General features: G+C 70.7%; 413 protein-coding genes and 4 tRNA genes (2 of these 417 running past the window's edge). 233 read left to right on the forward strand and 184 right to left on the reverse strand.

Features of this window, described 5'->3' with window-relative positions:
* The 7 genes from AC3ANR_RS10585 to AC3ANR_RS10615 all read left to right on the forward strand — a co-directional run.
* On the forward strand, positions 1-515 hold the 3' portion of the coding sequence (locus AC3ANR_RS10585) for an isochorismatase family protein (RefSeq protein WP_488288070.1). The gene continues 88 nt to the left of window position 1, outside the view; only the last 515 of its 603 coding nucleotides appear in the window; its start codon lies off the left edge, out of view; its stop codon occupies positions 513-515.
* Positions 516-594: 79 nt separating this feature from the next.
* Positions 595-2,487, forward strand: coding sequence for a propionate--CoA ligase (locus AC3ANR_RS10590; RefSeq protein ID WP_488288071.1), 1,893 nt, complete (start codon positions 595-597; stop codon positions 2,485-2,487).
* A gap of 315 nt (positions 2,488-2,802) precedes the next feature.
* Positions 2,803-5,676, forward strand: a complete 2,874-nt coding sequence (locus AC3ANR_RS10595; protein WP_488288072.1) for a 2-oxoglutarate dehydrogenase E1 component — start codon at positions 2,803-2,805, stop codon at positions 5,674-5,676.
* A 103-nt stretch (positions 5,677-5,779) separates the two neighbouring features.
* Positions 5,780-7,054, forward strand: coding sequence for a 2-oxoglutarate dehydrogenase complex dihydrolipoyllysine-residue succinyltransferase (gene odhB, locus AC3ANR_RS10600; protein WP_488288073.1), 1,275 nt, complete (start codon positions 5,780-5,782; stop codon positions 7,052-7,054).
* A gap of 106 nt (positions 7,055-7,160) precedes the next feature.
* Positions 7,161-8,591 carry a dihydrolipoyl dehydrogenase gene (gene lpdA / locus AC3ANR_RS10605; protein ID WP_488288074.1) on the forward strand — a complete coding sequence of 477 codons (1,431 nt, stop codon included), beginning with the start codon at positions 7,161-7,163 and terminating at the stop codon, positions 8,589-8,591.
* A 33-nt stretch (positions 8,592-8,624) separates the two neighbouring features.
* Positions 8,625-9,725, forward strand: a complete 1,101-nt coding sequence (gene zapE, locus AC3ANR_RS10610) for a cell division protein ZapE (protein ID WP_488288075.1) — start codon at positions 8,625-8,627, stop codon at positions 9,723-9,725.
* Positions 9,722-10,336 (forward strand): hypothetical protein, encoded by a 615-nt coding sequence (locus AC3ANR_RS10615; RefSeq protein WP_488288076.1) that lies wholly within the window; start codon positions 9,722-9,724, stop codon positions 10,334-10,336. Before zapE ends, AC3ANR_RS10615 begins: the two co-directional genes overlap by 4 nt.
* A 48-nt stretch (positions 10,337-10,384) precedes the next feature.
* Here AC3ANR_RS10615 and AC3ANR_RS10620 read toward each other — a convergent pair whose 3' ends face one another.
* The gene (locus tag AC3ANR_RS10620) at positions 10,385-11,143 is read right to left on the reverse strand and encodes a PP2C family protein-serine/threonine phosphatase (RefSeq protein WP_488288077.1); all 759 of its coding nucleotides are present in this window, start codon (positions 11,141-11,143) and stop codon (positions 10,385-10,387) included.
* Positions 11,144-11,251: 108 nt separating this feature from the next.
* Here AC3ANR_RS10620 and AC3ANR_RS10625 point away from each other — a divergent pair, with 108 nt between their 5' ends.
* Positions 11,252-11,455 carry a YdcH family protein gene (locus tag AC3ANR_RS10625; RefSeq protein ID WP_488288078.1) on the forward strand — a complete coding sequence of 68 codons (204 nt, stop codon included), beginning with the start codon at positions 11,252-11,254 and terminating at the stop codon, positions 11,453-11,455.
* A complete protein-coding gene (yoaA, locus tag AC3ANR_RS10630; protein ID WP_488288079.1) occupies positions 11,452-13,470 on the forward strand; it encodes a DNA repair helicase YoaA in 2,019 nt (672 codons plus the stop codon). The genes AC3ANR_RS10625 and yoaA overlap by 4 nt, the downstream gene beginning before the upstream one ends.
* A gap of 5 nt (positions 13,471-13,475) precedes the next feature.
* Here the strand turns inward: yoaA and AC3ANR_RS10635 are convergent, their stop codons facing one another.
* Positions 13,476-14,270 (reverse strand): outer membrane protein assembly factor BamD, encoded by a 795-nt coding sequence (locus tag AC3ANR_RS10635; protein ID WP_488288080.1) that lies wholly within the window; start codon positions 14,268-14,270, stop codon positions 13,476-13,478.
* Between the two features lie 15 nt (positions 14,271-14,285).
* On the opposite strand from AC3ANR_RS10635, the gene AC3ANR_RS10640 reads away from it, so the two are divergent.
* From AC3ANR_RS10640 to AC3ANR_RS10745, 22 genes are all read left to right on the forward strand, one after another.
* Positions 14,286-15,452 carry an RluA family pseudouridine synthase gene (locus AC3ANR_RS10640; protein ID WP_488288081.1) on the forward strand — a complete coding sequence of 389 codons (1,167 nt, stop codon included), beginning with the start codon at positions 14,286-14,288 and terminating at the stop codon, positions 15,450-15,452.
* Entirely contained in the window at positions 15,449-16,207 is a 759-nt protein-coding gene (gene scpB / locus AC3ANR_RS10645; protein WP_488288082.1) for an SMC-Scp complex subunit ScpB, read from the forward strand. Before AC3ANR_RS10640 ends, scpB begins: the two co-directional genes overlap by 4 nt.
* Positions 16,208-16,212: 5 nt before the next feature.
* Entirely contained in the window at positions 16,213-17,616 is a 1,404-nt protein-coding gene (locus AC3ANR_RS10650) for a pseudouridine synthase (RefSeq protein ID WP_488288083.1), read from the forward strand.
* 134 nt (positions 17,617-17,750) lie between these two features.
* Entirely contained in the window at positions 17,751-18,176 is a 426-nt protein-coding gene (gene ndk / locus AC3ANR_RS10655) for a nucleoside-diphosphate kinase (RefSeq protein ID WP_488288084.1), read from the forward strand.
* Between the two features lie 19 nt (positions 18,177-18,195).
* The gene (rlmN, locus tag AC3ANR_RS10660; RefSeq protein ID WP_488288085.1) at positions 18,196-19,344 is read left to right on the forward strand and encodes a dual-specificity RNA methyltransferase RlmN; all 1,149 of its coding nucleotides are present in this window, start codon (positions 18,196-18,198) and stop codon (positions 19,342-19,344) included.
* Positions 19,345-20,172 carry a type IV pilus biogenesis/stability protein PilW gene (gene pilW, locus AC3ANR_RS10665; RefSeq protein WP_488288086.1) on the forward strand — a complete coding sequence of 276 codons (828 nt, stop codon included), beginning with the start codon at positions 19,345-19,347 and terminating at the stop codon, positions 20,170-20,172.
* 4 nt (positions 20,173-20,176) lie between these two features.
* On the forward strand, positions 20,177-21,118 hold the full coding sequence (locus AC3ANR_RS10670) for a helix-turn-helix domain-containing protein (RefSeq protein WP_488288087.1): 942 nt from the start codon (positions 20,177-20,179) through the stop codon (positions 21,116-21,118).
* Positions 21,119-21,126: 8 nt separating this feature from the next.
* On the forward strand, positions 21,127-22,398 hold the full coding sequence (ispG, locus tag AC3ANR_RS10675) for a flavodoxin-dependent (E)-4-hydroxy-3-methylbut-2-enyl-diphosphate synthase (RefSeq protein WP_488288088.1): 1,272 nt from the start codon (positions 21,127-21,129) through the stop codon (positions 22,396-22,398).
* Positions 22,399-22,466: 68 nt separating this feature from the next.
* Positions 22,467-23,750, forward strand: a complete 1,284-nt coding sequence (gene hisS, locus AC3ANR_RS10680; protein WP_488288089.1) for a histidine--tRNA ligase — start codon at positions 22,467-22,469, stop codon at positions 23,748-23,750.
* Positions 23,751-23,823: 73 nt separating this feature from the next.
* Positions 23,824-24,516: a YfgM family protein gene (locus AC3ANR_RS10685; protein ID WP_488288090.1), complete on the forward strand. Its 693-nt coding sequence runs from the start codon at positions 23,824-23,826 to the stop codon at positions 24,514-24,516.
* Positions 24,513-25,685 carry an outer membrane protein assembly factor BamB gene (gene bamB, locus AC3ANR_RS10690; RefSeq protein ID WP_488288091.1) on the forward strand — a complete coding sequence of 391 codons (1,173 nt, stop codon included), beginning with the start codon at positions 24,513-24,515 and terminating at the stop codon, positions 25,683-25,685. The genes AC3ANR_RS10685 and bamB overlap by 4 nt, the downstream gene beginning before the upstream one ends.
* Positions 25,686-25,784: 99 nt before the next feature.
* A complete protein-coding gene (gene der / locus AC3ANR_RS10695; RefSeq protein WP_488288092.1) occupies positions 25,785-27,122 on the forward strand; it encodes a ribosome biogenesis GTPase Der in 1,338 nt (445 codons plus the stop codon).
* A gap of 144 nt (positions 27,123-27,266) precedes the next feature.
* Positions 27,267-27,515: an RNA chaperone Hfq gene (hfq, locus tag AC3ANR_RS10700; protein ID WP_488288093.1), complete on the forward strand. Its 249-nt coding sequence runs from the start codon at positions 27,267-27,269 to the stop codon at positions 27,513-27,515.
* A gap of 67 nt (positions 27,516-27,582) precedes the next feature.
* Positions 27,583-28,761 carry a GTPase HflX gene (gene hflX, locus AC3ANR_RS10705; protein ID WP_488288094.1) on the forward strand — a complete coding sequence of 393 codons (1,179 nt, stop codon included), beginning with the start codon at positions 27,583-27,585 and terminating at the stop codon, positions 28,759-28,761.
* 40 nt (positions 28,762-28,801) lie between these two features.
* Entirely contained in the window at positions 28,802-30,139 is a 1,338-nt protein-coding gene (gene hflK / locus AC3ANR_RS10710) for an FtsH protease activity modulator HflK (RefSeq protein ID WP_488288095.1), read from the forward strand.
* A gap of 15 nt (positions 30,140-30,154) precedes the next feature.
* A complete protein-coding gene (gene hflC / locus AC3ANR_RS10715) occupies positions 30,155-31,066 on the forward strand; it encodes a protease modulator HflC (RefSeq protein ID WP_488288096.1) in 912 nt (303 codons plus the stop codon).
* A gap of 7 nt (positions 31,067-31,073) precedes the next feature.
* Positions 31,074-31,262: a DUF2065 domain-containing protein gene (locus AC3ANR_RS10720; RefSeq protein ID WP_488288097.1), complete on the forward strand. Its 189-nt coding sequence runs from the start codon at positions 31,074-31,076 to the stop codon at positions 31,260-31,262.
* Between the two features lie 95 nt (positions 31,263-31,357).
* Positions 31,358-32,506 carry an ATP phosphoribosyltransferase regulatory subunit gene (locus tag AC3ANR_RS10725; RefSeq protein ID WP_488288098.1) on the forward strand — a complete coding sequence of 383 codons (1,149 nt, stop codon included), beginning with the start codon at positions 31,358-31,360 and terminating at the stop codon, positions 32,504-32,506.
* Between the two features lie 26 nt (positions 32,507-32,532).
* Positions 32,533-33,861, forward strand: coding sequence for an adenylosuccinate synthase (locus AC3ANR_RS10730; protein ID WP_488288099.1), 1,329 nt, complete (start codon positions 32,533-32,535; stop codon positions 33,859-33,861).
* A 22-nt stretch (positions 33,862-33,883) separates the two neighbouring features.
* On the forward strand, positions 33,884-34,408 hold the full coding sequence (locus AC3ANR_RS10735) for a phosphoribosyltransferase (protein WP_488288100.1): 525 nt from the start codon (positions 33,884-33,886) through the stop codon (positions 34,406-34,408).
* A 27-nt stretch (positions 34,409-34,435) separates the two neighbouring features.
* Positions 34,436-35,632, forward strand: a complete 1,197-nt coding sequence (locus tag AC3ANR_RS10740; RefSeq protein ID WP_488288101.1) for a PLP-dependent transferase — start codon at positions 34,436-34,438, stop codon at positions 35,630-35,632.
* Between the two features lie 68 nt (positions 35,633-35,700).
* Positions 35,701-35,883, forward strand: coding sequence for a hypothetical protein (locus AC3ANR_RS10745; protein ID WP_488288102.1), 183 nt, complete (start codon positions 35,701-35,703; stop codon positions 35,881-35,883).
* Between the two features lie 3 nt (positions 35,884-35,886).
* Here AC3ANR_RS10745 and mnmH read toward each other — a convergent pair whose 3' ends face one another.
* The gene (gene mnmH / locus AC3ANR_RS10750; RefSeq protein ID WP_488288103.1) at positions 35,887-36,945 is read right to left on the reverse strand and encodes a tRNA 2-selenouridine(34) synthase MnmH; all 1,059 of its coding nucleotides are present in this window, start codon (positions 36,943-36,945) and stop codon (positions 35,887-35,889) included.
* A complete protein-coding gene (locus tag AC3ANR_RS10755; protein WP_488291789.1) occupies positions 36,942-37,577 on the reverse strand; it encodes an arylesterase in 636 nt (211 codons plus the stop codon). The genes mnmH and AC3ANR_RS10755 overlap by 4 nt, the downstream gene beginning before the upstream one ends.
* Before the next feature lie 53 nt (positions 37,578-37,630).
* On the opposite strand from AC3ANR_RS10755, the gene AC3ANR_RS10760 reads away from it, so the two are divergent.
* The 5 genes from AC3ANR_RS10760 to AC3ANR_RS10780 are packed head-to-tail and all read left to right on the forward strand — an operon-like array spanning position 37,631 to position 40,955.
* Positions 37,631-38,302 (forward strand): ABC transporter ATP-binding protein, encoded by a 672-nt coding sequence (locus AC3ANR_RS10760; protein WP_488288104.1) that lies wholly within the window; start codon positions 37,631-37,633, stop codon positions 38,300-38,302.
* 23 nt (positions 38,303-38,325) lie between these two features.
* Positions 38,326-39,060: a 23S rRNA (guanosine(2251)-2'-O)-methyltransferase RlmB gene (gene rlmB / locus AC3ANR_RS10765; RefSeq protein WP_488288105.1), complete on the forward strand. Its 735-nt coding sequence runs from the start codon at positions 38,326-38,328 to the stop codon at positions 39,058-39,060.
* A complete protein-coding gene (locus tag AC3ANR_RS10770; protein WP_488288106.1) occupies positions 39,057-39,788 on the forward strand; it encodes an SIR2 family NAD-dependent protein deacylase in 732 nt (243 codons plus the stop codon). Before rlmB ends, AC3ANR_RS10770 begins: the two co-directional genes overlap by 4 nt.
* A complete protein-coding gene (locus AC3ANR_RS10775; protein ID WP_488288107.1) occupies positions 39,785-40,132 on the forward strand; it encodes a hypothetical protein in 348 nt (115 codons plus the stop codon). Before AC3ANR_RS10770 ends, AC3ANR_RS10775 begins: the two co-directional genes overlap by 4 nt.
* Positions 40,133-40,151: 19 nt before the next feature.
* Complete coding sequence (locus AC3ANR_RS10780) at positions 40,152-40,955, forward strand: alpha/beta fold hydrolase (protein WP_488288108.1); 804 nt, start codon at positions 40,152-40,154, stop codon at positions 40,953-40,955.
* A 13-nt stretch (positions 40,956-40,968) separates the two neighbouring features.
* Here AC3ANR_RS10780 and AC3ANR_RS10785 read toward each other — a convergent pair whose 3' ends face one another.
* From AC3ANR_RS10785 to AC3ANR_RS10800, 4 genes are all read right to left on the reverse strand, one after another.
* On the reverse strand, positions 40,969-41,550 hold the full coding sequence (locus tag AC3ANR_RS10785) for a chromate transporter (protein WP_488288109.1): 582 nt from the start codon (positions 41,548-41,550) through the stop codon (positions 40,969-40,971).
* Between the two features lies 1 nt (position 41,551).
* Positions 41,552-42,142, reverse strand: coding sequence for a chromate transporter (locus AC3ANR_RS10790; protein ID WP_488288110.1), 591 nt, complete (start codon positions 42,140-42,142; stop codon positions 41,552-41,554).
* Between the two features lie 57 nt (positions 42,143-42,199).
* Positions 42,200-43,138 (reverse strand): bifunctional helix-turn-helix transcriptional regulator/GNAT family N-acetyltransferase, encoded by a 939-nt coding sequence (locus AC3ANR_RS10795; RefSeq protein ID WP_488288111.1) that lies wholly within the window; start codon positions 43,136-43,138, stop codon positions 42,200-42,202.
* Positions 43,139-43,215: 77 nt separating this feature from the next.
* Complete coding sequence (locus AC3ANR_RS10800; RefSeq protein WP_488288112.1) at positions 43,216-43,992, reverse strand: alpha/beta fold hydrolase; 777 nt, start codon at positions 43,990-43,992, stop codon at positions 43,216-43,218.
* Positions 43,993-44,325: 333 nt separating this feature from the next.
* Here AC3ANR_RS10800 and AC3ANR_RS10805 point away from each other — a divergent pair, with 333 nt between their 5' ends.
* The 6 genes from AC3ANR_RS10805 to AC3ANR_RS10830 all read left to right on the forward strand — a co-directional run bounded on the left by AC3ANR_RS10805 (position 44,326) and on the right by AC3ANR_RS10830 (position 52,141).
* Positions 44,326-44,586, forward strand: a complete 261-nt coding sequence (locus AC3ANR_RS10805) for a hypothetical protein (RefSeq protein WP_488288113.1) — start codon at positions 44,326-44,328, stop codon at positions 44,584-44,586.
* Between the two features lie 134 nt (positions 44,587-44,720).
* Positions 44,721-46,841, forward strand: a complete 2,121-nt coding sequence (locus tag AC3ANR_RS10810; RefSeq protein ID WP_488288114.1) for an AAA family ATPase — start codon at positions 44,721-44,723, stop codon at positions 46,839-46,841.
* Positions 46,842-47,005: 164 nt separating this feature from the next.
* The gene (locus tag AC3ANR_RS10815) at positions 47,006-49,057 is read left to right on the forward strand and encodes a hybrid sensor histidine kinase/response regulator (RefSeq protein ID WP_488288115.1); all 2,052 of its coding nucleotides are present in this window, start codon (positions 47,006-47,008) and stop codon (positions 49,055-49,057) included.
* Positions 49,058-49,233: 176 nt separating this feature from the next.
* Positions 49,234-49,416 (forward strand): DUF3606 domain-containing protein, encoded by a 183-nt coding sequence (locus tag AC3ANR_RS10820; RefSeq protein WP_488288116.1) that lies wholly within the window; start codon positions 49,234-49,236, stop codon positions 49,414-49,416.
* A gap of 102 nt (positions 49,417-49,518) precedes the next feature.
* Complete coding sequence (locus AC3ANR_RS10825) at positions 49,519-49,797, forward strand: hypothetical protein (RefSeq protein WP_427912332.1); 279 nt, start codon at positions 49,519-49,521, stop codon at positions 49,795-49,797.
* A gap of 40 nt (positions 49,798-49,837) precedes the next feature.
* Positions 49,838-52,141, forward strand: a complete 2,304-nt coding sequence (locus tag AC3ANR_RS10830; protein ID WP_488288117.1) for a DUF3482 domain-containing protein — start codon at positions 49,838-49,840, stop codon at positions 52,139-52,141.
* Positions 52,142-52,181: 40 nt separating this feature from the next.
* Here AC3ANR_RS10830 and AC3ANR_RS10835 read toward each other — a convergent pair whose 3' ends face one another.
* The 6 genes from AC3ANR_RS10835 to AC3ANR_RS10860 all read right to left on the reverse strand — a co-directional run bounded on the left by AC3ANR_RS10835 (position 52,182) and on the right by AC3ANR_RS10860 (position 57,054).
* Positions 52,182-52,367 (reverse strand): CsbD family protein, encoded by a 186-nt coding sequence (locus AC3ANR_RS10835; RefSeq protein ID WP_488288118.1) that lies wholly within the window; start codon positions 52,365-52,367, stop codon positions 52,182-52,184.
* Between the two features lie 106 nt (positions 52,368-52,473).
* Entirely contained in the window at positions 52,474-53,298 is an 825-nt protein-coding gene (locus AC3ANR_RS10840) for an alpha/beta fold hydrolase (protein WP_488288119.1), read from the reverse strand.
* Positions 53,299-53,510: 212 nt separating this feature from the next.
* Positions 53,511-55,772 (reverse strand): ATP-dependent DNA helicase, encoded by a 2,262-nt coding sequence (locus AC3ANR_RS10845; RefSeq protein WP_488288120.1) that lies wholly within the window; start codon positions 55,770-55,772, stop codon positions 53,511-53,513.
* A 282-nt stretch (positions 55,773-56,054) separates the two neighbouring features.
* The gene (locus tag AC3ANR_RS10850) at positions 56,055-56,297 is read right to left on the reverse strand and encodes a DUF6139 family protein (protein WP_488288121.1); all 243 of its coding nucleotides are present in this window, start codon (positions 56,295-56,297) and stop codon (positions 56,055-56,057) included.
* A gap of 17 nt (positions 56,298-56,314) precedes the next feature.
* Positions 56,315-56,485 (reverse strand): hypothetical protein, encoded by a 171-nt coding sequence (locus tag AC3ANR_RS10855; protein WP_488288122.1) that lies wholly within the window; start codon positions 56,483-56,485, stop codon positions 56,315-56,317.
* A 107-nt stretch (positions 56,486-56,592) separates the two neighbouring features.
* On the reverse strand, positions 56,593-57,054 hold the full coding sequence (locus tag AC3ANR_RS10860) for a hypothetical protein (RefSeq protein ID WP_488288123.1): 462 nt from the start codon (positions 57,052-57,054) through the stop codon (positions 56,593-56,595).
* A 121-nt stretch (positions 57,055-57,175) separates the two neighbouring features.
* Between AC3ANR_RS10860 and AC3ANR_RS10865 the strand changes: the two genes are divergently transcribed.
* The 4 genes from AC3ANR_RS10865 to AC3ANR_RS10880 all read left to right on the forward strand — a co-directional run bounded on the left by AC3ANR_RS10865 (position 57,176) and on the right by AC3ANR_RS10880 (position 59,485).
* On the forward strand, positions 57,176-57,400 hold the full coding sequence (locus AC3ANR_RS10865) for a hypothetical protein (RefSeq protein WP_488288124.1): 225 nt from the start codon (positions 57,176-57,178) through the stop codon (positions 57,398-57,400).
* Between the two features lie 63 nt (positions 57,401-57,463).
* Complete coding sequence (gene xth, locus AC3ANR_RS10870; RefSeq protein ID WP_488288125.1) at positions 57,464-58,267, forward strand: exodeoxyribonuclease III; 804 nt, start codon at positions 57,464-57,466, stop codon at positions 58,265-58,267.
* Between the two features lie 25 nt (positions 58,268-58,292).
* On the forward strand, positions 58,293-58,673 hold the full coding sequence (locus AC3ANR_RS10875; protein ID WP_488288126.1) for a hypothetical protein: 381 nt from the start codon (positions 58,293-58,295) through the stop codon (positions 58,671-58,673).
* Positions 58,674-58,747: 74 nt separating this feature from the next.
* Positions 58,748-59,485, forward strand: coding sequence for a glutathione S-transferase (locus AC3ANR_RS10880; RefSeq protein WP_488288127.1), 738 nt, complete (start codon positions 58,748-58,750; stop codon positions 59,483-59,485).
* Between the two features lies 1 nt (position 59,486).
* Here the strand turns inward: AC3ANR_RS10880 and AC3ANR_RS10885 are convergent, their stop codons facing one another.
* Positions 59,487-60,035: a DUF924 family protein gene (locus AC3ANR_RS10885; RefSeq protein ID WP_488288128.1), complete on the reverse strand. Its 549-nt coding sequence runs from the start codon at positions 60,033-60,035 to the stop codon at positions 59,487-59,489.
* A gap of 84 nt (positions 60,036-60,119) precedes the next feature.
* Between AC3ANR_RS10885 and AC3ANR_RS10890 the strand changes: the two genes are divergently transcribed.
* From AC3ANR_RS10890 to AC3ANR_RS10900, 3 genes are all read left to right on the forward strand, one after another.
* Complete coding sequence (locus AC3ANR_RS10890; protein WP_488288129.1) at positions 60,120-60,407, forward strand: hypothetical protein; 288 nt, start codon at positions 60,120-60,122, stop codon at positions 60,405-60,407.
* Positions 60,408-60,657: 250 nt separating this feature from the next.
* Positions 60,658-61,059 (forward strand): CHRD domain-containing protein, encoded by a 402-nt coding sequence (locus tag AC3ANR_RS10895; protein WP_488288130.1) that lies wholly within the window; start codon positions 60,658-60,660, stop codon positions 61,057-61,059.
* Positions 61,060-61,138: 79 nt separating this feature from the next.
* Positions 61,139-63,406, forward strand: a complete 2,268-nt coding sequence (locus tag AC3ANR_RS10900) for a YgiQ family radical SAM protein (RefSeq protein ID WP_488288131.1) — start codon at positions 61,139-61,141, stop codon at positions 63,404-63,406.
* A 143-nt stretch (positions 63,407-63,549) separates the two neighbouring features.
* On the opposite strand, the gene AC3ANR_RS10905 is transcribed toward AC3ANR_RS10900, so the two are convergent.
* Complete coding sequence (locus AC3ANR_RS10905) at positions 63,550-64,443, reverse strand: CoA transferase (protein WP_488288132.1); 894 nt, start codon at positions 64,441-64,443, stop codon at positions 63,550-63,552.
* Positions 64,444-64,483: 40 nt separating this feature from the next.
* Positions 64,484-65,656 (reverse strand): 4-hydroxybenzoate 3-monooxygenase, encoded by a 1,173-nt coding sequence (gene pobA, locus AC3ANR_RS10910; RefSeq protein WP_488288133.1) that lies wholly within the window; start codon positions 65,654-65,656, stop codon positions 64,484-64,486.
* 132 nt (positions 65,657-65,788) lie between these two features.
* On the opposite strand from pobA, the gene AC3ANR_RS10915 reads away from it, so the two are divergent.
* The 6 genes from AC3ANR_RS10915 to AC3ANR_RS10940 all read left to right on the forward strand — a co-directional run bounded on the left by AC3ANR_RS10915 (position 65,789) and on the right by AC3ANR_RS10940 (position 71,761).
* Entirely contained in the window at positions 65,789-66,544 is a 756-nt protein-coding gene (locus tag AC3ANR_RS10915) for an IclR family transcriptional regulator domain-containing protein (protein WP_488288134.1), read from the forward strand.
* A gap of 749 nt (positions 66,545-67,293) precedes the next feature.
* Positions 67,294-68,292 (forward strand): sulfate ABC transporter substrate-binding protein, encoded by a 999-nt coding sequence (locus tag AC3ANR_RS10920; protein ID WP_488288135.1) that lies wholly within the window; start codon positions 67,294-67,296, stop codon positions 68,290-68,292.
* 4 nt (positions 68,293-68,296) lie between these two features.
* The gene (gene cysT, locus AC3ANR_RS10925) at positions 68,297-69,181 is read left to right on the forward strand and encodes a sulfate ABC transporter permease subunit CysT (protein WP_488288136.1); all 885 of its coding nucleotides are present in this window, start codon (positions 68,297-68,299) and stop codon (positions 69,179-69,181) included.
* Complete coding sequence (gene cysW / locus AC3ANR_RS10930; RefSeq protein ID WP_488288137.1) at positions 69,178-70,065, forward strand: sulfate ABC transporter permease subunit CysW; 888 nt, start codon at positions 69,178-69,180, stop codon at positions 70,063-70,065. Before cysT ends, cysW begins: the two co-directional genes overlap by 4 nt.
* A gap of 44 nt (positions 70,066-70,109) precedes the next feature.
* The gene (locus AC3ANR_RS10935) at positions 70,110-71,204 is read left to right on the forward strand and encodes a sulfate/molybdate ABC transporter ATP-binding protein (RefSeq protein WP_488288138.1); all 1,095 of its coding nucleotides are present in this window, start codon (positions 70,110-70,112) and stop codon (positions 71,202-71,204) included.
* A 29-nt stretch (positions 71,205-71,233) separates the two neighbouring features.
* A complete protein-coding gene (locus tag AC3ANR_RS10940) occupies positions 71,234-71,761 on the forward strand; it encodes a disulfide bond formation protein B (RefSeq protein WP_488288139.1) in 528 nt (175 codons plus the stop codon).
* A 3-nt stretch (positions 71,762-71,764) separates the two neighbouring features.
* On the opposite strand, the gene AC3ANR_RS10945 is transcribed toward AC3ANR_RS10940, so the two are convergent.
* From AC3ANR_RS10945 to argA, 4 genes are read right to left on the reverse strand one after another with little or no spacing between them, the layout of a single operon-like run.
* A complete protein-coding gene (locus AC3ANR_RS10945) occupies positions 71,765-72,427 on the reverse strand; it encodes a phosphoribosyltransferase (protein ID WP_488288140.1) in 663 nt (220 codons plus the stop codon).
* The gene (locus AC3ANR_RS10950) at positions 72,424-73,104 is read right to left on the reverse strand and encodes a dienelactone hydrolase family protein (RefSeq protein WP_488288141.1); all 681 of its coding nucleotides are present in this window, start codon (positions 73,102-73,104) and stop codon (positions 72,424-72,426) included. The genes AC3ANR_RS10945 and AC3ANR_RS10950 overlap by 4 nt, the downstream gene beginning before the upstream one ends.
* A gap of 34 nt (positions 73,105-73,138) precedes the next feature.
* Positions 73,139-73,561, reverse strand: a complete 423-nt coding sequence (locus AC3ANR_RS10955) for a VOC family protein (RefSeq protein WP_488288142.1) — start codon at positions 73,559-73,561, stop codon at positions 73,139-73,141.
* Positions 73,562-73,568: 7 nt separating this feature from the next.
* Entirely contained in the window at positions 73,569-74,918 is a 1,350-nt protein-coding gene (gene argA / locus AC3ANR_RS10960; protein ID WP_488288143.1) for an amino-acid N-acetyltransferase, read from the reverse strand.
* Positions 74,919-75,027: 109 nt separating this feature from the next.
* On the opposite strand from argA, the gene AC3ANR_RS10965 reads away from it, so the two are divergent.
* Both AC3ANR_RS10965 and hrpA read left to right on the forward strand, forming a co-directional pair.
* Positions 75,028-76,248: a diguanylate cyclase domain-containing protein gene (locus AC3ANR_RS10965; RefSeq protein ID WP_488288144.1), complete on the forward strand. Its 1,221-nt coding sequence runs from the start codon at positions 75,028-75,030 to the stop codon at positions 76,246-76,248.
* A 47-nt stretch (positions 76,249-76,295) separates the two neighbouring features.
* Positions 76,296-80,321, forward strand: coding sequence for an ATP-dependent RNA helicase HrpA (gene hrpA / locus AC3ANR_RS10970; RefSeq protein ID WP_488288145.1), 4,026 nt, complete (start codon positions 76,296-76,298; stop codon positions 80,319-80,321).
* An 87-nt stretch (positions 80,322-80,408) separates the two neighbouring features.
* Here hrpA and AC3ANR_RS10975 read toward each other — a convergent pair whose 3' ends face one another.
* Positions 80,409-81,551 carry an ABC transporter substrate-binding protein gene (locus AC3ANR_RS10975; RefSeq protein ID WP_488288146.1) on the reverse strand — a complete coding sequence of 381 codons (1,143 nt, stop codon included), beginning with the start codon at positions 81,549-81,551 and terminating at the stop codon, positions 80,409-80,411.
* An 84-nt stretch (positions 81,552-81,635) separates the two neighbouring features.
* Between AC3ANR_RS10975 and AC3ANR_RS10980 the strand changes: the two genes are divergently transcribed.
* The 4 genes from AC3ANR_RS10980 to AC3ANR_RS10995 all read left to right on the forward strand — a co-directional run bounded on the left by AC3ANR_RS10980 (position 81,636) and on the right by AC3ANR_RS10995 (position 86,755).
* Positions 81,636-82,295, forward strand: coding sequence for a 2Fe-2S iron-sulfur cluster-binding protein (locus AC3ANR_RS10980; RefSeq protein ID WP_488288147.1), 660 nt, complete (start codon positions 81,636-81,638; stop codon positions 82,293-82,295).
* A complete protein-coding gene (locus AC3ANR_RS10985; RefSeq protein ID WP_488288148.1) occupies positions 82,292-83,278 on the forward strand; it encodes an FAD binding domain-containing protein in 987 nt (328 codons plus the stop codon). The genes AC3ANR_RS10980 and AC3ANR_RS10985 overlap by 4 nt, the downstream gene beginning before the upstream one ends.
* Positions 83,279-83,290: 12 nt before the next feature.
* Positions 83,291-85,501, forward strand: coding sequence for a molybdopterin cofactor-binding domain-containing protein (locus tag AC3ANR_RS10990; RefSeq protein WP_488288149.1), 2,211 nt, complete (start codon positions 83,291-83,293; stop codon positions 85,499-85,501).
* A 141-nt stretch (positions 85,502-85,642) separates the two neighbouring features.
* On the forward strand, positions 85,643-86,755 hold the full coding sequence (locus AC3ANR_RS10995; protein ID WP_488288150.1) for an ABC transporter substrate-binding protein: 1,113 nt from the start codon (positions 85,643-85,645) through the stop codon (positions 86,753-86,755).
* Positions 86,756-86,806: 51 nt separating this feature from the next.
* Here AC3ANR_RS10995 and AC3ANR_RS11000 read toward each other — a convergent pair whose 3' ends face one another.
* Together AC3ANR_RS11000 and AC3ANR_RS11005 are read right to left on the reverse strand one after the other, a co-directional pair.
* Positions 86,807-87,262: a c-type cytochrome gene (locus AC3ANR_RS11000; RefSeq protein ID WP_488288151.1), complete on the reverse strand. Its 456-nt coding sequence runs from the start codon at positions 87,260-87,262 to the stop codon at positions 86,807-86,809.
* A 96-nt stretch (positions 87,263-87,358) separates the two neighbouring features.
* The gene (locus tag AC3ANR_RS11005) at positions 87,359-88,309 is read right to left on the reverse strand and encodes a LysR family transcriptional regulator (protein WP_488288152.1); all 951 of its coding nucleotides are present in this window, start codon (positions 88,307-88,309) and stop codon (positions 87,359-87,361) included.
* A 120-nt stretch (positions 88,310-88,429) separates the two neighbouring features.
* Here AC3ANR_RS11005 and AC3ANR_RS11010 point away from each other — a divergent pair, with 120 nt between their 5' ends.
* The 3 genes from AC3ANR_RS11010 (at position 88,430) to AC3ANR_RS11020 (ending at position 91,221) form a co-directional block, all read left to right on the forward strand.
* Entirely contained in the window at positions 88,430-89,425 is a 996-nt protein-coding gene (locus AC3ANR_RS11010; protein ID WP_488288153.1) for a Bug family tripartite tricarboxylate transporter substrate binding protein, read from the forward strand.
* Complete coding sequence (locus tag AC3ANR_RS11015; RefSeq protein WP_488288154.1) at positions 89,422-90,432, forward strand: 4-hydroxythreonine-4-phosphate dehydrogenase PdxA; 1,011 nt, start codon at positions 89,422-89,424, stop codon at positions 90,430-90,432. The genes AC3ANR_RS11010 and AC3ANR_RS11015 overlap by 4 nt, the downstream gene beginning before the upstream one ends.
* A gap of 147 nt (positions 90,433-90,579) precedes the next feature.
* Entirely contained in the window at positions 90,580-91,221 is a 642-nt protein-coding gene (locus tag AC3ANR_RS11020) for a hypothetical protein (RefSeq protein WP_488288155.1), read from the forward strand.
* Positions 91,222-91,294: 73 nt separating this feature from the next.
* Here AC3ANR_RS11020 and AC3ANR_RS11025 read toward each other — a convergent pair whose 3' ends face one another.
* From AC3ANR_RS11025 to AC3ANR_RS11065, 9 genes are all read right to left on the reverse strand, one after another.
* Positions 91,295-91,501, reverse strand: a complete 207-nt coding sequence (locus AC3ANR_RS11025; protein WP_488288156.1) for a hypothetical protein — start codon at positions 91,499-91,501, stop codon at positions 91,295-91,297.
* Between the two features lie 194 nt (positions 91,502-91,695).
* Positions 91,696-92,073 (reverse strand): hypothetical protein, encoded by a 378-nt coding sequence (locus tag AC3ANR_RS11030; RefSeq protein WP_488288157.1) that lies wholly within the window; start codon positions 92,071-92,073, stop codon positions 91,696-91,698.
* Between the two features lie 103 nt (positions 92,074-92,176).
* Positions 92,177-93,508: an ATP-binding protein gene (locus AC3ANR_RS11035; protein WP_488288158.1), complete on the reverse strand. Its 1,332-nt coding sequence runs from the start codon at positions 93,506-93,508 to the stop codon at positions 92,177-92,179.
* Positions 93,505-94,176, reverse strand: a complete 672-nt coding sequence (locus AC3ANR_RS11040) for a response regulator transcription factor (RefSeq protein WP_488288159.1) — start codon at positions 94,174-94,176, stop codon at positions 93,505-93,507. Before AC3ANR_RS11040 ends, AC3ANR_RS11035 begins: the two co-directional genes overlap by 4 nt.
* 16 nt (positions 94,177-94,192) lie before the next feature.
* Positions 94,193-94,429 carry a PepSY domain-containing protein gene (locus AC3ANR_RS11045; RefSeq protein ID WP_488288160.1) on the reverse strand — a complete coding sequence of 79 codons (237 nt, stop codon included), beginning with the start codon at positions 94,427-94,429 and terminating at the stop codon, positions 94,193-94,195.
* Positions 94,430-94,647: 218 nt separating this feature from the next.
* Positions 94,648-95,637 (reverse strand): Bug family tripartite tricarboxylate transporter substrate binding protein, encoded by a 990-nt coding sequence (locus AC3ANR_RS11050; RefSeq protein ID WP_488288161.1) that lies wholly within the window; start codon positions 95,635-95,637, stop codon positions 94,648-94,650.
* A gap of 33 nt (positions 95,638-95,670) precedes the next feature.
* Positions 95,671-96,873: a tricarballylate utilization 4Fe-4S protein TcuB gene (tcuB, locus tag AC3ANR_RS11055; RefSeq protein ID WP_488288162.1), complete on the reverse strand. Its 1,203-nt coding sequence runs from the start codon at positions 96,871-96,873 to the stop codon at positions 95,671-95,673.
* Positions 96,860-98,263: an FAD-dependent tricarballylate dehydrogenase TcuA gene (tcuA, locus tag AC3ANR_RS11060; RefSeq protein ID WP_488288163.1), complete on the reverse strand. Its 1,404-nt coding sequence runs from the start codon at positions 98,261-98,263 to the stop codon at positions 96,860-96,862. Before tcuA ends, tcuB begins: the two co-directional genes overlap by 14 nt.
* 40 nt (positions 98,264-98,303) lie before the next feature.
* Positions 98,304-99,110 (reverse strand): substrate-binding domain-containing protein, encoded by an 807-nt coding sequence (locus tag AC3ANR_RS11065; RefSeq protein WP_488288164.1) that lies wholly within the window; start codon positions 99,108-99,110, stop codon positions 98,304-98,306.
* A gap of 84 nt (positions 99,111-99,194) precedes the next feature.
* Between AC3ANR_RS11065 and AC3ANR_RS11070 the strand changes: the two genes are divergently transcribed.
* The 5 genes from AC3ANR_RS11070 (at position 99,195) to fusA (ending at position 103,702) form a co-directional block, all read left to right on the forward strand.
* Positions 99,195-100,124: a LysR family transcriptional regulator gene (locus tag AC3ANR_RS11070; RefSeq protein ID WP_488288165.1), complete on the forward strand. Its 930-nt coding sequence runs from the start codon at positions 99,195-99,197 to the stop codon at positions 100,122-100,124.
* 159 nt (positions 100,125-100,283) lie between these two features.
* A complete protein-coding gene (locus AC3ANR_RS11075; RefSeq protein ID WP_488288166.1) occupies positions 100,284-100,778 on the forward strand; it encodes a hypothetical protein in 495 nt (164 codons plus the stop codon).
* 290 nt (positions 100,779-101,068) lie between these two features.
* Positions 101,069-101,284 (forward strand): hypothetical protein, encoded by a 216-nt coding sequence (locus AC3ANR_RS11080; RefSeq protein ID WP_488288167.1) that lies wholly within the window; start codon positions 101,069-101,071, stop codon positions 101,282-101,284.
* 18 nt (positions 101,285-101,302) lie between these two features.
* Entirely contained in the window at positions 101,303-101,590 is a 288-nt protein-coding gene (locus AC3ANR_RS11085; protein WP_488288168.1) for a PsiF family protein, read from the forward strand.
* Between the two features lie 60 nt (positions 101,591-101,650).
* Positions 101,651-103,702, forward strand: coding sequence for an elongation factor G (gene fusA / locus AC3ANR_RS11090; RefSeq protein WP_488288169.1), 2,052 nt, complete (start codon positions 101,651-101,653; stop codon positions 103,700-103,702).
* A 297-nt stretch (positions 103,703-103,999) separates the two neighbouring features.
* On the opposite strand, the gene AC3ANR_RS11095 is transcribed toward fusA, so the two are convergent.
* The gene (locus tag AC3ANR_RS11095) at positions 104,000-104,887 is read right to left on the reverse strand and encodes a LysR family transcriptional regulator (RefSeq protein ID WP_488288170.1); all 888 of its coding nucleotides are present in this window, start codon (positions 104,885-104,887) and stop codon (positions 104,000-104,002) included.
* A 43-nt stretch (positions 104,888-104,930) separates the two neighbouring features.
* Entirely contained in the window at positions 104,931-105,896 is a 966-nt protein-coding gene (locus AC3ANR_RS11100) for a Tim44 domain-containing protein (RefSeq protein ID WP_488288171.1), read from the reverse strand.
* A gap of 460 nt (positions 105,897-106,356) precedes the next feature.
* Between AC3ANR_RS11100 and AC3ANR_RS11105 the strand changes: the two genes are divergently transcribed.
* On the forward strand, positions 106,357-106,959 hold the full coding sequence (locus AC3ANR_RS11105; protein ID WP_488288172.1) for a DJ-1/PfpI family protein: 603 nt from the start codon (positions 106,357-106,359) through the stop codon (positions 106,957-106,959).
* Here the strand turns inward: AC3ANR_RS11105 and AC3ANR_RS11110 are convergent.
* Entirely contained in the window at positions 106,944-107,147 is a 204-nt protein-coding gene (locus tag AC3ANR_RS11110) for a DMT family transporter (RefSeq protein ID WP_488288173.1), read from the reverse strand. The genes AC3ANR_RS11105 and AC3ANR_RS11110 overlap by 16 nt on opposite strands.
* Before the next feature lie 16 nt (positions 107,148-107,163).
* Positions 107,164-108,441, reverse strand: a complete 1,278-nt coding sequence (locus tag AC3ANR_RS11115; protein WP_488288174.1) for an amidohydrolase family protein — start codon at positions 108,439-108,441, stop codon at positions 107,164-107,166.
* Positions 108,442-108,634: 193 nt separating this feature from the next.
* Between AC3ANR_RS11115 and AC3ANR_RS11120 the strand changes: the two genes are divergently transcribed.
* On the forward strand, positions 108,635-109,018 hold the full coding sequence (locus AC3ANR_RS11120) for a nuclear transport factor 2 family protein (RefSeq protein WP_488288175.1): 384 nt from the start codon (positions 108,635-108,637) through the stop codon (positions 109,016-109,018).
* A gap of 264 nt (positions 109,019-109,282) precedes the next feature.
* Here the strand turns inward: AC3ANR_RS11120 and upp are convergent, their stop codons facing one another.
* From upp to tagH, 4 genes are all read right to left on the reverse strand, one after another.
* A complete protein-coding gene (gene upp, locus AC3ANR_RS11125) occupies positions 109,283-109,912 on the reverse strand; it encodes a uracil phosphoribosyltransferase (protein ID WP_488288176.1) in 630 nt (209 codons plus the stop codon).
* 154 nt (positions 109,913-110,066) lie between these two features.
* Positions 110,067-111,335, reverse strand: a complete 1,269-nt coding sequence (locus tag AC3ANR_RS11130) for a URC4/urg3 family protein (RefSeq protein WP_488288177.1) — start codon at positions 111,333-111,335, stop codon at positions 110,067-110,069.
* A complete protein-coding gene (locus AC3ANR_RS11135; protein ID WP_488288178.1) occupies positions 111,332-112,600 on the reverse strand; it encodes a GTP cyclohydrolase II in 1,269 nt (422 codons plus the stop codon). Before AC3ANR_RS11135 ends, AC3ANR_RS11130 begins: the two co-directional genes overlap by 4 nt.
* 76 nt (positions 112,601-112,676) lie before the next feature.
* The gene (gene tagH, locus AC3ANR_RS11140; protein ID WP_488288179.1) at positions 112,677-113,954 is read right to left on the reverse strand and encodes a type VI secretion system-associated FHA domain protein TagH; all 1,278 of its coding nucleotides are present in this window, start codon (positions 113,952-113,954) and stop codon (positions 112,677-112,679) included.
* Between the two features lie 207 nt (positions 113,955-114,161).
* On the opposite strand from tagH, the gene AC3ANR_RS11145 reads away from it, so the two are divergent.
* The 3 genes from AC3ANR_RS11145 (at position 114,162) to AC3ANR_RS11155 (ending at position 130,434) form a co-directional block, all read left to right on the forward strand.
* A complete protein-coding gene (locus AC3ANR_RS11145) occupies positions 114,162-115,871 on the forward strand; it encodes a ShlB/FhaC/HecB family hemolysin secretion/activation protein (RefSeq protein WP_488288180.1) in 1,710 nt (569 codons plus the stop codon).
* Positions 115,872-115,942: 71 nt separating this feature from the next.
* A complete protein-coding gene (locus tag AC3ANR_RS11150; protein WP_488288181.1) occupies positions 115,943-127,216 on the forward strand; it encodes a filamentous hemagglutinin N-terminal domain-containing protein in 11,274 nt (3,757 codons plus the stop codon).
* A 131-nt stretch (positions 127,217-127,347) separates the two neighbouring features.
* Positions 127,348-130,434, forward strand: coding sequence for a serine/threonine-protein kinase (locus AC3ANR_RS11155; protein WP_488288182.1), 3,087 nt, complete (start codon positions 127,348-127,350; stop codon positions 130,432-130,434).
* 23 nt (positions 130,435-130,457) lie between these two features.
* Here the strand turns inward: AC3ANR_RS11155 and AC3ANR_RS11160 are convergent, their stop codons facing one another.
* Positions 130,458-132,044 (reverse strand): helicase HerA-like domain-containing protein, encoded by a 1,587-nt coding sequence (locus AC3ANR_RS11160; RefSeq protein ID WP_488288183.1) that lies wholly within the window; start codon positions 132,042-132,044, stop codon positions 130,458-130,460.
* 80 nt (positions 132,045-132,124) lie between these two features.
* Here AC3ANR_RS11160 and AC3ANR_RS11165 point away from each other — a divergent pair, with 80 nt between their 5' ends.
* Genes AC3ANR_RS11165 through AC3ANR_RS11205 form a run of 9 tightly spaced genes read left to right on the forward strand, consistent with a single transcriptional unit; the run spans position 132,125 to position 138,313 of the window.
* A complete protein-coding gene (locus AC3ANR_RS11165; RefSeq protein ID WP_488288184.1) occupies positions 132,125-132,844 on the forward strand; it encodes a YebC/PmpR family DNA-binding transcriptional regulator in 720 nt (239 codons plus the stop codon).
* Positions 132,841-133,122, forward strand: coding sequence for a hypothetical protein (locus tag AC3ANR_RS11170; RefSeq protein WP_488288185.1), 282 nt, complete (start codon positions 132,841-132,843; stop codon positions 133,120-133,122). The genes AC3ANR_RS11165 and AC3ANR_RS11170 overlap by 4 nt, the downstream gene beginning before the upstream one ends.
* A complete protein-coding gene (purD, locus tag AC3ANR_RS11175; protein ID WP_488288186.1) occupies positions 133,119-134,396 on the forward strand; it encodes a phosphoribosylamine--glycine ligase in 1,278 nt (425 codons plus the stop codon). Before AC3ANR_RS11170 ends, purD begins: the two co-directional genes overlap by 4 nt.
* Entirely contained in the window at positions 134,397-135,044 is a 648-nt protein-coding gene (locus AC3ANR_RS11180) for a 1-acyl-sn-glycerol-3-phosphate acyltransferase (RefSeq protein WP_488288187.1), read from the forward strand.
* Positions 135,045-135,060: 16 nt separating this feature from the next.
* The gene (gene hemF, locus AC3ANR_RS11185) at positions 135,061-135,978 is read left to right on the forward strand and encodes an oxygen-dependent coproporphyrinogen oxidase (protein WP_488288188.1); all 918 of its coding nucleotides are present in this window, start codon (positions 135,061-135,063) and stop codon (positions 135,976-135,978) included.
* Positions 135,979-135,980: 2 nt separating this feature from the next.
* Positions 135,981-136,580, forward strand: a complete 600-nt coding sequence (nadD, locus tag AC3ANR_RS11190) for a nicotinate-nucleotide adenylyltransferase (protein ID WP_488288189.1) — start codon at positions 135,981-135,983, stop codon at positions 136,578-136,580.
* Positions 136,580-137,251 (forward strand): ribosome silencing factor, encoded by a 672-nt coding sequence (rsfS, locus tag AC3ANR_RS11195; protein WP_488288190.1) that lies wholly within the window; start codon positions 136,580-136,582, stop codon positions 137,249-137,251. The genes nadD and rsfS overlap by 1 nt, the downstream gene beginning before the upstream one ends.
* On the forward strand, positions 137,248-137,715 hold the full coding sequence (rlmH, locus tag AC3ANR_RS11200) for a 23S rRNA (pseudouridine(1915)-N(3))-methyltransferase RlmH (protein ID WP_488288191.1): 468 nt from the start codon (positions 137,248-137,250) through the stop codon (positions 137,713-137,715). The genes rsfS and rlmH overlap by 4 nt, the downstream gene beginning before the upstream one ends.
* On the forward strand, positions 137,708-138,313 hold the full coding sequence (locus tag AC3ANR_RS11205) for a Maf family protein (protein ID WP_488288192.1): 606 nt from the start codon (positions 137,708-137,710) through the stop codon (positions 138,311-138,313). The genes rlmH and AC3ANR_RS11205 overlap by 8 nt, the downstream gene beginning before the upstream one ends.
* 3 nt (positions 138,314-138,316) lie before the next feature.
* Here the strand turns inward: AC3ANR_RS11205 and AC3ANR_RS11210 are convergent, their stop codons facing one another.
* Positions 138,317-139,753: a PAS domain-containing protein gene (locus AC3ANR_RS11210; RefSeq protein ID WP_488288193.1), complete on the reverse strand. Its 1,437-nt coding sequence runs from the start codon at positions 139,751-139,753 to the stop codon at positions 138,317-138,319.
* Between the two features lie 91 nt (positions 139,754-139,844).
* Here AC3ANR_RS11210 and rng point away from each other — a divergent pair, with 91 nt between their 5' ends.
* Entirely contained in the window at positions 139,845-141,326 is a 1,482-nt protein-coding gene (gene rng, locus AC3ANR_RS11215; protein ID WP_488288194.1) for a ribonuclease G, read from the forward strand.
* Between the two features lie 9 nt (positions 141,327-141,335).
* Here the strand turns inward: rng and AC3ANR_RS11220 are convergent, their stop codons facing one another.
* From AC3ANR_RS11220 to galE, 5 genes are read right to left on the reverse strand one after another with little or no spacing between them, the layout of a single operon-like run.
* A complete protein-coding gene (locus AC3ANR_RS11220) occupies positions 141,336-142,586 on the reverse strand; it encodes an O-antigen ligase family protein (protein ID WP_488288195.1) in 1,251 nt (416 codons plus the stop codon).
* Positions 142,583-143,359, reverse strand: coding sequence for a glycosyltransferase family 25 protein (locus AC3ANR_RS11225; protein WP_488288196.1), 777 nt, complete (start codon positions 143,357-143,359; stop codon positions 142,583-142,585). The genes AC3ANR_RS11220 and AC3ANR_RS11225 overlap by 4 nt, the downstream gene beginning before the upstream one ends.
* A gap of 27 nt (positions 143,360-143,386) precedes the next feature.
* Positions 143,387-144,484, reverse strand: a complete 1,098-nt coding sequence (locus tag AC3ANR_RS11230) for a glycosyltransferase family 9 protein (RefSeq protein WP_488288197.1) — start codon at positions 144,482-144,484, stop codon at positions 143,387-143,389.
* Positions 144,481-146,265, reverse strand: a complete 1,785-nt coding sequence (msbA, locus tag AC3ANR_RS11235) for a lipid A export permease/ATP-binding protein MsbA (protein ID WP_488288198.1) — start codon at positions 146,263-146,265, stop codon at positions 144,481-144,483. The genes AC3ANR_RS11230 and msbA overlap by 4 nt, the downstream gene beginning before the upstream one ends.
* Complete coding sequence (gene galE / locus AC3ANR_RS11240; protein ID WP_488288199.1) at positions 146,232-147,227, reverse strand: UDP-glucose 4-epimerase GalE; 996 nt, start codon at positions 147,225-147,227, stop codon at positions 146,232-146,234. Before galE ends, msbA begins: the two co-directional genes overlap by 34 nt.
* A gap of 73 nt (positions 147,228-147,300) precedes the next feature.
* Here galE and AC3ANR_RS11245 point away from each other — a divergent pair, with 73 nt between their 5' ends.
* The 7 genes from AC3ANR_RS11245 to AC3ANR_RS11275 all read left to right on the forward strand — a co-directional run bounded on the left by AC3ANR_RS11245 (position 147,301) and on the right by AC3ANR_RS11275 (position 152,443).
* Positions 147,301-148,071 carry a glycosyltransferase family 2 protein gene (locus AC3ANR_RS11245; protein WP_488288200.1) on the forward strand — a complete coding sequence of 257 codons (771 nt, stop codon included), beginning with the start codon at positions 147,301-147,303 and terminating at the stop codon, positions 148,069-148,071.
* Entirely contained in the window at positions 148,068-148,913 is an 846-nt protein-coding gene (locus AC3ANR_RS11250; protein ID WP_488288201.1) for a glycosyltransferase, read from the forward strand. The genes AC3ANR_RS11245 and AC3ANR_RS11250 overlap by 4 nt, the downstream gene beginning before the upstream one ends.
* Positions 148,914-148,933: 20 nt before the next feature.
* On the forward strand, positions 148,934-150,217 hold the full coding sequence (tolB, locus tag AC3ANR_RS11255) for a Tol-Pal system beta propeller repeat protein TolB (RefSeq protein WP_488291790.1): 1,284 nt from the start codon (positions 148,934-148,936) through the stop codon (positions 150,215-150,217).
* A 23-nt stretch (positions 150,218-150,240) separates the two neighbouring features.
* On the forward strand, positions 150,241-150,771 hold the full coding sequence (gene pal / locus AC3ANR_RS11260) for a peptidoglycan-associated lipoprotein Pal (protein WP_488288202.1): 531 nt from the start codon (positions 150,241-150,243) through the stop codon (positions 150,769-150,771).
* A complete protein-coding gene (ybgF, locus tag AC3ANR_RS11265; RefSeq protein WP_488288203.1) occupies positions 150,768-151,541 on the forward strand; it encodes a tol-pal system protein YbgF in 774 nt (257 codons plus the stop codon). The genes pal and ybgF overlap by 4 nt, the downstream gene beginning before the upstream one ends.
* A complete protein-coding gene (locus tag AC3ANR_RS11270; protein ID WP_488288204.1) occupies positions 151,541-152,329 on the forward strand; it encodes a tRNA threonylcarbamoyladenosine dehydratase in 789 nt (262 codons plus the stop codon). The genes ybgF and AC3ANR_RS11270 overlap by 1 nt, the downstream gene beginning before the upstream one ends.
* Positions 152,330-152,367: 38 nt before the next feature.
* Positions 152,368-152,443, forward strand: a tRNA-Lys gene (locus AC3ANR_RS11275).
* A 52-nt stretch (positions 152,444-152,495) separates the two neighbouring features.
* Here AC3ANR_RS11275 and AC3ANR_RS11280 read toward each other — a convergent pair.
* Positions 152,496-152,714, reverse strand: coding sequence for a hypothetical protein (locus AC3ANR_RS11280; protein WP_488288205.1), 219 nt, complete (start codon positions 152,712-152,714; stop codon positions 152,496-152,498).
* 188 nt (positions 152,715-152,902) lie between these two features.
* Here AC3ANR_RS11280 and AC3ANR_RS11285 point away from each other — a divergent pair, with 188 nt between their 5' ends.
* From AC3ANR_RS11285 to AC3ANR_RS11295, 3 genes are all read left to right on the forward strand, one after another.
* Positions 152,903-153,265, forward strand: coding sequence for a hypothetical protein (locus AC3ANR_RS11285; RefSeq protein ID WP_488288206.1), 363 nt, complete (start codon positions 152,903-152,905; stop codon positions 153,263-153,265).
* Positions 153,262-154,002, forward strand: a complete 741-nt coding sequence (locus AC3ANR_RS11290) for a S1 family peptidase (protein ID WP_488288207.1) — start codon at positions 153,262-153,264, stop codon at positions 154,000-154,002. The genes AC3ANR_RS11285 and AC3ANR_RS11290 overlap by 4 nt, the downstream gene beginning before the upstream one ends.
* A gap of 422 nt (positions 154,003-154,424) precedes the next feature.
* Positions 154,425-154,880, forward strand: a complete 456-nt coding sequence (locus AC3ANR_RS11295) for a hypothetical protein (protein WP_488288208.1) — start codon at positions 154,425-154,427, stop codon at positions 154,878-154,880.
* Positions 154,881-154,897: 17 nt separating this feature from the next.
* Here the strand turns inward: AC3ANR_RS11295 and AC3ANR_RS11300 are convergent, their stop codons facing one another.
* The 6 genes from AC3ANR_RS11300 to dapC form a co-directional block, all read right to left on the reverse strand.
* Complete coding sequence (locus AC3ANR_RS11300) at positions 154,898-156,859, reverse strand: ABC-F family ATP-binding cassette domain-containing protein (RefSeq protein WP_488288209.1); 1,962 nt, start codon at positions 156,857-156,859, stop codon at positions 154,898-154,900.
* A complete protein-coding gene (prmB, locus tag AC3ANR_RS11305) occupies positions 156,856-157,722 on the reverse strand; it encodes a 50S ribosomal protein L3 N(5)-glutamine methyltransferase (protein WP_488288210.1) in 867 nt (288 codons plus the stop codon). Before prmB ends, AC3ANR_RS11300 begins: the two co-directional genes overlap by 4 nt.
* Before the next feature lie 88 nt (positions 157,723-157,810).
* Positions 157,811-158,956: a succinyl-diaminopimelate desuccinylase gene (dapE, locus tag AC3ANR_RS11310; RefSeq protein WP_488288211.1), complete on the reverse strand. Its 1,146-nt coding sequence runs from the start codon at positions 158,954-158,956 to the stop codon at positions 157,811-157,813.
* Between the two features lie 7 nt (positions 158,957-158,963).
* Entirely contained in the window at positions 158,964-160,124 is a 1,161-nt protein-coding gene (locus AC3ANR_RS11315; protein WP_488288212.1) for a PilT/PilU family type 4a pilus ATPase, read from the reverse strand.
* A gap of 58 nt (positions 160,125-160,182) precedes the next feature.
* Positions 160,183-161,007: a 2,3,4,5-tetrahydropyridine-2,6-dicarboxylate N-succinyltransferase gene (gene dapD / locus AC3ANR_RS11320; protein WP_488288213.1), complete on the reverse strand. Its 825-nt coding sequence runs from the start codon at positions 161,005-161,007 to the stop codon at positions 160,183-160,185.
* Positions 161,004-162,233, reverse strand: coding sequence for a succinyldiaminopimelate transaminase (gene dapC / locus AC3ANR_RS11325; RefSeq protein WP_488288214.1), 1,230 nt, complete (start codon positions 162,231-162,233; stop codon positions 161,004-161,006). The genes dapD and dapC overlap by 4 nt, the downstream gene beginning before the upstream one ends.
* A gap of 105 nt (positions 162,234-162,338) precedes the next feature.
* Between dapC and budC the strand changes: the two genes are divergently transcribed.
* The 4 genes from budC to ligA all read left to right on the forward strand — a co-directional run bounded on the left by budC (position 162,339) and on the right by ligA (position 169,947).
* Positions 162,339-163,103 (forward strand): meso-2,3-butanediol dehydrogenase, encoded by a 765-nt coding sequence (budC, locus tag AC3ANR_RS11330; RefSeq protein ID WP_488288215.1) that lies wholly within the window; start codon positions 162,339-162,341, stop codon positions 163,101-163,103.
* Between the two features lie 201 nt (positions 163,104-163,304).
* Positions 163,305-166,820, forward strand: coding sequence for a chromosome segregation protein SMC (smc, locus tag AC3ANR_RS11335; RefSeq protein WP_488288216.1), 3,516 nt, complete (start codon positions 163,305-163,307; stop codon positions 166,818-166,820).
* Positions 166,820-167,863 carry a cell division protein FtsZ gene (locus AC3ANR_RS11340; RefSeq protein ID WP_488288217.1) on the forward strand — a complete coding sequence of 348 codons (1,044 nt, stop codon included), beginning with the start codon at positions 166,820-166,822 and terminating at the stop codon, positions 167,861-167,863. The genes smc and AC3ANR_RS11340 overlap by 1 nt, the downstream gene beginning before the upstream one ends.
* Before the next feature lie 11 nt (positions 167,864-167,874).
* Positions 167,875-169,947: an NAD-dependent DNA ligase LigA gene (gene ligA, locus AC3ANR_RS11345; protein WP_488288218.1), complete on the forward strand. Its 2,073-nt coding sequence runs from the start codon at positions 167,875-167,877 to the stop codon at positions 169,945-169,947.
* Here ligA and AC3ANR_RS11350 read toward each other — a convergent pair.
* Positions 169,944-170,366, reverse strand: a complete 423-nt coding sequence (locus tag AC3ANR_RS11350) for a YbaN family protein (RefSeq protein WP_488288219.1) — start codon at positions 170,364-170,366, stop codon at positions 169,944-169,946. The genes ligA and AC3ANR_RS11350 overlap by 4 nt on opposite strands.
* A 33-nt stretch (positions 170,367-170,399) precedes the next feature.
* On the opposite strand from AC3ANR_RS11350, the gene def reads away from it, so the two are divergent.
* Both def and AC3ANR_RS11360 read left to right on the forward strand, forming a co-directional pair.
* Positions 170,400-170,939, forward strand: a complete 540-nt coding sequence (def, locus tag AC3ANR_RS11355; RefSeq protein ID WP_488288220.1) for a peptide deformylase — start codon at positions 170,400-170,402, stop codon at positions 170,937-170,939.
* Positions 170,940-171,309: 370 nt separating this feature from the next.
* Positions 171,310-171,918: a hypothetical protein gene (locus AC3ANR_RS11360; RefSeq protein ID WP_488288221.1), complete on the forward strand. Its 609-nt coding sequence runs from the start codon at positions 171,310-171,312 to the stop codon at positions 171,916-171,918.
* Between the two features lie 10 nt (positions 171,919-171,928).
* Here AC3ANR_RS11360 and AC3ANR_RS11365 read toward each other — a convergent pair whose 3' ends face one another.
* On the reverse strand, positions 171,929-174,550 hold the full coding sequence (locus tag AC3ANR_RS11365) for a [protein-PII] uridylyltransferase (protein WP_488288222.1): 2,622 nt from the start codon (positions 174,548-174,550) through the stop codon (positions 171,929-171,931).
* Between the two features lie 4 nt (positions 174,551-174,554).
* On the reverse strand, positions 174,555-175,358 hold the full coding sequence (map, locus tag AC3ANR_RS11370) for a type I methionyl aminopeptidase (RefSeq protein ID WP_488288223.1): 804 nt from the start codon (positions 175,356-175,358) through the stop codon (positions 174,555-174,557).
* A 126-nt stretch (positions 175,359-175,484) separates the two neighbouring features.
* Between map and purL the strand changes: the two genes are divergently transcribed.
* Complete coding sequence (gene purL, locus AC3ANR_RS11375; RefSeq protein ID WP_488288224.1) at positions 175,485-179,456, forward strand: phosphoribosylformylglycinamidine synthase; 3,972 nt, start codon at positions 175,485-175,487, stop codon at positions 179,454-179,456.
* Positions 179,457-179,575: 119 nt separating this feature from the next.
* Here purL and AC3ANR_RS11380 read toward each other — a convergent pair whose 3' ends face one another.
* Genes AC3ANR_RS11380 through AC3ANR_RS11390 form a run of 3 tightly spaced genes read right to left on the reverse strand, consistent with a single transcriptional unit; the run spans position 179,576 to position 182,003 of the window.
* Complete coding sequence (locus tag AC3ANR_RS11380; RefSeq protein WP_488288225.1) at positions 179,576-181,006, reverse strand: RtcB family protein; 1,431 nt, start codon at positions 181,004-181,006, stop codon at positions 179,576-179,578.
* Position 181,007: 1 nt separating this feature from the next.
* On the reverse strand, positions 181,008-181,436 hold the full coding sequence (locus tag AC3ANR_RS11385; RefSeq protein WP_488288226.1) for an archease: 429 nt from the start codon (positions 181,434-181,436) through the stop codon (positions 181,008-181,010).
* A 21-nt stretch (positions 181,437-181,457) separates the two neighbouring features.
* Positions 181,458-182,003 (reverse strand): HPF/RaiA family ribosome-associated protein, encoded by a 546-nt coding sequence (locus AC3ANR_RS11390; RefSeq protein ID WP_488288227.1) that lies wholly within the window; start codon positions 182,001-182,003, stop codon positions 181,458-181,460.
* Positions 182,004-182,310: 307 nt separating this feature from the next.
* On the opposite strand from AC3ANR_RS11390, the gene AC3ANR_RS11395 reads away from it, so the two are divergent.
* Complete coding sequence (locus AC3ANR_RS11395) at positions 182,311-182,490, forward strand: hypothetical protein (RefSeq protein WP_488288228.1); 180 nt, start codon at positions 182,311-182,313, stop codon at positions 182,488-182,490.
* A 50-nt stretch (positions 182,491-182,540) separates the two neighbouring features.
* Here AC3ANR_RS11395 and AC3ANR_RS11400 read toward each other — a convergent pair whose 3' ends face one another.
* Both AC3ANR_RS11400 and AC3ANR_RS11405 read right to left on the reverse strand, forming a co-directional pair.
* Complete coding sequence (locus AC3ANR_RS11400; protein ID WP_488288229.1) at positions 182,541-184,559, reverse strand: peptidase U32 family protein; 2,019 nt, start codon at positions 184,557-184,559, stop codon at positions 182,541-182,543.
* Positions 184,560-184,673: 114 nt separating this feature from the next.
* On the reverse strand, positions 184,674-185,558 hold the full coding sequence (locus AC3ANR_RS11405; RefSeq protein WP_488288230.1) for a metal-dependent hydrolase: 885 nt from the start codon (positions 185,556-185,558) through the stop codon (positions 184,674-184,676).
* A 107-nt stretch (positions 185,559-185,665) separates the two neighbouring features.
* Between AC3ANR_RS11405 and AC3ANR_RS11410 the strand changes: the two genes are divergently transcribed.
* The gene (locus AC3ANR_RS11410) at positions 185,666-186,403 is read left to right on the forward strand and encodes an acetyltransferase domain-containing protein (RefSeq protein WP_488288231.1); all 738 of its coding nucleotides are present in this window, start codon (positions 185,666-185,668) and stop codon (positions 186,401-186,403) included.
* Positions 186,404-186,608: 205 nt separating this feature from the next.
* On the opposite strand, the gene AC3ANR_RS11415 is transcribed toward AC3ANR_RS11410, so the two are convergent.
* Genes AC3ANR_RS11415 through AC3ANR_RS11435 form a run of 5 tightly spaced genes read right to left on the reverse strand, consistent with a single transcriptional unit; the run spans position 186,609 to position 190,122 of the window.
* A complete protein-coding gene (locus AC3ANR_RS11415) occupies positions 186,609-187,388 on the reverse strand; it encodes a peptidylprolyl isomerase (RefSeq protein ID WP_488288232.1) in 780 nt (259 codons plus the stop codon).
* Positions 187,389-187,425: 37 nt separating this feature from the next.
* On the reverse strand, positions 187,426-187,692 hold the full coding sequence (locus AC3ANR_RS11420; protein ID WP_488288233.1) for a BolA family protein: 267 nt from the start codon (positions 187,690-187,692) through the stop codon (positions 187,426-187,428).
* Positions 187,689-188,231, reverse strand: a complete 543-nt coding sequence (locus AC3ANR_RS11425; protein WP_488288234.1) for a septation protein A — start codon at positions 188,229-188,231, stop codon at positions 187,689-187,691. The genes AC3ANR_RS11420 and AC3ANR_RS11425 overlap by 4 nt, the downstream gene beginning before the upstream one ends.
* Positions 188,228-188,635, reverse strand: a complete 408-nt coding sequence (gene msrB / locus AC3ANR_RS11430) for a peptide-methionine (R)-S-oxide reductase MsrB (protein WP_488288235.1) — start codon at positions 188,633-188,635, stop codon at positions 188,228-188,230. Before msrB ends, AC3ANR_RS11425 begins: the two co-directional genes overlap by 4 nt.
* The gene (locus AC3ANR_RS11435) at positions 188,632-190,122 is read right to left on the reverse strand and encodes a protein adenylyltransferase SelO (RefSeq protein ID WP_488288236.1); all 1,491 of its coding nucleotides are present in this window, start codon (positions 190,120-190,122) and stop codon (positions 188,632-188,634) included. Before AC3ANR_RS11435 ends, msrB begins: the two co-directional genes overlap by 4 nt.
* A 141-nt stretch (positions 190,123-190,263) precedes the next feature.
* On the opposite strand from AC3ANR_RS11435, the gene AC3ANR_RS11440 reads away from it, so the two are divergent.
* The 23 genes from AC3ANR_RS11440 to AC3ANR_RS11550 all read left to right on the forward strand — a co-directional run bounded on the left by AC3ANR_RS11440 (position 190,264) and on the right by AC3ANR_RS11550 (position 216,283).
* Positions 190,264-190,920, forward strand: coding sequence for an iron-containing redox enzyme family protein (locus tag AC3ANR_RS11440; RefSeq protein ID WP_488288237.1), 657 nt, complete (start codon positions 190,264-190,266; stop codon positions 190,918-190,920).
* A 5-nt stretch (positions 190,921-190,925) separates the two neighbouring features.
* On the forward strand, positions 190,926-191,186 hold the full coding sequence (locus AC3ANR_RS11445) for a hypothetical protein (RefSeq protein ID WP_488288238.1): 261 nt from the start codon (positions 190,926-190,928) through the stop codon (positions 191,184-191,186).
* A complete protein-coding gene (locus AC3ANR_RS11450) occupies positions 191,153-191,575 on the forward strand; it encodes an N-acyl amino acid synthase FeeM domain-containing protein (RefSeq protein WP_488288239.1) in 423 nt (140 codons plus the stop codon). The genes AC3ANR_RS11445 and AC3ANR_RS11450 overlap by 34 nt, the downstream gene beginning before the upstream one ends.
* A gap of 11 nt (positions 191,576-191,586) precedes the next feature.
* On the forward strand, positions 191,587-194,085 hold the full coding sequence (locus AC3ANR_RS11455) for a hybrid sensor histidine kinase/response regulator (RefSeq protein WP_488288240.1): 2,499 nt from the start codon (positions 191,587-191,589) through the stop codon (positions 194,083-194,085).
* A gap of 5 nt (positions 194,086-194,090) precedes the next feature.
* Positions 194,091-195,260: a hybrid sensor histidine kinase/response regulator gene (locus AC3ANR_RS11460; protein WP_488288241.1), complete on the forward strand. Its 1,170-nt coding sequence runs from the start codon at positions 194,091-194,093 to the stop codon at positions 195,258-195,260.
* A 109-nt stretch (positions 195,261-195,369) separates the two neighbouring features.
* Positions 195,370-196,998: a 3-(methylthio)propionyl-CoA ligase gene (locus AC3ANR_RS11465; RefSeq protein ID WP_488291791.1), complete on the forward strand. Its 1,629-nt coding sequence runs from the start codon at positions 195,370-195,372 to the stop codon at positions 196,996-196,998.
* A gap of 384 nt (positions 196,999-197,382) precedes the next feature.
* Positions 197,383-198,519 carry a branched-chain amino acid ABC transporter substrate-binding protein gene (locus AC3ANR_RS11470; protein ID WP_488291792.1) on the forward strand — a complete coding sequence of 379 codons (1,137 nt, stop codon included), beginning with the start codon at positions 197,383-197,385 and terminating at the stop codon, positions 198,517-198,519.
* A 97-nt stretch (positions 198,520-198,616) separates the two neighbouring features.
* A complete protein-coding gene (locus AC3ANR_RS11475) occupies positions 198,617-199,564 on the forward strand; it encodes a branched-chain amino acid ABC transporter permease (RefSeq protein WP_488288242.1) in 948 nt (315 codons plus the stop codon).
* Between the two features lie 73 nt (positions 199,565-199,637).
* Positions 199,638-200,975, forward strand: a complete 1,338-nt coding sequence (locus tag AC3ANR_RS11480) for a branched-chain amino acid ABC transporter permease (RefSeq protein ID WP_488291793.1) — start codon at positions 199,638-199,640, stop codon at positions 200,973-200,975.
* Positions 200,972-201,754 (forward strand): ABC transporter ATP-binding protein, encoded by a 783-nt coding sequence (locus AC3ANR_RS11485; RefSeq protein WP_488288243.1) that lies wholly within the window; start codon positions 200,972-200,974, stop codon positions 201,752-201,754. Before AC3ANR_RS11480 ends, AC3ANR_RS11485 begins: the two co-directional genes overlap by 4 nt.
* A complete protein-coding gene (locus tag AC3ANR_RS11490) occupies positions 201,754-202,449 on the forward strand; it encodes an ABC transporter ATP-binding protein (RefSeq protein ID WP_488288244.1) in 696 nt (231 codons plus the stop codon). The genes AC3ANR_RS11485 and AC3ANR_RS11490 overlap by 1 nt, the downstream gene beginning before the upstream one ends.
* Before the next feature lie 238 nt (positions 202,450-202,687).
* On the forward strand, positions 202,688-204,787 hold the full coding sequence (locus AC3ANR_RS11495) for a 3-hydroxyacyl-CoA dehydrogenase NAD-binding domain-containing protein (protein ID WP_488288245.1): 2,100 nt from the start codon (positions 202,688-202,690) through the stop codon (positions 204,785-204,787).
* A 121-nt stretch (positions 204,788-204,908) separates the two neighbouring features.
* A complete protein-coding gene (locus AC3ANR_RS11500) occupies positions 204,909-206,384 on the forward strand; it encodes a M20 family peptidase (RefSeq protein WP_488288246.1) in 1,476 nt (491 codons plus the stop codon).
* A 21-nt stretch (positions 206,385-206,405) separates the two neighbouring features.
* Positions 206,406-207,581, forward strand: coding sequence for an acetyl-CoA C-acyltransferase (locus tag AC3ANR_RS11505; protein WP_488288247.1), 1,176 nt, complete (start codon positions 206,406-206,408; stop codon positions 207,579-207,581).
* 100 nt (positions 207,582-207,681) lie between these two features.
* Positions 207,682-209,577 (forward strand): acyl-CoA dehydrogenase, encoded by a 1,896-nt coding sequence (locus AC3ANR_RS11510; protein WP_488288248.1) that lies wholly within the window; start codon positions 207,682-207,684, stop codon positions 209,575-209,577.
* Positions 209,578-209,579: 2 nt separating this feature from the next.
* Positions 209,580-209,828: a hypothetical protein gene (locus tag AC3ANR_RS11515; RefSeq protein ID WP_488288249.1), complete on the forward strand. Its 249-nt coding sequence runs from the start codon at positions 209,580-209,582 to the stop codon at positions 209,826-209,828.
* A complete protein-coding gene (locus AC3ANR_RS11520) occupies positions 209,825-210,616 on the forward strand; it encodes an SDR family oxidoreductase (RefSeq protein WP_488288250.1) in 792 nt (263 codons plus the stop codon). The genes AC3ANR_RS11515 and AC3ANR_RS11520 overlap by 4 nt, the downstream gene beginning before the upstream one ends.
* A gap of 33 nt (positions 210,617-210,649) precedes the next feature.
* Entirely contained in the window at positions 210,650-211,087 is a 438-nt protein-coding gene (locus AC3ANR_RS11525; protein WP_488288251.1) for a PaaI family thioesterase, read from the forward strand.
* 16 nt (positions 211,088-211,103) lie between these two features.
* Positions 211,104-212,120: an NADP-dependent oxidoreductase gene (locus AC3ANR_RS11530; protein WP_488288252.1), complete on the forward strand. Its 1,017-nt coding sequence runs from the start codon at positions 211,104-211,106 to the stop codon at positions 212,118-212,120.
* Between the two features lie 71 nt (positions 212,121-212,191).
* A complete protein-coding gene (locus AC3ANR_RS11535; protein ID WP_488288253.1) occupies positions 212,192-213,859 on the forward strand; it encodes an isovaleryl-CoA dehydrogenase in 1,668 nt (555 codons plus the stop codon).
* A gap of 23 nt (positions 213,860-213,882) precedes the next feature.
* Positions 213,883-214,830 (forward strand): glutathione S-transferase family protein, encoded by a 948-nt coding sequence (locus tag AC3ANR_RS11540; RefSeq protein ID WP_488288254.1) that lies wholly within the window; start codon positions 213,883-213,885, stop codon positions 214,828-214,830.
* On the forward strand, positions 214,827-215,732 hold the full coding sequence (locus AC3ANR_RS11545) for an SDR family oxidoreductase (RefSeq protein WP_488288255.1): 906 nt from the start codon (positions 214,827-214,829) through the stop codon (positions 215,730-215,732). Before AC3ANR_RS11540 ends, AC3ANR_RS11545 begins: the two co-directional genes overlap by 4 nt.
* Positions 215,732-216,283 (forward strand): methylated-DNA--[protein]-cysteine S-methyltransferase, encoded by a 552-nt coding sequence (locus AC3ANR_RS11550; protein ID WP_488288256.1) that lies wholly within the window; start codon positions 215,732-215,734, stop codon positions 216,281-216,283. The genes AC3ANR_RS11545 and AC3ANR_RS11550 overlap by 1 nt, the downstream gene beginning before the upstream one ends.
* A 366-nt stretch (positions 216,284-216,649) precedes the next feature.
* On the opposite strand, the gene AC3ANR_RS11555 is transcribed toward AC3ANR_RS11550, so the two are convergent.
* Complete coding sequence (locus tag AC3ANR_RS11555) at positions 216,650-217,363, reverse strand: hypothetical protein (protein WP_488288257.1); 714 nt, start codon at positions 217,361-217,363, stop codon at positions 216,650-216,652.
* Between the two features lie 135 nt (positions 217,364-217,498).
* Between AC3ANR_RS11555 and AC3ANR_RS11560 the strand changes: the two genes are divergently transcribed.
* From AC3ANR_RS11560 to AC3ANR_RS11570, 3 genes are read left to right on the forward strand one after another with little or no spacing between them, the layout of a single operon-like run.
* Entirely contained in the window at positions 217,499-219,817 is a 2,319-nt protein-coding gene (locus tag AC3ANR_RS11560) for a Tex family protein (RefSeq protein ID WP_488288258.1), read from the forward strand.
* A gap of 4 nt (positions 219,818-219,821) precedes the next feature.
* Positions 219,822-220,919 (forward strand): phospholipase, encoded by a 1,098-nt coding sequence (locus tag AC3ANR_RS11565; RefSeq protein WP_488288259.1) that lies wholly within the window; start codon positions 219,822-219,824, stop codon positions 220,917-220,919.
* Positions 220,916-222,016, forward strand: coding sequence for an acyltransferase family protein (locus AC3ANR_RS11570; RefSeq protein ID WP_488288260.1), 1,101 nt, complete (start codon positions 220,916-220,918; stop codon positions 222,014-222,016). Before AC3ANR_RS11565 ends, AC3ANR_RS11570 begins: the two co-directional genes overlap by 4 nt.
* Here the strand turns inward: AC3ANR_RS11570 and AC3ANR_RS11575 are convergent.
* The gene (locus AC3ANR_RS11575; RefSeq protein ID WP_488288261.1) at positions 221,986-223,122 is read right to left on the reverse strand and encodes an iron-containing alcohol dehydrogenase; all 1,137 of its coding nucleotides are present in this window, start codon (positions 223,120-223,122) and stop codon (positions 221,986-221,988) included. The two genes, AC3ANR_RS11570 and AC3ANR_RS11575, sit on opposite strands and share 31 nt — an antisense overlap.
* 56 nt (positions 223,123-223,178) lie before the next feature.
* Between AC3ANR_RS11575 and AC3ANR_RS11580 the strand changes: the two genes are divergently transcribed.
* The 4 genes from AC3ANR_RS11580 to AC3ANR_RS11595 all read left to right on the forward strand — a co-directional run bounded on the left by AC3ANR_RS11580 (position 223,179) and on the right by AC3ANR_RS11595 (position 228,108).
* Complete coding sequence (locus tag AC3ANR_RS11580) at positions 223,179-224,045, forward strand: 2-keto-4-pentenoate hydratase (RefSeq protein WP_488288262.1); 867 nt, start codon at positions 223,179-223,181, stop codon at positions 224,043-224,045.
* Positions 224,046-224,088: 43 nt separating this feature from the next.
* Positions 224,089-225,006 carry an alpha/beta hydrolase gene (locus AC3ANR_RS11585; protein ID WP_488291794.1) on the forward strand — a complete coding sequence of 306 codons (918 nt, stop codon included), beginning with the start codon at positions 224,089-224,091 and terminating at the stop codon, positions 225,004-225,006.
* Positions 225,003-225,887: a YbgC/FadM family acyl-CoA thioesterase gene (locus tag AC3ANR_RS11590; protein ID WP_488288263.1), complete on the forward strand. Its 885-nt coding sequence runs from the start codon at positions 225,003-225,005 to the stop codon at positions 225,885-225,887. Before AC3ANR_RS11585 ends, AC3ANR_RS11590 begins: the two co-directional genes overlap by 4 nt.
* 142 nt (positions 225,888-226,029) lie before the next feature.
* Positions 226,030-228,108, forward strand: a complete 2,079-nt coding sequence (locus AC3ANR_RS11595) for an O-antigen ligase family protein (RefSeq protein WP_488288264.1) — start codon at positions 226,030-226,032, stop codon at positions 228,106-228,108.
* On the opposite strand, the gene ygfZ is transcribed toward AC3ANR_RS11595, so the two are convergent.
* Complete coding sequence (gene ygfZ / locus AC3ANR_RS11600; protein ID WP_488288265.1) at positions 228,109-229,023, reverse strand: CAF17-like 4Fe-4S cluster assembly/insertion protein YgfZ; 915 nt, start codon at positions 229,021-229,023, stop codon at positions 228,109-228,111.
* A 44-nt stretch (positions 229,024-229,067) separates the two neighbouring features.
* On the opposite strand from ygfZ, the gene mltG reads away from it, so the two are divergent.
* From mltG to AC3ANR_RS11630, 6 genes are read left to right on the forward strand one after another with little or no spacing between them, the layout of a single operon-like run.
* Positions 229,068-230,063 carry an endolytic transglycosylase MltG gene (gene mltG / locus AC3ANR_RS11605; RefSeq protein WP_488288266.1) on the forward strand — a complete coding sequence of 332 codons (996 nt, stop codon included), beginning with the start codon at positions 229,068-229,070 and terminating at the stop codon, positions 230,061-230,063.
* A complete protein-coding gene (gene tmk, locus AC3ANR_RS11610) occupies positions 230,060-230,704 on the forward strand; it encodes a dTMP kinase (RefSeq protein ID WP_488288267.1) in 645 nt (214 codons plus the stop codon). The genes mltG and tmk overlap by 4 nt, the downstream gene beginning before the upstream one ends.
* Entirely contained in the window at positions 230,701-231,693 is a 993-nt protein-coding gene (locus AC3ANR_RS11615) for a DNA polymerase III subunit delta' (RefSeq protein WP_488288268.1), read from the forward strand. Before tmk ends, AC3ANR_RS11615 begins: the two co-directional genes overlap by 4 nt.
* Positions 231,694-231,700: 7 nt before the next feature.
* A complete protein-coding gene (locus tag AC3ANR_RS11620; RefSeq protein ID WP_488288269.1) occupies positions 231,701-232,057 on the forward strand; it encodes a PilZ domain-containing protein in 357 nt (118 codons plus the stop codon).
* Between the two features lie 43 nt (positions 232,058-232,100).
* Positions 232,101-232,907, forward strand: coding sequence for a TatD family hydrolase (locus AC3ANR_RS11625; protein WP_488288270.1), 807 nt, complete (start codon positions 232,101-232,103; stop codon positions 232,905-232,907).
* 8 nt (positions 232,908-232,915) lie between these two features.
* Entirely contained in the window at positions 232,916-234,031 is a 1,116-nt protein-coding gene (locus AC3ANR_RS11630; RefSeq protein WP_488288271.1) for an ankyrin repeat domain-containing protein, read from the forward strand.
* Positions 234,032-234,414: 383 nt separating this feature from the next.
* Here the strand turns inward: AC3ANR_RS11630 and AC3ANR_RS11635 are convergent, their stop codons facing one another.
* Together AC3ANR_RS11635 and AC3ANR_RS11640 are read right to left on the reverse strand one after the other, a co-directional pair.
* On the reverse strand, positions 234,415-234,792 hold the full coding sequence (locus tag AC3ANR_RS11635; protein ID WP_488288272.1) for a ubiquitination-like system serine protease family protein: 378 nt from the start codon (positions 234,790-234,792) through the stop codon (positions 234,415-234,417).
* Positions 234,792-236,039 (reverse strand): HesA/MoeB/ThiF family protein, encoded by a 1,248-nt coding sequence (locus AC3ANR_RS11640; protein ID WP_488288273.1) that lies wholly within the window; start codon positions 236,037-236,039, stop codon positions 234,792-234,794. Before AC3ANR_RS11640 ends, AC3ANR_RS11635 begins: the two co-directional genes overlap by 1 nt.
* 12 nt (positions 236,040-236,051) lie before the next feature.
* On the opposite strand from AC3ANR_RS11640, the gene AC3ANR_RS11645 reads away from it, so the two are divergent.
* Positions 236,052-236,174 (forward strand): hypothetical protein, encoded by a 123-nt coding sequence (locus tag AC3ANR_RS11645; protein WP_488288274.1) that lies wholly within the window; start codon positions 236,052-236,054, stop codon positions 236,172-236,174.
* 32 nt (positions 236,175-236,206) lie between these two features.
* Here the strand turns inward: AC3ANR_RS11645 and AC3ANR_RS11650 are convergent, their stop codons facing one another.
* Positions 236,207-236,911: a multiubiquitin domain-containing protein gene (locus AC3ANR_RS11650; protein WP_488288275.1), complete on the reverse strand. Its 705-nt coding sequence runs from the start codon at positions 236,909-236,911 to the stop codon at positions 236,207-236,209.
* 254 nt (positions 236,912-237,165) lie between these two features.
* Here AC3ANR_RS11650 and AC3ANR_RS11655 point away from each other — a divergent pair, with 254 nt between their 5' ends.
* From AC3ANR_RS11655 to AC3ANR_RS11670, 4 genes are read left to right on the forward strand one after another with little or no spacing between them, the layout of a single operon-like run.
* Positions 237,166-237,303, forward strand: coding sequence for a hypothetical protein (locus AC3ANR_RS11655; protein WP_488288276.1), 138 nt, complete (start codon positions 237,166-237,168; stop codon positions 237,301-237,303).
* 19 nt (positions 237,304-237,322) lie between these two features.
* Positions 237,323-237,751, forward strand: coding sequence for a hypothetical protein (locus AC3ANR_RS11660; RefSeq protein WP_488288277.1), 429 nt, complete (start codon positions 237,323-237,325; stop codon positions 237,749-237,751).
* Positions 237,748-238,158, forward strand: a complete 411-nt coding sequence (locus AC3ANR_RS11665) for a hypothetical protein (protein WP_488288278.1) — start codon at positions 237,748-237,750, stop codon at positions 238,156-238,158. The genes AC3ANR_RS11660 and AC3ANR_RS11665 overlap by 4 nt, the downstream gene beginning before the upstream one ends.
* A complete protein-coding gene (locus AC3ANR_RS11670; protein ID WP_488288279.1) occupies positions 238,155-238,991 on the forward strand; it encodes an ImmA/IrrE family metallo-endopeptidase in 837 nt (278 codons plus the stop codon). The genes AC3ANR_RS11665 and AC3ANR_RS11670 overlap by 4 nt, the downstream gene beginning before the upstream one ends.
* A 177-nt stretch (positions 238,992-239,168) precedes the next feature.
* Here the strand turns inward: AC3ANR_RS11670 and AC3ANR_RS11675 are convergent, their stop codons facing one another.
* The 7 genes from AC3ANR_RS11675 to AC3ANR_RS11705 form a co-directional block, all read right to left on the reverse strand.
* Positions 239,169-240,083 (reverse strand): hypothetical protein, encoded by a 915-nt coding sequence (locus AC3ANR_RS11675; protein WP_488288280.1) that lies wholly within the window; start codon positions 240,081-240,083, stop codon positions 239,169-239,171.
* Positions 240,084-240,105: 22 nt separating this feature from the next.
* Entirely contained in the window at positions 240,106-240,837 is a 732-nt protein-coding gene (locus tag AC3ANR_RS11680; protein ID WP_488288281.1) for a hypothetical protein, read from the reverse strand.
* Positions 240,838-240,848: 11 nt separating this feature from the next.
* Positions 240,849-242,294, reverse strand: coding sequence for an AbiJ-related protein (locus AC3ANR_RS11685; protein WP_488288282.1), 1,446 nt, complete (start codon positions 242,292-242,294; stop codon positions 240,849-240,851).
* Between the two features lie 200 nt (positions 242,295-242,494).
* Positions 242,495-243,586: a helix-turn-helix domain-containing protein gene (locus tag AC3ANR_RS11690; RefSeq protein ID WP_488288283.1), complete on the reverse strand. Its 1,092-nt coding sequence runs from the start codon at positions 243,584-243,586 to the stop codon at positions 242,495-242,497.
* Positions 243,583-244,194: a hypothetical protein gene (locus AC3ANR_RS11695; RefSeq protein WP_488288284.1), complete on the reverse strand. Its 612-nt coding sequence runs from the start codon at positions 244,192-244,194 to the stop codon at positions 243,583-243,585. The genes AC3ANR_RS11690 and AC3ANR_RS11695 overlap by 4 nt, the downstream gene beginning before the upstream one ends.
* 54 nt (positions 244,195-244,248) lie before the next feature.
* Complete coding sequence (locus AC3ANR_RS11700) at positions 244,249-246,156, reverse strand: hypothetical protein (RefSeq protein ID WP_488288285.1); 1,908 nt, start codon at positions 246,154-246,156, stop codon at positions 244,249-244,251.
* Positions 246,153-246,866, reverse strand: a complete 714-nt coding sequence (locus AC3ANR_RS11705; protein WP_488288286.1) for a hypothetical protein — start codon at positions 246,864-246,866, stop codon at positions 246,153-246,155. The genes AC3ANR_RS11700 and AC3ANR_RS11705 overlap by 4 nt, the downstream gene beginning before the upstream one ends.
* 296 nt (positions 246,867-247,162) lie before the next feature.
* Here AC3ANR_RS11705 and AC3ANR_RS11710 point away from each other — a divergent pair, with 296 nt between their 5' ends.
* The 4 genes from AC3ANR_RS11710 (at position 247,163) to AC3ANR_RS11725 (ending at position 250,922) form a co-directional block, all read left to right on the forward strand.
* Complete coding sequence (locus AC3ANR_RS11710; RefSeq protein WP_488288287.1) at positions 247,163-247,390, forward strand: antitoxin Xre/MbcA/ParS toxin-binding domain-containing protein; 228 nt, start codon at positions 247,163-247,165, stop codon at positions 247,388-247,390.
* Between the two features lie 21 nt (positions 247,391-247,411).
* On the forward strand, positions 247,412-248,137 hold the full coding sequence (locus AC3ANR_RS11715) for a hypothetical protein (protein ID WP_488288288.1): 726 nt from the start codon (positions 247,412-247,414) through the stop codon (positions 248,135-248,137).
* A 221-nt stretch (positions 248,138-248,358) separates the two neighbouring features.
* Entirely contained in the window at positions 248,359-249,621 is a 1,263-nt protein-coding gene (locus AC3ANR_RS11720) for a DarT ssDNA thymidine ADP-ribosyltransferase family protein (protein WP_488291795.1), read from the forward strand.
* Between the two features lie 20 nt (positions 249,622-249,641).
* Positions 249,642-250,922, forward strand: coding sequence for a macro domain-containing protein (locus AC3ANR_RS11725; protein ID WP_488288289.1), 1,281 nt, complete (start codon positions 249,642-249,644; stop codon positions 250,920-250,922).
* Between the two features lie 328 nt (positions 250,923-251,250).
* On the opposite strand, the gene AC3ANR_RS11730 is transcribed toward AC3ANR_RS11725, so the two are convergent.
* Positions 251,251-252,039: a hypothetical protein gene (locus AC3ANR_RS11730; RefSeq protein ID WP_488288290.1), complete on the reverse strand. Its 789-nt coding sequence runs from the start codon at positions 252,037-252,039 to the stop codon at positions 251,251-251,253.
* 146 nt (positions 252,040-252,185) lie between these two features.
* A complete protein-coding gene (locus AC3ANR_RS11735) occupies positions 252,186-252,599 on the reverse strand; it encodes an HAD domain-containing protein (protein ID WP_488288291.1) in 414 nt (137 codons plus the stop codon).
* A gap of 292 nt (positions 252,600-252,891) precedes the next feature.
* Here AC3ANR_RS11735 and AC3ANR_RS11740 point away from each other — a divergent pair, with 292 nt between their 5' ends.
* Together AC3ANR_RS11740 and AC3ANR_RS11745 are read left to right on the forward strand one after the other, a co-directional pair.
* Positions 252,892-254,097, forward strand: a complete 1,206-nt coding sequence (locus tag AC3ANR_RS11740; RefSeq protein ID WP_488288292.1) for a GAF domain-containing protein — start codon at positions 252,892-252,894, stop codon at positions 254,095-254,097.
* Positions 254,094-255,044, forward strand: coding sequence for a sensor histidine kinase (locus AC3ANR_RS11745; RefSeq protein WP_488288293.1), 951 nt, complete (start codon positions 254,094-254,096; stop codon positions 255,042-255,044). The genes AC3ANR_RS11740 and AC3ANR_RS11745 overlap by 4 nt, the downstream gene beginning before the upstream one ends.
* Before the next feature lie 188 nt (positions 255,045-255,232).
* Here the strand turns inward: AC3ANR_RS11745 and AC3ANR_RS11750 are convergent, their stop codons facing one another.
* Together AC3ANR_RS11750 and AC3ANR_RS11755 are read right to left on the reverse strand one after the other, a co-directional pair.
* Complete coding sequence (locus AC3ANR_RS11750) at positions 255,233-255,679, reverse strand: host attachment protein (RefSeq protein ID WP_488288294.1); 447 nt, start codon at positions 255,677-255,679, stop codon at positions 255,233-255,235.
* A 340-nt stretch (positions 255,680-256,019) separates the two neighbouring features.
* Positions 256,020-257,024, reverse strand: coding sequence for an acetyltransferase (locus AC3ANR_RS11755; RefSeq protein WP_488288295.1), 1,005 nt, complete (start codon positions 257,022-257,024; stop codon positions 256,020-256,022).
* Between AC3ANR_RS11755 and AC3ANR_RS11760 the strand changes: the two genes are divergently transcribed.
* Positions 257,023-258,015, forward strand: a complete 993-nt coding sequence (locus AC3ANR_RS11760; RefSeq protein ID WP_488288296.1) for a ribose-phosphate diphosphokinase — start codon at positions 257,023-257,025, stop codon at positions 258,013-258,015. The genes AC3ANR_RS11755 and AC3ANR_RS11760 overlap by 2 nt on opposite strands.
* Here the strand turns inward: AC3ANR_RS11760 and AC3ANR_RS11765 are convergent.
* The 3 genes from AC3ANR_RS11765 to polX all read right to left on the reverse strand — a co-directional run bounded on the left by AC3ANR_RS11765 (position 257,970) and on the right by polX (position 261,443).
* Positions 257,970-259,052: a hypothetical protein gene (locus AC3ANR_RS11765; RefSeq protein WP_488288297.1), complete on the reverse strand. Its 1,083-nt coding sequence runs from the start codon at positions 259,050-259,052 to the stop codon at positions 257,970-257,972. The two genes, AC3ANR_RS11760 and AC3ANR_RS11765, sit on opposite strands and share 46 nt — an antisense overlap.
* 19 nt (positions 259,053-259,071) lie before the next feature.
* A complete protein-coding gene (locus tag AC3ANR_RS11770; RefSeq protein WP_488288298.1) occupies positions 259,072-259,572 on the reverse strand; it encodes a CBS domain-containing protein in 501 nt (166 codons plus the stop codon).
* A gap of 116 nt (positions 259,573-259,688) precedes the next feature.
* Positions 259,689-261,443, reverse strand: coding sequence for a DNA polymerase/3'-5' exonuclease PolX (gene polX, locus AC3ANR_RS11775; RefSeq protein ID WP_488288299.1), 1,755 nt, complete (start codon positions 261,441-261,443; stop codon positions 259,689-259,691).
* Positions 261,444-261,802: 359 nt separating this feature from the next.
* Between polX and AC3ANR_RS11780 the strand changes: the two genes are divergently transcribed.
* The gene (locus AC3ANR_RS11780) at positions 261,803-262,057 is read left to right on the forward strand and encodes a hypothetical protein (RefSeq protein ID WP_488288300.1); all 255 of its coding nucleotides are present in this window, start codon (positions 261,803-261,805) and stop codon (positions 262,055-262,057) included.
* 16 nt (positions 262,058-262,073) lie between these two features.
* Here the strand turns inward: AC3ANR_RS11780 and AC3ANR_RS11785 are convergent, their stop codons facing one another.
* The 8 genes from AC3ANR_RS11785 to guaB all read right to left on the reverse strand — a co-directional run bounded on the left by AC3ANR_RS11785 (position 262,074) and on the right by guaB (position 269,098).
* Positions 262,074-262,991, reverse strand: a complete 918-nt coding sequence (locus AC3ANR_RS11785; protein WP_488288301.1) for an LD-carboxypeptidase — start codon at positions 262,989-262,991, stop codon at positions 262,074-262,076.
* Positions 262,988-264,367 carry a tRNA adenosine(34) deaminase TadA gene (gene tadA, locus AC3ANR_RS11790; protein ID WP_488288302.1) on the reverse strand — a complete coding sequence of 460 codons (1,380 nt, stop codon included), beginning with the start codon at positions 264,365-264,367 and terminating at the stop codon, positions 262,988-262,990. The genes AC3ANR_RS11785 and tadA overlap by 4 nt, the downstream gene beginning before the upstream one ends.
* A 6-nt stretch (positions 264,368-264,373) precedes the next feature.
* On the reverse strand, positions 264,374-264,592 hold the full coding sequence (locus AC3ANR_RS11795; protein ID WP_488288303.1) for a hypothetical protein: 219 nt from the start codon (positions 264,590-264,592) through the stop codon (positions 264,374-264,376).
* Positions 264,592-265,215 (reverse strand): FMN-binding negative transcriptional regulator, encoded by a 624-nt coding sequence (locus tag AC3ANR_RS11800; protein ID WP_488288304.1) that lies wholly within the window; start codon positions 265,213-265,215, stop codon positions 264,592-264,594. Before AC3ANR_RS11800 ends, AC3ANR_RS11795 begins: the two co-directional genes overlap by 1 nt.
* A 43-nt stretch (positions 265,216-265,258) precedes the next feature.
* The gene (guaA, locus tag AC3ANR_RS11805) at positions 265,259-266,872 is read right to left on the reverse strand and encodes a glutamine-hydrolyzing GMP synthase (RefSeq protein WP_488288305.1); all 1,614 of its coding nucleotides are present in this window, start codon (positions 266,870-266,872) and stop codon (positions 265,259-265,261) included.
* 7 nt (positions 266,873-266,879) lie between these two features.
* Positions 266,880-267,314 carry a type II toxin-antitoxin system VapC family toxin gene (locus tag AC3ANR_RS11810; protein ID WP_488288306.1) on the reverse strand — a complete coding sequence of 145 codons (435 nt, stop codon included), beginning with the start codon at positions 267,312-267,314 and terminating at the stop codon, positions 266,880-266,882.
* The gene (locus tag AC3ANR_RS11815; protein ID WP_488288307.1) at positions 267,311-267,556 is read right to left on the reverse strand and encodes a type II toxin-antitoxin system Phd/YefM family antitoxin; all 246 of its coding nucleotides are present in this window, start codon (positions 267,554-267,556) and stop codon (positions 267,311-267,313) included. The genes AC3ANR_RS11810 and AC3ANR_RS11815 overlap by 4 nt, the downstream gene beginning before the upstream one ends.
* 72 nt (positions 267,557-267,628) lie before the next feature.
* Positions 267,629-269,098: an IMP dehydrogenase gene (guaB, locus tag AC3ANR_RS11820; RefSeq protein WP_488288308.1), complete on the reverse strand. Its 1,470-nt coding sequence runs from the start codon at positions 269,096-269,098 to the stop codon at positions 267,629-267,631.
* Between the two features lie 142 nt (positions 269,099-269,240).
* On the opposite strand from guaB, the gene AC3ANR_RS11825 reads away from it, so the two are divergent.
* A complete protein-coding gene (locus AC3ANR_RS11825; protein WP_488288309.1) occupies positions 269,241-269,747 on the forward strand; it encodes a DUF4124 domain-containing protein in 507 nt (168 codons plus the stop codon).
* Here the strand turns inward: AC3ANR_RS11825 and AC3ANR_RS11830 are convergent.
* Together AC3ANR_RS11830 and AC3ANR_RS11835 are read right to left on the reverse strand one after the other, a co-directional pair.
* Positions 269,744-270,058 (reverse strand): RnfH family protein, encoded by a 315-nt coding sequence (locus AC3ANR_RS11830; protein WP_488288310.1) that lies wholly within the window; start codon positions 270,056-270,058, stop codon positions 269,744-269,746. The two genes, AC3ANR_RS11825 and AC3ANR_RS11830, sit on opposite strands and share 4 nt — an antisense overlap.
* Complete coding sequence (locus AC3ANR_RS11835) at positions 270,058-270,498, reverse strand: type II toxin-antitoxin system RatA family toxin (RefSeq protein ID WP_488288311.1); 441 nt, start codon at positions 270,496-270,498, stop codon at positions 270,058-270,060. Before AC3ANR_RS11835 ends, AC3ANR_RS11830 begins: the two co-directional genes overlap by 1 nt.
* 60 nt (positions 270,499-270,558) lie before the next feature.
* On the opposite strand from AC3ANR_RS11835, the gene smpB reads away from it, so the two are divergent.
* The 5 genes from smpB to AC3ANR_RS11860 all read left to right on the forward strand — a co-directional run bounded on the left by smpB (position 270,559) and on the right by AC3ANR_RS11860 (position 273,136).
* Positions 270,559-271,032 (forward strand): SsrA-binding protein SmpB, encoded by a 474-nt coding sequence (gene smpB, locus AC3ANR_RS11840; RefSeq protein ID WP_488288312.1) that lies wholly within the window; start codon positions 270,559-270,561, stop codon positions 271,030-271,032.
* A gap of 76 nt (positions 271,033-271,108) precedes the next feature.
* On the forward strand, positions 271,109-271,495 hold the full coding sequence (locus AC3ANR_RS11845) for a COG4315 family predicted lipoprotein (RefSeq protein WP_488288313.1): 387 nt from the start codon (positions 271,109-271,111) through the stop codon (positions 271,493-271,495).
* A gap of 1 nt (position 271,496) precedes the next feature.
* Positions 271,497-271,781, forward strand: a complete 285-nt coding sequence (locus AC3ANR_RS11850; protein WP_488288314.1) for a hypothetical protein — start codon at positions 271,497-271,499, stop codon at positions 271,779-271,781.
* Between the two features lie 9 nt (positions 271,782-271,790).
* Complete coding sequence (locus AC3ANR_RS11855) at positions 271,791-272,312, forward strand: sigma-70 family RNA polymerase sigma factor (RefSeq protein ID WP_488288315.1); 522 nt, start codon at positions 271,791-271,793, stop codon at positions 272,310-272,312.
* Positions 272,313-272,320: 8 nt separating this feature from the next.
* Entirely contained in the window at positions 272,321-273,136 is an 816-nt protein-coding gene (locus tag AC3ANR_RS11860; protein WP_488288316.1) for an anti-sigma factor family protein, read from the forward strand.
* A 6-nt stretch (positions 273,137-273,142) separates the two neighbouring features.
* Here AC3ANR_RS11860 and AC3ANR_RS11865 read toward each other — a convergent pair whose 3' ends face one another.
* The 13 genes from AC3ANR_RS11865 to AC3ANR_RS11925 form a co-directional block, all read right to left on the reverse strand.
* Positions 273,143-274,204 carry an enoyl-CoA hydratase/isomerase family protein gene (locus AC3ANR_RS11865; protein WP_488288317.1) on the reverse strand — a complete coding sequence of 354 codons (1,062 nt, stop codon included), beginning with the start codon at positions 274,202-274,204 and terminating at the stop codon, positions 273,143-273,145.
* Positions 274,201-275,073: a DMT family transporter gene (locus AC3ANR_RS11870; protein WP_488288318.1), complete on the reverse strand. Its 873-nt coding sequence runs from the start codon at positions 275,071-275,073 to the stop codon at positions 274,201-274,203. The genes AC3ANR_RS11865 and AC3ANR_RS11870 overlap by 4 nt, the downstream gene beginning before the upstream one ends.
* 118 nt (positions 275,074-275,191) lie before the next feature.
* A complete protein-coding gene (typA, locus tag AC3ANR_RS11875) occupies positions 275,192-277,024 on the reverse strand; it encodes a translational GTPase TypA (protein ID WP_488288319.1) in 1,833 nt (610 codons plus the stop codon).
* Positions 277,021-278,043: a tRNA pseudouridine(55) synthase TruB gene (gene truB / locus AC3ANR_RS11880; RefSeq protein WP_488288320.1), complete on the reverse strand. Its 1,023-nt coding sequence runs from the start codon at positions 278,041-278,043 to the stop codon at positions 277,021-277,023. Before truB ends, typA begins: the two co-directional genes overlap by 4 nt.
* Before the next feature lie 2 nt (positions 278,044-278,045).
* On the reverse strand, positions 278,046-278,420 hold the full coding sequence (gene rbfA, locus AC3ANR_RS11885) for a 30S ribosome-binding factor RbfA (RefSeq protein WP_488288321.1): 375 nt from the start codon (positions 278,418-278,420) through the stop codon (positions 278,046-278,048).
* 39 nt (positions 278,421-278,459) lie between these two features.
* Complete coding sequence (gene infB, locus AC3ANR_RS11890) at positions 278,460-281,315, reverse strand: translation initiation factor IF-2 (RefSeq protein ID WP_488288322.1); 2,856 nt, start codon at positions 281,313-281,315, stop codon at positions 278,460-278,462.
* 23 nt (positions 281,316-281,338) lie between these two features.
* Positions 281,339-282,832 (reverse strand): transcription termination factor NusA, encoded by a 1,494-nt coding sequence (gene nusA, locus AC3ANR_RS11895; RefSeq protein ID WP_488288323.1) that lies wholly within the window; start codon positions 282,830-282,832, stop codon positions 281,339-281,341.
* A 1-nt stretch (position 282,833) separates the two neighbouring features.
* Positions 282,834-283,397 (reverse strand): ribosome maturation factor RimP, encoded by a 564-nt coding sequence (gene rimP, locus AC3ANR_RS11900; RefSeq protein ID WP_488288324.1) that lies wholly within the window; start codon positions 283,395-283,397, stop codon positions 282,834-282,836.
* A 207-nt stretch (positions 283,398-283,604) separates the two neighbouring features.
* Positions 283,605-284,024, reverse strand: a complete 420-nt coding sequence (gene arfB / locus AC3ANR_RS11905; RefSeq protein WP_488288325.1) for an alternative ribosome rescue aminoacyl-tRNA hydrolase ArfB — start codon at positions 284,022-284,024, stop codon at positions 283,605-283,607.
* Between the two features lie 4 nt (positions 284,025-284,028).
* Entirely contained in the window at positions 284,029-285,633 is a 1,605-nt protein-coding gene (locus tag AC3ANR_RS11910) for an ABC transporter ATP-binding protein (RefSeq protein ID WP_488288326.1), read from the reverse strand.
* Positions 285,630-286,745 (reverse strand): ABC transporter permease, encoded by a 1,116-nt coding sequence (locus AC3ANR_RS11915; protein WP_488288327.1) that lies wholly within the window; start codon positions 286,743-286,745, stop codon positions 285,630-285,632. The genes AC3ANR_RS11910 and AC3ANR_RS11915 overlap by 4 nt, the downstream gene beginning before the upstream one ends.
* Positions 286,711-287,730, reverse strand: coding sequence for a microcin C ABC transporter permease YejB (locus tag AC3ANR_RS11920; RefSeq protein WP_488288328.1), 1,020 nt, complete (start codon positions 287,728-287,730; stop codon positions 286,711-286,713). Before AC3ANR_RS11920 ends, AC3ANR_RS11915 begins: the two co-directional genes overlap by 35 nt.
* Before the next feature lie 6 nt (positions 287,731-287,736).
* Positions 287,737-289,569 carry an extracellular solute-binding protein gene (locus AC3ANR_RS11925; protein WP_488288329.1) on the reverse strand — a complete coding sequence of 611 codons (1,833 nt, stop codon included), beginning with the start codon at positions 289,567-289,569 and terminating at the stop codon, positions 287,737-287,739.
* A gap of 36 nt (positions 289,570-289,605) precedes the next feature.
* On the opposite strand from AC3ANR_RS11925, the gene fabI reads away from it, so the two are divergent.
* A complete protein-coding gene (gene fabI, locus AC3ANR_RS11930; protein ID WP_488288330.1) occupies positions 289,606-290,400 on the forward strand; it encodes an enoyl-ACP reductase FabI in 795 nt (264 codons plus the stop codon).
* 30 nt (positions 290,401-290,430) lie between these two features.
* On the opposite strand, the gene AC3ANR_RS11935 is transcribed toward fabI, so the two are convergent.
* From AC3ANR_RS11935 to AC3ANR_RS11950, 4 genes are all read right to left on the reverse strand, one after another.
* Complete coding sequence (locus tag AC3ANR_RS11935) at positions 290,431-291,261, reverse strand: LytR/AlgR family response regulator transcription factor (protein WP_488288331.1); 831 nt, start codon at positions 291,259-291,261, stop codon at positions 290,431-290,433.
* The gene (locus tag AC3ANR_RS11940; RefSeq protein WP_488288332.1) at positions 291,258-292,547 is read right to left on the reverse strand and encodes a sensor histidine kinase; all 1,290 of its coding nucleotides are present in this window, start codon (positions 292,545-292,547) and stop codon (positions 291,258-291,260) included. The genes AC3ANR_RS11935 and AC3ANR_RS11940 overlap by 4 nt, the downstream gene beginning before the upstream one ends.
* A gap of 9 nt (positions 292,548-292,556) precedes the next feature.
* Positions 292,557-292,850: a hypothetical protein gene (locus AC3ANR_RS11945; protein ID WP_488288333.1), complete on the reverse strand. Its 294-nt coding sequence runs from the start codon at positions 292,848-292,850 to the stop codon at positions 292,557-292,559.
* A 146-nt stretch (positions 292,851-292,996) separates the two neighbouring features.
* The gene (locus AC3ANR_RS11950; protein ID WP_488288334.1) at positions 292,997-295,261 is read right to left on the reverse strand and encodes an Orn/Lys/Arg family decarboxylase; all 2,265 of its coding nucleotides are present in this window, start codon (positions 295,259-295,261) and stop codon (positions 292,997-292,999) included.
* 106 nt (positions 295,262-295,367) lie between these two features.
* On the opposite strand from AC3ANR_RS11950, the gene AC3ANR_RS11955 reads away from it, so the two are divergent.
* The 5 genes from AC3ANR_RS11955 to AC3ANR_RS11975 all read left to right on the forward strand — a co-directional run bounded on the left by AC3ANR_RS11955 (position 295,368) and on the right by AC3ANR_RS11975 (position 300,191).
* A complete protein-coding gene (locus AC3ANR_RS11955) occupies positions 295,368-295,793 on the forward strand; it encodes an NfeD family protein (protein WP_488288335.1) in 426 nt (141 codons plus the stop codon).
* 28 nt (positions 295,794-295,821) lie between these two features.
* Positions 295,822-296,739, forward strand: coding sequence for an SPFH domain-containing protein (locus AC3ANR_RS11960; RefSeq protein WP_488288336.1), 918 nt, complete (start codon positions 295,822-295,824; stop codon positions 296,737-296,739).
* A 192-nt stretch (positions 296,740-296,931) separates the two neighbouring features.
* Positions 296,932-298,446: a MerR family transcriptional regulator gene (locus AC3ANR_RS11965; protein WP_488288337.1), complete on the forward strand. Its 1,515-nt coding sequence runs from the start codon at positions 296,932-296,934 to the stop codon at positions 298,444-298,446.
* Positions 298,447-298,463: 17 nt separating this feature from the next.
* On the forward strand, positions 298,464-298,817 hold the full coding sequence (locus AC3ANR_RS11970; protein WP_488288338.1) for a hypothetical protein: 354 nt from the start codon (positions 298,464-298,466) through the stop codon (positions 298,815-298,817).
* Between the two features lie 186 nt (positions 298,818-299,003).
* Positions 299,004-300,191: a DUF4382 domain-containing protein gene (locus AC3ANR_RS11975; RefSeq protein WP_488288339.1), complete on the forward strand. Its 1,188-nt coding sequence runs from the start codon at positions 299,004-299,006 to the stop codon at positions 300,189-300,191.
* A gap of 27 nt (positions 300,192-300,218) precedes the next feature.
* On the opposite strand, the gene AC3ANR_RS11980 is transcribed toward AC3ANR_RS11975, so the two are convergent.
* The 4 genes from AC3ANR_RS11980 to AC3ANR_RS11995 form a co-directional block, all read right to left on the reverse strand.
* Positions 300,219-301,181 (reverse strand): Bug family tripartite tricarboxylate transporter substrate binding protein, encoded by a 963-nt coding sequence (locus AC3ANR_RS11980; protein ID WP_488288340.1) that lies wholly within the window; start codon positions 301,179-301,181, stop codon positions 300,219-300,221.
* 72 nt (positions 301,182-301,253) lie between these two features.
* On the reverse strand, positions 301,254-303,845 hold the full coding sequence (locus tag AC3ANR_RS11985) for an AMP-binding protein (RefSeq protein WP_488288341.1): 2,592 nt from the start codon (positions 303,843-303,845) through the stop codon (positions 301,254-301,256).
* A 489-nt stretch (positions 303,846-304,334) separates the two neighbouring features.
* On the reverse strand, positions 304,335-305,099 hold the full coding sequence (locus tag AC3ANR_RS11990) for an NAD(P)-dependent oxidoreductase (RefSeq protein ID WP_488288342.1): 765 nt from the start codon (positions 305,097-305,099) through the stop codon (positions 304,335-304,337).
* 11 nt (positions 305,100-305,110) lie between these two features.
* Positions 305,111-305,734 carry a TetR/AcrR family transcriptional regulator gene (locus tag AC3ANR_RS11995; protein ID WP_488288343.1) on the reverse strand — a complete coding sequence of 208 codons (624 nt, stop codon included), beginning with the start codon at positions 305,732-305,734 and terminating at the stop codon, positions 305,111-305,113.
* Positions 305,735-305,860: 126 nt separating this feature from the next.
* Between AC3ANR_RS11995 and AC3ANR_RS12000 the strand changes: the two genes are divergently transcribed.
* Positions 305,861-308,773, forward strand: a complete 2,913-nt coding sequence (locus AC3ANR_RS12000; RefSeq protein ID WP_488288344.1) for an ATP-binding protein — start codon at positions 305,861-305,863, stop codon at positions 308,771-308,773.
* Here the strand turns inward: AC3ANR_RS12000 and AC3ANR_RS12005 are convergent.
* Positions 308,721-309,761 carry an AI-2E family transporter gene (locus AC3ANR_RS12005; RefSeq protein ID WP_488288345.1) on the reverse strand — a complete coding sequence of 347 codons (1,041 nt, stop codon included), beginning with the start codon at positions 309,759-309,761 and terminating at the stop codon, positions 308,721-308,723. The genes AC3ANR_RS12000 and AC3ANR_RS12005 overlap by 53 nt on opposite strands.
* 200 nt (positions 309,762-309,961) lie before the next feature.
* On the opposite strand from AC3ANR_RS12005, the gene AC3ANR_RS12010 reads away from it, so the two are divergent.
* From AC3ANR_RS12010 to AC3ANR_RS12040, 7 genes are all read left to right on the forward strand, one after another.
* Positions 309,962-310,171, forward strand: a complete 210-nt coding sequence (locus AC3ANR_RS12010; protein WP_488288346.1) for a hypothetical protein — start codon at positions 309,962-309,964, stop codon at positions 310,169-310,171.
* 98 nt (positions 310,172-310,269) lie between these two features.
* Positions 310,270-311,769: an efflux transporter outer membrane subunit gene (locus AC3ANR_RS12015; RefSeq protein ID WP_488288347.1), complete on the forward strand. Its 1,500-nt coding sequence runs from the start codon at positions 310,270-310,272 to the stop codon at positions 311,767-311,769.
* 35 nt (positions 311,770-311,804) lie between these two features.
* The gene (locus tag AC3ANR_RS12020; RefSeq protein ID WP_488288348.1) at positions 311,805-312,947 is read left to right on the forward strand and encodes an efflux RND transporter periplasmic adaptor subunit; all 1,143 of its coding nucleotides are present in this window, start codon (positions 311,805-311,807) and stop codon (positions 312,945-312,947) included.
* Positions 312,944-316,039, forward strand: coding sequence for an efflux RND transporter permease subunit (locus AC3ANR_RS12025; protein ID WP_488288349.1), 3,096 nt, complete (start codon positions 312,944-312,946; stop codon positions 316,037-316,039). The genes AC3ANR_RS12020 and AC3ANR_RS12025 overlap by 4 nt, the downstream gene beginning before the upstream one ends.
* A gap of 64 nt (positions 316,040-316,103) precedes the next feature.
* Positions 316,104-317,507 carry a patatin-like phospholipase family protein gene (locus AC3ANR_RS12030; protein WP_488288350.1) on the forward strand — a complete coding sequence of 468 codons (1,404 nt, stop codon included), beginning with the start codon at positions 316,104-316,106 and terminating at the stop codon, positions 317,505-317,507.
* A complete protein-coding gene (locus AC3ANR_RS12035) occupies positions 317,507-318,244 on the forward strand; it encodes an MgtC/SapB family protein (protein ID WP_488288351.1) in 738 nt (245 codons plus the stop codon). Before AC3ANR_RS12030 ends, AC3ANR_RS12035 begins: the two co-directional genes overlap by 1 nt.
* Before the next feature lie 53 nt (positions 318,245-318,297).
* Positions 318,298-318,699 (forward strand): response regulator, encoded by a 402-nt coding sequence (locus AC3ANR_RS12040; RefSeq protein ID WP_488288352.1) that lies wholly within the window; start codon positions 318,298-318,300, stop codon positions 318,697-318,699.
* 322 nt (positions 318,700-319,021) lie between these two features.
* On the opposite strand, the gene AC3ANR_RS12045 is transcribed toward AC3ANR_RS12040, so the two are convergent.
* The 7 genes from AC3ANR_RS12045 to AC3ANR_RS12075 all read right to left on the reverse strand — a co-directional run bounded on the left by AC3ANR_RS12045 (position 319,022) and on the right by AC3ANR_RS12075 (position 331,923).
* A tRNA-Ser gene (locus tag AC3ANR_RS12045) sits at positions 319,022-319,112 on the reverse strand.
* A 34-nt stretch (positions 319,113-319,146) separates the two neighbouring features.
* On the reverse strand, positions 319,147-321,231 hold the full coding sequence (locus AC3ANR_RS12050; protein ID WP_488288353.1) for an ATP-binding response regulator: 2,085 nt from the start codon (positions 321,229-321,231) through the stop codon (positions 319,147-319,149).
* Positions 321,228-328,049 (reverse strand): HAMP domain-containing protein, encoded by a 6,822-nt coding sequence (locus AC3ANR_RS12055; RefSeq protein WP_488291796.1) that lies wholly within the window; start codon positions 328,047-328,049, stop codon positions 321,228-321,230. Before AC3ANR_RS12055 ends, AC3ANR_RS12050 begins: the two co-directional genes overlap by 4 nt.
* Before the next feature lie 341 nt (positions 328,050-328,390).
* On the reverse strand, positions 328,391-329,521 hold the full coding sequence (locus AC3ANR_RS12060) for a branched-chain amino acid ABC transporter substrate-binding protein (RefSeq protein WP_488288354.1): 1,131 nt from the start codon (positions 329,519-329,521) through the stop codon (positions 328,391-328,393).
* Between the two features lie 133 nt (positions 329,522-329,654).
* Positions 329,655-329,954, reverse strand: coding sequence for a hypothetical protein (locus AC3ANR_RS12065; protein ID WP_488288355.1), 300 nt, complete (start codon positions 329,952-329,954; stop codon positions 329,655-329,657).
* Entirely contained in the window at positions 329,954-330,379 is a 426-nt protein-coding gene (locus AC3ANR_RS12070) for a DNA polymerase III subunit chi (RefSeq protein ID WP_488288356.1), read from the reverse strand. The genes AC3ANR_RS12065 and AC3ANR_RS12070 overlap by 1 nt, the downstream gene beginning before the upstream one ends.
* A 5-nt stretch (positions 330,380-330,384) precedes the next feature.
* On the reverse strand, positions 330,385-331,923 hold the full coding sequence (locus tag AC3ANR_RS12075) for a leucyl aminopeptidase (RefSeq protein ID WP_488288357.1): 1,539 nt from the start codon (positions 331,921-331,923) through the stop codon (positions 330,385-330,387).
* A 36-nt stretch (positions 331,924-331,959) separates the two neighbouring features.
* Between AC3ANR_RS12075 and lptF the strand changes: the two genes are divergently transcribed.
* Genes lptF through AC3ANR_RS12100 form a run of 5 tightly spaced genes read left to right on the forward strand, consistent with a single transcriptional unit; the run spans position 331,960 to position 336,674 of the window.
* Positions 331,960-333,066: an LPS export ABC transporter permease LptF gene (gene lptF / locus AC3ANR_RS12080; protein WP_488288358.1), complete on the forward strand. Its 1,107-nt coding sequence runs from the start codon at positions 331,960-331,962 to the stop codon at positions 333,064-333,066.
* Positions 333,063-334,160, forward strand: coding sequence for an LPS export ABC transporter permease LptG (gene lptG / locus AC3ANR_RS12085; protein ID WP_488288359.1), 1,098 nt, complete (start codon positions 333,063-333,065; stop codon positions 334,158-334,160). Before lptF ends, lptG begins: the two co-directional genes overlap by 4 nt.
* A complete protein-coding gene (locus AC3ANR_RS12090) occupies positions 334,157-334,522 on the forward strand; it encodes a sirohydrochlorin chelatase (protein ID WP_488288360.1) in 366 nt (121 codons plus the stop codon). The genes lptG and AC3ANR_RS12090 overlap by 4 nt, the downstream gene beginning before the upstream one ends.
* Before the next feature lie 45 nt (positions 334,523-334,567).
* Positions 334,568-335,512 (forward strand): CysB family HTH-type transcriptional regulator, encoded by a 945-nt coding sequence (locus AC3ANR_RS12095; protein WP_488288361.1) that lies wholly within the window; start codon positions 334,568-334,570, stop codon positions 335,510-335,512.
* The gene (locus AC3ANR_RS12100) at positions 335,502-336,674 is read left to right on the forward strand and encodes a pyridoxal phosphate-dependent aminotransferase (RefSeq protein WP_488288362.1); all 1,173 of its coding nucleotides are present in this window, start codon (positions 335,502-335,504) and stop codon (positions 336,672-336,674) included. The genes AC3ANR_RS12095 and AC3ANR_RS12100 overlap by 11 nt, the downstream gene beginning before the upstream one ends.
* 3 nt (positions 336,675-336,677) lie before the next feature.
* Here AC3ANR_RS12100 and AC3ANR_RS12105 read toward each other — a convergent pair whose 3' ends face one another.
* Positions 336,678-337,598, reverse strand: a complete 921-nt coding sequence (locus AC3ANR_RS12105; RefSeq protein WP_488288363.1) for a ketopantoate reductase family protein — start codon at positions 337,596-337,598, stop codon at positions 336,678-336,680.
* 124 nt (positions 337,599-337,722) lie between these two features.
* On the opposite strand from AC3ANR_RS12105, the gene AC3ANR_RS12110 reads away from it, so the two are divergent.
* From AC3ANR_RS12110 to AC3ANR_RS12120, 3 genes are all read left to right on the forward strand, one after another.
* Positions 337,723-338,469, forward strand: a complete 747-nt coding sequence (locus AC3ANR_RS12110) for an SGNH/GDSL hydrolase family protein (protein ID WP_488288364.1) — start codon at positions 337,723-337,725, stop codon at positions 338,467-338,469.
* Positions 338,470-338,651: 182 nt separating this feature from the next.
* Positions 338,652-339,428 (forward strand): TSUP family transporter, encoded by a 777-nt coding sequence (locus tag AC3ANR_RS12115; protein ID WP_488291797.1) that lies wholly within the window; start codon positions 338,652-338,654, stop codon positions 339,426-339,428.
* A gap of 11 nt (positions 339,429-339,439) precedes the next feature.
* Positions 339,440-339,901, forward strand: coding sequence for an EVE domain-containing protein (locus AC3ANR_RS12120; protein WP_488288365.1), 462 nt, complete (start codon positions 339,440-339,442; stop codon positions 339,899-339,901).
* A gap of 57 nt (positions 339,902-339,958) precedes the next feature.
* Here AC3ANR_RS12120 and clpA read toward each other — a convergent pair whose 3' ends face one another.
* Complete coding sequence (gene clpA / locus AC3ANR_RS12125) at positions 339,959-342,277, reverse strand: ATP-dependent Clp protease ATP-binding subunit ClpA (RefSeq protein ID WP_488288366.1); 2,319 nt, start codon at positions 342,275-342,277, stop codon at positions 339,959-339,961.
* Between the two features lie 50 nt (positions 342,278-342,327).
* The gene (gene clpS / locus AC3ANR_RS12130; RefSeq protein ID WP_488291798.1) at positions 342,328-342,696 is read right to left on the reverse strand and encodes an ATP-dependent Clp protease adapter ClpS; all 369 of its coding nucleotides are present in this window, start codon (positions 342,694-342,696) and stop codon (positions 342,328-342,330) included.
* A 294-nt stretch (positions 342,697-342,990) separates the two neighbouring features.
* Here clpS and AC3ANR_RS12135 point away from each other — a divergent pair, with 294 nt between their 5' ends.
* Positions 342,991-343,305 carry a cold-shock protein gene (locus tag AC3ANR_RS12135; RefSeq protein ID WP_488288367.1) on the forward strand — a complete coding sequence of 105 codons (315 nt, stop codon included), beginning with the start codon at positions 342,991-342,993 and terminating at the stop codon, positions 343,303-343,305.
* A gap of 96 nt (positions 343,306-343,401) precedes the next feature.
* On the opposite strand, the gene icd is transcribed toward AC3ANR_RS12135, so the two are convergent.
* Positions 343,402-344,655, reverse strand: a complete 1,254-nt coding sequence (icd, locus tag AC3ANR_RS12140) for an NADP-dependent isocitrate dehydrogenase (protein ID WP_488288368.1) — start codon at positions 344,653-344,655, stop codon at positions 343,402-343,404.
* Between the two features lie 215 nt (positions 344,656-344,870).
* On the opposite strand from icd, the gene AC3ANR_RS12145 reads away from it, so the two are divergent.
* The 3 genes from AC3ANR_RS12145 (at position 344,871) to AC3ANR_RS12155 (ending at position 346,098) form a co-directional block, all read left to right on the forward strand.
* On the forward strand, positions 344,871-345,194 hold the full coding sequence (locus tag AC3ANR_RS12145) for a hypothetical protein (protein WP_488288369.1): 324 nt from the start codon (positions 344,871-344,873) through the stop codon (positions 345,192-345,194).
* 168 nt (positions 345,195-345,362) lie between these two features.
* Positions 345,363-345,581 carry a hypothetical protein gene (locus tag AC3ANR_RS12150; protein ID WP_488288370.1) on the forward strand — a complete coding sequence of 73 codons (219 nt, stop codon included), beginning with the start codon at positions 345,363-345,365 and terminating at the stop codon, positions 345,579-345,581.
* A 76-nt stretch (positions 345,582-345,657) separates the two neighbouring features.
* Positions 345,658-346,098 (forward strand): DUF192 domain-containing protein, encoded by a 441-nt coding sequence (locus tag AC3ANR_RS12155; protein WP_488288371.1) that lies wholly within the window; start codon positions 345,658-345,660, stop codon positions 346,096-346,098.
* 64 nt (positions 346,099-346,162) lie between these two features.
* Here the strand turns inward: AC3ANR_RS12155 and AC3ANR_RS12160 are convergent, their stop codons facing one another.
* Positions 346,163-346,744: a superoxide dismutase gene (locus AC3ANR_RS12160; RefSeq protein WP_488288372.1), complete on the reverse strand. Its 582-nt coding sequence runs from the start codon at positions 346,742-346,744 to the stop codon at positions 346,163-346,165.
* A 63-nt stretch (positions 346,745-346,807) separates the two neighbouring features.
* Complete coding sequence (gene xseA / locus AC3ANR_RS12165; protein WP_488288373.1) at positions 346,808-348,100, reverse strand: exodeoxyribonuclease VII large subunit; 1,293 nt, start codon at positions 348,098-348,100, stop codon at positions 346,808-346,810.
* A gap of 327 nt (positions 348,101-348,427) precedes the next feature.
* On the opposite strand from xseA, the gene AC3ANR_RS12170 reads away from it, so the two are divergent.
* The 6 genes from AC3ANR_RS12170 (at position 348,428) to adk (ending at position 352,234) form a co-directional block, all read left to right on the forward strand.
* The gene (locus AC3ANR_RS12170; protein WP_488288374.1) at positions 348,428-349,057 is read left to right on the forward strand and encodes a MotA/TolQ/ExbB proton channel family protein; all 630 of its coding nucleotides are present in this window, start codon (positions 348,428-348,430) and stop codon (positions 349,055-349,057) included.
* 28 nt (positions 349,058-349,085) lie between these two features.
* Positions 349,086-349,514, forward strand: a complete 429-nt coding sequence (locus tag AC3ANR_RS12175; RefSeq protein WP_488288375.1) for an ExbD/TolR family protein — start codon at positions 349,086-349,088, stop codon at positions 349,512-349,514.
* Positions 349,515-349,519: 5 nt separating this feature from the next.
* Entirely contained in the window at positions 349,520-350,518 is a 999-nt protein-coding gene (gene lpxK, locus AC3ANR_RS12180; protein WP_488288376.1) for a tetraacyldisaccharide 4'-kinase, read from the forward strand.
* Complete coding sequence (locus AC3ANR_RS12185) at positions 350,499-350,705, forward strand: Trm112 family protein (RefSeq protein ID WP_488288377.1); 207 nt, start codon at positions 350,499-350,501, stop codon at positions 350,703-350,705. The genes lpxK and AC3ANR_RS12185 overlap by 20 nt, the downstream gene beginning before the upstream one ends.
* Entirely contained in the window at positions 350,705-351,469 is a 765-nt protein-coding gene (gene kdsB / locus AC3ANR_RS12190; protein WP_488288378.1) for a 3-deoxy-manno-octulosonate cytidylyltransferase, read from the forward strand. Before AC3ANR_RS12185 ends, kdsB begins: the two co-directional genes overlap by 1 nt.
* Before the next feature lie 108 nt (positions 351,470-351,577).
* Positions 351,578-352,234, forward strand: coding sequence for an adenylate kinase (gene adk / locus AC3ANR_RS12195; protein ID WP_488288379.1), 657 nt, complete (start codon positions 351,578-351,580; stop codon positions 352,232-352,234).
* 9 nt (positions 352,235-352,243) lie between these two features.
* Here adk and AC3ANR_RS12200 read toward each other — a convergent pair whose 3' ends face one another.
* Positions 352,244-353,179, reverse strand: a complete 936-nt coding sequence (locus AC3ANR_RS12200) for an asparaginase (protein ID WP_488288380.1) — start codon at positions 353,177-353,179, stop codon at positions 352,244-352,246.
* Between the two features lie 72 nt (positions 353,180-353,251).
* Between AC3ANR_RS12200 and lexA the strand changes: the two genes are divergently transcribed.
* On the forward strand, positions 353,252-353,926 hold the full coding sequence (gene lexA / locus AC3ANR_RS12205) for a transcriptional repressor LexA (RefSeq protein ID WP_488288381.1): 675 nt from the start codon (positions 353,252-353,254) through the stop codon (positions 353,924-353,926).
* A gap of 120 nt (positions 353,927-354,046) precedes the next feature.
* A complete protein-coding gene (locus AC3ANR_RS12210; RefSeq protein WP_488288382.1) occupies positions 354,047-354,361 on the forward strand; it encodes a hypothetical protein in 315 nt (104 codons plus the stop codon).
* 40 nt (positions 354,362-354,401) lie between these two features.
* Here AC3ANR_RS12210 and AC3ANR_RS12215 read toward each other — a convergent pair whose 3' ends face one another.
* Positions 354,402-354,917, reverse strand: a complete 516-nt coding sequence (locus AC3ANR_RS12215) for a DUF1993 domain-containing protein (protein WP_488288383.1) — start codon at positions 354,915-354,917, stop codon at positions 354,402-354,404.
* 96 nt (positions 354,918-355,013) lie between these two features.
* Between AC3ANR_RS12215 and AC3ANR_RS12220 the strand changes: the two genes are divergently transcribed.
* Positions 355,014-356,021, forward strand: a complete 1,008-nt coding sequence (locus tag AC3ANR_RS12220) for a D-2-hydroxyacid dehydrogenase family protein (protein WP_488288384.1) — start codon at positions 355,014-355,016, stop codon at positions 356,019-356,021.
* Positions 356,022-356,023: 2 nt separating this feature from the next.
* Here AC3ANR_RS12220 and AC3ANR_RS12225 read toward each other — a convergent pair whose 3' ends face one another.
* Positions 356,024-358,054, reverse strand: a complete 2,031-nt coding sequence (locus AC3ANR_RS12225) for a type IV pilus assembly protein FimV (protein ID WP_488288385.1) — start codon at positions 358,052-358,054, stop codon at positions 356,024-356,026.
* 65 nt (positions 358,055-358,119) lie between these two features.
* Between AC3ANR_RS12225 and AC3ANR_RS12230 the strand changes: the two genes are divergently transcribed.
* A complete protein-coding gene (locus tag AC3ANR_RS12230) occupies positions 358,120-359,640 on the forward strand; it encodes a 3-hydroxyacyl-CoA dehydrogenase (RefSeq protein ID WP_488288386.1) in 1,521 nt (506 codons plus the stop codon).
* Positions 359,641-359,653: 13 nt separating this feature from the next.
* On the opposite strand, the gene AC3ANR_RS12235 is transcribed toward AC3ANR_RS12230, so the two are convergent.
* Positions 359,654-360,109 carry a hypothetical protein gene (locus AC3ANR_RS12235; protein ID WP_488288387.1) on the reverse strand — a complete coding sequence of 152 codons (456 nt, stop codon included), beginning with the start codon at positions 360,107-360,109 and terminating at the stop codon, positions 359,654-359,656.
* 56 nt (positions 360,110-360,165) lie between these two features.
* On the opposite strand from AC3ANR_RS12235, the gene AC3ANR_RS12240 reads away from it, so the two are divergent.
* The 4 genes from AC3ANR_RS12240 (at position 360,166) to AC3ANR_RS12255 (ending at position 364,179) form a co-directional block, all read left to right on the forward strand.
* Positions 360,166-360,942 (forward strand): oxepin-CoA hydrolase, alternative type, encoded by a 777-nt coding sequence (locus AC3ANR_RS12240; RefSeq protein ID WP_488288388.1) that lies wholly within the window; start codon positions 360,166-360,168, stop codon positions 360,940-360,942.
* A gap of 89 nt (positions 360,943-361,031) precedes the next feature.
* Positions 361,032-361,754 (forward strand): Crp/Fnr family transcriptional regulator, encoded by a 723-nt coding sequence (locus AC3ANR_RS12245; protein ID WP_488288389.1) that lies wholly within the window; start codon positions 361,032-361,034, stop codon positions 361,752-361,754.
* 18 nt (positions 361,755-361,772) lie between these two features.
* Positions 361,773-362,876 (forward strand): phosphotransferase, encoded by a 1,104-nt coding sequence (locus AC3ANR_RS12250; RefSeq protein ID WP_488288390.1) that lies wholly within the window; start codon positions 361,773-361,775, stop codon positions 362,874-362,876.
* 28 nt (positions 362,877-362,904) lie between these two features.
* Positions 362,905-364,179, forward strand: a complete 1,275-nt coding sequence (locus AC3ANR_RS12255; protein ID WP_488288391.1) for an acyl-CoA dehydrogenase family protein — start codon at positions 362,905-362,907, stop codon at positions 364,177-364,179.
* 18 nt (positions 364,180-364,197) lie between these two features.
* Here the strand turns inward: AC3ANR_RS12255 and AC3ANR_RS12260 are convergent, their stop codons facing one another.
* Complete coding sequence (locus AC3ANR_RS12260) at positions 364,198-364,893, reverse strand: hypothetical protein (RefSeq protein WP_488288392.1); 696 nt, start codon at positions 364,891-364,893, stop codon at positions 364,198-364,200.
* 61 nt (positions 364,894-364,954) lie between these two features.
* Between AC3ANR_RS12260 and AC3ANR_RS12265 the strand changes: the two genes are divergently transcribed.
* On the forward strand, positions 364,955-365,647 hold the full coding sequence (locus tag AC3ANR_RS12265; RefSeq protein ID WP_488288393.1) for a glutathione S-transferase N-terminal domain-containing protein: 693 nt from the start codon (positions 364,955-364,957) through the stop codon (positions 365,645-365,647).
* Between the two features lie 14 nt (positions 365,648-365,661).
* Here the strand turns inward: AC3ANR_RS12265 and AC3ANR_RS12270 are convergent, their stop codons facing one another.
* The 5 genes from AC3ANR_RS12270 to AC3ANR_RS12290 form a co-directional block, all read right to left on the reverse strand.
* Complete coding sequence (locus tag AC3ANR_RS12270) at positions 365,662-365,952, reverse strand: sulfurtransferase TusA family protein (RefSeq protein WP_488288394.1); 291 nt, start codon at positions 365,950-365,952, stop codon at positions 365,662-365,664.
* A gap of 28 nt (positions 365,953-365,980) precedes the next feature.
* Positions 365,981-366,181 (reverse strand): hypothetical protein, encoded by a 201-nt coding sequence (locus tag AC3ANR_RS12275; protein ID WP_488288395.1) that lies wholly within the window; start codon positions 366,179-366,181, stop codon positions 365,981-365,983.
* Between the two features lie 144 nt (positions 366,182-366,325).
* A complete protein-coding gene (locus AC3ANR_RS12280; protein ID WP_488291799.1) occupies positions 366,326-367,594 on the reverse strand; it encodes a sensor histidine kinase in 1,269 nt (422 codons plus the stop codon).
* On the reverse strand, positions 367,591-368,292 hold the full coding sequence (locus tag AC3ANR_RS12285) for a transporter substrate-binding domain-containing protein (protein WP_488288396.1): 702 nt from the start codon (positions 368,290-368,292) through the stop codon (positions 367,591-367,593). Before AC3ANR_RS12285 ends, AC3ANR_RS12280 begins: the two co-directional genes overlap by 4 nt.
* Positions 368,293-368,336: 44 nt before the next feature.
* Complete coding sequence (locus AC3ANR_RS12290) at positions 368,337-370,220, reverse strand: hybrid sensor histidine kinase/response regulator (RefSeq protein ID WP_488288397.1); 1,884 nt, start codon at positions 370,218-370,220, stop codon at positions 368,337-368,339.
* A 265-nt stretch (positions 370,221-370,485) separates the two neighbouring features.
* Here AC3ANR_RS12290 and AC3ANR_RS12295 point away from each other — a divergent pair, with 265 nt between their 5' ends.
* The 4 genes from AC3ANR_RS12295 (at position 370,486) to AC3ANR_RS12310 (ending at position 373,213) form a co-directional block, all read left to right on the forward strand.
* Positions 370,486-370,836 (forward strand): hypothetical protein, encoded by a 351-nt coding sequence (locus AC3ANR_RS12295; protein ID WP_488288398.1) that lies wholly within the window; start codon positions 370,486-370,488, stop codon positions 370,834-370,836.
* Between the two features lie 175 nt (positions 370,837-371,011).
* Positions 371,012-371,950: a sulfurtransferase gene (locus AC3ANR_RS12300; RefSeq protein WP_488288399.1), complete on the forward strand. Its 939-nt coding sequence runs from the start codon at positions 371,012-371,014 to the stop codon at positions 371,948-371,950.
* Positions 371,951-371,956: 6 nt separating this feature from the next.
* Positions 371,957-373,033, forward strand: coding sequence for a YeeE/YedE thiosulfate transporter family protein (locus AC3ANR_RS12305; protein ID WP_488288400.1), 1,077 nt, complete (start codon positions 371,957-371,959; stop codon positions 373,031-373,033).
* A 9-nt stretch (positions 373,034-373,042) separates the two neighbouring features.
* Entirely contained in the window at positions 373,043-373,213 is a 171-nt protein-coding gene (locus AC3ANR_RS12310; RefSeq protein WP_488288401.1) for a hypothetical protein, read from the forward strand.
* 846 nt (positions 373,214-374,059) lie between these two features.
* On the opposite strand, the gene AC3ANR_RS12315 is transcribed toward AC3ANR_RS12310, so the two are convergent.
* From AC3ANR_RS12315 to AC3ANR_RS12330, 4 genes are all read right to left on the reverse strand, one after another.
* Complete coding sequence (locus tag AC3ANR_RS12315; protein ID WP_488288402.1) at positions 374,060-374,368, reverse strand: hypothetical protein; 309 nt, start codon at positions 374,366-374,368, stop codon at positions 374,060-374,062.
* A gap of 1,303 nt (positions 374,369-375,671) precedes the next feature.
* On the reverse strand, positions 375,672-376,325 hold the full coding sequence (locus AC3ANR_RS12320) for a hypothetical protein (RefSeq protein WP_488288403.1): 654 nt from the start codon (positions 376,323-376,325) through the stop codon (positions 375,672-375,674).
* Positions 376,326-376,343: 18 nt separating this feature from the next.
* Positions 376,344-376,420, reverse strand: a tRNA-Arg gene (locus AC3ANR_RS12325).
* Positions 376,421-376,477: 57 nt separating this feature from the next.
* Positions 376,478-379,126 carry a bifunctional acetate--CoA ligase family protein/GNAT family N-acetyltransferase gene (locus tag AC3ANR_RS12330; protein WP_488288404.1) on the reverse strand — a complete coding sequence of 883 codons (2,649 nt, stop codon included), beginning with the start codon at positions 379,124-379,126 and terminating at the stop codon, positions 376,478-376,480.
* 165 nt (positions 379,127-379,291) lie between these two features.
* Between AC3ANR_RS12330 and AC3ANR_RS12335 the strand changes: the two genes are divergently transcribed.
* Together AC3ANR_RS12335 and AC3ANR_RS12340 are read left to right on the forward strand one after the other, a co-directional pair.
* On the forward strand, positions 379,292-380,389 hold the full coding sequence (locus tag AC3ANR_RS12335; RefSeq protein WP_488288405.1) for an ATP-binding response regulator: 1,098 nt from the start codon (positions 379,292-379,294) through the stop codon (positions 380,387-380,389).
* A gap of 95 nt (positions 380,390-380,484) precedes the next feature.
* Positions 380,485-380,913 (forward strand): universal stress protein, encoded by a 429-nt coding sequence (locus AC3ANR_RS12340; RefSeq protein WP_488288406.1) that lies wholly within the window; start codon positions 380,485-380,487, stop codon positions 380,911-380,913.
* Positions 380,914-380,928: 15 nt separating this feature from the next.
* Here the strand turns inward: AC3ANR_RS12340 and AC3ANR_RS12345 are convergent, their stop codons facing one another.
* Together AC3ANR_RS12345 and AC3ANR_RS12350 are read right to left on the reverse strand one after the other, a co-directional pair.
* Positions 380,929-382,263, reverse strand: coding sequence for a family 8 glycosyl hydrolase (locus AC3ANR_RS12345; RefSeq protein ID WP_488288407.1), 1,335 nt, complete (start codon positions 382,261-382,263; stop codon positions 380,929-380,931).
* Between the two features lie 756 nt (positions 382,264-383,019).
* Positions 383,020-383,370 carry a hypothetical protein gene (locus AC3ANR_RS12350; protein ID WP_488288408.1) on the reverse strand — a complete coding sequence of 117 codons (351 nt, stop codon included), beginning with the start codon at positions 383,368-383,370 and terminating at the stop codon, positions 383,020-383,022.
* 134 nt (positions 383,371-383,504) lie between these two features.
* Here AC3ANR_RS12350 and AC3ANR_RS12355 point away from each other — a divergent pair, with 134 nt between their 5' ends.
* Positions 383,505-383,753 carry a DUF3297 family protein gene (locus tag AC3ANR_RS12355; protein WP_488288409.1) on the forward strand — a complete coding sequence of 83 codons (249 nt, stop codon included), beginning with the start codon at positions 383,505-383,507 and terminating at the stop codon, positions 383,751-383,753.
* Between the two features lie 19 nt (positions 383,754-383,772).
* Here the strand turns inward: AC3ANR_RS12355 and AC3ANR_RS12360 are convergent, their stop codons facing one another.
* The 4 genes from AC3ANR_RS12360 to AC3ANR_RS12375 are packed head-to-tail and all read right to left on the reverse strand — an operon-like array spanning position 383,773 to position 386,935.
* The gene (locus tag AC3ANR_RS12360; protein WP_488291800.1) at positions 383,773-386,025 is read right to left on the reverse strand and encodes an alpha,alpha-trehalose-phosphate synthase (UDP-forming); all 2,253 of its coding nucleotides are present in this window, start codon (positions 386,023-386,025) and stop codon (positions 383,773-383,775) included.
* 2 nt (positions 386,026-386,027) lie between these two features.
* Positions 386,028-386,288, reverse strand: a complete 261-nt coding sequence (locus AC3ANR_RS12365; protein ID WP_488288410.1) for a DUF5985 family protein — start codon at positions 386,286-386,288, stop codon at positions 386,028-386,030.
* A 1-nt stretch (position 386,289) separates the two neighbouring features.
* Positions 386,290-386,550, reverse strand: coding sequence for a DUF5985 family protein (locus AC3ANR_RS12370; RefSeq protein WP_488288411.1), 261 nt, complete (start codon positions 386,548-386,550; stop codon positions 386,290-386,292).
* Positions 386,551-386,557: 7 nt separating this feature from the next.
* Positions 386,558-386,935 carry a hypothetical protein gene (locus AC3ANR_RS12375; protein ID WP_488288412.1) on the reverse strand — a complete coding sequence of 126 codons (378 nt, stop codon included), beginning with the start codon at positions 386,933-386,935 and terminating at the stop codon, positions 386,558-386,560.
* Between the two features lie 358 nt (positions 386,936-387,293).
* Between AC3ANR_RS12375 and AC3ANR_RS12380 the strand changes: the two genes are divergently transcribed.
* Positions 387,294-387,812 (forward strand): MarR family winged helix-turn-helix transcriptional regulator, encoded by a 519-nt coding sequence (locus AC3ANR_RS12380; RefSeq protein ID WP_488288413.1) that lies wholly within the window; start codon positions 387,294-387,296, stop codon positions 387,810-387,812.
* Here the strand turns inward: AC3ANR_RS12380 and AC3ANR_RS12385 are convergent.
* The 4 genes from AC3ANR_RS12385 to AC3ANR_RS12400 all read right to left on the reverse strand — a co-directional run bounded on the left by AC3ANR_RS12385 (position 387,809) and on the right by AC3ANR_RS12400 (position 390,278).
* Positions 387,809-389,230, reverse strand: a complete 1,422-nt coding sequence (locus AC3ANR_RS12385) for a chloride channel protein (protein ID WP_488288414.1) — start codon at positions 389,228-389,230, stop codon at positions 387,809-387,811. The genes AC3ANR_RS12380 and AC3ANR_RS12385 overlap by 4 nt on opposite strands.
* A gap of 127 nt (positions 389,231-389,357) precedes the next feature.
* Positions 389,358-389,624, reverse strand: a complete 267-nt coding sequence (locus tag AC3ANR_RS12390) for a DUF5985 family protein (RefSeq protein ID WP_488288415.1) — start codon at positions 389,622-389,624, stop codon at positions 389,358-389,360.
* A 1-nt stretch (position 389,625) separates the two neighbouring features.
* A complete protein-coding gene (locus tag AC3ANR_RS12395) occupies positions 389,626-389,889 on the reverse strand; it encodes a DUF5985 family protein (RefSeq protein ID WP_488288416.1) in 264 nt (87 codons plus the stop codon).
* Complete coding sequence (locus tag AC3ANR_RS12400; protein ID WP_488288417.1) at positions 389,886-390,278, reverse strand: hypothetical protein; 393 nt, start codon at positions 390,276-390,278, stop codon at positions 389,886-389,888. Before AC3ANR_RS12400 ends, AC3ANR_RS12395 begins: the two co-directional genes overlap by 4 nt.
* Positions 390,279-390,501: 223 nt before the next feature.
* Between AC3ANR_RS12400 and AC3ANR_RS12405 the strand changes: the two genes are divergently transcribed.
* Together AC3ANR_RS12405 and AC3ANR_RS12410 are read left to right on the forward strand one after the other, a co-directional pair.
* Positions 390,502-391,140: a nucleotidyl cyclase domain-containing protein gene (locus AC3ANR_RS12405; protein ID WP_488288418.1), complete on the forward strand. Its 639-nt coding sequence runs from the start codon at positions 390,502-390,504 to the stop codon at positions 391,138-391,140.
* Positions 391,141-391,201: 61 nt separating this feature from the next.
* On the forward strand, positions 391,202-392,146 hold the full coding sequence (locus AC3ANR_RS12410; protein WP_488288419.1) for a 1-phosphofructokinase family hexose kinase: 945 nt from the start codon (positions 391,202-391,204) through the stop codon (positions 392,144-392,146).
* Positions 392,147-392,150: 4 nt separating this feature from the next.
* On the opposite strand, the gene AC3ANR_RS12415 is transcribed toward AC3ANR_RS12410, so the two are convergent.
* Positions 392,151-395,414: an ATP-binding protein gene (locus tag AC3ANR_RS12415; protein ID WP_488288420.1), complete on the reverse strand. Its 3,264-nt coding sequence runs from the start codon at positions 395,412-395,414 to the stop codon at positions 392,151-392,153.
* Between the two features lie 137 nt (positions 395,415-395,551).
* On the opposite strand from AC3ANR_RS12415, the gene AC3ANR_RS12420 reads away from it, so the two are divergent.
* Together AC3ANR_RS12420 and AC3ANR_RS12425 are read left to right on the forward strand one after the other, a co-directional pair.
* The gene (locus AC3ANR_RS12420) at positions 395,552-396,190 is read left to right on the forward strand and encodes a response regulator (RefSeq protein ID WP_488288421.1); all 639 of its coding nucleotides are present in this window, start codon (positions 395,552-395,554) and stop codon (positions 396,188-396,190) included.
* Positions 396,191-396,315: 125 nt separating this feature from the next.
* Positions 396,316-397,113, forward strand: coding sequence for a helix-turn-helix domain-containing protein (locus AC3ANR_RS12425; RefSeq protein WP_488288422.1), 798 nt, complete (start codon positions 396,316-396,318; stop codon positions 397,111-397,113).
* Positions 397,114-397,134: 21 nt separating this feature from the next.
* Here the strand turns inward: AC3ANR_RS12425 and AC3ANR_RS12430 are convergent, their stop codons facing one another.
* A complete protein-coding gene (locus AC3ANR_RS12430; RefSeq protein WP_488288423.1) occupies positions 397,135-397,614 on the reverse strand; it encodes an OsmC family protein in 480 nt (159 codons plus the stop codon).
* Between the two features lie 249 nt (positions 397,615-397,863).
* Here AC3ANR_RS12430 and AC3ANR_RS12435 point away from each other — a divergent pair, with 249 nt between their 5' ends.
* The gene (locus AC3ANR_RS12435; protein WP_488288424.1) at positions 397,864-398,517 is read left to right on the forward strand and encodes a BON domain-containing protein; all 654 of its coding nucleotides are present in this window, start codon (positions 397,864-397,866) and stop codon (positions 398,515-398,517) included.
* Between the two features lie 4 nt (positions 398,518-398,521).
* Here AC3ANR_RS12435 and AC3ANR_RS12440 read toward each other — a convergent pair whose 3' ends face one another.
* From AC3ANR_RS12440 to AC3ANR_RS12450, 3 genes are all read right to left on the reverse strand, one after another.
* Positions 398,522-399,361, reverse strand: a complete 840-nt coding sequence (locus tag AC3ANR_RS12440; protein ID WP_488288425.1) for a helix-turn-helix domain-containing protein — start codon at positions 399,359-399,361, stop codon at positions 398,522-398,524.
* Positions 399,362-399,377: 16 nt separating this feature from the next.
* Positions 399,378-399,905: a flavodoxin family protein gene (locus tag AC3ANR_RS12445; RefSeq protein WP_488288426.1), complete on the reverse strand. Its 528-nt coding sequence runs from the start codon at positions 399,903-399,905 to the stop codon at positions 399,378-399,380.
* Between the two features lie 103 nt (positions 399,906-400,008).
* Complete coding sequence (locus tag AC3ANR_RS12450; RefSeq protein WP_488288427.1) at positions 400,009-402,279, reverse strand: PAS domain-containing protein; 2,271 nt, start codon at positions 402,277-402,279, stop codon at positions 400,009-400,011.
* 305 nt (positions 402,280-402,584) lie between these two features.
* On the opposite strand from AC3ANR_RS12450, the gene AC3ANR_RS12455 reads away from it, so the two are divergent.
* Positions 402,585-404,099, forward strand: a complete 1,515-nt coding sequence (locus tag AC3ANR_RS12455; RefSeq protein WP_488288428.1) for a bifunctional aminoglycoside phosphotransferase/ATP-binding protein — start codon at positions 402,585-402,587, stop codon at positions 404,097-404,099.
* 39 nt (positions 404,100-404,138) lie between these two features.
* Here AC3ANR_RS12455 and AC3ANR_RS12460 read toward each other — a convergent pair whose 3' ends face one another.
* Positions 404,139-404,486, reverse strand: coding sequence for a hypothetical protein (locus tag AC3ANR_RS12460; RefSeq protein ID WP_488288429.1), 348 nt, complete (start codon positions 404,484-404,486; stop codon positions 404,139-404,141).
* 282 nt (positions 404,487-404,768) lie between these two features.
* Here AC3ANR_RS12460 and AC3ANR_RS12465 point away from each other — a divergent pair, with 282 nt between their 5' ends.
* Together AC3ANR_RS12465 and AC3ANR_RS12470 are read left to right on the forward strand one after the other, a co-directional pair.
* Positions 404,769-405,299, forward strand: a complete 531-nt coding sequence (locus tag AC3ANR_RS12465; protein WP_488288430.1) for a CBS domain-containing protein — start codon at positions 404,769-404,771, stop codon at positions 405,297-405,299.
* Positions 405,300-405,401: 102 nt separating this feature from the next.
* On the forward strand, positions 405,402-405,893 hold the full coding sequence (locus AC3ANR_RS12470; protein ID WP_488288431.1) for a CDP-archaeol synthase: 492 nt from the start codon (positions 405,402-405,404) through the stop codon (positions 405,891-405,893).
* Positions 405,894-405,912: 19 nt separating this feature from the next.
* On the opposite strand, the gene soxB is transcribed toward AC3ANR_RS12470, so the two are convergent.
* The 13 genes from soxB to AC3ANR_RS12535 form a co-directional block, all read right to left on the reverse strand.
* Positions 405,913-407,655: a thiosulfohydrolase SoxB gene (gene soxB / locus AC3ANR_RS12475; protein WP_488288432.1), complete on the reverse strand. Its 1,743-nt coding sequence runs from the start codon at positions 407,653-407,655 to the stop codon at positions 405,913-405,915.
* 19 nt (positions 407,656-407,674) lie between these two features.
* Positions 407,675-408,346 (reverse strand): sulfur oxidation c-type cytochrome SoxX, encoded by a 672-nt coding sequence (gene soxX / locus AC3ANR_RS12480; protein ID WP_488291801.1) that lies wholly within the window; start codon positions 408,344-408,346, stop codon positions 407,675-407,677.
* Positions 408,347-408,371: 25 nt separating this feature from the next.
* Positions 408,372-409,175, reverse strand: a complete 804-nt coding sequence (soxA, locus tag AC3ANR_RS12485; RefSeq protein ID WP_488288433.1) for a sulfur oxidation c-type cytochrome SoxA — start codon at positions 409,173-409,175, stop codon at positions 408,372-408,374.
* A 50-nt stretch (positions 409,176-409,225) separates the two neighbouring features.
* Complete coding sequence (soxZ, locus tag AC3ANR_RS12490) at positions 409,226-409,537, reverse strand: thiosulfate oxidation carrier complex protein SoxZ (RefSeq protein ID WP_488288434.1); 312 nt, start codon at positions 409,535-409,537, stop codon at positions 409,226-409,228.
* 38 nt (positions 409,538-409,575) lie between these two features.
* A complete protein-coding gene (gene soxY / locus AC3ANR_RS12495) occupies positions 409,576-410,034 on the reverse strand; it encodes a thiosulfate oxidation carrier protein SoxY (RefSeq protein WP_488288435.1) in 459 nt (152 codons plus the stop codon).
* A gap of 72 nt (positions 410,035-410,106) precedes the next feature.
* Complete coding sequence (locus tag AC3ANR_RS12500; RefSeq protein ID WP_488288436.1) at positions 410,107-411,183, reverse strand: c-type cytochrome; 1,077 nt, start codon at positions 411,181-411,183, stop codon at positions 410,107-410,109.
* Positions 411,167-412,519: a sulfite dehydrogenase gene (gene soxC, locus AC3ANR_RS12505; protein ID WP_488288437.1), complete on the reverse strand. Its 1,353-nt coding sequence runs from the start codon at positions 412,517-412,519 to the stop codon at positions 411,167-411,169. The genes AC3ANR_RS12500 and soxC overlap by 17 nt, the downstream gene beginning before the upstream one ends.
* A gap of 61 nt (positions 412,520-412,580) precedes the next feature.
* Positions 412,581-413,063, reverse strand: coding sequence for a thioredoxin fold domain-containing protein (locus AC3ANR_RS12510; RefSeq protein ID WP_488288438.1), 483 nt, complete (start codon positions 413,061-413,063; stop codon positions 412,581-412,583).
* Entirely contained in the window at positions 413,060-413,953 is an 894-nt protein-coding gene (locus AC3ANR_RS12515; RefSeq protein WP_488291802.1) for an MBL fold metallo-hydrolase, read from the reverse strand. The genes AC3ANR_RS12510 and AC3ANR_RS12515 overlap by 4 nt, the downstream gene beginning before the upstream one ends.
* 63 nt (positions 413,954-414,016) lie before the next feature.
* A complete protein-coding gene (locus AC3ANR_RS12520; protein ID WP_488288439.1) occupies positions 414,017-414,361 on the reverse strand; it encodes an ArsR/SmtB family transcription factor in 345 nt (114 codons plus the stop codon).
* 1 nt (position 414,362) lies between these two features.
* Positions 414,363-414,791: a DsrE family protein gene (locus AC3ANR_RS12525; protein ID WP_488288440.1), complete on the reverse strand. Its 429-nt coding sequence runs from the start codon at positions 414,789-414,791 to the stop codon at positions 414,363-414,365.
* A gap of 73 nt (positions 414,792-414,864) precedes the next feature.
* Positions 414,865-416,019, reverse strand: coding sequence for a YeeE/YedE family protein (locus AC3ANR_RS12530; RefSeq protein WP_488288441.1), 1,155 nt, complete (start codon positions 416,017-416,019; stop codon positions 414,865-414,867).
* 29 nt (positions 416,020-416,048) lie between these two features.
* Entirely contained in the window at positions 416,049-416,429 is a 381-nt protein-coding gene (locus AC3ANR_RS12535) for a hypothetical protein (RefSeq protein WP_488288442.1), read from the reverse strand.
* A 117-nt stretch (positions 416,430-416,546) separates the two neighbouring features.
* Between AC3ANR_RS12535 and AC3ANR_RS12540 the strand changes: the two genes are divergently transcribed.
* The gene (locus tag AC3ANR_RS12540; protein WP_488288443.1) at positions 416,547-417,620 is read left to right on the forward strand and encodes a YeeE/YedE family protein; all 1,074 of its coding nucleotides are present in this window, start codon (positions 416,547-416,549) and stop codon (positions 417,618-417,620) included.
* Between the two features lie 63 nt (positions 417,621-417,683).
* Here the strand turns inward: AC3ANR_RS12540 and AC3ANR_RS12545 are convergent, their stop codons facing one another.
* Together AC3ANR_RS12545 and AC3ANR_RS12550 are read right to left on the reverse strand one after the other, a co-directional pair.
* The gene (locus AC3ANR_RS12545; protein ID WP_488288444.1) at positions 417,684-418,004 is read right to left on the reverse strand and encodes a hypothetical protein; all 321 of its coding nucleotides are present in this window, start codon (positions 418,002-418,004) and stop codon (positions 417,684-417,686) included.
* 351 nt (positions 418,005-418,355) lie between these two features.
* A tRNA-Pro gene (locus AC3ANR_RS12550) sits at positions 418,356-418,432 on the reverse strand.
* A 40-nt stretch (positions 418,433-418,472) separates the two neighbouring features.
* Between AC3ANR_RS12550 and AC3ANR_RS12555 the strand changes: the two genes are divergently transcribed.
* On the forward strand, positions 418,473-418,865 hold the full coding sequence (locus AC3ANR_RS12555; RefSeq protein WP_488288445.1) for a DUF488 domain-containing protein: 393 nt from the start codon (positions 418,473-418,475) through the stop codon (positions 418,863-418,865).
* Here AC3ANR_RS12555 and AC3ANR_RS12560 read toward each other — a convergent pair whose 3' ends face one another.
* Positions 418,866-419,333 carry a hypothetical protein gene (locus AC3ANR_RS12560; protein ID WP_488288446.1) on the reverse strand — a complete coding sequence of 156 codons (468 nt, stop codon included), beginning with the start codon at positions 419,331-419,333 and terminating at the stop codon, positions 418,866-418,868.
* Positions 419,334-419,696: 363 nt separating this feature from the next.
* Between AC3ANR_RS12560 and AC3ANR_RS12565 the strand changes: the two genes are divergently transcribed.
* The gene (locus AC3ANR_RS12565) at positions 419,697-420,326 is read left to right on the forward strand and encodes a hypothetical protein (protein WP_488288447.1); all 630 of its coding nucleotides are present in this window, start codon (positions 419,697-419,699) and stop codon (positions 420,324-420,326) included.
* 181 nt (positions 420,327-420,507) lie between these two features.
* Here AC3ANR_RS12565 and boxB read toward each other — a convergent pair whose 3' ends face one another.
* The 3 genes from boxB to AC3ANR_RS12580 are packed head-to-tail and all read right to left on the reverse strand — an operon-like array spanning position 420,508 to position 424,534.
* Complete coding sequence (gene boxB / locus AC3ANR_RS12570) at positions 420,508-421,932, reverse strand: benzoyl-CoA 2,3-epoxidase subunit BoxB (RefSeq protein WP_488288448.1); 1,425 nt, start codon at positions 421,930-421,932, stop codon at positions 420,508-420,510.
* 20 nt (positions 421,933-421,952) lie between these two features.
* A complete protein-coding gene (gene boxC / locus AC3ANR_RS12575) occupies positions 421,953-423,644 on the reverse strand; it encodes a 2,3-epoxybenzoyl-CoA dihydrolase (RefSeq protein ID WP_488288449.1) in 1,692 nt (563 codons plus the stop codon).
* Positions 423,641-424,534, reverse strand: coding sequence for a helix-turn-helix transcriptional regulator (locus AC3ANR_RS12580; protein WP_488288450.1), 894 nt, complete (start codon positions 424,532-424,534; stop codon positions 423,641-423,643). Before AC3ANR_RS12580 ends, boxC begins: the two co-directional genes overlap by 4 nt.
* Positions 424,535-424,673: 139 nt before the next feature.
* Between AC3ANR_RS12580 and AC3ANR_RS12585 the strand changes: the two genes are divergently transcribed.
* The 13 genes from AC3ANR_RS12585 (at position 424,674) to glgA (ending at position 446,168) form a co-directional block, all read left to right on the forward strand.
* The gene (locus AC3ANR_RS12585; RefSeq protein WP_488288451.1) at positions 424,674-425,144 is read left to right on the forward strand and encodes a flavodoxin domain-containing protein; all 471 of its coding nucleotides are present in this window, start codon (positions 424,674-424,676) and stop codon (positions 425,142-425,144) included.
* 139 nt (positions 425,145-425,283) lie between these two features.
* On the forward strand, positions 425,284-426,858 hold the full coding sequence (locus AC3ANR_RS12590; RefSeq protein ID WP_488288452.1) for a benzoate-CoA ligase family protein: 1,575 nt from the start codon (positions 425,284-425,286) through the stop codon (positions 426,856-426,858).
* Positions 426,859-426,945: 87 nt separating this feature from the next.
* Positions 426,946-428,133: an ABC transporter substrate-binding protein gene (locus tag AC3ANR_RS12595; RefSeq protein WP_488288453.1), complete on the forward strand. Its 1,188-nt coding sequence runs from the start codon at positions 426,946-426,948 to the stop codon at positions 428,131-428,133.
* 64 nt (positions 428,134-428,197) lie between these two features.
* Positions 428,198-429,061: a branched-chain amino acid ABC transporter permease gene (locus tag AC3ANR_RS12600; RefSeq protein WP_488288454.1), complete on the forward strand. Its 864-nt coding sequence runs from the start codon at positions 428,198-428,200 to the stop codon at positions 429,059-429,061.
* Positions 429,058-430,056 (forward strand): branched-chain amino acid ABC transporter permease, encoded by a 999-nt coding sequence (locus tag AC3ANR_RS12605; RefSeq protein ID WP_488288455.1) that lies wholly within the window; start codon positions 429,058-429,060, stop codon positions 430,054-430,056. The genes AC3ANR_RS12600 and AC3ANR_RS12605 overlap by 4 nt, the downstream gene beginning before the upstream one ends.
* Positions 430,049-430,801: an ABC transporter ATP-binding protein gene (locus AC3ANR_RS12610; protein ID WP_488288456.1), complete on the forward strand. Its 753-nt coding sequence runs from the start codon at positions 430,049-430,051 to the stop codon at positions 430,799-430,801. Before AC3ANR_RS12605 ends, AC3ANR_RS12610 begins: the two co-directional genes overlap by 8 nt.
* A 1-nt stretch (position 430,802) precedes the next feature.
* A complete protein-coding gene (locus tag AC3ANR_RS12615; protein WP_488288457.1) occupies positions 430,803-431,519 on the forward strand; it encodes an ABC transporter ATP-binding protein in 717 nt (238 codons plus the stop codon).
* 902 nt (positions 431,520-432,421) lie between these two features.
* The gene (gene glgB / locus AC3ANR_RS12620) at positions 432,422-434,359 is read left to right on the forward strand and encodes a 1,4-alpha-glucan branching protein GlgB (protein ID WP_488288458.1); all 1,938 of its coding nucleotides are present in this window, start codon (positions 432,422-432,424) and stop codon (positions 434,357-434,359) included.
* Positions 434,356-435,645 carry a glucose-1-phosphate adenylyltransferase gene (locus AC3ANR_RS12625; RefSeq protein ID WP_488288459.1) on the forward strand — a complete coding sequence of 430 codons (1,290 nt, stop codon included), beginning with the start codon at positions 434,356-434,358 and terminating at the stop codon, positions 435,643-435,645. Before glgB ends, AC3ANR_RS12625 begins: the two co-directional genes overlap by 4 nt.
* On the forward strand, positions 435,642-437,804 hold the full coding sequence (gene glgX / locus AC3ANR_RS12630; protein ID WP_488288460.1) for a glycogen debranching protein GlgX: 2,163 nt from the start codon (positions 435,642-435,644) through the stop codon (positions 437,802-437,804). Before AC3ANR_RS12625 ends, glgX begins: the two co-directional genes overlap by 4 nt.
* Entirely contained in the window at positions 437,801-439,657 is a 1,857-nt protein-coding gene (gene treZ / locus AC3ANR_RS12635) for a malto-oligosyltrehalose trehalohydrolase (protein ID WP_488288461.1), read from the forward strand. The genes glgX and treZ overlap by 4 nt, the downstream gene beginning before the upstream one ends.
* Entirely contained in the window at positions 439,654-444,705 is a 5,052-nt protein-coding gene (locus AC3ANR_RS12640) for a malto-oligosyltrehalose synthase (RefSeq protein WP_488288462.1), read from the forward strand. The genes treZ and AC3ANR_RS12640 overlap by 4 nt, the downstream gene beginning before the upstream one ends.
* Positions 444,702-446,168, forward strand: coding sequence for a glycogen synthase GlgA (glgA, locus tag AC3ANR_RS12645; RefSeq protein WP_488288463.1), 1,467 nt, complete (start codon positions 444,702-444,704; stop codon positions 446,166-446,168). Before AC3ANR_RS12640 ends, glgA begins: the two co-directional genes overlap by 4 nt.
* On the opposite strand, the gene AC3ANR_RS12650 is transcribed toward glgA, so the two are convergent.
* The gene (locus tag AC3ANR_RS12650; protein ID WP_488288464.1) at positions 446,165-447,082 is read right to left on the reverse strand and encodes a LysR substrate-binding domain-containing protein; all 918 of its coding nucleotides are present in this window, start codon (positions 447,080-447,082) and stop codon (positions 446,165-446,167) included. The two genes, glgA and AC3ANR_RS12650, sit on opposite strands and share 4 nt — an antisense overlap.
* Positions 447,083-447,202: 120 nt before the next feature.
* Here AC3ANR_RS12650 and AC3ANR_RS12655 point away from each other — a divergent pair, with 120 nt between their 5' ends.
* Positions 447,203-447,835: an FMN-dependent NADH-azoreductase gene (locus AC3ANR_RS12655; protein WP_488288465.1), complete on the forward strand. Its 633-nt coding sequence runs from the start codon at positions 447,203-447,205 to the stop codon at positions 447,833-447,835.
* 164 nt (positions 447,836-447,999) lie between these two features.
* Positions 448,000-448,722 (forward strand): sulfite exporter TauE/SafE family protein, encoded by a 723-nt coding sequence (locus tag AC3ANR_RS12660; protein ID WP_488288466.1) that lies wholly within the window; start codon positions 448,000-448,002, stop codon positions 448,720-448,722.
* A 79-nt stretch (positions 448,723-448,801) separates the two neighbouring features.
* Here AC3ANR_RS12660 and AC3ANR_RS12665 read toward each other — a convergent pair whose 3' ends face one another.
* Positions 448,802-449,610, reverse strand: partial view of a sulfate ABC transporter substrate-binding protein gene (locus AC3ANR_RS12665; RefSeq protein WP_488288467.1) — the 3' portion only. It continues 217 nt past the right edge of the window; 809 of the gene's 1,026 nt are visible here — the last part of the coding sequence; its start codon lies beyond the right edge, outside the window — the gene reads right to left on this strand; the stop codon is at positions 448,802-448,804.

Raw genomic sequence — 449,610 nt, forward strand, 5'->3', positions numbered from 1 at the left:
TGGCCAACGCGGTGCGGCTGGCCCGCGTGGCGCGCCTGCTGCAGGTGCCCTGCTGGGGCGTCGAGCAGAACCCGGCCGGCCTCGGGCCGACGGACCCGGCGCTCGCGCCCCTGCTCGACAAGGTGCTGCCGAAGACGAGCTTCAGCGCCGCCGAGCTGCTGCTGCCCCGGCTGCGCCCGCCCGCGCGCGAGAGCCACGGCAACGCGCGCAGCCTGCCCAAGCACCTGCGCAAGCCCCCCGAGCCCACGCCGGCCGGTCCGAGCAGCCTGGTGCTGGCGGGCTGCGAGGCCCATGTGTGCCTGCTGCAGACGGCGCTCGAGCTGCTCGAGGAGGAGTTCGAGGTCTGGGTGGTCACGGACGCATGCGGCTCGCGCACCGAGCGCAACCGCGACGCCGCCTTCGACCGCCTCGCCGGCGCGGGCTGCGAGCTCGTCACGACCGAGATGGTGGTGTTCGAGTGGCTGCGCGGCGCCGACCATCCGGCGTTCAAGGACGTGCTCGCGCTCGTGAAGTAGCGCCCCGGGGCCGGCGCGCCTGTCAGCCTGAGGCAAGCCCGGCGGCCACAATGGCCCGGCCACGACTGCAGGAGGCCGCATGGGTTACGCAGAGTTCTACCGCCGTTCGATCGAGGAGCCGGACGCGTTCTGGGCCGAGCAGGCCCGCCTGATCGACTGGCAGGCGCCCCCGCAGCGCATCTGCGACGACAGCCGGCCGCCGTTCACGCGCTGGTTCGCCGGCGGCACGACCAACCTGTGCCACAACGCCGTCGACCGCCACCTGCCCGGGCGCGGCGACCAGCCCGCGCTGATCGCCGTGTCCACCGAGACCGGCACCGAGAAGACCTACACCTTCCGCGAGTTGCATGCCGAGGTGCAGCGCACCGCCGCGATGCTGCGCGAGCTGGGCGTGGGGCGCGGCGACCGTGTCCTCGTGTACATGCCCATGGTCGCGCAGGCGGCCTTCGCGATGCTGGCCTGCGCGCGTATCGGCGCCATCCACTCGGTTGTGTTCGGCGGCTTTGCCTCGGTGTCGCTGGCCTCGCGCATCGAGGATGCGCAGCCCAAGGTGATCGTCAGCGCGGACGCCGGCTCGCGCGGCGGCAAGGTCATGGCGTACAAGCCGCTGCTGGACGAGGCGATCCGCCTGTCCGCGCACAAGCCGCAGGCGGTCCTGCTGGCCGACCGCGGGCTTGCGCCGATGGAGCGCGTGGCCGGCCGCGACCACGACTGGGCGCCGCTGCGCGAGCGCAACCTGGCGACGCAGGTGCCCTGCGAGTGGCTGGACGCCACGGACATCAGCTACACCATCTACACCAGCGGCACCACCGGCCGGCCCAAGGGCGTGCAGCGCGACGTCGGCGGCTATGCCGTGGCGCTGGCGGCCAGCATGCAGCACATCTTCCAGGGTCGCGCGGGCGAGACGTATTTCTGCACCAGCGACATCGGCTGGGTCGTGGGCCACAGCTACATCGTCTACGGCCCCCTGATCGCGGGCATGGCGACGATCCTGTACGAGGGGCTGCCGGTGCGCCCCGATGCGGGCATCTGGTGGAGCCTGGTCGAGAAGTACAAGGTCACGGTGATGTTCAGCGCGCCGACCGCGGTGCGGGTGCTGAAGAAGCACGATCCGGCGTTCCTGAAGAAACACGACCTCTCGAGCCTGCGCGCGCTGTTCCTGGCGGGCGAGCCGCTGGACGAGCCCACCGCGCGCTGGATCTCCGAGGCGCTCGGGGTGCCGATCGTCGACAACTACTGGCAGACCGAGAGCGGCTGGCCGATCCTGACCATTGCCAACGGCGTGGAACGCAAGCCCTCGCGATTGGGCAGCCCCGGCGTGCCGATGTACGGCTACAAGGTGAAGATCCTGGATGAAGGCACCGGCGAGGAGCTCACCCGGCCGGACCAGAAGGGCGTGGTGGTGATCGAGGGGCCGACGCCGCCGGGCTTCATGCAGACCGTGTGGCGCGACGACGACCGCTTCGTGCGCACCTACTGGGAGAGCATTCCCGGCACGACGGTGTACAGCACCTTCGACTGGGGCATCCGCGACGCCGATGGCTACTACTACATCCTGGGGCGCACCGACGACGTGATCAATGTCGCCGGCCACCGGCTCGGCACGCGCGAGATCGAGGAGAGCATCTCCAGCCATCCCGGCGTCGCCGAGGTCGCCGTGGTGGGCGTGGCCGACCCGGTCAAGGGCCAGGTGGCGATGGCCTTCGTCGTGCCGCGCGACGCCGCGGCGGTGGCCGAGCCGGCCGGTGCGCTGCGGCTCGAGGGCGACATCATGAAGGTGGTCGACCAGCAGCTCGGCGCGGTGGCGCGCCCGGCGCGCGTGCGCTTCGTCGGCCTGCTGCCCAAGACCCGCAGCGGCAAGCTGCTGCGCCGCGCGATCCAGGCCGTCTGCGAAGGCCGCGACCCGGGCGACCTGACCACCATCGAGGACCCGACGGCCCTGCGGCAGATCCAGGACCAGCTGGCCGCCTGATCCCCCACGCATTGCTCCCTCTCCCCCCTCGGGGGAGAGGGGGGGTGAGGCGGCTCGTGAGGACACCCAAGGGGCTCCGAGGCCGAACGGCCTCGCAGAGCCCCGTCGGGGGAGCGGGCCGGGGTGAGGGGGTTTCGTGAGCACGCTGCGGGCCGGGGCTGTTGCGGCGCCCGGTGCTTCGGCGTGGCACAATCGACATCGCAACAGTCCCGGCCCCTTCCAGCCCACAGTCGCATCCGCCATCCGGTTCAGCCGTGTCGCGGAAGGTTTCCTCAACCAGCTGAAGCTCCCTGAAGGGGGGCAGAAAGTAGCGAGATGAGCGATTCGAGCTCCGTCTACACGGCCTATCTCGGCAATTCCTATCTCTTCGGCGGCAATGCGCCGTACGTGGAAGAGATGTACGAGAACTACCTGGCCAATCCGGGCAGCGTTCCCGACACCTGGCGCGAATACTTCGACGCCCTGCAGCACGTGCCCGCCGCCGACGGCACCAATGCCAAGGACGTGCCGCACATGCCCGTCATCGACGCCTTCGCCCAGCGCGCCAAGCAGGGCGGCACCCGCGTGGTCGAGGCCGGCGGCGCCGACCCCGAACTGGCGCGCAAGCGCACGGCCGTCCAGCAGCTGATCGCCGCCTACCGCAACGTGGGTTGCCGCTGGGCCGACCTCGATCCGCTCAAGCGCGCCGAGCGCGAGAACATCCCCGAGCTCGACGCCTCGTTCTACGGCTTCTCCGCCGCCGACCAGGAAGCGGTGTTCAACACCAGCAACACGTTCTTCGGCAAGGACAGCATGTCGCTGCGCGAGCTGACCAACGCGCTGCGCGAGACCTACTGCGGCACCATCGGCGCCGAGTACATGTACATCAGCGACCAGGGCCGCAAGCGCTGGTGGCAGCAGAAGCTGGAGTCGATCCGCAGCAAGCCCAACTTCAGCGGCGACAAGAAGAAGCACATCCTCGACCGGCTGACCGCGGCCGAGGGCCTGGAGCGCTACCTGCACACCAAGTACGTGGGCCAGAAGCGCTTCTCGCTCGAGGGCGGCGAGAGCTTCATCGCCTCGATGGACGAGCTGATCCAGCAGGCCGGCGCCAAGGGCGTGCAGGAGATCGTGATCGGCATGGCCCACCGCGGCCGCCTGAACGTGCTGGTCAACTCGCTGGGCAAGATGCCGGCCGACCTGTTCGCCGAGTTCGACCACACGGCCAAGGAAGACCTGCCCTCGGGCGACGTGAAGTACCACCAGGGCTTCAGCTCCGACGTCAGCACCCCCGGCGGCCCGGTGCACCTGTCGCTGGCCTTCAACCCCTCGCACCTGGAGATCGTCAACCCGGTCGTCGAAGGCTCGGTGCGCGCGCGCATGGACCGCCGCGCCGACCCCAAGGGCAAGCAGGTGCTGCCGGTGCTGGTGCACGGCGACGCCGCCTTCGCCGGCCAGGGCGTGGTGATGGAGACGCTGGCGCTGGCCGAGACCCGTGGCTACTTCACGGGCGGCACGGTGCACATCGTCATCAACAACCAGATCGGCTTCACGACGTCCGACCCGCGCGACACGCGCTCGACGCTGTACTGCACCGACATCGTCAAGATGATCGAGGCGCCGGTGCTGCACGTGAACGGCGACGACCCCGAGGCGGTGGTGCTGGCCACGCAGCTGGCGCTGGACTACCGGATGGAGTTCGCCAAGGACGTGGTGGTCGACATCATCTGCTTCCGCAAGCTGGGCCACAACGAGCAGGACACGCCCTCGCTCACCCAGCCGCTGATGTACAAGAAGATCGCGGCCCACCCCGGCACCCGCAGGCTGTACGCCGACAAGCTGTCGGCGCAGGGCCTGGGCGACACGCTGGGCGACGACATGGTCAAGGCCTACCGCGCCGCCATGGATGCCGGCAAGCACACGGTCGACCCGGTGCTCACCAACTTCAAGAGCAAGTACGCCGTCGACTGGAGCCCGTTCCTGGGCAAGAAGTGGACTGACGCCGGCGACACCGCCATCCCGATGGCCGAGTGGAAGCGCCTGGCCGAGCGCATCACCACCGTGCCCGACAACTTCACCGTGCATCCGCTGGTCAAGAAGGTGCTGGAGGACCGCGCCGCCATGGGCCGCGGCGACGTCAACGTCGACTGGGGCATGGGCGAGCACATGGCCTTCGCGTCGCTGGTGGCCAGCGGCTACCCCGTGCGCTTGTCCGGCGAGGACGTCGGCCGCGGCACGTTCACCCACCGCCACGCCGTGCTGCACGACCAGAATCGCGAGCGCTGGGACGTCGGCACCTACATCCCGCTGCAGAACGTGGCCGAGAACCAGGCGCCGTTCGTCTGCATCGACTCGATCCTGTCGGAGGAGGCGGTGCTCGGCTTCGAGTACGGCTATGCCTCCAACGACCCGAACACGCTGGTCATCTGGGAAGCGCAGTTCGGCGACTTCGCCAACGGCGCGCAGGTGGTCATCGACCAGTTCATCGCCTCGGGCGAGGTCAAGTGGGGCCGCGTCAACGGCATCACGCTGATGCTGCCGCACGGCTACGAAGGGCAGGGCCCCGAGCACAGCTCGGCGCGCCTGGAGCGCTTCATGCAGCTGTCGGCCGACACCAACATCCAGGTGGTGCAGCCCACCACGGCCAGCCAGATCTTCCACCTGCTGCGCCGGCAGATGGTGCGGTCGCTGCGCAAGCCGCTGGTGATCATGACGCCCAAGTCGCTGCTGCGGAACAAGGACGCCACCTCGCCGCTGTCGGAGTTCACGCGCGGCGGATTCCAGACCGTGATCCCCGAGACCAAGGCGCAGCTCAATGCCGAGAAGGTCAAGCGCGTGGTCGTGTGCTCGGGCAAGGTCTACTACGACCTGGCCAAGAAGCGCGAGGAGAAGGGCGTGGACGACGTCGCGATCCTGCGCGTGGAACAGCTGTACCCGTTCCCGCACAAGGCGTTCGCCGCGGAGCTGAAGAAGTACCCCAACGCGACCGACGTCGTGTGGTGCCAGGACGAGCCGCAGAACCAGGGCGCCTGGTTCTTCGTGCAGCACTACATCCACGAGAACATGACCGAGGGCCAGAAGCTCGGCTACTCGGGCCGTGCCGCGTCGGCATCGCCGGCCGTGGGGTACTCGCACCTGCACCAGGAGCAACAGAAGGCGCTGGTCGACGGCGCGTTCGGCAAGCTCAAGGGCTTCGTTCTCACCAAGTAACGAGATTCACGACGCCTGGCGGCGCGTGAATCTCTCCGCGCGGTGGACACGGACCTGGCGGCCGGTCACCGCGCGGACTCATCCCAGACATTCAGGAACAAAAATGGCTATCGTTGACGTGAAGGTGCCGCAGCTGTCGGAATCGGTTGCAGAAGCGACCTTGCTGCAGTGGAAGAAGAAGCCCGGTGAAGCCGTGGCGCAGGACGAGATCCTGATCGAGATCGAGACCGACAAGGTGGTGCTCGAGGTGCCGGCGCCCAGCGCCGGCGTGCTGGCCGAGATCGTGGTGGCCGACGGCGGCACCGTGGCCGCCGAGCAGGTGATCGCGAAGATCGACAGCGAAGGCCGCGCCGCCGCGACCGGCGCTGCCGCCGCTGCCCCCGCGCCTGCGGCTGCCGCCGCCCCAGCACCCGCGCCGGCCGCTGCTGCCGCCGCCGCCGGCGGTGCCAAGTCCGGCGTCGCGATGCCCGCTGCCGCCAAGCTGATGGCCGACAACAGCCTGGCCGCCGGCTCGGTGGCCGGCACCGGCCGCGACGGCCGCGTGACCAAGGGCGACGTGCTTGCCGCCGTCGCCGGTGGCGCCGCCAAGGCCGCCGTGGCCACGCCCGTGCCCGCTGCGCGCCCGGCCGCGCCTGCGCTGCAGCAGGTCGCCGCGCCCACCGCCCCCGACCTGGGCGAGCGCCCGGAACAGCGCGTGCCCATGAGCCGCCTGCGCGCCCGCGTCGCCGAGCGCCTGCTGCAATCGCAGTCCAGCAACGCGATCCTGACCACCTTCAACGAGGTCAACATGGCCCCGGTGATGGAGATGCGCAAGCGCTTCCAGGAAAAGTTCGAGAAGGAGCACGGCGTCAAGCTCGGCTTCATGTCGTTCTTCGTCAAGGCCGCGGTGCATGCGCTCAAGAAGTACCCGGTGCTCAACGCCAGCGTGGACGGCAACGACATCGTCTACCACGGCTACTTCGACATCGGCATCGCGGTGGGCTCGCCGCGCGGCCTGGTGGTGCCGATCCTGCGCAATGCCGACCAGATGTCGTTCGCCGACATCGAGAAGAAGATCGCCGAGTACGGCGCCAAGGCGCGCGACGGCAAGCTGGGCATCGAGGAGATGACCGGCGGCACGTTCTCGATCTCCAACGGCGGCGTGTTCGGCTCCATGCTGTCCACCCCCATCATCAACCCGCCGCAGTCGGCCATCCTGGGCGTGCACGCCACCAAGGACCGTGCGGTGGTGGAGAACGGGCAGGTCGTGGTGCGCCCGATCAACTACCTGGCCATGAGCTACGACCACCGGATCATCGACGGCCGCGAGGCCGTGCTGGGGCTGGTGGCGATGAAGGAAGCGCTGGAAGACCCGGCCCGCCTGCTGTTCGACCTGTGATGAAGACCCCGTCATGGCGGGCTCGGCCCGCCGTCCAGCCCGGCCGTCGAGCACGGCCGGGCTGGATCCCGGCTCCGGCCCGGGATGGCGCAACCAAGGCAACTCCATGAGCAAACAATTCGACGTGGTCGTCATCGGCGGCGGCCCCGGCGGCTACATCGCCGCCATCCGCGCGGCGCAGCTGGGCTTCAACACCGCCTGCATCGACGAGTGGAAGAACAAGGACGGCAAGCCCGCGCCGGGCGGCACCTGCACCAACGTGGGTTGCATCCCCTCCAAGGCGCTGCTGCAGTCGTCCGAGAACTACGAGGAAGCCGCCAAGCATTTCGGCGACCACGGCATCCAGGTGCAGGGCCTGTCGCTGGACCTGCAGAAGATGATCGGCCGCAAGGACGCCGTCGTGAAGCAGAACAACGACGGCATCCTGTACCTGTTCAAGAAGAACAAGGTGAGCTTCTTCCACGGCCGGGGCTCGTTCGTGAAGGCGGCCGAGGGCGGCTACGAGGTCAAGGTGAGCGGCGCGGCCGAGGAGACGATCGTCGGCAAGCACGTGATCGTGGCCACCGGCTCCAACCCGCGCGCGCTGCCGGGCGCCGCGTTCGACGAGGTGAACATCCTGTCGAACGACGGCGCGCTGCGCATCCCGCAGGTGCCGAAGAAGCTGGGCCTGATCGGCTCGGGCGTGATCGGGCTGGAGATGGGCTCGGTGTGGCGCCGCATCGGCGCCGAGGTGACCATCCTCGAGGGCCTGCCCACGTTCCTGGGCGCGGTGGACGAGCAGATCGCCAAGGAAGCGCACAAGGCGTTCAGCAAGCAGGGCCTGAAGGTCGAGCTGGGCGTGAAGGTCGGCGAGGTGAAGAACAATGGCGCGCAGGGCGTGACGGTGGCCTACACCAACGCCAAGGGCGAGGCCCAGACCCTGGCCGTCGACAAGCTGATCGTCTCGATCGGCCGCGTGCCCAACACCATCGGCCTGAACCCCGAAGCGGTCGGCCTGAAGCTCGACGAGCGCGGCGCCATCGTGGTGGACGGCGAGTGCCGCACCAACCTGCCCAACGTCTGGGCGGTCGGCGACGTGGTGCGCGGCCCGATGCTGGCGCACAAGGCCGAGGAGGAGGGCGTCGCGGTGGCCGAGCGCATCGCCGGCCAGCACGGGCACGTGAACTTCAACACCATTCCCTGGGTGATCTACACCAGCCCCGAGATCGCGTGGGTCGGCCAGACCGAGCAGCAGCTCAAGGCCGCGGGCGTGGCGTACAAGGCCGGCACCTTCCCGTTCATGGCCAACGGCCGCGCGCGCGCGCTGGGCGACACCACCGGCATGGTCAAGTTCCTGGCCGACGCGAAGACCGACGAGATCCTGGGCGTGCACATCGTCGGCCCGATGGCCAGCGAGCTGATCTCCGAGGCGGTGGTGGCGATGGAGTTCAAGGCCTCGGCCGAGGACATCGCGCGCATCTGCCACGCCCACCCGTCGCTGTCCGAGGCGACCAAGGAGGCGGCGCTGGCGGTGGACAAGCGCACGCTCAACTTCTGAGCATGGTCGCCACGTTCCCCCGCGGCGGCTGACGTGCATCCGGTCCGCGAGGCCTATGAAGCAGAACTGAAGGCGCGGGGTTACGCGAGCGACCCCGCGCAGCTGCGCGCCGTCCAGGCGCTGGAGCGGTGCGCGCAGGAGTGGGCGCACTACAAGGAAAAGCGCTCCAACTCGCTCAAGAAGCTGATCAACCGGCCCGACATCCCGCGCGGCGTCTACATGCACGGCGGCGTCGGGCGCGGCAAGAGCTTCCTGATGGACTGCTTCTTCCAGGCGGTGCCGCTCAAGCGCAAGACGCGGCTGCACTTCCACGAGTTCATGCGCGAGGTGCACCGCGAGCTGGCCGACCTGCAGGGCACCGTGAACCCGCTGGACAAGCTGGGCGAGCGCATCGCGCAGCGCTTCAAGCTGATCTGCTTCGACGAGTTCCACGTCGCCGACATCACCGACGCGATGATCCTGCACCGGCTGCTGCAGGCGCTGTTCGACAACGGGGTCGGCTTCGTCACCACCTCGAACTTCCATCCCGACGAGCTGTACCCGAACGGGCTGCACCGCGACCGCATCCTGCCGGCCATCGAGCTGCTCAAGTCCCGGCTGGAGGTCGTGAACGTGGACAACGGCACCGACTACCGCCAGCGCACGCTGGAGCACGTGAAGCTGTACCACACGCCGCTGGGGCCGCAGGCCGACGCCGAGATGGACCGCGCGTTCACCGAACTGGCCGCGTCGCGCGACGAGGATCCGGTCCTGAACATCGAGCAGCGCGAGATCCGGGCCCGGCGCAAGGCGGGCGGCGTGGTGTGGTTCGACTTCCGCACGCTGTGCGGCGGACCCCGCTCGCAGAACGACTACCTGGAGATCGCCAGCCAGTTCCACACCGTGCTGCTGTCCGGGGTGCCCCACATGCCGGTGAACATGGCGTCCGAGGCCCGGCGCTTCACCTGGCTGGTGGATGTTCTTTACGATCGGCGCGTGAAACTGATCCTGTCCGCGGCGGTCGAACCCGAGGCCTTGTACACCGAGGGCCCGCTGGCGCACGAGTTCCCGCGCACCGTCTCGCGCCTGCGCGAGATGCAGTCCGCCGAGTTCCTGGCGCTGGGCCACCGCACCGTCGACACCCGCCTCACATGACCCCGTCCCGGCTCCTCCTTCCGCTGCTGCTCGTCGCGAGCGCGGCCCTGCATGCGCAGGACGGTGCCGGCGCCCAGCAGGCCGGCAGCGACGCCGCGGAGCGCGCGCGCATCGCCGCCGAGCGCAGCCGCGTCGAGGCCGATTTCGCGGCCGAGCAGAAGGCCTGCTACCGCAAGTTCGCCGTCACGGGCTGCATCGAGGCGGCCAAGTCCAGGCGGCGCGACCTCCTGGCCGACCTGCGCCGGCAGGAGGTCTCGCTCAACGACGCCCAGCGGCGCAGCCGGGCGGCCGAGCGCCTGAACGAGCTGGAGCAAAAGCGCGCCGACCAGGAGCGCCGCGGCCGCGAGGCCGAGGTCCAGGGCGAGCCGAACCGCCAGGCCCGCGAGCGCCGCGCCGCCGACAAGGCGGCCAAGGTGCAGGCCGACACGGAAGCGGCCCGCCAGCGCGCCAGGCCCGCGTCGCCCAAGGCGGCGCCGACGCCGCCGGATGCCCAGGAGAACCGGCGCCGCTACGACAGCCGCGTGCAGGAAGCGCAGGAACACCGCGCCCAGGTGCAGCAGCGCGCGGCCAGCGCGAAGAAGGACGTGAAGCCGCTGCCCGTGCCGCCCTGAGTCAGCGCAGCGCCCTGGTCCGGCGGCAGGCGCCGCCCGGCCCGCCGGTCAGGCCAGCGGTTCGAGCTTGACGATCACCAGCGACAGGTTGTCGCCGCCGCCGCGCGCGCGCGAGCGCGCCTTCTCGATCAGGAACTCGCTCGCCTCGCGCGGCGACAGCGACGCCAGCACGGAGCCCAGCTCGTTCGGGCTGAAGTAGTGCCACACGCCGTCGCTGCAGGCCATCAGCACGTCGCCGGGGCGCAGCTGCTGCAGGTAGTTCAGCTCGGCGGGCGGATCGTCCTCGGCGCCCAGGCATCCCATCAGGATGTTGGACTGGGGGTGGACGTTGGCCTCTTCCTCGGTGATCTCGCCCTTGTCCACCAGCGTCTGCACGTAGGAGTGGTCGAGCGTGCGCTTGACCAGGCTGGTGCCGTGGAAGTAGTAGATGCGCGAGTCGCCCGCGTGCACCCAGTGGCAGTCGCCCTGCGGGTTGATGAGGAACGCGGCGACGGTGCTGTGCGGCTCCTGCTCCGAGGAGATGGCGGTGAGCTTGATGACCAGGTGCGACTCGTCCACGATCTGCTTGAGCAGGTGGGAGGCGTCGTCGTGGTCGGGCGAGTAGCGCTCGAACAGCTGCCTGGCCGTCATCATCACCTGGTCGGACGCCTTGCGGCCGCCGCTGCGCCCGCCCATGCCGTCGGCGATGACGCCCAGCACGCAGCCGGTCACCCGCGGATGGGCCAGCAGGGCCACCTGGTCCTGCTGGTATTCGCGGTCACCCTTGTGGATGCCCGTCGCGGCGGTGAGTCGATAGCCTTTGCCCATGTCGGATCCTGAGTCGGTCCGCGAGAGGCCGGAAACGGCGCGGCCCGCGGAACACGTATTATCAATGCGCCCGCCGAGTTGCCCGCGGCGCTCCCGCCAACTAGTTCCGTGGAATCCAACCTGCATTCGCCCGAGCGCCGGCTGATCGAGCTGCGCATCGAGCATGCCGACCTCGATGCCCTCATCGACCGGGTCGGCCGCGACGTGCCGATGGACGAACTGATGCTGCGGCGGCTCAAGAAGCGGCGCCTCGCGCTGCGCGACCAAATCGCCCGGCTCGAACTGGCCCTCGACCCCAAAGAACCCGCGTGACCCCGTTGCAAGAAGCAGTTCGCCGTGCCTTCGGCCCCGAGGGCGTGCTGGCCGGCGCGGCCGACGCCTTCCTGCCGCGCGGCGGGCAGACCGAGATGGCCGTGGCGGTGGCGCAGACCATCGAGGAGGGCGGCGCGCTCGTGGTGGAGGCGGGCACCGGCGTGGGCAAGACGTTCGCCTACCTGGTGCCGGCGCTGCTGTCGGGCGAGCGGGTGCTGCTGTCCACGGCCACCAAGACGCTGCAGGACCAGCTGTTCGGCCGCGATCTGCCGCGGCTGGTCGAATCCCTGGGCCTGCCGGTGCGCACGGCGCTGCTCAAGGGGCGCGGCAGCTACCTGTGCCTGCACCGGCTGGAGCAGTCGCGCCAGGACGCGGCCGCCGGGGACCGTGCCGTCGCCGCCACGCTCGCGCGCGTGGAGCAGTGGTCGCAGGCCACGCGCACCGGCGACCTGGCCGAGCTGCCGGGGCTGGACGAGCGCTCGCCGGCGATCCCGCTCTTCACGTCCACGCGGGAGAACTGCCTGGGCGCGCAGTGCCCCAAGTTCCGCTCCTGCCACGTCAACCTGGCGCGCCGCGACGCGCTCGCGGCCGACGTGGTGGTGATCAACCACCACCTGTTCTTCGCCGACCTCGCGGTGCGCGAGTCCGGCATGGCGGAGCTGCTGCCCACTGTGCGCGTCGCAATCTTCGACGAGGCGCACCAGCTCAATGAGACCGGCGTGCAGTTCCTCGGCTCGCAGCTCGGGACGGCGCAGCTGCTGGACTTCACCCGCGACGTGCTGGCCGCCGGCCTGCAGCTGGCGCGCGGCCTGGCCGACTGGCAGCAGGTGGCCGCCGGCACCGAGCGCGCCGCGCGCGAGCTGCGCCTGGCCGTCGGACGCATCGGCTCGGGCCGCCTGCGCTGGGCCGACGGCGCGCCCGACGGCGTCGATCCCGATGCCTGGGATGCGGCGCTGGGCGCCGTGCGCCGGGCGTGCGAAGTGGCCGCCGAGGCGCTGGCCACCGTGAGCGAAATGGCGCCGGACTTTCCGCGCCTGCAGGAACGCGCCACGCGGCTGGCCGAGCGCGCGGCGCGCTTCTGCTCGCCGTGCGACGGCGGCTCGGTGCGCTGGGTCGACGTCGGGCTGCAGCTGCGGCTGATGGAGTCGCCGCTGGACATCGCGCAGACGGTGCGCACGCGCCTGCTGAAGCAGCCCGAGGAAGGCGCGGACGACGAATCGGCCGGCAACGGCCGGGCCTGGATCTTCACCTCCGCGACGCTGGGCGACGACGCCCGGCTGTCGTGGTTCACCGAGCCTTGCGGCCTCGAGCAGGCGCGCGTGCTGCGCGTGGGCAGTCCGTTCGACTATCCCAGCCAGGCCGCGCTGTACCTGCCGCGCGAGTTGCCCAAGCCGAACGACCCGGGCCACAGCCTCGCGGTCGCGCGGGTGGCGGCGGCGGCCGCGCAGCGCCTGGGCGGGCGGACCATGGTGCTCACCACCACGCTGCGCGCGCTGCGCAGCATCGGCGACGAGTTGCAGCGCCGCTTCGGCGGCGGCGGGCAGCTCGAGGTGCTGGTGCAGGGCCAGTGGCCCAAGCGCCGCCTCATCGAGCGGTTCCGCGAGGGCGACGCCCAGGGCGGCAGCGGCTGCCTGCTGGTGGCCTCGGCCTCGTTCTGGGAGGGCGTGGACGTGCCCGGGGACGCACTGCAGCTGGTGGTGATCGACAAGCTGCCGTTCCCGCCGCCGGGCGACCCGGTGGTGGAGGCCCGCTCGCAGCGCCTGGAAGCACAGGGCCGCAGCGCGTTCAACGACTACTTCGTGCCCGAGGCGGCGGTGGCGCTCAAGCAGGGCGCCGGGCGCCTGATCCGCCGCGAGAGCGATCGCGGCGTGCTGGTGGTGTGCGACACGCGCATGGCGACCATGGGCTACGGCCGCCGGCTGCTGGCGGCGCTGCCGCCGATGCGGCGGCTGCAGTCGCAGGGGGAGTTCGACGCGGCGCTGGACGCGCTGCGCGATGCGGCCTCAGTGGCCTGAGGCGGTCACCAGACCTTCCACCAGGGCGTGTTGTCCGGCTTCTCGCGGCCGGTCAGGTACACGCTCTGCGGATAGCTCTTCTCCAGCACGCGGCGCGCGTCGTCGCGCAGCTGCGGCATGTTGAGCGCGTCGTACGAGCGCACCAGGATGAACAGGGCCTCCTCGAGGGCGGGGACGTCGTGGTAGTCGTTCAGCGCCGACTGGGCCCGGTTGACGGCGGCCACGTAGGCGCCGCGCCGGTAGTAGTAGCGCGCGACGTGCACCTCGTACTGGGCGAGCGAGTTGACGATGTACGTCATGCGCGCGCGGGCATCCGGCGTGTACTTCGAGTCGGGGAACCGCGTGCTCAATTCCTTGAAGGCCTCGAACGATTCCTTGGCCGCCTTCTGGTCACGCTCGGCCAGGTCCTGGCGCGTCATCCAGGCCAGCAGGCCCAGGTTGTCGTTGAAGTTGACGATGCCCTTGAGGTACAGCGCATAGTCCAGCGCCGGGCTCGCCGGGTGCAGCTTCATGAAGCGGTCGATGGTCGAGATGGCCTGCGCGGGCTCGCCCGACTTGTACTGCGCATAGGCCTTGTCCAGCTGCGCCTGCTGCGCGAGCGGCGTGCCTGCCGCGCGGCCCTCGAGGCGCTCGAGGATCGGCACCGCCTTGTCCCACGAGCCCGCGCTCATCTCGTCCTTCGCGTCCGCGTACAGCCGGTTCGGGCTGACGTTCGGGCCGCGCTCGACCGGGTTCGACGAACAGGCGCCGAGCAGGAAGGCCGCTCCGACGGCGAGGCACGATAATTTGGCACGAAGCATGAAGCGCAGACCTTCTTGAAACAGGGCCGGACGATTATAGGAGCGGGTCCCGCGCCGACCACCCCCGACGACACGCCGGACGAGGAGGCCGACGCCGGCGCGCCGGCGGAGGTGCGCCAGGCCACCGCGGGGCCGCAGCACCATGGCGAGCGGCTCGATCGCGTGCTGGCCGACCTCGTGCCCGAGTTCTCGCGCAGCTACCTGCAGCAGTTGATCGAGGCGGGCGCCGTCACCCTGGACGGCCGGCCGGCCACGCGCGCCGCGCACCGCGTTCGCGCCGGCGCCGCGCTGGCGGTCGAACTGCGGCCCACCCCGCAAAGCCAGGCGTTCCGCCCGGAGCCGATCCCATTGGTCGTGGTGCACGAGGACGAGCACCTGCTGGTGGTGGACAAGCCGGCCGGCCTGGTGGTGCACCCCGCGCCGGGCAACTGGAGCGGCACGCTGCTGAACGCGCTGCTCGCGCGCGACGCCGGCGCGGCGCAGCTGCCGCGCGCGGGCATCGTGCACCGGCTGGACAAGGACACCAGCGGATTGATGGTCGTGGCCCGCACGCGGGCCACCATGGACGCCCTGGTGCGCATGATCGCGGCGCGCGAGGTCTCGCGGCAGTACCTGGCCCTGGGCCACGGCGCCTGGACCGGACCGCGCCAGCGCCTGGTCGACGCGCCGATCGGCCGCGATCCGCGCAACCGGCTGCGCATGGCGGTGGTCGACCCGGCGCTGTCGCCCGGCAAGCCGTCCAGCACGACGTTCGACATGCTCGACTCGAACGCCAGCGGCTGCCTGGTGCGGGCGACGCTGCACACCGGCCGCACGCACCAGATCCGCGTGCACATGGCGCACATCGGCCATCCGCTGCTGGGCGACGAGCTCTATGGCGGCCGGTGCGAGGCCGGCGTGCCCCGGCAGGCGCTGCACGCGTTCCGGCTCGCCTTCCGGCATCCCGTCACGGCCGAGGCGCTGGAGCTGCGCTCGCCGTTGCCGGCCGACCTGCTGCACGGGATCGCGCAATGGGGGCTGCGTTACAATCCGGTCCCAGCGATGGCGCACGATGCCACGCCCGCCGGGCACCCCCAGCAGCCCGCCGGAGCCAGCGCCGCGACTCCGCCGCCGCCCGCCACGGGCCACCCCATCACTGGAGCGCCGCCCGGCGCCCGTTCCAGGAAGACCGCAAGACGATGAATACCGCGGATGCCAAGCGCGTCCTCGAAACCGCGTTGATCTGCTCGCCGCAGCCGTTGCAGGTGCGCGAGATGCGCGTCCTGTTCAATGACGAACTCGGCGCGGACACGATCAAGTCGGTGCTCGGGGAACTGCAGGACGAGTGGGCCCAGCGTGGCGTGGAGCTGGTGTGCGTGGCCAGCGGCTGGCGGTTCCAGAGCCGGCCCGAGATGCGCGAGTACCTCGACCGGCTGCATCCGGAAAAGCCCCCCAAGTACACGCGCGCCGCGCTCGAGACGCTGGCCATCATCGCGTACCGCCAGCCGGTGACGCGCGGCGACATGGAAGACATCCGCGGCGTCACGATCAACACCCAGATCCTCAAGCAGCTCGAGGACCGCGGCTGGGTCGAGGTGATCGGCCACCGCGAGGCACCCGGCCGCCCGGGCCTGTACGCCACCACCAGGCAGTTCCTGGACGACCTGGGCATCGCTTCGCTCGACCAGCTGCCGATGCTGGAGAACCCCTCGCAGCAGATGGCCGCGCTGGCCGGCCTGGGCGATCCGGAGCTGCCGATGGACGGCCCGGCCGGGATCGTCGCCGCCGGCGAATCGGCCGCCAACGACCCCACGAGCGGGACGGCCCTCGCCGAACCCGAAGCGGCCGACGACGATGCCGCCGCCCAGGCGACGGGCGAGCCCGCCGCGCCGTCCACCACGCCCGCCGATGGCGACGATGCCGCCGGCGGCGACGCCGAGCCGGCCGCACTGACCTGACCCGCATGAACTCCAACGACCTGCAGACCCCGGCCGACGAGGCCCCCGCCCCCGACGACAAGGACAAGGCGGGCGTGCCCCCGGCGGCGCAGGCCGGGGCGCGCCCCGCCGACGCCGAGCGTGAGGCGGGGCCCGACGCCGCCGACGAAGGCTACGAGGGCGATGACGACGACGACGGCGATGACGACGATCGGCCGCGCGCGCCGCGCCCGCCCGCGCCGCCGGCCGAGCCGATCCGCTTCGAGGACGTCGTCTCCGGCAAGTTTGACGCCGACGAGCAGAGCCCCGAGGTCACGCTGGGCAAGCGCGTGCTGGCGCCGCAGGCCGAGACCCCCAAGCTGCACAAGGTGCTGGCCCAGGCCGGCCTGGGCTCGCGGCTGGAGATGGAACAGCTGATCATGGAAGGGCGGATCTCGGTCAACAACGAGCCCGCCCACGTCGGCCAGCGCATCCAGTTCGGCGACCAGATCAAGGTCAACGGCAAGCCGATCCGGGTGCGCATCGCGCCCCCGCCGCCGCGCGTGATCGCCTACCACAAGCCCGTCGGCGAGGTCGTCACCCACGACGATCCGCAGAACCGGCCCACCGTGTTCCGCAAGCTCCCGCGGCTGCAGCAGGGCAAGTGGCAGTCGGTCGGCCGGCTGGACCTGAACACCGAGGGCCTGCTGCTGTTCACCAGCAGCGGCGAGCTGGCCAACCGCCTCATGCACCCGCGCTTCGGCCTGGAGCGCGAGTACGCGGTGCGCGTGCTGGGCGCGCTGTCCGCCGAGGAAAAGCAGCGCCTGCTCGAGGGCATCGACCTGGACGACGGCAAGGCCCAGTTCGGCTCCGTCGAGGACGGCGGCGGCGAGGGCGCCAACACCTGGTACCGGGTCACGATCTCCGAAGGGCGCAACCGCGAGGTGCGCCGCCTGTTCGAGGCGCTGGGCCATGCGGTCAGCCGCCTGATCCGCATCCGCTACGGCGCCATGGTGCTGCCGCGCGGGCTCAAGCGCGGCGCCTGGATGGAGCTGGACGAGCGCGACATCCGCGCGCTCACCCAGGCCGCCGGCGGCACCCCCGGCGGCGAGCGGCCGCGCGGCGATGCCGACGGCGCCCCGCGCAACCGGCGGCGCGGCAACCGCGGCAACGGGCCGCGGCCCGACGGCGGCCAGTCCCGCGCGGGCGGCCAGCCCGGCGGCAAGGGCGGCGGGCAGGGCGGCGGGCAAGGCCAGCAGCGCCGCAGCGGCAACAAGGAGCGCGGCGGCGGCGCGGGCGCCCAGCCCGATCCGATGAAGACCTCGTTCGGCTACATCGGCGCCGACAGTTTCATGCGCCAGCGCCAGGGCGGCGGGCCCGGCGGCCCCGGTGGGGGCGGCCAGCGACGCGGTGGTCCGCGGCGCAACAACCGCGGCGGCGGCGGCCGCTGAGCCACCACGCATCGCAAGGACCGCGCCCGGCGGTTTAAAATCACGGGCTTTGTCGAACTTTCCCGCCCGCGCCGGCCCTAAGGGGCTGCGGCGCCGGCGGCTCCCCCTTCACAACTCGCAATCCAGGAACCAGCATGGCGATCGAACGCACCCTCTCCATCATCAAGCCCGACGCAGTGGCCAAGAACGTCATCGGCCAGATCTACGCGCGCTTCGAAGGCGCGGGCCTGAAGGTCATCGCCGCCAAGATGGCCCACCTGTCGCGCCAGGAAGCCGAGCAGTTCTACGCCGTGCACAAGGCCCGCCCGTTCTTCAAGGACCTGGTGGACTTCATGATCTCCGGCCCGGTGATGATCCAGGTGCTGGAAGGCGAGGGCGCGATCGCCAAGAACCGCGAACTGATGGGCGCCACCGACCCGAAGAAGGCCGAGAAGGGCACCATCCGCGCCGACTTCGCCGACAGCATCGACGCCAACGCCGTGCACGGCTCCGACGCGCCCGAGACGGCCGCCGTCGAAGTGGCGTTCTTCTTCCCCGGCATGAACGTCTACTCGCGCTGAGCGGGTAGTCCCCCATGCGATGACGACGGCCAACCTCCTCGATTTCGACCTCGACGGGCTGGCCGCGTTCTGCGAAACGCTGGGCGAGAAGCGCTTCCGCGCCACCCAGCTGTTTCGCTGGATCCACCAGCGGGGCGCTCGTGACTTCGACCAGATGACCGACCTGGCGAAGTCGCTGCGCGAAAAACTCAAGACGACCGCCCGCATCGAGGCGCTGCCGGTCATCACCCAGCACGAGTCGGCGGACGGCACGATCAAGTGGCTGTTCGACGTGCGCGACGGCAACGCCGTCGAGGCGGTGTTCATCCCCGAGGACGACCGCGGCACGCTGTGCGTGTCGTCGCAGGCGGGCTGCGCGGTCGGCTGCCGCTTCTGCTCCACCGGCCACCAGGGCTTCTCGCGCAACCTCACCACCGGCGAGATCGTCGCCCAGCTGTGGTTCGCCGAGCATTTCCTGCGCGGGCACCTCAAGACCGGCGAGCGCGTCATCTCCAACGTGGTGATGATGGGGATGGGCGAGCCGCTGCAGAACTACTCGGCGCTGGTGCCGGCGCTGCGCACGATGCTGGACGACCACGGCTACGGCCTGTCGCGCCGCCGCGTCACGGTGTCCACCTCCGGCGTGGTGCCCATGATCGACCGGCTGGCGCAGGACTGCCCGGTGGCGCTGGCCGTGTCGCTGCACGCGCCCAACGACCCGCTGCGCGACAACCTCGTGCCGCTCAATCGCAAGTACCCGCTGGCCGAACTGCTCGATGCGTGCAACCGCTACCTGGCGCACGCGCCGCGCGACTTCATCACGTTCGAGTACTGCATGCTCGATGGCGTCAACGACACGCCCGCGCACGCCCGCGAGCTGGTCGACCTGGTTCGCCGCCATGGCGGCCGCGGCATCAGCTGCAAGTTCAACCTCATTCCCTTCAACCCGTTCCCGCAGTCGGGCCTGACGCGATCGCCCAACACCCACGTTGTCGCGTTCGCGAAAATCCTGAGTGATGCTGGTATCGTCACCACCGTGCGCAAGACGAGAGGTGACGACATCGACGCCGCATGCGGGCAACTCGCCGGCGACGTCAAGGACCGAACCCGGGTGGGCGAGCGCATCGCCCAGCAGCGCACCGTGATGCTCCGACAGGTGCCGGCAGCCGCAGCTGCCAAGGAGGGTTGAATGTTCAAGCGGTGTGGTGCGCCCCTGGGCGTGCTGGTGGCCATGGTGCCGTGGGCGGGTCTGCTCGCCACGGCCATGGTGGTGTCCGGATGCGCGGGCGGGCCGACGGCGGAGGCCCCGCACGACAGCCTGGTCACGGAGTCGGACGAGCCCGAGGGCCGCAAGCGCGCCCGCATCCGCATGGAGCTCGCGGTGGGGTACTTCGAGCAGGGCCAGACCAGCGTCGCCCTCGACGAGCTCAAGCAGGTCATCGCGGCCGACCCGACCTATCCCGACGCCTTCAACCTGCGCGGGCTGATCTACATGCGCCTGAACGACCTGCGGCAGGCCGAGGACAGCTTCCGGCGCGCCGTGGCGCTCAATCCGCGCGATCCCAACACGCTGCACAACATCGGCTGGCTGCAGTGCCAGCAGCGCCGCTTCGACGAGGCCGATCGCACCTTCGAGCAGGCGCTGGCCAGCCCGATCTACCGCGAGCGGGCCAAGACGCTGATGGCGCAGGGCCTGTGCCAGGCGCGCGCCGGCAAGGCCAGCAGCGCCGAGCACTCGCTCGCCAAGGCGTGGGAGCTGGACGAGGGCAATCCCATCGTCGGCTACAACCTCGCCAACCTGCTGTACGCGCGCGGCGCGGCGCCCCGCGCCCAGACCTATATCCGCCGCCTGAACAACAGCGACCTGGCCAACGCCGAGACGCTGTGGCTGGGGATCAAGGTCGAGCGCAAGCTCGGCGACCAGGTCGCCGCCGCGCAGCTCGGCGAGCAGCTGAAGAAGCGCTTCCCGCAGTCGCGGGAGGCGGGCGCCTACGACCGCGGAGCGTTCAATGAGTGAGGGGATGGCCGTTGCGGGCCCGACGGCGGGCGCGCTGCTGCGCCGGGCCCGTGAAGCTGCCGGCCTGCACGTGGCCGCGCTGGCGGTGTCGCTGAAGGTGCCGGTGCGCAAGCTGGAGGCGCTCGAGGCCGACCGCCACGAGGAACTGACGGACGCCGTGTTCGCCCGGGCGCTCGCCTCGAGCGTGTGCCGCACGCTCAAGGTCGACGCGCAGCCGATCCTCGAGCGCCTGCCCCAGACGAGCGCCCCGCGCCTGGTGACCGATCGCGAAAGCCTGAACGCGCCGTTCCGTGCGCCCGGCGATCCGGTCGCTCCCGGCTGGGCCGACCAGCTCACGCGCCCCGTCTTCCTGGCCGTCTTCGCACTGCTGCTCGGCGCGCTGGTGCTGGTGTTCCTGCCGGGCATCCGGCGCGAGGAGGGCGCCGCCGCCAAGGCGCCGGTGACCGCGGTGGCGCCTGCCGTCGGCATGACCGCGCCCGCCCTGGCGCCGGTGCCGTCGGCGAGCGAGCCGGCCCCCGCGATGGTGACCGAGGCCGCCGTCGCCGTCCCGCACCCGGTCGCGTCCAGCGCCGTCGTGTCCGTCACCGCCGTGCCCACGGCCGCGCCCGTGCCGGCGCCCATGGCCGCGCCGGCCTCGGCGGCGCGGGCAGTGGCGCCTGCCGCCGCGGCCGCTTCGTCGCCGGTGGCCGCCGCGCCCGCCGCGGCCGCCAGCGGCATCATCCTGTTCAAGGCCAGTGGCCCGTCGTGGGTCGAGGTGACCGACAGCCGCGGCAACGTCGCGCTGCGCCGCCTGCTCGCCGCGGGCGAGACCGCCGGCGCCTCCGGCGCGCCGCCCCTGGCCGTCACCGTGGGCAGCGCCAACGCGACGAAGGTGGAGGTGCGCGGCAAGCCGTACGACCTGGCCGCCGTCGCCCGCGACAACGTGGCCCGTTTCGAGATCAAGTAGTCCAATCCATGAACGAACCCTGCCTGCCGATCGCGCCCGCGGCCCCCGCGGCACGCCGCTCGCGCCAGGCCCGCGTGACCTGGGGCTCGCGCGTCGTCACCGTCGGCGGCGATGCCCCGGTGCGCGTGCAGTCGATGACCAACACCGACACCGAGGACCCGATCGCCACCGCGATCCAGGTCAAGGAACTGGCGCAGGCCGGCTCGGAGGTCGTGCGCATCACGGTCAACACGCCCGAGGCGGCCCGGCAGGTGCCCTACATCCGCGAACAGCTCGATCGCATGGGCGTCGACGTGCCGCTGGTGGGCGACTTCCACTACAACGGCCACCGCCTGCTGACCGAGTTCCCGGACTGCGCGCAGGCGCTGTCCAAGTACCGCATCAACCCCGGCAACGTCGGCAAGGGCGACAAGCGCGACCGCCAGTTCGGCCAGATGATCGAGGCCGCCATGCGCTGGGACAAGGCCGTGCGCATCGGCGTCAACTGGGGCAGCCTCGACCAGGACCTGCTGGCCTCGCTGATGGACGACAACAGCCGCCGCGCCGATCCCTGGGACGCGCGCAGCGTGATGTACGAGGCGCTCATCACCTCGGCCATCGAGTCGGCCAAGCTGGCCGAGTCCATGGGCATGGACGGCAACCAGATCATCCTGTCGTGCAAGGTCAGCGGCGTGCAGGACCTCATCTCGGTCTACCGCGAGCTGGCGCGCCGCTGCGACTATCCGCTGCACCTGGGCCTGACCGAGGCCGGCATGGGCACCAAGGGCACGGTCGCCTCCAGCGTCGCGCTGGGCATCCTGCTGCAGGAGGGCATTGGCGACACCATCCGCGTGTCGCTCACGCCGCAGCCGGGCGAGTCGCGCACGCAGGAGGTGGTCATCGCCTCCGAGATCCTGCAGGCGCTGGGGCTGCGCACCTTCGTGCCCAGCGTCACCGCCTGCCCGGGCTGCGGCCGCACGACCAGCACCACGTTCCAGGAACTGGCCAAGCAGATCGACGACCACCTGCGGGCCAACATGCCGCTGTGGCGCAACCGCTACCCCGGCGTCGAAAAGCTGCGCGTCGCGGTGATGGGCTGCATCGTCAACGGGCCCGGCGAGAGCAAGCATGCCGACATCGGCATCAGCCTGCCCGGCACCGGCGAGGCGCCGGCTGCGCCCGTCTTCATCGACGGCGAGAAGGCCCTGACCCTGCGCGGCGAGAACATCGCCGCCGAGTTCCACCGGATCGTCGAGAACTACATCGAAAAGCGCTTTGCCGCCGACGCGCCGGCGCGCTAGGCCGCGTCCGCCGCACGGCATCAGGAAGGGCGGGCTGCGTTCGCAGCGGCGCCGAAACACGATTGAACATGGCTGACAAACTGAGTGCCGTCAAGGGCATGAACGACATCCTGCCGCCCGACTCGGCGCGCTGGGAATGGCTCGAGGAGAAGGTGCGCGGGCTGATGGGCCGCTACGCCTACCGGATGATCCGCACGCCCGTGGTCGAACCCACGCAGCTGTTCGTGCGCGGCACCGGCCAGACCACCGACATCGTCGAGAAGGAGATGTACTCCTTCGAGGACCGCCTGAACGGCGAGCAGCTCACGCTGCGGCCGGAGAACACGCCCGGCGTGGTGCGCGCCGCCATCGAGCACAACCTCACGTACGACGGCGGCAAGCGGCTGTACTACATGGGCCCGATGTTCCGCCACGAGCGGCCCCAGCGCGGCCGCTACCGCCAGTTCTACCAGCTGGGCGCCGAGGTGCTGGGCCACCCCGGCCCCGAGGTCGATGCCGAGCTGATGCTGCTGGCGCACCAGCTGTTCACCGAGCTGGGCCTGCAGGACATCCGGGTCGAGATGAACAGCCTGGGCGTGCCGGTGGAGCGGCAGGCCCACCGCGCGGCCCTGGTGGCGTACTTCGAGCAGCACCGCGACGTGCTCGACGCCGACGCCCAGCGGCGCCTGCATGCCAACCCGCTGCGCATCCTGGACACCAAGAACCCGGCCATGCAGGAGATGGTGCGCGGCGCGCCGCAGCTGCTGTCGTACCTGGGCGAGGCTTCGCTCAAGCACCTGGACGCCGTCAAGGAACTGCTGGACGCCTGTGGCGTGCGCTGGAGCATCAACCCGCGCCTGGTGCGCGGCCTGGACTACTACAGCCACACGGTGTTCGAGTTCATCACCGACCAGCTGGGCGCGCAGGGCACGCTGTGCGGCGGCGGCCGCTACGACGGCCTGTTCGAGGTGCTGGGCGGCAAGCCCACGCCCGCCGTCGGCTGGGGCATGGGCCTGGAGCGCGTGCTGGAGCTGCTCAGGGAGCAGGGCGCGGCCGCCGCGGCGCCCGCGCCCGATGCCTACGCCATCGTGCCGGACGCGCAGGCGCTGCCGCTGGTCATGCGCACCCTGCAGGCGCTGCGCGGCGCCGGCGTCTCGGTGCAGATGCAGGCGGCGTCGGCCGAAGGCATGGGCAGCATGAAGTCCCAGTTCAAGAAGGCCGATGGCAGCGGCGCCCGCTACGCGCTCGTCTTCGGCGGCGACGAACTGGCCGCCGGCGAGGTCACCGTCAAGGCGCTGCGCGACGGGCAGGGCGCCCAGCAGCGCCGTGCGCTGGCCGCCGCGGCCGACTGGGCGGCGACGCTGCGCCACTGAAGCCGCCGGGCCCTGGCGCCCGGCTCACTACAATCCCCGGCTGCCCGACCTTGCGGCAGAACGAGCACCCTTCATGGCATCCCACCTCGATCTCGAAGAACAGGAGCAGCTTGACCAGCTCAAGCACTTCTGGAACACCTACGGCAACCTGATCTCCTGGTTGCTGATCGCCGTGTTCGGCGCCGTCGCCGCGATGAACGGCTGGCAGTACTGGCAGCGCACCCAGTCCGCCAAGGCGTCGGCGATCTACGACGAGGTGGAACGCGCCGTGCAGTCCGGCGACCTGGCGCGGGCCGAGCAGGGCTTCGCCGATGCGCGCGACAAGTACGGCAGCACCGTGTTCGCGCAGCAGGCCGCGCTGCTGGTGGCGCAGGCCGCCGCCGACAAGGGCAAGGCCGACACCGCCAAGGCGGCGCTCTCGTGGGTGGCCGACAAGGCCCCGGACGAGGGCTACCAGGCCATCGCGCGCCTGCGCCTGGCCGCGCTGCTGGTCGATGCCAAGTCGTACGACGAGGCGCTCAAGCAGCTGCAGGGCCCGTTCCCGAACGAATTCGCCTCGCTGGTGGCGGACCGCCGCGGCGACGTCTACAACCTGCAGGGCAAGAAGGACCAGGCCAAGGCCGAGTACACCAAGGCCTACCAGGCCATGGACGAGCAGGCCGAGTACCGCCGCCTGCTGGAGGTCAAGCTGACGGCGCTGGGCGTCGATCCGAAATCGCTGGCGCCCGACACCAAGGGCGCCGCCGCCGGGAGCGCCAAGTCATGAGGACGGCCGCCATCCACCCGTTCTGGCGCTGCGCGGGCGCCCTGGCCGTGGCCACCGCGCTGGGCGGCTGTTCGATCATGCCGCAGCTGTCGTGGCCCTCGTGGCTGGGCGGCAGCGGCGAGAAGGCCAAGCCCGCCGAGCTGCCGCCGAACCCGGCGTCGCTGCCGGTGCGCCAGGCCTGGTCGGCGCGCCTGCCCAACGTCACGTTCCCGCTGTCGGTCACGGTCAACGCCGGGCAGCTCACCCTGGGTGCCAGCGACGGCACGGTGGCGGTGCTCGACGCCGCCAGCGGCCGCGAGGCCTGGCGCGCGAGCGCCGGCGCCCCGGTCATCGCCGGCGTGGGCAGCGACGGCACGCTGGCGGCCGTGGTCACGCAGGACAACAACCTCACCGCACTGAGCGGCGGCAAGGTGCTGTGGCGCCAGAAGCTCGCCGCGCAGGCCTACACCGCGCCGTTCGTGGCGGGCGCCCGCGTGTTCGTGCTCGCCGCCGACCGCTCCGTCTCCGCGTACGACGGCCAGACGGGCCGCAAGCTGTGGACCCAGTCCCGACCCGGCGAGCCGCTGGTGCTGCGCCAGTCCGGCGTGCTGATGGCCGTGGGCGACACCCTGGTCGCGGGCCAGGGTGGCCGGCTCGTCGGCCTGAACCCGAACAACGGCTCGGTGCGCTGGGAAGCCCCGATCGCCTCGCCGCGCGGCACCAACGACGTGGAGCGCCTGGTCGATCTGCTCGGGCCTGTGTCGCGCCTCGGCACCTCGGTGTGCGCCCGCGCGTTCCAGGCGGCCGTCGGCTGCGCCGATGCGAGCCGCGGCACGCTGGTGTGGTCGCGTCCCGCCAACGGCGGCACCGGCATCAGCGGCAACGACGCCATGGTGGTTGGCGCCGAGTCGGACGGCCGCGTGGTCGCCTGGCGACGCGACAACGGCGAGCGCCTGTGGACCAACGACAAGCTGCTGCACCGCGGCCTGACCGCCCCCTTGCTGGTGGGCAATTCGGTGGCCGTCGGCGACGCCACCGGCCTGCTGCACGTCCTCTCGCGCGAGGACGGCAGCGTCGTCAACCGCCTGCCCACGGACGGCTCGCCCATCGTGGCGGCGCCGGTGGTGGCGGGCAACACGATGGTCGTGGTCACCCGCAACGGCGGGGTCTACGGCTTCGTGCCGCAGTAACCCATGGCCCCCACGCCTGCCTCTCGACGTGCCGCGCTGCCCCGCGAGGGGGGCCGCGCGCCCGGCGGCTGCCCGTCGGCGCTCAACTAGGCGTTCCCCATGAAACCCGTGATGGCCCTGGTGGGCCGCCCCAACGTCGGCAAGTCGACGCTCTTCAACCGGCTGACCAAGTCGCGCGACGCCATCGTCGCCGACTTCGCGGGGCTCACGCGCGACCGCCACTACGGCAACGCCAAGCACGGCAAGCACGAGTTCATCGTCATCGACACCGGCGGCTTCGAGCCGACCGCCGAGACGGGCATCTACAGCGAGATGGCCAAGCAGACGCGGCAGGCCGTGGCCGAGGCCGACGTCGTGGTGTTCGTGGTCGATGCGCGCGGCGGTCTCTCCGCGCAGGACCACGACATCGGCAACTACCTGCGCAAGCTGGGCAAGCCCACCGTGCTGGCGGCCAACAAGGCCGAGGGCATGACCGAAGGCGTGCAGCTGACCGAGTTCTACGAGCTCGGCCTGGGCGAGGTGCACCCGGTGTCGGCCGCGCACGGCCAGGGCATCCGCACGCTGGTGGAGATCGCGTTCGAGCACCTGAACCTGCCCGACGAGGACGAGGAGGCCGCCGCCGAGGAGGAGGGTGTCATCAAGCTCGCCGTCGCGGGCCGCCCCAACGTCGGCAAGTCGACCCTGATCAACACCTGGCTGGGCGAGGAGCGGCTGGTCGCGTTTGACCTGCCGGGCACCACGCGCGACGCCATCTCGGTCCCGTTCGAGCGCGGCGGCCAGAAGTTCGAGCTGATCGACACCGCCGGCCTGCGCCGCAAGGGCAAGGTGTTCGAGGCGATCGAGAAGTTCTCCGTGGTCAAGACGCTGCAGGCCATCGAGTCGGCCAACGTCGTGCTGCTGCTGCTGGACGCCACGCAGGGCGTGACCGACCAGGACGCGCATATCGCCGGCTACATCCTGGAGAGCGGGCGCGCGGTGGTGATCGCCATCAACAAGTGGGACGCGGTCGACGCATACGAGCGCGAGCAGGTGCAGCGCCAGATCGAGGCGCGCCTGCCGTTCCTGAAGTTCGCCGCGCTGCACTTCATCTCGGCGAAAAAGCGCCAGGGCCTGGGCCCGGTCTGGCAGTCCATCGCGCAGGCGCACAAGGCGGCCATGACCAAGATGTCCACGCCGGTGCTCACCCGCCTGCTGCAGGAGGCGGTGCAGTTCCAGGCGCCCAAGCGCGCCGGCATGTTCCGCCCCAAGCTGCGCTATGCCCACCAGGGCGGCATGAACCCGCCGGTGATCGTGATCCACGGCAACTCGCTCGAGCACGTCACGGACGCGTACAAGCGCTTCCTCGAAGGGCGCTTCCGCAAGGAGTTCGACCTCATCGGGACGCCGCTTCGCATCGAGATGAAGACCTCCAAGAATCCGTACGCGGACAAGGAGTAGGGGCAACGCCCCGATCCGGAGCGCGCCCTTGAAGCGGCGCCGCGCGGGCCCATGTGGGGTGAATTGGCGCAAGCCTACTTGCACAGCTGGGTTGCTGTGGTAAGGTGCAAGTTCCTAAACACACCACAGAACACGGAGAATATCGTGAGCAACAAAGGGCAGCTACTACAAGACCCGTTCCTGAACACGCTGCGCCGCGAGCATGTTCCGGTCTCGATCTACCTGGTCAACGGCATCAAGCTGCAAGGCCAGATCGAATCCTTCGACCAGTACGTCGTCCTGCTGCGCAACACCGTGACCCAGATGGTGTACAAGCACGCCATCTCCACCATCGTCCCCGGCCGGGCCGTCAACTTCCAGGCTGCCGAGAGCAGCGAAGCCGCCGCCAGCTGATCGCGGGCGGGCGCCCGGCGCGCCTGACCCCCGCCGGGCATCTCCTCGCAGACTTCCCGGATTCCCGTTGCCAGAAGCACAAGCCAGTCCCACCGCCCCCGCCATCCTGGTCGGGGTGGACCTCGGCCTTCCCCATTTCGATGCCGAGCTCGACGAGCTCGGCGAACTCGCCCGCACCGCCGGGCTGGAGCCCGTCGGGCGCATCACCGCCAAGCGCAAGGCGCCCGATGCCGCGCTGTTCGTCGGCAAGGGCAAGGCCGACGAGATCAAGGCGCTGGCGGCCGAGACCGGCGCCACCGAGGTGCTGTTCGACCAGTCGCTCAGTCCCGGCCAGCAGCGCAACCTGGAGCGCCACCTCGGCCTGGCCGTCAACGACCGCACGCTGCTGATCCTGGAGATCTTTGCCCAGCGCGCCCGCAGCCACGAGGGCAAGCTGCAGGTCGAGCTGGCACGCCTGCAGTACGTCAGCACGCGGCTGGTGCGGCGCTGGTCGCACCTGGAGCGGCAGACCGGCGGCGCCGGCGTGCGCGGCGGCCCGGGCGAAAAGCAGATCGAGCTGGACCGCCGAATGATCGGCGACGCCATCAAGCGCACCAAGGACCGGCTCGACAAGGTCAAGAAGCAGCGCGCCACGCAGCGCCGCCAGCGCGACCGCCAGGGGGCCTTCAACATCTCGCTGGTCGGGTACACCAACGCCGGCAAGAGCACGCTGTTCAACGCGCTGGTCAAGGCGCAGGCCTATGCGGCCAACCAGCTGTTCGCCACGCTGGACACCACCACCCGCCGCCTGTACCTGGATGACCTCGAGGGCGTGAAGGCCGGCCGCTCGGTGTCCCTGTCCGACACGGTGGGGTTCATACGCGACCTGCCGCACGGCCTCATCGATGCGTTCCAGGCCACGCTGCAGGAGGCGGCCGATGCCGACCTGCTGCTGCACGTGGTCGACGCCGCCAATCCGCACCACCCGGAGCAGATCATGGAAGTGCAGCGCGTGCTGCACGAGATCGGCGCCGGCCAGGTGCCCCAGGTGCTGGTGTTCAACAAGACCGACGCGCTGGATCCCTCGCAGCGCCCGCGCCAGCGCAGCGATGTGTTCGAGCTCGAAGGCACCCCCGTGCGCCGCCTGTTCGTGAGCAGCCGCACTGCGGACGGGCTGCCCGAGCTGCGCCGCGAACTGGCCGAACGCGCCGCGCGGGCGGAACCCCTGCCCGAGGCGGGGACGCCGGCGCACGAAGCGCCCGCCTGATTGGGCACAATCCGGAAAGCAACGACAAGAAACCGAACGAATGAAGCTGCAACTCCCCGGCGTCCTGGCCGGCCTTCCCGGCCGCGTGCGAGGCATGTTCAACCTGAACGACCCGCGCTGGGGACGCGGCTCCAGCGAGGACGGCAAGGACAGCCGTCCCGAAGGCAACAACGGCGGCCCGCGCGGGCCGAACCAGGGGCCGCCCGACCTGGACGAACTCTGGCGCGACTTCAATCGCCGCCTCGGCGGCCTGTTCGGCGGCGGCCGCGGGCGCCGTCCCGACAACGGCGGCTTCCCGCCCGACATGAAGGGCGCCGGCATCGGCGTGGGGCTGATCGCCGCGGTGCTGGTGCTGATCTGGCTGGGCACGGGCTTCTTCATCGTGCAGGAAGGCCAGCAGGCCGTCATCACGCAGTTCGGCCGCTACAAGTCCACCGTGGGCGCCGGCTTCAACTGGCGCCTGCCGTACCCGATCCAGCGCCACGACGTGGTCAACGTCACGCAGATCCGCTCGGTCGACGTCGGCCGCGACGCCGTGATCAAGGCCACCGGGCTGCGCGAGTCGGCCATGCTCACCGAGGACGAGAACATCGTCGAGATCAAGTTCGCCGTGCAGTACCGTCTCAACGACGCGCGTGCCTACCTGTTCGAGAGCAAGAACCCGGGCGAGGCCGTCGTGCAGGCGGCCGAGACCGCGGTGCGCGAGGTGGTCGGCAAGATGCGCATGGACTCGGCGCTCGCCGAGGAGCGCGACCAGATCGCCCCGCGCGTGCGCACGCTGATGCAGCAGATCCTCGACCGCTACAAGGTCGGCATCGAGGTCGTCGGCATCAACCTGCAGCAGGGCGGGGTGCGCCCGCCCGAGCAGGTGCAGGCCGCGTTCGACGACGTGCTCAAGGCCGGCCAGGAACGCGAGCGCGCCAAGAACGAGGCGCAGGCCTATGCCAACGACGTGATCCCGCGCGCGGTGGGCTCCGCCTCGCGCCTGACGCAGGAGGCCGAGGGCTACAAGTCGCGCGTCGTCTCGCAGGCCCAGGGCGACGCGCAGCGCTTCAGCGCCGTGCTGGGCCAGTACCAGAAGGCGCCGCAGGTCACGCGCGACCGCATGTACCTCGAGACCATGCAGCAGATCTATGCCAGCGTGACCAAGGTGCTGGTCGAATCGCGCCAAGGGTCCAGCATGCTGTACCTGCCGCTCGACCGCATCCTGCAGCAGGCCGCGCAGGGCACCGCCGCGGCCGTCACGCCGACGCCCGATGCCGGCAGCAGCGCCGCCGGCGCCGCACCGGCCCAGCCGGCACCGCCAACCACCTCCGGGTCGTCCGCCGACGCCCGCACCCGCGACAGCGGCCGCGGCCGTGAGCGCGAGACGCGCTGAAGCGGGGAGAACGACATGAACCGACTCGGATTCCTCGCCGCCGGCGCCCTGGTGCTGCTGGCCCTGCTCAGCTCGATGCTCTTCGTCGTCGACCAGCGCCAGTTCGGCGTGGTCTATGCCCTCGGCCAGATCAAGGAAGTGATCACCGAACCGGGCCTGAACTTCAAGCTGCCGCCGCCGTTCCAGAACGTCTCGTACATCGACAAGCGCCTGCTCACGCTGGACAGCACCGACACCGAGCCGATGCTCACGCTGGAAAAGCAGCGCGTGGTGATCGACTGGTACGTGCGCTGGCGCATCGCCGACCCGTCGCAGTACATCCGCAACGTCGGCCTGGACGAAGCCGCCGGCGCCAACCAGCTCAACCGCGTGGTGCGCAACGCGTTCCAGGAAGAGATCAACAAGCGCTCCGTGCGCGAGCTGCTCTCTGCCAAGCGCGAGCAGCTGATGGCCGACGTCAAGCGCGAGGTGCTCGAGGTCGTCAAGGGCACCAAGCCGTGGGGCGTGGACATCATCGACGTGCGCATCACGCGCGCCGACTACGTCGAGGCCATCACCGAGTCGGTCTACCGCCGCATGGAGGCCGAGCGCAAGCGCGTGGCCAACGAGCTGCGTTCCACCGGCGCGGCCGAGGGCGAGAAGATCCGCGCCGACGCCGACCGCCAGCGCGAGATCACCATCGCCAATGCCTACCGCGACGCGCAGAAGATCAAGGGCGAGGGCGACGCGCAGGCCGCCGCCATCTACGGCGAGGCCTTCGGGCGCGATCCGCAGTTCGCCCAGTTCTACCGCAGCCTCGAGGCCTACCGCGCCACCTTCAACAAGAAGGGCGACGTGATGGTGCTCGACCCCGCGGGCTCGGAGTTCTTCAAGGCCTTCCGTGGCAGCGGCGCCACCGGCGGTCCGGCCCCGGCCGGCAAGAAGTAGCCCGGGCTTGAGCAGCGACCTGTTCTGGGCCGCGCTGGCCCTGGCGCTGGTGCTGGAGGGGCTGCTGCCCCTGCTGTCGCCCGGCACCTGGCGCGGCACCTTCCAGAAGCTGCTGCAGCTGCGCGACGGGCAACTGCGGTTCTTCGGCCTGTGCAGCGTGCTGCTCGGGCTGGTGCTGCTGTGGATCGTCACCTGATCCTGCGCTGAGCCGCCGGCGCGTCTTTGGCGCCCGGGGCGGGGTGGCCCGCCCACCCCGGTAAAATGCCGTTTTTAACAGCGCGCCCTTTCTTCATGTCCGCCTGGCTCCTGCCGGATCACATCGCCGATGTCCTGCCTTCCGAGGCCCGGCACATCGAGGAGCTGCGGCGCCAGCTGCTGGACACCGCGCGCGGCTACGGCTGCGAGCTGGTGATGCCGCCGCTGCTGGAGCACCTGGAGTCCCTCCTCACCGGCACCGGCGAGGCCCTGGGCCTGCAGACCTTCAAGCTCGTCGACCAGCTCTCGGGCCGCACGCTCGGGCTGCGCGCCGACACCACGCCGCAGGTGGCCCGCATCGACGCCCACCTGCTCAACCGCGCCGGCGTCACGCGGCTGTGCTACTGCGGCCCCGTGCTGCACACCCGGCCCGACCGGCCGCACGCCACGCGCGAGCCGCTGCAGTTCGGCGCCGAGATCTATGGCCACGCCGGCGTCGAAGCCGACCTCGAGGTCCTGCTGCTCGCGCTGGATTGCCTGAAGGCCTCGCAGGTCGGCGCGCTCACCGTGGACCTGGCGGACGCGCGCATCCTGCGCTCGCTCTTTGCCGACGCGCCGGTGGACGCCGACGTCCTGCGCGAGGTGCACGCCGCGCTCGCGGTCAAGGACGCGCCCGCGCTGGCGCGGTTCACGCGCTCGTTCCCGGCCGTCCCGCGCGAGGGCCTGGCGGCCCTGGTCGACCTGTACGGCGGGCCCGAGGTGCTGGAGCAGGCGCGCCGCGTGCTGCCCCCGATGCCCGCCATCGCCCGCGCGCTGGACCAGCTGGCCTGGCTCGGCGGCCAGCTGCAGGGCGCGACGGTGAGCTACGACCTGGCCGACCTGCGCGGCTATGCGTACTACAGCGGCATGCGGTTCTCGATCTACACGCCCGGCGCGAGCGACGCGCTCGTGCGCGGCGGCCGCTACGACGAGGTCGGCGCGGTGTTCGGCCGCAACCGGCCGGCCGTCGGCTTCTCGCTGGACGTCAAGGAACTGGTGGGCGTGGTGGCCAAGCGGCCGCTGCAGGCCGCCGTGCGCGCGCCGTGGGGTGACGACCCCGCGCTGCGCGCCGCCATCGCGCGGCTGCGCGCCGACGGCGAGATCGTGGTCTGCGTGCTGCCGGGCCACGACAACGAAGTGGACGAGTTCCACTGCGACCGCGAACTGGCCGCCGTGCGCGGCCAGTGGATCGTGCGTTCCCTCTGAAATCCCTTTTTTCCTCTTTGATTTCCATGAACAAGACAACCGGTCGCAATGTCGTCGTGGTCGGCACCCAGTGGGGCGACGAAGGCAAGGGCAAGCTGGTCGACTGGCTCACCGAGATGGCGCAGGGCGTGGTGCGCTTCCAGGGTGGCCACAACGCCGGCCACACGCTCGTCATCAACGGGGTGAAGACCGCCCTGCACCTGATCCCCAGCGGCATCATGCGGCCGGGCGTGAAGTGCTACATCGGCAACGGCGTCGTGCTGTCGGCCGGCAAGCTGTTCGAGGAGATCGAGGGGCTGGAGAAGGCCGGCGTCGAGGTGCGCTCGCGCCTGCGCATCAGCGAGGCCTGCCCGCTGATCCTGCCGTTCCACTCCGCGCTGGACGTCGCGCGCGAGGCGCTGCGCGAGAAGGGCGGCACCGAGAAGATCGGCACTACCGGCCGCGGCATCGGCCCCGCGTACGAGGACAAGATCGCGCGCCGCGCGCTGCGCGTGCAGGACCTGAAGGACCCGCAGCGCTTCGCGGCCAAGCTCAAGGACCTGCTGGAGCTGCACAACTTCGTGCTCACGCAGTACCTGCATGCGCCGGCGGTGGACTACCAGCAGGTGCTGGACGAGGCCCTCGCGCACGGCGAGCAGCTGCGGCCGATGATGGCCGACGTCTCGCGCGAGCTGAACGAGGCGCACCGGCACGGCGACAACCTGCTGTTCGAGGGCGCGCAGGGCACGCTGCTGGACGTGGACCACGGCACCTACCCGTACGTCACCTCCAGCAACTGCGTGGCCGGCAACGCGGCCGCGGGCGCCGGCGTGGGCCCGGGCCTGCTGCACTACATCCTGGGCATCACGAAGGCCTATTGCACGCGCGTGGGCGGCGGCCCGTTCCCGACCGAGCTGGACTGGCAGACGCCGGGCACGGTGGGCTACCACCTGTCCACCGTGGGCGCGGAAAAGGGCGTCACCACCGGCCGCTCGCGCCGCTGCGGCTGGTTCGATGCCGCGCTGCTCAAGCGCAGCGCCCAGGTCAACGGCCTGTCGGGCTTGTGCATCACCAAGCTGGACGTGCTGGACGGCATCGAGGAGCTGAAGCTGTGCACCGGCTACGAGCTCGATGGCGAGCACACCGACATCCTGCCCATGGGCGCCGACGAGATCGCGCGCTGCAAGCCGATCTACGAGACCATGGCCGGCTGGAGCGAGAGCACGGTGGGCGTGACGCAGTACGAGCAGCTGCCGGTCAACGCGCGGCTGTACCTGCAGCGCATCGAGCAGGTCACCGGCGTGCCCGTCGATATCATCTCGACCAGCCCGGACCGCGACCACACGATCATGATGCGGCACCCCTACCTGGCCTGAGAGAGAAGAGGAATCCCACCCCATGTTGACGGAAGACGGCAAGCACCTGTACGTGAGCTACGACGAGTACCACAACCTGATCGAGAAGCTCGCGATCAAGGTGTACCAGTCCGGCTGGCAGTTCGACACCATCCTGTGCCTCGCGCGCGGCGGCATGCGCCCCGGCGACATCCTGTCGCGCATCTTCGACAAGCCGCTGGCCATCATGTCCACCAGCTCGTACCGCGCCGAGGCCGGCACGGTGCAGGGCCACCTGGACATCGCCCGCTACATCACCACGCCCAAGGGCGAGATCGCCGGCAAGGTGCTGCTGGTCGACGACCTGGCCGACTCGGGCGTCACGCTGCACAAGGTGGTGGACATGCTGCGCAACAACTACCAGCCGATCACCGAGCTGCGTTCCGCGGTCATCTGGACCAAGGGCCTGTCGACGTTCACGCCCGACTACTCGGTGGAGTTCCTGCACACCAATCCCTGGATCCACCAGCCGTTCGAGACCTACGACGCGCTGGGTCCGGAGAAGCTGCTGGAAAAGTGGAAGGTCTGAGCGCCTGAGCGGCGCTAGGATGGCCGCATGTCCAAGCAGACGGCCTCCGACCTCATTCACCACCCCTACGTCCCGCCGGCCGGCTTCGCCGCGCCGCAGCCGGGCGTCTTCAAGGCCTCGACGGTCATCTTCCCGAGCGTGGCCGCGCTGCGCTCGCGCGACTGGCGGCACAAGAACGGCTACACGTACGGCCTGCACGGCACGCCGACCACGTTCCAGCTGGAGGAACGCATCGCGACGCTGGAGGGCGGGCGCCACTGCCTGCTCACGCCCAGCGGCCTGGCGGCGATCGCCAACGTGAACCTGTCGCTGCTGGCCGCCGGCGACGAGGTGCTGCTGCCGGACAACGTCTACGGACCCTCGAAGTCGATGGCCGAGGGCGAACTCGCGCAGTGGGGCATCACGCACCAGCGCTACGACCCGATGGACCCGGCCGACCTCGAGCGGCGCCTCGGCCCGAAGACCCGGCTGGTCTGGCTGGAGGCGCCGGGGTCGGTGACGATGGAGTTCCCGCCGCTGGCGCACCTGGCGCACCTGTGCCGCCAGCGGGGCGTCCTGTCGGCCCTGGACAACACCTGGGGCGCCGGCCTGGCCTTCAACGGCTTCGACCTCGGCACCGGCGAACGATCCGCGCCCGACATCGTCGTGCAGGCGCTCACCAAGTACCCCAGCGGCGGCGGCGACGTGCTCATGGGCAGCGTCGTCACCCGCGACGACAAGCTGCACGAGCGGCTCAAGCTCACCCACATGCGGCTGGGCTGGGGCATCGGCGCCAACGATGCCGAGCTGGTGCTGCGCTCGCTGCCCAGCCTGGCGCTGCGCTACCGGGCGCACGACCAGTCGGCGCGCATCCTGGCCCGCTGGTTGCAGGCGCGCCCCGAGGTCGCCCAGGTGCTGCATCCGGCGCTGGAGGGCTCGCCCGGCCATGCGCACTGGAAGGCGCTGTGCGGCGAATCCGGCCACGCCGCGGGCCTGTTCTCCGTCGTCTTCCACGACCGCTTCGGCACCGAAAAGGTCGATGCGTTCTGCGAGGCGCTGCAGCTCTTCAAGCTGGGCTACTCGTGGGGCGGGCCCGTGAGCCTGGTCGTGCCGTACGACATCGCCTCGATGCGCCGCGCGGGCAGCTGGCCGCACCGCGGCACGCTGGTGCGCTTGTCGATCGGGCTGGAGGAGCCGGCGGCCCTGCACGCCGACCTGGAGCAGGCGCTACGGGCCCTGCACTGACCGGCTGCCGGGGGTCCGCGTTTTTCGCTTACAGTGGGCAGCATTCACCCCCACCCAAGGAAGGCGCTGTGGCCACACCCAATTACGGATACGAGAAGCGCCAGAAGGAACTGGCCAAGAAGCGGAAGAAGGAAGACAAGCTGCGCGCCAAGGCCGACCGCAAGGCCGGCGTGGGGCCGGCGTCCGACGACGGCCAGCCGGCCGGCGAGGGCGACGCCCCGGCCCCCGAGCAGGCGCCTCCCCAGCCCTGAGGATCAGCCCGAAGCCAGCAGCTGCCGCGCCAGCTCGTCCATCGCTTCCATCGAACGGTCGCGCGGCTGCAGCACGCGCGCATCGCCGAACTCGCGGAAGTTGCGCCGGATCGAGGACGCATAACCCGGGTCGTAGTGCTTCTCCAGCAGGTCCCGGAACACCTCGGCGAACTGTCCGGCGCGCGCCTTCTCCTGCCAGTCACGCACCACCGCGCCCCCGCGCAGCTCCACCAGCGCCTCGAGGCGGTTGCAGAAGTACTCGGGGTCGCGCGCGAACCACGCATAGTCCTCCAGCAGCAGTCCCACGCGTTCCTCGATCGGCAGGTCCAGGCGCAGGCACTTGCTCGCGCGCATCGCCAGGATGACCGCCTCCGGCACGGTGACGTTGCCGACCTTCTTGCTCTCGCTCTCCACGTACACCGGCCGGGAGGGATCGAACGAGCGCAGCTTCTCCCACACCCGCATGTCGAACTGCTTCTGGCTCGGCTGGGTGTCGCCCGGCATCAGGCCCAGCACCGAGCCGCGATGCTGCGCCAGCGCCTCGAGGTCGAGGACCTGGGCGCCGCGCGCCGCCAGGGCCTGCAGCAGCCGCGTCTTGCCCGAGCCGGTGTAGCCGCAGACCACGCGATAGTCGAGCCGGCGTGCCAGGTCCGGCAGCTCGGTCAGCACCGCCGTGCGGAATGCCTTGTAGCCGCCCTGCACGAGCGTGACCTTGAAGCCGATCTGGTCCAGCAGGTCGGCCAGCACGCCGCTGCGCTTGCCGCCGCGCCAGCAGTACACCAGCGGCTGCCAGTCGCGCGGCTTGTCGACCACCTCGCGCGCGATGTGGCGCGCAATGTTGGCCGTCACCAGGCTGGCGCCGCGCTTGCGCGCCTCGAACGGCGACACCTGCTTGTAGATGGTGCCCACCAGCGCGCGCTCCTCGTCGTTGAGCGAGGGCCAGTTCACCGCGCCGGGCAGGCGGTCCTCGGCGTACTCCGATTCGCTGCGCGCATCGATGACCTGGCTGAATTCGGCCAGCCGCGCCGCCGCCTCGCTGGCGGGAATCACGCGCACCGTCACGGCTTGGCTCCCGTGCGACGGGCCGCGGGCCGCACCGCCAGCATGCGGCTGAGCACCGGCCACACGTTGGCCAGCATCCGCGGCTGCGCCTCCTCGGTGGGATGGATGCGGTCGCGCTGGAACAGCCGATCGGCGTCGGGGCCGTCGGCCACGCCCTGCAGCAGGAACGGCACGACGTCGGCCTTGGCGCGCCGGGCCACCTGCTCGTACAGCGCCGAGAACTTCGCGCCGTAGTCGGCCCCGTAGTTGGGCGGCAGCTGGATGCCCACCAGCAGCACGCGCGCGCCGGCCTTCTGCGCCGCCTGGGTCATCTGCAGCAGGTTGTCCTCGGTCATCGCCAGCGGCAGTCCGCGCAGCGCGTCGTTGGCGCCCAGCTCGAGGATGACGTGGGTGGGCTTGTGCTGGGCGAGCAGGGCCGGCAGGCGCGAGCGGCCGCCCGAGGTGGTGTCGCCGCTGATGCTGGCGTTGACGACCCGGGCCGCCACCTGCTCGTCGGCGAGCTTGCGCTCGAGCAGCGGCACCCAGCCCGTGCCGCGGCGCAGGCCGTACTCGGCGCTGAGGGAGTCGCCCACCACGAGGATCGTGGCCGGCGCCGTCGCCGTCGCCGCGACCAATGACCCGGTGGAACCGATGGCGGCCGCCGCCGCGATAAAGTGCCTGCGCTTCACCTCAACCTTTCGCCCGAATGCCGGAAACCATCATCGCCGTCGAGCATGTCTCCAAGTCCGTGACCGACTCGACCGGCACACTCGACATTCTCCGTGATATCGATTTCTCGCTGGCCGCGCGGGAGACCGCGGCCATCGTGGGCGCGTCCGGTTCGGGCAAGAGCACGCTGCTGTCGATCATCGCGGGGCTGGACACGCCCACGAGCGGCACCGTGCGGCTGGCCGGCGAGGACCTGTTCGCGCTGGACGAGGACGACCGCGCCGCGCTGCGGGCGCGCAAGATCGGCTTCGTGTTCCAGAGCTTCCAGCTCATGGGCAGCCTGACGGCGCTGGAGAACGTGATGCTGCCGCTGGAACTGGCGGGCCGGCGCGACGCCCGGCGCGCCGCTGGCGAGATGCTGGCGCGCGTGGGCCTCGGCCAGCGCCTGGGCCACTATCCCAAGGTGCTGTCCGGCGGCGAGCAGCAGCGCGTGGCGCTGGCGCGCGCCTTCGTCGTCGAGCCCGCCGTGCTGCTGGCCGACGAGCCCACCGGCAGCCTGGACTTCGCCACCGGCGAGACGGTGATGAACCTGATGTTCGATCTCAATCGCGAGCGCGGCACGACGCTGGTGCTGGTGACGCACGACCGCGCCATCGCGCAGCGCTGCGAGCACCGCATCACCATCGAGGCGGGCCGCATCGTCGCCTGAGCGCGGGCCCGATAATCGGGCGCATGTCCTCCGCCAAAGTTCTTTTCGGCTTCCACGCCGTCGGCGTGCGCCTGAAGACCGCGCCGCAATCCGTCATCGAGGTGTACTACGAGGCCACGCGCAAGGACGCGCGCATGCGCCAGTTCCTCGAGCGGGCCAAGGAGGCCGGCGTGCGCCTGATCGAGGCCGACGGCCTGCGCCTGGCCAAGCTGGCCGGCAGCCACGGCCACCAGGGCGTGGCCGCCCGGGTCGAGCCGCTGCCCGCGGCGCGCTCGCTCGACGACCTGCTCGACCAGGTGCAGGGCCCGCCGCTGCTGCTGGTGCTCGATGGCGTGACCGACCCGCACAACCTGGGCGCCTGCCTGCGCGTGGCCGACGGCGCCGGCGCGCACGCGGTGATCGCGCCCAAGGACCATGCGGTGGGCCTCAATGCCACGGTGGCCAAGGTCGCCAGCGGCGCGGCCGAGACGGTGCCGTACTTCATGGTGACCAACCTGGCGCGCACGCTGGGCGAGCTCAAGGACCGCAACATCTGGTGCATCGGCACCAGCGACGATGCGCCGCGCACGCTGTACCAGGCCGACCTGAAGGCGCCGGTGGCGCTGGTGCTCGGCGCCGAGGGCAGCGGCATGCGGCAGCTCACGCGCAAGACCTGCGACGAGCTGGTCTCCATCCCGATGCGCGGCGCCGTCGAGAGCCTGAACGTCTCGGTGGCCAGCGGCGTGTGCCTGTACGAGGCGCTGCGGCAGCGGTCATGAACCTGGACACGGCGCGCGGCTGGCTGCGCGATGCCGGGCGCATCGCGGTGCTGACCGGCGCCGGCATGAGCGCCGAGTCCGGCGTGCCCACCTTCCGCGACGCGCAGACCGGGCTGTGGGCCCGGTTCCGCCCCGAGGACCTCGCCACCGAAGCGGCCTTTCGCGCCGATCCCGGCCACGTGTGGGACTGGTATGCGATGCGCCGGCAGATGCTCGCGCAGGTGGCACCCAACGCCGGCCACCAGGCGATCGCGGCGTTCCAGCAGCGGCACCCGGGGCGCCTTGCGCTCATCACGCAGAACGTCGACGGCCTGCACCAGCGCGCGGGCAGCCCGGACGTGCTGGCGCTGCACGGCAACCTGCTGGACGACAAGTGGCTCGACCGGCCGCGCGCCTGCTGCCGGGCGCAGGCGCCCGTCGCCGGCCACCCGCCGCGTTGCGCGAGCTGCGGCAACCTGCGCCGGCCGGCCGTGGTCTGGTTCGGCGAGATGCTGCCGGCCGACGTGCTCGCCGCCGCCGAGGCGGCCGCGCAGGCTTGCGACCTGATGCTGGTGGTCGGAACCAGCGGCGTGGTCTATCCTGCGGCGGGCCTGGCACGGACCCCGGCCGCCGCCGCGCGGATGGTGGTCGTCAACCCCGAACCGAGCGATCTCGACGACGCCGCGCAGCTCGTGCTGCGCGGCACGGCCGCCACGCTGCTGCCGCAGCTCTTGCAGGAGGATGCATGACCACCCCGACCCGTTCCCTCGCGCTGGCGATCGCCGCCGGCTTGCTGCTGGCGTCCTGCACCAAGGAGCAGCAGAACAAGCTGGGCCGCGACATCCAGAACTGGACCGGCACCAACGGCGTGCTGGAGGTCTATGCCGGCGACAAGCTGGTGCGGCGCTTCCTGCGCATCGACAAGCTGTCGACCGCGCTCGGCACCGACGACCCATCGCAGGCGCGCGCGTACCGCTACGGCTACGGCGTCCTGGACGAGAACCAGAACTTCATCGCCGACCCGGGCGAGAAGCGCGTGTACTTCGAGATCGGGGAGCACGTGAACTACGTGTTCTTCGAGAACCCGCGGTGACCGCGATGGGAGGCCGACCATGGCGCAAGCACAACCCCATGTCCGTGCGGCCGGTGCCGGCCCGGGCGTCGTCTGCCTGCACTCGAATGCGAGCAGTTCGAGCCAGTGGCGCGGGCTCATGGACCTGCTGTCGCCGCGCTACCGGGTCCTGGCGCCCGATTCGTACGGCGCCGGCAAGAGTCCCGACTGGCCGTCGGACCGGCAGATTCGCCTTGCCGACGAAGTCGACCTGATCCGGCCCGTGCTGGCCGATGCCGGCGCGCCGCCGGCCCTGGTGGGCCATTCGTACGGCGCCGCCGTGGCGCTGGTGGCCGCGTTGGCAGATCCCGGCAGCGTCCGCGCGCTGGCCCTGTACGAGCCCACGCTGTTCGCGTTGCTCGACGCGCAGGCCCCGCCGCCCAACGAGGCCGACGGCATCCGCCAGGCCGTCGCGGCATCGGCGCGCGCCCTCGACGGCGGCGACCAAAATGCGGCCGCCCAGGCGTTCATCGACTACTGGATGGGCCCCGGCACCTGGGGCCGCATGCCCGAGCAGCGCCGCGAGCCGATCGCCGCCTCGATCGTCAACGTGCGCCGGTGGGCCCATGCGCTCACGACCGAGCCCACGCCGCTGGCCGCATTCGAAGCGCTGCAGGTGCCGGTGCTCTACATGCTCGGGAAGGAGTCGACGGCGTCGGCCCGCGGCGTCGCCCGGCTGCTGACGGCGACGCTGCCGCGCGTCGAGGTGCTGGAATTCGACGGCCTGGGGCACATGGGTCCCGTGACGCACCCCGATCGCGTGAACGACGCCATCGCGCGGTTTCTCGATCGCACCCGGCCCTAGGCGGGCCGTCCCGTCAGACGAGCCCGAACCACCCCAGCACCGCGCCGGCGCCCAGCAGCCACAGCAGGTGCACCTTGGTGCGCCAGACGATCACGGCCGTGACGGCGGCCACCAGCCACAGGGGCCAGTCGTGCAGGTTGTACGTGGCGCCGGTGGCCAGCACCCAGCCCGTGGCCACCAGCAGCGCCACCACGATCGGCGCCATGCCCTGCTTGAACGCCCGCACGCCGCGCAGATCGCGGTTGCGGTGGCCCCATTGCGCGGCCAGGTAGGTGAGGGTGGTGCTGGGCAGCAGGATGCCGGTGAGCGCGAGCAGCACGCCCAGCGCCGCGGTGCCCAGGCCGCCGGCGTTCAATCCGACGTTCCATCCCATCAGGGCGACGAACAGCACGTTCGGGCCGGGCGCGGCCTGCGCGATGGCGACCGAGGCGCTGAACTGCGGGTCGGTCAGCCAGTGGCGCTCGTCCACCAGGAAGCGGTGCATGTCGGGCGCGGTGGTGATCGCGCCGCCGATGGCCAGCAGCGACAGCATGAGGTAGTGCAGGAAGAGCGACAGCCAGTCGGCGCCGGTCATCACGATGGCGTGCGTCACCATCTCAGCCTCCCAGCTTGCGCCACGTGAGCCAGCACGAGAAGCCGCCCAGCACCAGCAGCACCCAGGCCAGCGGCAGCCGCAGCAGGGCGACGGCGACGAAGGTGGCGGCGCCCAGCAGCACGCACGCGGGCCGGCCGAGCGGGTGGGTGCGCAAAGCCGCCAGCAGCTTCAGGCCCGTCGCGGTGATCAGGCCGGCGGCCACCGCGCCCATGCCGCGCAGCGCGGCGGCCAGCTGCGGGTTGTCGGCGAAGCGGGCGTAGACCAGCGCGAGCAGCAGCACCACGACCAGCGGCGCGGCCAGCATGCCGGCCAGGGCGACGAGGGCGCCGCGCAGGCCGAAGTAGCGGCTGCCGATCATCAGGGCCAGGTTGACGACGTTGGGCCCGGGCATGATCTGTGCCACGGCCCATTCCTCGACGAACTCCTCGCGCGTCATCCAGCGCTTGCGCTCGACCAGCTCGCGCTGCACCACCGCGAGCACGCCGCCGAAGCCCTGGAGCGCGAGGAAGGTGAAGGAGACGAACAGGTCGGTCAGCGACTCGGGGCGGCAGGGCGGGGACTCGGCGGACCCGGCCGCGGGCGTGGACGTCATGCGCCGATTATCGGCGGCTCAGCCGTGCGCCGCAGCGCAAAGGAGCCGGAACATCCGTCAACGCAAACGCAGCTCCCAGGTCTCGCCGACCAGCTGCTGGCCGTAGGCGTCCAGCGGTTCGCTGTGCACGAGGCGAAAGCCGCGGGCGGCATAGATCGCCCGCGCGGCCTCCAGCTGGCCGTTGGTCCACAGCACCATCCTGCGGTAGCCCTTGGCGCGCGCGAAGGCGATGCACTCGTCGACGAGCCGCCCGCCCAGGCCGAGCCCGCGCGCGCCGGGCGACAGGATCAGCAGGCGAAGCTGCGCGACGGTGGCGGACTTGCGCACCACGAACACGGAGCCCACGCGTTCGCCGTCGAGCTCGGCGATCCAGCCCTTCTCCCACGCGGGATCGAAGGTCCGCAGGTAGCGCGCGACGACCTCGGCCACCAGCGCCTCGAACTCGGACGTGTAGCCCCATTCGTTCGCATAGACCTCGCCGTGCTGCTGGACCACCCAGCCCAGGTCGCCCGGCCGTGGGTCGCGCAGCACGATGGTGCGGGCGGCGGGCGCGGCGGTGCCGTCCAGCGCCTGCTGCACGGTCGTCATGGCGGCGATCACGCGCTCGCGCTGGGAGCGCGGCAGGGGCGCCAGCAGGGCGGCGGCGTCCTCGCGCGAGCGCTGCTGCAGCGGCGCGAAGGCTGCGTGGCCCGCGGGGGTCAGCCGCAGCAGGCTCTGGCGGGCGTCGGCGGGCGAGGGCGCGCGCTCGAGCCAGCCCCGGCTCTCGAAGCGCTTGAGGATGCGGCTCAGGTAGCCCGCATCGAGGCCGAGGTCGCGCCCGAGCTCGCTGGGCGCCGGCTGGTCGCGATGCGCGAGCTCGTACAGCACGCGCACCTCGGTGAGCGAGAAGTCGCCGCCCAGGTACGGGTCGAGCACGCCGACCCGGCGGGTGTAGAAGCGGTTGAAGGCCCGTACGGCCTTCACGTGGCCGGCGGACACCTGCGGAGGGGACGTCATGCAAGGGATCGTCAACCAATTGGTTGACGGTGTCAACAAAGACGAATCGCGTGGACGGGCGATGCGGCCGGGGCGCGTCAGGCGTGCAGCATCGGCCGCGTGTCGGCCGCGGCGAACGGCTGCCACTCGCCTTCGGGCTGGGCCAGGCGGTGGGTGATGACCTCCAGCGCCTTCGGATGCATCGGCAGTTCCTCGTGGCGGGCACCGGGCACCTCGATGTGCTCGCATTGGTCGGTGTCCTGGTCCACGCACTGCTCCCAGCGCACGACGCCGTCGTGGCGGCTATACAGCGACGTGCAGGGCACCGGCGGCGCATGGCGCAGCCGCGTGCGCACCGACAGCGGCATCCGCTCCGGGCCGCCGTCGAGCATGGCGATCAGCTTGCAGGCGCGGTCGGGATCGGCCGCCGTGTTGAAGGGCGTGCCGACGGTGATGACCTGGCGCACCAGCGGGCTGGCGCGCTTGGCGAGCTCGCGGGCATAGATGCCCGACAGGCCCCAGCCGAGCAGCGTGACGGGCGACTGCGTCACCTCGAACACGTCGATCACGCACTCCTCGAGCTTGCGCAGCCAGCGGTTCAGGCCCATGCCGCGCGGTCCCTGGTCGAGGCCCTGGCCCCAGTCGTGCGGCCGGAAGCCGGCGTCCTTGAGGACGTTGCGCAGGGACTCCGTGCTCTCCGGTCCGGTCCGCTGGCGCGGGAAGACGATCACCGGTTGGCCGTCGCCCTCGAAGAGCTGGCCGTGCACGGTGGCGCGCCGGCGCAGGGCGCGATGCAGCAACTGCCGCAGGGGCTCGCGCAACGCATCGAGCGCCGGGGCCTGCGGCCCGGGTGCGACCCATCCGAGTTGTGCCATGCGCGCCTCCCTGAGCATCGTGTTCGACTGCGAGCGGCGATCGTAGGAAGGCACGCAAGCGCGACCATTGGGAAGGCGCCGTGTGACGAAGTAGGACAACGCCCACGTCGTGTAACAGCGCCGGGGCAAAAAAAAGCCCCCGGACCTCGACGGACCGGGGGACAAGCAGCCGGGGGAAGAAACTTGAAAAAAAACCCGGCCGGCGTGGATTGGATGTTCGCACGGCCAAGGGGTTCCTGCCGCAGAGCCATGCGCTCGCAGGATGTCGTCCTACACCACGCTGGCCTGTCGGCTGCCACGATCCAGGCTCGACGGCGACGACACGCACCACCCATGGAACGCATCACCGGTCCCCACTTCGGCTTCTACATCGCCAGCTATGCCAGCGAGACGGGGGCGTCGGGCGACCGCTACCTCGGCTACGCCAAGGTGTGCCGCCGCCGGCCCGACAGCTACTGGGATGCCAACTGCCTGGTGAAGATCTGCGGCGACGGCGTCCACGCGCATCCGCAGCAGGCGCTGGACGAGGTCGAGCGCCGCGCGCGCGAGCAACTGCAGGGCCTCGTTCCCGCCCCCGAACCGGCGGTCGCCTAGCACAGCTCAGCTACGTTCCCAACCCAACCGCGTGAATAAGTCACGCGCTGCCCTGCCAATGCGGCCGGCATGTCCTTTCTCCTCGCTCGAAAGGGGGTGCGTCTGTAGGATTGCACCGACAAGAGAGGACTTGCATGTCTGATTTATCGGTCGGTTCCCCCACTCATGAGTTCGGCAAGGACGAGCAACCTTCCGGCGGCCTCTGGCTGTCGATCAAGAAGGCCGCTGCCCGCCTGTCGGACTGGTTCGTCATCCAGAGCACTGCCGTCAAGCTGATGGTGGTTGCCATTGCATTGCTGATTCCCGCCACGGGCATCTATTCGATGGTCCTGGCGCAGCGCCAGGCCGCCGTGGCCGAGCAGGTGCGCAGCATGGCCGGCGCCGGCCAGGGCGCGGCCGTGTTCAACGAGAAGCTGCCCGTCGTGTTCGGCACCGGCTCGCTGCTGGCGTTCGTGCAGAACAGCCCGGTCGACCGCATCACGGTGATCTACAAGCCGCTGATGTGGAACGTCAGCGAGCGCGTCGTGCTCGTCGAGTCGCAGGGCAAGCAGTACGCCTACTACCCCTCCGACATGGAGACCAAGATCTTTGCCGACAAGGCGGTCCTGGCCCCCTGGAGCGGCAAGCTCGGCTTCGTGCCGCGTTCGGACCTGAACGCCGCCAGCCTGCAGTTGCTCGAGAAGCTCGACCAGGGCTTCTCCGGCGCGCGCCCGCAGTCCGAGAAGGACGCCTGGAAGGCCGGCGTCTCGGGCGTGCTGTCCGCCGCCCTCACGCTGGGCCTGCTCGGCTTCCTGGCGTTCCAGCTCAAGGGCCAGTTCAAGTCGCTCAAGTTCATCGAGGCCGCGCAGGTCAACGGGTCGCTGCACGACCTGGTGGGCATGGACGACATCAAGTCCGAGGTCGCGCAGATCAAGGACCAGTACAGCCGCCGCGCCGAGTACGCCGAGTACGGCATCAACAAGCCGTTCAACGTGATGTTCAGCGGCCCGGCCGGCACCGGCAAGACCAAGCTCGCCAGCTACCTGGCCAAGGAGCTGAACCTGCCGATCCTGTTCCACTCCGCGGTGAACCTGGAGACGGGTTATGTCGGCGGCGGCGCCAACACGCTGTCGCGCATCGTGGCCATGGCCAAGCGCCGCAAGCGCTGCATCGTGTTCCTGGACGAGGCGCAGGACCTGTTCATGAAGCGCGGCGGCCACCGCAAGTTCGACGACGACACGCAGAACATGCTGCTGGCGGTGCTGGACGGCGTGCGCACCAAGAGCGACGCCGAGATCATCTGGATCGTCGCGTCCAACTTCAACAGCGAGCAGATGCAGATGGACGAAGCCATGCTGCGCCGCTTCCAGATGAAGGTGGACTTCCGCCTGCCCAACCGCGAGGAGCGGCTGGCGATCATCCAGCACTACCTGGCGCAGCGCGCCGACAAGGTGCTGCCCGACCTCGACCTGCGCCACCTGGTGGAGATCACCGAGGGCCGCAGCCCGGCGGACCTGGAGACGATCGTCAACCAGGCCGGCATCACCGCCGTCCAGGCGGGCCTGATGATCGGCGCCGACACGCTGATGCAGGCGGCCGAGCGCGTGATGGTGGGCAACGTCAACACCAACACCACCAAGGAGCGCGAGCGCGATCGCCGCATCATCGCCATCCACGAGTGGGGCCACTTCCTGGTCGATTTCGAGAACGAGCGCAAGAAGGCGGGCGGCAACTGGGAGAACATCCTGGCCGAGATGAAGACCATCAAGATCTCGCTCAAGGCCAACCCGCGCAACAACGCGCTGGGCTTCGTGTTCCACAAGCAGGGCTCCAACCTGCTCAAGACCAAGGGCGACATCGAGCACGACGTGCGCGTGCTGCTGGGCGGCATGGCCAACGAGGAGCTGTTCTTCGGCGAGGAAGGCACCACCAACGGCGCGCACAACGACATCACGCGCGTGACCAAGCTGCTGCACCACGCCGTGGGCGAGATGGGCATGTACCGCAAGACGCGCCTGAATTTCGGCGCGCTGTCCAGCGACGCCCATGGCAGCAAGTCCCTCGACGAGGAGACGCGCAGCATCATGGAAGCGCAGAGCGAGCGCCTGTACGGCGAGACCAAGGCCATGCTGTCGCGCCTGAAGCCCCTGACCGAGCACATGGCCGGCAAGCTGATGGAGAAGGGCGAGATGAGCCTGCGCGAGGCGCTGCACGAGATCCGCAGCTTCGAGGCGGCCTGCTACAGCTTCAACAGCAAGGTCGGGCTGGCGGCCTGACGCCAGCCGCACCAGGCAGAAGGCCGGGCACCGCCCGGCCTTTTTTCATGGGTCCGCTGGGCGCGGCAGGGCGCGCCCCGATCGGCGACGCAGGCAAATTTCCCTCGAGTGATTCCTCGAATCCCTAAGTTGATGAGCTTGCCGCGGTGGCATGATCGCGGCCCATGTTGGAAACCGACGTCCAGCCCGGCCGGGGGCTGCGTGCGGGCCCCGCGGCGAACGGGGATTTGTCCGCCACCCACAGCATCGTCTGGTCCACCGACGCCCGGGGCCAGATCCGCCGCCCGCTCCCGTCCTGGGAAAAGTTCACAGGCCAGCCGTACGACGCGTATGCCGGCGACGGCTGGCTGCAGGCCGTCCACCCGGACGACCGCGGCCGGGTCGCGCGCGCCTGGCAGGACGGCGTCGCGCAGGGCCAGGGCATCGAGATGGCCTACCGCCTGCGCCGCCGCGACGGCGTCTTCCGCCACGTCACCTCGCATGGCGCGCCCATGCTCGACGGGGGCGAGGTGCGCGAGTGGGTCGGCGTGTGCGTCGACGTCACCGCCAGCCTGCAGGGCGAGGCCGCCCTCAAGCGCAGCGAGGAGCGCTTCCGCTTCCTGGACCGGCTGGGCCAGGCCACGCGCGGGCTGACCGACGCCACGCGCGTGATGGAGATCACCGCCCGCCAGCTCGGCGAATACCTGGGCGCGACGCGCTGCGCGTACGCCGACGTCGACCCGGACGGCAACCGCTTCACGATCCGCAGCGACTGGTCGTGCGACGGCGTGTCCAGCAGCGCCGGTGTCTATTCGCTCGACCTGTTCGGGCCCCAGGCGGTGACCAAGCTGCCGCGCGGCGAGAACCTGGTGGTCGGCGACGTGGACCTGGAGCTGGGCGAGGAGGGCGGCGCCCGGATGTTCAATGCCATCGGCATCAAGGCGATCGTCTGCGCCGGCCTGGTCAAGGACGGGCGCCTGGTCGCCATGATGGCCGTGCACCAGGCCACGCCGCGCGCGTGGACGGCACGCGAGGTGGCGCTGGTCGAGGACGTCGTCGACCGCTGCTGGGCCCACATCGAGCGCGTCCGCGACAACGCCAAGCTGCGCGAGCAGGACCGGCGCAAGGACGAGTTCCTGGCGACGCTCGCCCACGAACTGCGCAACCCGCTGGCGCCGATCAAGTACGCGGTCGCGATGATGCGGCTGGCGCCCGAGCCGAAGGCGCAGGTCCGCGCGCAGGAGGTGATCGACCGCCAGGTCAGCCAGATGTCGCGCCTGATCGACGACCTGCTGGACCTCTCGCGCATCAACCGCGGCCTGATCCAGCTGCAGCGCGAGCCGGTGCGCCTGCGCGCGCTGCTCGAGCGTGCCGTGGAGACGGCGCGGCCGGCCATCGAGACCGCCCGCCACGAACTCGTGCTGCGGCTGCCCGACGAGGACCTGATGCTGCACGCCGATCCGGCGCGGGTGATCCAGGTCGTCGGCAACCTGCTCAACAACGCAGCCAAGTACACGCCCGACGGCGGCCGCATCGAACTGTCCGCCCGGCGCGAAGCCGGCCGCGCGCTGATCGAGGTGGCCGACAACGGCATCGGCATCCCGCCCGACCAGCGCGGCAAGCTGTTCCAGATGTTCAGCCAGCTCGACCACGATCCGGCCCGCAGCAAGGCCGGCCTGGGCATCGGGCTGGCTCTGGTGCAGACGCTGGTGCAGATGCACGGCGGCGCGGTGCGCGTGCACAGCGATGGCCAGGACGAGGGCACGCGCGTGTCGGTGGAGCTGCCGCTGCACGAGCAGCCGGCCGCGGCCCGCGCGCCCGAGCCGGGCGGCGAGCTGGCCCCCAACGGCGCGGGCCGGCGGGTGCTGGTGGTGGAGGACAACCGCGACGGGCTGGAGACGCTGCTGGCGCTGCTGGACATGCTGGGCTACGAGGTCGCCGGCGCGGCCGACGGTCGCGAGGCCCTCGAGCGCGCGCAGGCGTTCCGGCCGCATGTCGTGCTGCTCGACCTGGGCCTGCCGGTCATGGACGGGCTGCAGGTGGCGCGGGCGCTTCGCGAGGATGAGCGCTTCGCGGACGTGTACATCGCGGCGCTGACCGGCTGGGGCGCGGAGGCGGATCGCCGCCGCACGGCCGAGGCCGGGTTCGACGCGCACCTGACCAAGCCGGTCGAGCTTCGCGCGCTGGAAGAGGTGCTGGCGCGCTCGGCGGCAAAGCCGACCCAGGCGCCGCTGTAGGACGGCGGCACGGCCGCACATGCCGTGCGCCCGCCCGCCGGGCGCGCGACCCACGGGCCCATGCTCGGCGGTCCTACAGCAGCGTTTGCGATTGGCGCACCCGCGGCGGATGTGCCCGCCGATGCCCGCTCCCGGCCGGGGCGCCTACCTTGGAGGCTCCAACACAGGAGTGGCAGATGTCCGAAGACAAGGGCCGGTCCGCCGGCGCGCAAGAGCTCCAGATCAGCCTCGAGCACGAGTGGGAGAAGCGCAACTGGATGCAGTGGCTCGGATGCAGCGAGAAGGAGCTGCAGCATGCCGTCGAGTCGATCGGCGCGGACCCCGACAACGTGCGCCGCTTCCTGCGCCAGGCCCGCTGAACCGTCGGCCAACCGCGTGACGAGGTTCACGCTGTTGCCACCGTTCGCGAACTTTGCACGCTTGTTGCACCTCCCAATGCGGTGCATGCCTAGCATGGATTCATGCGTTACACCCGTGAAGAGTACGCCAACATGCAGGCCGTGCAGCGCCGTGTGGCGCGGGCGGAGGCCGACTACGCCCGGTTCCGGGCGGCCTACCTCGAGATCGCGCAGAACGAGCCCGACCACGAGGTGGCGCTGGCGATGATCGGCGCGGACATGAACCGCGCCCACGCCTACCTGCAGGCCCTGATCGGCCTGCCGCCCACGCCGTTCGAGAAGCAGCCGAGCGTGGTGGTCATGCGCGAGGCGCGGCGCCTGGCCGAAGAGAAGAACCGCTAGTTCCCGCCCGCGTGCGCCCGGCCGTTCCTAGAATGGCCGCTTGCACACGGCCGACCTGACCCCTGACCGCCTCCTCCTGGACGAAGCCGCCGCGCGGCGCGTCCTGCTCGTGCAGGCGGTGGACGGCGTCGACACCCAGGGCCGCCTCGTCGGCGCCAGCGAGCGCGACCGCATCGAGCACGAGGCCTTGGTCGCCACCGGCGACCCCGCGCGTGGCGAACGCGTCGATGCCCGGCGCTGGCTCCTCGCCCGCGCCGATCGCCTGCTCGACCTGATCTCGCACCGCCAGCCGCGCCTGGCGGCGCTGGCGCAGCCGCCCGTGTGGCATGCCTGGCTGGGCTGGGGCCTGCCGCTCGTGGCGCTGGTGCTCGGCGGTGTCATCGACCGCATCGACAACCCCAAGCAGGTGAACCTGCTGTCGCCGCCGCTGCTGGTCTTCCTGCTGTGGAACCTGTCGATCTATGTCGCGCTCGTGGCCATGGCCCTGTGGCCGCGCGCGCGTTCCACCCTTCCCGGGCCGAACCCCGTCCTGTCCTTCCTGGAACGCCCGATGGGCGGCCTGCGCGGCGACGTCGCCAAGGCGTTCGCACTGCGCTGGTGGGAAGCGGCGGGGGCGCTCGAAGGCCAGCGCTGGCGGCGCATCCTGCACACGGCGGCAGCGGCCTGGGCCGTCGGCGTCGCGATCTCGATCGTGCTCGGCGGCGTGGTGCGCGAGTACCGCGTCGGCTGGGAGAGCACGCTGCTGGACTTGCCGCAGGTGCATGCCGTGCTCTCGTTGCTGTTCGCCCCGGTCGTCGCCTTGCTGCCGGTGGAGCCGTTCAGCCAGGCAGAACTCGCGCGCCTGCACTTCGGCTCCGGCGCCGACGTCGGCCGCGTGGAGGCGCGGCGCTGGGTGGGCCTCTATGTCGCGCTGCTCATGGTCGTGGTGGTGGTGCCGCGCGCGCTGCTGGCCGCCTGGGCGGGCTGGCGGCAGCACCGCCTGGCGCGCGCGATCGCGGTCGACGTCGCCTCGCCGTACTTCTCGGGGCTGCTCGCCCGCGTGCATCCGGCTCGCGTGCGGCTGGGGCTGCTGGTCGAGGACGGCGTCGATGCCCGGCCGCTGCGCACCGTGCTGCGACAGGCGGGCGAGGGCGCCGGCCTGCCCGACGCGCCGCCGTGGACGGTGCTGACGACCGCGCGCGGCGATGCCCTGCTCGTGCAGGCGGGCGAGGGCGGCGTGCCGGGTGCCCGCGTGGCCGACCAGGGGCCGTGGTGGCAGCGCGCGCGCACGATCCTGCGGCCCGCGACGGACGACGGCCAGCGCGCGCCGGCGTCGCCGGTGGATGTGTGGCTGGTGCTCGCCCGCACGCCCGCCGCACTCGACACCTTGCTGCACGGCGCGCCGGAACAGACGCCGGTGCTGCTGCTGCCGACCGCGCGCGGGCTGGCCGCGGGGCCCCTGCGCCACGGCACGCGCGGCGGCGAGGTGCTGCCGCTGGACCAGCTGCCGACGTGGCTCGCCGACGAGCGGATGCGCGCGGCGCTGCGGCGGCTGGTGCCGTCGCACCAGCAGGCGGGCCTCGACCGGCTGTGGACCGCCTGGCGCGACCATGCGCGCAGCCGCCTCGACCGCGCGGTGCAACTGCTCGCGCAGCAGCTGCTGGCCGATGCGCGCGACGCGGAACCGCTGCAGGTCACGCCGCTGGGCGTGCGCCAGCTGGTCGTGCGCAGCGAGCGCCAGGCCGGACAGGAGGCACGGCGCCTGGCCATGCAGGCGCTGTTCGCGCGCGTGCACGATCGCGGGCAGGGCGCGCTCTCGCAGCTGGCCTCGCTGCATGGCGTGTCGCTGGCCAGCGAGGAGGAAGCCGGCGCCCAGGCCTTGCCGGAGCGTTTCCATGTGCACCACGCGGTGGACGAGCCGCAGGCCGGGCTGGCTGGCGCGGCCAGCGGCGCGGCGATGGGCGCCACGGTCGATCTGATGACCGGCGGGCTGACGCTGGGGGCGGCGAGCGCGCTCGGTGCGCTGGTGGGCGGCGGCGCCGCCCTCGCGGCCGCGGCGTGGAAGAACCGCAGCGCCGACCCCGGCGCCTCGGTCGTGATGCTGGACGACGCCATGCTGCTCGCGCTGGTCGAGCAGGCGCTGCTGCGCTACGTGCGCATCGCCCATGGAGGACGGGCGGGGCTCGTGGACGAGTCGCAGTGGCGTTCGGTGGTGGAGGCGGAGCTGGCGACGCGGGAGGCCGCGGTGAAGGACGTGTTCGGGAAGGCGCGCGTCGACCGCGAGGCCGACCGGCTGCAGCCGCAACTGGCCGAGCACCTGCGGCAACTCGTGCCTGCCGTGCTGGCCCGCCTGGGCGGCCACTGAAAGTTGCCGCGGCGCGGGGCCGCGGCAACAGGGGGACTGCTTAGGGCTTGCGGACGATCTTGTCGGCCGCGTCCTCGACGTCGCCGACCTTCTTCTGCACCTTGCCCTCCTGCTCGCGGGCGTGGCCCTTGGCTTCCTGCTCGGTGCTGCCGACCAGCTTGCCGGCCTGCTCCTGCACCTCGCCGGCGGCTTCCTTCATCGTGCCCTTGACCTGGTCCTTGTTCATCTCGATTCCTTTCAACTTGGTTGGTGCAGCCACGTTAGCGCGGGCACAGCGCGGGCCCGGCAAGCGCGCACCGACGGTGGCCGTGCGGGCCGGACTACACGGCGGCTCACCTTGGCGGCTCGGCGGTGAACACGCGGCTGAGCCAGCGCACCATCTCCGGCGCGCTCGCCGCGGGCGCGCCGAGGTGGTCGGTGCGCGGCTCGAACAGCGCGTTCGCGGGATGCGCCGGCAGCCCGGCCCACAGCTCGCGCTTGCGCTGGCGCAGGTTGGCCAGGTCGCGCGTGGGCACGACCAGCAGCACCGGCGTGCCCGGCCGCACGGCGTGCCAGACGCGACTCCAGTTCATCGCGCCCTGCGGGTCGTACCAGGTGACGTAGGCCGAGGGCACCGTGCCCGGCAGCGGAAAGCGGGCCGGGCTCACCACGTCGGCGTCCTGCAGCGTGGTGCGCTCCTCGCCACGGCCCTGGGCGATCAGCTCGCGTGCGCGGGCGAGCTGGTCGTCCAGCTGCTTCATGTCGCTGCCGCCATTGGGGGCGATCGCCACGAGCGCGTCGACCCGCGTGCGCCCGGCCATGTGCGCGGCGAAGAATCCGCCGAGGCTGAAGCCCGCCATCACGAGGTGCTGCGCGCCGTGCTGCCGCAGCCGCTGCAGGGCCTCGAGCACCTGCTGCTCGGCCGCGGCCACCGGCCGGCTGAAGGCGCCGGCGCCCGACCACGGCATGTCGAGGTTCTCCACGCGCCAGCCCGCGGCGCGCAGCTGCGCCGCGAGCGGCTCCATGCTGGCCGCATCGGCGCCGATGCCGTGCATCAGCACGATGCCCACGCCGCGCGGCGGCGGCAGGACCGGCCGGGGCGCGGGCGGATCCACCAGGCCCACGCCCACCAGCAAGGCCGTGACCGCGCGCCGGCCGGCGTCGATCAGGTCAGGCATGCACCTTCTCCCGGCCCGCCTGCCGGGTGGGCTCGTCGATGCCCACCAGGGCCGCTCGCCTTGCGACATGTGTCCACCGTCGGACTCCAGGCGTCTTCATGCGATCCAACTCCATCCGGCCAGAGAATGCGCACCTCGCCCTACGGGCGGCGAGCCGCCATCGTTGGCTCGTCCGCGGCGCCTGACTGTAGGACGCCGCCGCGGATGCGCCGTCAGGCGTCGAGCCGCACCTGCCACCAGGCGGGCAGCAGCGCCCGCACCTCGGGCCGCGCGAAGCGGTCGTCGATCAGCACCACCGTGCCGCGGTCCTCGCGCGTGCGGATCACGCGGCCGGCGGCCTGCACGACCTTGCGGATGCCAGGGTACAGGTACGCGTAGTCGTACCCGGCGCCGAACGCCTGCTGCAGGCGCCGGCGCATCTCCTCGTTCACCGGGTTCACCTGCGGCAGGCCCAGCGTCGCGATGAAGGCGCCCACGAGGCGATCGCCCGGCAGGTCGATGCCTTCGCCGAAGCTGCCGCCCAGCACCGCGAAACCGAGCGTGCGGCCGCCCGGCGCGAACTCGTCGAGGAAGGCGCGGCGCTGCGCTTCCGGCATGGCGGGGGACTGCTCCAGCACCGGCAGGTGCGGATGGCGTTCGCGCACCAGCGCGGCCACCCGCTGCAGGTAATCGAAGCTGCTGAAGAAGGCGAGGTAGTTGCCCGGCTGCGCCGCGTAGTGCCGCGCGATCAGGTCGGCGATCGGCTCCAGCGAGCGGTCGCGATCGGCCCAGCGGGTCGAGATGCTGCGCACCACGCGCACCGACAGCTGCTCGGCCTGGAACGGCGAGGCGACGTCGATCCACACGGTGTCGGCCGGCAGCCCCAGCGTGTCCAGGTAGAAGCCGGCCGGCGCGAGCGTCGCCGAGAACAGCACGCCGGCATGGGCCGCTTCGAAGCGCGGCGCGAGGAACGGCCCCGGGATCAGGTTGCGGATGCACGGCACCGCTTCCGGCCCGCGCGGGCCCGGGCGCAGGGTGACGTCGAACACCGAGTGCGAGCCGAACGACTCCGCCAGCCGCTGCATCGCCAGCATGTCGAAGTGGAACTGCTGCAGCGCGCCGGGCGGCTCGTGCGGCGAGTCGTTCAGGTGGTCCGAGATCGCGGCCGAGGCCTTCAGCAGCGCATTCATCCAGCCGCCCGGGATCTCCTCCAGGACGGTGTAGGGGCGCCCGTCGGCGGGCACGAGCTCGCTCCAGGCGCGGCGCAGCCGGTCCAGCGCGCGCCGCACCGGCGCGGGCGCGTCGGTGCGCGCGGCGCGCAGGGCCGCCAGGCCGATGTCGGCGCTGTACATCTGGCGACCGCGCTCGACCAGGTTGTGCGCCTCGTCCACCAGCACGGCGACGCGCCAGCCGTTCTCCTGCGTGAAGGCGTGCAGCAGCGCGCTGGCGTCGAAGAAGTAGTTGTAGTCGCCCACCACCACGTCGGCCCAGCGCGCCAGTTCCTGCGACAGGTAATAGGGGCAGACCTGGTGCGCCAGCGCCACCTCGCGCAGCGCGGCGCGCTCCATCGGCCCGCGCGCCAGCGCCTGCTCGCGCGCGGCGGGGAGGCGATCGTAGAAGCCACGCGCGAGCGGGCACGATTCGCCGTGGCAGGCCTTGTCGGGGTGCTCGCAGGCCTTGTCGCGCGCGGTCAGTTCGACCACGCGCAGCGGAAACTCCGGCGCCGCGCGGCCGATCACGTGCAGTGCGTCCAGCGCGAGCTGGCGCCCGGGCGTCTTGGCCGCGAGGAAGAACACCTTGTCGATGCGCTGCGCCGGGCAGGCCTTGAGCACGGGGAACAGCGTGCCCACCGTCTTGCCGATGCCGGTGGGCGCCTGCGCCATCAGGCAGCGGCCCTGGGCGGCGGCGCGGTAGGCCGCCTCGGCCAGCTCGCGCTGGCCTTCGCGGAAGGTCGGGTGCGGAAAGGCCAGCGCCGTGAGCTGCGCGTCGCGGTGTTCGCGATGCGCGAGCTCCTGCCGGGCCCAGGCCAGGAAGCGCCGGCACTGCGCCTCGAAGAACTCGCGCAGTTCCTCGCGCGTGTGGGTCGCCTCGAGCAGCGTCTCCTTGGCGGTGCCGATGTCGAAGTAGACGAGCGCGAGGGTGATGGACTCCAGCCCGCGGTCCTGGCACAGCAGCCAGCCGTAGACCTTGGCCTGGGCCCAGTGCAGGTGGCGGTGGTTGGCCGGCTGGCGCGCGAGGTCGCCGCGGTAGGTCTTGATCTCCTCCAGCCGGTTGCGCGCGGCGTCGTAGCCGTCGGCGCGGCCGCGCACCCGCAGCGCGTCGTACTCGCCCACGAGGGTCACCTCGCGCTCGTAGCCCGCGCCGCGGCCGGCCGTCACCGTGGCATGGCCGGCGATGCCTTCCTGCGCGGTGGGCGAGGGCGTGAACCGCAGGTCCAGGTCCCCCGCCTTGGCGGTGAACTCGCACAGGGCGCGGACGGCCACGGTGTACTGCATGGCCGCGATGGTAGCGGCCCGGCGCGCGGGGCCGGCCGGCGAAGGAATCCCAGATCGCAGGCCGTCATGCCGGGGCTCGACCCGGCATCCGGCGGGCCGTCATGCCGGGGCTTGACCCCGCATCCAGTCGGCTGTCATGCCGGGCTCGACCCCGCATCCAGTAGGCTGTCATGCCGGGCTCGACCCGGCATCCAGCGGCGGTGCCGAAGCGGAGCCCCGATACCGCGTCGAGCCGCCGACGGCGACCGGTCTGCTGACCGGCCCGCCATCGTGGCGGAGGCCTCAGCCCGCCTCGACCTGGTGGGTCACGCTGGTGATGGCGTAGCCCTTCTCGCCGATCTGCTCGCCGGCGTGGTCGATGCCGTACTCGGCCAGGCGCGGCGAATCCACGTCCAACTCGGTGGCCGTGGCGACGAGCTTCCAGTCCACGTTGTCCACTTCCTGCGGGATCGGCCGGCCCGCGGGCACGACCATGAAGGAGAGCTTGTGCTCGGGCTCCGGGCGGCGGTAGATGTCCAGTTGCATGCGGTCTCTCCTGGGGTTCAGCCGCCCTGGTGCGGGCGCTTGCCGGGGTTCTTCTTGTTGCGCGTCGCGGTGCCGCGCTCGAGGCTGACCTTCTGGCCGCCGCCGCGTCGCGGCGGGGTGTACGTGGGACTGGCCTGGGGTGCCGGCGAACGCTGGCGGTCGGCCTCGGTGACGATCTTGTTGCCCATGGGGAAAACAGCTCCTGTCGTTGTGTTGGCCCCCATTGCGCCATGTCCGCGGCGGGCCCGGCGTAGGCGTGCTCGCGCAATCGCTGTCAGCGCTGCCTGCGGCTGCCTCAGGGGCAGCGGACGACCTGGCCGCTGACCACGCACGGCCCGCCGGGGCCGATCAGCGTGGGGCCGGCGCGATTCAGGCGGGTGCCGTTGCTGTCCCAGCAGCCGCCGGCGTCGCACGAGACGATGACCGGCGGCCGCTCGACCGGCGGGGGTGGCGCAGGTGCCGGCGCAGGCGAGGGCGGCTGCGGCGCGGGCAGCGCCACCGTCGGCGGCGGCACCACCTGCGGCGGCTGGGCCGTCGGGGACGGGCGCCGCGCCTCGCCGCTGCCGCCGAGGCAGGCGTGCGTGGCCACCCGGCGCAAGGCTTCGACGTCGGCTGCGCTGGCCCCGCTGCCCGCTGCCCGCGCGGCCTGCAGCGCGTCCAGGCGCCGGCCGCATTCGGCCGACTTCAACGGGTCGCCCTGCGCGTGGACACAGCCCGCCGCCAGGGCGAGGGCAAGCCAGGTGAACGGCAGCCGCATCCTTGCTTGGAAGGACGTGCCGCGTCGAAGTTCTGCCGCTGCGTCCTACGCCAGCGGGCTGGGCGGCCTGACACCGGCGGCGCGCGGCACGCGCCACGATGAACCCATCGGACGACACCCCATGCCTTCGGACCCCACCATCCACCCCGACCGCTCGCCGCAGCGCGCGGATCCCGCCCCGCGCCCCACGCCCGCCCAGCCCGACCACGGCGAGAGCAGCACCAGCACGATCATCGAGGCGCCGCTCAAGCGCCGCAGCCCGCTGGACCCGCACGACTTCCCGGATGGCGGCGGCAGCGGCGGCGCGCAGGCCTTCCGCCGCACGCGCGCCAGGTCGCGCCGCTGAGCCCGCCCTTGGGGCGCGGTCCTACGGATGCGCCACCGGGCCGGCGCGATGATCGTCCTCGGCATGAAGATCGCCACCTTCAACGTCAACGGCATCAAGACCCGCCTGCCGAACCTGCTCGAGTGGCTCGCGCGCGAGCAGCCCGACGTTGCGTGCCTGCAGGAGCTCAAGGCGCTGGACAGCGCGTTCCCCGAGGCGGACCTGCGCGAGGCCGGCTACCACGCGCTGTGGAAGGGGCAGCGCTCCTGGAACGGCGTGGCCATCCTCTCGCGCAGCGCGCCGGTTGAGGTGCGCCGCGAGCTGCCCGGCGATCCCGGCGACGACCACAGCCGCTATATCGAGGCCGCGGTGGACGGCGTGCTCATCGCCTGCCTGTACCTGCCCAACGGCAACCCGCAGCCCGGCCCCAAGTTCGACTACAAGCTCGCGTGGTTCGAGCGCCTCATCCAGCACGCCGCGACGCTGGTGGGCGGCGGGCACCCGGTCGTGCTGGCCGGCGACTTCAACGTCGTGCCGACCGACTTCGACATCTACAACCCGCGCTCCTGGCTGAAGGACGCGCTGCTGCAGCCCGAAAGCCGCGCGTGCTACCAGCGGCTGCTCGACCAGGGCTGGACCGACGCGATCCGGCACCTGCATCCCGACGAGCCCGTGTTCACCTTCTGGGACTATTTCCGCCAGCACTGGGAACGCAACTCGGGCTTGCGGATCGATCACCTGTTGCTCAACCCGGCCCTGGCGCCCAGGCTCAGGCGCGCGGGCGTGGACACCTGGGTGCGCGGCCAGCCGCACGCCAGCGACCACGCGCCGACCTGGATCGAACTCGCCGCCGATGGCGCGCCGCCCGCGCGTCGCAAGCGTTCCTGACCACTGCATCACGAAGGAGTCCCCCATGTCCACCATCCTCGCCGCCTTCGACAAGCGCTTCGCCGCCGACCAGGCGCTCCACGTGCTCGTCAAGCTGGGCGTGCCGCGCGACGACGTCCACGTGGAGCACGACCTCGAACGCCTCAAGGGGATCAAGGGCAAGGGCAGCCGGCGCGTCGGCAACGACTCGGTGCTGGGCACGGCGGGGCGCATGTTCGCCGACCTGGTGCAGACCAACGTGGACTACCACCACGTGGATATCATCACCGAGGCGCTCGAGCGCGGCGCCAGCGTGCTGGTGGCGCGCCTGACCGATCCGTCGGCGTGCGACCGCGTGATGGCCCGGCTGCGCGCCGAAGGCGCCTACGACGTGGCCGTGCGCGCGGCCGCCGACGCGCCGCACTGAACCCGCCGCGCTGGACCCGCCGCGGGCCGGCGGGCCGCTGCAACAATGCGGCGGACCACCACCGGAGTTGCGCCATGTACCAGCTGCACTACTGGCCCGGCATCCAGGGCCGCGGCGAATTCGTGCGCCTCGCGCTCGAGGCCGCCGGCGCGCCCTATGTCGACGTCGCGCGTGGCCGGGAGGCCGACGGGCAGGGGCTGGGCGCGATGATGGCGGTGCTGGACGGCCCGCACGTGCCCCGCCCGCCGTTCGCCTGCCCGTTCCTGGTCGACGGGCGCAAGGTGATCGGCCAGACCGCGGCCATCCTGCTGTACCTCGGCCCGCGCCTGAAGCTGGTCGGCGCGAGCGAGGCCGACCGGCTCTGGGCGCACCAGATCCAGCTGACGATCGCCGACCTCGTCGCCGAGGTGCACGACCTGCACCACCCGGTCGGCACCAGCCTGTACTACGAGGACCAGAAGCCCGAGGCGGCGCGGCGCGCGCAGGAGTTCCGGCGCGAACGGCTGCCCAGGTTCGTCGGCTGGTTCGAGACGCTGCTCGCGCGCAATCCACGCAACCAGCGCGGCAGGGGCCCGTTCCTGGTCGGCGGGCGGCTGTCCTATGCCGATCTCTCGCTGTTCCAGGCGGTCGATGGGCTGCTGTACGCGCTGCCCCGGGCCACGCGCCGCGTGCTGAAGAAGGCGCCGCACGTGACCGCGCTGCATGCCGCGGTGCCGCGGCACAAGCGCCTAGCGGCCTACCTGGCGAGCGAGCGCCGCCTGCCGTTCAACGAGGAAGGCATCTTCCGCCACTACCCCGAGCTGGACGGCTGAGTCAGCCCGCGAAGCCGCCGTCGGCAAGGAAGGCCCGCTCCTCGGCCGTCGTGTGGCGCCCCAGCAGCGCATTGCGGTGCGGGAAGCGGCCGAAGCGCCGGACGATGTCGCGGTGCGCGAGCGCATGGCGCGCGCCTTCCGTGCCCATCCGCTGCGTGAGGTCGACCGCCCGGTCCTGGTCCGGCAGCCACTCGGAGTGCATGAACGGCACGTACAGGAAGTTGCGCAGGCCCGCGTCGTCGATCTGTGCGTCCAGTCCCGCCATGACGGCCGCATGCGCCGCGCTGCGCGCGAGCGCGTCGGTCGCGAACGAGCGGGCGCTGCCGCGGAAGGCATTGCGCGGAAACTGGTCCAGCAGGATCACCAGGGCCAGGGCGCCCTCGGCTGTCGTCACCCAGCCGGCCAGTTCGCCGCGTGCGGCCGCCTGGTGCAGGTCGAGGAAGCGCTGGCGGAATTGCGCATCGAAGGCGTCGTCCTTGCGGAACCAGCGCCTGGCCCCCGCTTCGCGCCAGAAGCGGACCACGTCGGCGGCGGCAGCAGGCGTGTCCATCGGCGCATCGTAGTCGGCCCGCGCCTACACCGCGCGCGGCGCGGCCGCTCCTACAGTGGGGCATCGCAAACGCAGGAGGCGCACATGAGCGGCAACACCAGCATCGGGCGGGGCCCGGCCCACGGCAGCAACGAGAACCACGACGGCGACCCGACCCACACGACGATGGGCGAGGGCGGCTCGAACGACGAGGCGCCGGCCGGCAGCGACGTCGCCGGGGGGGCCGCGCCGGACATGCCCGCCGGCGTGCCCGGCGGCAAGCCGCGGCCCGGCATCGCCAAGGGGCCGCAGAGCTACCCGGACGGCCCCAACGTCGAGACCAGTCCGTGGGAGCTCGACGCCGCGCGCGGCCAGCTGCCCAAGGACAACTGATCCGCCCGGAGCGGTCGGTCCTGCAGGATCGCTCCTACACGCGCGGCACGCCGGCCGCGCGCAGAATGGCCGCTCCCATGGCTCGACCACCAGGAGACTGCCCATGACCCCTCGTTCCATCCTGCTGCACGCCGCCGTCGGCGCGGCCGTGCTCGCGGCCCTCGGTGCATGCAGTTCCGCGCCTTCGTCCTCGTCCTCGTCGTCCGCGGGCGGATCGCCGCCCGGATATGCGTCCGGAGCGTCGACGTCCATGACGGCATCGGCCGCCTCCACGACGGCGCCCTCGCGGGCCGAGACCTACGAGGCGACGCTCAGTGGGACGCAGGAGGTGCCGCCGGTGCCGGGCGCGGGCACCGGGATGGCCGAAGTCCAGGTCGACCCCTCGACGTACAAGGTGCGCTGGAAGGTCACGCACAGCGGGCTGTCCGGGCCGGCGACGGCGGGCCACATCCACGGCCCGGCGGCGGCCGGCGCGAACGCGGGCGTGGTGGTGCCGTTCACCGGCAACCTGAACACGCAGCCGGCCACCGGCGAAGGCACGCTCACGCCGGCCCAGTACGCCGACCTGGCGGCCGGGCTGTACTACGTGAACATCCACACGGCCAAGGCCCCGGGCGGCGAGATCCGCGGCCAGCTGAAGAAGCGGATGTAACAGTCGCTGCGCGGCCGGGCCGCGCAGTGACCTTCCGGGGGAGCGGTCATCGCCGTTCGGGGACAATAGAGGGTTGCCCATGAACGCCCCCGTCGACGTCTCCCTCTTCGCCCGCGCCGCCAAGCCGATCACCAGCTACCGGCGGTACTGGGCCGCCCGCTTCGGCACCGCGCCCTTCCTCCCCATGAGCCGGGAGGAGATGGACAAGCTCGGCTGGGACAGCTGCGACATCATCGTCGTCACCGGCGACGCCTACGTCGACCACCCGAGCTTCGGCATGGCCGTGATCGGCCGCGTGCTCGAGGCGCAGGGCTTCCGGGTCGGCATCATCGCCCAGCCGGACTGGCAGAGCGCCGAGCCGTTCAAGGCGCTGGGCAAGCCCAACCTGTTCTTCGGCGTCACGGCCGGCAACATGGACTCGATGATCAACCGGTACACCGCCGACCGGAAGATCCGCAGCGACGACGCCTACACGCCCGGCGACGTGGGCGGCAAGCGCCCGGACCGCGCGGCGCTGGTGTACTCGCAGCGCTGCCGCGAGGCCTGGAACGACGTGCCCATCGTGCTGGGCGGCATCGAGGGCAGCCTGCGCCGGATCGCGCACTACGACTACTGGTCCGACAAGGTGCGGCGCTCCATCCTGGTGGACGCCAAGGCCGACCTGCTGCTGTACGGCAACGCCGAGCGCGCCATCGTCGAGATCGCGCACCGGCTGGCGGCCAAGGAGCCGGTGGCGGCCATCACCGACGTGCGCGGCACGGCGTTCATCCGCCGCGAGACTCCCGAGGGCTGGATGCAGGTCGATTCGACCGAGGTCGACCAGCCCGGCCGCGTGGAGGACCACGTCAATCCCTACCTCACCACCGGCGACCAGGCCAAGGCCCAGGGCGAGACCTGCGCCAAGGAGGACGGATCGGGCGCGCCTGACGTGAACCCGGCGATCCAGCCGCTCACCTTCGTGGCCAACCCGCGCGTCAAGCTCCAGCGCGACCGCACCGTGATCCGCCTGCCCTCGTACGAGCAGGTCAAGTCCGACCCCGTGCTGTACGCGCATGCCAACCGCGTGCTGCACCTGGAGACCAACCCGGGCAATGCGCGCGCGCTGGTGCAGGCGCACGGCGACCGCGACGTGTGGATCAACCCGCCGCCGATCCCGCTCACCACGGCGGAGATGGACCACGTGTTCGACCTGCCGTACGCGCGCAGCCCGCACCCCGCGTACGCCGACGAGAACGGCGCGCACGACGGCGCGACCAAGATCCCGGCCTGGGAGATGATCCGCTTCAGCGTGAACATCATGCGCGGCTGCTTCGGCGGCTGCACCTTCTGCTCGATCACCGAGCACGAGGGGCGCATCATCCAGAGCCGCAGCGAGGACTCGGTGATCCGCGAGATCGAGGACATCCGCGACAAGGTGGCCGGCTTCACCGGCGTCATCTCCGACCTGGGCGGCCCCACGGCCAACATGTACCGCCTGGGCTGCCGCTCGCCCGAGATCGAGGCCGCCTGCCGCAAGCCCAGCTGCGTCTTTCCCGGCATCTGCCAGAACCTCACCACCGACCACCGGCACCTGGTCGCGATGTACCGGCGCGCGCGCGCGCTCAAGGGCGTGAAGAAGATCCTGATCGGCTCGGGGCTGCGCTACGACCTGGCGGTGCAGTCGCCCGAGTACGTCAAGGAGCTGGTGCAGCACCACGTGGGCGGCTACCTGAAGATCGCGCCCGAGCACACCGAGTCCGGCCCGCTGTCCAAGATGATGAAGCCGGGCATCGGCGCCTACGAGCGCTTCCGGCAGATGTTCGAGAAGTTCTCGGCCGAGGCGGGCAAGAAGCAGTACCTGATCCCGTACTTCATCGCGGCGCACCCCGGCACCAGCGACGAGGACATGATGAACCTGGCCCTCTGGCTCAAGCGCAACGGCTTCCGCGCCGACCAGGTCCAGACCTTCTACCCCAGCCCCATGGCCACCGCGACCGCGATGTACCACTCGGGCCGCAACACGCTGCGCAAGGTGCGCCGTGCGCAGGCGGCCGAGGACACGGTCGACATCGTGCGCGGCGAGAAGCGCCGGCGCCTGCACAAGGCTTTCCTGCGCTACCACGACCCGAACAACTGGCCGCTGCTGCGCGAGGCGCTCAAGACCATGGGCCGCTCCGACCTGATCGGCAACGGCAAGCACCACCTGGTGCCCACCTTCCAGCCGGCCACCGACGGCAGCTACACCAGCGCCCGCCGCAAGAACTCCACGCCCGGCGGCCAGCCGGCGCGCGGCAAGCTGCTGACGCAGCACACCGGCCTGCCGCCGCGCGTGACGGGCGGCAAGCCCGCGCCGCGCAAGCCGCGCTGACCCGTCCGGGTGTCGCTCGCGCGCTTCGGCGCGCCTGCCCCGACGCGCTGAACGGCACCCTGCGGCTGGCGTACCAGGCGGCCACCGCCTCGATCTCCTGCGGCGTCATCTGGCGCGCCGCGTTGCGCTCCGGCGAGGCCGGCTCAGCCGTCCAGCGTGTGCAGCGGGATGTCGCGCTCGCGCGCCAGTGCGTCGAGCTCGGCGCGCGTGCGGGCCGCGAGGAAGCGCGCGACTGCCTCGTGCGTCGCGGGCGAGAACATCGTGCGCAGGTCGCCCGCCGGCAGTCCGGCGGCCTCGCACAGCGCCGCCGCGAAATGCGGCTCCAGCGCCGCCACGGCCACGCGCCCGTCCTTGCACGGATAGACCCGGTAACCTGCGTGCGCGCCGCCCACGGCGCCCTGCGGCCGGGTGAGGCCCCAGCGGCGCGGCAGGGCCAAGTAGGCAGCGGCGTCGGAGAGGGCGACCTCGAGGTAGCGCCCGGGCGGATGCACGTCGCCCGAGCCGGTGTAGCGCTCGGCCTGCAGCAGGGCCGCCTGCACCACGGCCTCGCTCGCCATCAGCGAGCCGGCCATGTCGGCGAACAGCGTCGCCGGCAGGTCGGTGCCGGTGACGAGCCCGTGTCCGGCGAGGTAGGTGAGGTCGTGCCCCGGCACCTCGGCGCCCGGCCCGGGGCCGCCGACGATCGCCACCTGGCAGAGCGAGGGATACCGCGTGTGCAGCTCGGGCCAGCCCAGGCCGAGCTTCTTCAGGGCCGAGGGCCGGAACGAGGTGAGCAGGATGTCGCTGCGGGCGAGTTCCTTGTGCAGCAGCGCCTGGCCATCGGCGGCCTTGAGGTCCGCGGCGAGCACCTGCACGCCCTCGTGCAGTTCGGCGTAGGCGGCGGCGTCGTAATGGCGCATCGGATCGCCCGCCGGCGGCTCGAGCTTGACGCACGTGGCGCCCATGCGCCGGCACCGCATCAGGGCGGCGGGGCCGGGCAGGTTCAGCGCGAGGCTGAGGATGCGGACCTGGGCGAGGGGGCGGGGGGCGGCGGCCATGGCGCGAGGCTAGCAGAGCCGCGCGGGCCGCCCGCCACGCTCACAGCGGCAGGCCGACGTAGTTCTCCGCCAGCGCGGTGGAGGCGGCGCGCGAGTGCACCAGGTAGTCGAGTTCCGCGTCCTGCAGCCGCTGGTCGAACGCGCCGGCGTCGGGGAAGCGGTGCATCAGGGTGGTGAGCCACCACGAGAAGCGCTCGGCCTTCCACACGCGCTTCAAGGCGCGCGCGGAGTAGTGGTCGATGCCGGCGGCGCTGCGCTCGCGGTAGTGCTCGACGAGGGCCGAGGACAGGTACTTCACGTCGCTGGCGGCCAGGTTCAGGCCCTTGGCGCCGGTGGGCGGTACGATGTGCGCCGCGTCGCCGGCCAGGAACAGGCGGCCGAAGCGCATCGGCTCGGCCACGAAGCTGCGCAGCGGGGCGATGCTCTTCTCGATCGACGGGCCGGTGACGATGCGCTCGGCCAGGTGCGGATCGACCCGGCGGCGCAGCTCGTCCCAGAAGCGCTGGTCGCTCCAATCCTCGACCTTGTCGTCCAGCGGGCACTGCACGTAGTAGCGGCTGCGTGCCAGGCTGCGCATCGAGCACAGCGAGAAGCCGCGCTCGCTGTTGCCGTACACGATGGCATGCGGCGACACCGGCGGCACGTCGGCGAGCACGCCGAGCCAGCCGAACGGGTAGACCTTCTCGTACTCTGTCACGTGGTCGCGCACGCTGGCGCGCGAGACGCCGTGGAAGCCGTCGCAGCCGGCGATGAAGTCGCACTGCAGCTCGTGCGCCTGGCCGCCGTGCCGGTAGCGCACGACCGGCCGCTCGGTGTCGTAGCCGTGCAGGCTGACGTCGGCGGCTTCGTAGACGGTGGGCAGGCCCGCCTGCTGGCGCGCCTCCATCAGGTCGCGTGTGAGCTCGGTCTGGCCGTACGCCGTCACGACCTTGCCGCCCGTCAGGCCGGTGACGTCGATCGGGTGGCGCTCGCCCCGGAACACCAGCTCGATCGCGTGGTGGACGATGCCCTCGTGGTGCAGCCGCGCGCCGACGCCGGCCTCGTCCATCAGGTCCACCGTGACCTGCTCCAGGATGCCGGCGCGGATGCGCCCCAGCACGTAGTCGCCGGTCTGGCGTTCCAGGATCACGTTGTCGATGCCGGCCTTGTGCAGCAGCTGGCCGAGCAGGAGGCCGGAGGGGCCGGCGCCGATGATGGCGACCTGGGTGCGCATGGGTTGGTTCCTCGTGGATTCGTGCCGCCCCAGCATAGGCGCGCGGGCCCGGCGCGGTGCTGCCGGGGTCGAACGGGTGTGCGATCATTGCGCGCGTTGCGCGATGATCGCGCAGCGCTTCCCACCACCACCATGATCGCCCGCGCCGACTTCATCGAGGGCATGGCCAAGGGCCTGGCCGTGCTGGAGAGCTTCGACACCGAGCGCCAGCGCCTGAACGCGACGCTGGCCGCGCAGCGGGCCGGCATCACGCGGGCCGCGGCGCGGCGCCACCTCCTGACCCTGGCGCACCTAGGTTACCTGGAGAGCGACGGCAGCTGGTTCTGGCTGGCGCCCAAGGTGCTGCGCTTTTCCGGCAGCTACCTCGCGTCCTCGCGCCTGCCGCGGGCGGTGCAGCCCACGCTCGACCGCCTGGCTGCCCACACCGGCGAGGCGTTCTCGGTCGTGGTGCTGGACGCCGACCAGGTGGTGATCGTCGCCCGCAGCGGACCGACGCGGCTGCTGGCCTACGGGCTGCACCTGGGTGCGCGCCTACCCGCGCACGCCACCTCGACCGGCCGCGTGCTGCTGGCGGCCAAGCCCAAGGCCGAGTTCACGGCTTGGCTCAAGGGTCGCGAGCTGCCGCGCCTGACCGCGCACACGGCCACCGAACCGAAGGCCCTGCGCGCGATCGTCGAGCAGGCGCGCGAGCAGGACTGGTGCGTGGCCAGCGAGGAGCACGAACTCGGCGTGCATGCGCTGGCCGTGCCGCTGCGGAACATGGAGGGGCGGGTGGTCGCGGCCCTGAACGTCGTCACCCGCGCGGAACGGCTGCGGTCGCCGCAGCTCGAGCGCGACTTGCTGCCGCTGCTGCAGGAAGCGGCGCGGCAGGCCCGGCCGCTGCTCTGACGCGTCGATCCGCAGCCCCTGCGTAGGTGGCGGCGGCGTCCCGGGTGTCCGGTGAATCAGGCTCAGTCAACCGGGCTGTGCGGGCCGGGCCCTACGGAGCGGGGTCTGCGGGCCGGGCGGGCTCAATGGACCGGGCTCGCGGGACCGGGCCTCGCGCCCAGTGGCCCGGGCCCAGGCCGAGGTGCACCCTGTTGCGCGAATGTCCCCCGCTTGCCGGCGCGCCGGCGCGCTCCTCCTTGATTTCGCCCAACAGGGCGCCCCTCGACCTGAACCCTGCGGCGGTGCGCGCTGACGCCTCGTCGGCGGCCTGCTGGATGCGCGCGGGAATGACGAGCCTTGGCTGGCCTGCTGGCTCCTTGGCTCCCCGCTGGCGGCCCGCTGGCGGCCCGCAGCGGCCAAGCCGCAGGGCTTGGGACGAGGTGGACTCCGTGGCGCGAAATCAAGGAGGAGCGAGCGGCGCCAGCCGCGGTGGGGGACATTCGCGCCACGGAGTCCGCCTCGGCCCGAGCCCGGCCAGCAACGCACGCTCCATGCACGAGGCACAACGCACGCCCCACAACGCACGCCCCACAACGCACGCCCCACAACGCACGAGGCACGAGGCACGAACCCACAAGGAGCACCTCTCTTTATGCGGCCCCCACATAAGCAAACACCAAGAATGTCGTTGGGTTTTCATAACCCGATCCCCACAATTCCAGCTCTCGTTATTCCAGGCTGCCAGGGGTAGGCAGCCTCAAGACACAACCATGAGCACCAAAGCCAAGACTCTCCTCGCCGCCGCGTTGCTGGCCGCCAGCACGTTTGCCGCCGCCCAGACCCAGACGCTGCTGAACGTCTCGTACGACGTGGCGCGTGAGTTCTACAAGGACATCAACGCCGCCTTCGTCCCGTACTACAAGAAGACCACGGGCAAGGACGTGAAGATCGAGCAGTCGCATGCCGGCTCCAGCGCGCAGGCGCGCGCGGTGGCCGACGGCCTGGATGCGGACGTGGTGACGATGAACACCACCACCGACATCGAGTTCCTGGCCGACAAGGGCGTGGTGGCCAAGGACTGGGCCAAGCGCTTCCCCGACAATGCCGCGCCCACCACGTCCACCATGCTGTTCCTGGTGCGAGAAGGCAATCCGAAGGGCATCAAGGACTGGGACGACCTGGTCAAGCCCGGCGTGCAGGTCATCGTGGTCAACCCCAAGACCGGCGGCAACGGCCGCTACACGTACCTGGCGGCCTGGGGCTACGTGAAGAAGAAGGGCGGCACCGACGACCAGGCGCGCGAGTTCCTGTCCAAGCTGTACAAGAACGTGCCCGTGCTGGCGCGCGGTGGCCGCGATGCCACGACCGCCTTCCTGCAGCGCAACACCGGTGACGTGCTGATCACGTTCGAGTCCGAGGTCGAGTCGGTCAACAAGGAGTTCGGCTCGGGCAAGGTGGACGTGGTCTATCCGTCCATCAGCATCGTGGCGGAGAACCCGGTCGCGGTGGTCGAGCGCACCGTGGCCAAGAAGGGCACGGGCGAGCTGGCCAAGGCCTACCTGAACTTCCTGTACTCCGACGAGGGGCAGGAGATCGCGGCCAAGCATTCGATCCGCCCGCGCAACGCCAAGATCGTCGCCAAGTACGAGAAGACGTTCCGCCCGATCAAGCTGTTCACGGTACAGGAGCTGTTCGGCTCGCTGGGCGAGGCGCAGAAGGTGCACTTCAACGACGGCGGCCAGTTCGACAAGATCTACACGGTCAAGTAACCCCATGTCCGCTCCTGCCGCGACCCTCGCGGCGCCGATCCCCGCGGCGGGCGCGCCCAGCCGCGGCGGCAGCAGAAAGGTCCTTCCCGGATTCGGCCTCACGCTCGGGTACACGCTGACGTACCTGGGCCTGATCGTGCTCATCCCGCTGTCGGCGCTCGTCCTCAAGACCTTCACGCTCGACTGGGGCCAGTTCGTCGCCGCGGTCACATCGCCGCGCGTGATGGCGTCCTACCGCCTCACGTTCGGCGCATCGTTCCTGGCGGCCGTGTTCAACGTCGTCTTCGGCCTGCTGGTGGCCTGGGTGCTGGTGCGCTACAGCTTTCCCGGCAAGAAGCTGGTGGACGCGCTGGTGGACCTGCCGTTCGCGCTGCCGACCGCCGTGGCCGGCATCGCGCTCACCGCGCTGCTCGCGGGCAACGGCTGGATCGGCCAGTACCTCGAGCCGCTGGGGATCAAGCTGGCGTTCAACCCGAACGGCGTGGTGGTGGCCCTCATCTTCATCGGCTTGCCGTTCGTGGTGCGCACGGTGCAGCCCGTGCTGGAGGACACCGAGCGCGAGCTGGAGGAGGCCGCCATGTGCCTGGGTGCCACCCGCTGGCAGACGTTCAGCCGCGTCATCCTGCCCTCGATCCTGCCGGCGCTGCTGACCGGCTTCGCGATGGCGTTCGCGCGCGCCGTGGGCGAGTACGGCTCGGTGATCTTCATCGCCGGCAACATGCCCATGGTCTCGGAGATCACGCCGCTGATCATCATCGGCAAGCTGGAGCAGTACGACTACGCCGGCGCCACCGCGGTGGCCACGGTGATGCTGGTGCTCTCGTTCGTCCTGCTGCTGGTCATCAACGCCCTGCAGGCGTGGCAACGCAGGCAGCAGGGGGGCGCATGAGCGGCGGCAATCTCGGCACGCGCCGCGTGACCACCACCGAGGCGCCCTGGGTGCGCTGGACGCTCACCGGCGTCGCGCTGGCGTTCCTGTTCCTGTTCCTGGTGCTGCCGCTCGCGGCCGTGTTCACCGAGGCGCTGCGCAAGGGGCTGGACGCCTACCTGGACGGCCTGCGCGAGCCCGATGCCTGGTCGGCGATCCGGCTGACGCTGATCACCGCCGCCATCGCGGTGCCTCTGAACCTGGTGTTCGGCGTCGCCGCGGCCTGGTGCATCGCCAAGTACGAATTCCGCGGCAAGGCCTTCCTCACCACGCTGGTGGACCTGCCGTTCTCGGTGTCGCCGGTGGTCTCGGGCCTGGTGTACGTGCTGGTGTTCGGCGCGCAGGGCTGGCTGGGCCCGTGGCTGGCGGCGCACGACATCAAGATCATCTTCGCCGTGCCGGGCATCGTGCTGGCGACGGTGTTCGTCACCTTCCCCTTCGTCGCCCGCGAGCTGATCCCGCTGATGCAGGCCCAGGGCAACGACGAGGAGCAGGCCGCCATCGTGCTGGGCGCCAGCGGCTGGCAGACCTTCTGGCACGTGACGCTGCCCAACATCAAGTGGGGCCTGATCTACGGCGTGATCCTGTGCAACGCGCGCGCCATGGGCGAGTTCGGCGCGGTGTCGGTCGTCTCCGGCCACATCCGCGGCCAGACCAACACCATGCCGCTGCACGTGGAGATCCTCTACAACGAATACCAGTCGGTGGCCGCGTTCGCCGTCGCCTCGCTGCTGGCCCTGCTGGCGCTGGTGACCCTGGTGATCAAGACCGTGGCCGAGTGGCAGCACGAGCGCGCGATGCAGGCGACGGCCGACCTGCCGCCCGAGCGGCCGGCGGTGGTTTGAATGGATCTTTCCCTCCCCCGGCGGGGGAGGGAGAAAGGCAAGAGATGAGCATCGACATCCGCAACGTCAGCAAGCAGTTCGGCGACTTCCACGCCCTGCGCGACGTCTCGCTCGACATCGGCTCGGGCGAGCTGGTCGCGCTGCTGGGCCCCTCGGGCTGCGGCAAGACCACGCTGCTGCGCATCATCGCCGGGCTGGAGACGGCCGATGCCGGCAGCATCCTGTTCGCCGGCGAGGACACCACCGACGTGCACGTGCGCGAGCGCGGCGTCGGCTTCGTGTTCCAGCATTACGCGCTGTTCCGCCACATGACGGTATTCGAGAACGTCGCTTTCGGCCTGCGCGTCAAGCCGCGCGGCCAGCGGCCCAGCGATGCACAGATCAAGGCCAAGGTGCACGAGCTGCTCGGGCTGGTGCAGCTGGACTGGCTGGCCGACCGCTTCCCGTCCCAGCTGTCGGGCGGCCAGCGCCAGCGCATCGCCCTGGCGCGCGCGCTGGCCGTGGAGCCCAAGGTGCTGCTGCTGGACGAGCCGTTCGGCGCGCTGGACGCCAAGGTGCGCAAGGAGCTGCGCCGCTGGCTGCGCCGCCTGCACGACGAGCTGCACGTGACCAGCATCTTCGTCACCCACGACCAGGAGGAGGCCCTCGAGGTCGCCGACCGCGTGGTGCTGATGAACGCCGGGCGCATCGAGCAGGTCGGCTCGCCCCAGGAGGTGTGGGACCACCCGGCCAGCCAGTTCGTCTACGGCTTCCTGGGCGACGTGAACATGTTCCACGGCCGCGCCCACCAGGGCGAGGTGCACCTGGAGGGCCTGCAACTCGCCTCGCCCGAGCATGCCGACGCCCAGAATGCCAAGGCGTTCGCGTACGTGCGCCCGCACGACCTGGACGTGCGGCGCTACTCCCCCGGCGCGCAGGGCATCGTCGTGCAGCTGAGCCGCGCGATCGTGGTCGGCCCCATCGCCCGGCTGGAACTTCTGCCTGCCGAAAGCACCCAACCGGCCAACCCCAGCAGTCCGGACCCGGTGATCGAAGCCCAGATTCCTGCGCAACAATTCAGGGACCTGGGGTTCCGGGAGGGCGAGACGCTGGTGGTGACGCCGCGGCGAGCCCGCGTGTTCGTGGAAGGGGCGGCCTGAGACCGGGCCGCCCGGGATCGGGAGAAGACGTGTTCGATTGGCTATTCGCGGCGCCGCGCCGCACCCTGGCCCTGGTGTTCGCCGCCTGCGCGGCCGCCATGGCGTTCGCCCTGTACCTGCAGCACGTGGTCGGCCTCGAGCCGTGCCCGATGTGCATCGTGCAGCGTTATGCGGTCATCCTGATCGGGCTCGTGGCCGGCGCCGCCGCGCTGTTCCCCTCGCGCGCCGCCTGGGTCGCCGGCAGCGTCCTGGGCGTGTTCCTGTCCGGCTTCGGCGCGTTCGTTGCCGCCCGCCAGAGCTTCCTGCAGTGGTACCCGCCCGAGACCGTTTCCTGCGGCCGTGACTTCTACGGAATGATCGAGACCTTCCCGCTCAAGCGCGCGGTGCCGATGATCTTCCGCGGCAGCGGCGACTGCAGCAAGGTCGACTGGACCTTCCTGGGCGGCTCGATCGCCAACTGGTCGTTCGTCGCCTTCGTCGTCTTCGCGCTGCTGTTCCTGGGCGTGCTGGCGCGCCAGTGGCGCGGCCCGGCCGGCCGCGTCGCCACCGCCGGCTGACCCTCAGGTCGGCGCCGCCTGCGCGCTGCGCAGCTGCGCCGCCGCCAGGATCTGCCGCACCTCGTCGTCGCTGGTCTGCGGGAACCGGTCGTACCACAGGCTGACCGCCTGGAACGGCTCGGGCGTCTCGACGCACACCACCTCGTCCGCCAGGTCTTCCAGCTCGCCGCAACTCGACGCGGCGCCCACCGGGATCGCGACGCACAGCCCGGCCGGATGCTGCATCGCCACCGCCCGCGCCGCCGCCTGCATGGTGGCCCCGGTCGCCAGGCCGTCGTCCACCAGGATCACGTTGCGGTCGTGCAGCGCCAGCGGAGGCCGGCTGCCGCGGTACAGCCGCTCGCGGCGCTCCAGCTCCCCCTGTTCGCGCCGGATGGCGTCCTCCAGCATCGCGGCCGGAACGCTGGACGCCTCGGGATGCAGCACGCGCACGCCGCCGCTGGCGATGGCGCCGACGGCGAACTCGGGATGCCACGGCGCGCCGATCTTGCGCACCACCAGCACGTCCAGCGGAGCGCCGAGCGCGCGCGCCACCTCGTCGGCCACCGGCAGCCCGCCCCGGGGCAGGCCCAGCACCAGCAGGCCCGGCCGGTCGCGCCAGCCGGCCAGCCGCTGCGCGAGCACCTGGCCGGCCTCGCGGCGGTCACGGTAGGGCAGGTGGCTCATGCGTGCTCCGCGTGCGTCACCAGGTGGCCGGCGAACCATTCGGCGGCCAGCCGCGCCACCTCCTCCAGCGCGCCCGGTTCCTCGAACAGGTGGGTGGCGCCCGGAATCACGACCAGCCGCCGCGGGGCGCCCAGCTGCTCGAAGGCTTCGGCATTGAGGGCGACCACCTCGGTGTCGTCGGCGCCCACGATCAGCAGCGTCGGGGCGGTGATGGTCTCCAGCAGCGGCGCGCCGACCAGGTCGGGACGGCCGCCGCGCGAGACCACGGCGCCCACGCGCCGGCCCAGGTGGGCGGCCGCGATCAGGGCCGCGGCACTGCCGGTGCTGGCGCCGAAATAGCCCAGCGGCAGCCCGCGCAGGCCGTGCTGGCGGTCGACCCATGCGGTGGCTTCCTCCACCCGGCGGCTGAGCAGCGGGATGTCGAACCGCAGGTGGCGCGTGCGCTGGTCGACGGCGTCCTCTTCGGGCGTGAGCAGGTCCAGCAGCAGGGTGGCGAGCCCGGCGTCCTGCAGGCGCCGCGCCACCGCGCGGTTGCGGCTGCTGCGCCGGCTGCTGCCGCTGCCGTGGGCGAAGACGACGATGCCGTGGGCGCCCGGGGGGAGCGCCAGGTCGGCATCCAGCTGGACCGCGCCGCAGGGGACGCGGACCTCGGTGGGGGTGACGGGTGGGCTGTCCATGATGCCCCCAGCCTACGACGACTGGCGGCAATGTCTAGCGCGGCAGGGCGGGTTCGGAAGGGGGTCCCTTGAGCTCGATCACGTTGCCTTCGGGATCGGCCAGGTAGATCGACGGGCCCTGGCCGTCGGCGCCGTAGCGGCTGGCCGGCTCGCCGGCCTCGATGCCGTGCGCGCGCAGGTGCGCCCGGAGGGCGTCGGCGTCGAAGGGCTCGACGCGCAGGCAGAAGTGCTCGAGGTTGCGGCCTTCGCGGCCCGGGGCGGCGCCCCCGGCGCGGCCCAGCTCGCCGTCGATGGGGATGAGGTCGATCAGCGAGTCGCCCGCGCGCAGCTGCCACAGGCCGATGCGCTCCTGCACCTTCTCCAGCGTGCAGCCGAGCACGTCGCAGTAGAAGCGCTGCATCGCCTCGCGGTCGCGCACCCGCAGCACGATGTGGTCCAGGCGAAGCAGGCGGAACATGGCGGTCTCAGGCGAGCCTCTTGACGAACACCATGCTCTTGCGGTCCCAGTTGTACTTGCGCTTGCGCGCCTCGGGCAGCCAGTCGGGCTCGACCTGCACGAAGCCGCGCTTGAGGAACCAGTGCATGGTGCGGGTGGTGAGAACGAAGATGCTCTCCAGGCCCATGGCGCGCGCGCGCTGCTCGACGCGCTTGAGGATCTTCTCGCCGTCGCCCTGGCCCTGGCTGTGCGGCGACACGGTGAGGGCGGCCATCTCGCCCGTGCGGGCCTCGGGATACGGGTAGAGCGCGGCGCAGGCGAAGATCACCCCGTCGTGCTCGATGATGCTGTAGTTGGCGATGTCGCGCTCGATCTCGGTGCGATCGCGCTTGACCAGCGTGCCGTCCTTCTCGAACGGCTCGATCAGCTGCAGGATGCCGCCCACGTCGTCGGCGGTGGCCTCGCGCAGCTCCTCGAGCTTCTCGTCGATGACCATGGTGCCGATGCCGTCGTGCACGTAGATCTCCAGCAGCAGCGCGCCGTCGGTGGCGAACGGGATGATGTGGCTGCGCTCGACGCCGGCCTTGCAGGCCTTGACGCAGTGCTGCAGGTAGAAGGCGGTGTCGGTGGGCTGCTGCGCCGGGGGCAGGCTGGCCAGCAGCTGCTCGGCGGCGGCCAGCGGCAGCTCGGTGTCGATCGGGTTGTCCTCCGACTCGGGCTGCTGCGGATGGACGCGGATGCCGGGCACCTCGGTCAGGAAGATCAGCTTGTCGGCCTGCAGCGCGCTGGCGACGCTGGTGGCGACTTCCTCCATCGTCAGGTTGAAGGCCTCGCCGGTGGGCGAGAAGCCGAACGGCGAGATCAGCACCATGGCGCCGAAGTCGAGCGAGCGCGAGATGCCGGCCACGTCGACCTTGCGCACCAGGCCCGAATGCTGGAAGTCAACGCCGTCGACGATGCCCACGGGCCGGGCGGTGATGAAGTTGCCCGAGATCACCCGCATCTTGGAGCCGGCCATGGGCGTGTTGGGCAGGCCCATGCTGAAGGCGGCCTCGATCTCGTAGCGCAGCTGGCCCGCGGCCTCCTGCGCGCTGTCCAGCGCCACGCCGTCGGTGATGCGCATGCCGTGCGAGTAGCGGGCGGCATGGCCCTTGGCCTGCAGCTGCTCGTTGACCTGCGGGCGAAAGCCGTGCACCAGCACGATCTTCACGCCCATGCTCTGGATCAGCGCCAGGTCCTGCGCGATGTGCTGCAGCTTGCCGGCGGCGATCGCCTCGCCGGCCATCCCCACCACGAACGTCTTGCCGCGGTGCATGTGGATGTAGGGCGCCACCGAACGGAACCAGGGCACGAAGGTGAAATTGAAGACGGTGGACATGCGTGGGGAGGGGCGGCTGCGTCGGAAAAAGTCGGGGTGCAGTCAGCGGAACAGTGTAAGGTAAAGCCCAGCGCCGCTCGGGCGCGCAAGAGGGAATCGCGGGTCGCGCATGGAGACCGTGGCAGTCGCTTTCTGGGGGGCATTCTTCGGCACGGTGAGCCTGGCGCTCGTCGCGGCTTTGCTCGCCTTCCGACGCTCGGTGCGCCGCGTGGCCGTCACCGGCTCGCTCGCCGCCGTGCTGTCGGCGCTGTACGTCCTGGTCTACCTCGGTTGGGTGCCGGTGCACGACGCCGACTGGCTGCTGCGCCTGCAGGCCCACTTGGCGGCCCTGTGCGCCGCGGTGCTGGGGCTGATGCTGTTCGGGCTGATCGGCCTTCTGCGCGAGCGCGTGGTCGCGCGCCGCATCGTCGCCGGCATGGCGCTCCTGAGCGTCGCCGTGGTCGGCGGCGGCTGGCTGCTCTCCCCCGAAGGGGCGCTCGCGCTCGCGGCGGGCATGCAGTGGCTGGTGATCCCGCTGGCCGTGGCCGCGTCGGTGCGCAGCGCCCTGCGCGGCTCCGGCCTGGGCTGGATCGCCGTCGCCGGCGTCGGCTGCATGTCGCTGGCCGTGGTGGGCCTGACCTGGCACGCGTTCCAGCCCGAACAGACGCCCTGGCCGGTCCACGCCGTCAGCGCGGTGGGTGCCATCGCCTACCTGGGCAGCATGGCGGCTGGCATGTGGGTGCGCTATGCCTACCTGATCGACGTGCGCGAGGCGATGGTGCACGGACCGAGCTTCGACCCCATCACGCGCATGCGCTCGCATGCCGAGACCAGCGCGATGGTGGGCGAGGCCTTCGCCCGCCTGGGGGGCGACACGCTCGGCGTGATCGTGGTCTCGCTGGCCAACCTGCAGGCGCTGGAGCAGCTGCACGGCCGCGCGGCCTACAACCACGGGCTGTTCATCTGTGCCGGGCGGCTGCGCCGCTGCGTGCCGCCGGGCATCGAGATGGGGCGCCTGGGCGAGGACGCGTTCCTGCTGCTGATGCGCCGGCCCAACGGCGAGGCGCGGCTGAACGCCCTGGCCCACGAGGTGGCGCAGCGGCTGCGCCGTCCGGTCGCCCTGGGCACCAGCGAGGACCTCGCCGAGCTGGAAGCGCGGCGCACCGAATGGGTGGCCGACGTCGGCGTGGGGGTGCTGGTCGCGCCGCAGGGCATGCGCCCGGGCGTGGCGGTGGCGGGCGCGCGCGCCATGTCGCGCACCGCCTGGAGCTACGCCAGCCGGGTCGCCTGGTACGACGCGCAGAACCGGCAGATCGCCGAGCTGGCCGCCACCGCCGCAGTCGCCGGATAATCGAGGGCTTTGCGCCGCCGCCGGGCAGCGCGACCGGCTTTCGCTCCTTGTCCGACTTGCGCATCACCTTTCCCGAATCGCTGCCCGTCTCCGCCAAGCGCGACGAGATCGCGCAGGCCATGGCCGAGCACCAGGTCGTCATCGTCTGTGGCGAGACCGGCTCCGGCAAGACCACCCAGCTGCCCAAGATCGCCCTGGCCATGGGGCGCGGCAAGCTCAACGCCAGGCCCGGCGAGAAGCCGCGCCTGATCGGCCACACGCAGCCGCGCCGCATCGCGGCGTCCAGCGTGGCCAAGCGCATCGCCGAGGAACTGGAGACGCCGCTGGGCGAGGTGGTGGGCTACAAGGTCCGCTTCCAGGACCGGCTCTCGCGCGACGCCTCGGTCAAGCTGATGACCGACGGCATCCTGCTGGCCGAGACGCAGACCGACCCGCTGCTGCAGGCGTACGACACGCTGATCATCGACGAGGCGCACGAGCGCAGCCTCAACATCGACTTCCTGCTCGGCTACCTGCGCGAGATCCTGCCGCGCCGGCCCGACCTGAAGGTGGTGGTGACCTCGGCCACCATCGATGCCGAGCGCTTCGCCGAGCACTTCGCGTCCCGGGCCGGCAAGGCGCCGGTGATCTATGTGTCCGGGCGCATGTACCCGGTGGAGCAGCGCTACCGGCCGTTCGAGGAATCGCGCGACTACGGGCTGAGCGAGGCCATCGCCGACGGCGTCGACGAGCTCTGGCAGGGGAACGCCGCCGGCGACATCCTGGTGTTCCTGCCCGGCGAGCGCGAGATCCGCGAGGCCGCCGACCACCTGCGCGGGCACCTGTCGCACAGCCCGCTCACGCGCACGGCCGACGTGCTGCCGCTGTTCTCGCGCCTGTCGCAGCAGGAGCAGGACCGCATCTTCGAGCCGCACGGCAACCGACGCATCGTGCTGGCGACCAACGTCGCCGAGACCTCGCTCACCGTGCCGGGCATCCGCTACGTGATCGACGCCGGCACCGCGCGCGTCAAGCGCTACAGCTTCCGCAGCAAGGTGGAGCAGCTGCTGGTCGAGCCGATCAGCCAGGCCGCGGCCAACCAGCGCGCAGGCCGCTGCGGCCGGGTGGCCAACGGCATCTGCATCCGCCTGTACGACGAGAAGGACTTCGCCAGCCGGCCGCGCTTCACCGATCCGGAGATCCTGCGCTCCTCGCTGGCCGGCGTGATCCTGCGGATGAAGGCGCTGCACCTGGGCAACGTCGAGGACTTCCCCTTCATCGAGGCGCCGCAGCGGCGCGCGATCGCCGACGGCTACCAGCTGCTGGGCGAGCTGGGCGCGGTGGACGACGCCAACGAGCTGACCGACGTCGGCCGCGAACTGGCGCGCCTGCCGCTGGACCCGCGGGTGGCGCGCATGATCCTGGAGGCGCGCGAGCGCGGCGCGCTGGCCGAGGTGCTGGTGATCGCCTCGGCGCTGTCGGTGCAGGACGTGCGCGACCGGCCGCTGGAGCTGCAGGCCCAGGCCGACCAGCAGCACGCCAAGTTCGACGACGAGAAGAGCGAGTTCTCCGGCTACGTGCGGCTGTGGGACTGGATCCATGCGGCGCGGGGCGGGGTGCCCGCACCCCAGCCCGCCCCCGGAGGGGGTGCTGCCGCCCTGCCTCCCGGCCGGGGAGGGGGCTCGCCCGCCCACAAGCTGTCCAACCGCCAGTACGAAGCCCTGCTTCGCCAGAACTTCATCAATGTGCGGCGCGTGCGCGAGTGGCGCGACATCCACAGCCAGCTGCACACGGTGGTGTCCGAGCACAAGTGGCACCTGAACACGCAGCCGGCCGGCTACGAGGCGCTGCACAAGTCGATGCTCGCCGGCCTGCTGGGCAACATCGGCTGGAAGATGGAGGACAGCGGCCCGAACCCGGCCACCGGTGCGCGGGCGCAGGGCGCGGGCCAGTCCGAGTACCTGGGCGCGCGCGGCATCAAGTTCTACCGCCATCCGGGCGCGCACCTGAAGAAGCGCCCGGGCCGCTGGATCGTCTGCGCCGAACTCGTGGAGACCACGCGCCTGTTCGGCCGCGGCATCGCCAACATCGAGCCCCAGTGGATCGAGGAGGTGGCGGGCCACCTGCTGAAGAAGCAGCTGCTGGACCCGCACTGGGAGAAGAAGGCGGCCGAGGTGATGGCGCTGGAGCGCGCGACGCTCTACGGCCTGGTGATCTACAGCGGCCGGCGCGTGCCGTTCGCCAAGGTCGACCAGCAGGGCGCGCGCGAGATCTTCATCCGCGAGGGCCTGGTGGCGGGCCAGTGGGACACGCGGCTGCCGTTCCTGGCCCACAACCTGAAGCTGGTGCGCCAGGTCGAGGAGCTGGAGCACAAGTCGCGCCGCCAGGACGTGCTGGTCGACGAGGAGCTGATCTACGCCTACTACGACCAGCAGCTGCCGGCCGACGTCTACAACGGCCACACCTTCGAGGGCTGGTACCGCACCGAGAGCCGCAAGAACCCGAACCTGCTGCGGCTCACGCGCGACGAGCTGATGCGCCACGAGGCCGCCGGCATCACCACCGACGCCTTCCCCAGGACGATGAAGCTGGGAGGCGTGGACTGCGCGGCGGCCTACCTGCACGAGCCGGGCGATGCGCGCGACGGCCTGACGGTCACGGTGCCGCTGTTCGTGTTGAACCAGGTGAGCGACGAGCGCGCCGAGTGGCTGGTGCCCGGCATGCTCAAGGACAAGGTGCAGGCGCTGCTCAAGAGCCTGCCGCAGAAGCCCCGCTCGCGCTTCGTGCCGCTGCCCGAGTCCGCGGCGCGGCTGGCCGGCGAGCTGGCCACGCCCGAGCGGTTCGGCGCGGGCTCGCTGACCGACGTGCTGCTCAAGATGGTGCGCGACGAGACGTCGCTGGACGTCAAGCGCACGGACTTCAAGCTGGACATGGTGCCCGCGCACCTGTTCATGAACTTCCGCGTGGTCGACGAGCACGGCCGCCAGCTGGGCACGGGCCGCAACCTCGGCGCGCTGAAGGCGGAGCTGGGGGCCAAGGCGCGCGGCGCGTTCCAGGCGCTGGCGGGGATGAAGGTCGCCCCTTCTTCGCCCTCTCCCTCCGAGGGAAGGGCTCCATCTTCTCCCTCCCCTTCCGGGGGCAGCGCTCCATCTTCTCCCTCCCCCTCCGGAGGAGGGCGGGGTGGGGGCACGCCGGTGGCGGGAAAAAGCCCCGCTCCCAGCCTCCCCCCGGAGGGGGGAGGGGCAGGTGCGCGCCACACCGCCTGGACCTTCGGCGAGCTGCCCGAGCTGATGGAGGTGCGCAAGGGCTCGACCTCGCTGGTGGGCTTTCCGGCGCTGGTGGACCAGGGCGACGCGGTCACGATCGAGGTGTTCGACGAGCCCGAGGTCGCGGCGGCCAGGCACCGGCACGGGCTGCGCCGCCTCTTCGCGCTGCAGATCCGCGACGCGCTCAAGTACCTGGAGAAGAACATCCCGGACCTGCAGCGCATGGCGGTGGCCTTCATGCCGCTGGGCACGCAGGAGGAGCTGCGCCAGCAGATCATCGACGTGGCGCTGGACCGCGCGTTCCTGCTCGAGCCGCTGCCCACCGACGAGGCCGCGTTCAAGCGGCGGGTGGAGGAGGGCCGCGGGCGGCTGACGCTGATCGCCAACGAGGTGGCGCGCCTGGCCGCCACCATCCTGGCCGAGTACGCGATCGCCGTGCGCAAGATCAAGGACACCAAGGGCGCGCCCGAGGCGACGCAGGACGCCGCCCAGCAGCTGCAGCGCCTGGTCGGCAAGCGGTTCCTGGCCGACACGCCCTGGGCGTCGCTGCAGCACTTCGCGCGCTACCTGAAGGCGATCACGCTGCGCCTGGACAAGCTGCGGGCCGACCCGGCGCGCGACGCGGCACGGCTGGCCGACGTGCGGCCGCAGGAGCAGCGTTACTGGCGCCTCGTGGCCGAGCGCAAGGGCCAGGTGGACGACCGCATGCAGGAGCTGCGCTGGCTGCTGGAGGAGCTGCGCGTGAGCCTGTTCGCGCAGGAGTTGCGCACGCCGCAGCCGGTGAGCGTCAAGCGGCTCGAGAAGATCTGGCAGCAGCTGACGAACTGAGGCCCGCGTCGCGTCGCGACGGGTCCGGGTTCGCGAGCGGGCTCGCCGCCCACGCCGGCACGCGGCCGGCGCGGCGGCGGGATCGGCTCAGGTGCGCACGCGGCCGTCGCCGGTCAGCATCGACAGCTCGACGAAGCTGGATGCCGCGTGGTTGCTGGGCGACAGCGTCACGTTGAAGCCGCCGATCACCTGGTTGCCCAGGCCCTCGAGGCCGGCGACCAGCGACTCGCGGCTGGGGCGCCCGCCCGCGCGGCGCAGGCCCTCGGCGATCACCTTGGCGGCCAGGTAGCCTTCCATGCTGGAGAAGTTGGCCTGGTACTCGGCGCCGCCCTTCTTCACGGCATCGACGAATTCGCGGGCGATGGCGCGCGCCGAGTTGTACGGCGAGGGCATCACCTGCGACACGACGACGCCGGCGCCGTCCTTGCCCAGTTCGTCGGCCAGCGCCTGCGTGCCGACGAACGAGACGTTGTGGAAGGTGCCGCCGTAGCCCGAGGCCTTGGCGGCCTTGATGAACGCCGCGCACGCCTTGTACGCACCGATCTGCACGATCGCGTCCGGCCCGGCCGCCGTCAGCGTCTTGACCGCCGCCGCCACGTCGACCGAGTTGCGCTCCACGGTCGCCAGGGCCACCGGCTTGGTGTTCTGTGCCGCCAGCGCCAGCTGCACGCCGTCCAGCCCGGCCTTGCCGTAGGCGTCGTTCTGGTAGAAGACCGCCACCTTCTTCAGGCCCAGGTTGGCCAGCTGCCTGACGATCAGCGCCGTCTCGTCGTTGTACGAGGCGCGCAGGTGGAAGGCGTAGCGGTTGAACGGCTGGCGCAGGCCCATCGCGCCGGTGAAGGGGGCGAAGAACGGCGTCCTGGCCGCCGTCGCCAGCGGCAGGGCCGCCAGGCTGGTCGGCGTGCCGACGTACGCGAACAGGGCCACGGGGTCCTCGGCGAGCAACTTGCGCGTGTTCTCGGCGCAGCGGTCCGGCTCGTAGCCGTCGTCCATCTTCACCAGCTCGACCGGGCGCCGGTTGATGCCGCCCTGGGCGTTGAGCTGCTCGAAGAACAGCCGCGCGCCCGAGTGGAACTGGATGCCCAGCTGGGCCGAGGGGCCGGTGAACGGCGCCGACTGCGCCAGCAGGATGCGGTCGCCCTGGGCGCGGACGGCGGGCAGGGCGGCGAGGGCGGCAGCGCCGGCGGCGGCGCGGGTGAAGGTGCGGCGGGACAGGCTCATGCGCGGCATTGTCGAGGTGGGGTGCTGTCATCGGCCTGTCAGGGGTGGCCGGTTCGTGGCGCGCGCGCAGCGCCCCGTCAGCATGGCTTCAGCTTGCGGGCGCTGCCGCGGGCGGGCCTGTCGTGGTTCCGCGTAGGTGCAGTCGCACCCGCCGCCACGCGCTCGGCCCGCGCACGCCGGCGCCGCCGCTGCCTAGAGTGGCCGCTTCGCGCCGACGGCGCCCCACCGGAGCGAGCCTTGACCGCCACCCCCGTGACGCTCGACGTCAACGGCCAGCGCCACCAGCTGGAACTGGATCCCCGCACCACCCTGCTCGACGCGCTGCGAGAGCACCTGGACCTGACCGGCAGCAAGAAAGGCTGCGACCACGGCCAATGCGGCGCCTGCACGGTGCTCGTCGAGGGCCGCCGCATCAATGCCTGCCTGAGCCTGGCCGTGATGCACGACGGCCAGGCGGTGACGACCATCGAGGGGCTGGGCAGCGCCGGCGCCCTGCATCCGCTGCAGCAGGCGTTCCTGCGCCACGACGGCCTGCAGTGCGGCTATTGCACGCCGGGCCAGATCTGCTCGGCCGCCGGCATGCTGGCCGAGGCGCGCGCCGGCATGCCCAGCCACGTCACGGCCGACCTGCAGGCGCCGCCGGTGCTGGGCGACGAGGAGATCCGCGAGCGCATGAGCGGCAACCTGTGCCGCTGCAGCTGCTATCCGAACATCGTGGACGCGATCCGCGAGGTGGCGGGGGAGTCGCGATGAAGGCGTTCACGTACGAGCGCGCGGCCAGCGCCGAGGCGGCCGCCGACGCGGTCGCGGCGCGGCCGGATGCCCGGCTCATCGCCGGCGGCACCAACCTGCTGGACCTGATGAAGCTCCAGGTCGAGTCGCCCGGCCACCTGGTGGACATCAACCGCATCCCCGGCCTGGACCGCGTCGAGGCCACGGCCGACGGCGGCCTGCGCATCGGCACGCTGGTGCGCAACGCGGACCTGGCCGCGCACGAGGCGGTGCGCGGCCGCTACCCGGTGCTGGCCCGCGCCCTGCTGGCGGGCGCCTCGGGCCAGCTGCGCAACAAGGCCACCACCGGCGGCAACCTGCTGCAGCGCACGCGCTGCTACTACTTCTACGACCCCAGCAAGCCGTGCAACAAGCGCCGGCCCGGCTCGGGCTGCGCCGCGATCGGCGGCATCAACCGCATCCACGCGATCGTCGGCGCCAGCGACGCGTGCATCGCGGTGCACCCGTCCGACATGGCCGTCGCGATGCGCGCGCTGGACGCGCAGGTCGAGACGGTGCAGCCGGGCGGCAAGCGCCGCGTGATCCCGATCGCCGACTTCCACCGCCTGCCCGGCGACACGCCGCAGCAGGACACGGTGGTGCAGCACGGCGAGTTCATCACCGCCGTCACGTTGCCGCCGCCGCCCCCGGGCGTGCAGCTGTACCGCAAGGTGCGGGACCGGGCGTCCTTTGCCTTCGCACTCGTGTCCGTGGCGGCGCTCGTTGACGCCGCCGGCGGCACGGTGCGCTCGGCGCGCCTGGCCTTCGGCGGGCTGGCGCACCGGCCCTGGCGCGTGCCCGAGGCGGAGGCCGCGCTCGCGGACCGGCCCGCCGAGCCGCGGTCGTTCGACGCCGCGGCCGATGCCGTGCTGGCCGGCGCCCGCGGCCAGGGCCACAACGACTTCAAGATCCCGCTCACCCGGCGCGTGCTCGCCGGCGTGCTGGCGGAAGCCACCCGCGCCTGAAGGAGCCGCCGCATGGAGATGACGCAACCTTCGCCGCCGAACGCGATCGACGAGAACCGCAACGGCCGGATCGGCCAGCCGCTGGACCGGGTGGACGGCGTGCTCAAGGTCACCGGCCGCGCGCCCTATGCCTACGAGGTTCGCGAGGGCGGCCAGCCCGCCTACGGCTGGATCGTCGAGGCGCCGATCGCCAGGGGCCGCATCGCGGCCTTCGATCCCGGTCCCGCCGAGCGGGCGCCCGGCGTGCTGCTGGTCCTGAGCCACCTGAACATTCCGCCGCAAGGACGCTATTCGACCGAGGTGAAGCAGCGGTTCGAGCGTGCCGTGCCCTACCTGGGCGACGACAGGATCATCGCGTACGGCGAGCCGGTGGCGCTGGTCGTGGCCGAGACGCTGGAGCAGGCCCGCGCGGCGGCGGCGCTGGTGCAGCCGCGCTACGAGCCGGAGGCCGCCGAGTTCGAGCTCGATCCCGCGCGGGCGGAAAAGCCCGCCAGCAACGTCAGCGAGCCCGACACGGCGGTCGGCGATTTCGGACGCGCGTTCGCCGAGGCGCCGGTGCGCGTGGACGCGACCTACACGACGCCGTTCCACATCCATGCCCAGATGGAGCCGCACGCCACGCTGGCCTGGTGGGAGGGCGACCGGCTGGTGATCCACTGCTCGACACAGATGATCGAGCATGCGCAGCAGCGCGTGGCGAGCACGCTGCAGGTGCCGCCGGAGAAGGTGCGCATCGTCAGCCGCTACGTCGGCGGCGGCTTCGGCGGCAAGCTGCCCGTGTTCGCCGACGTGATCCTGTCGGCGCAGGCGGCGCGCCAGCTGGGCCGGCCGGTGAAGACGGCGCTGACGCGCCAGCAGATGTTCCACGTCACCACCCACCGCAGCCGCACGGTGCAGCGCGTGCGCCTGGGCGCCACCAGGGAGGGCGTGCTGCAGGCGATCGGCCACGAGGCCCTCTCGCACAGCGCGCGCTACGACGATTTCTTCGAGACCGCGGCGGCGCAGACGCGCTCGCTCTACGCCGCCGCCCACCGCATGACGCGGCACCGGGTGGTGCGCCTGGACCTGCCGCGGGCCGACTCGTGCCGCGCACCGGGCGAGGCCGTGGGCCTCCTGGCGCTGGAATGCGCGATGGACGAACTGGCGCACGAGCTGGGCATCGACCCGGTGGAGCTGCGGCTGCGCAACGAGCCGACGCAGGACCCGGAGAAAGGCACGCCGTTCTCGACGCGGCAGTTGGTGCAGTGCCTGCGGGAAGGCGCCAGGCGATTCGGCTGGGAGCGGCGGCGCGCCCAGCCGGGCCAGGTGCGCGAGGGCCGCTGGCTGCTGGGCCTGGGCATGTGCGCCACCACGCGCAGCAACTACCTGCAGAAGGCCCGGTGCCGCGTGACGCTGGACCACCAGGGCGTGCTCACGGTGCGCATGGCAATGACCGACATCGGCACCGGCACCTACACCATCCTCACGCAGATCGCCGCCGAGATGCTGGGCCTGCCGCCCGCGCAGGTGCGCATCGAGCTGGGCGACAGCGACTTTCCCCCCACGTCGGGCTCGGGCGGCTCGTTCGGCGCCGCCACCGCGGGCTCGGCCCTGTACGACGCCTGCGAGAAGCTGCGCGCCGCCCTGGCCCACAGCGCGGGCATCGATCCGACGCAGGCGCAGTTCGAGGGTGGCCGCATCCAGGGCAGCGGCAAGACCGCGCACCTGGCGACGCTGGCCGGGGACGCGGGCCTGTCGGTGGAGGGCGGGATCGAGTCCGGCGACATGGCGAAGAAGTATTCGCAGCAGGCGTACGGCGCGCAGTTCGCCGAGGTGGCCGTCGATGCCGACTCGGGCGAGGTGCGCCTGCGCCGCATGCTGGGCGTGTTCGCCGCCGGCCGCATCCTGAACCCCAAGACCGCCACCTCGCAGGTGCTGGGCGGGATGATCTGGGGCGTGGGCAACGCGCTGCACGAGGAGGCGCTGCTGGACCCGCGCCACGGCTTCTTCGCCAACCACGACCTGGCCGGCTACCACGTGGCGGCGCACGCGGACATCCCGCGCATCGAAGCGGTGTTCCTGCCCGAGGTGGACGACAAGGCCAACCCGCTCAAGATCAAGGGCGTGGGCGAGCTGGGCATCAGTGGCGCCGGCGCCGCCGTCGCCAACGCGGTGTTCAACGCCACCGGCGTGCGCATCCGCGACTACCCGCTGACGCTGGACAAGGTGCTGCGCGGGCTCTGAACACGCGCGCCGGCCGCGGGGCACAAGGGCGCCCTGGCGCGGCGCGGCCCTTGCTCGCATGTGGTTTCCCACAACGGGAAGTGCCTGGATGAGCTTCGATGATCGAGGCTGCAGGAAATTCACCCGAGGGGAGCGAAGGTCATGAAGTTCAGAGCCGCGCTGTGTGCCGCTGCCGTGCTGGCGGCGATGGCGGCAGCAAGCGCCCGCGCCGACATCCTGGTCGGCCAGACGGTGGGCGTCACCGGCGCCGTGGCGGCGACCGTCAAGGAGTCGATGCTGGGCGCCCAGCTGTACATCGACCATGTGAACGCCAAGGGCGGCATCCGGGGCGAGAAGCTCACGGTGCTCACGCTCGACGACGGCTTCGAGGTCAAGCGGGCGGTGGAAAACACGCGCATCCTGATCGAGGAGAAGAACGTGGTCGCGCTGTTCATGAACCGCGGCACGCCCCACACCGAGGCCATGCTGCCGCTGTTGGAAAAGCATGACGTGGCCCTGATCGGCCCGTCCACCGGCGCCATGGTGCTGCACACCCCGGTGAAGCGGCAGATCTTCAACGTGCGCTCGTCCTACCAGCGCGAGGCCGAGAAGGCCGTCGAGCACCTGAGCACCCTGGGCATGAGCCGCATCGCGGTGGTCCACGTGGACGATTCGTTCGGCCGCGACGGCCTGGACGGCGCGAAGAAGGGCCTGGCCCGGGCCAAGCTGCAGCCGGTGGCGGTGGTGTCCTTCGACCGCGCCAAGCCCGACTACACCAAGGTCGTGCCGCCGGTGCTGCAGTCGGAGGCCCAGGCCGTGATCTGGATCGGCTCGGGCACCGCCGTGACCGACGGCATCAAGGCCCTGCGCCAGGCGGGCTCGGCCGCCCAGATCGTCACGCTGTCGAACAACGCGTCGGGCGGCTTCGTCAAGGCGCTGGGCGACCAGAGCCGCGGCGTGATCATCACGCAGGTCTTCCCGTACGAGCGCTCGGTGAGCTATCCGCTGGTCAAGGAAGCGATGGACCTAGCCAAGGAGAAGAACGTCGAGCTGTCGCCGGCGATGGTCGAGGGCTACGCCTCGGCCAAGGTGCTGGTGGAGGGGCTGCGGCGCGCCTCGCCCAACCCGACGCGGGCCAGGCTGATCGCCGCGCTGGAGAAGATGGACAAGTTCGACATCGGCGGCCTGTCCGTGAGCTACAGCCCGGCGGACCACACCGGGATGGACTTCGCCGACCTGTCCATCATCGGCAGCGACGGCAAGTTCAAGCGCTGAGCCCGGCACGCGGGCTCGCGCGGCGACGCGGGGCCGGCGCCCCGCGGGCCGTCACTTGTTGCGGAAGTCGTCGTGGCACGCCTTGCACGTGCCCGCCGTGGCCTGCACGGCCGCCTTCAGGTTGTCCAGGTTGTTGGTCTTGGCGGCCGCCACCAGCTTGGTGGTCTCGGCCTGCAGCTTGTCGCCGTGCTCCTTGAACCTGGCCTGCTCGGTCCAGATCTCCGGCTTGGCCTTGGTGTTGCCCACCTTGTCGGTGCCGGCGGTGAAGCCGGCCCAGGGCAGGCGCGCCATGCGCTCGACCACCTCGGCGTTTTCCACCGCGGCCTTGGCGTCGTAGGGCGCGCGGCCGTTCGCCATCGCGCCCAGGCGGCCGAAGTGCTGCGCCATCACGAACAGGGCGCTCTGGCGGTACTTGACGGCATCTTCCGGCTTGGCGAACTGGGCCGAGGCCGGGGCGGCGAAAGCGGCGGCCAGGGCGGCGGCGGCGAGCGAGGCGGCAAACTTCATTCGAAAGGTCTCCTGGGTAGGGAATCGCGGGCCCGGACGGGCCGCATGGGCATCAACGATGGCCGGCCCCGGTTTATTCCGCCGCCGGCCGCCGGTTTATAGCGCGACCGGCGGAATGCGGCGTCCCTGCGCCTGCAGGATCTCGACGAAGCTTGCCGCCACGGGGGCCAGCTCGCGGTGGCGCCGCAGCATGAGGTGGATGGACGGGACCTGCAGCGGCAGGGCCACCGGCAGCACCTGCAGCACCCCGAGCCGCGCGTAGTGCGCGGCCAGAGAGGCCGGCATGATGGCCAGCATGTCGCTGGCCTCCAGCAGCACGGTGGTGGCGACGGTCGACGCGGTCTCGGTGATGTCCAGCCGCGCGTGCAGGCCCGATTCGCGCAGCGCGGCCTCGAAGCGGATGCGCTGGGGCGACCCCGGCGGCTGCAGCACCCAGGGACAGCGGATCGCGTCCGCCAGGCTCACTGGCGCCGCGGCCAGCGGGTGGCCGGCGCGCGCGACAACGACCTGCGGCTCGGCCAGCAGCGGCAGGATGTGCAGGTCCTCCTCGTCGTGGCCGGGCGACGGCCGCCCGAGCACGAGGTCCACCTCGCCGCGCTCCAGCAGGCCCAGCATCACGTCGCTGGTGTCCACCAGCACCGATACCGCCACGCGCGGGTGCTGCTGCTTGTAGCCGGCCAGCGCCGGGGCCAGCAGCTGGGGCAGGGCGCCCGGGACGCTGCCCACCCGCAGCCGCCCGCGCAGGCCCGAGCGCAGGGCGGCCATCTGCTGGCGCGCCGAGCCGAAGTCCACCAGCGCATGGCGGGCGAAGCGGATCAGCACCTCGCCGGCGGGCGTGGGTTCCATGCCGCGCGCATGCCGCGTGAAGAGGGGCACCTCGAGCGCCTCCTCGGCCTGCTGCAGCAGCTTGGTGGCCGCCGGCTGGCTCATGCCCAGGGCGGCCGCGGCGCGACCGAGCTGCCGCTCGCGCCCCAGGGCGTCCAGCAGCAGCAGCTGCCGGGTGCGCACGCGCAGCAGCAGCGCGGCGTCGGACAGGGGCGTGGCCATCGCGGCGACTATATCCAAATGGTGATGGATGGATCCGGAAATGCCATTGGCATGGAATGTCCGAACCCCGTACGCTGGCCGCCAGCGCAGCCGCCCGAGCCGCGCCTCCAGGAGACACGCATGGCCAACGACATCCTCCGCCGGCTCGCGCCGGTCCTGCTCACGCTGGCGGTCGGCGCGACCGCCGCCGTCCCGCCCGCTGCCCGGGCCGAGGGCTACCCCGAGCGGCCCGTGCGCATCATGGTCGGCGCCTCGCCCGGCGGCGGCACCGACATCCTGGCGCGCCTGCTGGCCGACAAGTTCGCGGCCGACTTCGGCCAGTCGGTGGTGGTGGAGAACCGGCCGGGGGCCTCGAACACCATCGCCGCCGACATGACCGCGCATGCGACGCCCGACGGCAGCACGCTGCTGCTGGCCACCAACACCGGCCAGGCGATCGCGCCGCACCTCCTCAAGCTCAAGTTCGACCCGCTCAAGGACCTGCAGCCGGTGGGTCTGGTGGCGATGATGCCCAACGTGCTGGTGGTCTCGTCGGCGTCGCCGTACAAGTCGGTCAAGGACGTGATCGCGGCGATGGCGGCGCGTCCCGGCGCGGTCAAGTACGCGTCCTCGGGCGTGGGCAGCACGCAGCACATCGCGGGCGAAGCCTTCGCGCTGGCGACCGGCACCAAGGCCACCCACATCCCGTACAAGGGCAGCTCGCAGGCGCACGTGGACATCATCTCCGGCGAGGTGACCATGATGTTCGACTCCACCTCGTCGGCCATGGGCCAGATCCGCGCCGGCAAGTTCCGCCCGCTGGCCGTCACCGCCGAACGCCGTTCCGCGGAGCTGCCCGACGTGCCCACGCTCGCCGAGCTGGGCGTCAAGGGCGCCGACGTGCAGACCTGGTATGGCCTCTACACCACGGCGGGCACGCCCAAGGCCGCCGTCGACACGCTCGCCGCGGAACTGGGCAAGGTGCTGCGGCTCCCCGAGGTGCAGGCGCGCATCCGCGGCCTCGGCGGCGACGTCGGCACGCTGGCCGGCGAGCAGTTCGCCGAGATGAACCGGCAGGAGTTCGAGCGTTACCGCAAGCTGGTGCGCGACGCCAACATCCGGGCGGACGGCCTGTGAGCGCGGCATCGCGTCCGCGCGTGGCGGTGCTGCTGGGCGATCCCGGCGGGGTCGGCCCGGAGATGGGGGTGAAGCTGCTGGCGCGCGCGCCCAACCTGGAAGCGGCCGACGTGCTGCTGGTGGCGCCGCGCGCAGTGGTGGCCGCGGGCGAGCGCGTGGCGGGCGTGCGCCTGCCGGTGCGGACCGTCGACGACGCGGCCGCCCTGCGCCTGGAGCCCGGTCGCATCACGCACCTGGTGCAGCCCGACACGGGCGAGCCGCCGGTGGGCCAGTGCAGCACGGCGGCGGGCCAGGCCGCGCTGGCCGCGCTGGCCACGGCCACCGACCTGGCGCGCGCCGGCGCCATCGACGCGATCGCGTTCGCGCCGCTCAACAAGCATTCGCTGCGCCTGGCCGGCATGCAGGAGGAGGACGAACTGCGCTTCATGCAGCGGCGCTTCGGCGTCGAGGGCTTCGTCTGCGAGTTCAACATCACCGACCAGCTCTGGACGTCGCGCGTCACCTCGCACGTGCCGCTGCGCGAGGTGGCCGACCTGATCACGCCCGGCGCCGTGGCCGACGCGGTGCGCATCATCGATGCGGCGCTGCGGCGCGCCGGCATCGCCAGGCCGCGCATCGCCGTGACGGGCCTGAACCCGCACGCGGGCGACGGCGGTTCGATCGGCCGCGAGGAGATCGAGGTGATCGCGCCGGCCGTGCACGGCCTGCGGGACGCCGGCCTGGAGGTCAGCGGGCCGTGGTCGCCCGACACCGTGTTCATCGCCGCGCGGCGCGGCGACTTCGATGCCGTCGTCTCGATGTACCACGACCAGGGCCAGATCGCGATGAAGCTGATGGGGTTCGAGCGCGGCGTCACCCTGCACGGCGGCCTGCCGGTGCCGGTGGTCACCTCGGCCAGCGGCAGCGCGTTCGACATCGCCGGCCGCGGGCTGGCGCGCATCGAGGGGTTGCAGCACGCGTTCGACCTGGCGGTGCGCATGGCCGGGCAGGCCGGGGCCCGGCGCTGAGGACCTGGCGCCAAGGGCCTGGCGGCCGGACTGCGCCGGCACATAGTGGCTTTCAGCCAAGACGCGCCGCACCCATTGAAATCGGCGCAGCCGCGGCCTAGTCTGGCCCCTGCCAGGGAGCGCCATTCCCTGCCGCAGGAGCCCATCATGAAGAAGATCGCTGCCGCGCTCGGTCCGTTGCTGCTGTTGGCCGCCGCGTCCGGCCTGGCCCAGGACAAGGCCAAGGAAGCCCCGCCGCCGGGCCACGCGCCCGCGGCCAAGGCCAAGGGGCCGCCGGTTTCGGCCGCCGCGACGATCGCCAAGGCGACCGGCGCCGCGCCGGCGGACATCGGGCGCAACGCGGCCGTGATGGCCATGGTCGACGGCCAGATGAAGGAGCTGCGGGCCGGCACCAACGGCTGGATGTGCATGCTCGACCTCGTGGGCGACTCGATGTGCCTCGACAAGGAGTGGCAGGCCTGGGGCGAGGCCTGGATGAACAAGAAGGACCCGCCCAAGCCGAAGACGGTGGGCGTGGCCTACATGCTCAAGGGCGACAAGGGGGCGAGCAACACCGACCCGTACGCGACAAAGAAGACGGCCGACAACCAGTGGGTGGTCAGCGGCCCGCACATCATGCTGCTGCCGACCGATGCGGCCCAGCTCGATGCGTATCCGACCGACTGGACCAAGGGCGGCCCCTGGGTGATGTGGAAGGGCACGCCCTACGCGCACATCATGGTGCCGACCACCGCGATGGGGAAATCGGGCGTGGCAGGGGGCGGGAAGAAGGAGGGCGGCGCCAAATAGCGCCGCGGGAGGAAGGCGACGGCGCCTGGCCGCCGGGAAGGAAAAGGGGCGGCGCCGCAGGCGCCGCGCCGGGTTACTGGTCCGTGACCAGGGCACCCATGGCGAAGACGGACACCGGGATGCGGCCGGCCAGCTGTTCCGGGGAGTGGTCGAGCCAAGTCAGCTTCTTCAGCTCTTCCAGCTTGGCCTGGCGCTCCTGCTGGAGCTCCCGGGGGGTGAGTTCGTCCTGGTCCTCGATCAGGATGTGGAGGTCGGTTTCGGCGGCTTTCTTGGTGGGCATCCCCCAATTGTCGTAGTTCGCGCGCCAGAAGGCCAGCCGGAAATCGTTTGTCCACATGGACCGTCTGCAGTGCTTGACACGGCCGCCGCGGGGTGCGAGCGCGACAGCAGGCTGCGGAGGCCGGTCCGGGCGCCCCGCCGCGGCGGGGTGCCAGGCCGCTGGGCGGAGGACGGCCCCCCGGCGGGGACACCGCCTCAGTCGTTCCAGCGGCGCTCGTGGTCGCGCCAGTGGTGGCGGCGGCGCCACTCGGCCCGGCGCCAGTCGTCGCGGTCGCGGTAGTAGCCGCCCGGGGCGTACACGACCGGCGGCGCGGCATAGACCGGCGCCGGGCGGACGTACACGGGCTGGGGTTGCACGTACACCGGCTGGGGCTGGACGTACACGGGCTGGGGCTGGACGTACACGGGCTGCGGCGGCGGCACGTACACCGGCGCGGGCTGGACATAGACGGGCGCCGGCATGCCGATGACCAGGCTCACGTCGGTGCGGGCCTGGGCGGCGGTGGCGACGCCCAGCGCGCAGGCCGCGAAGGCGGCGGCGGCGAGGAACTTGCCGGAGATCGAGGGCTTCATGGTCACTCCTTGGGTGGGGCTGGAACGCATGGTGCGCCCCGTCGAATGAACGCTTGCTGAACCAATCGCCGAAAGTTGCCGGCGCGCCGCGCCGGGTAGCGCCTCAGGGCTGCGGCAACTCGATGTCGACCCGGGCGCCGCCCAGGTCGGCGCGGCCCAGGTCCAGCCGGCCGTGGTGGCTGGCCACCAGGTCGCTGACGACCGCCAGGCCGACGCCGTGCCCGGGCACCTTCTCGTCGCCGCGCACGTGCAGCTGCAGGATCGAGCTGGTGTCGGAAAAGCCCGGCCCGTCGTCGTCGACCCGGATGCGCAGGCGGCCCGCCTCGCGCCACGCGCGCACGGCCACCTGCCGGCGCGCCCATTTGGACGCGTTGTCCATCAGGTTGCCGAACACCTCGAAGGCATCGCCCTCGTCCAGGCGCCAGCGCAGGTCGGCCGGGCAGTCGATGGCGAAGGCCAGGCCCTTGCCCGCGTACACCTTCTCCAGCGAGTCGCGAACCCGCGCCAGCACCGGGGCCAGGGCGATCGGCGGCGCGAAGCGGGCGGCACCGGTGGCCGCGCCCCGGCCCAGCTGGTGCTGCACGATGTCGTCCATGCGCTGCACTTGCAGCGCGACCGCCGAGGGAAGTGTGGCCGGGTCGGCGAGCGCGGTGCGCAGCACGGCCAGCGGCGTCTTCAGGCTGTGCGCCAGGTAGCTCAGGGCCTCGCGGTAGCGGGTCTGGCGCTCGCGCTCCTGCTTGATCAGCGTGTTCAGGTTGTCGGTCAGCGCCGCGATCTCGGCCGGGTAGCGGCCCTGCACCTCGGCCTGCTCGCCGTCCTCGATGCGCCGGATCTCGCGTGCCACCCGCCGCAGGGGATCGAGCCCCCACTCCAGCAGCAGCGTCTGCGACAGCAGCAGCACCAGGCCCGCGCCGGCCAGCCAGGCCCACAGGGTGCGCTCGAACACGCGGACCTCGCGCTCGAACCCGGAGGCGTCCTCCAGCACCGACAGCACCAGCGGGGCCGGCTGCGAGCGCGCCTCCCATAGCACGCTGTAGGTCGCGGTCAGAAACGAGCGGCCGCCCGCGCTGGCGGTGCCGTAGTGCCACTGGCCGACGTCGGCGCGGGCCTGGAACGGCAGGTCCAGGCCGACCGAGGACGGCGAGCGCCAGGTCTCGGACCGGGCGGTGTTGGCGATGCTGGCGTACAGGCCCGAGGCGGGCAGCGACAGGCGCGGCTCGGGAAAACCGGCCGGCATCACCAGGGCGCCCTGCGGGTCGATCTCGGCGGCGGCCAGCAGCAGGTAGATCGTGCTTTGCAGGCGGGCGAAGCGCTCGGCGCGGCTGCTGTCAGCGTGGGCGCGCTGCACCGCCAGGCCGACCCCGGCCAGGAAGGCGATCAGCACCAGCGTGGCGCCCAGCAGCAGGCGGAGGCGGATCGAGCGCCCGGGCTTCATCCCAGCGTGAAGCGGTAGCCGCGCCCGCGCAGCGTCTCGATCGGCGCCAGCGTGCCCTCGGGGTCGAGCTTGCGGCGCAGGCGCCCGACCAGCACCTCCAGCACGTTGCTGTCGCGGTCCTCGTCGTGCGGGTACAGGTAGTCGGACAGGGCCTGCTTGCTCACCACCTGCGGCCGCTGCCGCACCAGGTACTCGAGCACGCGGTATTCGTAGGCCGTCAGCTCCATCGGGTGGCCGTTCAGGCGCGCCGACTGCGCCGCGAAGTCGACGGCCAGCGGCCCGAAGGTCAGCACGTCCGAGGTGGCCTTGAGCGACCGGCGCAGCAGTGCCTTGACGCGCGCGGCCAGCTCCGGGTACTCGAACGGCTTGACCAGGTAGTCGTCGGCGCCGGCTTCGAGGCCGACCACCTTGTCCTGCCAGCTCGATCGCGCGGTCAGCACCAGGATGGGCAGGGTGCGGCCGTCGGCGCGCAGCCGCTGCACGACCGCCAGGCCATTCAGCTTGGGCAGGCCCAGGTCGACGATGACCAGGTCCACCGGGTACTCGCGGGCCTGGAACAGCCCGTCCTCGCCGTCGGCGGCCTGGTCGACGCGGTAGCCGTCGGCTTCCAGCTGGCGGGCCAGTCCCAGCCGCAGCGCGGCGTCGTCCTCGATCAGCAGCAGGCGCATGGACGCGAGGGGCCCTTCAGCCCGGCCGGCCGCTGGCGGCGTCGACGAAGACCACCCGCACCTCGCCGCGCGCGGTGACGAGCTTGACGCGCCACACGGCGCGGCGCCCCGCGTCGACACGCTCGACCGACAGCACGCGGCCGTCGACCTGGCGGCGCGCGATGGCCGCCGCCTGGTCGGGGCCGACGTCGGCCCAGGCGGCCGCGGAGGCAGCAAGGAGGAGGGCGCAGAGCAGCCTGGAGAAAGGGCGCATGGAGGTGGCGTGGGGGGCGGAACGGTGTGCGGGCATCCTACAGTGGCTCGCGGGTTGCCCGACGAGGAACCCATGGTGCCCCGGGCTGCATGAACGCAACCTGAACCGGCTGCGCGCCGGGGCGGCTGCTCGGATCGCGCCACTGGGTGCCTGCACGCCGCGCCCCGGCAGGGCACGGCCGGGGACGGCGTGGCGCCGTCCCCGCAAGGTGGACGCGTTCAGTCCGCCTTGGCGCCCGACTCCTTCACGATCCTGGCCCACTTGGTGGTCTCGCTGCGGATGAAGTCCGCCAGCTGCGCCTGCGTCATGTCGCCGGCGCTGACGCCCAGGTCGACCAGCTTGGACTCGACTTCGGGAGCCTGCAGCGCGGCCTGCAGTTCCTTGTGCATGCGCGCCAGGATCGGCGCCGGCGTGCCGTGCGGGGCCATCAGCGCGAACCAGGTCGTCATCTCGTAGCCGGGCACGCCCGCGGCCGACAGGGTCGGCACGCCCGGGTAGGCGGACGACGGCTTGGCGGACGTCACCGCCAGCGCGCGCACCTTGCCCGCGCGGACGAACTGCGAGGCCGACGGGCTGGTTTCCAGCGCCATCTGGATCTGGCCGGCGACCAGGTCGGCCATCATGGGCGCGCCGCCCTTGTACGGCACGTGGGTGACCAGCGTGCCCGTCATCGAGCGGAACAGTTCACCGGCCAGGTGCTCGGTGCTGCCCGAGCCGGCCGAGCCGTAGTTCACGGTGCCAGGGTGGGCCTTGATGTAGGCGATCAGCTCCGGCACCGTCCTGGCCGGCACCGACGGGTGCACGATCAGCACGTTGGGCGTCGAGGCCACCAGGCCCACCGGGTCGAGGTCGCGGGTGAACTCGTACGGCAGGCTCTTGTAGAGGCCGGGCGCGATCGCATGCGCGATGGTGGCCAGGAAGAAGGTCGAGCCGTCGGCCGGCGCCTTGGCCGCCAGGTTGGCGCCGAGCGTGCCGCCCGCGCCGGCCTTGTTGTCGACGACGATGGGCTGGCCGAGCGCCGCCGACATCTTCTGGCCGACGATGCGCGCCAGGATGTCGGTGGTGCCGCCGGCGGCGAAGGGCACGATCAGCGTGACCGGCTTGGACGGCCAGGCGTCGGCGGCGCGGGCAGTGGGCAGGCCGGCCAGCAGGCCGGCGCCGACGACGGCGGCCACGAGCGCGCGGCGGGCAGTGTGGATGTTCTTCATGGTGTCTCCTTGGTGGATGGGAAAGGGAGGCGGTCAGTCGCTGCCCAGCTGCAGCCGGTTGGGCAGCCGCTTCTCGATGGCATGCTTGAGCAGTGCCGCTGTGCGGAAGATGCCGTGGGCGAACTTGCCGTACGGCAGGGTGAGGAAGAGGGCCATCACGATGCCCAGGTGCACGGCCAGCGTCAGCGGCATCGCCGCGGTGTCGCGCAGCACGAGCACCGCGAAGCCGCTGGCGCTGGTGAGCAGCAGCAGCGCGATGAAGCCGACGTCCATCGGACGCTGCGCGGCGTCGGCCTGCAGCGGCGCGCGCCGCAGGTTCAGCCACAGCAGGCCGGCAGGCCCCGCGAGAAGGCCCAGGCCGCCCAGGCTGCCCAGGGACACCGGCATGCTGGCCAGCGGATAGGGCGCCTCCAGGTGCAGCACGAAATGCAGGAAGGTCGCCACGCAGGTCGCGGCGAAGCACAGCAGGAAGCCGTAGAACGTGAGGTGGTGGAAGCGCCGCCGCGCGAGCGAGAAGCGGTCGTCCTCGACGTTGCAGCCGTCGCCGTGGCCGCCGCCCAGGTAGGTCAGGCGCGCCACGTCGTGGGCCGCTTCGGCAATTCCGGGCCCGCGCGCCGCCGCGAGCAGTGGCGCCTGCGCGGGCGGCAGGTCCACCGCCGGGGAGACGTCGCGCCAGAAGCGTCGCACGCCCAGCCCCAGCGCCACGATGGCAAAGCCGAACACCACGCCGAACAGCGCGGCCAGCAGGTTGTGCGGGAACACGGCGTAGAAATCGCCGCCCAGCGGCCGCGACAGGTTCGGGCCGGCCAGCAGCGTCGCCAGCGCGAGGAACAGCGCCAGCCCGCCGGCCAGGGCCAGTGCCGTGGCCAGGCCGGCGCGGCGGTACAGCGCGCCGAACGCCGCCGGCCACGCGTAGTCCTGGTAGGTGCGCGCGCGCACCTTGGCCAGCGCCTGCGGGAAGGCCACCGCGAACTCGTGCGGCGGCGCGTACTGGCAGGCGTTCAGGCACGCGCCGCAGTTGTGGCACAGGTTGGCCAGGTAGTGGATGTCGGCGCGGCCGAACTCCAGCCGGCGCGTCATCGCCGGGAAGACCGCGCAGAAGCCTTCGCAATAGCGGCAGGCATTGCAGATCTGCATCTGGCGCGCAGCTTCGACCTCGTCGGCGGCCAGCGGCAACGGCAGTGCGCCGCCCGCCAGCGCCGCCGCCTCGCGGGTCAGGGCCTCAAGCTGCTGCATGCGTCGCTCCCTGCAGCGCCGCCTCGGCGGCCCGGGCGCCGGCAATGCGGCCAAAGGCGGTGCCGATGCTCATGCCCACGCCGGCGGTGTAGCCGCGGCCGAGCACGTTGCCGGCCATCATCTCGCCCGCAACGAACAGGTTGTCGCTGGGGTGGCCGCCGAAATGCACGGCGGCGTTCTCGTTGGTTTTCAAGCCGAGGTAGGTGAAGGTGATGCCCGGGCGCAGCGCGAAGCCGTAGAACGGCGCGGTGTCGATCGGGCGGGCCCAGTGGGTCTTGGGTGGGGTGAGGCCCTGGGTCAAGCAGTCGTCCAGCACCGTGTGGTCGAACGTGCCGGGGCGGCAGGCGGCATTGAAGGCCTGCAGCGTCTGCATGAAAGGGGCTTCGGGCAGGCCCAGCTGGCGGGCCAGCTCGGGCAGCGTGGCGGCCTTCCGGCCGGGGAACACCGGCGGCATGAACCGGCCGATGGCCTTGCTGTCGATGATGCAGTACCCGATCTGCCCGGGCTGCTGCGCCACCAGCCGGCCCCAGATCGCGTAGCGCTTGGGCCAGAAGTCCTCGCCTTCGTCGTAGAAGCGCACGGCATCGCGATTGAGCATCACGCCCAGCGACACGCAGTCCACGCGCGTGACGATGCCGCCGTCGTACAGCGGGGCGCGCGCGTCGATGGCCACGCAGTGCGCCTGCGTCGGGTCGCCGATGATGTCGGCGCCGGCGTCCATCATCCGCTTGAGCAGCACGCCCTGGTTGAAGCGGGTGCCGCGGATCAGGAAGTTGTCGGCCGGCCATTCGCCGCGCTCGTTCTGGCCCCAGGCCTCGCGCAGCCACTCGCGGTTGGACTCGAAGCCGCCGGCGGCCAGCACGCACGAGCGCGCCTCGATGCGCTCGGTGCCGATGCGCGCGGCGACGAAGCGGCCGTCGCGGATCTCGATGCCGTCCACCGGCGCGTCGTAGCGCACCTGCACGCCCAGCGCCTCGGCGCTGCGGTAGTACGCATTGACCAGCGCCTTGCCGCCGCCCATGAAGAAGGCATTGGTGCGCGACAGGTGGAGCGTGCCCGACAGCGACGGCTGGAAGTGCACGCCGTGCCGCGCCATCCAGGGCCGGCAGGTCGACGAGGCGCGGATCACCAGCCGGGCGAGCCTTTCGTCGGTGGCACCGCCGGTGACCTTGAGCAGGTCCTGCCAGAACTCTTCCTCGGGGTACGCATCCTGCAGCACGTCCTGCGGGGCGTCGTGCATGCAGCGCAGGTTGCGCGTGTGCTGCGAATTGCCGCCGCGCCATTCGCGCGGCGACGCCTCGAGCAGCAGCACGCTGGCGCCGGCTTCGCGCGCCATGAGCGCGGCGCACAGGGCGGCGTTGCCGCCGCCGATCACTAGGGCATCGATCATCGCGGGGGGCGGGCGCCGCGCAGGCGGTGGCCGCAGTCGGTCATTGCTTGGGAGGGGTGGTGCGCGGGACCAGGCCGGTGTCGCGGATCACGGCGGCGTTCTGCGGCGCCGACAGGAAGGCGAGGAATCGGCGCGCTTCGGCCTGGTGCTGGCTGGACGCCACCACGGCCGCGGAGAACTCGGTGACGTACTGCACCTCGGCCGGCAGGTCGCCGACGATGTCGATGCCCTCGACCGGCAGCAGCTCGCTGCGCTGCTGGCAGCCGAAGTCGGCCTCGCCCCTGGCCACGATCTCGCCCACCGGGGTGGCCGGGATCTTGTGGCCCTTGCCGTGCATCTGCTCGGCGATGCCCAGGCGCGGCAGCATCTGCTTCTCGATGTATTCGCCGCTGGCGCTGTCGGACCAGGCCACCGAGCGGGCCGACAGCAGCGCGGACTTCAGCCCGTCCACGGTGTGGATGTCCGGATGCGGCTTGCCGCGCGGCACCGCGCAGGCGATGGTGGAGTCGGCCAGCAGCACCTTGCTGCCGGGCACCAGTTGCCCGCCGGCCATCAGCTTGTCCAGTGCGTCGCCGACCATGATGACCACGTCGACCGGCTCGTTGCGCGCCAGGCGCTGCGGGATCGCGTTGGCGGTCTTGCCCATCGACGGGCCCCACTCGGAGCGCACCTCGTGCCCCGGCTCCTGCTGGTACTTCTGCACCAGCTGCTTGTAGGCGGCGGCGAAGCCGCCCGAGGACACGACGTTCAGCGTGTCGGCGAGGGCGGGGCCGGCCAGCGCGGCGAGCGCGGCCGCGATGGCCAGGGTGCGTGCGCCACGGCGCGCTGCGCGATGGAAAACGTGCATGTCGAGGGTCTCCGGTTGGACGTGCCGGCGATGATCGCCGTGGCGCGGCTGCGCGGCAATTGCAACGTTCAATACAATCGTTGCATGGCGCGCATCAATTTCGACCTGCAGCAACTGCAGGCATTCGTCGCCGTGGCCGACAGGGGGGGATTCCGCGCGGCGGCCGACCACATCCACCTGTCGGCGTCCGCGCTCAGCCGCCGGATCGAACGGCTCGAGGAGTTGCTGGGCGCGCGGCTGTTCCAGCGCAGCACGCGCGATGTGCGGCTCACGCGCGTCGGCCAGGCTTTCCTCGAACGCGCCCGCGGCGCGCTGGACGACCTGGAGGCCGCGGTGCTCGGCATCCACGAGATCTCGGCGCATCACACCGGCCGTGTGACGGTGGCCAGCCTGCCGACCGCGGCCGTCACGATGCTGCCGCAGGCGATCGTGTCGTTCCGCCAGGCGATGCCGCGGGTGCACATCCGCGTGATCGACGAGGGCATGAACGAGGTGGCGGCCAGCGTCGTGTCGGGCGAGGCCGATTTCGCGCTCGGCTTCGCCGGCATGCTCGACGCCGGCCTGAAGTTCGAGCCGCTGTGGAAGGACCCGTACGTGCTGGCGGTGCGGCGCGACAGCCCGCTGGCGCGCAAGCGCCGGCTCGCCTTGAGCGACCTGGGCCACGTCCAGTGGCTCACCGTCGCCCGCACGAGCCGCAACCGCCAGGTGCTCGACGACTACTTCGCCGCGACCGGCATGTCGCCCAATGCCTGGATCGAGGTCGGCCACGTGGCGACCCTGCTGGCGATGGTCGAGGCCGGGCTGGGCGTGGCCATGGTGCCGGCGCTGTCCGTGCCGCCGAAGCACCCGGAAATCCGGGGGGTCGCGCTCGCGGGCGTCGACCTGCACCGGCATGTCGGGCTGCTGGCACAGGAGGGCCGCAGGCTCACGCCGGTGGCACGCCGGTTCTACGAGCACCTCAAGGGCATGCTGGGGCCGGGGGCGGGCCAACGCAGGCCGAAGGCGTCGGCGTAGACGCGCCGGCACGGCTCGGCCATCCGCGCGCTTGGGGGCATCCCGTGCAACCCCTGCTTACCCGAAAGGCCAGTTCATCGCGTGCGGGGCGGGCAAGCAGGTCTAAAGTGGTCCTCGAACGGTCGCCACCGGCGCCGAATGACCAGATCCGAGGCCCCCATGAGCACCAAATCGACCACCCACCATCCGCATCGGGACACCGCGTCGGCACAGACGGCCTGGCCCGAGCTGTCACGCCAGCAGTTCGCCCATGCGGCGGACTTCATGGCCGGCGCCTTCCGCGCCGCCGAAGCCGTCCAGCAGGCCGGCATCCAGATGAACCAGCGCGCGGCCCTGCTGCACAGCCAGGCCGCCGACAACGCCCGCAAGGCAGGCACGCCGATGGAGCTCATGCAGATCCAGTCGACCCTGCTGATGTACGAGTGGCAGGAGATGGCGCGCTACTCGCAGGAAATGGCGCTCGCGCTCACGCGCGCGATGGGCCAGCAGGCGGCACCGACGTCGAGCGACAGGAGTTCGACCTCGGCCAACGGCGCGATGGGCAATTTCGCGGAAGCCGCCAACGCGGCCATGGGCGCCGCCGGCCCGATGGTGCAGGCGTGGCAGCAGATGATGTCCGGCGCGCTCGCCGACGTGGCGCACCAGCGGCACTGAACCAGGGCCGCGTCGCCGGGGGGCGTTTCTCGCACCCGTGCCCGCCGCAGCCCATCGCGATCCGGCCCCGACCTGGATCGCGACCGCGCGCCGCGCCTGAGAGGCTGCGCGCGACCCCAACCCGAGAGGCACCAGCCGTTCCACTCGACCGTGGCTCGCCGCCACGGCAGGGATGGCTGCGGCCGTGCTCAGACGCTGTAACTCGCCCGCGGCACTGTTACGGACGCGCCATGCACCTGGCGCGCGATCCATCGCATAAAGGAGAGCACAGCGTCACCAAGGAGCTTGCCATGAACGAGGTCGTCCAGCGCCTGATCGACAAGACGGGCCTGTCTCCCGAGCAGGCCGAAATGGCCGTGCAGACGGTGGTGGGGTTCCTCAAGGACAAGCTGCCGGCGCCGGTCGCGGCGCAGCTCGACGCCGTCGTGGGTGGTGGCACCGCGGAGACCGCGGGCGGACTGGGCGGCGTCGCCGCCGGCGTGGGCGGCCTGTTCGGCAAGAGCTGAATCGGGGAGCGCGCCGTGATGAAGCAACTGTCCACGATCCTCCTGGGCGTCCTCGCTGCCGTCGCCGCGCACGCGCAGACCGCGGCTCCGGCCCGGGAGCTCACGCCCCAGCAGAAGCTGATGGGAACCTGCAACAAGGAAGCCACCGGCCTGAAAGGCGAGGAGCGCAAGAAGAAGGTCTCCGAATGCCTGGCCGACGGCAGGAAGCGGCAGCAGGAGGTGATGAAGGCATGCGCCGCCGAGAACAAGGGCAAGAAGGGCGACGAGTACAAGGCGGCCCAGAAGGAATGCCTGAGCCGGAACTGAAGCCTCGCGCCGCGCGAGGCCGGGCAGCAGGACCGCGTCACCGCGCGAAAGGCGTGTTCCGTGGCCGCGCAGCGTGACGTCGCCGCCCGGCGCACGCTGGCACTGGTCGGGCCCAGCGGTGCCGGCAAGACCAGCCTGGCCGAAGCCTTGTTGTGGAAGGCGGGCGTGCTCGGAGCGCCCGGCAGCGTGGAGAAGGGCACCACCGTGTCCGACGCCGACCCGCTGGAAAAGCGGGCGCTGCGCTCGCTCAACGCCAGCCTGCTGCACCTGGAGCACGGCGGCATCACCGCCTACCTGGTCGACACGCCCGGCACGCCCGACTTCCTGGGCCAGTCGCTGCCGGCGCTGGAGGCCGTGGATTCGGTGGCCGTCGTCATCAATGCCACCACGGGCATCGAGCCGATGGCGGTGCGCATGATGCAGTGGGCCAGGGACCGCGATCGCGACCGCATCTTGGTCATCAACCGGATCGACACGCCGGGCGCGAACCTGCCCGCGCTGCTGGCGCAGATCCAGGCCACGTTCGGCAAGGAGTGCCTGCCGGTCAACCTGCCGGCCGGGCGCGGCGAGCGCGTGCTCGACTGCTTCTGGTCGCGCGATGCCGGAGGCGCAACGCCGGACCTGCTGTCGGTGGACGGCGCCCATCGCGCGCTGGTCGAGCAGGTGGTCGACGTCGATGCGGCGCTGGTCGAGCGCTATCTCAACGACGGCGACGTCGATCCGGCGGAATTGCACGCGCCGCTGGAGCAGGCGCTGCGCGAGGGCCACCTGGTGCCGATCTGCTTCACCTCGGCGCGCACCGGCGCGGGCGTGGCCGAACTGCTGGACGTCATCGAGCGGCTGCTGCCCGATCCGACCGAGGGCAATCCGCCCGCGTTCCTGGAAGGCGAGGGCGAGCAGGCGCGGCCGATCGAGGCCGTGGCCGACCCGGGCCGGCACGTGCTGGCGCACGTGTTCAAGATCGCGCAGGACCCGTACGTGGGCAAGCTGGGCGTGCTGCGCGTGCACCAGGGCACGATCACGCGCGACAGCCAGCTGTACGTGGGCGACGGCCGCCGGCCGTTCAAGGTCGGCCACCTGTTCCGCCTGCAGGGCAACAAGCTGACGGAGGTGGCCAAGGCGGTGCCGGGCGACATCTGTGCCGTCGCCAAGGTGGACGAATTGCACTTCGACGCCGTGCTGCACGACGCCGCCGAGGACGCGCACATCCACCTGAAGCCGCTGCAGTTTCCCGAGCCGGTGCATGGCCTGGCGATCGAGCCGAAGCGGCGCGGCGACGAGCAGCGGCTGCACGAGATCCTGCAGAAGTTGGTGAGCGAAGACCCGTGCCTGCGCGTCGAGCAGGCGGCCGGCACGCACGAGACGGTGGTCTATGGCCTGGGCGAACTGCACCTGCGCACGCTGCTGGACCGCCTGACCGAGGTGCACGGCTGCCAGGTCGACACCCGGCCGCCGCGCATCGCCTACCGCGAGACCGTGGCCGCGGCGGCCGAGGGCCACCACCGGCACAAGAAGCAGACGGGCGGCGCCGGCCAGTTCGGCGAGGTGTTCCTGCGCATCGAGCCCTTGCCGCGCGGGGCCGGCTTCGAGTTCGTCGACGCGGTCAAAGGCGGCGCGATCCCCGGCAACTTCATGCCGGCGGTCGAGAAGGGCGTGCGCCAGGCGATGGAGCAGGGCGTGGTGGCGGGCTATCCGGTGGTGGACCTGAAGGTGACGGTCTACGACGGCAAGCACCACACCGTCGACAGCAAGGAGATCGCCTTCGTCACCGCGGGCCGCAAGGCGCTGGCCGCCGCCGTGCAGGCGGCGCAGCCGCTGGTGCTGGAGCCGATCGTCGACGTGGAGATCGGCGCGCCCGAGCAGAACCTGGGCGACATCACCGGCGACCTGGCGTCGCGCCGCGCGCAGGTCACGGGCACGCAGGCATCGGCGGACGGCCGCTCGACGGTGCTGGCGCAGGCGCCGCTGTCGGAGCTGGCGAGCTACCAGAACCGGCTCAACGCGCTGACCGGCGGCCAGGGCAGCTACACGCTGGCCTTCAGCCACTACGAACCGGTGCCGCCGGCCGTGCAGGCGCAGCTGGTGTCGCAGCATCGGCCGAGGGGGGAGTAGGGGGCGGGGCGTGGGCGTCCTGGGTCGACGGGCGCTGATTCTGGCCTTGCGGGTCTTGCCTGCAACGGAGCTGGATCCCGGGTCAAGCCCGGGATGACAGCTGTTGGGCGTCATTGCAGGCTTGACCCGCAATCCAGGCCCTCTCGCTGGCCCCGCCGCTGGATCCCGGGTCACGCCCGGGATGACAAGCTTCTGCGGGACGTAGCGGCATCGCGGGCCTTGCCAGCAACCGTACAAAGGTCGTCATTGCGGGCTTGACCCGCAATCCAGCTCGGTGCCGGAACAAGCGCGCTGCCGCTACTCCGCCCCTTGCTGCAGCAACCGCTGCACCAGCGGATGCTGGATGCGCCGCTCCGCCGAGATGAGGAAGAAGTGCTCGACCAGCTCCGGCGCTTCCCCGATCAGCCGCAGGTCGGGATCGTTCAGCAGGTCCTCGCGCGACCGCGCCGAGGCCGGGAAGGCCCCCATCCCGCTGCGCCCGAAGGCGGCCAGCAGCGCGCTGTCCTCGAATTCGCCGGCCACTTGCGGGTGCAGCCCTTGCCGCTCGAACCACTGGTCGATGCGCGGGCGCACGGCGGCGTGACCCGTGGGCAGCAGCACCGGCATCTCGCCCAGGCAGGCCGGAAACGGCGACGCGCACCGCGCGGCCAGCCCCGCGGGCGCGAACCACGCCAAGGGCGCCTGGCCCAGCGCATGGCTGTACAGGCGCAGGTTGGGGTTGGGCGGGGCGGCTCGGTCGGACAGCACCACGTCCAGGCGGTGCAGCGCCAGGTCACCCAGCAGCCGATCGAATTCGTCCTCGTGGCAGAGCAGCCGCACGTTGGGCGCCTCCAGCGCGGGCTGCAGCAGGTGCCGCACGACCAGCTTGGGCAGGCCGTCCGAGATGCCGACGGCCAGCCGCAGGCCCTGGCCGGTCGCGGCTTCGCGCACCACGGCGGGAAGCTGCTCGCCCAACTGGAAGATCTGGTCGGCCTGCGCCATGGCGGCCACCCCGGCGTCGGTCAACGCCATGCCGCGACCGGCCGGCTTGAAGAGGGCGTGCCCGAGCGATTGCTCCAGCGCCCGGACCTGCGCACTGACCGTCTGCACCGCCATGCCCAGGCGGGCCGCGGCCCGGGCCATGCCGCCCTCCTTGGCGACGACCCAGAAGTAGTAGAGGTGGCGGTAGTTGAACGGCGCTGCCATCGGCCGAGTGTGCCTGCGGCAGCGCCGGGCCTGGCGCCAGGGCTCAGGCCGCGGGGCCGGCCTGCTGGATGCCGGCGATGACCCAGCCGTCGAAGCCGCTGCGCGACTTCGTCAGGTGCCAGATCTCGTCCAGGTCCTCGGGCACGGCACCCACCTGGTCGCGCACCCTGCCGGTGAACCGCACGCTCACCACGTAGCGGCCGTCTTCCTGCGTGACGTCGAGCACCTGCGCCTGCAGGCCGAAGACTTCCGTCTTCTGCGGCGCATCGCCGCGGCTGTCCAGGTCGGCGCGGACGATGTCGAACATCTCGGGCGTGAGGAACCCGCGCAGGCGCTCGAGGTCACGCGCATCGTTGGCGTCCTGCAGCGCGATGAACTGGGCCTTGGCGTTGCGCTCGAAGCCCGCCGTGTCGAAGTCGGCAGGGATGCCGGCAGGCTGCGTGCCCGCGGCCACGCCGCCCATGCCAGCACCGACGCGCGAGCCGATCAGCGATCCGCCTTGCTGCGCCGGCGTGGCGTCGTTGCGGAACATGCCCGGTGGCTGCAGCGGCTGGTCGCGCAGCGCGCCGCTGCCCATGCCGCCAGCGGCGGTGCCCAGCGCGGGCTGCTGGCCCATGGCGCGCTTGCGCAGGAAGAAGCCCACCAGCGCCAGGGCGGCCATCGCGAGCAGGCCGATCATCATCATGTTGGCCAGGGCTTCGCCGAACCCGAAGTGCGAGGCCAGCGCGGCCAGGCCCAGGCCCGCGGCCAGGCCGGCGATCGGGCCCATCCAGCTGCGCTTGGGAGCCGCCGCGGCTGCCGCAGCGGGCGCGGTGGCGCCGGCGGCCGGTGCGGCCTGCGACGGCGCGCCCTGCGCGTGGTTGCCCGCGGGCGGCTGGGTCGGCGTCGTGACGTTCTGGCGCTGCATGCCGCTGGACCGGGCGCCCCCCAAACGCTTGGCTTCGGCGTCGACCGCCAGCGTCAGCCCCAGGCTGAGAACGACGGCCATGAGTGCCACTGCTTTTTTCATGAAGAGTCTCCTTCGAGATCGAGTGTGAACAAGCAGGGTACGCCTTCCGCGGGAAAGATAAAAGCAGACGTTTGCTGCAGGTTGGTCAGGAAAAAGCGAACTGTCGAGGGCGACGGCCGGACATCGGCCATCGGTTGGACTGCAGGCCCGCAGCGGGCCATTCCTCTTGTGCGGATGAGCTGAGTGGTTTCGTCGCTACCACCTCGATGAGGATGGCATCCAGGAGCGGTAGGTAGGCGGCTTCCATGCGCCCAGGCCGCGGTGCGGCGAACCCGCGTCCCCTCGTGCCGAGGCGGCCGGGCAGGTTGAGCGAGGCCCCAGCGGACTGTCTCGATCCCGCAGCGTGCCAGGTGCATCACCTTTGCCGCATTGATGACGACGGCATCGGGGGTGCCCGAAGCGCCGGCACCGCCAACCGCCCGCAGCGAGACGCCGAGCGTCGCACTGTCAGAATACCGCGATGCATATCGCCATCCTGACCTTCCAGGGCTTCAACGAGCTGGACTCGCTGATCGCGCTTGGCGTCCTGAATCGCATCAAGAAGCCGGGATGGCGCGTCACGCTCTGCTGCCCGGAACCCGAAGTGACCTCGATGAACGGCGTCACCGTTCGGGCGCAGTCCGCCCTGGAGGATGCTGCCACGGCCGATGCGGTCCTCGTGGGAAGTGGCATCAAGACCCGCGAAGTCGTCGAGACGCCGGAACTCCTGTCGCGCATCAAGCTGAACCCGGACAGGCAGCTCATCGCTGCGCAGTGTTCAGGGACATTGGTTCTCGCAAAGCTCGGCCTGGTGGCCGGTGTGCCGGCCTGTACCGATCTGACCACCAAGCCTTGGGTGCAAGAGGCCGGCTTGGAGGTGCTGAACCAACCCTTCTTCGCCAGGGGCAACGTCGCCACCGCTGGGGGCTGCTTCGCCTCGCCGTACCTCGCGGCCTGGATCATCGCGCGCACCGAGGGCGTCGACGCCGCTGCTGCAGCGCTTCACTACGTCGCGCCGGTCGGCGAGAAGGACGCGTACGTGACCAACGCCCTCGGCAACATCACGCCCTACCTGCCACGGTGATGCCGGCACACATTCGAGGCGGCACGCCGCTCGAACGTCAGGGCTAGCAGGTCGAACGAGGTTGCGTAGCCGACCACCGTGACCGCGCTCGGCCGCAGGCGCGTGAAGCCTTCGGTCGCCCTCAGTGCGTTCGTCGCCACCACCTCGGTGAGGACGGCTCCCAGGAGCCGCAGGCAGGGCGTGCCCATCGCCTCAGGCGCCGGGTCAGCGGACGCGGGTGAAGTCCGTCATGCCGGGGCGGCCCGGCAGGTTGAGCGAAGCGCCCGCCGGCGGCGACGCCGCCAGCAGATGCCCCCGCCTCCAAACCTGCAGCCGGTTCGCCCGCAGCCGCACCGCCTCGGCCACATCGCCGGCCTGCAGCAGCACGAAGCTCGCATCGCAACCCTTCTCGATCCCGTACCCCTCCAGGTGCATCACCTTCGCCGCATTCGTGGTGACCGCCTCGAAGCATGCCTGGATGCCCTGCCGGCTCGTCATCTGCGCCACGTGCAGCCCCATGTGCGCCACCTCCAGCATGTCGCCCGATCCCATGCCGTACCAGGGGTCCATCACGCAGTCGTGGCCGAAGGCCACCGTCACGCCGGCGGCCAGGAGTTCGGGCACGCGCGTCATGCCGCGGCGCTTGGGGTAGGTGTCGTGGCGGCCCTGCAGGGTGATGTTGATCAGCGGGTTGGCCACCACGCTCACGCCGCTCTCGGCGATCAGCGGCAATAGCTTGCTCACGTAATAGTTGTCCATGCTGTGCATGGAGGTGCAGTGGCTGCCGTTCACGCGGCCCTGCAGGCCCAGGCGCTGCGCCTCGAACGCCAGCGTCTCGATGTGGCGCGAGAGCGGGTCGTCGGTCTCGTCGCAGTGCATGTCCACCAGCTTGCCGCGCTCGGCCGCGATCTCGCACAGCAGCTTCACGCTCGCGGCGCCCTCGGCCATGGTGCGCTCGAAGTGCGGGATGCCGCCGACGATGTCCACGCCCAAATCCAGCGCGCGCTGGAGGCTCTCGACGCCGGTCTTCTTGCGCAGCACGCCGTCCTGCGGGAAGGCCACCAGCTGCAGGTCGATGTAGCCGGCCACGCGCTTCTTCACCTCCAGCATCGCCTCCACCGGCAGCAGGCTCTGGTCGCTGGTGTCCACATGGCTGCGGATGGCCAGCAGGCCGCGGGCCACGGCCCAGTCGCAGTAGGCGAGGGCGCGCTCGATCATGTCCTCGGCCTTGAGCAGTGGCTTGAGCTCGCCCCACAGCTGGATGCCCTCCAGCAGCGTGCCGCTCTCGTTCACGCGCGGCAGGCCGTGGCTGAGCGTCGCGTCCATGTGGAAGTGCGGGTCGCAAAACGGCGGCGTGAGCAGGCAGCTCTGTGCGTCCACGGTCTCGTGCGCGGGCGCTTCGAGGCCGGGCGCGACGTCGGTGATCCTGCCGTCCTGGACGGCCACCGACATGCCGGTGCGGCCGTCGGGCAGGGTGGCGTTGGTGACGAGGAGGTCGAGCATGGGGTGTGGCTGCCTTCGGGTGGGCCTGGTGCAGGATAAGGCAGGCACTGGAAGCCTTCGTCCCCGCCTTCGCGGGGCGACGAGCAGGGGTGCCTGTCATGGCCGATGGCATGACCTGGCACGTCATCGACTGGGCGCGCGGCGGCGCGAAGAATCGCGGGCATCCCTTCCACTCGCCACCAAGGAGATCGCCATGCAAGCACCGACCCCGTCCCTCGACCAGCTCGTCGACACCCACCTTGCCGCCTACGCCGAGCCCGATGCGGCGCGCCGGATGGAGCTGCTGCGCGGCGTGTGGAGCCTCGAGGGCCGCCTCGTCGATCCGCCGTTCGAGTCGCGCGGCCACCAGGGCATCAGCGACCAGGCCGCGGCGCTGCTCACGCAGTTCCCCGGCCACCGCTTCGAGCGCACGACCGCGGTCGACGCGCACCACCAGATGCTGCGCTACGGCTGGCGGCTCGTCAGCCCGGGGGGCGCGCCGGTGGTCGAAGGCATCGACATCGCCGACCTGGACGTCGACGGCCGCCTGAGCCGAGTCGTGGGATTCTTCGGCGCCCAGCCGCCGGCGCTGGGGTGAGGGCTGCGGCGGATGGCGTCGTCAGGGCGGACTTGACCCGCTGTGCCCACGTGTTGTCATGGCGGCCTGACCCGCCATCCCACTGATGTCATGGCGGGCTTGACCCGCCATCCAGTCCGGTGGTCCTCATGCCGACGTCGCTGGATGCCGGGTCAAGCCCGGCATGACAGACAAATGCGGAGCCCGGCATGACGGCCAAGAGCGCCCCAGGGTCGTCATGGCGGGCTCGACCCGCCATCCAGTCCGGTCCTCATCCAGCCGCCGCTACTTCGTCCCGAAGATCCGGTCGCCCGCATCCCCCAGCCCCGGCAGGATGTAGCCGTGCTCGTTCAGCTGGCGGTCGATGGCCGCGGTGTAGATCGGCACGTCGGGGTGGGCCTTCTGCATCGCCGCGAGGCCTTCCGGGCAGGTGAGCAGGCAGACGAACTTGATCGACTTGGGCTTGAGCTCCTTGAGGCGCTCCACCGCCGCGATGGCCGAGTTGCCGGTGGCCAGCATCGGGTCGACCACGACCACGTCGCGCTCGTCCATGTGCTCGGGCATCTTGAAGTAGTACTCCACGGCCACCAGCGTCTTGGGGTCGCGGTACAGGCCGATGTGGCCCACGCGCGCGCCCGGCACCACCTGCAGCATGCCGTCGAGGATGCCGCTGCCGGCGCGCAGGATGGAGACGAACACCAGCTTCTTGCCGTCGATGACCTTGGCGGTCATCTTCTCCATCGGGGTCTCGATCTCGACGTCCTGCATCGGCATGTCGCGCGTGACCTCATAGGCCATCAGGGACGCGAGTTCGCCCAGCAGGCGCCGGAAGCTGTTGGTGCTCGCCTCCTTCTTGCGCATCAGCGTGAGCTTGTGCTGGACGAGCGGGTGGTCGATGAGGTGGACTTGGGACATGGCTGCGGGTCGGAAGGAGGGGACGGACCGACTATAGCCATTGGACTGGCTGTGTCTGCCCGTCATTGCGGGCTTGACCCGCAATCCAGTCCTGTGCCGGTCCCATGCGCCGGACCTGGATGCCGGGTCAAGCCCGGCATGACGACTCCTGGGCCTAGAACACCGTCCCGTCGCTGTGCACCTGCAGCGGCGGCAGGCCCTGGCGCGTGCGTTGGGCCAACTCGCGGCCGGCGGCCCAGGTGCCGCCTTCGAGCACGCAGGCCAGCGGCAGGTGCTCCTCGCTCATCGACAGCTCCGTGCGCACGGCGCCGGCCAGTTCGTCCAGCAGCGCGACGGTGAGGGCGCGCCACTCCACGATGATCTCGTCGCCCGGATGCCAGACCTGCCGCGCGGCCTCGGGCTCGCGCAGCTTGAGCACGCCGGTGTCCAGCAGCAGGCCGCCGTTGCGGTACTCGGGCAGCGCGGTCAGCTTGTCGATGCCGCGCACCTGCACGCCCGACCAGCGGAAGGGCTCGAGCAGCGAATAGGTGAGCCACTGCGACAGCTTGTGGAACGGCACCCAGCCGGCCGACGGCCCGTCACCGCGCACGGCCGCGTGCTGCCAGCAGTCGCCCAGCGGCACGCCGCCGATGCTGTGGCCCAGCGGCCAGATGCCGGACAGCGAGGCCAGGATCTGCGACAGGATGTCGTGCACCTCGACCTCGGCCGAATGCGCGATGCCGCCGTCGGCCATCAGCATCAGGTCGTACAGGCCGGCGGGCCGCGGCGGATCGCCCCACACCTCAGGCTGCTCGGACAACGCCTCGCCCAGCCGGCGCAGCAGGATGGCGCGGCCCTCCAGGCCCACCATGGGGTTGTGCTCGTGCACCTGGAAGGCCGTGGCCAGGTGGTCGGTGACCAGCGCGCGCAGGCCCTGCGCATCGGCCTGCAGCGGACGCAGCTTGTCGCTGGAGAACATGCCGGCGGTGAAGGCATGGAAGCTGGCGACCGCCAGCCCCTCCGAGCGGGTGTAGGTCTGGCCCGTGGCCGGCTCCAGGTACTTCCAGTCCGGGCCGGCGCCGGCGTCGAGCAGCACGCTGACGAACGCCAGGTCGACCATCGCGCGGGCCCGCGTGGCCGGCGGCGCGTCGCCCAGCAGTTCTTCCAGCTGGGCCCGGCGGTCCACGCCGCCGGCCTCGAAGTGGCGCCAGCGGCTGTGGAAGGGGATGTGCAGCCTGGGATAGCGGCGGCGCGTCGCGGCGGCCACTTCGGCCGCGGCGGGCCGCAGCCGGGCGTCGTCGACCGTGAACCAGGCGGAGTGGCCCACGCGGGCGCGGTCCAGCAGCTGGCCGCAGCGCTCGCGCACCGCCACCGTGGTGCGCAGCGTCGCTGCGGCGACCTCGCCCTGCGAGTGCCCGTGCACGAATTGGTTCGGGTCGGTCATTCGAGTCCCCGTCCGCGGGTTTCCTTCAGGCGCCGGGCATCGGGCACCTCGCCGGGCGTGAAGTAGCCGGCGGCCATCTTGGCGTCCATCTCGACGCGGGCGTCGGCCGGGATCAGGTCGTCGGGGATGTTGACGCGCTCGCCCACCTCGATGCCCGAGCCGGTGATGGCGTCGAACTTCATGTTGCTCATCGAGACCAGCCGGTGGATCTTGCGCACGCCCAGCCAATGCAGCACGTCGGGCATCAGCTCCTGGAAGCGCATGTCCTGCACGCCCGCCACGCACTCGGTGCGGGCGAAGTACTGGTCGGCGGTGTCGCCGCCCACCTGGCGCTTGCGGGCGTTGTAGACCAGGAACTTGGTCACCTCGCCGAGCGCGCGGCCTTCCTTGCGCGAGTAGGCGATCAGGCCCACCCCGCCGCGGCCGCCGGCCTCCCTGGGCTGCGCGCCGCGGATGCATTCCTCGATCGCGTGCGTCAGGTACGGCCGGCAGGTGCAGATGTCGGAGCCGAACACGTCCGAGCCGTTGCACTCGTCGTGCACGCGGGCCGTGAGTTCCACCTCGGGGTTCGCCAGGTCGCGCGGGTCGCCGAAGATGTAGATGGTCTGGCCGCCGATGGGCGGCAGGAACACGTCGAGGTCGCCGCGCGTGACGAGCTCGGGGTACATGCCGCCGGTCTCCTCGAACAGCACGCGGCGCAGGTCGGTCTCGGTGCAGCCGAATCGCCGGGCCACGCCGGGCAGGTACCACACGGGCTCGACGGCGGCCTTGGTGACCATGGCCGCCCCGTTGGCGGTGAGCAGCTTGCCGTCCGGAACCAGGCGGCCCTTCTGCACCGCCTCGATCACCTCCGGCAGGATGACGTGCGCCTTGGTCACGGCGATCGTCGGGCGGATGTCGATGCCCGCTGCGATCTCGTCCCGGAACGCGTCGGCCACCATGGCGCCCCACGGATCCAGGCTCACGATGCGGCCCGGGTCGGTCCACTGCGGATACGGGCCGATCGCGTCGGTGGGCGAGGTGTTGGTGAGGTCGGCCTTGTGGCTGCGCGAGAGGGCGCCGGCGGCGACCGCCAGCGCGCGGTACACGCTGTACGAGCCGCTGTGCGTGCCGATCACGTTGCGGTGCGCGCGCGAGGTCGTCGTGCCCACGACGGGCCCGCGCGCGGCCGGGCTGGACGCGCCCCAGTGGATGGTCGGTGCCCCGGTGCCCCCGCTGTGCGATGTCAGGCGGATGTGGCGAGGCGCGGACGTGTCGGAGGACATGCGCTGCTCCTAAAACGGAGACTTTAGCAAGGACCGCACCGCCGCGGTTGCGCCGATGGCGCCGCCGCGGGACGCGTCAGTGGGGCGCTTCGGGCGCGGCCGGCGGCCTGGCCGCCAGGCGGCGCAGGCGCTCCATCTCGCGCAGGTAGCCGGCCATGTAGTGCCGGTTGAAGAGGTGGTCCACCCAGTGCGGCAGGCGCTCGGCGTTCTGGTCGTAGAAGCCGGCGTACAGGTCCCACAGGCGCGCGTTGTCCACGAGCGAGGTCATGCTCAGCTTGCCCTTGAGCAGCGTGCCGCGCAGCCTGGCCGGGTCGAAGTCGCCGATCGCGCCCTCGGCCAGCGCGCGGGCGGCGACGCGCGTGGCGGCCTCGTGCGCCCTGGCCTCGGCCGCGGCTTCCTCCAGCGCCTGGCGCGCGGGCACGAAGCCGCCGGCGCCGTCCGGCATCCCCAGCAGGTACTGCAGCAGCTCCGGCAGCTGCATGCCCGTCTTGAGCGGGTTGGCGGCCTTGGCGCCGACCATGGTGCGGTCCTCGGCCTTCATGTCGCGCCGGGCCGCCACGCGCGTGTTCAGGTGCTCGCCCAGGCACTGCACGGCCTGGCGCACCTGGATGCCGAAGCGCTCCCAGTCGAAGTGAGCCTGGCCCGCGGGCAGCTCGATGCCCAGGCCGCGGCACAGCGACTGCAGCGCCAGGCGTTCGGGCGTGCTGGGGACGGAAGCGCCCGAGGGCGCCGGGGTGGCCGCGGGAGCTGGAGCGGCAGCGGCGGCCGGCGGGGTGAACGCGCCGGTGCCGCCGAAGGCGCCCAGGTCCTCGATGCGCCAGGAGGTGGAGGACGAGAACGGGTCGTCGAAGGGGCGCTGGACCGGCGCGGGGGCCGGTGCCGGCTGCGCCTGCGCCGGCGCCGACCACTGGTCCAGGAGCTCGGCCCAGGGGTCCTTGCCGGCGCCCGGCCGCGAATCGTCCGCGTGCGCCGAGCGCGTGACAGGGCCTGCGGGCATCGGCCGGGAACCCATGCCGGAGAAGCTGGTGGCGTCGAGGTCGGCGGACTGCGGCACGGCCGCGACGATCAGGGTGAAGGGGCCGATGCGGCCCGACTCGCCGTCGGCCAGCACGACCTCGTCGCCGGCGAAGTAGTCGCCGCGGTCGGTGTTGATCCCGTTGGCCGAGAGCACCTGGATGCGGGCGCCGTCCTCGGCCCAGTCGATGGACAGGTGCCGGCGCGAGATCAGGCGCTCGGTGTCGGGCAGGTAGACCGCCGCCTCGGGGTCGCGGCCCACCACGACGGTGGGCGTGGCCCGTTGCAGGGCCACGGTCTGCTCGAACGACGGGCCGGAGAAATGCAGGAGGTAGGACACGCCGGAAGTCCTGGCTCGACAAGAAGACAGCGCGATTGTGCATGGAGCCGGGCGGTGGCCGGCCGTTCACATCGGCCGCACATGCGCTGCGACGCCACGCGGGCCGGGATTTCCACACACATCAGCCGTAACGGCAATTGACACATCCGTAAACGGATGTAAGAGTTCCGTGGGACTTGGATCACTATTCCAGCTGAGGAGTCTGCCTTGAGGAAGAGAACTTTGGCGGCCATCGCGGCGGCTGCCGCCTGTTCGTTGCCCGCCGTTGCGCAACAGAACCGTCCCGACGCCGGGACCCTGCTCGAACCTCAACGCCAGCTGCCGTCCCTGCCGGCGCCCGCCACGGGGCCCGCGGTCCAGTTGCCGCAGGCGCGGCCGGCCGCCGCGTATTCCGAGGCCGTGAAGGTCACGCCCGCGGCGTTCCGCATCCAGGGCAACACCCTCTATCCCGAATCCGAGCTGATGCCGCTGCTGGCCGAGTTCACCGGCAAGCAGACCGACATGGAAGGCCTGGGCAAGGCGGCCGCCGCGGTGCGCCGCTACTACCGCGAGCGCGGCTACCTGCTCACCGAGGCCTACCTGCCCGAGCAGCAGTTCCCGGCCACCGGCGGCACGGTGGTCATCCAGGTCCTGGAGGCCCGGGTCGGCAAGGTGGCCGTCAAGGCCGAGGACGCGGGCGTGTCCGAGTCGCTGGCCGCCGACATCGTCAACCGGTCGCTCAAGCCGGGCGACCCGATTTCCGAGTACGCGCTGGAAAAGCCCGTGCTGCTGCTGCGCGACCTGGTGGGCTTCGACGCCACCGCCTCGGTGCAGCCCGGCGCCAATGCGGGCGAGGGCGACATCACCGTGCTGGTGAAGTCCTCGGGGCCCAGGTACGACGGGGTGGTGGGCATCGACAACTTCGGCGCCCGCAGCGCCGGCCAGAACCGCGCCTACGCGTCGGCCAACTGGAACAACCCGACTGGCCGTGGCGACGTGTTCAGCATCCGCGTGCAGGCGGCCGACCAGTCGCACTCGGACCTGTACCGCCTGGCCTACAGCACCACTTTGGGCGGCGCGGCCACCAAGGTCGGAGTGAGCGCCATGCGCACGCAGTACGCGCTGGGCAAGCAGTTCGCGGCGCTGGGCGCCACCGGCGACGCCACGATCTACAGCCTGAACGCCACGCAGCCGATCATCCGCTCGCGCACGCGCAACGTGCTGGGCGCGGCCACGTTGGAGCGCAAGTACCTGGACGACGTGACCACCACCCCGCCGAGCGACTCGCGCAAGCGCGTGGACACGCTGCGACTGAGCGTGCTGGGCAACTTCGTCGACGAGCTGGCCGGCGCCTCGTTCAACAGCTACTCGGTGAACTTCACCGCGGGCAAGCTGGAGATCGACCCGGTCAACCTGGCGCTCGACCAGGGCGCCTCGGGCCTGCACACGGCGGGTTCGTTCAGCAAGGTCAACGTCGAATACCTGCGCACCACCTTCGTGTCGGCCCGCGGGCGCATCGCCGCGGCGGTGCAGGGCCAGGTGGCCAGCAAGAACCTCACCTCGGCCGAGAAGCTGGGCCTGGGCGGCCCCAACGGCGTGCGCGGCTACCCGGTGGGCGAGGGCGTCGGAGACACCGGTGCCATCGTCAACCTCGAATACCGCCACCAGCTGACCGAGCTGGCGGGCAAGGTGCCCGTGAGCGCCAGCGCGTTCTACGACTGGGGCCACGTCCGATACAACGAAGGCGGCGTGCCCGCAGCCCTGGCCGCCACGACCGCCGTGGCCGACACTCTGCGCTCGGTCGGCCTGGGCTTCACGGTCGGCAACTTCGGCGACTTCCTGCTCACCACGCAGGTGGCCTGGCGCCTCACGCGGGCGCCGTCCTCCGATCCCGACAAGCGCCCCCGCGTCTGGGTGTCGCTGCAGAAGTGGCTCTGACCCCGTCGCGCCACCCGCCCCATCCCCGCAGTCACCGAAGTCGCAGTCCCGTTAGTGCCCAAGGAGGCAGCATGAACACCCGTCCCGCCCATCGCCACTCGAGCATCCGCACCGTCGTCGTCCAGGTCACGCGCAAGCTGCGCATGGTCTACCGCGCGCGCCCGGGGCTGTCGCGGCTGCTGTCCCGGTTGCTGGCCGGCCTGATGGCCACGCTGGCGACCGCCTTCATGTCGACGGTGTTCGCGCTTCCCAAGGGCGGCGTCGTGCAGTCGGGCACGGTGACGATCAACACGCCCACCGCCAACTCGATGGTGGTCAACCAGGGCAGCAACAAGGCGGTCATCGACTGGAACAGCTTCTCCATCGGCAGCGGCCAGTCGGTGCAGTTCGTGCAGCCGGGCGCCAGTTCGGTGGCGCTGAACCGGGTGGTGGGCGGCGACCTCTCCTCGATCTACGGCACCCTCACCGCGAACGGCCAGGTGTTCCTGGTCAACCCCGCCGGCGTGCTGTTCGCACCGGGCGCGCGCGTGGATGTGGGCGGGCTGGTCGCCTCGACGCTGAGCCTGAGCAACGGGGACTTCCTGGCGGGCAACTACAGCTTCCAGGGCACGGGCGGCACCGTGGTCAACAACGGCGCCATCCGCGCCGGCTACGTGGCGCTGGCCGCGCCGCAGGTCACCAACACCGGCAGCATCGATGCGCCGCAGGGCTCGGTGGGCCTGCTGGCGGGCTCGCGCGTGACGGTGGATCCCAACGGCGCCGGCCTGGTGAAGTTCTCGGTGGACGCCGGCGCGGTGAACGCCGCGGTGGCCAACAGCGGCACCATCACCGCCGACGGCGGCCAGGTGCAGATCGCCGCCAGCGCGCTGGGCGACACGCTGGCCACGGTGGTCAACCAGTCGGGCGTGGTGCGCGCCAACAGCATCGCCAACCAGAACGGCACCATCGTGCTGAGCGGCGGCGGCACGGGCGTCGTCAAGGTGACCGGCACGCTGGAGGCCAGGGGCGCCAATGCCGGCGAGACGGGCGGCACGGTCAAGGTGCTGGGCGATAAGGTCGGCATCGGTGGCACGGCGGTCGTCGATGCCAGCGGCGACGCCGGCGGCGGAACGGTCCTCGTGGGCGGCAACTGGCAGGGCAAGGGGTCCGAGCAGAACGCCAGCGCCGCCGCTGTTGCCACCGGCGCGCGCCTGGCCGCGGACGCGGGGTCGACTGGCAACGGCGGCACCGTCGTCGTCTGGTCGGACGGCAACACCGCCGTCGGTGGGGCCATCAGCGCCAAGGGTGGCGCGCAAGGCGGCAACGGCGGCCGGGTCGAAACCTCCGGCAAGGGCGGCCTGGTGGTCGCCCGCTCCACCACGGTGAACACGTCCGCCGCGCACGGGGCCACGGGCAACTGGCTGCTGGATCCGATGAACATCGTCGTGGCCAGCGGTGGGGCGGCGGCGCTCGGCGACGTCGACCAGTTCGCCGACTTCCCCGGCACGACGCAGACCATCGATCCGGCGACGATCAATCCGTCGGCCACCACGGTGACCCTGCAGGCGACCAACAACATCACCGTCAACAACGCCATTGCGATGACGACGAACGGTGCAGGTCTGGTCGCGCAAGCCGGCAACAACATCGCGGTCAACGCCGGCATCACGACCACCAACGGCTCGATCATCCTGTCGGCGAACGACTCCGGCTCGGGGTCGGCCACCGGCGTTGGCAGCGTGACGCTCAATGCGCCGCTCAACTCGGGCACGGCCGGCATCGCCGTGACCAACAACGGCAGCAGTGCGGCCCATTCGATCGCCTCCAACATCTCCGCCGGCGGCAGCATCGGCGTGACCGGTGCCATCAGCCTGTCGAGCGCGGCGGCCCTCACGGCGGGCGGCCTGATCGACGTGGGCAACGTCACCGGCAACGGCAACAACCTGTCCCTGACCGCCGGGGGCGGGGTCACCGCGGGCTCGGTCAGCGGGCTCATTGACATCACCACGGGCGCCGGCACGAACGTCTCGGCGACCGGCCTGTCCACGGGCACGGCCAGCCTCGGCGGCAACGTCACGACCAGCGGCGCGCAGCAATACACCGGGACCGTGACGCTCACGGGCAACGTGTCGCTCTCGTCGTCCGCGTCGACCATCACCACCGGCAACATCGCCGGCGGGGCGAATTCGTTCAGCGCCACCAGCGCCGGCAACCTGACGACCGGCAACATCACGGCCAACAACCTGACGCTGAACTCCGGCGGGCTGGTCACCACCAACACCCTGAACGTCGCCGGCAACTACAGCGTGACCGGCCAGGATTTCTCTGGGTCCCTGTCGCCCATCTTCGGCAGCGCCACCAGCAGCTTCACCATCGTCGACACGGCGGGCGGCCTGTTTCAGGGCGCAGTCACCGCCCCGGGCAACCTGAGCATCACCACGCAGAACGGCGGCAGCCTGACGATCGGGTCCGCGACGTCCACCACCGGCAACGTGAACCTGGCCGCCACCGGCGGTGGCACGGTCTCGCTCGGCGGCAACGTCACGGCCGCCGGGAACGTGACCATCGGCGGGCCCCTGTCGCTCTCGGCCAACGCCGCGCTCAGTGCCGGCGGCGGCACGGGCACCGTGGCGGTCGCCGGCGTCACCGGCAACGGCAACAACCTGTCCCTGACCGCCGGCGGCGGCGCCAGCAGCAGCGGGTCGATCAGCGGCGTCAACACGCTGACGACGAGCAACGGCACCAGCCTCAGCGCCGGCAGCACCTCGGCCAGCAGCGCGGTGCTGGGCGGCAACGTCACGACGACCGGGGGGCAGACCTACGGCAGCACGCAGCTGAACACGAACGCCAGCCTCACCGGCGGCGGTGCTTCGACGCTCAGCCTCGGCACGGTCACCGGCGGCGCCAACAACCTGGCGACGAGTGCCGGCACGACCAGCATCACCAGCGGGTCGGGCCTGGGCACGGTCAACGTCACCGGCGCCCTGACCACCGGCGGCGCCATCAATGCGGGCAAGCTCTCGGTCAGCGGCGCCGCGACGCTGGGCGGCAACGTCACCACCAGCGGCGGCCAGCAGACCTACGGCAGCGTGGCGCTATCGGGCAACGCGCAGCTGCAGGACTTCGGCGGCGGCACGATCGGCCTGGGCAGCTCGGTCACCGGCAACAACAAGAACCTGCAGCTCATCTCCGGCGGGGGCGCCAGCAGCACCGGCGCGATCAGCGGCGTCGCGCTGCTCAAGACCAACAGCGGCACGAACCTGAGCGCCACCGCGATCTCGGCCACCGACGCCAGCCTGGGCGGCACCTGGACCGCGACCGCGGGCAACGTGGCCATCGCCAACAGCACGCTCCTCACGGGCAACGCGACCATCACGGCCAATGGCCCGGCCGGCACCATCGCGCTGGGCAACCTCAACGCCGGCGCCAACAGCCTGGGGCTCACCGCGCTGGGCGGCGCAACCGCCGGCACGGCTTCCGGCATCGGCCAGCTGACCACCGCCAACGGCACGAACCTGACCGCCGCGAGCGTGCAGGGTGCCACCTTCACCCTCGGCGGGAACCTGACGGCGACGGCGGGCAACATCAGCGCCGGCGCGTCGACGACCCTCACCAACGACGCGGTCATCACCGCGGGCGCCGGCACCATCTCGCTGGGCACCGTCACCGGTGGCGGCAAGAACCTCACCGTCACCGGCAGCGCGGACGTGACCACCGGCAACATCTCCGGCGTCAACAACCTGTCCTTCACGGCCGGCACGGCCAACCTGCTCACGACGGGCACCGTGGGCGTGGCGGGCAACTACTCGGCGACCGCCGGCGATTTCAGCGGCTCCCTGCCGGCGTCGGTGGCGGGCAACTACACGATCACGGACACCAGCGGCGGCCTGACCTTCGGCGGCAGGACCGCGGGGGGCAACCTGAGCGTGACGACCACCAACGGCGGCTCGCTGGCCATCCTGGGCGGCGCCATGACGTCGACCGGCGGCGCCGTGAACCTGGCGAGCGCGGGCACGCTGTCCATCGACGGGGCCGTGTCCGCGGCCACGACCGTGGCCCTGAGCGCGACCGGTGCGGTGACGCAGTCGGCCGCGATCACGTCCAACGGGCTGCAGCTCCTGGGCGGCGACTCGTACACGTTGACGAACGCCGGCAACAGTGTCGGCACCGTCGCAGCCAGCCTCACCGGCTCCGGCGACCTGGCGGTGACCAACAACGGCTCGCTCACGGTGGGCACGGTCAACGGCACCAGCGGCATCAGCGCCGGCGGCAACGTCACGCTCAAGGCGGGCGGGGCCGCTTCGGACCTGACCGTCACCAAGGGCATCACCGTCACGAGCGCGTCCGCCAAGACGCTGACGCTGCAGGCGGATCGTGACGTCCAGGTCGGCGACGCCACGTCGTCGATCGCCGTGTCCGCCGGCGGGGCAGGCGCCCTGAACGTCGACCTCAACTCGGACCGCGACGCGTCCGGCACCGGCGCGGTGGTGTTCAGCTCCACCGGGGCCAACACGGTCAGCGTCACCACCAATGGCGGGAACCTGTCCGCGCACGGCGGCACGCTCGCCACCGACCGGGCCACGGGCTACAGCAGCGCGCGCCGCAGCGGCGTGGCCGTGAACGCCGGCACCTCGATCAACACCGGCGCCGGCAGCGTCAGCATGTACGGCCAGGGCTTCAACGGCGCCAGCGGGTCGGCCAACGGGCAGATCGGCGTGGCGGTCATCGGCAACATCACCACCAGCGGCGGCAACGTGATGCTGGACGGCATCGGCGGCAACCGCGTCGACGGCACCGGCAGCGCGCACGGCATCGTCGTGCAGGACGCCACCATCGACACGTCGAGCGGCGCCGGCAGCATCACCCTGGTCGGGCAGGGCGGCACGGTCACGGGCACGGGCAGCGGCGGGTCGGCGGGCGTGGTGATCACGAACGCCACCACGGGATCCACCGTGACGGCCGGCGCGGGCGGCATCGCCATCACCGGCACCGGCGCCACCGCGGGCCAGAACAACGTGCAGGGCGTGTACATCGGCGGCGGCTCCAACCCGGGCGGCTCCGTCGTGCAGACCACCGGCGGCGGCGCCATCGCCATCACCGGCACCGCCGGGACGACCAGCAACACCTCGGCCGTGGCCTTCGGCGTGCAGGTCGGTGGGACGGGCGCCGTGGGCACGGTCCGCACGGACACGGGCGCGATCACGGCCGTCGGCACGGGCGGCACCCACAGCGTGGGCGGCTCCGGCGCCCAGGCCCGCAACGGCGTGGCCGTGCTGAACGGCTCCACGGTCGCCACCACGGGTGCGGGCAGCGTGGCGCTGGTGGGGCAGGGCGGCACGGACGGCACCAACCTCTCGGCCGGCGTGTTCGGCGGCGGCGCCACCAGCAACACCATCGGTGGCGCGAACGCCACGTCGGTGCTGCTGGAATCCACCGGCGGATCCGGCATCCAGTTGTTCAGGACGAACGTCACCGCGGCCACCGCCGGTGGCACCGTCACGGCCAATGCGGTGGGTGGCGGCAACATCACCGCCGACGCGAACAGCGCGGTCGTGGCCGATGGGCTGCGGGTCCTGGGGGATACCACCGCAACGGCGGCCAGCTTCGCGTCGACCTCCAACGCGGTCAACACGCTCGCGTCCAACCTGTCGGCCGCGGGCTCGTCGCTCGCCTACACCCAGGGCGTGACGCCGCTGGCGATCGGGTCGGTCACTTCGGTCGCCACCAACGGTGCGGCCGCGACGACCACGAACGGCATCACGGTGAACGGCGGCAACGTGGCCGTCTCCACCGCCGGCGCGCTCACCATCCAGGCAACTGGCGACATCACTGCGGGCGGCACCGTCGACCTCACGGGCACGGGTGGCATCTCCACCGCCGGTGACGTGACCACGACCGGGGCCCTCAGCTTCAACAACGACGTCACGCTCACCGGCGCGGTGGCGCTGTCCACCGGCGCCGGCGCGATCTCCGTCGGCAACCTCGCAGGCGGCGGCAACGACCTGGCCATCGCGTCGTCCGGCACGACCACGCTGGCGAACGCCACCGGCATCGGCACGTTCACGGCGGGGACGAATGGCACCACCAACGGCAGCATCAGCGCCGCCACCTACAACCTGAACGGCGGCACCGTCAATGCGACGCTGGGCACCGGCACGTTGAACCAGGTCGCCGGCACCACGGTGCTGAACGGCAGTTCCTCCGCCGCCACGGTGAACGTGAACGGCGGGGCCTTGGCCCTCAACGCCGCCGAGCGGCTGGCGGATGGCGCGGCGGTGACCGTCGCCGGCGGCGCGGGGCTGGGCCTGGGCGGGGACGAGACCATCGGCAGCCTGGCCGGCTCGGGCTTCGTGGCCCTCAACGCCAGCACGCTGACCACCGGCGGCAACGGCGCCTCGACGACCTTCTCCGGCGTGGCCGGCGGGTCCGGGGGCCTGACCAAGGCCGGCACGGGCACGATGGTCCTGGCGGGCTCGAGCACCTACACCGGCGCCACCACGGTCAACGGCGGCACGCTGCAGGTGGGCGGCACCAGCATCGCCGATGCGAGCGCGGTGACCGTGGCCGCGGGCGCGACGCTGGCCCTGGCCGGCAGCGAAACGGTGGGCTCGCTCGCCGGTGCCGGCAACGTCGCCCTGGGCGCGAACACGCTGACGGCGGGCGGCGACAACTCGTCGACCACCTTCTCCGGCGTCGCCAGCGGCACGGGAGGCCTGGCCAAGGCCGGCACGGGCACGATGACCCTGGCCGGTGCCAACACCTACACCGGCGCGACCACCGTCAATGGCGGCACGCTGCAGGTGAACGGGGACAGCATCGCCGACACCAGCGCGGTCACGGTCAATGCGGGCGCGACACTCGCCCAAACGTCGGGCACGTCGGAAACCATCGGCTCGCTGGCAGGGGCAGGCAACGTGTCGCTGGGCGACAGCGCCATGACCGTCGGCGGCAACAACGCGTCGACGACGTTCTCGGGCAGCGCCAGCGGCACCGGCGGCTTCATCAAGGTCGGCACCGGCACCATGACGCTGTCGGGCGCCAGCACGTACACCAGCGGCACCCTGGTGGGCGGCGGCACGCTCGCCATCACCAGCGCCACGGGTGCCAGCACGTCCGGCATCACCGTCGGCGGCAACACCCTGGTGGTCAACGGCGTCACGATCGCCAACAACGTCACCGTCAACGGCGGCACGGTCGGTGGCGTCGGCGCGGCGGGCATCAGTGGCGGCGTCACTCTCGCAGGCACCAGCACGTTCGACACCACCGCCGGTGGCGACACCCTGGCCGTCTCCGGAACGGTCAGCGGCCCGGGCGGCCTCAACAAGACGGGCGCGGGCAACCTCATCCTGTCCGGCACCAACACCTACGCCGGCGCGACCACCATCGCCGGCGGCACGCTGACGGCGGCCGGCGGCGCAGCCATCGCCGACGGGAGCGCGGTCACGGTCGCCGCGGGCGCGACCCTGGCCCTTGCGGCGAACGAGACGATCGGCAGCCTGGCGGGCAGCGGCGCGGTCACGCTCGGCGCCAACACGCTCGCCACCGGGGGCGACGGCACCAGCACCACGTTCAGCGGCGGCATCTCCGGCACCGGCAACCTCGTCAAGCAGGGGGCCGGCAACTTCACGCTGTCGGGCACCAACACCTATTCCGGCACGACCACCGTCACCGGCGGCACCCTGACGCTGTCGGGCGGCGGCGCGCTGGCCGACGGCAGCACGTTGGACGTCGCGGCGGGCACGACGCTGGCCGTGGCGGGCAGCGAGACGGTCGGCACGGCCAACGTGGACGGCACGCTGTCCGGCGCGGGCACGCTGACGGCCACCACGTACAACCTGGACGGGGCCACCGTCGACGCCAACCTCGGCACGGGCACGCTGAACAACGTCGGGGGCACGAGCACGCTCAACGGCACCGCGGGCGTCGGCACGGTGAACGTCAATGCGGGCACGCTTGCGCTCGGCCCGACGGCCGACCGGCTCACCGCGCCGGGCACGATCTCGATCGCTGCCGGCGCGACGCTGGACACGGGGTCCGCCAGCCAGTCCTTCGGGACCGCGGCGATCGGCAACGCGGGCAGCCTTGTGACGGGCAACGCCATCAGCGCCGGCTCGATCTCGGGCGCCGGCACCGCGACGCTCGGCGGCAACGTGACGACCACCGGGGCGCAGACCTACGGCGGCGGCGTGACGCTGGCCAACGATGCGACGCTCACCGGCCCGACCATCGGCGCCGCCAGCATCGACGGCGGGACCCACAACCTGACCCTCGTCGGCCAGGCCACCGTCGGCGGCGCCGTCGCGAACGTCGGCAACCTGGTGACCGCCACCGGCAGCGACCTGTGGGCGGCCAGCGTGTCGGCTTCCGGCCCCAGCAGCCTGGGCGGCAACGTCACCACGACCGGCGCCCAGGCCTACGGCAACACGCTCGCGCTGACGCAGGATCTGACGCTGGCCAGCACCGGCGGCGGCGCCATCGGCGTCACGGGCGCGCTCACCGGCAACGGCCATGCGCTGACGGCCAACACGTCGGGGGCGACCAGTTTCGGCAGCACCGTCACGGCCGGGTCACTGGCGACCGACGCCGGCGGCACGACGAGCCTGGGCGGCAACGTCACCACCACCGGCGCGCAGTCCTATGGCGACGCCGTCACGCTCGCGACCGACGTCGTGCTCACCGGGTCGTCCATCGGCGCCGCCAGCATCGACGGCGGCACGCACGCCCTGACGCTCGCGGGCCCGACCGCGGCCACCGGCGCGATCGGCAACGTCGGCGCGCTCACGACCACGTCGACCCTGGCTGCGGACAGCGTGTCCGCCGGGTCGGCCAGCCTGGGCGGCAACGTCACGACCGCGAATGCGCAGTCGTTCACCGGCGGCGTGACGTTGACGAACAACGTGACGCTCGCGGGCGGCGCGGTCACCATCGGCGGGGCCGTCACCGGCGGCGCGAACGCGCTGGCCGTGAACTCCGCTGGCACCACCACCTTCGGCGGCACGGTCGACGCCGCGTCGCTGACCACCGACGCGGGCGGCACGACCAGCCTGGCCGGCAACGTGACCACCACTGGCTCGCAGGCCTACGGCGACGCCGTGACGCTGGCCGGCAATGCGACGCTCACCGGCCCGACGATCGGCGCGGCCAGCATCGACGGCGGGACCCACAACCTGACCCTCGTCGGCCAAGCCACCGTCGCCGGCGCCATCGCGAACGTCGGCAACCTGGTCACGGCCACCGGCAGCAACCTGTCGGCAGCCAGTGTCTCGGCTTCCGGCCCCAGCAGCCTGGGCGGCAACGTCACCACGACCGGCGCCCAGGCCTACGGCAACACGCTGGCGCTGACGCAAGACCTGGCGCTGGCCAGCAGCGGCGGCGGCGCCATCGGCGTCACGGGCGCGCTCACCGGCAACGGCCACGCGCTGGCGGTCAACACCGCGGGCGCGACGACGTTCGGCGGCACGGTCACGGCGGGCAGCGTCACGACCGACGTCGGCGGCACCACCATCCTGGGCGGTGACGTGACCGCGGCCAGCCAGGCCTACGGCGACCCCGTCACGCTGGCCACCAACGTCACGCTCACCGGCGCGGTCACCTCCGGCGCCATCACCGGCGGCGGCAACAACCTCTCCATCGCGGGCAGCCTGTCCGGCGGCGCCGTGTCGGGCATCGGCGCCCTGACCACGACGTCGGGCAGCGCAGTGGCGGCCAGCAGCGTGGCCGCCGGCAGCGCCAGCCTGGGCGGCAACGTCACCACCACCGGCGCGCAGGCCTATGCGGGCCCGGTGGCGCTGACCGGCAACAGCGTCCTGGCCAGCTCCGGCGGCGGTGACATCCAGCTCGGTGGTGCCGTCAGCGGCGCCGGTGCGCTGGCGGTCCACACCGCCGGCGCCACGACGTTCGGCGGACCGGTCAACGTCGCCTCGCTGAACACCGATGCAGGCGGCACGACCAGCCTGGCCGGCAACGTGACCACCACCGGCGGCCAGACCTACGGCGACAGCGTGTCGTCCGGCGGCATCACCGTCCGCAGCACGGGCGCGGGCACGATCGCCTTCGACGGCACCGTGGGCGGCTCCGCGCTGACCGTGAGCAATGCCGGCGCGACCAACTTTGCCGGCGCGGCCAACCTGGGCACGTTCACCACGCAGGGCGGCGGCAGCGTCAACGGCCCGGGCCTCATCACCGCCGGCACGTACAACCTGAACGGCGGCACGGTGAACGCCAGCCTGGGCGGCGGCACGCTGAACCAGGCGAGCGGCAGCACGGCGCTCAACGGCCAGGCGGCCGCGGGCACCGTCAACGTGAACGCGGGCACGCTGACGCTGGGCAACACGGCCAACCGCCTGAGCGCACCGGCGACGGTCGCCATCGCCGCCGGCGCGACGCTGAACACCGGCTCGGCGGCCCAGTCGCTCGGCTCGGCCGCGGTGAACAACAACGGCACGCTCACCACCGGCAACACGTTGTCGCTGGGCAGCCTCACCAACGCCGGCACCCTGAGCACGGGCGGCGCGCTGGTGGCATCCAGCGTGAGCAGCAGCGGCACCGCCCACCTGGGCGCCGACGTCACGACCACCGGCTCGCAGGCCTACAGCGGCAGTGTGTCGACGGCAGCGGGCTCCACCCTGGCGGCCGGCGGCAACATCACCGCCTCCGGCACGGTGCTCGTCGGCGACGCCACCACGCTGAACCTCACGGGGTCGGGCGCGGCCGACGTGACGGGTGACTTCCAGGGCGCGGTGAAGGTGGCCGGCACCGGCCAGGCGATCACGCTCTCGGACACCAGCGCGGCGACGCCGTTCGTGATCAACCAGCTGTCCGGCGCGGGCAACGCGGCGGTGACGCTGGCGTCCGCCGGCGCGATGACGGTCGACGCGGCCAACCTCGGCCCGATCGGCACGCTCAACGCCACCACCAGCAACGGCGCCATGCTGTTCGCCAACTCCAGCACGGTGAAGAAGGGGCAGCCGGGCGTGCTGGCCACGGGCGGCATCACGCTCAAGGTCATCGGCGGCGACCTGAACACGCAGGCCAGCCCGATGTACATCAACGCCAACACGCCGAGCGTGCACGTCACGATCGACGCGCTGTTCCGGGCCTACCTGGCCGGCAACGTGGGCGCCGACGCGGTGACCGCGCAGCTGTTCAGCAACGCGTTCGCCAACACCGGCGCCACGCAGGCCGAGCTGGCGCGCTGGGTGCTGCACGAGCTCAAGCGCAACGTGGGCGTGGGGGTGGTCGAGGACCTGGTGCTGTTCGGCACGACCGACATGGACGGCATCGTGGCGCCGCTGAGCTTCCGCAACCTGGCGATCCAGACGCCCAAGTGCGTCCCGGAACAGCTCAACGCCCAGCCCTGCAACTGACGCCGGCCGTCGACGGGCGCAGGAGGATGCGTGACATCCTCCTGCTTTCCGCTCGCGTTGCGGTGGTGCGACCCATCGGCAGCCCTTAAACTGTCGAGGCGCTTTCGCTGGTTGCGCCCGTCCGCCCCTCCGTGACCGTCAAGAAACTCGGCCGCTACGACATCATTCGCACGCTCGGCAAGGGTGCGATGGGCCTGGTCTATGAGGGCATGGACTCGTCGCTGCAGCGGCGGGTGGCGATCAAGACCATCATCGTCGAGAACCTCGACTCCAAGGCCGCCGAGGAATACGAGGCGCGGTTCCGCACCGAAGCGCTGGCCGCGGCCCGGCTGCTGCACCCCAACATCGTCCCGGTCTTCGACTTCGGCCGCCACGAGGAGATCGCCTTCCTCGTGATGCAGTACATCGAGGGCGACGACCTCAAGCACCACCTCGACCGCGGCGAGCGCTTCAGCCCGCAGATGGCGGTGGCGATGATCCTGGACCTGCTCTCGGCGCTGGACCACGCGCACGAGAACAACATCGTCCACCGCGACATCAAGCCGGCCAACATGCTGATCGAGAAGGGCCGGGTCAAGCTGACGGACTTCGGGGTCGCGCGCATCCAGGACCCGGACGCGGCCAACAAGACGCAGGTGGGGGCGGGGGGCATCGGGACGCCGCGCTACATGTCGCCCGAGCAGGCGCAGGGCCAGCGGGTCGATTCCCGCTCGGACCTGTTCTCCACCGGCATCGTCCTGTACGAGCTGCTCACGGGCGTGCGGCCGTTCGACGGCGACAACCCGTTCGCCATCATCCACCAGATCATCAGCGCGGTCCCGCCGCCGCCCACGTACCACAACCCGCGGCTGCCCAAGGCTATCGACGCGGTGGTGGCCAAGGCGCTGGCCAAGAACCGCGACGAGCGCTTTTCCACCGCGCGCGAGTTCGCCGTGTCCCTCAAGGCCGCGGGCCAGCGGGTGGCCGGCACCAGCGGCGGCGCCACCGGCCCCGGCGCGGCGCCGCCGGCCGCGCCCCAGGGCGGCAAGGCCTCGGACACCGCGCCGCTGTCCGGCTCCAACCTCACGCTCGAGCTCGAGCTGGAGTACTGGAAGGACATCAAGGATTCCGAGGACGCCAACGACTTCCTGGAGTTCCTGGAGCAGTTCCCCGCCGGCAAGTTCGCCGCGCTGGCGCAGCGCCGGCTGAAGAAGTTCGGCAAGGACGCCGACGAGCAGCCCCCGGCGCCGCCGCCGCGCCGTGAAGCGCCCGCGCCGGCGGACGACGACGACGAGGCCACGCGCCTGCCGGGGCAGGTCGCCTCGCGCACGTCGGGGACCTCAGGCACGTCCGGTAGCTCGGGCTCGTCCGGCAGCCTCAAGCTGACCGACAAGGCGGTCGTCGCGTCGCCGCAGGACCAGACGGTCATCAGCCCGCAGACGTTGCGTGTCATCAGCACGGCGGCCCGCTCCGCCACCGGCACGCAGCCGGCCACCGCCGATGCGGTCGCCGCCCGCGCCGGCCAGGCCGAGGAACCGCAGGCCCAGGCCGCGCGTGCCGCCGAAGCCGCCCGTGCCGCCGAGGAGGCCCGCGCCGTCCAGGCGCGCGCCGCCGCGGCCGCCAAGGAGGTCGAACGCCTCGAAGCCGAGCGCCAGGCCGCCGAGGCCATGCAGAAGGCGGAAGAGGAAGCACGCCGCCAGGCCGCCCAACAGGCTGTCCGGCAGAAGGCGGAGCAGGAGGCGGAGCAGGAGGCGCGGGCCAAGGCGGAGCAGGAAGCGAAGGCAAGGGCCGAGCAGGAAGCCAGGCGCCAGGCGGAAGAAGAAGCACGCCGCCAGGCGGCCGAACAGGCCGCGCGGCAAAAGGCGGAGCAGGACGCACGGGCCAAGGCGGAGCAGGAAGCGAAGGCAAGGGCCGAGCAGGAAGCCAGGCGCCAGGCGGAAGAAGAAGCACGCCGCCAGGCGGCCGAGCAGGCCGCGCGGCAGAAGGCGGAGCAGGAAGCGCGGGCGAAGGCGGAGCAGGAAGCGAAGGCAAGGGCCGAGCAGGAAGCCAGGCGCCAGGCGGAAGAGGAAGCACGCCGCCAGGCGGCCGAACAGGCCGCCCGGCAGAAGGCGGAGCAGGAAGCGCGCGCCAAGGCCGAGGCGGAAGCGAAACAGAAGGCCGAGCAGGAGGCCAGGCTCCAGGCGGAACAGGAAGCGCGCCGCCAAGCCGCCGAGGCCGAGGCGAAGCGGCAGGACGAAGCCCGCCGCCAGGAAGTCGAGCGCAAGGCCGCCGAAGCCAAGGCCGCCGAAGCCAGGCGCAAGGAGGACGAGCGCCAACGCCTGGAGGCCGAAGCCGCCCGGAAAGCGGCTGAAGCGTCCAGGCGCCAGGCGGATGCAGCGCCGCTCGCCCAGCCCGCCACGGCGGGCACGACGGCCGCCGCGGCTGCCGGCCAGCCGAAGTCCAGGATGGTGCCGATGGCCATCGCCGGTGTGTTCGCGCTCGGCGCGATCGGCGTCGCTGTGAAGATGATGGGCGGCGGCAAGCCGGCCGAGACGGCGCCGGTCGCCACCGCGCCCGCGCCGCAGCCCGCCGAGCAGCAAGCCAAGCTCACGGTCCCGGCGCCGGCGCCGGCGCCGCGGCCCGCGCCCGCCGAGGCGCCCCAGGCGCCGTCGGCACCGGCTCCGAGCGGCAAGGCGGCGCCGGCCCCGACGCCAGCGCCCAGCAAGGCCCCGGCTCCCGGCGCCGCGCCGGCGGCCACGAAGACACCAGCGCCGACTTCCGGCTTGGCGCCAGCACCAGGGCCAGCTCCTGCGGGTGCACGCACGACGGCGCCCGCGCCGACCCCCGCGCCTGCACCCGCGCCGGCCACGTCGTCGGCACCCGCGCCGGCGCCGGCGCCTGCTCCTGTCGCTGCACCCGCACCCCCACCCGCACCCGCTGCCGCTCCGGCACCCGCGCAGTCCCCCGCACAGGCGCCCGCGCCCGCGCCGGCCCCGGCGCAAAGCGCAGGTGTCCTGCTCGCGCAGGCACAGGAGGCCGAGCGCGCCGGCAACATGGCGGCGGCCGTCAGCGCGTACCGGCGCGCCGCCAATGCGGGCAGCGGTGCCGCCGCGCGCCGGCTCGGCGAGCTTTACAGCAAGGGGCAGGGCGGGGTGGAGCGCGACGCGCAGCAGGCCAACTTCTGGAACAACAAGGCGCGCGCGATGGGCGAGGCCCTGCGCGAGGGCCCCTGCGCCCTGAAGGCCGGCACCAGCTGCTGACGGGCGCGGGCCTTGCGGCGGTTCTAGCGCCGGCCGCTGCCGAGCAGGCTGCCCAGCACGCCGCGAACGATCTCGCGGCCCACGCTGCTGCCGATGGTTCGCATGGCCGAGCGGGCCATCGACTCGGCCAGCCCTTCATGGCGGCCGCCGCGCGGGCCGGTGGAGCCGAGCAGCACGTCCTTCAGCGGCCCCGCCAGGCCGCCCAGGAGGCCGCCGGAAGCGGGCTGGTCGGCGCCGCCCGAGGCCGGGCCGGGGATGCCGGCGCCGGTGGCCGTCGACGCCGCGCCGGCCGTCGCGGTCGGTGCCGGCCGGCCGTTGGCCGGGGCGGGCGCCGCCGCTCGGCCCCGGATCTTCTCGTAGGCCGACTCGCGGTCCACGGCCTGGTCGTACACGCCGGCGACGATGGAGTTGGCCAGCAGGGCCTGGCGCTGTTCCGGCGTGATGGGGCCGATCTGGCTGCCCGGCGGGATGACGAACACCCGCTCGGTCACGCTGGGCCGGCCCTTGGCGTCGAGCAGGCTGACCAGCGCCTCGCCCACCGCCAGCTCGGTGATGGCCGTCTCGATGTCCAGCCCCGGCTTCTGGCGCATGGTCTGCGCCGTGGCCTTGACCGCCTTCTGGTCGCGCGGGGTGAAGGCGCGCAGCGCGTGCTGCACGCGGTTGCCCAGCTGCGCGAGCACCGTGTCGGGAATGTCCAGCGGGTTCTGGGTGACGAAGTACACGCCGACGCCCTTGGAGCGCACCAGCCGCACCACCAGTTCGATGCGCTCGACGAGCGCCGCGGGCGCGTCCTTGAACAGCAGGTGCGCCTCGTCGAAGAAGAACACCAGCTTGGGCTTGTCGGGGTCGCCGATCTCGGGCAGCTGCTCGTACAGGTCCGACAGCATCCACAGCAGGAAGGTCGCGTACAGGCGCGGCGACTGCAGCAGCTTGTCGGCCGCCAGGATGTTCACCACGCCCATGCCGGACTCGCTGGTCTGCAGGAAGTCCTGGATGTTGAGCATCGGCTCGCCGAAGAAGCGGTCGCCGCCCTGGGCCTCGATCTGCAGCAGCCCGCGCTGGATGATGCCCACGCTGGCCGCGGAGATGTTGCCGTACGCGGTGGTGAACTGGCTGGCGTTGTCGCCCACGTGCTGCAGCATCGCGCGCAGGTCCTTCAGGTCCAGCAGCAGCAGGCCGTTGTCGTCGGCGATCTTGAACACCACCTGCAGCACGCCGGCCTGGGTCTCGTTCAGCCCCAGCATGCGCGACAGAAGCAGCGGCCCCATGTCCGAGACGGTGGCGCGCACCGGGTGGCCCTGCTCGCCGAACACGTCCCACAGGGTGGTCGGGCAGGCGACCGGCTCCGGCGCGGGCAGGCCCCGCTCCTTCAGCATCGCGGCCATCTTGGGCGGCAGGTGCCCGGCCTGGCTGATGCCGGTCAGGTCGCCCTTGATGTCGGCCATGAAGACCGGCACGCCGATGCGGGAGAAGTTCTCCGCCAGCGTCTGCAGGCTCACGGTCTTGCCGGTGCCGGTGGCGCCGGTGATCAGGCCGTGCCGATTGGCCAGCGCCGGCAGCAGGAAACAGTCGGTGTCGCCGTTCTTGGCGAGCAGCAGCGGGTCGGCCATAGGTGAAAAGTAGAATGCGGGTCGCAGCAATATAGCAATGCGCTCGGCATCGCAGGCGAGCAGACGAGGAACGACACAAAGTGGCCGGACACAGCAAATGGGCGAACATCCAGCACCGCAAGGGGCGGCAGGATGAAAAGCGCGGCAAGATCTGGACGCGCGTGATCCGGGAGATCATGGTGGCGGCCCGGCAGGGCGGCGGCGACCTCAACGCCAACCCGCGCCTGCGGCTGGCGGTCGACAAGGCCAAGGCGGCCAACATGCCGGCCGACACCATCAAGCGCAACATCGACAAGGCCACCGGCAACCTCGAGGGCGTGAACTACGAGGAGATCCGCTACGAGGGCTACGGCATCGGCGGCGCGGCCGTGATCGTGGACACCATGACCGACAACAAGGTGCGCACGGTGGCCGAGGTGCGGCACGTGTTCAGCAAGTACGGCGGCAACCTGGGCACCGAGGGCTCGGTCGCGTTCCAGTTCAAGCATTGCGGCCAGCTGATCCTGGCGCCCGGCACCGACGAGGACAAGGTGATGGAGGTCGCGCTCGAGGCTGGCGCCGAGGACGTCGTCACCGACGACGACGGCGCCATCGAGGTGCTGACCGCGCCGGCCGACTTCGAGAAGGTCAAGAACGCGCTGGAAGCCGCCGGGCTGCGGCCCGAGGTGGCCGAGGTCACCATGCGGCCCGAGAACACCATCGAGCTCGCCGGCGACGACGCGGCCCGCATGCAGAAGCTGCTGGACATGCTCGAGGACCTGGACGACGTGCAGGACGTCTTCCACAACGCCTCGCTATGACCGAGGCGACGACTCCCCAGCTCGATCGCATCGAGCAGCTGCTGCGCGAGGGCAACGAGCTGCGCCGCCAGGCCATCGCCCTGCAGCAGGAAGCGGTGGCCAACCAGAAGTCGCTCATCGACGAGCAGCGCGCCAACATCGCCAAGGCCGGCCAGGTCAACGACCAGGCCCTCGCCCTGCAGGGCCGCGCCCGCAAGGTGGTCACGCTGCTCATTCCCATCGTCCTCGTCCTGCTCGGCTACGTGAGCTGGCTCATCTTCTTCAGGTTGCCGCGATGAAGGTCCTGGTCATCGGCGGCGGCGGCCGCGAACACGCGCTGGCCTGGAAGCTGGCCCAGTCGCCCAAGGTGCAGGCGGTCTACGTCGCTCCCGGCAACGGCGGCACGGCGCAGGACGCGCGGCTGGAGAACGTGCCGCTGACCGCGACGGTGGCGCTGCGCCAGTGGGCCCAGCAGCAGAAGATCGCGCTGACGGTGGTCGGCCCCGAGGCGCCGCTGGCCGCGGGCGTGGTGGACGAGTTCCGCTCGCACGGGCTGCGCATCTTCGGTCCCACCCGGGCCGCCGCGCAGCTGGAGAGCTCCAAGGCGTTCTCCAAGGACTTCATGGCCCGCCACGGCATCCCGACGGCGAAATACGAGACGTTCACCGATCCCGCGCTGGCCCATGCCTACGTGGACCGGGAGGGCGCGCCCATCGTGGTCAAGGCCGACGGCCTGGCCGCGGGCAAGGGCGTGGTGGTCGCCACCACCGTGGCCGAGGCGCACGAGGCGATCGACTTCATGCTGCTCGACAACAAGCTCGGCGTCACCCACAACGAGGGCGGCGCGCGGGTGGTCATCGAGGAGTTCCTCGAGGGCGAGGAGGCCAGCTTCATCGTGCTGTGCGACGGCCGCAACGTGACGGCGCTGGCCACCAGCCAGGACCACAAGCGCCTGCAGGACGGCGACCGCGGCCCCAACACGGGCGGCATGGGCGCCTATTCGCCGGCGCCGGTGGTCACCCCCGCCGTCCACGCACGCGCCATGCGCGAGATCATCCTGCCCACCGTGCGCGGGATGGAGAAGGACGGCATCCCCTACACGGGCTTCCTGTACGCCGGCCTGATGGTGGACAAGCAGGGCCGCGTGAAAACGCTCGAATTCAACTGCCGCATGGGCGACCCGGAGACGCAGCCCATCCTGCTGCGCCTGAAGTCCGACCTGTACGACGTGATGATGGCCGCCACCGCCGGCACGCTCGACCAGGTCGAGCTGCAGTGGGACCGGCGCACGGCGCTGGGCGTGGTGATGGCCGCGGCGGGCTACCCGCTCAACCCGCGCAAGGGCGACGTCGTCACCGGCATCCCGCGCGAGGCGGACGATGCGGTGGTGTTCCACGCGGGCACGACCCTGCAGGACGGACGGCTCGTCACGTCGGGCGGGCGGGTGCTGTGCGTCACCGCGCTGGCCGACACGGTCAAGGCGGCGCAGAACCGCGCCTACGAGATCGTGCAGGCGATCCGCTTCGACGGCGCGCAGTACCGCCGGGACATCGGCCACCGGGCCGTGCGCTGAGTGGCTGGCCAGTTCGGTCCGCTCCCGCATCCCCTGCGCTTCCAGGGCAGCCGGCTCGCCACCGGGCTGCTGCGCCTGGCGGGCTGGCGCGTGCACTTCGACGGCCTGCCCACGCTGCAGGGCGTGGTCATCGTCTATCCGCACACCAGCAACTGGGACTTCGTGGTCGGCATCCTGGCCAAGTGGGCGTTCGGGCTGCCACTGCAGTTCTGGGCCAAGGACAGCCTGTTCCGCGTGCCGGTCTTCGGCGGCTGGCTGCGCCGCGTCGGCGGCGTGCCGGTGGTGCGCTCGAGCTCCAACGGCCTGGTCGGCGACATGGTGCGGCAGATCCAGCAGCACCGCGACGCCGGCCGCTATTTCTGGCTCGCGGTCGCGCCCGAGGGCACGCGCAGCGCGCGGCCCGGCTGGCGCAGCGGCTTCTACCGCGTGGCGTGCCAGGCCGGCGTTCCTCTGGGCCTGGCCAGCCTCGACTATGGCCGGCGCGAAGTGCGGTTCACGACCTTCCTTGCGCTGACGGGCGACGAGGCGAGCGACATGGCGGCGATCGCCGGCGCCTATGCCGGCGTGCGCGGCTTGCGCCCCTCGCAGGCGGCTCCGGTGCGGCTGGTCGAGGCGGCACGCACCCCATCCGATACCATCGCCCGATGATTCCTTGCCGCTTCGCATGAGCCCGAACCCGACCCAGGACGTGCGCGCCTGGCTGCTGGCGTTGCAGGCCCGCATCACCGACGCCTGCAGCGCCGTCGACGGAACCGCGTTCCTCACCGACCGCTGGCGCAAGGAACCCGGCGAGCCGCTGCAAGGCGAGGGCGTCACCATGATCCTGGAGCACGGGCCCGTGCTCGAGCGCGCCGGCGTCGGCTTCTCGCACGTGCGCGGCCCGCGCCTGCCCGCGTCCGCCACGCAGCACCGCCCGGAGCTCTCGGGTGCGCCGTTCGAGGCCATGGGCGTGTCGCTGGTGTTCCACCCGCGCAACCCGTATGCGCCGACCGTGCACATGAACGTGCGCATGATCTCCGCCACGCCCGCCGGTGGCGCGCCGGCGTTCTGGTTCGGCGGCGGCATGGACCTCACGCCCAGCTACGGCTTCGACGAGGACGCGGTGCACTTCCACCGCACCTGCCAGCAGTCGCTGGAGCCGTTCGGGGCGGACATGTACCCGCGCTTCAAGGCCTGGTGCGACGAGTATTTCTGCCTCAAGCACCGCAACGAGCAGCGCGGCATCGGCGGCATCTTCTTCGACGACCTGTCCGAGCTCGGCTTCGACGGCGGCTTCGCCGTCATCCGCTCGGTCGGCGACGCGTTCCTCGACGCCTGGCTGCCCATCCTGCAGCGGCGCAAGGACATGCCCTACGGCGAGCGCGAGCGCGCCTTCCAGCTGTACCGGCGCGGCCGCTACGTGGAGTTCAACCTGGTCTGGGACCGGGGCACGCATTTCGGGCTGCAGTCGGGCGGCCGCACCGAATCGATCCTGCTGTCGATGCCGCCGCTGTGCAGCTGGGCCTACCGGCAGCATCCCGAGGCGGGCACGCCCGAGGCCGAGCTCTACACCCGGTACCTGCAGCCGCGGGAGTGGGTCTGACGGTGCCCCGGCGCATCGGCATCTTCGGCGGCGCGTTCGATCCGCCGCACCTGGCGCACGTCGCCCTGGCGCGCGCGGCGGTTTCGCAGCTCGGCCTGGACGAACTGCGCGTCTTCCCCACCGGCCAGGCCTGGCACAAGGCGAGGGCGCTGACCGCGGCCGAACACCGCCTGGCGATGGCCCGCCTGGCGTTCGCCGAGGTGCCGCATGCCGTGGTCGACGACCGCGAGCTGCAGCGCAGCGGCCCCACCTACACCGTCGACACGCTGCGAGAGCTGCATGCCGCCTTTCCGGGCGACGAGCTGCTGCTCGTGATCGGCGCCGACCAGGCCGAGGCGCTGGACAGCTGGCGCGAGAGCGCCGAGATCACCCGCCTCGCCACCCTGGGCGTGGCGGCCCGCGCGCGGCCCGATCCGGGCGCGCCGCCGTTCGATGCGAGCCGCCTGCCGTCGGGCCGGTCGCTGCCCGTCGAGTTGCCCCCGATGCCCGTCAGCGCGACGCAGATCCGCGCGCTGGTGGCGGCGGGGCAGGGGATCGGCCATCTGGTTCCCGCCCCCGTCGCAAGTTATATTGCCCGAAACCACCTCTACGCCCCGACCTGATGACCCAAGAGACAAGCGCCAAGAAAGACACCCAACGGCTCCAGCGTGCCATCGTCGATGGCCTGGAAGACGTGAAAGCGCAGGACATCCAGGTCTTCAACACCGAGCATCTGTCGCCCCTCTTCGAGCGGGTGATCGTGGCCTCGGGCACCTCGAACCGGCAGACCAAGGCGCTCGCCGCCAGCGTGCGCGACGCCGTGCGTGACGCGGGCTTTCCCAAGCCGCGCGTCGAGGGCGAGGACAACGGCGAGTGGATCATCGTCGACTGCGGCGCCGCGGTCGCGCACATCATGCAGCCGGCGATCCGCAACTACTACCACCTCGAGGAGATCTGGGGTGACAAGCCGATCCGCCTGAAGTTCGGCGCGCCCAGGCCCGCCGGGGCCGCGCCCGCGCCGGCGCCGGCGAAGAAGGCCGCGCCGGCCAAGACCAGCCTGCGCCGCAGCAGCGCGGCCAGGTCGGCCGCCAAGGCGGCCGAGCAGGCCGCCAAGCCAAAGGCGCCGGCGAAGAAGGCCGCCAGGACGACCGCCTCGCGCGCCGCGCCCGCCAAGGCGGCCGGCAAGGCCCCCGCCAAGACGGCGGCCAAGGCGACCGGCAAGACCACGGCCAAGACCGCCGGCAAGACCGCAGCGAAGAAGGCTCCCGCCAAGAAGACGACCCGCCAGGCATGAAGCTGGTCGTGGTGGCCGTGGGCCAGCGCGTGCCCGACTGGGCCGCCACCGCCTGGGACGACTACGCCAAGCGCTTCCCGCCCGAGCTGCGGCTCGAGCTCAAGGCCGTCAAGACCGAGCCGCGCGGCTCGCGCACCACCGCGCAGCTGATGGCCGCCGAACGCGAGCGCATCGAGGCAGCGGTGCCCCGCGGCGCCCGCATCGTCGCCCTGGACGAGCGCGGCACGGCGCTCACCACGGTGGCGCTGGCGGCCAAGCTCAAGGCGTGGCAGCTCGAGGGCGACGACGTCGCGCTGCTGATCGGCGGGCCGGACGGGCTCGATCCCGCCCTGCGCGCCGCCGCGCACGAGCGCATCCGGCTGTCGGACCTCACGCTGCCGCACGCGATGGTGCGCGTGCTGCTGGCCGAGCAGCTGTACCGCGCCTGGTCGATCAACGCCAACCACCCGTACCACCGTGAGTGACTTCATCTACCTGGCCTCGCAGAGCCCGCGCCGGCGCCAGCTGCTGGAGCAGCTGGGCATCCGGCACCAGCTGCTGCTGCCCGGCGACGACGAGGACAGCGAGGCGATCGAAGCGGTGCTGCCGGGCGAATCGCCATCGGCCTACGTGCAGCGCGTCACGGCACTCAAGCTCGACGCCGCCGTGCAGCGGCTGCGCCGGCGCGGCCTCGCAGCCGCGCCGATCCTGTGCTCGGACACGACGGTGGCGCTCGGGCGCACGATCTACGGCAAGCCGCAGGACGCCGCCGATGCGGCGCGCATGCTGGGCGAGCTGGCCGGCAGGACGCACCGGGTGCTGACGGCGGTGGCCGTGCAGCACCGCCGCAAGCGGCTGCAGGCACTGAGCGTGTCGCGCGTGACGTTCGCGCCGATGACGCGCGCCGAGATCGCCGGCTATGTCGCCAGCGGTGAGCCGCTGGGCAAGGCGGGCGCGTACGCGGTGCAGGGCCGCGCGGCGGCGTGGATCTCCCACATCAGCGGGTCGTATCCCGGCGTGATGGGCCTGCCGCTGTACGAGACGGCGCAGCTGCTGCAGGCCCTGGGCGTGCGCCCGGCCTGAGCCTCACCCGCCGCCGGTCCCCTGTCGGGCCGGCCCGCCCGGGCCGACCTCCACCGCCTCCGGCACCATGCCGATGATGCGCCGGGCCGCATCGAACGCGGGGCGCAGGAAGAAGATGAACTGGCGCCGGCCGCCGGGCAGATCCAGCGCCATCTCGTGCCGCACGACCTCGCCCGCGCGCGCGCGGGCGACGGCCTCGCGCACCAGCTGCGGCATGCCCGGCGTGGCGGAGAACCAGGGCGTCTCCCAGAAGGGCCGGCCGACGACATCGTGCCGCTGGCACCGGATGGCCGCCAGCGACAGGGAGTTGGCGTCCAGCAGGACCCCCTCGGTGTCCACGAAGCCCTGGAAGATCAGGCTGGTCTCGAAGGCCGCGCGCAGCCGGTGGGTGGCCGTGCTTTCCTTGTCCAGCGCCTGCGTCAGTTCCGCCGTGCGCTGCCGCACCTGCGCCTCCAGCGTGTCGCTGAAGCGCCGCAGCGCCAGCCGCGCGCGCTGCTCGGCATCGATCAGCGAGGCGAGCCGGGCCCGCTCCTCGCCCAGCTGCCAGTTGGACACGCGCAGCGCCGATTCGGCGCGCGCGCGGTCGGTGACGTCGGTCACCAGCGCGAACACGCCCTCGATGCGGCCGGCGGGGTCGCGCACCGGCTGGTAGATGAAGTCCATCACGCAGTCCTCCACCGGGCCGTCGGCCTTGCGCTGCAGGCGCACCGCCACGTCCTTGCCGAGGAACGGTTGGCCGCTCGTGTACACGCCGTCCAGCAGCCTGGGGAAGGTCTGGTCGTTGATTTCGGGCAGGGCCTGGACGGCCGGCTTGCCGATGATGTCGCGGTTGCCCACCAGGCGCAGGTAGGCCTCGTTGGCGAACTCGAACACGTGCCGCGGGCCGCGCAGCAGGGCGACGGCGGCGGGCGCCTGCTGGAAGATCTCGCGCCAGCGCTCGAGTTCGGCCTCGCGCTGGCGGTGCGCCTGCACCACCTCGGTGATCTCGTTGCCCTGGTTGAAGATTCCGCCGATGCTGTGGTCGGCATGCCGGATCGGCGTGAAGCTGTAGTTCCACCAGGTCTCGGTGGCGCGCCCGCCGCGCACCATCGGCAGCATCTGGCTGTACAGGGCCTCGCCCTGGCCGGTGCGCAGCACGCGCTCGAACTGCGGGCCCACGATGTGCCAGATGTCGCTCCAGGCCTCGTGCGCCGGCATGCCCAGCATGGCCGGGTGCCGCTCGGCGGGGATCACCGACCACGCGTCGTTGTACAGGACGTGCAGCTGCGGGCCCCAGTAGATCGCGGTGGGAAAGCTCGAATTCAGGCACAGGCTGAGCGCCATGCGCAGGGCGCCGGGCCAGTGCTGGGGCGGCCCGAGCGGGTGCTTGTCCCAGTCGAAGGCGCGCAGGCGCTCGCCCATGGCGCCGCCGCCTTGCAGGAATTCGAGGGAAAGGGACACGGCGCGGGACGACAGCGGCGATTCGGGGCGGCGACAGTCTAACCGCCTGAGGTATCCTGTGCCGGCCCCGAATGCGACAACCGGAACACGAATGCAGCAGGACATCCTGATCAACTGGTCGCCGCAGGAAACCCGCGTGGCCATCGTCGAGAGCGGCGCGGTCCAGGAACTGCACGTCGAACGCACGCTCGAGCGCGGACTGGTCGGCAACGTGTATCTCGGCAAGGTGGCGCGGGTGCTGCCGGGCATGCAGTCCGCCTTCATCGACATCGGCCTGGAGCGCGCGGCGTTCCTGCACGTGGCGGACCTGCACGGCGCCACGCCGGGCGAGGGCGCCGGGCGGCACCAGGCGCAGCCGGTCAAGCCGATCGAGAAGCAGGTCTTCGAGGGCCAGCCGCTGATGGTCCAGGTGATCAAGGACCCGATCGGCAGCAAGGGCGCGCGCCTGTCCACGCAGGTGAGCATCGCCGGGCGGCTGCTGGTCTTCCTGCCGCAGGACGACCACGTGGGCGTCTCGCAGAAGATCCCCGGCGACCAGCGCGATGCGCTGCGCGCCCGGCTGCAGAAGCTGGTCGGCACGCCCGAGACCGGCGGAGGCGGCGGCTTCATCCTGCGCACCAACGGCGAGGACGCCACCGACGCGGAACTGGCGGAGGACATCGCCTACCTGCGCAAGACCTGGGCGCGCATCCGCGACGCGGCCACGCGCCTGCCCGCCGGATCGCTCCTGCACCAGGACCTGAGCCTGCTGCAGCGCGTGCTGCGCGACCTGGTCACGGAGCAGACGCAGACCATCCGGATCGACTCGCGCGAGCAGTTCGCGATCCTGCAGGCGTTCGGGCGCGAGTTCATGCCGCAGGCGGCGGAGCGGCTGCAGCTGTACAAGGGCGAGCGGCCGATCTTCGACCTGTTCAACGTCGACGAGGAGATCGCCAAGGCGCTGGGCCGGCGCGTCGAGCTCAAGTCCGGCGGCTACCTGATCGTCGACCAGACCGAGGCCCTGACGACCGTCGACGTGAACACCGGCGGCTTCGTCGGCGCGCGCAACTTCGACGACACCATCTTCCGCACCAACCTGGAGGCCGCGCACGCCATCGCGCGCCAGCTGCGCCTGCGCAACCTGGGCGGGATCATCATCGTCGACTTCATCGACATGCAGCGCGAGGACCACCGCGACGCGGTGCTGGCCGAGTTCCGCAAGCAGCTCGCGCGCGACCGCGTCAAGACCATGGCCGGCGGGTTCTCGCAGCTCGGCCTGGTGGAGATGACGCGCAAGCGCACGCGCGAGTCGCTGGCGCACATGCTGTGCGAGCCGTGCCACGCCTGCCAGGGCGCGGGGCAGCTGAAGACCGCCCGGTCCGTGGCCTACGACATCCTGCGCGAGATCCTGCGCGAGGCCCGCCAGTTCAACCCGCGCGAATACCGGGTCGTCGCCTCGCCCAAGGTCATCGAGCTGTTCCTGGACGAGGAGAGCCCGTACCTGGCCGGCCTGTCCGACTTCATCGGCAAGCCGATCTCGCTGCAGAGCGAAAGCGCGATGGGGCAGGAGCAGTACGACATCGTCCTGCTCTAGGGCGCGCGATCAGGCGGGTCGCGGGTCCGGGTCGTCGGCCAGCATCGCGCCGATCCAGAAGTACAGGAACGTGCCTTCGGTGAAGGTGGCGAAATGCGAGTTCGCCAGGCTGGTGGCGCACCAGGCGGCGAGCACGCCCAATCCCAGCAGCCGGTACATGCCCGGCGGCGGACGCTGGCGCAGCGCGCTGGCGATGAACAGCAGGAAGATCGCCAGCCCCGGCAGGCCGTGCTGCGCCGCCAGGCTGAGGTACTGGTTGTGCGGGTCGCGGGTCACGATCGCCTTCGGCCCCGTCTGCCCGGCGACCATGGGCTTGTAGGCCGCCTCGAACGCGCCGGTGCCCCAGCCCCACCACGGATGCTGGGCGATGATGGGCAGCGTGTTGCGCCAGAACACGATGCGGATGCCCATCGAGGTGACGTTCGCCTGTTGCTCGTAGGTCTGCATCTCCTCCACCGCCTGCGCGATGCGGCCACGGGACGCGGGCACGGCGACCAGGCCCGCCAGGGTGAGCGCCACCAGCAGCACCGCGCCGGCCAGGCTCCAGCGCATGTCATGGCCCCGGGCGCGGCCCCAGCCCCAGGCCAGCGCGCCGGCGCAGACCAGCAGCACGACGTAGCCGCTGCGGCCGGGCGTGACGAAGAAGATGTTGCTCGCGATGACCACGGCCGCCGCGGCGAACAGCTGGCGGCTGCGCCGTGACAGGCCGTCGCCGAAGAGCGCCACGGCGGCGGCGGCGAACACCGCCACGGAGAACAGCGTGCCCTGGCTGGAATGGTTGCGGGCGACGATGCCGTAGACGCTCGCCTCCGAGTTGCTGGTGGGCAGCTGGATGCGGGTGGCGAACGTGAAGTAGGACACCAGGGCGGCCACGCAGGCGGCGATGACGAACCCGGTGAGCAGGCGCATGCGCGCCTGCGGGGTCGCCATGAAGGCCATCGCCACCGGCACCATCAGCAGCTTGCGCCAGCCCCACAGCGTGAGCAGCCCCTCCTTCGTCCCGGCGGCGCTGCCGATCACGCCGACCGCGAACACCGCGAACAGCAGCAGGGCGGCCAGCACCATGGGCTGGCGCCCGGTCCAGGCGAGCCGCTCGCGTCCGGCGCGGGTGAGCAGCAGCAGGCCCATCAGCCCGGCCTGCGCCACGTTGACCAGCGGGGGACTCACCAGGATGCCGACCAGGGCGAGCAAGAGCAGCCACTGGCCGGCGCGCAGCGGCCACGGTTCGCGGAGGGCGGTGGTGGCGATCGCGTCGTTCATCGCCGCACCGCGGCCTTCAGGCGCACGAGCCATTCGCGCAGGCGCCGGCGCTGGAACTTGTTCCATCGGTTCCTCAGGATGTTGTAGGTGCGGCCGTGCTTGCGCCGGTGCGCATCCAGCTCGCTGTCGAACAGGCCGAGCACGCTGCCCTGTTCGACGATGGGGCGGCGCAGCCAGTACTGGGGCGTGCCCTGCGCGGCGTCGACGTCGCGCATCAGGTGGTCGGCGGGCAGCGTGACCGGATGCGCGTCGATCCAGTCCAGGCGCCGGCGCATGGCCAGCGCGTCGTGCACGCAGCCCTCGGCGGTGGGGATCGGCAGCGGCACCAGCGGCCCTTCGGCCAGGAAGTAGCTGTCGGGCACCTTGGTGTCCATGCCGCCGAGGAACACCATCCAGCCCTCGGGCAGCGCGGTGGCCGCGCGCATGGCCTCGTCGAAGCGGGCGACGAAGCCGTCGGCCAGCACCGCGTCGTCCTCGAACACCAGCACGCGGCGGCAGCCGCGCGCCAGCGCGTCGCGCCAGACCTGGATGTTCTTGAGCACCAGCGACTGGTGGGCCGCCTTCAGGTCGGACGCGCCGAACGTGCGCGCGACGAGTTGCGGATCCAGGCTGTCGGCGTCGTGGGCGAACACGTACTCGAACCGGATGCCGTGCCGCGCGAGCTGGGCGGCGATGTGGGCCTGGCGCTCGTGCCAGCCGCGCACCGTCAACACGAAGACCGCGTCGACCCAGTCGTTGACGCCACGCGCGACCTGCGCGCCCTCTGTTTGCACCACGTCCTCCTTGATCGGCCCGCGAGTCTAACGGCCCGGGGCCGCGAGCTCTTCCTTGGCGAGCACCATGTCGGCGCGGGCGAGCACCCGGTCGGGCGTGATCGCCGGCAGGCAGTCGCTGCGGCTGTCGACGTGGTCCTCGCAGCCCGCGCGCCCGCACGGCACGCAGGGCAGGTTGGCCTGGAACACGGTGACGTTGCCGGCCGTCTGCTCCAGCGCGACGCGCTCGAACAGCGCGCGCGCGCCCGGCCTGGCCGGCCACGGCGCCCAGCGCTGCGGGTTGGTGGGCCCGAAGACGGCCAGCGTGGGAATGCCGCTGGCGGCGGCCAGGTGGGACACCGAGGTGTCCGGCCCCACGTACAGCGCCGCGCCCTGCAGCAGCGTGGCGAGCTGGCGGAAGTCGAGCCGCCCCGAGGCGTCGAGCAGGGCGGGCGCGGCGGCGATGGGCAGCAGCTCCCGCACGCACTGCTGGTCGCGCTCGCTGCCGCTGCCGGTCAGCACCACCTGCAGGCCGCGATCGAGCAGGCCGCGGATGACGACGGCGAAATGTTCCAGCGGCCACTGCTTGTAGCGCCACATGGATGGCGCATGCACCACCGCATAGCGCGGCTGCAGCGCCTGCTGCAGCTCGGGCGGCAACGGCAGCGGCCCCGGCGGCAGCACGCGCGGCAGGGCGGCGCCGCCGGGCATCCAGGGATCGAGCAGGGCGAGCTTTTCCACCACCACGTGCACCGGGCCGCGATCGCCGGCGATCACCACGGCGTGGTCGAGCAGGCGGCGCTTCCACCAGTTGCTGCCGCCGGCTTCGGGCAGCAGCCCGCTGCGGCAGCGGCTCGCCAGCCACCCGATCAGGTGCGCGCGATCGCCCGGCTGCGTGACCAGCGCCAGGTCGTAGCGGCGCCAGAGGCGGCGTGCCAGCCGCCATGTGCCGCGCCAGCCCAGGCGCGCCGGGGTCTCGATGCGCTCGCCGACGTGCGGGTTGCCCGCCAGCATGCCCAGCGTGCCCTGGAACCCCAGCACGTCGATGCGCGCCTGGGGCCACAGCTCGCGCGCGGCGGCGATCAGCGGGGTGGTCAGGAGCACGTCGCCGATCTGCCGGGTGGCGATGACGAGGATGCGCTTCATGCCGCCTCGGGCGCGCCTTCCGTGGCGGCGGCGCCGAACTGCATCGCATGCAGGCGCGCGTACAGGCCGCCGCGCGCCAGCAGGTCCTCGTGCGTGCCCGACTCGGCCACCTTGCCCGCCTCGAGCACGACGACGCGGTCGGCATGCTCGATGGTGGACAGGCGGTGGGCGATGATCAGCGTGGTGCGGCCGGCGACGAGGCGCTGCAGCGCCTCCTGCACCAGGCGCTCGGAAGCCGTGTCCAGCGCCGAGGTGGCCTCGTCGAGGATCAGGATGGGCGCGTCCTTGTACAGGGCGCGGGCGATGGCCAGGCGCTGGCGCTGGCCGCCCGAGAGCTGGGCCGCGTTGTGGCCGGTGACCGTGTCCAGGCCCCGCGGGAGCGATTCGACCAGCTCGCGCAGGTTGGCCGCCTCCACGCAGCGCTTCAGGCGCGCGAGGTCGGGGTGGGGCGACAGGGCGATGTTGGCGGCCAGCGTGTCGTTGAACATCACCACGTCCTGGCTCACGAGCGCGAACTGGCGGCGCAGCGCGTCCAGGCGCCACTGCGACACGTCCACGCCATCGAGCAGCACGCCGCCGCTCTCGGGCAGCACGAAGCGCGGCAACAGGTTGGCCACGGTCGTCTTGCCCGATCCCGACGGGCCCACCAGGGCGACCACGTGCCCGGGCTGGATGTCCAGGTTCAGCCGGTCCAGCGCGGGCAGGCCGTCGGCGCGGTAGCGCACGGTCACCGACTGCAGCTGGATGTGGCCGGCCGCGCGCTCGGGCGCGTGCGTGCCGCCGGCCTCGGCGGGCGTCTGCTCGACCAGCTCGACGCCGCGGCGCACCGCCGCCAGGCCGCGCGAGATCGGGCTGGCGGCCTCGGACAGGCGCTTGATCGGCGCGATGAGCATCAGCATCGCGGTGATGAAGGAGGCGAAGGTGCCGACCGTGATGCCGTCCCGGCTTTGCCACAGCGCGATGCAGATCACGGTGGACAGCGCGGCCGCGGCGAGCATGTGGGTGAGCGGAGTGATCGCGGCCGAGGCGGCGGCGGACTTGAGCGCCAGCCGGCGCAGCGCCGCGTTGAGCGCCGCGAAGCGCACGGCCTGCGAGTCCTGCGCGCCGTGCAGCCGCACCACGCGCGCGGCGAGCACGTTCTCCTCGACGACGTAGGCCAGCTCGTTGGTGGCGTCCTGCGTGCTGCGCGCGATGCGGTACAGCCGGCGCGACAGCGTGCGCATGATCCAGCCCACGCCCGGAACGACCAGGAACACGATCAGCGTGAGCTGCCAGTTCAGGTACAGCAGGTACACCAGCAGCGCGAGCAGGCTGAGGCTGTCCTTGACCAGGCCCATCACCGCATTCACCAGCAGCGTGGCGCCGTTCTGCACCTCGTACACCACCGTGTTGGACAGCGAGGTCGCGTTCTCGCGCCCGAACAGCGCCAGCTGCGCGTCCAGCAGCCGGCCGAACATCGCGCGGCGCAGGCCCTGCAGGCCGTCCTGCGTGATGCGCGCCAGCGCCAGGTCGGCCGCGAAGCCCGCCACGCCGCGCACCGCGAAGACCAGCAGCAACGCCGCGGGCACGGTCCACAGCGGCAGGCCGCCGCCGTTGAAGCCCTTGTCCAGCAGCGGCTTGAGCAGCGCGGGCACGAGCGGCTCGGCCGCCGAGCTCACCAGCGTGCACAGTGCCGCGATCACCCAGTAGCGGCGCGTGCCGCCGAAGTAGGGCGCCAGCCAGCGGACGGACGAGAGGTCGATGCGGATCACTTCAGCGCCTGGTGGAGCCTGCGCTCCCATTGCCAGGCGTGGGCGATGATGGTGTCCAGGTCTTCGTACTGCGGACTCCAGCCCAGCTCGGCGCGCGCGCGCGCCGCGTCCGCCACCAGCACCGGCGGGTCGCCGGCGCGCGGGGGATCGTCGCGCAGGGGAATCGGATGGCCGGTGATGCGGCGCGCCGCCTCGATCACCTCGTTGACGGAGTGGCCCCGGCCGTTGCCGAGGTTGTAGACGGTGGTCGCCGCGCCGGCCTGCAGCGCGCGCAGCGCCAGCAGGTGCGCCGTGCACAGGTCCTGCACGTGGACGTAGTCGCGCAGGCACGACCCGTCGGGCGTGGCGTGGTTGGCGCCGAAGCGCGAGATGAACTCGCGCCGGCCCGAGGCGACCTGCAGCACCAGCGGAATCAGGTGCGTCTCGGGCTCGTGCCGCTCGCCGATCGAGCCGTCCGGATGCGCGCCCGCCGCATTGAAGTAGCGCAGCGAGATCGAGCGCAGGCCATGGGCCGCCGCGTAGTCCTGCAGCGCGTATTCGACGGCCAGCTTGCTGTGGCCGTACGGGTTGATCGGGCGGGTGGGGTGGTCCTCGGGGATCGGCACCTTCACCGGGTTGCCGTAGGTGGCGGCCGTGGAGGAGAAGATGAACTGCTTCACGCCATGCTCGAGCATGGTGTCCAGCAGGCTCACCGTCTGCACGAGGTTGTTGCGCCAGTACTTGCCCGGGTTGGACATCGACTCGCCCACGAGGCTGGAGGCCGCGAAGTGCATGACGCATTGCGGCCGGTACTCGCGCAGCACGGTGGACATGAACCCGCGGTCGCCGATGTCGCCCACTTCCAGGATGGTGTCGCCCGCCGCGTCGCGATGGCCGGTGGCGAGGTTGTCGACGATGACGGGGCGGAAGCCGCTGTCGCGCAGCATCCGAACCATGTGCGACCCGATGTAGCCCGCGCCTCCCGCCACCACGACAGTGGGTGATTGGTCCATGGATGAGGGTGCAATAATGCCCGTTGCAAGAAGGAAGGGATTATGCCGTGGGGCACTGCCTTCCCCTGTGCCCATGCCCAGCCTGTCCATCGTCATCGTCGCCAAGAACGAAGCGCTCAACATCGTCGACTGCGTGCGGTCGGCCAGCTTCGCAGATGAAGTGATCGTGCTGGACTCGGGCAGCACCGACGGCACCGCTGACCTGGCTCGGGCCGAAGGCGCCCGGGTGATCGTCACGCCCGACTGGCCGGGCTACGGCCCGCAGAACAACCGCGGCATCGACGCAGCCACCGCCGACTGGTTCTTCTCGCTCGACGCCGACGAGCGCATCACGCCGGCGCTGGCCGCCGAGATCCGCACTGCCATCGCCCGCGAGGGCGTCGACGGGTATCGCGTACCGCGCGTGTCGATGTACTGCGGCCGCTTCATGCAGCACGGCGGCTGGCGTCCCGACTACACGCGGCGGCTTGCGCGCCGCGGTTGCGGCCGCTTCACCGAGCACTACCTGCATGCCAACCTGCAGGTCGAAGGCCCGGTGGGCACGCTGCACGAATCGATCGTCCACTACAGCTTCCGCACCATGGAGTCGGTGCTGGAGAAGATCAATCGCTATTCCAGCGCCAGCGCCCGCGACATGGTCACGGCGGGGCGCAAGGGGTCGCTGGGCCGCGCCGTCCTGCACGGACTGTGGGCGTTCGTGCGGACCTACGTGCTGCGCCTGGGGTTCCTGGACGGGCGCTGGGGCTTCATGCTGGCCGTGTCCAATGCGGAGGGCACGTACTACCGCTACGTGAAACTGTGGCTGCTGCAGCAGGGCGACGTACCGGAGAACCTCAATCCATGAGGACGACCTTCGTCGTCCTTACCTACAACCGTTCCGACGCCCTGCTCGCGGTGCTGCGCGCGCTGGCGCCGCAGTGCGGCGCGGCGCACGAGGTGGTCGTGGCCGACGACGGCTCGCGGCCCGAGCACGTCGAGGCTTTGCGCCGCGGGCTGCCGGCCTTCGCCTGCCCCGTGCGGCACGCGTGGCATCCCGACGTGGGCTTCACCGCGGCGCGGGCGCGCAACCTGGGCACGCTGCAGGCCACCGGCGACTATGTGGTGTTCCTCGACGGCGACTGCATCCCCTCGCGGCACTTCGTGGCCGCGCACGAGGCGCTGGCGCAGGCCGGCTGCTTCGTCAACGGCAGCCGCGTGCTGCTGGACGAGGCGCTGTCGCGGCGCGTCGCGGCGGGCGAGGTGGACCTGGCCGCGCTCGGCGTGGCCGACTGGCTGCGGCTGCGCGCGGCGGGCCACGTCAACAAGCTGGCGCACCTGGTGCAGTGGAACGGCGCGCCGGGACGCATCGAGCGCGCGTTCCGCTGGAAGGGCATCCGCAGCGCCAATTTCGGCGCCTGGCTGCGCGACCTGCGCACCGTCAACGGTTTCGACGAGACCTTCTCGGGCTGGGGCCACGAGGACGCGGACCTGGTGCTGCGGCTGCACCACGCGGGCATCCTGCGCAAGAATGGCTACCTGGCCACCGAGGTGTTCCACCTCTGGCACCTTGAACACGGACGCGACCGCGAAGGGCACAATCGCGCCCGCGTCCACGAGCGCATGGCCACCGGCATCGTCCGCGCGCAAGCGGGGCTGGCCGAGGCCGCGGCGGCATCGCCGCCGGTCGTGACGGAACTCAATCGTTGAATGGAGACACGAAGCCCATGATGACACCAGCTACCTGGCGCCGGCGCCACCTGATGGGTTTGATCGGCGCGGCCGCGGCGCTGCCCGCCTGGGCCCAGTTCCGCGTCGAAGTGACCGGCGTGGGCCTGACCCAGTTGCCCATTGCCGTGGCCCCCTTCCGGGGCGAGGGCGAGGCGCCGCAGAAGATCGCCGCCATCGTGCAGGCCGACCTGGAGCGCAGCGGCCAGTTCCGCGCCATCGCGCCGCGCACCGGCGGCGTCCTGGACGAGACCAGCCGCCTCGACGTGGCGCCCTGGCGCCAGGCCGGCGCCGACTCGCTCGTGGTGGGCAGCGTCGCGCGCCTGGCGGACGGCCGCTGGGACGTGCGCTTTCGCCTGTGGGACGTGGTGCGCGCGCAGGACCTGGGCGGCCAGAGCTATGCGGTCACCGCGGGCGACCTGCGCCTGGCCGCGCACCGCATCGCCGACTTCATCTACGAGAAGCTCACGGGCGAGCGCGGCGTGTTCTCCACGCGCATCGCCTACGTCACCAAGAACGCGAGCCGCTACAACCTGTGGGTCGCCGACGCCGACGGCGAGAACTCGCAGTCGGCCCTGAGCAGCCCCGAGCCGATCATCTCGCCGGCCTGGTCCGCCAGTGGCGGCCAGCTCGCGTACGTGTCGTTCGAGTCGCGCAAGCCGGTGGTCTACGTGCACGAGGTCGCCACGGGCCGCCGCCGGCTGCTGGCCAACTTCCGCGGCTCCAACAGCGCGCCTGCCTGGGCGCCCGATGGCCGCAGCCTCGCCGTCACGCTCAGCCGCGAGGGCGGCTCGCAGCTGTACGTCATCGACGCCGGCGGCGGCGAGCCGCGCCGCCTGCTGCAGTCCACCGCGATCGACACCGAGCCGGTGTACGCCCCCGACGGCCGCAGCATCTACTTCGTCAGCGACCGCGGCGGCTCGCCGCAGATCTACCGCGTGCCGGTGGGCGGCGGCACGCCCGAGCGCGTCACCTTTACCGGCAGTTACAACATCTCGCCGGCCATCAGCCCGGACGGCCGCTGGCTCGCATTCATCTCGCGCATCCAGGGCACGTTCAAGCTGCACGTGATGGAACTGCCTTCGGGCAACGCCACCGCGATCACCGACACCACCGCCGACGAGAGCCCCAGCTTCGCGCCCAACGGCCGGCTGATCGTCTATGCCACGCGGCAGAATGGGCGCGAAGCGCTCATGACGAGCACGCTGGATGGCAAGATCAAGGCCCGGCTGGCTGGGCAGGGCGGCGACATCCGCGAGCCCGACTGGGGGCCTTTCCAGCGCTGAATTCAACAAGGAGAAATGAAACAATGATCCGACGCATCCTCCCCGGCCTGTTGGTGGCCGCCACCCTGGCTGGCTGCGGTTCCAGCGTCAAGCTCGCCGACGTCCCGGTCGAAGACCGCAAAGGCACCACCGTGGCCCCGTCGCAGGGCGACACGAGCGGCACGCAAAGCCGCGTGGAGCCCGTGAACGCCAATCCGGCCACCGACCTGCGCGGCGGCCCGGCCAACGTCTCGCGGCTGGTGTACTTCGATTACGACAGCTTCGTGATCAAGCCCGAGTTCCAGTCCATCATCGAATCGCACGCGCGCTTCCTGCGCGCCAACCCGCAGCGCAAGGTCGCGCTCGAGGGCCACACCGACGAGCGCGGCGGCCGCGAGTACAACCTCGCCCTGGGCCAGAAGCGCGCCGAGGCCGTGCGCCGCTCGCTGGCGCTGCTGGGCGTGGGCGACGCACAGATGGAAGCCGTGAGCTTCGGCAAGGAAAAGCCGGCGGTGGCCGGCACCGACGAGGCCTCGTGGGCGCAGAACCGCCGCGTCGAGATCGCCTACCGATGAAGCGCGCCGCACGCCACCTGCTCGCGCCGGTGCTGGCCTGCGCCGCCCTGCTGCCGCTGTCGGGCCATGCGGCCCTGTTCGAGGACGACGAGGCCCGCCGCGCCATCCTCGAGCTGCGGCAGAAGGTCGACGCGCAGCGCGCCGCCGGCGACAAGCAGGACGCCGACCTGCGCGCGGAGAACGAGCAGCTGCGCCGCAGCCTGCTGGAGTTGCAGAACCAGATCGAGGCGCTGCGCGGCGAACTCGCGCGCATGCGCGGGCAGGACGAGCAGATCGCGCGCGACCTGGCCGAGGTGCAGCGCCGCCAGAAGGACCTGGCGCAGGGCGTGGACGACCGCCTGCGCAAGTTCGAGCCGACCAAGGTGACGGTCGACGGCCGCGAGTTCATGGCCGATGCCGGCGAGCAGCGCGACTTCGAGGCCGCGCTCGCGGTGTTCCGCAAGGGTGACTTCCCGGCGGCGCAGGCCGCTTTCACCGACTTCGCGGGCAAGTACCCGCAAAGCGGCTACCGGCCCTCCGCGCTGTTCTGGCTGGGCAACGCGCAGTACGCCAACCGCGACTACCGCGGCGCGCTCGCCAACTTCCGCAACCTGCTCGCGCAGGCGCCGGACCATGCGCGCGCCCCCGAGGCGGTGCTGTCCATCGCCAACTGCCAGATCGAGCTGAAGGACAACGCCGGCGCGCGCCGCACGCTCGGCGACCTGGTGAAGGCCTACCCGCAGTCCGAGGCCGCCGGCGCGGCCCGCGAGCGGCTCGCCCGCCTGCGCTGATGCACGCCCTGGAGGCGGCCGCGGACCTGGACCGCCGGTTCGGCGGCCTCGATCGCCTGTACGGCGTGGCCGGGGCACGGGCCATCCGGCGCGCCTGCGTCGCGGTGGTCGGCATCGGCGGCGTCGGCTCCTGGGCCGCCGAGGCGCTGGCGCGCAGCGGGGTCGGCTCGCTGGTGCTGGTCGACCTCGACCACGTGGCCGAATCCAACATCAACCGCCAGGTGCATGCGCTCGAAACCACCATCGGGCAGGCCAAGGTGCAGGCCATGCGCGAGCGCATCGCGCAGATCCATCCCGGCTGCCAGGTGCACGGCGTCGAGGACTTCGCCGAGCCGGACAACTGGCCCGGCCTGCTGCCGGTGCCGGTGGACGCCGTCATCGACGCCTGCGACGAGGTCAAGGCCAAGGTCGCCATGGCCGCGTGGGCACGCAGTTCGCGCACGCCCTTCATCACCACCGGCGCGGCCGGCGGCAAGCGGTTCGCGCACCTGGTCGACATCGACGACCTGTCGCAGACCACGCACGACCCGCTGCTGGCGCAGGTGCGCTACCGGCTGCGCAAGTTCCACGGCGCGCCGCGCGAGGGCAAGCGCATCGGCATCCCGTGCGTGTTCAGCCGCGAGGCGGTGGCGCCGCCCGATCCGTCGTGCGCGGTCGACGGCGACGGTTCGCTCAACTGCTCCGGCTACGGTTCCGTGGTGACGGTGACGTCCACCTTCGGTTTTTCTGCGGCCGGTTGGGTGCTCGAGCAACTCGTTCGTCGAAACACGACAACAAGCACGCTATAATCACAGGCTTTGCTGCAATCGATCAGCAAGAAGCGTGTGGGACGTTAGCTCAGTTGGTAGAGCAGCGGACTTTTAATCCGTTGGTCACAAGTTCGAATCTTGTACGTCCTACCAAAAATTCGAAGGGTCAGCCGTCATCGGCTGGCCCTTTTTTTCTGCCCGCGCGCTAGGCGTGCGGCACGGCCAGCACCACCTCGCGGCCGGCGCGCACCAGGGTGACGGTCGCGCGCTCGTCCAGCGAGCGCAGCGAGACCTTGTAGCGCGCGTCGGGGGTGCGGGTGCGGCGCTCGATCCCGATGACCTCGAAGAACCGGTCGTCGTTGGAGATCTGCAGGATGTCCCCGCGGATCACCTTGTGGACCGCTCGCAGTTCGGTGGCTCTCATGGCGTGGCGCCTTTCAGTGGGTGTCTGGGACGCCGGCTTGCGGTCCGCAGCCGGCTCGGCCCATGGTGCGCCCGGGGCGCGGAGCGCGCCGGCGCGCTGATGGAAACACTTTGTGCACCGGGGCGGCGCGCCGCTGCATCGGGGCGGTTGGCGGGGCATCATGGGGGCCGACCAACGATTCCATTTCCATGAGCAGGATCCGTGACCGCGAGATGACCGACCGCGCCGGCCGCGACGAGGCCGCGCTGCGGCAGACGCAGCAGTCGGCGGCCGGCGAGGGCCACCGGCCCGTCGAAGCCTACCCACCGCACGGCGAGCCGTCGCCGCAGGCGCGAAGCAGCGACGCCAGCGACGAACTGTCACGCGCCTACGTGCAGGCCCTGGACGCCGAACGCGCGGCCTGGGACGGCGTGGTCGCGCTGCCGGGCGACCCCGCGTTCTCGGAGGCGGCCTGGGACGCGTGGCGCACGGCCGTGGAGGAGCGGGACCGCGCGACACGGCTGCTCCTCAACTACGCGCTGACCGAAGCGGGCTCGGCGACACCGCCTTGATCGAGCCGCTGCTCCTGAGCGTCGCGCGCGTGCTGACCTTCGACGGCCAGCGCCCGCTCACGGCCGGCTCGAGCTTCTTCTTCCGCCGCGACGGCCGGCTGTTCCTGGTCACGAGCCGGCACGTCTTCAGCGATCCGCCGTCCGGCCACCACCCGGATCGCATCGAGATCCGGATCCACGCGGATCGCGAGAACCTGAGCCGCACGGCCCTGGTGTCGCTGCCGCTCTACGCGGGCGGCCGGGCCCTGTGGGTGCAGGGCCGGGACTCGGCCGGCGACGTGGACGTGGCGGTGCTCGAGATCCCGCCGTCCCAACTGCCGGAGCCGGCGGTCCTGAGCGCCTTCGATCCCAGCCACCTGCTGACAGACTTTTCCGGCGTGGAGGTCGGGGCTTCGCTGGTGCTGGTGGGCTTTCCGCTCGGGTTCTACGACACCGTCCACCAGCTGCCGGTCGCGCGGCAGGCGATCGTCGCCTCGGCCTTCGGCGTCCGGTTCCAGGGCCAGGGCTACTTCCTCACCGATGCCAGGATGCACCGGGGCGCGAGCGGGGCGCCCGTGGTGATGCGACGCGGCACGCCGTCGCCCATGCCCTGGTCGCTGCTGGGCATCCACTCGTCCCGGCTCGACATGGGCACCCGGAACGCCGCGGAGGACGAGTCGCTGGGACTCAACTGCGCCTGGTACGCCGACATCCTGCTGACGCTGACCGCTCCCGCGCCCGGCCTTGGTCCGGCGTGAGCAGCGCGCCGGCGCCGGCGCATCCCCCATTCGCAGGAGATCTTCCCGCCCGCGTGTAGGAGGTCACCCACAGCCGCTGTGGACAACTCTGTGAGGAAGCCTTGGGTGTGCGAGGCAAAGTGGCGTGGACATTCGCTTTCGACAGAGTGCCTCTTTTTTGAGCACGCCGGACCTGCGGGCGGTGCACGTCACCAAGCTGTTGAACTGGTAGGCGCCGCGTCGCAAACGTAACCATGCTCAGCCATTGTGTTCAGCCGCCGGTCAGGGTCCCTGGGCAGCGCGCGGCCCGGCTGGCTCGTGCGCAGGGAAGGCGCGCACCGCGCGACGCGTCGGTGGTGTTTCCGTAGCTCGGCTGTTGTTACCCGCGGGCACAGAGCGCGGCAGGCCGCTGGCTACGATCCGCTGCGTTGTCGAGCCAGCCCATGTCCGCCGTCCTTCCCTTGCCCCCCGATTCGTCCGCCGCCAGCACCTTGCGCGTGGCGGGGCAACCCGGCGTGGCGCCGCTGGCCGACCAGGCCATCCAGGTCGTGCTGGGCATGCTGCGTGAGCAGACGGGCATGGACGTGGTGTTCGTGCACCACTACAGCGAGGGCGCGCGGCGCTTCCGCGTGGTCGAGGCGCTGAGCCACGGGCCGGCGGCCGCGGTGGCGACGGGGCAGGCCAGCGGCACGTCCGCCGGCGGCCAGCTGCTGGAAGTGCAGGTCAAGTTGCCCGACGGGCGCGTGCACGGCAGCCTCTGCGGTTTCGTCGCGGAGGTGGACCCGGCCCAGGTCGAGCGCAAGCTGCGCACCTTGCGCCACGGCGCCCGGCTGGCCGCGCGCCTGCTGGACAACCAGGCGGTGCTGCGCGAGCTCGCGCGCCAGGCGCTCAGCCACTGAGGCTGAGGCGCCGGGCCTCAGCCCTGCGTCTCCAGCGCCTCGATCTCGCCGGACAGGGCGAGCCAGCGCTCCTCCGCCTGCTCCAGCTCCTGCGTCACCTGCTTCAGGCGCTTGCCGGCCTCGGCGATCTGTGCGGGCGGCAGCGGGCTGGACAGCTCGCGCTCCAGCGCCTCCTTGTCCCCCTGCAGCTTCGCCATCCGGGCCTCGACCTGGGTGAGCTCCTTCTTCAGCGGCTTGGTGCGCGTGGCGAGCTGCTGGCGCGTGGCGGCGTCCAGGCGGCGCTGCTCCTGCGGACTGGCGGCAGGTGCCGGCGCGGGAGCGGGCGCGGATGCCGGGGCGGCCTGCGGCGCCGCGGCCGCGGCCGCGGTCTCGAGCCGCGCCCGCTCGCGCAGCCGCTTGGCCTCGTCCAGCAGGTAGCGCTGGTAGTCGTCGAGGTCGCCGTCGAACGGGCCCACGCGGCCGCCGCCCACCAGCCAGAACTCGTCGCACACGGCGCGCAGCAGCGCCCGGTCGTGGCTGACCAGCATCACGGTGCCCTCGAACTCGTTCAGGGCCATCGACAGCGCCTCGCGCGTGGCGAGGTCCAGGTGGTTGGTCGGCTCGTCCAGCAGCAGCAGGTTGGGGCGCTGCCAGACGATCATCGCCAGCACCAGGCGTGCCTTCTCGCCGCCGCTCATGGTGCCCACGGCCTGCGCCACCATGTCGCCGGTGAAGTTGAAGCTGCCCAGGAAGTTGCGCAGCTCCTGCTCGCGCGCCTGCGGCCCGACGTCGCGCGCCAGACGGATCATGTGTTCCAGCGGGTTCGACTCGGGGGTCAGGACGTCCAGTTCCTGCTGCGCGAAGTAGCCGATGTGCAGGCCCTTGCCTTCGGTGATCGTGCCGGACAGGGCCGAGATCTCGCGCGCGATGGTCTTCACGAGCGTCGACTTGCCCTGGCCGTTGGCGCCGAGGATGCCGATGCGCTGGCCGGCCAGCACCGAGCGGTTGACGCCCGACAGGATCACCTTGTCGCCGTAGCCGAGCACGGCGTCGCTGATGGCGAGCATCGGGTTGGGCAGGTTGGCCGGCTCCTTGAACTCGAAGGTGAAGTCGGCCTCGGCCAGCACCGGCGCGATGCGCTCCATCCGCTCGAGCGCCTTCACGCGGCTTTGCGCCTGCTTGGCCTTGCTGGCCTTGGCCTTGAAGCGGTCGATGAACTTCTGCAGGTGCGCGACCTTCTCCTGCTGGCGCGCGAACGACGCCTGCTGCAGCTCCAGCTGCTGCGCGCGCAGGGTCTCGAAGGCGCTGTAGTTGCCGCCGTAGCGCGTGAGCTTCTGGTTCTCGATGTGCAGCGTGACGGTGGTCACCGCGTCCAGGAATTCGCGGTCGTGGCTGATCACGATCATGGTGCCGGCGTAGCGCTGCAGCCAGGCCTCCAGCCAGACCAGCGCGTCCAGGTCCAGGTGGTTGGTGGGCTCGTCCAGCAGCAAGAGGTCCGACGGGCACATCAGCGCGCGCGCCAGCTGCAGCCGCATGCGCCAGCCGCCGGAAAAGCTGTTCACCGGCTGCGAGAGTTCGTGCACCTGGAACCCCAGGCCCAGGATCAGCGCCTGCGCACGCGGCACGGCGTCGTGCTCGCCCGCGTCGGCCAGGTCCGAGTGCGCGTGGGCGATGCGCATGCCGTCGCCCTCGACCTCGGCCTGCGCCAGCTCGTCGCGCAGTTCCATCAGCCGCGTGTCGCCGCCCAGCACGAAGTCGGTGGCGCTCTCGTCGCTCTCGGGCATGTGCTGCGCGACCTGCGACAGGCGCCACTGCGCGGGCAGCGAGAACTCGCCGGCGTCCTCGTGCAGGGTGCCGTTGAACAGCGCGAACACGCTGGACTTGCCGGCGCCGTTGCGCCCCACCAGGGCGACCTTCTCGCCCGGGTTGAGCGTGACCGAGACGCTGTCCAGCAGCACCTTGGCGCCGCGGCGCAGGGTGAGGTTGCGAAGGCTGATCATGGCTGGACGAGCGCCTCGCGGGTGAGCAGCAGCACCTGGTCGGCGCCGGCGCTGGTCTCCAGCCACACCGCCTCCAGGCGCGGGAACGCGCGCTCGAAATGCTCGCGCTCGTTGCCGATCTCCAGCACGAGCACGGCCTCGGGCGCCATGTGCGCCGGCGCGCCGGCGAGCAGGCCGCGGATGAAGTCCATGCCGTCGGCGCCGCCGGCCAGCGCGATGCCGGGCTCGGCGCGGTATTCGGCGGGCAGGGCGGCCATGCTGGCACTGTTGACGTAGGGCGGGTTGCACAGGACCAGGTCGTACGGGCCCTGCACCGACTGCCAGCCGTCGGACTGCAGCAGCCGGATGCGGTCCTGCAGGCCGTGGCGCCCGACGTTCAGGCGCGCGACCTCGAGCGCGTCGGCCGAGATGTCCGCGGCGTCCACCTGCACGTCGGGCCAGGCCATGGCGGCCAGCACGGCCAGGCTGCCGTTGCCGGTGCACAGGTCCAGCACGCGCCGCGTGCGGTCGGACAGCCACGGGTCGATGGCGCCGTCGGCCAGCAGCTCGGCGATGAAGCTGCGCGGCACGATGGCGCGCTCGTCGACATGGAACGGCACGCCCTGCAGCCAGGCCTCGCCCGTGAGGTAGGCGGCGGGGCGGCGGCTGGCGATGCGTTCCTGCACCAGCGCGAGGGCGGCGGCGGCGCGCTCGGGCGCCACGCTGTCGGCGGCGTGGGCGTCCAGCGCATCGAGCGGCAGCCCGAGCTTCCACAGCACGAGCCAGGCGGCTTCGTCGAATGCGTTGGTGGTGCCGTGGCCGAAGGCGACGCCGGCGGCGTCCAGCCGGGCGGCACAGTCTTCGATGAGATCGATCAGGGTCATGGGGTGAGTGTGATGCGGGAGGCGCTCCGGCATCCGATGGCGGCAAGGGAAATGGGCCTGGCTGGCGGGGCGGGCCCGCCTTCGCAGGCTAGGCGCGCGCCTCGAGTCCTTCCAGCGTGCGGCGGTAGATGTCCTTGAGCGGCTCGATGTCGGCCACCCGCACGTGTTCGTCGATCTTGTGGATGGTGGCGTTCACCGGCCCGAACTCCACCACCTGCGGGCAGATGCGGGAGATGAAGCGGCCGTCGCTGGTGCCGCCGGTGGTGGACAGCTCGGTCTCGATGCCGGTCTGGCCCCGGATGGCTTCGCGCATGGCGTCGACCAGCTCGCCCGGCGGGGTGAGGAACGGCTGGCCGCCGAGCACCCAGTCCAGCCGGTAGTCGAGGCCGTGGCGGTCCAGCACCTCGTGCACCCGCGCGCGCAGGCCCTCGGGGGTGGACTCGGTGGAAAAGCGGAAGTTGAAGTCCGCCACCAGCGTGCCGGGGATGACGTTGGTCGCGCCCGTGCCCGCATGGATGTTGCTCACCTGGAAGCTCGTGGGCGGGAAGAACGCGTTGCCGGCGTCCCAGGCCAGGCCCGCCAGTTCGGCCAGCGCCGGCATCGCCAGGTGGATCGGGTTGCTGGCCAGCTGCGGATAGGCGATGTGGCCCTGCACGCCGCGCACGGTGAGCTTGCCCGACAGGCTGCCGCGGCGGCCGTTCTTGATCATGTCGCCCAGCCGCTCGACCGAGCTGGGCTCGCCGACGATGCACCAGTCGAGGCGCTCGCCGCGCTCCTTGAGGCGCTCGCACACCACCGCCGTGCCGTCCACCGACGGGCCTTCCTCGTCGCTGGTGATCAGCAGTGCGATGGACAGCGCCGGGTCCGGGTGCGCGGCGAGGAATTCCTCGACGGCGACGGTGAAGGCGGCGATGGACGTCTTCATGTCCGCCGCGCCGCGGCCATAGAGGTTGCCGTCGCGGTGGGTGGGCATGAACGGGTCGCTGCTCCACTGCTCCAGCGGGCCGGTGGGCACGACGTCGGTGTGGCCCGCGAAGACGACCGTGCGCGGCGAGCGGCCGGTGCGCCTGGCCCACAGGTTGGTGACGCGGAAGCTGTCGGGGCCGCTGGCGATGGTCTCGCAGGCGAAGCCCAGCGGCGCGAGCCGCGCGCGCAGCACGTCCTGGCAGCCGCCGTCGTCGGGGGTGACGGACCGGCGGGCGATCAGCTGTTCGGTGAGGTAGAGCGCCTGCAAGCCGGCCTCAATGCTTCACGTCGAGCGTGATCTCGGTGAAGGACGGCTCGTCGGCCAGGTCCTCCTCGCTCGCGCCGTCCTCGGGCCGCGCATTCGCGTTGCCGCCGCCGAAGTCGTTCTGCAGGCGCCACTGCAGGTTGGTGGGCGAGTCGGCGTTGGCGATGCCCTCCTTGCGGTCGACGACGCCCTCGACGATCAGCTTGGCGATCGCCTGCTCGAAGGTCTGCGAGCCCTCGGCCATGGACTTCTCCATAGCCTCCTTCACGCCCGAGAAGTCACCTTTCTCGATCAGCTCCGACACCAGCTTGGTGTTGAGCATCACCTCCACCGCCGGCGTGCGCCCGCCGTGCACGGTGCGCAGCAGGCGCTGCGAGACGATGGCCTTGAGCGCCGCCGCCAGGTCGCCCAGCATGGTGGGACGCACCTCGACCGGGTAGAAGGACAGGATGCGGTTGAGCGCCTGGTAGCTGTTGTTGGCGTGCATGGTCGCCAGGCACAGGTGGCCCGACTGCGCGTAGGCGATGGCGGCCGACATGGTCTCGCGGTCGCGGATCTCGCCGATCAGGATGACGTCGGGGGCCTGGCGCAGCGCGTTCTTCAGCGCCGTCTGCATCGACTGCGTGTCGCTGCCCACCTCGCGCTGGTTGACCACCGACTTCTTGTTCTTGAACAGGAATTCGACCGGATCCTCGATGGTCAGGATGTGGCCGGCCGCCTTCTCGTTGCGGTGGTCCATCATCGAGGCCAGCGTGGTGCTCTTGCCGGCGCCGGTGGAGCCCACCATCAGCAGCAGGCCGCGCTTTTCCATGATCAGGTCGCCCAGGATCAGCGGCACGTTGAGCGACTCCAGCGGCGGGATCTCGGTGGTGATGTAGCGGATCACCGCGGCGTAGCTGCCGCGCTGGCGCATCGCCGAGAAGCGGAAGTTGCCCACGCCCTCGATCGCGTGCGCCATGTTCAGCTCGCCGGTCTCCTCCAGCTCGCTCATGCGGCGCGCGGGCAGCACCTCGGCCAGCAGGGCCTTGGGCGCGTCGGGCGGCAGCAGCTGGTTGTTGATCGGCAGGCACTGGCCGTTGATCTTGATCATGGCCGGGGCGTGCGCCGACAGGTAGACGTCCGAGGCCTTCTTCTCGCCCATCAGCCGCAGGATGCGCTCCATCGTGCTCATTGGTCACTCCTTCCCGGTCATGTTCTTGCGCCGGCCCCGCGGAGCCGGCCCCTCGTCGTCAGTCGCGCAGCAGGTCGTTCAGGCTGGTCTTGGCGCGCGTCTGCGCGTCCACCCGCTTGACGATGATGGCCGCGTACAGGTTGTAGCGGCCGCCGTCGCGCGGCAGGCTGCCGGAGATCACGACCGAGCCGGCCGGCACGCGGCCATAGGTCGTCTCGCCGGTGGCGCGGTCGTAGATCGGGGTGCTCTGGCCGATGTACACGCCCATCGAGATGACCGAGTTCTCCTCGACGATCACGCCCTCGACGATCTCCGAGCGGGCGCCGATGAAGCAGTTGTCCTCGATGATGGTCGGGTTGGCCTGCAGCGGCTCGAGCACCCCGCCCAGGCCCACGCCGCCGGACAGGTGCACGTTCTTGCCGACCTGCGCGCACGAGCCCACGGTGGCCCAGGTGTCGACCATGGTGCCCTCGTCGACGTAGGCGCCGATGTTCACGTAGCTGGGCATCAGGATCGCGCCCTTGGCGATGAAGCTGCCGCGGCGCGCGACGGCCGGCGGCACCACGCGCACGCCGGTGGCCGCCATCTCCTCGGGCGTCAGGTGCGCGAACTTGGTCTGCACCTTGTCGAAGAACGCCAGGTCGCCGGCCTTCATCACCGCGTTGTCGCTCAGGCGGAACGACAGCAGCACGGCCTTCTTGATCCACTGGTGCACCGTCCACTGGCCCACGCCCTGGCGGGTGGCCACGCGCAGGTGGCCGTTGTTCAATTCGGCGATGACGTGCTCGACGGCCTCGGTCACCTCCTTCGGGGCGGACTGGGGCGAGAGGCTGGCGCGGTTGTCCCACGCGGTGTCGATGGTCTGCTGCAGCTGTGCGGTCATGGGCGGTTGGAGCTGGGATGGTTCTGGACGAATTGGACGATGCGGTGCGCGGCTTCCAGGCATTCGGCGGTTGGTGCCACCAGGGCCATGCGCACGCGGCCGGCGCCGGGGTTGCGGCCGCCGCTCTCCCGGGCGAGGTAGCTGCCCGGCAGGACGGTGACATTGTATTGAGCCAGCAGGTCGCGGGCGAAGGCCTCGTCGTCGCCGCCGGGCACGCCGGCCCAGAGGTAGAAGCCCGCATCGGGCAGCCTGACGTCCAGGGCCCCGGCCAGCACCGGCGTCACCTCGGCGAACTTGCGCCGGTACTGGGCGCGGTTGTCCACCACGTGCGCCTCGTCGCCCCAGGCGGCGATGCTGGCGGCCTGCACGGGCGGGGCCATCGCGCTGCCGTGGTAGGTGCGGTACAGCGCGAAGGCCTTGAGCAGCGCGGCATCGCCCGCCACGAAGCCGCTGCGCAGGCCGGGCACGTTGCTGCGCTTGGACAGGCTGGTGAAGGCCACCAGGCGCGGGAAGCCCTCGCGCCCGAGCCTGGCGGCCGCCTCGAGCCCGCCCAGCGGCGGCTCGTCGCGGAAGTAGATCTCGCTGTAGCACTCGTCGGAGGCGATCACGAAGCCGTGCCGGTCCGACAGCGCGAACAGCTTGCGCCATTCGTCCAGCGGCATCACGGCGCCGGTGGGATTGCCCGGCGAGCAGACGTACACCAGCTGCGTACGGGACCACACGGCTTCGGGCACGCTGTCCCAGTCGACCGCGAAGTTGCGCGCGGGGTCGGACGGGGCGTAGTACGGCTCGGCGCCCGCCAGCAGGGCCGCGCCCTCGTAGATCTGGTAGAACGGATTGGGGCACACGACGACCGGCTGCCCACCCGCGCGACGGCCCGGGTCGATCACCGTCTGCGCGAAGGCGAACAGCGCCTCGCGCGAACCGGTGACCGGCAGCACCTGGGTGGCCGGGTCCAGCGCCAGCGCATAGCGGCGCTGCAGCCAGCCGGTGAACGCCTGTCGCAGCGCGGGCGTGCCGATCGTGGGCGGATAGGCCGCCAGGTCGGAGCCCGGCTGCTCCAGCGCCTGCGCCAGCGCCTGCTTGATGAACGCGGGGGTGGGGTGCTTGGGCTCGCCGATGCCCAGGCTGATCGGCGCGTGGGCCGGGTTCGGGGTCACGCCCGCGAACAACCGCCGCAGCCGCTCGAAGGGGTAGGGCTGCAGCCGGTCGAGGAGGGGATTCATGGGTGCCGATTATCGCGTGCACGCTGTAGGAACCCGCTGATCGACGCCGGGGCCGCCAGGCCCGATGCTGGCTGCTTTTTCGGCGCGGCGGGAAGGGGTCAGGCCATGGAACGGTTCCGGGACAAGGTGGTGGTCGTCACGGGCGCGGGCTCGGGCATCGGCGAAGGCATCGCGCGGCGCTTCAGCGCCGAGGGGGCGAACGTGGTCCTGGCGGGCCGGACCCAGGACAAGCTGGATCGCGTGGCCGCGACGCTGCCGCCCGAGCGCACGCTGGTGCAGGTCACGGACGTCGCGAAGTACAGCCAGGTCGAGGCGCTGGTCGAGGCCGCGGTGCGCCGGTTCGGCCGCCTGGACGTGATGGTCAACAACGCCGGCATCGCGCCGGAGGGCCAGGTCGACCAGGCGTCGCTGCAGGACTGGGAGGCGACCATGGCCACCAACGCCGGCGGCGTGTTCCACGGCTGCCGCGCGGCCATTGCCCACCTGCGCAAGAGCCGAGGCTGCATCGTCAACATGGCGTCCGTGTCGGGCCTGGGGGGCGACTGGGGCCTGTCGTTCTACAACGCCTCCAAGGGCGCCATCGTCAACTTCACCCGCGCGCTCGCGCTGGACCACGGCAAGGACGGCGTGCGGGTCAACGCCGTGGCGCCCAGCTTCACCCTCACGCCGATGACCGAGGACATGCAGGGCGACCCCGAGCTGGTGGCCCGGTTCATGGAGCGCATGCCGCTCGGGCGGCCGGCGACGCCGGCCGACATCGCCGGCGTGGTGGCGTTCCTGGCCAGCGAGGACGCGGCCATGGTCACCGGGGTGTGCCTGCCGGTGGACGGCGGCGTCACGGCGTCCAACGGCCAGCCGTCGATGGTGTGAGCGGCGGGCCGCCCGCGGCATGAGCCGCCTCATGCCCTCCGCGCGCCGCGGCGGCCGGAAAAACGGCCCCGTTCTTACCGGTGGTTGCAAGCGGCAGGCCCCCCGCGCGGCGCCGGGCGCTGCTGCTCAGCAAGTTATCATGCGGGCCACTTTCCGGCGCCGTCGGCGCCCCCGTTCCGACCGTTCACCGGGCTTGCAGTCGTGCGTCTCAATTCCATCAAGCTTTCCGGATTCAAGTCCTTCGCCGAACCGACCAACTTCATGTTGCCCGGCCAGCTGGTCGGCGTGGTGGGGCCCAACGGCTGCGGCAAGTCCAACATCATGGATGCCGTGCGGTGGGTGCTGGGCGAGTCGCGGGCGTCGGAGCTGCGCGGCGAGTCGATGCAGGACGTCATCTTCAACGGCACGACCAGCCGCAAGCCGGCCTCGCGCTCGTCGGTGGAACTGGTGTTCGACAACGCCGACCACCGCGCCGGCGGCCAGTGGAGCCAGTTCGCCGAGATCGCGGTCAAGCGCGTGCTGACGCGCGACGGCACCAGCAGCTACTACATCAACAACCAGCCGGTGCGCCGGCGCGACGTGCAGGACGTGTTCCTGGGCACCGGCCTCGGTCCGCGTGCCTACGCCATCATCGGCCAGGGCACGATCAGCCGCATCATCGAATCCAAGCCCGAGGAGCTGCGCCTGTTCCTGGAGGAGGCCGCGGGCGTGTCCAAGTACAAGGAGCGCCGGCGCGAAACCGAGAACCGCCTGTCGGACACGCGCGAGAACCTCACGCGGGTCGAGGACATCCTGCGCGAGCTGAACGCCAACCTGGACAAGCTGGAAAAGCAGGCCGAGGTCGCCGCCCGCTACAACTCACTGCAGGCCGAGGTCACGCTCAAGCAGCACCAGCAGTGGTTCCTCAAGCGCGCCGAGGCCGAAGTCGACCAGGGGCGCATCAAGTCGGACGCCGACAAGGCCGTCAACGCCCTCGAGTCGCGCGTGGCCGACCTGCGCCACGTCGAGAACGAGCTGGAGACGATCCGCCAGGCCCACTACGCCGCCGGCGACCAGGTCAACCAGGCCCAGGGCCAGCTGTACGAGGCCAGCGCCGAGGTCGGCCGGCTCGAGGCCGAGATCCGCTTCGTGGTCGAAGGCCGCCAGCGGGTCGAGCAGCGGCTGCAGCAGCTCAAGGAGCAGACCGCGCAGTGGGCCGCGCGCAAGGACGATGCGGCCGCCGAAGTCGAGACCCTGGCGGGGCAGTCGCTGGACGCCGAGGAGCAGGCCACGCTGCTGGCGGCCCAGGTCGAGGAGCAGTCGATGGCGCTGCCCGACCTGGAGGACCAGCTGCGGCAGGCGCAGGCCAAGGCGGCCGAACAGCGCACGGGCGTCGCGCACGTGCAGCAGCAGATCCAGGTGCTGGCCGCCGACCAGCGCAACATCGAGGAGCAGAGCCGCCAGCTGACGCAGCGGCGCGAGCGCCTCGACGCCGACCGCAACGCGCTCGCCGCGCCCGACGAGGCGCGCCTGGCCAGCCTGCAGCAGCAGCTGGAAGCCGCCCAGGAAGCGGCCGAGACGGCCGACGCCCGCCTGCACGAACTGCAGGAGCAGGTGCCCCAGCTCGACGAGGATCGGCGCGCCAGGCAGCAGGCCGTCAACACCGAGAGTCACCGGCAGGCCGACTTCTCGGCCCGCATGGAGGCGCTCAAGGCGCTGCAGGAGAAGGTGCGCACCGACGGCAAGCTCAAGCCTTGGCTGGCGAAGCACGGCCTGGACGGACTGCAGGGCCTGTGGAGCCGCATCCACATCGAGCAGGGCTGGGAGAACGCGCTGGAGGCGGCGCTGCGCGAGCGCCTGGGCTCGCTGGAGGTCTCGCGCCTGGACATGGTGCGCGCCTTCGCCGGCGACGCCCCGCCCGCCAAGCTGGCCTTCTACAGCGCGCCGCAGGCCGGCGCGCCGGAGGCGGCCGGCGCCTTGCCGCGGCTGGCGGACCTGCTGCGCCTGAACGATGCGGGCCAGAAGGCGCTGCTGGCCGACTGGCTGCACGGCTGCTACACGGCGCCGTCCTTCGAGGACGCGCTGGCCGCGCGCGACCGGCTCCAGCCGGGCGAGGCGGTCTACGTCAAGGGCGGCCACTGCGTCACGGCGCACAGCGTCAGCTTCTATGCCCAGGATTCCGAGCAGGCCGGGCTGCTCGCGCGCCAGCAGGAGATCGAGAACCTGGAAAAGCAGCTGCGCGCCCAGGTCCTGATCACCGAGGAAGCCCGCTCCGCCCTGGTGCGGGCCGAGGCGGCCTACACCGACGCCTCGCAGCGCCTGGTGACGGCGCGCCGCGAGGCCGCCGAGACCCAGGGCCGCGCCCACGAGCTGCAGGTCGAGACGCTGCGCCTGACGCAGCTGGCCGAGCAGACCCGCGCGCGCAGCGAGCAGATCGCGGCCGACCTGGCCGAGGTCGATGCGCTGCTGGAGGAGCTGCAGGAGCGCCGCGTCACCGCCGAGGGCCGCTTCGAGGAGCTGGACATGCAGCTGGCCGACAGCCAGGAGCGCCATGCCCAGCTCGACGAGCGCGTGATCGAGGCCGAGCGCAAGCTGGCGCAGGCGCGCGAGCAGCAGCGCAGCCTGGAGCGCCAGGCGCAGGAGGCGCAGTTCTCGCAGCGCTCGCTGGAGGCGCGGCGCGGCGAACTGCAGCGCGCCATCGAGACGGCCACCCAGCAGGCCCAGTCCATCGCCGCCGAGGAGGAGCGCGCCCATGCCGAGCTGTCACGCCTGACCGATGCGGCGGCCCAGGCCGGCCTGCAGAGCGCGCTGGAGCTCAAGTCCGCGCGCGAGCAGGCGCTGGGCGCCAAGCGCAGCGAATACGACGACCTGACGGCCAAGCTGCGTGCCAGCGACGAGCGCCGGCTGCAGCTGGAGCGCGAGCTCGACCCGCTGCGCCAGCGCATCACCGACCTGCAGCTCAAGGAGCAGGCCGCGCGCCTGGGCCTGGAGCAGTACACGCAGTTGCTGGCCGACGCCCAGGCCGACCTGGACGCGGTGGCCAGGTCGGTGCAGGAAGGCAACGTGCGCCTGGCGGGCATGCAGGGCGACATCGACCGCCTGCAGCGCGAGATCGCCGCGCTGGGCGCCGTGAACCTGGCCGCGCTGGAGGAGCTGAGCACCGCGCGCGAGCGCAAGCAGTTCCTCGATGCCCAGACGGCCGACCTGACCGAGGCCATCACCACGCTGGAGGACGCCATCCGCAAGATCGACGGCGAGACGCGCGAGCTGCTGGCCGGCACCTTCAAGACCGTCAACGAGCACTTCGGGCGCATGTTCCCCGAGCTGTTCGGCGGCGGCAACGCCAGGCTGATGATGACCGGCGACGAGATCCTCGACTCCGGCGTGCAGGTGATGGCGCAGCCCCCGGGCAAGAAGAACCAGACCATCCACCTGCTCTCGGGCGGCGAGAAGGCGCTCACCGCGATCGCGCTGGTGTTCGCCATCTTCCAGCTCAACCCGGCGCCGTTCTGCCTGCTGGACGAGGTGGACGCGCCGCTGGACGACGCCAACACCGAGCGCTATGCCAAGCTGGTGTCCAGCATGAGCAAGGAGACCCAGTTCCTGTTCATCAGCCACAACAAGATCGCGATGGAGATGGCCGAGCAGCTGATCGGCGTGACCATGCAGGAGCAGGGCGTCTCGCGCATCGTGGCCGTGGACATGGAATCCGCGGTGTCGATGGCCGAGGCCGCCTGATGAGCGACTTCACCATCGGCCTGGGCGTCCTCGGGGGCGTGGTGCTCGTGGTCGTCGTCGGCTGGAACGCCTGGACCGCGCGGCGGTTCACCCCGCGCCAGGCCGAGGTCGCCGAGCGCCGCGAGGAACCGGCCGCCGAGGCGGCGCCCGTCGAGCCGGCTTTCGATGCGCCGTTCGGCGTCGACAGCGAGCCGCCGCTGCCCATGCCGATGCCCGAGAAGAAGCCCGGCCTCGACGCCCTGATCGACGCGCTGGCGCCGATCGCGGTCGACGGCCCGGTCTCCGGCGAAGCCGCCCTGGCGGCCCTGCCGGCCACGCGCCGCGCCGGCAGCAAGCCGTTCGCGGTCGAGGGCATCAACGAGCGCACCCAGCAGTGGGAGACGCCGCAGCCCGGCCAGCGCTACGTCGGCTTCCAGGCCGGCGTGCAGCTGGCCAACCGGGTGGGCGCGCTCAACGAGATCGAGTTCTCCGAGTTCGTGGTCAAGGCCCAGGCCTTCGCCGATGCGATCAACGGCTCGCCGGAGTTCCCGGAGATGCTGCACGAGGTGGCTCGCGCGCGCGAACTGGACCAGTTCGCCGGCGGGCACGACGCCCAGCTGGGCTTCACGCTGCGGGCCCGCCAGGCCGCCTGGAGCCCGGGCTACGTGCACCAGAACGCGGCCCGCCTGGGCTTCGTCGCCGGCGCGATTCCCGGCCGCATGGTGCTGCCCGCCGCGCAGCCGGGCCATCCGCCGATCCTGGTGCTGTCGTTCGACACCCAGGCCGCGCTGTCGGAGGACCCGACCCAGGCGGCCATCCGCGAGGTCACCCTCAGCCTGGACGTGCCGCAGGTGCACCGCGCCGAGCAGCCCTTCGTGCGCATGCGCGACGCCGCCATCGCGCTCGCCGCCGGCATGGACGGCGTCATCACCGACGACGACGGCCAGGTGATCCGCGCCGAGGGCCTGGACGTGATCGGCGCCGACCTCGAGAAGCTGTACGACACGCTCGAGTCGCGCGACCTCGCGGCCGGCTCGGTGCTGGCTCGCCGCCTTTTCAGCTAAGGTCGCGGCCCATGACCGCCTCGCCCCGCGTGCAGGAGCGCATCGACGCATTGCGCGAGCTGCTGCACCACCATGCCCACCAGTATTACGTGCTCGACGCGCCGGAGATCCCGGACGCGGAGTACGACCGCCTGTTCCGCGAGCTGCAGGAGCTGGAGGCGCGGCACCCCGAGCTGCTCACGCCCGATTCACCGACGCAGCGCGTCGGCGGCGCGGTGCTGGAGGGCTTTGCCAAGGTGCGCCACAAGGTGCCGATGCTGTCGATCCGCACCGAGACCGACATCGAGGCATCGGGCGCGCGCAACTTCGACGCCCGGGTGCGCCGCGAGCTGGGCCTGGCGGAGGGCGATGCGCCCGTCGAATACGTCGCCGAGCTCAAGTTCGACGGCCTGGCGATCAGCCTGCGCTACGAGCACGGCGTGCTGGTGCAGGCGGCCACCCGCGGCGACGGCGAGGTGGGCGAGGACGTCACCCAGAACATCCGCACGGTCGGCCAGATCCCGCTGAAGCTGCATGGCCGGGACGTGCCGCCGGTGCTCGAGGTGCGCGGCGAGGTCTACATCCGGCGCGACGACTTCGAGCGGCTGAACGAACTGCAGCGCGAGAAGATCGCCCGCGGGGCCAGGAACGAGAAGACCTTCGTCAACCCGCGCAACGCGGCGGCCGGCGCGGTGCGCCAGCTCGACCCGGCGATCGCCCGCCAGCGGCCCCTGAGCTTCTATGCCTACGGCTGGGGCGAGATGACGCCGCCGGAGCAGGGCGGCCCGGCGTTCGCCACGCAGTACGAGCTGCTGCAGGCCCTGGGGCGCTGGGGCCTGCCCGTCTCCGCCGAGACGAAGGTGGCGCGCGGCGCCGACCAGCTGGTGGCCTTCCACCAGGACATCGGCGCCCGGCGCGACCAGCTGCCGTTCGACATCGACGGCGTGGTCTACAAGGTCAACAGCCTGGCGCTGCAAAAGCACCTGGGCTTCGTCACGCGCGAGCCGCGCTGGGCGGTGGCGCACAAGTTCCCGGCGCAGGAGCAGCTCACCACCGTCGAGAGCATCGACGTCTACGTGGGCCGCACCGGCAAGCTGACGCCGGTGGCGCGGCTGGCGCCGGTGTTCGTCGGCGGCGTCACGGTGACGAACGCGACGCTGCACAACGAGGACGAGGCGCGGCGCAAGGACGTGCGCATCGGCGACACGGTCATCGTGCGGCGGGCCGGCGACGTGATTCCCGAGGTCGTGGCCGTGGTGCCCGAGAAGCGCGTGCAGGGCGCCGCCGCCTTCAGCATGCCGCGCCACTGCCCGGTCTGCGGCAGCGAGGCCGTGCGCGAGGAGGGCGAGGCCGACTACCGCTGCACGGGCGGGCTGTTTTGCGGCGCGCAGCGCAAGCAGGCCCTGCTGCATTTCGCGCAGCGGCGGGCGATGGACGTGGAGGGCCTGGGCGAGAAGCTGGTGGACCAGCTGGTGGACGCCGGCGTGGTCAGGACGCTGCCCGACCTGTACCGCCTGGGCCTGGCCAACCTGGTGGCGCTGGACCGCATGGGCGAGAAGTCGGCGCAGAACCTGCTCGCCGGCCTGGACCGGTCGCGGCAGACCACGCTGCCGCGGTTCCTGTATTCGCTGGGCATCCGCCATGTCGGCGAGGCGACCGCGCGCGACCTCGCGCGGCACTTCGGCGGCCTCGACGCGATCATGGACGCCAGCGCCGAGCAGCTGCTGGAAGTGCCCGATGTCGGACCGGTGGTGGCCGAGAGCATCCACACCTTCTTCGCCCAGCCGCACAACCGCGAGGTGGTCGAGCAGCTGCGCGCCTGCGGCGTGCGGTGGGAGGAGGGCGAGCCGGCCGAACGGGTGCCCAAGCCGCTCGCGGGCCGCACCGTGGTGCTCACCGGCACGCTGCCGACGCTCAGCCGCGACGAGGCCAAGGACCTGCTCGAGGCGGCCGGCGCCAAGGTGGCGGGCTCGGTCAGCAAGAAGACCAGCTATGTCGTCGCGGGGGCCGAGGCCGGCAGCAAGCTGGACAAGGCGCAGGAGCTGGGCGTGCCGGTGCTCGACGAGGACGGGCTGCGCCGCCTGCTCGCGGGCGAGCGCTCCTAGCGGCCCTCGGGCGCGGTCTCGGGCCGCTGCCACAGCCAGGCGGCGGCGGCGGCCATCACGCCGATGGTGGCCAGCACGAACCAGCGCGGGCCGACGAACAGCAGCATGCCGCTGGCGCTGCCGCTCATCATCACCGTGGCGACCCACTTGGCACGGCGCGGCACCACGCCGCCCTGGCGCCAGGCCACGATGTGGCGGCCCATGTAGGGGTGGTTCACGAGCCACCGCTCCAGCCGCGGCGAGCTGCGCGACGCTGCCCAGGCGGCCAGCAGGATGAACGGCACGGAGGGCATCACCGGCAGGATCAGCCCGATCACCGCCAGCACCAGGTTGACCGCCGCGAGCACGCCGAACAGCACGCGCACCACCCGCGGCGAGCGCAGTGGCGTCAGGTCGTCGTCCGGGGGCGGCAGGGGCATCGGTCGATTGTCGCGTGCCGCTATGCTCCGGGCATGGCAGTCCGAGACATCCTGAAGATGGGCGACCCGCGCCTGCTGCGCGTGGCGCAGCCGGTGACCGGGTTCGACACCGACGACCTGCACCTGCTGGTGTCCGACATGGTCGACACCATGCGCGCCGCCGATGGCGCCGGCCTGGCCGCGCCACAGATCGGCGTGGACCGGCAGGTGGTGATCTTCGGCACCGACGCGCGCAATCCGCGCTACCCCGACGCGCCGCCGGTGCCGCGCACCGTGCTGGTCAATCCCGTGGTCACCCCGATCGGCGACGAGGAGGAGGAGGGTTGGGAAGGCTGCCTGTCCGTCCCCGGCCTGCGCGCCGTCGTGCCGCGCTGGAAGCGGATCCGCTACACGGGCTTCGATCCCTATGGCGACCCGATCGACCGCACGGTGGACGGCTTCCATGCGCGCGTGGTGCAGCACGAGGTCGACCACCTGCTGGGCAAGCTGTACCCGATGCGGGTGCGCGACTTCACCAGGTTCGGCTTCACCGAGGTGCTGTTCCCCGGGCTGGACGCGGGCCAGGACGACTGACGGCCGACTCGCCCGCGCCGGCGGCGTGAGCCGGCCAGGGCGCCGCCGGCACACCGCCACCACGCCATCCCTGCTGCCCGTGCCCCGGCGCGGCTGGCGCACACCGTCACTCGTGTAACAGCACCGAACCGCGTAGCCCGGCCCTTCGTGCCGGCCCCGGCTCGCAACCCCTTGCCTCAGCAGGAAAAGCCCGGGCCGTGCACCGGAACGGGGCGGCTGCCGCCGGTGGCAGCTCAACAGGAGGTTGCAAAGCGACGCGGAATGAAGCGCCCGCGTTGTCCACAGTGGACGCCGGGCCTGGCGCACGCGCCGCGGCCCCGGACCGCCGGAGGGGCGGATTCCGACACCTACACAGAGAAGGACTGGACGGATGGATGTTGAACTGGCTCGAATGGGCGTGGTGTACCTGCACCTGCTCGCATGCTGCGTGGCGATCGGCCTCGTCTTCATGAGCGACCTGGACATGGTCAAGCGCCTGCTGGTGGGCGATGCGGCGACGCTCGACCCACGCTACATCGGCGGCCTGCACAAGACCCTCGTGCGGGCCTTGCTGGTGCTGTGGCTCACCGGCTCCGGCCTGGTGGCGATGGACGTCTGGGCCAAGGGCGCGCAGGTGCTCGCCAATCCCAAGCTGCAGTCCAAGATCGCGATCGTGGCACTGCTCACGATCAACGGCGTGGTCCTGCACCACAAGGTGCTGCCGCTGCTGCAGCGCGCGGGCGCGCTGATGCGCCTGACCTTCGGCCAGCGCCTGCTGGCCATGTTCGTGGGCACGGTATCCGGCGTGTCCTGGTTCTATGCCGCGATGCTGGGCGTGGGGAGGCCGCTGAACTGGAAGTACTCGCTGGGCGAGATCATGGCCGCCTATCCGGCCCTGGTGGCCACCGGCTTCATGGCCATGGTCTTCCTGACGGCCTGGACGCAGTACCAGGCCTCGGGCGGCCCCCGCGTGTTCCTGCCGGCGCCGGCGCGGCGCTGACCCGCCGCCCCTAGGCGGCCAGCGCCTGCAGCAGTTCGGTCTCGATCTCGATCTGCTTGCGGTTCTGCTGCAGCTCGGGGCCGTCGACCAGGAAGGTGTCCTCCACGCGCTCGCCCAGCGTGGTCACCTTGGCCAGTTGCAGGTTGATCTTGTGGCGCGCCAGCACGCGCGCCACCGAGTACAGCAGGCCCACCCGGTCGCTGGCCGAGATCGACAGCAGCCAGCGCTGCGCGCGCTCGTCGGGCGTGAGCTGCACGCGCGGCGCGACCGGGAAGCTGCGGACGCGCCGCGACACGCGGCCGCGGCTGGGCGGCGGCAGGGGCCCGGCGCGCTCGAGCGTCTGCTCCAGCCCCGATTCGACCATGGTCACCAGCTCGCGGTAGTGCTCCGGCAGCAGGGCCGTGACGACCTGGAAGGTGTCCAGCGCGTAGCCGTTGCGGGCCGTGTGGATGCGCGCGTCCAGGATCGAGAAGCCGGCCTGGTCGAAGTAACCGCAGATGCGCGCGAAGAGGTCCGGCTGGTCGGGCGTGTAGACCAGCACCTGCAGGCCTTCGCCGACCGGCGACAGCCGGGCGCGCACAACCACCTTGGCGGTGCCCACGTGGCGCGAGACCTGGCGCGTGTGCCAGGCGATCTCGCCGGCGTCGTGGCGCATGAAGTAGCCCACGTCCAGCGTGTCCCACAGCTTCTTGTGCGCCTCGAACGGCAGCGCGTGCAGCTGCAGCTGCACCAGCGCGTCGCGCTTGCGCGCCTCGATCTCGGCCGAGGTGTCGGGCTGGTGGCCGCCCAGCGCCCGCAGCGTGGCCCGGTACAGGTCCTCCAGCAGCTTGCCCTTCCAGGCGTTCCAGACCTTGGGACTGGTGCCGCGGATGTCGGCCACGGTCAGCAGGTACAGCGCCGTGAGCGTGCGTTCGTTGCCCACCCGCCGCGCGAAGGCGGCGATCACCGCCGGGTCGCTCAGGTCTTCCTTCTGCGCGATGCGGCTCATGGTCAGGTGCTCGCGCACCAGGAACTCGATCAGCCTGCAGTCGCCCGGGTCGATGGCGTGCTGGCGGCAGAAACGCCGCACCTCGGCGCCGCCCAGTTCCGAGTGGTCGCCGCCGCGGCCCTTGGCGATGTCGTGGAACAGCGCGGCGATGTACAGCACCCAGGGCTTGTCGTAGCCCGCGGCCAGCTGCGAGCAGAACGGGTACTCGTGCGCGTGCTCGGCGATGAAGAAGCGCCGCACGTTGCGCAGGACCATCAGGATGTGCTGGTCCACCGTGTAGACGTGGAACAGGTCGTGCTGCATTTGGCCGACGATGCGCCGGAACGGCCACAGGTAGCGCCCCAGCACCGACGTCTGGTTCATCAGCCGGAACGCGTGCGTCATGCCCGCCGGCTGCATCAGCATGGCGCGGAACGTCGCGTGGTTGACCGGGTCGTTGCGAAAGCGCGCGTCCATCACCTCGCGCGCGTTGTACAGCGCGCGCAGCGTGCGCGCCGACAGGCCCTTGATGCCCACCGTGGTCTGGTACAGCAGGAAGGTCTCCAGGATCGCGTGCGGCTCGCGCCGGTACAGGTCGTCGCTGGCCACCTCCAGCATGCCGGCCTTGTTCAGGAACCGCGCGTTCACCGGCTCGGGCGCATTGCCGCCGGGGATCAGCCGCTCCTCGATGTTCAGCAGCAGGATCTGGTTGAGCTGCGTGACGGCCTTGGCGGCCCAGTAGAAGCGCTTCATCAGCGCCTCGCTGGCGCGCTGCACCAGGCGGCCGTCGGCGCTGGTGACGGTCTGGTAGCCGAAGGTCTCGGCCACCGCGGTCTGCAGGTCGAACACCAGCCGGTCCTCGCGCCGGCGCGCGATGGCATGCAGGCGCGCGCGGATCAGGTCCAGCAGCGCCTCGTTGCGCTGGATCTGCTGCGCCTCCAGCGGCGTGGCCAGGCCCCGCTGCGCGAGCTCGTCCCAGCTGGTGCCGAAGCCGGCCGCGCGCGCCACCCACAGGATCACCTGCAGGTCGCGCAGCCCGCCCGGCGACTCCTTGCAGTTGGGCTCGAGCGAGTAGGGCGTGTTCTCGAACTTGGTGTGGCGCTGGCGCATCTCCAGCGTCTTGGCGATGAAGAAGGCTTGCGGGTCGATGCCGTCGCGAACGCGCTGCTGGAAGCGCTCGAACAGGCCGGCGTCGCCGGCGAGCAGGCGCGACTCGAGCATCGAGGTCTGCACGGTGACGTCCGCGCCGGCCTGGGCGAGGCACTCCTCGACGGTGCGCACGCTGGAGCCGATCTCCAGGCCGGTGTCCCAGCAGCTGCCGATGAAGGATTCCAGGCGCTGCTTCAGCGGCGCGTCGGCATCGGCCTGCACGCCGTCGGGCAGGAGCACCAGCACGTCGACGTCCGAATGCGGAAACAGCTCGCCGCGGCCGTAGCCGCCGACCGCCACCAGCGCGCAGCCGGGAGCGAAGCCGGCCCGCGTCCACAGCTCGCGCAGCGCGGCGTCCACGTGCCGGGCCAGGCGCCGCAGCAGCGGCCGCACCGCGCGCGGCGTGGTGCGCGGGGCCAGCAGCGAGGCGTTGACCGCTTCCTTCTGCGCCTTGAGCCGCTCGCGCAGGGCCGCGGCCGGTGGGGGTGGCGGCGCCAGGCGCGCGGCCGCGGTCATGGCGTCAGGCGTTGACGAACGGCGGCGGCGGCGGGCTGCCGGCCGAGAGCGTGAGCACCTCGTAGCCCGTCTCGGTGACCAGCACCGTGTGCTCCCACTGGGCGGACAGCGAGTGGTCCTTGGTGACGATGGTCCAGCCGTCGTTGCCGAACTCCTTCACGTCCTTGCGGCCGGCATTGATCATCGGCTCGATCGTGAAGGTCATGCCCGGCTTGAGCTCCTCCAGCGTGCCCGGCTTGCCGTAGTGCAGCACCTGCGGCTCCTCGTGGAAGTTGCGGCCGATGCCGTGGCCACAGAACTCGCGCACCACCGAGTAACCGTTCTTCTCGGCGAACTGCTGGATCGCGAAGCCGATGTCGCCCAGCTTGATGCCGGGCCGGACCTTCACGATGCCGTGCCACATCGCCTCGTAGGTGATGCCCACCAGGCGCTTGGCGGCGATGGAGGTCTCGCCGACCATGAACATGCGGCTGGTGTCGCCGTACCAGCCGTCCTTGATGACGGTGACGTCGACGTTGACGATGTCGCCCTTCTTCAGCGGCTTGTCGTTCGGGATGCCGTGGCACACGACATGGTTGACCGAGGTGCACAGCGAGGCGGGGTAGGGGGGGTAGCCCGGCGGCTGGTAGCCCAGCGTGGCCGAGGTCGAGCCCTGCCGGGCCATGCATTCGGCCGCGAGGCGGTCGATCTCACGCGTGGTGATGCCCGGCTTGATGTGGGGAGTGAGGAAATCGAGCACCTCGGCGGCCAGGCGGCCCGCGGTGCGCATCCCCTGGATGCCGTCGGCGTCCTTGTACGTGATGCTCATGGGCGCGAATTATCCCAGAGGCCCCGCGCCGGCGCAGGAGCGCGCGACGGTGCCCGGTAAAATCCGGGGTCTGCGCGCGCGCCCCAGTCAGCGGCGCGCGCATCCTGCTCCCTCACAGGCTTCACAGTGACCCTGCACATCACCGAGTACGAGGGCGGGCGCGCCCTCAGCGAGTTCCGCATCCGGCAACTGCTTCCGCGGCTGCGCGAGGTGCACGAGCGGGTCGAGGGCCTGTCGGCCCGGTTCGTCCACCTGGCGGCCTGGGAGCAGGCGCCTTCCGCGGCCGAGCTCAAGCGGCTGGCCGGGCTGCTGACCTACGGCGAGCCTTTCGACGGCGCCGCCGAGGGCGAGCTGTTCGTCGTCACCCCGCGCCTGGGCACCGTGTCGCCGTGGGCGTCCAAGGCCACCGACATCGCGCACAACTGCGGCCTGGGCGTGCGCCGCCTGGAGCGCGCCGTCGAATACCGCGTGCACCTCAAGGGCGGCCTGCTGTCCAGGGCCGCGCTGGCGCCGGCGCAGCGCGAGGCCATCGCGGCCCTGCTGCACGACCGCATGACCGAGAGCGTGCTGCCCGACCGCGGCGGCGCCCGCCACCTGTTCGACGAACTGGCGCCGGCCCCGATGGAACACGTGGACGTGCTGGGCGGCGGTCGCGCGGCGCTCGAGCGCGCCAACGTGCAGTTCGGCCTGGCCCTGGCCGACGACGAGATCGACTACCTGGAGCAGGCGTTCCGCGGCCTGGGCCGCAACCCGACGGACGTCGAGCTGATGATGTTCGCGCAGGCCAACAGCGAGCACTGCCGGCACAAGATCTTCAACGCCAGCTTCACCATCGACGGCGTGCCGCAGGACAAGAGCCTGTTCGGCATGATCCGCCACACGCACCAGTCCAATCCGCAGCACACGGTGGTCGCCTATTCGGACAACGCGGCGGTGATGGAAGGCTCGTGCGTCGAGGCCTTCCTGCCCGGCCGTGGCGACGGCCCGGCGGCGTACGAGCGGCGCGACGCGCTGCACCACGTGCTGATGAAGGTGGAGACGCACAACCACCCGACGGCGATCTCGCCGTTTCCCGGTGCCTCGACGGGCGCCGGCGGCGAGATCCGCGACGAGGGCGCCACCGGCCGCGGCTCGCGCCCCAAGGCCGGGCTGACGGGCTTTTCGGTCTCGCGCCTGTGGGACAGCCCGAACGGGCGGCCGGCGCAGATCGCCAGCCCGCTGCAGATCATGACCGAGGGCCCGCTGGGCGGCGCCGCGTTCAACAACGAGTTCGGCCGGCCCAACCTGCTGGGCTACTTCCGCGAGTACGAGCAGACCGTCGCCGGCGTGGTGCGCGGCTACCACAAGCCGATCATGATCGCCGGCGGCCTGGGCAGCATCGATGCGCGCCTGACGCACAAGATCGAGTTCCCGGCCGGCACGCTGCTGGTGCAGCTGGGCGGCCCCGGCATGCGCATCGGCATGGGCGGCGGCGCGGCCAGCTCCATGGCCACCGGCGCGAACGCCGCCGACCTGGACTTCGACTCGGTGCAGCGCGGCAACCCCGAGATCGAGCGGCGCGCGCAGGAGGTCATCAACCACTGCTGGTCGCTGGGCGAGGCCAACCCCGTGCTCGCCATCCACGACGTCGGCGCGGGCGGCCTGTCCAACGCCTTTCCGGAACTGACCAACGACGCCGGCCGCGGCGCGCGCTTCGACCTGCGCCAGGTGCCGCTGGAGGAATCGGGCCTGGCGCCCAAGGAGATCTGGTGCAACGAGAGCCAGGAGCGCTACGTCCTGGCGATCGCGCCCGAGTCGCTCGCGCAGTTCCGCGCCTTCTGCGAGCGCGAGCGCTGCCCGTTCGCGGTGGTGGGCGTGGCGACCGAGGCGCGCGACCTGGTGGTCGCCGACGAGGGCCAGCCCACGCCGGTGGAGATGCCCATGGACGTGCTGCTGGGCAAGCCGCCCAAGATGCACCGCGACGTGAAGACCGTTGTGCGCGAGGTGCCGCCCATCGAGCTGACCGGCGTGGAGCTGCAGCAGGCGGTGATCCAGGTGCTGGCGCATCCGACCGTGGCGTCCAAGCGCTTCCTGGTGACGATCGGTGACCGCACGGTGGGCGGCCTGTCGCACCGCGACCAGATGGTGGGGCCCTGGCAGGTGCCGGTGGCCGACTGCGCCGTGACGCTGGCCGACTACCGCGGCTTCGCTGGCGAGGCCATGAGCATGGGCGAGCGCACGCCGCTCGCCGCGACCAATGCCGCGGCCTCCGGCCGGATGGCGGTCGCCGAGGCCATCACCAACCTGCTGGCCGCGCCGATCGAGCTGCCGCGCGTGAAGCTGTCGGCCAACTGGATGGCCGCCTGCGGCGAGCCCGGCGAGGACGCCGCGCTGTACGAGACCGTGCGTGCCGTCGGCATGGAACTGTGCCCGGCGCTGGGCATCTCCATCCCGGTCGGCAAGGACAGCCTGTCGATGCGCACGCAGTGGCAGGAGGGCGACGCCCGCAAGCAGGTCACGGCCCCGGTGAGCCTGATCGTCAGTGCGTTCGCCACGCTGGCCGACGTGCGCGCCACGCTCACCCCGCAGCTGGACGCGGCCGAGGACACCACGCTGGTGCTGGTGGACCTGGGCAAGGGGCGCCACCGCATGGGCGGCAGCATCCTGGCGCAGGTGCTCGGCCAGCCCGGCGGCGAGGTGCCGGACCTGGACGATCCCCAGGACCTGGTGCGCCTGGTGGACGCCGTCAATGCGCTGCGCAGGCAGGGCCGCATCCTGGCCTACCACGACCGCAGCGACGGCGGCCTGATGGCGGCGGCCTGCGAGATGGCCTTCGCCGGCCACGTCGGCGTGAGCCTGAACGTGGACCTGCTGGTCACCGAGGGCGACGGCATCAGCGACAGCCGCGCCGAGTACGGGGACGCCAAGAACTGGGCCTCGCAGGTCGGCGCGCGCCGCGAGGAGCTGACGCTCAAGGCCCTGTTCAACGAGGAACTCGGCGTGCTGCTGCAGGTGCGCACCGCCGAGCGCAACGAGGTCATGCAGGTGCTGCGCGAGCACGGGCTGTCCAGGCACAGCCACTTCGTGGGCAAGACGCGCCCAGCCGCGTCGACCATCGAGGTGGGCAAGGGCGAGGTCCAGGTGTGGCGCGACACCAAGGTGGTGTTCGGCGCCCGGCTGGCCGACCTGCACCAGGTCTGGGACAGCGTCAGCTGGAAGATCTGCCAGCAGCGCGACAACCCCGACTGCGCCGACCAGGAGCACGCTGCCGCCGGCGACCCGGCCGACCCCGGCCTGCAGTTCGCGCCGGCGTTCGATCCGGCCGAGGACGTGGCCGCACCGTTCCTGAACCTGTCGCGGCCCAGGGTCGCCATCCTGCGCGAGCAGGGCGTCAACTCGCAGGTGGAGATGGCGTACTGCTTCGACACCGCCGGCTTCGAGGCGGTGGACGTGCACATGACCGACCTGCTGGCCGGCCGCGCGCGGCTGGAGGACTTCCGCGGCTTCGTCGCCTGCGGCGGCTTCAGCTACGGCGACACGCTGGGTGCGGGCATCGGCTGGGCGCGCAGCATCACCTTCAACCCGCGCGTGTCCGAGCAGTTCCAGGCGTTCTTCGCCCGTCGCGACACCTTCGCGCTGGGCGTGTGCAACGGCTGCCAGATGCTGGCCGAGCTGGCCGACATCGTCCCGGGCGCCGCCGCCTGGCCGCGCTTCACCACCAACCGCAGCGAGCGCTACGAGGCGCGGCTGTCGCAGGTGGAGGTGCTGGAGTCGCCCAGCCTGTTCTTCGCCGGCATGGCCGGCAGCCGGCTGCCGATCGTGGTGGCGCACGGCGAGGGCTACGCCAACTTCGCCCATCGCGGCAACGAGCGCGAGGCGATCGCCGCGATGCGCTTCATCGACCGCCATGGCCAGCCGACCGAGGCGTACCCGTTCAACCCGAACGGCAGCCCCGGCGGCCTGACCGCCGTGACCACGGCCGACGGCCGCTTCACGGCCATGATGCCGCACGCCGAGCGCGTGTTCCGCAACATCCAGATGAGCTGGAGCGGCGGCGACGTCAGCGCGTCCAGCCCCTGGCTGCGGATGTGGCGCAACGCGCGCAAGTGGGTGGGCTGAGCCCGGCCGGGTGAGCCCGGCGGCGGCGGTCCGCCGCCCCGGGGTGCATTGGCCGCAGCCGCCGAAGACTCAAGCCGCCGGCTGTTTCGCGCGGCCGCGGCCGGGTGTGCGTCCGTTCCTCAGCCCTTGACGCAGACCATGGGCCGCAGGCGCACCACCTTGCGCGCCAGTCCGGCCTGCTGCGCGGCGTCCACCACCGCCGCCACGTCCTTGTAGGCGCCCGGTGCCTCTTCCGCCACGCCGCGCGACGAGGGACTGCGCACCAGGATGCCGCGCGCGGCGAGCTCGTCCACGACCTCTCGGCCGTGCCACAGCTTCAGGGCCTGGTGACGGCTCATGGCGCGTCCCGCGCCGTGGCACGCCGAGGCGAAAGCCACGTCCTCCTTCGCCTGCATGCCCGCAAGGACGTAGGAACCCGTTCCCATCGAGCCGCCGACCAGCACCGGCTGGCCGACCGGACGCAGTTCTTCGGGGAGGTCCGGGTGCCCCGGTCCCCAGGCGCGGGTGGCGCCCTTGCGATGGACGAAGAGCTCCCTCGTGCGGCCTTCCATCCGGTGCGGCTCCTGCTTGCAGGTGTTGTGCGACACGTCGTACAGGAGCGGCATGCGTGCCTGCGGCAGCAGGCGCGCGAAGACCTCGCGCACCAGGTGGGTGAGGATCTGCCGGTTGGCCAGCGCGCAGTTGACCGCGGCGCGCATGGCGCCCAGGTATTGCTGGCCCAGGTCGGAACGCAGCGGCGCGCAGGCCAGTTCGCGGTCCGGCAGCACCAGGCCGTACGAGGGCGCTGCCTCCACCATCAGGCGCAGGTAGTCGGTGCCGATCTGGTGGCCCAGGCCGCGCGAGCCGCAGTGGATCATCACGACGATGTCGCCAAGGCGCAGGCCATAGGCCTCGGCGGCGATCGGCTCGAAGACTTCCTGGACCTCCTGCACCTCCAGGTAGTGGTTGCCGCTGCCCAGCGTGCCCATCTCGTCGCGCTGGCGCCGTTGCGCCTGCTCCGACACGCAGCCCGGCTTGGCGTGGAGCATCTGCCCGCGTTCCTCGGTGCGGGCCAGGTCGGCCTCGCTGCCCCAGCCCCTGGCCACGGCCCACGTCGCCCCGCCCGTGAGCATGTCGTGCATCTCGCTCGCATTCAACCGGATGGCGCCGCGGCTGCCGACGCCGGCGGGGATGTCCGCGAACAGCGCATCGGCGAGCGCGCGCTGCCGCGGCTCGATGTCCTGCCGCCGCAATCCGGTGTGCAGGCAGCGCACGCCGCACGACACGTCGAAGCCGACACCGCCGGCGGAGATGACGCCGCCTTGCTCCGCGTCGAACGCCGCGACGCCGCCGATCGGGAAGCCGTAGCCCCAGTGGCCATCCGGCATCACGTAGGAGGCACGGACGATCCCGGGAAGCGTGGCCACGTTCACCGCCTGCTCGCGCACCTTCTCGTCCATCTCGCGCACGAGCGCGTCGGACCCGAAGATGACGGCGGGCACCCGCATGCCGCCGCGCATGGGGATCTCCCATTCGCACGGGCCCCGACGGACCAGTTGCTGCATGTCCATGTCAAACGTCCACCACCGTCTGCGCGAGCCAGCCGCCGTCAGGGGTGGGCGTGACCCGCAGTTCCGTGTACGTCGCGCCCTTGACCTCGACCGCGGGCGCGTGCCGGTCGCGCGAGACCGGTTCCCCGACGGCCGTGCCGTCCAGGCGGCTGCCCTCCAGCGCCACACGGAAACGCGCGAACAGCATGCGGCGCACGGCCATCTCGGTGACGACGGCGTTCAGCCAGGCAGCCAGCAGCAATTCGTCGTCCGGCGCCTCGCAGCGGATGGACACCGTCTCGCGCGGCTCGACGTCCGCGGGCTGTGTGACGACCGCGGTGAGCGCGAGGGCGGCCTGCTCGAAGGCCTGCGCCTTGGTAGGCCCGAGCCCGCGCACGCCGATGTCGGCCCCATGGTCGAAGTGTTCCCAGCGGGCCACGGGGGCGGGCATCCTGGCCTCCCGCACTGCCGGTCACGGCGTCTCGTGCTGCCCGACGCTCACGCGTTTGGCCTGCCGGCCTTCGGCGGCCACCTCCGGGATGAACTGCACCGGTGTCCCGATGTCCAGGTGGGCATATGGCACGCCGGCCACGTTGTCGGGCCCGAACCAGTATTCGTCGCCTTCGTCGCTGCGGATGAACCCGCAGCGACCCTCGTCGGCGAAGCGCACCACCTCCCCGTGCAGGGGCACCGGGTGCTGCTTGACCTGGCCCTGCACGCGCCGCACCGAATCCTGCAACTGCCGCTTCATGTCGTCGAAGGCCTCGCGCAGCGCCACGTAGACGTCCTCGTGGTGGACGCGATCGACACCGAACTCGTGTCCGGGCACGGTCACGTCCAGGCGAACGGCGTACCTCTTGCCCTGGTGCCGATGCTTGTCCGTCAGCTCCACGGTGGCGCGACACGCCATGATGTCGGGCCGGAACTGGTCGAGCTTGCTCGCCTTCGAGACGGCTGCTGCCTCGATGGCCTCCGAGGCGTCCATGCCGATGAAGCGAACTTCGAGGGGCTGTTTCAAAGCGGTCTCCCCTGGGCGCCGGGTGCCGCCCGTTCGAAATCAGTCTAGGAGGCCGCCCGCCGCGCGGGATGATGCAAATCAATCGGCGACGCAGCGCTCGCTCGCGCTGCGTTGCGGATTTGGCTGCTCGGCAGGGCAGCAGACGCTGCACGCCATCCACGCGGCAAGCGCGTCCGATCGCTCTCGGCCAGCCCGGCGCGGCGGGACTTCCACCCGGACGACCTTGCACTTGCGCGGGATCAATGAACGGCGATGGGATGCGCCTAGATTGGTCCGGGTCGAAAGTCCGAACGAGCGAGGTGAATCGATGACACACAGCCCCCAGCGCAGCCCACAGGTGCCTCCGAAAGTGGTGGACGAGGTGCAGCAAGGCGCGACGCATGGCCCTGCCGAGGACGACCGCCTGAAGCGGCAGGTCAGGCAGCATCCGCAACGTGACGAACCCAAGGTCGACAGCATCGAACCAGGTGAGATTCCGCCGCCTTGAAACCGGCCGGGTGATCCGGCGGCGCCAGCCCCGCGCCCTTGCTGGCGGGATCAGGCCGGGCGGGCGGCGGCCGGGCGGGTGCGGTAGAAGGTCATCGGCACTTCCGCCAGCTCGCGCAGGCGCTGGTTCTTCACCGACGTCTTCATCCGGCCGACCACGTGCATCTCGCACGGCTTGCAGTCGAAGCGCAGCGTGAGCTTCTCCTTGCCGTTGACCAGCTGCAGCGGCTCGGCCTTGATGGTGCCCTTGACGCCGACCACGCCCCGGGCCTGCTTGGGGCACAGGCTCATCGACCACCGCACGCAGTGCTTGGTGATCATCAGGCTGACCTCGCCTTCCTCCTCGTGGCTCTCGTACGCGGCGTCGATCACCCGCACGCCGTGCCTGGCATAGAAGTCGTGCGCCTTCTGGTTGAACACGTTGGCCAGGTAGGTGAGGGTGTCCTCCGGGTACGGCACCGGCGGCTCGACCGGCATGGCGCGGGCCGGCCGCTCGTACGCCGCCTCGCGCGCGGCCTCCAGCGCCGCCACGGCGTCGCGCCGCAGCTGGTTGACCAGCGACGCCGGCACGAACCACGGCCGGGCGAGCTGCAGCCGGATGTCCAGCGGCTCGAAGAGGGTGGCGCCGAAGCGGCCGACGTGCTCGCGCAGGCTGGCCTCGTTGCGGGCGGCGTCGCGCGCCGGCTCCTTCGCGTGCGGAGCTTCTGCCGCGCCGACGTGGCCGTCCTCGTCGGTCAGCGACAGCGAAAAGCCCTCGGCCGTCTCGGCGAGCACGGCCCAGACGCCGATGCGCCGGTCGCTCGACTTCTTCTCCAGCATCCGCACCCAGCTCATGTCGCGGTTGCGGTTGATCTCGGTGCCCTTGCGCAGGTCGCGCATGCCGGCGATGGGGTCCTTGGGGAACACCCGCCATCGCCCCCACCCCGAGGAGGGGGAAGCAGGAAGCGGCTCGGCTCGGTTGATGGCCACTCCCACCAGTTCCTTCTGCAGGTCGTAGTAGCACAGGCCGTCGCCGTTGTGCAGCACGGCGGCCGCGCTGGCGCATTCCAGCTCGATCCAGTCCGGGCCCACCTTCGTCACCCAGCCGATCGCCTGGCCCGGGTTCTTGGGCGAGTCGAAGGCGCCGATGTCGTCCTGGCGGCCGTTGACGAAGTAGTCGGTGAACTCGCGGTTGAAGTTCTGGTTCGGGTCGGGCGTGAAGGTGAAGGTCGTGCGGCCGCTGGAGGCGCGGGCGAGCGGCTGGTCGCCGGCTTCGCGGGCCTCGATCAGCTCGTCGAACAGCCGGCGGTAATGGGCGGTGATGTTCTTCACGTAGCCCATGTCCTTGTAGCGGCCCTCGATCTTGAAGCTGCGCACGCCGGCGTCCACCAGCGCGGCGAGGTTGTCGCTCTGGTTGTTGTCCTTCATCGAGAGCACGTGCTTGTCGTGGGCGACGAAGCGTCCCTTCTCGTCGACCACGTGGTAGGGCAGGCGGCAGGCCTGGCTGCAGTCGCCCCGGTTGGCGCTGCGGCCGGTGTGGGCGTGGCTGATGAAGCACTGGCCGCTGTAGGCCACGCACAGGGCGCCGTGGACGAAAAACTCCAGCTTGCAGCGCTCGGGGTCGATCGCGGCGTGGATGTCGCGGATCTGCGCCAGCGTCAGCTCGCGCGCCAGCACCATCTGCGAGAAGCCCACGTCCTGCAGGAAGCGCGCCTTCTCCACGGTGCGGATGTCGGTCTGCGTGCTCGCATGCAGCTGGATCGGCGGCAGGTCGATCTCCAGCAGGCCCATGTCCTGCACGATCAGCACGTCGGCGCCGGCGTTCCAGACATCCCAGGCCATGCGCCGCGCCGGCTCGAGCTCGTCGTCGCGCAGGATGGTGTTCAGGGTGATGAAGATGCGGCTGCCGAACCGGTGCGCATGGCGGCACAGCCGCTCGATGTCGCGCAGGTCGTTGCCGGCCGACGCCCGGGCGCCGAAGCCCGGGCCGCCGATGTAGACGGCGTCGGCGCCGTGGTTGATCGCCTCGATGCCGATGTCGGCATCGCGAGCGGGCGCGAGCAGCTCGATCTGGTGGGACAGGAGGGACATGGGAGGCGGCCCCACGGATAAGGGGCGGGGAAGGGCCGCGATTTTACCGGCCGGGGTTGGGGCGGGCCGGCCGCCGCGCCACTGCCGAGGCACTGCGGGCGGCGCGGCCCCGGCTCAGAAGTCCAGCTTCTGGCCCGGCTCCACGAGCAGCATGCGCGGCGTGCCCGGCGCGGTGCCGAGCGCCTGCTGGAACTCCGCCGGCGTGCCGCGCAGCTGGGGGATCGTGCCGTAGTGGATCGGGATGGCGAACTTGGGCCGCACCAGGTCGCGCACGGCCATCGCGGCGTCCTGCGGATTCATCACGAAGTGGCCGCCGATCGGCACCAGCACCACGTCGGGGCGGTACATGTCGCCGATCAGGCGCATGTCGCCGAACACCGCCGTGTCGCCCATGTGCCAGACCTTGAAGCCGTTCTCCATCTCGACGATGAAGCCCACCGGCTCGCCGCCCACATGGATGGCGTCCTTGCCGCTCGCGTCCTTCCACGTCAGCTCGGACGAATGCTCCGCGTGCACCGCGGTGATCTTCGGGCCCGTCGGGCCCCACGGCGCGATGGTGCCGCCCTTGCCGAAGCGCGGCGACAGCTCCGCCGGCAGGATGCCCAGCTTGGCGATGGAGTCGTTCAACCCCGCCGGCCCGTACACCGGCACGTTGCGCAGCTTGGCCAGCGCGGGGGCGTCGGCGAAGTGGTCGAAGTGGGCGTGCGTGACCAGGATCAGGTCGACCTTGCCCAGCGCCTCGAGCTGCTTGAACGCCGGCGGCGTCTTGGGGTTGGACGTGAGCCACGGGTCGATGACGATCACCTTGCCGCCGGGCGTGGTGATGCGCGTCGTCGCCTGGCCGAGCCACAGCACCTCGGTCTTGCCGGCCGCGGCCGGCTGGCCCGCCGCCATCGGCTGCGGGGCGGCCGCCGGCGCGGCGGTGGTCGCGGGGCCGGACGCACAGCCGGCGAGTGCCGCGGCGAGGGCCACGACGGCGGACAGGACAGGTTTCAGCATGGGACGCTCCTTGGGGTTGGCATGCCACCGGCATTGGAGCGCCCGCCGCGCGGCGGTGGAGAACGGGAAAACCCGCGGCCCGACGCCCTGCGGCACACTCGGGCGCCATGCCGACCCATCGTTTCGACCGCCTGGACGCGCTGCGCGGCGCCGCCATCGTGTGGATGACGGCCTTCCACTTCTGCTTCGACCTCAACCATTTCGGCTGGCTGCGGGAGAACTTCTACCAGGACCCGTTCTGGACCGGACAGCGCACGGCGATCGTCAGCCTGTTCCTGTTCTGTGCCGGCCTGTCGCAGGCGGTGGCGCACGCCCAGGGACAGGGCTGGCCGCGGTTCTGGAAGCGCTGGGCGCAGATCGCCGCCTGCGCGCTGCTGGTCACCGCGGGCTCCTATGCCGTGTTCCCGCGCAGCTACATCTTCTTCGGCGTGCTGCACGGCATCGCCGTGATGCTCGTGCTCGTGCGCCTGACCGGCGGCTGGGGCCGCTGGCTCTGGGCCGCCGGCGCGGTGGCGATCCTGCTGCCGGTGCTGTTCCGCTCGCTGCACGCCGCCACGCCGGCGCTGGAGTTGCTGAACGGGCCGCCGTTCCACTGGCTGGGCCTGGTGAGCCGCAAGCCGATCACCGAGGACTACGTGCCGCTGTTCCCGTGGCTGGGCGTGATGTGGTGGGGGATGGCGGCCGGCCAGTGGGTGCTGGCGCGCCGCCGCGAGTGGATGACGGGGCCGCTGCTGCCGGGCGGCGCGCCGCTCGCATGGCTGGGCCGCTGGAGCCTGACCTGGTACATGCTGCACCAGCCGGTGCTGTTCGGGCTGCTGATGGCGGTGCAGGCGTTGCGGCACTGAGGTGCGGGCAGCGCGCCACCGAGGGGCGGACAAAAGAAAAAGCGGCCGGGGGCCGCTTTTTCTTTGATCGATTCCTGGCTTGGGCGTCGATCGTGGATCCCGGCATTCGCCGGGATGGAGTGACTCGCTTCCTTGGTCGATTCCAGGCTTGGGCGTCGACCGTGGATCCCGGCCTGCGCCGGGATGGAGTGACTCGCGTTGCTCGTCACTCCACCTTCGCGGAGGAGCGCAGTTCTTGCTGGAACTTGGCGAGCTTTTGCTGCTGCAGCTGCTGGGCGATCTGCGGCTTGACTTCGTCGAGCTTGGGCAGTTGCGCCTCGCGGATGTCGTCGACGCGGATCACGTGGTAGCCGAACTGGGTCTTGACCGGCTCCTGCGTGGTCTGGCCCTTGCCCAGCTTGACCAGCGCCTGCGAGAACTCGGGCACGTAGCTGTTGGCGTTGCCCCAGTCGAGGTCGCCGCCCTGGGCGCCCGATCCCGGGTCCTTGGACTGCTTCTTGGCCAGGTCCTCGAACTTCGCGCCCTTCTTCAGGTCGGCGATGATCTTCTTGGCCTCGGGCTCGGTCTCCACCAGGATGTGGCGGGCACGGTATTCCTTGCCGCTGTTGGCGGCGGCGAACTTGTCGTACTCGGCCTTCACCTCGGCGTCGGTGACCGGGTTCTTCTTCTCGTAGTCGGCGAACAGCGAGCGGATCAGGATGGCCTGGCGGGCCAGTTCCATCTGCGTCTTGAAGTCGTCGCCGGCATCCAGGCCGCGCTTTTGCGCTTCCTGCATGAACACCTCGCGGGCGATGACCTCGTCCTTGAGCTGCTCGTTCATCTCGGGCGTGATCGGGCGGCCGCTCTTGGCGATCTGCGAGGCGAGCGCCTCGACCCGCGCCTTCGGCACGGGCTTGCCGTTGACGATGGCGACGTTCTGGGCCAGCGCGGGCAGCGCAGCGCAGAGGGAGGCGGCGGCCACGGCCGCGAGGAGATGCTTTTTCATGGGGAGTCCCTTTCGAGGGGTCGAGACAAGCGGTCGATCAGGGCGTTTCGATGGCCAGGGCGTGCACGCCGCCGTCCAGAAAATCGCGCAGCGCATCATACACAAGGCGATGTCGAGCCACCCGCGGGCGGCCGGCGAACAGCGGCGAGTCGATCCGCACCCGGAAGTGCGTGCCGAACCCGGTGCCGTTGGCGCCGGCATGCCCGGCGTGCGCCTGGCTCTCGTCGATCACTTCGAGCCTGCTGGGCTGCAGCACGTCCTGCAGCCGCCGCTGCAGTGCCTGCGCGGTGATCGGCCCGGTCACGGCTGGTCCGCCTCGGTCTTCATGAACCGGGCCAGGTACAGCGCCTGGCCGATGACGAACAGCACCATCAGGCCCAGGCCGCCGAACAGCTTGAAGTTGACCCAGGTGTCGGTGTCGTAGTGGTAGGCGACCCAGAGGTTGATGGCGCCCATGGCGGCGAAAAAGCCCGTCCAGCTCCAGCACAGCGCGCGCCACGCCGGCTCGGGCAGGGCCATCTGCGCCCCCATCAGCGACTTGAGCAGGTTGCGCCGGAACAGCAGCTGCCCGACCGCCAGCGCGCCGCCCATGAGCCAGTACAGCACCGTCGGCTTCCACTTGATGAAGGTGTCGTTGTGCGCCAGCAGCGTGGCGCCGCCGAACAGGACGATCACGCCCAGGCTGAGCCACTGCATGGGCTCGACCTTGCCGGTGGACCAGCGGAACCACGCGATCTGGGCCACGGTGGCGGCGATCGCCACGCCGGTGGCCACCCAGATGTCGAACAGCTTGAAGGCGGCGAAGAAGACCGCGATGGGCAGGAAGTCGAGGAGCAGCTTCATGCCTGGTTGAACTCCAGCGAGGCCGAATTCATGCAGTAGCGCAGGCCGCTGGCCGTCGGGCCGTCCGGGAACACGTGGCCCAGGTGGGCGCCGCACTGGGCGCACACCGTCTCGGTGCGCACCATGCCGTGGCTGGTGTCGCGGATCTCCCGGATCGCGCCGGGCACCGCCTCCGAGAAGCTGGGCCAGCCGCAGCCGGCGTCGAACTTGGTGGCCGAGTCGAACAGCTTGTTGCCGCAGCAGATGCAGTGGTAGCTGCCGTCGGCCCACACGGCTTCGTACTTGCCGGTGAACGGCCGCTCGGTGGCCGCCTGTCGCGTGACTTCGAAGGCACCGCGCTCGGCGCCCTTGTCGGCAAGGACCGCCTTCCACTCGGCGTCGGTTTTCTGGATGGGATAGGTCATGAGGAACAGCTGATCTCGATGTGGGTGGCCCAGTCGGGCGGGAAGCCGGCCAGGGCCTCGTGGGCGGGATGCTCGTCGAACGGCGCGTGCAGGACCGCCAGGAGGTCGCGCACGCCGCCGAAATCCTTGTCCCTGGCGCGCCGGATCGCCAGCTCGCCGAGGTGGTTGCGCAGCACGAACTTGGGGTTCGTGCGCAGCATCGCCGCACCGGCGGCCGCGCGGTCGCCCGCCAGCCGCCGCAGGTAGTCTAGCAACCAGTCGTCGAACGCCGCGCGGTCGAGGAACAGCTCGCGCACCGGCTCGGCCGGCCCGCCCGCCACGTGGCCGGACAGGCGGCGCCAGAAGATCGTGTAGTCGACGCGCTCCCCGGCCAGCAGCTGCAGCGTGCGCTCGACGAGGTCGCGATCGCCGTCCCGGGCGTCGGGCAGGCCCAGCTTGGCCCGCATGCACGCTTCCAGCTCGCGCGGGAACACGGTCTTGTACGACTCGAGCGCTGCGAGGGTGCGCTCCTCGTCGCCGATCAGCGGCAGCAGCGCCTGGCCCAGGCAGAACAGGTTCCAGTACGCGACGTTGGGCTGCCGGTTGTAGGCATAGCGGCCGGACTCGTCGCTGTGGTTGCAGACGTGGCCCGGGTCGAAGGCATCGAGGAACTGGAACGGGCCGTAGTCGATGGTCAGGCCCAGGATGCTCATGTTGTCGGTGTTCATCACGCCGTGGCAAAAGCCCACCGCCTGCCAGCGGGCCACCAGCGCCGCCGTGCGCTCGCTCACCTGCTGCAGCAGCGCCGCGTAGGCATTGCCGGCGAAGTCGGCGGTGGTGCGGCAGGCCGGATAGAAGCGGTCGATGACGAAATCGGCCAGCGTGCGCAGCTCGTCCAGCTGGTCGCGCGAGGCGAAGTGCTCGAAGTGGCCGAAGCGGATGAAGCTGGGGGCGACCCGCAGCACGACCGCCGCGGTCTCGATCTCCTCGCGGCGCACCGGCGCGTCCGAGCCGGTGACGCTCAGCGCCCGGGTGGTCGGGATCCCCAGGCCGTGCATGGCCTCGGAGCCCAGGAACTCGCGGATGCTGGAGCGCAGCACGGCGCGGCCGTCGCCCATGCGCGAGTACGGCGTGCGGCCGCTGCCCTTGAGCTGCAGCTCCTGCGGGCCGATCGGGGTGTCCAGCTCGCCGAGCAGCAGGGCGCGGCCGTCGCCGAGCTGGCCCGCCCAGACGCCGAACTGGTGGCCGCTGTAGACGCTGGCGAGCGGGCGGCTGCCGGCCAACGGCAGCGAGCCCGTGAGGGCGCGCACGCCCTCGTCGGCGGCGAGCACGGCGGCATCGAGCGCGAGGTCGCGCGCCAGCCGCTCGTTCAGGCCCACGAGGTAGGGCGCGGGCAGGGGCGTGGGGGGCAGTTCTGTGAAGAACGCGGGGCCGAGCCGGGCGAAGCCGTCCCGCCACGGCGCCCCCAGGTCCAGCATCCCGGGGCGGGCGTCGGTCTCGGTCGTCATGGGCTCCATTGTCGTGTGACTGTCAACATTGACAGGGTGGCAAGGACATCCCCGCACGGATAATGCTGATGGGTTGCCAGGGGCATTCCGGCCCGGGCACGTCCTGCGCGCAGGACCCCCGTTTGCAGAGAGGATCAGGAAGTGACGGACAGTTTTGTGCACTCGCTGCGGCGCAAGGTCGAGGCCCAGTGGGACCAGGCCCGGCATGGCGAGTTCTGGAAGCTCGTGATGGGCCGGCCGGTGCAGCCCGCGCTGTGGCGCGACATGATGCTGCAGGTGTACCACTACTCGCGGCACAACTCGGTCAACCAGGCCGCGTGCGCCTTCGTGCCCGCGCCCGAGGGCCTGCTCAAGTTCGCGTACCGCCACGCCGCCGAGGAACTGGGCCACGAGAAGATGGTGGTGCACGACCTCAAGACGATCGGCCTGTGGAAGGACGAGGACGCCGACAGCGAGCCGCTGCCGGCCGCCGAGGCGCTGACCGGCTACCTGTACGCGGTGGCGCTGCGCTACGGCGCGCTGCCGCGGCTGGGCTACAGCTTCTGGGCCGAGAGCGCGCACGACCACATCGGCGAGCTGCTGGCCAAGATCTGCAAGGACCTGCAGCTCACCAGCAAGAACGTCACCTTCTTCGGCGCCCACGCCGAGGCCGACCAGGAACACATCCGCCAGGTCGAGGAAGCGATCGAAAAGTACGCCCGCACGCCCGAGCAGCAGCGGCTGGTCGAGCGCGTCGCCATCACCACCCTGTCCCTGAGCCACGAACTGCTCGAGCAGATCGCGCGCCGCCACCGGTGACCGCCATGATGAACCTGGACCTGCACTCCCAAGCCGCCGCCGCGTTCATGCCCGGCGCCGTCCCGGCCGAGCGCCCGTCGCTCGTCGACCATGTCGTGCTGCGCCACCTGCGCACGCCCGAGCAGGTGGCCAGCGTGCTGCACCTGCGCGACGAGATCGACCTGTCCGTGCACACGGCTGCCGGACGGCAGCAGTTCGACACGCTCGAAAAAAAAGAGACGAGTGCGGCCTGGTGTTCGGCTTCGAGCTGGACGGTGAGGTCGTAGGCACCGTCCGTGTCGTCCCGATGGGCTACGGGCTCACGCTGAGCGAGACCCTCTTCGAGCAGCTGGGGGACGCGGCGCCGCCCATCCGCCGGGGCGACTGGGAGGTCGGCCGCCTGGTCCTGGCCCCCGAATACCGCAGCGACGTCAACGCGTTGCGGCACTGCCTGCTGATGGCGCTGCGCTACGGCTGCCGGCACGCCCAGATCAGCTCGCTGTTCGCCACCTGCACCCACGCGCTCAGCCGCCTGTACCGCCGACTGGGCTGGGAAGCGTTCGCGCACGACGTGCCGCTGGCCGGCACGGCCAAGAGCTACACGCTGATCCGGGCCGAGTCGGGCCCGCTGCTGGCCAGGCTGTCCGGCCAGCGCGCGGCGCCGACGGCCCAGTGACGGAGGCCGGCATGCAAGCCTTGCGTCGCCTGTTCGCCCACTACGTCGACTACCACCGGCACGGGCCGCTCATGCTGCGGTACCTGAGCCTGGCGGGCCTGGTGTTCTACCCGGCCTACTACTTCCTGCGCTTCACCAAGCCGGATCCCGGCTACGACGACTGGCTGCTGCGCGTGGTCGACGCCGTCATCTGCGCCGGCCTGTTCCTGCGCGAGCGCTGGCCGCAGCGCCTGAAGCGGTACTACTTCGCCTACTCGTACGGCGTGCTGATCGTCACGCTGCCGTTCACGTTCGTGCTGACGTCGCTGAAGAACGGTGGCGGCACGGTGGCCGTGGGCAACACGCTCATGGCCACGTTCATCGTGATCCTGCTCGCGGACTGGCGCAACACGATCGTCATGCTGGCCACCGGGTTCGCCGCCGCGGTGGCGGTCTACGTGCAGTTCGACCCCGCGCCGACGTTCCCGGCCGACTACGTCGAGCGCTGGCCGATCCTGGTCGGCTCGGTGGTGGGCGGCAGCCTGTTCAAGTTCGCGCTCGAGCGGGCGACGGCCGAGAAGGTGCGCAACGCCTATGCCTGGCTGGCGGCGTCCATCGCGCACGAGATGCGCACCCCGCTCACGCAGATCAAGCACAGCCTGGAGGGCGTGCAGCAGGTGCTGCCCGCGCCGGGCGCGCTGTCGCAGCTCGCCTCCATCGGCGGGCCGGAGCTGGACGTGCTGTACCGCCACCTCGCCCAGGGCGAGCAGGCCATCCAGCGCGGGCTGCAGGCGATCTCCATGACCCTCGACGAGGTGCATGCCAAGCCGCTGGACACGGCCGCGTTCTCCTACCTCTCGGCCTCCGAGGTCGTGCACAAGGCGGTGGACGAGTACAGCTACGGCAGCGACGAGGCGCGCGACCGCATCCGCGTGCACGTGCTCGACGACTTCCAGTTCCGCGGCGACGAGACCGCGTTCCTGTACGTCCTGTTCAACCTGATCAAGAACTCGCTGTACTACCTGGCGCGCTATCCGGGCACCCGGCTGGACATCACCGTCGGCGAGCACCAGGTCAAGGTGCGCGACAACGGGCCCGGCATCGCGCCCGACGTGCTGGAGGGCCTGTTCGAGCCGTTCCGCACCGTCGGCAAGAGCGGCGGCACGGGCCTGGGCCTGGCCTTCTGCCACCGCGTGATGAAGGCCTTCGGCGGCTCCATCCATTGCGACTCGGCGCTGGGCGAGTACACCGAATTCACCATGCGCTTTCCGCCCATCGGCGAGGCCGAGCGCGAGAAGTACCGGGGCCAGATGGTCGAGGCGGCGCGCACGGCGCTGGCGGGCAAGCGCCTGCTGCTGGTGGAGGACGACGCCGCCCAGCGCGTCACCACGCGGCACAAGCTGCGGCCGCTGGGCCTGCAGGTGGACGAGGCGGCCGACGGCCAGCGCGCGCTTGAGCTGCTGGCGCGCCATGCCTACGACCTGGTGCTGCTGGACCTGCACATGCCGGTGCTCGACGGCTACCAGGTCGCCCAGCGCATCCGCCAGGGCCAGGCGCCCGCCAACCGCTACGTGCGCATCGTGGCCTACACCAGCGAGCCGCCGCACGTGGCGCGGGTGAAGACCCAGCGCGCCGGCATGGACGCCTTCATCAGCAAGCCGTGCGCGCAACTGCCGCTGGCGCAGGCGTTGCAGCGCGTGATGCAGCGGCGGGCCTCGGCCGCCGCCTCCCGGCCGCTCGAGGGCCGGCGCGTGCTGCTGGCCGACGACAGCGCCTACAACCGCCGGGCCGTCGCCGCCTACCTGCGCGAAGCCGGCGCCACCGTGATCGAGGTCGAGCACGGGGTGGCCGTGCTGGAACGGCTGGAGGCCGGGGGCGCCTTCGACGCCGTGCTGATGGACCTGAACATGCCCGGCCTCGATGGCCTGGAGGCGGCCCGCTCGGTGCGCAACAGCGGCCGCGCGTGGGCGAAGGTCCCGATCGTGGCGCTGACGGCGCACTCCGACGCCGCCGCCATCGACGCCGCGCGCGCGGCCGGCATGGACGGCTTCCTGGTCAAGCCGGTCGAGGCCAGCCTGCTGTACGACTCGCTGCTGGCCCTGCTGGGCGGCGCGCGCCCGGTGCCGCGGCCGCAGGTGGTGCCCGCGGCCGCCACCGCCGAGGCCGAAGGCCCGCTGCTGAACGAGGCGCGGCTGGAAAGCTATCGCCGACTCGGGCTGCTGAACGAGCTGCTGGCCGACTACCTGCCCGAGATCGCCCGCCTGGTGGACGTGCTGGCCGGCGCGGTGCAGGCGCAGGAGTTCGACCGCGCCCGCGACACGCTGCACTCGCTGCTGGGCATGAGCGGCGAGGCCGGCGCGCTGGCGCTCTACCAGCGCGTGCGCCGCATCTACGTGCCCGTGCTCGAGCAGCGCCGCTGGCCCGAGGACCGGGACTGGCTGGCCGGCCTGCGGATGCTGGCGACGCGCACCGACCAGGCGCTGCGCGACTACGGCGAGCGGCAGGATCCCGTGCCCAGCGGCGGGGCCTGAGCGACATGCTGGCCGAAGCCAAGGGCATCCTCTACGTCGACGACGAGGCGCCGTCGCGCAAGTGGTTCGCGCGCTGCTTCGGCGGCGAGTTCGAGGTGGCCACGGCCGCCAGCGCCGACGAGGCGCTGGCGCTGCTGGCCGAGCGGGGCGAGCAGTTCGCCGCCCTGGTCACCGACTACCGCATGCCCGAGCAGGACGGCATGAAGCTGCTGCGGCAGGTGCAGCGCGACCACCGCCACCTCGTGCGCCTGCTGGCCACGGCGTATGCCGAGAAGGACGTGGCCATCGCCGCGGTCAACCAGGGCAAGGTGCTGCGCATCCTGGAAAAGCCGCTGGAGGACGAGCCCACGCGCGAGGCGCTGCGCGAGGCGCTGGCCCTCTACCGCTCGCAGGCGCTGGAGCGCATGCTCAACGAGAACCGGGTCGCGGCGCTGCGCGAGACGCTCGGCTTCCTCGCGCACGAGCTGAACACGCCGCTGGCCACGGTGCGCGGCTGCGTCGCCAGCGTCGCCGCCCGGCACCGCCCCGGCGGCCCCGAGGCGCCGGCGGGGCTGGTGCAGTTCGAGGAGGACCATCCGGGCGACCTGGTGGCCGCGCTCGAGCGCGCCGAGCGCCGCGCGCTCTACTGCCAGTCCCTGGTCGCCACCTTCCTGCAGTCGGCCCGCGACGCGTACCCCGGCGCCGCGCCGCAGACCGTCAGCGCGTCCGGGCTCATTGCGGCGCTGCTGGCCGAGTACGCCTTCGAGGACGATGAGCGGACCTGGATCGGCACGCGGGTGCTGGGCGACTTCCGCCTGCCGGGCCGGCGCGACCTGCTGTACCTGGTGCTGTGCACCCTGACCAAGAACGCGCTGCAGCACCTGCGCGGCCGCCTGGCCCCGCGGCTGCAGATCGACGCCGGCTGCGAAGCCGGGACGCAGGGCCCGCGCGGCTGGATCCGCTTCACCGACAACGGGCCGGGCATCCCGCCCGAGGTGCTCGCGCGCCTGACGCGCGAGCCCGTCACGACCCGCGCCCACGGCGGCGGCAGCGGGATGGGCCTGCTGTTCTGCCAGCGGGTGATGCAGGCGGCCGGCGGCTCCGTGCGCGTGGAGTCCGGGCCGGGGCAGGGCACGACCGTGGTGCTCTCGTTCGACCGTTCGGTCGAGGCCGCCGCCCCCGTGGCCGGCGCCTGAGCGCGTCGCCTCCGTGCCAGTCCGGGGCCGTGCGTCCCCGGATTCGACTTAGCATCGGCCTTCCCTGATGACCAATCCGCCAGCGCGGAAGAAGGAAGGAGACGCCACCATGCTCGGCCTGATGCAGAACCAGCCCCTGTTGATCTCGACGCTGATCGACTTCGCCGATCGCCACAACGGCGACACCGAGATCGTCTCGCGCCGGGTCGAGGGCGACGTGCATCGCTACACCTGGCGGGACGTCGCGCGCCGCGCGCGCCAGGTCGCCAACGCGCTGGACCGGCTCGACCTGCTGTTCTCCGACCGTGTGGCCACGCTCGCCTGGAACGGCTACCGCCACCTGGAACTGTACTTCGGCGTGTCCGGTTCCGGGCGCGTGCTGCACACCATCAACCCGCGCCTGCACCCGGACCAGATCGCCTGGATCGCCAACCACGCCGAGGACCAGGTGCTGTGCTTCGACGCCACCTTCCTGCCGCTGGTGCAAGCGGTGCACGCACGCTGCCCGACCATCCGCCAGTACGTGATGCTGTGCGACAGCGGCAAGCTGCCGGCCGACAGCGGCATCCCCAACCTGGTTGCCTACGAGGACTGGATCGGCGGCCAGCCCACCAGCTACGACTGGCCCAGCTTCGACGAGAACTCGGCCTCGAGCATGTGCTACACGAGCGGCACCACGGGCAATCCCAAGGCCGCGCTCTACAGCCACCGCTCGACCCTGCTGCACGCCTACGCGGCCGCGCTGCCGGACGTGATGGGCCTGTCGGCCCGCGATTCGGTGCTGCCGGTCGTGCCCATGTTCCACGTCAATGCGTGGGGCATCCCGTATTCGGCCGCGCTCACGGGCTGCAAGCTGGTGTTCCCCGGCCCCTCGCTGGACGGCAAGTCGGTGTACGAGCTCATCGAGGCGGAGCAGGTCACCTATGCGGCCGGCGTCCCCACCGTCTGGCAGATGCTGCTCGGACACATGAAGCCGGGCAACCTGCGCTTCTCGACCTTGAAGCGCACGGTGATCGGCGGCTCCGCCTGCCCGCCGGCCATGATCCATGCCTTCCGCGAGGACTACGGCGTCGAGGTGCTGCATGCCTGGGGCATGACGGAGATGAGTCCGCTGGGCACGCTGTGCACGCTCAAGAACAAGCACCTGGCGCTGCCGCCGGACGAGCAGATGAAGATCCGCCTGAAGCAGGGCAGGGCGATCTTCGGCGTCGACCTGAAGATCGTGGGCGAGGACGGCAAGGAGCTGCCGTGGGATGCCAAGACCTACGGCGACCTGCACGTCAAGGGCCCGTGGATCGTGCGCGAGTACTTCAAGGGCGAGGGCGGCGACCCGCTGGTGGACGGCTGGTTCCCCACCGGCGACGTGGCCACCATCGACGCCGACGGCTACATGCAGATCACCGACCGCAGCAAGGACGTCATCAAGTCGGGCGGCGAATGGATCAGCTCGATCGACATCGAGAACATCGCGATGGCGCATCCGGCGGTGCAGATGGCCGCGTGCGTGGGCATGCGCCACCCCAAGTGGGACGAGCGGCCGATCGTGGTGGTGGTCAAGCGGCCCGGCACCGAGGTCACGCGCGAGGAACTGCTCAAGTTCTTCGAGGGCAAGACGGCCAAGTGGCAGATCCCCGACGACGTCGTCTTCGTCGATGCGATCCCGCTCGGGGCGACCGGCAAGATGCTCAAGACGCGCCTGCGCGAACAGCTCAAGGACTACCGGCTGCCGACGGCGTGAACGTGTCGCGGGCGTGACCGTGACCGGTCCCGTTCGCCCGCCGCGCGAACGCGCGAACACGCCCCGCCATCGAGGGGCCGCGCGCCGCACTGTCGCCTCTGCGATAGCGGCGCGCCTGCTTACGGGCATTCCCTGAGCGGTGCAGTGCACAAACACTTGTACCCTGCGCCCATTCCAAACCCCCAGGAGACGACGATCATGTTTGCGTTCAGGCATGTCACCGTGGCGGCAGTGCTGGCTCTCACCGGCGCGGGTCTCGCGTTCGCGCAGGCCACCCCGGCCAAGCCCGCAGCGTCCGCCGCCAAGTCCGCCGCGCCGGCCAAGCCCGCGGCGGCTGCCGCCACCACCGGCGCGGCCAAGGGCGAGACCATCCGCATCGCCTTCATGGATCCGCTCTCCGGCCCGTTCGCCAACGTGGGGCAGAACCAGCTCAAGAGCTGGCAGTTCGCGGCCGAGCACTTCTCGGGCAAGACGCCTTCGGGCGCGAAGTTCGAGGTGGTGGGCTTCGACAACAAGGGCTCGCCGCAGGAGAGCCTGAACACGCTCAAGGCCGCCATCGACCAGGGCTTCCGCTACATCACCCAGGGCAACGGCTCGGGCGCCGGCCTGGCGCTGGAGGACGCGGTCGCCAAGTACAACGAGCGCAACCCCGGCAAGGAACTGATCTACTTCAACTACGCGGCCGTCGACCCCTCGATGACCAACGAGAAGTGCGACTACTGGCACTTCCGCCTGGACGCCGACACCTCCATGAAGATGGAGGCGCTGACCTCGTTCATGAAGGACCAGCCGGCGGTCAAGAAGGTCTACATCATCGGCCAGAACTACTCGCACGGCCAGCAGGTCGCCAAGTACTTCAAGGACGCCATCAAGCGCAAGCGCCCCGACGTGCAGATCGTCGGCGAGGACCTGCACCCGATCGGCCAGGTCAAGGACTTCTCGCCGTACGTGGCCAAGATCAAGCAGTCGGGCGCCGACACCATCGTCACCGGCAACTGGGGCCAGGACCTCACGCTGCTTGTCAAGGCGATGAACGACGCCGGCCTGAAGACGCCGATGTACACCTACTACGCCGGCGTGACCGGCACGCCCACGGCGCTGGCCGCCGGCGGCGACAGCGAGGTGTACGTGGTGGCCTACGGCCATGCCAACCACACCGGCGAGCTCGGCCAGATGGGCGCGGAGTTCAAGAAGAAGTTCAACGACGACTACTACACCTACGCCACCTACAACGGCATCCAGCTGCTGGGGGCGGCCATCGCCAAGGCGGGCTCCAGCGAGCCGGCCAAGGTGGCCAAGGCACTCGAAGGCCTGTCGGTCAAGAGCTTCGCCGGCGACGTGACCATGCGCGCCACCGACCACCAGCTGCAGCAGACGATGTTCATCACCAAGTGGCAGAAGGCCAAGAAGGGCGAGTACAGCGTCGAGAACACGGGCTACACCTTCGTGCCGATCAAGCAGATGGACCCGTACGTCTCCAGCACGCCCACCAGCTGCCAGATGAAGCGCCCGGGGGCCTGATCCCCGACCATCCGCCAGCCGGGGCCCGCGGCGGTCCCGCAGCCGGGATGGCCTGACCGCTGTCCCGGCTTTTTTTCGCCCGGCCCAACGATCCCCCATGGAGTTCTTCACCATCTCCCTGCTGAACGGCATCAGCTACGGGCTGCTGCTGTTCATGCTCAGCTCCGGCCTCACGCTGATCTTCAGCATGATGGGCGTGCTCAACTTCGCGCACGCCAGCTTCTACATGTTGGGGGCGTACTTCGCCTTCACCGTGGCGCAGCTGGTGGGCTATTTTCCCGCGCTGGTGGTCGCGCCGCTGCTGGTGGGCCTGCTGGGCGCGCTGTTCGAGCGCTACTGCCTGCGCCGGGTGCACAAGTTCGGCCACGTGCCCGAGCTGCTGATCACCTTCGGCCTGTCGTTCATCATCCTGGAGATAGTGCAGCTGGTGTGGGGCACCAGCTCGGTCGACTACCGCGTGCCGGCGCTCCTGAGCGGCCCGCTGTTCACGCTGTACGGCACGCAGTTCCCGATGTACCGCGGCTTCATGATGCTGGTGGCGCTGCTGATGCTGGTGGCCATCTGGCTGCTGCTCACGCGCACGCGCATCGGGCTGGTGATCCAGGCGGCGCTCACGCACCCCGACACGGTCGAGGCCCTGGGCCACAACGTGCCGCGCGTGTTCATGCTCGTGTTCGGCGGCGGCGCGGCCCTGGCGGGCCTGGCCGGCGTGATCGGCGGCAACGCCTTCGTCACCGAACCGGGCATGGCCGGCACGGTCGGCTCGGTCATCTTCGTCGTGGTGGTCGTCGGCGGCATGGGCTCGCTGTCCGGCGCGTTCGTCGCCTCGCTGCTGATCGGCGTCATCCAGACCTTCGCGGTCGGCATCGACGCCTCGCTGATGGGCACGCTCAACGCGCTGGGCGCGGCCGTCGGCCCCGACACGCCCGGCTACGTCGTGTGGCGCCTCAAGATCAGCCAGATCGCGCCCATCCTGCCGTACGTGTTCCTGGTCCTGATCCTGATCTTCCGGCCCAAGGGCCTGCTCGGCACCCGCGAGGGATGAACCCATGAGCACCCTCACCGACACCCAATCCTCGCCCGCCGCGCGCGCCGAGTCCTCGCACGAAGGCCCGCCCATGGGCCTGCCGGGGGCGGCGCCGGCGCCCGTTCCGGTCGCGCCGCACGGCGGCTACTACGAGTTCCGCCCGCTCAACATCGGGCGCTGGATCATCTGGTCGCTGTTCGCGCTGGTGCTGCTGGTCGCACCGATGGTGTGGACCAGCTCGCTCGCGCACACGATGCTCAGCCAGATGGGCATCGCCATCATCGTCTGCCTCTCGTACAACATGCTGCTGGGGCAGGGCGGCATGCTCAGCTTCGGGCATGCGGTGTATTCGGGCCTGGGCGCGTTCATCGCGATCCACACGCTGAACCTGGTGGCCAAGGGCGCGCTGCCGATTCCCGTCAGCCTGATCCCGATCGCGGGCGGCCTGGCCGGCCTGCTGTTCGCCGTGGTGTTCGGCTGGGTCACGACCAAGAAGGCGGCCACGCCCTTCGCGATGATCACGCTGGGCATCGGCGAGCTGGTGTTCGCGATGTCGCTGATGTTCCCCGAGTTCTTCGGCGGCGAGGGCGGCATCTCCGGCAACCGCGTCACGGGCCCCAAGCCGTTCGGCATCACCTTCGGCCCGCAGATCCAGCTGTACTACCTGATCGCCGTCTACACCTTCATCTGCACCGCGCTGATGTTCGCCTTCACCCGCACGCCGCTGGGCCGCATGCTCAACGCCGTGCGCGACAACCCCGAGCGGGTGGAGTTCGTGGGCTACGACACCCAGAAGGTGCGCTACATCGCGTTCATGATCGCCGCCTTCTTCGCCGGCATCTCGGGCGGCCTCGCGGCGCTGAACTTCGAGATCGTCACCTCCGAGGTCGTCAGCGGCTACCGCTCGGGGGCCTACCTGCTGTTCACCTTCCTGGGCGGCGCCACCTTCTTCTTCGGCCCCGTCATCGGCGGCGTGCTGATGGTGCTGGCCTTCGTGCTGCTGTCGGAGGTCACCAAGGCCTGGCTGCTCTACCTGGGCCTGGTGTTCCTGTTCATGGTGATGTACGCGCCCGGCGGCATCGCCAGCCTGATCATGATGAACCTGCGCGTGGCCTCGTTCGGCCGCCTGCGCGAGCTGTGGGTCAGCTACCTGGCGCTGGGCGCCACGGCGCTGCTTGCGCTGCTGGGTGCCGCCGGCATGATCGAGATGGTCTACCACCTCAAGCTCAATCCGGCGCTGGGCCCGCAACTGCAGTTCCTGGGCACCACGCTCAACGCGCAGGGGGTCGACAGCTGGTTCGGCTGCGGCTTCGTGCTGCTCACCGGCATCGGGCTGTTCGAGCTCACCCGCCGCACCTTCGTGCGCCAGTGGGGCGCGATCCAGGAGGACATCGAAAAGGAAATGAAGCGCCGGGAGGCCATGGCATGACGGCCGCATCCGAATTCGCCCTCGAACTGCGCGACCTGCGCAAGAGCTTCGGCAAGACCGAGATCATCCGCGGCGCCAACCTGGCGGTGCGTCCGGGCGAGCGCGTGGCGGTGATCGGCCCCAACGGCGCCGGCAAGTCCACGCTGTTCAACCTGGTTTCCGGGCGCTTTGCCCCCAGCGGCGGGCAGGTGCTGCTGAACGGCCGGCGCATCGACGGCAAGCGCCCGTTCGAGATCAACCGGCTGGGCCTGTCGCGCAGCTTCCAGATCACCAACATCTTCCCCAAGCTCAGCGTCTTCGAGAACCTGCGCTGCGGCGTGCTCTGGAGCCTGGGCTACCGCTACACGTTCCTGAAGTTCCTGGCCGACCTGGACGATGCCAACGACCGGGCCGAGGAACTGCTGCACATGATCCGGCTGGACAGGAAGCGCGACGTGCTGGCGGTGAATCTCACCTACGCCGAGCAGCGCGCGCTGGAGATCGGCATCACCATCGCCGGCGGGGCCGGCGTCATCCTGCTGGACGAACCCACCGCCGGCATGAGCAAGAGCGAGACGAAGCGCTTCATCGACCTGATCAAGGAAGTGACCGTCGGCCGCACGCTGCTGACGGTGGAGCACGACATGGGCGTGGTGTTCGGCCTGGCCGACAAGATCGCGGTGGTGGTCTACGGCGAGGTCATCGCCTTCGACACGCCGGAGAAGGTGCGGGCCAACCAGCGCGTGCAGGAGGCCTACCTCGGCTCGCACGTGGCCGACGCGCAGGTGGGGACCCATTGATGCTGAAGGTCGACAACCTCCACGCCTTCTACGGCAAGAGCCACGTGCTGCACGGGGTGCACTTCGAGGTGATGCCGGGCGAGATCGTCGCGCTGCTGGGCCGCAACGGCTCGGGCCGCTCGACGACGGCCAAGGCCATCATGGGCATGGTCGACTGCACGGGCAGCGTGCAGTGGAAAGGGCGCGAGGCGCTCGGCATGAAGCCGTACGAGGTCGCGCACCTGGGCATCGGCTACGTGCCCGAGAACCGCGACATCTTCCCCAAGCTCACCGTGCACCAGAACCTGATGCTGGGCGAGAAGCGCTCGGGGCAGAAGGGCCGCTGGTCGTTCGACGACATGTACCGCATGTTCCCGCGCCTGAAGGAGCGCCAGCACACCGAGGCCGGCGTGCTCTCGGGCGGCGAGCAGCAGATGCTCACGCTGTGCCGCACGCTGATGGGCGACCCGGACCTGATCATCATCGACGAGCCCACCGAGGGCCTGGCGCCCAAGATCGTGGAACTGGTGGGCGAGTACCTGCGCAAGCTCAAGGAGCGCGGCATCTCGGTGCTGCTCATCGAGCAGAAGCTCACGATCGCGATGACCATCTCCGACCGCGCGCTGGTCATGGGCCACGGCAGCATCGTTTTCCAGGGCACGCCTGACAGCCTGCGGGCGGACGCCTACACTCGCAAGGAGTGGCTGGAAGTGTGATCACGTTCAAATCGCTGCGCGATTCGAACGTGGTTGACTGATCAGTTGGGCGAGGCCCGGCAAAGCCGGATCCTCACCCAATGGTGTTCGCGCTGCACGCTGTTTCGCGCGAACGGGTCGACCTCCGGTCGTGCGGCCGGGAGTCCCTCCCGTGACATGGCGGCGTTGCAGCGCAGCAAGCCTTTTCTAGAATCGCCCCGAGCGAACGACCGTTCTTTTTCATCCAGGAGCACCGCACATGACGGCTGACTACAAGGTGCACGGCGACGTGGCCGTGATCACGATGAACAACCCGCCCGTCAACGGGCTCGGGCTGGCGACCCGGCAGGGCATCACGGCGGGCCTCGAGCAGGCCGGCGCGGACGCGGCCGTCAAGGCGATCGTCATCACCGGGGCCGGCAAGGCGTTCTCGGGCGGGGCGGACATCAAGGAGTTCGGCTCGCCCAAGGCGATCGCCGAGCCCAACCTGCTGTCGGTCATCCTGGCCATCGAGAACTCGCCCAAGCCCGTCGTCGCGGCCATCCACTCGGTGGCCATGGGCGGCGGCCTCGAGCTCTCGCTCGGCTGCCATTACCGCATCGCCGCGCCCGGCGCCAACATCGCGCTGCCCGAGGTGAAGCTGGGCCTGATCCCCGGCGCCGGCGGCACGATGCGCCTGCCGCGCGTGCTGGGGGTGGAGACGGCGCTGAACATGATCGTCTCGGGCGAGCCGGTCAAGAGCGAACTGCTGGCACAGCTGCCGGGGCAGAAGCTGTTCGACCGCATGGCCAGGTCGGCCGAGTCGCTGATGGACGAAGCACTGGCCTTCGCGCGCGAGGTGGCCGACAAGCGCCCGCTGCCGCGGGTGCGCGACCTGCCCAGCAAGCACCCCATGGGCGACGCCTACTTCCAGTTCGCGCGCAACATGGTCAAGGGCATGGCCAAGAACTTCCCGGCGCCGCTCAAGTGCGTCGACGCGGTGGAAGCGTCCACGAAGAAGAAGTTTGACGACGGCATGGTCTACGAGCGCGAGCTCTTCATGAACCTGATGCTCACGCCGGAGAGCCGGGCGCTGCGCCACATCTTCATGGCCGAACGCGCCGCGTCCAAGGTCCCCGACGTGCCCGAGGACACGCCCAGGCGCGAGATCAACGCGGTCGGCGTCATCGGCGCCGGCACGATGGGCGGCGGCATCTCGATGAACTTCCTGAACGCCGGCATCCCGGTGACCATCCTGGAGATGAAGCAGGAGGCCCTGGACCGCGGCATCGCCACCATCCGCAAGAACTACGAGGCCCAGGTCAAGAAGGGCAAGCTCAAGCAGGACAAGTACGAGCAGCGCATGGCGCTGCTCAAGACCACGCTGGATTACAAGGACCTGGCCCAGGCCGACTTGGTGATCGAGGCGGTGTTCGAGGAGATGGGCGTCAAGCAGAAGGTGTTCGAGACGCTGGACGCCACCATGAAGCCCGGCGCCATCCTGGCCAGCAACACCTCCACGCTGGACGTCAACAAGATCGCCTCGTTCACCAAGCGCCCGCAGGACGTGGTGGGCCTGCACTTCTTCAGCCCGGCCAACGTGATGAAGCTGCTGGAGGTGGTGCGCGGCGAGAAGACCGCCAAGGACGTCCTGGCCACCGTGATGGCGCTGGCCAAGAAGATCAGGAAGACGGCGGTCGTGTCCGGCGTCTGCGACGGCTTCATCGGCAACCGCATGATCGAGCAGTACAGCCGCCAGGCCGGCTTCCTGCTGGACGAGGGCGCGACGCCGCAGCAGGTGGACCGCGCGATCGAGAAGTTCGGCTTCGCGATGGGCCCGTTCCGCATGGGCGACCTGGCGGGCAACGACATCGGCTGGGCGATCCGCAAGCGGCGCGCCACCGAGCGCGCCGAGATGAAGTACAGCAAGACGGCCGACAAGCTGTGCGAGCTGGGCCGCTTCGGCCAGAAGACCGGCGCCGGCTGGTACGACTACAAGGAGGGCAGGCGCGACGCGATCCCGTCCAAGCTGGTCGAGGACATGATCGCCGAGCACCGCAAGTCGCTGGGGATCGAGCCGCGCAAGATCTCCGACGAGGAGATCGTGCAGCGCCTGGTCTTCTCCCTGGTCAACGAGGCCGCCCACATCCTGGAGGAGGGCATCGCCTCGCGCGCCAGCGACATCGACATGGTGTACCTCACCGGCTACGGCTTCCCGATCCACCGTGGCGGCCCCATGCTGTACGCCGACCAGGTCGGCCTGTTCAACGTGATGCAGGCGATGAAGCGCTTCCAGCAGAACCCGCGCGACGACGCGAAGTTCTGGGAGCCGGCGCCGCTGATCAAGAAGCTGGTCGCGGAGGGCAAGGGCTTCAACTGACCTCCCGCAGCCCGGCGAAAGCCGGGCGATGGAGGTCATCCCCGCGAAGGCGGGGAGCCAGCATCCTCGCGGAAGGCGGGGATCCACCATCCCCCCGCAACAGCGGGGACCCATCGAGACAATGATCAAACGCATCGCCCTCGTCCTCGCCACGCTGGTGCTGCTGCTCGCCGCGGCGCTGGCGGTGAACACCCTGCGGCACGGCTCGCGCCAGCTGGAGGTGGCCGCCGCGCCGCCGCTGGCCATCGACGAGAAGGCCCTGGCCGAGAAGCTGGCGTCGGCCGTGCGCTGGCGCACGATCGCCAGCCGCGACGACCCCGACGCGAGCGGCGGCGAGTTCCGCAAGCTGCACGAGGACCTGCGCCAGCGCTTCCCGCGCGTGCACGCCCAGCTCAAGCTCGAGGTCGTGGGCGGCTACAGCCTGCTCTACACCTGGCAGGGGACGGACGTGCGGGCCAAGCCCGTGCTGTTGATGGCGCACCAGGACGTGGTGCCCATCTCTCCCGGCACCGAGGACAAGTGGCAGGCGCCCCCGTTCGCCGGCCAGATCCGCGACGGCTACGTCTGGGGCCGCGGCGCCTGGGACGACAAGAGCCGCGTGATCGCGCAGCTCGAGGCGGTGGAGATGCTGCTGGCCACCGGCTTCCAGCCGCGCCAGACCGTGTACCTGGCGTTCGGGCACGACGAGGAGGTCAGCGGACCGCGCGGCGCGACGCAGCTGCTCAAGGTGTTCCAGGACCGCAAGCTGCACTTCGACTTCGTGCTCGACGAGGGCTCGGCCATCACGCAGGGGCTGCTGCCCGGGATCGACAAGCCCGTGGCCCTGGTCGGGCTGGCCGAGAAGGGGTATGCCAGCGTGGCGCTGCAGGCCACCGGCACGCCCGGCCACTCGTCGATGCCGCCCGCCGCGGGCACCAGCGCCATCGGCGCGCTGGCGGCCACGCTGCACCGGCTGGACACCGAGCAGCGGCCGGCCTCCATCACCGGCGTGGCGCGCGAGATGTTCGAGACGCTCGCGCCCGAGCTGGGCGGCTTCCAGCGCGTGGCGCTGTCCAACCTGTGGCTGTTCGAGCCGGTGGTGCGCCGGCAGCTGGAAAAGGGCAAGTCGACCAACGCCCTGTTGCGCACCACGACCGCGCTGACCATCGTCAACGGCGGCAACAAGGACAACGTGCTGCCCGGCCAGGCCGAGGCCACCGTCAACTTCCGCCTGTTGCCGGGCGAGAGCAGCGAGACCCTGCTGCAGCACGTGCGCTCCAAGGCGGGCGAGGGCGTGCAGGCCCGCGTGCTGGGCGGCGTGGCCGAGCCCTCCGCGGTGTCGCGCACCGACGTGCCGGCCTACCAGCTGCTGGCGCGCACCTTGCGCGCGCAGTTCCCCGGCATCGTCGTCGCGCCCTCGCTCGTGCTGACCGGCACCGACTCGCACCGTTACGAGCCCGTCGCCGACCAGATCTACCGCTTCTCGCCGGTGCGCGTGACGCCCGGCGACGTCAGCCGCCTGCACGGCATCGACGAGCGCATCGCCACCGCCAATCTGGCGGAGCTGGTGCGCTTCTACCACCTGCTGCTGTCCAACCTGAACACCCCCGCCGTCTGACTTTTCCCTGAAAGGCCCACCATGACCAACGCCGTCATCGTCTCCACCGCCCGCACGCCCCTGGCCAAGAGCTGGAAGGGCGCGTTCAACATGACGCACGGCGCCACGCTGGGCGGCCACGCGGTCAAGCACGCCGTGCAGCGCGCGGGCATCGACCCCGGCGCCATCGAGGACGTGCTCATGGGCTGCGCCAACCCCGAGGGCGCCACCGGCTCGAACATCGCGCGCCAGATCGCGCTGATGGCCGACCTGCCGATCACCGTGTCGGGCGTCACCATCAACCGCTTCTGCTCCTCGGGCCTGCAGACCATCGCCATGGCCTCGCAGCGCATCATCGCGGGCGAGGGCGACGTCTACGTCGCCGGCGGCGTCGAGAGCATCTCGTGCGTGCAGCAGGAGATGAACCTGCACATGCTCAAGGACCTGGACCTGGAGAAGAAGAAGCCCGAGATCTACTGGTCGATGCTGCAGACCGCCGAGCAGGTGGCCAAGCGCTACGGCATCAGCCGCGACCAGATGGACGAGTACGGCGCCGCCAGCCAGCAGAAGGCCTGCGCCGCCCAGGCCGCCGGCAAGTTCAAGGACGAGATCGCGCCGATCACCGTCCAGGCCGGCGTCGCCGACCCGGTGCTGGGCCTGCGCACCAAGGAAGTCACGGCCGACCGCGACGAGGGCCTGCGCGAGGGCACGACCAAGGAGAGCATCAGCGGCATCAAGCCGGCGCTGCCCGGCGGCGTGATCGCGGCCGGCAACGCGAGCCAGTTCTCCGACGGCGCCGGCGCCTGCGTCGTGGTGAGCGAGGAGTACGCGGGCAAGCACAACCTGCAGCCCATGGGCCGCTTCCTGGGCTTCGCGGTGGCCGGCTGCGAGCCCGACGAGATGGGCATCGGCCCGGTGTTCGCCGTGCCCAAGGTGCTCAAGAAGCTGGGCCTGAAGGTGGGCGACATCGACCTGTGGGAGCTGAACGAAGCCTTCGCCGTGCAGGTGATCTACTGCCGCGACAAGCTGGGCATCCCGGCCGACCGCCTGAACGTCAACGGCGGCGCCATCGCCGTCGGCCACCCGTACGGCGTGTCGGGCCAGCGCCTGACGGGCCATGCGCTGATCGAGGGCAAGCGCCGCGGCGCCAAGCGCGTCGTGGTCACCATGTGCATCGGCGGCGGCATGGGCGCGGCCGGCGTGTTCGAAGTGCTCTGATCCCGTCATGGCGGGCTGGCCCCGCCATCCGGTCCCGCGCTCGCGCGAGGGACCGGATCCCGGGTCGAGCCCGGGATGACAGGCTTGCTGGTGAACCTGCATGTCCTCGCTCCGCTCCACCCTCGACTTCCTGCTGTACGACTGGCTGCAGGCCGGCTCGCTGCAGCAGCGCGCCCGCTTTGCCGACCACTCGCGCGAGACCTTCGACGCCGTGCTCGACACCTGCGAGCGCATCGCGCGCGAGAAGTACGCGCCGTTCAACCGCCTGGTCGATACCGAGGAGCCGCGCTTCGACGGCGACAAGGTCATCCTGCCGCGGGCCACGCACGAGGCGCACCGCGCGTACGTCGAATCGGGCATGGTCAGCGCCGCGCAGGACTACGAGGAGGGCGGCATGCAGCTGCCCTACACGATCGAGGCCGCGGCCAACGGCTTCTTCGCCGTGGCGTCGGTCAGCATCGGCTCCAGCCTGCTGACCAAGGGCAACGCCAACCTGCTGATGGTGCACGGCACCGAGAGGCAGAAGGCGGTGTTCGCGCGCAACGAGTTCGGCGGCCGCTTCACCGGCACCATGTGCCTGTCCGAGCCGCAGGCCGGCTCGTCGCTGTCGGACATCACGACCCGCGCCGTGCCCGACGGCGCCGACTTCGAGGCCGATCCGCTCGGCCCGCGCTACCGCCTCAAGGGCAACAAGATGTGGATCTCGGCCGGCGAGAACGAGCTGGCCGAGAACATCATCCACCTGGTGCTCGCCAAGATCCCGGGGCCCGACGGCAAGCTGATCCCCGGCACGCGCGGCATCTCGCTGTTCATCGTGCCCAAGAAGCTGGTGGGCACCGACGGCCAGCTCACCGGCGAGCGCAACGACGTCGCGCTGGCGGGCCTGAACCACAAGCTGGGCTGGCGCGGCACCACCAACACGCTGCTGAACTTCGGCGAAGGCAAGTACCCGGTGCGCGCCGACCAGGGCGGCGGACTGGATGGCAGGGGCGCCGGCGCCATCGGCTACCTGGTCGGCAAGCCGCACGAGGGCCTGCGCTGCATGTTCCACATGATGAACGAGGCGCGCATCGGCATCGGCATGGCCGCCACCGCGCTCGGCCTGGCCGGCTACTACGCCTCGCTGGACTACGCGAAGAACCGGCCGCAGGGCCGGCCGGTCGGCCTTCGGCCGACGAGTCGGAGCGCATCAGGAAGCGACGCGAGCGTCGCCGGCAAGGACCCGGCGCAGCCGCAGATCCGCATCATCGAGCACGCCGACGTCAAGCGCATGCTGCTGGCGCAGAAGTCGTACGGCGAGGGCGCGCTGGCGCTGATGCTCTACTGCGCGCGGCTGGTCGACGAGCAGAAGACCGGCACGCCCGAGGCGGCCGACGAGGCGCGGCTGCTGCTGGAGGTGCTGACGCCGATCGCCAAGAGCTGGCCCAGCGAGTTCTGCCTCGAAGCCAACTCGCTGGCCATCCAGGTGCATGGCGGCTACGGCTACACGCGCGACTTCCCGGTCGAGCAGTACTGGCGCGACAACCGCCTGAACATGATCCACGAGGGCACGCACGGCATCCAGGCCGCGGACCTGCTGGGCCGCAAGGTGATGATGGAGGGCGGCAGGGGCCTGCAACTCGTCGCCGGCCGCATCAACCGCACCATCGAGGCCGCGATGCAGCGGCCCGAGCTGGCCGAGCATGCCAACGCCCTGGCGCGCGCGCTGCAGCACGTGGGCGCGGCCACCAAGGCCGCCTGGGCCACCGGCGATCCGGCTGCCGCGCTGGCCAACGCCGTCCCGTACATGCAGGCCTTCGGCCACGTGGTGATCGCCTGGATCTGGCTCGACGTGCTGCTCACCGTGCCGGCGCAGGGCCGCACCGCCGAGCAGGTCGGCCGCGTGCATGCGGCCCGCTACTTCTTCCATTACGAGCTGCCGCGCATCGGCGCCTGGCTGCGGGTGGTGGAGACGCGCGACCCCACCTGCGCCGACATGCCCGAAGAGGCGTTCTGACCATGGCGTCCGCCCGCACGCTGGCCTGGGTGGACCGCCTGGTCTGGACCCTCCTGTACGGCGGGGTGATCGGCCTCATCCTGGGCATCTTCACCCATGGCCAGCACCTCGTGGCCGGCTGGTCGCTCGGCGTGCTCGGCGGCCTGGCGATCACCGGCGGCATCGTGCTCATCGCCGTGCGCTCGCGCCTGCGCGAGGCGCCCCCGCCCGGCGCACAATCGACCAACGACAAGACCCGAGGAAAGACATGACGAGAACGGTCCAGCAACTCTTCGACCTGCGGGGCAAGACCGCCCTGGTCACCGGCGGCTCGCGCGGCCTCGGCCTGCAGTTCGCCCATGCGCTGGGCGAGGCCGGCGCGCGGATCATGCTGACCTCGCGCAAGGCAGGCGACCTGGAGGAGGCGGCGGCCGAGCTGCAGGCGGCGGGCATCGACGCGCGCTGGATCGCCGCCGACGCGTCGAAGGAAGAGGACCTGCGGCGCGTGGCCGACGAGACGCTCGAGCGCATGGGCGACGTCCACATCCTGGTGAACAACGCCGGCGCCGCCTGGGGCGCGCCCGCCGAGGACCACCCGGTGGAGGCCTGGGACAAGCTGATGAACCTGAACGTGCGGGGCTACTTCATCCTCAGCCAGCACCTGGCCAAGAAGAGCATGATCCCGCGCCAGTACGGCCGCATCATCAACATCGCCTCGATCGCCGGCCTGGGCGGCAACCCGCCCGAGATCCAGACCCTGGCCTACAACACGTCCAAGGGCGCGGTCATCAACTTCACCCGCGCGCTCGGCGCCGAATGGGGCAAGTACAACATCACCGTCAACGCCATCTGCCCGGGCTTCTTCCCCAGCCGGATGACCCGGGGCACGCTCGAGCGCGTGGGCGAGGACAAACTGGCCGCGCATGCGCCGCTGCGCCGGCTGGGCGACGACGAGGACCTCAAGGGCACCTGCGTGCTGTTCGCCTCCGACGCCGGCAAGCACATCACCGGCCAGTGGCTCGCCGTCGACGGCGGCGTCAGCATCATCACCGGCGGCTGATCCGCTGCGCGCCCGGCACTGTCCCCACGAACGATGAACGAACTGACTTTCGGCGTCGCCATTCCCTTCGTCCAGCACCTGGGCTTCCAGCTGGAGCGCATGGAAGGCGGCGAATCGCAGCTTGCCTACGAGGCCCGGCCCGAGCACCTCAACTCCTTCGGCGTCACCCACGGCGGCGCCGTGATGACGCTGATGGACGTCACCATGGCCACGGCCGCGCGCAGCCTGGAAAAGGAGATGGGCGTGGTGACCATCGAGATGAAGACCAGCTTCATGCAGCCCTCGCGCGGGCGCCTGACCGGCAAGGGCCGGCTGATGCACCGCACGGCGACGATGGCCTTCACCGAAGCCACCATCTACGACGCCGCCGGCCGCGCCTGCGCGCATGCCACCGGCACCTTCAAGTACGTGCCGCGCCTGCCGATCGGCCCCAAGGGGACGCAGGCGCTGAACGTGATCTCGACCGACTGACCCAAGGAGCACCGCCATGCCCGCCAACCGCCAGATCCTGCTCGACAACCGGCCGCAAGGCGAGGCCACGGCCGACAACTTCCGGCTGGTGACCACCGAGACGCCGCCGCTGCGCGACGGTCAGGTGCTCGTGCGCCACCACTACCTGAGCCTGGATCCCTACATGCGCGGCCGCATGAACGAGGGCAAGAGCTACGCCCAGCCGCAGCCGCTGGGGCAGGTGATGATCGGCGGCACGGTGGGCGAGGTGGTGGAGAGCCGCCATCCCAGGTATGCCGCCGGCGACCAGGTGGTGGGCATGGGCGGCTGGCAGGAGTACAGCGTCGTCGATGCCGAGCAGCCCGGCGCGCTGCGCAAGGTGGACACGGCGCACGTGCCGCTGTCGCACTACCTGGGCGCGGTCGGCATGCCGGGCGTCACGGCCTGGTACGGGCTGGTGAAGATCATCGATCCCAAGCCCGGGCAGACCGTCGTGGTGTCCGCCGCCAGCGGCGCGGTGGGCAGCGCCGTCGGCGTGCTGGCCAAGGCCCGCGGCGCGCGCGCGGTGGGCGTGGCCGGCGGTGCGGACAAGTGCCGCTACGTGACCGACGAGCTGGGCTTCGACGCCTGCGTCGACTACAAGCAGCACCGCGACGCGGCCTCGCTCGCGAAGGCGCTGAAGGAGGCCTGCCCGGACGGCATCGACGGCTACTTCGAGAACGTGGGCGGCATGGTGCTGGACGCCGTGATGCTGCGCGCCAACGCCTTCGCGCGCATCGCCATGTGCGGGATGATCGCCGGCTACAACGGCGAGCCGATCCCGATGGCGTATCCGCAGCTGATCCTCACCAACCGCATGCGCATCGAGGGCTTCATCGTCAGCGAGCACATGGACGTGTGGCCGGAGGCGCTCAAGGAACTCGGCATGCTGGTGGGCACCGGCAAGCTGCGCCCGCGCGAGTCGGTCGCCCAGGGCCTCGACGCCGCGCCCGAGGCCTTCCTCGGCCTGCTCAAGGGCCGCAACTTCGGCAAGCAGCTGGTCAAGCTGGTCTGAGCATCGGGGCGTGGCCGGGCGCAAGGACGATGCGTTCCGCCGGTGCCGAATCTTCGCCGCGAGGAGGTCGCATGCCTGAAGTCGTCACGCACGAGGTGTTCAATCAGCCCGAGCCGCTGGCCGGCTACAACCTGTTCGCCGGCAATGCGGCGCTGCGCGACGCGCTGCGGTTCAATGCGCCCGACCTCGACACCGCGCCGCTGGCCGCGCTGGGCGAGCGGCTCGGCACGCCCGGGATGCAGGCCCATGCGCGCCTGGCCAACGTCAATCTTCCGCAGCTGCGCAGCCACGACCGGTTCGGCCGCCGGCTCGACGAGGTGGAGTTCCACCCGAGCTACCACGCGCTGATGGCCGCCGCGGTCGAGGCCGGCCTGCACGGCACGCCCTGGGCCGGCGGCTCGGCCTCGCCGCACGTGCTGCGCGCGGCCGGATTCATGCTCTTCACCGAGCTGGAGCCGTCCGTGCTGTGCCCGATCTCGATGACCTACGCGGTGACGCCGGCGCTGCGCAGCAATGCCGCGGTGTTCGCCGACTGGGCGCCCCGGCTCACCAGCCGCGTCTACGACCCCGCACTGCGCCCCTGGCACGACAAGGCGGGCGTGACCATGGGCATGGGCATGACCGAGAAGCAGGGCGGCTCGGACGTGCGGGCCAACACGACGCGCGCCGAGCCGGATGGCCAGGACGCCTGGGGGCAGCGCTTTCGCGTCACCGGCCACAAGTGGTTCTTCTCGGCGCCGATGTGCGATGCGTTCCTGGTGCTGGCGCAGACGGCCTCGGGCCTGTCGTGCCTGTTCCTGCCGCGGGTGCTGCCCGACCCCGGATCGCAGTCCGGGGCCGGCTCGCTGAACGCGATCCGCATCCAGCGGCTCAAGGACAAGCTGGGCAACAAGGCCAACGCCAGCTCGGAGGTCGAGTTCCACGGCGCCACCGCCTGGCTGGTGGGCGACGAGGGCCGCGGCGTGCCGCAGATCCTCGAGATGGGGACCATGACCCGGCTCGACTGCGCGCTGGGCACCAGCGGCCTGATGCGCCAGGCGCTGGCGCTGGCGCTGAACCACACCAGCCAGCGCCGGGCCTTCGGCAAGCGGCTCATCGAGCAGCCGCTGATGCGCAACGTGCTGGCCGACCTGGCGCTGGAGAGCGAGGCGGCGACGGCGCTGTCGATCCGGCTGGCGCGCGCCTTCGACCGCCGCGCCGATGCGCACGAGGCCGCCGTGGCGCGGCTGCTCACGCCGGTGGCCAAGTTCTGGATCTGCAAGCGCGGCAGCCACTTCGCCCAGGAGGCGATGGAGTGCCTGGGCGGCAACGGCTACGTGGAGGAGGGCGGCGAGGGCGTGATGGCCCGCATCTACCGCGAGATGCCGCTCAACTCGATCTGGGAGGGCGCCGGCAACATCATGGCGCTGGACCTGCTGCGCGCCCTGCGCAAGGCCGATGCGGCCGCGGCGCTGGCGCAGGAACTCGCGCCCGCCCGCGGCGCGCATCCGGCGCTCGACCGCCTGGCGGCCGCGCTGCCGGTGCGGGTCGAGGAGATGGCCACCGAGATGGAGGCGCGCCGGCTGGCCCAGGACGTGGCGCTGGCGGTGCAGGCCGCGCTGCTGCTGCAATCGGCGCCCGCGCCGGTGTTCGCCGCCTTCTGCGACTCGCGCATCGCCGGCCACTGGGGCCAGGCCTTCGGCACGCTGGGCGCGGGCACCGATGTCGACGCCCTCATCGCGCGCGCCATGCCGCGCTGACACACCCCCGGAAACCCCGACGCATGACCGACCTCATCCTCCACCACTATCCCGAATCGCCGTTCTCGGAGAAGGTGCGCCTGATCCTGGGCTTCAAGAAGCTGGCCTGGAAGTCGGTGCACGTGCCGCGCATCCAGCCCAAGCCCGACGTGGTGGCGCTCACGGGCGGCTACCGCCGCACGCCGTTTCTGCAGGTGGGGGCCGACATCTACTGCGACACCGCGCTGATCGGCGACGTGCTGGAGCACGTGCAGCCCGAGCCGCCGATCTACCCGCCGCACCTCAAGGGCGTCTCGCGCATCTTCGCGCAGTGGGCCGACACCACGCTGTTCTGGACCGCGATGACCTACAACATCCAGCCCCGGTCGGCGGCCACCATGTTCCCGAACGAGGCGGTCGCGCAGGCGTTTCTGGCCGACCGCAAGGCGATGCGCAGCAACATGACGCAGCTGCGTCCGGCGGACGCCACCTCGGCCTACCGCTCGTACCTGCGCCGCATCGCGCACATGGCCGACGAGCACGACTTCCTGTTCGGCGCCGAACCCTGCGTCGCCGACTTCGCCACCTACCACGCGCTCTGGTACACGCGCCACCGCGCCCCGGTCATGGCCGACATCCTGCAGCCCACGCCCTCGCTGCTGGAGTGGATGGACCGGATGGCGGCGCTGGGCGAAGGCCGCCCCGAGCGCTTCACGTCGGCCGACGCGATCACCGTCGCGCACAACGCGCAGCCGATGCCGCCGGGCCAGAACCTGCTGGTGGACAGCGCGTTCCAGGACGACCACGGCATCCCGCTGGGCTCGCGCGTGACGATCACGCCCGAATCGTTCGGCACCGAGGCCACCGAAGGCGAGCTGGTGGCCGCGACCCGCACGCACTACAGCCTCAGCCGCGAGGACGCGCGGGCAGGCCTGGTCCACGTCCACTTCCCCCGCATCGGCTACGTGCTGAGAAAGGCAGAACCCGCATGATCACGGACTTCAAGGGCAGGACGGCCGTCCTCACCGGCGCCGGCTCGGGCTTCGGCCTGGAATGCGCGCGCATCGGCGCCCGGCTGGGCATGAACCTGGTGCTGGTCGACGTGCAGCAGGACGCGCTGGACGAGGCGGCGGCCGAGATGCAGCAGGCCGGCGCCCAGGTGCTGGCGCGGCGCGTGGACGTCGCCAAGGCGGCCGAGATGGAGGCGCTGGCGCAGGCGGTGGGCGAGCGCTTCGGCGCGCCGAACTTCGTCTTCAACAATGCCGGCGTCGGCGCCGGCGGCCTGGTGTGGGAGAACACCGTCGCCGACTGGGAATGGGTGCTGGGCGTCAACCTCTGGGGCGTGGTGCACGGCGTGCGCCTGTTCACGCCCATGATGCTGGCCGCGGCGAAGCAGGATCCGTCCTGGCAGGGCCACATCGTCAACACCGCCAGCATGGCGGGCCTGCTCACGCCGCCCAACATGGGCATCTACAACGTCAGCAAGCACGCGGTGGTGAGCCTGACCGAGACGCTGTACCAGGACCTGCGCCTGGTCACCGACCAGGTTGGCGCCAGCGTGCTGTGCCCGTACTTCGTGCCCACCGGCATCAGCCAGAGCCACCGCAATCGCCCGGGCGAGCTGGCGGCGGCCAAGCCGACCCGCAGCCAGCTGATCGGCCAGGCCATGAGCGACAAGGCCGTGGGGTCGGGCAAGGTGACGGCGGCGGAGGTCGCGCAGAAGGTCTTCGACGCGATCGTGGCCGACCAGTTCTACGTCTTCAGCCACCCCAAGGCGCTGGGCAACGTGCGCAGCCGCATGGAGGCCATCGTCGAGGCGCGCAACCCGCCCGATCCCTTCCTGGAACGGCCGGACGTCGGCGCGCAACTGCGCGCCGCGCTGCGGGAGGCCTGATGGCCGCGGCGGCGGGCTGCTGCCTGTTCGACACGCCCATCGGCCGGTGCGGGATCGCCTGGACCGGCGACGGCCGGGTGCACGCCGTGCAGTTGCCCGAGGCCGACGATGCCCGCACGCTGGCGCGCATGCGCCGGCACTGCGGCGACGCGCCCGAGGCCGAACCGCCGGCGGGCATCCGGCGCGTCATCGAGCGCCAGCAGGCCGCGCTGTCGGGCGCGCGGGACGGGCTGGTGGACGTCGAGCTGGCCTGGGACGGCGTGCCCGACTTCCACCGGCGTGTGTACGACATCGCGCGCCGCATTCCGCCCGGCGAGGTGCGCACCTATGGCGAACTGGCGCGCGAGCTCGGCGACCCCGGCGCCGCGCGCGCGGTCGGCCAGGCGCTGGGGCACAACCCGTTCGCGCCCCTGGTGCCCTGCCACCGCATCCTCGCCGCGCGCGGCGGCAGCGGCGGCTTCTCGGCCGAGGGCGGCACGCGCACCAAGCTGCGCCTGCTGGAGATCGAAGGCGCCGTGCTGGGGGCGCAGGGGCCGGGGTTGTTCGACTGAAGGGTGGGGCAAGAAGGCCCTTCGCCGTCGTTCCGACGGAAGCCGGAATCCAGTGTGGTGCGGGTTTCACGCATGGCGCCCCCTCGATCCCGGCATTCGCCGGGATGACAGCTGAGTGGGTGACATCTGAACGCTGGATGACGTCTGACCGCTGGGTGGCGCGGGCCGCCCGCTCTCCAAAGCCGTCATTCCGGCGAAAGCCGGAATCCAGTCCGGTGCGACTCTCACGCACAGCGCCCCCTGGATCCCGGCTTTCGCCGGGATGACATCGGAGTGACGACGCCACGTCGATCCCAGCCGTCGCCGGACGACAGGGAACCCTTGGATCACGAGGGCGCCGTGGGCCTGGGCGCGGGCCCGTGTGGCCTACACCCGTTCGCGGCCCGGCGGGCGGTCGAACGGGTCGCGTTCGTCGACGCGCGTGGGAGACACCGTCTCCACCCGGCCCGACATGGGTTCGACGCGGCCCAGTCCGGGCTCGACCCGTCCCGCCGGCTCGACCCGCCCGGCGAACGGCTCGACGCGGCCGGTGCGGGGTTCCACGCGGCCGGCGATCGGTTCGACGCGGTCGCCCAGCGGCTCCACGCGCGCCAGCGGCTCGGCGCGGCCGGCGCGGCTGTCCAGGCGGCGCTCGAGTTCGCCCAGGCGCGAGGTCAGCAGGTGGTACATCTGCTCGAGCTGGTTGCGCAGCTCGCGCTGGTGCTGGGCCATCGTCTTGTCCAGCTCCGTGTTCACCATCGACTCGCGCTGGCGCGTGTCGCGCAGGTGCGCATCGAGCATCTGGCGCAGGTCGGTGAAGCGCGAGGCCTCGGCCTTGTCGGCCAGTTCGCGCTGCGAATGCAGCACGCGCGCGTGCTGGCGCGACTCGAGCAGGCTCTGGGTGCGCATCGACACCGCGCTGGCCAGGAACACCAGCAGGGCCACGCCCAGGATGGTCAGCAGGATCAGCCCAAGGGGGGCCGCGGCGGTCACGACGCCGAAGTTGAGGGGAACGGGACGGGTGAACTCGGACCAGTTCTGGGCGGCGAAGCCGGCCACGAGCAGGATCGCGAGCACCAGCAGGATCACACGGGCGCGCATGGGGGTCTCCGGTCGAAGGATATGCGTTCCATGTTGAAAAGTTGCCCCTGGCGCGGATGTCAGCCGCCGTCCCGATTCGCTGTGCGCCCGCTGTGGCAAACTCGCGCGCTTTCCGAGCGGAGCCCAGCAGGACACATGGACAAGATCACCCGCCAGATCGCCGCCGAACTGCGCGTCGCCGAGACGCAGGTGCGCACCGCGGTCGACCTGCTCGACGGCGGCGCCACCGTGCCCTTCATCGCGCGCTACCGCAAGGAAGCCACCGGCGGGCTGGACGACATCCAGCTGCGCGAGCTGCAGGAGCGGCTGGGCTACCTGCGCGAGCTCGAGGAGCGCCGCGAGGCCGTCATCAAGAGCGTGCAGGAGCAGGGCAAGCTCACGCCCGAGCTTCGCGCCGCGTTCGAGGCCGCCCCCACCAAGCAGGAGCTGGAAGACCTCTACCTGCCCTACAAGCCCAAGCGCCGCACCAAGGGCCAGATCGCGCGCGAGGCGGGCATCGAGCCGCTGGCCGACCGGCTGTTCGCCGATCCGCGGCTGGACCCCGCCGCCGAGGCGCAGGCCTTCGTGAAGGCGGAGAAGGGCGAGGGCGGCGAGGACTTCACCACCGTGCCGGCCGTGCTCGATGGCGTGCGCGACATCCTGTCCGAGCGCTGGGCCGAGGAGCCGGCGCTGGTGCAGTCGCTGCGCGAATGGCTGTGGACCGAGGGCCTGTTCCGCAGCAAGCTCGCCACCGGCAAGGACGAGAACCACCCGGACGTCGCCAAGTTCCGCGACTACTTCGACTACGACGAGCCGATCGGCCGCGTGCCGTCGCACCGCGCGCTGGCGGTGTTCCGCGGCCGCCAGCTGGAGATCCTGGACGCCAAGCTGGCGCTGCCGGTCGAGCCCGAGCCCGGCAAGCCCTCGATCGCCGAAGGCAAGGTCGCGCTGCAGCTGGGCTGGAGCCACCAGGGCCGGCCGGCCGACGACCTGCTGCGCAAGTGCGTGGCCTGGACCTGGCGCGTGAAGCTGTCGCTGTCGATCGAGCGCGACCTGTTCGCCCGCCTGCGCGAGGACGCCGAGAAGGTCGCCATCAAGGTGTTCGCCGACAACCTGCGCGACCTGCTGCTGGCCGCGCCGGCCGGCCCGCGCGTGGTGATGGGCCTGGACCCGGGCATCCGCACCGGCGTGAAGGTCGCCGTCGTCGACGCCACCGGCAAGCTGGTGGACACCGCCACCGTCTTTCCGCACGAGCCGCGCCGCGACTGGGAAGGCTCGCTGCACACGCTGGAGCGCCTGTGCCGCAAGCACGGCGTCAACCTGGTCGCCATCGGCAATGGCACCGCCAGCCGCGAGACCGACAAGCTGGCGGCCGACCTGGGCAAGCGCGTCGAGGGGCTGCAGCGGGTGGTCGTGAGCGAAGCGGGCGCGTCGGTCTATTCGGCCAGCGAGTTCGCCTCGCAGGAGATGCCGGACGTCGACGTGTCGCTGCGCGGCGCCGCCAGCATCGCGCGGCGGCTGCAGGACCCGCTGGCCGAGCTGGTGAAGATCGACCCCAAGTCCATCGGCGTCGGCCAGTACCAGCACGACGTCAACCAGACCGAGCTGGCCCGCACGCTGGACGCGGTGGTCGAGGACTGCGTGAACTCGGTGGGCGTGGACCTCAACACCGCCAGCGTGCCGCTGCTCACGCGCGTGTCGGGCCTGTCGTCGGCCGTGGCCAAGTCGGTGGTGCGCTGGCGCGAGGCCAACGGCGCCTTCCGCTCGCGCCGGCAGCTGCTGGACGTCAGCGGCCTGGGCGCCAAGACCTTCGAGCAGAGCGCGGGCTTCCTGCGCATCCGCGACGGCGAGAACCCGCTGGACATGACGGGCGTGCACCCCGAGACCTATCCGGTGGTGGAGAAGATGATCGCGACCACCGGCAAGCCGGTGGCCGAGCTGATGGGGCGCGCCGAGATGCTCAAGACCCTGCGGCCCGAACTGTTCGCCAACGAGCAGTTCGGCGTCATCACGGTCAGGGACATCCTGTCGGAGCTGGAAAAGCCCGGCCGCGACCCGCGGCCCGACTTCAAGGTGGCGCGCTTCAACGAGGGGGTCGAGGACATCGCCGACCTGCAGGAGGGCATGGTGCTGGAAGGCACCGTGAGCAACGTGGCGCAGTTCGGCGCCTTCGTCGACCTGGGCGTGCACCAGGACGGCCTGGTGCACGTGAGCCAGCTGTCCAACCGCTTCGTCAACGACGCGCGCGAGGTCGTCAAGACCGGCGACATCGTCAAGGTCAAGGTGCTCGAGGTCGACGCGGCCCGCAAGCGCATCAGCCTGACCATGAAGCTCGACGCCAAGGGCGCGCCGCGCCGCGACGGTCCGCGCGACAACAGGTACGAGGGCGCCGGGCGCGGCCAGCGCGCGCCGGCCAACCCGCAACTCAACACCGCGATGGCCGGCGCGTTCGCCAAGCTGTCGCAGCGCAAGTAGCGCCATGGCCGCCGGGCGGGCGCTGCGCATCCACGCCGGCCCGCGCGCGCGCGAGCACATCGCGCGGCACGGCCTGCGGCCGCAGGACATCAGCGTCGTGCCCGGGGCGGCGGGCGGGCCCAAGGGCCTGATCCTCGGGCCGCTGGACCGCTTCCTGTTCGGCGACTGGCTGCCCCGCTCGAGCCAGCCCGTGCACCTGGTCGGCGCCTCCATCGGCGCGTGGCGCATGGCCACGGCCTGCCTGGACGCCGCGGTGCCGGCCTTCGAGCGGCTCGAGCGCGACTACATCGCGCAGGACTACGAACCCGAGCCGGGGCGCAAGACGCCGTCGGCCCGCCACGTCAGCGAGCGGTTCGCGCAGAGCCTGGCATCCTTCTACGGCGGCCGGGTGGCGCAGGTGCTCGGGCATCCCCGCTACCGGCTCCATGTCGTCACCTCGCGCGGGCGCCACCTGCTCTCGCGCGAGCACCGCGTCGGCACGCCGCTGGGCTACCTGGGCGCCTACCTCGCCAACGGCGTGCACCGGCGTGCGCTGGGTGCCTGGCTGGAGCGCGTGGTGTTCTCGTCGGGGCCGGCCGCCGACGCGCTCAGCCTGCCGTTCGACGACCAGGACTACCGCACCCGCCAGGTGCGGCTGACCGAGGCCAACTTCCAACCGGCGCTGCAGGCCAGCTGCTCCATCCCGTTCGTGCTGCAGGCCGTGCACGACATCCCGGGCGCGCCGCCCGGCGCCTACTGGGACGGCGGCATCACCGATTACCACCTGCACCTGAACTACGCCGCGGCGCATCCCCGGGGCCTGGTGCTGTACCCGCACTTCCAGCGGGCGGTCGTGCCGGGCTGGCTCGACAAGGCCTGGCGCTGGCGGCACGGCGCGACGCCGTTCCTGGACAACACCATCGTGCTGGCGCCCGATCCCGAGTGGATGCGCAGCCTGCCGAACGGCAAGCTGCCCGACCGCACGGACTTCGCCCGCTACGGCACCGACCTCGCGGCGCGCATGCGCGTGTGGCAGGCGGCCGCCGACGCCAGCCGGCAGCTGGCCGACGAGTTCGCGCAGTGGGTGGAGCGCTGCGACCCGGCGCAGGTGGAGCCGCTGTGACCGCCCTGGCGGGCCGCGTCGCCGGCTGGGACCTGCTGCGCGGCCTGTGCGCGCTGACGGTCGCGTCGTACCACCTGCTGTACTGGCTGCAGCTGGCCGAACTGCCGGCGCTGGGCACCTACGGCGTGTACCTGTTCTTCGTCCTCTCGGGCGCCAGCCTGGCCTACACATACGACGCCCGGCCGCTCTTGCGGCCTCGGGCCTTCGCGGCGTTCCTGATCACGCGTTGGCTGCGCCTGGCGCCGCTGTACCTGCTGCTGTGCATGGTGTTCGTGGCGATGCTGGCGGCGCGCAACGGCGCGCTGGTGGAGCAGCTCGGTGCCCGCCTGGCGCTCAACGCCACGTTCGCCTTCGGGCTGCACGACCCGGTGGTGTGGGCCTTGCTGATCGGCGGCTGGTCGCTCGGGATCGAGGCCGTCTATTACCTGGCCTTCCCGCTGTTCGCACGCATCGCCGCGCGGCCACGCCTCCGCTGGGCGTTGCTCGTCCTGCTGGGCCTGCTGCAGGCGGGCTGGATCGCCCGGACGATCGGCAGCGCCGGCTGGCAGGCGGGCGCGGTGGCCTACCACCAGGTGCCCGCGTTCGCCGCCTACTTCTTTGCCGGCTGCATGATCGGCGCGCAGCGGCGCGAGGCGCAGGCGCCGTGGCCGTTCGCACGCGCGGTCGCGGCCTGGCTCGCGCTGGGGGCGCTGCTTGCGCTGCTGATGCCGTCGCAGCCCGGCGACGAGCTGCTCGGCTGGCGCGGCCTCGTGCTGGCGCCGGCGTGCATGGTGGTGGTCTGGATCAGCGGCCGGGCCGCGGTCCCGCCCGCCGTGCAGCCGCTCGCGGCGGCGGCCGGCGACATCACCTACGGCACCTACCTGCTGCACCCCATGCTGCTGTTCGCGGTGGCGTGGTTCGTGCACCCGCTCGAGACGCTGGCGCCGGCGTCGCGCTGGCTGCTGCTCGCCGGCGTGCTGGCCGCCTCGTGCGGGCTGGCGTGGTGCAGCGAGCGGTGGCTCGAGCGGCCCGTGCGCCGCTGGGGCCGCCGCCGGCTGGCCGGCGGCGCCGCGACGGCCCGGCCGCCTCAGAGCGAGGCGGCCAGCATCTCCTCGTAGTCCTCGACGCTGGCCAGCCGCGGGTTGGTCTTGTGGCAGTGATCGGCCATCGCGCCCTGGATGATCTTGCCGAACCAGTCGCGCTGCACGCCCAGGGCAGCCAGGCCCGTGGGCAGGCCCAGGCGCGCGTTCATGTCGCGGATCGCGTCGGGGATGTCGCCGGCTGCCGCCAGGCCCATCGCGTGCGCCATGCGCTCCAGGCGCCGTTCCTCGCGCACCGAGTCGGCCTGCGCATTGAAGCGCACCACCGCCGGCAGGAACATCGCGTTCAGCGTGCCGTGGTGCAGTTGCGGGTTGACGCCGCCCAGGCTGTGGCTGAGCGAATGCACGCAACCCAGGCCCTTCTGGAAGGCCATCGCGCCCTGCATCGACGCGCTCATGAGCTGCCGGCGGGCCTCGCGGTCGCTGCCGTCGCGGGTGGCGCGCTCGATGTGCGCCCAGCCGCGCTCCAGGCCGTCCAGCGCGATGCCGTCGGCCGGCGGGTTGAAGGGCGCCGCCATGAAGGTCTCCATGCAGTGCGCGATGGCGTCCATGCCGGTGGCGGCGGTGAGCCTGGGCGGCAGGCCCAGGGTGAGCTCGGGATCACAGATCGCGGTGCGCGGCACCAGGTTCCAGGAATGGAAGCCGAGCTTGCGGCCGTCGTCGACGATGATGATCGCGCCGCGCGCCACCTCGCTGCCGGTGCCGCTGGTGGTCGGCACCGCGATCAGCGGGGCGACGCTCGCGGTGATCCGCGGCGAGCCGCCTTCGATGGTGGCGTAGTGGGTGAGGGGGCCCTCGTGGGTGGCCGCGATGGCCACGCCCTTGGCGCAGTCGATGGCCGAGCCGCCGCCCACGGCGACCAGGCCGTCGCAGCGCTGGTCCTTGTAGATCTGCACGGCGGCACGCACCGCCGCCTCCGTGGGATTGGAGGGCGTCTGGTCGAAGATCGCGTGCGGCATGCCTTCGAGCGCGTCCAGCGCCTTCTGCAGCACCCCGGCCGCCTTGACGCCGGCGTCGGTGACGACGAGCGGGCGGGTGATGCCCACGCGCTCGCACTCGGCGCGCAGCAGGCGCACGGCGCCGAAATCGAACTGGACCTGGGTGATGTAGTAGATCAGGGACATGGTCGGGCTTGCGGTCGTAAGATGCCGCTCCCACTGTATCGCGAAGGAGCGGACGCATGACATCGTGTTGGCGACTTTCCCTGGCCGTCCTGGCGCTGGCCGCGTCCGCGGTCCACGCGGACTGCCTGACGGACGCCCAGGCCGCGGCGCTGGTCGAGGCGATGCTGGCGCGCCAGCCGGCGGCCAATCCCGACAACCCGTCCGAGGCCGACGCGGCCTGCTCGCGGGCCAAGGTCACCGGACTGCTCGCGCAGCGCATGGGCCGGCTGGTGGGCTACAAGGCGGGCCTGACCAATCCGGCGGTGCAGAAGCGCTTCAACTACGACAAGCCGGTCTGGGGCAAGCTGTACGAGCAGATGATCCTGCCCGATGGCAGCCAGGTCGATGCCGCCTTCGGCGCCCGCCCGCTGTTCGAGGCCGACATGCTGGTGCGCGTCAGCAGCCTGGCGATCAACGAGGCGAAGACGCCCGAGCAGGTGCTGGACGCGATCGACCAGGTGATTCCCTTCATCGAGCTGCCCGACCTGGTGGTGCAGGCGCCGCCGCGCCTGAACGGCCCCGGCGTCAGCGCCATCAACGTCGGCGCGCGCCTGGGCGTGGCCGGCAAGCCGATCCCGGTGCCGGCGTACCGCGCCGAGCGCTACGCGTTGCTGGACGGCCTGCGCGACATGGCCGTCACGCTCACCGACCAGTCCGGCGCCGCGCTGGGCGGCGGCAAGGGCAGCGACATCCTGGACCACCCGCTCAATGCGGTCGTGTGGCTCGCCGGCGCGCTGGCCCAGGAGGGCCTGGCCATGAAGCCGGGCGACCTGATCAGCCTGGGCTCGTTCTCGGCGCTGCTGCCGCCCAAGCCCGGCCTGGCGGTCACCGCAACGTACCGCGGGCTGCCCGGCGCCGCGCCGGTGACGGTGCGCTTCAATTGAACCGGTGACCTTCCTCGCCGACTACCCCGAGCTCACGCGCCCGATGCGATCGGTGCTCGAGCGCATGTCGCGGCTGCGGCGCGAACCGATGCACCTGATGCCGCCGCAGCAGGCGCGCGCCATGTACGAAGGATCGGCCGACGTGCTGGAGGTGCCCCGGCGCCCGCTGGCCCGCGTGGACGACCTGCAGGTGCCCGCCCGCGACGGCGCCATGCTGCCGGCGCGGCTGTACCAGCCCGACGACCGGGCGCGCGGGGTGCTGCTGTACCTGCACGGCGGCGGTTTCACCATCGGCAGCGTCGGCACGCACGACATCCTGTGCCGCGAGCTCGCGGCGCTGGCCTCGTGCAACGTGGTGTCGCTGGGCTACCGGCAGGCGCCGGAACACCGCTTCCCGACGGCCGTGGACGACACCTGGGACGCGCTGCAGTGGCTGGCCCGCGAGCGCACGGCGCTGGGCCTGGCCGGCCAGCCGATGGCCGTGGGCGGCGACAGCGCGGGCGGCACGCTGGCGGCGGTGGCGGCCATCCAGGCGCGCGACGCCGGCCTGCCGCTCGCCTTGCAGCTGCTGTTCTATCCGGGCACGGCCGCGCGGCAGGACAGCGCCTCGCACCGCCGCTACCACCACGGGCTGGTGCTGGAGCAGGCCCACATCGAGTACTTCTTCGGCCATTACATCGACGTCGGGCTGCGGGACGACTGGCGGTTCGCGCCGCTCAACGCCCACGACGTGGAAGGCGTCGCGCCGGCCTGGATCGGGCTGGCCGAGTGCGATCCGCTGTTCGACGACGGCATCGCCTACGCAGATAAACTGCGCGCCGCCGGTGGCGCCGTCGACCTCGAGGTCTGGCGCGGCGTCACCCACGAATTCATCAAGATGGGCCGCGCCATCCCCGAGGCGCGCCAGGCCCATGCCGCGGCCGCCCGGGCGCTGGCCGAGGCCTTCCACGACACACCATGAAACGAGACGAGTTCCGGTTCTTCCATCGACTGCGCGTGCGCTGGGCCGAAGTGGACATGCAGAAGATCGTGTTCAACGCGCACTACCTGATGTACTTCGACACAGCGATCGCCGACTACTGGCGCGCGCTCGCCCTGCCGTACGAGGAGGCGATGCACCAGCTGGGCGGTGACCTGTACGTGAAGAAGGCGACGGTCGAGTTCCAGGCCTCGGCGCGCATGGACGACCAGCTCGACGTGGGCCTACGCTGCGCGCGCATCGGCACCTCGTCGATGCAGTTCCTGGGCGCCATCTTCCGCGGCGACCAGCTGCTGATCACCTGCGAGCTGGTCTACGTGTTCGCCGATCCGGCCACGCAGACGTCGCGCCCGGTGCCCCAGGCCCTGCGCGACATCGTCGAGGGCTACGAGGCCGGCCGGCCGGTCACGCGCCTGTCGTGCGGCAGCTGGTCGGACCTCGGCCCCGACGCGTCCGGCATCCGCACGCGCGTGTTCGTCGAGGAGCAGCGCATCCCGGCCGAGCTCGAGTGGGACGAGGCGGACGCTACCGCCGTCCATGCGGTCGCCTACAACCTCCTGGGCCAGCCGCTCGCGACCGGGCGGCTGCTGCAGCCCGAGCCGGGGCTGGCGCGCATCGGCCGCATGGCCGTGCACCAGGTGCTGCGCGGCGCCGGTCTGGGCGAGCAGGTGCTGCGCGCGCTGGCCGACGCCGCCCAGGCGCGCGGCGACCGCGAGGTCACGCTGCACGCGCAACGCAGCGCCGAGGGCTTCTACCGCCGCCTGGGCTTCCGGGTGCAGGGCCAGCCCTACGAGGAAGCCGGCATCCCGCACATCGACATGGTGGCATCGCTGCCGCTGTCGCAGCCTTCGGCGCGGCACTGAGATGGCGCGCAGCCAACGACGCGCCCCGTCCCGCGCGGACGGCGGGCCGGTCCGCGCCGCGCCCACGCCGGCCCCGGCACCGCGCAGGCCCCGGCCGGACGGGGCCGGCAGCGGCGCCGCGGCGGCGCTCCTCGCCCTGGTCATGCTGCTGGCGCCCGCGCTGGGCGTCCCGAACGAATACCTGCTGCAGGACACGCTCAAGTCGATGATCGTGTCGTTCGGCGCGCTCGGCGCCGTGCTGCTCGTCTGCTGGGACCGGCGCCACGAGGCGGCCACGGTGCGCTGGCACGGCGTGCTCTGGCTGCCGCTGCTGCTGGTGGCGTATGCACTGGGCAGCATGGCCTGGTCGCATGCGCACCTGGCGGGCGTGGAGGCGATCCGCTGGTTCGTCTTCAGCCTGCTGCTGTGGGCGGCCCTCAATGCCTTCACGCGCGAGCGCCTGCCCTGGCTGGCCTGGGGCATCCATGCCGGCGCGCTGGGCGCCTCGCTGTGGACGGCGCTGCAGTTCTGGGTCGACTTCCGCTTTTTCCCGCAGGGGCCGAACCCGGCGTCGACCTTCGTCAACCGCAACTTCTTTGCCGAGTTCGTGGTCTGCACGCTGCCCTTCTCGTTCCTGCTGCTGGTGCGGGCGCGCCAGAGCGCGATGGTGGCGCTGCTGGCGGCCAGCAACGCCTTCATCGCCGTCGCCATCCTGATGACCGGCACGCGGTCCGCCCTGATCTCGCTGTGGCTGCAGCTGCTGGTGGTGCTGCCGCTGATCGTGTGGCGCTGCCGCGCGACGCTCGCGGCGCGGACCTGGCCCGCCGGCCTGCGCTGGCTCGCGGCCGGGGTGGCGCTGGCCGTGGTGCTGGGCCTCGGCGCGATCCCCTCTGGCAACGGGAAGATCCTGGAGGAGGGCCGCGGCCACACCGCGCTGGAACGCGGCTTCAAGCGCACCGGGTCCATCTCGCCCGAGGACGCCTCGCTGAACATCCGCAAGATCATGTGGCGGGCCACGCTGCGCGTGATCGCCGACCGGCCGCTGACCGGCGTGGGCGCGGGCGCCTGGGAGGTGCAGATCCCGCGCTACCAGGCCGAAGGCGAGCAGCTCGAGACCGACTACTACGTGCACAACGAGGTGCTGCAGTTGCTGGCCGAGGACGGCCTGGTGGGCCTGCTGTTCCTGCTGGGCCTGGCCGCCTGGCTGCTGCGCTCGGCCTGGGTGACCTGGCGCGCCGCGGCCGGCGCGCAGGCCGACGAAGCGCCCTGGCGGGCGATCGCGCTGGCCTCGCTGCTGTCGCTGCTGATCGTCAGCAACGTCGGTTTCCCGTGGCGCATGGCCTCGACCGGGGCGCTGTTCGCGCTGTCGCTGGGCCTGCTGGCCGGCTCCGACGCCCGGCTGGGCCTGGCCGGTCGGATCGGCACGGTCACGCTGCCGTGGCGGCGGGCCTGGAACTCGGCCGCCATCGCAGCCGGCGTGGCGGGCCTGGCGCTGGCCACCTACATCTCCGCGCAGGCCGCCGCCTGCGAAGGCAAGATCGTGCGCGCGGTGCAGCTGGCGATGCGGATCAACGCCTCGGGCCGCCCGGACGACCCGCGCTGGAACGCCGACAAGGCGCAGATCCTGGCGCTCACGCGCGAGGCGGTGGCGATCAACCCGCACTACCGCAAGATCACGCCCATGGTCGCGGACGAGCTGGCGCGCTGGGGCGACTGGAAGAACGCCACCTGGATCTGGGAGTCGGTGCTGTCCTCGCGGCCCTACATCGTGGCGATCCTGTCCAACGCGGCGCGCGGGCATGCGGCGATGCAGGAGTGGGAGCCGGCGTTCGCGTACCTGGAGCGGGCCAGGAAGATCTCGCCGCATGCGCCGGCGGTGTTGTCGCTGGAGGTGATCCTGCTCTCGCGCACCGGCAAGGAGGCGCAGGCACTGCAGGTCGCGCGCGACGCGCTGGCGCAGGGCCGCTACGACTCGGACCTGCTCACCGGGGCATTCCTGCTCGGCTGGCGCCAGGGCGACTACCCGCTGGCGGAACGCGCCATGGGGCTGCGCCTGCGCGAGTTCCCGGACCAGCGTGTCCAGGGGTACATCGAGCTGGGCAACTTCTACCTGGTCGCGATGAAGGACGAGCAGCGCGCGCTGCAGGCCTGGCGCCTGTCGCTCGCGGCGGCCGGGCCGGGCAACCGGCTGGCGGTGCTGCAGCAGGTGCCGGCCGCCTACCGCGACCGGCTGGGCCCCTGATCAGATGTCCGCCAGCAGCGGGTAGGGCAGGGGCAACAGGGTGAGGGCCGGGCCGTCGGGGGCGCCGGCATGCAGCGCGCCGCCTTCGGCCGCGCTGGTCTGCATCGAGACGATGGCGTCCCAGCCGCCCTCGGGCGCCGGCGCGCACTCGGCCACCAGCCCGCACGGCTGCGACGGGTCGGCGTCGTGGAACACCTCCTGGCCGACCTGCAGCGCGGCGGCCGCATGCGCCACGTAGGCCCGGCGCTTGAGGGTGCCGCGGAACTGGCTGCGCGCCACGACCTCCTGGCCGGGGTAGCAGCCCTTCTTGAAGTTCACCCCGCCGACCGACTCGTAGTTCAGCATCTGCGGCACGAAGGCCTCGACGATGGGCGCGGTCACGGTCGCGATGCCGCTGCGGACCTCGCCCCATTGCCAGAGTTGCACCGGCAGCGTGCCCGCCGCGGGCGAGGCGTCGGCCGCCGGCGCGACGCGCAGCGCGCGGGCGCGGCCCTCGGCCGGGTGCAGGCGCACGACCTGCGCCGGGCCGGCGTTGCGCTTGCCCCAGGGCGCCAGGCCATCGGCCAGGGCCAGGGCGGCATCGCCGGCGGCGCCTTCGACCACGAAGTCGGACGAGGCGTCGGCCAGCTTGACCTTGGCGCGCAGCACGAACATCGACAGCCGCTTGAGCGTGGTCGCCAGGATGTCGCGCGAGACGACCAGCAGGATGTCGTGCGGCTCGCGGGCGAAGCCCACGAAGCTGGCCAGCATGCGGCCCTTGGCCGTGCAGAACGCCGCCAGCCGGGCCTCGTCGGGGCGCAGCAGGACGAAATCCTGGGTGAGCTGGTTGTGCAGGAAGCGCTCGGCGTCCTCGCCTTGCGCGCGGATCACGCCCAGGTGGGGCAGGGCGCAGGTGCCTTCGAGGGAGTGGGGCATCCGCGGATTATCATGGCCGCTCTTGTCCTATGAGGTCAGCAGGGTTGCGGCGCTTTTTTTCGACGGTGGTTCTGCTGGCGGTGCTCGCCGCGCTCGGCGTGGCCGGCTGGGGATGGTGGTGGGTGCGGCAACCGCTCCCGCTGGCCGCCCCGACGGTCGACGTCGACATCGAACCGGGCACGCTGCCGCGCGGCGTCGCCCAGGCGGTCGTCGATGCCGGCGTGCGCGTCAACCCGGACCTGCTGTACTGGTGGTTCCGCGTCTCCGGCCAGGCGCGCAGGATCAAGGCCGGCAGTTACGAGATCGAGACCGGCATCACCGCGCTGCGGCTGCTGTCCAAGCTCGCGCGCGGCGAGGAGTCGCTGCGCGCCGTGACCCTGGTGGAAGGCTGGAACATCCGCCAGCTGCGCGCCGCGCTGGCCAAGGAGGACACGCTGCGGCACGACACCGCCGCCCTGGACGACGCGGCCATGATGGCCCTGCTGGGCCGCGCCGGCCAGCATCCCGAGGGCCGCTTCTTCCCCGACACCTACACCTATGCCAAGGGCAGCAGCGACGTCGCGCTGCTCAAGCGCGCCCTGCGCGCCATGGACAAGCGGCTGGCCGCCGCCTGGGCCGAGCGCTCGCCGCAGGCGTCGGTGCGCACGGCCGACGAGGCGCTGGTGCTGGCCAGCATCGTGGAAAAGGAGACCGGCCGCGGCACCGACCGGCCGCTGGTCTCCGCCGTCTTCAACAACCGGCTGCGCGTGGGCATGCCGCTGCAGACCGACCCGACCGTGATCTACGGCATGGGCGCGGCCTTCAACGGCAACCTGCGCAAGTCGGACCTGCAGACCGACACGCCCTGGAACACCTACACCCGCGCCGGCTTGCCGCCCACGCCGATCGCCATGCCCGGCAAGGCGTCGCTGCTGGCGGCCGTGCAGCCGGCCCCGAGCAAGGCGCTGTACTTCGTCGCGCGAGGCGACGGCAGCAGCCACTTCAGCGAGTCGCTGGACGAACACAATCGCGCGGTCAACAAGTACCAGAGGGGCCAGTGAGCGGGGGCGTGTTCATCACCTTCGAGGGCATCGACGGCGCGGGCAAGTCCAGCCACGTCGAGGCGCTCGCGCAGGCGCTGCGCGAGCAGGGCCGCCAGGTCGTGCTCACGCGCGAGCCGGGCGGCACGCCGCTGGCCGAGCAGCTGCGCACGCTGGCGCTCAACGCGCCGATGGATCCGCTGACCGAGGCGCTGGTGATGTTCGCCGCCCGGCGCGACCACCTGGTGCAGGTGATCGAGCCGGCCCTGGCGCGCGGGGACGTCGTGCTGTGCGACCGCTTCACGGATGCCACGTTCGCCTACCAGGGGGCCGGCCGCGGCTTCGACCTGGCCGTGCTCGGCCAGCTCGAGCGCTGGGTGCAGTCGGTCGACGCGCTGCCGGCCGGGCGCCTGCGCCAGCCGCAGCTGACCCTGTGGTTCGACGTGCCGGTCGAAGTGGCCGCGCAGCGCCTGGCCGGCGCCCGCGTGCCCGACCGCTTCGAGTCGCAGCCGCAGGCGTTCTTCCAGCGCGTGATCGACGGCTATGCCGCGCGCGCCCAGGCCGATCCGGACCGGTTCGCGCGCATTGACGCCGCCCAGCCGCGCGAGGCGGTGCGTTCCCACGTGCTCGCCGCGGTGCGGCAGCGGGGCTGGCTCGCATGACCGCCGCCCCCTGGCTTGCCCAGCAGACGCGCGAACTGCTGGCCCAGCGCGGCCATGCCTGGCTGCTGCAGGGGCCGTCCGGCCTGGGCCAGTACCCGCTGGCGCTGGACCTGGCCCGGGCCTGGCTGTGCGAGGCGCCGTCGGCCGACGGCGCCTGCGGCCGGTGCGCCAGCTGCCATGCGATCGACGTACGCACGCACGCCGACCTGTGCGTGCTGATGCCCGAGACGGCCATGCTGGCGCTCGGCTGGCCGCTGTCGGAGAAGGCGCAGCAGGAGATCGACGACAAGAAGCGCAAGCCCAGCCGCGAAATCCGCGTCGAGGCGATGCGCGATGCGATCGAGTTCGCCCAGCGCACCAGCGCCCGCGGCCGCGGCAAGGTGGTGCTGGTCTATCCGGCCGAGCGGATGAACACGGTCACCGCCAACGCCCTGCTCAAGACCCTGGAGGAGCCGCCCGGCGACGTGCGGTTCCTGCTCGCCAGCGAGGCCGCGCACCAGCTGCTGCCCACCATCCGCAGCCGCTGCCTGGGCCATGCGATGCGCTGGCCGGCGCAGGACGAGGCGCTGGCCTGGCTGGCGGGGCAGGGCGTGCCGGCGGCGGATGCGCCGGTGCTGCTGCGCGCCGCGGGCGGCCGGCCCGAGGAGGCGTTCGCGCTGTCGCAGGCGGGCCGCGACGCGCGCGGCTGGTCACAGCTGCCGCGCGCCATCGCCCGCGGCGACGTCTCGGCCCTGGGCGACTGCACGCCGGCCCAGGCCATCGACATGCTGCAGAAGATCTGCCACGACCTGCTGGCCGTGCGCACCGGCGGGGCGCCGCGGTTCTTCGCCCCGCCCGACCTGCCGGCCACCGGCGACGTGCGCACGCTCGGGGCGTGGTGGCGCGACCTCGCCAGCGAGCAGCGCACCGCGGAACACCCGTTCAATGCGGGCCTGATGCTCGAAGCGCTTGTGGCCCGGGCCCGGGCGGCCCTACACTCGGCCCGCTGAGTTCCCCATGAACGCACCTTCCACGCCCCGCCCCAGCGTCATCCAGCTCGCCATCAAGGAGAAGGCGGCGCTGTATGCCGCCTACATCCCGCTGTTCTCGGACGGGGGCGTGTTCATCCCGACCTCGCGCGACTACAAGCTGGGCGACGACGTCTATGTGCTGCTGACGCTGCCGGATGATCCGCAGCGCTACCCCGTCGCCGGCAAGGTGGCCTGGGTGACCCCTCCGCGGGCCGCCGCCAACCGCACCCAGGGCGTGGGCGTGCGCTTTCCGGCCGACGAGAAGTCCAAGCTGCTGAAGGTCCGCATCGAGGACATCCTGGGCGGCCACCTGGCCTCCGAGCGGCCCACCCAGACCATCTGAGGCAGCCCGGAACCCGGGCCCGCGCTGGTGCATCATCGACGGGATGTTCGTCGATTCCCATTGCCACCTCAGCTTTCCTGAACTGTCCAGCCAACTGCCGCAGATCCGCGCGGCGATGGCGCAAGCCCGCGTCGACCGCGCGCTGTGCATCTGCACGACCCTCGAGGAATTCGAGGCCGTGCACGCGCTCGCCCGCGAGTACGACAACTTCTGGGCCTCGGTGGGCGTCCACCCCGACAACGAGAACGTGCAGGAGCCCACCGTCGAGGCGCTCCTGGAGCGCGCCGCCCGCCCGCGCGTGGTCGCCATCGGCGAGACCGGCCTGGACTACTACCAGATGGACGAGCGCAAGGGCGGCCGCAGCGTCGCCGACCTGGAATGGCAGCGCGAGCGGTTCCGCGTCCACATCCGCGCCGCCCGCGCCTGCGGCAAGCCCCTGATCATCCACACCCGCCAGGCGTCGGCCGACACGCTGGCGATCCTGAAGGAGGAGGGCGAGGACGGCTCGGCGGGCAGTGCCGGCGGCGTCTTCCACTGCTTCACGGAGACCGCCGAGGTCGCCCGGGCCGCCCTGGACCTGGGCTTCTACATCTCGTTCTCCGGCATCGTCACCTTCAAGAATGCGGCCGACCTGCGCGAGGTGGCGGCCTTCGTGCCCGCCGACCGCATCCTGATCGAGACCGACAGCCCGTACCTGGCGCCCGTGCCGTTCCGCGGCAAGACCAACAACCCGTCCTATGTGGCGCACGTGGCGGCCGCCGTGGCCGAGGTGCGTGGGGTGCCGGTCGAGACCCTCGGCGAGCAGACCAGCCGCAACTTCGAGCGCCTGTTCGCGGGAGTCCTGGCGTGAGAAACTCCATGAAGTTCATCGCGTATCTCGTTCTGGCCGCTTGGATTTCTTCCGCCGCCGCGGGCTCGTACGAGGACTTCTTCCGCAGCATCAAGGAAGACGACGACGAGATCGTCCAGAGCCTGCTGCAGCGCGGCTTCGACCCCAACACGCCCAGCCCGGACGGCCTGCCGGGCCTGTACCTGGCGCTGCGCGAGCCCTCGCCCAAGGTCGCCACGGTCCTGATCGCCTGGCCGAAGACCAACGTCGAGGTCCGCACCGCCCAGGACGAGAGCCCGCTGATGATGGCCGCGCTCAAGGGCCAGACCGAGCTGGTGCGGCGCCTGATCGCCCGCGACGCCGACGTCAACAAGCCCGGCTGGGCGCCGCTGCACTACGCCGCCGCCGGCGGGCACGTGGAGATCATGAACCTGCTGCTGGAGCACTACGCGTTCATCGACGCCGAGTCGCCCAACGGCACCACGCCGCTGATGATGGCCGCCATGTACGGCAGCCCGGAAGCCGTCAAGCTGCTGCTGGACGCCGGCGCCGACACCGCCATGAAGAACAAGCTGGGCCTGACGGCGCTGGATTTCGCCAGGCGCGGCGGACGGCCCGACGCCGTGACGCTGGTCCAGGCCGGCATGCAGGCCCAGGCGGCAGCCCGCGCCCGGGCGGCGAGCGCGGCGCCGCCAGCGGTGGTCGAGACGAAGCCGGCCGAGCGCCCGGCTGTGTCGGAAGCACCGGCGGCCCAGCCGGTGCAGGCGCCCCTGGGCGCTCAGTCGCCAGTTCGACCCGCGATTCCGGAGCCGCCGCTACGTCCTGAGCCGGCGTTCACGCAGCCGGTGCGGTCGAGCCCGGAAGTCGCGGCGCCGGGATCGCCAGGCACCAGCACGGCGCCGCCGGCCGCCGAGGGCCCGGCTCGCGCGGCGCCTCAGCGCATCGCGGCGCCAATCCCGGCCGCGACCGCACCGGCAACGCCAGCACCGGCAACGGCGCCGGAGTCGACGGCACCAGCGCCAGCACCAGCGATGACGCCGACGCCGACGCCGACGCCAGTTCCCGAGCCGCCGAGCGCGGCACCGGTGCCGCCTCAGCCGCCGGCGGCACCGATCCGGCCGCAGCGAACGCCCGGAACCTGGTAACGACGGGCCTGGATTGACTTGATACGATGATTGTTATGTCAAATTAGATCCCGACGCTGGACGGGATGCCGTCTGGCAGCAAGCGGTTCTAGCAATTCCCTTGACAGTGCCCAACCAATTGCCTTTACGCTGCCCCGCTGACTGAGGCACCACGGTCACGTTCTTCCGGCCTAGGCTTGATCACAGAACCGAGCAAGCAGCACGGCGGTGGTTAGCGAACGATCCGATGTTCAGAATATCGGACACCGTGAGGTTCAAAATACTGAACGGCTAACCCGTCCAGTACGTCCTTGTCCATGATCTTGCTCGCTGCCGGGCACATCGGCTTACGGTCATCCGACGCGTCGGCAAAGCGCCTTCCCTTTGTGCCCAGCCGGCGCCCCCTAGCACCATCGGATGCATCCCCGGCTCAGGACAAAGTGGCTCCGACATCCCCTAGAGCGGCGAACGGAAGGCCGCAAGTTCGGCTGCTGCGCCGTTCCCCCAACATGCCAGCATGGCTTGGCATCTGGGGACATCGGGAGCTCTATAGCCTCACCGCAGCCGCATGGGCATTGAAGGACCGCGAGCCATAAGCGCCCATGCCCATCTTTCACCAGGTGTAGCGTGCCCGGTGCAGGATCATCCGGAGGATCGTCGTCAAGTCGGACTGCGTATCGAAGAGGCGCAGCCGCTACAAACGCCGGTCGCTCCCGTGAACCGGTAGCTGGTGACGCAGACCCGAGAAGCCGGCGGAGCCAATAGACCATTCGCCCGAACATCACTGGCTCCGCAGCCGCATCATCCCGAGGAACGGGACCTGGTCGCCGCGTCCGACCATCTTCGCCATCTCAGCGCACTGGAGGCCGTCTCGTTCGTCGACGCTAGCCGCAGGATCGGTCAGCGAGATGCGGCGAATCGCAAACGCAGCATTGGGCTCGACCCTGAAGCGATGTATGCGGGCGAGAAACTCGTTTACTGCGGCGGCTGCGGCAGCCATGTTCACCGAGATCACCGCCGGCCGATCCACGTTCACGCCTTTGATGTAACCCGCGCGCTGCAAGCGCTCGTATTCCTGCGGGCTATCGCGCAAAACAAAGGCCGCCTCGAGATCGCGCTGATCGTAGACTCGCCGGCTCTTTAGGCTGGAGCCGCCAGGCAGGACGGTATGCACGGCGACCCAGATGCTATCGATGCCGCCCTCCCCGTCTGCGTCGAGTCGCACGCCCAGATCAATATATGGAATGAGGTAAGCCGAGGCCAGCTTGTTCAGGACGTGGCGGCCGTCGACCGAATCCATGCAGCCAAACACGAGGTCGCAGGTAGACAAGTCGCGCAGCGTGTCCAAGTCCAGCAGGTCGCGCGGATGCACGGTCACTTCAGTCCCCAACTCCATCGCGTCGATGGCGCGTTGCAGGACGTATGCCTTGTTGGCCTTGACCCGTGCGTCGAATTTCGTGCTGTTCAGGATCCGGTTCAGGTTCTTGTCTTCAACATGGTCGAATTCGACGAGCACCAAATGCCCAACACCATTGCGGGCGAGTTGCTCGACCACGATGCTGCCAGTGCCGGAGCAGCCCACGACGCCGACCTTCAGGCGTCGCAGTTGCGCGTAGGTTGCATCACCGAAGGCCTGGGCAACGCGCTTCCCGTACGCAGGAACGGCAACGGGGTGCTTGCCATCTTTGGCAAACCAGTACTGCAAGTCGTCGCCCGCAATACGAACGGCGTCGAGTTCGGGGCCGATAGAACCGGCCCAAACTGTCCGGCCGACTAGGCGCCCATCCGGCAGCATGATCGCGCTGGCCATCGGCCCACCCCCATCTCCGAGCCAACCTGAAACGCAGGGGAACAGCGTGTTGTCGGCCTCGTCGTCGGTCGCCGAAAACCAGGGATGCCGGGTGGGGTGGCTGTGGATCTTCACGAGTGCAAGCCCCGACTCGAGGGCGCGCGCCAGGATCGGATCCAATACCTCGCCGCGCCAGGTCACGCGGACCGGCGTGCGCACCGGACACATGTCGTAGGGCACCGGAAACACTTCTTGTACGAGAAGGAGTTCCAGGTCGTCGCGGCGGGCGCGGCCGCACAGCGCGAACGCTACTGCCTCTTTGCCGCCGGCGTTCGTCAGAAGATGGGCCTGCAACGCGCGGTGGTGGAGGCCTGAGATCGCAAGCCTGGTTGGCCGAGCGTCGACCATTACTTGCGCAGCTCCGCGGCCAGCCAGTCCTCGACCAGCGCCATGTGCGTGGCCAGGTTGTCGATGCCGGGGCGCCAGGCACTCGCGGCCGTGCGGTGGCGAGACCATTGCTGCCATTGGCGGCCATCCAGCGCCGTCATCGACAGATTGTTGATCCCGCGTCCGTTCGCGCGGCTCAGCGCCGGCGCGAAATAGGCCATATCCAGTTGCGTGTCGGGGTAGCCGCCGTTGAAACGAATGTGGACATCCGCGCTGGGCACGTTGTAGCCCGCGGGCAGCGGCCAACTGTAGATGATGACGGCCTGAACGCCGTTGTCGCTGATCGTCTCCCAGCGCAGGCCGACGCTGTCCAGGAAGTCTTCGTCCTCCTTCAGCAGTGCGAATTGACGCCGCGGCTGGGGCCCCTCCCCTTCGGTGACCTCATTGGGGATGGTCATGAAGCGCTCGACGCCGGGCTCCAGGAAGCTGACTGTTTCGTCGGGCCCCACGGGCTTGACGCTGCCTTTGATGCGCTGCCGCAAGATGAACTTCTCGGGCGTCTTTCCGACCAGACCGAGGATCTCGCGCCCCGTCATGTGGTCAACGCCGACCACCTTGGTGTCCTTGTCGATCTTGATCCGGTATTGCTTTCCGGGCGGCACCGGCTTGCCGGACGCGGAGAATTCCTCCAGGTCGATGATTTCGTCGTTGTTCTGGCTGCCCATGTTGACCTCCTTGTTGGTGCGAAGGGCGAGTTGTTGGAGCCGTCGTCGTCTGCGGTGTGCCTGCTTGACGGCGGGCTTGCTCGTACTGTCTACTTCCCTACGTTTCCTGCTTCCCACTAGCAGATAGCGAAGGAACTCCGACTGCACGGTGAGTAGGACTCGCGAGCGCCCCGTTCCCGGACGCGGCCAAAAGAAAAATTTCGTGTACGTCCACGGCGCTGGTTTCGCGAGTCCTACCGATCGAGGTCGAACCCATGAATTCATCCGATCCCAATGACAGCTTGAGCCGCCAAGAGGTGGACGCCGCGCTTTCGGATTTGTCCGTCGTCGACTGCCAAGGCGCGCTCCTTGGCTCGGTTCGCGGCGGCAGGCTTACCGGGCTGGACGGGTGACGACCTCCTGTCTGAGGCCATGACTCAGCTGCTGGAACTGCGGCGGGTATGGAGACGCGGCGTTCACCCCTTGGTGAAGCTCAAGACCGCCATGCGAAGCATCGCGAGCAACGCCTTCAGAAGCGCGAAAAACGGTCCGATCGATCACGCGGTCTTGGTTGACGGGGACGGGCCGCACGATGCCGATGTGGCGAATAGGCCGGCTGCGACGCCCACGTCAGACGTGAATCCCGAGCAGCTCGCCGACAGCCGCAGCCAGCTCCAGTACCTGGAGGAATTGGTTGCGGACGATGAAGATGCCTGGTGGCTGGTCCAGCTCTGGGGCCAGGGCAGCCGCGGCAAGGAGGCAGCCGAGGAGCTGGGGTGGGATGCCAAACGCTACGACGCGGCACGCCAGCGCCTGGAGCGGCGTCTGCAGCCGCTGAAAAATCTGAGGAAAACCGCATGAGCACGCCAGCACCGAAGCCCGACGCGTTCGACAAACTGCTGGACACGTACGTTGAAGAGCTGCTTTCGATGTCGGACGAGGAGGCGCTTGGCGGCGCCGACCCCGCCACGATGAAAAATGAAGGGATGGCGCTGTTGCAGAAGGCCCGCGAGCAGGCCGGCCGCCGGCGTCTGGAAACGGCTCGCGCCAAACTTGCAGAGGAAAAGATGAATGTGCCGACGGCTGCGACACCGGGCAGCATTTCAGCCCAGGAGGCGCGTGCCTTCCTGGTGCGGGCAGCCAACGACGGTCGCTATACGTTGGTCGCGCGTGAGCTCACGAACATGAGCGACGAGGAAGCGCTTCGCATGTACGCGCAAATCAAGAAGCTGGAGGGCCTGCAAGGATCTTCTGGCGGTGACAGGTGACACCCGGGCAGCGCGCCGAAGGCCTTGTCGCGAGTCTCGGGATTCGCGACGCGCAGGATATCGACCTGGACGCCATCGCCTGGGACGCCGGTGTGAGCGTTGAGCGGTTCAACCTGACGGGCTGCGAAGCCTCGTTGGTGGGCGTAGGCAACCGGGCGATTGCCACCATCAAGCCGTCGCCAGTTCTGGGGCGGGAAAGGTTTTCACTCGCACATGAATTGGGTCACTGGGACATGCACCGTGGCCAATCCTTTCGGTGTCGCGTTGATGAGCCTGATCAGAACCTGGTGTCCAACCGATTTCAAGAAAAGGAGGCGGACCAGTACGCCTCGCATCTGCTGATGCCTGCCCCGATCTTCAATCCAGCGGTCAAGTCCGTCGGCATGCCGGCCTTCGAGGACATCGAGAGTCTCGCTGGGACCTTTCAGGCCAGCATGGTGGCAACCTCCCTGCGGATTGCTGCAATCGACGAACTGCCGGTGATCGTCGCCTGCTACTCGCACTCCGGGCTGGAGTGGAGTGTCCCTGCGAGCCACATCCCACGTCGCTGGATGCTGGAGACATTCTTGGACTCGGACAGCTACGCGTACGACCTGTTGACCAAAGGCATGCGCACCGCGGGCCTGCGAAAGCAATCTGGAGAGGTGTTTTTCCAGAACGAAGACGCGGAGAACTTCAGCCTGCAGGAGTGCTCCATGCCATACCGAAACGGGCAGATTCTGGTGATGCTGTACCTCAGTAGCAAGATGTTGGAGGCTCGATACGATCCCAACGTGGGGCGTCGCTACACCTCGGAAGGTTCCTACGTTCCTCGCCGCACGGCCAAGCGCTGATGCGCAGTGACATGTGCCAGCGCGGTCCTCGGGGGTTTCCGTTTCAACGAGTTCGACTTGCCCCCACTTGGCTTCGACTGCCCTCGTGAGCAGCCGAGGCCGCTTGCAAGGTCTGCCAAGTTCCCCACAACGAGAGCCGAAGCCGCAGCGTCGGAACGCTGAAACACCTCTGGCATCTCACTGGCGGGTCGCAGCTTCCAGAAATGCCGCACTCGCCAGCGTCAGCACAAACGTAGCGTCGGACCGGCTGTACCACTCGGGGGCACCTGAACCGTCTGCGACGTGGTGCGCAAGGTGCGTGTAGTTGCGCACGGCCTCTTGGACGACCAAGGCGCGTTCCTTCTTTGTCATCGATTTGCGGACGTCTCCCTTCGCGCGGAACTTCTCCATGGCAGCGCCTATGGCCTCCTGTTCGCCACTCACAGTTGTCAGGCTTTCCAGCACCGAGCGCGCGAGAGACACGACGGTGTCGAAATGGCCTTGCAGCATCTGGTCGCGAGCTCGCAGCAGCATCGCGTGGGCGGCCGAGAATGTGTCGGACTGCGGTCGGTTCGGCAGCGATACCGAGAACACCATGACGCGCTGGTACTCCATCTGTTCGAGCAACTGAATCCACTCCGTCATGCGCACCGTGTAGTTGAGCTCTTCGTGCAATATCGACCGCTGCTCACGGCTCGGGGATGCGGGGCCGCCAGCTACGTGGTTCATTGCCTGGTGAGTACCTACGGCATAGAGGCTTAGTTTCAGCGCCAAGTCGCCCCCGGCGCGCTCCTCCTCCACTCCGGCGAGCTTCTCCGGCGCCAACTCCAGCGACAAAGTGACCTGTTGTCGATCAGCGAAGCCGTGATTGCGCAGGCTCACCGGTGTGGCCGCAAGAGCTGTCCCAAGCTGCTTGAGTCCGCCGCCGCTTCTTCCACAGTTGACGGTGGCCATCCAGTCCGAAAAAACAGTCGCGTCGCTGGGCTGTTCGATCGCCGGCGTCGCCACCTCGATGGAGAAACACAGTTCGAAACCGCCTATCAAGCGGCGCCCTGAGACGCTGAGAATCCTGACATCGGCAACGATCCGCCCAGTGTTGATGGTGAAGCTCATGTTGTGTTTTCGTTCGTTGCTATCAGACCGGCGAGCGATGTGTCGCAGCATCGAGCGCTGTGGCGAGTTCTTCCCAGAAGTCACTCGCTGTTTGAACGAGCGCTTCCAAGGCTTCGGTGTCGACGTAGAGGTCCTCGCCGGCAAGCGGCTCGAACAGGGGGTTCGGGACCAACAAATCTCGGAATTCGTCATTGCGAAACGACGGGGGGGAAAACCATTCAGGCTTTCGCTTGCGCAGCGCTTCCGCCGATCGCCCTTCGGCGTGCTTGATTGCATTGGCCAAGTCACGAAAGATAAGCATCTCGGACCAGCTGGTGAATTGAGCGACGTCGACGCCATCGGCCAGCAGGCGTTCACGGAAGGCCTTGAGGTGGAGGGGCTCGTCTGTCGCCACGGACCTCGGATCTAGCAACTCGCGCCGGTAGAAGCTCATCACCTGTTGCTCCCACAGGTGATAGATCGCTACCGCGAAGCTGTTGATCAATGTCTGGCGCGCATCACTCAAGGCCATGTAGTGCTCCAAGCCCGCCTCGCGGGCCATCTCGGAGGCGTCCCAGCCATCGATCTCGGGCCCATCTTCACCACACGGCTGCGATGTGATCTGCACAAAGGCTTCTTGGACCTTGGCGTCAGCCTCCTCCCCGAGATCGTCGAACGTTGGCAGGAGTCGGTCTCGAAGCACGCCAAGTTGCGTCCGCAGCCTTGGAATGTTTGTTTGCCGGAAATAATTGGCCCAGAACCTCGGGGAATACACGTGCCCTCCTGCTATCGAGTCGAACGGTCCGCAACATGGTGGCGCGCGAACAAGCGGTCGAAAAAGTCCGCGATGATGGCCTTGGTCGGCCCATCCACCGCGCCCCCGCCGGACGGATCGAACGCTCGGAACTCGTACCCTCCGAAGCGATAGACCTCGTATCCCGCCAGGCGCAGTCGGCGATCCTCGACGGCCATGGCCGCATAGAGGCTGGGGTTGGACTGATAGCGCCCGTCCGTCTGGGTTGCATAGTGCTGTTGACCGTCGACCTCTAGCACGACCCGCACGCCATCCTGAAGCAGCAACAGAAAGTCCATCCGCTGCCTCGCCAGGACCTGCTCTTGGCCACGTTCGCGCTTGGTGTAAGGGTCGTAGTGCAGATACACCTGAGGGATCAGCGCGGGAAGCTTTTCCAACGGGACCAGCCGCCCGAAGTGCTCGTAGTACGCAAGGAAGATTGCCATCTCGCCGGGAGATGCGGCCTGCTGCACGGACTGGCGCAACCGGTTGAACAGACTGTGCTTGGCTGCTTCGGGGTCACTGATGCCCTCCCGTTCGGCCCACCATGCTTGAAGGTCCGCCCAAGAGAGCAGGCCAGTGAGCGCGCGGTCGAAGACCAGGACCTGGTCGGCGTGTTTGGTGATCTGAACGTCATTGTTCAGCGCGTCCCGAATGATCAATTCGGGTTTGGGGCCGATCGACGCGAAGATGAGGTTCTTCATCGTGCCCTGGACGCCTGGCGTGGCTCGCACGACTTCAAAGATGGGGTAGCCGGATTCCGACGAGGTCGCGCGAACCGCGAATCCATCGCGGCGCAGGCGTTCCGAAATCGAGTCAGCCAGCTGCACTTGCTCTTCGTCTCGGCGCGACAACGGATGAAGGATCTCTTCCAGCAGCTTGAAGAACGTCGCCTGAGGGCACGTCAGTACCCCGCAATGCTCGAGCATTTGTTGGTGGGTCCAGTCGTCGTTCTTGATGTACCACTGCGTAATCGGCCCGGCCTGTCGGCTTGGATATGTCGGTGTGCGCTCCGCAGCCACGACGTTCGAGCCGAAGATCCGCTCCAGCGCGTCGAGGATCGGCTGATCCCCGAACAGCGGCCCTGCTCCATTCAGCGTCGCCAGGACATCCTTGCGAACGAGCACGCTCACTCGGTGATCGGCATGCTTGGTCAGCTCAGTGACCAAGAGCTCCAGAGTCGGATCCTCTACCTCGTCCAGGGCAAGTTGTGCCACCCGGAGCAGATCCGCCTCGTTGAGATCACGCAACATCGGCCGAACATAGGCCCTCTTGCTGCGAAAGGCCTCCGCCTTGTCCTCTTCGCTGGCCTGAGCGAGCAAGCCAAGCCGCACGCACAGCGCAGGGACGTTGTAGGACTTTTCCGTGGCGACCGCATCCGCGATGGCTTCGCGCAGCGATTCGAGCCTGGCTCGCTCCGAGATCTTCCTGGGCGTCATGCACCACCCACCCAGCGGGGGGGCGACTCGGATTGAGATTGCCGCTGCGAATCGTTTCGCGCCATCGTCGTCTTCTCCTCCTGTTGCGGACTACGCCGCGCCCCTCTTGCGCACCGTACTTGTGTTGCTGCGGCTCGACCGCCTGGTGGTACGGCGACTCGTGGCACGCGATGTCGCCATGGGGATTTCCAGCTGGGACTTCAGGCCGCGTGTCGCAAAGGCACCACCGTCCCGGCCGAGGGAATGTCGATCCCGACCAATCCGGCGAGCAGTGGCACGCCGACGCGCATTTCGCGCGCGACGGCTGCGATCGGAATTCCCAGCTGGTCGCGCATTACCTTCAGGCTATCGGCGACCACTTCAGGCTCCTCGCGGACCATCTCCGCATCTTCGCGCTCGCCCGTAGCTTCGCCGTGCCGATTCAAATACATGAAGCCGGCGCGCAGTTGCTGTTCCGAAAAAAGGCCGAGTTGATTGCCCCGGTAAAGAATGGCCGCCTTCGACATGCCCCAACGCAGCTTCAACTCGGCGATGCCCGCCCAGGACAATCCCTTGCCACGCAGCGCCAGCCTGTATTCGGCAGCGAATGTGCTTCGCGGAAGCAAGAGCGCGCTGGCAAAGCGGTTGGCCTGGGCCTCCGTCAGCCGATCACCCGTCATCACCCCAATGTGCAGCGCAAGGTGGCCGAGTTCATGCCCTATGCCGAAGCGTTCGCGGCAAGTAGATCGCCCCTGTGCGTTCAGCGCAATCAACGGGCGCTTCGTCGCGAAGGACACGGCATCGATTTCGGGCGCCAGGCCGCGCAGCCGCATGACGACCGCGCCAGCGTTCTCAGCGATCCGGGTCATGTTGCTCAGAGGTCCCTGGCCCAGCCCGAACGCCGCACGAAACAGTTCGGCGCCACGCTCGATCGACTCGCTCGAGGCCGGATCCGCTTCGGCCACGCCGTACGCAGGCAGTTCGATGTGCTCGTCCAGCACACCGACCATGCGTTTGAGCATCTCACCGCGGGCACGCGCGACGTGGCGCAATGACATCTTCGTTGTCAGTTGCCGGCGGAAATGGCATTGCTCGTCCACGATCGGATGCGGATCCACATGTCGGAAGAACTCCGGCATCACGCCCAGGTGCTCTGCCAGTGCGCACTCCAGCGCAGGCGTGACCGCCTCCGCGCCGTTTTCGATGCGGCTCAGGTATTGCTTCGACACGCCGACACGCTCACCGAGCTCGGTGAGCGATTGATCGTGAAAGAGTCGGATGAGTCGAAGGTTGGTTCCAATGAAGGCGGTCATCGCAAGACTTCGGATGCCGCGGCGTCGTCGCCAGAATCCTTCTTCTTCTTGGGCGCGACCGAGGGTTTGGCCACGTCGACTGCTTTGGGCGGCACCGTCTTGTCCGCGCGGCGAAGCATCCGTACTGTGTCGGACTCCCAGCGGCAAGCGACGCTGCCGCCCGGCGTGAAGCCGAGGAAGACCACGCGGGGTTCCTGGTCCTCGCTGTAGCCCCGATCGATCACGAAACAGAAGCGCCCGGGCTCGCCTTGACCAGCGAACTCAAGGAAGTCCATCTGGAAGCGACTGGCGGTCAAGACCGCGTCCTTCGACGGATTGCCCGGGTCGTCATTGCTGAACCGGCACGGGATGCCGGCGATGGTGAAGACCACGTCGTTGGCGCCAGTGCGGAGTTCCAGCCAGGGATACTTGCCCGACAGTGCTTCGGCCACCAGACGGCTACGCTGCCGGCCAAAGGTTGTGCACCCGCGCGTGTAGCCGCTATCCGTGTCGCGCACCAGGTCCGTATCGGTCGCGTACAGCTCTTCCAGGAGCATCTGCGAGACAACTGCCAATCGGGCGTTGGTCAGCTCGGGGTGGAAGGCGGAAGGCAGCGGCGTGGTGTCCATTTGTGCAAGATCCGAATTTCGTCAACCGGATTTTTGTGCAATTTATGAAGTTCGTCAACTACGGCTGAGATTTCGCTGAGCACATATCGCGCCCAGACCACGGACGGACACCTCCCGGTCAGCCTGCTTCAGGTCGCCCCCCTTTTTCGGCCGGGGGGCGCCTTCCCGCGAGGCGTCTGCTTGTTGACGCGACGGCCAGCCGCGTTTTTGCGCCGCCCAGACCTGCACCGGATCGCCCTGGTCCTCATACTCCTTCGTACGTTGCTTGCCCTGCCGAACGATCTCCGTGCGCACCGCCTGCTCATGGAAGCTGTGGGACCAGTGACCCGTGACATTTAGCGTGCCCACGGGGTCGGCGCCGTCAAACGTGCGCACCTTGAGCATGCGGTGGTCATGCTGCAGCAAGCCTAGAAAGGGAGTGCCTATGAGGTGCCAGCACTCGCGCAGGACGTCGTTCGTGTACTTGGCGTGGTCCATTTCGATGTAGGGTCGCTTGCCCAACTTCTCATTGCCTCGAACGGTCACCTTCTTGATGCCGACGGGCAGAGGAAGGCTCTCCGCGACACTGGGCAGGTATCCTGGCAGCGGGAAGCCATGCTCCGTTCGGCCTGCCCACTCGCGAGCCAGGACTTCCAGGGCGCTCGCGCTATAAAGCTCCGTTCGCGGCGCGCCATTGATATTGGCCAGGATCACTTCCACCAGCTCTCTAAGTTGATCGAGGCGCACGTCGTACCGGACTGCGGCTGCCGTTGGCTGGTGAACATGCTTGTCATCCGGCCCGCTGCCCGTCGTGCAACCGAGCTTGCGCAGCTCGATCTGCAGTTGTGCGAAGACTTGTTCCACCACATAGCGGGTGATCCAGCGACGCACCTTGCCGTACTCAATGTTCAGCCCCAGCAGACCGCACAGATAGACCAAGACCGCATCGGCATAGTGAGTGCAGTCGTTGTCCACGCGCAGCAGCCCGATGCGCAGACCTTCAAGAAATCCGGGTACGACGCCGCTTGGGAAGCCCGCGCCATGCTTGTAGCGCAGCTTCGGGACCGCCTTGAACTCCATCGGAGTCCAGGGCGTCAGGAGGTGATTGAACGTCTCCAGGAATTCGTCGGATGCGACGCGCGGACGCATCGATAGGTGGTAGGCCAGAATGCATCGGGGACGGTTCGAGACCAGCAGGCAGAGCGACATCCGCTCCAGCGGGATCACAATGCGCTGCCCCTCGTGCTCGAAGGAGACTGTTCCGATGAATGGCAACAGCTGTTCGTCGTAGCAGGCGATGTCGCACGGCAGCAGCGGCTCGAGCCAGCTGCGCTGTCCGCTGTTGGCGTCGAGGTTGTCATTGGCGTGCGGTCCGAGCAAGCGCACTCGCGCGTCATGGGGTGCTTCGTGGCGCACATACTCGTGCACGTACCTGCGCACCGACTCGTAGGCCATCGAGATGGTGCAGAACGGATATTCCGTGGCCGGGCACCCCTTGGCCCGCAGCGCATCGAGAAAGATCTTGTGGACCGCCTTGATGTCTATGGCGGCGGTGAGCAGACCGGGTTCGAGGCGGCGATTGAGCTCCGCGTCCATCGCCTTCTGTACGCCGTCATATTTCCTCAGGCACTGCGCAAAGCTGCCTGCGGTTCCATAGCCATCGAAGACGGTCTCCACCGTCGTGACGGCGGTGCGCACGTAGCTCCGTCCGTGCTCGCAGTCGGCCAGTGCACGAAATCCTCGGATGTTGCCGTCCTCGTGCGTCTCGAAGAACCGCCCCTCCAGATAGTGCAGATGCTGGCGGCCGACGCCGTAGGCCTTGTGTACTTCCTTGGGCTTGGCATCGCCCCACCACATCGTCAGGGCGGCTTGCAGACGTTCGTACCGAGGGGCCCTCTCGCCGAGCAGCAACCTGTCCGGAGGTGGAGCCTGTTTGAGATCGAGTTCCTGCAGGAAGACGATGCGGCTGGCTGTTCGTCTCATGCGGCCCTCCAGGGAGCAACTTCGGTCGCCAACGACAGCGGCCGCTCGGTCAGTTGCACCGTCAGTGCGCGGGTCTGATGCGCGCGCATGGTGGCGACGAACACGTGGGCGCGCGAGCCCGGCAGGCGCTCATAAATCTGGCCGAGGGTCAGAGCCCCAGCGGCCTCGACCTCTTCGTTGGCGTGTTGACTGAGCGCGCGAAGGTCCAGGGCGCGGAACTGCTTCAGGACAGAGCTGATGCTCAACCAATTCATCAGTGCGACGCGGTGGCGTAGCGCATCCTGCTCCTGGAACCAGGACCAGGTGTAGCCCACCTTCTGAGCGTGCTCCTGCTGGACCAATGCTTGTCGGGCAGCGCGTTCGTCCTCGCGAACGTCTTGCGAGTACTTGACCTCGATCAGGCCCCGCTGGCCGCGAAACCGCTGGATCATCAGATCCGGTTTGGATCCTGCGAAGCCGTCTCGTCCCAGCTCGGGAACGATCAGGTCAGGATCGGCGGTATACCAACTGATCTCCTGCGCCCACTCGGCATACAGTGTGGCGCCTAGCTGCAGCATGCTCGGCATTACCCAGTCCCGGTCGACCTTGGCCCCGTACAGGAAACTGATGTTGCCGGGCTTCTTGCCGCGCTTTCGGATCTCATCTCGCACGGCCTTGGCCGCCTTTAAAGGTTGGCGTCCTCGCGCGCTCTTCACCGCGGATGCGTCCATAGTGTGCGGATCCGCAAGCCTCGCTCGCAGTTGGCAAAACGCATCCACCGCGCTATATTGAGTGCGCGTCACCTGAGATGCATCTGTCAACCAGCTAGGGGCAGTCCGTTGCAGCGGCTGCCCTTAGTTCATTTGAGGGCCTGCGTCATCCATGCTCCTTTCTCGGAACATGAATAGATAGCCGCAGAGCCCGTCCGCGTCAAACTGCCGCGCGCCTTTGTCGCCTTGGGTATTAGCGGAGCGACCACGGTGAATCGATTTCCCGGGCGGAAAATCCCGCGAATGTGGAGGCCACGATGGACAACCATGAGAAGCTGCAGGTCTTGACCCACGAGGTCCAACGTATCGTGACCGAATCGGGCGACCCGAGCGCAGTCGATGCTGGCGAATGGCTGCAGCGATGGATCACCGAACCAGTGCCTGCACTAGGATTGCGGCGTCCGTGCGATCTACTGTCCGACCCTGCTGGATTCGAGGCGGTCTTGACCCTCCTCAGACGAATGCAGAGCAGCAGCTACTCCTGATCGACCATCGGACGATCCGATTTGCACCCCGCCTACCTGAACCAGTTGCCTGGCTGGCTGGCCGACCTTGTCAACGACACGGAAGCCGCCTCGGGCCTGTCTGTCGATGTGGTTGTCGACGCGGCTCGCGTACGCGACGGGGAGGATGCGCCCGGTCTGTTCGCCTGCGAGCTTGGAGCGACCTACGGACGCATCCTTACGCCGTTGGAGGGATATTTCCCTTATGGCGCCGTTGTTCACGAGCTGCTCCATCTTCGACGGCAACTGGTGCACGGTGTGCCGCGCCTTGTCTTTTCCGACGCTCACCTCAATGCGTGGCTGCCAGGGGTCGACACCGCAATCGCTCGGAACGACAACTTTCTGGAGCACCTTCTCATCATTCCTATTGAGCTCGAGTACGTTCCGCAGCGCGTTGCGTTCTGGGAGAGAAAGATCGAGCGCAGTTGGCGACATCTGCAAACGCTACCCCAATGGACCGCAGATGATGTGCGGATTGGCCTATCCATCTGGGTGCTGATGCGGCATGTGCTGCCGGGCAGTGCATGGACACAGCTTGGCCATGAGGTGATGGGCACCGGTAACCTGATCGACAGCGCAAACGCGGCGTTTGACTCGATGGTTCCCGTTCTGAACAACAAACCCGCACTGACCAAGGCTTGGTTTCAGGCCGCAGGCCTGCAGCCAGACGTGATCGACCTTGAATACCTCAGCCCACCCCTTTCCCATACTGAGCCACTCGTGAACTGATCTAAACTGCTCGCAGGCGACAGGCCCGCGCTTCCTCAGTGGTCGGAAAATTTCCGCGCTGCGCCTGAAATAGGCTGCGGAGCGCCCAAGTCCACCATGTACTGTGCCAGCGCTGCGTCGGTATGATCTAGCGCTGGAGGTGACCAGAATTGCCGATTCCACAAGAATTCCGCGGCCGATCAATCTACCACTTCACGCATATCGACAACCTACGGGGCCTCTTGGCCACGGGCCTACTGGCGAATAACCACCCAGACTTTCCGGCGACAGCACAGTCGATCGCAGAAGCCGGAATTCAGGCGCGGCGGTCGACGATGCGTGTCACCTGCGGACCGCGAGGGGTGGTCCATGACTACGTTCCGCTCTACTTCGGATCCGTCAGTCCTATGCTGCTTGGAGTGATCAACAAGAAGAATGTTGATCAAATGGACATTCTCTATCTAGAGTTTCCCATTGAACTGATTGAAGCAGATGATGTTGTGTTTACAAGCGCATCCGCGAACACACTTCAACCACCGGCCTTCTACTCCGATCCCGCTGATTTGAGTCGGCTGGATTGGGAAGCAATTGATTCGTTGAAATGGGGTGGAGATGATGATTTCCGTCACCGACGCATGGCTGAAATCCTTGTGCATGAACGGCTTCCACTGATGAGAGCACAACGGATCGTTGTGTGGAACGACAGTGTGCGGGCTAGCGTAGCCGAAATTCTCCAAGACGCGGGCGTGCAGATCCCGATTGAGTTTGAAAGTCGTTCTCGCAGGCATTGGTTCAACAATTTCCAAGAGAAGTCACTCGCGAGTCTTGTGATGGGGCCTAGAGAGATACGAATGCACTTCGATGCAGCCATTGAGGCTTTTGCGGAAAGGCCGGAGGTGGTGGAGGATGCTGAATTTGAAACTCCTCGCGCCCTCCTGGAGGCACTCAGGAAAAATTTTGGCTGTATCTCGGAAACAGCCGAGCTTGTCGGCCTGCGCTCCGCAAATGGCATGCATAAGCACACAGTTGACGTGCATACACAGCAGGTCGTTCGCCGATTGCTCGAACTCGACGAGTTTTCTGACTTTTCGACTTCGGTTCAGGCGCGAATCGAATTAGCCGCATATCTCCACGACATCGGAAAGGGTCCGAAATCCAGGTGGGCGGACAGTGGCGGGCTGCAGAAGGTTGATCCCAATCATCCGGTCAAGTCGCTCGATATGCTCGTGGATATCCTGACGACGCGCGTGAGGAAGGTGAAACCCGAGAACGCGCGATTCATAGCGTTGCTTGTTTGCTACCATGACCTCGTCGGGGAAGTGCTTGGTAAAGGGCGGAACGAGAGCCAAATCGTAGCCGTCGCTGCTTCGGAAGAAGAGCTGCGTGCACTCTTTGCGATTGGCAAAGCTGATGCAACCTCTCTTCAGGAAAGTTGGTGGGATGACGATGAGGCGTCAGCACTCTTCAATCGTTGTCTCGCAGAAATCGAGAGCGGAGCTTTGTGATTACCCAGGCGACAGGAAACATGTTTGACGCGGAGGTGGAAGCCCGCGTCAACACGGTCAACTGTGTTGGCGTAATGGGTGCCGGCGTGGCGCTGGCATTTAAGAAGCGGTACCCGGATATGTTCAAGGAATATCAGCGGGTTTGCGCGTCAGGCGAACTACGGCCGGGCAAACTGTTCGTGTGGCGTAGCCTCTCCGGTGATTGTGTCATCAATTTTCCGACCAAGCTGCATTGGCGTGAGCCGTCTCAATACGAGTACATTAAATCGGGCCTTGACGCTCTTCGAGGTCAGCTTATCGATCAACCTGTTCGACGCATAGCCGTACCGGCCCTTGGGTGTGGGCATGGAGGCCTCGACTGGGCCGTCGTTAAGCCAATGATTGTGGATTCTCTAGGGGGTCTTAGCACGGAGGTACTGCTCTATGAGCCCAGCGACTCCCGTGAACTTTCATACAAGGACAGAGAAACGCTCACACCAGACGACGAGCTTCAACTTCGCAGGCTCGGCTTCTCGTACTTAGACCAAGGAGTCCCATCTTCATTGCCGCTACCCCATGGCTCTACAAGCAGCGGCGACATTGAGCTGCTAAGTTCCGAGTGGTACGCTTTCCTGCACTCCGGTCAAGTTCAAGATAAGGAACTTGGAGCGATAGAGGCGATTGGAAGGGAACTGAAGAGGACGCGGCCGTCAGCTGTAGCCGCGCTCGTTTACATGGGGGCGTCGTCGCGCAACGTCGCGGAAGCCTTTCAAAATGCTGGTCTACGCACCGTCGTACTTCTTCCCTTCGGCCCCCTAGACCGAAGGAAGGCAGTTGGAGATTTACTTGTACCCAGTGGGCGCCTCGTCATTTCGTGCGCGTCTCCTGGAGCGGCCTGGAGCCGAGTGATCTTCGGAAGTGCAATGGATGCGCTTCGTGCTCATTCAATCGGCGCACTCATCTCGTCACCAGATCCTAGCTGGATCAAGTCAAGCAGCCTCGCCAAGTGGCGATCAAAGCCGGCTTTCTTCATACGCTACGAGGAAACGGATGCTGCAATGGTAGCTACTTTAGAGGGTCAAGGGTTCAGACAAGTGAAGCGGAAGGCCTCCGATGGCCTGCCGAACCTATCGGAATTTGTCGGAGGTTTCGATGGAGGCGAGTTGAAGTTCGTCCGGGTGAGACCGGAGATTTTGCGACGAATTGCCTCTTCACTTGAAACTGCGCACATCGAGTCTGTGCTGATCGAGCTTCCCGCAAAACTCGCGGACTCAGTCCAAGACGAAGATCTGCCTAGTCCGGTCTCCGAACGGCTAAATTGATCTACTGATGCGACAGGTGCTGGCGTGGCGCATGGACGCAGCTTGCCCATGAGGTGATGGGTGCGACGACCTTGATCGACAGCGGAAACGCGGCGCTTGCCTCACTGGTTCCAGTGCTGCACGACAAGCCCGCACTCGCAACGGCTTGGTTCCATGCCGCGGGGTTGCCGGCAGGCGGGATCGCCCTTCAATACCTTACCCACGGGTCTGCCATACTGAGCCACCCTTGCACTAGTGGGATTTGCCGGTGCCGCCCGTACATCCCCCACGCCATGGCCAACCGATGCGGGGGGCCTCGAGTGAACCACGAGCTTCGATGAGGCGAACGTTAGCGACGCGTCCAGACCCTGATGGTCGGACGATGCAGGCGCTCTTCAGTCCATGCTTCCAACTGTCGAACCACGGACTCGTGCTTACTCTTGAACGAATTGCATCGCATGAACTCCAGGTCCATCCAGAACGCGGTAACCGACTGGATCATCTGCTCCAGAACGGCCTCGGGGAGCGTGATGCTGTTGAACGAAGGATGCTTGGGCGCATCCGGGCGGGCGGCAATCAGGAACGGGCCAGGCTGCACGGTCTGCCCAGGAGCGAGCCAGTTCATCCACAAGGACGGCGCCAGGACATGCACGCGCTCTGCCGACGGGCCGTCGCCATGTCGGATGGCGTTCCCAAGATTTTGCAGTAGGTCAAGGTCTTCGTACGAATCGAGCGCGGCGACGGGAATACTGAGAAGCCGCTCAAAGTGAGACTGCAGGCTCTTTGGCCCGCTGGCCCAAGTGGCCCTTTGCAGCGCGCTTGCTTCGGCGCCACCGCATAGGCGGCGCTCGCGACTTAGAAGTAGAGCGCGCAGCCCGCGCTCCCACATCGCCTGAACCGTCAGCAGGTACCCTTCTACCGTTGCGTGGAATAGGTCGGCGAGATCGCTCTCGAAGAACTCTGAGCCAGGGCTTTCGCTTCGTGCGTTCTCCTCAATTTCTCTATCCAGTGCAGACAGGGAGGGGCGAACGACGGAGCTTTCGAACAGTTGAAGCGCCCGAACATGTTCGCCTGGAAAGCCAAGCGATTCGTGGTCAAGGAGTACGAACTGTTGGATGTCGAAGTCTGACTTTCTCATGTTTGCGTGCGCGGGCCAAGGTCCGCAATGACGGTGCGATGGTGGATGTCCGGGTCGCGCAGATGCTTGTGGGTCAGCACGTCGCGTCGTGCGGGCATTTCCCCTCTCAACTGGGCGTAGCCCGCGACTGCTGTCTGCTGGACGCTCTACCTCGTAGCGACCCATCCGCGCGTTCGGTCCCGAACGGCGCGATCCGAGATGCCTTGCGAGCCATCGCATATGACCACGTGCCCGGGGAGGTCCTTCGAGAACTCAGCCGACTCGTCGTCGACCACGAGCCAGTCCCGAATGTCTGGTCTCGAGCCCAGGAAGAAGAGGATTGCTTTGGGCCCCGGTCCAACGCTGCCGATCAACCGGCTGCCAACGGGGCCGAGAAACTCGCGCAGCTCGTTCAGCTGGAATCTCTCTGCCCACGAAGAGTGCACTGCGATCATCACGTCCGGCGCCGCTGACAGACGCGTGGCAAGCTCTGGTACCCCCTCGAACGGCAATGACACGCCGGGTTTCTTGACGACGGGGTGCAGTACGCCGCCGAAATCAAGGAAGAGCAGCCGTTTCATGCTCAGCATGGTAGGAGATTGCGCCGTAAACTTCCGGCAAACAGGTGCTCAGCAGTTCGGTTCGTCACGAACTTTCATTGCTCCGACGGTTTGTCAACAGAATGGGTTGTGGCAAGTCAAGGAATTTGTTTGGAGAGGTACTTGATGACACTTCGGGGATCCCCCGTCCCGCGCGAACTTTCGTCAAAGGAATCGCTAGAACCGCTTGCAGCGCGGCCCCCCGCGCCCAACGAGAATCCCCGCCGATGACCCACACCACTTCGCGCCTGGAAGCCTTGGTGGGCCGCCGCGCATGACGGTCGAGACCCAGCAGCCCGCCGAGCTCCCGAACCTGGACACCTGCGCGCAGGAACCGATCCACATCCCCGGCGCGATCCAGCCGCACGGCGCGCTGTTCGTCCTCGACCACGGCGCGCTGGCCGGCTGGAGCGCCAACGCACCGGACTTTTTGCATAGCCGGTTCGACCTCGGCCTGCCGCTCGACGGCATCGGCCTGGCGACCCATCTGGCGTCGGGCCTGGCGGACGACCTGGCGCAGGCCCAGGGCAATCCCGGCGTGCCGTTCGTGCACGAGCTAGAGCACGACGGCCAGCCCTGGTCGCGGCTGGTCCACCACCACGAAGGCCGCGACGTCGTCGAATTCGAGCGCCGCCTGGCCGGGCCGGTGCCGATGCGCACGCGGCTGTTCACCACGCTGCGCAGCGAGCTGGACACCGTGCGTGTGCTGGCCGAGTGCACCGCGCAGATCCGCGCCTGGACCGGCTTCGACCGCGTGATGGCCTACGTCTTCCAGCCGGACAACAGCGGCGACGTGGTGGCCGAGTCGCGCGTGGACGCGATCGACTCGTTCCTGAACATGCGCTTTCCGGCCAGCGACATCCCGGCGCAGGCCCGGCGGCTGTACACGCTGAACACGCTGCGCCTGATCCCGGACATCGGTTACGAGCCGGTGCCGCTGCTCGCTGCCGCCGGCGCGCGCCCTGTCGACCTGTCGTACGCGGTGCTGCGCAGCGTCTCGCCGATCCACGTCGAGTACCTGCGCAACATGGGCGTGGGCGCCTCGATGAGCGTGTCGATCGTGGTGGACGGCAAGCTCTGGGGCCTGTTCGCGTGCCACCACCGCACGCCGCACCACGTCTCGCACGAGGCGCGCGAAGCCTGCGACGCCCTGGCGCAGTTCGTCTCGTCCCGCGTGCAGGCGCTGCAGAGCCACCGGCAGGCGATGCATGCCGAGGAAGCGGCCCACGCCATCCCGGCGCTGATCGGCGCGGCCTCCGGCGCGGAGGATCTGCTGCGCGCCATCGCCGACCATGCGCCGGTGCTGCAGCGCGTGCTGCGCTGCGACGCGATCGTCGCCTCGCACCAGGGCAAGGTCATCGCCTCGGCCGGCCTGCCGCACGAACTCGCGGCGGCCATCGTCACCCAGATCCCGGCCGACGGCTCGGACCTGCATCCTTCGAGACGCGCGAGCAGTGGCCCGAGCCGCTGCGGGCCGTGATCGGCGACCACGTGGGCGCGCTCGACATCGTGTTCGGTGCCGCGAACAACGGCCGCCTCGTGGCCTTGCGGCGCGAACAGGTCAGCACGGTGCGCTGGGGCGGCGCGCCCGAGAAGGTCTTCCAGGTCGGGCCGCACGGGCCGCGCCTGACGCCGCGCGGCAGCTTCGCCGAATGGAAGGAGACCGTGCGCGGCCGCTGCTCACCCTGGCAGGAGCCCACGCGCGGCATCGCCCGCCAGTTGCAGGGCGAACTGGCGCGCCTGTGCCTGGCGCGCCAGTCCGAGATGCAGCAGGCGCGCCAGCACCTGCTGGCCATGCTCGGCCACGACCTGCGCGACCCGCTGCACGCCATCCGGATGGCGGCCTCGGTGCTGCAGCGCGAGGACAGCAGCCGCGCTTGGGGCCACCGCATCGACAACTCCACCGGCCGCATGCAGCGGCTGATCACCCAGGTGCTGGACTTCAGCCGGGCCGAGGCCGGCCAGCGCATGCTGGGCGAGGCGCGGCCGTTCGACCTGGCCGTGGTCGCCGACGACCTGGTGGACGAGGCGCGCACCGGGCATCCCGGCGTGGAGTTCGCCCTCGACATCCAGCGGCCGGCGGTCTGGAGCGGCGACCGCGAGCGCGTCACCCAGGCGATGACCAACCTGCTGAGCAACGCCCGGCACTACGGCGCGCCCGGCCGTCCCATCGGCCTGCAGGTGCGCGTCGCCGGCCCGGTGGCGACGGTGGTGGTGCGCAACACCGCGCCCGAGATCGACCCGGCCATCGTCGCCAACCTGGCCGACCCGTTCAAGCCGCGCGCCCAGGCGCCCAGCAACCGCACCGGCCTGGGCCTCGGGCTGTTCATCGCCAACCGCATCGCACGCGAAACCGGCGGTAGCCTCGGCTACGCGCATCGCCAAGGCGAGGTCGTCTTCACGCTGGAACTGCACGCGGGCGCCTGAGGCCGCGCGGGTGGCGCACCCGCCGCCCCTCCCCTGCCCCGGCGTGGATCATCGAGCGGCGCGAGGGCGGACTCCGACGCCGCTTCAGTGCGCCGCTTCAGTGCGCCGCTTCAGTGCGCCGCTTCAGTGCGCCGCTTCAGTGCGCCGCTTCAGTGCGCCGCTTCAGTGCGCCGCTTCAGTGCGCCGCTTCAGTGCGCGGCGGCCAGCGCGTGCCGCACGCGCTCCTCGATCTCGCCCAGCGGCAACGGGCTCAGGTCCAGGTCATGCGTGCCGGCCAGATGGCGTTGCGTCGCCTCGCCGAGATGCGTCTTCAGCTCGCCCAGGAACGGGCTGGCGGCGAACACGTGCAGGCTGTGCAGGCGCCCCTGGCGGGCGGCATCCTCGAGATACGCCGCGATCTCCGCGGCGAAGTGCAGGTGCTCCTTGCGCTGCGGGCTCACCCGGGCTTCGTAGGCGCCGGCGCCGGGCCGCCGGTCGGTGGCCTCGCGTCCGCGCTCGTCGTCGCCCAGCACGCTGCTGCGCACGCGGCTGTCGGGATGGTGGAAGGCGTGCAGCACGACCATGGGCGAGCCCGCTTCGTGTTGCAGCAGGCGCGCCTGGGCGGCGTTGGCCACGAGGATCCATTCGGCTTGCATCGGAATCTCCTTGGTGAACCCACGATAGGCCTGCCTGCCCACGCGCGGTTGACCCGCATCAAGGCGGCGTGGGTCCGGGCGCCCCGCGCGCCGGCGGGCGGCCGACTTGCGTCGGCGCAAGGTGCCGCGCGGCGGCCGCGGACATGCTTGGCGTGTCCGCCCGACCGCCATGGCCCTGCTCCAGCTGCTCCATCGTGCACCACCGTTCGTGCCCACGCGATCGTCCAGGCCGCTTCAACCGTTCGGGCTGAGCTTGTCGAAGCGGGGGGCGGACCCTCGACCGGCTCGGTCCGAGCGAACCCTCACGAGACGCATCGCGCCCGACCGGCCGGCCCGCGCGTCAGTCCGTCCGCGCGAAGGCGGCCTCGAACGCGGCGGCGAACCGGTCGAGCTCGGCCTCGGGAAGGTCGTCGATGCCGGCGGCCGCGGCCCGGCCCCCGCCACTGGCGAACTGCAGGCAGAACTGGTCCGCCCCGACCGGATGGCGGCGCGGCGCCCGCACGCTCGCCACCAGGCCGCGGCCCACGCCCGGCACCAGCACGGCGACGGCGGCCCCGGGCTCGCGCTCGGCAAGCGCGCTCGCCAGCGCGCCATGCACGCGCCGCGCCCAGGCGGCGTCCGGCAGCAGGACCAGGCGGGCGCCGCGCGCGGTCCGCAGTGCCGGCACGCGCAGGCCCTGCGCCACGTCCTCGCCACGCTGGCGCACCAGCGCGGCCGCCACCGGTTCGGCATCGAGGAAGGCCAGCGGATCGGCGTACGGCTGCATCCGCCGGTACAGCTCGGCCGGCGCGATCAGCAGGTCCGTCTCCGTCTCGCCATAGGCGTTGTAGTTGATCGCCTCGCCGAGGTCGCGCAGCCGCGCGATCTGCGCCGCGCCATGGCCGCAGTCGCGTGCCAGCCGCTCGCCCGCCAGCGCCAGGCTGTCGCCGAAGGCACCCACGGCGGCCCAGGCGCGCTGCCGCCCGCCGAGTTCGCGATCGACCAGCAGGCTGGTGCACGTGTCCGGGGAGAGGTCGAGCAGCAGGTGCAGGTTCGGATGGACCACCGGGTCCGCGGCGTGGTGGTGGTCGACATAGAAGACGCGCGCGCCGGCTTCCAGCAGCCGCAGCAGCGCGGCCCGGTTGCGATCGAGCGAGATGTCCAGCACCGTGACGTCGTCGCCCGCCCCCGCCTGCACGCGCGCCAGCAGGCCGATGTCGCGCTTGGTGCCCGTCACCAGCGTCGCCGCCCGGGGATGCGCCAGGCGCAGCTGGTGCAGCGCGCACAGCCCGTCGGCGTCGCCGTTCGCCACGTCCACCGGACTGCCGCCGGGCGCGGCATCCAGCCACCAGGGAGTTCCCGCCATGTCAGACACCGGCCCCCTCCTCTTCGTGATGCAGGCCATCCGGCCCTGGGGTGAAGCGGTCGCGCGCGAGCTGGGCGTCACGCCCGCCAGCCACGAGGAGCGGCACTTCGAGGACGGCGAGGGCAAGCTGCGCCCGCTGGTCAACGTGCGCGGCCGCGACGTGTACGTGCTGCAGGCACTGCACGGCGATCCGCCCGAGACGGTGCACGACCGGCTGTGCCGGCTGCTGTTCTTCGTCGGCGCGCTGCGCGACGCCTCGGCCGCGCGCGTGACAGTGGTGGTGCCCTACCTCGCCTACGCGCGCAAGGACCGCAAGACCAAGCCACGCGATCCCGTCACCACGCGCTACGTCGCCGCGCTGTTCGAGGCCGTGGGCACCGACTGCCTGGTGACGCTGGACGTGCACAACCTGGCCGCGTTCCAGAACGCGTTCCGCTGCCGCACCGAGCACCTCGAAGCGGTCGGCCCCTTGGTCCGGCACATGGCGCCCGTCGTCGGCACGCGCGAGGCGGTCGTGGTCTCGCCCGATGCCGGCGGCGTGCACCGGGCCGACCAGTTCCGCGAACGGCTGGCGCAGGCCCTGGGGCGGCCGGTTGCCGCGGCCTTCGCGGAGAAGCACCGCAGCCAGGACGTGCTGAGCGGCGAGCTGCTGGTGGGCGACGTCGAGGGCCGCTGCGCCATCGTGGTGGACGACCTGATCAGCACCGGCGGCACCATCGTGCGCACGGCCCAGGCGTGCCGGCGGCGCGGGGCGACCGCCGTCTATGCGGTCGCCACGCACGGCCTGTTCTCGGCCGACGCGGCCGCGGTGCTCGGCGCCGCGGACCTGGCCGGCCTGGTGGTGACCGACAGCATCGGCGGCGTGCGGCTCGGCCCCGGGCCGGCGCGCGACCGGCTGTCCGTCGTCGGCACGGCGGCGCTGGTGGGCGAGGCGATCCGGCGGCTTCATGCGGGCGGCTCGCTGGTGGACCTGCTGGCGGCACCCGGCTGATTCGGCGCCGCCGAGGCGGCCTCGAGGTGATGCGACGCCAGCTGCAGGGCCTGCTGCGCCTGCTCGCGCCAGCGCGGATCGCTCCGGTAGCGCGCTTCGAGCAGATGGCCGATGGCCAGCCGCGCCCGGGTGCGCGCCCGGCAGCTGCGGAAGAAGTGCAGCAGCGGCGGCGCCACCGCATCGCCGCTGCAGCGCTGCCAGCTGCCGAGCAGGGCCTCGCCCAGGGACGCGGCCCCGGCGCGCTCGCACTCGAGGGCGAGGAAGGCCACTTCGTCGGCGCAGTCCAGGGTGCGCAGTTCGGGCGAGAACTCCAGGCAATCGATGATGGCCATCGGCTCGCCCAGCCAGACGTGGTCGGGCCGCAGGTCGCCATGGCCCTCCACCACCCGCCCGCGCGCCACGCGCTCGTCGAGCAGGCCCGCGTGGTCGGCCATCCAGCGCCGCTGGCCCGCGCACAGGGCGCGCACGACTGGTGCCGGCAGCGCCAGCGCCGGATCGGCCAGGACCGCCTCGTCGGCCTCGAGCTGGCGCGCCAGCAGCGCCCGCCAGGCCGGGCCATCGAGTCCGGCCGGCGGCAACGTCCGCTGGAATGCGTGCAGGCGCGCGGCGATGCGTTCCATGTCGGCCGCGCTCGCCTCGCCCGTGCGCAGGCGGGCACCGAGCATCAGCCCGGCCGGCAGGCGCCGCATCTGCAGCAGCCAGTCCACGGTTTCGCCGGCCCCGTCGACGCGCAGCTGCCCGTCCGCGCCACGCACCACCGGCACCATGGCCAGGTACACGTCGGGCGACAGGCGCCGGTTCAGGCGCAGCTCCTCGAGGCAGTGCCGATGCCGCGCCGCCAGCGATCGCAGGTCCACGCCGCCGAGGCGGATCGCCTTCTTCAGCTTCCAGGCATGGCGCTCGGTGAGGAACACCCAGGACAGGTGGGTCTCGATCACCTCGACGCGGCCGGCCGGCTCCGGGTACGCCTGCGGCAGGCGAAGCGCGTCGGCCGCCTGCGGTGGGGCGACGGGCCGCGCCAGCTCGCCGGGGTCCACGACGCCGCCCGCGGGGTGCCTAGGGTTCGTTGCGCGTGAGATAGAGCACCGGCGCCGTCGCATCGGCGGTGTCGGCCGAGGTCCGGCTGCTCTCCAGCACGAAGCCGGTGCGCAGGGCCGCCGCCAGGCTGTCGAGCTCGCCGGCGATGGCCTCGATCACGTCGTCGGACGACACCAGGCCCACCAGCGAGCCGTCCGCGCGCATCACCAGCACCCGGCGCACGCCCGAGCGGCGCATCGCGCCCAGCGCCTCCTGCAGGCCGGCGTCCGCCGGCACGGCCACCAGGTCGCGGTCGCGCAGCGTGCCGATCTTGCGTTCGCGCGGGTCGATGCCCTGCGCGATCACCTCGACCACGATGTCGCGGTCGGTGACGACCCCGGTGATGCGGCCCTTCTCGCCCGGGTCGGTCACCACCAGGGCGCCGACATGCTCCTCGCGCATGAGGCTCGCGGCCTGCTGCAGCGTGGCTTCGCCGGAGATGCTCACCACCTCGCGGCGGCAGAGGTTGCTGATCTTCATCGCGGGCTCCCGGTTCGTCCTGTGAGATCGCAGCCTAGTCCCGCGCCCAGCCGCGGGCCTTGCGTGGGATCAAGCCGGCACGCGCGGCCGTGGCGACGGCCCCGTGTCGCCGCGGGTCAGGCGACGGCTTCGTCGCGGGCGGCCGTCCCCATCGACGCGCGCAGCTGCCGCAGCAGGCGCGGCAACGGCAGGGCGTTCAGGACGTCCGCGGCCCGCAGCCAGCCGCGCCGCGCCTGCGCGACGCCCTCGTCCAGCAGGTCCAGGTCGCCGGCCGCGTGCGCATCGGTGGCGATGCTCACCAGCACGTGTTCGTCGCGGGCCAGCCGGCACGCCACGTCGTCGAGGTCCAGCCGCTTGGGCTGCGCGTTCAGCTCCAGGAAGCAGCCGCGCTCGCGCGCATGCCGCACCACGCGCTGCAGGTCGATGTCGCAGCCGGCGCGCTCGCCCAGCAGCCGACCGGTCGGGTGCGCGAGGATGCTGAAGTGCGGGTGGTCCATGGCCCGCAGCAGGCGGCCGGTCTGGCGCTCGCGCGGCAGGTCGAAGGCGCCGTGCACCGCGCCGACGACGAGGTCGAGCCGGCCGAGCAGCCGGTCCGGCAGGTCGAGCGAGCCATCCTCCAGGATGTCGACCTCCACCCCCTTGAGCACGCGGATCCCGTGCAGCCCGGCATTGAGGGCATCGATGCGGTCGATCTGCCGGGCCAGGCCGTCGGCATCGAGCCCGCCCAGCACGGCGATGCGGCGGCTGTGGTCGGTGATGGCCAGGTAGCGCAGGCCGCGCGCGCGTGCCGCCTCGGTCATGGCCTCGAGGCTGTCGCGCCCGTCGCTGTCGGTCGTGTGCGCGTGCAGGTCGCCGTGCAGGTCCTTGCGCTCGACCAGGTCGGGCAGTTCGCGGCGCGACGCCGCCTCGATCTCGCCGCGATCCTCGCGCAGCTCCGGGGTGATCCACGGCAGCCCGAGCGCGTGGTAGACCGATACCTCGGTGCCGCCGGCCACCCGCTGCGAGCCGCGGAACAGGCCGTATTCGTTCAGCTTGCACCCCTGGTCGACGGCCAGCCGGCGCAGGTGGATGTTGTGCGCCTTCGAGCCGGTGAAGTACATCCACGCCGCGCCGAAGCTCGCCGGCCGCACCACGCGCAGGTCCACCTGCATGCCGTTGCGCAGCAGCACGCTGGCCCGCGTGGGTCCCAGCGCCAGCACGCGGGCCACGGGCTCCAGCTCGGTGAAGCGCTGCGTGGCCGGCGTGCCGGCCCGCGCCGTGACCAGCAGGTCCAGGTCGCCCACCGTCTCGCGGCAGCGCCGCAGGCTGCCAGCCGCCACGGCCTCTTGCACGCCGGGCAAGGCGCGCAGCGGCGCCAGCAGCGACGCGGCCACCTCCCGGCCCCAGCGCAGCGGATGGCGCCTCGGCGATTCGAGCTGGTGGCGCACGGCATCCAGCAGCCGCTGCTGCAGCTTGGGACCGAAGCCCGGCACGCCCACGAGCCGTCCTTCCTCGGCCGCCGCCCGCAGGTCGGCCAGCGTCGTGATGCCGAGTTGCCGGCGCAGGGCCTGCGTCCGCTTCGCGCCCAGCCCGGGCAACTGCAGCAGCTGGGCGACGCCCGCCGGCACCTGCAGGCGCAGGGCGTCGAGCTGGGCGCAGGTGCCGGTGGCCGACAGCTCGGCGATCTTGCCGGCCAGGTCGGCGCCGATGCCCGGCAGGTCGTCCAGCGATTGTCCCTGGGCCAGCAGCACGTCCACCGGCGTGGCCAGCCCGTCGATGGTGCGCGCGGCCGTGCGGTAGGCGCGGATGCGGAAGGCATTGGCGCCCTGCACTTCGAGCAGGTCGGCGATCTGGTCGAGCGACGCTGCGATGTCGGCGTTGACGGCGGCCATGCGATCCATGCTGCATCGCGCCGTCCGCGGGGAGTTGCGTGGCATCAACCCCGAACGCGGCGGCCGCTCGCGGCGGGGTGGACGAGTCAGAAAGCAAGCAACACCACGCGGCGACGCGGGGCGAACTCACCACTGGTTACCAAGTCAAGTGCCCGGCCGCATCGATTCCGTGAAATCGATCACGACAATCGCCAACCAAGGCTCAGCCGGAAGGCGTACCTTGTCATCTGCGAGCGCGAGAATTGTCCGGGAACGACCAAACACGACACATGGGCTGGATCAAGCGTCACCTTCGGGGCGGGATTTACGGGCTGCTCGGCCATCCGAGCTCGCCGAGTGCGTCCGCGCTGGATGCCGGCATGGAGGACATCCGCGAATCGATGCTCGACGTGCTGGGTGATTCGGGGACGCAGCGCTTCCCGCAGGTCACCCGCCGCATCCGCTACGCCGGCGACCTGCAGGGCCTGTGGTACCTGCGCGGCGACCTGATGGCGGCGCTGGCGGCGTTGCACGGCGAGGCCGTGGCCCGCGAGCGCGTGCAGTCGATCACCGAGCTGTTCCAGGGCCTGTTGCCCAACGGCCTCTCCTCGCGCCCCAGCCCCCTGATGGGCTGAGCCGCCGCCGGCACGCTCAGTGCCGGTGTCCCCAGAGCAGGAACGCGTCGCGTCCCTCGACCGCCAGGTGCACCGGCGCGCCCACCGGCAGCAGCACCTTGGTCGTGACGTGGCCGAAGGGCAGTCCGGTCAGCACGGGCGCCTTGACCTGCGAGCGCAGCCAGTCGACCACCGTCTGCAGCCGGAAGCCCTTGTCGTGCGGGGCGGGCTTGTAGTTCGTGAAGTGCCCGAACACGATCGCCTTCTGCTGGCCCAGCACGCCCGCGTGCAGCAGCTGCGTGAGCATGCGCTCGACCCGGTACGGATGCTCGTGGACGTCCTCGATGAACAGGATGCCGCCCTTGACCTTGGGCATCCAGGGCGTGCCCGTCAACGCCGCCAGCAGCGACAGGTTGCCGCCCCAGAGTACGCCGCGCACGTCGCGGAACGCCGTCGAGGCCTCCGCCGCGGGCAGGCGCCAGCCGGCGCCCTCGCCCCACCCCTGCACCAGGTCCTCGAAGCAGGCCAGCATGATGTCGTCGGGCTCGGCCTCGACACCGAAGTCCTCCCCCACCGCCGGCCCCTGCCAGGTGACGGCGCCGGTCTCGGCCAGCAGCGCGCTGGTGAGCGCCGTGAAGTCGCTCAGGCCCACGAACTGCGTGCCGCGCTCGATCGCCTTGGCCAGCAGCTTGTAGCGGATGCGCGGCAGCAGGCGCGTGAGGCCGTAGCCGCCGCGGGTGGTGAGCGCGATGTCGGCGCCGCTGGCCGCGGCGCGGTGGATCGCTTCCAGCCGCGTGTCGTCGTCGCCGGCGAAGCGCATGTGGGTGGCGAACGCCGCCGGGTCGACCTCGACGTCGTGGCCCAGGGCCTTCAGGCGCTGGATGCCGCGGCGCACCGCCGGCCGGTCGCGCACGGCGCTGGAGGGGGAATAGATGTAGATGTGCTTCTTCGTCACGGGCGGAAGTATCCCACCGCGCTTCGCGCGATCGGCTCGCCGTGTTCCTGCACGAAATGCCCGGCCTGCGGCAGCACCATCGGCTCGGGGCAGCCGCGGATGGACCGGCGCAGCGCCTCCATCACCGCGGTGCCGAGCACGGGGTCCTGCGCGCCGACGGCCATGAAGCTCCGGCCGGTCCACTGCGTGCGCCAGAACTCGCGCGCCGCGCGCGACGTCGCGGCCCCGTCGGCATCCGGCGCGTCGGGCACCATGGGCGGGAACGCGCGCAGCGCGGCCCGGTGCCCGCGGTCGGGGAACGGCGCGTCGTACGCCTGGCATTCCTCGGGCCGCAGGTGCGGATTGCCGCGGGCCAGCAGCCGGCCGACGCTGAACTCGGGGTTGCGCGCGCACATCTCGCGCCAGGCGAGAAAGCCCTCGCCGAGCGGCTCGTCGCCCGTGCCCAGCGTGGTGTTCATCGCCAGCAGGCCCTGGTACCGCTGGGGCGCCGCCATCGGCAGCGTGAGGCCCAGCAGGCCGCCCCAGTCCTGCACCACGAGCACGACGTCCCGCAGGTCCAGGCGATCGACGAATTGCAGCAGCACCTCGCGGTGCCAGGTGAAGGTGTGGGCCGCCTCCCGCTTGGGCTTGTCGCTCTTGCCGAAGCCCACCAGGTCCGGCGCCACGACGCGGTGTCCCGCCTCCAGGAACACCGGGATCATCTTGCGGTACAGGTAGCTCCAGGCCGGATTGCCGTGCAGGCACAGCCAGGTGAGGGGCGCATCGCGCGGCCCCTCGTCCAGGTAGTGCATCCGCAGGCCCGCCAGCGCCGGCAGGTCGCTGACGTAATGGGGCGCCCACGGATAGTCCGGCAGCGCGGCGAATCGCTCGTCGGGCGTGCGCAGGGCGTCCTCGCGCAGGGGATCGCTGGCCAGGCGCGCCTGCTGGCGCCTGGCGGCGAAGAACTCGGACAGCAGCGCGCCGGTCTCCGCGGCCAGCACGCCCCCCAGCACCTGGGTGCGGTGGTTCAGGCGGGGTTCGTCGAAGAGGCGGATCACCGAGCCGGCCGCCCCCGTCTTGGGGTCGGCGGCGCCGAACACCACCCGCCGCAGGCGCGCGTGCAGCATCGCCCCGCTGCACATCGCGCAGGGCTCGAGCGTGACGTACAGGTCGCAGCCGTCCAGGCGGTAGTTGCCCACGGCGCGGGCGGCCTCGCGCAACGCGGCGATCTCGGCGTGCGCGGTGGGGTCGTGGCCGGACACCGGATGGTTCTGGCCGCGGCCGATGACCACGCCGTCGCGCACCACCACCGCGCCGACCGGCACTTCGCCCGCGGCCTGCGCCAGCCGCGCCTGCGCGAGCGCCTCGCGCATGAAGCGATCGTCGTCCGCCTGCATGCGCCCCTACTTCGCGTCGTCGGGCAACGCGCGCGGCGCCTGCAGCGCCGCTTCCGCGGCCTGGCGCACCTGCTGCACCTGTTGCTGCGGGGCCGGCGCGGCGATCGCGCTGCCGCTGCCGGCGCCGGCAGCCGCGGGCGCTGCCGCCGTCAGCTGCTTGCGGGCCAGCAAGCCCACGATGGCCACCACGATCACCAGGCCGAGCACACTGAAAACCGCACGCATCACGCCTCCTTGGCCAGTCCGAGCTGCTCCATCCAGCCGGCCAGCTCGCGCTCCTGCTCGTTGCCGGCGGCGTAGCCCGCGTGCAGCGCCTGGTGCGACTCGGGCCGGTGCTGGTTCAGCTTCACCTTGCACTGCAGCGCCTGCACGCGCAGCTCGAAGCCGACGATGCCCTGCAGCATCTTGCCGGTGTACTCCGCATCGAGGCCGCGCCACTGCGCCGCGTAGGCCGGCTCGTGGTCGCCGATCAGTTTCTTGAGCAGCGCGTCCTTGCCCTCGGCGTCCTCGACCAGCCGCGCCTGCACCTCGCAGTGCACGGCCAGGTAGTTCCAGCTCGGCACGCGCTGCAGGTCCGGGTAGATGCGCGGCGACTGGAAGCCGTGCGGCCCGAGGAAGGTGACCAGCGCCCGGGGCCGCGCCTGCAGGTAACGCCAATGCGCGTTCGGCTTGGCGCAGTGGCCCCAGAGCACGAGCGCCTCGCCCTGCTGCTCGACATGCAGCGGCAGGTGGCTGACGAAGGGCAGGCCCTCGTCGTCGCAGGAGATCAGGCTGGCCAGCGGGTGGCGGCGCATCACCTCCAGGGCGATGGCGCGTTCCTTCGCGGCGAAGTGCGGCGGCAGGTACATGCCGCGACTGTAGCGGGGTTCGCGGGCGGCAGCCCGCGCCGCCCTACTCCCACTCGATCGTCGCCGGCGGCTTGCTCGAGACGTCGTAGGTGACGCGGTTGATGCCGCGCACCTCGTTGATGATGCGGCTGGACACCTTCTTGAGCAGCGCATACGGCAGCTCGGCCCAGTCGGCGGTCATGAAGTCGCTGGTCTGCACCGCGCGCAGGGCCACCACGTAGTCGTAGGTGCGGCCGTCGCCCATCACGCCCACGCTCTTGACCGGCAGGAACACCGTGAAGGCCTGGCTGGTGAGGTCGTACCAGCTCTTGCCGGTGTGCGGGTCGGTGAAGTTGCGCAGCTCCTGGATGAAGATGTCGTCGGCCCGCCGCAGCAGCTCGGCGTACTCCTTCTTCACCTCGCCGAGGATGCGCACGCCCAGGCCGGGGCCCGGGAACGGGTGGCGGTAGACCATCTCCGGCGGCAGCCCCAGCGCCACGCCGAGTTCGCGCACCTCGTCCTTGAACAGGTCGCGCAGCGGCTCCAGCAGCTTCAGGCCCAGCTGCTCGGGCAGCCCGCCGACGTTGTGGTGGCTCTTGATCGTGACGGCCTTCTTGCTCTTGGCGCCGCCCGACTCGATGACGTCCGGGTAGATCGTGCCCTGCGCCAGCCAGGCCACGTGGCGCGAGTGCGTCTGCTTGATCCTGGCGGCCTCGGCCTTGAAGACGTCGACGAACAGGCCGCCGATGATCTTGCGCTTGGCCTCCGGCTCGCTCACGCCCGCCAGCTTGCCCAGGAACAGGTCGCTGGCGTCCACGCGCACGACCTTGGCGTGCAGCTTGCCGGCGAACATGTCCATCACCATGTCCCCCTCGTTCAGGCGCAGCAGGCCGTGGTCGACGAAGACGCAGGTGAGCTGGTCGCCGATGGCGCGGTGGATCAGCGCCGCGGCCACGGACGAATCGACGCCGCCGGACAGGCCCAGGATCACCTCCTCGTCGCCGACCTGCTGGCGGATCTTCTCCACCGCCTCGGCGACGTGGTCGCGCATGACCCAGTCGGGGCGGGCCTTGCAGATGCCGAGCACGAAGCGCTCGAGGATGGCGCGGCCCTGCACGGTGTGCGTCACCTCGGGATGGAACTGCACGGCGTAGAAGCGCCGCTGCTCGTCGGCCATGCCCGCGATCGGGCAGCTCTCGGTGGAGGCCATCAGCTTGAAGCCGGGCGGCATCTCGGCCACCTTGTCGCCGTGGGACATCCACACGTTGAGCATGCCGTGGCCCTCGGGCGTGGTGAAGTCGGCGATGTCGCGCAGCAGCTCGGTGTGGCCGCGCGCGCGCACGGCGGCGAAGCCGAATTCGCGCTTGTGGCCGCCCTCGACCCTGCCGCCCAGCTGGTGCGCCATGGTCTGCATGCCGTAGCAGATGCCCAGCACCGGCACACCCAGCTCGAACACCGCCTGCGGCGCCTTGTCGGTGGTGTCCTCGTACACGCTCGCGTGGCTGCCCGAGAGGATGACGCCCTTGAGCCGGCCGTCGGCGGCGTACTGGCGCACCCAGTCGTCGCCGACGTCGCAGGGATGGACTTCCGAGTACACGTGCGCCTCGCGCACGCGCCGGGCGATCAGCTGCGTGACCTGGGAGCCGAAGTCGAGGATGAGGATCTTGTCGTGCTGCATGGCGGGTCTAGAGGGAAGCGATGTCGAGCAGCCGCACGCCGGTCGCGCCGGCGGCCTGCTGCAGCCGCGGATCGAAGGTGAGCAGCGGCAGGTTGAGGGAACGGGCCAGCCAGAGGTAGGCGCCCTGGTAGGCGGACAGCCCGGCGTCCATGGCGACCGCGAGCGAGGCCTTGTGCTGGGCCGGCGCGAGGTCGTGCAGTTCCACCCGGTGGCGCACGGCTTCCAGCACGCTCCACAGGCCCTCGACGCTGGAGGGCGGGATGCGGCCGTGGCGCACGCCGTTGGCGATGAGGTCGGCGCACTCCCATTGCCAGAGGTTGGGCGCCTGCGGCTCGACCTCGTCGCGGCGCACCAGCGCGTAGAGGCGCCGGGTGTGCTCGCTGGCCTCGTCGGGCAGCAGCCAAGCCGCGGTGACCGAAGCGTCGAGGACGAAGGCGGTCACGTGGCGCGCCCTCCACGCAGCTCGTGCGCGGACGGTCCGGGGCCGATGGTGCGGTGCAGGGCGTCGATCTGCTCGAGCTCGCGGGCGATCTGCTCGTCCGTGATCACCGGGCGGCGGCGCACCGGGAGCATGCGCACGACTTCCTTGCCGTGGCGCGTGATGCGCACTTCCTCGCCCGCCTCGACCAGCTCGATCAGGGCGGAGAAGTTGTTCTTGGCTTCGGCGATGCCGGTGCGTTGCATGGATGGCCAGGAAAACGAAGTCTGGCCATTCTAGAAAATCTGGCCAGACTTCGCAAGTCTGGCCAGAAATGCTCAGTCAGCGCGGTAGTTCGGCGCTTCCTTGGTGATCTGCACGTCGTGCACATGGCTCTCGCGCATGCCCGCCGCGGTGATCTGGACGAACTCGGCCTGGTTGCGCATGTCGTCGATCGTGGCGCAGCCGCAGTAGCCCATGGCGGCGCGCACGCCGCCGGCCAGCTGGTAGACGATGGACACCAGCGAGCCCTTGTAGGGCACCCGGCCTTCGATGCCTTCGGGCACCAGCTTGTCGGCGTTGGGATTGGTGCTGCTGGCTTCCTGGAAGTAGCGGTCGGCGCTGCCCTGCTGCATGGCGCCGATCGAGCCCATGCCGCGGTAGCTCTTGTAGCTGCGGCCCTGGTACAGGACGATCTCGCCCGGCGCCTCCTCGGTGCCGGCGAACATGCCGCCCATCATCACGGCGCTGGCGCCGGCGGCGATGGCCTTGGCGATGTCGCCCGAGTAGCGCACGCCGCCGTCGGCGATCAGCGGCACGCCGCTGCCGGCCAGGGCGGTCGCCACGTTGTCGATGGCGGTGATCTGCGGCACGCCCACGCCGGCGACGATGCGGGTGGTGCAGATCGAGCCCGGCCCGATGCCCACCTTCACCGCATCGGCGCCGGCCTCGGCCAGCGCACGGGCCGCGGCGCCGGTGGCGATGTTGCCGCCGATCACGTCCACGCCCGGGTAGTTCTGCTTGACCCAGCGCACGCGCTCGATCACGCCCCGGCTGTGGCCGTGGGCGGTGTCCACCACGATCACGTCGACGCCGGCCTTCACCAGCGCCTCGACGCGCTCCTCGGTGCCCTCGCCCACGCCGACCGCGGCGCCCACGCGCAGGCGGCCGGAGGCGTCGCGCGCGGCGTTGGGGAAGCTGGTCTGCTTGGTGATGTCCTTGACCGTGATCAGGCCCTTGAGCTCGAACGCGTCGTTGACCACCAGCAGGCGCTCGAGCTTGTGCTTGTTCAGCAGCGCCTTGGCGTCGGCGGCGCTGGTGCCCTCGCGCACGGTGATCAGCTTCTCGCGCGGGGTCATGATCTCGGTGACGGGCTGGTCGTAGCGCGTCTCGAAGCGCAGGTCGCGGCCCGTGACGATGCCCACCACCTTGCCCGCGTCCACGACCGGGAAGCCCGAGATGCCCAGCTGTTCGGACAGCGCCGAGACCTCGCGCACGGTGTGCTGCGGGGTGATCACCACCGGGTCGCGCAGGACGCCCGATTCGTACCGCTTGACCCGCGAGACCTCGGCCGCCTGCTGCTTGGGCGTGAGGTTCTTGTGGACGATGCCGATGCCGCCTTCCTGGGCCATCGAGATCGCCAGCCGGGCCTCGGTGACCGTGTCCATCGCCGCCGACACCAGCGGCAGGTTCAGCGGGATGTTCCGGGTGAGGCGGGTCGCGAGGGACGTGTCCTTGGGCAGGACCTGGGAGAACGCCGGGACCAACAACACATCGTCGAAGGTCAGCGCTTTTCCGAGAAGGCGCATGTCAGAGCTCCAAAAAACGGATTGTAGCGATGGGCCTTGCGGACAAACCCCAGTGGCTGCGGCGCGACGCCGGCGCGCGGCCCGTGACAGGGTGCACACCAAGCGGCCTCGCGACTGTCGAGTTGGCCGCTACACTGGGGCCATGACTGCCCTTCGCGCCCTCACCGTCGCCATCGCCTGCGTGCTCCCGCTGTCGGCCCTGGCCCAGTGGCAGTGGGTCGACAAGGACGGCCGGCGCGTCTTCAGCGACAAGGCGCCGCCGCCGGAGATCCCGGCCAAAAGCATCCTCAAACAGCCCTTCATGAAGGGCGCCCCCGTCGTCGACACCGCGCCGGTTGCCGCCGCGTCGGCGCCCGTCGCCGCCAAGGCCGCGAGCGCGCCCAAGGTCAGCGGCCGCGATCCGGAACTCGAGGCGAAGAAGAAGCAGGCCGAGGCCGCCGAGGCCGACAAGAAGAAGGCCCAGGAGCGCGAGATCGCCGAGGCGAAGGCCGAGAACTGCCGGCGCGCCCGCGAGGCCAAGGCCACGCTCGACTCGGGCATCCGCCTGTCGCGCGTCAACGACAAGGGCGAACGCGAGGTGCTCGACGACAGCCAGCGCGCCGCCGAAGCGAAACGCGTGCAGGCCATCATGGCCAGCGACTGCGCCTAGTACCCCGGCTTGGCGCCCGGCCGGCGGTTGGCGAACAGGCCCGCGGCCCGCGCCCCCTGGCGGCGAAACCGCTCGCGCCGCGCCACCTTCGGGTCCACCAGCAGGGCCCGGCAGACCTCCACCCGGTCGCGATCGCGCAACAGCTGGTCCAGCGGCGCCTTGCGGCCCCAGACCCCGATCTCCCCGCCTTCGGGCACCTGCAGGCCGCATGCCGCGAGCGCATCGCGCAGGGTGGCTCCTTCGGGAAGGTCCAGCACCTGTTCGCGCGCGTCCCGGGGCGCCGGCGCGTGGACCACGGTCACGCGCGGCATCAGCCGTACACCTGTTCGGCCCGCTTGACGAAGGCGTCCACCAGGCTGCCGGCGATGCGGTCGAACACCGGCCCGACCACGGCCGCCAGCGCCATGCTCTTGAAGCCGTAGTTCAGGTCCAGCTCCACCTTGCAGGCGCGCTGGGATTCGCCGCCGACCGGGTGGAAGGTCCACAGGCCGTCCAGGTCGGAGAACGGGCCCTCGATCAGCCGCATGGCGACCTTGCGCCCGGGCACGTGGTCGTTGCGGGTGACGAAAGTCTGGCGGATGCCGCCGAACGCGATGCCCACCTCGGCCTTCATGCCGGCATCGTCGGCCTCCAGCACGGCCGCGTGGTCGCACCAGGGCAGGAACTCGGGATACTCGGCCACGTCCGTGACCAGGCTGAACATCTCGTCCGCGCTGTACCAGATCAGCAGGGACCGGTGGACGGTTTTCATACGACAATCGCGGGTTTCGCGGGATTGTAGAGACGGCCTGCGCTCCCCATCTGTCAGCCCATGGCCAAAACAACCGACAGCGCCGCGCGCATCGCCGAGAACAAGAAGGCGGCCTTCAACTACTTCTTCGAGGAGCGGTTCGAGGCCGGCATGGTCCTGCAGGGCTGGGAGGTCAAGGCCCTGCGCGAGGGCAAGGTGCAGCTGACCGACGGCTACGTGGTCGTCAAGGGCGGCGAGCTGTTCCTGATCGGCTGCCAGATCAACCCGCTGCGCACCGCCTCCACCCACGTCAGCCCGGATGCCGTGCGCACCCGCAAGCTGCTGCTGCACAAGGACCAGATCCGCCGCCTGGTCGGCAAGGTGGAGCAGAAGGGCTACACCCTGGTGCCGCTGAACCTGCACTGGAAGACCGGCAAGGTCAAGTGCGAGATCGCGCTGGCCAAGGGCAAGGCCGAGCACGACAAGCGCGACACCATCAAGGACCGCGAGGGCAAGCGCGAGGTCGAGCGCGCCATGAAGAGCCGGCATCGCTGACCGGCTGGCCGGGCGGCATGGAATAAATGCCGCGCCCCGGCCGTTCATCCAGGCAGCACCCCACCTGGAGAACGCGATGTCCCCCACCACCCTGCCCCGGGCGCTCGCCGCCCTGGCCTTGGCGGGCGCGCTGGCCGCCTGCGCCGGCACCGCGCCGGCCCCCGCGACCGTGTCCGGGGACGCGCTGGTCGGCCCCGGCGGCATGACGCTCTACACCTTCGACCGCGACGCCGCGGGCAGCGGCAAGTCGGCCTGCAACGGCCCCTGCGCGGCCAACTGGCCCCCGCTGGTCGCCCCCGCCGGCGCCGCCGCCTCGGGCGACTGGAGCCTCGTCACGCGCGAGGACGGCGCCCGCCAGTGGGCCTACAAGGGCAAGCCCGTGTACCACTGGGCCAAGGACGCCAGGCCGGGCGACCGCACCGGCGACGGCTTCAACAACCTGTGGCACGTCGCCCGGCCCTGACATGACCGCCGCCGTCCTCACCCCGGCCTCCCCGGTGCGCAAGCTGCGCCTGGCCATGCTCGCCCAGCTGGAGCCCTGCAAGCGCATCGAAGCCGCGCTGCTGCGCCTGCGCCTGCACTGCGCGGCCGACGCCGAATCTCTGTGGCACCTGCGCGTGCCGCTGATGCAGGCCATGGCGGCCGAACAGGGCGAGTCCGGCGCCCGCCGTTCGCTGCGCGAGGTGGACGAGGTCTTCCTCGCGTTCTGGCCGGATGCCCCCGTTTCGCGTCCGGCGCCGCTGAGGTAGGCTGCGCGCATGACGTTCCAAGCCGCCGACCTGGAGGCGCAGATCCCGCAGTTGCGCCGCTACGCCCGCGCCCTGACGGGCGATGCCTGGTCGGCGGACGACCTGGTGCAGGACACGCTCGAGCGCGCCTGCGACCGCTGGCGGCTCTGGCAGGCCGGCACCGACCTGCGGGCCTGGCTGTTCACGCTGATGCACAACCTGTTCGTCGACGGCGCCCGGCGCGCCATGCGGCAACAGGGCCAGCGGGTGGACATCGACGACGTGGCGAACGAGCTCACCGCCCCCGCCGGTGCGACCGACCAGGTGATGGACCTGCAGCGCTGCCTGCTGCGGCTGCCCGACGAGCAGCGCGAGGTGCTGCTGCTCGTGAGCCTGCAGGACCTGAGCTACGAGGAAGTGGCGCGCGTCACCGGCACGCCGGTGGGCACCGTGATGTCGCGGCTGTCGCGTGCCCGCGCCCGCCTGCGCGAGCTGATGGACGGCGCCGCGGCCCCGCCGGCGACCGTGGTGCCGCTCAAGCGCATGAAGTGACCGAGACCATGAAACACGATCCGACCCCGCCGCCCCTCGAGGCGAGCCTCCACGCGCTGGTGGACGGGCGCCTGCCCGCCGGCGAGCGCGCAGCCCTGCAGGCGCGCCTGGCCGGCGACGCCGAGACCGCCGCCACGGCCCAGGCCTGGCAGGACCAGCGCGACCTGTTGCGCCAGCTGCACCAGGACGTGCTGGCCGAGCCGGTGCCGCCGGCGCTGGCGCTGGCGGCGCGCCAGCTGGGCCAGCAAGGGTCGCGCATCGCCCGCTGGCAGCGCTGGGGCGGCATGGCCGCCTCGGTGTTCGTCGCCTTCGCCGTCGGCTGGCTCGCCCACGGGCAATGGGACACCCGCCCGGGCTCGATGTCCGTCGCCAAGGCGCGTGCGGCGGCCGATTTCGGCCGCCAGGCGCTGGTGGCGCACGTGGTGTACGCGCCCGAGGTGCGGCATCCGGTCGAGGTCGCGGCCGCGCAGCACGAGCACCTGGTCCAGTGGCTGTCCAAGCGGCTCGGCCGGCCGCTGAAGGTGCCGGACCTCGCCGCCCAGGGCTACGAGCTGGTCGGCGGCCGGCTGCTGCCGGGCGACCAGGGCGCGCGGGCCCAGTTCATGTACCAGAACGCGCGCGGCGAGCGCATCACGCTCTACGTCGGCGCCATCGACGGCAGCAAGGCCGGCGCCGCCAGCGGCGAGACGGCCTTCCGCTTCACCAGCGAAGCGGGCACCTCGAGCTTCTACTGGGTCGACCAGGGCTTCGGCTACGCGCTCGCGGGCCGGCTCGCGCGCAACGACCTGTTGCCGCTGGCCGAGACGGTCTACAAGCAGCTCTGAGCGGCCTCAGGCCAGCGCGCGCAGCGGATGCGCGTGCATCGGCCAGGGGCTGTCGAAGAACGCCGCCACCATCTCGGGCGTGACGTCCTCGATGCGGGCGGGATTCCAGCGCGGCGCGTGGTCCTTGTCGACCGCCAGGGCGCGGATGCCCTCGACGGTCTCGCTGCCGGCGCCGGGGCGCAGGTGGAAGCAGTGCCGCACCATGTCGCGCTCCATGCGCAGGTCCTCGGCCAGCGACATGCCGCGGGCCCGCCGGATCTGCTCGAGCGTGACGTGCAGCATTAGCGGCGAGCGCTTGCGCAGCATCGCGGCGGCGTGCGCGGCCCACTCGGTGCCCGCGGCCTCGAGCGCGTGGACGATCTCGCCCACGGTCGGCAGCGCGAAGATGCGGTCGATCTCCGGGCGCAGCGCGGTCAGCCGGCCCACGGGCGGCAGGTCGTGCGACGGCAGCGCCGCCGCGCCCTGCGCCACGAGCCGGTCCCACAGCGCCGGCAGCGAAGCCGAATCCACCAGCGCGTCGGCCAGGCGCGCCTCGAGCGCCTCGCCCCCCGTGATCGCCTCGCCCGTGAGGGCCAGGTACTCGCCCAGCCGGCCCGGGCAGCGCGAGAGGAACCAGCCGCCCCCGACGTCGGGAAACAGGCCGATGTTGGTCTCGGGCATGGCCATCTTCGTGCGCTCGGTGACGATGCGGCTGCGCGCGCCCTGCGAGATCCCCATGCCGCCGCCGAACACCACGCCGTCCATGAACGCGACGTACGGCTTGGGGTAGCCGTGGATCAGGTGGTTGAGCGTGTATTCCTCGGTGAAGAAGTCCTCCAGCCGCGGATCGCCGGCCAGGGCCACCACGTGGAAGAAGCGGATGTCGCCGCCGGCGGAGAAGGCGCCGAACGGCCCCTCCTTGCCCTGCCCGCGCACGAGGACGACCTCGATCGCGGGATCGTCCCGCCAGGCCAGCAACGCGGACGTGAGGTCCCGGATCATCGGCAGCGACAGCGCGTTCAGCGCCCGCGGCCGGTTCAGAGTGATGCAGCCGGCCTTGCCGGCGACTTCGGTCAGCACTTCGCTCATGCGCGTCGATTCCATCCCACCAGTTCGTTCATCACCAGGGCGCCGATCACCAGCGCCCCACCCGTCAGCACCGCCGGCGTCGGTGCCTCGTCGGCGCCGACCCACGCGAGCAGGATGCCGAAGATCACCTCCAGCAAGGCCAGCAGGGCGATCTCGGGCGCCTGCAGCACCCGCGCGCACACCACCGAGAGCACGCACGGGATCGCCAGCTGCACCAGGCCCAGCAGCGCCAGCAGCGCGATGTCGTGCCCGGAGGCGGCGAACGGCATCGCCAGCGGCAGCGTCACCAGCGAGGACAGCACGGCCCCCACCAGCACCGCCGGCACGAGGTCCACGTCCTGGCCCTGCGTGTGCGAGCGCTGCGTGATCGTCCAGTTCACCGCCCCGGCCAGCGGCACGCACAGCGCCACCAGCGTGCCGGCCAGCTGCCCGGGCGTGACCTGCGTGCCGTACATCCAGCCGATGCCGCCGCCCGCGACCAGGATCGCGACCCAGGTGCGGGCCGCGATGCGGTGGCCGATGAAGGCCCGGGCGACCAGCGCCGTGAGGAATGGCCCGACGGCCATCGTGACCAGCACGTTGGCCACCGTGGTGAGCGTCAGCGCCACCATGAAGGCCGTGAACATCAGGCCCCAGCACAGGCCGGACAGCCACAGGGCCGCGCCGGCGCGCCGCACCTTGCCGAACACCGCGCGGCCCTGGAAGAACGGCAGGATCACCAGCAGCGACAGCACGGTGAAGAAGCTGCGCCAGAAGGTGATCTCGAAGCTGCGCGCTTGCTCCAGGTGGCGCGTGACCACCCCGGCGATCGACCACATCAGGGTCACCGCCACCATCGATGCCACCGCCTGGGGATGCGAAAGCTTCATCTCGACGTCCGGACCATGTGCGGATTTTCCCTTCCAGCGGCCACCGCGGCACCGGCCTTGCCGGGCCGCTGGTGGCGCCCTGGGGGGAGGCGGCCGCAGGCCGCTTCGGGGGGACGGTTTATGCCGCCTCGCGCGACGCGCGCTTGCGCTCGTGCTCCTTGAGGTGGCGCTTGCGCAGGCGCACGCTCTTGGGCGTGATCTCGACCAGCTCGTCGTCCTCGATGAACTCGACGCCGTACTCCAGCGTCAGCTCGATGGGGGGCGTGATCTTGATCGCGTCTTCCTTGCCGGACACCCGGAAGTTGGTCAGCTGCTTGGTGCGCGTGGCGTTGACCACCAGGTCGTTGTCGCGGCTGTGGATGCCGACGATCATGCCCTCGTACACCGGATCGTTGGCGCGCACGAACATGCGGCCACGGTCGTCCAGCTTGCCCAGCGCGTAGGTGAAGATCTCGCCGTCGTCCATCGAGATCAGCACGCCGTTCTTGCGGCCGCCGATCTCGCCGCGGTACGGCTCGTAGCGGTCGAAGATGTTGGAGATCAGGCCCGAGCCGCGGGTGAGGTTCAGGAACTCGTTGGAGAAGCCGATCAGGCCCCGCGCGGGAATGCGGTATTCCAGGCGCACGCGGCCGCGGCCGTCCGGCTCCATGTTCACCAGGTCGCCCTTGCGCTCGCCCAGGGCCTGCATCACGCCGCCCTGGTGCTGCTCCTCGATGTCGGCCGTCACCAGCTCGATCGGCTCGTGGCGCACGCCGTCGATGTCCCGGAACACCACGCGCGGCTTGGACACCGCCAGCTCGTAGCCTTCGCGGCGCATGTTCTCCAGCAGGATCGTCAGGTGCAGCTCGCCGCGGCCCATGACCTCGAACACTCCCTCCTCGTCGGTCTCGCGCACGCGCAGCGCCACGTTGGACTGCAGTTCCTTCTGCAGGCGGTCCCAGATCTGGCGGCTGGTGACGTACTTGCCCTCGCGGCCGGCGAGCGGGCTGGTGTTGACGCAGAAGTTCATGGTCAGGGTCGGCTCGTCGACCTTGAGCATCGGCAGCGGCGCCGGGTTGAGCGGGTCGGTCAGCGTCACGCCGATGCCGATGTCGGCGATGCCGTTGATCAGCACGATGTCGCCCGGGCCGGCCTCGGTGACCTGCACGCGGTCCAGGCCCTGGAACGTGAGCACCTGGTTGACGCGGCCCTTGAAGGACTTGCCGTCCGGGCCTTCCATCACCAGCACGTCCATCATGGGCTTGATGGTGCCGGCGTTGACGCGGCCGACGCCGATGCGGCCGACGAAGCTGGAGAAGTCGAGCGCGGAGATCTGCAGTTGCAGCGGTGCGGCCGGATCGCCTTCGTGCGCGGGCACGTGCTTGAGCACGGTGTCGAACAGGGCCGACATGTCCGGGCCCCACTGCTCGCCCGGCGCGCCTTCCTCCAGCGAGCTCCAGCCGTTGATGCCCGAGGCATAGACCACGGGGAAGTCCAGCTGCTCGTCGGTGGCGCCGAGCTTGTCGAACAGGTCGAAGGCGGCGTTGACCACGTGCTGCGGCCGCGCGCCCGGCTTGTCGACCTTGTTGACCACCAGGATCGGGCGCAGGCCCAGCGCCAGCGCCTTCTTGGTCACGAAGCGCGTCTGCGGCATCGGGCCTTCCTGCGCATCGATGAGCAGCACCACGCCGTCCACCATGGACAGGGCGCGCTCGACCTCGCCGCCGAAGTCGGCGTGGCCGGGGGTGTCGACGATGTTGATGTGGGTGCCGTTCCAGCTGACCGCACAGTTCTTGGCCAGGATGGTGATGCCGCGCTCGCGCTCGATGGCGTTGTTGTCCATCACGGTGTCGACCACCTTCTCGTGCTCGGCGAAGGTGCCCGACTGGCGCAGCAGCTGGTCGACCATGGTGGTCTTGCCGTGGTCGACGTGGGCGATGATGGCGATGTTGCGGATTTGCTTGGTGCTCATGCGGTGTCTCCGCCCGGGTGGGCAGCTGGTTCGCCGCGGGCAGGGCCCGGCGGCTCGGAGGTCGGTTGGGGTTCGGGCGAACCCAGGATTTGCTGGATGTCGATGGGGCTCAGCAAGCGCCCCGGGATCAGTTCGTCGGCTTTCACGTGGCCGGTGCCCAGCAGGGCATGCGGGTCGTTGCCGAACACGGCCACCGCGTCGGCGTCGGCCCAGTGGCCACGCCGGCGCAGGCCCGACAGGTAGCGCCCGGCATTGGCGGCGTCCAGCGTGATGCGCGGCAGCCCGGCCAGGAGCGATTCCACCGGCAGCAGCGCGGCCAGGCGGGCCTCCCCGTCCAGGCGCTCGAGCGCCTCGATGGTCGTGCAGCCGGCCACGTCGAACGGGCCCGTGGCGGTGCGCCGCAGGAACGACAGGTGGGCGCCGCAGCCCAGCGCCTGCCCGATGTCCTCGCCGAGCGTGCGGATGTAGGTGCCCTTGCTCACGCGCGCGGCCAGGCGCAGCACCGGCCGGCCGCCCTCCTCGCCCAAGGCCAGGCGCAGGTCGTGCACGGTGACGTCGCGCGGCTCGCGCTCGACCTCCTGGCCGGCCCGCGCGTACTCGTACAGGGCCTTGCCGTCCTTCTTCAGCGCGCTGTGCATCGGCGGCACCTGCCGGATGGGGCCGGTGAACCGGGCCCGCACCGCCTCGAGCAGCTCGGGCGTGATGGCGGGCACCTCGCGCTCGGCGAGCACGTCCCCCTCGGCGTCGCCGGTGGTCGTGGTCACCCCCAGCACCGCGACGGCCTCGTAGCTCTTGTCGGCGTCCAGGTGCAGCTGGCTGAACTTGGTGGCCGCCCCGAAGCACAGGGGCAGCACGCCGGTGGCCAGCGGATCGAGCGTGCCGGTGTGGCCCGCCTTCTCGGCGCGCAGCAGCCACTTGCATTTCTGCAAGGCGTCGTTGCTCGACAGGCCGCGCGGCTTGTCGAGCAGCAGCACCCCGTGCACGGGGCGCCTCACGACCCGTGCTCGTGGTGCGCTCATGGCTACTGGGGGTCCGAGTCTTTGGAACGCGAAGCGACCGCGCGCGCGATCAGCGCGTTCATGTCGGAGGCGCGCTCGGTGGTGCGGTCGAACTGGAAGTGCAGCGTCGGCACCGTGTGGATGTGCAGGCGCTTGAACAGGCCGTTGCGCAGGAAACCGGCCGCATGGTTGAGGGCCTCCTCGCACTCGTGGGGGTCGCCCACCAGCACGCTGAAGAACACCTTGGCATGGGCGTAGTCGGGCGTCACCTCCACGGCGCTGAGCGTGACCATGCCCAGCCGCGGGTCCTTGACCTCGCGGATCAGCTCGGCCAGGTCGCGCTGGATCTGGTCCGCGACCTGGTAACTGCGATTGGGCTTGGACGATTTCTTCGGCATGGCTGCAGCGACGGGCCGGCGGTGCCGGCCCGTCCCCGATCACAGGGTGCGCGCGACTTCCTTGATCTCGAAGAACTCCAGCTGATCACCTTCCTTGATGTCGTTGTAGTTCTTGAGCTTGATACCGCACTCGAAGCCTTCCTTGACCTCGCGCACGTCGTCCTTCATCCGCTTGAGCGACTCGAGCTCGCCGGTGTAGATCACCACGTTGTCGCGCAGCAGGCGGAAGTGCGAGCTGCGGGTGACGTGGCCGTTGGTGACCATGCAACCGGCGACCGTGCCGATCTTGGACGCCACGAACACCGTGCGGATCTCGGCCGAGCCGATGACTTCCTCGCGCTTTTCGGGGGCCAGCATGCCCGACATCGCCGCCTTCAGGTCATCCACGGCGTCGTAGATGATGTTGTAGTAGCGGATGTCGATGCCGTTGCCCTCGGCCAGCTTGCGCGCGCCCGAGTCGGCCCGCGTGTTGAAGCCGATGATCACCGCCTTGGAGGCGATCGCCAGGTTGATGTCCGACTCGCTGATGCCGCCCACGGCCGCATAGACCAGCTGCACCTTGACCTCGTCGGTCGACAGCTTGAGCAGCGACTGCGACAGCGCTTCCTGCGAACCCTGCACGTCGGCCTTGACGATGATCGGCAGCGTCTTCACCTCGCCGGCGGTCATGTCCGAGAACATGTTCTCCAGCTTGGCGGCCTGCTGCTTGGCCAGCTTGGTGTTGCGGAACTTGCCGGCGCGGTAGGTCGCGATCTCGCGCGCGCGGCGCTCGTCGGTCATCACCATGAACTCGTCGCCGGCCTGCGGCACCTCGGTCAGGCCCTGGATCTCCACCGGGATGGAAGGACCCGCGGACTTGATGGTCTTGCCGTTCTCGTCCAGCATGGCGCGCACGCGGCCATAGGTCTGGCCGGCCAGCACCACGTCGCCCACCTTGAGCGTGCCGGACTGCACCAGCACGGTCGCGACCGGGCCGCGGCCCTTGTCCAGCTGCGCCTCGATGACCAGGCCCTTGGCGGCGGCATCCACCGGAGCCTTCAGCTCCAGCACCTCGGCCTGCAGCAGCACCTGCTCGAGCAGGTCGTCGATGCCCTCGCCGGTGAGCGCCGAGACGTTGACGAACGGCGACTCGCCGCCGTACTCCTCGGGCACCACCTCCTCGGTCACCAGTTCCTGCTTGACGCGGTCCGGGTTGGCGCCGGGCTTGTCGATCTTGTTGACCGCCACGACGATCGGCACCTTGGCCGCCTTGGCGTGCTTGATCGCTTCCTTGGTCTGCGGCATGACGCCGTCGTCGGCCGCCACCACCAGGATGACGATGTCGGTCGCCTGGGCGCCGCGGGCCCGCATGGCGGTGAACGCCTCGTGGCCAGGGGTGTCCAGGAACGAGATCACGCCGCGCGGGGTTTCCACGTGGTAGGCGCCGATGTGCTGCGTGATGCCGCCGGCTTCGCCCGCGGCCACCTTGGCGCGGCGGATGTAGTCCAGCAGCGAGGTCTTGCCGTGGTCGACGTGGCCCATGACGGTGACCACCGGGGCGCGCGGCAGCGCCTCGGCGTTGGCCTGGGACACTTCCTCCTCGGTGAACGCCTCGGGATCGTCCAGGGCGGCCGTGACCGCCTTGTGGCCCATCTCCTCGACCACGATCATGGCCGTGTCCTGGTCCAGCGGCTGGTTGATGGTGACCATCTGGCCCATCTTCATCAGCGCCTTGATGACCTCGGAGGCCTTCACCGCCATCTTGTGCGCCAGTTCGGCGACCGTGATGGTCTCGGGCACGTGCACTTCGAGCACGCGCTGCTCGACCGACTGCTGCGGCGAGAGGTCGCGATGGTCGCGGTCGCTGCCGCGGCGGCCGCGCGGGCCCCCGCGCCAGCTGTTGCGGCCGACGCCGCCCGAGGCGTCGCCGCGGGTCGGGATGGCCTTCTTCTTGGTCGGGTCGGCGGCCCAGCTGGACGACAGCTTGGCCGACTTGACTTCCTTGCCGCTGCCGGGCGCAGCGGGCGCGCCGGCGCCGGGCGCCGGACGGCCGGTGACGGCCGGCTTGTGCAGCGTGCCCTTGGCGCCGGGCCGGGCCTCGCCGGGCTTGGCCACGGGCTTGGCTTCCTCCGGCTTCTTGGCCACCAGCACCTTCTTGGGCGCGGCCATCATGGCGCGGATGGCCTCGGCCTCGGCCAGGGCCTTGCGGCGGCGCTCGTCGAGGTCCTTGGCGCGGGCGGCTTCCTCGTCGGCGCGGGCCTTGGACTCGGCCTCGGCCTTGGCGCGCGCCTCGGCGGCGGCGGCGGCGCGCGCAGCAGCGGCCGCGGCGGCCTCGGCGCTGGCCTCGGCCTGCGCCTGCGACATGGCGGCCTTCTTGGCCTCTTCGTTGGCGGCGTAGGCGGCGGCGCGGTCGTCGGCTTCGCGCTGGCGGCGCTCCTCGGCCTCGCGCTGGCGGCGCTTCTCGGCCAGGTCTTCCTCCTGGCGGCGCAGCAGCTCGGCCTGGCGGCGTGCTTCCTCCTCGCGGCGGACGAGTTCGGCGTCGTCGGCGCGAGGCGCGGAAGGCGCTTCGCGCAGTTCGGGCTCGGGCGCCTCGACGACCGCGGTGTCACCGCCCTCGTCGCGCTTGACGAAGGTGCGCTTCTTGCGGACCTCGACCTGGATGGTGCGGGCCTTGCCGCTGGCGTCCGCCTGCTTGATCTCGCTGGTGGACTTCTTGACGAGCGTGATCTTCTTGCGCTCGGGCGTGGCGGTGCCGTGGCTGGCCTTCAGGTAGCCCAGCAGCTTCTGCTTGTCCGACTCGGACAGCGCATCGGTGGGCGCGGACTTGGCCACGCCCGCGCTGCGCAGCTGTTCAAGCAGCGTATCGGGTGATTTCTTGAGTTCGCTGGCGAACTCGGCGACGGTGGTACTCGACATAGGTTCTGGTTCCCTCCATCACGTCACGCTTGGGCAGTCGCACCGGAGAACCAGTGCTCGCGCGCCTTCATGATCAGGGCTTTGGCTTCGTCCGTGGACTGGCCGGTGATCTCGGTCAACTCGTCGACGGCCAGATCGGCCAGCTCGTCGCGGGTCTGCACGCCGGCCTCGGCCAGCTTGGCGATCATCTCGGGAGTGATGCCGTCGAGGTCGCGCAGGTTCTGCGACACCTCCTCGACGCTCTCCTCGCGGGCGATCTCCATGGTGAGCAGCGCGTCCTTGGCGCGGGCGCGCAGCTCGTTGACGGTGTCCTCGTCGAAGGATTCGATCTCGAGCATCTCCTGGATCGGCACGTAGGCCACTTCCTCCAGGCTCGTGAACCCCTCGGAGATCAGGATGTCGGCGATCTCCTCGTCGACGTCCAGCTTCTCCATGAACAGGGCACGGATGGAGCTGCTCTCCTCGGCCTGCTTCTGGGCCGATTCGTTCGCATCCATGATGTTGATCTTCCAGCCCGTGAGCTCGCTGGCGAGGCGCACGTTCTGGCCGCCGCGGCCGATGGCGATGGCGAGGTTCTCCTCGTCCACGACCACGTCCATGGCGTGCTTCTCCTCGTCCACGACGATCGACGACACGTTGGCGGGCGCCAGGGCGCCGATCACAAATTGGGCCGGATCCTCGGACCACAAGACGATGTCGACGCGCTCGCCGGCCAGCTCATTGGTGACCGCGTTCACGCGGGTGCCGCGCACGCCGACGCAGGTGCCGATCGGGTCGACGCGCTTGTCGTGCGACAGCACGGCGATCTTGGCGCGCGAACCCGCGTCGCGGGCGCAGCTCTTGATCTCCAGCAGGCCCTGCTCGATCTCGGGCACTTCCTGGCGGAACAGCTCGATCATGAACTCGGGGGCCGAGCGCGACAGGATGATGGGCGCGCCGCGCAGCGTCAGGTCCACCTCCATGATCATGGCGCGCACGCGGTCGCCGTTGCGCAGGTTCTCCTTGGGGATCATCTCGCCGCGGCGCAGGCGCCCTTCGACGCGGCCGCTCTCGACGATGATGTCGCCCTTGTCCATGCGCTTGACGGTGCCCACGAAGATCTTGTCGCCGCGCGACATGAAGTCGTTCAGCAGCATCTCGCGCTCGGCGTCGCGGATCTTCTGCAGGATCACCTGCTTGGCGGCCATGGCGCCGATGCGGCCGATCGGCAGCGAGTCCACCGGCTCCTCGATGTAGTCGCCCTCGTCGACGTCGGCCACGCGCTCGCGGGCGTCCATCAGCAGTTCCTCGGCGTCCGGGTTCTGCAGGCCCGCGCTGTCGGGCACGACCAGCCAGCGGCGGAAAGTCTCGTAGTCGCCCGAGTCGCGGTCGATGGCCACGCGGATGTCCACCTCGCCTTCGTACAGCTTCTTGGTGGCCTGGGCCAGGGCCGACTCGACCGCGCCGAACACGACGTCGCGCTCCACGTTCTTCTCGCGCGAAATCGCTTCCACCAGCATCAACAATTCGCGGTTCATGTCACGACTCTCCTGTCTGCCTGGGCTTCCTGCCCTTGAAATCCACCACCGGCGCGAGACGCGCCTCCTTCAACTCGTCCAGCGTGAAGCCCAGCGCCTGCAGCGGCGCCGGCTGCCGCTTGCGGCTCACCCGCTGCCCCGGCTTGGGCGCGGGCTCGTCGCTCCACGTCACCTGCCAGCCCGACTCGCCGCGCGAGAGCTGGCCGCGAAACTTCTTCCGGTTGGCCGGCACCTGGCCGGCACCGGCGGCGCCCACGGGCGCCTTCAGCGTCACGTCGACCAGCTCGCCCGCGAAGCGCTCGAAGTCGCGCTCGGTGCGCAGCGGGCGATCGAGCCCGGGCGACGACACCTCCAGGCGCTTGTAGTCGATGCCCTCGACCTCCAGCGCGTACTGCAGCTGCCGCGTGACCTTCTCGCAGTCTTCCACGTTCACGAACTGCTCCTGCCCCGGCGTCCAGGGCAGGTCGATCGTGACGCGCAGGGTTCCGCCGGCGGAGCGTTCGATCTCCACCAGCTCATAGCCCAATCCAGTCACGGTCTGCTCGGCGACGTCTTGCAGTGCCACGGTCCTCATTCCCTCGCGCGACCCGTGCCTGTCCACACCAAGGGAGCAGACGTCAGCCGCATCGGGCGGCTGCGACTGTGCTCACAACTGCGACGCGGCGCACTTGTGAGCACAGGCAAAAAAAACGGGCGGTGAGTACCCGCCCGTTTGGTCGCGAAGCAAAGATTGTACCGTGGACGGGCTCCCCGCGCAAGGCGCCGGAGCCGTTCAGCCCGGTGAATCCCGCCCCGATCGCATGAGCTTGACCGCCGAGCGCTGGCGCTTGTCGGCCAGGCGCCGCCGACGTGCAGCAGCTGGGGGCTTGGTGGCCTTTCGCAAGTGCGGCGGCTCGGCCACGCTGTCCACCAGCTCCTGCAGCCGCTGCAGGGCTTCGGCCCGGTTCAGGTCCTGGGAACGGTGGGCCTGGGCCTTGATGACCAGCACTCCCGAGCGGGTGATGCGGCGGTCCTGCAGGGCCAGCAGCCGCGCCTTGTGGTCGGGCGCCAGCGAGGACGCCCGGATGTCGTAGCGCAGGTGGACGGCGCTGGAGACCTTGTTGACGTTCTGGCCGCCGGCCCCCTGGGCCCGCACGGCGGTGATCTCGATCTCCTCCGGCGGGATGGCCACCGGGCGGCCGCGCAGCGCCATGGCCTCAGGCCGCGGCGGCCACCAGCGCCCGGGTGTAGTCGTGCGAGGGCTGGCCGAGCACCTGCTCGACCGGCCCGGACTCCAGCACCTCGCCGTTCTTCATCACCAGCACGTCGTGGGCCATGGCGCGCACGACCTCCACGTCGTGGGTGATCAGCAGGTAGGCCAGGCCCTTGTCGCGCTGCAGGCGCTGCAGCAGCCGCAGCACCTGCTTCTGGATCGTCACGTCCAGGGCGCTGGTCGGCTCGTCGAGCACCAGCAGCTGCGGCCCGACGATCAGCGCCCGGGCGATGGCCAGGCGCTGGCGCTGGCCGCCGGAGAACTGGTGCGGATAGCGGCCGAGCAGGCCCGGGAACTGGGTCTCGTTCAGGCCCACGTCCTCCAGCGCCGCCAGCACCCGCACGCGCCGCTGCGCGGCCGACAGCGCCGGCTCGTGCACCAGCAGGCCCTCGCCGACGATCTCCTCCACCGTCATGCGCGGCGACAGCGACGAGAACGGGTCCTGGAACACCACCTGCACCTGGCGACGGATGGCGCGGTTGGCCGCCGACTTGGGGCCCCATTGCTGGCCCACGACGTCCAGGTCGCCGCGATGCTTGAGCAGGCCCAGCGCCGCCATCGCGAGGGTCGACTTGCCCGAGCCGGACTCGCCCACGACGCCCAGCGTCTGGCGCGGCCGGATCGCGAAGTCGGCGCCCCGCACGGCGTTGAACTCGCCGCGCCGGAACCAGCCGCGCACGCCCGGCAGCTGGATCGGATAGCTGACCTGCAGGCCGGCGGCCCGCATGACCGGGGCGGCGGCGGTGTCGGGCGTGTCGACGTCGCGCGTCGGCCGGCTGTCCATCAGCTTGCGCGTGTAGGTGTGGCGCGGCTGCGAGAACACCTCGGCCACCGGGCCCTCCTCGACCAGGTGGCCGTTCTCCATCACCGCCACCCGGTCGGCGAACTTGCGCACCAGGTTCAGGTCGTGCGTGATCAGCAGCACGGCCATGCCGGTCTGGCGTTGCAGGTCGGCCAGCAGGCCGAGGATCTGGCCGCGCAGCGTGACGTCCAGCGCCGTGGTCGGCTCGTCGGCGAGCAGCAGGCGCGGCCGGCTGGCCAGCGCCATGGCGATCATCGCGCGCTGCCGCTGGCCGCCCGACAGCTGGTGCGGGTAGGCCGTGGCGCGGCGCGCGGGCTCCGGGATGCCGGTGGCCGCCAGCGCCTCGATGGCGCCCTCCCAGGCCTGGCGCTTGGAGAGGCCCTGCTTGACCTCCAGCACCTCGGCGACCTGGTTGCCCACCGAGTACAACGGGTTCAGCGCCGTCATCGGCTCCTGGAAGATCATGGCGATGTCGTCGCCGCGCACGCCGAGCAGCTCGCGCTCGGACAGGCGCAGCAGGTCGCGCGGCGGCGCGCCGGCCTGCGCGGCGGCGAGCAGCGCCGAGCCGGTCACCGTGGCGTTCTGCACCAGGCCCAGCAGCGACAGCGCGGTCACGGTCTTGCCGGACCCGGACTCGCCCACCAGGGCCAGCTTCTCGCCGGCGCCGATGTGGAAATCGACGCCGTGCACGACCTCCTTGCCTTCGAAGGCGACCCGCAGGTCGCGCACTTGCAGCAGCGGGCTCATTGGTCGGCCTTCCGCGGGTCGAGGGCGTCGCGCAGCGCGTCGCCCATGAAGGTGAGGAGCAGCAAGGTCATGACCAGCACGGCGAAGGTGGCCAGCGAGATCCACCAGGCGTCGATGTTCTGCTTGCCCTGGCTGAGCAGCTCGCCCAGCGACGGCGTGCCGGGCGGCACCCCCAGGCCCAGGAAGTCCAGCGAGGTCAGCGCCAGGATGGCCGCGCTCATGCGGAACGGCAGGAACGTCACCACCGGCGTCATGCTGTTGGGCAGGATGTGCCGCCACATGATGCGGCCGTTGCCCACGCCCAGGGCGCGGGCCGCCTTCACGTAGTCCATCTGCCGGTTGCGCAGGAACTCGGCGCGCACGTAGTCGGACAGGCCCATCCAGCCGAACAGGCTGAGCAGCACGATCAGCAGCGCCACGCTGGGGGCGAACACCGCGCTGAAGATGATCAGCAGGTACAGCTCCGGCATGGACGACCAGATCTCGATGAAGCGCTGGAACGCCAGGTCGGTCTTGCCGCCGAAGTAGCCCTGCACCGCCCCGGTGACCACGCCGATGGCGACCCCGATCGCCATCAGCGCCAGGCCGAACAGCACGCTGAGCCGGAAGCCGTAGAGCAGCTGCGCCAGCATGTCGCGCCCGCGCTCGTCGGTGCCCAGCCAGTTCTGCGCCGAGGGCGGGCTGGGGAACGGCAGCGGGGTGTAGTAGCTGAGGGTGCGCGGGCCGTACTTGTTGATCGTGTACAGGGCCCAGTTGCCGCCCGTCGTGATCTTCTCGCGGATGTACGGGTCGAGGTAGTCGGTGCCGGCCGGGAAGTCGCCGCCGAACGTGGTCTCGGTGTAGTCCTTGAAGATCGGGAAGTAGTAGCCCCCGTTGTAGTGCACCACGATGGGCCGGTCGTTGGAGATCAGCTCGGCGAACAGGCTCAGCACGACCAGCGTGCTGAAGACCACCAGGCTGACGAAGCCCAGGCGGTTGCGGCGAAAGCGCCGCCAGGCGCGCGCGCCCGGGCTCTGGGACGCCGCCAGCGGCACGGGCGCCGGCGCGGGCACGGCGGTCGGAGCCAGCGGCCCCGGCTCAATCGAATTTGACACGGGGATCGACCCAGACATAGCTCAGATCCGAAATCAGTTTGGTGACGAGGCCGATCAGCGTGAACACGAACAGCGAGCCCAGCACGACGGGGTAATCGCGCCGGATGATGCTCTCGTAGCTGAGCAGGCCCAGGCCGTCGAGCGAGAACAGCGTCTCGATCAGCAGCGCGCCGGTGAAGAAGGCGCCGATGAAGGCCGCCGGGAAGCCGGTGACGATCGGGATCAGCGCGTTGCGGAAGATGTGCTTCCACAGCACGCGGCGCTCGGTCAGGCCCTTGGCCCGCGCCGTCAGCACGTACTGCTTGCGGATCTCCTCGAGGAAGGAGTTCTTGGTCAGCATCGTCGTCACCGCGAAGCTGCCCAGCACCATCGCCGTGACCGGCAGCGTGATGTGCCACAGGTAGTCGACGATGCGGGCGCCCCACCCCAGATCGTCCCAGTTCGCGGATGTGAGGCCGCGCAGCGGGAACCACTGCAGCTGCCCGCCGAAGATCACCAGCAGCGCCACTCCGAGCACGAAGCCGGGGATCGCGTAGCCCACCAGCACGACGATCGTGGTGACGAAGTCGAACCGGGTGCCGGCCCGCACCGCCTTGGCCACGCCGAGCGGCACGGCCACCAGGTAGCTGATGAAGAAGGTCCACAGGCCCAGGCTGATGGACACCGGCAGCTTCTCCTGGATCAACTGCCACACCGGCTTGTTCTGCATGAAGCTGCGGCCCAGGTCGAAGCGGGCGAAGTCGCCCAGCATCTTCACGAAGCGCTCGGACGGCGGCTTGTCGAAGCCGTACATGGCTTTGATCTGGGCCAGGCGGCGCGGGTCGACCCCCTGCCCGCCGCGGTAGGCCGAGGTGTCGCCGCCGCCGCCGGCGCGCCGCGCCTCGGCCATGTATTGCTCGACCGGCCCGCCCGGCACGAACTGGATGACCACGAAGGTCAGGAGGAGCACGCCCAGCAGCGTGGGCAGCATCAGGAGGATGCGCTTGAGGATGTACGCGAACATGGGCCGTTACTTGGAGGTTGTCGACGGATTGCGCGCCCACCAGGTGGTCATGAACCAGTCCATGTAGGGCACGCCTTCGGGGGGATACGGTGGGACGGCGGCGGGCCGCGCCAGCGCCCGGTCGCTGTACGCGATGCGGCGGCTGGTGCTGGTCCACGCCGGGATCAGGTAATGCCCGTGCGCGATCACGCGGTCCAGGGCGCGGCAGGTGGCGGTGAATTCCTCGCGATTGTCGGCCACGGCCAGGTTGGCGATCAGGGCATCGATCGCCGGGTTCTTGACGCCGGCGTAATTGCCCGAGCCGGGGATGTCGGCCGCCTTGCTGCCGAACAGGTCGGCGTAGTCGGAGCCCGGGAAGTGCGTGCCGGGAAAGGAGATGCTCAGCATCTCGAAGTTGTTGGATTCCAGCCGCTGCTGCCAGAGCGCGAAGTCGACCTCGCGCAGCTGCAGGTCGATGCCCAGCTGCGCCAGCGCCCGCCGCCAGGCCGCCGTGGTGGTGGCGCCGCGCGCCTCGGTGCTGTCGAGGAACTCGATCGCGAAGGGCTCGCCCTGGGCATTGCGCAAGGCGCCATCGCGGTAGGTCCAGCCCGCCTCGTTCAGCAGCTTCTGCGCCCGGCGCAGGTTCTCGCGCAGCGAGTTGGCGCCGTCGGTGCGCGGGGGCACCGCCATCGGGCCGAACACCTCGGCCGGCAGGCTGGCGCGGAACGGCTCCATCAGCGCCGCCTCGCGCGCCGACGGCAGGCCGTTGGCCTCGCAGTCGGTGTTGCCGAACACGCCCTTGACCCGCTTGTACTGGCCGCGGAACAGGTGGAGGTTCATCCACTCGTAGTCCATCGCCAGCTCCAGGGCCATGCGCACGCGGCGGTCGGCGAACTTGGGCAGGCGCAGGTTCAGCACGTAGCTGTAGTACCCGTCGGGCAGCTTGTGCTGGAAGTTCATCTTCACCAGCTCGCCGCTGTCGATCCGGCTGCCGTTCAGGCGGCGCGTCCAGTCGCCCACCGAGAAGAACTGCATCAGGTCGAACTCGCCGGCCTTGAGCGCTTCCAGCTGCGCCGTGCCGTCGCGGTAGATCTTGACCGTGATGCGGTCGAAGTTGTTCATGCCGCGGCGCACCGGCAGGTTGCGGCCCCAGTAGTTCGGGTCGCGCACGTACGTCACGTCCTTGCCGAAGCGCACCGGGCCGATCCTGTAGGGGCCGGTGCCGATCGGCGTGTCCATGATGATCTGGTCGAAGGCCTTGGTCTTGCCGTTCTCCATGCCCCACTTGGGCGAGAAGACCGGCATGCCGCCCACCGTCAGCGGCAGCTGGCGGTCCTTCTTCTTGAAGCGGAACCGCACCGTCCGCTCGTCCAGCACCTCGCAAGCCTCGACGTCGCCGAACTGCGTCGCGTACGAGGGGTGCGCGTACTTGGAGACCAGCGTCTCGAAGCTGTACTTCACGTCGCTGGCGCGCACCGGGTCGCCGTTGTGGAACCGCGCCTCCGGCCGGATGCGGAAGGTGGCCGACATCAGGTCGGGCGCCACCTGCACGTCCTCGGCCAGCAGCCCGTAGCCCACGCCGTTCTCGTCCATCGGGCCGGTGAGCAGCCCCTCGAACAGCAGGTCGCCCAGGAACGACGGCGCGTTGCCGCGCAGGGTGTAGGGGTTGTACTTGTCGAAGGTGGAGATCCGGGAGCCGGCCACCATCCGCAGCTCGCCGCCCTTGGGCGCGTCCGGATTGACGTAGTCGAAATGGGAAAACCCGGGCTTGTATTTGAAATCGCCCCAGACCGAGTAGCCGGGAGCGGCCCAGGCCGGGACGGCCATCAGGCCGGCCAGCAAGCACAACGCAAGTCGCATGCGAGAATTCTGCCTGTTTTGTCAGAGTGAACTTCCATGGGCTTCCTTGCCGGCAAGAAATTCCTGATCACGGGCGTGTTGTCCAACCGCTCCATCGCCTACGGCATCGCGCGCGCCTGCCATGCGCAGGGCGCCGAACTCGCCTTCAGCTACGTGGGCGAGCGTTTCAAGGACCGCATCACCGAGTTCGCCGCCGATTTCGGCTCGAACCTGGTGTTCGACTGCGACGTGGGCGACGACGCACAGATCGCCAGGCTGTTCTCGGACCTGTCGGCGCACTGGCCCAAGTTCGACGGCTTCGTGCACGCGATCGGCTACGCGCCGCGCGAGGCGATCGCCGGCGACTTCCTCGACGGCCTGTCGCGCGAGGCGTTCCGCATCGCCCACGACATCAGCGCCTACAGCTTCCCCGCGATGGCCAAGGCGGCGCTGCCGATGCTCAATGACCGGGCCGCCCTGCTCACCCTGACCTACCTGGGCGCGGTGCGCACCGTGCCGAACTACAACACCATGGGCCTGGCCAAGGCCTCGCTCGAGGCCTCGGTGCGATACCTGGCCGAGTCGATGGGCCCGCGCGGCATCCGCGTCAACGGCATCAGTGCCGGCCCGATCAAGACGCTGGCGGCTAGCGGCATCAAGGGCTTCGGCAAGATCCTGTCGGTGGTGGCGGAAACCGCCCCCATCCGCCGCAACGTGACGATCGAGGACGTCGGCAACACGGCCGCCTTCCTGCTGTCGGACCTGGCCGGCGGCATTTCGGCCGAGATCACCTACGTCGACGGCGGCTTCAGCCAGGTCGTCGGCGGCATCGCCGAGCCGGCCGGCGAGTGACGCCCGGCCGGGCACCAGGCCCGGCCCCCGTCACGCGCCCCGGAACAGGTGCGCGAAGCTGCGGCTGACCTCCAGCACCTCCGGGTGGCCGTTGATCTGCACCCGCTGGCGGCCGGTGTCGTCGCGGGTCACCGAGGCCACGGCCGCCAGGTTCACGATGGTCGAGCGGTGGATCTGCCAGAACTGCTGCGGGTCCAGCTGCGGCAGCAGGTCCCGGATCGGCGTGCGGATGAAAGCTTCCTGCTGGCGCGTCTGCACCCGTGTGTACTTCTCGTCCGACCGGAAGAACAGGATGTCCTTGACCGGGATCAGCCGCGTGGTCGCGCCCGCGGCCGCCTGCACCCACTGCAGGTAGGACGGCGCGGCGCCGGGCGGTTGCTGCATGCCCTGCTGCAGCTTGACCAGCCGCGCCAGCAGCGCATCGAGCGCGGCCTCGTCGGCCACCGACGCGCCGGCGGAGCGGCGCTGCCCCAGGCGCTCCTGGATCCGCTGCGCGGTCTGCGCCAGGCGGGCCGGTTCGACCGGCTTCAAGAGGTAGTCCAGGGCGCCCTGCTCGAAGGCCGAGATCGCGTACTCGTCATAGGCGGTGACGAACACGATCTCGCCCTGCCAGCCAGGCAGGGCCAGGATCTCGCGCGCCGCCTCGATGCCGGTCAGGCCCGGCATGCGGATGTCCAGGAACATCACGTCGGGCCGCAGCTGCTCGGCCAGGGCGAGGGCCTCGTTGCCGTCGCGGGCTTCGCCGACGATCTGCAGTTCGGGCCAGGCGCCGGCCAGGCGGGTCTTGAGCTGTTCGCGCAGCAGGCGCTCGTCGTCGGCGACGACGGCGCGCGGCGCGGGTGGCGGGGTTCCATTCATCATGAGGCGGCCTGCGGGCGGGTCGGCGCGGTGGCGCCGGCGGGCGTCTCGGCCGGGTGGTACGGGACGGAGATGCGCACGGTGGTGCCGGCGCCGGAGTCGGACATCAGGCTCAGGTGGCCGCGGCCGTTGTACAGCATCGAGAGCCGCTCGCGGATGTTCTGCAGCCCGATGCCGGTGCCCGAGGTCGGCGCCTCCAGCCGGTCCAGGTCCATGATGCCCACGCCGGTGTCGCGCACTTCCACCACCAGCTGTCCCTTGTTGATGCGGGCCGCCACGGTGACCTTGCCGCCCTCGGGCTTGGGCTCGATGCCGTGCTTGATGGCGTTCTCGACCAGCGACTGCAGCATCATGGGCGGGAATTCGGCGCCCTCCAGCTCCGGGGCCACCTCGTACTGCAGGTCCAGCCGGTCCTCGATCCGCATCTTGATCAGCTCCAGGTACGAGCGGATCAGGCGCATCTCGCGGCCCAGCGTCGAGGACTCCTGCCGCATCTGCGGCAGCGCGCCGCGCAGGTAGGTGATCAGCGCCTTCTGCATCTGGCTGGCCCGCGCCGGGTCGGTCTCGATCAGGTAGTCCACCGCGGCCAGCGTGTTGAACAGGAAGTGCGGCTCCACCTGCGCCTGCAGCACCTGCAGGCGGGCCTGCACCAACTGCCGCTCCATCGCCTCGCGGCCCGCCGCGTCCTGGGCGGTGCGCACCTTCTCGTCGGCCTGGGCGACCTTGCGCACCACGATCTTGGAGGCGGCCAGGTAGGCGAACAGCAGCGTGATCAGGGTGGCGCCGAGGTCGCCGACCAGGCCCCGGAACGTCAGGACGTTCTTCGACACCAGTTCCGGGCCGTCCTCGTCGGGATCCTCGTCGGTGATCGTCACGCCCTTGCGCGTGCCGGGCGGCTGCGGGACCGGCGGTGCGGGCGGCGTGGGCACCTCGGCTTGGCCGCCGGGGCCGCCTTCCGGGGCCGACACGGCGCCGGCCGGTCCTTCCGCGGACGGCGTCTCGGCGGCATCCCTGCCGGCGGCGCGGCGCCGGGTGATGCGCACGCCATCGGGGCCGACCTGCGTGATGCGGATCTCGCCATCCTTGCCGGGATCGCGCACCATCACGCGCTGGTGCTTCAGGTGCAGCTGCTCGGAGACCAGGCTGCCGGCGATCAGCACCACCAGGAACAGCACGATCAGCCGCCACCAGGACGTGGCCGCGGCCCAGCCGCTCAGCTCCGTGTTGGCGCGCGACAGCCATTGCACCAGCGCGGGGCGGGTGCGGGGTTTCTGCTCATCGGACGTCATCGCGCGAGATTAACCGGCTTCGGGACGGGGAGCGCCGCAGCCGGGAGCGGCAGCGCGGGCGGCCATCGGCGCGCCGCCGGCGTCGCTGGCGACGTCCCGGCGGGCCACCACCTGCACCCGCGGCAGCTGGACGTAGCGGGTGCCTTCGTGCAGCTGGGCGGTCATGCCGTCGACCGCGGCGTGGCTCGCGCTCGTGCCGACCGACACCACGCCGGCCAGGAACAGGGCGACGGGGACGGCGAGCAGCACCCGGACGACGGGCGACAGCAGCGGCTGGGGTTGGTGGGGGGCGGTGGCTTGCATCTGTCTCTCCTTGGCGGGGCATCGGGCCCGGCATGGAGCGAACTGTAGGAAGCCACCCGCGCCGCCGCAGCCGCCGCGCGACGGACTGCGGGTTCGCGCGACGGATTGCAGCTTGGCCGGATGGACCGGCGCCCGCCGGCGCGGCGTCAGCCGCGCACGCAGTCGGCGAAGTAGCGCGTCTTGCCGTCCGGCCCCGGCTCCTCGACCAGCCCGTGGATGTCGGTGCCGAAGCCCGGACAGCTGGCGTTGAACTCGCGCGAGAACTTCAGGTAGTCCACGATCTTCTTGTTGAACACCTCGCCCGGGATCAGCAGCGGGATGCCCGGCGGGTACGGCGTCACGAGCGAGGTGGTCACCCGGCCCTCGAGCTGGTCGATCTCCACCCGCTCGGTCTTGCGGTGGGCGATGTGGGCGTAGGCGTCGCTCGGCTTCATCGCCGGCGTCAGGTCCGACAGGTACATCTCGGTGGTCAGCCGGGCGATGTCGTAGCGGGCGTACAGCTCGTGCACGTACTGGCACAGGTCGGCCAGGCCCATGCGCTCGTACTGGGGGTACTGGGCGCAGAACTCGGGCAGGATGCGCCACATCGGCTGGTTGCGCGCGTAGTCGTCCTTGAACTGCTGCAGCGCCGTCAGCAGCGTGTTCCAGCGGCCCTTCGTGATGCCGATGGTGAACATGATGAAGAAGCTGTACAGGCCGGTCTTCTCCACGATGATCCCGTGCTCGGCCAGGAAGCGGGTGACGATCGAGGCCGGGATGCCGGTCTTGGCGAACTTGCCGTTCAGGTCCAGGCCGGGGGTGACCACGGTGGACTTGATCGGGTCCAGCATGTTGAAGCCCTCGGCCAGGTTGCCGAAGCCGTGCCACTTGGCGGTGCGCGCCTCGCCCTTGATGATCCAGTCGTCGGCCCGGCCGATGCCCTGCTCGGCCAGCTTGTCCGGCCCCCAGACCTTGAACCACCAGTCCTTGCCGTACTCCTGGTCGACCTTGCGCATCGCGCGGCGGAAGTCCAGCGCCTCCAGGATGCTCTCTTCCACCAGCGCGGTGCCGCCGGGCGGCTCCATCATGGCGGCGGCCACGTCGCAGCTGGCGATGATCGAGTACTGCGGGCTGGTCGAGGTGTGCATCAGGAACGCCTCGTTAAACAGATGGCGGTCCAGCTTGGTGTCCTTGGCGTCCTGCACCAGCACGTGGCTGGCCTGGCTGATGCCGGCCAGCAGCTTGTGGATGGACTGGGTCGCGTAGACCAGCGACTTCTCGGGCCGGGGCCGCTTCTTGCCCATGGCGTGGAAGCTGCCGTAGAAGGGGTGGAACGCCGCGTGCGGCAGCCAGGCCTCGTCGAAGTGCAGCGCGTCGACGTAGCCGTCGAGCATGTTCTTGATGGTCTGGGTGTTGTACAGGACGCCGTCGTAGGTGGACTGGGTCAGCGTCATGATCCGCGGCTTGACCTTCTCCGGGTCGACGCCGGCCAGCAGCGGGTTGGCGCGGATCTTGGCCTTGATGGCCTCGGGCGTGAACTCGCTCTGCGGGATCGGGCCGATGATGCCGAAGTGGTTGCGCGTCGGCTTCATGAAGACCGGGATCGCCCCGGTCATGATGATCGAGTGCAGGATCGACTTGTGGCAGTTGCGGTCCACCACCACCACGTCGCCGGGGGCCACCGTGTGGTGCCAGACCATCTTGTTCGAGGTGGACGTGCCGTTGGTGACGAAGAAGCAGTGGTCGGCGTTGAAGATGCGCGCCGCGTTGCGCTCGCTGGCCGCCACCGGCCCGGTGTGGTCCAGCAGCTGCCCGAGTTCGTCCACCGCGTTGCACACGTCCGCCCGCAGCATGTTCTCGCCGAAGAACTGGTGGAACATCTGCCCGATCGGGCTTTTCAGGAACGCCACCCCGCCCGAGTGGCCGGGGCAGTGCCAGGAATACGAGCCGTCCTCCGCGTAATCCAGCAGCGCCTTGAAGAACGGCGGCTGGATGCCCTCCAGGTACGACTTGGCCTCGCGGATGATGTGGCGGGCCATGAACTCGGGGGTGTCCTCGTACATGTGGATGAACCCGTGGAGCTCGCGCAGCACGTCGTTGGGCAGGTGCTGCGAGGTCTTGGTCTCGCCATAGATGTAGATCGGCACGTCGGCGTTCTTGCGGCGCACCTCAGTGATGAAGGCGCGCAGGTTCAGCACCGCCGGATCGACGTCCGGGCCGGAGCTGAACTCCTCGTCGTCGATCGACAGGATGAAGGCGCTGGCGCGGCTTTGCTGCTGCGCGAACTGGGCCAGGTCGCCGTAGCTGGTGACCCCCAGGACCTCCATGCCCTCGGCCTCGATGGCCTGCGCCAGCGCGCGGATGCCCAGGCCGGACGTGTTCTCGGACCGGTAGTCTTCGTCGATGATGACGATGGGGAAGCGGAATTTCATGGCGGGCGGGTCGGGTGTGCGGCGAAAAACGTGAGCCGCGAAGTGTATGCAACTCGGGCCCGCCGGAACGCGCGCGAGCACAATGCGGCGCACCAGGAGGTGAGCAATGGCGGATTCGACAGTGTGGTGGCTGCTGGCCGGCGGCGCGGTGGTGGTGGAACTGATGACCGGCACCTTTTACCTGCTGATGCTGGCCATCGGCCTGGCTGCCGGCGCGCTGGCCGCCCACGCGGGCGCCGGCGTGACGACGCAGCTGGCGGCCGCGGCCGTCGTCGGCGGCGGCGCGGTCACGGCCTGGCGCCTGCTGCGCGGGCACCGGCCCGCCGAGCTGGCCGCCAGCGCCAATCCGGCCGTCAACATGGACGTCGGCGAGACGGTCGTGGTCGATGCCTGGCACCCGGACGGCACGGCCCAGGTGCGCTACCGCGGCGCGACCTGGACGGTCACCCACCATCCGGGCACCGCCCCCTCGACCGGGCTGCACCGGGTGCGGGAAGTGGTCGGCAACCGCCTCGTGGTGGAAAAAACCTGAATCTCAAGAACCCGGAAGGAGGGACCCCATGGAAATCGCACTCGTCCTCGTCGTCATCGCCATCATCTTCGTGGCGCGCTCCATCAAGGTCGTGCCCCAGCAGCACGCCTGGGTCGTGGAGCGCCTGGGCAAGTACCACGGCACGCTGTCCCCGGGCCTGAACTTCCTGGTCCCCTTCGTCGACCGGGTCGCCTACCGGCACAGCCTCAAGGAGATCCCGCTGGACGTGCCCAGCCAGGTCTGCATCACCCGCGACAACACCCAGCTGCAGGTGGACGGCATCCTCTATTTCCAGGTCACCGACCCGATGCGGGCCAGCTACGGCTCGTCCAACTACATCGTGGCCGTCACCCAGCTCGCCCAGACCTCGCTGCGCAGCGTGATCGGCAAGCTCGAGCTGGACAAGACCTTCGAGGAGCGCGACATGATCAATGCCCAGGTCGTGTCCGCCATCGACGAGGCGGCCCTGAACTGGGGCGTGAAGGTCCTGCGCTACGAAATCAAGGACCTGACGCCGCCGGCCGAGATCCTGCGCGCCATGCAGGCCCAGATCACCGCGGAGCGGGAAAAGCGCGCCCTGATCGCCGCCTCCGAGGGCCGCCGGCAGGAGCAGATCAACATCGCCACCGGCGAGCGCGAGGCCTTCATCGCGCGGTCGGAGGGCGAGAAGCAGGCCGAGATCAACAAGGCCCAGGGCGAGGCCGCCGCCATCCTCGCGGTGGCCGAGGCCACGGCCGGCGCCATCCGGCAGGTGGCCGAGGCCATCCGCCAGCCCGGCGGCGAGCAGGCCGTGCAGCTCAAGGTCGCCGAGCGGGCCGTCGACGCCTTCCGCACGGTGGCCCACGAGTCCAAGACCACCCTGATCATCCCCGGCCACCTCGGCGAGGTCTCGGGACTCATCGCCTCGGCGATGCGCCTCGTGCAGGCCGGCAAGTCACCTGCGTGAGAAGGCGCCGGGCAGGCCGCCCGGCTGTCTTCACGTCTGTCCAAACAACTGTCCAATTGACTGTCTAGGCGCCGTCCGTCTGTCTAGACAGATACGGGCCGCTCACTTGTATCGCTTCTGCAACATGTGTCTTGACAGTCTGATTTGACTGTCCAATACTTGCCTGAACAGTCCTAGACAGAGGTTCAGGTGTTGACGAGCAAGGATGTTCTGGAGCGCACCGGCATTTCGCGGGCGACCCTGAACAACTACATCACCACGGGGTTGCTGCCCCGGCCCGAGGTGCTGCCGCCCAATCCGCAGGACGGCGCGGCGCCGCGGATCGGCTATTTCCCCGACGGCACCGTCGAGCGCGTGCTGCAGATCCAGCGCCTCAAGCGCGAGGGCTGGAGCATCGCGCGCATCGCCGCCCATTTCGCCGGCGGCGGCGAAGCGCCCCCGCCTGCCCCCGCCCGCATGCCGGCTCCGGTCGCCGCCGTCGCACTCCCGGCCATCCCCGCGCCTGCCTTCGCCGCCGCGGCGCCGGTCGCCCCTCCGCCGCAGCGCCGCGGCGAACCGGCCTTGTCCCTGCTCGAGATCCGCCAGCCGGCCTACCTGCTGGACGATGGACTGGGGCTGGTCTGGATGAACGAGGCCGCCCGCGAAGATGCCGCCTCCCCACTGCGCGGGTTGCCCCGCGACGCGGGTCCCGGCGCCGCCGCCGCCCGCCTGCTGGATTCCGCGGACGTGCTGGCTTTCCACCTGGGCCTGCTCAAGCAACGCGGCGCCCCGCTGGGCGGGCTCGCCGCCGGCCTGGACGACGCGGCCCGGGCGCGGCTCGAAAGCGTGTTCCGCGACGCCCCGGCCGTCGACGCGCAGCCGACCGCCCAGATCCGCGTGAGCCGCGCCGGCGTGCGCGACCTGGTGCTCCAGGCGATCCAGTTCCGCGAGGGCGTGCTGTTCGTCTGCCAGCGCGCGGCCGAACCCGCCGCGCCGCGCGCCACGGGCCCGGCCGCCCTCGCCCGCTTCCCGGCCCCCGCGCTGCTGCCGGTGGCCGTGCTCGTCACGACCCTGCAGGACGCCAACGCCTTGTGGCTGCGCCTGCCCGCGCGCGAGTACTTCGAGCTCGTGAGCGAGGTGTGGAGCGAGCTGGACACGATCTTCCGCGAGCACGGGGGCCACCACGGCAACCATCCCGGCGAGGGCATGGTCTGCTACTTCCTGCCGCAGGCCGGTGGCGACTACCTGTGGAACGCCCTGGTCGCCGCCCACCGCGCCCGCGAGGCCATGCGCCACCTGAGCAGCCGCTGGCAGTCCCGCAAGGGCTGGGATGTCGAGCTGTGCATGAACACCGGCCTCGACGCCGGCCAGGAATGGATCGGGCCGTTGCGCCTGGTCGAGCCGGTCGAGCTGTCGGTGCTGGGCGCGGCCGCCGATCACGCCGGCGAGCTGTCGCGCGGCGGGCGCGCGGGCAGCATCTGGCTCACGCGCGGCCTGGTCGACCGCCTGCCGGCGGACGACCGCCAGCGCATCCAGTACGGCGTGCCCCGGCGCAGCGCCGACGGGTCGCCGGCCCGCATGCTGGCGAGCTTCGCCCGCCTGCAGGACCTCGCCTCCAGCACCCACCCCGAGCCGGTGCCGCCCGCGATGGCGGACCTGCCGGTGACCGAGTTGTTCGAACTGGCCCTGCCGGGCCCCACCCGATCCCCTGGCCAGGCGCCTGCCTGACCGCGAAAGGAAGTCCCATGCGTTGGTTCAAGCCGAATCTCAGGAACAGCCTGCACGCGATCTTCAGCAGCGGGCCCGCGACGGTCCCGGCCGAGTACGAGGACATGTACACCATCGAGGACATCCGCAAGCGGATGCTGTCGCTGGCCATCAGCGTCGGCGAGGAGCGCTCGGCGGCCGTGCGCCGCCGGATCCGCTACGCCGACGACATCGAGACGCTGTGGTTCATCCGCGGCGAGCTGATGGGGCTGCTGGCGCGCGCGCACGGGGAGGCGGCGGCGCTGGAGCGCATCGAGGTGATCAGCGAGCTGTTCGAGGACCTGCTGCCGCCGGGATTGCGCTCGCGGCCCAGCCCGCTGGGGCGGAACTGACGCGGCCAACCTCCCGGACCGACCCCTCCTCACCCCGCAATCACGGCCGATTTGTTGCTTCCTGTGTCAGCCGTCGCCGCCCTGCCCGGCGGCGCGGAACATTCCTGCTGACTTGTCACGTTCGCTCACGCGCAGCTCAGCCGTAGGGCCGAGCATGCCCGACCTCAGCAATAGCGAGGAACGAACATGCAGTGCCGCCCCCCTTCCGTCCAGCGCCCTTCCCCCGCACCCCGCTGGCGTGCCGCCGGCGCCCTTGCAGCGGCCGCCCTCGTCTCGGCGTGCGGCAGCGGCGGCGACCCGTCCGCGGCCGCCGGCGCGGGAACGCTCAGGCTGGCGCTGACGGATGCGCCCGGTTGCGGCTTCGACCACGTGTACGTCACCGTCGAGAAGATCCGCGTCCACGCGAGCAGCACGGCCTTGGAGGCCGATCCAGGCTGGACCGACATCCCGGTGGGCTCCACACGCCGCGTGGACCTGCTCGCGCTCACGAACGGCGCCCTGGAGGAACTCGGGGGCGCCTCCCTCCCGTCGGGCCACTACGAGCAGCTGCGCCTGGTGCTCGCCGCGAACGCGCCGGCGCCCGGCGTCGCCGCCCATGCCGTGCAGCCGACCGGCACCGGCACGGAGATCCCGCTGGCGATTCCCGGCGGCCCGGGTGGCGTGAGGGTGCCGGCCAGCTTCGACGTGGCGCCCGGCCAGACGGCGGACCTGGTCCTCGACTTCGACGCGTGCAAGTCGGTTGCTCCCGCCGGACAGGGCGGCTCGTACCAGCTGAGGCCGGTGGTCGCGGTGCTGCCCCGCGTGGCCAGCGGCATCCAGGGGTCGGTGGCGGCCGACCTGGCGACCGGCAACACGACGGTGTCGGCACAGCGGGACGGCGCGGCGGTTCGCTCCACCCGGCCGGACGCCCGGGGCAATTTCAGCATCCCGTTCCTGCCGCCGGGCACCTACTCGCTGGTGGTGACATCGGACGGGCGCGCGACGGGCGTGGTCACCGGCGTGCCGGTCGGCACCGGCACGACCGCCGTGAACACCGCCGCGTCCGCGATCGCCCTGCCGGCCTCCCCGACCAGCGACCTCACCGGGGTCGTGACGCTCAGCACGGCTTCGGACACGGCCCCGGAGGTGACGGCGGTCCTCACCAGCGCCCAGGTGCGCGCGTCGCAGGTGCTCTCCAGCGGCGAGTCGATCGAGGTGCGCAGCCGCCCCGTCGACGGCGTGCTGGGCAGCTACCGGCTGGCTGTGCCCCAGGCGGCGCTCGTCAAGGCGGCCTACGCCCGGTCCGGTCTCCCCCCGTTCGCGTCGGACGCGACGGATGCGACCCGGTACAGCGTGGAGGTCGTGGTGCCGGAAGAGGCGCTGCTGGCGCCTTGACCGCACGGGTCCGGGTTCACGCCCCGGTCACTCGAGCTTGAGCCCGGCGGTCCTGACGACCGCGCTCCATCGCTCGTTCTCGCGCTGCACGCGCTGGCGCAACGCGGCCGGCGGTTCGGCCCGCACTTGCGTGCCGAGCGCGCTGAGGCGCTCCTGGAAATCGGCGGACGCCAGCGACTCGACCACCGCCGAATGGAGCTGGGACAGGACCGGCTGGGGGATATTCGCCGGCCCGAACAGGGCGTACCACACGCTCACCTCCATGTTCGGGTAGCCCGACTCGGCCACGGTCGGAATGTCGAAGCCCGGCACCCGCTGGGGGGCAGCGACGCCCAGCGCGGTGACCTTGCCGGCCCGGATCGACGGCGTGGCGCCGGCTAGGTCGCCCGCGGCGAACTGGACTTCCCCCGCCATGAGGCCCTGCAGGACCGGGCCGGCCCCCTTGTACGGGACGTGGAGCATCTCGACGCCCGCCACCTGCTTGAACAGCTCGACCGCCAGGTGGTTGTACGAGCCGGGGCCGTTCGAGCCGAACGCCATCGTCGGCCGCGCCTTGGCCAGGGCCACGAACTCCCGGAGGTTGCGGGCCGGGATCGACGGATGCCCCATGTACACGAGCGGGCTGTCGGCCAGCAGGCTGATGTGCGTGAAGTCGTTGACCGGGTCGTAGAGCGGCTTCAGGCTCGTCACCGGGCCCGTCGCATGCGTGCTGATGGTGCCGAGCAGCAGGGTCCGGCCGTCCGGGGCCGCGTCGGCGACGTAGTCCGAACCGATCGCCCCCGCGGCGCCGCCCTTGTTCTCCACGACGACCGACCGCCCCAGCAGCACGGACATCTTCTGGGCAAGGACGCGGCCGATCAGGTCCGTCGCCCCGCCCGGCGGGAAGGGCACGACGAGTTTCATGTGCCTGTCGGACTGGCCGAAGGCGAGCGGCGCGTGGAGGAAGATGGCTGCGGATGCCAGCCCGGTGGAGAAGGTCCTGCGTTGCATGGTGGACTCCTTGCTGGGCCGGGGCAATCGACCCCCGGCGGGTTGCATCGCACCGCGGCGGGCCGCGGCGGCTCAGGATCGGCTGGCCGCGGGCCAGGCGGCTGCAGCGGGAACGCTCGGCTGCGCCGCCTGGCCCATCGCGTGTTCCAGGGCGGCGGCCAGGGCCTCGCGATGCGTCACCACGGCGGAGTAATGGCCGCCCGGTATCCGCATCACCCGGACCTCGGGCGTCCAGCTGCGCCAGCGGGACGGATCGGTGTCGAATGGAACGCCCTCCTCGGCCACGACGCAGGTCACGGGCACGTCGATGCGCGGAGGGACGTAGCGCGCCATTCGCTCGTAGTACGTCACGGCCAGTTGCGCGTGACGCGCGTGCCGGTCGGCCGGCGGTGTGCGCCGGCCGGCGCGCATCCACCGCGCGGCCCGCCGGGCCGCCGCCGCCGCGAACCGGCGCAGGCCCTTGCGCTTCAAGGCCCAGAACCCGCGCATCGCCTCGTCGCGCACGAAGGTCCCGACGCGCCCGGGGAGCAGCAGACCGGCGCCCCGGAGCATCGCCGCCGTGGCGCGCAGGTCGCGCCCGCCATTGAGCGAGGGCGTCTCCACCAGCAGGACGCCGGCCACATCCACGCCCTTGGCGCGCAGCAGGTGCGCCAGGTGCCATGCGATGAGGCCGGTGTTGCAGTAGCCGCCGAGGAAGACGGGGGACCCGGCAGCGGCGCGCAGCACGTCCGGCAGGTACGCGGCCGCGGCCGCCTCGATGTCGCAGCGCGCGTCGTCCTCCAGGCAGTTGAGCAGGAAGACGGAGCGTCGGTCCGGCAGCTGGGCCGCGAGCCGGTGCGCGTAGACGCCGGCGGCCGCATGGTCGCCATGGCAGAAGAACAGCGGCGCGCCCCATCCGTTCTTCACCGACGTCAGCAAGCCGGGGCTGAGGGGCAGTCCGTCCGCCACCGCGTCGGCGATCGCGCGCACGGTGAGCACCGGCGGCGCGAAGCCCTCGAGCGAGATGCCGGCCAGCTGCTCGACCTGCAGCAGCATGTCGGCCGCGAGCAGCGAGTCACCCCCCTTGTCCTGGAAGTCGTCGTCGACGCCGATCGCCGGCGTCCCGAGCAGGCGCCGCCAGAGGTCGAGCACCTCCAGCTCGAAGAGCGAATCCGGCACCACGGCCGCGGGCCGCTCGTGAAGATGCTGCTCGACCAGCTTCGGCCGCAGCACCTTGCCGGTCGGCCCGCGCGGCAGCTCGGCCACCGTGCGGATGCCGTGCGGGATCTTGAACCGCGCGATCCGCATGGCAAGGAACGACGTCAGGTCCTGGGCGGAGACCGCCCTGCCCGGCCTGGCCACCACGGCGGCCGCGACGCCCTCGCCCAGCCGCGGGTGCGGCACGCCGAAGACCGCGACCTCCAGGACGTCGGGGTGCGCCAGGAGCGCCTTTTCCACCTCGTACGGGAACACCTTTTCCCCGCCGCGGTTGATGACTTCCTTGGTCCGGCCCGAGATCGTGAGATAGCCTTGGTCGTCGATCCAGCCGAGGTCGCCGGTGGGCAGGCAGCCCCCGGTCCCGGTCTGCTCACCCGACAACACACCGTCCCGCACGTAGCCCGGCGAGACCGATGGGCCGCGCACGACGATCTGCCCGACCTCCCCGCGCGGCAGCTCATGGCCGGACGGGTCGGCGATGAACAGTTCGCCTGGCGCCGCCACGCCCGTCGTGCCCGGCTTCGCCAGGCCGACGGACACGGGATTGGCCGCCATCACGCCGGCCTCGCTGAGTCCGTAGTACTCCAGGACGGGCGCTCCCAGGAGACCTTCCGCTGCCAGGCGAAGTTCGTTGGGCAGGTACGACGCGCCGCACATGATGAAGCGCAGGGACGATGCGGCCGGCGAGGCCTCGGCGGTGGACAGGCGTTCCACGAGGGTCCGCAGCGTGGTGGGGGTCGTGCAGAGATAGGTGGGCCGCAGCCGGTCCAGCCAGGCCGGCGCGTCGAGGGCGGCACCCGCCGCAGGAAAGCCCACCGAGGCGCCCAGGATCATCGGCACCAGCAGCAGGTTCTTCAAGCCGGCCGCGTAGTGCAGCGGCAGCATGGCGACCGTGCGGTCCTGCGGCCCGAGGCCGAACCAGTCCGGCGAGCCGACCTTGCCGGCCATCGAGATCAGGTTCTCGTGGGTGACGGCGACCACCTTGGGGCGGCCCGTCGTTCCCGACGAGCGCAGCAGCAGCGCCACGTCGGCCAGCGCCTGCACCGTGCCTGGTGCCGGACGCGGCCCTTGGGCCAGCACCTCCCACCCGTCGTCCCGGGCTTGCAGGACCGTGACGCCGCAGGCCAGCACGGTCGACCGCAATGCCTGCGGGATGTCCTGCGCCAGCACGATGGCGTCCAGTTCGAACTCGCGGACCAGGCCCGCCATCTCGGCCGGCGGCAGGGACGCGCTGAGCGGAACGAGCGCACAGGTGCAAGCGATCGCCAGTGCGACCTGCGCGCCGGCCGCCTCCTGCGCGGCGATCGCCCCCACGCGGCATCCAGGCCCCAATCCGGCGCCGGCCAGCGCTGCGGCCCCCGTGGCGATGAAGGTCGACAGTTCCCCATAGGTCACCGTGCGCCCGAAGTCCAGCAAGGCCGGCTCGGCGCCGCGGACAGTCGCCCAATGATCGATGCGGTCGCGCATGGTCTCGCGCCCACGGACCGGGGAGACCACCCGAGCACGTGGTGCGGACGGCAACTCGGGACTCGCGGGGTCGGGCATCACGAACTCCTGGGACGAAGGCGCGCTCCGTCCCATTGTTCGCACCTGGCCGTCCAGCGCCATGGCCGGAATGTCCCAACCTCCGCGGGACAACCGTCACGGGCGCGGCCCCGGTCGGCCCCGCATGCGGGCGCGCTCCCCGTTCCTGCGCCGCCCGAGCGCCGGATCGCCCATGAAAAAAGCCCCTGGAAAGGGGCGTTTCTTCAGACTCGTGGCGGAGAGGGCGTCCCCCAAACCGTACAGCTGTCGCCGCGTTCGGGCCCTTGCGCAGACTTACCCATCAACCTGCCGACCGTCTGCCAGCTCCGTTTGCCCGAGCGGCGCGATGGAGGCCCCAGAGTCGCTCCGCTCCTTGCAAATTCGTTCGACACTCCACGCGCGGGGCCCGTCCAGCGGACATGCAGGTCCAACTCAGGCGGCTTGCGTCGACCGCGCTGCCCAGTGGTCCTTGCGGCCCTTCATGCCGGGGGGCAGCGCGAGGCCGACGCGACGCCGGTCCAGGCCGGCGTCCGGAGTGAGGTGCGCCAGCATGTACGCGGCGGCATCCGCGTACGGCACGATCATCTCGGGGATGTGCGCTGCGAACAGCGGCAGCACGAGCGGTGAAGGCAGCCGCGCGGCCCAGCCGGGCAGTGGCGAAGGCAGCACCTCGGTCGTGACGCGCAGGCGCTCCAGGCCGATCGGATCGCCCTGCACCATGGGGCCGGGGCACAGCAGGCGCCAAGTGATGCTGGAACGCTGCAGGCGTTCGAAGTTGCGCGCGTGTGGCCAGTAGGTGTCGCGCACCTTGGGCAGGTCCACCCCGCGCCGCCCGTTGGCGTCGAGCGCAAGCAGGCCGGCGCCGGCGAGAAACCACGCGACCCGTGGCTGCCGGCCGATCGGCAGCGACTCGATCGCGGTCACGACGCGGTCGACCAGCTCGACGAAGCGCTGCCCCTCGGTGACCAGGCCGGCGCACGCGAGCAGCGCGTCCTGGCCGGCCACGCAGTCGGCGATGGCGTTCACTGGCGACAGCAACAGGTCGCCGGAGGCGATGCGCGCCCCCGCCGCGGTCTCGGGCGCCAACCGCGCAGGGTTGCGGACGAACACGGTGAGGTCGTGGCCGGTCGCGAGCGCCTGCCGGGCGACGTGGGCGCCGAGCGAACCGGTCGCGCCCAGGAGGGTGATGCTTGCCATGGAGAGGTCCTTCAGTTCGAGGGGGGTAGGTCCGGCAGCGGCGCGACGGCCAGCCCGCGCGCTTCCTTCGCGTCGAGCCCGAGCGCGACGAGCAGCAACTCGGCCAGGTCGGAGCCCGCCGCGCGCCAAGTGGCGTCGCCCTCGAGCACCGAGGCCATCGCGCTGAGCACGCCGCCGACGGCCATGCCGAGCATCGCGCGCAGCTGCGCGCGGCGCACCGAGTAGCGGCCGGTCTGCAGGCCCTGGCGCAGGTCTTCGCCGGGACCGCTGTTCCACAGTCGTTGCAGCGGCGCGCTGGTGTACGCGAAGCGCATCACGAAGCGGCCCCAGTCGGGCTCGGCATGCGCGCGCCGCACGTAGTGACGCACGCCGACCGCGAGGCGCATGGCCGGATCCTCGATTTGCGCGAAGCACAGCGCGAGTCGGTGGTTCATCTCGTCCACCAGGTGACTGGCCACCTCCTCGAACAGGGGAGAGCCCTCCGGCACGTGGCTGTACACGGTGCCGCGCGCGACGCCCGCCTCGGCCGCGAGGTCGCTGATGGCCAGCTGCGTGGCGCCGCTGTCGGCGAACAGGCGCAGCGCCGCCGCGTGGATGCGGCGCTTGGTGGGATGCAAGACGGCGGGAGACGGCATGGAGGGGCGCGGGGACGATACAGGTTAGAATTGAACAACAGTGTTCAACATTTTGCAAGCGTGTCCGACGGGCTGGCCCGGAGGCCGGCCCGGTGGTAGAACGTGATCGCTGCGTCCCATCCCGCCGTGGCCCGCCCTGCCCCCGCCCCTGAACCGCTGCGCGTTCGCTTCGCCGAGTTCGACCTCGACGAGGCCAATGCGTCGCTGCGCCGCGGCGACCGGCCCGTGGCGCTGCCGCCCACGCCGTTTGCCCTGCTCTGTGCGCTGGCGCGTCGCCCCGGGACGCTGCTGAGCAAGGACGCGCTGCTGGACAGCGTATGGGGCCACCAGTTCGTCAGCGACTCGGTGCTCAAGACCGCCATCAGCGACCTGCGCACCGCGCTGGGCGACGACCCGCGCCAGCCGCGCCTGATCGAGACGGTGCCGCGGCGCGGCTACCGCTTCATCGCTGGCTCGGCAGCTGCCCGCATGGCGTCGCCCGCCCCCATCGCGGCCCCCGCGCCGGTGGGCGTCGACCTGGCGCCGCAAGACCCGGCCTTCATCGGCCGTGCTGCTGCGCTGGACCGCTTGGCCCGTGCCTGGCAAGCCGCGTCCCACGGCCGCCGCCAGATCGTGTGGATCGCCGGCGAGCCGGGTATCGGCAAGACGACGCTGGTCGAGAACTTCGCCGCGCGGCTGGGCCCGGTGGCCGTCGCGCGCGGGCACTGCGTCGAGAGCTACGGCGCCGGCGAGCCCTACCTGCCGGTGCTCGAGGCATTGGCCGCCGCCTGCCGCATCGACCCCAGCCTCGCCGACCTGCTGCGCACCGTCGCGCCGACCTGGCTGCTGCAGTTGCCGTGGCTGTGCACGCCGGCCGAACGCGACGCGCTGCGGCGCGAACTCGCCGGCGTCGGGCCCGAGCGCATGCTGCGCGAGTTCGGCGAGCTGCTGGACCGTGGCACCGAGCAGCGGCCCTTGCTGCTGGTCACCGAGGACCTGCACTGGAGCGACCGCGCCACCCTGCAGCTGCTCGACTACCTCGCGCGCCGGCACGGCCCCTCGCGGCTGATGTGGCTGGCCAGCTTCCGCCTGGCCGAGGTGGTCGCGCTGGACCACCCGCTGAACCCGCTGCGCCACGAGCTGCGCCTGCACGGTCTGTGCGAGGAAATCGTGCTCGATCCCTTCTCCGAGACCGAGGTGGCCGCGTACGTGGGGCAGCTGTCGCCGGGGCTGGCTGCCGACGAAGGGTTCGTGCGCACGCTGCACGAGCGCACCGACGGCGTGCCGCTGTTCGTCGCGTCCGTGCTGAAGGAGGCGGCGGGCGACGGCGCGACGACCGTTCCCGGGCGCGATGCGGTGCGGCACGTGGCGAGCGTCGCCATCCCGGAGAACCTGGTGGCCATCATCGATCGCGCCATCGTTCGCCTGCCCACCCCGGAGCGCACGCTGCTGTCGGCCGCCGCGGTGTGCGGCACCGAGTTCCGCTCCGGCACTGTCGCTCACATGCTCGACCGCGACGCCGCCGACGTGGCGCACGCGTGCGAGCAGCTCGCGCGCGAGCAACTGTGGCTGGTGGCGCCGCGCGCGACGCCGGACTCCGACGACGCGCCGTATGTGTTCCGCCATGCGCTGTACCGCCAGGTGCTCTACGAGCGGCTCGCGCCCCTCGAACGCACGCAATGGCATGTGCGCGCCGGCCTGGCACTGGAGCAGGAGCAGGCAATCGGCGTGGAGGTCGCCGCCGGCGAGCTGGCCATGCATTTCGAGCGCGGGCGGCAGCCGCTGGCCGCGCTGCGCCACACGGTTGTCGCCGCCCAGGCAGCCTTGCAGCAGCACGGCGTGGAGGCATGCCTGGCATTCACGGCGCGCGCGGCGCGCCTGGTCGAGCAGGCGCCCGCAGGCCCCGACCGCGATGCGGCGGACTTCGCCGCGCACACGCTGCGCGGTGTGGCGGCGGTGCACGCCACCGGCATGGGAACGGACGCGCGCGACGCGTTTCAGCGCGCGTACGCCCTTCTCGACGGACAGCCGCGGCATCCGCTGCGCGGCCTGCTGCTGCACGGCTATGGCTTCCTGCTGTCGCTGCGGGCCGAGTACGCGCAGGCCCTCGCCGTCGCCGATCGCGCCGGCGCGCTCCCCGGCGCGCAGGACGACCCCGCGCTACAGCTGGCCGCCGGCATCATCCATGCCGAGGTCGACCTGCTGCAGGGCCGCCCGCGTGCAGCCTGCGCGGGCGCCGGGCGCGCGCTGGGCGAGGCAGCCTCGCTGCCCGCCGCGCCGGATCTCGTCTCCGTAGCCGACCCGCAGGTCACCCTGCTGGGCATGCTCGGCATGGAGCTGGTGCAACTGGGTCAGGTCGAGGACGCGCAGGCCCGCTTGGCCCAGGCGCACGAGCGCGCGCTGCGCCTGCGCGAGCCCATGGCCCGCCTTGTGGCCTTGTGGTACGAGGCGCTGGTCGCCGTTCGCCTGGGCGACACGCAGCGCGTCGCGCAAACCGCGGACGCGATGGACGCCCTGGCCGACGAACACGACCTGGCGCAGGGCCGCGCCGCGCGCCGCTGGTTTCGCGGCTGGGCCGAGGCGCGGTCGGGCCGGGCGCTGGAAGGCTGGCGCCGCATCCGAGACGCCTACGAGGAAAACACGCGGCTGGGGATGCTGTCGGGTGGCAGCGAGGTGCTGGGCTACGCGGCCGAAGCGCTGCTGCACGCCGGCGACCTCGCCGGGGCGCAGCGCGAACTCGACGACGCATTGCGCGCGGCGCAGGCGCAGGCCGAGCGCGTGTACCTGCCGCAGCTGCACCTGTTGCAGGCGGCGATCGCGTGTCAGCGCGAGGACGACGCCGGCGCGCGCCAGGCGATGCAACGCGCGCTCGACGAAGCGCGCGCGCAGGACGCGACCGGGCTGGAGTTGTTCGTGCTGACCCGCCTGTGCGCCGACGGCCACGGCACGCCGCGGGACGAGCAGGCCCGGGCGGACCTGGCCGCGCGGCTGCCGCAGATGCACTGCGTCATCGAACGCGTGCTCGAACGCGCTCCTGCAGCGCCTCCGCCGCCACACTGAGCACCACCGGCCCAAGCACCAGCCCCACCAGGCCTAGCGTTTCGAAGCCGCCCACGCAGCCCACCAGCACGAAGGCGAACGGCAACCGCAGGCCGCTTCGCGTGACCGCGGGCCGCACAACCTTGTCGCCTACCAGCAGCACGACGGTGGCGGCCACAGCGCACGCAATCGCCCCATGCGCCAGGCCGCTGATCGCCAGGCGCAGGACCAGGGCGCCGACTGCCGCATAACCGAGAAAGGGCACAGTGGCCAGCAGGCCGGTGATCGCGCCCCACACGGCGGGCCGCGGCGCCCCGATGACGGCGTAGGCTGCGGCCGAGGCGAGGCCGTCGAACAGCGCGAGGGCCAGCATGCTGTGGACGGACGCGCGCACGCCGCGCGTGACCAGGTCGAGGTAGCGGCTGCCTTGCGGGCCGAGCGCCTCCGTCGACCAGCGCTGCGCCGCCGCGGCCAGCGCGCGGCCGTCCGCGTACAGCCAATGCAGCAGCAGGACGGCGAACGCGATCACCAGCGCCTGCCGCAAGGTGAAGCGGCCCAGCGCCTGCACCCAGCCCAACAAGGACGCGGGGTCGGCGCGCTGCACGAGCGCGAGCAGGCCGCGCGGATGGCCCAGCTCTGCCTGCCAGCGGTCAGCGGCCCAGGCGCCGAGCACCGGCAGGTCGCCGATCCACCCGGGGACCGCGATGCCGCTGCGGTCGGCCTCGGCCAGGTCGCCCAGCAGCGCGTGCGCCTCGCCCAGCAGTGCAGCCAGTGCCAGCAGCAGAGGCGCCAGCACGAACAACGTGATCGCCATCGTGAACAGCAGGGGCGGCACGTCGCGGCCCAGCCGGCGCGGCACGCGCGCCGCGAAGCGCTCGTACAGAGGCCAGCTCGCCACCGCGATGACGCCGGCCGCCAGTAGCGCGGGAAGCAAATCGTGCAGCACCCACAGCGCGAGCGCGAGGGCGGCGGCAGCCAGAACGCGGTGGGGGGAAAGGCGCAGGTCCATCGGCGGTCGATGCTAGGCACGCGCGCATGGCGTGTCGTCAGCGGGCGGTCGCAATTGCGTCGGAATGCGCCGCGGCGGCCAACCGCGACCGAACGGCGACCGTGCGCCGACGACTTCCTCGGCCGCCCCCGACACCATGCAGGCCGTGGATGCGAGACCGCGCATCCGCTCCCCTTCGCCACCCAGAACCCGAGTACCCGATGGTCCTCAACGCCGAATCCAAGTACCCCAACCGCCGCGCGTACGTGCTCAAGCTGCGCGGCGACGCAAGACCCGACGCGATCGCCGGCCGGCTCGAAAGCCTTGTCACCGGGCGCCAGCAGGAATTCGACTCCGCCAGCGGGCTGCTGGAGGCGCTCGCGCGCGAACTGCGGCCCACGACTCCCGACGACGCTCCGTCCACGCCATGACCGACGCATTCACGACCGAACGCCGACGCGGCGCTGACGACTTCGGGCCGCCCGCTTCCTACGCTGTACGCCATTGCCAGCAGCCGATTGCCACCACGATGCCCAACCTTCCTGCCTCCCCGGCGCGCCGCCGCGGATCGCCGCTCCACGCGACGCTCGCCGCGGCCGCCGTCGCCCTCTTCCTCGCGGGCTGCTCGACGCCCGTGCTCGCTCCCAGGGTCGACGTGCCCGACCGCTTCGCAGCCGCCGCACCCGGCCCGCTCGAGCCGGAAGCCGCGTGGTGGGACGCCTATGGCGACCCCGTGTTGAGCGACCTGGTGCAGCGCGCGGCGCGCCAGAACCGCGACGTGCGCATCGCCGCCGAGCGCGTCCGCGCCGCGCGCGCTGGCGAGACGATCAGCCGCTCGTGGCTGCTGCCCAGCGTCGGCGTGAACGTCTCCGGGGTGGACAACAGCACGGGTTACGGCGCCGCGATCCGCCAGCAGATGCCCGACGTGCGCGGCCAGGCCGGCAGCCTGGACGTCGCCTGGGAAGCGGACCTGTCGGGCCGCCTGCGCGCCGGGGCGTCCGCCGCCGCGGCTGACGCGCTGGCCGCCGAGCACGGCGCGCGCGGCGTGCGCCTGCTCGTGATCAGCGACGTCGCCGAGAACTACTTCAACCTGGCCGGGGCGCTGCGCCAGCTGGAGACGGTACGAGCGATCGCGACGGCGCAGGACGAGACGCTGCGGCTGGTCACCGCCCGCCAGCGCGTGGGCCTGGCCACCGCGTTCGACGTCGAGCGCGCGCAGACCGCCGCCGCCCAGGCCCACGCGGCGATCCCGCCGCTGGAGACCGCCACCGCCATCGCGCGCCACCGCATCGCGGTGCTGGTGGGCGACCAGGCGTCCAACGCCTGGTCCATCGTGCCGTGGAACGGCACGATCACCGTGCCGCAAGCGCGTCCGGGCCAGCCGGCGACGCTGCTGGCACGCCGCCCCGACGTGCAGGCACTGCTGGCGCAGGTGGATGCGGCCAACGCGCGCCGTCGGCAGGCCGCCGCCGAGTGGTTCCCGCGCTTGTTCCTCAACGCGTCCTTCGGCCGCGAAAGCCTGAGCGTCAACGGCGCGCCGATCGGTGCTGCCCGCTTCAGCAGCGTCGCGGGGCTGCTCGCCATGCCGATCTTCAACGCCGGCCGCACGAGCGCCATTAACGATGCCGCCGAAGCCGGCCAGAACGAGGCCGTGCTGCGCGCCGAGGACGGCATGGTGCGCGCGCTAGAGGACGTCGAGAACGCGCTGGCTGCCCTGGAGCAGGAGCGCGGCCGCGCGGCCTCGCTGCAGCTGGCCGCCACGTCGGCCGATGCGGCGCTGGGCCGCGCGCGCTCGCTGTACGAGCGCGGGCAGATCGACCTGCTGCCGCTGCTCGACGCGCAGCGCCAGCGCCTGGCCGTGAGCATGGGCGCCAACGACAGCCAGACCCAGCTGCTGGTCGACAGCGTGCGCCTCTACAAGGCGCTCGGCGGCGGCTGGGAATCCTTCGAGCCGGCCCGCCCGGGCTCGGCGTCCGCCGTCACCGGCCAGCCGCCAGCGCGCGAGGCCGCCCTCGCCGCTCATTCCTGATCCCCTTCCTTCATTCATCTTCACGAGGTCCCGCCTTGAAGCCCCTCCCGCTCGCAGCCGCCATCGCCGCCCTGCCGGTCGCCGCGCTGCTGTCCGCCTGTTCGCCGGCCACGCCGGCCGCCGCCCCGCTGCGTCCCGTGCGCACGGCCGAGATCCAGTACCTCCAGGCCCGCGAGGCCAACCGCTATGTGGGCACCGTGCAGTCGCGCCACGAGGTCGACCAGGCCTTTCGTGTCGGCGGCAAGGTCGTGCAGCGCCGCGTCGAGGTCGGCCAGTTCGTCAAGGAGGGCGAAGTGCTGGCCGTCCTGGACGAGACCGACTTCAAGCTGGCCGAGGAGGCCGCGCAGCAGCAGCTGAAGGCGGCGCTGGCGCAGGCCCACCAGGCCGAGTCGGACCGTGCGCGGCTCGGCGCGCTCAAGGGAGACGGCTCGGTGAGCGCCTCCGACGACGAGCGCGCGCAAAGCGGCGCACAGACCAGCAAGGCGGCGGCCGAGGCCGAGGCGCGCAAGCTGGAGCTGGCGCGCAACCGCCTGGCGTACACGGTGCTGCGCGCCTCGCGCAGCGGCGTCGTCACCGCGCTGAAGATGGAAGTCGGCCAGGTCGTGGCCGAGGGCCAGCCGGTGGTGTCGATCGCGAACCAGGCCGAGCCCGAGATCGTGGTGGACGTGCCCGAGGACCACGTCGCGGCGTTCAAGGCCGCGAAGTTCCGGGCGACGCTGGCCAGCGCGCCGTCCGACGCGTTCGAGGTCACGCTGCGTGAGCTGTCGCCGCAGGCGGCCACGCAGACGCGCACCTATCGCGCGCGCCTGAAGCCCGCGAGCGCCCGCGAGCTGCCGCTGGGCGCGACCGCCACGCTGCTGGCGGACCGGACGCTCACGGGCGCGCCGGTGGCCACGCTGCCCGCCAGCGCCATCACGCAGGCCGGCGGCCAGCCTGCGGTCTGGGTCGTGCACCGGCGCGAGGGCGGGTCGGCCGCCACGGTCGACCTGGAGCGCGTGAACGTGCACGGCTACCGCAACGACGAAGTGCTGGTCTCCGGCCCGCCGGCCGGCGCCACCGTCGTCACCGCAGGCGTGCAGAAGATGTCCCCGGGCCTGCGCGTGGCCGTCCCTGGCGCCCCGGCGCAGGCGCCCGCCGTGGCCGCTGAAGTCACCACCACCGCGAAGGCTCCGCAATGAAGTCGTTCAACCTGTCCGAATGGGCGCTGGAGAACCGCGCCATCGTGCTGTTCCTGATCCTGGTGGTGTCGATCGCCGGGGTGTTCAGCTTCAACAGGCTGGGGCAGCTGGAAGACCCGAACTTCTCGGTGCCGTCCATGACCGCCGTCGTCCTCTGGCCGGGCGCCACCGCGCAGCAGCTGCAGGACGAGGTGATGAACCGCATCGAGAAGAAGTTCGAGCAGATCGACCACTTCGACAAGGTCGTCACCTACTCGCGCCAGGGCTATGGCGCCCTGACGCTGAGCGTCAAGGACGGCACGTCCAGGAAGGACCAGCGCGAGGCCTGGTACCAGGCGCGCAAGAAGCTGTCGGACATCCGCGGCGAGCTGCCCGAGGGCGTGCAGGGCCCGCTGTTCAACGACGAGTTCGGTGACGTGTACGGGCTGATGTACGCCGTCAAGGGCGACGGCATCGGCCAGGACCAGCTGGGCGACGCTGCGGAGGACGTCAAGCGCGCCCTCCTGAAGGTGCCCAAGGTGAAGAAGATCGACCTGTACGGCAAGCAGTCCAAGAAGGTGTACGTGGAGTTCTCGCACGCCCGCCTGGCCGCCATGGGCATCACGCCGGCGCAGGTCGCCGAGAGCCTGCGCAGCCAGAACGCCGTGCTGCCGGCCGGCGCGGTCGAAACCGCGACCGACCGCGTCGTGGTGCAGGTCAGTGGCCAGTTCATCAGCCTGGACGACATCCGCAACGTGCCCGTCGCCGTGGGCGGCCGCACGCTCAAGCTGGGCGACTTCGCCACCGTGCGCCGCGGCTTCGAGGACCCGTCGACCTACACGGTGCGCCACAACGGCGAGCAGGTCGTGATGATGGCCATCTCGATGGCCGACGACGGCAACATCGTCGAGCTGGGCAAGGCGATGGAGCACGCCGTGGCCAAGGTGCAGGCCGAGCTGCCCTACGGCGTCGAACTGGAGCGGGTGGCCGACCAGCCCACCACGGTGAAGGAAGCCGTGTGGGACTTCGAGCGCTCGCTGATCGAGGCGCTGGTGATCGTGATCGCGGTCAGCCTGGCCAGCCTGGGCTGGCGCACCGGCCTCATCGTGGCCGCCTCCGTGCCGCTGGTGCTGGGCGCCGTGGCCGTGATGATGCTGGCGATGGGCTGGAACCTCGAGCGCATCTCGCTGGGTTCGCTGATCATCGCGCTGGGCCTGCTCGTGGACGACGCGATCATCGCCATCGAGATGATGGTGGTGAAGATGGAGGCTGGCTGGGACCGGGTGAAGGCGGCTGCCTTCTCCTACCAATCCACCGCCATGCCGCGCCTGACGGGTGCGCTGATCACCGCCGTGGGCTTCATGCCGATCGGCTTTTCGAAGGCCGCCACGGGCGAGTACGCCGGCGGCATCTTCTGGATCGTCGGCGCCGCGGTCATCCTGTCCTGGCTGGTGTCGGGCCTGTTCACGCCCTACCTGGCCGTGAAGATGCTGCCCAATGACTTCGGCAAGCACCATCACGGCGGCGACGCGTACGACACGCCGTTCTACCGCCGCCTGCGCGGGCTGATCGCGCAGGCGATCGACAAGCGCTGGCTCGTGATCGGCGTCACCGTGGGCGCCCTGGCGCTGGCGCTGTTCGGGATGAAGCTCGTGCCGCAGCAGTTCTTCCCCAACAGCTCGCGCCCGGAGCTGGTCGTGGACATCCGCATGAAGGAAGGCTCGTCCTTCGCCGCCACCGAGGACCAGGTCAGGCGCATGGAAGCGGTGCTGAAGAAGGACGACGACGTCAGCTTCTTCACCGCCTACACGGGCGCCGGCGCGCCGCGCTTCTACCTGGCGCTCAGCCCCGAGCTGCCCAACCCGGGCTTCGCGCAATTCGTCGTGATGACAAAAGACATCCAGGCGCGCGAGCGCGTGCGCTCGCGGCTGATGGCCAGCGTGGACCAGCAGTTCCCCCAGGCCTGGGTGCGCGTCAAGCGGCTGGAGCTCGGCCCGCCCGTGGGTTTTCCGGTGCAGTTCCGCGTCGTCGGCCCCGACACGCAGAAGGTGCGCCAGATCGCCCGCGACGTCGAGAAGGTGGTGGCCTCCAGCCCGAAGGTGCGTGACGTCCAGCTGGACTGGAACGACCCGGTGCGCTCGCTCAAGGTCGACCTCGACCAGGAGAAGGCGCGCGCCCTGGGCCTCGCGCCGGCCGAGGTGTCCCTCGTCACGCAGACCGTGATGAACGGCGCGACCCTGTCGCAGCTTCGCGAGCACGAGGACCTCGTCGACATCGTCGCCCGCGCCGTGCCGGCCGAGCGGACCAAGGTCGACGCGCTGGCCGACATCAACCTGTACACCCGCGCCGGCACGGTCGTGCCGCTGTCGCAGGTCGCCCGCGTGCGGTACGAGCTGCAGGAGCCGGTGCTGTGGCGCCGCAACCGCGACATGGCCATCACCGTGCGCGCCGACGTGCAGGACGGCGAGCAGGGCGTGTCGGTCACGCAGGAGATCCGACCGCTGCTCAAGGCCGTCGAGGCCAGGCTGCCCACCGGCTACCGCATCGACGTCGGCGGCGCGGTTGAGGAAAGCGACAAGGCCAACCAGGCCCTGGCGGCGATCGTGCCCGCGATGGTGGTCACCATCCTGCTGCTGCTGATGCTGCAGCTGCGCGACTTCTCGCGGATGTGGATGGTGTTCCTCACCGCCCCGCTCGGGATGATCGGCGTGGTCGCGGCGCTGCTGGCCTTCCACGCGCCGCTGGGCTTCGTGGCGATCCTGGGAATCATTGCGCTGGGCGGGATGATCATGCGCAACTCGGTGATCCTGATCGACCAGGTGCGCATCGAGATCGAGCAGGGCTCCGACCCGTGGACCGCGGTGGTCAATGCCGCCATCTTCCGCACGCGCCCCGTTGTGCTGACCGCGCTGGCCACCGTCCTGGCAATGGTTCCGCTGACCCGCAGCGTGTTCTGGGGCCCGATGGCGATCGCGATCATGGGCGGACTGACGGTGGCCACCGTGCTGACGATCTTCTTCGTGCCCGCGCTGTACGCCGCGTGGTTCAAGGTGCAGCGCCCCGCCCCCGGCAGCGCGGCCGCCCCGGCCCTGCAAGCCGCCCAGGCGCACTGACGAGGCTTCGGCCGTGGTACGCGACCGCAGCAGCACCCTTGCAGGCATTGCCCGCCGTTTCGGTGTGGCGGCCTGCGCCACGGCGGCGGCCCTCGTCCTGGTCGCCTGTTCGACGGCACGGCCCTGGATCAACCAGCCGCTGCCGCAGGACGCCCCGGTGCTGCAGGCGCCGGTTGTCGTCCCCGCGCCGCGACCCATCGTGGCCGCGGTCACCTTTTCGGGCGGGGGCGCGCGCGCCGCTGCCTTCGGCCTGGGTGTCCTGCAGGAGCTCAAGGCCACGCGCTTCACCGTCGACGGCCGCGACACCACGCTGCTGGACGAGGTGGGGCTGATCAGCGGCGTGTCCGGCGGCAGCGTCCTGGCCGCGCACTACGCCGCCTTCGGGGACGAGACCTTCGAGCGCTTCGAGAAGGACTTCCTGCTCGTCGACTTCCAGGCCGGCCTGGTACGCCAGGTCCTGTCGCCCTCCACCGTGTACCGCCTCGGCTCGCCCTGGTACGGGCGCAGCAACGTGCTGGAGCAGCGGCTGGAGACAGTCTTCCGCGGCACCACCTTCGGCGACGTGCGCCGGCGTCGCAACTGGCCGCACCTGCTGGTGACGGCCACCGACCTGACCACCGGCGCGCCCTTCGAATTCACGCCCGAGCAGTTCGCGCTGATCTGCTCGGATCTCGACTCGGTGCCGCTGTCGTTCGCGGTGGCGGCGTCGTCGTCCGTCCCGCTGCTGCTCAGCCCGATGACGCTGCGCAACCACGCGGGCAGCTGCCCCGCGGCGCTGCCGGCACGCGCCGTGCACGGCGCGCAAGGCAACCTGTCGGCCCGGCTGCTGCGCCGCATTGCGGACAGCTACCGCGACTCGCGCCAGCGGCCCTACATCCACCTGGTCGACGGCGGCCTGGCCGACAACCTGGGCGTGCGCGGCCTGGTCGACCACACCATCGCCAGCGGCTCGCTGCACGAGAGCTTCGAGCAGCTGCCGTCCGGCTCGGTGCACAAGATCGTGCTGGTGGTCGTCAATTCCGAGCGCGCGCTGGCCGACCGCATCGACGAGAGCGACAAGGTGCCGGGAACCTTCCAGGTGCTCGACGCGATGGTGTTCGGCGCCGGCTCGCGCTGGACCGAGGAGACGACAGAGCTGGTCAAGGACACCGCCCGCCGCGCCGCCGAGGAACTGCGCGCGCTGCGCGGGCGCGGCGACAGCCCGTTTGCTGCCGACGCCGAGATCTTTGTGGTCAACATCCGCCTGCGCGACCTGCAGGACGAGAGCCGGCGCAACTCGCTGCTGCACGTGCCCACCGCGTTCGAGATCCTGCCTTCGCAGTCGCGCGAGCTGCAGGCCGCCGGGCGCGAGTTGCTGCGGGCCTCGCCCGAGTTCCGCCGCCTGCGCCGCAGCCTCGGCATCGCCCAGGGCGAGGCCGCAGTGAGCGCCGCGCCGATGGACGATGCCGGCGACGAGGCGCAGCCGTGATGTCCCCCGCGGCCCTGGCGATGTACTGGCGCGGCGACTTCCTCGCCGCCAACGCCTTCATCGGCCTGAACCTGCTGGGCGCGCTGCTGCTCGGGATGGCGGTCGGCTACGAGCGCTCGTACAACGGGCGCGCGGCGGGCATGCGCACCTACGGGCTGGTGTGCATGGCATCCACCGCGCTGACCATCTTCGTGGGCTTCGCGCCGCTGTGGTACGGCGGCGCGCTGCCCGGGGCCGCGCCCGACGCGACGCGCATCGTGCAAGGCGTGGTCACCGGCATCGGCTTCCTGTGCGCCGGGGTGATCGTCAAGGACGGCCTGAACATCAGCGGCCTAACGACTGCGGCGTCGATCTGGGCCGCGTCGGCCATCGGTGTGCTGCTGGGCGTGGGCTTCTACGCATCGGCTCTGCTGCTGGCCGCTCTGTGCATGCTGTCGATGACCCTGGTGCACCAGATCGAGAGGACCCTGCCCGGGCGGGCCAGCTTCGACGTGACGCTCACCTTCGCCAGCCAGGCGGCACCGCAGCTCGGCGACCTCGCGGCGATGGCGCTCAAGCACGGCTACCGCGTGCTGCCCGCCAGCTTCAGCTTCTCCTTTTCCGACAACCACCTGGTCTGGCGCCTGTGCGTGACTGCGCTCGACCGGTCGCGGTCCACGTCCCCCGCCCTGCTCGCCCACGAGTTGGCCGTCTCGCAGGACGTGGCGCGCTTCAGCATCGTGCCGCTGCGGCACTGACCGGAGCGCACGACATTCGCGCCCCCAATCCACATCCCACGAAAGGACTCACCATGCCAGACCTCACCGAGACCGGCTGCGCATCGCGCATCCTGGTGGTCGACGACAACGTCGACGTGGCCGACACCCTGGCCCTGCTGCTGCAGCTGTCCGGCTATGCCACGGGCATCGCGTACAACGGCCTTGACGCCATCGACGAAGCCCGCCAGCGGCACTACGACGCGGTGCTGCTGGACCTGAACATGCCGGTGCTGGACGGCTTCGACGCGGCGGCGGTGCTCAAGCAACTGGAGCCTGCGCCGACGCTGATCGCTTGCTCGGCGCGTGACGACGTCGACACACGGCGGCGCACGCGGGCGCTCGGATTCGCTGCGCACCTGGCCAAGCCCGTGCCGCTCGAGGCCCTCGAAGCCACGCTGCAGCGCCATTGCGGCGCCCGCGCGGGAGCCCGGTGAGCACCATGTTCGCGCGTTCAAGTGACGGGCCCGCGTGCCTGCTGCAGTTCCGGCCCCTTCATCCGGGCGGCCGCACGCTGGCGTTCCCCTGCGATGCCGCCGGCTGCGTCCACCTGGACTGCCTGGACGACCGCGTGCGCAACGACTACTTCTATGCGCGCCTGATGGTCGGGCGCGAGTTCGCGCCAGCGCAAGTGCGGGCTCGAGCAAGCTGCGAGAACGCCGCTCTACCCGGCCGCCATCAAGCGGGACGACGCGGGATGATGCGGGAGGGAACTCACCAATGAAAAAGCCCCCTTGCGGGGGCTCTTCACTGGATGCCTGGCGGAGAGGGCGGGATTCGAACCCGCGGTGGGCTATTAACCCACACACGCTTTCCAGGCGTGCGACTTAAACCGCTCATCCACCTCTCCTGCGAGCTCGCGATTGTAGCAAGGGCGCGGGGCCTCAAGCCGCCTTGGCCCGCCGGGTGCGCTGCGGGTTGGCGATCATCTGCAGCAACAGGTCGACGTCGGCCGGCTTGACCATGTGGAAATCGAACCCCGCCTGCGCGGAACGGGCGCGGCTTTCCGCCTCGCCGTAGCCGGTGAGGGCGATGAGCAGCGCGTCCTGCGAAGCGGGCTGGTTGCGCAGCTGGTGCGCGACCTCGAAGCCGTTCATGCCGGGCAGCCCGATGTCGAGCAGCACCACGTCTGGGCGGAACTCCTGCGCGATGCGCAGGGCCGCCATGCCTTCGTTGGCGACCTTCACCTCGAACCCTTCCATTTCCAGCAGGGTCATCAGCGTCTCGGCGGACGCCATCAGGTCATCGACCACCAGGATGCGCGACGGGCGCTCCGGCGCCGCGGCGGGGCGCGCCAGCACGGCGGGCGCCGCCCTCTCCTCTTCCTGCTGGGCCAGCGCCCCAGGCAACGTGACGGACACTTCGGTTCCCTTTCCAAGTCCTTCGCTGTGCGCCTCGACGGCGCCGCCATGCAGCTCGACCAGGTGCTTGACGAGCGTGAGTCCGATCCCCAGCCCGCCCTGCGACCGGTCGAGCGACTGGTCGGCCTGGGCGAACAGGTCGAAGATGTGCGGCAGGAATGCCGGGTCGATGCCGCTGCCGCAGTCCTTCACCGTGATGACCACCCTGCCGTCCCGGAACGCCGCGCGCAGCACGACCTGCGTGTTGGGCGGCGAGAACTTCGAGGCGTTGTTGATCAGGTTCGACAGCACCTGCGCCAGGCGCACCGGGTCGCCCTCGACGGCGACCGGTTCGTCCGGCAGTTCGACGTGCAGCTGCTGGCCGCGCGACTCCAGCTTGGGCATGGTCGCCTCGGCGGTGCGCTCGATCAGCGACACGAGCGTCAGGCACTCGGGCTTGACGACCACCTTGCCCTGCACGATGCGCGAGACGTCCAGCAGGTCGTCGATCAGCCTCGCCATGTGGTCGGCCTGGCGGCTGATCACGTCGCGGGCCCAGTGCATCGTCGCGACCGCCACGTCCGCCCCCTGCATGATGTGCACGGCGTTGCGGATCGGCGCCAGCGGATTGCGCAACTCGTGCGCCAGCATGGCCAGGAACTCGTTCTTGCGGCGGTCGGCCTCCTGGACCGCGGTGTACAGGCGCGCGTTCTCCATCGCGATGGCGGCGCGGCTGGCCACCTCGCGAATCAAAGCGACGTGGGCAGCGTCGAAGCGCGCCTCGTCGCCCAGCAGCACCAGGACGCCGCGCGGCTCGTCGCCGGCCATCAACGGGCAGATGGCGGCCGCCCGGCCTTCGTTGCGCCACAGGCGGAACTGCTTGTCGCGGATCGCCTCGTCGGACGCCGCTCGCAAGCCGGGGCTGAACGCCTCGCCGTCGTCGGCCCTGGGCGCCGGGTGCATCTCCAGGCGGCGCATGCCGCCCTCCTTGTCGGCCAGGCCGAGGATGGCGCGGTCGCCGAGCACCGGCACGCACAGGTCCTGCACGGCGGCGACGGTTTCGTCGAGGTTCAGCGAGCGGGACAGCACCCGGCTCGCCTCGGCCAGGAAGTCGGCGCGCTGGATGGATTCCTCCGCCGCGGCCCGCGCCGCCTCCGAGCGGGCGAGGGCCTCGCGCTCGGCGGCGCGCAGTTGCAGCTGCCGGTTCATCCGGTACAGCTCGACGAAGACGCGCACCTTGGAGCGCAGCACCTCCGGCACCACCGGCGAGGGGATGTAGTCCACCGCACCGAGCGCGTAGCCCCGCTTGGCCTGCAGCTCGTCGACGTAGGCCGTGATGAACACGATCGGCGTCTGGGCCGACTTCTTGTAGTGGCGGATCAGGCTGGCCGTCTCGAGCCCGTCGATGTCGGGCATGTTGACGTCCAGCAGGATCACGGCGAACTCCATCTCGAGGACGTAGCGCAGCGCTTCCTTGCCCGAGCGGGCACTGATGATGTTCTCGCCCAGTTCGTCCAGGATGGTGCGGAAGACGACGTGCTTTTCCTGCAGGTCGTCGACGACGAGGATGTTCGCCTTCTCCCGCTCCTGCAGGGCGGCCTGGGCTTCGGCGTTGATTTTGGTTGTCACTGGTGGAGCCACGCCCTCAGCACGGTCAGCAGGTCTTGCGTGTTGACGGGCTTGGACAGGTAGTCCCAGGCGCCCGCCTCGATGCACTTCTCGCGGTCGCCCTTCATGGCCTTGGCGGTCACCGCGATCATCGGCAGGTTCTTGCCCTGCGGCAGCTTGCGGATCTCCTTCATGGTGGCCATGCCGTCCATCTCCGGCATCATGATGTCCATCAGCACGATCTCGATCTGCGGGTCGTTGGCCACGCGGCTGATCGCCTCGCGGCCGTTGTCGGCCCACACGATGTCCATCGCGTGCTCCTCGAGCACCGTCGCCAGCGCGAAGATGTTGCGCATGTCGTCGTCGACGATCAGCACGCGCTTGCCGGCCAGCGGCTTGGACGAGGAGATGGTGTCCTCGAGCATCGCGCGCCGCGCCTCGGGAAGCTGGCCCACGGGCTGGTGCAGCGCCAGCAGGGCGCCGTCGTACAGCTGCGGGACGGAGTGCACTTCGCGCACCGTCACCAGGTCGTCGGAGTGCCAGGCGAAGCGGCTGCCGTCGCCGGCGACCGCATTGCGATAGAGCAGCAGCGGCAGCGGACCGAGCGTGGCCTGGGCCCCCAGGGCATGCCGCACCTGCGCGGTGTCGAGCTTGCCGAAGGCGTCGTCCAGCACCACGCAGTCGAAGCGGGTGCCGTCCAGCGCCTCGACGAACTTGTCGGCGCCCTTGACCACCACGGTGGTGACGTTGTCGCCTTCGAGCAGGCCGACCAGCTCGTTGCGCGCCGCGGTCTCCTTCATGGCGACCAGGACGTTGCGCTGCTTGCGCGAGGCATAGGAGCGCAGCTTGTCCAGCATCGCGTCCAGCAGGTCCTTGGACTGGATCGGCTTCTCCAGGAACGCGATCGCGCCGCCGCGGAAGGCCCGCTCCTTGGAGTCGTCCGTCGAGACCACGCACACCGGGATGTGCCGCGCGATGAAGTCCTGCTTCAGCCGGTCGAGCACGCGCCAGCCGTCCATGTCGGGCAGGTACATGTCCAGCGTGATGGCCGCGATCTGGAACTGGTTGGCGAAGGTGAGCGCGCCGGCTCCCATCGACGTGACCAGGCCCTTGAAGCCCTTGGCCCGCGCCGCGTCGAGCAGGAAGCGCGCGAAGGCCAGGTCGTTCTCGACGATCAGCAGGACGAGGTCGCCCTCCTGGATGTTGTCGCGGTCGTCGTCGGCCTCGTTGCGCACCAGCGCCGACGCGTCGACGGCGGCCCGCTCCTGCGCATCGGCGATCTCCTGCGCCGGCTTGGGCGGCAGGCGGCGCGCCGTCGCGGGCGGCGGCAGCGTGGCGTCGCTGCTGGCGAGCGAACTCGTCCTGCGCGTGCTGCGGGTGGACGGGTAGTGCACCGGCAGGTACAGGGTGAACGTGCTGCCCTGCCCCGGCGCGCTCGCGAGCCGGATCTCGCCGCCGAGCAGCTTGGACAGCTCGCGGCTGATCGCCAGGCCCAGGCCGGTGCCGCCGTACTTGCGACTGGTGGAGCCGTCGGCCTGCTGGAAAGCCTCGAAGATGATCTGCTGCTTGTCGCCCGAGATGCCGATGCCGGTGTCCGACACCGCGAAGGCGATGACCTGCTGGGCCCGGTTGAGGTCCTCGTGGTCCGAGCTCCAGCCGGTGACCACCTCCTCGATGGTGAGCGTGACGTTGCCCTGGTGGGTGAACTTGAAGGCGTTCGACAGCAGGTTCTTCAGGATCTGCTGCAGGCGCTTGACGTCCGTGACCACCGCGGTGGGCAGTTGCACGCCGGTGTGGATGACGAACTCCACGTTCTTGGCTTCGGCGACGTGGCGGAACGTGCGCTCCACGTACAGCTGCAGGTCGGACAGGCGCAGCTCGCTGACGTCCACCGCCACCGTCCCCGACTCGATCTTGGACAGGTCCAGGATGTCGTTGATCAGCATCAGCAGGTCGTTGCCGGACGAGTGGATCGTCTTGGCGAATTCCACCTGCTTGCCCGAGAGGTTGCCCTCCGGGTTCTTCGACAGCTGGTCCGACAGGATCAGCAGCGAATTGAGCGGCGTGCGCAGCTCGTGCGACATGTTCGCCAGGAACTCGGACTTGTACTTGGACGTCAGCGCCAGCTGCTTGGCCTTTTCCTCCAGCGCCTGGCGGGCCTGCTCCACTTCCTGGTTCTTGCGCTCCACCTCGTGGTTCTGGTGCACGAGCAGCCGCGCCTTCTCCTGCAGCTCCTCGTTGGTCTGCTGCAGTTCCTGCTGGCGGCTCTGGAGCTCCTGCGCGAGCGACTGCGACTGCGTCAGCAGGTCCTCGGTGCGCATGTTGGCCTCGATCGTGTTGATCACGATGCCGATCGATTCCGTCAGCTGGTCCAGGAACTGCTGGTGCGTCGGGTTGAAGCGCTCCAGGGAGGCGAGTTCGACCACGCCGCGCACCTGCCCTTCGAAGATGATCGGCAGCACCAGCACGTTCATCGGCGCCATGTGCGTCAGGCCCGAGGAGATGCGCAGGCTCTCCGGGATGTTGGAGGTGAGCAGGACCTTCTTCTTGTCGAACGCGCACTGGCCGACCAGCCCTTCACCCAGGTCCACTTCCTTGCCGTAGGAGCCGTGGCCGTCGGACGCGTAGCTGGCCATCAGGCGCAGCTTGGGCATGTCCTGGGTGTAGCGCAGCACGTAGAACTCGGCCTGCTGCGCGCCCACCACGGGGGCGAGTTCCGACAGGATCAGGTGGCCCACCGCCACCAGGTCGCGCTGGCCCTGCAGCATCCGCGAGAACTTGGCCAGGTTGGTCTTGAGCCAGTCCTGCTCCGTGTTCAGCTGCGTGGTGTCGCGCAGGTTCGAGATCATCTCGTTGATCGTGTCCTTCAGCGCGGCCACTTCGCCCTGCGCCTCCACCGTGATGGAGCGGGTCAGGTCGCCCTGCGTCACGGCGGTGGCCACCTCGGCGATCGCGCGCACCTGCGTGGTGAGGTTGGCGGCCAGCTGGTTCACGTTCTCGGTCAGGCCCTTCCAGGTGCCCGAGGCGCCCGGCACCTTGGCCTGGCCGCCCAGCTTGCCTTCCACACCCACCTCGCGCGCCACCGTGGTCACCTGGTCGGCGAAGGTGGCCAGCGTGTCGGTCATGGAGTTGATGGTCTCGGCCAGCGCGGCGATCTCGCCCTTGGCCTCCACGGTCAGCTTCTGCTGCAGGTCGCCGTTGGCCACGGCGGTCACCACCTTGGCGATGCCTCGCACCTGCGAGGTCAGGTTGCCGGCCATGAAGTTCACGTTGTCCGTCAGGTCCTTCCAAGTGCCGGCCACGCCCTTCACCTGGGCCTGGCCGCCGAGGCGCCCTTCGGTGCCCACCTCGCGCGCCACGCGCGTCACTTCCGAGGCGAAGGAGGACAGCTGGTCCACCATCGTGTTGATGGTGTTCTTCAGCTCCAGGATCTCGCCCTTGACGTCCACCGTGATCTTCTCGGACAGGTTGCCGGCGGCCACCGCCTTGGTCACGTCCGCGATATTGCGCACCTGGGCCGTCAGGTTGCCGGCCATGAAGTTCACGTTGTCCGTGAGGTCCTTCCACGTGCCCGACACGCCCTGCACGTCGGCCTGGCCGCCCAGCTTGCCCTCGGTGCCCACCTCGCGCGCCACCCGCGTCACTTCGGCGGCGAACGAGCGCAGCTGGTCCACCATGGTGTTGATCACGTCCTTGATCTGCAGGATCTCCCCGCGCACGTCCACCGTGATCTTCTGCGTCAGGTCCCCCATGGCGATGGCCGTGGCCACCTTGGACACGTCGCGCAGCTGCACCGTGAGGTTGGAGGCCATGGAGTTGACCGACTCGGTCAGGTCCTTCCACGTGCCGGCCACGCCCTGCACGTCGGCCTGGCCACCCAGCTTGCCCTCGGTGCCCACCTCGCGCGCCACCCGCGTCACTTCCGCCGCGAACGACGAGAGCTGGTCCACCATGGTGTTGATCACGTCCTTGATCTGCAGGATCTCCCCGCGCACGTCCACCGTGATCTTCTGCGTCAGGTCGCCCATGGCGATGGCCGTGGCCACCTTGGACACGTCGCGCAGCTGCACCGTGAGGTTGGACGCCATGGAGTTGACCGACTCGGTCAGGTCCTTCCACGTGCCGGCCACGCCCTGCACGTCGGCCTGGCCACCGAGCTTGCCTTCGGTTCCCACCTCGCGCGCCACGCGCGTCACCTCGGCGGCGAACGATCGCAGCTGGTCCACCATCGTGTTGATGGTGTTCTTCAACTCCAGGATCTCGCCCTTCACGTCCACCGTGATCTTCTTCGAGAGGTCGCCGGCCGCCACCGCCTTGGTCACGTCGGCGATGTTGCGCACCTGGGCCGTCAGGTTGCCGGCCATGAAGTTCACGTTGTCCGTCAGGTCCTTCCACGTGCCGGCCACGCCCTTCACGTCCGCCTGGCCGCCCAGCTTGCCCTCGGTGCCCACCTCGCGCGCCACCCGCGTCACCTCCGAGGCGAAGGAGGACAGCTGGTCCACCATCGTGTTGATGGTGTTCTTCAACTCCAGGATTTCGCCCTTCACGTCCACCGTGATCTTCTTCGAGAGGTCGCCGGTGGCCACCGCCTTGGTCACGTCGGCGATGTTGCGCACCTGGGCCGTCAGGTTGCCGGCCATGGAGTTCACCGAGTCGGTCAGGTCCTTCCACGTGCCGGCCACGCCCTGCACGTCGGCCTGGCCGCCCAGCTTGCCCTCGGTGCCCACTTCGCGCGCCACCCGCGTCACCTCCGAAGCGAACGACCGCAGCTGGTCCACCATGGTGTTGATGGTGTTCTTCAGCTCCAGGATCTCGCCCTTCACGTCCACCGTGATCTTCTTGGACAGGTCGCCGGCCGCCACGGCCGTCGTCACATCCGCGATGTTCCGCACCTGCGCGGTGAGGTTGGACGCCATGAAGTTCACCGAGTCGGTCAGGTCCTTCCACGTGCCGGCAACGCCCTGCACGTCCGCCTGGCCGCCCAGCTTGCCCTCGGTGCCCACCTCCCGCGCCACGCGCGTCACTTCCGATGCGAACGAGGACAGCTGGTCCACCATCGTGTTGATGGTGTTCTTCAACTCCAGGATCTCACCCTTCACGTCCACCGTGATCTTCTTGGACAGGTCGCCGGCCGCCACCGCCTTGGTCACGTCCGCGATGTTGCGCACCTGGGCCGTCAGGTTGCCGGCCATGAAGTTCACGTTGTCCGTCAGGTCCTTCCACGTGCCGGCCACGCCCTGCACGTCGGCCTGGCCACCGAGCTTGCCTTCGGTGCCCACCTCGCGCGCCACCCGCGTCACTTCCGAAGCGAACGACCGCAGCTGGTCCACCATGGTGTTGATGGTGTTCTTCAACTCCAGGATCTCGCCCTTCACGTCCACCGTGATCTTCTTGGACAGGTCGCCGGCCGCCACGGCCGTCGTCACCTCGGCGATGTTGCGCACCTGGGCCGTCAGGTTGCCGGCCATGGAGTTCACCGAATCGGTCAGGTCCTTCCACGTGCCGGCCACGCCCTGCACGTCGGCCTGGCCGCCCAGCTTGCCTTCGGTGCCCACCTCGCGCGCCACCCGCGTCACTTCCGAAGCGAACGACCGCAGCTGGTCCACCATCGTGTTGATGGTGTTCTTCAGCTCCAGGATCTCGCCCTTCACGTCCACCGTGATCTTCTTGGACAGGTCGCCGGCCGCCACGGCCTTGGTGACGTCCGCGATGTTGCGCACCTGGGCCGTCAGGTTGCCGGCCATCGAGTTCACGGATTCGGTCAGGTCCTTCCAGGTACCGGCCACGCCCTGCACGTCGGCCTGGCCGCCCAGCTTGCCCTCGGTGCCCACCTCGCGCGCCACCCGCGTCACTTCCGAGGCGAAGGAGGACAGCTGGTCCACCATCGTGTTGATGGTGTTCTTCAGCTCCAGGATCTCGCCTTTGACGTCCACCGTGATCTTCTTGGACAGGTCGCCGGCCGCCACGGCCGTCGTCACGTCGGCGATGTTGCGCACCTGCGAGGTCAGGTTCGACGCCATGAAGTTCACCGAGTCGGTCAGGTCCTTCCACGTGCCGGCCACGCCCTGCACGTCGGCCTGGCCGCCCAGCTTGCCCTCGGTGCCCACCTCGCGCGCCACCCGCGTCACTTCGGCGGCGAAGGTGCCCAGCTGCTGCACCATCTTGTTGATGATCATCGCGGTGCGCAGGAACTCGCCTTCCAGCGGCCGGCCGTCGGCCTCCAGCGCCATCGACTTGGACAGGTCGCCCTGGGCCACCGCGCCGATCACCCGCGCCACTTCCGACGTCGGGTGCACCAGGTCCCCGATCAGCGAGTTGATGGATTCCGCGGACTCCCGCCAGAAGCCGCTGGCGTTGTGCATCTGGGCCCGCTCCTTCAGCTTGCCCTCCTTGCCGACCACGCGCGACAGGCGCGCCAGCTCCTGCGAGATGCGGACGTTCTCGCCCACGACGTCGTTGAAGGCGTCGGCGACCTTGCCGAAGATGCCCGACCAGTCGGCCGGCAGCTGCGCCTTGACGCTGCCGCGCTTGAGCTCGGTCAGCGCCTTCAGCAGCGCCCGGGTGTTCTCGCTCGAGACATCGAGCTCGTCGACCAGCACGTTGATCGACGCGACGTTGTCCTGCCAGAAGCCGCTGAGCTTGTCGTCGGTGATGCGCCGGCTCGCCTTGCCGCCCAGCCGGGAGACCGTCTCGACCGACTTGAGCTTGTGGCTGGTGCGCGCGGTCTGGGCACTGAGTTCGTTGAACTCGGCCGCGATCTTTCCGTAGAGGCCATCCCAGTCCGTCGGCAGCGTGACGCCGCTTTCGCCACGGCGATAGGCACCCAGCGCCTTGAGCATGAGCTTGAGCTCGCTCTCTCGCTGCTCCGTGACCGGGAGTTTCGCCAAGACTTCCATTTGTTCGTCCCCAATACGTAAGCACCCGTCACATGGACGGGCGGTCGGCCAGCGTAGTGATTTCGGACGGATGAGGCAACCTCGGCCATGCCCCGATGCCCCGCAAAGCCAATGCCGGCGCGGGTTGTAGGACGGCGCCGACAAGAAGAGAGCTGGTCGTACTACAGCTTGAAAATCGAGCGAAACGACGTGGATCCTGCCTGTTCAACGCACCGGACGCAGCCCGGGAAGCGCAAGAAAAAAGGCCGCCTTTGCGGGCGGCCCTTCGCGGAACGCAGGCGCGATCAGTTCAGGGGCACCTTCTTGCCGTCACGATAGACGTACAGCGTCATCGCGGGGTTCTTCAGCTCGCCGTTGGGCTCGAACTGGATGTTGGCGGTGACGCCCTTGTAGCTGGTCTGGGCCAGCTTGGCCGTGTAGACCTTCGGATCCGCGGAGTTGGCACGCTTCATGGCGTCCACCAGCACCATCGTGGCGTCGTAGGTGTACGGGCTGTACACCTGGAACTGGCCGGGGTACTTGGCGTCGTAGCGCTTCTTCCAGGCCTCGCCGCCGGGCATCTTGGCGAGCGACGCGCCGCCTTCGGCACAGACCACGTTGCCCAGGGTCTTGGCGCCCTGCACCAGCTGGATGATCTCCTGCGTGCAGATGCCGTCGCCGCCGAAGTACTTCACGTTGGTCATGCCCAGCTGCTCCATCTGGCGCAGCATGGGCGCGGCCTGCGGGTGCATGCCGCCGTAGAAGATGGCGTCGGGGTTCTTGGCCTTGACCGCGGTCAGGATCGACATGAAGTCGGTGGCCTTGTCGTTGGTGAACTGCTCGTCCACCACCTGCATGCCCTTGGACTGGGCGGTCTTCTTGAACACCTCGGCGACGCCCTGGCCGTAGGCGGTGCGGTCGTCGATGATGGCCACTTTCTTGAGCTTCAGGCCGTCGGCCGCATACAGGGCCAGGCCGGCGCCCAGCGCGTTGTCGTTGGCGATGATGCGGTACGTGGTCTTGTAGCCCGGCTTCGTGAGGTTCGGGTTGGTGGCCGCGCCGGTCACGTGCGGGATGCCGCAGTCGTTGTAGACCTTGGAGGCGGGGATGGTGGTGCCGGAGTTGAGGTGGCCGACCACGCCGTTGACCTTGGCGTCGCACAGCTTCTGGGCGGCGGCCGTGCCCTGCTTCGGGTCGGCGGCGTCGTCCTCGGTCTGGATCTCGAACCGGACCTTCTTGCCCCCGATGGTGACGTTCTGCGCGTTCAGGTCCTCGATGGCCATGCGAACGCCGTTGTCGTTGTCCTTGCCGTAGGACGCCTGCTGGCCCGACATGGGAGCCACGTGGCCGATCTTGACGACCTGCACGTCCTGCGCCGAGGCAAGGCCGCAAAGGGCCGCGATGGCGGCCACGGTCAGCTTCAACTTCATTTGCATAACACCTCCGAAAGTGGAATTTGGTTGAGATAGCGTGACTCAACGGGCGGGAACATATCGCAATTTCCGGGCCCGGACCATAGGGGTTAGCGCACGACGAGCCACGCGTGCGAACGGAGGTGCAACGGGGGAGTCAGCGGTCCCCGGCGGGGCCGCGTCCTGGCGTGAGTTCCTCGGCCAGGGCCTCGGACACGGCGGTGGTGACCACCGCCTCGATTTCCTCGCGCAGCGCAGGCGCCAGCTGCCTGCTGTGCTCGAGCACCACGCTTGCGATGGCCTCGCGCAGCCGGCGATCGAGCGTGAGGTCGATGCGCTGCATGATGCGGTGGACCAGCTGCTCCTCGGCGAGCCGGTCGGCGGCCGAAACCGCTCGCGCGCCCTGCACCACCTCGGTGAGGGTGGGCACGTTGCGAGGCGGCGTGCGCTGCGCCATCAGCGTGCCTCCGCCCGGTCGTGGCGCCGCAGCGCATAGCCGCGGCTGGCGTAGTGCCGCCAGCGCAGGCGCCCCTGCTGCAGGTCGTGTTGCTCGTCCGAGACGATCTCGATCAGGCGCTCGAACCGCTCGAACCCCTCGGGCACCTCGAGGCCCAGGTTGAGCAGCACGTCGAGGTGGGGCGCGCCCTGCGCCGTCTCGCTCAGCACGATGGGCGTGCGCGCCGCGAGCGGCTGCGCGGCGCCGTACACGTGCGGCACGAAATCGAGCGCGCTGAAGGTCCAGAGCGACACGTCCAGCTCGCGCAGCAGTTCGGGGTCGCCGGTCACCACCACGCGGGAGCCCGCGGCCCAGGCCTTGCGCAGGAGCCGGCAGGCATAGCCCACCTTGTCCTGCGTGTTGACGTGGAACGCGATCTCGGTCATGCCACTCAGGCCGCGGCCTTGCGGCGGGCCGTCTTGGCCGGCTTGGCCGGCTTGGCGGCCTTCGCGGCGGGCTTGGCGGCGCCCTTGCCCGCTGCGGCTGTGGCGCCCTGCTGCGACAGCAGGTACTGCACCAGCAGGCCGACGGGGCGACCCGTGGAGCCCTTGGCCGCGCCGCCCTTCCAGGCCGTGCCGGCGATGTCCAGGTGCGCCCACGGGTACTTGCCCGCGAAGCGCTGCAGGAACTTGGCGGCCGTCACCGAACCGGCCGGCCGGCCGGCGACGTTGGCCATGTCGGCGAAGTTGGTCTTCAGGCCCTCGCCGTACTCGTCGTCGAGCGGCATGCGCCAGCACAGGTCGAACGCCGCGTCGCCGGCGGCCTGCAGGGCCTGGGCCAGCGCGTCGTCGGAGGCGAACAGGCCGCTGCGCACGCCGCCCAGCGCGATCACGCAGGCGCCCGTGAGCGTGGCGATGTCCACCACGGCGCGCGGCTTGAACCGCTCGGCATAGGTCAGGGCATCGCACAGGATCAGCCGGCCCTCGGCGTCGGTGTTCAGCACCTCGATGGTCTGGCCGCTCATGCTGGTGACGACGTCGCCCGGCTTCATCGCGCGGCCGTCCGGCAGGTTCTCGCAGGCCGGGATGATGCCCACCACGTTCAGCCTGGGCTTGAGCTCGCCGAGGGCGCGGAACGTGCCCAGCACGCTCGCCGCGCCGGCCATGTCGAACTTCATCTCGTCCATCTCCGGAGCCGGCTTGATCGAGATGCCGCCGCTGTCGAACGTGATGCCCTTGCCCACCAGCACCACCGGGGGTTGCGAGTCGGGCGCGCCGCGGTGCTGCAGCACGATGAAGCGCAGCGGCTCCTCGGAACCGCGCGCCACCGCCATGAAGGAGCCCATGCCCAGGCGCTCGACCTCCTTGGGACCCATCACTTCGCAGCGGAAGCCGTGCGCCTTGGCCAGCTTCTTGGCCTCGTCGCCCAGCCGGGTGGGCGTGGCCAGGTTCGGAGGCAGGTTGCCCATCTCGCGGGCGAACTCGATGCCGACGGCCATGCCGCGGGCGGTCTCGAAGGCGTCCTTGTGCACGTTGGCGCTGGCCTGGACGGCGATCGTCACGCGCTCCAGTTCGCGCCCTTCGGGCTTGGACTTGGTGGTCACGTAGACGTAGCTCGTCTCGGCGGTGGCCGAGACGGCGGCCCGCACGGCGTCGTCGCCGGCGCCCGCAGGCAGGCAGATCAACAGGCGCTTGACGCCCTTGGTGCGCAGGGCCCCCATGGCGGCCTGCACGGCGGACTGCACCCGCTTGCCGGTGCCGTCGCCGGCGCCCGCGATCACCACGCGCTTGGCCGCGATGCCCTCGACGCGCCAGGCCTGCAGCAGCTTGCCCGGCTTGGTGTCCAGGTCGCCCGACTTGCGGGCGTCATCCACGAGGCGCGACAGCGGATCGGAGCCGCCGCGGGCGTCGTCGGTGACGAGGGCCACGAGGGCATCGCATTTCTGGCGGCATGCGTCGGCGGGGTCGAGGGTCTTGAGTTCGAAGTCCATAATCCGTTGTTTGTCGCGAATCGCGGGTCGGCGCCGATGTTATTCCATTCGTCATTGCGCAAAGAACTGGCGCGCAGCTTCGGCGCGACGCTGGTCGTGCTGGTCACCATCGTCATGACCATGACCCTGATCCGCACGCTGGGCCAGGCCAACCGGGGCAGCGTCAACCCGCAGGAAGTCATGATGGTCATGGGCTACACGGTCCTCGGCTACCTGCCGCCCATCCTGACCCTGTCGCTCTTCATCGCCATCGTGGGCACGCTCTCGCGCATGTACACGGACAGCGAGATGGTCATCTGGTTCTCGGCCGGGCGCGGCCTGTCGTCCCTGGTGCGCCCCCTGTTCGGATTCGCCTGGCCGATCCTCGCCGGGGTGACGGTGCTCGCCCTCGTCATCTGGCCCTGGGCGAACCAGCAGACCCAGGACCTGAAGGACCGCTACGGCAGCCGCGGCGACCTCGAGCGCGTGGCGCCGGGCCAGTTCCAGGAGTCGGCCAGCGGCACCCGCGTCTTCTTCCTCGACAAGGAGACGCCCGACAACAAGTCGGGCAAGAACATCTTCATCTCGACCACCGAGCGCGGGCACCAGACCATCACCTCGGCGCGCACCGGCCGGGTGGTCACCGAAGGCGACAGCCAGTTCCTGCTGCTGTCCAACGGCCAGCGCGTGGAAAGCAGCCTCGACGGCCGCGAGCTGCGCGTGAGCGAGTTCAACGAGCTGGGCAACCGCGTCGGCGCGGCCGAGCTCGGCCCGCAGGACAGCGCGCCCGCCAAGACGCTGTCGACCGCCCGCCTCGTCGTCGATCCCACCAACCCGAACCTGGGCGAGCTGGCCTGGCGCATGGGCATGGCGCTGGCCGCCTTCAACTTCATCGTGATCGCCATCACCGTCTCGAGCGTCAACCCGCGGGCCGGGCGCAGCGGCAACCTCGTGTTCGCGCTGTTCGCCTTCGTCGTCTACTACAACCTCCTCAACCTGGGCCAGAGCTGGATCAGCGGCGGCCGCACCGCGTTCCTGCCCTTCATGCTGGCCCTGCACGGCGGCACCTTCGCCGCCGCGGCCCTGTGGCTCGCCAAGCAGCACAACAACTGGGCCTGGCCATGGCGGCGCAAGCAGGCGGCGGCCGCGCAGGTGGGCGCATGAGGACCATCCGCCGCCTGGTCTACCGCGAAGTGCTCGCGTCGGTGGTGTTCGTCGCCGCCGGCTTCCTGGCCCTGTTCTTCTTCTTCGACTTCGTCGACGAGCTGCCCAACGTCGGCAAGGGCGTGACGCCGTACCGGCTGACGCAGGCGCTGCTGTACGTGACCCTGATGGTGCCCAGCCACCTGTACGAACTGCTGCCGATCGCGGTCCTGATCGGCACGATCTTCGTGATGGCGCGGCTGGCGCAGAGTTCGGAGTACACCATCCTGCGCACCAGCGGCCTGGGGCCCGGCCGGGCGTTGCGCACCCTGCTCGCCCTGGGCGTGGTGTTCGCGCTGCTCACGTTCGCCGTCGGCGACTATGTGGCGCCCGCCGCCGACCGCGCGGCGCAGCTGCTGCGCGCGCGCTACCAGGGCCGCATCAGCATCGGCCAGACCGGCGCCTGGCTCAAGGAGAGGCAGTCGGCTTCGACCTTCAACGTCAACGTCGGCGCGCTCGCGCCCGACGGCTCGATGCAGGCGGTGCGCATCTTCGAAGCCGACGAACGGGGCTTCCTGGTCAGCATGACGCAGGCGGCGCGCGCCAACTTCAGCGGCGGTGCCTGGCTGCTGCACGACGCGCAGCGCACCACTTTCCAGGGCGAGGGCGGCGCGCCGAAGGTGGCCCGCACGGCCCAGCCCACGCTGCGCTGGCCGACGGAGATCAACGCCGAGATGGTGTCGGTGGCGCTGCTCAAGCCCGATCGCATGGGGACCATCGACCTGTTCCAGTACATCCGCCACCTGGAGCAGAACGGCCAGACGTCGCAGCGCTACGAGATCGAGTTCTGGCGCAAGGTGTTCTACCCCCTCAGCTGCCTGGTGATGGTGGTGCTGGCCCTGCCCTTCGCCTACCTGCACTTCCGCTCCGGGGGCATCACCACCTATGTGTTCGGCGGGGTCCTGATCGGCATCAGCTTCTTCCTGCTGAACAACGTCTTCGGCTACGTGGGCAACCTGCGCGACTGGTGGCCCTGGCTCACGGCCGCGGCGCCGGGCCTGCTCTACACGCTGCTGTCGCTGGCGGCCTTCAGCTGGCTGGTGCTGCGGCGGTGAAGCGCGGCATCGTCGTCTTCGGCCACGGCTCGCGCGACCCCGCCTGGCGCGAACCGATGGATGCCGTGGCCGCCCGCATCCGGTCCATCGATCCCGGCGCCGCGGTGGCGTGCGCCTTCCTCGAATTGCAGGCGCCCGACCTGCCGGCAGCGATCGACAACCTGGTGGCGCAGGGCGCCCAGCGGATCCTGGTCTTCCCCATGTTCCTGGGCGTCGGCAAGCACGCGCGCGAGGACCTGCCGGCACGGCTGGAAGCGGCCCGGGCGCGGCACCCGGCCATCTCGATCCAGGCGGCCCCCGCGGTCGGCGAATCGCCGGCGGTCCTGGACCTGCTGGCGCATCTTGCACTGCAACAGGCTTAATTCAATTTGGCATAATTGGCTCACACCTTTTAGATGAAATAAGGTATGAACCTGCACCAGTTCCGGTTCGTCCAGGAGGCTGCGCGACGCAACCTCAACCTGACGGAGGCCGCCAAGGCGCTGCACACGTCGCAGCCCGGGGTGTCCAAGGCCATCATCGAGCTCGAGGAGGAACTGGGCGTCGAGATCTTTGCCCGGCATGGCAAGCGGCTCAAGCGCATCACCGAGCCCGGCCAGCACGTGCTGCGCAGCATCGAGCTGATCATGCGCGAGGTGGGCAACCTCAAGCGCATCGGCGAGCAGTTCAGCGCGCAGGACAGCGGCACCCTGTCCATCGCGACCACGCACACCCAGGCCCGCTACGTGCTGCCCGTGCCGGTGGCCCGCCTGCGCGAGGCCTACCCGAAAGTGAACATCAGCCTGCACCAGGGCTCCCCCGACCAGGTGGCCCGCATGCTGATCGACGAAGTGGCCGAGATCGGCGTGGCCACGGAGTCGCTCGCCGACTATCAGGAGCTCGTCACGATGCCCTGCTACGAGTGGCAGCACGTGCTGGTCATGCCGCAAGGGCACCCGCTGGCCGACAAGGAGCGCATCAGCCTCGAGGACCTGGCGGCCGAGCCCATCATCACCTACCACCCGTCCTTCACCGGCCGCACGCGCATCGACAGCGCGTTCGCGCAGCGCAAGCTGCAGCCGCGCATCGCCCTCGAGGCGATCGACTCCGACGTGATCAAGACCTACGTGCGGCTCGGGCTGGGGGTGGGCATCGTGGCGGAAATGGCGGTGCGCGACGATCCGCAGAACGCGGACCTCGCGATGCGCCCGCTGGGCCACCTGTTCGGCCAGAACATCGCGCGCGTCGCGTTCAAGCGCGGCGCGTACCTGCGCAACTTCGTCTACCGGTTCGCCGAACTCCTGTCCGACCGGCTGGACCGCAACCTGATCGCCAGGGCCATGACCGGCCATGCGAACGACTATGAGCTCTGATTCACCCGCCGCGCGCACGCCGCCGGTCACCACCAAGCTGCCCGCCGTCGGCACCACCATCTTCACCGTCATGTCCGCCCTGGCGACCGAGACCGGCGCCGTCAACCTGGGCCAGGGATTTCCGGACTTCGAATGCGATCCGAAGCTGGTGCAGGCCGTCAGCGGCGCGATGGCGCGGGGCCTGAACCAGTACCCCCCGATGGCCGGCGTGCCGTCGCTGCGGGAGGCCGTGGCCGGCAAGATCGAGGCGATGTACGGCCGCCGCTACGACGCGGCCACCGAGATCACCATCACCGCCGGCGCGACGCAGGCCATCATCACCGCCATCCTGGCGGTGGTCCGGCCGGGCGACGAGGTCATCGTCCTGGAGCCGTGCTACGACAGCTACGTGCCCAACATCGAGCTGGCCGGCGGCACCGTGGTGCGCGTGCCGCTCGTTCCCGGCACGTTCCGGCCCGACTTCGACCGCATCGCCGCGGCGCTGTCGCCGCGCACGCGGGCGATCCTGATCAACTCGCCCCACAACCCGAGCGCCACCGTGTGGACGGCCGCCGAGATGCTGCGCCTGCAGGAGCTGCTCGCGCCCACCGACGTGCTCGTGATCAGCGACGAGGTCTACGAGCACATGGTGTTCGACGGCCAGCCGCACCAGAGCGCGGCCCGCTTTCCCGCGCTGGCGGCGCGCAGCTTCATCGTCTCGAGCTTCGGCAAGACCTACCACGTCACCGGCTGGAAGGTCGGCTACGTCGCCGCCCCGGCGATGCTCACCGGCGAGTTCCGCAAGGTGCACCAGTTCAACGTGTTCACGGTGAACACGCCGGTGCAGCACGGGCTGGCGGAGTACATGGCGAGCCCGCAGCCCTACCTGGAGCTGCCGGCCTTCTACCAGCGCAAGCGCGACCTGTTCCGCGAAGGGCTGGCGCGCACCCGCCTGCGGCTGCTGCCGAGCGAGGGGACCTACTTCCAGTGCGTCGACATCTCGGCCGTCAGCGATCTGCGCGAGGACGAGTTCTGCCAATGGCTCACGCGTGAGCTGGGCGTGGCCGCCATCCCGCTGTCGGCGTTCTATGGCGACGGCTTCGACCAGCGCGTGGTGCGCTTCTGCTTCGCCAAGAAGGACGAGACGCTGCGGACCGCGCTGGACCGGCTGGCGCGGCTCTAGCGCTCAACCGCGCGCGGCCGGCGGCTTGCTCTCGAGCAGCTTGACCAGCGCCCACAGCGCCCGGTTGACCGGCGTGGGAATGCCCAGCGCCTGGCCTCGGCGCACGATCAGGCCGTTCAGGTAGTCGATCTCGCTCGGCCGCCCGCGCGCGAGGTCCTGCGCCGTCGACGAGAACTGGGTCGGCATGCTCTCGGCGATCTTGCGGATCGCCGCGTCGATGTCGCCCGGGATCTCCACCCCTTCCGCGCGCGCCACCGACAGGCATTCGGCGACGACGTCGCTCATCACCTGCGGGATCCCCGGGCTGCGGACGTTCTCGCCATAGGGCCGCTGGGCGATGGCGGAGACGGCGTTGTAGGCACAGTTGAGGACGAGCTTGGCCCACAGCGCGCCGCGCACGTTGGCGGACACCTCCGTGGGCACGCCCGCATCCGCCAGCACGGCCGCGAACTCCTCGCTGCGCGCCGAAGGCTCGATGACGAGCTCGCCGCGGCCGTGGTGCTTCAGGTGGCCTGGCCCGGCCATTTCGGTGGCCACGTACACGACGGCGGCGGCGACCTGCCGCGGCGGCAGCACGCCGCGCAAGCGCTCGGCGTTGTCCACGCCGTTCTGCAGGCACAGCACCAGCGCATCGGGCGCCAGGTGCTCGCGCAGCTGGGCCCCGGCGGCCTCGGTGTCCATGGACTTGACGCAGAACAGCACCAGCGAGGCACCGCGCGCGGCCGAAGCGTCGGTGCTGGCCGCCACGCGCACCCGCTCGTCGAAGGTGCGGGTCTCCATCCGCAGCCCGTCACGCCGGATGGCCTCGACATGCTGCGGACGCGCGATGAGCGCGACCTGGTGGCCGGCACGCGCCAGCATGCCGCCGAAGTAGCAGCCGACGGCGCCGGCACCCATGACTGCGACCCGATGTGTTCGTTCCATGGCCTCATTCTAGGAACAGCGCCGACCTCATCCATCACGCCCGGCTACACAGCTCGCTCCGGCTTACACACGCGCAGCGGGCCCGCCTCAAGAATGCGCGCAGTGAATCCATTCTGGAGTTGGAATGAACAGACGTGACGCGGCCACGTGGGTGGCCGGCTTGCTGCTGGGCGGCTGTGGCGGTGGAGGCGGCGGCGAGGCCACGGTCGCCAGCGCACCCGCGCCGGCGCCCGCCCCCGTGCCGCCTTCCGGGGGCAGCACATCCACCGCGGCCCCTCCGGTGGCCTCCGCGCCTTTCACCGGGCCGGTGGCGATGTGGGGCGATTCGCTCACGCCCCCGGTGGTGCGCGCCCTCGTGCCGCTCTACGGCGGGCGCGAGGTGCACGACGGCGGTTTCCCCGGCGAGACCTCCTCGATGATCCTGGCCCACGAGACGGACGACACGCAGTACCGCAACGCGACCACGATCCTCTGGACCGGGCACAACAACGTGCGCCTCGACCCGACGACGGCCGCCGCGCAGATCAAGGCGGACCTGGCCGCCAGTGTCGCGCTGCTCGCGCCCGGCAACGATCGCTTCGTCGTGCTGTCGGTGATCAACAACGCGGCCGATGCGCCGCGGGGCACGGCGACCTACGACATCATCATGCAGCTGAACCGGGACCTGGCTGCCACCTATGCCGGCCACTGGCTCGACATCCGCACCTTCATGGTGGCGCAGTACGACCCGTCCAACCCGCAGCAGGTCACCGAGTTCCAGGCCGACGTGCCCTCCTCCTCGCTGCGCTTCGACGACATCCACCTGACGGGCTCCGGCGCCGACGTCGTCGCCCGTTACCTCAAGGCCTACCTCGACTCCAGGGGCTGGTAGGACCCCATCCGCCTGCGCCCATAATCGGGCGCCATGGCGCACGCGGATGACTTGCAGGAAGTGACGGTGGCGCGGCGCCCGGCCAGGGCCGCTTGCGCCGCCACGGATGAACCCACATGCCCAGCGGGGCCGACGCTTCGCCTGTCCTCCCGCGCCTGCCACGGCATTGCCCCGTGCCCGCGATGACCGGCTGGCAGCTCGCCGCCTTCCTGCTCTGCGTGGTGGTGGCCAGCAGCGCGCAGAGCATCACCGGTTTCGCGATGGCGCTGGTCCTGCTCGGCCTGACGGGACTGTTCGACCTGGCGCCGCTGGCCGACGTCGCGAACGTGGCCACGGTGCTGTCCCTGGCGAGCGCGGTCACGGCGCTGCGCGGGCCCGCGCGACGCGGAGTGAACGTGCAGATGGTCCGGTCCACGGCCGCTGGCACGGTCATCGGCGTGACCGCGGGCGTGGCCCTGCTGGCCTGGCTGAGCGCCGGCCTGGTCACCGTGCTCAAGCTGCTGCTGGGCCTGACCATCATCGCGTGCGCGCTCGTGGTGCTGCTGCGCACCGAGCCGCTGCCCCGGCGCTCGTCCAACCGTTCCTTCACCGCGATCGGCGTCGTCTCGGGCGTGCTCGGCGGCCTCTTCTCCGCTTCGGGGCCGCCGCTCGTCTACCAGTTCTACCGGCAACCGCTGAGCATGGAGGAAGTGCGCGACACGCTGGTGGCCACGCTGGCCACCAGCGCGCTGCTGCGGCTGGGGCTGGTCCTCGCGAGCGGCCAGTTCAGCCGCGCGTCCCTGCTGCTTTGCGTGGTCGCCGTGCCGACGGCGATGGCGATCACCTGGCTGCTGCGCCGGTACCCGCCGCCGCTCTCGCGCGTGGCGGTGCTGCGCGTCGTGAGCGCCTTGCTCGTGCTCACGGGCGCCGGCCTGGTGGGACCGGCGGCCAGGTCGCTCGCCGCCAGAATGCTGGCCTGAGGAGAATCGTCATGCACTACTGGCTGATGAAGTCCGAGCCCGACGAGGTGTCCGTGGACGACGCGCTGGCCGCGCCGAAGTCGACCGTGCCGTGGACCGGCGTGCGCAACTACCAGGCCCGCAACTTCATGCGCGACCAGATGCGCGTCGGCGACGGCGTGCTGTTCTACCACTCCAGCTGCGCGGAGCCGGGCATCGTCGGGATCGCGCGCGTGGCCTCCACGCCCTACCCGGACCCCACGCAGTTCGACCCGACGTCGCCCTACCACGACCCCGAGTCGAAACGCGAGTCGCCGCGCTGGGTGCTGGTGGACGTGCAGGTCGAACGCAAGACGCGCAACCTCACCCTGCCCGAGCTGCGCGCGACGCCCGGGCTGGAGGACCTGCTCGTCCTGCGCAAGGGCAATCGCCTGTCGATCACGCCCGTCGAGCCGGCGCACTGGCGCCAGATCGTGAAGCTGCTCGGCGCCTGAGCGAACCAGGAAAAAAGCCGCCCCAGGGGGCGGCTTCTTCGCGGGTGAGGCCGGGCCTCACTGGTCGCTGGAGATCTCCTCCGGCTCCGGCTTGGACTTGCCTTCCTTCTTCGGCAGCGGCTGGATGTCCAGCAGCACCTCGTCCTTGTCGTCCAGGTCGACCGTCAGGCGGCCGCCTTCGGTGAGCCGGCCGAACAGCAGCTCGTCGGCCAGCGCGCGCCGGATCGTGTCCTGGATCAGGCGCTGCATCGGCCGCGCGCCCATCAACGGATCGAAGCCCTTCTTGGCCAGGTGCTTGCGCAGCTTGTCGGTGAAGGTGACCTCCACCTTCTTCTCGGCCAATTGCTGCTCCAGCACCAGCAGGAACTTGTCGACCACGCGCAGGATGACCTGCTCGTCAAGCGCCTTGAAGCTCACGATCGCGTCCAGGCGGTTGCGGAACTCCGGCGTGAACAGGCGCTTGATGTCGGCCATCTCGTCGCCCGACTCGCGCGGGTTGGTGAAGCCGATGGTCGCCTTGTTCATGGTCTCGGCGCCCGCGTTCGTCGTCATGATGATGATGACGTTGCGGAAGTCGGCCTTGCGCCCGTTGTTGTCGGTCAGCGTGCCATGGTCCATCACCTGCAGCAGCACGTTGAAGATGTCCGGGTGCGCCTTCTCGATCTCGTCGAGCAGCAGCACCGCGTGCGGCTTCTTCGTGATGGCCTCGGTGAGCAGGCCGCCCTGGTCGAAGCCCACGTAGCCCGGAGGCGCGCCGATCAGGCGCGACACCGCGTGGCGCTCCATGTACTCGGACATGTCGAAGCGGATCAGCTCGATGCCCATGATGTACGCCAGCTGCTTGGCCGCCTCGGTCTTGCCGACGCCGGTGGGACCGGAGAACAGGAACGAGCCGATCGGCTTGTCGCCCTTGCCCAGGCCCGAGCGCGCCATCTTCACGGCGCTGGCCAGCACCTCCAGCGCCTTGTCCTGCCCGAACACGACCGACTTCAGGTCGCGCTCGATCGTCTGCAGCTTGCCGCGGTCGTCGTTGGACACGTTGGCCGGCGGGATGCGGGCGATCTTGGCCACGATCTCCTCGACCTCGGTCTTGGAAATCGTCTTCTTGCGCTTGCTCACCGGCAGGATGCGCTGCGCCGCGCCGGCCTCGTCGATCACGTCGATGGCCTTGTCGGGCAGGTGTCGGTCGTTGATGTACTTGGCCGACAGCTCGGCCGCCGCCTGCAGGGCGTTGGCCGCGTACTTGACGCTGTGGTGCTCCTCGAAGCGCGACTTCAGACCCTTGAGGATCTCGATGGTCTGCTCCACGCTGGGCTCGACGACGTCGACCTTCTGGAAGCGCCGCGACAGCGCCGCGTCCTTCTCGAAGATGCCGCGGTACTCGGTGAACGTGGTCGCGCCGATGCACTTCAACTGGCCGCTGGAGAGCGCCGGCTTGAGCAGGTTGGACGCGTCCAGCGTGCCGCCCGAGGCCGCGCCGGCCCCGATCAGGGTGTGGATCTCGTCGATGAACAGGATCGCGTTGGGCTTGTCCTTCAGCGACTTGAGCACGCCCTTCAGGCGCTGCTCGAAATCGCCGCGGTACTTGGTGCCCGCCAGCAGCGCGCCCATGTCGAGCGAGTACACGCTGGACTCGGCCAGGATCTCCGGCACGTCCTTCTGCACGATGCGCCAGGCCAGGCCCTCGGCGATGGCCGTCTTGCCCACGCCGGCCTCGCCCACCAGCAGCGGGTTGTTCTTGCGCCGGCGGCACAGGATCTGGATGACCCGCTCGACCTCGTACTCGCGGCCGATCAGCGGATCGATCTTGCCGTCCTTGGCCTGCTGGTTGAGGTTGACGGTGAACTGCTCGAGCGGCGAGGCCTTCTCGTTCTTCTCGCCGCCTTCCTCGCCGTCGCCGGACGAGGACTCGCCGCTCTTGGCGGGCTCGGGCGGATCGCTCTTCTTGATGCCGTGCGCGATGAAGTTCACCACGTCCAGGCGCGTGACGCCCTGCTGGTGCAGGTAGTACACCGCGTGCGAGTCCTTCTCGCCGAAGATGGCCACCAGCACGTTGGCGCCGGTGACTTCCTTCTTGCCGTTGCCGGTGGACTGCACATGCATGATGGCGCGCTGGATCACGCGCTGGAAACCCAGTGTGGGCTGGGTGTCGACGTCGTCCGTCCCGGCGACCTGCGGCGTGTTGTCCTTGATGAAGTTGGACAGCGACTTGCGCAGGTCATCGATGTTGGCGGAACACGCGCGCAGCACCTCCGCCGCGCTGGGATTGTCCAGCAGGGCAAGCAGCAGGTGTTCCACGGTGATGAACTCGTGGCGCTGCTGGCGCGCCTCCACGAACGCCATGTGGAGGCTGACTTCCAATTCCTGGGCAATCATGAAAATTCCTTCTGCCTTGCTTCCTGATAGCTTGCCGTTTCGACCCCGTTTTACTCCACGGGTTCACTGACGCACTGCAGCGGGTGGCCCGCCTGGCGGGCGGCCTCCTGCACCTGCTCGACCTTCGTCGCGGCGACGTCACGCGAATACACGCCACAGATGCCTTTTCCATCGAGATGGATCTTGAGCATGATCTGCGTCGCGGTCTCGCGGTCCTTGTTGAAGAACTCCTGGATCACCACCACCACGAATTCCATCGGGGTGTAGTCGTCATTCAGCATGACGACCTGGTACATCTGCGGTGGTTTTGTCTTCTGGGCCCGCCGCTCGAGCACCACGGAGCCGCCGTCGTCCTCCGTCGGTCGCGCCACGGGGGCGACCGGTGCGGGCACGGGGGGTTTGCTTGCCATGAAATTCATTCTATCGAGCAGGCTTGCGCACTGCACCGCCATCAGCAAATGGTGACCGTCGGCCCACATTCAAGCACGTCCGATCACCGCCCCGGCGTGGCCCTTTCGGGCTGGCGCTCGTGGAGCGCGTGCCGGCACCCGGGAAGCGGACGCGGCGCTTCATTGTTCCATTCGCGGGCGCGCGCTCGCCTCAAAGCCGCCCGTCGGGGCCATCAAAACTTTAGTATGTGAAAATATTGACAGATCGAGCTTGAATCCCGGACACTCACTGCTCAGTTCGGGAAAGAAGAAGGGGGCCCTCCGATGGCGACCGGTACTGTCAAGTGGTTCAACGATGCCAAGGGCTTCGGGTTCATCGAGCCCGACGGCGGTGGCTCCGACGTCTTCGCGCATTTCTCCGCCATCGCGATGGACGGCTTCAAGACGCTCAAGCAGGGCTCGCGCGTGACGTTCGAGATCACCCAGGGGCCCAAGGGCCAGCTGGCGCAGAACATCCATGCCGACGAGGTGCAGCCGATCCAGACCCAGCCGGCGGCCGAGCGGCCGGGGCGCCAGTCCAAGGTCCGCGCGCCCCAGTTCCACGCCCCGGCCAGCCGGCCCGACGCCTCGGCCAAATAGGCGCCGCCGCGAAACGGAAAAGCCGCCCCGGGGCGGCTTTTTTCTTGGCCCTTGGTGGGCCCACGGGCGCAGCGGCCTCGCGGCCGCCCGGCGCGCTCACATGTTGTCGATCATCACCTGGCCGAAGCCCGAGCAGCTGACCTGGGTGGCGCCGTCCATCAGGCGGGCGAAGTCGTAGGTCACCTTCTTGGACAGGATCGACTTTTCCATCGAGCTGATGATCAGGTCGGCGGCCTCGGTCCAGCCCATGTGGCGCAGCATCATCTCGGCCGACAGGATCTCCGAGCCCGGGTTGACGTAGTCCTTGCCGGCGTACTTGGGCGCCGTGCCGTGGGTGGCTTCGAACATGGCCACCGAGTCGCTCAGGTTCGCGCCGGGGGCGATGCCGATGCCGCCCACCTGCGCCGCCAGCGCGTCGGAGACATAGTCGCCGTTCAGGTTCAGGGTGGCGATCACGCTGTATTCGGCCGGACGCAGCAGGATCTGCTGCAGGAAGGCGTCCGCGATCACGTCCTTGACGACGATGTCCTTGCCCGTCTTCGGGTTCTTGAACTTGCACCACGGGCCGCCGTCGATCGGCTGGGCGCCGAATTCCTTCTGGGCCAGGGCATAGCCCCAGTCGCGGAAGCCGCCTTCCGTGAACTTCATGATGTTGCCCTTGTGCACCAGGGTGACGCTGGGCTTGTCGTTGTCGATCGCGTACTGGATCGCCTTGCGCACCAGGCGCTCGGTGCCCTCGACCGACACCGGCTTGATGCCGATGGCCGAGGTTTCCGGGAAGCGGATCTTCTTGACGCCCATCTCGTCGATCAGGAACTTGATGACCTTCCTGGCCTTGTCCGTGTTCGCCTCGTACTCGATGCCGGCGTAGATGTCCTCGGAGTTCTCGCGGAAGATGACCATGTTGGTCTTCTCCGGCTCCTTCAGCGGCGAGGGCACGCCCTTGAAGTACTGGATCGGGCGCAGGCAGACGTACAGGTCCAACTCCTGGCGCAGGGCCACGTTCAGCGAGCGGATGCCGCCGCCCACCGGGGTGGTCAGCGGACCCTTGATCGACACGACGTACTCGCGGGCGACCTTGAGCGTCTCTTCCGGCAGCCAGACGTCGGGGCCGTACACCTTGGTGGACTTCTCGCCGGCGTAGATCTCCATCCAGTGGATCTTCTTCTTGCCGCCGTAGGCCTTGGCCACCGCCGCGTCCACCACCTTGAGCATCACGGGCGTGATGTCCATGCCCGTGCCGTCACCCTCGATGTACGGAATGATCGGCTGGTCCGGCACGTTCAGGGACATGTCGGCATTGACGGTGATCTTCTGGCCCTGGCTGGGCACCTTGATGTGCTGGTACATGGAAAAAACAGCTCCGGAGGTGGAATCGGGCGCTCTGCCCGCGTGGCAAACCGGGCGATTCTAGCCCCGTCGCACGGGGCCGCCGGACGCTCGGAGGACCCGCCACGCCGCGCCCGAAGCCGCCTGTCAACCGATCAGCCGGCTCGCCCGTTGCCGTAGAGCTTCCCGGGGACGGGAGGTGATTTTCGAAACCCACTGAAATCAAGGACATAGAAATGACCAAGCTGCTTGCCGCCCTGGTGGCCGCCTTCTTCGCTACCGCTTCGTTCGCGCAGACGGCCGCCCCGGCCGCCGCCGCATCCGCCCCCAAGGCCGAAGCCAAGGCCGAGAAGAAGGCCGAGAAGGCCGAAGCCAAGGCCGAGAAGAAGGAAGCCAAGGCCGAAGCGAAGGCTGACAAGAAGGCAGCCAAGGCCGAGAAGAAGGAAGAGAAGAAGGTCGCCAAGGCCGACAAGAAGGCCGAGAAGGCCGAAGCCAAGGCCGAGAAGAAGGCCGACAAGGCCGAAGCCAAGGTCGAGAAGAAGGAAGAAGCCAAGAAGTAATTCCTGGCGCCTTCGAGCAAGTGCCCGCCCCTGGCGGGCATTTTCTTTTCCGGCGCCCGCACTCGATGTCAACCGGACAGTGGCGGGCCTCGTTGTGGATGGGCCTTCCGGGTGTCCTGGGAGGACACCGAAGTAGATCTTCCTGATTTTTTTCTGAAGGACTGACCCATGAACAAGCTCCTCGCCGCCCTGATGGCCACCGTGTTCTCCGCCGCCGTGTTCGCGCAAGCGACCCCCGCCACCCCGGCGACGCCGGCCGCCCCGGCCGCCCCGGCTGCTTCGGCCGCCAAGGCCGACAAGAAGGAAGACAAGGCCACCGCCAAGGCCGAGAAGAAGGCCAAGAAGACCAAGAAGGCCAAGAAGGCCAAGACCGAAAAGGCTGCTTGATCGCCGCCTCGGCGCAAGCCAGCACCGAATGCCCGCTGCCGCGGGCATTTTTCATTTCCGACCCACAATCGCCGCGATGAAAGCCCTTCCCCTCCTCGTCGCCTGCCTGCTGGCCGCGGGCGGCGTCTCGGCGCAAGAGCCGCAGACCGACCTGCCGCGCGTGCGCCTGGCCGCTGGCATGCACCAGATCGACGCCCAGGTTGCGCAGACCGACGAGCAGCGCGCCACCGGCCTCATGTGGCGCAAGCAGATGCCCCAGCACGAAGGCATGCTGTTCGTGTTCGAGCAGCCGTGGCAGCAGTGCTTCTGGATGAAGAACACGCTCATTCCCCTGTCCGCGGCGTTCATCGCGGACGATGGAACGATCGTCAACGTGGAAGACATGAAGCCCCGCACCACGGACTCGCATTGCTCGGCGAAGCCGGTGCGCTTCGTGCTCGAGATGAACCAGGGCTGGTTCGCCCGGCGGGGCGTGAAGGCCGGCACCCGGCTGGCGGGAGAACCGTTCCGCAAGTGACCCGCCGCACCAAGGAACAAGGCCCGCAGTTGCGGGCCTTTGTTCCTGGTCGGAGCGCTGCGGATCAGCCGAAGTTCTTCTGCGCGAACTCCCAGTTCGCCAGCTTGTCGAGGAAGGTCTCGACGAACTTCTGCCGCAGGTTGCGGTAGTCGATGTAGTAGGCGTGCTCCCAGACGTCGACGGTGAGCAGCGCCTTGTCGGGCGTGGTCAGCGGCGTGCCGGCCGCGCCGGTGTTGACGATGTCGACGCTGCCGTCGGGCTTCTTCACCAGCCAGGTCCAGCCCGAGCCGAAGTTGCCGACGGCGGACTTCACGAAGGCCTCGCGGAAGGCCGCGTAGCTGCCCCACTTGGACTGGATCGCCTGCGCGAGCGCGCCGGCGGGCTCGCCGCCGCCATTGGGCTTCATGCAGTTCCAGAAGAACGTGTGGTTCCAGACCTGGGCCGAGTTGTTGTAGATGCCGCCGGAGGACTTCTTGATGATCTCCTCCAGGGTCATGTTCTCGTACTCGGTGCCCTTTTGCAGGTTGTTCAGGTTCACCACATAGGCGTTGTGGTGCTTGCCATGGTGGTACTCCAGCGTCTCCTTCGAGTAGTGCGGCGCCAGCGAATCGATGGGATACGGGAGCGGAGGCAGGGTGTGTTCCATGGTGTTCCTCGACGGTGGGTCTTGTGGTGAGAAGGCGCTGATTCTAGGCAGGAATGCACGGCCCTAGAGCAGGCGCGGACGCGCCACCGTCAGGTCCACTTCGCCTTCCGCGAGCGTCGCGCGCAGCGCCTGCCCCGGTTGCGTCTGTGCCGCCTTGGTGATCACCGAGCCCTGCGTGTCCGTCAGCAGCGCATAGCCGCGTTGCAGGACCAGGCGGGGATCGAGCAGTTCCAGCCGCAGGTCGACACGGTGCAGCCGGTCTCGCGCGCGGCCGAAGCGGTGCACGAAGGCACTGCGGCCATCGGACTCGAGGCCCTGCAGGCGGCCGCGCGCCCGCTCCAGGCGCAGCTCGATGGCATGCCGCAGCCGGTCCTCCAGCTGCGCGATGCGCCGGTGCTGCTGCGCCATGCGTGCCGAAGGCCGGCCGAGCCGGGCCGTGGCGACGTCCATCCGCTGCGAAGCGCCGTCGACGCGGCGCTGCAGCGCCACGCCGAGCCGCTCCTGCTGCGCCTCGAGCTGCTGCAGCAACTCGGCCCGCGGGCGCGCCACCAGTTCGGCCGCCGCGGTCGGGGTGGGCGCGCGCAGGTCGGCGCAGAAGTCCGCGATCGTCACGTCGGTTTCGTGGCCCACGCCGCACACGACGGGCACCGGGCTGCGCACGATCGTGCGCGCGAGGGCCTCCTCGTTGAAAGACCACAGGTCTTCGATCGAGCCGCCGCCGCGCACGAGCAGGATGACGTCGAGCCGGCCCTCCTGCGCCAGCCGGTACAGGCTCTCCAGCGCCTGGACCAGTTCCGGCACGGCCTGGGGGCCTTGCACCGAAGCCGGCGCGAGCACGACCGGCAGGTGCGGCGCCCGGCGCCGCAACGCGGTGGCCACGTCATGCAGCGCCGCCGCCCCCAGCGACGTCACCAGGCCGGCGCCGCGGGGCAGGAACGGCAGCGGTCGCTTGCGGGCCGGCTCGAACAGCCCCTCGGCCTCCAGGCGGGCCTTGAGCCGCAGGAACCGTTCGTACCAGGCGCCCTGCCCGGCGCGCGAGAGGCTCTCCACGATGAGCTGGAGGTCCCCGCGCGGCTCGTAGACGGCCAGCCGCCCCTGCACCTCGACCAAATCGCCCTCACCGGGCAGGCTGTCGAGCAGGGACGCCGCGCGGCGGAACATGGCGCAGCGCAGCTGGCCGTTCGGGTCCTTGAGGTTGAAGTAGACATGCCCGCTCGACGCGCGCGAGAGGCCCGAAATCTCGCCGCGGACCGCGACGGGATTGAACCTCGCCTCCAGGGCGTCAGCAACGGCGCGGCACAGGGCGCCGACTTGCCAGATTCGCGGCGCCGATGCTGGATCCGGAGTCGCCACCATCAGGTCTGGAGCGGCTTGGGGCCGCAAACCGGGAGCCGATTAGTCCACAAAGACGCGCTAGCGGGCGCTGACCGCAGCCGCCCCGGCAGGAAGCACGGCAGCGTCGTGCAAGTCATTGATTTCAAACGAGAATTTCCTGCTGAAAATGTCATCGATCTGACATGTCGAAGGATTCATGCGGCGCGGCGCGCCGGCAGGCGGGGTTTTTGCACAAAGTTATCCACAATTTCTGTGGGTTGCGTCCTACGCGCGCGGGGACGGGTCCTACAGCTGTTGAGTCGCTCATAATCGCGACCACCTTCAGCATTCACCCGTCGCGGAGCCCCCTTGTTTTCGATCATACAAGCCGCAGGCTGGCCCATCTGGCCGCTGGTTGCCTGCTCCATCTTGGCGCTGGCCCTCGTCATCGAACGCTTCCTGAGCCTCAAGACGGCCCGGGTCGCGCCCCCCAAGCTGCTCGACGAAGCGCTGGCGGTCTCGCGCTCATCCGTGCCGGGGCCGGACGTGGTGACCCAGCTCGAACAGAACTCGGCCCTCGGCGAGGTGCTGGCCAGCGGGTTCCGCGCGCTGAACAGCAACCCGCGCTGCAGCGAGTCGGACCTGCGCTCCACCATGGAAGGCGCCGGCCGGACCGTCGCCCACCGCCTGGAGCGCTATCTCAGCGCACTGGCGACCATCGCCTCGGCGGCCCCGCTGCTCGGCCTCCTGGGAACGGTGATCGGCATGATCGAGATCTTCGGCTCGCAGTCGCCCGGATCCGGCGCGGGTGCCAACCCGGCGCAGCTGGCGCACGGCATCTCGGTGGCCCTCTACAACACCGCCTTCGGCTTGGTCGTCGCCATCCCGGCGCTGATCTTCTGGCGCTACTTCCGCGGCCGCGTCGACGCGTACCTGCTGACGCTGGAGCTGTCGTCGGAGCGCTTCGTGCGCCACCTCAACACCCTGCGCCGGCCCTGAGCCCGCGCCGCGCCGTCCGGAGCCCCGCATGAATTTCCGCACCCGCTCCCGCGAGGAGCCCGAGATCAACCTGATCCCGTTCATCGACGTGCTGCTGGTCGTGCTCATCTTCCTCATGCTGTCCACGACGTACAGCAAGTTCACCGAACTGCAGCTGCGCCTGCCGGTGGCCGACGCGGACGCCCAGCGCGACTACCCGCGCGAGGTCCTGGTGGGCGTGAGCAGCGACGGCCGCTACACGGTCAACCGGCAGGCCGTGGTCGGCCGCAGCCCCGACGTCGTGGCCCTGGCGCTGACCGATGCCGCCAAGGCGGGCAAGGACAGCGTGATCATCGTCAGCGCGGACGCGACGGCACCGCACCAGTCCGTCATCACGGTGCTGGAGGCGGCACGCCGGGCGGGCCTGAACCAGGTCACGTTCGCGGCCCAGTCCTCGGCCCAGGCGGCCAGCCACTGAAGCGCATGGCCGCGGCCCTGCAGCGAGCGTGGCTGCATCGCGGCCCGCTCGCGCTGCTACTCTGGCCCGTCTCGCTGCTCTACCGCGCGCTGGCTGCGGCGCATCGCGGCGCCTATGCGCTGGGCATCAAGCGCGCCGCCCCCCTGCCCCGGCCGGTCATCGTGGTCGGCAACGTCGTCGCGGGCGGCGCCGGCAAGACGCCGGTCGTGGTGGCCATCGCGGGCCACCTGCGGGCACGGGGCATCGCCTGCGGGGTGGTGTCGCGCGGCCATGGCCGCCGCTCCACCGGCTGCGTCGAAGTGACCGCCGCCAGCGACCCCGCCGAGGCCGGCGACGAGCCGCTGCTGATCGCACGGCAGTGCTGCATCCCCGTCGTCGTGGCACGCCGCCGGGCCGATGCGGTCCAGGCGCTCGTCGACCGTCATCCCGAGGTGCAGGTCGTGCTGAGCGACGACGGCCTGCAGCACCACGCGCTGGCCCGCGACCTGGAGATCGTGGTGTTCGACGAACGCGGCATCGGCAACGGCTGGCTCCTGCCCGCCGGGCCGCTGCGCGAGGCCTGGCCGCGCCGCGCCGACTTCGTCCTGCGCGTCGCCACGACCCCCGGGGTGGACGGCTTTGTCCTGGACCGCCGGCTCGACACGGTCGCGCGGCGCGCCGACGGCCGCACCGCCTCGCTGCGCGAGCTCGCGCGGCAGGGGCCGTGCTTCGCGCTCGCGGGCGTGGCACGGCCGGACGCGTTCTTCGACATGCTGCGCGCCGCGGACGTGCCGCTGGCCGGCACGCTCGCCTTGCCCGACCACCATGATTTCGCCGAGGCCCCTCCGGTGCCCGCCGGCGCCACCGTGCTGTGCACGGACAAGGATGCCGTGAAGCTCTGGCGCGTGCGGCCAGACGCGTGGGCGGTGCCGCTCGGTCTCGCGATCGATCCGGCGTTCTGGCAGGCGCTCGATCGCTGGCTGGACGCGAAGCTATCATCGACGCATGGACCCCAAACTGCTTGAGCTGCTGGTCTGCCCCGTGACCAAGGGGCACCTGGATCACGACCGCGTCCGGCAGGAACTGGTCTCGCGCAGCGCGCGCCTGGCCTATCCCATCCGCGACGGCATTCCCGTCCTGCTCGAGGAAGAGGCGCGCCCGCTCAGCGACGACGAGCTCGATCGGCTCCCCAAGCGCACGCCCCTGGTCTAGTGGCCTTCACCATCCTGATCCCGGCGCGGCTGGCCTCCACGCGGCTGCCCGACAAGCCGCTCGCCGACATCGCCGGCCGGCCGATGGTCGTGCGCGTGGCCGAGCGCGCCCGGCGGTCCGGCGCGCAGCGTGTCGTGGTGGCGGCCGACAGCGCCTCGATCCTCGACGCCTGCCGCGCCCACGGCGTCGAGGCCGTGCTTACCTCGGCGGACCATCCCTCCGGCACCGACCGCCTGGCCGAGGCAAGCATCCAGCTGGGCCTGGCCGACGGCGACACGGTCGTGAACGTGCAGGGGGACGAGCCGCTGATCGAACCCGCTCTCATCGACGCCGTCGCCCGCCTGCTGCAGGACGACACCGGCGCCGACATGGGGACGGCGGCGCACCCGATCACCGAGCTGGCGGACTTCACCAACCCGAACGTGGTGAAGGTGGTCACCGACGTGCGCGGCCTGGCCCTGACCTTCAGCCGCGCGCCCATCCCGTGGTGGCGCGACGGCTTCGCCTCGGGCATCCGCGCCCTGCCCGATCCGGCGCCGCTGCGGCACGTGGGCATCTACAGCTACCGCTGCGGATTCCTGCGCCGCTTTCCCGGCCTGCCGCAGGCGCCGATCGAGCGCCTGGAGGCGCTGGAGCAGATGCGCGCGCTCTGGCACGGCCACCGCATCGCCGTGCACGTGAGCGCATCCGCGCCCGCCGCCGGCGTCGACACGCCCGAGGATCTGGAGCGCGTGCGCCGTCTTTTCGCGGCTTCTGCGACGTAAGTTCGCGCAAGGGTCGCGTGCTATCCTCAAGCGCATGATGCGCAACGGCCCGGCGCGGGGATGACCGAGGGGCCCGCAGCGCCCGCTTTCATCCATCCGAGGACATCCATGAGACTGATCTTGCTGGGCGCACCAGGCGCGGGCAAAGGCACCCAGGCAACCTACATCTGCCAGAAGTACGGCATCCCCCAGATCTCCACGGGCGACATGCTGCGCGCGGCGGTGAAGGCGGGCACGCCGCTCGGACTGGCGGCCAAGAAGGTCATGGACTCCGGCGCGCTGGTGGGCGACGACATCATCATCGGCCTCGTGAAGGAGCGGCTCGCCCAGCCCGATTGCGCGCAGGGCTTCCTCTTCGACGGCTTCCCGCGCACGATCCCGCAGGCCGACGCCATGAAGGAAGCGGGCGTGAAGCTCGACTACGTGCTCGAGATCGACGTGCCCTTCGAGGCCATCATCGAACGCATGAGCGGCCGCCGCTCGCACCCCGGCTCCGGTCGCACCTACCACGTCAAGTTCAACCCGCCCAAGGTGGAGGGCCTGGACGACCTCACGGGCGAACCGCTGATCCAGCGCGACGACGACCGCGAGGACACCGTCAAGAAGCGACTGGAGGTCTACGCCTCGCAGACCCGGCCGCTGGTGGACTACTACGCCAACTGGGCCAAGGCCGACCCCAAGAACGCGCCGAAGTACCGCGCGATCAGCGGCATCGGCACGGTCGAGGACATCACCGCGCGCGCACTGCAGGCGCTGGCCAGCTGATCCCGGCGCTCAGGCGCGCGCCAGCTCCAGCATCAGGTCCACGCGCGCCTTCACTGGTGTGAGCAGGTGCACGGGCAGCCCGCCCGGCACACCGGCAACGATCGTTCCTTCCTGGCAGCGCGTGGCCCGCAGCACCCGCACGCCCTGCTCCATCGCGGCAACCAGCGCCTCCTCCAGGCGCTCGTGCACGGTGCCGTTGCCCGTGGCGGCCACCACCAGGCCGCGCACGCCCGCGGCCACCAGGGCCTGCACGACGCGGCCATCCGCCCCCGCCTGGCTGTGGACGATCTCCACCCAGGGCCAGTCGCCCTCGGCCGGCAGGCGCGCCGCGCCCGACGCCCCGGCCGGCGCCGGCCAGCCCCGCACCAGCCGCAGCCGGCCGTCCTCCACATGACCCAACGGGCCTTCGTCGCCCGAAGAGAAGGCATCCAGCCGGTACGGGTGCACCTTGCGCACGGCCTGCGCCGAATGCAGCCGGCCGGCGCACACGACGGTGACGCCGCCCGCGCCCGGCGTGCGCGCCACGGCCACCGCGTCGGCCAGGTTCTGCGGCCCGTCCGCCGACAGCGCGGTGGCCGGCCGCATGGCACAGGTCAGCACGACGGGCTTGCGCGCGTCCAGCACCCGCGAGAGCAGGTACGCCGTTTCCTCCAGCGTGTCCGTCCCGTGCGTGATGACGACGCCTGCCACGTCGGGCTGCGCCAGCCAGTGCGCACAGCGGCGCACGAGTGCGCCCCACACCGCCGGCCCCATGTCCTTGCTGTCCACCTGCGCGACCTGCTCGGCCTCGATGCGCAGGCCGTGCAACGCCGGCAGGCTGCCCAGCAGGTCCGCCACGGCCACCTGGCCGGCGCGGTAGCCGACATGGTCCTGCGCCGAGGCCGCGGCGCCCGCGATGGTCCCTCCGGTGCCGAGAACAACGATCCGATCGGGTGTCACTTGCACTCTTTCACGAAACTGGTTAAAAATACAGGTACTGGATGGGCAGCCAGTTGGCCGCCCCAAGGAGCCACCGCCATGATCGAGACGCCCAAGCTCACCGCACGGCAGCAACAGATTCTGGACCTGATCCAGGCCGCGATCGCCCGCACGGGCGCGCCGCCCACCCGTGCCGAGATCGCCGCCGAGCTGGGCTTCAAGTCCGCCAACGCGGCCGAGGAGCACCTGCAGGCCCTGGCGCGCAAGGGCGTCATCGAACTGGTGAGCGGCACCTCGCGCGGCATCCGCCTCAAGAGCGACACGCTGCGCTCCATCCACGAGTCACGCTTCAAGCAGTTCCCCCTTCCGCTGCAGAGCCTGGCGCAGCTCGCGCTGCCGCTCGTGGGGCGCGTCGCCGCGGGCTCGCCCATCCTCGCGCAGGAGCACGTCGACCAGACGTACTACGTCGAGAGCAGCCTGTTCCAGCGCCGCCCCGACTACCTGCTCAAGGTGCGCGGCATGTCGATGCGCGACGCCGGCATCATGGACGGCGACCTGCTCGCCGTGCAGTCCACCCGGGAAGCCAAGAACGGCCAGATCGTGGTGGCGCGCCTGGGCGACGAAGTCACCGTCAAGCGCTTCCGGCGCAACAAGCACCTGATCGAGCTGCATGCCGAGAACCCCGACTACCCCACCATCGTCGTGGAGCCGGGCGAGCCGTTCGAGATCGAAGGCCTCGCGGTCGGCCTGATCCGCAACACCATGCTCATGTGAGCCCCGCCGGGCGGCGGCAGGTGGCGGGCGTATGGCGCGAGGCGCCATCACCCTGCACCGACCCGGCATCGCATCCGAATCTCGCCTGTGTTCCGAACCTGAAGTTCAAGGAGAGACGACATGGGAATGATCTGCACGCTGGCCGGACTGGTGCAACCGTTGCGGCACTGGCTGCGCCCGCTCGCGCGCTGGGCGCGCGCAACGCGCCAGCCGGCGCATGCGCCGGCACTGCGCACCGGGCTGCACACGCTGGCCGGTCACGGCCAGGTGGCCTGGCCGGCCGGGCAACACCACGCCCGCCCGGTTCGCGTGCTGCGCATCGTCGAAGCCGCGCACCCGCGCAGCACGGCGGGCCGGATGGTGATCTCCGGCCGCATGGCCGACGTGTGCGCCGAGCTCGACCGGCTTGCCGCGCTGGAGGCCGCCACCGCCTGACGGCGCGCCGCGGCGCCACCACGCCGGCGCCCCATCGGGTTCACTGCGAGGCGCCGGCCAGGTAATCGGCCTTGCCCAGCTCAACGCCGTTGTGGCGCAGGATCGCGTACGCCATGCTGACGTGGAAGAAGAAGTTGGGCAGCACCCAGTGCTTGAGGTACGCCTCGCCCTTCATCGTCCGCGTGGACTCGCGGCCCACCGGGAACGTGATCTCCTTGTCCTCGGTGCCGTCCAGCTTGCCGGCAGGCACCGTCTCCAGCCAGGCGAGCGTCTTGCCGATGCGGGCCTTGAGCTCATCGACCGTGGTCTCGTTGTCCTCGAACCGGGGCGCCTCGACGCCGGACAGGCGGGCGACACCGTTCTTGGCCGAGTCGCAGGCGATCTGGATCTGGCGCGTGAACGGCAGCATGTCGGGCGCCAGGCGGTCCGCCGCCAGCACCTGCGGGTCGAACTTGCGGGCCTGCGCGTGGGCCAGCCCCTTGTCCAGGATGTGGCTGAGGTTGCCCAGCATCGTGCGGAAGATCGGCAGGCTGGCCGACGACATCGAAATCGCCATGGGGGAAGTCTCCTTGCGGTTCAGCTGATCGGGAAAGGCGTGAATGCTACCGGCTGCGCGGCCGATGCGCCGCCGGGCGCAGGGCACAATCCCGCCATGAACATCGTGATCCTCGACGATTACCAGGATGCCGTGCGCAAGCTGCGCTGCGCGGCCAGGCTCGAGGCCTATCCCGCCAAGGTGTACACCAACACGGTCAAGGGCATCGGCCAGCTCTCGGTGCGGCTGCGCGACGCCGACGTCATCGTCCTGATCCGCGAGCGCACCCACATCACGCGCCAGCTGCTGGAAAAGCTGCCGCGGCTCAAGCTGATCTCGCAGACGGGGCGCGCCGGATCGCACATCGACGTCGACGCCTGCACCGAGCGCGGCATCGTGGTCACCGAAGGCGCCGGATCGCCGGTCGCCCCGGCGGAACTGACCTGGGCCCTGATCATGGCGTCCATGCGGCGCCTGCCGCAGTACATCCAGACCCTCAAACACGGCGGCTGGCAGCAGTCGGGCATGAAGTCGGCCTCCATGCCCGCCAACTTCGGGCTCGGCATGGTGCTGCGGGGCAAGACGCTGGGCATCTGGGGCTACGGCAAGATCGGCCAGCTGGTGGCGAACTACGGGCGGGCCTTCGGCATGCGGGTGCTGGTGTGGGGCCGCGAGGGCTCGCGCTCGCGCGCGCAGGCCGACGGCCACATCGCCGCCGAGAGCCGCGAACAGCTGTTCAGCGAAAGCGACGTGCTCAGCCTGCACGTGCGGCTCAATGCCGAGACCGCCGGCCTGGTGCGGCTGGAGGACTTCGGCCGCATGAAGCCCACCGCCCTGTTCGTCAACACCTCACGCGCCGAGCTGGTCGAGCCCGACGCGCTGCTGGCCGCGCTCAATCGCGGCCGGCCCGGCATGGCCGCCGTCGACGTGTTCGAGAGCGAGCCGATCCTGCAGGGCCACGCGCTGCTGCGGCTGGAGAACTGCATCTGCACGCCGCACATCGGGTACGTCGAGCAGGAGAGCTACGAGATGTACTTCGGCGACGCCTTCGACAACGTCGTGAACTTCATCGAGGGCCACCCCACGAACGTGGTCAACCCCGCCGCGCTGCAAGTGCGGCGCTGAGGCTAGTCGCTGCCGCGCACCGGCACCATCCCGGTGTCGATGTCCGGCAGGTCGAAGTCCAGCAGGTGGCCGTCGGCGGGCGCCTCGGCGGCGCCGAAGCTGCCAGCAACCGCCACGGGCTCGTCCAGGTTCACATCCAGTGCCGCGTGGCCGGTGGCCGGCGGCCCGTCCAGGTCCGCCATTCCGGTGGACAGCGGATGGATCGAGGTGTGCGAGAAGCCCGGCGCGCCGAAGTCGGCGTGGGCGCCCGACACCGGGTTCGAATCCTGGAATCCCGAGCGCGGCGCATCACCGCCCGCCAGCACCTGCTGGCCGATGTGGTGCAGCAGCAGCAGCTCGCGGTAGGCCTGCAGGCTGAAGGCCTGCGAGCCGTCCTTGCTCGGCCCGCGGAAGATGGACTCCTCGATGACGTCGAGCACCCGGCGCGCGGGCCACAGCGCCACGATGCGCGCCATGGCGTTGTCGTACGCCTCGATGCCGGCGTTCTCCAGGCTGTAGGCATCGAACTCGGGCACGTCGGCATTGAAGCGGCGCTGGAACTCGCTGCGCACCCAGTCGAACTCCTCGCGGCGCCCCAGCTTGTGGTAGATCTCCACCAGGTCGAGCCAGGCCACCGCGCTGGTCTCGGGGTTGGCCTGGATGTGGCTGCGCAGCACGTCGATGGCGCGGTCGTACTCGCCCAGCGACGAGAAGAAGTCGGCCTCCTGCTGCACGTCGTGCAGTTCCTCGGCCTTGAGCGCCCGGCTGCCGGCCTGGCTGGGCTGGAAGTCGCCGTCCGTGCGCGCCGAGACATGCAGCGGATTGAGCGGGGCGCGCACCGTGGGGGGTTGCGGCGGCTCGACCGGCGGGGCGTCCGGCCGGGCCTGGGCCGCGGCTTCGTCGGAGCGGGCTGGCACGCTGGCGGGCTCGGCCACGAGGCCCGGACGCGGCGCCGGGCGAACCCGGGCCTCCTCCACCACCGCGGCGGCCGCGGAACGCGAGCGCGCCGGCTCGGTCTCGCGCGGGTCGCGCCACCAGTCGTGCGCCATGGCATCGCGGACGGCCGCGGCGCGGCGCCAGAAGAACAGCATCAGCCCTGCCATCGCCAGCACCAGGGCGATGAGCACGTAGACAAGCGGGTTGGCGTAGCGCTCGGACTCCGCCCGGGCCAGTTGCGCCTGCAGCTGCAGCATCGCGGCGTCGTTGCGCTGCAGGAACTGGCGCATCTCGCGCAGGTCGCGCTCGATGGCCTGCATGCGCGCGGCCTGGCGCAGCGCTTCCTCGGACGGCGCGCTCGGTTCGGCAAGGCCCAGCGGAGCGTCGAGCTTGAGCTGGTCGCGGCCGCCGGCTGCGGCTCGGGCAACAGCGGTCGGGCCCGGGGCCACCTGGGCGGGCTTCGCCGCGCTGGCGGCCGGCCGCGGCGCGGCAGCGGCGGGCGGGACCGGCGACTTGGCATGCGGCGCAGCCTTCGGACCGGTCGCCGCGGGCTGGCGGCGCGGGGCGGGCTTGGTGACGGTGGTGCCGGTGGTGCCGGCGACGTCGGCGGACGGCGCCCGGACCGCCGGCAGGCCGCGACTGAGCGACAGGTTCAGCGGCGCGGCATTGACGGCGGATTCGGCCGCCTCGGCCCGTGACGTGGCCGCGGCGGATGCGGGCAGCGGCCGCGAGGTGTCGGCCGCGGGATCGGGTTCGGCCAGCAGCACGATGCGGCGGGTGAAGCGGTTGCCGCATCCGAGCTGCAGGTACACGGTGATGACCGGCTCGTTGACGGCGGACCCCGAGCGCACGCGCACCGAGGGACCCCGGGGGCCGGATTGCAGTTCGGCGGAGACGCTGCCCGGCGCCACGCGCAAGTCGCCGTAGAACACGTCGGCCTCGACGCACTCCGGGACCGTGTCGCCCGCGCCTTCGAGCACGATGGGAATGGCGAGGTCGAGCGGACGTCCGATCAGCGCCGGTCCCTGGGCCCGGCCGACCGTGGCGGCCTGGCCAGCCACCGCAAGGCAGGCCATGAGGCCGACGGCGGCGTGGCGAGACGACCGGATGAGCTTCATGGCCGCGCCATTCTTGCACAGCAAGCGCGCCGTGGCACCCGTTTTCGGTGCCGGATAATCCCTCGATGCAAACAGTGTTCGACATCGTCGGCGTCGTCGGCGCCGGCGCGATGGGCCGGGGCATCGCCCAGATCGCGGCCCAGGCGGGCTCCCTCGTGCGGCTGTACGACACCCAGCCCGAGGCCATCCAGCGTGCGGTCCGGGACATCGGCGCCCAGTGGGACCGCCTGCAGGACAAAGGGCGGATGGACGAGGCCGCCGTGCAGGCCTGCAAGTCGCGGCTGCAGCCGGCCGGCGCGCTGGCCGACCTCGCCGGCTGCAAGCTCGTGGTCGAGGCCGTGGTCGAGCGCCTGGACGTCAAGCGCGACCTGTTCCGCCAGCTCGAGGACGTCGTCGGCCCGGACGCCGTGCTGGCCACCAACACCTCCTCCCTGTCGGTGACCGCCATCGCCGCCGACATGCAGCGGCCGGGGCGCTGCGCCGGCTACCACTTCTTCAACCCGGTGCCCCTGATGAAGGTGGTGGAAGTCATCGCCGGCCTGCGGACCGACCCGGCCGTGTGCGAGGCGCTCGCCGCCTATGCCAAGCAGATGGGCCACACCCCCGTGCAGGCGCAGGACACGCCCGGCTTCATCGTCAACCATGCGGGCCGCGGCTACGGCACCGAGGCCCTGCGGATCGCCGGCGAAGGCGTGGCGGACTTCGCCACCATCGACCGCATCCTCAAGGACCAGGCGGGCTTCAAGCTCGGGCCGTTCGAGCTGCTGGACCTGACGGCGCTGGACGTGTCGCACCCGGTGATGGAGTCCATCTACCGCCAGTACTACGACGAGCCGCGCTACCGCCCGAGCGTCATCACTGCGCAGCGCCTGGCCGGCGGGCTGGTCGGGCGCAAGTCCGGCGAAGGCTTCTACCGCTACGTGGACGGCAAGGCCCAGGTCCCGGCGGAGCCGCCGGCACCGAAGGTCGACGAACTGCCCCCCGTGTGGGTCTCCACCCGGGCCGCGCGCCGGCAGGAGCTGTACCAGCTGCTCAAGGACCTCGGCGCGCGCATCGAGACCGGCCAGTCGCCCTCGCTCGCCGCCCTCACCCTCGTCGCGCCCCTGGGCTTCGACGTCACGACCGTGGCCGTGGTGGAGCGGCTCGACCCGGCGCGCACCGTCGGGATCGACATGCTGATCGAGGACGCCGCCACCCGCCGCCGCGTGCTCGCCACCAACCCGGCCACGCGCGCCGACATGCGCGATGCCGCGCACGCCCTCTTCTCGCGCGACGGCAAGCCGGTCAGCGTGATCCGCGACTCGGCCGGCTTCGTCACGCAGCGCGTGGTGGCCGCCATCGTGAACATCGCCTCCGACATCTGCCAGCAGCGCATCTGCAGCCCGCAGGACCTGGAGACCGCCGTCACCCTGGGCCTGGGCTATCCCATGGGTCCGCTGGCGATGGGCAACCGCTGGGGCCCGGCGAACGTGCTCGAGGTGCTGTTCAACATGCAGACCGTGTACGGCGACCCGCGCTACCGCCCCAGCCCGTGGCTGCGCCGCCGCGGGGCGATCGGCCTGTCGCTGCTGCAGGAAGAAAGCTGAGCCGCCCGGCGCTTCACGCGTCCGGCTCGAGCCGCTGCGGCTGGCGGCTCGCGGGGGCCTGACGCGAGCGCCACCAGAACGCCGCCGCGCCGGCCGCCAGCGCGGCCAGCAACAGCACCAGCGCCACGACCAGCGGATTCGCGTGCCGCTCGGCCCGGGCCTGCGCCAGCCGGCGCTCCAGGTCGGCGGTGGCCTGCTGCTGCCGGCGCGCGGCATCCAGCGCCTCGAGCAACTCGCGCTCGCGCGTCTCGCGCGCCTGGCGCAGCGCCTCGACCGGTTGCTGCGTCAATTCGGTGAAGCTGGGGTGGGCCGGACCGCGTGCGGGCGTCTCCTGCGCCGGCGGCAAAGCCAGCGACGGACTCAGCCGCAGCGTGGGCGAGCCGACATCGACCGGTTCCGCCGCGGCGGCCGCGAGCGCCGCGGCCGCGAAGCCGAGGACGGGAAGGCGCGCGATCCGGACGAGCCGCATGGGCGCGCATTGTGCCCGCCCGGGGCGGCACCGGCCGGGCTTGCTATCCTCCCCGCATGCCGGCTGAACTCAAAAGCACGTCCCAGGGCGGCACCATGGTGCTGACCATCAGCAATCCCGAGCTGCGCAATGCGCTCGGCCCGGAGATGTACGCCGCCGGCGTCGAGGCGTTGAACGCCGCCGAGGGCAACCCCGAGGTGGGCAGCGTGGTGATCACCGGCGAAGGCGGCATGTTCTGCGCCGGCGGCAACCTGCAGCGCCTGCAGGCCAACCGCCAGCAGCCGCCCGAGGTGCAGGCGCAGAGCATCGAGGGCCTGCACGACTGGATCGAGACGATCCGCAGTTTCCCCAAGCCCGTGATCGCCGCGGTCGAAGGGCCCGCGGCCGGCGCGGGCTTCTCCCTCGCCCTCGCATGCGACCTGGTCGTGGCCGCCTCCGACGCGGTGTTCGTCATGGCCTACAGCTCGGTTGCCCTGTCGCCCGACGGTGGCGCCACCTGGTCGCTGGGCCGGGCGCTGCCGCGCCAGCTCGCCAGCGAGCTGCTGCTGGCCGGCGAGCGCATCGGCGCGGAGCGGCTGCACGCGCTGGGCATCGTCAACCGCGTCGTGGCGCCGGGCACCGCGCTGGTCGAGGCGCTGGCCCTGGGCGGCCGGCTCAACGAGCGCGCGCCCAATGCGCTGGCCAGCATCAAGGAACTGCTCAACGACGCGGGAGCCGCCAGCCTGCACGACCACCTGGCGTCCGAACGCGACCATTTCGTGCGCAACCTCCACCATCCGAATGCCGGCATCGGCATCTCGGCCTTCCTGGCCAAGCAGAAGCCGCGCTACTGAGCCGGCGCATCGCCGGTGAAACCCTGACCGGGCGCCGCGTCCCGGACGCGACAATCTGCGCACGCGCGCAGTCACTGACAAGACAGCCCATGGACGAACCCATTCTTACCATCGAGGAACGCGAAGCGATCAATGGCGGGCGCTGGTTCTCGTCGCTCTCCCCCTCGCTGCGTCACGACATTCTTCGATGCGCCTACGTCAGACGGTACAAGGACGGCGAGCTGATCGCCGCACGCGGGGATCCGCCCGAGGAATGGATCGCCTGCGCCAGGGGCGCGGTGCGCGTGAGCTCGACCTCGATCTCGGGCAAGCAGATCACGCTGACCTACGTCGAGCCGGGCATCTGGTTCGGCGACGTCGCGATCTTCGACGGCGACCGCCGCACGCACGATGCGTACGCGCACGGCGAGACCACCATCCTGTGCGTGGCCAAGGCCGACTTCCGCAAGATCCTGGCCTCGCACGTCGAGCTGTACGAGGCCATGCTGCGCCTGCACGCGCGCCGCATCCGGCAGCTGTTCGGCCTGGTCGAGGACCTCAACACGCTGCCGCTGCGCGCGCGCCTGGCCAAGCAGATCGTGCACCTGGTGCGCAGCTATGGCGTGCCGTCGCTGTCCGACGGCGGCGAGATGCGCATCGGGCTGCACCTGGCGCAGGAGGAACTCGCGCAGCTGCTGGGCGCCTCGCGCCAGCGCGTCAACCAGGAACTCAAGGCGATGGAGCGCGAGGACGTGATCCGCATCGAGCCGGGCGGCCTGGTGGTGCGCAACCGCGATGCGCTGATGCGCATCGTCGATGCCGACAACTCGTGAACCGCGCCCTGGCCCGCCATGTCTGAATTCGACCATTTCGTCGGCACCCGCCCCGTCTCCGACAAGCACGCCATCGACCTCGGCGCGCTCACCGCGTGGCTGGAGCAGCACCTGCCCGGCTTTCGCGGCCCGCTCACGGTGGAGATGTTCAAGGGCGGGCAGTCCAACCCGACCTACAAGCTCAACACGCCCGGCACCAGCTACGTGATGCGCGCCAAGCCCGGCCCGGTGGCGAAGCTGCTGCCCTCGGCCCACGCGATCGAGCGCGAGTTCGCCGTGATGACCGGCCTGGCCGGCACCGACGTGCCGGTGCCCCGCATGCATTGCCTGTGCGAGGACGAGTCCGTGATCGGGCGCGCCTTCTACGTCATGGAGTTCATGCAGGGCCGCGTGCTGTGGGACCAGGCGCTGCCGGGCATGACGCCAGCCCAGCGCGGCGCCATCTACGACGAGATGAACCGCGTGATCTCGGCGCTCCACACGGTCGACTACGCGGCGCGCGGGCTGGCCGGCTACGGCAAGCCCGGCAACTATTTCGAGCGGCAGATCGGGCGCTGGAGCAAGCAGTACAAGGCCTCCACCGACGGCGCCGGCCCCATGAGCCAGCCGATCGACGCCATGGAGCGGCTGGTCGAATGGCTGCCCGCGCACATCCCGCCCGCGGCGCGCGACGCGGGCAAGGTGTCCATCGTGCACGGCGACTTCCGCCTGGACAACCTGATGTTCCACCCCACCGAGGCCCGCGTGATCGCGGTGCTCGACTGGGAGCTGTCGACGCTGGGCCACCCGCTGGCCGACTTCAGCTACCACTGCATGGCGTGGCACATCCCGCACGGCTCGTTCCGCGGCATCGGCGGCATCGACCTGGCCGGCCTGGGCATTCCGTCGGAGGACGACTACATGCGCCGCTACTGCGACCGCACCGGCCTGGCCACCGTGCAGGACCTCAAGGCCGACTGGAACTTCTACTTGGCCTACAACATGTTCCGCATCGCCGCCATCCTGCAGGGCATCGCCAAGCGGGTGGAGGCCGGCACCGCGTCCAGCGCGCAGGCCGCCGCCTCCGGCGCCAGCGCCCGCCCGATGGCCGAGCTCGCCTGGCAATTCGCCCAGCGGGCCTGACCGCACTTTCCGTCACCGAAAGGCATCCATGGATTTCGAGTACTCCCCCAAGACCCGCGAACTGCAGGCCCGGCTCCTGAAGTTCATGGATGACCACGTCTACCCGAGCGAGAAGGCCTACAAGGACGAACTCGTGGCCAACACGGCGGCCGGCAAGCGCTGGTCGCCCCTGAAGGTGATCGAGGACCTCAAGCCCAAGGCGCGCGCCGCCGGCCTGTGGAACCTGTTCCTGCCGGTCGACAGCGCCGCGGCGTCCGGCTACACCGGCGCGGGCCTGACCAACCAGGAGTACGCGCCGCTGGCCGAGATCATGGGCCGCGTGCCGTGGTCCAGCGAGGTGTTCAACTGCTCGGCGCCCGACACCGGCAACATGGAGACGCTGGCCCGCTACGGCTCCGAGGAGATCCGCGCCCGCTGGCTCAAGCCCCTGCTCGAGGGCCAGATCCGCTCCGCCTTCGCGATGACCGAGCCAGAGGTCGCCTCGTCCGACGCGACCAACATCTCGACCCGCATCGAGCGCCAGGGCGACGAGTACGTGATCAACGGCCACAAGTGGTGGATCTCCGGCGCGGGCGATCCGCGCTGCCAGGTGTTCATCACCATGGGCAAGTCGGACCCCGAGGCGCCGCGCCACTCGCAGCAGAGCATGATCGTCGTGCCGGCCGAGGCGCCGGGCATCCGCATCGTGCGGCCGCTGAACGTGTTCGGCTACGACGACGCCCCGCACGGCCACGTCGAGATGTACTTCGAGAACGTGCGCGTGCCCGCCGCCAACATGCTGCTGGGCGAAGGCCGCGGGTTCGAGATCGCCCAGGGCCGCCTCGGCCCCGGCCGCATCCACCACTGCATGCGACTGATCGGCCTGGCCGAGCGCGCGCTCGAGCTGATGTGCCGGCGCTCCCTCAGCCGCGTGGCCTTCGGCAAGTCGGTGGCGCAGCAGACCGTCACCCAGGAGCGCATCGCCGAGGCGCGCTGCAAGATCGACATGGCGCGCCTGCTCACGCTCAAGGCGGCCTGGCTGATGGACGTGGCCGGCAACAAGGTGGCCAAGACCGAGATCGCGATGATCAAGGTGGTGGCGCCCAACATGGCCTGCCAGGTGATCGACTGGGCCATGCAGGCGCACGGCGGCGGTGGCGTCAGCGACGACTTCCCGCTCGCCTCGGCCTACGCCAACGCGCGCACGCTGCGCTTCGCGGACGGCCCCGACGAAGTGCACCGCAACGCGATCGCCAAGTGGGAGCTGGGCAAGTACGGCAGCTACGGCCGTGACGCCAACGTGCCGGTCACGCGCGGCTCCTAAGCGGCCGCCGGCCGCCGGCTAGATGCGGAAGGCGCCGAGCGCGCCTTCGCAGGCGCGGGTGAACACCTCGGCGGCGTGCTGCAGGGTGGCCGGCTCGCCCGCGCCCTGCTGCATGCGCAGGTAGGCCTTGCCGCGCAGCAGCATCAGCATGAAGGGCACGCCGGCATCGGGCGCCGGCGCGGGCCAGTCGAGCAACTGCCGCACCAGCGCCGGGTCGATCCACGCGAGCGCGTGTTCGCGCTGGTCGGCCAGGATCGAGTAACGCTCCCAGAACAGGCGCGGGGCGCTCTCCCAGCCCACCTCCTCGTACACCGCGAGCCAGCGCATTTCCTCGGGCATGTTGCCGTCCACGCTGGTGCGCAGCGTGTCCGTGTGGACCGCGTACGCCTGCTTCTCGAGCGCATCCTTCAGCGGACGGTTCATCAGCAGGATGGCCACGTCGGGATGGACGCCGAGCTCGGCGCGGGCGCGCAGTTCCTCGCCCTGGATGTACTTGCGGCTCGGGCGTCCCACCTCCATCCGCCAGGGCTTGCCCGCGATCTCGCCGCGCAGCGAGAAGGCGGCGCCGGGCGACGACGAGAAGGCGAAGCCCTGCGTGGCCGCCCATTCGGAGACCGGGCCGAGGGCGCCCGGATCGGGCGGCGAGTCCGCTCGCGCGGGCGCGCGAAGGTCTTTGCTGTCACGGCCGAAGGCCTTGCGGATCTTGTCGAACATGGCGCGGCGGATTGGCCTAAAGTCGGCCGATTATCGAAGCAAAGCTGGAGAAATGGCGCCCATGATCGAAGTCTTCACCTGGCCGACGCCCAATGGCCACAAGGTCCACGTCATGCTGGAGGAATGTGGCCTGCCGTACCGCGCGATCCCGGTGAACATCGGCGCGGGCGAGCAGTTCCGGCCCGAGTTCCTGGCCATCAGCCCGAACAACAAGATCCCCGCCATCACCGACCCGGACGGGCCCGATGGCCAGCCGATCTCGCTGTTCGAGTCCGGCGCCATCCTGGTCTACCTGGCCGGCAAGACCGGCCGCTTCCTGCCGCAGGACGTGCGGGCGCGCTACGAGGTGCTGCAGTGGCTGATGTTCCAGATGGGCGGGGTCGGCCCCATGCTGGGACAGAACCACCACTTCCGCCAGTACGCGCCCGAGAAGCTGCCGTACGCCATCGAGCGCTACACCAACGAGGCCAGGCGCCTGTACGGCATCATCGATCGCCGGCTGGCGGCGAGCAAGTGGCTGGGCGGGGCCGAGTATTCGATCGCCGACATCGCCACCTGGCCGTGGCTGCGCAACTGGAAGAACCAGGGGATGGAGCTGTCCGAGCACCCGCACCTGGAGAGGTGGTTCCACGCCATCGAGGCCCGGCCCGCGGTGCAGCGCGGCGTGAATGTGCTGGCCGACCTGCGCAAGCCGATCACGGACGACAAGGCGCGCGAGGTGCTGTTCGGCAAGATGCAGTACGAGCGGCGCTGATCGCGCCGTGGCGCTCAGCGGCGCCGGAACACGTGGACGTAGGCGCCGTTGTCCTCGCGCTGCTCGAGCAGCGCATGTCCCGTCATCCGCGCGAACGCCTGGAACTCGGCGATCGTGCCGCGCTCGGTGGTCAGCACCGTGATCTCGGCGCCGGCAGGCAGCTTGTTCAGGGTGCGGTACAGGCGGATCAGGGGGATCGGGCTGGGCAGCCTGCGCATGTCCGCCACCTCGCCGGAGCGCACCGCAGGCTCCAGGCCGGACAGGCCGGAGACGAACTCCTGTTCCTCGTTGCTCAACCGTGCCATGGGGCCATTATGGCCCGCCCCCGGCACTTCAGCACTCTTCGTCGAGCAGCGATTGCGCCGTTCGCAGTGCGGCGTGCAGGGCCGGGCTGACCGCCTGGCGCTGCTCGATCTGCCCGCGCAGCAGGACCAGCGTCTCCTGGCGGTCGATCGCCCGCTGCAGGGCCGGCAGCACGGGGATCCCGGCACCGGCCGGGAGCATGGAATGCAGTGCGTCGATGGATGCGGTCATGGCCGTGCGGGGTGGAAATCGCCTGCGTGCAGTGTGGGGCGGGCCTCCAGCCCCGCCTGTCGGCGCACGGCGGGTGAGCGTGCAAGAAAACGGCACCGCCGGGCGCGATGCCGACGCGCTCGGGCCGCCGGCCGGTGACCGCGCCTACGCGTCCACGTCCGCGGCGGGGAGGCTGAAGTAGACGGTGGTCCCCTGCCCCACGGCCGACGAGGCCCACACGCGGCCACGGTGCTTGGCGAAGATCCGCTGCACGATGCTCAGGCCGATACCCGAGCCCGGGAATTCCCCTTGGCCGTGCAGGCGGGTGAACGGCTCGAACAGCCGCTGCGCGTGCGCCATGTCGAACCCGGCGCCGTTGTCCTGCACGAAGAACACCGGCGCGCCCGGCCCGGACTCGGCGCGTCCCACGACGATCCGGGGGGCCGTCGCCCGGGACGTGAACTTCCAGGCATTGCCCAGCAGGTTGTCCAGCGCCACCCGCAGCAGCCGGCTGTCGCCCGCGGCCACCAGGCCCGGCTGGATGTCCACGCGCGGCTGGTGCGACGAATTGCCGCGCAGGCCTTCGATCACTGCGGCGGCGAGCGCCGACAGGTCGCACTCGACCACATGGACGGGCTCGCCCGCCACCTTCAGCAGCGAGGCCAGGTCGTTGATCATGGTGTCCATGCGCTCGGCGGCGGCCACCGAGCGCTCCAGCAGGCCGGTCTCGCGGGCGGGAAGCCCGGGCGGCAGCCGCTCCAGGACCGCGCGCAGGAAGCCGCGGATGGCGGCGATCGGCGCCCGCAGGTCGTGCGACAGCGAGGCGCTGATCACGTGCAGGTCGCGGTTGGCCGACGCGAGCGCGGCGTTCTGCACCTCCAGGCGCCCCAGCAGCGCCAGCCGTTCGCTCTCGTCGTGCAGCACGAGATAAAGCTCCTCGACCTCGGGCACCCAGACGGCGGAATACGTGGCCGGCACGGCGCTGCCGTCCTTGCGGATGGCCACGGCCGAACTCGACAGCACGGGCTGGCCCTGCCTGACCCGCGCCAGCACCTCGAGCGCCGACTCGTGTCCCTTCGCGGGCAGCGCCTCCAGGATGCTGCGCCCGACGAGTTCCGCGGGCTCCCAGCCGAGCCGGCGCACGGACGGATTGACGCGGCGGAAGCGGTCGTCGGGGCCGAGCACGCAGATCACGTCCAGGGCGTGGTCGAACACGCGCCGGTTCACCTCGGCCAAGTCGCGCTGCGCGCGCTCGGCCAGGCTCACCCTGGCCGCGGCGCGGCGCGCCGTGTAGGCCCAGGCGAACGCGAGCGCGAGGATGAGCGCGCCTGCCGCGGCCGCGGGATAGACCCAGGGCGGAACCCGCTCGGCCTTCTGCTGCGCGAGCAGGCGCTCGAAGGCCCTGGAATAGGCCGAGTTCGGGTCGCCCTTCATCTCCAGCAAGTGCTTGTCCAGCGCGCGCAGCAGCGGGCCGTTGCGTCCCTTGGCCGCCGCGAAATGCAGCCCCCCGCCGGCCCGAAGATGATCGCGGTCTCCTGCAGCCCGTCCAAGTGCCCCGCGCCGTAGAACGGATTGGCGACGACCGCGTCGGCACGGTCCTGGCGCACGGCGTCGAACGCCGCCTCGTACGTCGGGAACGCCTGGATGCGGGCGGTGATGCCGAAGCCCCGCGCCTCCTGGCGGAAGAACCGCTCCTGCACCGACCCCGCCAGCACGGCCACGCGCTTGCCCGAGAGCTGGAGCAGGTTGCGGATCGCGCTGCCGCGGCGGACATAGACCTCGTTCCAGCTCGACAGCACCGGCTCGTCGTTGAAGTCGAAGCGCGCCTCGCGCTCGGGCGTCCTGGCCACGTCCACCATGAGGTCGAGTTCGCCGCGCGCAAGGCGCTCCAGCCCCTCCTGGAAGTTGCCCCGCACGTACTGGAACGAGTGGCCCTCCCGGCGCGCCACGGCGTCCAGGACGTCGATGTAGATGCCCGTGGGCGGCGCCCCTTCCGGGGCCGAGATCTTGGGCGGGTTGGCGTAGACGCCGACCTTGTAGGCGCCGGCCCAGGCGTGCGGGGCGAGCCACGGGACCACCGACAGCACCGCGCCGATCGCCGCCGAGCGGATCACGCGGATCATCGGGTGCATGGGCATCCGGGGCGCGAGTCGGGGGGCCGCGGCTGCGCCGTGCGTCAGCGCGTCTCCGCGATGAGGCGCAGCTTGCGCGCCAGGTCGGCCACGCGGAACGGCTTGGGCAGGAAGTCGAAGCCCTCCAGGCTGCCGGCGGGCGCCGCGTACCCCGAGGCCAGCACGATGGCCAGGTCCGGGCGCAGCTGGCGCGCCTGGCGGGCCAGTTCGACGCCGTTCATGCCCGCCATGACGACGTCGCTGAACAGGATGCGCACATCGGGCGCGCGCCGCAGGATGTCCAGCGCATCCTCGCCGGAGTTGGCCGACAGCACCTCGAAGCCCAGGGTGCGGAACATCTCAGCGGCCATGTCCAGCACTTCGGGCTGGTCGTCGACCACGAGGACCTTCTCGCTGTCCTCGGCGCGCGTGTCGTCGGCTTCCTGCGTCTCGGCGGGAAGCGCGGGGAAGTACATGGACACCGTGCTGCCCCGGCCGACCTCGGAGACGATGCGCAGGTCGCCGCCGCACTGGTGCACCATGCCGTGGACCTGGCTCAGCCCGAGCCCGGTGCCCTTGCCGGGTTCCTTGGTGGTGAAGAAGGGCTCCACCACGCGCGACACCAGCTCGGGCGATATCCCGCAGCCGGTGTCCTGCACGCCCACCACCACGTAGCGGCCCGCCAGCGATCCGAGCTCGCCGGGCTGCACGTCCGCCACGTGCGCGGACACGGTGATGCGGCCGCCGTCCGGCGTGGCGTCGCGCGCGTTGATCACCAGGTTCAGCAGCGCCGTCTCGAACTGCGTGGCGTCCAGCATGACGCGCGGCAGCTGCTCGGCCACCTGCACCTCGAACCGCAGCGTGCTGCGGCTGCCGCGCCGCAGCACGGCCTCGAACGAGGCGATCAGGCGCGCGACATCGCGCGGCTCCTGCTTCAGCGGCTGCTGGCGGGCAAAGCTGAGCAGCTGCTGGGTCAGCCCCGCGCCGCGCATCGCGGCGCCTTCCATGCTGTCCAGCAACCGCAGCGCCTCGGGATCCTTCAGGCGCTGGCGCAGCAGCGACAGGCCGTTGGTCAGCACGTTCAGCAGGTTGTTGAAGTCGTGCGCGATGCCGCCGGTGAGCTTGCCGATGGCTTCGAGCTTCTGCGACTGGAACAGGGCTTCGCGGGCCTGCTCCAGCGCGGCCTCGGTGTTGCGGCGCTCGGTGATGTCGCGGGTGATCTTGGCGAAGCCGAGCAGCTGGCCGGAGTCGCCGCGGATCGGGTCGATCACCACGTGCGCCCAGAACCGCGTGCCGCCCTTGCGCACGCGCCAGCCCTCGGCCTCGAAGCGGCCGTCCCGGGCGGCGGTCTCGAGCGCCCTGGCCGGCAGGCCGCTGGCCGCGTCCTGCGGCGTGTAGAAGCGCGAGAAGTGCGTGCCGATGACTTCGGCCTCGTCGAAGCCCTTGATGCGGCGCGCGCCGGCGTTCCAGTTGGTGATCTCGCCGCTGGGCGAGAGCATGTAGATGGCGTAGTCGGTGACGCCCTGCACGAGCATGCGGAAGCGCTCCTCGCTCTGCCGCAGCGCCTCCTGCGCGGCCCGCTTGTCGGTGATGTCGCGCGTGATCTTGGTGAAGCCGATCAGCTCGCCCGCGTGGTTGCGGATGGGATCGATGACGACGCTGGCCCAGAACCGCGTGCCGTCCTTGCGCACGCGCCAGCCCTCCGCCTCGAACTTGCCGGTCTCGCGCGCGGTCGCCAGCGCGCGCTTGGGCACGCCCGCCGCGCGGTCCTCCTCGGTGTAGAAGGTGGAGAAATGCTTGCCGATGATCTCGTGCGGCGCGTAGCCCTTAAAGCGCTGCGCGCCCAGGTTCCAGCTGACCACCTCGCCTTCGGGGGACAGCATGTAGATGGCGTAGTCGCTGACCGAGGCGATGAACAGCCTCAGTCGCTCGGCCTCGTCGGTGATCATGGGTGTTGGAACTTCTGGTGCAGTCGGCAGATGGAGCCCAGCAATTCTGTCAGCAATCGACGCGTCCGGGGGCGGGATTGCGAACCGTCGCGCAAGGCGGCCGCGGGAATCGTCACCGCCAGCGCGGTGACCTGGCGAGACCCGGCGCGTCACCTCGGAGGGTCGGGCGACTGGCGAAATCCCTAAGCGGCACGGGAAGACCTCCCACAGGACCGCCGGGGCGTGCCCCGGATACTCGCGCGGGACAACAGACCGGCGACCGACCATGGATGCGAGTGAACTCCTGCACGTGCTCTGCGCCGCCCGCTGCGAACTCGAGCTGGCGTGCGCGTCCATCCTGTCCGGGGGCCGGAGCGTGCCGGATTCCAGGATGCTGGACCTGGCGCTGCGGCTGTACCGCGAGCTGATCCCGGACTGCGAGGCTGGCCTGGTCAAGCTGGCCGACTGCCACTGGACGCTCATGTGCGCGCTGGTGTCCATGCGCGGCCACCCCCTCGCCGACGTCGATCGCGCCGACATCCGGGCGGCGAAGGCGGACTACGACCGCGCCCTGCGACCGCTTCTGCGCGACCTGGCCAGGAACTACCACCGATCGCCGCGACCGCGGTTCGACTAGGTGGGCGGGCGAGGACGAGGGCATTCGCGCAGACGACGCACGGTCTCCTGGATTTCTGATCCGGCCCGCTCGGTGGCGCCGGCCGGGCGTCGGCATATGCATATGCCAAAGCGGTCTTTGGAGCGCTGCGAAGCATTTGGAACAATACGATCAGTTCACTGACCCATGTTCCGCAATGAATAAGAAGATCCTTGCCTTTGCCGTGTCCCTGGCCGCCGCCGGCGCGGCGTTCTCGGCGCAGCCCCTGCTGACGCCGGCGGAGCTCCAGGCGCAACTGGGCCAGCCCCACGTGCGCGTGATCGACATCCGCGATGCGAAGGCCTACGGCGCCAGCCACATTCCCGGCGCCGTCAACGCGCCGTACGGCAAGTGGCGCGGTCCCGCCAGCAACCCGGGCGAACTGCCGGAGCTGCCCAAGCTGGCCGAGCTGGTGCGCTCCCTCGGCCTCACGCCGGCCACGCACGCCGTGGTGGTGTCCAGCGGCGCCAACGCCACCGACTTCGGCGCCGCCGCCCGCGTGTACTGGACGCTCAAGGTCTTGGGCCTGAAGGAGCTGTCGCTGCTCAATGGCGGCGTGAAATCGTGGGCCGATGCCAAGCTGACGCAGGACACCGCGGTCGCCCAGGTCACGCCCAGCACCTACAGCCCGCAGCTGGATGCCAGCCTGGTCGCCACCGGCGACGAGGTGCTGCAGGACGTGAACACGGGCTCGGCCGTGCTCGTCGATTCGCGTCCGAAGGAATTCTTCGAAGGCGAGACGCGCCACGCGGCGGCCAAGCTGCCGGGCACCCTGCAGGGCGCCGTCAACGTGGAATACAGTCGGTTCTTCGACGGTGAGGACAGCGGCGTGCTGCGGCCGGAGAAGGTGCGCACCGCTGCCGCCTCGCTCGACCCGAACAAGCAGGCTGTCGCCTTCTGCAACACCGGCCACTGGGCGGCCACCGACTGGTTCGCGCTCTCGGAGGTGCTGGGCCGCAAGAACGTGAAGATGTATCCGGGTTCGATGGTGAGCTGGTCGCAAGACCCGCGCGGGCTGCCGATGTCCAACGTGCCCGGCCGCGGCAAGCAGCTGATGATCGACGCCAAGCTCTGGTCCGACAAGACCTTCAAGTAATCCGCGATGAAGCGCCTTCCCCTGGCGGCCGCTCTGGCCGCCTTTTTCGTTCTGCTGCTCTGGACCGTGTCGGCCCGCCAGGCCGCCCTGTTCGCGGTGGGCATCGGTTTCGGCGCGGCACTGGCCGGCGCCCGCTTCGGCTTCACCACCGGCTGGCGCCAGCTGGTCGAACAGCGCGATCCGCGCGGCGTGTACGGCCAGCTGCTGCTGCTGGCGCTGGCGGCCGCCCTGGCCATGCCCCTGCTCGGGCACTTCGGCGAGCTCCATGCGGCGCTGGGTCCGCCCAGCATCAGCCTGCTGGTGGGCGCCTTCGTCTTCGGCCTGACGATGCAGATCGCCGACGGCTGCGGCTCGGGCACGCTGTACAAGGCCGGCCTGGGCGTGCCGCTGAACATGGCCATCCTGCCCCTGTTCGCCGTCGGCAGCTTCCTGGGTTCGCTGCAGATGCACGACTGGCTTGCCCTCGGGCAGCTGCAGCCGGTCGGCCTGGTGCAGGCCTGGGGCGCGGGCCCGGCGCTGGCGGCCACGCTGCTCGGGCTGCTGGCGATCGCGGGCGCCGTGCGCCTGTGGGTCGGGCCCGGCAAGCCGGTGTTCGAGAAGCGCTGGGTCTGGGGCGCCGTGGCACTCGCGGCCCTGGCCACCATCAACCTGCTCGTCGCGGGCCAGCCCTGGGGCGTGGTCTACGGCTTCGGCTTGTGGGCGGCCAAGGGGGCGCAGGCGCTGGGCCTGTTCGACCCGGCGCACAACGCGTTCTGGAGCGATGCGGGCAACGCGCAGCGCCTGGCCCAGACCGCGCTGCTGGACGTCACCTCCATCACCAACATCGGCCTGCTGGGCGGGGCGCTGTGGGTGTCGGCGCGCCGGCCGGCTGATGCCAGGCCCCTGACGGCAGCGCAATGGGCGATCGGCGTCGTCGCCGGCTTCGTCATGGGCTACAGCTCGCGCCTGGCCTTCGGCTGCAACGTCGGCGCGATGTTCAGCGGCATCACCACCGGCAGCGTGCACGGCTGGATCTGGGCGCCGATGGCCTTCCTGGGCACGCTGGTCGGGCTGCGCGTGCGGCGCCGCTTCGCCTTCGCGTAGGGGACGGACATGAAAGAAAAGACAAGCGCCTTGCGCTGGGCCTTCTGGGCGGCCCTCGTCGCGTTCCTCGCCTGGGACTTCGGCCGCTCGCCCGCCGTCGACCTGCGGCAGGAACCGCCACTGATCGCCGCCGGCTCGGGGCAGGTCGTCGAGGGCGGGCACTGCTCCGCGGCCAAGTAGGCAGCGTGGGCAGGCCGCTCGCTGGTGATCACGGAGCTGCGGATTTGGCCTGCCCGGAGGGTGTTGAACATCAAGTCGGAGGGCGCGTCCTTGCTAGCTCTGGCGAATGAGATCCCACGAAGTGCCGCCGTAAATACCGTCTAAATTTACGGCTGCGCCTCAGCACTCCCCCGCAGGCCTCCGCTCACGGCCTGCTGCTCCGCCATCTTTAACCTGCGCATCAGCCAGATTTCCTGGAGCAAACTCTCTGCGAGTGCAGTCGCAGCCGGCTCTGCTGCGTTCAACGGGACCCTCAGGTCTGTAGGCCGCAGGCGCGCCACGCTCGGGATGCCCGCCTGTAGTGCTTGGGTGTTCAGCAGCCGTACAAGGAAACTCTCAGTTGCTCCATCGTGTTGCAGCCCCCACTCTTTCCCCCGAACAGCTCGTTCCCGCCCAACGCGCGATTCGAGCCATCCCATCCAGAGGCTGTATTCTTATAAAGTGCGCAGAGTCGAGCGCATGCCAATGGATTCGAGAGACGGTGGATGTGGTGCAGGATTCAAGAGTGCCGGGGCCCCTTGGATGAGAGGCTGACGCGGAGCGAGAGGTCCGCTCCGGTGCAGGGTGATCTGGCCACCGCCAACGCGAGGCACTCGCTGTTGGCCACGCTGGAACGGCCAGATTCAGACCGGCGGCACAAAGTGCTCTATACGCTGTTCGACGTGCGAGTGCAGACCTTGTAAGACGGCCTAGTGATTCGCTACCAAGTCCAATGCTGACGCCCAGCCAGTTATGCGCGATGCCGCCAAGCTTGGTTCTGCGTGTCGACCATCAGGGGACTTTCGGTTCGGCGACCCCACCACTCCTCTAGCCTAAATCTTTCCACGTGCCATCCGCTTCGCAGCGATAAGTTCTCCCGTTCGCATCAATGGTGGCTCCAACGGAGTATTCCTTCCCCTCCCAATAGCAAACCACGTCGGCTGCGACAACATCGCCAACGGCAGATGAGTGCTCGCTGACTTGAAGAGCATGTTCGTATTTGCTCTTGCTAGAAATGCTTTGTGCATCGCTGTGGTTCATGGCTGTCCTTTCTTCTTCGTTACTGAGGATCTCTCTTTTACTCGCCACGCGCGAGTTTTCCAACCCAGAAGGGAAGCCTCCAAAAGTGATGAGCACCCTCGTGCTCAACGGCAGCTTGAGCGCACTTGTAGATTTCCGACCCATCCCCCCTCATTAGGATGGACGCCAGCGGACGGACGTCGTAGAAGCACCAAGCGCCTTGGTCGCGCATGGTTGCGGGGCACCAGCTTTCGCCCCGTGTGACTGCCTTTTAGGAGGTTCAAGCTATGGCTACGATTAAGAGCTCTGCCCTTGTTCTCATTGCAGGCCTTACTGCATTGCCATCGTCTGCTCAGCAGGAGCAGCCATCGATGTCGTGCATTGCCAACCAAACGCCGAAATCAACGCTAACGCCCCCGCGCGTTGAGCCTGCTGCGGCCAACAATTGCAAGGTCTGCGCCAACATTCGCTTCACGATGGCTCATTGCGGACAGACGCAGTATCAGTGGGTGACCGTCGGGCCGGGCGGCGTAGGTAAAGCAAGCTTCACTTGGAGCCCGTCCTGCGGGAATGCAGTCTCGGGAGCGGACCAAGTGAAGGCATGCTAATGAACCAGCACCTCAATGGTTAGTCCCTGAATGGGCGGCGGTCGTGGTCTTGCCCTATGGTGCCAAGCCCGCTGACCGGCCGCTCACCGTTTGATCGCCGCGAGTAGCTGGTTAATGCACTCTCCGAATTGCTGGAGTGTGCTTTCGCTGCGAATCGCTCGATTCCGTTGGGCCTCGCCTTCGCATCAATAACCCGTAGGTCCAGTGGGATCCGCACATCCAGCCCAGTTGAAGTGCCGCTGTAATTCACGGCAATGGAGTCGCTGCCGGCTAGGATGTCGCCTAACAGCCCAGCGACTTGTTTGTCGACCTTGATGGCGAAGACACCGAAGCCCGGCGTGTCCGCTATTTGATTGCCCCCGACGCTTTGCGCGGTGCTGCCGGCCGGACTTGAGGTGCTGGGCGGCCGTCTCCGACTATGTAGCGAGCACGCTCTCGGCTGGTCACGGCAAGGCCTACGTGGCCGACGTGTGCGCGGACCATTCAAACCCTCTCTCAAGCGCGCGCCCCAAGAAATACTCCACGTCACAGTCAGCATGAGGGCAGCTTCCTGCACAGACCTGTGGAAGGCAGTGCTATGCGAACTCCAAGCCACCGTAAGCGAAACCGGGATGCCGTGGCGGCTTGTGAGCTGAGGACTTGGCCTGCCCGGATGGACTCGAACCACCCGACCTGCTGCTTAGAAGTCCGAATTGTCCCTCTACGGCCCAGGCACTTGTGAGCGTGGATGAGGATCCATTTCTTATCCAGGGTGCTGAGAAGAAGCGCTTCGACATACCCGCGTCAGGCAGCTGCTCTATCCACTTATTGCCTCATTCGGCAAGTTGCATCGCCTGTAGCTTTCCTCGGATCAGGGCCTCGACAGCGATCTGCGAGCGATTTGCATCGAGAACGGCGGCATCACGCGTGGCCCCCACAAGCGCCGGGCTTCCGGGCGCGATGTGTGCAAGGAAATGCCTAACCACAGCTTGACGAAGAGCGAAGAGCACTTGCTGTTCTTCCGTAGTCAAGAAGACGCCTAGCGCGTTCTCCGCCTCCGCTAGCGAATTGATTCGGTTCAGCAGACGGCTCTGCTCCTGGAGTGTCTTGAGATTGGGGTCTATCTGTGCCGTCGACGCTAGGTCGTTCTTCAATCCATTCGAAGCTCGGTGATAGCCGTCAAGGGCTAAGAAGCGCTTCTCGAGAATCTTGACTGCGGAGGTTTTCTTGACCTCCTGAGCCGCCTTCACCCGCTCGGTCTCGGCAATAAGAGACACCTTGTAGGCCTCAAGTTCCCGCCGGTACTGAGCTTTAGCTGACTCGAGATCGCGCTGATATTGCGCTTTGCTCGCCTCGAGGTCGCGATTCAGCCACTGCGTGATCTGGCTACGGCCCAGAAAACCAACGACTGATAGCAGGACCGCTGTACCGGCAGAACTAGCCGCGACAGTCCACAGCCAAGCCATCAGGCCGGCGCCATCCTGCATGAGACCTCCTCGTCTTATTGGCCTGCCCGGAGGGATTCGAACCCCCGACCCGTGACTTAGAAGGTCACTGCTCTCTCCAACTGAGCTACGGGCAGTCGAAGGCATTATCGCCGCGGTAGGGCGCGCTATACAGAATGCCCGCCCCGCGGCGCTCAACGCAAGGGCAGGCGCAGCGTGAGCGTGCCCTCGGGGCCCGGTGCGACGCGAAAGCCGCTCGCGCGCGCCAGCGCCGCCATGCCGCGGTTCTCTTCGAGGCACTCCCCCGCCAGCGTGGCCGTGCCGCGCGCGCGCAGGTAGGCCGTCATCTTGGCCAGCAGCGCGGTGCCCAGGCCGCGGCGCTGCCAGTCGCCGGCCAGCAGGATGGCGAATTCGGCCGTGTCGTTGTCCGGGTCGCACACGGCCCGCACTTCGCCCACCATGCGCTCGCCCTCCAGGGCGACGAAGGTCATCTCGCGCTCGTAGTCGATCTGGCAGTACCGGGCCAGCTCGGACGTGGGCACCTCGCGCCGCGTCATGAAGAACCGCAGGCGCCGGTCGGCGTCGCTGGTGGCCTCGTAGAAGGCACGCAGGCGCGCCCCGTCCTCGGGCCGGATGGGCCGCACGGCCACGGGTTGGCCGGCGATGACGAAGGTCTCCTCGAGCTCGCGCGGGTACGGCCGCAGGGCCAGGCGGCTGCCCTCGCCCGGCCTCGGCCGGCGCAGCTTGACCCGGGCGTCCACCGCCAGCGCGCCCTGCGCGTCCACGAGCAGCGGGTTGATGTCCAACTCCGCCACGGCCGGCAGGTCGCACGCGATTGCGGCGACGCGCTGCAGCACGTCCAGCAGCGCGGCCTGGTCCACCGGCGGCCGGTCGCGAAAGCCCGCGAGCATCGCCGAGATGCGCGTGCGCCCCACCAGCTCGCGGGCCAGCGGCACGTTGAGCGGCGGCAGCGCCAGCGCGCGGTCCTGGCGCAGCTCCACCGCCGTGCCGCCCTCGCCGAACAGGACCACCGGGCCGAACACCGCGTCGTCCGCGATCCCGGCGATCAGCTCGTAGGCGCCGGGCCGGGAGGCCATCTCCTGCACGGTGAAGCCCTGCAGCTGCGCCTCGGGTTGCGCGCGCCGCACCGCATCGAGCATCCGGGCGGCGGCCGCGCGCACCGCATCGGGCGAGTCCAGGTTCAGCGCCACGCCACCGGCCTCGGACTTGTGCACGACCTGGGGCGAGCGGATCTTCAGCGCCACCGGCCGGCCGATGTCGGCGGCGATGCGCGCCGCCTCCTCCGCATCGGCGGCCGCACGCGTCGCGACCATGCGGATACCGTACGCCGACAGCAGCGCCGCGCAGTCGTGCGCGGGCAGCCATACCTCGCCGGCATCGAGCGCGCGTTGCAACAAGGCAGCGGCGGCAGCCACATCCGGTGCCGCCTGCGGCGGCCGCGCGTCGGGCAGCTGCAGCAGGTCCGCCTGGGCCTGGTGGTAGCGCACCAGCTGCTGCCAGCCGGCCACCGCCCGTTCGGGCGCATCGAACGTGGCGACGCCCGCGTGCTCGAAGGCGTCCACGGCCGCTCGCACCGCGCCGCCACCGAGCCAGCACCCCAGGACCGGCTTGCAGGCGACCGTGGCCTGCGGCAGGCAGGCGCGGGCGATCGCCTCGGCGGGAACGATGGCCGTGGGTGCATGCATGAAGAGCACGCCATCGACCTCCGGCGCCGCAAGCAGCACCTCCAGCGTGTGCACGTACCGCTCCACCGGCGCGTCGCCGATGATGTCCACGGGGTTGCCGTGCGACCAGGTGGCCGGCAGGCGGGCGTCGAGCGCGGCGCGCGTCTCGGGCGACAGGGCCGCCAGGTTCGGCGCATCGAGCGCGTCGGCCGCGAGCACGCCGGCGCCGCCGCCGTTGGTGAGGATGGCCAGGCGCGGACCGCGCCAGTGCTGCACGCGCGCGAGCGTCTGCGCCGCATCGAACAGCGCCTCCAGCGTCTCGACGCGCAGCACGCCCGCGCGCCGGATCGCCGCATCGAACACCGCGTCGGAGCCTGCCATCGCGCCGGTGTGCGAAGCCGCGGCGCGCGCTCCCGCCGGCGCGCGCCCGGCCTTGACCAGGATCACCGGCTTGTTCCGGCTCGCCGCGCGCGCGGCGGACATGAACTTGCGGGCCTGGCGGATCGACTCGACGTACATCAGGATCGCCCGCGTCCCGGCGTCGCTGGCGAGGTAGTCGAGCACGTCGCCGAAGTCCACGTCCGCGCCGTCGCCCAGCGACACGTAATGCGAGAAGCCGATGCCCCGGCTGCCGGCCCAGTCGAGCATGGCGGTGGCCAGCGCGCCGGACTGGGTGACGAAGGCGAGCTGGCCGGCCAGCCCCTGCGAAGGCGCGAAGCTCGCGTTCAGGCCGATTCCCGGCACCAGCAGGCCGATGCAGTTCGGGCCCAGGATGCGCAGCAGGTGCGGCCGGGCCGCATCGAGCATCGCCTGCTCGATCGTCGTGCCGGCCTCGGTGCGCTCGCGCAGGCCGGCCGTGAGGACGACGGCGGCCCGCACGCCGCGGCGCCCGCAGCGCGCCACCAGGCCGGGCACGGTCGGCGCCGGCGTGCAGATGACGACGAGGTCGGGCACCTGCGGCAGCGACTCCACGTCGGGGTAGACCGGCACGTCCCCGAGCGACTGGGCCCGCTGGTTGACCGGCCAGGCCGGGCCGCGGAAGCCACCCTCGCGCAGGTTCTTCCACACCACCGAGCCGACCGAGCCGGGCCGGTCGCTCGCGCCGATGACCGCCACGCTGGCGGGCTGGAACAGGGCTTCGAGGTGGCGGACGCTCATGAGGTGGACGGCTGCGTGGTGAAGCTGCCATCATGGCGGCGCGGCCCGGCGCGCGCCTTGAGAAGGGTCAACGCGGCGGGCCGGGCGCCGGGGCCGGCCACCCCGCGCGGCCGGCCCGGCCATCCGGGGGCACGGCCTGCCCCGCTACACTGCCGCCCTCGCGAGATGCCCGTGCCGCCTGCCACCGACGACCTGCCCACCATCCACCTGCTGTGCGTCGAGGACAACCCCGACGACGTGGAACTGCTGGGCCTGGCCCTGGAGCGCGCCGATCCGCGCCGACGCTACGTGCTCGAGCGCGTCGACGACGCGACCGGGTTCGCCCACGCGCTCGATCACCCCTTCGACGCCATCCTCTGCGACTTCAACCTGCCGCGTTTTTCGCCCTACGCGGCGCTGCAGATCCTGGTGGCGCGCCGCTGCCCCACGCCGCTGGTGGTCGTCACCCGCGCGATCGGCGAGGAAGCCGCCGTGCACGTGCTGCGCTGCGGCGCCAAGGACTACGTCACCAAGGACCGGCTCGGCACGCTGCCGCAGGTGATCGACCGGGTCATCGAGGAGCGCCGCCGCGTCGCGGACCAGGAGCGCATGGCGCACGAACTGGAGTCGGCGTACGCCCGGCTCAAGCTGCTGTCCTCCCGCCTCGTCGCCACGCAGGAGCGCGAGCGGCTCGCCATCTCGCGCGAACTGCACGACCACCTGGGGCAGACGCTCACCGGCATGGTGATCCACCTGCACGCGGCGCAGCGCGCCACCCAGCCGGACTCGGCGCGGCGCTACACGCAGACCGCGATGGAGATGGCGCAGGAGGCCGTGGACCAGGTCAAGACGCTGTCGTTCGCGCTGCGGCCGGCGCAGCTCGACCTGCTGGGCATCGTGGCCGCCGTCCACAGCGCCGTGCAGCGCCTGGCCGAACCGGCCGGCCTTCGCTTTTCCGTCACCTCGCGCGGCACCGAACCCGAGGTGCGGGACGAGACCGCCTCGGTCGCCGTGCGCCTGGTGCAGGAGGCGCTGACCAACATCGTGCGGCACGGCCAGGCGAGCCAGGTGCGGGTGCGCCTGCGCTTCCTCGCGCAGCGGCGCATCGGCCTGCTGGTCGTCGACGACGGGGTGGGCTTCGACAAGGCCAAGGTGCTGTCGGGCCAGCCCAGCAAGCACAACGTGGGCCTGTACGGGATGATCGAGCGCACCGAGCTCGTCGGCGGCCGGCTGCACATCCGCACGGCCCCTGGGCGGGGCGTCGCCGTCCGCGCCATCCTCTAGCGCGGCCGCGGGTCCAGGCACGGCCGTTGACGGCCGTCAATTCGCCGCCTGCGCAGCTTCCTAGACTGGGATGGTCACTCCAAGGGGTAGCAACCATGTACAAGCGCATCCTGGTCCCCGTCGACGGCAGCGAGCCGTCCAACAAGGCCCTGGCCTCGGCCGTGGCCCTCGCCCGCGAGGGCGGCGGGCAGCTGCGGCTGCTGCACGACTTCGATGCGATGGCCTATCTCACCGGCTACGAGGTCACGCCGCAGGTGCTGGACGAGGCCCGCGACCAGGCGCAGCGGGTGCTCGACGACGCCCGGGCGGTGTGCCAGGAGGCCAGCATCGCCTGCGACACCAAATGCGTCGACGTCCCCGGCCGAAGGCTCGGGGACGTCGTGGCCGACGAGGCCAAGGCCTGGGAGGCCGACCTCGTGGTGCTGGGTACGCACGGGCGGCACGGCCTGAACCGCCTGCTGCTGGGCAGCGGCGCCGAACAGGTCATCCGGCTGGCGCCGGTGCCTGTCCTGGTCGTGCGCTGAACGGCGTGGAGCCGCTTACGGGTTCCACCAGTTGCCCGACGCCACGATCATCGGGATCAGCATCAGCTCGGCGTCGTAGTAGTCGGTCGTGAAGTTGCTCGACGTCCAGTTCCACAGGCTGTCCAGGAAGGACTGGAAGCTGCCGTCCACCATCGCGCCGCCCAGCATCGGGCCGATCATGCCCTTGGGCGGGTAGCTGCGGTCCATCGCCACGCCGTCCAGGTGGTAGCCCGTGGCGATGTTCGCCGGGTTGCCGCCGCAGTCGGACTGGATGAAGCTCGCCAGGCGCTGGGTGATCGCCTTGATGCGGCCGTCGCCGGAGGTCACGAAGTCGGTGCCCAGGCGCCACGGGTTGCGCTGCGCGTTGGCGTAGTAGAAGCCTTCGGTGTCCACGCCGTCACCGATGAAGCCGTGCGACGGCTCGGGGTTGTCGGTGTTGGTGTTGATGATGAAGTCCGGCATCAGGCCGCAGTTGGGCGAGTACGCCTGCTGGATGTGGTCCAGCAGCTGGCAAGCGCGGTCCACCGCCATGTCCCAGAAGCCGTCGCCGGTCGCGCGCTTGAAGGCGCGGAAGTGGCCGGTCATGTAGTCGGACGTGCGGTTGTTGTTGGGGTTGGGCAGGCCCTTGGTCGCGCCGTCCGGGCGCATGTTGATCGACTTGAGCGCGTTGACGGTGGCCACGCCTTCCTGCTTGTAGTTCCACTTGCCGGAGGAGCCCCACTGGCGGTCGGCCATCAGCAGCGCCATCGCGATGTCCAGGTCGCCGTCCATGGCGTTCCAGCCGCCGCCGGCGGCGTCGCTCGACGAGCCGTCGATGTTCAGGCGCCAGTCCATCAGCGCGGCACCGCCGGACGAAGCCGGGTAGCCGTAGGCCGGCCGCGCGCGCACGGTGGTGAGCAGCGCGTCGAAGGTGGCGCGGGCGTCCGGGTCGTGGCCCGCCATCAGCACCGTGATCAGCATGCCGTAGCCCATGCCTTCCGACACGGTGAGCCACTGGCCCGAGTTGCCGAACTTGATGGCCTTGCCGCCCGGCACGGTGGGCACGTCCACCACGGCGCGAGCCTTCCAGGCGTCGTAGAAACCACGCAGGGCGTTGTCCATCTGTGCCTTGCCCACGCTGGGCTGGATGCCGCCGACGTAGGCGTCCAGGCGTGCACCGAAGGGATAGGCGACGTCCGGCCGGGCGGCAGCCACGGCAGGAGCGCTGCTCACGCCGGTGGCGATCTCGCCACCGCCGGTCGCGCCGGCCGCTGCCACCTCGGCGCCGCCACCACCACCGCCGCCGCAGGCGGTCAGGGCGAGGGACATCGCGGAAGCAGAACCGGACAGGAGGAACAGGCGTCTTTTCATCGTTTCAACAACTCATCTGAAAGGGCCTCGCTCCGCAATGGCTGCGGCGGCTCGGCCTGTTGGCAATGGCAGCTGAGGCGTGGATCGCTCCGACCCGGGAAGACCGCTGGCCCGCTGTGTTGTCGGGGCCGGTGCGGCCGGGCTACGGAGCCGGCCTCAGCAAGAGCAGCGAATGTAGTAGGAGACGTCCGACATTCCGGTCGGCACACGCCTACATTCGTAACGAGATCCGGCGCACTGATGAGCGGCTGAGCCACGATTGCCTGCGCGACAGTCCGCAGTGGCCGCGCGCGATGCTCGACCATGGGAAAACAGCTGAGAACGGGGAATGCGCCGAGGCTCGGCAGGCGCGATCACGGCTGGGGCACTGCGCTCGAGCCAGGATGAGGGTGCCTCGACCATGGATGCCCCAGCCATGTCGTCGCAAAGCCCTGCCTTGAAAGTTACGACTGCAGATGCCTTCGCGAGGCCCTGGAGGCCCAACGGCAGAGCTACGAAGCGCGTCCGTGGGGACGTGGATGGCGCAATCGCGCGCTCACGAACGGTCGAATTCGGAGCCCTTGCCCGGTCCGATGGCCCCACTGACGGCCGCGGCGCTGCAGGGCACAGGGCGAATCGCGCGCGTCGAACGCCAACTCGCATCGCTGCCAGTTGCCAATGGTGGAAAGGAGGCGCGACGCGCCGCTCGCTACGCAGGACGCGCGCGAGGCGACGCGGGGACGGGCAAGGCGGGTCGGAGCGCCGGCCGGTGCGCCGTCAGGGCGTCTCGGTGGTGACGTTCACCGCGTCGCCGGTGTGTGCATCGAGTTCGATGCGCAGGAGCCGAACGACCGGCCCGGCGGGCAGGTCGCGCGGCACGCGATCGCGGTCGGCGTAGACGTTGCCGATGCCCAGGCCGTCGTGGCCCTCGCGGTACACCGGCAGCCAGGCGATGACGGCCCGCGGCTTGAGGCGAAAGCGCAGGCCGGGGGCCGCGCGCACGAGCGTCGCCACGGCCACGCCGGGGTCCATGTCGGTCCAATTGCCCTCGCCGGGCGTGACCTGGACCACCTGGCCATCGAGGACGGCCCGGATCAATTCGGCGTTGGGAACGGTAGGCTGGACCACAGGCGCATGGTGCGACAGTTCGGGCGTGCCGTGGGGCGCCGGCGCCGCATGGCCGGGCCGGGACGGCCGTTCCTGCGGCATTTGTCGCACGCCAAGCCCAGCCGTGCGTCCGCGGTTCTGCACAATGCGGGCCCATGAACGAGCAAGACAACCGCCCCGCCCTGCCCGACCGCCTGTCCATCGACCCGCGCAGCCCCCACCACGTGGCCGCCGTGTTCGAGCACGACGTCGGCATCCGGTTCAACGGCAAGGAACGCCACGACGTCGAGGAGTACTGCATCAGCGAAGGCTGGGTGCGCGTTCCCGCCGGCAAGACCGTCGACCGCAAAGGCCAGCCGCTGATGATCAAGCTCAAGGGCCAGGTCGAGGCGTTCTACCGCTGAGCCGGCCACCGGCCGCCCGCTACGGACGCGTGTCGTCCGGGCCGCGGTGCCGCTGCACGCGCAGCGACACGCGCTCGCGCAGGCGCCAGCGCGCGGCGTCGGCCAGCATGCGGCCGGCCCAGCGATAGACGTTGAACTCGCGCACCGTGCTGCGCAGGTTGGCCATGCGTTCGCGCTGCTCGCCCTCGGGCATGGTCAGCGCACGGTGCAGCGCCTGAGCGACCTCCTCGACGTGGTACGGATTGACCACCAGCGCTTCGGGCAGGTCGCGCGCCGCGCCCGCGAAGCGGCTGAGGATGAGCACGCCCTGCTCGTCGTCGCGCGCGGCCACGAACTCCTTGCTCACCAGGTTCATGCCGTCGTGCAGGCTGGTCACCAGGCAGGCGTCGGCCGCCCGGTAGAGCCGGGTCACCGCGTCATGCTCGTGGTGCTGCGCAAGCAGGCGCACCACGTTGCCGCCGGGACCGCTGAACCGCTGGTTGATCCGGTCGGCCACGGCGCGGATGCGCTGCTGGAACGCCTGGTACTCCTCGAGCATCGCCCGCGTGGGCGCCGCGACCTGCACGAACGTGAAGCGCCCGCGCCACTCCGGGTGCAGCTCGAGCAGCCGCTCCACCGCGTGCAGCCGCTCCAGGATGCCCTTGGTGTAGTCGAAGCGGTCGACACCGACCGCCAGCCGGTGCTCCGGCGGGATGCCCAGCTCCTTGCCCACCAGGCGCCGGCACTCGGCGGGGGTCGGCCAGGCCCGCACGGCGTCGGCCGTCGGCCATTCGATGGAGATCGGATAGCTCTCGATGAACGTCTGCTCGCCGCGCAGCGAGATCGTCGAGTGTTCGTGCTCGATGCGCGCCTCGAGGTAGCGGTCCACCGTCTCGATGAAGTTCTTGCAGTGCGTGGGCGTGTGGAAGCCCATGATGGTGCTGCCCAGCATGCCTTCGAGCAGTTCCTCGCGCCAGGGGCAGATGCCGAACGACTCCGGGTTCGGCCAGGGGATGTGCCAGAACGTCAGGATGGTCGCGCGCGGCAGCTTGCGCCGCACCATCGCCGGCAGCAGCGCGAAGTGGTAGTCCTGCACCAGCACGACGGGGTCCTCGCCGCGGGCCTCGGCCACCACCGCGTCGGCGAATTGCTGGTTCACCGCGCGGTACTGGCGCCAGTCCTCCTCGCGGAACACCGGCCGCACGTGGGCCACGTGGCACAGCGGCCACAGGCCCTCGTTGGCAAAGCCGTAGTAGTAGCCCTGCTCCTGCTCGGCCGTGAGCCAGATGCGGCGCAGGCGGTACTCCTCGTGGCCCGGCGGCAGCGGCACGCGGTCGTGGCGGTCCACCACGTCGCGGTCCGCGCTGCCGCCGCCGTGGGCGATCCAGGTGCCGGAGCAGGCCCGCATCACGGGCTCGACCGCCGTGACCAGGCCGCTGGCGGGCCGGCGCACGAGGATCGAGCCATCGGGGGCGCGGTCGTGGATGTAGGGCTCGCGGTTGGAGACCACGATCACCTGGTCGCCGCGCAGCTGCGTGCGCAGCAGCGACTGCAGCCGCGCGGCGTCCCAGCCAGCCTCGTGCGTGGCCGCCCGCCGGTATTCGTCCTCGAGGTCGCGCAGGCGCGCCCGCACCTCGGCCGCGAGCGGCTCGAGCTCGCCCGCGCCCGACTCCAGCGGGCGCAGCAGCCCCTCGCCGCGCAGCAGCGCGCGTGTCCCGCGGACCCAGCCGCGCCAGCTCAGCTGCGCGACGGCCATCGTGACCAGGGCGATGATCACGCCCATGCCGGTGATGAACAGGATCAGGTAGCGCTTGGTGTCCTGGCTGCGCCGGTCGATGAAGCTCAGGTCGTGCAACAGCACCAGCTTGCCGACGGGGCCGGATTCGGCCTCCATCGCATGCACGCTGACGTGCACCGGCCCGCCCTCGACACGCAGCTGCGGATCCGCGTCCGCGGAGATCCGCTCCGAATCCGCGCACGTGATGTCCTTGGGGAAGGTCGGCGTGCGCACCAGCATCTCGCCCAGCGGGGAGCACCAGCCGATCGCCACCATGCGCTCGTCCTGCAGCGCGCGCGCGAACAGCGCCTGCAGCTTGCGGCCCTTGGGATCGCGCAGCGCGTCGGCCACCGACTCCGACAGGGTGTTGGCGACCAGCGCGCCGCGCATGTTCAGGTCGCGCGCGAACCAGCGCAGCGTCATCCGGTCCAGCAGCGGCAGCGCCAGGTAGGCGGCGGCGGCCAGCACGAGGACGAGCGGCAGCAGGAATCGCAGCTGGAGCGTGAGGTTGCGCATGCTCACCGGGCCGGCCTCCGGTTCTTCTGCCAGATGGCGACCAGGATCATCGCGTAGGCCAGCAGCCGCACGATGTAGAACACCGGTTCGTCCTCCGCGGCATGCGGCAGCAGCGCCAGCCCGACGCGGTCGATCGCCTCCAGCGCGAAGGCCGCGGCGAACAGCAGGAAAAAGCGGTCGCCCGTGTGGCGCCAGAAGCGCAGGAAGAACAGGGCGGCGATCGTCGCCCCGGCGGCGATGGCGCCCATCAGCAATTGCTCCAACTCAGTCCTCCTCCGTGACCAGGCCGTAGAGCAGCAGCGCCACGGCGAGCAGGCCGGTGCCGTGGCGCCAGTAGCGCAGGTCGGCCTCGACCGCGAACACCACCTTGTCCAGCACCAGCAGCACGTTGTTGACGGTCAGCAGGACGAAGCACCAGGTGGTCCAGAACAGCAACCGGGATCGCGCGCGCCGCTGCGCACGTCCCAGGAACACGACGCACGCCAGGCAGGTCAGCGCGCACAGGGTGTAGATCAGGCCGGCCATTCGTAGTTCATCTTTTCCAGCGGAAGGCGTCGGCGAATTGCAGCGCCCGCTTGTCAAGGTGCGAGTGGATGAGCTCGGTCACCCCCAGCAGATTGGCCGAATAGGTGGCTGCCAATGCGTCGATCAGCTCGCGCAGCGCCTGTCCGGACGGCTCATAGCGGTAGCGACCGTCGCCGGTGCGCGCCGCGATGCCCGACTCGCCCAGGGCCTGCAACAGCTCGCCGGCGTGGGCATCGCTGATGTACAGGCGCCGTGCCGCGCGCGCGGGATCCCACGCCTGGGCGGCCTCGGCCCGCAGCAGCAGCAGCGCCTCCAGGTACGGGACGGACGGGATGCTGGTGAGGACGAAGCGGCGGACCTCGTCGGGGACGGGCGATCTCGTCATGCGGGTTCGTGGCGCGGGGCGAGCCCCGCGCGTTCAAGGCCGGCCCGGCCGGCATGCTGCGCGACCCAGGGTAAGGTCGGCGGCGCGCACGGGCGCACGCGCATGCAGCCGTCCAGCCCACCCCCGGGCAATCCCCGACCTTCGCATTTGGACAAATGCATTAGCATGACGCCGCTGCGCCTCGAGCGATGGGCCGCAGCGGTTTCCTTGATTTCCCCTGGGACTCCACTTGTCCGGGAACGGACGGCCCCTTCGGGGGCTTTTTTTTGCCCGCCCTGCCCTGCGCCGGCGACGACCGCGCAACCCGCCGCGTCGCGCACCCGCCGACCGTCGGGGTGCCCAGGCCTATGATTCCGGCATGACTTCCGCCAAGAGGCCGGCCCGCGACGCCGCAGCCGACCCCGAGCCACTCGCCGAGCCCGCCACGCGGGTCCTGCGCCGCTTCCGCATCGTCTTCAACGCGGTCAAGAGCCACTTTCGCGCCGTCGAACGGCGCGCCGGCATCGCGGGCGCGCAGTTCTGGGCACTGAGCGTGATCCGCGACCGGCCCGGCATCGGCGTGGGCCAGCTCGCGCAGGCGATGGACGTTCACCAGTCCACCGCGAGCAACCTGCTCAAGCCGCTGCTGGAACAGGGCTTGGTCGTGTCCGACCGGGCGCATGCCGACAAGCGCCTGGTGCGGCTGCAGCTCTCGGCCGCCGGGGCCAAGGCCATCAGGAAGGCGCCCGGGCCCTTCACCGGCGTGCTGCCGCAGGCGCTGTCCCAACTGGACGAGCGCACGCTGGCCCGCCTGGACAAGGACCTCGGGGCGCTCATCGCCCTGCTGGGCGCCGACGAGCGTTCGGCGCGCACGCCGCTGGGGCATTCGGACCACTAGGTGCCGCCCCCCGGGCGTCCGCGGCAAGCCTCGTCGGTGGCCTGCGCCGCTTCGTCCGCCCGCGGATCGCGCGCGTCCAGGGCCGCATCGATGCGAGCCAGCTGCGCGGCCGCCAGTGTCCCGTACAGCGGCCGCGCCAGCCAGCGCGCGATCAGGCTCGCGCCCAGCGTCCCTGCCATCAGCGTGAGCACCATCGCATGGCCATCGACCATCTCCATCACGATGATGAAGGCGGTGACCGGCGCCTGCGTGAGCGCAGCCAGGAAGCCGGCCATGCCCAGAGCGATCAGCGCTGCCGATTCCGGGCCCACGCCCGCAAGCAGCGCCACGTCGTTGCCCAGGCCGGCGCCGATGGCCAGCGACGGCGCGAACAGGCCGCCCGGCACACCGGACCACACCGCCAGCCACGTCGCGACCAGGCGCAGCGTGACGTACAGCACGGGGACCTCGGCATGGCCCTCGACCAGCTGGCGGGTGGTGAGGTAGCCACTGCCGAAGGTGGCTCCATGGCTGGCCAGTCCGATGACGGCGATGCCGAGTCCGCAGGCGGCCGCGAACAGGACCGGATGGCGCGACCGCCAGCGGTTGACGGGGTGCGCGGCTCCGAGAAGCGACGCCTGCAGCAGGCGCGAGAACAGCCCGCCGAGCAGCCCCGTGCCGACGACCACCAGCAGCGCCGGCCCCGCAAAGGCGAGCGTGAGCGACGGCACGCGGATGACGCCGAAGTAAGTGGCGTTGCCGAACACGGAAACGGCCACCAGGCCCGCCAGCACGATCGCCACCACCACCAGCCCGCTGCTGCGCTGCTCGATGCGCCGGGTGAGCTCCTCGATCGCGAACATCACGCCGGCCAGCGGCGCATTGAAGGCGGCCGCGATGCCGGCCGCGCCCCCGGCCACCAGCAGTCCGTGCGGGGTGACGGAGGCGCCCTCAGGCAGCCAGCGGCGCGCGTGGTGCATCACGCCGGCGGCGATCTGGACCGAGGGACCCTCGCGGCCGATGGCCAGTCCCCCCAGCAGGCCACCGGCGGTGAGCAGCATCTTGGCCACCGCCAGCCGCAGCGACACCAGGCGATGCCGCGCTTCCTCGGGCACGGAGCGGTGCAGCGCGGCCATCACCTGGGGAATGCCCGAGCCCGACGCTCCCGGAAACGCACGCGCCGTCACCCAGGCCAGCGCGGCGCACAGGAGCGGCGTCCAGGCGAGCGGCAGCAGCGGGTGCGCCGCCACCACGCGGTTGAACGTGCCCAGCGCCCAGTCGCTCAGCCACGTGAAGGCGACGATGCTGGCGCCGGCCAGGGCGGCGTAGGCCAGGACGACCACCCGGCCGACCCATTCGCGGCCGTTCGCCAGGTCACGGCGCAGTGCCTCCAGGACATCGGGCTGGGCATGGTGGCGGGACGGTGGAACGCGTTGCATCGAACCACCGATTGTATTTGTCCAAATTGAATCGCGGGCCGCACGGCCCATGGCCCCGGTGCGGCCGCCCCGTCAGCCACGTTGCGGGCTCGACCGCCCCGGGGCCGGGGCCGCAGCCCCGCGCGCATCAGCCGGGCTTGCGGTTCTTCTGCCAGATGGCCACGAGGATCAGGCCGTAGGCCACCAGGCGCACGAGGTAGAAGACCGGCTCGTTCTCGCTGGCGTACGGCACCATGGCCAGGGCCACCCGGTTGGCCGCCTCCATCCAGAACGACGCCGCGAACAGCAGGAAGAAGCGGTCCCGGGTGTGCCGCCAGAAGCGGAAGAAGAACAGGCCCGCGACCGCCCAGCCGGCGGCGATGGCGCCCGTGAGGAGGTTGTCGATGTTGTCCACGTCAGTCCTCCTCCCAGATCAGGCCGAAGAGCAGGAGGAGCACGGCCGCCAGGGCCAGGGCCAGCCGCCAGGTCTTGAGGTCCACCTCCACCGGCCAGATCACCTTGTCCAGCACCAGCAGCACGTTGTTGGCGGTCAGCAGCAGGAAGCACCACGCGCTCCAGAACAGCAGCCGCGAGCGGTTGGCCGTGTAGCCGCGCCAGAGCAGGACCATGCAGGTGCAGCTGGTCAGCGCGCACAGCGCATAGATCAGGGATGCCATCATTGCTGCTTGTCCTCCTTGCGCCAGCGGAATGCATCGGCGAACTGGCGGGCGCGCCGGTCGACGCGAGAGTGGATGAGCTCCGTCATCGCCATCAGCTGGCTGCCGTAGGCCTCGGCCACCTGCTCGAGCAGCGAGCGCAACGTCTCGTCCGCGGGCCCGTAGGTGAATGCGCCGGCCGCAGCCGGGGCCGCCACGCCCGCTTCGACCAGCGCCTGCAGGAGCTCCGCCGCGTGGGCCTCGGACGTGTACAGGCGCCGTGCCACCTGCGGCGCGGTCCAGGCCCGAGCCGGCTCGCTTCGCAGCAGCAGCAGGGCCTCGAGGTAAGGCACCGACGGGATGCTGGCGAGGACGAACCGGCGGACGTCGTCGGAGATCGGGGGCTTCGGCATGGAATTTCGGGAGGGCCAGGCTGCGCGCGTGGCGCAGGGACCCGACTGCAGAGTTACTGTACCGAAAGACGAGTCCCTTGTGGGCTCATCCGCAGCCAAATCACGAGCGACGGACGCGAGACTAGTGCTTCCCGGTTAGGGAAATCGCTGCGCGGGCCTGAAAGAACTCCCGTGCGCGGCACGGTCGCGTTCGGCGGACACTGGCTCATCCATCCGGCCGCCTATGCACCCCGCGCCCTTCCCCACCTCCACCCGCGCCCTGTTGCTCGAGGCCCTGTCCTCGCGCGTGCTGCGGCACCTTCCCCTGTCCGCGTGGCGTGAACTGTTCCTGGACGACAGGCGCGATGGCCGCATCCGCTTCGACTCGGTGCGGGTCACCTGCATCTCGGTCCATGTGCCCTACGGCACCGGCCATGCCGGCCACCTCGGCGGCTTCGCCACCGCGCACGGCGGCGAGGCCGATCCGTGGCCCGAGGGCGATGCCCTGCTCTGGTTCAGCCAGCCCGCGAAGGCGCTGGCCGCGGCGCTGGAGATGCACGAGTTCCTGGCCCCGTCGGGCGTGCAGATCGGCATCGCCTGCGGCCTGTGCGCGGTGGCCACCGTGCAGACCGAGCGCGGCGCGCAGCGGACGCTGCTCGGCGCGCCGGTGGAGCGCGCCGCGGCCGAGGGCGCGACCACGCCTTCGGGCACGATGCGCATCACGCCCGAGGCCTTCATGTCGCTGGAGCCGCTCGTCGACGCCGTGCCGCGTTGCGTGGTCTCCACCGAGTTCGACGGCGACGGCATCGCGGCGGTGTCGCTGGTATTCACGCCCACGCCCACCGCCGGGCTCAGCTCCTTCGCCGGCCTCGGGCTGGTCTGACCGCGGCGCCACCGCGAGGTATGCTGGCGCGCGCCGCGGCCGCCCCGCGGCGCGAACGCCGATGGCTGCCCTGCTCACCTTCACGATGAATCCGGCGGTCGACGTCTCGACCGCCACCGACCGCCTCCTCGAGGGGCACAAGATGCGCTGCGAGGCGCCCGCCGTCCACCCCGGCGGCGGCGGCATCAACGTCGCGCGCGTGCTGCACCGCCTCGGCGCCGACGTCCGCGCCTTCCATGCCGCCGGCGGGCCGACGGGCGAGCGGCTCGCGAGCCTGCTCGCCCAGGAGGGCCTGCCCTCCACCCGTTTCGCGATCGCGGGGGACACGCGCGAGAACGTCACCGTCATCGAACGCGCCACCGGGCACGAGTACCGGTTCGTGCTGCCCGGCCCGTCGTGGCGCGGTGCCGAATGCGAGGCCTGCCTGCGCGAGTTGCTGGACCTGGCGCCCCGGGGCGGCTGGCTCGTCGCGAGCGGCAGCCTGCCGCCGGGCGTGCCCGACGACTTCTATGCACGGCTCGCGCGCGAGGTGCGCGCGCGCGGAACGCGCCTGGCCATCGACACGTCGGGCGCGCCGTTGGCCGCCGCGCTGCAGGCGGGCGTCGACCTATGCAAGCCCAGCGCCCGCGAGTTGCGCGAGTTCACCGGCGAGCCGCTCGCGACGCCGGCCGAGCAGCTGGCCGCCTGCCGCCGGCTCGTCGCCCAGGGCCGCGCGAGCTGGGTGGCGCTGTCGCTGGGTGCCGGCGGTGCGCTGCTCGTGGGGCGCGGCGAGGCCTGGCAGGCCGATGCGCTGCAGGTGACGATCGCGGGAACCATCGGCGCCGGCGACAGTTTCCTGGCCGGCGTGCTGTGGGCCCTGCACCGGGGCGAGCCCGCGCGCGACGCGCTGGCGATGGGCATGGGCGCCGCGGCGGCGTCGCTGCTGGAGCCGGGCACCGCACTCTGCCGCCCCGACGAGGCGCTGCGCCTGCGCGGCGCGGTGCGGGTGCGCGAAGCGCCGCCCTGACGGCCTAACCGAGCTCGGCGAGGTCGGCGGATTCGAGCGGCACGTTGCCGCCCCGGGCCTTGGCCGGCGACGCCTGGCTGGCCCAGTCGAGCCGCACGGTGCAGCCCAGGCCGCTGCGGCACTGGAATCGCAGTTCGCCACCGATCGCCCGCGCCCGGGCCCGCATGGACCGCAGGCCGACGCCGGCATGCGCCTCGGGCAGCGGATCCCACTTGCATCCCGAGCCGTCGTCCGAGATGCTCAGCCGGAACTGCGCGCCGGCCTGCACGAGCCGGATGCGCAGCACGCCGGCGCCGCCATGCCGCAGGCTGTTGGTGGTGGCCTCCTGCACGACCCGGTACAGGTGGGTGCCGATGTCGGGCGGGATGCGGTCGAAACTGCCCCGGGCGCGGACCGTGCAGGCGACCTGCGCGCTGTCGGACAGCTGCTGGGCGAACTGTTCGAGCGCCTGCAGCAGCGCGCCGGGATCGCTGCCCACCGGCATCATCCCGCGCGAGATGCGCCGCACTGCCTGCGACAGCCCCGCGATCTGCTCCTGCGCCTTGTCGAGCAGCAGCGCCGGGCGGTCGGCCGCCACCATCAGCCGCGCGCTGCCCAGCAGCAGCGACACCCCGGCCAGCGACGAGCCGACGGCGTCGTGCAGCTCGCGCGCGATCTCGGCCTGGTGCGACTCGAGCTCGCGCAGCAGCGCGTTCTCGAAGTCGTGGGTGACGCGGCGCAGTTCCGCATGCGCCCGCAGCAGGGCCGCGCGCGAGCGGGCCTGCTCCGTGACGTCGCGCAGGATGATGGTGATGAAGAGCGATCCGTTCGAGTCGACCAGCCGCGACAGCGAACACTCCACCGGGAAGGACTCGCCCGTCACGCGCTGGGCGAAGCCGCCGACCGGCCCCGGGCCACTGCCCGCCTCGGCGCCACCCGTGCGCAACGCGTCCAGCTCCCGCAGCAGCGCCCCGGGCTCGGCACCCAGCAGCTTGCGCACGTCATGCCCGGTGACGTCGGCCGCGAGCCGGCCGAATACCGCCTCGGCCGCGTCGTTGAACAGCACGACGCGGGCATCGGCATCGACGACGATGATCGCGTCGCGGGCGTTCCTCAGGATCTCGGCCAGCCGCTGCTCGCTGCTCTCGAGCCGCTCGCGCGCCCGCGCCCGGTCGCTCACCAGCCGCTCCACGCGCGCGCGCAGCACGGCGGGGGCGAAAGGCTTGGCCAGGAAGTCCTGCGCGCCCTCCTGCAGCGACGTGGCCTGCAGGGCGTCGTCGGCGCGGGCGGTGAGCAGCAGCACCGGCACGTCGTCCATCGACGGCAGTCCGCGCAGCGCGTCGACCAGCGCCGTTCCCGACATGCCGGGCATCATCACGTCGGTGATCACGGCATCGGGCCGGTCCTGCAAGGCCTTCTCGAAGCCCTCGCGCCCGTCGTAGGCGCGCGTCACCCGGTAACCGTCGCCCAGCGCATCGACGATGAAGTCGTTCATGTCCGGATGGTCTTCCACGACCAGCACGTGTGGCCGGTGGTCCACGGCGGTGACCTGGCCACCCCCCGCGATGCGGCGGGGCAGCGTCAGCTCCGCGCTGGTCCCCATCGGCTCGCCCAGCAGCTGCCTGGCATCGGCTTCGCGCACCGCAGACCCGGCCGGCGCCCGCAGGGGCAAGGTGACGACGAAGCGGGCGCCGCCGCCGTCGGCATCGCCCACGCTCACCGCGCCGCCGTGCAGCTCCACGAACTCCTTGACGATCGCCAGCCCCAGGCCGGTGCCCGCCTGCACGGTGGGCCCGTCGCCCTCGGCCTGGCGGAACCGCTCGAAGACGGCGTGCCGCAGGGCCGGCGGGATGCCGGGCCCGGTGTCCTCCACCACCAGCCGGGCCTGGCCCGGCGCCTCCTCGAGCCGCACCCGCACCATACCGCCGTCGGGGGTGAAGTTGAACGCGTTCGACAGCAGGTTGAACAGCACCCGCTCGATGCGCGGCACGTCGAAGTCGGCTTGCAGGCGCTCCGGGGTGCGCACGTCGAGCACCATCGACCGCTCGCGCGCCATGCAGCCGAAGTGCGACGCCGTCAGGCGCACCACCATCGCCAGGTCGGCCCGCACATGGCGCACCCGCAGGACGCCGGCTTCGATCCGGGCGACGTCCAGCAGGTCATTGACGCGCCGCAGCAGCGCGCGGGCGCTGCGCTGCACGACCGCGAGCTGCCGGCGCACCTCGGGCTGCAGGCCGGGGTCGCCCAGCAGCCGGTCGACCGGGCCGAGGATCAGGGTCAGCGGCGTGCGCAACTCGTGGCTGACGTTGGCGAAGAAGCGCGTGCGCGAGGCGTCGGTCTGCCGCAGCTGGGCCATGAGGCGCCGTTCGCTGCGCACTCGCCGGCTCACCACCACGCTCAGGATCGCCAGGCCCAGGGACGCCGAACCGCACAGGCCTGCGTACAGCGCGACGGTCCGGTGCCACGCGGCCAGCAGCACGGGCATGGCGACCGAATACGTGATGTAGACGGGGTAGCCCTCCAGCTTGCTGTAGCCGATGATCCGCGCCGTGCCGTCGACCGCCGATCGCGCCTCGAACACGTTGCGCACCGGGTCGCGGGCGATCGACTGCATGAAGCCCGAGTCCGGCGGCAGCGGCGGCGTGTTCACGGCCACGTTCGGGTAGCGCGCCAGGAAGGTGCCGTCGGCCCGGACCAGGGCCGCGGTCGACCCGAGCTGGGGCGCCAGCGCCTGCCAGTTGCGCTCGAAGTAGTCGGTGTAGATCGCCGACGTCGCCACGCCGGTGAACTCGCCGTCCTCCTCCAGCCGGCGGGCCATGACGAACTGGCGCCGGCCGCTGGTGCGGCCGATCTGGGGCTGCGAGATGGCCATCGGCTCGGCCGGGTTGTCGCGCAAGGCCCGGTAGTAGTCGCGATCGGCGATCAGCCTGCCGGAGGGCAGCGGGCCCTGGTCGCTGGATGCGACCGGGCGGCCGTCGGCGTCGAAGACCCAGAGCGATTGCACCGACGGCGAGGCGCGCGGGATCTCCATCAGGTAGCGCTCCAGCGCCGCCGGGTCGGCCCGGGCGACGGACCGCCGTGCCCGATCGGAGTCGACGACGTGCGCCAGCGCGGCGGCGTTGAGCTCCAGGACCTTGAGGGAATGTTCCTGCAGGATGGCGGTCGTCTGCCGGACCTGGCGGTACGCTTCGAGCTCGACGGACTGCCGGCTGTGCCAGGTCAGGAAGGCGAACAGGGCCGCCGGAAGGGCGATCGACGCGGGGAGCAGGATGCGGGTGGCCCTCAACATGGCACCCAGCATGCTTCATCCGGTCGAGCCTGACCAGCGGGGATCCCACGCTCCCGCCGGGGCGGATTGATTGCAATCAAGTCACTGTCGCGTACGCTACCGCAGCCGGCCACGGCAGGCCGCAAAGTTGGAGCAGCATGGCGCCATCCGTCCTGATCATCGACGACCACGACATCGTGCGGTTCGGCCTCGAAACGCTGGTGCTCGGCTGTCCGCAGCTGCGCCTGGTGGGCAGCGCCGGCACCCTGCGCGAGGGCCTGGACCTCGTGCGGCAGCACCGGCCCGACCTGGTCGTCACCGACATGGGCCTGCCCGACTCGTCCGGCCTGGACACGGTGCGCTCGGTCGTCGAGGCGCAGGCGCCGCGCCCCGTGCTGATCGTGACGATGCAGGACGAGATGCTCTACGGCGAGCAGGCGCTGGCGCTGGGCGCGGCCGGGTTCGTCGCCAAGGACAGCGCCCATGCGAGCGTCATCTCGGCGGCGCTGGCCGTCCTGGACGGCCAGACCTGGGCCAGTCCACGGCTCAATGCGCGCATGGTCAATCGCCTGCTGCGCCGGCAGCCGGCCAACGCGGCCGCGGCCGGCCAGGCGCCGCTGACGCTGCGCGAGCTCGAGGTCCTGCAGCAACTCAAGGGCGGGCGCACCACCAAGGAGATCGCGTCCGAGCTCAACCTGAGCATCCGCACCGTGGACCTGCACCGGGCCACCATCAAGCGCAAGCTGGGGCTGCGCACCGGTGCCGAGCTGATCGCCTACGCATCCAGCCACCTGTGACGCCCCCGTGACGCCGCCCGAGCGCAGGGAAGTACGGGCGAGGGGCAGGTAGAACTACAGGGGTGGGCCCCCAACCCCGGCCGCATCATCGTTCCTCATGACCCGACAGGGTCGAGGAGCAGTGGATGGGATTCGACGCCAGCAGGGAGGCGCTCTTGGAGTGCGCGCCCGAACACGACGATGCCGCTCCCCCGCGCCCGGCGTGCCGCAACTGCCGCGCCAGCGAGCGCTGCCTGCTCGCCTCGTCCGCATCCGCCGGCACGACCGCCACGCCGCTGATCGGCCGCCGCCGCCTGCACGCGGGCCAGACGCTGGTGCATGCGGGCCAGCCGGGCGACTTCGTGTTCGTCGTGCGCGCCGGCACGCTCAAGACGACCGTGATGTCCGCGGACGGCACGGAGCATGTCACCGCCTTCCACCTGCAGGGCGACCTGGCCGGAGCCGACGCGCTGGCAGCGCAGGGCCATCGCGGCACCGTGGTGGCCCTGGAGGATGCCGAGGTGTGCACCGTGCCGGTCGCCGCGCTGGGCGGGTGCGACGCCGGCGGGGCGGCGCGCGCCGACCGCCTGTGGCAGGCGCTCGCGGCACAGATCGTGCGCGACCGCCAGCTGATGGCGGTGCTCACCGCGCGCCGCGGCGAGGATCGCGTCGCCGCCTTCCTGCTGGAAGTCTCGCGCGGCATGCTGGAGCGGGGCTACTCGGCCCGCGAGTTCCACCTGCGCATGCTGCGCAGCGACATCGCCAGCTACCTGGGCGTCACCATCGAGACGGTGAGCCGCTCGCTGTCGCTGTTCGCCCGCAAGCGGATCATCGACGTGCGCAAGCGCCACGTCCGAATCCTGGATGCCGACGCCCTCGCCCGCCATGCGCCCTGGGCGGCGGGCGGCAGGGGCGGCGCCGCGCTGCGCGTCGCGAACGCGTGACGACCGCGCGAGCAGCACCCCTCAGGAATGGCTGCGGGCGCCCTCCGTCACGTGCAGCGCATAGCCTTCACGGTCCCACACGCACACCGACACGTCGATCCCCTTGCGCACGCTCTCGGTGACGCCGCAGAAGTCCTCGAACTGCGCCAGCGCCTGTTCGACGTCCTGCAATTGCGCCTCGGCGGCATCGATCTGCAGGTCCACCGCGATGTGGGGCACGCGCACGCGTCCATGCTCGTTGCGCGCCAGGGTCAGGGTCACGTCCGCGTGCATGCGCGCCGCGTCGCCGCCGAACTTGCGCAGCGAGAACAGCAGGCTCGCCGCCAGGCAGTTGGCGATGGCCGCGCCCAGCAGGCGGGCCGGGTTCGGCCCCGTGCCCAGGCCCAGCGGCGGGGGCTCGTCGGTGACCAGTTCCGGCGTCGCGGGGTCGTCGAAACGCACCCTGAAGCGGTAGCCCCGCTCCTGGGTGAGATGCAGCTGGATGTCGTCGTCGCTCCCCATGGCCCGCTTTCCGTTCTCCGATGAGGCGCGCACAGCGCGCGGGCGCCGCAGCCTACCGACGGTCGGTGACGGCAGCGCTGTCACTGTAGGAACCGGTGCCGGCCAGCGACATGATTTCAATCAATCGCGCGCCTTGCGCCCGCCCCGCGCGAGCGCCGCAGCCCCCCGTGGCATTGCGCGCGATCAATGCACGCCCGCCCCGGGCTCCTAGAGTGGCACCTCCCGTCACCCGGTTTGAAGGAGAGCAGCATGGTCAAGAGTGACTCGCAACTGAAGGCCGACGTCATCGACGAGCTGGCCTGGGATCCGGCCGTCGACCCGCGCAGGATCGGGGTGGCCGTCGCCGACGGCATCGTCACCCTGAGCGGCACCCTGGAGACGTTCATGGAGAAGCACGCCGTCGAGCACGCCGTGCGCCGCGTCTCCGGCGTGCGCGGGATCGCGCTGGACCTGGAGGTGCGCATCGCCCCGGACCATCGCCGCAGCGACTCGGAGATCGCCGAGGCGGCCGCGCATGCCCTGCGCTGGCATTCGCTGGTGCCGGCCGACAAGGTGCTGGTGGAGGTCGAGGACGGCTGGGTGCAGCTGACCGGCGAGGTCGACTGGCCCTACCAGGTGCAGAGCGCGGAACAATGCGTGGCACCGCTGCTCGGCGTGCGCGGCGTGACCAACCTGGTGAGGACGCGCCAGCGGGTCAACCCCTCGGCGCTGCGCGAGCAGATTTCCGCGGCCCTCGCCCGGCACGCCGAACGCGAGGCCGGCCGCATCGGCGTCGAGGTGGATGCCGGCGTGGTGACGCTGCGCGGGCGGGTGGATTCGCTGGCGGAACATGATGCGGCCATCGGCACCGCGATGGCCGCGCGCGGCGTCACGCGCGTCGTCGACGAACTGCAGGTGGCCTGAGGCCTCAGGCGAAGCGCCCCCCGGCCTCGGTGGGCAGGCGGCGCAGGTCCTCGAGCGCGAGGATGCGGATGTGGCGCTTCTGCACCTCGATCAGCCCGCGCTGCTGGAAAGCCGACAAGGTGCGGCTGACGGTTTCCAGCGTGAGCCCGACGTAGCTGCCGATCTCCGCCCGCGACATGCGCATGTGGAATTCGGTGGGCGAATAGCCGCGAACGCGCATCGCCTGCGACAACTCCAGCAGGAACGACGCCAGGCGCGCCTCGGTGCTCGCCGTTCCCAGCAGCATCGAATGCGCGTGCTCCTTCACGATCTCGCGCCCCATCGCGCGGCACAGGACTTCGTGCCACGCCGGGTTGTGCGCCGCCAGCCCGCGCAGCGCATCGAACGGCAGCGAGCACACCTCGCCGTCCTCCAGCGCCACGGCGGTGCTGGCATGCACGCCGCCGGCCGCCCCGTCCAGCCCCATCAGGTCCCCCGACATCAGGAACTGGTCGACCTGGTCCGACCCGTCCTTGAGCAGCATGGTCGTCTTGAAGCTGCCGCTGCGCACGGCGTACACGAAGCTGAACTTGTCGCCCTCGGAGAACACCGCCTGGCCGGCGCGCAGCCGGCGGCGGCCCACGAGCACCGCATCCAGCTCGTGCAGGGCTTCGTCGCACAGCTGGGCGGGCAGGCACAGCTCGCGGATCCGGCAGTCGAAGCACGGCGCCCTCGCCGCGCGGGTGGCCTCGCCGCTGACGGCTGCGGGCGCGCGGAACTCGATCACCTTCAGGTGGGACTTGCGCCGCGGGACCGGCCCCTCGACGGGGGCGGCCTCGCGGTCCGTGCCGGGTGGAGGGTGCATCAGGGTCCCCGCGGTTTCAGGCGCTCGACGGCGAGAGCACCGAAGGGCGCACCGGCGCCTCGTCCGCGCCGGCGGGACGCAGGGCCTCGACGAAGCCGCGCAGGCGCGGGCCGCACCGCCCTTCCTGCACGTCCTGCTGCAGCAGGGCCAGCGTCAGGACCGGCGAGCGGCCCAGGATGCGCCCGATCTCGGCCACGGCATTGCCGGCGCCGGCGGACCCCATGGTGTTGATGACCGCGACCTCGGGCAGCGCCGCGCGCCGCTCGTGCACGAAGGTGCGCATCGGGCCGGCGAGCTGGTAAGCCCAGATCGGCGCGACCAGCACCACGGTGTCGAACAACTGGGGATCAGGCCCCTGGTAGGCGATGGCGGGCTGCCGGTGCAGCAGCGAGTCGACCACGCACCGCAGCGTGCCCCAGGCCCCGGCCCGCGGATGCGCGTCCTCGATGGTCCCCATCGGCCAGCGGGTCTCGGCGCAGAGGAGATCGGCCGCCTGCCGCGACACGCCGGTGAACGAATAGACGACGACCAGCACGTGATCCATGGATGCTCCTGGGACGCTCCAATCTATGCCCACTCCGGGGCATTTGCAAATGATGTGAATCAAAGGCGGCCCGGATGGCAATGGCCGAGCTGGCCGCCGCGGCTCAGGGGGATGCCTGCGCGACATCCGGGCCGGCACCGCGCAGCGGCAGCCAGACCGTGAACGTGCTGCCCTTGCCGCGTCCCTCGCTGCGGCCGGCGGCCCCGCCCCCGTGCGCCTCCATGATGTGGCGCACCAGGTGCAGCCCGATGCCCAGGCCGCCGTGGGCGCCGTTGCGCGCCTGCTCGTACAGGCCGAACAGGCGCGGCGCCAGGTCGGGCTCGAACCCGGTGCCGTCGTCGCGCACCTCGATGCGCAACAGGTCGTCCTCGCAGCGGGCGCACAGCTCGATGCGGCCGCCGGCCGGGGTGTACTTGGACGCGTTCAGGATGAGGTTGCCCAGCGCCTGGCACAGCCGCAGGCCGTCGCCCTCGAACACCAGCCGCGGCACCTCGCAGGCCAGCCGCAGGTTCTGGTCGCGCGAGCCCGTGGCGGGCAGGCAGGCATCCATCACCCGCTGCAGCAGGTCGCCCAGCTCGAGCGGCTCCATGCGCATCTCGAGCTTGCCGGCCTGGATGCGCGCCACGTCCAGCATGTCGGCGACCAGGCGGTCGAGGTGGTCGACCTGCCGGCGCAGCACCGCGAGCGAGCGCTGCGCCTGCGCCGCATCGGCCTGGCCCGAGCCGAGGATGGCGGTGGAATAGCGGATCGGCGACAGGAAGTTGCGCAGCTCGTGCGACAGCGTCGAGAGGAATTCGTCCTTGCGCCGCTGCGCCTCCAGCATGGCCTGCTGCACCCGCTTGCTGTCGGTGGTGTCCTGGCTGATGCCCAGCATGCGCACCGGCGTGTCCCCCTCGTAGTCGGCGCGGCCGACGCACAGCAGCCAGCGCACCGAGCCGTCGGGCTGCGGCACCCGGAACTCCGCGCGCACCTGCCGGCGCGTGCGGATGCCCTCCTGCAGCGCGGCCCACAGGGGCTTGGCGTCGTCCGGATGCACGATGCGCTGGCACGCGGCGCCCGTCCAGGCGGTGTCGTCGTCGGCGCCCAGGCCCAGCAAGGCGCGCATCTCCGGGCTCCAGACCACCGCGTCGGTGCGCAGGTCCCAGGTCCAGATGCCGATCGTGGCCGCCTCGGTGGCCAGCCGCAGCCGCGCCTCGCTCTCCTCCAGCCGATCCAGCACCCGGTGGTAGTCGGTCATGTCGGTCGCGATGGCGCCGATGGAACTGATGGGCCCGCGTCCGTCGCGCAGCGGGAACTGCACCACATGGAAGCGCCGGCGCTCGCCGTCGATCACCACCTCGTCCTCGAATTCCTGCGGCTGGTCGCTGGCGACCACCCGACCATCGTCGTGGGTCCACGGCAGCCCGCCGCCGGACGCGAGCTCCTGGGCCGTGCGGCCGACGATCTCGCCCGCGGGCAGGTTCATGGCCTTGCCGGCCAGCTCGTTGGCGACCAGGAAACGCCCGTCGAGGTCCTTGGCGAAGATGGCCGCCGGGCTGGTGCGGATCAGGGTCTGCAGGAATTCGTTGGCCGCGTTCAGCTCGCGCTCCATCGAGCGCTGCCGCGTGACGTCGCGCCAGACGGCGACGAAGCCATCGCCCAGCTTGGAGACGCGCAGGTCGAAGTCGCGCGGACCATGCCCGCCGCTGTCCATGCCATGCAGTTCGCGCGCGAACGGCCGGCCCGTGCGCACCACGTCGCAATACTCGGCGAACAGCGGATGGGCGCGCAACCGCGGGAACAGCGTGCACAGCCGCTGGCCCAGCTGCTGCTCGCGGCTCATCACGTTGGCGCGGCAGGCCGCGTCGTTCAGGAAGGCGACCTCGAAGTCGACGATCTCGCCGGCGCCGTTGCGGACCGACCGGTAGATGCCGAACGCATCGATCATGCTTTCCACGGCGACGCGGAACCGCTCCTCGGGCTCGGTGCCGATGGGACGGGCCTGGCCCTGGCGCAGCGTGGCGACCAGCGTGCGCGCGCTGCCCTCGCCCCGGGCGACGCCGTCGCCTTCGACCCAGCGCTCCACGCCGCCCCAGCCGATGGCGCGAAAGCGCAGGCGGAAGGTCTGCCCGCTGCGCGCGGCTTCCTGCAGCCGGCTGGAGACGGCCGCGCGGTCCTGCACGTGCACCGACCGCAGCCACGCGGGGAACAGCAGCCGTCCGCGCAGGGGGAACAGGTCCGCCGCACTCCGGCCCGGGGTCCACAGCACCTCCCCGGTGACCGGGCGCCATTGCCAGACGCCCGTACGTGCCGGCGCGCGCGGCACGGGCGCGCCGGCGCTGCCTCCCGCCAGCTGGGCGCGGACGGGAACCTCGGAATCGGTCGTTTCAGTCATGGCACCCTCATCGGGATTCCGTTGGTCAGGTCAGCAGTCTGGACACAAAGGCGCGGCGGAACTTGCGTACACGCAAGTTCGGGCCGGATGGGCCTTCGCAGAATGGGCTCGTGTGACGCCTGCTGCGGGTCCACTGCCGCCTTGCGCCGGATCCAACCGGCAGGCCGCCGCCCCCGCCACGCCGGCCCGCCAGACCAAGGAGTCCGACCCATGCCCCCGACCCCCACGCGATCCGACCCGGCCGTGCAGCGCCAGTCGGCCGCGGCCCATCCACCCTCATCGCGGCGCGCGCCGCGCGCCGCCTGATGCTGCAGACCGTCCCGGGCACGCCCGCGCAGCCGACCGCGCATCCCTCCGGATGGGTGTCCGGCTCGAGCCGGCGCAGCGAGATCCTCGTGCACAACCTGGCGAGCCAGCTCGGCGCCGAGCTGATCGAGACGCACATCTCCTGGATCCTGCTGGCGGGCCAGGACGCGTGGAAGATCAAGAAGCCGCTGCGCACCTCGTTCCTCGACTACGCCACCCTCGAGTCGCGCATGCATTTCTGTGCCGAGGAGGTGCGGATCAACCAGCGCCTCGCGCCGGGCCTGTACCTGGGCGTCGATGTGATCGGCGGCACGCCGCAGTCGCCCGTGCTCGGCCGGGGCGACCCCGCGATCGAGGTGGCCGTGCACCTGCGCCGCTTTGCGCAATCGGCCCTGTTCAGCTCGCGGCTGTCGGCCGGCACGCTCGAGGCGGGCGACATCGACCAGTTGGGCGACCTGCTGGCCGCCTTCCACGGGGCCGCACCGCGCGCCAGTGCCGACGAGGCCTATGGCCTGCCGGCGCAGCGGCGCGCCGCCGCCCTGGCCGCCCTGCGCGGCGCCAGCAGCGCGGCCACCGCCACCGAACGGCGCGAACTGCAGTCCTGGCTGCCGGACGAATGGGTGCGGCTCGCGCCCGTGTGGTCGCACCGGCGCAGCGCCGGTTTCGTGCGCGAGTGCCACGGCGACCTGCACCTGGCCAACCTGCTGCGCCTGCCCGACGGCGTGGCGGCATTCGACGCCATCGAATTCGACCCGGCGCTGCGCTTCATCGACGTCGCCGACGACATCGCCTTCCCGGTGATGGACCTGGCGGCCCAGGGGCGGACCGACCTCGCGTTCCGCCTGCTGAACCGCTGGCTCGACCACACGGGCGACCACGAGGCCCTGTCCGTGCTGCGGCACGCGGCGGTGTACCGCGCCCTGGTGCGCGCCCAGGTGAGCGCGCTGCACGGGCCGGGCCGGCGGTCCCGCGCCCGCCGCTACATGGCCTCGACCCTGGGCTGGATGCGCCGCAGGCCGGCGCAACTGACCATCATGCACGGGCTGCCGGGGTCGGGAAAGACCTGGTCGTCCCAGCGCCTGCTCGAGCAGCAGCAGGCCGTGCGCATCCGCTCCGATGTCGAGCGCAAGCGGCTGTTCGGCCTGGGCCCGCTGGACCCGTCGCGCGGCGCCGGGCTGGACATCTACACCGCGGACGCCGGCCGCCGGACGCTGGCCCAGTTGCTGTCGCGGGCGCGCGCGGTGCTGGCGGCCGGCTGGCCGGTGATCCTGGACGCGACCTTCCTGCACCGCCACGAGCGCGAGCAGGCGCGCGCCCTCGCCCAGCAGATGGGTGCGCAGTTCGTGATCGCGGTGTGCGAGGCGCCCGACGAGGTGCTGGCCAAGCGCCTGCGGCAGCGCAGCGGCGACGCCTCGGAGGCGGACGAGCAGGTGCTCGAGACGCTGCGGCAGACGATGGAGCCGATCGCCGCCAGCGAGCAGTCGTTCGTGCAGCACTGCACCACGCTCGCGTGATGCGCGGTGGGTGCAGCGCCTGCCTTCCCTTGCGCCTGCTCAGCGCTCGCCGCTGACCCGCTCGCTGTCGTGCGACGCGCTGCGGCCCACGGCCTTGCGCGTCTTGGCTGCCTCCGCGCGCTCGGCCCGCGTCAGCTTGCGCCGGGGCTCCTCGGCCATGGCGGCGCCGGCTTCGCCGCCGGCACCCATCTTGGCGGCATCCCGGCCCTCGTGCCGGCGGTCATCGCGGGCCTCGGCCCGTTCCTCCTTGGAATACTTGCGGCCGGGTTCCCGGCGCGATTGGGTCTGGTCCGCCTCGCCCGACTGGGCGAAGCTGGGCGTGGCGGTGGCCAGCATCGCCACGGCGGATGCCGCGGCGGCGATGGCTGTGGTGAATGGCTTGGACATGGGGGACTCCTTGTTAGCGAAGCCTGCGGGGGCTCCGTTCCCACCATGCTGTCGATGCGGCGGCCACCCGCCTTGCGTTCACGCAAGTGCGTGTCCTTTCGCGCCCGATGCGGGCGACCGTCAATGCAACGAAAGCCACGCGCGCACGATTGCCGTGCGCGCACGCCTCTGCGCTGCGCAAAGTGAAACGAATTCGGGCCTCGCGACGCGCCCCGATTTGCGCCGGCGCAAGGCCTCGCCCGGCCGCCATGCCAGATTGCGCAGCGACCATGGAGAGCTTCGATGAGCATTCCTTCCCACGCGGACAAGCACGCTGCCTTCTTCGCTGCCCAGCACCCCGGCCCCACGCTGCGCTACTTCCAGCCCGGCACTGCCACCGCCATCGACCTGTGCACCCGTGACGTCGTGACGGCGGACGCCGGGATGATGGTGGACGAAGCCGCGCGCCTGATGCGCGACCGCCACGTCGGCGCCCTGGTGGTCGTCGACACGCCCTCGCGCGCCACGCAGGTGGTGACGGGCATCGTGACCGACCGCGACATTGCCGTGGCCGTCGTCGCCGCCGACCGCGACACGCATGCGTACCGGCTGGCCGACATCATGAGCCGCGACCCGGTCACCGCGCGCGCCGGCGACACGCCCATGCAGCTGCTGGCCCAGATGCAGCGCCGGCGCGTGCGCCGCGTGCCCGTCACGGGGCCCGAGGGCGAGCTGCTCGGCATCCTGACCATGGACGACCTGGTGGGCTGGGTGGCGGCCCAGGTGCAGGCGCTGGCGAGCGCGATGGCTTCGGCGCAGCGCCGCGAGGGCTGAAGCCCGCCCGGCGGCGCCGGGCCTTGCGCGGCGGGCCAGCCGTCATGCGCGCGGCTTGCGCCAGCGCAAATTCCAGCCGCCGCCGCGCAGCCATCCTGTCGCATGGACGAACTTCTCGCCGGCCTGCGGGCCCTGCTGCTGGTGGCAGCCGTGAACGTGGCGCCCCTGCACGCCAGCAAGCTCGCGCCGGCCTGGCTGTCCTGGCCGCTCGACGGCGGACGGCACTGGTTCGACGGCCGGCGCCTGCTCGGCGAGTCGAAGACGACGCGCGGACTGGTTGTCGCCATGGCAGCCGGCGCCTTGTGCGCGCTGCTCTTGCGCCTGCCCGTGACCGTGGGCGTGCTGGCGGGCGCCTATGCGATGCTGGGCGATGCGCTGGCGAGCTTCACGAAGCGGCGGCTGGGCATCGAGTCCGGCGGCCAGTCCATCGGCCTGGACCAGATCCCGGAGTCGCTGGTCCCGCTGCTGGCGCTGCAGGGCGCGCTGGACCTGCGACCGCTCGACGTGGCCTGGGTGACGCTGGCCTTCCTGGCGTTCGAGTTGCCGCTGGCCCGGCTGTGGCACCGGCTCGGCTGGCGCGACAAGCCGTACTGACCCGCGCGCCGCGATTCGGCTAGGCGGCCGCGGCCACGCCGGGGTTGGGCAGCACGCCGACCAGCTTGGGAACGTTCGGCTCGCGCGCCTTCACGACGCCGTTGCGCGCCTTCAGCCACGTCTCCACCACCTCCCACACCGGCCGCGCGCCCGGCGCCGACCGGGCTTCTTCGGCCACCGGCGCCCAGCCCGCCACCTTGTACTGGCGCGAGGCTTCGATCGGCTTGCCGTTCAGACGCATGTCCTCGATGCGCTTGCCCATCGGCGCGAGCGGGTTGCAGGTGTACTGCAGGCCGCCGACGCGCACCATGTCGCCGCCCTGCTGGTAGTAGGGGTCGGGATTGAACAGGTTGTCGCAGACGTCCTCGAGCACGGTCTTGATCGTCTCGCCGCTCATCTGCGTGACGGTCGCGTACGAGTACGTCGTGGCCGTCATGTCCATCAGCCATTCGCGCGTGATCGGCTGGCCCGGCAGCAGCGACGTGCCCCAGCGGAAGCCGGGCGAGAACGCGATCTCGGCCCCCTGCACGTCCATCAGCGCGTCCAGCAGCAGCTGGTCGCCGGTGCCGTTGAAGTTGCCGCGGCGGTACAGCGTGCCCTCGGTCACGGCCAGCTTCTCGGCCAGCCTGGATTCGTACGGCGCGCGCACCTTGTGCACCAGCGCGTCCATGTCCTTGTCGGCCGGCAGCATGTTGGACAGCACCGGCAGCAGCTTGTAGCGGAAGTCCTGCACCTTGCCGCCGCGCACGTCGAAGTCCATCACGCCCAGGAACTTGCCGTTGGAGCCGGCGTTGGTGACCAGCGTCTGGCCGCCCGCGTTGCGCACCACGCTGGCCACCGGCATGCCGTCGTGGGTGTGGCCGCCGAAGATGGCGTCGATGCCGCGCACGCGGCTGGCCATCTTGAGGTCGACGTCCATGCCGTTGTGGCTGAGGACGACGACCACCTTGGCACCCTTGCCGCGCGCCTCGTCCACCATCTTCTGCAGGTTGTCGTCCTGGATGCCGAAGGTCCAGTCGGCCACGAAGTAGCGCGGGTTGGCGATCGGCGTGTAGGGGAACGCCTGGCCGATGATGGCGCAGGGCACGCCGTTCATCTCGCGGATGACGTAGGGCTTGAACACCGCGTCGCCGAAGTCGGCGGTCTTGACGTTCTGCGCCAGGAAATCCACCTTGCCGGCGAAGTCCCTGTCGACGATCTCCTTGACGCGGTCCATGCCGAGGGTGAACTCCCAGTGGCCGGTCATGATGTCCACGCCCAGCAGCTTGGCGGCGTCCACCATGTCCTGGCCCTTGGTCCACAACGAGACGCCCGAGCCCTGCCACGTGTCGCCGCCGTCCAGCAGCAGCGCGCCGGGGCGGCTGGCCTTCAGGCGCTTGACCAGGGTGGCCAGGTGCGCGAAGCCGCCCACCTTGCCGTAGCGCCGCGCCGCCTGCTCGAAGTCCAGGTACGTCAGCGCGTAGGCGCTGGGCGTGCCGGCGGGCACGCCCGTCTTCTTGAGCAGCGCCTCGCCCACCAGGTGCGGCAACTGTCCGCTCATGCCGCCGACGCCGAGGTTGACGCTCGGCTCGCGGAAGTACACGGGCAGCAACTGCGCGTGGCAGTCGGTCATGTGCAGGAACGACACGTTGCCGAACTTCGGCACGTCGTACAGCGCCTGCGCGGCGGTGGCCGCGTCGGCGTCCGCCCAGCGGCCCAGGCCCATGCCGGCCACGCCGGCGGCGGTCAATACCTGCAGGAAATCGCGCTTGCTCAGGTTCAAGGTGGACTGCCTTCGACGCTCACTTGTTGACGGGGGATTGCGGATCGAGCAGCAAGGCCATCACGTGCCTGATCTGCTGCTCGTCGAGGATGCCCGAGTGCCCCACGCGCGGCATGTTCGAGCAGGCGTTGTAGGCCTTGGCGTTCCACAGCTTGCCCCACGTGTATTCGACGATGGGCTTGGCTTCGGCGCTGGCCGGGTTGGCGACGCCGCGCAGCTTGCCGTACTGGTACAGGCTGGGGCCGATCGTGCCGAAGGAGATCTCCTCCTTGGTGATCTGGTGGCAGTTGTAGCAGTTGCCGCCGTTGGCCATCTTCGGATCGTCGGTCCACGTGAGGCCGCGGCCGCTCTGGGCGATCTGCTCGCCCTGCTTCCAGTCGCCCAGGAACTTGCCGTCGGCGGGCCACTTGATGGTCTTGAGGTTGGCCGCCTCGATGGCCTTGGCCTGCGCCTCGGGCAGGGGCTTGCCGGCCACGTCGGCGGCGTTGCAGGCCTGCAGCGTCTCGTCGAGGTGGGTCACCCGGTCGAGCTTCACGGGACCCTGGTCGCGAAAGCCCGTGCGCACCAGGTCCTGCGCCAGCTTGTCCAGCTCGGCGTCGCCGGGCATGGCGCCGCCCGAGCTGCCGGCGCATCCGACCACGGCGGCCCCGAGCAGCAGCGCGGCGCCGCAGGCCTGGGCGATCTTCTTCATGTTGCTTGTCGTCATCGTTGGCTCCTCAGCGCTTGAGCGTCGGCGCCGCGGACTTGGCGCCCTTGGCGTTCACGCCCAGGTAGGTGGACAGCGCGGCGAGCGCATCGCTGCCGAACTCGGGATACGGGAAGCGCTGCTGCCGGTAGCAGTCGTTCAGGCGCTGCTGCATGCTCCACATCTGGCCGTTGGACACGCGGTAAGCGGGCCAGGCGGCGAAGCCGATGCCGTCACCCGGGTTCTTGGAGAGGTTGGGCAGGTCCTGCAGGCGGATGCGCTTGTCGTCCTGGCCATGGCACGAGGCACACGAGAAGTCGTGCGGCCCGCCGCGCATGAAGAACAGGCGCTTGCCCGCCTCGTAGGCCACCCGCTCCTGGGTGTGGCCCTGCGGCAGGTTGAAGGTCATGCCCCGGGATTCGGCCGCGATCCACGTGGCCAGCGCGGTCACGTTGCTCTGCTCGCCCTTGCCGAAGGGCGTCTTCATGATCTCCTGCGCGTTGAAGCCCTGCAGGTTCGCCATGCACGTGACCAGCCGCGTCTCCAGGTCCTGCACCTTGCCGGCGTCGGGGAAATAGCGCGGCAGCTCCACGAAGGCGCCCTTGACCACGCCCGGCCCCTTGCCGAGGTCGCACTGCTCGAGCGAGGCGTTCTTGGGGCCGCGCTTTTGCTTCCAGAGGGCCTCGCCCTTGGCCTCGAACAGCTCGGCCGGGTTGCCGTCGGCCAGCATGGCCCGGTATTCCTCGATCGATTGGGTGGCGGACTTCTGGGCATGGGCCGCGCCGGCGGCCAGTAGCGCCAGCGCCAGCAGCCCCGTGGAACGGGTGGGTGTCATCGTGCTTGTCTCCTTCGGGTTGGCAGCGTGCCGGCTGCAGCCGGTCTGTCTCAGCTGACGGTCGCTTCGTCGGTGCGGGTGTCGCCGCGGTTGTCCTTCCAGCTGATCGCCACCTTGTCGCCGGCCTTGGCGCCCTTGATGGTGAACTGCAGGAAGGGGTTCTTTGCCACCGCGGGGCCCCACTCTGCGGCCAGGACCTGCTTGCCGTTGAGATTGGCGGTGACTTCGGTGATGTGCCAGGCGGGGATGACCTTGCCGGAAGCGTCCTTGCGCTGGCCGGTTTCCATCTCGTGGCTCATGAGGACGCGGACCACGGCGTTGCCGCCCTGGGCCTGCGCGCGGATGCGCATCGGATCTGCCATGTTGTGACTCCTTGGATATGGGTTGCGCGGGGGCGGCTTCAGCCGCCGCAGCCGCCGAGGGTGACCTTGACTTCCTTCTTGGCGAAGAGGGCCTTGCCGTCCGCCGTGATCGCGACCGCGTACACGTCGGAGGACTGGCCCATCTTGGCGCGGGTGAGGAAGTTCGCCTCGACCGCGTCGGTGACGTCGAACTTGGCGACCAGCGCGCTCGGGTTCTTCTCCACCAGCAGCAGCAGCTGCTTGACGTTGGGCAGCGTGGTGGCGACGCCCATCGGCACGACGGCGCCGTTCTCGGCGATGTCGGGCGCGGTCAGCGTCACGTCCTTGCTCTCGGTGGGCGCGCCGGCCCCGTAGGCCTTCACCGCGTCGGCGACGCTCTTGGCGTCGAAGGCGGCTTTGCTCCAGGCGGCACGCGCGAGCGTGGGGAACAGGCCCGTGGCGGCCAGCAGGCCGGCCACGACGGCGCTGTGCTTGAGGGCGTCTCGGCGGGTGGTCATCGGAATCTCCAGGTGGGTGGGGGGCAGGTTAATGGGTGCTTGGCGGCAGCGACAGGGGACATTCCCTGTCGCTCACGGGCGGGTGCCCGCCAGCCAGTTGGCGATCTGGCGCAACGAGGCGTCGTCGAGCGTCTGCGGCGGCATCGGGATCGGTCCCCAGGTGCCGGTGCCGCCCGAGCGGATCTTGCCCGCCAGGTAGTCGGCCTTGCCGGCATGGCGCGTCGCGATCTCGTTCCACGCGGGGCCGACCACGCGCTGGCCGGCCGCATGGCAGGCGGTGCAGTTGTTCTTCTGCAGCAGCGCGGCGACACCGTCCGGCACGGCGAACGGGGCCGGGGCCGATGCGGGCTTCTGCGGCGCCGGGGCGGAAGCGCCCTTTTGCGCCGCGGGGGCCGCCGCCGCGGTGTCCACGCCATGCTGCGCGCCGACGAGGCGGTTCTGCTCGGCCAGGTTGCCGTGCGCGTTGCGCGCGAACGGGGGCAGCAGCGAGGTGACCTTGGCGTCGACCGCGCAGTCCTTCATGCAGCGCGTGCCGGTGACGTCGGGCTTGCCGGTGCCCTTGAGCTCGTTGCCGGGCCACATCCCGTGCGCGGTGGTCGTGCCGTTGCGATTGGGCATGCGCTCCTGCACCTGCGCGATGGTGCGGTCGGACAGCGTGAAGTCCGCCGGCACGACGTCGGCCAGGTTGAGCAGGTAGGCGGTGACGGCGTAGACCTCGTCGACCGTGAGCGACTTGGGCTTGTTCCAGGGCATCGCGCGGTTGATGTAGTCCCACAGCGTCGAGACGGTGGCGACCTTCATCATGGTCGTGCGGCCCGGGAAGTCGGTGCGGCGCAGCGAGGCGACGCGGCCGGTGGCGATGTCGTCCTTGGTGGTCCCGCCCACGAGCGGGTTGAACACCTGGTTGGACTCGCCGAACACGCCGTGGCACGACGCGCACTTGTCCTCCCACACCTGCTGGCCCTTCTCCACGCTGCCCGCGCCGGCGGGCAGGCCCTTGAAGTCGGGACGCACGTCGATGTCCCAGGCCTTCACCTCGGCCGGCGTGGCCTGGCGGCCGATGCCCGGATACGACACGTTCTGCGCGGCGGCGGGAACGGCGGCGGCGAGGACGGCTGCCGCGAGCAGCGCTTCAACCCACCTGGACATTCTTCACCTCCCCGTTCTCTTCCACCAGCCAGGACTGGATCGCATTGTTGTGGTAGATCGACCGCGTGCCGCGCACCGCGCGCAGCTGGCGGTAGTTGGGCTGGACGTAGCCGGTCTCGTCGGTCGCGCGGCTCTGGATGATGGCGGGCTTGCCGTCCCACACCCAGTCGAGCGAGAACCGCGTCAGGCACTTGCTCATGACCGGATCCTGCAGGCGCGCCTGGCGCCAGTTGCGCCCGCCGTCGACGGACACGTCCACCTGCTTGACCTTGCCGCGGCCCGACCAGGCCAGGCCCGTGATGTTGTAGAAGCCCTTGTCCAGCAGCACCTGGCCGCCCGAGGGGGTGGTGACCACGCTCTTGCACTCCTGGATGCTGGTGTACTGGCGGTGCGTGCCGTCCGGCATCAGGTCGACGTAGTGGACCGTCTCGTCCTTGGTGCCGTAAGGCTGGTCACCCACCTCGATGCGCCGCAGGTACTTGACCCAGCTGACGCCCTGCACGCCGGGCACGACCAGCCGCAGCGGATAGCCGTTCTCGGGGCGCAGCATCTCGCCGTTCTGCCCGTAGGCCACCAGCACCTCGCCCGAGCGCACCAGGCTCATGGGGATGGTGCGCGTCATCGAGGAGCCGTCGCCGCCCTCGGCCAGCACGAAGCGGCCGTTCTTCAGGTCGACGCCGGCCATCTCCAGGATCGTGATCAGCGGCACGCCGGTGAACTCGCTGCACGACAGCATGCCGTGCGTGTACTGGCACGTCGGCACGGCGACGTTGCCCCACTCCATGCCGGTGTTGGCGCCGCACTCGATGAAATGGAAGCGCGAGACGGACGGCAGCCGCATCAGCTCGTCCATCGTGAAGACCTTGGGCGACTTCACCAGTCCGTTGACCATCAGGCGGTGCTTGGACGGGTCGATGTCCCACCAGCCCTGGTGGTGCCGCTCGAAATGCAGGCCGCTGGGCGTGACGATGCCGAACAGCGACTGCAGCGGCGCGAACGACACCGACGCCTGACGCGTCTGGGTCAGGCCCGGGCTGGTGCGGCGCTGCACGTTGGCCTCGTACTTGGACGGCTTGCCGTAGCCCTCGGTGGCGACGGACTGGCCGAGGCCGGTCGAGTGCTCGGGCAGTTGCAGGATGTTGGGATCGCCATCGGCCGGCGCCGGCGCGGCGGCAGCCGCACCCGTGGCGCCCGCGGCGGCGGCAGCGGCAAAGGCGCTGCGCAGGAAATCCCGCCGCCCCTGGCGCGCCTCCTGCGCGGCCTGCCGGATGCCGGCCTGGTCGAGAAAGTGCTCGGGCGCCTTGCGCACGCGGCCGGTGTTCATGGACTCTTGCATTGCTATATTCGGATTCACAAATATATATCCTGGCAGACGGTCGGCCGATGCGGGTTAACGCTTATGCCGCCCGGCCGGCCACGGCCCGCGTCGCGGCTTCCAGCCGCTCCTGCAGGTAGTGGCCGTAGAAATCGGGGATCGACGCGCCCTCCAGGCGGGCTGCCGCCTCCTGCCCGCGCAGGCCGAGGAACAGCACGGTCGGCGCCGCGCGCACCTGCCAGGCCATCAGCAGGTCTGCATGCGTCGTGGCGCGGCCGGCCAGGTCCTGCACCGGCTCGCGCGACCCCATGTCCAGCTGCACCACCGGCTGGCCCTCGCGCGCCAGCGGCGCCAGGTGGCTGTCGCGCACGGCCTTGCAGAACGGGCAGCCGTGCAGGCTGGCCATGACGAGCAGCGGCTTGCGCGCCGCCAGTGCCGCGGCCAGTTCGTCGCGCAGCGACCGGGCCGCGGCCAGCGTCGCCGCGCCGGCGCCCATCCAGGCCGCCGCGAACGGCAAGGCGGCGACGACGGCGCGACGCGAGACGGGAAGGCCGGCCAGGGTCACTTCTCCTGCTCCATCAGCAGGTAGGTGTTGTAGGCATTCATGCGGTTGGCCGCATGGAAGAGCGGCAGCTTCTCGAAGCGGGTCCAGTCGGCCGCCCGGTAGGCGTCCTCGAACGGCTCCATGTTGCGCGCGGCCTGCCCCATCACCTGGCGCAGGTACACGAGGTAGTCGCGCGTGAGCTCCATGTCCGCCCGCGCATCGCGCGAGGCGGCGCCGTGCCCGGGAACGATCACCTGGGCGTCGAACGCGAGCAGCTGGTCCATCGCGGCGATCCAGTGCCGGCTGTCCGCCTGCCCGACGAAGGGGATGCGGTTGCGGAACACCAGGTCGCCGGCGAACAGCACCTTCTCCGAGGGCAGGTAGACCACCACGTCCTCGGCGGTGTGGGCCGGCCCGACCGGCACGATGCGCAGCTGCACGCCGCCGACCACCAGCTCGCGCGGCCCGTCGATCCATTCGTCCGCGGGCACCAGGCGCGTGTCGGCGTCGATCCACGGCGCCAGGTCCTTGCGCGAGGCTTCCAGCCGCAGGCGCGCGGTGTCCGAGTTGAGGTACTCGCGCCCGAGCTGGTGGGCGACGATGCGCGCACCGGCGCCCTTGAAGACCTGCAGGCCGTAGACGTGGTCGGCGTGGTAGTGCGTCAGGATGACGTGCGTGACCGGCAACGGCGTGATCTTGCGGATCTCGGCCAGCAGTTGCCGCGCCAGCGCCGGCGAGCCCAGCGCGTCGATGACGACCACGCCCGCCGGGGTGACGACGAAGCCGGCGTTGGAGATGAAATTCTGGTTGGCGGGCGAGCCCAGCGCCGACTGGCCCTGGACGAACCAGGCGGACTTGGACACCTGCTGCGGTGACATCGGGACCGGATCCTGCGCCCACGCGCCGGGCATCCAGTTGAACCAGAGCGCGAACGCGCTCGCCGCCAGGCGGCGCCAGGAGAACTGCATGTTGATTTACCGGGAAACGTCGGCTTCGATCGCGATCTGGGTGCAGACCGCGCGGCACAGGGTGACCACCCGGTCGTTGACGATCCGGTAGTAGATCTGCACGCCGTCGCGGCGGCGGCCGAGCACGCCCGCCTTGTAGAGCGTGTTCAGGTGCTGGGACATGTTGGGCTGGGTGGTGTCGATCTCGCCCAGCAGCTCGCTCACGTTCTTCTCGCCGTTGCACAGGCAGCTGATGATCTTCAGCCGCATCGGCGCCGACATCACGCGGAAGATCTCCGCGGCAAGCACGAAGACCTCGTCGGTCTCGATCTCGGCGCCGGGGCGCTGGGCTTTGCGGGCGGCGGCCGGCATCTCAGGGCTTGATGTAGGCGTAGTGCTCGCGCGATTGCAGCTGGCCGATCCGCACCACGCCCGAAGGGGTGAAGTCGGCGTCCATGATGAACTTGTCCTTCGGGATGTTGCGCGTCTTGAGCGTGATCTCGCACACCTCGAACCGCACGCCGCGCGCCTTCAGCGCGCTGACCAGCGAGGCGTAGTCGATGTTCGGGTTCTTCTTGTCGCGCGCGCCTTCCATCAGGAAGTCGATGCCTTCGGCATGGGTCACGACCACGATCTTGGTGTCGGGCGCCACGTCGAGGTGGTTGCGGATGTTGCGCAGCCCCTTGGTCGCCTGCATCTCGGCGTTGTCGATGTGGTAGACCACCTTGTCCTGCGCGTGCGCGAAGCCGGCCAGGCCCAACAGCGCCACCAGGACGAGGAAACGACGGAAGATCGCGGACATGGAGGCTCCTTTGCGGCTGCATCGCCGGCCGCAAATATAAGCCATCGCTATTGGATCGGGGCTGGGGCAGACCCTAGGTCGGCGCGTCGCGCACCGCCGCGGGCACCGCCCTCGCCTCCTGGCGGTCGACGCGCCAGGCCTGGTAGCGCACGGCGCCGACCGCGCCCGCGATCATGGCCGGCACGGCCGTGAAGCTCATGAGGCTGAGCGTGGACAGGCCCGAGATGCCCTGCCCGATGCTGCAGCCGTACGCCGTCACGCCGCCGACCCCCATCAGCACGGCGCCCGTGAGGTGGTGCCCCAGGTCGGAGGTGCCGGCGAAGCCTTCCCAGCGGAAGCTGCCTTCGGCCAGCGCCAGGGCGGCGGAGCCGGCGACGACGCCCAGCACCGCGACCACGCCGACGCTCAGCCGCTTGTTGGCGTCGCTGAAGTACAGCAGCCAGTCCAGCGCATAGGCGACCGGCCCGGCGAAGCTGAAAGCCTCGGCACGGCCGGAGTTGGTGGCCAGCCAGGCCTCCTGCAGCGTCTCGGGATGCTCCGCCAGGTGGCCGAGGCCGCCCGTGACCCACCACATCGCCAGCACCAGCGCGCCGATGCCGGCGCCGGCGCCGAACACGGCGGGCCGGCGCGCCTCGCGGTCCGCCAGGGACCAGGCGAGCAGCGCGCCCCCGACGACGAGGCCGGCCCACAGCGCCGCCGCGCCCGTGGACAGGCCGCTGGCGCCGGCCAGCAGCGTGGCGACGTCCGCGTTGCGGTCGAAGTCGACGGCGATGCGGTCCACCGTCCGGGCGCGCCACACGGCCGTCAGGCCCTTGAGCGTGGCGAAGGCGGCGATCGACGCCACCAGCACCACGACCAGCGCCTTCAGGTTGCCCCCGCCCACGCGCACCAGCGACTTGCTCACGCAGCCCGAGGACAGCACCATGCCGACCCCGAACAGCGCCCCGCCCACCAGCCCCGAGAGCCACAGCCAGCGCGTGTTGGCATACAAGGTCTGCGGCGCCGACACGATGCCGCCGGCGGCCAGCGCCGCGAAGCCGAGCACCGCGACGGCACTGGCGGCGGCCCATTGGCGCAGCCGCGTCCGGTCGCCCAGCACCACGGCGTCGCTCACCGCGCCCATGGTGCAGAAGCCGCTGCCGCGCACGAGCGCGCCGAAGGCGGCCGCGAGCGCGAAAGCGGCCCAGAGCACGAGGGTGTTGAGGCTGGAAAGCTCCTGGGAAGTCATGCGCCGATTCTAGGAGCGCGCTGCATCCTTCACTCCTTCGGCAAGGCCGCGCACGGATCGCGCCGCGGCCCGCGCAGCGTCGTGCCGCGCTGCGCCGCCCGCTCGTCCATGCGCTGCCGGTGCTCGCCAGCCAGGCGCCGGCACTCGGCCTGCGTCTTCACGCCGGCCATCTGTGCCCGGTGCTCGTTGCGCTCCTCGGGCGTCATGAGCGCCCAGCCGGGCGTGTAGCTGGCGCCCGCGCCGCCGCCGCCCCGCCCGTGGCCGGCTCGGGCGCCGGGGCCCGGGCCCGGTCCGCGCTGCGGCGCCGAAGCCGTCGCCGCGGGCCCTGGGGGGACGGCCGGCTGCGCCGACGCGGCGCCGCACGCGAAGCCCGCGAGCGCGAGCAGCAGGGACACTCCATTCCTGTTCATGGCATCTCCTTCGAAGGGGTTGGCACGCCTTGGCCTTGCCAACATACGGGGCGAGGCCGGGCCGGTCGTTGACGCGCGTCAACGGGGATGCGGCGCCTTGCGGGCACCATCTCATCCGTGGACCTCAACGCACTGCTCGACCGCACCGGCGAACCCCGGTTGCTCGCCCTGGGTGGCGCCGTCATCGGCGTGCTGTTCGGCTTCTTCGCGCAGCGCTCGCGCTTCTGCCTGCGCGCCGCCGCCATCGAGTTCGCGCGCGGGCAGGCCGGCGAACGCCTCGCGGTCTGGCTGCTCGCCTTCGCCACGGCCGTGGTGGGCGTGCAGCTGCTCGTGCTCACCGGCGCCGCCGACGTCAGCACGACGCGCCAGCTGGCGGTCCGCGGCAGCCTGTCCGGCGCGCTGGTCGGCGGCCTGCTGTTCGGCGCGGGCATGGTGATGACGCGCGGCTGTGCCAGCCGCCTGCTGGTGCTCTCGGCCAACGGCAACCTGCGCGCCGTGCTCTCCGGACTCGTCTTCGCCGTCGCCGCGCAGGCGTCCCTGTCGGGCGCGCTCGCGCCCGTGCGCGACTGGGTTGGCGCCTGGTGGACGGTCGAAGGCGGCCCGCCGCGCGACCTGCTGGCCGTCCTGCACCTGCCCCGCTGGAGCGGACTGGCGTTCGCCCTCGCGTGGGCGGGGGCGGCGCTCTGGTACGCGATCCGCAGCGGCAGCGGCGCCTGGAAGTGGCTGGGTGGCATGGGGGCGGGCCTGTCGGTCGCGCTCGCCTGGTTCTTCACGTCCTCGGTCGCGTCCAGCTCGTTCCAGGTGGTCGCGGTGCAGGGGTTGACCTTCAGCGGCCCGTCGGCCGAGTGGCTGATGCGCGTGCTGGCGTCGCCACCGCCGCCCGTGGGGTTCGATGCCGGCATGCTGCCGGGGGTGTTCGTGGGGTCGGCGCTGGGCGCCCTGGTGGGTGGCGAATTCCGCCTCGAGGGCTGGAAGGACGGCTACAGCATGCGGCGGTATCTCGTCGGCGCCGTGCTGATGGGATTCGGCGCGATGTCCGCGGGCGGCTGCGCCGTCGGCGCCGGCATCAGCGGCGGCTCGATCTTCGCCTTGACGGCCTGGCTCGCGCTCACGGGCATGTGGGTCGGCGCCGCCGCCACCGACCGCCTGCTCGATCGCGAGCCGTCGAGCCAGCCGCAGCGCCAGCCCTGACGGGCCCGCCCCCCCATAGAAAAGCGGACCCCGAGGGGTCCGCCGTGGTTCGCGCCGCGCGCGTCAGCTGGCCGGGCCGCTGGCTTCGCGCTTTTCCTTGGCGGCCTTGGCGCCTTCGCTCTTGCGGGCGGCCTTGGCGGTCTTCTTCTGGGTCTTGCTGGCGGCCTTGGCCTTGCCCTCGCTTTCGGGCGTGGCGTCGCCGGCATGGGTCGACTTGCTCGCTTCGCGGCCTTCGGCCTTGCGGGCGGCCTTGGCTTCGGCCTTTTCGGCCGCGGTGGCGGGGGCGCTCGGGGACGCCTTGTCCTGGCCGGGGCCAGTGGTCTGGGCGAATGCGTTCGCGGCGAACAGGGCCGCGAGGGCCATGGCGAGGGTGAGTTTCTTCATGGATCTCTCCGGTTGAAAAGGTGGGCGGCGCTTGCGCTCCGGGGACCTGAACGACTCAAGCCCTGGGACCAGTATTCGCCCGCCGTGCGCTCGCGCCCTTGATCCTCCTCAAGCAGGACGCGGACTGCGCCGAGCACGCGGGGCGAAGCAGCACGGTTGGGTTGGATGGCGCCGACGCCGCGCCTTGCTGAGGTTGGCGATGCATCTTGGCGAATGGCGCCGATCGAGGGCTGGAGGTGGGTGGCGGCCCTGCGCAATGGCCACGACCGTTGGAGAATCGGCAACTGCTGTTCGAAGCCGTCACGAGATGCCCACAGGTCGGCGCGGGAGGACGGGTCCGAGGAAGCGAAGTGGTCGGAGCGATAGGATTCGAACCTACGACCCTCTGGTCCCAAACCAGATGCGCTACCAGACTGCGCTACGCTCCGACGCGTCGCATTCTACCGGCCGGGTCCGGGGGAGGGTTGGATGGCCATCCGCATCGTGAGACTGGGAACGCCGCGCGCCGCCGGCGAAGGCCTGCGCATCGGCACCGTTCGCCGACCGCCCCGCGGCGTGCCGAAGGAGCGGTTCGCCGCCGACGACTGGTACGACGTGTGGTATCCCAACCTCGCGCCCTCGCCCGAGACCATGGACCTGGGGCAGTCCGCCGAGACCGACAAGGACTGGAACGCCTTCGGCCGCAAGTACCGCGCCGAGATGGCCGCGCCCGAGGCGGCGCGCACCCTGGACCTGCTGGCCGCGCTGTCGCACGGGGCGAGTTTCTCGGTCGGCTGCTACTGCGAGGACGAATCGCGCTGCCACCGCTCGCTGCTGCGCGAGTTGCTCGCCCAGCGCGGCGCGGAGATCGCCCCCGCCTGATCAGCGCTTGGGCTGCTGCTTGCGTGCCTGCGCGGGCGGCACGCACAGCCCGAGCGAGCGGACCGTGCCCATCGGGCAGTCGGGCATCAGGCCGCCGGCGCCCATCGAGTTGGTCGGCACGGCGCCGGCATCCAGCCCGCCGCCCATCGCGGTGAGCCCGGCGCTGCCGCTGCCGCCCGTGCCCATGCCGCTGGTGCTGCCGATGCCCAGGTTGCCCAGCGCGCTGGGCGTCGCGGCGACCGGACCCGCGCCCATAGGCGTCGCCGTCCCCGCCGTGGCCGCGGCCGATGGCCGCGACGGCCGGCTGGGGGCGCTGGGCGTCGCGGGCACGGGGGCCATGGAGGAAGAATCGCTGCTGAACGAGCCCGACTGCGTGTTCATCGTGGCGCTGCTCGTCGTGGTCTGCGCGGTGGCCATCGTGGCCACGAGCGAGGCGGCGGCGGCCAGGGCGGTCGGGAATCTGCGCATCGTGTCTCTCCTTCGAACCAACCCCAGCAGCATCCGGGGTGGATGGGCTCGGGACCGTCGGACGGTGGGTGACCGCGCTGTAGGAGCGCGCCTTCGATGGGCACGCCGGCCATGAAAAAACGCCGGCGCGCGGCCGGCGTTCTTCATGGGTTGCGCGAGGCTCAGTGCGCCTGCTTCTTGGCCTGTCCCGGAGGCAGGCAACCGTTGTCCTTCTTGGCCAGTCCCGGGGGGCAGTCGTGGCCCGCGCCCATGCGGGACGTGGAGGCGCGGTCGGTCGAGGTCGCGGTGGACGTGCTGCCGCCGGTCGTGCCCGAGCCGTTCGCGCTGGTGCTGCTGCTGGTGCTGCCCGGCGTGCCCAGGTAGATGTTGTTGGTGTTGGTCGCGGCCGAACCGGACGTGCTGCCGCTGGTCGAGCCCGAGGCGGTGGTGCCGCCCGACGTGCCCGTGCTGCCGGTGGTCGAGCCGGTGTTGCCCAGCGTGCTGCCCGGGGTGGTGGTGTTCGTCTTGCCGCTCGTGCTGCCCGACGTCGTCGAACCGGTGTGGCCCATCGACGTGCTACCCGAGGTCGCGGCGTCCGTCTTGCCGGACGTGCCGCCCGACGTCGTCGAGCCGGCGTTGCCCAGCGTGGTGCCGCCCGAGGTGGCGGAGTCCGTCTTGCCGGCCGTGCTGCCCGAGGTGGTCGCGCCCGTGTTGCCCATCGTGGTGCTGCCCGACGAAGTGCCCGGCTGGCTCATCGTGCCGGTGGACGTGCTGGGCGTGGATTGCAGGATGCTGCCGCCGCTGGCGCCGAGGGTGCCGCCGGTCGTGGCCCCCTGGCCCGTGACCGAGTTCTGGCTCGACAGGCTGCCGCTGCTGGTGGCGGAGGCGCCGGTGCGGTTGCTCAAGGTCGAGCTGCTCGTGGCGGTCTGCGCCATCGCGCCGCCGGCGACGAGGGAAGCGACCAGAAGGCCGAGTAGTTTGCTCATGGTTGGATCTCCTGAAGTGAAGCCCTGACGCGACGGTTGCGTCGAGGCATGTGCAGAGCATGGGCCGTGGATGCGCTCCGCCCGGTCGGACATGGGAAAGTCGGACAGTGCGGCATCTCCCACGGCGGGTAGGAGATGCCTTGCGCCGAGCCAGGAACGCCGACGCCGGCACGAGGCCGGCGTCGGGCTGGAGGAGCGAGGCGCTGCGCTCAGAGCTTCACGTATTCGTATTCCACCGGCTGCGCATTGATGCCGCGGTCGGGCGGCGCGATCCACGCGGCCATCTTGCCGGGCGCGGTCACGCGCTGCATCAGGCTCTTGACGAAGCGGATGTCCTCGTCCGTGGGCAGCCACCCGTCCTTCTTCGCCTCGAATTCGGCGGCGGTGATGGGGTGGCCCTGCGGGTCGGTGTGCAGGCCGGCCCAGGCGCCCACCTGGCGCCGGAAGCGTGTCGACGGCAGCTTGAACTCGAACGGCACGCCGGCGCGCTTGACCAGCATGTTCCAGCGCGTCACGCCGATGTTGCAGTCCTTGGCGTATTCCAGCCGCGTGATCTCGTTGATGCCGTTGCGCACCGAGATCTCCTCGCTGCGCACGCCGCTGTTGCCGTCGGGCACCTGGATGGTCATGGTGGTGCCCGACTCCACGTGGTCGGCGAACTTGGCCTCGTCGGGGCGACCCTTGATGCCGTTGCTGAAGTAGTTGGCCGCGTTGGACGAAGCCTCCGAGCCGAACAGGTCGAGCGAGCTGGTGAACCAGAAGTTCATGAACTTCTGGATCGTGGGCAGGTCGATCGCGCCCGCGTTGCGGATCTGCTTCCAGTCGTCGGTGTCCAGCTCCTTCATCACCTCCAGCGTGCGCTTGATCACGCGGCCGACGCCGGTCTCGCCCACGAACATGTGGTGCGCCTCCTCGGTCAGCATGAACTGGCAGGTGCGCGACAGCGGGTCGAACGCGCTCTCGGCCAGGCTCTTGAGCTGGAACTTGCCGTCGCGGTCGGTGAAGTAGGTGAACATGAAGAACGACAGCCAGTTGTCCATCGGCTCGTTGAACGTGCCCAGGATGCGCGGCTTGTCCGGGTCGCCGCTGTGGCGCTCCAGCAGTTCCTCGGCCTCCTCGCGGCCGTCACGGCCGAAGTAGGCGTGCAGCAGGTAGACCATGGCCCAGAGGTGGCGGCCCTCCTCCACGTTCACCTGGAACAGGTTGCGCAGGTCGTAGAGCGACGGCGCCGTGTGGCCCAGCAGCCGCTGCTGCTCGACGGACGCCGGCTCGGTGTCGCCCTGCGTGACGATCAGGCGGCGGAACGTGGAGCGGAACTCGCCGGGCACGTCCTGCCAGGCGTCCTGGCCCATGAAGTCGCCGAAGCCGATCTTGCGGCCCTCCTGCCGGTCGGCCAGGAAGATGCCCCAGCGGTAGTCGGGCATCGGCGTGTAGCCGTACTGCGCCCAGCCGGACGCGTCGACGCCCACGGCGGTGCGCAGGTAGACGTCGTTGGCCTTGAAGTCGCTCGGCCCCATCTCGTCCCACCAGCGCAGGAAGGCGGGCTGCCAGTGCTCCAGCGCGCGCTGCAGCTGGCGGTTGTCGGCCAGGTTGACGTTGTTGGGGATCAGGGCTTGCAGGTCGATCGTGCTCATGGTGGTTCCTCTCGGGCGCGTCAGACGCGCTTCCAGTCGAATTTCGCCTTCTTGCCGGTGCCGAACAGCTTCAGCGCACCGTCCTCGCCCACCGCGTTGGGCCGGATGAAGATCCAGTTCTGCCAGGCCGACAGGCGCCCGAAGACGCGCGTCTCCATCGTCTCGCGGCCGGGGAAGCGCAGCGATGCCTCCATGCCGGTCAGGGCATCGGGCGACAGCGACGCCCGCTCCTCGAGCATCAGGCGGATCTCGTCGTCCCAGTCGATGTCGTCGGGGGTCAGCGTCACCAGGCCCAGGCCCAGCGCCTGGTCGGCGCGCAGCGGGCTGTCGCCCAGGCCGCGCAGCTGCTCGATCGTGCCGGCGTCCTCGCAGAAGCGGGTCTGCAGGCGCGTGAGGCCGTTGACCTCCGGATAGCGGCCGAAGTTGGCGGCCGACAGCTGCAGCGCCGGGGCGGCATCGGGCGCATCGGGCAGGTCCAGCATGTAGCTGCGGTCGCAGGCCAGCGCCAGCTCGTAGAAGGTGCCGGCGAAGCACGAGCCCTGGTCCACCAGCGCGATCAGCGAACGGCTGGTCACGTCCAGGCGGGCCAGCGTGCGGCGCAGCAGGCCGGTGGTCTCGCGCACCAGCCAGTGGTCGCGGTGCTGCTCGAGCACGGCGTCGGCCTGCAGCACGCGCTGCGCGTCGCCGCGCGTCTTGAGCACCCAGGTGCCGACCTCCAGCTCGTTGGTGCGCAGGTTCAGGATGGCGTCGTCGAGCTCGCGTGCCAGCTTCAGCGGCCACCAGGCGGCGCCCGCGGCCACGATCGCGTCCGGCGTGGACTCGATGGCGGCGGCCGGCGCGTGGACCGTCAGCGTCGCGATGCGCGCGGCGCGGTCGACCTGCACGTCCACCGTGCCGTAGTGGTAGCCCTGTTCGTCGATGCGAGCGCCCAGGGGCGCCAGCTCCACGCCCTGCGGCGGGCCGTTGCGGGTGGACTGCGCGCGCAGCGCCTCCACTTCCGAGGCCACCAGCTGCGGGAACTGCTGCGGCTTGGCGAAGCCGTCGATCAGCTTCCAGTCGCGGGCGCGGTCGGCGCGCACGCCTTCGCTGGTGGTGCAGAAGATGTCGGCCAGGTCGCGCCGCACCTTGCGCTTGTCGGTCACGCGCGTGAGGCCGCCGGTGCCGGGCAGCACGCCCAGCAGCGGCACCTCGGGCAGGCTCACGGTCGAGGAGCGGTCGTCGACCATCACGATGCGGTCGCAGGCCAGCGCCAGCTCGTAGCCGCCGCCGGCGCAGGCGCCGGTGACGGCGGCGACCGACTTCAGGCCTTCGTGGCGCGAGGAATCCTCCAGGCCGTTGCGGGTCTCGTTGGTGAACTTGCAGAAGTTCACCTTCCAGGCATGCGTGGACAGGCCCAGCATGTAGATGTTGGCGCCCGAGCACCAGATGCGGTCCTTGCCGGACTCGAACACCACCACCTTGACGCCCGGATGCTCGAACCGCACGCGGTTGAGCGCGTCGTGCAGCTCGATGTCCACGCCCAGGTCGTACGAGTTCAGCTTGAGCTTGTAGCCCGGCTTGATGCCGCCGTCCTCGTCGATGTCCAGCTTCAGCCGCGCGACGTCGCCGTCGACGGTCAGCTGCCAGTGGCGGTACTTCGAGGGGTGGGTCTCGAAACGCACCAGCTCGCGGTCGCCCTGCTGGAACAGCAGCGGCTCGGTCATGGCGTTCATGCGGTCTCCTTGTGTCGGGTGGTCAGGCCCGGAACGGCGCGCTCCAGGTCCTTGAGCGATTGCTTGACGCTGCGCGCGGCGGTGTCCACCACGGCGTCGGCGCGCGCATACAGGGGCTCGCGGCTGGCCAGGATGCGGCGAAGGTCTTCCATCGCCTCCTGGGTCGCGCCGCGGGTCGTGTCGAAGGGCCGCATGTCGCCCTGGGCGACGACGCGGCTCATGTGCTCCTCGGGGCTGGCCTTGAGCCAGACGCAATAGAAGCGGCTTTGCAGCAGGTCGAACGTCTCGCGCTCGCTCACGATGCTGCCCCCGGTGGTCATCACCACGCCGTCGGCATGGTCCTCGGCGATGCGGAACAGCGCACGGCGCTCGTAGCGGCGGTAGCCGGCCTGCCCGTGCAGCAGCAGGATCTCGTTCATGCTCGTGCCGGCCTCGCGCTCGATCTCGCGGTCCAGCTCCACGAAAGGCACGCCGCGCTGCGCGGCCAGCTGCGCGCCGAGCGTCGACTTGCCGGCGCCCCGCAGGCCGATCAGGGCGATGCGCCGGTCGCGCCCCTGCGCGTCACCGAGGCCGAAGGCGCCCGCCAGCAGCGCATAGGCCTGGTCCAGCTGGGTCTCGTCCAGGCGCGCCAGCAGGTTGTGCAGCCTGGCCATCGCCGGGCGCGGCGCGTCCTGCAGCAGCTCCAGGATGCTGATGTTCAGCGCCCGCGCGGCGGCCTCCAGCGAATTGATCGAGACGTTGCCCTTGCCGCTCTCGACGTCGGCGAGGAAGCGCTCGGACAGGCCCGAATCATGGGCCAGCTGCTTGCGCGTCATGCCGCGCCGGGCCCGCCAGGCCCGAACGCGCGCGCCGAGTTCGGCGAGCGTGGCCCTGCTGTCGTTGTCGGTCATCGTCTGCATGCTGCTGCTGCTGCTGGGTGTTTTCGCGTCCGTTTGACGCAGATCAAGATTGCAGTATACTTCCGACGAATCGCATGTCAAGCAGTTTACTGCATGTATCGCCCTTCGACGGGCTCAGGATGACCGGACCATGAAACTCAAGATCCTCGTCGGCACGATGACCAGCACGGCCGACTATGTCGCCCAGGCGATCCAGATGGATTGCGCCGACCTGGTGGACGAGATCGAGGTGGTGCTGATGGACGGACTGGACATCAGCGCGTTCGACGAAAATGCACTTTATCTCATCTGCACCTCGACCTACGGCTCCGGCGACGTGCCGGACAACGCCCGCAACCTGTACGACTCGCTGGAGGCCGCGCCCAAGTACCTGGGCCACGTGCGCTACGGCGTGATCGCGCTGGGCGACCGCACCTACCTGCAGACCTTCTGCTTCGGGGGCAAGAAGTTCGACGAACGCCTGCAGGGGCTGGGCGCGCAGCGCATCGGCGAGGTCTGGTGCCACGACGCCAGCGCCGGCACGATGCCCGAGGAGGAAGGCACGGCCTGGTGCCGCCAGTGGCTGACGCAGGCGCTGGCCCCCGAGCGCGCGGCGGCCTGAAGCGCAAGGCACCCGTCGCACACACGTCATGCCGGCCCCGGCCGGCGTCCGGCGACGGCGGTGGCGCACCACCGCAAGGGGGCGCGGGTCGAACCCGCGCCGACGTGGTTGGCAAGACGACAACGAGGAGACACCGGCCATGCGCCTGAGCCACGCCGACCACAGCACCAGCCCGCCGCGGGTGGAGATCCCGCGCGACTACAACGCCGCGCACGACCTGCTCGAGCGCAACGCCACGCGGCACGCCAAGCCCGCGTTCATCGACGCGGCCACCGGGGCGCAGCTCACCTACGGCCAGTTGCGCGAACAGTCGCAGCGGCTGGCCAACGCGATCCGCGAGCGCGGCATCCGGCCCGAGACGCGCGTGCTCGTCGCGATGCTGGACACGCCGGAGTGGCCGGTGGTGTTCCTCGGCTGCATCCTGGCCGGCGTCGTGCCGGTGGCGGTGAACACGCTGCTCACCACGCCCGACTTCGAGTTCATGCTGCGCGACTCGCGGGCGCAGGCGCTGTTCGTCTCGAAGCCGCTGCTGCCGGCGTTCGAACCCCTGATCGGCGAGGTCTCGACGCTCGACCACGTGTTCGTCGGCGGTGACGACGGCCCGCGCTCGGTCGCCGCCCTCGTGGCCGGCGGCAGCGACCGGCACGACGTCGCCAGCACCTGCTGCGACGATGCGTGCTTCTGGCTGTATTCGAGCGGCTCGACCGGCGCGCCCAAGGGCACGGTGCACCTGCACGGCCACCTGGTGCAGACCGCGGAGCTGTACGGCCGCGCGGTGCTGGGCATCCGCGAGAGCGATGTCGTCTTCTCGGCGGCCAAGCTGTTCTTCGCCTACGGCCTGGGCAACGCCCTCACCTTCCCCATGAGCGTGGGCGCCACCACGGTGCTGCACCCGGCGCGCGCCACGCCCGCCGACGTGTTCCGCATCCTCACGGCGTACCGGCCGACCATCTTCTATGGCGTGCCGACGCTGTACGCGGGCCTGCTCGCGGACGGCGAGCGGCCCGGCAAGTCGGCGCTGGCGCTGCGCGTGTGCACCAGCGCGGGCGAGGCGCTGCCCGCCGACATCGGCAAGCGCTGGACCGGCGAGTACGGCTGCGAGATCCTGGACGGCATCGGCTCGACCGAGATGCTGCACATCTTCCTGTCGAACCGCCCGGGGAAGGTGCGCTACGGCACCACCGGGCAGGCGGTCCCGGGCTACGAGCTGCGCATCGTGGGCGACGACGGCCGCGAGTGCGGCACGGGCGAGATCGGCGAGCTGCAGATCCGCGGCCCGAGCTCGGCCCTGATGTACTGGAACAACCGCGCCAAGACCAAGTCGACCTTCTGCGGCGAATGGACGCGCAGCGGCGACAAGTACACGCGCGACGCCGACGGCTACTACACCTACGGCGGGCGCAGCGACGACATGCTCAAGGTCGGCGGCATCTACGTGTCGCCCTTCGAGGTCGAGGCCTCGCTGATGACGCATCCGGCCGTGCTCGAGGCGGCGGTGATCGGCGTCGCCGACGCCGACCAGCTGGTCAAGCCCAAGGCCTACGTGGTGCTCAAGCCCGGGCAGCAGGCCGGCGAAGCGGACCTGCAGCGGCACGTGAAGTCGCAGCTGGCGCCCTACAAGTACCCGCGCTGGATCGCCTTCGTGCCCGACCTGCCCAAGACCGCCACCGGCAAGATCCAGCGCTTCAAGCTGCGCGCGGCGCAGGCACGCTGAGCACGCCCATCCGGGTAAGCCATGGTGCGCCGCAGCGCGACCTTTGGTAAAAAACTTGAAGCTTCAACGAATGCAAACGGAGACCCCATGACCACCCGCCGCCTCGTCCTCTCCCGCAGTGCCGCCGTCGTCGGCGCCGCGTCCGTCGGGCTGCTGCTGCCCGAGATCGCGCGCGCCCAGTCCAACAAGGTGCGCGTCGGGTTCATGCTGCCCTACACCGGCACGTTCGCGCAGCTGGGCGTGGCCATCGAGAACGGCGTGCGCATGGCCATCGCCGAGAAGGGCGGCAAGCTGGGCGGCCGCGACATCGAGTGGTTCAAGGTCGACGACGAGTCCGAGCCGTCCAAGGGCGTGGAGAACGCCAACCGCCTGGTGCAGCGCGACAAGGTCGACGTGCTGATCGGCACCGTGCACTCGGGCGTGCAGATGGGCATCCAGCGCGTGGCGCGCGAGTCCGGCGTGCTGAACCTGATCCCCAACGCCGGCGTGCACGCCGCCACCCGGGCCCTGTGCGCGCCCAACGTGTTCCGCACCTCCTTCACCAACAGCCAGCCGACGCTGGCCCTGGGCAAGCCGATGGTGGACAAGGGCCTGAAGAAGGCCGTCTGGATCACCTGGAAGTACGCCGCGGGCGACGAGGCGTTCGAAGGCTTCAAGGAAAGCTACACCAAGGCCGGCGGCACCATCGTCAAGGAACTGGGCCTGCCGTTCCCGAACGTGGAGTTCCAGGCGCTGCTCACCGAGATCGCCTCGCTCAAGCCCGACGCCGTGGCGTGCTTCTTTGCCGGCGGCGGCGCGGCCAAGTTCATCCGCGACTACGCCGCCGCGGGCCTGAAGGACAAGATCCCGCTGTGGGGCTCGGGCTTCCTCACCGAGGGCGTGCTGCAGGCCGCCGGCCCCGCCGCCGAGGGCATCATGACGACCATGCACTACAGCGACTCGCTGGAGACCAGGCGCAACGAGCAGTTCCGCCTCGAATACGCCAAGACCTTCCGCATGCAGCCCGACGTGTACGCGGTGCAGGGCTACGACACCGGGCTGCTGCTCGCGCAGGGCATGGCCGCGGTCAAGGGCGACATCGGCAACAAGCAGGCCCTGTACAAGGCCCTGGAGACGCAGACCATCGACAGCCCGCGCGGCAAGTGGACGATGAGCAAGTCGCACAACCCGGTGCAGGACATCTACCTGCGCCGCGTCGAGAAGGGCGAGAACAAGGTGATCGGCGTGGCGGCCAAGGCACTGGCCGATTCCGGCGCCGGCTGCAAGATGGCCTGAGGCACACTCTTCGCTCTTCCCTCTGGGAGGTCCCTGGCCTCCCATTTTTTTGCCTGCTCGCGCGATGGACTTCGCCAATTTCCTCATCCAGCTGCTCAACAGCGTCCAGTACGGTCTGCTGCTGTTCATGCTGGCCGCCGGCCTGACCCTGATCTTCGGGATCATGGGCGTGGTCAACCTCGCCCACGGCAGCTTCTACATGCTGGGCGCCTACCTGGCCTGGTGGCTGTCGTCCCGCACCGGCAGCCTGCCGCTGGCCATCGCCGGCGGCGCCGTGCTGGCCGTGCTGTTCGGGCTGGTGCTCGAACGCCTGCTGTTCCGGCACTTCTACCGGCGCGACCACCTCGACCAGGTGCTGCTCACGTTCGGCCTGATCTACGTGTTCGAGGAGGCGCGCTCCATCCTCTGGGGCGACGACGTGCACGGCGTCGCGATCCCGGCCGCGCTCTCGGCCTCGGTGCCGCTGACCGACACGCTGTCGTATCCGGTCTACCGCCTGTTCATGTCCGGCGTGTGCATCGCGCTGGCGATCGGGCTGTACCTGCTGATCTCCAGGACCCGCCTGGGCATGAAGATCCGCGCCGGCGCCTTCAACCACGACATGGCCGAGGCGCTGGGCATCAACATCAAGCGCATCCATGCCGTGGTGTTCGCCCTGGGCGTGGGCCTGGCCGCGGTGGCCGGCATGATCGCCGCGCCGATCGCCAGCGTCTACCCGAACATGGGCTCGCAGGTGCTGATCATGTGCTTCGTGGTGGTGGTCATCGGCGGCATCGGATCGGTGCGCGGCGCGCTCATCGCCGCGCTGCTGGTCGGCGCGGTCGACACGTTCGGCAAGGTGTTGCTGCCGCAGGTGTCCGGCATGCTCGTCTACGTGCTCATGGCCGCCGTGCTGCTGTGGAAACCCGAAGGCCTGTTCAAGCAATGAGCGCCACCAAATCGCACCTCGAGGTGCTGCCCCGCAGCCTGCAGGTCCTGCTGGCCCTGGGCCTGGTCGCCCTGGCCGCCTTCCCGTTCGTGGGCAGCGACTTCTATGCCCAGATGGTCGCCCGCATGATGATCCTGGCCATCTTTGCGATGAGCCTGGACCTGCTGCAGGGCGTCACGGGCCTGGTCTCGCTCGGCCACGCGGCGTTCTTCGGCCTGGCCGGCTACGCCCTCGCCTTCCTCACCCCGCAGGCCGAGGCCGCGTCGCTGTGGTGGACGCTGCCGGCCGCGATGGGCGCAGCCGGGCTGGCGGCGCTGGTGATCGGCTTCTTCGTCGTCCGCACGCACGGCATCTACTTCATCATGGTGACGATGGCGTTCGCGCAGATGCTGTTCTTCCTGTTCTTCGACAACAAGGTGCTGGGCGGCTCCGACGGCCTGTACATCAATTTCAAGCCGAATGCCGCGCTGTTCGACCTGGAGGACAAGCGCGTCTTCTACTTCTTCACCCTCGCCTGCCTGGTGGCCGTGTACGCGTTCCTGCGCCGGCTGCTGTGGAGCCCGTTCGGCCGCGTGCTCGCGGGCATCCGCGTCAACGAGCACCGCATGCGCGCGCTGGGCTACGGCACGTTCCGGTACAAGCTCGCCGCCTTCACGCTCGCGGGGGCGCTGGCGGGGCTGGCCGGCTACCTGTGGGCCGCGCAGACCGGCTTCGTGAACCCGGAGCTGATGGGGTTCCACATGAGCGCGCACGCCATCATGATGGTCATCCTGGGCGGCATGGGCAATTTCGCCGGGGCCATCGTCGGCGCCTTCGCCTTCGAGTACCTGCTGCACCTGTTCAAGGACCTGCCGCAGGTCGGCACGTTCGACGCCGGCAAGCACTGGCAGCTGTGGATGGGCCTGTTCATCGTGGCGGTGGTCGCCTTCGCGCCGCGCGGGCTGCTGGGCGCGGTCGCGCGCCTGGCCCGCGGCAAGGAGCACAGCGATGGCTGACGAGGTGCTGCTCTCCGCCAAGAAGCTGACCAAGCGCTTCGGCGGCCTGGCCGCCGTCAACGATGTCTCCGTCGACCTCTGGCGCGGCCGCATCCATGCCGTGATCGGCCCCAACGGCGCCGGCAAGTCGACCCTGACCAACCTGCTCTCGGGCGACCTGCCGCCCACCAGCGGCACCATCCACCTGGGCGGCGACGACGTCACGGGCCGCCAGCCCGAGCGGATCTCGCGCGCGGGCCTGGGCCGCAGCTACCAGAAGACCAACATCTTCCTGCCGTTCACCGTCTGGGAGAACGTGCGGCTGGCGGCGCAGTCGCGCGCGCAGCACCCGGCCCGCTGGCTGCGGCGCGCCACCGCGTTCGCCGCCACCAATGCAGCGGCCGAACAGGCGCTCGAGCTGGCCGGCCTGGCATCGCGCCGCGACGCCGTCGCCGGCACCATCAGCCACGGCGAGCAGCGCCAGCTGGAGATCGCGATGACGCTCGCCACGGCGCCGCAGGTGCTGCTGCTCGACGAGCCGCTGGCCGGCATGGGCACGGCCGAAGCCGAGCGCATGGTCGCCCTGCTGCATCGCCTGAAGGACCGCCACGCCATCCTGCTCGTGGAGCACGACATGGACGCGGTGTTCGCGCTCGCCGATCGCCTGACGGTGATGGTCAACGGGCAGGTCATCGCCAGCGGCACGCCCGTCGAGATCCGCAACGACGCCGGCGTGCAGGCGGCCTACCTGGGCGAGGAACACTGACATGGCCGGCGAACTCCTCATCGATGCCCGCGGGCTGCACACGTACTACGGCCAGAGCCACATCCTGCGCGGCGTCGACTTCCAGGTCGGGCGCGGCGAGACCGTCGGCCTGATGGGCCGCAACGGCATGGGCAAGAGCACGCTGCTCAAGACCCTGATGGGCCTGGTCAAGCCGCGCGGCGGCACCGTGCAGGTCATGGGCCGCGACATGACCGGCCGGGCGCCGTACGAGATCGCCCAGCTCGGCGTCGCCTACGTGCCCGAGGGCCGCGGCATCTTCGGCAACCTGAGCGTGGTCGAGAACCTGAAGATGGCGGCCCGCGCCGGCACGCGCGGCCAGCGCGACTGGACCTACGACCGGGTGCTCGCGACCTTCCCGCGCCTGTCCGAGCGGCTGGCGCACGGCGGCCAGCAACTCTCCGGCGGCGAGCAGCAGATGCTGACCATCGGCCGCGCGCTGATGACCAACCCCGACGTGCTCATCCTCGACGAGGCGACCGAAGGACTGGCGCCGCTGGTCGCGCGCGAGATCTGGCGCATCTGCGGCCTGATCCGCGAGTCCGGCATCTCGACCGTCATCGTCGACAAGAACTGGAAGCACGTCACCCAGCTCACCAGCCGCAACCTCATCCTCGTCAAGGGCGAGGTCGTGTTCAGCGGCACGTCGGACGAGCTGCGGTCGCGGCCCGAGGTGTTGACGCAGCACCTGGGGGTTTGATCGCGCCTGGGACTGCCGGCCGAGGTCCTTCTCGCGCGCTTGACCGTCGCCTGCGCGGTGCATGAGCCAAGCCGGCTGGCACCGGGGGTGCGCGGCAGGCGGCGCCTGGCAGGGCCTCATCCCCTTTTGTCTCCGCTTCGCTGACGCTCGCTCCGATGCCCTGCCGGCAAAAGCCAAATCGGCCCCGCCAGGCACCGCCTGCCGCGTGGGGACCTTGCGCCTGATCAGGCAGTTCGGGGCCCGGAACGCGCGGCGCGCCAGGTTCAGCCAGATCCAGCGGTGCCAGTGCCAGTGCCAGTGCCAGTGCCAGGTGCCAGGTGCCAGGTGCCAGGTGCCAGGTGCCAGTGCAAGTGCAAGTGCAAGTGCAAGTGCAAGTGCAAGTGCAAGTGCCAGTGCCAGTGCCAGTGCCAGTGCCAGTGCCAGTGCCAGTGCCAGTGCCAGTGCCAGTGCCAGGCCCCAGCTGCGCACCTGCCGGTCCAAGCACGCTGCTGCTCGGCGGCAGGGGGTTGACGGCGGGGGTGATTTTTGTGGAAGCCTCGCGGAGCGGCACGCGAGCGGGGTGGTACAGCATGAACCCCCGCCGGCAGCCCCCTGCCGCCGCGCACCGCCGCCCAACCCGGCCATAGCTCAGCGGCCCCGCGGAGTGTTGAAGGGCAACCCCAACCCTGCTCCCACCCGCTGAGCTAATGCCCATCAGCACTTCCCACGGCTGAGTCAGGAAGTCAGCCGACTTCCCGCACTGCCCCGCGACTTCTTCTTCCTGCCGAGCTACCGACCTGCCCGGCTTGACGTCGGCGAAATCGGCGCCCGTCTGTAGGTGCCCGCCTACGGTGTTTCTGCGGGGCTTCCTTCATCCTGATGGGGCCAACCGATCGAGAATTTTTGTTCACGCAAGTTACGACATGACGCCTGCTTCCACGCACCCGGCCGACGCTTCGAACGCCGCCGCATCCGCGCTCCGGCAGGCACCCCGGCCCAGCCACCACTTCCGCCAGTTCGACGTGATGGGCGCCCATCCCGACGGCAGCGGCACGCGCTTCACGGTGTGGGCGCCGAACGCGCGCAGCGTGTGCGTGGCCGGCACCTTCAACGGCTGGCACGGCGAGCCGCTGCAGCGGCTCGAGGACGGCAGCGGCCTGTGGCACGGGCGCGTCGAAGGCGCGCGCGCCGGCGACTTCTACAAGTACCGCATCCAGGGCGCGCACGGCGGCTGGATGGACAAGGCGGACCCGTACGCCTTCCGCTGCGAGCACCCGCCCGGCACGGCTTCCCAGATCTGGGACCTGTCGCACGCCTGGGGCGATCGCGACTGGATGGCGCAGCGCGGCGAGCGCCAGTCGCACCGCCAGCCGATGTCCATCTACGAGGTGCACCTGGGTTCGTGGCAGCGCGAGGAAGACGGGCGCGTGCTCAATTACCGCGACATGGCCGTCCGCCTGGCGTCGCACTGCCGCACCATGGGCTTCACGCACGTGGAGCTGATGCCGGTGGCCGAGCATCCGTTCTACGGCTCCTGGGGCTACCAGACCACCGGCTACTACGCGCCGACGTCGCGCTACGGCACCCCGCAGGACCTGATGGTGCTGGTGGACACGCTGCACCAGCACGGCATCGGCGTGATCCTGGACTGGGTCGGCTCGCACTTCCCCTCGGATCCGCACGCGCTGGCCGATTTCGACGGCACCGCGCTGTACGAGCACGCCGACCCGCGCCTGGGGTTCCATCCGCAGTGGAACAGCCTGATCTTCAACTACGGCCGCTACGAGGTCCGCGACTTCCTGATCTCCAACGCGCTGTTCTGGCTGGAGAAGTACCACTTCGACGGCCTGCGCGTCGACGCCGTGGCCTCGATGCTGTACCTGGACTTCGCGCGCGAGCCGGGCGAGTGGATCCCGAACCAGTACGGCGGCAACCAGAACCTGGAGGCCGTGCGCTTCCTGCAGGACCTCAACAGCGCCGTCTACGCGCAGTTCCCCGACGTCCACATGATCGCCGAGGAGTCGACCGCCTGGGCGGGCGTCTCGCGCCCGGTGCACCACGGCGGCCTGGGCTTCGGCATGAAGTGGAACATGGGCTGGATGAACGACACGCTGCGCTACATGGCGCGGCCGCACTTCTACCGGCACTGGCACGGCGACGACATCCGCTTTTCCTCCGTCTACGCGTTCAACGAGAACTTCGTCCTGCCGCTGTCGCACGACGAGGTGGTCTACGGCAAGGGCAGCTTGCTGTGCAAGCAACCGGGCGACGAGTGGCAGCGCTTCGCGGGCCTGCGCGGGCTGTACGGCCTGATGTGGACGCACCCGGGCAAGAAGCTGCTGTTCATGGGCGGCGAGTTCGCCCAGGTGCAGGAATGGCACCACGAGCGCACGCTCGACTGGCACCTGTGGGCGCGTCCGCTGCATGCGGGCGTCGCGCGCTGGGTCTGCGACCTGAACGCGGCGTACCGGCAGGTGCCGGCGCTGCACGTGAACGATTTCGACCACGAGGGCTTTGCCTGGCTGCCGGTGGAGACGCCACAGCCGCAGACGGTGCTCGCGTTCGTGCGGCGCGGCGCGCCCGGCGACGCGCTGGCCGTGGCGATCGTGAACATGACCCCGGAGCCGCGCCAGGCGCTGCGGCTCGGACTGCCCCATGCCGGCACGTGGCACGAGTTGCTCAACAGCGACGCGACGTACTACGGCGGCAGCGGCATGGGCAACCTCGGACGCGTTCACGCGGACGACTCACCGCTGGGCGGCCTGCCCGCCAGCGCTTCGCTGACCTTGCCACCCCTGGCCACCCTGGTGCTCGTCGACCGACCGAGCGACGCACTTTCCTCTGGAGGAGTTCCCCGATGACCGCCCACCGCAACGTCCTGGCCTTCGTGATGGCCGGCGGCGAAGGCTCGCGCCTGCACCCGCTGAGCGCCAACCGCTGCAAGCCCGCCGTGCCGTTCAACGGCAAGCACCGGATCGTCGACTTCGTGCTGTCGAACCTGGTGAACTCGGAGATCTACTCGATCTACCTGCTGGTGCAGTACAAGTCGCAGTCGCTCATCGAGCACGTGCGCCAGACCTGGACGATGGCGCGGTTCATGCCGCAGCACTTCATCACCTGCGTGCCCCCGCAGATGACCAACGGCCCCGAGTGGTTCCAGGGCACGGCCGACGCCGTGTACCAGAACATCCACCTGATCGAGAGCATGAAGCCCGACATCGTGGCGGTGTTCGGCGCCGACCACATCTACCGCATGGACGTGCGGCAGATGATCGACTTCCACATCCAGAGCGGCGCCGCGGCCAGCGTGGCCACGCTGCCGGTGCGCCTGTCGCAGTGCGACCAGTTCGGCATCGTCGAGATCGACGACAGCAACCGCATCACGGACTTCATGGAAAAGCCCAGCACCGCGCGGCCGATGCCGGGCAGCAACACGCATGCCCTGGCCTCGATGGGCAACTACATCTTCAACGCCGACGTGCTGCTGGAGCAGCTGCACAAGATGAAGGAGAACGGCACCAGCGACTTCGGCAAGCACATCCTGCCGTCGATGGTGAAGAGCCACAAGCTGGTGGCCTACGACTTCGATACCAACCACATCCCCGGCACGGAACCGTACGAGGAGCACGGCTACTGGCGCGACGTCGGCACGATCGACGCGTACTTCGAGGCCCACTTCGACACCCTGGGCGCGGCGCCCAAGTTCCGCATGACCAACGCCAAGTGGCCGATCTACGCCAGCCCCGACCAGGCCGAGTCGGCCCAGATCGAGAACGGCGTGATCAACCGCTCGGTCGTCGGCTCCGGCAGCATCGTCGACGGCGCGGCCCTCGACCACGCCATGCTGCGCCGCTCGGTCATCGTCGACCGCGGCGCGCGCCTGGAGCACTGCATCGTGATGGAGCGCTCGCGCATCGGCCGCGGCGCCCAGGTGCACCGCGCCATCATCGACCAGGACAACGACGTGCCGGCCGGCGAGCGCATCGGGCTGGACCTCGAGCACGACCGCCGCCGCTTCCACGTCACGCCCAGCGGCATCGTGGTCGTGCCGGCCGGCTACTTCCGCCCCGGCGTTCGGCACGCGGCCATGCCGGCGGCGCGCCCGGCGCTTCGCACCGGCAAGGGCCGGCTGGAGGTGGTTGCATGACGGCGGCGGCCGTCGCCACGTCCGCCCCGACTCCCCACGAAGCCCTGCTGCCGGACCATTGCGAGCCCGGCCGCCCCTGGCCGCTCGGCGCCACGCTCGCCGAGGGCGGCGTCAACTTCGCCGTCTATTCCAGCGTGGCGCAGAAGGTCGAGCTGTGCCTGTTCGACCGCACCGGCACGCGGGAAGTCCGGCGGCTGCAACTGCCCGGCCACACCGACGACGTCTGGCACGGCTTCGTGCGCGGGCTGCCCGCCGGCACCCGGTACGGGCTGCGCGTGCACGGGCCCTACCAGCCGCACGAGGGCCTGCGCTGCAACCCCAACAAGCTGCTGCTCGACCCGTACGCGAAGGCCCTCGACCGGCCGTTGCGCGGCGGCGCCTGGCAGTACGCCTATACCCTAGGCGGCCCGGCGCGCGACCTGGCCATGGACACCGCCGACAACGCGGCCGGCGCGGCCAAGTGCGTGGTGCTCGACCCGGGCTTCGACTGGGGCGACGACCGCCGCCCGGACATCCCCCTGGCCGACACGGTGTTCTACGAAGTGCACGTGCGGGGGTTCACCAAGCTGATGGACGACGTGCCGCACGGCCTGCGCGGCACGTTCGCCGGCCTGGCCAGCGAGCCGGCCATCGCCCACCTCAAGCGCCTGGGCGTCACCTCGGTCGAGCTGCTGCCCGTGCACGCGTTCAACGACGAGCGCCGCCTGATCGACCTGGGGCTGGCCAACTACTGGGGCTACAACACCGTCGCGTTCTTCGCGCCGGAGCCGCGCTATTGCGCGGGCAACGACGCCAACGACTTCAAGCGCATGGTCAAGGCGCTGCACGCGGCCGGCCTCGAAGTGATCCTGGACGTGGTCTACAACCACAGCTGCGAGGGCAACCACCTGGGCCCGACGCTGTTCCTCAAGGGCATCGACAACCCGGCCTACTACCGGCTGGTGCCCGAGGACCGGCGCTACTACGCCGACGTCACCGGCACCGGCAACACGCTGGACATCAGCCATCCGGCCACGCTGCGGCTGATGATGGACAGCCTGCGCTACTGGGTGCAGGAGATGCACGTCGACGGCTTCCGCTTCGACCTCGCGCCCGCGGTGGCGCGCAACGGCCAGTACGAGTTCGACCACCGCTCGCCGTTCCTCGCCGCGGTGGCGCAGGACCCCGTGCTGCGCCAGGTCAAGCTCGTCGCCGAGCCCTGGGACATCGGCGACAACGGCTACCAGGTCGGCGGCTTTCCGCCGGGCTGGTCCGAATGGAACGGCCGCTACCGCGACTCGGTGCGTGACTTCTGGCGCGGCACCGACGGCGCCGTGCAGGAGTTCGCCGCCCGCCTGGCCGGCTCGGCCGACATCTTCGGCCCGTCGCGGCGCCTGCCGTCGGCCAGCGTCAACCTGGTCACGGTGCACGACGGCTTCACGCTCAACGACCTGGTCAGCTACAACGACAAGCACAACGAGGCCAACGCCGAGGACAACCGCGACGGCGAGAGCCACAACCGCAGCTGGAACTGCGGCGCCGAGGGCGAGACCGACGACGAGGACGTGCTCGCGCTGCGCGAGCGCCAGAAGCGCAACTTCCTGGCCACCCTGTTCGTCTCGCGCGGCGTGCCGCTGCTGCTGGGCGGCGACGAGATGAGCCGCACCCAGGGCGGCAACAACAACGCCTACTGCCAGGACAACCCGGTGAGCTGGTTCGACTGGAGCCAGGAGCGCCGGGCCGACCCGCTGATCGCGTTCACGCAGGAGATGATCGCGCTGCGGCGCGAGCTGCCGGTGCTGCGCGACAACCGCTGGCCCACCGGCCAGCCGGACGAGGAGGATCGGCGCGACCTGGCCTGGTACAGCGTGTGGGGCCTGCCGATGACCGAGGAGGAGTGGACCAATCCCTCGGTGCGCTGCATCGCCGCCCTGTTCGACGGCCGCTTCACGCCCCTGGACGGGGAGCCCAGTCCCAGCGTGCTGCTGCTGTTCAACGCCTCCGACGAGGCCGTGATCTTCACCCTGCCCGAGGCCGCCGGCGTCGAGGAGTGGCGCGTGCGCGTGGACACCGGCCAGGGCCACTTCTCGCACCAGGAAGCCGAGCGCGTGCAGCCGCAGGCCAAGATCGAGCTGGAGTCGCACGCGATGGCGGTGCTGGTGGAAGGACGGGCGCCATGAGGTGCGAGCACATGATGCGCTTCGGCGCGACCCTGCGGCCCGAGGGCGGCACCGACTTCCGCCTGTGGGCGCCCGCCGCCGCCCAGCTGGAACTGGCGCTGTACGACAAGCCCGGCGCCGCGGCGCGGCTGCTGCCGGCCACCCAGGAGGCCGGCGGCTGGTGGTCCTGCCATGTCGGCGACGCCGGCGCCGGCACGCTCTACCACTGGCGCATCGACGGCGAACTGCCGGTGCCCGATCCGGCCTCGCGCCACAACCCGCTCGGCGTGCACCAGCCCAGTTGCGTGGTGGATCCGCTCGCCTTCGAATGGGACGAGGGCTGGACCGGCCGGCCCTGGCACGAGGTCGTGCTCTACGAAATGCACGTGGGCGCCTTCACGGCCGAGGGCACCTTCGCGGCGGCCGCGCGCCGCCTGCCCGAGCTGGCCGCCCTGGGCATCACGGCGGTGGAGCTGATGCCGCTGTCCGCGTTCCCGGGCCGCTTCGGCTGGGGCTACGACGGCGTGCTGCCGTTCGCGCCGCACGCGCCCTATGGCACCCCGGAGGACCTCAAGCGCTTCGTCCAGGAGGCGCACCGCCTCGGGCTGATGGTGTTCCTCGACGTGGTCTACAACCACTTCGGCCCGGAGGGCAACTACCTGCACCGCTACGCCCCGGCGTTCTTCTCGCGCACGCGCCACAGCCCCTGGGGCGCGGCGCTCAACTTCGACGGCCAGGACAGCCACTGCGTGCGCGACTTCTTCATCCACAACGCGCTGTACTGGACCACCGAGTACCGCTTCGACGGGCTGCGGCTGGACGCGGTGCACGCCGTGGCCGACGACAGCCGGCCCGACATCCTCGAGGAGCTGTCCGCCCGCGTGCGGGCCGCCACGGCGGGCCGCCACGTGCACCTGGTGCTCGAGAACGAGAACAACCACCACGACCGGCTGGCGACGTCGCCGCAGGCGGGGCGCTACGACGCCCAGTGGAACGACGACTTCCACCACGCGCTGCACGTCACGCTGACCGGCGAGACCCAGGGCTACTACCACGACTACGGCCCCACGCCGGACGCGGCCCCCATCGACCTGCTGGCGCGCTGCCTGACGCACGGCATGCTGTTCGAGGACAGCCCCCGCAAGCCGGGCGGTGCCCGGGAGACGCCGAAGCCCGCGCCGCCGATCCCGCTGTCGGCGCTGGTGAACTTCGCGCACAACCACGACCAGGTGGGCAACCGTGCCTTCGGCGAGCGGCTGGCCGTCCTGGCCGGCCCCGACGCCGCGCCGCTCGCCACGCTGCTCGCGCTGCTCACGCCCGCGATTCCGCTGCTGTTCCTTGGCGAGGAGTTCGGCAGCACGCATCCGTGGCTGTACTTCGCCGACTGGCAGGGCGACCTGCGCAAGGCGGTGCAGGAAGGCCGCAAGCGCGAATTCGGCCACGCGACCCGGACCGTGGACGGCCGCCCCCTGCCCTTGCCGGACCCGTGCAGCGCCGCCACCTTCGAGGCGAGCCGGCCGAACGGGACCGAGCGCGCCAGCGAGCGCGGCCAGCAATGGCTGTCGATGGTGCAGGCCGCCCTCGCCGCGCGCGCGCGCTGGATCACCCCGCGCCAGCAGCAGCTGCTCACCGGCCAGCACACGTCGCAGCGCGTCGGCGACCGCGGCATCGCGGTGCAATGGCGCTACGCGGACGGGCAGGTGCTCGCGCTGGAGGTCAATCTCGGCCCCGAGCCGGTCCTCGCGCAGCCGCAACGCATGGGCCCCGTGGAGACCCAGGAGGTGTTCCGCCACCGCTGGCCCGAGGACACGCCGGCCGGCACCTGGCCGGCCTGGTCCGCGCGCTGGCGCCTCGGCCCCGAGATCACCCTATGAGCGACGAACGCGACTGGCACGAGCTTGCGCGGCAGGCCGAACGCCACGGCGTGGCGCTGCGGTACCACAGCTTCTGGGGCGAGGACAAGGAAGTGCCCCCGCCCGTGCTCGAGCGGGCTCTGGCGAGCATGGGGCTGCGCGACGCGCCCCCGCCCGAGGAGACCGGGCTGCCACCGGTGTACGTCACCAACGAAGGCGAGCCCGTGCGCATCGCGTGGCGCGGCGGTCCCGCGGCTGCCACCTGGCACCTCGCGCCCGAACATGCCTCGCTCCAGGGCCACACCGGCCCGGTCGAGCGCCAGGGCGACGAATCGGCGGTGGTGCTGCCCGCGTCCCTGGGCACCGGGTACTGGCAGCTGACGCTCGAGGGCGACCCCGAGGCCATGTGCCTGGTGGTCATCTCGCCGCGCCGCTGCTGGGCGCCCGCCGCGCTGCTGGAAGGCGAGCGCTGGTGGGGCTGCACGGTGCAGCTGTACGCACTGCGGTCCTCGCGCAACTGGGGCATCGGCGACTTCGGCGACCTGCGCCGGCTGGTGGACACCGCCGCGCGCCAGGGCGCTTCCTTCATCGGCCTGTCGCCGCTGCATGCGCTGTTCCCGCACCGCCCCGAGGTGGCGAGTCCCTACAGCCCCTCGAGCCGCACGGCGCTCAACCCGGTCTACCTGGACGTGCAGGCGCTGGCCGAGCTGTCCGGCTGCGACGAGGCCCGCCGCAAGCTGCACGCCGAGGACTTCCAGGACCGCCTGCGCCGGCTGCGCGAGGCCGAACTGGTGGACTATCCCGCCGTCGCGGCGGCCAAGGACGAGATGCTGGCCATCCTGTGGCGGCACTTCGAGCAGCACGAGCTGCACCCCAGCCGCTCGCAGGGCTCGCACTTCACCCGCTTCATGCGCGAGCGCGAGCACACGCTCGGCCAGCACGCGCTGTTCGAGGCGCTGCAGGCCCACCTGTTCGCCGCCGACGCCAACGTCTGGGGCTGGCCGGCCTGGCCCGAGGAGTACAGGGACCCGCAAGGCCCCGCGGTGCAGGAGTTCCGCCGCACCCACGCTTCGGCCATCCAGTACCGCTTCTGGCTGCAGTGGCTGGCGGAGCTGCAGCTGGAGTCGGTGCAGCGCTACGCCAAGAGCCGCGGCATGGGCCTGGGCCTGTACTGCGACCTGGCCGTCGGCGTGAACGAGGGCGGCGCCGAGACCTGGGTGCAGCCGTCGCTGTACGCGCTGGGCATGCACGTGGGCGCGCCGCCCGATCCGCTCAATGCCCTCGGGCAGGACTGGGGGCTGCCGCCACTCAATCCGGTGCAGCTGCGCGCGGCGCGCTACAAGCCGTTCGTCGAGACGCTGCGCGCCAACATGCGCAACAGCGGCGCGCTGCGCATGGACCACGTGATGGCCCTGATGCGGCTGTTCTGGACCAGCGAGCACGGCGGCACCTACGTCACCTACCCGCTGCACGACCTGCTGGGCATCCTGGCGCTGGAGAGCCACCGCCACCACTGCCTGGTGATCGGCGAGGACCTGGGCAACGTCGCGCCGGCCATGCGCGAGGCCATGCGCGAGCGCTGCCTGCTGTCGTACCGGCCGCTGCTGTTCGAGCGCACGGACGACGGCAGCTTCCGCCCGCCGGGCGAGTGGCAGCCGCAGGCCCTGGCGGTGGTCAGCACGCACGACCTGCCGACGCTGCGCGGCTTCTGGCTCGGCGAGGACCTCGAGCTGCTGGGCAAGCTCGCCCTCTACCCCGACGAGCACGCGCGCGAGCAGGCCGTGATCGCCCGCGCGCAGGACCGCGCCCGCCTGCTGCTCGCGCTGCAGCACCAGGGCCTGCTGCCGCCCGACGCGAGCGCGCAGGCCACCTCGGTGCCCGATGCGACGCCCGCGCTGGTGGCCTCGGTCTATGCGTACCTGGCCCGCACGCCCTGCTGGCTGGTCGGCGTGCAACTGGAGGACGTGACCGCGCAGCTGCTGCAGGTGAACGTGCCGGGCACCACCGAGGACCAGTTCCCGAACTGGCGGCGCAAGATCGCCGTCGCGGTGGAAGACCTCGCCAGCGACGAGCGCTTCGCCGCCGTGGCCGCCGTGCTGCGGGCCGACCGCAACGGCCCGGCGCCCGAGACGGCGCCGCCGGAGCTGCCGGACCTGGAGACGGCGCGCATTCCGGTGGCCACCTACCGCGTGCAGTTCCACGAGGGCTGCCGGTTCGCCGACGTGACCGAGGCGGTGCCCTACCTGCACGCCCTGGGCATCAGCCACCTGTACAGCAGCCCCTACCTGCGCGCGCGGCCCGGCAGCACGCACGGCTACGACATCATCGACCACACCGCCCTCAATCCCGAGGTGGGCGAAGAGCGCGAGTTCGAGCGCATGTGCCGGGCGCTGCGCCGCCACGGCATGGGCCAGATGCTGGACCTGGTGCCCAACCACATGGGCGTGCTGGAGGCCGACAACGCCTGGTGGCTCGAGGTGCTGGAGCACGGGCAGGCCTCGGCGCATGCCCAGACCTTCGACATCGAGTGGTCCCCCGCCGCGCCCGAGATGGCCGGACGGGTGCTGCTGCCGGTGCTGGGCGACCATTACGGCCGCGTGCTGGAGTCCGGCGAACTGCAGCTGCACTTCACCCCCGAGACGGGCGAGTTCGGCCTGCGCTACTGGGACCACCGGTTCCCGATCGACCCGGCCACCTACCCGGACATCCTGGCCGTGCTGCCGGCCCCGCCGGCGCAGGACGAGAGCGAGAGCGACAGCCACGCGGTCGTCGCCTCGGTGCTCGCCTCGTTCGAGCGGCTGCCGCCGCGCGACAGCGCCGAGGAGGACCAGCGGCGCGCGCGCGTGCGCGACGCCGCCGTCTACAAGCGCAACCTGGCGCGCCTGGTCGCGCGCAACGACTGGCTCGCGCACTGGATCGACAGCTGCGTGCAGCGCTTCAACGGCCAGCCCGGCGACCCGGCCAGCTTCGACCTGCTGGACAAGCTGGTCGCCCGGCAGGCGTACCGGCTGGCGGACTGGCACGTGGCCAGCGACGACGTCAACTACCGCCGCTTCTTCGACGTCAACACGCTCGCCGCCCTGCGCATGGAGCGCCCGGAGGTGTTCGAGGCCACGCACGCCCGCGTGCTGCAGTGGCTGCAGGACGGCCACCTGGACGCGCTGCGCATCGACCACCCCGACGGCCTGTCGGACCCGCAGCAGTACTTCCACCGGCTGCAGGCCCGCTTCGCGCGCCAGGCCGAGGTGGCGGGCCGCGAGCCGCGCGCGCTGTACCTGGTCGTCGAGAAGATCCTGGCCGAGCACGAGCCGCTGTCGCACCTGTGGCCGGTGCACGGCGACACCGGCTACCGCTTCGCGACGCTGGTCAACAGCCTGTTCGTCGACACGCGCCAGGTCGGCGCGCTCGACCACGCGTACCGCCAGTTCACCGGCGAGCACGAGGACTTCGCCGAGATCGCCTACCAGTGCAAGCGGCTGATCATCGGCAGCCTGCTGTTCTCCGAACTGAACTGGCTGGTGGAGGCGATCTACCGCGTCACGCGCGCCAACCGGCGCCGCTGCGACTTCACCCGCAACCGGCTGCGGCTCGCGCTGGCGGAGATCGCCGCCGGCTTCCCGGTGTACCGCACCTACCTGCGCGTGGGCGAGACGCCCAGCCCGGCCGACCGCCGCCACATCGACTGGGCCGTCGCCTCGGCCAAGCGGCGGCTGGGCGGCTCCGAGGCCGGCGTGCTGGACCACGTGCGCGAGGTGCTGCTCGGCGAGGGCGAGGCGGCCGACGTGCCACCCGAGCAGCGCGCGCGCTTCCTGGCGCGCTGGCAGCAGTTCACGGCGCCCGTGATGGCCAAGGCGGTCGAGGACACGGCCTTCTACCGCTACCTGCGCCTGAGCTCGCTGAACGAGGTCGGGGGCGAGCCGGCCAGCTACGGCATCTCGGTGGCGGCCTTCCACGGCTCGAACCAGTCGCGCTCGCGCCACCGCCCGCACTGCCTGCTGGCCACCTCGACCCACGACAGCAAGCGCGGCGAGGACACGCGCGCCCGCATCGACGTGCTGTCCGAGGCCCCGCAGCTGTGGAACGAGGCCCTGCAGCGCTGGGCGGGCTGGGCCGAGATGTACCTGGGCGACACCGACACCGGCCCGGCGCCCTCGCGCAACGACATCTGGCTGCTGTTCCAGACCCTGGTGGGCATCTGGCCGGCGCAGCTGCCGCACGCGCAGGAGCGCGAGGACCTGCGTCGACGCGTGCAGGACTACATGCGCAAGGCGGTGCGCGAGGCCAAGCGGCACACCAGCTGGGTGTGCCCGAACGAGGCCTACGAGGACGCGCTGGCGCGCTACGTCGACGCCGTGCTGCGCCCGGGCCAGCCCAACCCCTTCGTCGACGAGCTGCAGCGGTTCACCGCGCGGCTGGCCCCCTGGGGCTTCCGCAACAGCCTGGCGCAGGTCGCGCTCAAGCTGACGGTGCCGGGCGTGCCCGACATCTACCAGGGCTGCGAGCAGTGGAACTTCAGCCTGGTCGACCCCGACAACCGCCGGCCGGTGGATTTCGGCCGGCTCGCCCGCTCGCTGGCGGACCTGCAGGCCCAGTGCCGCGACGGCATCGCGCCGCCGCCGCTGTGGTCGCAGCTGCACGAGCACGCGGCGGACGGCCGCATCAAGCAGCTGGTGACGTGGCGGCTGCTGCAGCTGCGCCAGCAGGCGCCCGAGCTGTTCCGCGACGGCGCCTACGTCCCACTGCCGGTGGAGGGGCCCGCGGGCGAGCACGCGATCGCGTTCGCGCGCGTGCTCGAACGCAAGGCCGTGATCGTGGTCGCCGCCCGCCTGGCCTGGACGCTGTGCGGCGGCGAGGAAGCGAACTGGGGTCCCGCCCTGTGGGCCGACACCCAGCTGCGCGCCGCCGAAGTGGCGCCGCTGCGCAAGTGGAAGACCTGGCGCCACTGGCTCACCGGCCAGTTGCTGGAGGTGCCCGACGACGGCCGGCCGTTCGGCCTGGAGCCGGTGTTCGCCGGCGCCGCGGGCCTGCCCTTCGCGGTGCTCGTGGCCGACGCCGAGGGCGGCCCATGAACATCCTGTTCGCCACGCCGGAGTGCGCCCCCTACGTCAAGACGGGCGGGCTCGGCGACGTGAGCGGCGCCCTGCCGGCCGCCTTGGCCGCGCTCGGCCACGACGTGCGCGTGCTGCTGCCCGCCTATCGCGGCATGAAGGTCAGCGGCGAAGTGGGCGACGGCGTGGACCTGCCGGCCACCGGCCCCTGGCCCGCCGCGCAGCTGCTGCCCGTGCGCACCGAGTCCGGCGTCACGCTGCTGCTGCTCGCCTGCCCGTCGCTCTACCAGCGGCCGGGCGGCCCGTATGTCGATGGCTCGGGCGTCGACTACCACGACAACGTGATGCGGTTCGGCTTCTTCAGCCGCGTCGCGGCGCTGCTGGGCACGTCGGACAGCCCGCTGGCCGACTGGCGGGCCGACGTCGTGCATGCCAACGACTGGCCCGCCGCCCTGGCGCCGCTGTACCTGGCGCAGGCCCGCGCGGCGGGGACGGCGGCACGCGTGGCGGCCAGCGTGATCACGATCCACAACATGGCCTACCAGGGCCTGTTCCCGATGGACAACGCCGACCTGCTGGGCATCCCCGGCCCCTGGCGCGGCCTGGACGGCGTGGAGTTCTGGGGCCAGCTGTCCATGCTCAAGGCCGGCCTGCAGTTCGCCGACGCGATCACGACCGTGAGCCCGACCTACGCGCGCGAGATCCAGACGCCCGAATTCGGCGCCGGCCTGGACGGCGTGCTGCGGGAACATGCCGGCCGCCTCACCGGCATCCTGAACGGCATCGACACGGCCAGCTGGAACCCCGCGCACGATCCGCTGCTGCTGCACCGCTTCAGCGCCACCGACCTGGCCGGCAAGGCGAGCAACAAGGCGGCGCTGCAGAAGCAGCTGGGCCTGCGCGTCGATCCCAAGGCCATGCTGTTCGGGGTGGTGAGCCGGCTGACGCCGCAAAAGGGCATCGACCTCGTGCTGCAGAACCTGCAGGCGCTGCTGGCCGGGGGCGGCCAGCTGGCGGTGCTGGGCATGGGCGACGCGTCGCTGCAGCAGGCGCTGGCGGCGGCGGCCAGCCAGTCGCCACAGGCAGTGCACGTCACCGCGGGCTTCAACGAGCAGCTCGCGCATCGCATCGAGGCGGCGGCCGACTGCTTCCTCATGCCGTCGCGGTTCGAGCCCTGCGGGCTGAACCAGATGTACAGCCAGGCCTACGGCACGCCGCCGCTGGTGTCCAACACCGGCGGCCTGGCCGACTCCGTGCGCGACGCCACTGCCGACCCCGCGGGCGGCACCGGGTTCGTCATGCGCAGCGCCGATGCCGCGGGCTTCGCCGAGGCGCTGCAGCGGGCCCGCCACGCGTTCCGCGACCGGCCGACCTGGCGCCGCATCCAGGTCAACGGCATGCGGCAATCGTTCGGCTGGGAAGCCAGCGCGCAGCACTACGTCGACGTCTACCGGCGGGCGCTGGCCGCGGCCGGCCCGGCCTAGGGACAGGACATCGACAGCGTCTCGGCGGTGACGTGCTCGCCGAGGTAGTCGAGGAACCGCCGCACCGCGGGCACCATGCCGCGGCGCGACGAGAACACCGCGTGCATCACGCCCACGCGCGGCGCCCAGCCGGGCAGCGGCGACTCGAGCCGGCCCTCGCGCAACTCGCGCGTGCACAGGTAATCGGGCAGCACGGTCATCCCCGTGCCCTCCAGCACCGCGTACTTCAGCGCCACCATGTCGTCGGCCGTGTACACGGGCCGGTGCTGCAGCTCGAACTCGCGGCCGCCGGGGCCGCGCAACACCCAGCTCGCCCGGCCGTCGACGGCCGACATCGCCAGCGTCGGGAGGCGCTGCAGGTCCTCGACGTCCTTCGGCCGGCCCACGCGCTCCAGCAGCGCCGGGCTGGCCAGCAGCAGCCCGCGCGACTCGCCCAGGTTCTTGACCACCAGGCTGGCGCTGTCGTCCAGCGTCGGGCGCACGCGCAGCGCCACGTCCACGCCTTCCTGCACCACGTCGACCACGCGGTTGCTGACCTGCATCTCGATGCGCACCGTGGGATAGCGGCGCAGGAACGCGGGGATGAGTGGCCCGATCGTGGTCTGCGCCAGCGTGACCGGGCAGGTGATGCGGATGGTGCCGCGCGGCTCGTCGTGCACCAGCGCGACGGCCTCCTCCGCGGCATCGGCTTGCTCGCGCATCGCCACGCAATGCCGGTGGAACGCCTGGCCCGCTTCGGTCAGTGACAGCTTGCGGGTCGTGCGCTGCAGCAGGCGTACGCCCAGCCTGGCCTCCAGCTCGGCCACGCGGCGCGAGAGGCGGGATTTGGGGATGCCCAGGGCGCGCCCGGCGGCGGCGAAACCGCCGCGGTCGACCACCTCGGCGAAATACAGCATGTCGTTCAAGTCGTGCATGGATCGTCCTGCCTTTGGAACAATCTATCGCGATATTGCCGGCTTATCAAAGCATTGGGTCCGTCCGAGAATTCATTCCAACGGCACAACGCTGCCGACCTCGACAGGAGAACCGGACCCATGAAACTGCTTCACATCGATTCCAGCCCGCTGGCCGCCAACTCGGTCTCGCGCCAGCTGACCCGCCGCATCGTCGACCAGTGGACCGCCGCCAACCCCGGCACGGTGGTCGAGCACCTCGACCTGGCCACCGACGCGCCGGCCCACCTGGACCTCGATTCGCTGGGCTTCCGGCTCGGCCCCGACGCCGCCGAGCTGACGCCGGCCCAGCAGCGCGAGAACCGGCTGTCCGAGCAGCTGGTGAGCCAGTTCCTGGCCGCCGACGTGGTCGTGCTGGGCGCGCCCATGTTCAACTTCAGCGTGCCCAGCCAGCTCAAGGCCTGGATCGACCGCATCGCGCAGGCCGGCCGCACCTTCCGCTACACCGCCGAAGGGCCGCAGGGCCTGGCCGGCGGCAAGACGGTGATCGTGGCCTCGACGCGCGGCGGCATGTATCCCGACGGCGCGGCCGCGGAGCACCAGGAGAGCTACCTGCGCACGGTGTTCAACTTCCTGGGCGTGACGGACGTGCGGATCGTGCGCGCCGAAGGCCTGGCCATGGGCGACGAGGTCCGTGCGAAGGCGATCGCCGCGGCGAACGACGCGATCCTGGCGCACACGGCGCCGGAGGCGCCGCAGCAACTCGCCGCCTGACACCGACCCGCCTCGCGACACGGCCGCCTTCGGGCGGCCTTTTTCGCAGTGGCCACGGGTTAGCCCACGCGGTGGAGCTGCGCACCCCTGCTGATGCGAGACAGGCCGCCTTCGGGCGGCCTGCCTCATTCGCGCTGCCGCGCTTGCTACAGTGCGGCCGATCCATGGACTTCCTCGCGGTGTTCGCCGTCGCGCTGGTCGCGGGCACGGTGGGCGGCGTGGTCGGCACCGGCTCCTCGATCATCCTGATGCCGGTGCTCGTGCTGACGCACGGGCCGCTGGCGGCCGTGCCGATCATGGCGATCGCGGCGTTCATGGGCAACCTGGGGCGCGTGATCGCCTGGCGGCGCGAGCTCGACTGGCGCGCCGCCGGGGGCTACTGCCTCACGGCCGCCCCCTGCGCCGCCCTCGGCGTGCGCACGCTGCTGTCGGTCCCGCCGGGAGTCATCGAGTCGGCGCTGGGCCTGTTCTTCCTCGCCATGGTGCCGGCGCGCCGCTGGCTCGTGCACCGGCACATCCGGCTGTCGGCCACGCACCTGCTGCTGCTGGGCGCGCCGATGGGATTCCTCACCGGCATCGTCGTGTCGACGGGGCCGCTCACGATCCCGCTGTTCACCGCCGCCGGCCTGGAGCGCGGCGCCCTGCTGGGCACCGAGTCGCTCGGCTCCCTCGCCGTCTACGCGACCAAGATCGCCACGTTCCGCGGCTTCGACGCCCTGCCCTGGTCCGTCGCGCTGGATGGCCTGCTGGCCGGTTCGGCATTGATGGCGGGCTCCTTCATCGGCCGGCTCGTCGTGCTGCGGCTCGCGCCCTCGGCGTTCCGCCTGCTGATCGACGGCCTGATGGTGCTGTCGGGGCTCACGTTGCTGTGGGCCGCGTGGCGCTGAGGCGGGTTGAGGCGCCAGGCTTGCGCGGTCTTGCGCAGCACCGCGCTGGCGCGGTCGGAATCGGTCTGCATGACGGCCTTCACTTGCGCGAGAAGATCTGGTCGAAGCTGCCGCCGTCGGCAAAGTGCGCCTTGTCCGCCGCCGCCCAGCCGCCGAAGCCCTGGTCGATGGTGAACAGGTCCAGCTTCGCGAACTGGCCGGCGTACTTCGCCTGCGCCCTGGCCGAGACGGCGGGGCGGTAGAAATGGCGGCCGATGATGTCCTGCCCTTCCTCGCTGTACAGGTGCTGCAGGTACGCCTGCGCGACGGCGCGCGTGCCCTTGCGGTCCACGTTGCGGTCGACCACGGCGACGGCGGGTTCGGCCAGGATCGACAGCGACGGCGCGACCACGTCGAACCTGGCGCCGAACTCCTTCTCGAGCAGGAAGGCCTCGTTCTCCCACGCGACCAGCACGTCGCCCTGCCCGCGCTGGGCGAACGTGATGGTGCTGCCCCTGGCCCCCGCGTCGAGCACGTTGACGTTGCCGTACAGCCGGGCGACGAACTCCCTGGCCTTGGCATCGCCGCCGAACTTGCGGCGGGCGTACTCCCAGGCCGCCAGGTAGTTCCAGCGCGCGCCGCCCGAGGTCTTGGGATTGGGCGTGATCACGCCGATGCCGGGCCTGGCCAGGTCGTCCCAGTCGCGGATGCCGCGCGGGTTGCCCTGGCGGACCACCAGCACGATGGTGGACGTGTAGGGCGACGCGTTGTGCGGCAGGCGCTTCTGCCAGCCCTCGCGGACCCAGCCGCCGTTCCTCACCAGCGCGTCGGTGTCGCCGGCCAGTCCGAGCGTGGCGACGTCCGCCTCCAGGCCATCGATGATCGAGCGCGCCTGCTTGCCTGAGCCAC

The sequence above is a fragment of the Ramlibacter sp. JJN2-2R genome, assembly GCF_057747835.1.

Bases quoted from the DNA above. Each gene is read 5' to 3' on its own strand.
- AC3ANR_RS10590 (WP_488288071.1), top strand. From the start codon at position 595: ATGGGTTACGCAGAGTTCTACCGCCGTTCGATCGAGGAGCCGGACGCG.
- AC3ANR_RS10595 (WP_488288072.1), top strand. From the start codon at position 2,803: ATGAGCGATTCGAGCTCCGTCTACACGGCCTATCTCGGCAATTCCTAT.
- odhB (WP_488288073.1), top strand. From the start codon at position 5,780: ATGGCTATCGTTGACGTGAAGGTGCCGCAGCTGTCGGAATCGGTTGCA.
- lpdA (WP_488288074.1), top strand. From the start codon at position 7,161: ATGAGCAAACAATTCGACGTGGTCGTCATCGGCGGCGGCCCCGGCGGC.
- AC3ANR_RS10615 (WP_488288076.1), top strand. From the start codon at position 9,722: ATGACCCCGTCCCGGCTCCTCCTTCCGCTGCTGCTCGTCGCGAGCGCG.
- AC3ANR_RS10620 (WP_488288077.1), bottom strand. From the start codon at position 11,143: ATGGGCAAAGGCTATCGACTCACCGCCGCGACGGGCATCCACAAGGGT.
- AC3ANR_RS10635 (WP_488288080.1), bottom strand. From the start codon at position 14,270: ATGCTTCGTGCCAAATTATCGTGCCTCGCCGTCGGAGCGGCCTTCCTG.
- scpB (WP_488288082.1), top strand. From the start codon at position 15,449: ATGAATACCGCGGATGCCAAGCGCGTCCTCGAAACCGCGTTGATCTGC.
- AC3ANR_RS10650 (WP_488288083.1), top strand. From the start codon at position 16,213: ATGAACTCCAACGACCTGCAGACCCCGGCCGACGAGGCCCCCGCCCCC.
- ndk (WP_488288084.1), top strand. From the start codon at position 17,751: ATGGCGATCGAACGCACCCTCTCCATCATCAAGCCCGACGCAGTGGCC.
- rlmN (WP_488288085.1), top strand. From the start codon at position 18,196: ATGACGACGGCCAACCTCCTCGATTTCGACCTCGACGGGCTGGCCGCG.
- pilW (WP_488288086.1), top strand. From the start codon at position 19,345: ATGTTCAAGCGGTGTGGTGCGCCCCTGGGCGTGCTGGTGGCCATGGTG.
- AC3ANR_RS10670 (WP_488288087.1), top strand. From the start codon at position 20,177: ATGGCCGTTGCGGGCCCGACGGCGGGCGCGCTGCTGCGCCGGGCCCGT.
- ispG (WP_488288088.1), top strand. From the start codon at position 21,127: ATGAACGAACCCTGCCTGCCGATCGCGCCCGCGGCCCCCGCGGCACGC.
- hisS (WP_488288089.1), top strand. From the start codon at position 22,467: ATGGCTGACAAACTGAGTGCCGTCAAGGGCATGAACGACATCCTGCCG.
- AC3ANR_RS10685 (WP_488288090.1), top strand. From the start codon at position 23,824: ATGGCATCCCACCTCGATCTCGAAGAACAGGAGCAGCTTGACCAGCTC.
- bamB (WP_488288091.1), top strand. From the start codon at position 24,513: ATGAGGACGGCCGCCATCCACCCGTTCTGGCGCTGCGCGGGCGCCCTG.
- der (WP_488288092.1), top strand. From the start codon at position 25,785: ATGAAACCCGTGATGGCCCTGGTGGGCCGCCCCAACGTCGGCAAGTCG.
- hflK (WP_488288095.1), top strand. From the start codon at position 28,802: ATGAAGCTGCAACTCCCCGGCGTCCTGGCCGGCCTTCCCGGCCGCGTG.
- hflC (WP_488288096.1), top strand. From the start codon at position 30,155: ATGAACCGACTCGGATTCCTCGCCGCCGGCGCCCTGGTGCTGCTGGCC.
- AC3ANR_RS10725 (WP_488288098.1), top strand. From the start codon at position 31,358: ATGTCCGCCTGGCTCCTGCCGGATCACATCGCCGATGTCCTGCCTTCC.
- AC3ANR_RS10730 (WP_488288099.1), top strand. From the start codon at position 32,533: ATGAACAAGACAACCGGTCGCAATGTCGTCGTGGTCGGCACCCAGTGG.
- AC3ANR_RS10735 (WP_488288100.1), top strand. From the start codon at position 33,884: ATGTTGACGGAAGACGGCAAGCACCTGTACGTGAGCTACGACGAGTAC.
- AC3ANR_RS10740 (WP_488288101.1), top strand. From the start codon at position 34,436: ATGTCCAAGCAGACGGCCTCCGACCTCATTCACCACCCCTACGTCCCG.
- AC3ANR_RS10760 (WP_488288104.1), top strand. From the start codon at position 37,631: ATGCCGGAAACCATCATCGCCGTCGAGCATGTCTCCAAGTCCGTGACC.
- rlmB (WP_488288105.1), top strand. From the start codon at position 38,326: ATGTCCTCCGCCAAAGTTCTTTTCGGCTTCCACGCCGTCGGCGTGCGC.
- AC3ANR_RS10770 (WP_488288106.1), top strand. From the start codon at position 39,057: ATGAACCTGGACACGGCGCGCGGCTGGCTGCGCGATGCCGGGCGCATC.
- AC3ANR_RS10775 (WP_488288107.1), top strand. From the start codon at position 39,785: ATGACCACCCCGACCCGTTCCCTCGCGCTGGCGATCGCCGCCGGCTTG.
- AC3ANR_RS10780 (WP_488288108.1), top strand. From the start codon at position 40,152: ATGGCGCAAGCACAACCCCATGTCCGTGCGGCCGGTGCCGGCCCGGGC.
- AC3ANR_RS10785 (WP_488288109.1), bottom strand. From the start codon at position 41,550: ATGGTGACGCACGCCATCGTGATGACCGGCGCCGACTGGCTGTCGCTC.
- AC3ANR_RS10790 (WP_488288110.1), bottom strand. From the start codon at position 42,142: ATGACGTCCACGCCCGCGGCCGGGTCCGCCGAGTCCCCGCCCTGCCGC.
- AC3ANR_RS10795 (WP_488288111.1), bottom strand. From the start codon at position 43,138: ATGACGTCCCCTCCGCAGGTGTCCGCCGGCCACGTGAAGGCCGTACGG.
- AC3ANR_RS10800 (WP_488288112.1), bottom strand. From the start codon at position 43,992: ATGGCACAACTCGGATGGGTCGCACCCGGGCCGCAGGCCCCGGCGCTC.
- AC3ANR_RS10805 (WP_488288113.1), top strand. From the start codon at position 44,326: ATGGAACGCATCACCGGTCCCCACTTCGGCTTCTACATCGCCAGCTAT.
- AC3ANR_RS10810 (WP_488288114.1), top strand. From the start codon at position 44,721: ATGTCTGATTTATCGGTCGGTTCCCCCACTCATGAGTTCGGCAAGGAC.
- AC3ANR_RS10815 (WP_488288115.1), top strand. From the start codon at position 47,006: ATGTTGGAAACCGACGTCCAGCCCGGCCGGGGGCTGCGTGCGGGCCCC.
- AC3ANR_RS10820 (WP_488288116.1), top strand. From the start codon at position 49,234: ATGTCCGAAGACAAGGGCCGGTCCGCCGGCGCGCAAGAGCTCCAGATC.
- AC3ANR_RS10825 (WP_427912332.1), top strand. From the start codon at position 49,519: ATGCGTTACACCCGTGAAGAGTACGCCAACATGCAGGCCGTGCAGCGC.
- AC3ANR_RS10835 (WP_488288118.1), bottom strand. From the start codon at position 52,367: ATGAACAAGGACCAGGTCAAGGGCACGATGAAGGAAGCCGCCGGCGAG.
- AC3ANR_RS10840 (WP_488288119.1), bottom strand. From the start codon at position 53,298: ATGCCTGACCTGATCGACGCCGGCCGGCGCGCGGTCACGGCCTTGCTG.
- AC3ANR_RS10845 (WP_488288120.1), bottom strand. From the start codon at position 55,772: ATGCAGTACACCGTGGCCGTCCGCGCCCTGTGCGAGTTCACCGCCAAG.
- AC3ANR_RS10850 (WP_488288121.1), bottom strand. From the start codon at position 56,297: ATGCAACTGGACATCTACCGCCGCCCGGAGCCCGAGCACAAGCTCTCC.
- AC3ANR_RS10855 (WP_488288122.1), bottom strand. From the start codon at position 56,485: ATGGGCAACAAGATCGTCACCGAGGCCGACCGCCAGCGTTCGCCGGCA.
- AC3ANR_RS10860 (WP_488288123.1), bottom strand. From the start codon at position 57,054: ATGCGGCTGCCGTTCACCTGGCTTGCCCTCGCCCTGGCGGCGGGCTGT.
- AC3ANR_RS10865 (WP_488288124.1), top strand. From the start codon at position 57,176: ATGCCTTCGGACCCCACCATCCACCCCGACCGCTCGCCGCAGCGCGCG.
- xth (WP_488288125.1), top strand. From the start codon at position 57,464: ATGAAGATCGCCACCTTCAACGTCAACGGCATCAAGACCCGCCTGCCG.
- AC3ANR_RS10875 (WP_488288126.1), top strand. From the start codon at position 58,293: ATGTCCACCATCCTCGCCGCCTTCGACAAGCGCTTCGCCGCCGACCAG.
- AC3ANR_RS10880 (WP_488288127.1), top strand. From the start codon at position 58,748: ATGTACCAGCTGCACTACTGGCCCGGCATCCAGGGCCGCGGCGAATTC.
- AC3ANR_RS10885 (WP_488288128.1), bottom strand. From the start codon at position 60,035: ATGGACACGCCTGCTGCCGCCGCCGACGTGGTCCGCTTCTGGCGCGAA.
- AC3ANR_RS10890 (WP_488288129.1), top strand. From the start codon at position 60,120: ATGAGCGGCAACACCAGCATCGGGCGGGGCCCGGCCCACGGCAGCAAC.
- AC3ANR_RS10895 (WP_488288130.1), top strand. From the start codon at position 60,658: ATGACGGCATCGGCCGCCTCCACGACGGCGCCCTCGCGGGCCGAGACC.
- AC3ANR_RS10900 (WP_488288131.1), top strand. From the start codon at position 61,139: ATGAACGCCCCCGTCGACGTCTCCCTCTTCGCCCGCGCCGCCAAGCCG.
- AC3ANR_RS10905 (WP_488288132.1), bottom strand. From the start codon at position 64,443: ATGGCCGCCGCCCCCCGCCCCCTCGCCCAGGTCCGCATCCTCAGCCTC.
- pobA (WP_488288133.1), bottom strand. From the start codon at position 65,656: ATGCGCACCCAGGTCGCCATCATCGGCGCCGGCCCCTCCGGCCTCCTG.
- AC3ANR_RS10915 (WP_488288134.1), top strand. From the start codon at position 65,789: ATGATCGCCCGCGCCGACTTCATCGAGGGCATGGCCAAGGGCCTGGCC.
- AC3ANR_RS10920 (WP_488288135.1), top strand. From the start codon at position 67,294: ATGAGCACCAAAGCCAAGACTCTCCTCGCCGCCGCGTTGCTGGCCGCC.
- cysT (WP_488288136.1), top strand. From the start codon at position 68,297: ATGTCCGCTCCTGCCGCGACCCTCGCGGCGCCGATCCCCGCGGCGGGC.
- cysW (WP_488288137.1), top strand. From the start codon at position 69,178: ATGAGCGGCGGCAATCTCGGCACGCGCCGCGTGACCACCACCGAGGCG.
- AC3ANR_RS10935 (WP_488288138.1), top strand. From the start codon at position 70,110: ATGAGCATCGACATCCGCAACGTCAGCAAGCAGTTCGGCGACTTCCAC.
- AC3ANR_RS10945 (WP_488288140.1), bottom strand. From the start codon at position 72,427: ATGAGCCACCTGCCCTACCGTGACCGCCGCGAGGCCGGCCAGGTGCTC.
- AC3ANR_RS10950 (WP_488288141.1), bottom strand. From the start codon at position 73,104: ATGGACAGCCCACCCGTCACCCCCACCGAGGTCCGCGTCCCCTGCGGC.
- AC3ANR_RS10955 (WP_488288142.1), bottom strand. From the start codon at position 73,561: ATGTTCCGCCTGCTTCGCCTGGACCACATCGTGCTGCGGGTGCGCGAC.
- argA (WP_488288143.1), bottom strand. From the start codon at position 74,918: ATGTCCACCGTCTTCAATTTCACCTTCGTGCCCTGGTTCCGTTCGGTG.
- AC3ANR_RS10965 (WP_488288144.1), top strand. From the start codon at position 75,028: ATGGAGACCGTGGCAGTCGCTTTCTGGGGGGCATTCTTCGGCACGGTG.
- AC3ANR_RS10975 (WP_488288146.1), bottom strand. From the start codon at position 81,551: ATGCCGCGCATGAGCCTGTCCCGCCGCACCTTCACCCGCGCCGCCGCC.
- AC3ANR_RS10985 (WP_488288148.1), top strand. From the start codon at position 82,292: ATGAAGGCGTTCACGTACGAGCGCGCGGCCAGCGCCGAGGCGGCCGCC.
- AC3ANR_RS10990 (WP_488288149.1), top strand. From the start codon at position 83,291: ATGGAGATGACGCAACCTTCGCCGCCGAACGCGATCGACGAGAACCGC.
- AC3ANR_RS10995 (WP_488288150.1), top strand. From the start codon at position 85,643: ATGAAGTTCAGAGCCGCGCTGTGTGCCGCTGCCGTGCTGGCGGCGATG.
- AC3ANR_RS11000 (WP_488288151.1), bottom strand. From the start codon at position 87,262: ATGAAGTTTGCCGCCTCGCTCGCCGCCGCCGCCCTGGCCGCCGCTTTC.
- AC3ANR_RS11005 (WP_488288152.1), bottom strand. From the start codon at position 88,309: ATGGCCACGCCCCTGTCCGACGCCGCGCTGCTGCTGCGCGTGCGCACC.
- AC3ANR_RS11010 (WP_488288153.1), top strand. From the start codon at position 88,430: ATGGCCAACGACATCCTCCGCCGGCTCGCGCCGGTCCTGCTCACGCTG.
- AC3ANR_RS11020 (WP_488288155.1), top strand. From the start codon at position 90,580: ATGAAGAAGATCGCTGCCGCGCTCGGTCCGTTGCTGCTGTTGGCCGCC.
- AC3ANR_RS11025 (WP_488288156.1), bottom strand. From the start codon at position 91,501: ATGCCCACCAAGAAAGCCGCCGAAACCGACCTCCACATCCTGATCGAG.
- AC3ANR_RS11030 (WP_488288157.1), bottom strand. From the start codon at position 92,073: ATGAAGCCCTCGATCTCCGGCAAGTTCCTCGCCGCCGCCGCCTTCGCG.
- AC3ANR_RS11035 (WP_488288158.1), bottom strand. From the start codon at position 93,508: ATGAAGCCCGGGCGCTCGATCCGCCTCCGCCTGCTGCTGGGCGCCACG.
- AC3ANR_RS11040 (WP_488288159.1), bottom strand. From the start codon at position 94,176: ATGCGCCTGCTGCTGATCGAGGACGACGCCGCGCTGCGGCTGGGACTG.
- AC3ANR_RS11045 (WP_488288160.1), bottom strand. From the start codon at position 94,429: ATGCGCCCTTTCTCCAGGCTGCTCTGCGCCCTCCTCCTTGCTGCCTCC.
- AC3ANR_RS11050 (WP_488288161.1), bottom strand. From the start codon at position 95,637: ATGAAGAACATCCACACTGCCCGCCGCGCGCTCGTGGCCGCCGTCGTC.
- tcuB (WP_488288162.1), bottom strand. From the start codon at position 96,873: ATGCAGCAGCTTGAGGCCCTGACCCGCGAGGCGGCGGCGCTGGCGGGC.
- tcuA (WP_488288163.1), bottom strand. From the start codon at position 98,263: ATGATCGATGCCCTAGTGATCGGCGGCGGCAACGCCGCCCTGTGCGCC.
- AC3ANR_RS11065 (WP_488288164.1), bottom strand. From the start codon at position 99,110: ATGCACGTTTTCCATCGCGCAGCGCGCCGTGGCGCACGCACCCTGGCC.
- AC3ANR_RS11070 (WP_488288165.1), top strand. From the start codon at position 99,195: ATGGCGCGCATCAATTTCGACCTGCAGCAACTGCAGGCATTCGTCGCC.
- AC3ANR_RS11075 (WP_488288166.1), top strand. From the start codon at position 100,284: ATGAGCACCAAATCGACCACCCACCATCCGCATCGGGACACCGCGTCG.
- AC3ANR_RS11080 (WP_488288167.1), top strand. From the start codon at position 101,069: ATGAACGAGGTCGTCCAGCGCCTGATCGACAAGACGGGCCTGTCTCCC.
- AC3ANR_RS11085 (WP_488288168.1), top strand. From the start codon at position 101,303: ATGAAGCAACTGTCCACGATCCTCCTGGGCGTCCTCGCTGCCGTCGCC.
- AC3ANR_RS11095 (WP_488288170.1), bottom strand. From the start codon at position 104,887: ATGGCAGCGCCGTTCAACTACCGCCACCTCTACTACTTCTGGGTCGTC.
- AC3ANR_RS11100 (WP_488288171.1), bottom strand. From the start codon at position 105,896: ATGAAAAAAGCAGTGGCACTCATGGCCGTCGTTCTCAGCCTGGGGCTG.
- AC3ANR_RS11105 (WP_488288172.1), top strand. From the start codon at position 106,357: ATGCATATCGCCATCCTGACCTTCCAGGGCTTCAACGAGCTGGACTCG.
- AC3ANR_RS11110 (WP_488288173.1), bottom strand. From the start codon at position 107,147: ATGGGCACGCCCTGCCTGCGGCTCCTGGGAGCCGTCCTCACCGAGGTG.
- AC3ANR_RS11115 (WP_488288174.1), bottom strand. From the start codon at position 108,441: ATGCTCGACCTCCTCGTCACCAACGCCACCCTGCCCGACGGCCGCACC.
- AC3ANR_RS11120 (WP_488288175.1), top strand. From the start codon at position 108,635: ATGCAAGCACCGACCCCGTCCCTCGACCAGCTCGTCGACACCCACCTT.
- upp (WP_488288176.1), bottom strand. From the start codon at position 109,912: ATGTCCCAAGTCCACCTCATCGACCACCCGCTCGTCCAGCACAAGCTC.
- AC3ANR_RS11130 (WP_488288177.1), bottom strand. From the start codon at position 111,335: ATGACCGACCCGAACCAATTCGTGCACGGGCACTCGCAGGGCGAGGTC.
- AC3ANR_RS11135 (WP_488288178.1), bottom strand. From the start codon at position 112,600: ATGTCCTCCGACACGTCCGCGCCTCGCCACATCCGCCTGACATCGCAC.
- AC3ANR_RS11150 (WP_488288181.1), top strand. From the start codon at position 115,943: ATGAACACCCGTCCCGCCCATCGCCACTCGAGCATCCGCACCGTCGTC.
- AC3ANR_RS11160 (WP_488288183.1), bottom strand. From the start codon at position 132,044: ATGGCCGACCCGCTGCTGCTCGCCAAGAACGGCGACACCGACTGTTTC.
- AC3ANR_RS11170 (WP_488288185.1), top strand. From the start codon at position 132,841: ATGACCGAGGCGACGACTCCCCAGCTCGATCGCATCGAGCAGCTGCTG.
- purD (WP_488288186.1), top strand. From the start codon at position 133,119: ATGAAGGTCCTGGTCATCGGCGGCGGCGGCCGCGAACACGCGCTGGCC.
- hemF (WP_488288188.1), top strand. From the start codon at position 135,061: ATGAGCCCGAACCCGACCCAGGACGTGCGCGCCTGGCTGCTGGCGTTG.
- rsfS (WP_488288190.1), top strand. From the start codon at position 136,580: ATGACCCAAGAGACAAGCGCCAAGAAAGACACCCAACGGCTCCAGCGT.
- rlmH (WP_488288191.1), top strand. From the start codon at position 137,248: ATGAAGCTGGTCGTGGTGGCCGTGGGCCAGCGCGTGCCCGACTGGGCC.
- rng (WP_488288194.1), top strand. From the start codon at position 139,845: ATGCAGCAGGACATCCTGATCAACTGGTCGCCGCAGGAAACCCGCGTG.
- AC3ANR_RS11220 (WP_488288195.1), bottom strand. From the start codon at position 142,586: ATGAACGACGCGATCGCCACCACCGCCCTCCGCGAACCGTGGCCGCTG.
- AC3ANR_RS11230 (WP_488288197.1), bottom strand. From the start codon at position 144,484: ATGAAGCGCATCCTCGTCATCGCCACCCGGCAGATCGGCGACGTGCTC.
- msbA (WP_488288198.1), bottom strand. From the start codon at position 146,265: ATGGGAGCGCAGGCTCCACCAGGCGCTGAAGTGATCCGCATCGACCTC.
- galE (WP_488288199.1), bottom strand. From the start codon at position 147,227: ATGGACCAATCACCCACTGTCGTGGTGGCGGGAGGCGCGGGCTACATC.
- AC3ANR_RS11245 (WP_488288200.1), top strand. From the start codon at position 147,301: ATGCCCAGCCTGTCCATCGTCATCGTCGCCAAGAACGAAGCGCTCAAC.
- AC3ANR_RS11250 (WP_488288201.1), top strand. From the start codon at position 148,068: ATGAGGACGACCTTCGTCGTCCTTACCTACAACCGTTCCGACGCCCTG.
- tolB (WP_488291790.1), top strand. From the start codon at position 148,934: ATGACACCAGCTACCTGGCGCCGGCGCCACCTGATGGGTTTGATCGGC.
- pal (WP_488288202.1), top strand. From the start codon at position 150,241: ATGATCCGACGCATCCTCCCCGGCCTGTTGGTGGCCGCCACCCTGGCT.
- ybgF (WP_488288203.1), top strand. From the start codon at position 150,768: ATGAAGCGCGCCGCACGCCACCTGCTCGCGCCGGTGCTGGCCTGCGCC.
- AC3ANR_RS11270 (WP_488288204.1), top strand. From the start codon at position 151,541: ATGCACGCCCTGGAGGCGGCCGCGGACCTGGACCGCCGGTTCGGCGGC.
- AC3ANR_RS11280 (WP_488288205.1), bottom strand. From the start codon at position 152,714: ATGAGAGCCACCGAACTGCGAGCGGTCCACAAGGTGATCCGCGGGGAC.
- AC3ANR_RS11285 (WP_488288206.1), top strand. From the start codon at position 152,903: ATGAGCAGGATCCGTGACCGCGAGATGACCGACCGCGCCGGCCGCGAC.
- AC3ANR_RS11295 (WP_488288208.1), top strand. From the start codon at position 154,425: ATGTCCGCCGTCCTTCCCTTGCCCCCCGATTCGTCCGCCGCCAGCACC.
- AC3ANR_RS11300 (WP_488288209.1), bottom strand. From the start codon at position 156,859: ATGATCAGCCTTCGCAACCTCACCCTGCGCCGCGGCGCCAAGGTGCTG.
- prmB (WP_488288210.1), bottom strand. From the start codon at position 157,722: ATGACCCTGATCGATCTCATCGAAGACTGTGCCGCCCGGCTGGACGCC.
- AC3ANR_RS11315 (WP_488288212.1), bottom strand. From the start codon at position 160,124: ATGAGCACGATGGAGCGCATCCTGCGGCTGATGGGCGAGAAGAAGGCC.
- dapD (WP_488288213.1), bottom strand. From the start codon at position 161,007: ATGACCGCACAGCTGCAGCAGACCATCGACACCGCGTGGGACAACCGC.
- dapC (WP_488288214.1), bottom strand. From the start codon at position 162,233: ATGAATCCCCTCCTCGACCGGCTGCAGCCCTACCCCTTCGAGCGGCTG.
- budC (WP_488288215.1), top strand. From the start codon at position 162,339: ATGGAACGGTTCCGGGACAAGGTGGTGGTCGTCACGGGCGCGGGCTCG.
- AC3ANR_RS11340 (WP_488288217.1), top strand. From the start codon at position 166,820: ATGAGCGACTTCACCATCGGCCTGGGCGTCCTCGGGGGCGTGGTGCTC.
- ligA (WP_488288218.1), top strand. From the start codon at position 167,875: ATGACCGCCTCGCCCCGCGTGCAGGAGCGCATCGACGCATTGCGCGAG.
- AC3ANR_RS11350 (WP_488288219.1), bottom strand. From the start codon at position 170,366: ATGCCCCTGCCGCCCCCGGACGACGACCTGACGCCACTGCGCTCGCCG.
- def (WP_488288220.1), top strand. From the start codon at position 170,400: ATGGCAGTCCGAGACATCCTGAAGATGGGCGACCCGCGCCTGCTGCGC.
- AC3ANR_RS11360 (WP_488288221.1), top strand. From the start codon at position 171,310: ATGGATGTTGAACTGGCTCGAATGGGCGTGGTGTACCTGCACCTGCTC.
- AC3ANR_RS11365 (WP_488288222.1), bottom strand. From the start codon at position 174,550: ATGACCGCGGCCGCGCGCCTGGCGCCGCCACCCCCACCGGCCGCGGCC.
- map (WP_488288223.1), bottom strand. From the start codon at position 175,358: ATGAGCATCACGTACAAGGACGCCGACGGCATCCAGGGGATGCGCACC.
- AC3ANR_RS11380 (WP_488288225.1), bottom strand. From the start codon at position 181,006: ATGGACATGCAGCAACTGGTCCGTCGGGGCCCGTGCGAATGGGAGATC.
- AC3ANR_RS11385 (WP_488288226.1), bottom strand. From the start codon at position 181,436: ATGCCCGCCCCCGTGGCCCGCTGGGAACACTTCGACCATGGGGCCGAC.
- AC3ANR_RS11395 (WP_488288228.1), top strand. From the start codon at position 182,311: ATGACACACAGCCCCCAGCGCAGCCCACAGGTGCCTCCGAAAGTGGTG.
- AC3ANR_RS11400 (WP_488288229.1), bottom strand. From the start codon at position 184,559: ATGTCCCTCCTGTCCCACCAGATCGAGCTGCTCGCGCCCGCTCGCGAT.
- AC3ANR_RS11405 (WP_488288230.1), bottom strand. From the start codon at position 185,558: ATGCTGAAACCTGTCCTGTCCGCCGTCGTGGCCCTCGCCGCGGCACTC.
- AC3ANR_RS11410 (WP_488288231.1), top strand. From the start codon at position 185,666: ATGCCGACCCATCGTTTCGACCGCCTGGACGCGCTGCGCGGCGCCGCC.
- AC3ANR_RS11415 (WP_488288232.1), bottom strand. From the start codon at position 187,388: ATGAAAAAGCATCTCCTCGCGGCCGTGGCCGCCGCCTCCCTCTGCGCT.
- AC3ANR_RS11425 (WP_488288234.1), bottom strand. From the start codon at position 188,231: ATGAAGCTGCTCCTCGACTTCCTGCCCATCGCGGTCTTCTTCGCCGCC.
- msrB (WP_488288235.1), bottom strand. From the start codon at position 188,635: ATGACCTATCCCATCCAGAAAACCGACGCCGAGTGGAAGGCGGTCCTT.
- AC3ANR_RS11435 (WP_488288236.1), bottom strand. From the start codon at position 190,122: ATGACGACCGAGACCGACGCCCGCCCCGGGATGCTGGACCTGGGGGCG.
- AC3ANR_RS11445 (WP_488288238.1), top strand. From the start codon at position 190,926: ATGATGAACCTGGACCTGCACTCCCAAGCCGCCGCCGCGTTCATGCCC.
- AC3ANR_RS11455 (WP_488288240.1), top strand. From the start codon at position 191,587: ATGCAAGCCTTGCGTCGCCTGTTCGCCCACTACGTCGACTACCACCGG.
- AC3ANR_RS11460 (WP_488288241.1), top strand. From the start codon at position 194,091: ATGCTGGCCGAAGCCAAGGGCATCCTCTACGTCGACGACGAGGCGCCG.
- AC3ANR_RS11465 (WP_488291791.1), top strand. From the start codon at position 195,370: ATGCTCGGCCTGATGCAGAACCAGCCCCTGTTGATCTCGACGCTGATC.
- AC3ANR_RS11470 (WP_488291792.1), top strand. From the start codon at position 197,383: ATGGATCCGCTCTCCGGCCCGTTCGCCAACGTGGGGCAGAACCAGCTC.
- AC3ANR_RS11475 (WP_488288242.1), top strand. From the start codon at position 198,617: ATGGAGTTCTTCACCATCTCCCTGCTGAACGGCATCAGCTACGGGCTG.
- AC3ANR_RS11480 (WP_488291793.1), top strand. From the start codon at position 199,638: ATGGGCCTGCCGGGGGCGGCGCCGGCGCCCGTTCCGGTCGCGCCGCAC.
- AC3ANR_RS11485 (WP_488288243.1), top strand. From the start codon at position 200,972: ATGACGGCCGCATCCGAATTCGCCCTCGAACTGCGCGACCTGCGCAAG.
- AC3ANR_RS11490 (WP_488288244.1), top strand. From the start codon at position 201,754: ATGCTGAAGGTCGACAACCTCCACGCCTTCTACGGCAAGAGCCACGTG.
- AC3ANR_RS11495 (WP_488288245.1), top strand. From the start codon at position 202,688: ATGACGGCTGACTACAAGGTGCACGGCGACGTGGCCGTGATCACGATG.
- AC3ANR_RS11500 (WP_488288246.1), top strand. From the start codon at position 204,909: ATGATCAAACGCATCGCCCTCGTCCTCGCCACGCTGGTGCTGCTGCTC.
- AC3ANR_RS11505 (WP_488288247.1), top strand. From the start codon at position 206,406: ATGACCAACGCCGTCATCGTCTCCACCGCCCGCACGCCCCTGGCCAAG.
- AC3ANR_RS11510 (WP_488288248.1), top strand. From the start codon at position 207,682: ATGTCCTCGCTCCGCTCCACCCTCGACTTCCTGCTGTACGACTGGCTG.
- AC3ANR_RS11515 (WP_488288249.1), top strand. From the start codon at position 209,580: ATGGCGTCCGCCCGCACGCTGGCCTGGGTGGACCGCCTGGTCTGGACC.
- AC3ANR_RS11520 (WP_488288250.1), top strand. From the start codon at position 209,825: ATGACGAGAACGGTCCAGCAACTCTTCGACCTGCGGGGCAAGACCGCC.
- AC3ANR_RS11525 (WP_488288251.1), top strand. From the start codon at position 210,650: ATGAACGAACTGACTTTCGGCGTCGCCATTCCCTTCGTCCAGCACCTG.
- AC3ANR_RS11530 (WP_488288252.1), top strand. From the start codon at position 211,104: ATGCCCGCCAACCGCCAGATCCTGCTCGACAACCGGCCGCAAGGCGAG.
- AC3ANR_RS11535 (WP_488288253.1), top strand. From the start codon at position 212,192: ATGCCTGAAGTCGTCACGCACGAGGTGTTCAATCAGCCCGAGCCGCTG.
- AC3ANR_RS11540 (WP_488288254.1), top strand. From the start codon at position 213,883: ATGACCGACCTCATCCTCCACCACTATCCCGAATCGCCGTTCTCGGAG.
- AC3ANR_RS11545 (WP_488288255.1), top strand. From the start codon at position 214,827: ATGATCACGGACTTCAAGGGCAGGACGGCCGTCCTCACCGGCGCCGGC.
- AC3ANR_RS11550 (WP_488288256.1), top strand. From the start codon at position 215,732: ATGGCCGCGGCGGCGGGCTGCTGCCTGTTCGACACGCCCATCGGCCGG.
- AC3ANR_RS11555 (WP_488288257.1), bottom strand. From the start codon at position 217,363: ATGCGCGCCCGTGTGATCCTGCTGGTGCTCGCGATCCTGCTCGTGGCC.
- AC3ANR_RS11560 (WP_488288258.1), top strand. From the start codon at position 217,499: ATGGACAAGATCACCCGCCAGATCGCCGCCGAACTGCGCGTCGCCGAG.
- AC3ANR_RS11565 (WP_488288259.1), top strand. From the start codon at position 219,822: ATGGCCGCCGGGCGGGCGCTGCGCATCCACGCCGGCCCGCGCGCGCGC.
- AC3ANR_RS11575 (WP_488288261.1), bottom strand. From the start codon at position 223,122: ATGTCCCTGATCTACTACATCACCCAGGTCCAGTTCGATTTCGGCGCC.
- AC3ANR_RS11580 (WP_488288262.1), top strand. From the start codon at position 223,179: ATGACATCGTGTTGGCGACTTTCCCTGGCCGTCCTGGCGCTGGCCGCG.
- AC3ANR_RS11585 (WP_488291794.1), top strand. From the start codon at position 224,089: ATGCGATCGGTGCTCGAGCGCATGTCGCGGCTGCGGCGCGAACCGATG.
- AC3ANR_RS11590 (WP_488288263.1), top strand. From the start codon at position 225,003: ATGAAACGAGACGAGTTCCGGTTCTTCCATCGACTGCGCGTGCGCTGG.
- AC3ANR_RS11595 (WP_488288264.1), top strand. From the start codon at position 226,030: ATGCTGCTGGCGCCCGCGCTGGGCGTCCCGAACGAATACCTGCTGCAG.
- ygfZ (WP_488288265.1), bottom strand. From the start codon at position 229,023: ATGCCCCACTCCCTCGAAGGCACCTGCGCCCTGCCCCACCTGGGCGTG.
- AC3ANR_RS11615 (WP_488288268.1), top strand. From the start codon at position 230,701: ATGACCGCCGCCCCCTGGCTTGCCCAGCAGACGCGCGAACTGCTGGCC.
- AC3ANR_RS11620 (WP_488288269.1), top strand. From the start codon at position 231,701: ATGAACGCACCTTCCACGCCCCGCCCCAGCGTCATCCAGCTCGCCATC.
- AC3ANR_RS11625 (WP_488288270.1), top strand. From the start codon at position 232,101: ATGTTCGTCGATTCCCATTGCCACCTCAGCTTTCCTGAACTGTCCAGC.
- AC3ANR_RS11630 (WP_488288271.1), top strand. From the start codon at position 232,916: ATGAAGTTCATCGCGTATCTCGTTCTGGCCGCTTGGATTTCTTCCGCC.
- AC3ANR_RS11635 (WP_488288272.1), bottom strand. From the start codon at position 234,792: ATGTTCGGGCGAATGGTCTATTGGCTCCGCCGGCTTCTCGGGTCTGCG.
- AC3ANR_RS11650 (WP_488288275.1), bottom strand. From the start codon at position 236,911: ATGGGCAGCCAGAACAACGACGAAATCATCGACCTGGAGGAATTCTCC.
- AC3ANR_RS11655 (WP_488288276.1), top strand. From the start codon at position 237,166: ATGAATTCATCCGATCCCAATGACAGCTTGAGCCGCCAAGAGGTGGAC.
- AC3ANR_RS11660 (WP_488288277.1), top strand. From the start codon at position 237,323: ATGACTCAGCTGCTGGAACTGCGGCGGGTATGGAGACGCGGCGTTCAC.
- AC3ANR_RS11665 (WP_488288278.1), top strand. From the start codon at position 237,748: ATGAGCACGCCAGCACCGAAGCCCGACGCGTTCGACAAACTGCTGGAC.
- AC3ANR_RS11675 (WP_488288280.1), bottom strand. From the start codon at position 240,083: ATGAGCTTCACCATCAACACTGGGCGGATCGTTGCCGATGTCAGGATT.
- AC3ANR_RS11685 (WP_488288282.1), bottom strand. From the start codon at position 242,294: ATGACGCCCAGGAAGATCTCGGAGCGAGCCAGGCTCGAATCGCTGCGC.
- AC3ANR_RS11690 (WP_488288283.1), bottom strand. From the start codon at position 243,586: ATGACCGCCTTCATTGGAACCAACCTTCGACTCATCCGACTCTTTCAC.
- AC3ANR_RS11695 (WP_488288284.1), bottom strand. From the start codon at position 244,194: ATGGACACCACGCCGCTGCCTTCCGCCTTCCACCCCGAGCTGACCAAC.
- AC3ANR_RS11700 (WP_488288285.1), bottom strand. From the start codon at position 246,156: ATGAGACGAACAGCCAGCCGCATCGTCTTCCTGCAGGAACTCGATCTC.
- AC3ANR_RS11705 (WP_488288286.1), bottom strand. From the start codon at position 246,866: ATGGACGCATCCGCGGTGAAGAGCGCGCGAGGACGCCAACCTTTAAAG.
- AC3ANR_RS11710 (WP_488288287.1), top strand. From the start codon at position 247,163: ATGGACAACCATGAGAAGCTGCAGGTCTTGACCCACGAGGTCCAACGT.
- AC3ANR_RS11725 (WP_488288289.1), top strand. From the start codon at position 249,642: ATGTTTGACGCGGAGGTGGAAGCCCGCGTCAACACGGTCAACTGTGTT.
- AC3ANR_RS11730 (WP_488288290.1), bottom strand. From the start codon at position 252,039: ATGAGAAAGTCAGACTTCGACATCCAACAGTTCGTACTCCTTGACCAC.
- AC3ANR_RS11735 (WP_488288291.1), bottom strand. From the start codon at position 252,599: ATGAAACGGCTGCTCTTCCTTGATTTCGGCGGCGTACTGCACCCCGTC.
- AC3ANR_RS11740 (WP_488288292.1), top strand. From the start codon at position 252,892: ATGACGGTCGAGACCCAGCAGCCCGCCGAGCTCCCGAACCTGGACACC.
- AC3ANR_RS11750 (WP_488288294.1), bottom strand. From the start codon at position 255,679: ATGCAAGCCGAATGGATCCTCGTGGCCAACGCCGCCCAGGCGCGCCTG.
- AC3ANR_RS11760 (WP_488288296.1), top strand. From the start codon at position 257,023: ATGTCAGACACCGGCCCCCTCCTCTTCGTGATGCAGGCCATCCGGCCC.
- AC3ANR_RS11755 (WP_488288295.1), bottom strand. From the start codon at position 257,024: ATGGCGGGAACTCCCTGGTGGCTGGATGCCGCGCCCGGCGGCAGTCCG.
- AC3ANR_RS11770 (WP_488288298.1), bottom strand. From the start codon at position 259,572: ATGAAGATCAGCAACCTCTGCCGCCGCGAGGTGGTGAGCATCTCCGGC.
- polX (WP_488288299.1), bottom strand. From the start codon at position 261,443: ATGGCCGCCGTCAACGCCGACATCGCAGCGTCGCTCGACCAGATCGCC.
- AC3ANR_RS11780 (WP_488288300.1), top strand. From the start codon at position 261,803: ATGGAGGACATCCGCGAATCGATGCTCGACGTGCTGGGTGATTCGGGG.
- tadA (WP_488288302.1), bottom strand. From the start codon at position 264,367: ATGCAGGCGGACGACGATCGCTTCATGCGCGAGGCGCTCGCGCAGGCG.
- AC3ANR_RS11795 (WP_488288303.1), bottom strand. From the start codon at position 264,592: ATGCGTGCGGTTTTCAGTGTGCTCGGCCTGGTGATCGTGGTGGCCATC.
- AC3ANR_RS11800 (WP_488288304.1), bottom strand. From the start codon at position 265,215: ATGTACCTGCCGCCGCACTTCGCCGCGAAGGAACGCGCCATCGCCCTG.
- guaA (WP_488288305.1), bottom strand. From the start codon at position 266,872: ATGCAGCACGACAAGATCCTCATCCTCGACTTCGGCTCCCAGGTCACG.
- AC3ANR_RS11815 (WP_488288307.1), bottom strand. From the start codon at position 267,556: ATGCAACGCACCGGCATCGCCGAAGCCAAGAACAACTTCTCCGCCCTG.
- guaB (WP_488288308.1), bottom strand. From the start codon at position 269,098: ATGCGCCTTCTCGGAAAAGCGCTGACCTTCGACGATGTGTTGTTGGTC.
- AC3ANR_RS11825 (WP_488288309.1), top strand. From the start codon at position 269,241: ATGACTGCCCTTCGCGCCCTCACCGTCGCCATCGCCTGCGTGCTCCCG.
- AC3ANR_RS11830 (WP_488288310.1), bottom strand. From the start codon at position 270,058: ATGCCGCGCGTGACCGTGGTCCACGCGCCGGCGCCCCGGGACGCGCGC.
- AC3ANR_RS11835 (WP_488288311.1), bottom strand. From the start codon at position 270,498: ATGAAAACCGTCCACCGGTCCCTGCTGATCTGGTACAGCGCGGACGAG.
- smpB (WP_488288312.1), top strand. From the start codon at position 270,559: ATGGCCAAAACAACCGACAGCGCCGCGCGCATCGCCGAGAACAAGAAG.
- AC3ANR_RS11845 (WP_488288313.1), top strand. From the start codon at position 271,109: ATGTCCCCCACCACCCTGCCCCGGGCGCTCGCCGCCCTGGCCTTGGCG.
- AC3ANR_RS11850 (WP_488288314.1), top strand. From the start codon at position 271,497: ATGACCGCCGCCGTCCTCACCCCGGCCTCCCCGGTGCGCAAGCTGCGC.
- AC3ANR_RS11855 (WP_488288315.1), top strand. From the start codon at position 271,791: ATGACGTTCCAAGCCGCCGACCTGGAGGCGCAGATCCCGCAGTTGCGC.
- AC3ANR_RS11860 (WP_488288316.1), top strand. From the start codon at position 272,321: ATGAAACACGATCCGACCCCGCCGCCCCTCGAGGCGAGCCTCCACGCG.
- AC3ANR_RS11865 (WP_488288317.1), bottom strand. From the start codon at position 274,204: ATGAGCGAAGTGCTGACCGAAGTCGCCGGCAAGGCCGGCTGCATCACT.
- AC3ANR_RS11870 (WP_488288318.1), bottom strand. From the start codon at position 275,073: ATGAAGCTTTCGCATCCCCAGGCGGTGGCATCGATGGTGGCGGTGACC.
- typA (WP_488288319.1), bottom strand. From the start codon at position 277,024: ATGAGCACCAAGCAAATCCGCAACATCGCCATCATCGCCCACGTCGAC.
- truB (WP_488288320.1), bottom strand. From the start codon at position 278,043: ATGAGCGCACCACGAGCACGGGTCGTGAGGCGCCCCGTGCACGGGGTG.
- rbfA (WP_488288321.1), bottom strand. From the start codon at position 278,420: ATGCCGAAGAAATCGTCCAAGCCCAATCGCAGTTACCAGGTCGCGGAC.
- infB (WP_488288322.1), bottom strand. From the start codon at position 281,315: ATGTCGAGTACCACCGTCGCCGAGTTCGCCAGCGAACTCAAGAAATCA.
- nusA (WP_488288323.1), bottom strand. From the start codon at position 282,832: ATGAACCGCGAATTGTTGATGCTGGTGGAAGCGATTTCGCGCGAGAAG.
- arfB (WP_488288325.1), bottom strand. From the start codon at position 284,024: ATGGCGCTGCGCGGCCGCCCGGTGGCCATCCCGCCGGAGGAGATCGAG.
- AC3ANR_RS11910 (WP_488288326.1), bottom strand. From the start codon at position 285,633: ATGAGCCCGCTGCTGCAAGTGCGCGACCTGCGGGTCGCCTTCGAAGGC.
- AC3ANR_RS11915 (WP_488288327.1), bottom strand. From the start codon at position 286,745: ATGTCTGGGTCGATCCCCGTGTCAAATTCGATTGAGCCGGGGCCGCTG.
- AC3ANR_RS11920 (WP_488288328.1), bottom strand. From the start codon at position 287,730: ATGTTCGCGTACATCCTCAAGCGCATCCTCCTGATGCTGCCCACGCTG.
- AC3ANR_RS11925 (WP_488288329.1), bottom strand. From the start codon at position 289,569: ATGCGACTTGCGTTGTGCTTGCTGGCCGGCCTGATGGCCGTCCCGGCC.
- fabI (WP_488288330.1), top strand. From the start codon at position 289,606: ATGGGCTTCCTTGCCGGCAAGAAATTCCTGATCACGGGCGTGTTGTCC.
- AC3ANR_RS11935 (WP_488288331.1), bottom strand. From the start codon at position 291,261: ATGATGAATGGAACCCCGCCACCCGCGCCGCGCGCCGTCGTCGCCGAC.
- AC3ANR_RS11940 (WP_488288332.1), bottom strand. From the start codon at position 292,547: ATGACGTCCGATGAGCAGAAACCCCGCACCCGCCCCGCGCTGGTGCAA.
- AC3ANR_RS11945 (WP_488288333.1), bottom strand. From the start codon at position 292,850: ATGCAAGCCACCGCCCCCCACCAACCCCAGCCGCTGCTGTCGCCCGTC.
- AC3ANR_RS11950 (WP_488288334.1), bottom strand. From the start codon at position 295,261: ATGAAATTCCGCTTCCCCATCGTCATCATCGACGAAGACTACCGGTCC.
- AC3ANR_RS11955 (WP_488288335.1), top strand. From the start codon at position 295,368: ATGGCGGATTCGACAGTGTGGTGGCTGCTGGCCGGCGGCGCGGTGGTG.
- AC3ANR_RS11960 (WP_488288336.1), top strand. From the start codon at position 295,822: ATGGAAATCGCACTCGTCCTCGTCGTCATCGCCATCATCTTCGTGGCG.
- AC3ANR_RS11970 (WP_488288338.1), top strand. From the start codon at position 298,464: ATGCGTTGGTTCAAGCCGAATCTCAGGAACAGCCTGCACGCGATCTTC.
- AC3ANR_RS11975 (WP_488288339.1), top strand. From the start codon at position 299,004: ATGCAGTGCCGCCCCCCTTCCGTCCAGCGCCCTTCCCCCGCACCCCGC.
- AC3ANR_RS11980 (WP_488288340.1), bottom strand. From the start codon at position 301,181: ATGCAACGCAGGACCTTCTCCACCGGGCTGGCATCCGCAGCCATCTTC.
- AC3ANR_RS11985 (WP_488288341.1), bottom strand. From the start codon at position 303,845: ATGCGCGACCGCATCGATCATTGGGCGACTGTCCGCGGCGCCGAGCCG.
- AC3ANR_RS11990 (WP_488288342.1), bottom strand. From the start codon at position 305,099: ATGGCAAGCATCACCCTCCTGGGCGCGACCGGTTCGCTCGGCGCCCAC.
- AC3ANR_RS11995 (WP_488288343.1), bottom strand. From the start codon at position 305,734: ATGCCGTCTCCCGCCGTCTTGCATCCCACCAAGCGCCGCATCCACGCG.
- AC3ANR_RS12005 (WP_488288345.1), bottom strand. From the start codon at position 309,761: ATGGACCTGCGCCTTTCCCCCCACCGCGTTCTGGCTGCCGCCGCCCTC.
- AC3ANR_RS12010 (WP_488288346.1), top strand. From the start codon at position 309,962: ATGGTCCTCAACGCCGAATCCAAGTACCCCAACCGCCGCGCGTACGTG.
- AC3ANR_RS12015 (WP_488288347.1), top strand. From the start codon at position 310,270: ATGCCCAACCTTCCTGCCTCCCCGGCGCGCCGCCGCGGATCGCCGCTC.
- AC3ANR_RS12025 (WP_488288349.1), top strand. From the start codon at position 312,944: ATGAAGTCGTTCAACCTGTCCGAATGGGCGCTGGAGAACCGCGCCATC.
- AC3ANR_RS12035 (WP_488288351.1), top strand. From the start codon at position 317,507: ATGTCCCCCGCGGCCCTGGCGATGTACTGGCGCGGCGACTTCCTCGCC.
- AC3ANR_RS12040 (WP_488288352.1), top strand. From the start codon at position 318,298: ATGCCAGACCTCACCGAGACCGGCTGCGCATCGCGCATCCTGGTGGTC.
- AC3ANR_RS12055 (WP_488291796.1), bottom strand. From the start codon at position 328,049: ATGCTCAAGGCGCTGGGTGCCTATCGCCGTGGCGAAAGCGGCGTCACG.
- AC3ANR_RS12060 (WP_488288354.1), bottom strand. From the start codon at position 329,521: ATGCAAATGAAGTTGAAGCTGACCGTGGCCGCCATCGCGGCCCTTTGC.
- AC3ANR_RS12065 (WP_488288355.1), bottom strand. From the start codon at position 329,954: ATGGCGCAGCGCACGCCGCCTCGCAACGTGCCCACCCTCACCGAGGTG.
- AC3ANR_RS12070 (WP_488288356.1), bottom strand. From the start codon at position 330,379: ATGACCGAGATCGCGTTCCACGTCAACACGCAGGACAAGGTGGGCTAT.
- AC3ANR_RS12075 (WP_488288357.1), bottom strand. From the start codon at position 331,923: ATGGACTTCGAACTCAAGACCCTCGACCCCGCCGACGCATGCCGCCAG.
- lptF (WP_488288358.1), top strand. From the start codon at position 331,960: ATGTTATTCCATTCGTCATTGCGCAAAGAACTGGCGCGCAGCTTCGGC.
- lptG (WP_488288359.1), top strand. From the start codon at position 333,063: ATGAGGACCATCCGCCGCCTGGTCTACCGCGAAGTGCTCGCGTCGGTG.
- AC3ANR_RS12095 (WP_488288361.1), top strand. From the start codon at position 334,568: ATGAACCTGCACCAGTTCCGGTTCGTCCAGGAGGCTGCGCGACGCAAC.
- AC3ANR_RS12100 (WP_488288362.1), top strand. From the start codon at position 335,502: ATGAGCTCTGATTCACCCGCCGCGCGCACGCCGCCGGTCACCACCAAG.
- AC3ANR_RS12105 (WP_488288363.1), bottom strand. From the start codon at position 337,598: ATGGAACGAACACATCGGGTCGCAGTCATGGGTGCCGGCGCCGTCGGC.
- AC3ANR_RS12110 (WP_488288364.1), top strand. From the start codon at position 337,723: ATGAACAGACGTGACGCGGCCACGTGGGTGGCCGGCTTGCTGCTGGGC.
- AC3ANR_RS12115 (WP_488291797.1), top strand. From the start codon at position 338,652: ATGACCGGCTGGCAGCTCGCCGCCTTCCTGCTCTGCGTGGTGGTGGCC.
- AC3ANR_RS12120 (WP_488288365.1), top strand. From the start codon at position 339,440: ATGCACTACTGGCTGATGAAGTCCGAGCCCGACGAGGTGTCCGTGGAC.
- clpA (WP_488288366.1), bottom strand. From the start codon at position 342,277: ATGATTGCCCAGGAATTGGAAGTCAGCCTCCACATGGCGTTCGTGGAG.
- clpS (WP_488291798.1), bottom strand. From the start codon at position 342,696: ATGAATTTCATGGCAAGCAAACCCCCCGTGCCCGCACCGGTCGCCCCC.
- AC3ANR_RS12135 (WP_488288367.1), top strand. From the start codon at position 342,991: ATGGCGACCGGTACTGTCAAGTGGTTCAACGATGCCAAGGGCTTCGGG.
- icd (WP_488288368.1), bottom strand. From the start codon at position 344,655: ATGTACCAGCACATCAAGGTGCCCAGCCAGGGCCAGAAGATCACCGTC.
- AC3ANR_RS12145 (WP_488288369.1), top strand. From the start codon at position 344,871: ATGACCAAGCTGCTTGCCGCCCTGGTGGCCGCCTTCTTCGCTACCGCT.
- AC3ANR_RS12150 (WP_488288370.1), top strand. From the start codon at position 345,363: ATGAACAAGCTCCTCGCCGCCCTGATGGCCACCGTGTTCTCCGCCGCC.
- AC3ANR_RS12155 (WP_488288371.1), top strand. From the start codon at position 345,658: ATGAAAGCCCTTCCCCTCCTCGTCGCCTGCCTGCTGGCCGCGGGCGGC.
- AC3ANR_RS12160 (WP_488288372.1), bottom strand. From the start codon at position 346,744: ATGGAACACACCCTGCCTCCGCTCCCGTATCCCATCGATTCGCTGGCG.
- xseA (WP_488288373.1), bottom strand. From the start codon at position 348,100: ATGGTGGCGACTCCGGATCCAGCATCGGCGCCGCGAATCTGGCAAGTC.
- AC3ANR_RS12175 (WP_488288375.1), top strand. From the start codon at position 349,086: ATGAATTTCCGCACCCGCTCCCGCGAGGAGCCCGAGATCAACCTGATC.
- lpxK (WP_488288376.1), top strand. From the start codon at position 349,520: ATGGCCGCGGCCCTGCAGCGAGCGTGGCTGCATCGCGGCCCGCTCGCG.
- AC3ANR_RS12185 (WP_488288377.1), top strand. From the start codon at position 350,499: ATGGACCCCAAACTGCTTGAGCTGCTGGTCTGCCCCGTGACCAAGGGG.
- adk (WP_488288379.1), top strand. From the start codon at position 351,578: ATGAGACTGATCTTGCTGGGCGCACCAGGCGCGGGCAAAGGCACCCAG.
- lexA (WP_488288381.1), top strand. From the start codon at position 353,252: ATGATCGAGACGCCCAAGCTCACCGCACGGCAGCAACAGATTCTGGAC.
- AC3ANR_RS12210 (WP_488288382.1), top strand. From the start codon at position 354,047: ATGGGAATGATCTGCACGCTGGCCGGACTGGTGCAACCGTTGCGGCAC.
- AC3ANR_RS12215 (WP_488288383.1), bottom strand. From the start codon at position 354,917: ATGGCGATTTCGATGTCGTCGGCCAGCCTGCCGATCTTCCGCACGATG.
- AC3ANR_RS12220 (WP_488288384.1), top strand. From the start codon at position 355,014: ATGAACATCGTGATCCTCGACGATTACCAGGATGCCGTGCGCAAGCTG.
- AC3ANR_RS12225 (WP_488288385.1), bottom strand. From the start codon at position 358,054: ATGAAGCTCATCCGGTCGTCTCGCCACGCCGCCGTCGGCCTCATGGCC.
- AC3ANR_RS12230 (WP_488288386.1), top strand. From the start codon at position 358,120: ATGCAAACAGTGTTCGACATCGTCGGCGTCGTCGGCGCCGGCGCGATG.
- AC3ANR_RS12235 (WP_488288387.1), bottom strand. From the start codon at position 360,109: ATGCGGCTCGTCCGGATCGCGCGCCTTCCCGTCCTCGGCTTCGCGGCC.
- AC3ANR_RS12240 (WP_488288388.1), top strand. From the start codon at position 360,166: ATGCCGGCTGAACTCAAAAGCACGTCCCAGGGCGGCACCATGGTGCTG.
- AC3ANR_RS12245 (WP_488288389.1), top strand. From the start codon at position 361,032: ATGGACGAACCCATTCTTACCATCGAGGAACGCGAAGCGATCAATGGC.
- AC3ANR_RS12250 (WP_488288390.1), top strand. From the start codon at position 361,773: ATGTCTGAATTCGACCATTTCGTCGGCACCCGCCCCGTCTCCGACAAG.
- AC3ANR_RS12255 (WP_488288391.1), top strand. From the start codon at position 362,905: ATGGATTTCGAGTACTCCCCCAAGACCCGCGAACTGCAGGCCCGGCTC.
- AC3ANR_RS12260 (WP_488288392.1), bottom strand. From the start codon at position 364,893: ATGTTCGACAAGATCCGCAAGGCCTTCGGCCGTGACAGCAAAGACCTT.
- AC3ANR_RS12265 (WP_488288393.1), top strand. From the start codon at position 364,955: ATGATCGAAGTCTTCACCTGGCCGACGCCCAATGGCCACAAGGTCCAC.
- AC3ANR_RS12270 (WP_488288394.1), bottom strand. From the start codon at position 365,952: ATGGCACGGTTGAGCAACGAGGAACAGGAGTTCGTCTCCGGCCTGTCC.
- AC3ANR_RS12275 (WP_488288395.1), bottom strand. From the start codon at position 366,181: ATGACCGCATCCATCGACGCACTGCATTCCATGCTCCCGGCCGGTGCC.
- AC3ANR_RS12280 (WP_488291799.1), bottom strand. From the start codon at position 367,594: ATGAAGGGCGACCCGAACTCGGCCTATTCCAGGGCCTTCGAGCGCCTG.
- AC3ANR_RS12285 (WP_488288396.1), bottom strand. From the start codon at position 368,292: ATGCACCCGATGATCCGCGTGATCCGCTCGGCGGCGATCGGCGCGGTG.
- AC3ANR_RS12290 (WP_488288397.1), bottom strand. From the start codon at position 370,220: ATGATCACCGACGAGGCCGAGCGACTGAGGCTGTTCATCGCCTCGGTC.
- AC3ANR_RS12295 (WP_488288398.1), top strand. From the start codon at position 370,486: ATGGATGCGAGTGAACTCCTGCACGTGCTCTGCGCCGCCCGCTGCGAA.
- AC3ANR_RS12300 (WP_488288399.1), top strand. From the start codon at position 371,012: ATGAATAAGAAGATCCTTGCCTTTGCCGTGTCCCTGGCCGCCGCCGGC.
- AC3ANR_RS12305 (WP_488288400.1), top strand. From the start codon at position 371,957: ATGAAGCGCCTTCCCCTGGCGGCCGCTCTGGCCGCCTTTTTCGTTCTG.
- AC3ANR_RS12310 (WP_488288401.1), top strand. From the start codon at position 373,043: ATGAAAGAAAAGACAAGCGCCTTGCGCTGGGCCTTCTGGGCGGCCCTC.
- AC3ANR_RS12320 (WP_488288403.1), bottom strand. From the start codon at position 376,325: ATGCAGGATGGCGCCGGCCTGATGGCTTGGCTGTGGACTGTCGCGGCT.
- AC3ANR_RS12330 (WP_488288404.1), bottom strand. From the start codon at position 379,126: ATGAGCGTCCGCCACCTCGAAGCCCTGTTCCAGCCCGCCAGCGTGGCG.
- AC3ANR_RS12335 (WP_488288405.1), top strand. From the start codon at position 379,292: ATGCCCGTGCCGCCTGCCACCGACGACCTGCCCACCATCCACCTGCTG.
- AC3ANR_RS12340 (WP_488288406.1), top strand. From the start codon at position 380,485: ATGTACAAGCGCATCCTGGTCCCCGTCGACGGCAGCGAGCCGTCCAAC.
- AC3ANR_RS12345 (WP_488288407.1), bottom strand. From the start codon at position 382,263: ATGAAAAGACGCCTGTTCCTCCTGTCCGGTTCTGCTTCCGCGATGTCC.
- AC3ANR_RS12355 (WP_488288409.1), top strand. From the start codon at position 383,505: ATGAACGAGCAAGACAACCGCCCCGCCCTGCCCGACCGCCTGTCCATC.
- AC3ANR_RS12360 (WP_488291800.1), bottom strand. From the start codon at position 386,025: ATGCGCAACCTCACGCTCCAGCTGCGATTCCTGCTGCCGCTCGTCCTC.
- AC3ANR_RS12370 (WP_488288411.1), bottom strand. From the start codon at position 386,550: ATGGCCGGCCTGATCTACACCCTGTGCGCGCTGACCTGCCTGGCGTGC.
- AC3ANR_RS12375 (WP_488288412.1), bottom strand. From the start codon at position 386,935: ATGACGAGATCGCCCGTCCCCGACGAGGTCCGCCGCTTCGTCCTCACC.
- AC3ANR_RS12380 (WP_488288413.1), top strand. From the start codon at position 387,294: ATGACTTCCGCCAAGAGGCCGGCCCGCGACGCCGCAGCCGACCCCGAG.
- AC3ANR_RS12385 (WP_488288414.1), bottom strand. From the start codon at position 389,230: ATGCAACGCGTTCCACCGTCCCGCCACCATGCCCAGCCCGATGTCCTG.
- AC3ANR_RS12395 (WP_488288416.1), bottom strand. From the start codon at position 389,889: ATGATGGCATCCCTGATCTATGCGCTGTGCGCGCTGACCAGCTGCACC.
- AC3ANR_RS12400 (WP_488288417.1), bottom strand. From the start codon at position 390,278: ATGCCGAAGCCCCCGATCTCCGACGACGTCCGCCGGTTCGTCCTCGCC.
- AC3ANR_RS12405 (WP_488288418.1), top strand. From the start codon at position 390,502: ATGCACCCCGCGCCCTTCCCCACCTCCACCCGCGCCCTGTTGCTCGAG.
- AC3ANR_RS12410 (WP_488288419.1), top strand. From the start codon at position 391,202: ATGGCTGCCCTGCTCACCTTCACGATGAATCCGGCGGTCGACGTCTCG.
- AC3ANR_RS12415 (WP_488288420.1), bottom strand. From the start codon at position 395,414: ATGTTGAGGGCCACCCGCATCCTGCTCCCCGCGTCGATCGCCCTTCCG.
- AC3ANR_RS12420 (WP_488288421.1), top strand. From the start codon at position 395,552: ATGGCGCCATCCGTCCTGATCATCGACGACCACGACATCGTGCGGTTC.
- AC3ANR_RS12425 (WP_488288422.1), top strand. From the start codon at position 396,316: ATGGGATTCGACGCCAGCAGGGAGGCGCTCTTGGAGTGCGCGCCCGAA.
- AC3ANR_RS12430 (WP_488288423.1), bottom strand. From the start codon at position 397,614: ATGGGGAGCGACGACGACATCCAGCTGCATCTCACCCAGGAGCGGGGC.
- AC3ANR_RS12435 (WP_488288424.1), top strand. From the start codon at position 397,864: ATGGTCAAGAGTGACTCGCAACTGAAGGCCGACGTCATCGACGAGCTG.
- AC3ANR_RS12440 (WP_488288425.1), bottom strand. From the start codon at position 399,361: ATGCACCCTCCACCCGGCACGGACCGCGAGGCCGCCCCCGTCGAGGGG.
- AC3ANR_RS12445 (WP_488288426.1), bottom strand. From the start codon at position 399,905: ATGGATCACGTGCTGGTCGTCGTCTATTCGTTCACCGGCGTGTCGCGG.
- AC3ANR_RS12450 (WP_488288427.1), bottom strand. From the start codon at position 402,279: ATGACTGAAACGACCGATTCCGAGGTTCCCGTCCGCGCCCAGCTGGCG.
- AC3ANR_RS12455 (WP_488288428.1), top strand. From the start codon at position 402,585: ATGCTGCAGACCGTCCCGGGCACGCCCGCGCAGCCGACCGCGCATCCC.
- AC3ANR_RS12460 (WP_488288429.1), bottom strand. From the start codon at position 404,486: ATGTCCAAGCCATTCACCACAGCCATCGCCGCCGCGGCATCCGCCGTG.
- AC3ANR_RS12465 (WP_488288430.1), top strand. From the start codon at position 404,769: ATGAGCATTCCTTCCCACGCGGACAAGCACGCTGCCTTCTTCGCTGCC.
- AC3ANR_RS12470 (WP_488288431.1), top strand. From the start codon at position 405,402: ATGGACGAACTTCTCGCCGGCCTGCGGGCCCTGCTGCTGGTGGCAGCC.
- soxX (WP_488291801.1), bottom strand. From the start codon at position 408,346: ATGAAGAAGATCGCCCAGGCCTGCGGCGCCGCGCTGCTGCTCGGGGCC.
- soxA (WP_488288433.1), bottom strand. From the start codon at position 409,175: ATGACACCCACCCGTTCCACGGGGCTGCTGGCGCTGGCGCTACTGGCC.
- soxZ (WP_488288434.1), bottom strand. From the start codon at position 409,537: ATGGCAGATCCGATGCGCATCCGCGCGCAGGCCCAGGGCGGCAACGCC.
- soxY (WP_488288435.1), bottom strand. From the start codon at position 410,034: ATGACCACCCGCCGAGACGCCCTCAAGCACAGCGCCGTCGTGGCCGGC.
- AC3ANR_RS12500 (WP_488288436.1), bottom strand. From the start codon at position 411,183: ATGTCCAGGTGGGTTGAAGCGCTGCTCGCGGCAGCCGTCCTCGCCGCC.
- soxC (WP_488288437.1), bottom strand. From the start codon at position 412,519: ATGCAAGAGTCCATGAACACCGGCCGCGTGCGCAAGGCGCCCGAGCAC.
- AC3ANR_RS12515 (WP_488291802.1), bottom strand. From the start codon at position 413,953: ATGCCCGGCGCGTGGGCGCAGGATCCGGTCCCGATGTCACCGCAGCAG.
- AC3ANR_RS12520 (WP_488288439.1), bottom strand. From the start codon at position 414,361: ATGCCGGCCGCCGCCCGCAAAGCCCAGCGCCCCGGCGCCGAGATCGAG.
- AC3ANR_RS12525 (WP_488288440.1), bottom strand. From the start codon at position 414,791: ATGTCCGCGATCTTCCGTCGTTTCCTCGTCCTGGTGGCGCTGTTGGGC.
- AC3ANR_RS12530 (WP_488288441.1), bottom strand. From the start codon at position 416,019: ATGACTTCCCAGGAGCTTTCCAGCCTCAACACCCTCGTGCTCTGGGCC.
- AC3ANR_RS12535 (WP_488288442.1), bottom strand. From the start codon at position 416,429: ATGAACAGGAATGGAGTGTCCCTGCTGCTCGCGCTCGCGGGCTTCGCG.
- AC3ANR_RS12545 (WP_488288444.1), bottom strand. From the start codon at position 418,004: ATGAAGAAACTCACCCTCGCCATGGCCCTCGCGGCCCTGTTCGCCGCG.
- AC3ANR_RS12555 (WP_488288445.1), top strand. From the start codon at position 418,473: ATGGCCATCCGCATCGTGAGACTGGGAACGCCGCGCGCCGCCGGCGAA.
- AC3ANR_RS12560 (WP_488288446.1), bottom strand. From the start codon at position 419,333: ATGCGCAGATTCCCGACCGCCCTGGCCGCCGCCGCCTCGCTCGTGGCC.
- AC3ANR_RS12565 (WP_488288447.1), top strand. From the start codon at position 419,697: ATGTTGTTGGTGTTGGTCGCGGCCGAACCGGACGTGCTGCCGCTGGTC.
- boxB (WP_488288448.1), bottom strand. From the start codon at position 421,932: ATGAGCACGATCGACCTGCAAGCCCTGATCCCCAACAACGTCAACCTG.
- boxC (WP_488288449.1), bottom strand. From the start codon at position 423,644: ATGAACGCCATGACCGAGCCGCTGCTGTTCCAGCAGGGCGACCGCGAG.
- AC3ANR_RS12580 (WP_488288450.1), bottom strand. From the start codon at position 424,534: ATGACCGACAACGACAGCAGGGCCACGCTCGCCGAACTCGGCGCGCGC.
- AC3ANR_RS12585 (WP_488288451.1), top strand. From the start codon at position 424,674: ATGAAACTCAAGATCCTCGTCGGCACGATGACCAGCACGGCCGACTAT.
- AC3ANR_RS12590 (WP_488288452.1), top strand. From the start codon at position 425,284: ATGCGCCTGAGCCACGCCGACCACAGCACCAGCCCGCCGCGGGTGGAG.
- AC3ANR_RS12595 (WP_488288453.1), top strand. From the start codon at position 426,946: ATGACCACCCGCCGCCTCGTCCTCTCCCGCAGTGCCGCCGTCGTCGGC.
- AC3ANR_RS12600 (WP_488288454.1), top strand. From the start codon at position 428,198: ATGGACTTCGCCAATTTCCTCATCCAGCTGCTCAACAGCGTCCAGTAC.
- AC3ANR_RS12605 (WP_488288455.1), top strand. From the start codon at position 429,058: ATGAGCGCCACCAAATCGCACCTCGAGGTGCTGCCCCGCAGCCTGCAG.
- AC3ANR_RS12610 (WP_488288456.1), top strand. From the start codon at position 430,049: ATGGCTGACGAGGTGCTGCTCTCCGCCAAGAAGCTGACCAAGCGCTTC.
- AC3ANR_RS12615 (WP_488288457.1), top strand. From the start codon at position 430,803: ATGGCCGGCGAACTCCTCATCGATGCCCGCGGGCTGCACACGTACTAC.
- glgB (WP_488288458.1), top strand. From the start codon at position 432,422: ATGACGCCTGCTTCCACGCACCCGGCCGACGCTTCGAACGCCGCCGCA.
- AC3ANR_RS12625 (WP_488288459.1), top strand. From the start codon at position 434,356: ATGACCGCCCACCGCAACGTCCTGGCCTTCGTGATGGCCGGCGGCGAA.
- glgX (WP_488288460.1), top strand. From the start codon at position 435,642: ATGACGGCGGCGGCCGTCGCCACGTCCGCCCCGACTCCCCACGAAGCC.
- treZ (WP_488288461.1), top strand. From the start codon at position 437,801: ATGAGGTGCGAGCACATGATGCGCTTCGGCGCGACCCTGCGGCCCGAG.
- AC3ANR_RS12640 (WP_488288462.1), top strand. From the start codon at position 439,654: ATGAGCGACGAACGCGACTGGCACGAGCTTGCGCGGCAGGCCGAACGC.
- glgA (WP_488288463.1), top strand. From the start codon at position 444,702: ATGAACATCCTGTTCGCCACGCCGGAGTGCGCCCCCTACGTCAAGACG.
- AC3ANR_RS12650 (WP_488288464.1), bottom strand. From the start codon at position 447,082: ATGCACGACTTGAACGACATGCTGTATTTCGCCGAGGTGGTCGACCGC.
- AC3ANR_RS12655 (WP_488288465.1), top strand. From the start codon at position 447,203: ATGAAACTGCTTCACATCGATTCCAGCCCGCTGGCCGCCAACTCGGTC.
- AC3ANR_RS12660 (WP_488288466.1), top strand. From the start codon at position 448,000: ATGGACTTCCTCGCGGTGTTCGCCGTCGCGCTGGTCGCGGGCACGGTG.